The organism is Citrobacter sp. JGM124 (assembly GCF_018257795.1).
Taxonomy (GTDB): Bacteria; Pseudomonadota; Gammaproteobacteria; order Enterobacterales; family Enterobacteriaceae; genus JGM124.
This window is the reverse complement of sequence record NZ_JAERJD010000004.1, coordinates 1-332,917: the sequence shown is the minus strand read 5'-3', so window position 1 is coordinate 332,917 and position 332,917 is coordinate 1. Positions and strand designations below refer to the sequence as shown.

Annotated in this window: 301 protein-coding genes, 1 tRNA gene and 4 pseudogenes; 137 read left to right on the top strand and 169 right to left on the bottom strand. The window is 47.2% G+C overall.

The window, feature by feature from the left end:
- The 9 genes from JK154_RS07960 to fkpA all read right to left on the bottom strand — a co-directional run.
- Positions 1-116: GTP-binding protein (locus JK154_RS07960; protein WP_249215989.1), on the bottom strand; the 116-nt coding region annotated here is incomplete at its 3' end.
- Between the two features lie 71 nt (positions 117-187).
- The gene (fusA, locus tag JK154_RS07955) at positions 188-2,302 is read right to left on the bottom strand and encodes an elongation factor G (protein WP_211991974.1); all 2,115 of its coding nucleotides are present in this window, start codon (positions 2,300-2,302) and stop codon (positions 188-190) included.
- Between the two features lie 93 nt (positions 2,303-2,395).
- Entirely contained in the window at positions 2,396-2,866 is a 471-nt protein-coding gene (gene rpsG, locus JK154_RS07950) for a 30S ribosomal protein S7 (protein ID WP_211991973.1), read from the bottom strand.
- A gap of 95 nt (positions 2,867-2,961) precedes the next feature.
- On the bottom strand, positions 2,962-3,336 hold the full coding sequence (rpsL, locus tag JK154_RS07945) for a 30S ribosomal protein S12 (protein WP_000246815.1): 375 nt from the start codon (positions 3,334-3,336) through the stop codon (positions 2,962-2,964).
- A 124-nt stretch (positions 3,337-3,460) separates the two neighbouring features.
- A complete protein-coding gene (gene tusB, locus JK154_RS07940) occupies positions 3,461-3,748 on the bottom strand; it encodes a sulfurtransferase complex subunit TusB (protein WP_211991972.1) in 288 nt (95 codons plus the stop codon).
- Positions 3,749-3,755: 7 nt separating this feature from the next.
- A complete protein-coding gene (gene tusC, locus JK154_RS07935; RefSeq protein ID WP_211991971.1) occupies positions 3,756-4,115 on the bottom strand; it encodes a sulfurtransferase complex subunit TusC in 360 nt (119 codons plus the stop codon).
- Positions 4,115-4,501, bottom strand: coding sequence for a sulfurtransferase complex subunit TusD (gene tusD / locus JK154_RS07930; protein WP_211991970.1), 387 nt, complete (start codon positions 4,499-4,501; stop codon positions 4,115-4,117). Before tusD ends, tusC begins: the two co-directional genes overlap by 1 nt.
- Complete coding sequence (locus JK154_RS07925) at positions 4,501-5,229, bottom strand: transcriptional regulator (RefSeq protein WP_211991969.1); 729 nt, start codon at positions 5,227-5,229, stop codon at positions 4,501-4,503. Before JK154_RS07925 ends, tusD begins: the two co-directional genes overlap by 1 nt.
- Positions 5,230-5,439: 210 nt before the next feature.
- Complete coding sequence (fkpA, locus tag JK154_RS07920; protein ID WP_211991968.1) at positions 5,440-6,255, bottom strand: FKBP-type peptidyl-prolyl cis-trans isomerase; 816 nt, start codon at positions 6,253-6,255, stop codon at positions 5,440-5,442.
- Between the two features lie 230 nt (positions 6,256-6,485).
- On the opposite strand from fkpA, the gene JK154_RS07915 reads away from it, so the two are divergent.
- The gene (locus JK154_RS07915) at positions 6,486-6,704 is read left to right on the top strand and encodes a protein SlyX (protein ID WP_211991967.1); all 219 of its coding nucleotides are present in this window, start codon (positions 6,486-6,488) and stop codon (positions 6,702-6,704) included.
- Positions 6,705-6,753: 49 nt separating this feature from the next.
- On the opposite strand, the gene slyD is transcribed toward JK154_RS07915, so the two are convergent.
- From slyD to kefG, 4 genes are all read right to left on the bottom strand, one after another.
- Positions 6,754-7,329, bottom strand: a complete 576-nt coding sequence (slyD, locus tag JK154_RS07910; protein WP_211991966.1) for a peptidylprolyl isomerase — start codon at positions 7,327-7,329, stop codon at positions 6,754-6,756.
- A gap of 93 nt (positions 7,330-7,422) precedes the next feature.
- Positions 7,423-7,623: a YheV family putative zinc ribbon protein gene (locus JK154_RS07905; protein ID WP_211991965.1), complete on the bottom strand. Its 201-nt coding sequence runs from the start codon at positions 7,621-7,623 to the stop codon at positions 7,423-7,425.
- 12 nt (positions 7,624-7,635) lie between these two features.
- Positions 7,636-9,441: a glutathione-regulated potassium-efflux system protein KefB gene (kefB, locus tag JK154_RS07900; protein ID WP_211991964.1), complete on the bottom strand. Its 1,806-nt coding sequence runs from the start codon at positions 9,439-9,441 to the stop codon at positions 7,636-7,638.
- Positions 9,441-9,992: a glutathione-regulated potassium-efflux system ancillary protein KefG gene (kefG, locus tag JK154_RS07895; RefSeq protein WP_211991963.1), complete on the bottom strand. Its 552-nt coding sequence runs from the start codon at positions 9,990-9,992 to the stop codon at positions 9,441-9,443. Before kefG ends, kefB begins: the two co-directional genes overlap by 1 nt.
- A gap of 117 nt (positions 9,993-10,109) precedes the next feature.
- Here kefG and JK154_RS07890 point away from each other — a divergent pair, with 117 nt between their 5' ends.
- Positions 10,110-12,014 (top strand): ABC transporter ATP-binding protein, encoded by a 1,905-nt coding sequence (locus JK154_RS07890; RefSeq protein ID WP_211991962.1) that lies wholly within the window; start codon positions 10,110-10,112, stop codon positions 12,012-12,014.
- 39 nt (positions 12,015-12,053) lie between these two features.
- Here the strand turns inward: JK154_RS07890 and JK154_RS07885 are convergent, their stop codons facing one another.
- Positions 12,054-12,656: a LysE family translocator gene (locus JK154_RS07885; RefSeq protein ID WP_211991961.1), complete on the bottom strand. Its 603-nt coding sequence runs from the start codon at positions 12,654-12,656 to the stop codon at positions 12,054-12,056.
- Positions 12,657-12,716: 60 nt separating this feature from the next.
- Here JK154_RS07885 and JK154_RS07880 point away from each other — a divergent pair, with 60 nt between their 5' ends.
- The 3 genes from JK154_RS07880 to JK154_RS07870 all read left to right on the top strand — a co-directional run bounded on the left by JK154_RS07880 (position 12,717) and on the right by JK154_RS07870 (position 14,912).
- Entirely contained in the window at positions 12,717-13,733 is a 1,017-nt protein-coding gene (locus JK154_RS07880) for a hydrolase (protein WP_211991960.1), read from the top strand.
- Position 13,734: 1 nt separating this feature from the next.
- On the top strand, positions 13,735-13,953 hold the full coding sequence (locus JK154_RS07875; protein ID WP_211991959.1) for a YheU family protein: 219 nt from the start codon (positions 13,735-13,737) through the stop codon (positions 13,951-13,953).
- 89 nt (positions 13,954-14,042) lie between these two features.
- Positions 14,043-14,912, top strand: a complete 870-nt coding sequence (locus JK154_RS07870) for a phosphoribulokinase (protein WP_211991958.1) — start codon at positions 14,043-14,045, stop codon at positions 14,910-14,912.
- A 49-nt stretch (positions 14,913-14,961) separates the two neighbouring features.
- Here the strand turns inward: JK154_RS07870 and JK154_RS07865 are convergent, their stop codons facing one another.
- On the bottom strand, positions 14,962-15,366 hold the full coding sequence (locus tag JK154_RS07865) for an OsmC family protein (RefSeq protein ID WP_211991957.1): 405 nt from the start codon (positions 15,364-15,366) through the stop codon (positions 14,962-14,964).
- Between the two features lie 307 nt (positions 15,367-15,673).
- Here JK154_RS07865 and crp point away from each other — a divergent pair, with 307 nt between their 5' ends.
- Together crp and JK154_RS07855 are read left to right on the top strand one after the other, a co-directional pair.
- Positions 15,674-16,306, top strand: coding sequence for a cAMP-activated global transcriptional regulator CRP (gene crp, locus JK154_RS07860; RefSeq protein ID WP_000242758.1), 633 nt, complete (start codon positions 15,674-15,676; stop codon positions 16,304-16,306).
- A 155-nt stretch (positions 16,307-16,461) separates the two neighbouring features.
- Complete coding sequence (locus JK154_RS07855) at positions 16,462-18,549, top strand: YccS/YhfK family putative transporter (protein WP_211991956.1); 2,088 nt, start codon at positions 16,462-16,464, stop codon at positions 18,547-18,549.
- Here the strand turns inward: JK154_RS07855 and JK154_RS07850 are convergent.
- The 4 genes from JK154_RS07850 to ppiA all read right to left on the bottom strand — a co-directional run bounded on the left by JK154_RS07850 (position 18,546) and on the right by ppiA (position 22,295).
- Positions 18,546-19,772: an aspartate aminotransferase family protein gene (locus tag JK154_RS07850; RefSeq protein ID WP_211991955.1), complete on the bottom strand. Its 1,227-nt coding sequence runs from the start codon at positions 19,770-19,772 to the stop codon at positions 18,546-18,548. The two genes, JK154_RS07855 and JK154_RS07850, sit on opposite strands and share 4 nt — an antisense overlap.
- An 88-nt stretch (positions 19,773-19,860) precedes the next feature.
- On the bottom strand, positions 19,861-20,424 hold the full coding sequence (gene pabA, locus JK154_RS07845; RefSeq protein ID WP_211991954.1) for an aminodeoxychorismate synthase component 2: 564 nt from the start codon (positions 20,422-20,424) through the stop codon (positions 19,861-19,863).
- Positions 20,425-20,601: 177 nt separating this feature from the next.
- On the bottom strand, positions 20,602-21,366 hold the full coding sequence (locus JK154_RS07840) for an N-acetylmuramoyl-L-alanine amidase (protein WP_211991996.1): 765 nt from the start codon (positions 21,364-21,366) through the stop codon (positions 20,602-20,604).
- Positions 21,367-21,722: 356 nt separating this feature from the next.
- Entirely contained in the window at positions 21,723-22,295 is a 573-nt protein-coding gene (ppiA, locus tag JK154_RS07835; protein WP_211991953.1) for a peptidylprolyl isomerase A, read from the bottom strand.
- Positions 22,296-22,577: 282 nt separating this feature from the next.
- Here ppiA and tsgA point away from each other — a divergent pair, with 282 nt between their 5' ends.
- Together tsgA and cysG are read left to right on the top strand one after the other, a co-directional pair.
- Positions 22,578-23,759 (top strand): MFS transporter TsgA, encoded by a 1,182-nt coding sequence (tsgA, locus tag JK154_RS07830; RefSeq protein ID WP_211991952.1) that lies wholly within the window; start codon positions 22,578-22,580, stop codon positions 23,757-23,759.
- A 786-nt stretch (positions 23,760-24,545) separates the two neighbouring features.
- Positions 24,546-25,919 carry a siroheme synthase CysG gene (gene cysG, locus JK154_RS07825; RefSeq protein WP_211991951.1) on the top strand — a complete coding sequence of 458 codons (1,374 nt, stop codon included), beginning with the start codon at positions 24,546-24,548 and terminating at the stop codon, positions 25,917-25,919.
- Positions 25,920-25,984: 65 nt separating this feature from the next.
- Here cysG and trpS read toward each other — a convergent pair whose 3' ends face one another.
- From trpS to JK154_RS07765, 12 genes are all read right to left on the bottom strand, one after another.
- Positions 25,985-26,989 (bottom strand): tryptophan--tRNA ligase, encoded by a 1,005-nt coding sequence (trpS, locus tag JK154_RS07820; RefSeq protein ID WP_211991950.1) that lies wholly within the window; start codon positions 26,987-26,989, stop codon positions 25,985-25,987.
- Entirely contained in the window at positions 26,982-27,701 is a 720-nt protein-coding gene (locus JK154_RS07815; RefSeq protein WP_211991949.1) for a phosphoglycolate phosphatase, read from the bottom strand. Before JK154_RS07815 ends, trpS begins: the two co-directional genes overlap by 8 nt.
- On the bottom strand, positions 27,694-28,371 hold the full coding sequence (rpe, locus tag JK154_RS07810; protein WP_211991948.1) for a ribulose-phosphate 3-epimerase: 678 nt from the start codon (positions 28,369-28,371) through the stop codon (positions 27,694-27,696). The genes JK154_RS07815 and rpe overlap by 8 nt, the downstream gene beginning before the upstream one ends.
- Positions 28,372-28,417: 46 nt before the next feature.
- On the bottom strand, positions 28,418-29,242 hold the full coding sequence (gene dam / locus JK154_RS07805; protein ID WP_211991947.1) for an adenine-specific DNA-methyltransferase: 825 nt from the start codon (positions 29,240-29,242) through the stop codon (positions 28,418-28,420).
- Between the two features lie 63 nt (positions 29,243-29,305).
- The gene (gene damX / locus JK154_RS07800) at positions 29,306-30,493 is read right to left on the bottom strand and encodes a cell division protein DamX (RefSeq protein ID WP_211991946.1); all 1,188 of its coding nucleotides are present in this window, start codon (positions 30,491-30,493) and stop codon (positions 29,306-29,308) included.
- A 71-nt stretch (positions 30,494-30,564) separates the two neighbouring features.
- Positions 30,565-31,653 (bottom strand): 3-dehydroquinate synthase, encoded by a 1,089-nt coding sequence (aroB, locus tag JK154_RS07795; protein WP_211991945.1) that lies wholly within the window; start codon positions 31,651-31,653, stop codon positions 30,565-30,567.
- A 56-nt stretch (positions 31,654-31,709) separates the two neighbouring features.
- On the bottom strand, positions 31,710-32,231 hold the full coding sequence (aroK, locus tag JK154_RS07790; RefSeq protein WP_211991944.1) for a shikimate kinase AroK: 522 nt from the start codon (positions 32,229-32,231) through the stop codon (positions 31,710-31,712).
- A gap of 311 nt (positions 32,232-32,542) precedes the next feature.
- The gene (locus JK154_RS07785) at positions 32,543-33,781 is read right to left on the bottom strand and encodes a secretin N-terminal domain-containing protein (protein ID WP_211991943.1); all 1,239 of its coding nucleotides are present in this window, start codon (positions 33,779-33,781) and stop codon (positions 32,543-32,545) included.
- Positions 33,782-33,811: 30 nt separating this feature from the next.
- Positions 33,812-34,135, bottom strand: coding sequence for a DNA utilization family protein (locus JK154_RS07780; RefSeq protein ID WP_211991942.1), 324 nt, complete (start codon positions 34,133-34,135; stop codon positions 33,812-33,814).
- Complete coding sequence (locus JK154_RS07775) at positions 34,122-34,598, bottom strand: hypothetical protein (RefSeq protein WP_211991941.1); 477 nt, start codon at positions 34,596-34,598, stop codon at positions 34,122-34,124. Before JK154_RS07775 ends, JK154_RS07780 begins: the two co-directional genes overlap by 14 nt.
- Complete coding sequence (locus JK154_RS07770; RefSeq protein ID WP_211991940.1) at positions 34,585-35,136, bottom strand: PilN domain-containing protein; 552 nt, start codon at positions 35,134-35,136, stop codon at positions 34,585-34,587. Before JK154_RS07770 ends, JK154_RS07775 begins: the two co-directional genes overlap by 14 nt.
- Entirely contained in the window at positions 35,133-35,951 is an 819-nt protein-coding gene (locus JK154_RS07765; protein WP_211991939.1) for a pilus assembly protein, read from the bottom strand. Before JK154_RS07765 ends, JK154_RS07770 begins: the two co-directional genes overlap by 4 nt.
- Positions 35,952-36,093: 142 nt before the next feature.
- Between JK154_RS07765 and mrcA the strand changes: the two genes are divergently transcribed.
- Positions 36,094-38,640: a peptidoglycan glycosyltransferase/peptidoglycan DD-transpeptidase MrcA gene (gene mrcA / locus JK154_RS07760; RefSeq protein WP_211991938.1), complete on the top strand. Its 2,547-nt coding sequence runs from the start codon at positions 36,094-36,096 to the stop codon at positions 38,638-38,640.
- A gap of 121 nt (positions 38,641-38,761) precedes the next feature.
- On the opposite strand, the gene nudE is transcribed toward mrcA, so the two are convergent.
- Positions 38,762-39,322, bottom strand: a complete 561-nt coding sequence (nudE, locus tag JK154_RS07755) for an ADP compounds hydrolase NudE (protein WP_211991995.1) — start codon at positions 39,320-39,322, stop codon at positions 38,762-38,764.
- Between the two features lie 333 nt (positions 39,323-39,655).
- Here nudE and JK154_RS07750 point away from each other — a divergent pair, with 333 nt between their 5' ends.
- The 5 genes from JK154_RS07750 to pckA all read left to right on the top strand — a co-directional run bounded on the left by JK154_RS07750 (position 39,656) and on the right by pckA (position 45,865).
- Positions 39,656-41,788, top strand: a complete 2,133-nt coding sequence (locus tag JK154_RS07750; RefSeq protein WP_211991937.1) for an IgaA/UmoB family intracellular growth attenuator — start codon at positions 39,656-39,658, stop codon at positions 41,786-41,788.
- A 185-nt stretch (positions 41,789-41,973) separates the two neighbouring features.
- Positions 41,974-42,654 (top strand): GMP/IMP nucleotidase, encoded by a 681-nt coding sequence (yrfG, locus tag JK154_RS07745; RefSeq protein ID WP_211991936.1) that lies wholly within the window; start codon positions 41,974-41,976, stop codon positions 42,652-42,654.
- Entirely contained in the window at positions 42,654-43,055 is a 402-nt protein-coding gene (gene hslR / locus JK154_RS07740) for a ribosome-associated heat shock protein Hsp15 (RefSeq protein WP_211991935.1), read from the top strand. The genes yrfG and hslR overlap by 1 nt, the downstream gene beginning before the upstream one ends.
- 26 nt (positions 43,056-43,081) lie before the next feature.
- Complete coding sequence (hslO, locus tag JK154_RS07735) at positions 43,082-43,960, top strand: Hsp33 family molecular chaperone HslO (RefSeq protein WP_211991994.1); 879 nt, start codon at positions 43,082-43,084, stop codon at positions 43,958-43,960.
- A 285-nt stretch (positions 43,961-44,245) separates the two neighbouring features.
- On the top strand, positions 44,246-45,865 hold the full coding sequence (pckA, locus tag JK154_RS07730; protein ID WP_211991934.1) for a phosphoenolpyruvate carboxykinase (ATP): 1,620 nt from the start codon (positions 44,246-44,248) through the stop codon (positions 45,863-45,865).
- A 70-nt stretch (positions 45,866-45,935) separates the two neighbouring features.
- On the opposite strand, the gene envZ is transcribed toward pckA, so the two are convergent.
- The gene (gene envZ / locus JK154_RS07725) at positions 45,936-47,312 is read right to left on the bottom strand and encodes a two-component system sensor histidine kinase EnvZ (protein WP_211991933.1); all 1,377 of its coding nucleotides are present in this window, start codon (positions 47,310-47,312) and stop codon (positions 45,936-45,938) included.
- Complete coding sequence (gene ompR / locus JK154_RS07720) at positions 47,309-48,028, bottom strand: two-component system response regulator OmpR (RefSeq protein ID WP_211991932.1); 720 nt, start codon at positions 48,026-48,028, stop codon at positions 47,309-47,311. Before ompR ends, envZ begins: the two co-directional genes overlap by 4 nt.
- Positions 48,029-48,264: 236 nt before the next feature.
- On the opposite strand from ompR, the gene greB reads away from it, so the two are divergent.
- The 7 genes from greB to hdeB all read left to right on the top strand — a co-directional run bounded on the left by greB (position 48,265) and on the right by hdeB (position 55,677).
- The gene (gene greB, locus JK154_RS07715; RefSeq protein WP_211991931.1) at positions 48,265-48,744 is read left to right on the top strand and encodes a transcription elongation factor GreB; all 480 of its coding nucleotides are present in this window, start codon (positions 48,265-48,267) and stop codon (positions 48,742-48,744) included.
- 111 nt (positions 48,745-48,855) lie between these two features.
- Entirely contained in the window at positions 48,856-51,180 is a 2,325-nt protein-coding gene (locus tag JK154_RS07710; RefSeq protein WP_211991930.1) for a Tex family protein, read from the top strand.
- 477 nt (positions 51,181-51,657) lie between these two features.
- Positions 51,658-51,882 carry a ferrous iron transporter A gene (feoA, locus tag JK154_RS07705; RefSeq protein WP_211991929.1) on the top strand — a complete coding sequence of 75 codons (225 nt, stop codon included), beginning with the start codon at positions 51,658-51,660 and terminating at the stop codon, positions 51,880-51,882.
- A gap of 55 nt (positions 51,883-51,937) precedes the next feature.
- Positions 51,938-54,259: a Fe(2+) transporter permease subunit FeoB gene (gene feoB / locus JK154_RS07700; RefSeq protein ID WP_211991928.1), complete on the top strand. Its 2,322-nt coding sequence runs from the start codon at positions 51,938-51,940 to the stop codon at positions 54,257-54,259.
- A gap of 11 nt (positions 54,260-54,270) precedes the next feature.
- Complete coding sequence (gene feoC, locus JK154_RS07695) at positions 54,271-54,507, top strand: [Fe-S]-dependent transcriptional repressor FeoC (RefSeq protein WP_211991927.1); 237 nt, start codon at positions 54,271-54,273, stop codon at positions 54,505-54,507.
- A gap of 381 nt (positions 54,508-54,888) precedes the next feature.
- A complete protein-coding gene (gene hdeA / locus JK154_RS07690) occupies positions 54,889-55,203 on the top strand; it encodes an acid-activated periplasmic chaperone HdeA (protein ID WP_211991926.1) in 315 nt (104 codons plus the stop codon).
- 159 nt (positions 55,204-55,362) lie between these two features.
- Complete coding sequence (hdeB, locus tag JK154_RS07685; RefSeq protein WP_211991925.1) at positions 55,363-55,677, top strand: acid-activated periplasmic chaperone HdeB; 315 nt, start codon at positions 55,363-55,365, stop codon at positions 55,675-55,677.
- A gap of 65 nt (positions 55,678-55,742) precedes the next feature.
- Here hdeB and bioH read toward each other — a convergent pair whose 3' ends face one another.
- Entirely contained in the window at positions 55,743-56,525 is a 783-nt protein-coding gene (bioH, locus tag JK154_RS07680; protein WP_211991993.1) for a pimeloyl-ACP methyl ester esterase BioH, read from the bottom strand.
- Between the two features lie 38 nt (positions 56,526-56,563).
- Here bioH and gntX point away from each other — a divergent pair, with 38 nt between their 5' ends.
- Complete coding sequence (gene gntX / locus JK154_RS07675; RefSeq protein ID WP_211991924.1) at positions 56,564-57,247, top strand: DNA utilization protein GntX; 684 nt, start codon at positions 56,564-56,566, stop codon at positions 57,245-57,247.
- Positions 57,248-57,305: 58 nt separating this feature from the next.
- On the top strand, positions 57,306-57,881 hold the full coding sequence (nfuA, locus tag JK154_RS07670; RefSeq protein WP_211991923.1) for a Fe-S biogenesis protein NfuA: 576 nt from the start codon (positions 57,306-57,308) through the stop codon (positions 57,879-57,881).
- Positions 57,882-57,966: 85 nt separating this feature from the next.
- Here nfuA and glpD read toward each other — a convergent pair whose 3' ends face one another.
- Complete coding sequence (glpD, locus tag JK154_RS07665; RefSeq protein ID WP_211991922.1) at positions 57,967-59,466, bottom strand: glycerol-3-phosphate dehydrogenase; 1,500 nt, start codon at positions 59,464-59,466, stop codon at positions 57,967-57,969.
- Between the two features lie 186 nt (positions 59,467-59,652).
- Between glpD and glpE the strand changes: the two genes are divergently transcribed.
- From glpE to JK154_RS07650, 3 genes are all read left to right on the top strand, one after another.
- Entirely contained in the window at positions 59,653-59,979 is a 327-nt protein-coding gene (gene glpE, locus JK154_RS07660) for a thiosulfate sulfurtransferase GlpE (RefSeq protein WP_211991921.1), read from the top strand.
- 177 nt (positions 59,980-60,156) lie between these two features.
- Positions 60,157-60,978: a rhomboid family intramembrane serine protease GlpG gene (glpG, locus tag JK154_RS07655; protein ID WP_211991920.1), complete on the top strand. Its 822-nt coding sequence runs from the start codon at positions 60,157-60,159 to the stop codon at positions 60,976-60,978.
- A 17-nt stretch (positions 60,979-60,995) separates the two neighbouring features.
- Entirely contained in the window at positions 60,996-61,760 is a 765-nt protein-coding gene (locus JK154_RS07650) for a DeoR/GlpR family transcriptional regulator (RefSeq protein WP_211991919.1), read from the top strand.
- Positions 61,761-61,799: 39 nt separating this feature from the next.
- On the opposite strand, the gene glgP is transcribed toward JK154_RS07650, so the two are convergent.
- The 6 genes from glgP to asd all read right to left on the bottom strand — a co-directional run bounded on the left by glgP (position 61,800) and on the right by asd (position 72,778).
- Positions 61,800-64,247 (bottom strand): glycogen phosphorylase, encoded by a 2,448-nt coding sequence (glgP, locus tag JK154_RS07645; RefSeq protein WP_211991918.1) that lies wholly within the window; start codon positions 64,245-64,247, stop codon positions 61,800-61,802.
- Positions 64,248-64,273: 26 nt separating this feature from the next.
- A complete protein-coding gene (gene glgA / locus JK154_RS07640) occupies positions 64,274-65,707 on the bottom strand; it encodes a glycogen synthase GlgA (protein WP_211991917.1) in 1,434 nt (477 codons plus the stop codon).
- A 94-nt stretch (positions 65,708-65,801) separates the two neighbouring features.
- Positions 65,802-67,085 carry a glucose-1-phosphate adenylyltransferase gene (gene glgC / locus JK154_RS07635; RefSeq protein ID WP_211991916.1) on the bottom strand — a complete coding sequence of 428 codons (1,284 nt, stop codon included), beginning with the start codon at positions 67,083-67,085 and terminating at the stop codon, positions 65,802-65,804.
- Between the two features lie 15 nt (positions 67,086-67,100).
- On the bottom strand, positions 67,101-69,083 hold the full coding sequence (glgX, locus tag JK154_RS07630; protein ID WP_211991915.1) for a glycogen debranching protein GlgX: 1,983 nt from the start codon (positions 69,081-69,083) through the stop codon (positions 67,101-67,103).
- The gene (gene glgB / locus JK154_RS07625; RefSeq protein ID WP_211991914.1) at positions 69,080-71,266 is read right to left on the bottom strand and encodes a 1,4-alpha-glucan branching enzyme; all 2,187 of its coding nucleotides are present in this window, start codon (positions 71,264-71,266) and stop codon (positions 69,080-69,082) included. Before glgB ends, glgX begins: the two co-directional genes overlap by 4 nt.
- A gap of 405 nt (positions 71,267-71,671) precedes the next feature.
- Complete coding sequence (gene asd / locus JK154_RS07620) at positions 71,672-72,778, bottom strand: aspartate-semialdehyde dehydrogenase (protein WP_211991913.1); 1,107 nt, start codon at positions 72,776-72,778, stop codon at positions 71,672-71,674.
- A 296-nt stretch (positions 72,779-73,074) separates the two neighbouring features.
- Between asd and JK154_RS07615 the strand changes: the two genes are divergently transcribed.
- Complete coding sequence (locus JK154_RS07615; RefSeq protein ID WP_211991912.1) at positions 73,075-73,668, top strand: YhgN family NAAT transporter; 594 nt, start codon at positions 73,075-73,077, stop codon at positions 73,666-73,668.
- Positions 73,669-73,773: 105 nt separating this feature from the next.
- On the opposite strand, the gene JK154_RS07610 is transcribed toward JK154_RS07615, so the two are convergent.
- The 4 genes from JK154_RS07610 to JK154_RS07595 all read right to left on the bottom strand — a co-directional run bounded on the left by JK154_RS07610 (position 73,774) and on the right by JK154_RS07595 (position 76,829).
- A complete protein-coding gene (locus JK154_RS07610) occupies positions 73,774-73,989 on the bottom strand; it encodes a DUF1471 domain-containing protein (protein WP_211991911.1) in 216 nt (71 codons plus the stop codon).
- Positions 73,990-74,375: 386 nt separating this feature from the next.
- Positions 74,376-74,897, bottom strand: coding sequence for a gluconokinase (gntK, locus tag JK154_RS07605; protein WP_211991910.1), 522 nt, complete (start codon positions 74,895-74,897; stop codon positions 74,376-74,378).
- A 144-nt stretch (positions 74,898-75,041) separates the two neighbouring features.
- Positions 75,042-76,037: a gluconate operon transcriptional repressor GntR gene (gene gntR / locus JK154_RS07600; protein WP_211991909.1), complete on the bottom strand. Its 996-nt coding sequence runs from the start codon at positions 76,035-76,037 to the stop codon at positions 75,042-75,044.
- 96 nt (positions 76,038-76,133) lie between these two features.
- Positions 76,134-76,829, bottom strand: coding sequence for a pirin family protein (locus JK154_RS07595; RefSeq protein ID WP_211991908.1), 696 nt, complete (start codon positions 76,827-76,829; stop codon positions 76,134-76,136).
- A gap of 370 nt (positions 76,830-77,199) precedes the next feature.
- Here JK154_RS07595 and JK154_RS07590 point away from each other — a divergent pair, with 370 nt between their 5' ends.
- Both JK154_RS07590 and JK154_RS07585 read left to right on the top strand, forming a co-directional pair.
- Positions 77,200-77,697 (top strand): GNAT family N-acetyltransferase, encoded by a 498-nt coding sequence (locus tag JK154_RS07590; RefSeq protein ID WP_211991907.1) that lies wholly within the window; start codon positions 77,200-77,202, stop codon positions 77,695-77,697.
- An 87-nt stretch (positions 77,698-77,784) separates the two neighbouring features.
- Positions 77,785-78,099, top strand: a complete 315-nt coding sequence (locus tag JK154_RS07585) for a DUF2756 domain-containing protein (RefSeq protein ID WP_211991906.1) — start codon at positions 77,785-77,787, stop codon at positions 78,097-78,099.
- A 36-nt stretch (positions 78,100-78,135) separates the two neighbouring features.
- On the opposite strand, the gene ugpQ is transcribed toward JK154_RS07585, so the two are convergent.
- The 10 genes from ugpQ to livK form a co-directional block, all read right to left on the bottom strand.
- Positions 78,136-78,906, bottom strand: coding sequence for a glycerophosphodiester phosphodiesterase (gene ugpQ, locus JK154_RS07580; RefSeq protein ID WP_211991905.1), 771 nt, complete (start codon positions 78,904-78,906; stop codon positions 78,136-78,138).
- Positions 78,903-79,973, bottom strand: coding sequence for a sn-glycerol-3-phosphate import ATP-binding protein UgpC (locus tag JK154_RS07575; protein ID WP_211991904.1), 1,071 nt, complete (start codon positions 79,971-79,973; stop codon positions 78,903-78,905). The genes ugpQ and JK154_RS07575 overlap by 4 nt, the downstream gene beginning before the upstream one ends.
- A gap of 3 nt (positions 79,974-79,976) precedes the next feature.
- Positions 79,977-80,822, bottom strand: coding sequence for a sn-glycerol-3-phosphate ABC transporter permease UgpE (gene ugpE, locus JK154_RS07570; protein WP_211991903.1), 846 nt, complete (start codon positions 80,820-80,822; stop codon positions 79,977-79,979).
- The gene (gene ugpA / locus JK154_RS07565) at positions 80,819-81,706 is read right to left on the bottom strand and encodes a sn-glycerol-3-phosphate ABC transporter permease UgpA (RefSeq protein ID WP_211991902.1); all 888 of its coding nucleotides are present in this window, start codon (positions 81,704-81,706) and stop codon (positions 80,819-80,821) included. The genes ugpE and ugpA overlap by 4 nt, the downstream gene beginning before the upstream one ends.
- Positions 81,707-81,836: 130 nt before the next feature.
- The gene (gene ugpB / locus JK154_RS07560) at positions 81,837-83,153 is read right to left on the bottom strand and encodes a sn-glycerol-3-phosphate ABC transporter substrate-binding protein UgpB (RefSeq protein ID WP_211991901.1); all 1,317 of its coding nucleotides are present in this window, start codon (positions 83,151-83,153) and stop codon (positions 81,837-81,839) included.
- 289 nt (positions 83,154-83,442) lie between these two features.
- The gene (gene livF, locus JK154_RS07555; RefSeq protein ID WP_211991900.1) at positions 83,443-84,156 is read right to left on the bottom strand and encodes a high-affinity branched-chain amino acid ABC transporter ATP-binding protein LivF; all 714 of its coding nucleotides are present in this window, start codon (positions 84,154-84,156) and stop codon (positions 83,443-83,445) included.
- 14 nt (positions 84,157-84,170) lie between these two features.
- Positions 84,171-84,938: a high-affinity branched-chain amino acid ABC transporter ATP-binding protein LivG gene (livG, locus tag JK154_RS07550; protein ID WP_211991899.1), complete on the bottom strand. Its 768-nt coding sequence runs from the start codon at positions 84,936-84,938 to the stop codon at positions 84,171-84,173.
- Positions 84,935-86,212: a high-affinity branched-chain amino acid ABC transporter permease LivM gene (locus JK154_RS07545; protein WP_211991898.1), complete on the bottom strand. Its 1,278-nt coding sequence runs from the start codon at positions 86,210-86,212 to the stop codon at positions 84,935-84,937. Before JK154_RS07545 ends, livG begins: the two co-directional genes overlap by 4 nt.
- A complete protein-coding gene (gene livH / locus JK154_RS07540) occupies positions 86,209-87,135 on the bottom strand; it encodes a high-affinity branched-chain amino acid ABC transporter permease LivH (RefSeq protein WP_211991897.1) in 927 nt (308 codons plus the stop codon). Before livH ends, JK154_RS07545 begins: the two co-directional genes overlap by 4 nt.
- Before the next feature lie 60 nt (positions 87,136-87,195).
- Positions 87,196-88,305, bottom strand: a complete 1,110-nt coding sequence (gene livK, locus JK154_RS07535) for a high-affinity branched-chain amino acid ABC transporter substrate-binding protein LivK (protein WP_211991896.1) — start codon at positions 88,303-88,305, stop codon at positions 87,196-87,198.
- Between the two features lie 395 nt (positions 88,306-88,700).
- On the opposite strand from livK, the gene panM reads away from it, so the two are divergent.
- From panM to JK154_RS17815, 3 genes are all read left to right on the top strand, one after another.
- Entirely contained in the window at positions 88,701-89,081 is a 381-nt protein-coding gene (gene panM, locus JK154_RS07530) for an aspartate 1-decarboxylase autocleavage activator PanM (RefSeq protein WP_211991895.1), read from the top strand.
- Positions 89,082-89,290: 209 nt separating this feature from the next.
- A complete protein-coding gene (locus JK154_RS07525; protein WP_249215815.1) occupies positions 89,291-89,701 on the top strand; it encodes a GNAT family N-acetyltransferase in 411 nt (136 codons plus the stop codon).
- Positions 89,702-89,925: 224 nt separating this feature from the next.
- Positions 89,926-90,054 carry a hypothetical protein gene (locus tag JK154_RS17815; protein ID WP_283093664.1) on the top strand — a complete coding sequence of 43 codons (129 nt, stop codon included), beginning with the start codon at positions 89,926-89,928 and terminating at the stop codon, positions 90,052-90,054.
- Between the two features lie 162 nt (positions 90,055-90,216).
- Here JK154_RS17815 and JK154_RS07515 read toward each other — a convergent pair whose 3' ends face one another.
- The 5 genes from JK154_RS07515 to ftsY form a co-directional block, all read right to left on the bottom strand.
- Positions 90,217-91,320: a branched-chain amino acid ABC transporter substrate-binding protein gene (locus JK154_RS07515; RefSeq protein WP_211991893.1), complete on the bottom strand. Its 1,104-nt coding sequence runs from the start codon at positions 91,318-91,320 to the stop codon at positions 90,217-90,219.
- 341 nt (positions 91,321-91,661) lie between these two features.
- Positions 91,662-92,516: an RNA polymerase sigma factor RpoH gene (gene rpoH / locus JK154_RS07510; RefSeq protein ID WP_211991892.1), complete on the bottom strand. Its 855-nt coding sequence runs from the start codon at positions 92,514-92,516 to the stop codon at positions 91,662-91,664.
- Between the two features lie 245 nt (positions 92,517-92,761).
- On the bottom strand, positions 92,762-93,817 hold the full coding sequence (gene ftsX / locus JK154_RS07505) for a permease-like cell division protein FtsX (RefSeq protein ID WP_211991891.1): 1,056 nt from the start codon (positions 93,815-93,817) through the stop codon (positions 92,762-92,764).
- Positions 93,814-94,476, bottom strand: coding sequence for a cell division ATP-binding protein FtsE (gene ftsE, locus JK154_RS07500; protein ID WP_211991890.1), 663 nt, complete (start codon positions 94,474-94,476; stop codon positions 93,814-93,816). The genes ftsX and ftsE overlap by 4 nt, the downstream gene beginning before the upstream one ends.
- A 2-nt stretch (positions 94,477-94,478) precedes the next feature.
- Complete coding sequence (ftsY, locus tag JK154_RS07495) at positions 94,479-96,353, bottom strand: signal recognition particle-docking protein FtsY (RefSeq protein ID WP_249215814.1); 1,875 nt, start codon at positions 96,351-96,353, stop codon at positions 94,479-94,481.
- A 182-nt stretch (positions 96,354-96,535) separates the two neighbouring features.
- Between ftsY and rsmD the strand changes: the two genes are divergently transcribed.
- The 4 genes from rsmD to zntA all read left to right on the top strand — a co-directional run bounded on the left by rsmD (position 96,536) and on the right by zntA (position 100,563).
- Positions 96,536-97,123, top strand: coding sequence for a 16S rRNA (guanine(966)-N(2))-methyltransferase (rsmD, locus tag JK154_RS07490; protein WP_211991889.1), 588 nt, complete (start codon positions 96,536-96,538; stop codon positions 97,121-97,123).
- Between the two features lie 5 nt (positions 97,124-97,128).
- The gene (locus JK154_RS07485; RefSeq protein ID WP_211991991.1) at positions 97,129-97,398 is read left to right on the top strand and encodes a DUF1145 family protein; all 270 of its coding nucleotides are present in this window, start codon (positions 97,129-97,131) and stop codon (positions 97,396-97,398) included.
- A 209-nt stretch (positions 97,399-97,607) separates the two neighbouring features.
- Positions 97,608-98,234, top strand: a complete 627-nt coding sequence (locus JK154_RS07480) for a lysoplasmalogenase (protein WP_211991888.1) — start codon at positions 97,608-97,610, stop codon at positions 98,232-98,234.
- Positions 98,235-98,349: 115 nt separating this feature from the next.
- Positions 98,350-100,563, top strand: coding sequence for a Zn(II)/Cd(II)/Pb(II) translocating P-type ATPase ZntA (gene zntA / locus JK154_RS07475; RefSeq protein ID WP_211991887.1), 2,214 nt, complete (start codon positions 98,350-98,352; stop codon positions 100,561-100,563).
- A 43-nt stretch (positions 100,564-100,606) separates the two neighbouring features.
- On the opposite strand, the gene tusA is transcribed toward zntA, so the two are convergent.
- Positions 100,607-100,855, bottom strand: a complete 249-nt coding sequence (gene tusA / locus JK154_RS07470) for a sulfurtransferase TusA (protein ID WP_211991886.1) — start codon at positions 100,853-100,855, stop codon at positions 100,607-100,609.
- A 203-nt stretch (positions 100,856-101,058) separates the two neighbouring features.
- On the opposite strand from tusA, the gene JK154_RS07465 reads away from it, so the two are divergent.
- Both JK154_RS07465 and JK154_RS07460 read left to right on the top strand, forming a co-directional pair.
- Positions 101,059-101,724, top strand: coding sequence for a 7-cyano-7-deazaguanine/7-aminomethyl-7-deazaguanine transporter (locus tag JK154_RS07465; protein ID WP_211991885.1), 666 nt, complete (start codon positions 101,059-101,061; stop codon positions 101,722-101,724).
- Positions 101,725-101,918: 194 nt separating this feature from the next.
- Complete coding sequence (locus JK154_RS07460) at positions 101,919-102,479, top strand: DcrB family lipoprotein (protein WP_211991884.1); 561 nt, start codon at positions 101,919-101,921, stop codon at positions 102,477-102,479.
- A gap of 86 nt (positions 102,480-102,565) precedes the next feature.
- Here the strand turns inward: JK154_RS07460 and JK154_RS07455 are convergent, their stop codons facing one another.
- From JK154_RS07455 to JK154_RS07405, 11 genes are all read right to left on the bottom strand, one after another.
- On the bottom strand, positions 102,566-102,742 hold the full coding sequence (locus tag JK154_RS07455) for a DUF1127 domain-containing protein (protein WP_249215813.1): 177 nt from the start codon (positions 102,740-102,742) through the stop codon (positions 102,566-102,568).
- A 390-nt stretch (positions 102,743-103,132) separates the two neighbouring features.
- Positions 103,133-104,635 (bottom strand): SPOR domain-containing protein, encoded by a 1,503-nt coding sequence (locus JK154_RS07450; protein ID WP_211991883.1) that lies wholly within the window; start codon positions 104,633-104,635, stop codon positions 103,133-103,135.
- 231 nt (positions 104,636-104,866) lie between these two features.
- Positions 104,867-106,129: a hypothetical protein gene (locus JK154_RS07445; RefSeq protein WP_211991882.1), complete on the bottom strand. Its 1,263-nt coding sequence runs from the start codon at positions 106,127-106,129 to the stop codon at positions 104,867-104,869.
- Positions 106,130-106,214: 85 nt separating this feature from the next.
- Positions 106,215-108,761 (bottom strand): fimbria/pilus outer membrane usher protein, encoded by a 2,547-nt coding sequence (locus tag JK154_RS07440; protein WP_249215811.1) that lies wholly within the window; start codon positions 108,759-108,761, stop codon positions 106,215-106,217.
- A gap of 126 nt (positions 108,762-108,887) precedes the next feature.
- Positions 108,888-109,679 carry a molecular chaperone gene (locus tag JK154_RS07435; protein WP_211991880.1) on the bottom strand — a complete coding sequence of 264 codons (792 nt, stop codon included), beginning with the start codon at positions 109,677-109,679 and terminating at the stop codon, positions 108,888-108,890.
- Positions 109,680-109,695: 16 nt separating this feature from the next.
- Entirely contained in the window at positions 109,696-110,466 is a 771-nt protein-coding gene (locus JK154_RS07430; protein WP_249215810.1) for a molecular chaperone, read from the bottom strand.
- A gap of 7 nt (positions 110,467-110,473) precedes the next feature.
- On the bottom strand, positions 110,474-111,046 hold the full coding sequence (locus tag JK154_RS07425; protein ID WP_211991879.1) for a fimbrial protein: 573 nt from the start codon (positions 111,044-111,046) through the stop codon (positions 110,474-110,476).
- An 18-nt stretch (positions 111,047-111,064) separates the two neighbouring features.
- The gene (locus JK154_RS07420) at positions 111,065-111,643 is read right to left on the bottom strand and encodes a fimbrial protein (protein WP_211991878.1); all 579 of its coding nucleotides are present in this window, start codon (positions 111,641-111,643) and stop codon (positions 111,065-111,067) included.
- A gap of 15 nt (positions 111,644-111,658) precedes the next feature.
- A complete protein-coding gene (locus JK154_RS07415; RefSeq protein ID WP_211991877.1) occupies positions 111,659-112,243 on the bottom strand; it encodes a fimbrial protein in 585 nt (194 codons plus the stop codon).
- Entirely contained in the window at positions 112,227-112,955 is a 729-nt protein-coding gene (locus JK154_RS07410) for a molecular chaperone (protein ID WP_211991876.1), read from the bottom strand. The genes JK154_RS07415 and JK154_RS07410 overlap by 17 nt, the downstream gene beginning before the upstream one ends.
- Positions 112,956-113,024: 69 nt before the next feature.
- A complete protein-coding gene (locus tag JK154_RS07405; RefSeq protein WP_211991875.1) occupies positions 113,025-113,543 on the bottom strand; it encodes a type 1 fimbrial protein in 519 nt (172 codons plus the stop codon).
- A gap of 959 nt (positions 113,544-114,502) precedes the next feature.
- Here JK154_RS07405 and JK154_RS07400 point away from each other — a divergent pair.
- Positions 114,503-115,396 (top strand): Kdo hydroxylase family protein, encoded by an 894-nt coding sequence (locus tag JK154_RS07400; protein WP_211991874.1) that lies wholly within the window; start codon positions 114,503-114,505, stop codon positions 115,394-115,396.
- A gap of 47 nt (positions 115,397-115,443) precedes the next feature.
- On the opposite strand, the gene JK154_RS07395 is transcribed toward JK154_RS07400, so the two are convergent.
- Positions 115,444-116,622, bottom strand: coding sequence for an aminotransferase class I/II-fold pyridoxal phosphate-dependent enzyme (locus tag JK154_RS07395; RefSeq protein ID WP_211991873.1), 1,179 nt, complete (start codon positions 116,620-116,622; stop codon positions 115,444-115,446).
- Between the two features lie 242 nt (positions 116,623-116,864).
- Between JK154_RS07395 and JK154_RS07390 the strand changes: the two genes are divergently transcribed.
- The 5 genes from JK154_RS07390 to JK154_RS07370 all read left to right on the top strand — a co-directional run bounded on the left by JK154_RS07390 (position 116,865) and on the right by JK154_RS07370 (position 121,004).
- Complete coding sequence (locus JK154_RS07390) at positions 116,865-117,677, top strand: MetQ/NlpA family ABC transporter substrate-binding protein (RefSeq protein WP_211991872.1); 813 nt, start codon at positions 116,865-116,867, stop codon at positions 117,675-117,677.
- Positions 117,678-117,685: 8 nt separating this feature from the next.
- A complete protein-coding gene (locus JK154_RS07385) occupies positions 117,686-118,699 on the top strand; it encodes an ATP-binding cassette domain-containing protein (protein WP_349291100.1) in 1,014 nt (337 codons plus the stop codon).
- Positions 118,692-119,360, top strand: coding sequence for a methionine ABC transporter permease (locus JK154_RS07380; RefSeq protein ID WP_211991870.1), 669 nt, complete (start codon positions 118,692-118,694; stop codon positions 119,358-119,360). The genes JK154_RS07385 and JK154_RS07380 overlap by 8 nt, the downstream gene beginning before the upstream one ends.
- A gap of 15 nt (positions 119,361-119,375) precedes the next feature.
- Entirely contained in the window at positions 119,376-119,837 is a 462-nt protein-coding gene (locus tag JK154_RS07375) for an S-ribosylhomocysteine lyase (protein ID WP_211991869.1), read from the top strand.
- An 81-nt stretch (positions 119,838-119,918) separates the two neighbouring features.
- Positions 119,919-121,004 carry an iron-containing alcohol dehydrogenase family protein gene (locus JK154_RS07370; RefSeq protein ID WP_211991868.1) on the top strand — a complete coding sequence of 362 codons (1,086 nt, stop codon included), beginning with the start codon at positions 119,919-119,921 and terminating at the stop codon, positions 121,002-121,004.
- 7 nt (positions 121,005-121,011) lie between these two features.
- Here JK154_RS07370 and JK154_RS07365 read toward each other — a convergent pair.
- Positions 121,012-121,884, bottom strand: a pseudogene (locus JK154_RS07365) (LysR family transcriptional regulator); the annotation flags it as partial.
- A gap of 104 nt (positions 121,885-121,988) precedes the next feature.
- Here JK154_RS07365 and JK154_RS07360 point away from each other — a divergent pair.
- Positions 121,989-122,972 carry an aldo/keto reductase gene (locus JK154_RS07360; protein WP_211991988.1) on the top strand — a complete coding sequence of 328 codons (984 nt, stop codon included), beginning with the start codon at positions 121,989-121,991 and terminating at the stop codon, positions 122,970-122,972.
- 72 nt (positions 122,973-123,044) lie between these two features.
- Positions 123,045-124,238, top strand: a complete 1,194-nt coding sequence (locus JK154_RS07355; RefSeq protein WP_211991866.1) for an MFS transporter — start codon at positions 123,045-123,047, stop codon at positions 124,236-124,238.
- 140 nt (positions 124,239-124,378) lie between these two features.
- Here JK154_RS07355 and JK154_RS07350 read toward each other — a convergent pair whose 3' ends face one another.
- From JK154_RS07350 to JK154_RS07325, 6 genes are all read right to left on the bottom strand, one after another.
- Positions 124,379-125,104 (bottom strand): energy transducer TonB, encoded by a 726-nt coding sequence (locus tag JK154_RS07350; protein WP_211991865.1) that lies wholly within the window; start codon positions 125,102-125,104, stop codon positions 124,379-124,381.
- Positions 125,104-127,755, bottom strand: a complete 2,652-nt coding sequence (locus JK154_RS07345) for a TonB-dependent receptor (RefSeq protein ID WP_211991864.1) — start codon at positions 127,753-127,755, stop codon at positions 125,104-125,106. Before JK154_RS07345 ends, JK154_RS07350 begins: the two co-directional genes overlap by 1 nt.
- Positions 127,756-127,860: 105 nt before the next feature.
- On the bottom strand, positions 127,861-128,787 hold the full coding sequence (locus JK154_RS07340; protein WP_211991863.1) for a FecR domain-containing protein: 927 nt from the start codon (positions 128,785-128,787) through the stop codon (positions 127,861-127,863).
- Between the two features lie 12 nt (positions 128,788-128,799).
- A complete protein-coding gene (locus JK154_RS07335) occupies positions 128,800-129,291 on the bottom strand; it encodes an RNA polymerase sigma factor (protein WP_211991862.1) in 492 nt (163 codons plus the stop codon).
- A 370-nt stretch (positions 129,292-129,661) separates the two neighbouring features.
- Entirely contained in the window at positions 129,662-131,014 is a 1,353-nt protein-coding gene (gene gorA, locus JK154_RS07330) for a glutathione-disulfide reductase (RefSeq protein WP_211991861.1), read from the bottom strand.
- An 88-nt stretch (positions 131,015-131,102) separates the two neighbouring features.
- Positions 131,103-131,945, bottom strand: coding sequence for a 23S rRNA (adenine(2030)-N(6))-methyltransferase RlmJ (locus tag JK154_RS07325; RefSeq protein ID WP_211991860.1), 843 nt, complete (start codon positions 131,943-131,945; stop codon positions 131,103-131,105).
- Between the two features lie 192 nt (positions 131,946-132,137).
- Between JK154_RS07325 and JK154_RS07320 the strand changes: the two genes are divergently transcribed.
- From JK154_RS07320 to rsmJ, 3 genes are all read left to right on the top strand, one after another.
- A complete protein-coding gene (locus JK154_RS07320) occupies positions 132,138-133,409 on the top strand; it encodes a phosphatase PAP2 family protein (RefSeq protein ID WP_211991859.1) in 1,272 nt (423 codons plus the stop codon).
- Between the two features lie 226 nt (positions 133,410-133,635).
- The gene (prlC, locus tag JK154_RS07315) at positions 133,636-135,678 is read left to right on the top strand and encodes an oligopeptidase A (RefSeq protein WP_211991858.1); all 2,043 of its coding nucleotides are present in this window, start codon (positions 133,636-133,638) and stop codon (positions 135,676-135,678) included.
- 8 nt (positions 135,679-135,686) lie between these two features.
- Positions 135,687-136,442, top strand: a complete 756-nt coding sequence (rsmJ, locus tag JK154_RS07310) for a 16S rRNA (guanine(1516)-N(2))-methyltransferase RsmJ (protein ID WP_211991857.1) — start codon at positions 135,687-135,689, stop codon at positions 136,440-136,442.
- 97 nt (positions 136,443-136,539) lie between these two features.
- Here rsmJ and uspA read toward each other — a convergent pair whose 3' ends face one another.
- Positions 136,540-136,974: a universal stress protein UspA gene (uspA, locus tag JK154_RS07305; RefSeq protein ID WP_211991856.1), complete on the bottom strand. Its 435-nt coding sequence runs from the start codon at positions 136,972-136,974 to the stop codon at positions 136,540-136,542.
- 486 nt (positions 136,975-137,460) lie between these two features.
- Here uspA and uspB point away from each other — a divergent pair, with 486 nt between their 5' ends.
- Complete coding sequence (uspB, locus tag JK154_RS07300) at positions 137,461-137,796, top strand: universal stress protein UspB (RefSeq protein ID WP_211991855.1); 336 nt, start codon at positions 137,461-137,463, stop codon at positions 137,794-137,796.
- A gap of 70 nt (positions 137,797-137,866) precedes the next feature.
- On the opposite strand, the gene pitA is transcribed toward uspB, so the two are convergent.
- Positions 137,867-139,369, bottom strand: a complete 1,503-nt coding sequence (pitA, locus tag JK154_RS07295; protein ID WP_211991854.1) for an inorganic phosphate transporter PitA — start codon at positions 139,367-139,369, stop codon at positions 137,867-137,869.
- 229 nt (positions 139,370-139,598) lie between these two features.
- Between pitA and JK154_RS07290 the strand changes: the two genes are divergently transcribed.
- The 12 genes from JK154_RS07290 (at position 139,599) to JK154_RS07235 (ending at position 154,756) form a co-directional block, all read left to right on the top strand.
- Positions 139,599-140,801: an NAD(P)/FAD-dependent oxidoreductase gene (locus JK154_RS07290; protein WP_211991853.1), complete on the top strand. Its 1,203-nt coding sequence runs from the start codon at positions 139,599-139,601 to the stop codon at positions 140,799-140,801.
- A 997-nt stretch (positions 140,802-141,798) separates the two neighbouring features.
- Positions 141,799-142,362: a type 1 fimbrial major subunit FimA gene (gene fimA / locus JK154_RS07285; RefSeq protein ID WP_211991852.1), complete on the top strand. Its 564-nt coding sequence runs from the start codon at positions 141,799-141,801 to the stop codon at positions 142,360-142,362.
- A 478-nt stretch (positions 142,363-142,840) separates the two neighbouring features.
- The gene (locus JK154_RS07280) at positions 142,841-143,536 is read left to right on the top strand and encodes a fimbria/pilus periplasmic chaperone (RefSeq protein ID WP_211991987.1); all 696 of its coding nucleotides are present in this window, start codon (positions 142,841-142,843) and stop codon (positions 143,534-143,536) included.
- Between the two features lie 57 nt (positions 143,537-143,593).
- Positions 143,594-146,245 (top strand): fimbrial biogenesis usher protein, encoded by a 2,652-nt coding sequence (locus JK154_RS07275; RefSeq protein WP_249215809.1) that lies wholly within the window; start codon positions 143,594-143,596, stop codon positions 146,243-146,245.
- Between the two features lie 10 nt (positions 146,246-146,255).
- Positions 146,256-146,789, top strand: a complete 534-nt coding sequence (locus tag JK154_RS07270) for a fimbrial protein (RefSeq protein WP_211991986.1) — start codon at positions 146,256-146,258, stop codon at positions 146,787-146,789.
- Positions 146,790-146,801: 12 nt separating this feature from the next.
- Positions 146,802-147,305 (top strand): fimbrial protein, encoded by a 504-nt coding sequence (locus JK154_RS07265; RefSeq protein ID WP_211991850.1) that lies wholly within the window; start codon positions 146,802-146,804, stop codon positions 147,303-147,305.
- Positions 147,306-147,443: 138 nt separating this feature from the next.
- Positions 147,444-148,364: a fimbrial protein gene (locus JK154_RS07260; RefSeq protein ID WP_211991849.1), complete on the top strand. Its 921-nt coding sequence runs from the start codon at positions 147,444-147,446 to the stop codon at positions 148,362-148,364.
- Positions 148,365-149,533: 1,169 nt separating this feature from the next.
- The gene (gene cspE / locus JK154_RS07255; RefSeq protein ID WP_211991848.1) at positions 149,534-149,746 is read left to right on the top strand and encodes a transcription antiterminator/RNA stability regulator CspE; all 213 of its coding nucleotides are present in this window, start codon (positions 149,534-149,536) and stop codon (positions 149,744-149,746) included.
- A gap of 567 nt (positions 149,747-150,313) precedes the next feature.
- Positions 150,314-151,537: a YadA-like family protein gene (locus JK154_RS07250; RefSeq protein ID WP_211991847.1), complete on the top strand. Its 1,224-nt coding sequence runs from the start codon at positions 150,314-150,316 to the stop codon at positions 151,535-151,537.
- A 302-nt stretch (positions 151,538-151,839) separates the two neighbouring features.
- Entirely contained in the window at positions 151,840-152,286 is a 447-nt protein-coding gene (locus JK154_RS07245; protein WP_249215808.1) for a DUF2946 domain-containing protein, read from the top strand.
- Positions 152,287-152,416: 130 nt separating this feature from the next.
- The gene (locus tag JK154_RS07240) at positions 152,417-154,435 is read left to right on the top strand and encodes a TonB-dependent receptor (protein WP_249215827.1); all 2,019 of its coding nucleotides are present in this window, start codon (positions 152,417-152,419) and stop codon (positions 154,433-154,435) included.
- Between the two features lie 60 nt (positions 154,436-154,495).
- Positions 154,496-154,756 carry a DUF2534 family protein gene (locus tag JK154_RS07235; protein WP_211991845.1) on the top strand — a complete coding sequence of 87 codons (261 nt, stop codon included), beginning with the start codon at positions 154,496-154,498 and terminating at the stop codon, positions 154,754-154,756.
- A gap of 51 nt (positions 154,757-154,807) precedes the next feature.
- On the opposite strand, the gene JK154_RS07230 is transcribed toward JK154_RS07235, so the two are convergent.
- From JK154_RS07230 to JK154_RS07210, 5 genes are all read right to left on the bottom strand, one after another.
- Positions 154,808-155,053 (bottom strand): YdgH/BhsA/McbA-like domain containing protein, encoded by a 246-nt coding sequence (locus JK154_RS07230; protein ID WP_211991844.1) that lies wholly within the window; start codon positions 155,051-155,053, stop codon positions 154,808-154,810.
- Positions 155,054-155,230: 177 nt separating this feature from the next.
- Positions 155,231-155,593 carry a YibL family ribosome-associated protein gene (locus JK154_RS07225; RefSeq protein ID WP_211991843.1) on the bottom strand — a complete coding sequence of 121 codons (363 nt, stop codon included), beginning with the start codon at positions 155,591-155,593 and terminating at the stop codon, positions 155,231-155,233.
- A gap of 71 nt (positions 155,594-155,664) precedes the next feature.
- A complete protein-coding gene (locus JK154_RS07220; RefSeq protein ID WP_211991842.1) occupies positions 155,665-156,192 on the bottom strand; it encodes an MltR family transcriptional regulator in 528 nt (175 codons plus the stop codon).
- A gap of 60 nt (positions 156,193-156,252) precedes the next feature.
- Positions 156,253-157,407, bottom strand: coding sequence for a mannitol-1-phosphate 5-dehydrogenase (mtlD, locus tag JK154_RS07215; RefSeq protein ID WP_211991841.1), 1,155 nt, complete (start codon positions 157,405-157,407; stop codon positions 156,253-156,255).
- Between the two features lie 64 nt (positions 157,408-157,471).
- Positions 157,472-159,388 (bottom strand): PTS mannitol transporter subunit IICBA, encoded by a 1,917-nt coding sequence (locus JK154_RS07210; RefSeq protein ID WP_211991840.1) that lies wholly within the window; start codon positions 159,386-159,388, stop codon positions 157,472-157,474.
- Between the two features lie 503 nt (positions 159,389-159,891).
- On the opposite strand from JK154_RS07210, the gene selA reads away from it, so the two are divergent.
- Positions 159,892-161,280 (top strand): L-seryl-tRNA(Sec) selenium transferase, encoded by a 1,389-nt coding sequence (selA, locus tag JK154_RS07205; protein WP_211991839.1) that lies wholly within the window; start codon positions 159,892-159,894, stop codon positions 161,278-161,280.
- Positions 161,277-163,121, top strand: a complete 1,845-nt coding sequence (selB, locus tag JK154_RS07200) for a selenocysteine-specific translation elongation factor (protein ID WP_211991838.1) — start codon at positions 161,277-161,279, stop codon at positions 163,119-163,121. The genes selA and selB overlap by 4 nt, the downstream gene beginning before the upstream one ends.
- A gap of 7 nt (positions 163,122-163,128) precedes the next feature.
- Here the strand turns inward: selB and fdhD are convergent, their stop codons facing one another.
- On the bottom strand, positions 163,129-163,953 hold the full coding sequence (gene fdhD, locus JK154_RS07195; RefSeq protein ID WP_211991837.1) for a formate dehydrogenase accessory sulfurtransferase FdhD: 825 nt from the start codon (positions 163,951-163,953) through the stop codon (positions 163,129-163,131).
- Positions 163,954-164,237: 284 nt separating this feature from the next.
- Between fdhD and fdnG the strand changes: the two genes are divergently transcribed.
- The 7 genes from fdnG (at position 164,238) to JK154_RS07160 (ending at position 172,642) form a co-directional block, all read left to right on the top strand.
- Entirely contained in the window at positions 164,238-167,288 is a 3,051-nt protein-coding gene (gene fdnG / locus JK154_RS07190; RefSeq protein WP_211991836.1) for a formate dehydrogenase-N subunit alpha, read from the top strand.
- A gap of 12 nt (positions 167,289-167,300) precedes the next feature.
- A complete protein-coding gene (fdxH, locus tag JK154_RS07185) occupies positions 167,301-168,230 on the top strand; it encodes a formate dehydrogenase subunit beta (RefSeq protein ID WP_211991835.1) in 930 nt (309 codons plus the stop codon).
- On the top strand, positions 168,227-168,862 hold the full coding sequence (fdoI, locus tag JK154_RS07180) for a formate dehydrogenase cytochrome b556 subunit (RefSeq protein ID WP_211991834.1): 636 nt from the start codon (positions 168,227-168,229) through the stop codon (positions 168,860-168,862). The genes fdxH and fdoI overlap by 4 nt, the downstream gene beginning before the upstream one ends.
- On the top strand, positions 168,859-169,788 hold the full coding sequence (gene fdhE, locus JK154_RS07175; protein WP_211991833.1) for a formate dehydrogenase accessory protein FdhE: 930 nt from the start codon (positions 168,859-168,861) through the stop codon (positions 169,786-169,788). The genes fdoI and fdhE overlap by 4 nt, the downstream gene beginning before the upstream one ends.
- A 260-nt stretch (positions 169,789-170,048) precedes the next feature.
- Positions 170,049-170,143, top strand: a tRNA-Sec gene (locus JK154_RS07170).
- Between the two features lie 857 nt (positions 170,144-171,000).
- Entirely contained in the window at positions 171,001-171,408 is a 408-nt protein-coding gene (locus JK154_RS07165; protein WP_211991832.1) for a hypothetical protein, read from the top strand.
- Positions 171,389-172,642, top strand: a complete 1,254-nt coding sequence (locus JK154_RS07160; protein ID WP_211991831.1) for a GGDEF domain-containing protein — start codon at positions 171,389-171,391, stop codon at positions 172,640-172,642. Before JK154_RS07165 ends, JK154_RS07160 begins: the two co-directional genes overlap by 20 nt.
- A 128-nt stretch (positions 172,643-172,770) precedes the next feature.
- Here JK154_RS07160 and JK154_RS07155 read toward each other — a convergent pair whose 3' ends face one another.
- The 8 genes and pseudogenes from JK154_RS07155 to JK154_RS07120 form a co-directional block, all read right to left on the bottom strand.
- Positions 172,771-173,520, bottom strand: a complete 750-nt coding sequence (locus JK154_RS07155) for a dipeptide/oligopeptide/nickel ABC transporter ATP-binding protein (RefSeq protein ID WP_211991830.1) — start codon at positions 173,518-173,520, stop codon at positions 172,771-172,773.
- Positions 173,504-174,328: an ABC transporter ATP-binding protein gene (locus tag JK154_RS07150; protein ID WP_211991829.1), complete on the bottom strand. Its 825-nt coding sequence runs from the start codon at positions 174,326-174,328 to the stop codon at positions 173,504-173,506. The genes JK154_RS07155 and JK154_RS07150 overlap by 17 nt, the downstream gene beginning before the upstream one ends.
- The gene (opp1C, locus tag JK154_RS07145; RefSeq protein WP_211991828.1) at positions 174,321-175,190 is read right to left on the bottom strand and encodes a nickel/cobalt ABC transporter permease; all 870 of its coding nucleotides are present in this window, start codon (positions 175,188-175,190) and stop codon (positions 174,321-174,323) included. The genes JK154_RS07150 and opp1C overlap by 8 nt, the downstream gene beginning before the upstream one ends.
- Positions 175,191-175,193: 3 nt before the next feature.
- Positions 175,194-176,120 (bottom strand): nickel/cobalt ABC transporter permease, encoded by a 927-nt coding sequence (opp1B, locus tag JK154_RS07140; protein ID WP_211991827.1) that lies wholly within the window; start codon positions 176,118-176,120, stop codon positions 175,194-175,196.
- Between the two features lie 46 nt (positions 176,121-176,166).
- Positions 176,167-177,708: a nickel ABC transporter substrate-binding protein gene (nikA, locus tag JK154_RS07135; RefSeq protein ID WP_249215825.1), complete on the bottom strand. Its 1,542-nt coding sequence runs from the start codon at positions 177,706-177,708 to the stop codon at positions 176,167-176,169.
- A 66-nt stretch (positions 177,709-177,774) separates the two neighbouring features.
- Positions 177,775-178,542, bottom strand: a complete 768-nt coding sequence (locus tag JK154_RS07130; protein WP_211991984.1) for a class I SAM-dependent methyltransferase — start codon at positions 178,540-178,542, stop codon at positions 177,775-177,777.
- A 472-nt stretch (positions 178,543-179,014) separates the two neighbouring features.
- Positions 179,015-179,281 (bottom strand): annotated as a pseudogene (locus JK154_RS07125) (acetyl-CoA C-acetyltransferase); the annotation flags it as partial.
- Complete coding sequence (locus JK154_RS07120; protein WP_211991825.1) at positions 179,268-179,510, bottom strand: hypothetical protein; 243 nt, start codon at positions 179,508-179,510, stop codon at positions 179,268-179,270. The pseudogene JK154_RS07125 and the gene JK154_RS07120, both read right to left, overlap by 14 nt.
- Before the next feature lie 304 nt (positions 179,511-179,814).
- Between JK154_RS07120 and JK154_RS07115 the strand changes: the two genes are divergently transcribed.
- Positions 179,815-180,318, top strand: a complete 504-nt coding sequence (locus JK154_RS07115; protein WP_211991824.1) for a DUF2501 domain-containing protein — start codon at positions 179,815-179,817, stop codon at positions 180,316-180,318.
- Positions 180,319-180,371: 53 nt separating this feature from the next.
- Here JK154_RS07115 and JK154_RS07110 read toward each other — a convergent pair whose 3' ends face one another.
- On the bottom strand, positions 180,372-181,163 hold the full coding sequence (locus JK154_RS07110; protein WP_211991823.1) for a tyrosine-protein phosphatase: 792 nt from the start codon (positions 181,161-181,163) through the stop codon (positions 180,372-180,374).
- Between the two features lie 85 nt (positions 181,164-181,248).
- Positions 181,249-183,408: a TonB-dependent siderophore receptor gene (locus JK154_RS07105; protein ID WP_211991822.1), complete on the bottom strand. Its 2,160-nt coding sequence runs from the start codon at positions 183,406-183,408 to the stop codon at positions 181,249-181,251.
- A gap of 540 nt (positions 183,409-183,948) precedes the next feature.
- Between JK154_RS07105 and JK154_RS07100 the strand changes: the two genes are divergently transcribed.
- From JK154_RS07100 to JK154_RS07080, 5 genes are read left to right on the top strand one after another with little or no spacing between them, the layout of a single operon-like run.
- The gene (locus JK154_RS07100) at positions 183,949-184,776 is read left to right on the top strand and encodes an ABC transporter ATP-binding protein (protein WP_211991821.1); all 828 of its coding nucleotides are present in this window, start codon (positions 183,949-183,951) and stop codon (positions 184,774-184,776) included.
- Entirely contained in the window at positions 184,773-185,786 is a 1,014-nt protein-coding gene (locus JK154_RS07095) for an iron ABC transporter permease (protein WP_211991820.1), read from the top strand. The genes JK154_RS07100 and JK154_RS07095 overlap by 4 nt, the downstream gene beginning before the upstream one ends.
- Entirely contained in the window at positions 185,783-186,835 is a 1,053-nt protein-coding gene (locus tag JK154_RS07090; RefSeq protein ID WP_211991819.1) for an iron ABC transporter permease, read from the top strand. The genes JK154_RS07095 and JK154_RS07090 overlap by 4 nt, the downstream gene beginning before the upstream one ends.
- Before the next feature lie 15 nt (positions 186,836-186,850).
- Positions 186,851-187,801, top strand: coding sequence for an ABC transporter substrate-binding protein (locus tag JK154_RS07085; protein ID WP_211991818.1), 951 nt, complete (start codon positions 186,851-186,853; stop codon positions 187,799-187,801).
- On the top strand, positions 187,801-188,694 hold the full coding sequence (locus JK154_RS07080; RefSeq protein WP_211991817.1) for a MurR/RpiR family transcriptional regulator: 894 nt from the start codon (positions 187,801-187,803) through the stop codon (positions 188,692-188,694). The genes JK154_RS07085 and JK154_RS07080 overlap by 1 nt, the downstream gene beginning before the upstream one ends.
- 95 nt (positions 188,695-188,789) lie before the next feature.
- Here the strand turns inward: JK154_RS07080 and JK154_RS07075 are convergent.
- The 11 genes and pseudogenes from JK154_RS07075 to JK154_RS07025 all read right to left on the bottom strand — a co-directional run.
- Positions 188,790-189,494: pseudogene (locus JK154_RS07075) on the bottom strand (ATP-binding cassette domain-containing protein); the annotation flags it as partial.
- Positions 189,495-189,535: 41 nt separating this feature from the next.
- Positions 189,536-190,516, bottom strand: coding sequence for an ABC transporter ATP-binding protein (locus JK154_RS07070; RefSeq protein ID WP_211991815.1), 981 nt, complete (start codon positions 190,514-190,516; stop codon positions 189,536-189,538).
- A gap of 1 nt (position 190,517) precedes the next feature.
- Positions 190,518-191,366, bottom strand: a complete 849-nt coding sequence (locus JK154_RS07065; protein ID WP_211991814.1) for an ABC transporter permease — start codon at positions 191,364-191,366, stop codon at positions 190,518-190,520.
- Complete coding sequence (locus JK154_RS07060; protein ID WP_211991813.1) at positions 191,366-192,322, bottom strand: ABC transporter permease; 957 nt, start codon at positions 192,320-192,322, stop codon at positions 191,366-191,368. The genes JK154_RS07065 and JK154_RS07060 overlap by 1 nt, the downstream gene beginning before the upstream one ends.
- 12 nt (positions 192,323-192,334) lie before the next feature.
- On the bottom strand, positions 192,335-193,897 hold the full coding sequence (locus JK154_RS07055) for an ABC transporter substrate-binding protein (RefSeq protein ID WP_211991812.1): 1,563 nt from the start codon (positions 193,895-193,897) through the stop codon (positions 192,335-192,337).
- A 23-nt stretch (positions 193,898-193,920) separates the two neighbouring features.
- Positions 193,921-195,135 (bottom strand): M20 family metallopeptidase, encoded by a 1,215-nt coding sequence (locus tag JK154_RS07050; RefSeq protein ID WP_211991811.1) that lies wholly within the window; start codon positions 195,133-195,135, stop codon positions 193,921-193,923.
- A gap of 34 nt (positions 195,136-195,169) precedes the next feature.
- Positions 195,170-195,949 (bottom strand): ABC transporter ATP-binding protein, encoded by a 780-nt coding sequence (locus JK154_RS07045; RefSeq protein WP_211991810.1) that lies wholly within the window; start codon positions 195,947-195,949, stop codon positions 195,170-195,172.
- Positions 195,949-196,719: an ABC transporter permease gene (locus JK154_RS07040; protein ID WP_211991809.1), complete on the bottom strand. Its 771-nt coding sequence runs from the start codon at positions 196,717-196,719 to the stop codon at positions 195,949-195,951. Before JK154_RS07040 ends, JK154_RS07045 begins: the two co-directional genes overlap by 1 nt.
- Positions 196,716-197,717, bottom strand: a complete 1,002-nt coding sequence (locus JK154_RS07035; protein ID WP_211991808.1) for a glycine betaine ABC transporter substrate-binding protein — start codon at positions 197,715-197,717, stop codon at positions 196,716-196,718. Before JK154_RS07035 ends, JK154_RS07040 begins: the two co-directional genes overlap by 4 nt.
- Before the next feature lie 68 nt (positions 197,718-197,785).
- The gene (locus JK154_RS07030; RefSeq protein WP_211991807.1) at positions 197,786-198,511 is read right to left on the bottom strand and encodes an amino acid racemase; all 726 of its coding nucleotides are present in this window, start codon (positions 198,509-198,511) and stop codon (positions 197,786-197,788) included.
- Positions 198,504-199,520 carry a D-cysteine desulfhydrase gene (locus JK154_RS07025; RefSeq protein WP_211991806.1) on the bottom strand — a complete coding sequence of 339 codons (1,017 nt, stop codon included), beginning with the start codon at positions 199,518-199,520 and terminating at the stop codon, positions 198,504-198,506. The genes JK154_RS07030 and JK154_RS07025 overlap by 8 nt, the downstream gene beginning before the upstream one ends.
- Before the next feature lie 445 nt (positions 199,521-199,965).
- On the opposite strand from JK154_RS07025, the gene JK154_RS07020 reads away from it, so the two are divergent.
- Positions 199,966-200,346 carry a hypothetical protein gene (locus JK154_RS07020; RefSeq protein WP_211991805.1) on the top strand — a complete coding sequence of 127 codons (381 nt, stop codon included), beginning with the start codon at positions 199,966-199,968 and terminating at the stop codon, positions 200,344-200,346.
- A 216-nt stretch (positions 200,347-200,562) separates the two neighbouring features.
- On the opposite strand, the gene dcm is transcribed toward JK154_RS07020, so the two are convergent.
- Entirely contained in the window at positions 200,563-202,002 is a 1,440-nt protein-coding gene (gene dcm / locus JK154_RS07015) for a DNA (cytosine-5-)-methyltransferase (protein ID WP_211991804.1), read from the bottom strand.
- Positions 202,003-202,433: 431 nt separating this feature from the next.
- Between dcm and JK154_RS07010 the strand changes: the two genes are divergently transcribed.
- Positions 202,434-203,417 carry a helix-turn-helix domain-containing protein gene (locus JK154_RS07010; RefSeq protein ID WP_211991803.1) on the top strand — a complete coding sequence of 328 codons (984 nt, stop codon included), beginning with the start codon at positions 202,434-202,436 and terminating at the stop codon, positions 203,415-203,417.
- Between the two features lie 349 nt (positions 203,418-203,766).
- On the opposite strand, the gene JK154_RS07005 is transcribed toward JK154_RS07010, so the two are convergent.
- Entirely contained in the window at positions 203,767-204,906 is a 1,140-nt protein-coding gene (locus JK154_RS07005; RefSeq protein WP_211991802.1) for an alpha/beta fold hydrolase, read from the bottom strand.
- Between the two features lie 1,385 nt (positions 204,907-206,291).
- Between JK154_RS07005 and JK154_RS06995 the strand changes: the two genes are divergently transcribed.
- Together JK154_RS06995 and JK154_RS17810 are read left to right on the top strand one after the other, a co-directional pair.
- Complete coding sequence (locus JK154_RS06995) at positions 206,292-207,020, top strand: MerR family transcriptional regulator (protein WP_211991800.1); 729 nt, start codon at positions 206,292-206,294, stop codon at positions 207,018-207,020.
- A 493-nt stretch (positions 207,021-207,513) separates the two neighbouring features.
- Positions 207,514-208,350 carry a DUF1722 domain-containing protein gene (locus tag JK154_RS17810; RefSeq protein ID WP_211991799.1) on the top strand — a complete coding sequence of 279 codons (837 nt, stop codon included), beginning with the start codon at positions 207,514-207,516 and terminating at the stop codon, positions 208,348-208,350.
- Positions 208,351-208,598: 248 nt separating this feature from the next.
- Here the strand turns inward: JK154_RS17810 and JK154_RS06985 are convergent, their stop codons facing one another.
- The gene (locus tag JK154_RS06985) at positions 208,599-209,096 is read right to left on the bottom strand and encodes a DUF2938 domain-containing protein (RefSeq protein WP_249215807.1); all 498 of its coding nucleotides are present in this window, start codon (positions 209,094-209,096) and stop codon (positions 208,599-208,601) included.
- Positions 209,097-209,472: 376 nt separating this feature from the next.
- Here JK154_RS06985 and JK154_RS06980 point away from each other — a divergent pair, with 376 nt between their 5' ends.
- Positions 209,473-209,802, top strand: coding sequence for a YceK/YidQ family lipoprotein (locus JK154_RS06980; protein ID WP_211991798.1), 330 nt, complete (start codon positions 209,473-209,475; stop codon positions 209,800-209,802).
- A 3-nt stretch (positions 209,803-209,805) separates the two neighbouring features.
- Here JK154_RS06980 and JK154_RS06975 read toward each other — a convergent pair whose 3' ends face one another.
- On the bottom strand, positions 209,806-211,077 hold the full coding sequence (locus tag JK154_RS06975; protein ID WP_211991982.1) for a DUF3748 domain-containing protein: 1,272 nt from the start codon (positions 211,075-211,077) through the stop codon (positions 209,806-209,808).
- A gap of 41 nt (positions 211,078-211,118) precedes the next feature.
- Positions 211,119-211,931: a sugar-phosphatase gene (gene yidA / locus JK154_RS06970; protein WP_211991797.1), complete on the bottom strand. Its 813-nt coding sequence runs from the start codon at positions 211,929-211,931 to the stop codon at positions 211,119-211,121.
- Positions 211,932-212,151: 220 nt separating this feature from the next.
- Here yidA and JK154_RS06965 point away from each other — a divergent pair, with 220 nt between their 5' ends.
- Positions 212,152-213,114 carry a hypothetical protein gene (locus JK154_RS06965; protein ID WP_211991796.1) on the top strand — a complete coding sequence of 321 codons (963 nt, stop codon included), beginning with the start codon at positions 212,152-212,154 and terminating at the stop codon, positions 213,112-213,114.
- Between the two features lie 259 nt (positions 213,115-213,373).
- Here JK154_RS06965 and gyrB read toward each other — a convergent pair whose 3' ends face one another.
- The 4 genes from gyrB to dnaA are packed head-to-tail and all read right to left on the bottom strand — an operon-like array spanning position 213,374 to position 219,378.
- Positions 213,374-215,788, bottom strand: a complete 2,415-nt coding sequence (gene gyrB / locus JK154_RS06960) for a DNA topoisomerase (ATP-hydrolyzing) subunit B (RefSeq protein WP_211991795.1) — start codon at positions 215,786-215,788, stop codon at positions 213,374-213,376.
- Between the two features lie 28 nt (positions 215,789-215,816).
- A complete protein-coding gene (recF, locus tag JK154_RS06955) occupies positions 215,817-216,890 on the bottom strand; it encodes a DNA replication/repair protein RecF (protein WP_211991794.1) in 1,074 nt (357 codons plus the stop codon).
- Positions 216,891-217,991 carry a DNA polymerase III subunit beta gene (gene dnaN / locus JK154_RS06950; RefSeq protein WP_211991793.1) on the bottom strand — a complete coding sequence of 367 codons (1,101 nt, stop codon included), beginning with the start codon at positions 217,989-217,991 and terminating at the stop codon, positions 216,891-216,893.
- A gap of 4 nt (positions 217,992-217,995) precedes the next feature.
- Positions 217,996-219,378, bottom strand: a complete 1,383-nt coding sequence (gene dnaA, locus JK154_RS06945) for a chromosomal replication initiator protein DnaA (protein WP_211991792.1) — start codon at positions 219,376-219,378, stop codon at positions 217,996-217,998.
- Positions 219,379-219,971: 593 nt separating this feature from the next.
- Here dnaA and rpmH point away from each other — a divergent pair.
- The 6 genes from rpmH (at position 219,972) to JK154_RS06915 (ending at position 225,117) form a co-directional block, all read left to right on the top strand.
- Entirely contained in the window at positions 219,972-220,112 is a 141-nt protein-coding gene (rpmH, locus tag JK154_RS06940) for a 50S ribosomal protein L34 (protein WP_000831330.1), read from the top strand.
- Between the two features lie 16 nt (positions 220,113-220,128).
- A complete protein-coding gene (gene rnpA / locus JK154_RS06935; RefSeq protein WP_211991791.1) occupies positions 220,129-220,488 on the top strand; it encodes a ribonuclease P protein component in 360 nt (119 codons plus the stop codon).
- On the top strand, positions 220,452-220,709 hold the full coding sequence (gene yidD / locus JK154_RS06930) for a membrane protein insertion efficiency factor YidD (RefSeq protein ID WP_211991790.1): 258 nt from the start codon (positions 220,452-220,454) through the stop codon (positions 220,707-220,709). Before rnpA ends, yidD begins: the two co-directional genes overlap by 37 nt.
- A 2-nt stretch (positions 220,710-220,711) precedes the next feature.
- A complete protein-coding gene (gene yidC, locus JK154_RS06925) occupies positions 220,712-222,358 on the top strand; it encodes a membrane protein insertase YidC (RefSeq protein ID WP_211991789.1) in 1,647 nt (548 codons plus the stop codon).
- Positions 222,359-222,420: 62 nt separating this feature from the next.
- The gene (gene mnmE / locus JK154_RS06920) at positions 222,421-223,785 is read left to right on the top strand and encodes a tRNA uridine-5-carboxymethylaminomethyl(34) synthesis GTPase MnmE (RefSeq protein ID WP_211991788.1); all 1,365 of its coding nucleotides are present in this window, start codon (positions 222,421-222,423) and stop codon (positions 223,783-223,785) included.
- Between the two features lie 600 nt (positions 223,786-224,385).
- Positions 224,386-225,117 carry a hypothetical protein gene (locus tag JK154_RS06915; protein WP_211991787.1) on the top strand — a complete coding sequence of 244 codons (732 nt, stop codon included), beginning with the start codon at positions 224,386-224,388 and terminating at the stop codon, positions 225,115-225,117.
- Between the two features lie 44 nt (positions 225,118-225,161).
- On the opposite strand, the gene JK154_RS06910 is transcribed toward JK154_RS06915, so the two are convergent.
- Complete coding sequence (locus tag JK154_RS06910; protein WP_211991786.1) at positions 225,162-226,493, bottom strand: NCS2 family permease; 1,332 nt, start codon at positions 226,491-226,493, stop codon at positions 225,162-225,164.
- 168 nt (positions 226,494-226,661) lie between these two features.
- Here JK154_RS06910 and yieH point away from each other — a divergent pair, with 168 nt between their 5' ends.
- Positions 226,662-227,327, top strand: coding sequence for a 6-phosphogluconate phosphatase (yieH, locus tag JK154_RS06905; RefSeq protein ID WP_211991785.1), 666 nt, complete (start codon positions 226,662-226,664; stop codon positions 227,325-227,327).
- An 84-nt stretch (positions 227,328-227,411) separates the two neighbouring features.
- Here yieH and JK154_RS06900 read toward each other — a convergent pair whose 3' ends face one another.
- Complete coding sequence (locus JK154_RS06900; protein WP_211991784.1) at positions 227,412-228,170, bottom strand: SDR family oxidoreductase; 759 nt, start codon at positions 228,168-228,170, stop codon at positions 227,412-227,414.
- A 119-nt stretch (positions 228,171-228,289) separates the two neighbouring features.
- On the opposite strand from JK154_RS06900, the gene JK154_RS06895 reads away from it, so the two are divergent.
- Together JK154_RS06895 and yhjD are read left to right on the top strand one after the other, a co-directional pair.
- Positions 228,290-229,189, top strand: coding sequence for a LysR family transcriptional regulator (locus JK154_RS06895; protein ID WP_211991783.1), 900 nt, complete (start codon positions 228,290-228,292; stop codon positions 229,187-229,189).
- A gap of 87 nt (positions 229,190-229,276) precedes the next feature.
- Positions 229,277-230,293 carry an inner membrane protein YhjD gene (gene yhjD / locus JK154_RS06890; protein WP_349291099.1) on the top strand — a complete coding sequence of 339 codons (1,017 nt, stop codon included), beginning with the start codon at positions 229,277-229,279 and terminating at the stop codon, positions 230,291-230,293.
- Positions 230,294-230,534: 241 nt separating this feature from the next.
- On the opposite strand, the gene pdeH is transcribed toward yhjD, so the two are convergent.
- The 5 genes from pdeH to JK154_RS06865 form a co-directional block, all read right to left on the bottom strand.
- Positions 230,535-231,308: a cyclic-guanylate-specific phosphodiesterase gene (pdeH, locus tag JK154_RS06885; RefSeq protein WP_211991980.1), complete on the bottom strand. Its 774-nt coding sequence runs from the start codon at positions 231,306-231,308 to the stop codon at positions 230,535-230,537.
- Between the two features lie 467 nt (positions 231,309-231,775).
- Positions 231,776-233,227: a pitrilysin family protein gene (locus JK154_RS06880; RefSeq protein WP_211991782.1), complete on the bottom strand. Its 1,452-nt coding sequence runs from the start codon at positions 233,225-233,227 to the stop codon at positions 231,776-231,778.
- A gap of 193 nt (positions 233,228-233,420) precedes the next feature.
- Positions 233,421-235,385 (bottom strand): EAL domain-containing protein, encoded by a 1,965-nt coding sequence (locus JK154_RS06875; protein WP_211991781.1) that lies wholly within the window; start codon positions 235,383-235,385, stop codon positions 233,421-233,423.
- Positions 235,386-235,631: 246 nt separating this feature from the next.
- Positions 235,632-236,069, bottom strand: a complete 438-nt coding sequence (locus tag JK154_RS06870; protein WP_211991780.1) for an N-acetyltransferase — start codon at positions 236,067-236,069, stop codon at positions 235,632-235,634.
- Positions 236,069-236,629, bottom strand: coding sequence for a DNA-3-methyladenine glycosylase I (locus JK154_RS06865; protein WP_211991779.1), 561 nt, complete (start codon positions 236,627-236,629; stop codon positions 236,069-236,071). The genes JK154_RS06870 and JK154_RS06865 overlap by 1 nt, the downstream gene beginning before the upstream one ends.
- A 1,111-nt stretch (positions 236,630-237,740) precedes the next feature.
- Here JK154_RS06865 and dppA point away from each other — a divergent pair.
- From dppA to dppF, 5 genes are all read left to right on the top strand, one after another.
- Positions 237,741-239,351 carry a dipeptide ABC transporter periplasmic-binding protein DppA gene (gene dppA / locus JK154_RS06860; protein WP_211991778.1) on the top strand — a complete coding sequence of 537 codons (1,611 nt, stop codon included), beginning with the start codon at positions 237,741-237,743 and terminating at the stop codon, positions 239,349-239,351.
- Positions 239,352-239,456: 105 nt separating this feature from the next.
- Positions 239,457-240,476: a dipeptide ABC transporter permease DppB gene (gene dppB, locus JK154_RS06855; protein WP_211991777.1), complete on the top strand. Its 1,020-nt coding sequence runs from the start codon at positions 239,457-239,459 to the stop codon at positions 240,474-240,476.
- A 9-nt stretch (positions 240,477-240,485) separates the two neighbouring features.
- A complete protein-coding gene (gene dppC, locus JK154_RS06850) occupies positions 240,486-241,388 on the top strand; it encodes a dipeptide ABC transporter permease DppC (RefSeq protein WP_211991776.1) in 903 nt (300 codons plus the stop codon).
- An 11-nt stretch (positions 241,389-241,399) separates the two neighbouring features.
- Complete coding sequence (dppD, locus tag JK154_RS06845) at positions 241,400-242,383, top strand: dipeptide ABC transporter ATP-binding protein (RefSeq protein ID WP_211991775.1); 984 nt, start codon at positions 241,400-241,402, stop codon at positions 242,381-242,383.
- A complete protein-coding gene (dppF, locus tag JK154_RS06840) occupies positions 242,380-243,387 on the top strand; it encodes a dipeptide ABC transporter ATP-binding subunit DppF (protein ID WP_211991774.1) in 1,008 nt (335 codons plus the stop codon). Before dppD ends, dppF begins: the two co-directional genes overlap by 4 nt.
- A 370-nt stretch (positions 243,388-243,757) precedes the next feature.
- Here dppF and JK154_RS06835 read toward each other — a convergent pair whose 3' ends face one another.
- Complete coding sequence (locus tag JK154_RS06835) at positions 243,758-244,006, bottom strand: helix-turn-helix transcriptional regulator (RefSeq protein WP_249215804.1); 249 nt, start codon at positions 244,004-244,006, stop codon at positions 243,758-243,760.
- 215 nt (positions 244,007-244,221) lie between these two features.
- On the opposite strand from JK154_RS06835, the gene JK154_RS06830 reads away from it, so the two are divergent.
- The 3 genes from JK154_RS06830 to ghrB all read left to right on the top strand — a co-directional run bounded on the left by JK154_RS06830 (position 244,222) and on the right by ghrB (position 247,713).
- Positions 244,222-244,956, top strand: a complete 735-nt coding sequence (locus JK154_RS06830; protein ID WP_211991773.1) for a LuxR family transcriptional regulator — start codon at positions 244,222-244,224, stop codon at positions 244,954-244,956.
- 222 nt (positions 244,957-245,178) lie between these two features.
- Positions 245,179-245,790: a tetratricopeptide repeat protein gene (locus tag JK154_RS06825; protein ID WP_211991772.1), complete on the top strand. Its 612-nt coding sequence runs from the start codon at positions 245,179-245,181 to the stop codon at positions 245,788-245,790.
- A 948-nt stretch (positions 245,791-246,738) separates the two neighbouring features.
- A complete protein-coding gene (gene ghrB / locus JK154_RS06820) occupies positions 246,739-247,713 on the top strand; it encodes a glyoxylate/hydroxypyruvate reductase GhrB (RefSeq protein WP_211991771.1) in 975 nt (324 codons plus the stop codon).
- A gap of 68 nt (positions 247,714-247,781) precedes the next feature.
- Here the strand turns inward: ghrB and JK154_RS06815 are convergent, their stop codons facing one another.
- The 5 genes from JK154_RS06815 to JK154_RS06795 all read right to left on the bottom strand — a co-directional run bounded on the left by JK154_RS06815 (position 247,782) and on the right by JK154_RS06795 (position 253,406).
- On the bottom strand, positions 247,782-248,492 hold the full coding sequence (locus tag JK154_RS06815) for a DUF3053 domain-containing protein (protein ID WP_211991770.1): 711 nt from the start codon (positions 248,490-248,492) through the stop codon (positions 247,782-247,784).
- A 150-nt stretch (positions 248,493-248,642) separates the two neighbouring features.
- Entirely contained in the window at positions 248,643-249,062 is a 420-nt protein-coding gene (locus tag JK154_RS06810; RefSeq protein WP_211991769.1) for an NUDIX domain-containing protein, read from the bottom strand.
- A gap of 256 nt (positions 249,063-249,318) precedes the next feature.
- Positions 249,319-251,388 carry a glycine--tRNA ligase subunit beta gene (gene glyS, locus JK154_RS06805; protein WP_211991768.1) on the bottom strand — a complete coding sequence of 690 codons (2,070 nt, stop codon included), beginning with the start codon at positions 251,386-251,388 and terminating at the stop codon, positions 249,319-249,321.
- A gap of 9 nt (positions 251,389-251,397) precedes the next feature.
- Complete coding sequence (gene glyQ / locus JK154_RS06800; RefSeq protein ID WP_211991767.1) at positions 251,398-252,309, bottom strand: glycine--tRNA ligase subunit alpha; 912 nt, start codon at positions 252,307-252,309, stop codon at positions 251,398-251,400.
- A gap of 275 nt (positions 252,310-252,584) precedes the next feature.
- Positions 252,585-253,406, bottom strand: coding sequence for a protein bax (locus JK154_RS06795; RefSeq protein WP_211991978.1), 822 nt, complete (start codon positions 253,404-253,406; stop codon positions 252,585-252,587).
- 243 nt (positions 253,407-253,649) lie between these two features.
- On the opposite strand from JK154_RS06795, the gene JK154_RS06790 reads away from it, so the two are divergent.
- The 20 genes and pseudogenes from JK154_RS06790 (at position 253,650) to yiiM (ending at position 273,714) form a co-directional block, all read left to right on the top strand.
- Positions 253,650-254,417: a hypothetical protein gene (locus tag JK154_RS06790; protein WP_211991766.1), complete on the top strand. Its 768-nt coding sequence runs from the start codon at positions 253,650-253,652 to the stop codon at positions 254,415-254,417.
- Between the two features lie 157 nt (positions 254,418-254,574).
- On the top strand, positions 254,575-255,828 hold the full coding sequence (gene avtA, locus JK154_RS06785; protein WP_211991765.1) for a valine--pyruvate transaminase: 1,254 nt from the start codon (positions 254,575-254,577) through the stop codon (positions 255,826-255,828).
- Positions 255,829-256,334: 506 nt separating this feature from the next.
- Positions 256,335-257,912: an ABC transporter substrate-binding protein gene (locus JK154_RS06780; RefSeq protein ID WP_211991764.1), complete on the top strand. Its 1,578-nt coding sequence runs from the start codon at positions 256,335-256,337 to the stop codon at positions 257,910-257,912.
- Positions 257,912-258,880, top strand: a complete 969-nt coding sequence (locus JK154_RS06775; protein ID WP_211991977.1) for an ABC transporter permease — start codon at positions 257,912-257,914, stop codon at positions 258,878-258,880. The genes JK154_RS06780 and JK154_RS06775 overlap by 1 nt, the downstream gene beginning before the upstream one ends.
- Entirely contained in the window at positions 258,877-259,683 is an 807-nt protein-coding gene (locus JK154_RS06770) for an ABC transporter permease (protein ID WP_211991763.1), read from the top strand. Before JK154_RS06775 ends, JK154_RS06770 begins: the two co-directional genes overlap by 4 nt.
- Positions 259,683-260,498 (top strand): ATP-binding cassette domain-containing protein, encoded by an 816-nt coding sequence (locus JK154_RS06765; RefSeq protein WP_211991976.1) that lies wholly within the window; start codon positions 259,683-259,685, stop codon positions 260,496-260,498. Before JK154_RS06770 ends, JK154_RS06765 begins: the two co-directional genes overlap by 1 nt.
- Positions 260,482-261,138 carry an ATP-binding cassette domain-containing protein gene (locus JK154_RS06760; RefSeq protein ID WP_211991762.1) on the top strand — a complete coding sequence of 219 codons (657 nt, stop codon included), beginning with the start codon at positions 260,482-260,484 and terminating at the stop codon, positions 261,136-261,138. The genes JK154_RS06765 and JK154_RS06760 overlap by 17 nt, the downstream gene beginning before the upstream one ends.
- A 97-nt stretch (positions 261,139-261,235) precedes the next feature.
- Positions 261,236-261,538, top strand: coding sequence for an urease subunit gamma (locus JK154_RS06755; RefSeq protein ID WP_211991761.1), 303 nt, complete (start codon positions 261,236-261,238; stop codon positions 261,536-261,538).
- A gap of 53 nt (positions 261,539-261,591) precedes the next feature.
- Positions 261,592-262,023: an urease subunit beta gene (ureB, locus tag JK154_RS06750; protein WP_211991760.1), complete on the top strand. Its 432-nt coding sequence runs from the start codon at positions 261,592-261,594 to the stop codon at positions 262,021-262,023.
- Positions 262,024-262,104: 81 nt separating this feature from the next.
- A complete protein-coding gene (locus JK154_RS06745) occupies positions 262,105-263,823 on the top strand; it encodes an urease subunit alpha (RefSeq protein WP_211991759.1) in 1,719 nt (572 codons plus the stop codon).
- A gap of 160 nt (positions 263,824-263,983) precedes the next feature.
- Positions 263,984-264,679 carry an urease accessory protein UreE gene (gene ureE / locus JK154_RS06740; RefSeq protein ID WP_211991758.1) on the top strand — a complete coding sequence of 232 codons (696 nt, stop codon included), beginning with the start codon at positions 263,984-263,986 and terminating at the stop codon, positions 264,677-264,679.
- Positions 264,680-264,700: 21 nt separating this feature from the next.
- The gene (locus JK154_RS06735; protein ID WP_211991757.1) at positions 264,701-265,387 is read left to right on the top strand and encodes an urease accessory protein UreF; all 687 of its coding nucleotides are present in this window, start codon (positions 264,701-264,703) and stop codon (positions 265,385-265,387) included.
- Positions 265,388-265,485: 98 nt separating this feature from the next.
- Positions 265,486-266,154 (top strand): annotated as a pseudogene (gene ureG / locus JK154_RS06730) (urease accessory protein UreG); the annotation flags it as partial.
- Positions 266,151-267,119, top strand: coding sequence for an urease accessory protein UreD (locus JK154_RS06725; protein WP_211991755.1), 969 nt, complete (start codon positions 266,151-266,153; stop codon positions 267,117-267,119). The pseudogene ureG and the gene JK154_RS06725, both read left to right, overlap by 4 nt.
- A gap of 106 nt (positions 267,120-267,225) precedes the next feature.
- A complete protein-coding gene (gene yut / locus JK154_RS06720) occupies positions 267,226-268,209 on the top strand; it encodes an urea transporter (protein WP_211991754.1) in 984 nt (327 codons plus the stop codon).
- A 318-nt stretch (positions 268,210-268,527) separates the two neighbouring features.
- The gene (locus JK154_RS06715; RefSeq protein WP_211991753.1) at positions 268,528-269,781 is read left to right on the top strand and encodes an ammonium transporter; all 1,254 of its coding nucleotides are present in this window, start codon (positions 268,528-268,530) and stop codon (positions 269,779-269,781) included.
- Positions 269,782-270,080: 299 nt separating this feature from the next.
- Complete coding sequence (gene kch, locus JK154_RS06710) at positions 270,081-271,262, top strand: voltage-gated potassium channel protein (protein ID WP_211991752.1); 1,182 nt, start codon at positions 270,081-270,083, stop codon at positions 271,260-271,262.
- A 131-nt stretch (positions 271,263-271,393) separates the two neighbouring features.
- Positions 271,394-272,047, top strand: a complete 654-nt coding sequence (locus JK154_RS06705) for a YoaK family protein (protein ID WP_211991751.1) — start codon at positions 271,394-271,396, stop codon at positions 272,045-272,047.
- Between the two features lie 284 nt (positions 272,048-272,331).
- A complete protein-coding gene (sodA, locus tag JK154_RS06700) occupies positions 272,332-272,952 on the top strand; it encodes a superoxide dismutase [Mn] (RefSeq protein WP_211991750.1) in 621 nt (206 codons plus the stop codon).
- Positions 272,953-273,036: 84 nt separating this feature from the next.
- Positions 273,037-273,714, top strand: a complete 678-nt coding sequence (yiiM, locus tag JK154_RS06695) for a 6-hydroxyaminopurine reductase (RefSeq protein WP_211991749.1) — start codon at positions 273,037-273,039, stop codon at positions 273,712-273,714.
- Between the two features lie 44 nt (positions 273,715-273,758).
- Here the strand turns inward: yiiM and phoU are convergent, their stop codons facing one another.
- The 10 genes from phoU to JK154_RS06645 all read right to left on the bottom strand — a co-directional run bounded on the left by phoU (position 273,759) and on the right by JK154_RS06645 (position 285,240).
- Positions 273,759-274,484: a phosphate signaling complex protein PhoU gene (phoU, locus tag JK154_RS06690; protein WP_211991748.1), complete on the bottom strand. Its 726-nt coding sequence runs from the start codon at positions 274,482-274,484 to the stop codon at positions 273,759-273,761.
- A gap of 14 nt (positions 274,485-274,498) precedes the next feature.
- Positions 274,499-275,272, bottom strand: coding sequence for a phosphate ABC transporter ATP-binding protein PstB (gene pstB, locus JK154_RS06685; protein WP_211991747.1), 774 nt, complete (start codon positions 275,270-275,272; stop codon positions 274,499-274,501).
- A gap of 45 nt (positions 275,273-275,317) precedes the next feature.
- Entirely contained in the window at positions 275,318-276,208 is an 891-nt protein-coding gene (gene pstA, locus JK154_RS06680) for a phosphate ABC transporter permease PstA (protein ID WP_211991746.1), read from the bottom strand.
- Positions 276,205-277,167, bottom strand: coding sequence for a phosphate ABC transporter permease PstC (gene pstC / locus JK154_RS06675; protein WP_211991745.1), 963 nt, complete (start codon positions 277,165-277,167; stop codon positions 276,205-276,207). Before pstC ends, pstA begins: the two co-directional genes overlap by 4 nt.
- A 65-nt stretch (positions 277,168-277,232) precedes the next feature.
- Positions 277,233-278,273, bottom strand: a complete 1,041-nt coding sequence (gene pstS / locus JK154_RS06670) for a phosphate ABC transporter substrate-binding protein PstS (RefSeq protein WP_211991744.1) — start codon at positions 278,271-278,273, stop codon at positions 277,233-277,235.
- A 386-nt stretch (positions 278,274-278,659) separates the two neighbouring features.
- Positions 278,660-279,673, bottom strand: coding sequence for an OmpG porin family protein (locus tag JK154_RS06665; RefSeq protein WP_211991743.1), 1,014 nt, complete (start codon positions 279,671-279,673; stop codon positions 278,660-278,662).
- A gap of 12 nt (positions 279,674-279,685) precedes the next feature.
- Positions 279,686-281,179 carry a glycoside hydrolase family 32 protein gene (locus JK154_RS06660; RefSeq protein ID WP_211991742.1) on the bottom strand — a complete coding sequence of 498 codons (1,494 nt, stop codon included), beginning with the start codon at positions 281,177-281,179 and terminating at the stop codon, positions 279,686-279,688.
- Between the two features lie 14 nt (positions 281,180-281,193).
- On the bottom strand, positions 281,194-282,285 hold the full coding sequence (locus JK154_RS06655; protein ID WP_349291098.1) for an OmpG porin family protein: 1,092 nt from the start codon (positions 282,283-282,285) through the stop codon (positions 281,194-281,196).
- Between the two features lie 260 nt (positions 282,286-282,545).
- Positions 282,546-283,979 (bottom strand): glycoside hydrolase family 32 protein, encoded by a 1,434-nt coding sequence (locus JK154_RS06650; protein ID WP_211991740.1) that lies wholly within the window; start codon positions 283,977-283,979, stop codon positions 282,546-282,548.
- 19 nt (positions 283,980-283,998) lie between these two features.
- Entirely contained in the window at positions 283,999-285,240 is a 1,242-nt protein-coding gene (locus JK154_RS06645; protein WP_211991739.1) for an oligosaccharide MFS transporter, read from the bottom strand.
- A 328-nt stretch (positions 285,241-285,568) separates the two neighbouring features.
- On the opposite strand from JK154_RS06645, the gene JK154_RS06640 reads away from it, so the two are divergent.
- The gene (locus JK154_RS06640) at positions 285,569-286,564 is read left to right on the top strand and encodes a LacI family DNA-binding transcriptional regulator (RefSeq protein ID WP_211991738.1); all 996 of its coding nucleotides are present in this window, start codon (positions 285,569-285,571) and stop codon (positions 286,562-286,564) included.
- Positions 286,565-286,831: 267 nt separating this feature from the next.
- Positions 286,832-287,512: a VUT family protein gene (locus JK154_RS06635; protein ID WP_211991737.1), complete on the top strand. Its 681-nt coding sequence runs from the start codon at positions 286,832-286,834 to the stop codon at positions 287,510-287,512.
- Positions 287,513-287,550: 38 nt separating this feature from the next.
- On the opposite strand, the gene JK154_RS06630 is transcribed toward JK154_RS06635, so the two are convergent.
- The gene (locus JK154_RS06630; protein WP_211991736.1) at positions 287,551-288,447 is read right to left on the bottom strand and encodes a LysR substrate-binding domain-containing protein; all 897 of its coding nucleotides are present in this window, start codon (positions 288,445-288,447) and stop codon (positions 287,551-287,553) included.
- Positions 288,448-288,599: 152 nt separating this feature from the next.
- Between JK154_RS06630 and JK154_RS06625 the strand changes: the two genes are divergently transcribed.
- Positions 288,600-289,787 (top strand): MFS transporter, encoded by a 1,188-nt coding sequence (locus JK154_RS06625; RefSeq protein WP_211991735.1) that lies wholly within the window; start codon positions 288,600-288,602, stop codon positions 289,785-289,787.
- A 107-nt stretch (positions 289,788-289,894) separates the two neighbouring features.
- Positions 289,895-290,944, top strand: a complete 1,050-nt coding sequence (locus tag JK154_RS06620; RefSeq protein ID WP_211991734.1) for a type II asparaginase — start codon at positions 289,895-289,897, stop codon at positions 290,942-290,944.
- 253 nt (positions 290,945-291,197) lie between these two features.
- Here the strand turns inward: JK154_RS06620 and glmS are convergent, their stop codons facing one another.
- The 9 genes from glmS to JK154_RS06575 form a co-directional block, all read right to left on the bottom strand.
- The gene (glmS, locus tag JK154_RS06615) at positions 291,198-293,027 is read right to left on the bottom strand and encodes a glutamine--fructose-6-phosphate transaminase (isomerizing) (RefSeq protein WP_211991733.1); all 1,830 of its coding nucleotides are present in this window, start codon (positions 293,025-293,027) and stop codon (positions 291,198-291,200) included.
- A gap of 260 nt (positions 293,028-293,287) precedes the next feature.
- The gene (gene glmU, locus JK154_RS06610; RefSeq protein ID WP_211991732.1) at positions 293,288-294,658 is read right to left on the bottom strand and encodes a bifunctional UDP-N-acetylglucosamine diphosphorylase/glucosamine-1-phosphate N-acetyltransferase GlmU; all 1,371 of its coding nucleotides are present in this window, start codon (positions 294,656-294,658) and stop codon (positions 293,288-293,290) included.
- 461 nt (positions 294,659-295,119) lie between these two features.
- On the bottom strand, positions 295,120-295,938 hold the full coding sequence (locus JK154_RS06605) for a phytanoyl-CoA dioxygenase family protein (RefSeq protein WP_211991731.1): 819 nt from the start codon (positions 295,936-295,938) through the stop codon (positions 295,120-295,122).
- Between the two features lie 35 nt (positions 295,939-295,973).
- Entirely contained in the window at positions 295,974-296,948 is a 975-nt protein-coding gene (locus JK154_RS06600; protein ID WP_211991730.1) for an NAD(P)-dependent oxidoreductase, read from the bottom strand.
- Positions 296,945-298,111, bottom strand: coding sequence for an acetylornithine deacetylase (gene argE, locus JK154_RS06595; RefSeq protein ID WP_211991729.1), 1,167 nt, complete (start codon positions 298,109-298,111; stop codon positions 296,945-296,947). The genes JK154_RS06600 and argE overlap by 4 nt, the downstream gene beginning before the upstream one ends.
- Complete coding sequence (locus JK154_RS06590) at positions 298,104-298,778, bottom strand: DUF1028 domain-containing protein (protein WP_211991728.1); 675 nt, start codon at positions 298,776-298,778, stop codon at positions 298,104-298,106. Before JK154_RS06590 ends, argE begins: the two co-directional genes overlap by 8 nt.
- Complete coding sequence (locus JK154_RS06585; protein ID WP_211991727.1) at positions 298,775-299,209, bottom strand: RidA family protein; 435 nt, start codon at positions 299,207-299,209, stop codon at positions 298,775-298,777. Before JK154_RS06585 ends, JK154_RS06590 begins: the two co-directional genes overlap by 4 nt.
- Positions 299,210-299,235: 26 nt before the next feature.
- The gene (locus tag JK154_RS06580) at positions 299,236-300,495 is read right to left on the bottom strand and encodes an NAD(P)/FAD-dependent oxidoreductase (protein ID WP_211991726.1); all 1,260 of its coding nucleotides are present in this window, start codon (positions 300,493-300,495) and stop codon (positions 299,236-299,238) included.
- A gap of 175 nt (positions 300,496-300,670) precedes the next feature.
- Complete coding sequence (locus JK154_RS06575) at positions 300,671-301,579, bottom strand: LysR family transcriptional regulator (RefSeq protein ID WP_211991725.1); 909 nt, start codon at positions 301,577-301,579, stop codon at positions 300,671-300,673.
- Positions 301,580-302,181: 602 nt separating this feature from the next.
- Between JK154_RS06575 and JK154_RS06570 the strand changes: the two genes are divergently transcribed.
- From JK154_RS06570 to JK154_RS06560, 3 genes are all read left to right on the top strand, one after another.
- Positions 302,182-303,702 (top strand): amino acid ABC transporter permease/ATP-binding protein, encoded by a 1,521-nt coding sequence (locus JK154_RS06570; RefSeq protein WP_211991975.1) that lies wholly within the window; start codon positions 302,182-302,184, stop codon positions 303,700-303,702.
- A 138-nt stretch (positions 303,703-303,840) separates the two neighbouring features.
- Positions 303,841-304,674, top strand: coding sequence for an ABC transporter substrate-binding protein (locus JK154_RS06565; RefSeq protein WP_211991724.1), 834 nt, complete (start codon positions 303,841-303,843; stop codon positions 304,672-304,674).
- 4 nt (positions 304,675-304,678) lie between these two features.
- Positions 304,679-305,410, top strand: coding sequence for a class II aldolase and adducin N-terminal domain-containing protein (locus JK154_RS06560; RefSeq protein ID WP_211991723.1), 732 nt, complete (start codon positions 304,679-304,681; stop codon positions 305,408-305,410).
- Between the two features lie 133 nt (positions 305,411-305,543).
- On the opposite strand, the gene JK154_RS06555 is transcribed toward JK154_RS06560, so the two are convergent.
- The 13 genes from JK154_RS06555 to asnC form a co-directional block, all read right to left on the bottom strand.
- Positions 305,544-305,963: a F0F1 ATP synthase subunit epsilon gene (locus JK154_RS06555; protein WP_211991722.1), complete on the bottom strand. Its 420-nt coding sequence runs from the start codon at positions 305,961-305,963 to the stop codon at positions 305,544-305,546.
- 20 nt (positions 305,964-305,983) lie between these two features.
- Positions 305,984-307,366, bottom strand: a complete 1,383-nt coding sequence (gene atpD / locus JK154_RS06550; protein WP_211991721.1) for a F0F1 ATP synthase subunit beta — start codon at positions 307,364-307,366, stop codon at positions 305,984-305,986.
- Positions 307,367-307,400: 34 nt separating this feature from the next.
- Positions 307,401-308,267 (bottom strand): F0F1 ATP synthase subunit gamma, encoded by an 867-nt coding sequence (atpG, locus tag JK154_RS06545; RefSeq protein WP_211991720.1) that lies wholly within the window; start codon positions 308,265-308,267, stop codon positions 307,401-307,403.
- A 50-nt stretch (positions 308,268-308,317) separates the two neighbouring features.
- On the bottom strand, positions 308,318-309,859 hold the full coding sequence (gene atpA / locus JK154_RS06540) for a F0F1 ATP synthase subunit alpha (protein WP_211991719.1): 1,542 nt from the start codon (positions 309,857-309,859) through the stop codon (positions 308,318-308,320).
- Between the two features lie 14 nt (positions 309,860-309,873).
- Positions 309,874-310,407, bottom strand: coding sequence for a F0F1 ATP synthase subunit delta (atpH, locus tag JK154_RS06535; RefSeq protein ID WP_211991718.1), 534 nt, complete (start codon positions 310,405-310,407; stop codon positions 309,874-309,876).
- A 14-nt stretch (positions 310,408-310,421) separates the two neighbouring features.
- Positions 310,422-310,892 carry a F0F1 ATP synthase subunit B gene (atpF, locus tag JK154_RS06530; protein ID WP_211991717.1) on the bottom strand — a complete coding sequence of 157 codons (471 nt, stop codon included), beginning with the start codon at positions 310,890-310,892 and terminating at the stop codon, positions 310,422-310,424.
- Positions 310,893-310,956: 64 nt separating this feature from the next.
- The gene (atpE, locus tag JK154_RS06525; protein WP_007369368.1) at positions 310,957-311,196 is read right to left on the bottom strand and encodes a F0F1 ATP synthase subunit C; all 240 of its coding nucleotides are present in this window, start codon (positions 311,194-311,196) and stop codon (positions 310,957-310,959) included.
- A gap of 45 nt (positions 311,197-311,241) precedes the next feature.
- Positions 311,242-312,060 carry a F0F1 ATP synthase subunit A gene (gene atpB, locus JK154_RS06520; protein ID WP_211991716.1) on the bottom strand — a complete coding sequence of 273 codons (819 nt, stop codon included), beginning with the start codon at positions 312,058-312,060 and terminating at the stop codon, positions 311,242-311,244.
- A gap of 8 nt (positions 312,061-312,068) precedes the next feature.
- Positions 312,069-312,449, bottom strand: coding sequence for a F0F1 ATP synthase subunit I (gene atpI, locus JK154_RS06515; RefSeq protein WP_211991715.1), 381 nt, complete (start codon positions 312,447-312,449; stop codon positions 312,069-312,071).
- Between the two features lie 617 nt (positions 312,450-313,066).
- Positions 313,067-313,690 carry a 16S rRNA (guanine(527)-N(7))-methyltransferase RsmG gene (gene rsmG / locus JK154_RS06510; RefSeq protein WP_211991714.1) on the bottom strand — a complete coding sequence of 208 codons (624 nt, stop codon included), beginning with the start codon at positions 313,688-313,690 and terminating at the stop codon, positions 313,067-313,069.
- A 113-nt stretch (positions 313,691-313,803) separates the two neighbouring features.
- Entirely contained in the window at positions 313,804-315,693 is a 1,890-nt protein-coding gene (gene mnmG / locus JK154_RS06505; RefSeq protein WP_211991713.1) for a tRNA uridine-5-carboxymethylaminomethyl(34) synthesis enzyme MnmG, read from the bottom strand.
- A gap of 369 nt (positions 315,694-316,062) precedes the next feature.
- Positions 316,063-316,512 carry an FMN-binding protein MioC gene (gene mioC / locus JK154_RS06500; RefSeq protein WP_211991712.1) on the bottom strand — a complete coding sequence of 150 codons (450 nt, stop codon included), beginning with the start codon at positions 316,510-316,512 and terminating at the stop codon, positions 316,063-316,065.
- 89 nt (positions 316,513-316,601) lie between these two features.
- Positions 316,602-317,060 carry a transcriptional regulator AsnC gene (gene asnC, locus JK154_RS06495; protein ID WP_211991711.1) on the bottom strand — a complete coding sequence of 153 codons (459 nt, stop codon included), beginning with the start codon at positions 317,058-317,060 and terminating at the stop codon, positions 316,602-316,604.
- Between the two features lie 155 nt (positions 317,061-317,215).
- On the opposite strand from asnC, the gene asnA reads away from it, so the two are divergent.
- On the top strand, positions 317,216-318,208 hold the full coding sequence (asnA, locus tag JK154_RS06490; protein ID WP_211991710.1) for an aspartate--ammonia ligase: 993 nt from the start codon (positions 317,216-317,218) through the stop codon (positions 318,206-318,208).
- A gap of 432 nt (positions 318,209-318,640) precedes the next feature.
- Complete coding sequence (locus tag JK154_RS06485; RefSeq protein WP_211991709.1) at positions 318,641-319,297, top strand: NleF caspase inhibitor; 657 nt, start codon at positions 318,641-318,643, stop codon at positions 319,295-319,297.
- A 91-nt stretch (positions 319,298-319,388) separates the two neighbouring features.
- Here JK154_RS06485 and viaA read toward each other — a convergent pair whose 3' ends face one another.
- Positions 319,389-320,840, bottom strand: coding sequence for an ATPase RavA stimulator ViaA (viaA, locus tag JK154_RS06480; protein WP_211991708.1), 1,452 nt, complete (start codon positions 320,838-320,840; stop codon positions 319,389-319,391).
- Positions 320,834-322,330, bottom strand: coding sequence for an ATPase RavA (ravA, locus tag JK154_RS06475; protein WP_211991707.1), 1,497 nt, complete (start codon positions 322,328-322,330; stop codon positions 320,834-320,836). The genes viaA and ravA overlap by 7 nt, the downstream gene beginning before the upstream one ends.
- A gap of 203 nt (positions 322,331-322,533) precedes the next feature.
- On the opposite strand from ravA, the gene kup reads away from it, so the two are divergent.
- The 7 genes from kup to rbsR all read left to right on the top strand — a co-directional run bounded on the left by kup (position 322,534) and on the right by rbsR (position 330,411).
- Positions 322,534-324,402, top strand: coding sequence for a low affinity potassium transporter Kup (kup, locus tag JK154_RS06470; protein WP_211991706.1), 1,869 nt, complete (start codon positions 322,534-322,536; stop codon positions 324,400-324,402).
- A 189-nt stretch (positions 324,403-324,591) separates the two neighbouring features.
- On the top strand, positions 324,592-325,011 hold the full coding sequence (gene rbsD, locus JK154_RS06465; RefSeq protein ID WP_211991705.1) for a D-ribose pyranase: 420 nt from the start codon (positions 324,592-324,594) through the stop codon (positions 325,009-325,011).
- Positions 325,012-325,018: 7 nt separating this feature from the next.
- Complete coding sequence (rbsA, locus tag JK154_RS06460) at positions 325,019-326,533, top strand: ribose ABC transporter ATP-binding protein RbsA (RefSeq protein ID WP_211991704.1); 1,515 nt, start codon at positions 325,019-325,021, stop codon at positions 326,531-326,533.
- A complete protein-coding gene (gene rbsC, locus JK154_RS06455; RefSeq protein WP_211991703.1) occupies positions 326,530-327,495 on the top strand; it encodes a ribose ABC transporter permease in 966 nt (321 codons plus the stop codon). Before rbsA ends, rbsC begins: the two co-directional genes overlap by 4 nt.
- A 26-nt stretch (positions 327,496-327,521) precedes the next feature.
- Entirely contained in the window at positions 327,522-328,409 is an 888-nt protein-coding gene (rbsB, locus tag JK154_RS06450) for a ribose ABC transporter substrate-binding protein RbsB (RefSeq protein ID WP_211991702.1), read from the top strand.
- A 73-nt stretch (positions 328,410-328,482) separates the two neighbouring features.
- Complete coding sequence (gene rbsK, locus JK154_RS06445; RefSeq protein ID WP_211991701.1) at positions 328,483-329,415, top strand: ribokinase; 933 nt, start codon at positions 328,483-328,485, stop codon at positions 329,413-329,415.
- 3 nt (positions 329,416-329,418) lie between these two features.
- Complete coding sequence (gene rbsR / locus JK154_RS06440) at positions 329,419-330,411, top strand: ribose operon transcriptional repressor RbsR (RefSeq protein WP_211991700.1); 993 nt, start codon at positions 329,419-329,421, stop codon at positions 330,409-330,411.
- Here rbsR and mdtD read toward each other — a convergent pair.
- Positions 330,408-331,802: a multidrug transporter subunit MdtD gene (gene mdtD / locus JK154_RS06435; RefSeq protein WP_211991699.1), complete on the bottom strand. Its 1,395-nt coding sequence runs from the start codon at positions 331,800-331,802 to the stop codon at positions 330,408-330,410. The two genes, rbsR and mdtD, sit on opposite strands and share 4 nt — an antisense overlap.
- Positions 331,803-331,831: 29 nt before the next feature.
- Complete coding sequence (locus JK154_RS06430; protein ID WP_211991698.1) at positions 331,832-332,530, bottom strand: FadR/GntR family transcriptional regulator; 699 nt, start codon at positions 332,528-332,530, stop codon at positions 331,832-331,834.
- Positions 332,531-332,917: the final 387 nt, after the last annotated feature.

Sequence of the window (332,917 nt, the reverse complement as noted above, 5' to 3'; positions counted from 1 at the left end):
GTTTTAGCCAGTACGGAGGTGATGGCAGCAGTCAGGGTTGTTTTACCATGGTCAACGTGGCCGATAGTACCGACGTTGACGTGCGGTTTTGTACGTTCAAATTTTTCTTTAGACACGGCTATATTCCTTACTATTGTGCTCTCCCCTTATGGAGAGAGCACGGGATCATTGTATGTAAAACCCGGACTTATTTGCCACGAGCTTCGATTACGGCCTGGGCAACGTTGTTTGGCGCATCATCATACTTCAGGAATTCCATGGAGTAAGATGCACGACCTTTGGTCAGTGAACGCAGCTGAGTTGCATATCCGAACATTTCAGACAATGGAACTTCAGCATGAATAACAACGCCAGTAACGTTGGATTCTTGACCACGCAGCATACCGCGACGACGGCTAAGGTCACCGATAACGTCACCAGTATTCTCTTCAGGCGTTTCAACTTCAACCTTCATGATTGGCTCAAGAAGAACAGGTTTTGCTTTCTTAAAGCCGTCTTTAAAGGCGATAGAAGCAGCCAGTTTAAACGCCAGTTCTGAGGAGTCAACGTCATGGTATGAACCGAAGTGCAGACGTACACCCAGATCAACAACAGGGTAACCCGCCAGTGGACCAGACTTAAGCTGCTCCTGGATACCTTTATCAACGGCAGGGATGTATTCACCAGGAATTACGCCACCTTTGATATCGTTGATGAATTCGTAACCTTTAGGGTTAACACCTGGCTCCAGTGGGTACATGTCGATAACAACATGACCATACTGACCACGACCACCAGACTGTTTAGCATGCTTACCTTCGATATCCGTTACTTTCGCACGGATTGCTTCACGATAAGCTACCTGAGGTTTACCGACGTTTGCTTCAACGTTAAATTCGCGACGCATACGGTCAACGATAATGTCGAGGTGCAGTTCACCCATACCAGCGATGATAGTCTGGTTAGATTCTTCATCAGTCCATACACGGAATGATGGATCTTCTTTCGCCAGACGGCCCAGAGCCAGACCCATTTTTTCCTGGTCAGCTTTGGTTTTTGGTTCTACCGCGATGGAGATTACCGGCTCAGGGAATTCCATACGCTCCAGAATGATAGGTGAGTTAGGGTCACACAGGGTGTCACCAGTAGTCACGTCTTTCAGACCGATTGCAGCCGCGATATCGCCCGCACGAACTTCTTTGATCTCTTCACGTTTGTTAGCGTGCATCTGTACGATACGACCAAAACGCTCACGAGCAGATTTAACCGAGTTCAGCACGGTATCACCGGAATTAACGATACCGGAGTACACGCGGAAGAACGTCAGGTTACCCACAAATGGGTCAGTTGCGATTTTAAACGCCAGAGCAGCAAAAGGCTCGTCGTCACTTGCATGACGTTCTGCAGGCGTATCTTTACCGTCGTCCAGGATACCGTTAATTGCCGGCACATCAACTGGAGAAGGCAGATAATCGATAACTGCATCCAGCATTGCCTGTACGCCTTTGTTTTTAAAGGCTGAACCACAGGTAACCAGGATGATTTCGTTGTTCAGAACACGCTGACGCAGTGCTTTTTTGATCTCTTCCTCGGTCAGCTCTTCGCCACCAAGGTATTTTTCCATCAGCTCTTCAGATGCTTCAGCTGCAGATTCGATCAGGTTCTGGTGCCATTCATCAGCCAGTTCCTGCATATCAGCTGGAATATCTTCATAAGTGAAGGTTACGCCTGCATCTTCTTCATTCCAGTTGATCGCTTTCATTTTCACCAGGTCAACAACACCGGTGAAATGTTCTTCTGCGCCAATTGCTAACTGCAATGGAACAGGAGTCGCGCCCAGACGGGTTTTGATCTGGCCAACAACTTTCAGGAAGTTCGCGCCCATACGGTCCATTTTGTTAACGAACGCAATACGCGGAACTTTATATTTGTTTGCCTGACGCCATACGGTTTCAGACTGCGGCTGAACACCACCAACTGCGCAGTAAACCATCACTGCACCGTCAAGAACACGCATGGAACGTTCTACTTCGATAGTGAAGTCAACGTGTCCCGGGGTGTCGATGATGTTTACACGGTGCGGCTCATACTGTTTAGCCATACCTGACCAAAAAGCCGTGGTCGCAGCAGAAGTAATGGTGATACCACGTTCCTGCTCCTGTTCCATCCAGTCCATTGTGGCTGCGCCATCATGAACTTCACCGATTTTATGGTTTACACCGGTGTAGAACAGAATACGTTCGGTAGTCGTGGTTTTACCGGCGTCGATGTGTGCACTGATACCGATATTACGGTAGCGTGCAATAGGTGTTGTACGAGCCATTTGATTCCTCTTATCCTGGGACGTTCATTAGATAACCCAAAGCGGGCAACTTCATGAAGCGCCCGCTTGGTGACTAACACTACGCTGGTATTATTACCAACGGTAGTGTGCGAACGCCTTGTTGGCTTCGGCCATACGGTGAACGTCTTCACGTTTCTTAACTGCAGTACCTTTGTTCTCTGCAGCATCAGAAAGTTCGTTCGCCAGGCGCAAAGCCATGGATTTATCACCGCGTTTACGAGCAGCTTCTACGATCCAACGCATTGCCAGGGCATTACGACGAACCGGACGGACTTCTACTGGAACCTGATAGGTTGAACCACCCACACGGCGTGATTTAACTTCGACAGTCGGGCGAACGTTGTCCAGCGCGACTTCAAAAGATTCCAGGGCGCTTTTACCAGAACGCTGAGCCAGGGTCTCCAGCGCGGTATAAACGATAGCTTCTGCAGTAGATTTTTTACCATCTACCATCAGGATATTTACAAATTTAGCCAACAACTCTGATCCGAACTTAGGATCTGGCAGAATTTTACGTTGACCAATGACGCGACGACGTGGCATGGAAATACTCCGTTGTTAATTCAGGATTGTCCAAAACTCAAAGAGTTTATTTTGACATTAATTTAAAACGTTTGGCCTTACTTAACGGAGAACCATTAAGCCTTAGGACGTTTCACACCATATTTGGAACGAGCTTGCTTACGGTCTTTAACACCTGAGCAGTCAAGCGCACCGCGAACGGTATGGTAACGTACACCTGGCAGGTCTTTAACACGACCACCACGGATCAGGATCACGGAGTGCTCCTGCAGGTTGTGACCTTCACCACCGATGTAGGAAGTCACTTCAAAGCCGTTAGTCAAACGCACACGGCAAACTTTACGCAGTGCTGAGTTTGGTTTCTTAGGAGTGGTGGTATATACACGAGTACATACACCACGTTTTTGCGGGCAAGCTTCCAGCGCTGGCACGTTGCTTTTAGCAACTTTGCGTGCGCGTGGTTTGCGAACCAGCTGATTAACTGTTGCCATTAAATAGCTCCTGGTTTTAGCTTTTGCTTCGTAAACACGTAATAAATCGACCTCGTATAATACGAGGACGCAGAATTTTAGAGCTGAGTTGAAAAGGTGTCAAGAAATATACAACGATATAATGCTACCAAGCGAAATGTTGCTGATGCTCGACGGCTAATTTAACGAAATCAGCATAGCTAACACAAGGTATTCTGGATGAAAAACGAGCACCCAGCCCACGTGCGGCAATATCTTCTTTCAAGGCACAAACAGGCACCGAAGAAGCCAGCAGAGTCTCAAGGGGTACACTATCCTCTAAGCCTGCTAATACTCCATCTTCTATGAGTAATAAGCAATCCTCTGGCTGTATATAACGTAATATCGTTGTAATGTCATAATGAAAAGGAGAGTAACGGAAAGTGTACAGCATCAGTGCCTCAGAAAGTTAACACGGTATCATATTGGCTGAGTTTCTCATGCAAGCCATCCAGCTCGAGCATATCCACATCAATCACCCACTGAGTATCTTGAGACAAACCCCGCTCACGGGCTGAGGTCGCACAGAGAAAACAACTTTCAATATCGTAAAGTGGCAACACACGAAAAGTAGCAATATGATTCCTCGCCAGCACTCGCTCTGGTTGCTGGTCTGGTAAAAGCTGTAATACACCATCGCCAATGAAAAAAACACCGGGGTCATCAGACAGGGCTGACGTCGCAAGTAATGCATCCAGTCCTTCACGCCCTGCGCTGGTACCATGTGGTGACGAGTGAAAAACAAAAGCGATACGTTTCATTAAAATTGAACCACTCTGTCAACGGTCGCTGCAGCTTCAGCTAAGGCACCCAACCCTGTTAGGGTAAAACCTGTTTGCAAATTACTGACTGTATTGTTTGCGACTTCAGCCTGCTCCGCATCCGTGATGCCACGGCGTAAGGCTGCGGCCACACAAATATTCAGTGCGACATGGTGTTGCTGGTGTAAAGCCTGCCAGGCAAGCACGATGTCAACTTCATCACTGGCTGGTGAAGTGAGCTGATTACCATTATAGACGCCTTCCCGATAGAAAAAGACGCTCTCAAGGGTATGCCCTTCTTCCAGAACCGCCCGGGCAAATAAAAGCGCACTACTGGCCTGTTGAGTGCCGTATGCCGGGCCTGTCACCATCAAAGCAAAACGCATTACTTATCCTGACTGCTGAAATCACCACTTTTGAATTGGCGAATATAGAGATACACCGTGTGTTTAGAAATGTTCAGACGATCGGCAACCTGGTTAATGGCATCTTTAATATCAAAAATACCTTTCTCATAAAGATTAAGGACGATTTGTCGATTCTTGGCATTATTCGCAACAGAACGGTCGATGTTCACCTCTTCAATGGTAAATTCGAGTGTCTGCATCACCAGATCCTCAACAGAAGAGGCAAAGTTCACCGATGATGGCACTTCCTGATCCTGAGTCTCTGGTGGCATGAAGGTCGACATAATTTGCGAAAAAGGAACATCAAGATTCATATTGATACACAACAAACCAATCACACGCTGCTCGCGGTTACGAATAGCAATAGTGACTGACTTCATCAATACTCCGCTTTTAGCGCGAGTAAAATAGCATTTAGATACACTGCTATCTGCATCGGTCATATCATGCAACATCCGCAAGGCAAGATCGGTAATCGGTGAGCCTATTTTTCGCCCAGTATGTTCACCATTAGCAATGCGAATTGCTGAACATTTTAAATCCTGCAACGAATGTAAGACAATCTCACAATGAGGGCCAATCAGCATGGCCAATCCGTCGATAACGGCTTCGTAAGATTTCAGGATATCAAAATCGGCTGCCTCAAAAGGGCGTTGATCCAGTAAATCGAATTCACTGGTTTCATTGGTTAGAAGCGAACTTGACATGCAATTATACCACCCTCTACAGAGAGCCTGTCGCGCTTTATTCGTGTCAGAGCAGACTCATAATCAGTTGTTGCGCAGAGTCTTAAGGTAATACAATGTAAGAGATTCTTTCCAGCTTTTATTGTACTTACCGGAAATCAAGACGCGGAAATGAGACCCCAGAAACAAAACCGCCGCCATGAAGGCAGCGGTATGTACAGCAGCTACTGATTACTTATGCGCAGGAGCTTCTGTCTTGGCTTCCGCGTCAGTCTTGGCTTCTGCCTCTTTCTGAGCCGGTTTAACGTCCAGCAGCTCTACATCAAATACCAGGGTAGAGTTTGGCGGGATACCCGGAACACCATTCGGGCCGTATGCCAGCTCTGGTGGGATAACCAGTTTAATTTTACCGCCTTTCTTGATGTACTTCAGACCTTCAGTCCAGCCTGGAATCACACCATCTAAACGGAAAGACAGTGGCTCATTACGAGTATAAGAGTTATCAAACTCTTTACCATCCGTCAGCGTACCTTTGTAGTTAACAACAACGGTATCGCTATCTTTCAGGGCCTCACCACTACCTTCTTTCTCAACTTTATAGACTAAACCAGTAGAGGATGTCTTACTGCCTTTTTCTTTAGCAAAAGCGTCACGGAAGGCTTTACCTTTCGCTTCACTTTCCTGAGATTCTTTTTTCATTTTCTCTTGAGCGGCAGACTGAACTCTGGCTTCAAAAGCTTGTAAAGATTGCTCAATTTCCTGGTCAGATAATTTGCTCTTATTCGCAAATGCATCCTGCACACCAACAATCAGCTGATCTTTATCCAGTTTAATACCTAACTTTTCTTGCTCCTGCAGCGAGTTTTCCATGTAACGACCCAGTGATGCACCTAAAGCATAGGCCGCTTTTTGGTCGTCATTTTTGAAAGCAGATGCACTGCTTGCAGCAACGTCTTTCGTAGGTTCTGCTGACGCAGCAAACACTGGCGCATTCAGGGCAACAGTCATTGTTGTCGCCAAAAGCGTTACTTTAAATAATGATTTCATCCATTTCTCCATAAGCGGGGCTGCTACCCTACAAATTAAAGTGAGCACAGTTAACTCAATTATAGTGGCGTAAATAAAATCTACACCATATGTCATTAAGTTATCGAGTCAAATTAAGATTATTTTTGTTTAAATAAGTTTCCAGCATTCGCTATTTACACTGGAAAATCTGATGACTTATCGTAAAATCCCCACACTTTGTTCATCAGGCAAGCCGCGAGGGAAATTCCATGGACTCCAAACTCACTGATCAACGGCTCGAAGAGCTGGAAAGTCGTCTTGCTTTCCAGGAACACACAATTGAAGAGTTAAATCAGACAGTTATCGCCCACGAGCTTGAAATGGCTAAATTACGGGATCATCTACGCCTGCTAGTCGAGAAGCTCAAAGCCAGTCAGCCATCAATGGTTGCTTCTCAGGCAGAGGAAGTTCCTCCACCACATTACTGAATTACACACATAAAAAAGGCGTGCCGTGCACGCCTTTTTTCTTAATGCATTAGTGGCAACCACAACCACCGTTGCCACAGCCACCTTTGCCATGATCGTGATCGTGGTCATGGCCATGACCACCACAGCAACCGTCACCGTGCTCATGTTCGTGATCGTGTTCGCCATGAACATGACCATGGGCCAGTTCTTCCGCTGTTGCTTCACGAATCGCGATAACTTCAACGTTAAAACTTAAGTTTTGGCCTGCCAGCATGTGGTTACCATCAACCACAACATGATCGTCTTCCACTCCGGTAATCTCTACCGGTACGGGTCCCTGGTCAGTCTCGGCCATAAAACGCATGCCAACCTGCAACTCATCAACGCCCATAAAGACGTCTTTAGGTACACGCTGAACCAAATTTTCGTCATACTGCCCGTAAGCGTCATTTGCACCGACATTCACGTCAAAGCGATCGCCAATTTCACGACCTTCCAGTGCGGTCTCTAATCCGGAGATCAAAGAACCATGACCGTGCAGATAGTCCAGCGGTGCGCTCACCGGAGACTCATCAACCAATACACCGTCTTCTGTACGTACCTGATAGGCCAGGCTGACCACCAAGTCTTTTGCTACTTTCATGATATCTCCTGCGTGGGCATCGAAAAACTGACGCCGATTGTAGCGGAAATCTCCGCCTGTGTCCCTCTGGCTAAAAAAATCTATATCATTGCTCTAGTCAGGGTGAAAAATACCAATAACTTGCTCTTGTTCACGCACATGTCCCTGTGCTTGTTTATCCACTTCTCGCATTTGGTGGTGACATTTGACACATTCAACAACATCAACAAGATTTTCGCGCCATAGCGCAAGGGAATCTTTAGCCTGACAAGCTGGGCAAACTGCGCCGGCAATAAAACGCTTACGCACTGACATTGATTTCACCTTTTATTCGGGTTCGTCCCAACCATCCAGTCGGCGACGTTCACTCTGCATTTCACGTTCAAAGATCTCTTCAAGCTCACGACGTGCTTCCCGCACCCGAGAAATCTGTGCTTTGTCCGTATGAATCGGCATTAACTCACGCAACATACGCATATCAAGCCGGCGAAAGTGTTGCTGGGCACGATGCGCCTGATGGGGATGCATACCCAATGTCAGTAAAGCTTTACGCCCCAAATCAAGTGCACTGGAGAACGTTTCTCGTGAGAATTGCGTCACACCGGCCTGTAACAATTCGTGAGCTTCAAAACGCCCTCGCGCCCGGGCTAAAATCGCAAGATGAGGAAAATGCTGCTGACAGAGATGAACAATTTTCATCGTGTCTTCGGGATCATTACTGGTAATAACGATTGATTTTGCAGACTCAGCGCCTGCTGAACGCAACAACTCAAGTTCTGTTGCATCGCCGTAATAGACCTTATAGCCATAGCGTCGCATCAAACTCACTGCACTGACATCACGCTCCAGGACTGTAATTCGCATTTTATTCGCCATTAACAGGCGACCAATTACCTGACCAAAACGACCAAACCCGACAATAATAACCTGCGGTTCATCATCTTCTACATGGGGCTTTTCATCGCTTTCTTCAACCGAGTTATAGCGGCGAAAGAGGATTTTATCGATCACTTTCATCAGTAATGGCGTCGTCATCATCGACAGTGTGACAGTGACTAACAACAACGGCATCTGATCGCCATGAAAGATATTCTGTGCAGCAGCCACGGAGAAGAGAACAAAAGCAAACTCCCCTCCCTGACTCAGTACTCCCGAAAACTGTAAGCTTTCTGAAAACCGTAAGCCATAAACTTTAGCCAAACCATATAGCACCAGTATCTTTATCATCACCAGTAAAAATACGCTCAATAGTATCCAGAAAATATTGGTAAATAAGATACCGATGTTGAGCGCCATGCCAACAGAGATGAAAAAGAGCCCCAGCAAGAGTCCCTTAAAGGGATCGATAGCAATTTCAAGCTCGTGTCGATACTCGCTCTCCGCCAGCAGAACACCTGCAAGGAAAGTTCCCAGAGCCATAGAAAACCCGAGCGCTTCCATAAATAATGCAGCGCCAAGTACCAACAAAAGCGAGGCGGCGGTAAAAACCTCACGAACACCAGAAGCGGCTATCAGTCGAAATAAAGGGCGCAGTAGATAGCGGCCGCCAACTAACATGGCTATAAATGCCAGTGCTTTCAGCCCAATAATAACCCAGTCTGGATGCTCGTCACCTTTTCCCGCCAGTAATGGTACCAAGGCCATCGCCGGGATAACCGCCAAGTCCTGAAATAGCAGCACAGAGAAGCCCAACTGCCCGGACTCACTACGATTCATGCCTTTTTCACGCATTAACTGTAGTGCCATTGCAGTAGAGGACATAGCTAAACCAATGCCACCAATAATGGCCGCTTGCCAGGAGAACTTAGCCAATATCAGCAAGCCCCCCAGAATTAAAGCACTAAAAATAACTTGTCCTGCACCAATCCCAAAGATAGATCGCCGGAGCTGCCAAAGTTTGGCCGGGTTAAGTTCCAGACCGATGATAAACATCAGAAAGACGACGCCAAGCTCTGAGAAATGCAGGATTTCATCAACATCACTAATGAAACCGAAACCCCAGGGGCCGATAACGATACCCGCCAGGAGATAGCCCAGCACAGCACCGATCCCCAGACGTGCAGCGATGGGCACAGCAACAACAGCCGCAAATAAAAAAAGAACACCCGCTAACAGGAAATCCGCACCTTCCATTACTGGTCTCCTGCTGATAATGGATTCTGTAGCCACTCAGCATAGGCTTTAGCATGGCTGGCTAATGCCTGACGTGACTGACGCCTTGCCCAATAGATAATCATCGGCGTGATCCAGTTCATACTGCACATTGACGCAGTCAGTTCAAAGGGCAACAGAATGTCCTTCATCGTAACGCGATGAAATCCCCCTTGCCCATATGCGCCTTCTGGCTCACCCGTGGTGATAACACTGCGCCAGGATTTTCCTTTTAGGGCATGCGTTCCGGAACCATTCGCAAAACCACGATGCAATACCCGATCGATCCACTCTTTTAATAACGCCGGGCAGCTATAACTGTAAAATGGATGCTGGAAGACGATGACATCATGCTCTAGTAGTAAAGATTGCTCATGGTTTATATCAATAAAAAAGTCAGGGTAGCGTGCATAGAGGTCATGCACGGTCACATTAGCAAGCTGTTCTACTGGCTTGAGTAAAATGTTGTTGGCTACTGAGTCTTGTGACTCAGGATGGGCGTACAGCAGCAAAACTTTCGGCGGCTGTGGCATGATTCCTCTCCAGGGCGTCGTCATTGTCATTATTTTCGGCTAACATGCAGCCAACCTGCTACTTAAGCAGCATGCTAACTGATAATAATTTACCATACTCTGGACTGATGGCGCGTTATGATTGTTTTCTCTTCGTTACAAATTCGCCGTGGCACCCGAGTCCTGCTGGACAACGCGACCGCCACGATTAATACAGGCCAGAAAGTGGGCCTGGTGGGTAAGAACGGCTGTGGGAAGTCGACCTTACTGGCACTACTGAAACATGAAATCAGCCCCGATGGCGGCAGCATGAATTACCCTGCTAACTGGCAACTGGCTTGGGTTAATCAGGAGACGCCTGCCCTGGCAATACCTGCTATTGAATACGTTATCGATGGCGATCGTGAATTCCGCCAACTGCAAACTGAATTAGAATCAGCAAACGCATGTAACGATGGCCATAAGATTGCGATCATTCATGGAAAACTGGACGCTGTTGACGCCTGGACTATTCGCTCACGGGCAGCCAGCCTGCTCCATGGTCTGGGATTCAGTAATGAACAGCTTGAACGCCCGGTGAGTGACTTTTCCGGTGGCTGGCGGATGCGTCTTAACCTTGCCCAGGCCCTGATTTGTCGTTCTGACTTGCTGTTGCTCGATGAGCCTACTAACCACCTTGACCTGGATGCAGTGATCTGGCTGGAACGCTGGTTAAAAAGCTATCAGGGAACCTTAATCCTCATTTCCCATGATCGTGACTTTCTTGACCCAGTAGTCGACAAAATTATTCATATCGAACAGCAGAGTCTGTTCGAGTATACCGGTAACTATTCATCATTTGAGCTACAGCGCGCGACACGTCTGGCACAACAACAATCCCAGTATGAAAACCAGCAACTCAAAGTCGCACATTTGCAAAGCTTTATTGACCGTTTTAAAGCAAAAGCGTCAAAAGCCAGGCAGGCTCAAAGTCGCGTTAAAATGCTGGAGCGGATGGAGCTGATAGCGCCAGCGTTGGTTGATAACCCCTTTCATTTCAGCTTCCGTGCACCAGAAAGTTTGCCCACGCCATTGCTTCGTATGGAGAAAGTCAGTGCAGGCTATGGTGATCGTACTATTCTCAATTCCATAAAATTGAATCTGGTGCCTGGTTCACGAATTGGGTTACTGGGTCGTAATGGTGCAGGTAAATCGACACTGATTAAACTGCTGGCGGGTGAGTTAGAGCCATTACAGGGTGAAATGAATCTGGCGAAAGGCATTAAACTGGGTTACTTCGCCCAGCACCAGCTAGAGTATTTAAGGGCGGATGAATCACCGCTTCAACATTTAGCGCGCCTGGCCCCCAAGGAACTGGAACAACAGTTACGAGATTACCTGGGCGGATTTGGCTTCCAGGGAGATAAAGTGACTGAACACACGGGGCGTTTCTCCGGGGGGGAAAAAGCCCGGCTGGTGTTAGCCCTGGTGGTCTGGCAACGCCCCAACCTGCTGCTGCTTGATGAGCCCACCAACCACCTTGACCTCGACATGCGTCAGGCTTTAACTGAAGCACTGATTGATTTTGAAGGTGCGCTGGTTGTGGTTTCCCATGATCGTCATTTATTGCGTTCAACCACTGATGAACTCTACTTAGTTCATGATGGTAATGTCGGTGTTTTCGATGGCGATATTGAAGATTACCAGCAATGGCTGAGTACGATACAAAAACAAGAGAACCAACCCGAAGAATCACCCAAAGATAATGCTAACAGTGCATTAGCACGTAAAGACCAGAAACGTCGCGAAGCAGAGCGTCGTACCCAGACTCAGCCATTACGTAAAAAACTTATCCAGCTGGAAAAACAGATGGAAAGCTTAACCATCGAGCTCACGACTGCAGAAGATAAACTGGCAGACAGTGATATCTATAGCCAGAGCCGTAAAGATGAAATGAATGAGTGTCTGAAGGCACAGGCAAAGGCGAAGTCAGCGCTGGAAGAGTGTGAAATGGAGTGGCTGGAGATCCAGGAGCAACTGGAGCTGATGTTGCAAGGGGATTAAGTCAGTAGGGGCAAGATTACCGAGCCCCTGAACCTGCAACTAGTACCAGATAAGTACGACACATGCGGCGGTCAGTAGCCCCATAAAGATATTAAATATCATCCATGCCCGGTGACTACGTAAAAACAGACCAATAAAGCTACCGAAAAGGAGCCATATAATCCCGGAAACGATGTTCACTGAGGCAATACCCAGACTTATCATTGCCACAGAGTGCAAATAGGCCGAGCCAACAACACTAAAGCTCGCCACTGCACCAAGTGCCATAATCCATGCTTTCGGGTTGATAACTTGGAGCAATCCGCCTTGCCAAAAGGGGATAGGCGCCGTGGTCGTTGCATTTGTATCGAGACGTTCATATTTTGCCGTCGCAATTTTCCAGGAAAGCCATAAAAGATAGGCGCTCCCGGCTATTTTTAAGATAAGGTGCAACGCAGGGTAGAGCAGAAGTAAACTGCCGACCCCAAAAGCAACCAGAATTAAAATAAATTGCATGCCAAGCATAATGCCCAGCATTAATGGCAAACTGCGAATAAAACCAAAATTCGCACCTGCAGCAGTAAGTAACGTATTATTGGGGCCTGGTGTAATGGCGGCAACCCAAAGAAAACCGAGCATTGAAAGAAATAAAGTTACGTCCATGAAGTGGGAGCTCCCCCCCAGTTAACTCATTAGCGAATTAAATGAAACTAACAGTGTGATATGTCTAGTACAAGATCTTTAGAATTACACGTTCAATATGATGAGGATGATGATTTCCACCCGATGCGTGGAATGAGTAACCCTCACCTGCAGACTATGCTGCCGCGTCTGATTCGTCGACGTCTTAATTTCACACCACACTGGCAACGTCTGGATATGCCTGATGGTGACTTTGTCGATCTCGCCTGGAGTGAAGATCCACAAACTGCATTGCATAAACCTCGTCTCGTGGTATTTCATGGACTCGAAGGGAGTCTGTACAGCCCCTATGCCCATGGTTTGATAGAAGCAGCAAAGAAACGAGGCTGGCTTGGTGTAGTGATGCATTTTCGTGGCTGTAGCGGTGTTCCTAATCGTAGCAAACGTATTTACCACTCTGGTGAAATTGAAGATGGTAGCTATTTTCTCTCCTGGCTCAATCAACGCTATGGTACCGTCCCTACCGCGGCGGTAGGGTATTCATTAGGCGGTAATATGTTAGCCTGTTTGATGGCAAAACAAGGGGCAGAATGCACGCTTCAGGCGGGGGTCATTGTTTCTGCGCCATTAATGTTGGAGCAGTGTTGCTACCATATGGAACAGGGGTTTTCTCGTTTCTATCAGCACTATTTGTTGAATTTGCTGAAGAAGAACGCCTCGCGAAAATTAAAAAGTTACCCGGGAACCTTGCCAATCGACTTACGCCAGCTAAAAAGCCTGCGCCGTATTCGTGAATTTGACGACCTTATCACCGCGAAAATCCATGGCTTCGCCGATGCCCTGGATTACTATCGCCAGTGTAGCGCCATGCCAATGTTGCCCGATATTCGTGTGCCTGCACTAATCATTCATGCTAAAGATGACCCATTTATGGATCATCATGTGATCCCGGATACAACATTACTCCCCACGAATATTCATTATCAGCTGACTCAGCACGGTGGCCATGTTGGCTTTGTTGGAGGAACACTGCTAAAGCCGCAAATGTGGCTGGAGAAACGCATTCCTGACTGGTTAACCCACTATCTGGACAATTAAGATGATTATTCCCTGGCAAGAGGTTGCACCTGAAACACTCGACAGCCTGATAGAATCTTTTGTATTACGTGAAGGCACCGACTATGGTGAACAAGAACGTACGCTGGTGCAAAAAGTCGCCGATGTAAAACAGCAATTACACAGTGGGGAGGCTGTACTGGTATGGTCCGAACTTCACGAGACCGTTAATATCATGCCCCGGGGGCAATTTCGCGGCTGATGTTCTGGGATAAAGAACAATCCGCGCGGTAAAAAAGTGTACGGTCATTCGGTGTGAAACCTTATTCAGCTTACCCACGGAGTTGTGTTATGTCAGCAAAACACCCGATTATTGCGGTAACGGGTTCCAGCGGTGCAGGAACCAGCACGACCAGCCAGGCATTTCGTAAAATTTTCCAGCAGCTTAAGTTACATGCTGCAGAAGTCGAAGGGGATAGTTTTCATCTTTACACCCGCCCTGAGATGGATATGGCTATTCGTAAAGCACGCGATGCGGGTCGGCATATTTCCTATTTTGGCCCTGAAGCTAACGACTTTAAATTACTGGAACAGACCTTCATTGAATACGGTCAAACAGGCCAGGGGAAATCTCGCAAGTACCTGCATACCTACGATGAGGCAGTTCCATGGAACCAGGTTCCGGGGACTTTTACTCCATGGCAGCCACTACCTGAGTCCAGTGACGTATTATTCTATGAAGGGCTACATGGTGGCGTAGAAACCCCTCAGCATAATGTAGCCGCCTGTGTGGACTTATTGGTGGGCGTCGTGCCCATTGTCAACCTGGAGTGGATTCAGAAACTGGTACGCGACACCAGTGAGCGAGGCCATTCACGGGAAGCAGTAATGGGGTCGGTTGTCCGCTCGATGGATGATTATATCAACTATATTACTCCCCAATTCTCACGAACCCACATTAACTTCCAGCGTGTCCCTACGGTCGACACTTCGAATCCGTTCGCTGCGAGAGCCATTCCCTCAATGGATGAAAGCTTTGTCGTCATTCACTTCCGTGGTCTCGATCATATTGATTTTCCATATTTATTGACGATGCTGCAGGGCTCATTTATTTCGCACATCAATACGATAGTTGTTCCAGGGGGGAAAATGGGGCTGGCTATGGAACTCATTATGATGCCACTGGTTCAACAACTAGTGACAAAAAGTAAACAAGCATAAAAACAGAAAGCGGTATAGAGAGCGGAAGACTCCGCTCTCCCGGGGAAAGTTATCCCTCAGTGATTTCGTAACTGTGGGTGATATTCACCGCTTTTTCCAGCATCAGAGCGACTGAACAGTACTTCTCTGCCGATAGCTCGACGGCACGTAAAACAGCACTCTCTTTCAGTTCATGACCGGTGACAATAAAGTGCAGATTAATATGGGTAAATAAACGAGGGGCTTCAGTTCGACGCTCTGAGGTCAGTTTGACTTCACAGTGCGTCACTGACTGGCGCCCTTTCTGTAAAATAGAGACGACATCAATAGCACTACATCCTCCGGCGGCCATTAGCACCATCTCCATTGGGCTGGGTGCTTTTTCACCCGCATTGCCGTCCATTAAAATCTGATGTCCGGAAGCTGACTCACCAATGAATGTTAACCCTTCAACCCATTTGACTCGAGCCTGCATTATAATAACTCCTGTTTGAGAATATTTTTGTTTACTGAACGGGTACAAAAAACCTGAATAAGACGACCTGGGTCATGCTGAAACGAGACAATAGGAGACACTCGTTGAAAGCTATGCTACAACACTTTGGATGCTGGAGCTGAATAATGACGTGAAACAGGTACACAGAGAACAATAAAGAACGACAGGTTATATAAACACTCTGCTCACGACTTATCAGAATGTAAAGATTTACTATTGAAACACCAGAGACAGACACTTTCACTCTTGTTTTTGGTCGTCAGTTTATAACAGAGGATAATCACGCATGGTGCTTGGCAAACCGCAAACAGACCCTACCTTAGAATGGTTCTTGTCCCATTGCCACATTCATAAGTATCCATCCAAGAGTACGCTTATCCACCAAGGGGAAAAAGCGGAAACGCTCTACTATATTGTCAAAGGTTCAGTCGCTGTTTTAATCAAAGATGAAGAGGGCAAGGAAATGATCCTCTCTTATCTTAACCAGGGCGATTTCATTGGCGAACTAGGCTTGTTTGAAGAAGGCCAGGAGCGCAGCGCCTGGGTTCGGGCGAAAACGGCTTGTGAAGTTGCTGAAATTTCCTATAAGAAATTCCGGCAGTTGATCCAGGTGAATCCGGATATTCTGATGAGACTCTCTTCCCAGATGGCTCGTCGCCTGCAAGTCACATCAGAAAAAGTGGGTAACCTGGCTTTCCTTGATGTCACAGGACGTATTGCCCAGACCTTACTTAATCTGGCCAAACAACCTGATGCCATGACCCACCCGGATGGCATGCAGATCAAAATCACACGCCAGGAAATCGGTCAAATTGTCGGCTGCTCACGCGAGACAGTAGGACGCATTCTAAAAATGCTTGAAGATCAGAATCTGATCTCCGCACACGGTAAAACGATTGTCGTTTACGGCACCCGTTAACCGGGATCGGGGGATATCACTACGGTGGTATCCCCCTTTTTGTCTTTCGGGCATCGTACACCTGCCATTATGCCAATACGCTGTATTTAAAGATCAATGTACAATCGCAGTAGCATAAGTAAAACATCCTTCCCACCAACTGAAGATAACGGTCTATGTGGCGTCGACTGATTTATCACTCAGAAGTAAATTACGCTCTACGACAAACATTACTACTTTGCATTCCCGTGATTATCGGTTTGCTGACGGATACGCTTCGCTACAGCCTGTTGTTCGCATTGGTTCCTGTCTGCTGTAACCTCGCCGGCCTGGATACCCCGCACAGACGTTTCTTCAGAAGATTAGTCATTGGTGCCAGCTTGTTTGCTCTCTGCAGCCTGGTGATGCAACTACTGCTGTTTTATACCGCTGTACCATTGCCCGTTATCTTATTCTTTATAGCTCTGTCATTGGGGATCTGTGCCGAAGCGGGGGCGCTGAATGCCCGTCTGTTTCCTGGCTCATTAGTGGTGGCCATCTTTACCCTTGCGCTGGTCGGTAATATCTCTATCGGAAAGACAATCGCCCTTTACGTCACAGGGACCATTTGGTACGGCGTCTTCAATTGGTTCTGGTTTCGTATATGGCGTGAACAACCCCTGCGAGAGTCATTAAGCCAGCTCTATCTGCTGCTGGCTGATTACTGTGAGGCGAAGTACAGCTCGCTGAATAAACACATGGATCCTGAAGTCACATTACCGCCACTACTGATCCGCCAGCAAAAAACTGTTGATGCAATAACTCTGTGTTATCAGCAGCTATACATGTTATCCGGAAGTAAACACCAGGATGATAATCCGTTGGTAAAAATGTTCCAGATAGCCATTGATTTACAAGAACATATCTCAGTCAGTTTGTACAAGCCCGAAGAAGTGCAGAAGCTAATCAACCAGAGTAATGCTGAAGCCGTCATTCGCTGGAATGCATGCACGATTGCCAACAGGCTGCGTACCCTGGCCGATGATATTCTTTATCACCATCCGATTGATCAATTTAATATGGATATGCAGATATCCGCACTGGAAAAAATCGCCCGCCAGCATCCGAATAACTCAGCGGCGTATTTTTGCTATTCCCATCTCAGCCGTATTGCTCAAGCGTTGTCTACGCAAAAACCCTTGTATACCCGTGGCTTAATAGGCGAACCCCTGCGCCCGCCGACGGTTTTCCAGATACTCAAAAATTATTGCTCCTTGAAGTCGGCCTCGTTACGCAATGCTGCCAGACTGGGGGTCATGCTCGCCATTGCCAGTTTATTAGGCTCATATTTGCATCTGCCTAAGTCGTACTGGATTTTAATGACGGTGATGTTTGTCACTCAAAACGGTTACGGGGCAACTCGGGTGCGTATTGTACACCGCGCTGCAGGGACGATCGCAGGCTTGTGCGTTGCTGGAGTCACATTGCACTTTCATATCCCTGACAGTTATACCCTACTCGCCATGCTGGCTATTACTCTGGTGAGTTATCTCTATATCCGCCGAAGCTATGGCTGGGCCACGATTGGCTTCACTGTCACGACCGTTTACACCCTCCAGCTGGTCGCCCTTAATGGGGAGCAATTTATCATTCCGCGTCTGATTGATACCCTACTCGGCTGTTTTATCGCTTTCGGTGGAATGATTTGGCTCTGGCCCCAGTGGCAAAGTGGCTTACTGCGTCAAAATGCACATGATGCTCTGAGTGCCTACCAGGATGCGATTCAACTGATGCTGGAGCCAGATCCACAACTTAGCCAGCTCTCATACCAGCGTATGCGTGTTAATCAGGCCCATAATGCCCTGTTCAATACATTTACCCAGGCAATGCAAGAACCCGGCTTCAATAACCATTATCTTGCTGATATGAGACTCTGGGTAACCCATAGCCAGTTCATTGTGGAGCATATCAATGCAATGACGGGCCTGGTGGGTGAAAAAGACGCACTGTCACCCGAGAAAAAGCAGTACTACCAACAACTGTGCGGCAGTGCATTGCAACGTTGTCAGCAGCGTCTGGACTATGATGGTGAAGCGGAGAACGAAACGCCCGGCGAACAAAACATTCTGGAGACTTGTGAGGATCCAGAGGCGCCACATACTGTGATGGAGCAACATCTACAGCGCATTCTTGGCCATCTGAGCACGATGCACTCTATTTCTTCAGTTGCCTGGAAACAGCGGCCTCACGGATGGATAAGCCGCCATTTACAGAGCCCGCATTAATGATTGTGAGCAACAAGCTCCGCAACCGCATGTTCAAAACGTTCCATCCCTGCCTGAATATCTGCCGTTTCAATATTAAGAGCGGGGGCGAAGCGTAGCACATCGGGCCCGGCATTAAGTATCATGACCCCAGCATTGGCTGCCGCATATAAAAAATCGCGGGCTCGTCCTTTAAATGCCGGTTTTAACTCAGCACCGATCAGCAACCCCATGCCGCGAATATCGTCGAAAATAGCATACTTATCATCTATTTTCTGTAAGTTATCAATAAATTGCTGATGTCGTGCCATTACCCCGTGTAGCAATTCCGGCGTATTGATGATATCAAAGGCTGCGCCCGCAACCGCACAGGCCAATGGGTTACCCCCATAGGTTGAACCATGGCTGCCGACATGAAACGCAGAGGCAATTTCATGTGTGGTCAGCATCACACTAACAGGGAAACCACCACCGAGAGCCTTAGCACTGGTCAGAATATCCGGGGTCACACCGTAATTCATATAAGCGAACAATTGACCCGTACGCCCCATACCAGACTGAACTTCATCAAAGACCAGCAAGGCATCATATTCATCACACAGTGTACGCAACCCTTGCAAAAATTCAGGCGTTGCTGCCGTAACACCACCTTCTCCCTGAATCGGTTCGACTACTACCGCGCAAGTATGGTCATCCATTACGGCTTTGACGGCGGCCAAATCGTTAAAAGGCACATGGATGATATCCGCGGGTTTCGGCCCAAATCCATCTGAGTACTTGGCCTGTCCCCCCACGGAAACGGTAAACAACGAACGCCCATGAAATGCATTATAGAATGCGATAATCTTGCTCTTAAATGGGCTATGCCGCGTAGATGCGTAGTAACGGGCTAGTTTGAAGGCTGTCTCATTGGCTTCAGTGCCCGAATTAAGGAAAACCACCCTTTCTGCAAAAGTGGCTGCAGTGAGTTTTTTGGCCAGTTTTAATGCAGGTTCATTGGTGAAGACATTACTGGTATGCCACAGCATTTCACTCTGTGTTTTTAAAGCATCAACCAGAGCAGGATGACAATGCCCTAATGCAGTGACCGCGATCCCGCCAGCAAAATCAACATACTCTTTTCCCTGCTGATCCCAGACTCGGCTACCCTTCCCCTTTACCGGAATAAATTCTGCCGGTGCATAGATTGGCAAGATGACTTCATCGAAAGTCGATCGAGTTACTGCTGATTTTTCCGCTGCCATTTCATTCCCCACCCATTGACGCACTGATATAAACTGAAATAATAGTCATTAAATATGAATAAAAAATCAAACTAAGGCAAGCGGGAATTTATTCTGCAAGGAAGTTAGCCAATAAAACATGTCCTTGTTCACTCAGAATACTTTCTGGGTGGAACTGTACCCCTTCAACAGGTAATGAACGGTGGCGAATGCCCATGATCTCATGCTTATCCGTCCATGCTGTCACTTCAAACTCATCGGATAATGTCGATGGTTCAATCAGTAAGGAGTGGTAACGCGTCACGGTTAGCGGATTCTTCAGACCACGGAAAACCCCCGTTCCGTTATGCGTAATGTCAGAGGTTTTGCCATGCATAACCTGATTCGCTTTTACAATCGTTGCGCCGAAGACTTGAGCTATCGCCTGATGTCCTAAGCAGACCCCTAATAAAGGGATCTCACCTGCGAATGCCTGTATCGCTGCCAGAGAAATACCAGCTTCATTTGGCGTACAGGGCCCTGGAGAAATGACCAGCCGTTGGGGGGCGAGTAGAGCAATATCCTCAAGGGTGATTTCGTCGTTACGTTTAACAACAACATCAGCCCCTAATTCACAAAAATACTGGTAAAGGTTCCAGGTAAAAGAATCATAGTTATCAATAAGCAGCAGCATGTCAGTCCCAATACCGAAAAGATCCGCGCTATTCTAGTCGTTTTTTGATGCTGAATAAAAATGCTATTGCCAGGGAGATTATTTCATAATCAGTATCTTCACCAGGTGAATCCCGTTTTAAAACCACCATATGATAGCGACCAGCCAGTTTAAATGAGGGGGACCGTTATCAACGTGCTATGCGTATTTGTCAGCTAAGGCATATATGATTGCCGCGGTTTCGACATCAACGTTACCGCTGTAGTCATTCGGTCTGAAATGGAGCTGGAAAGCACGGACCACTGACTTAAAACCTTCATCCGTACCGGCACCTGACACATCATAACCATAGTGTTTTAATTTACTGATGACATCATCGGTTGCTGGCATTCGCTCAAGAAAGAGAGAGGTATACTTGGCTTTCACCTTTTCGTCATACCACGCACCGATCCCATCATCATGAAGTTGCTGCCAGGGGAAAGCGGGGCCAGGATCACTTTTACGCCCCGGGGCAATATCTGAATGCCCAATAATGTTAATCGGTGTGATATCGGGGTAACGCTGAATAATATTCGTGCTCAACGCCTTCACAGCAGATATTTGCTCAGGGCTGAAAGGAGGAAATGTGAAATTTCCGTGCCCGTCATCACGAGCCTGATTTACGATTTCTATTCCGATAGAAGTATCATTAAGATTGTTGCGCCCGCGCCAGGAACTGACACCGGCATGCCAGGCTCGCTCTTTTTCATCAACAAGGTTGAAAATTTTAAGCTCACTATGACCCAATGCCTTGTATGACGGGTCTTCAGGATCAGGAACCAGATAGTGTGCGCTGACCTGACCCCGGGTTAATGACTCTACTGATGTTTTGAAATTAGCAGCGGTGTAGTGCATAACAATAAAACGCACCCTTGAACTGAAGGTCTTTACTGCCCGGTACGTGTTGTAATCCATAGGAATCAGTGTGTTGACTGCCCGTTCAGTACGGCTGTCTGCCTGACGAACTTTATGGAGTTCACACAGCATCACACTCTGTTTTATTGCACCTTCTTGCTGGGGGGTAAGGCGAGTACTTGTCGTTACTTCATTCACTACAGGGATCGTGCTTCCTTCGACTCTTTCTAATGGCATGGACTGTTACCTCATGATGTTCCGAGTCCATGGTATAGCCCTATAGCGATGCGATAACTATCAATTTACGCTGGAAACCTCCACCATAATTAAAACAACAATCGATTGATTAATATAAATAAAATAGAATTGCTACGATATGAATAAGCAGACTACGCAGATATCATTTCTGCGCAATCTGACGGGAATTAAGGCAGGAGTTTTGCGGAAATAATAATGACAGGTTTTGACGGAACATTCTGATAAGGACCTACATCATGCGTCGGAACCTGGGAAATTTTTTCGGCAACATCCATTCCTTTAATCACCTTACCAAAAACTGCATAGCCGAAATCTCTCTGGCCATGATCAAGGAAAGCATTGTCAGCAACGTTGATAAAGAACTGGCTGGTTGCGCTATCTTTGTCAGCGGTACGGGCCATAGAAATAGTGCCACGCGTATTGCGCAGTCCGTTATCGGCTTCATTTTTAATCGGTGGGTTAGGCTGTTTCTGGTTCATATCCTGAGTAAACCCACCACCCTGAATCATAAATCCAGGAATCACGCGGTGAAATGACGTGTTGTTATAAAAACCACTGTTGACGTAATCAACAAAATTTTTGACGGATATTGGCGCTTTTTGGCTGTTTAGTTCCAGCTCAATATTCCCCTCTGAGGTGGCCAACAATACGTGCGGATCACCTTTCGCAGCAAGCGCGGCGGGCGAAAGTGTGGAAAGTGCAAATACAGCTGCAACAGCCGCCAATGTGGATTTGAGCATGAACAGTTCCTTACTAAGACGGTGAGTGGTGCCAGTTGCTTGATTGTAAAGACGAGGAGCGATCGGTGCCAGCCATTTACGGTTATTTACTTTCACACAAATCAACCAATTACTGAAATCGCCAACGCCCTAAAAACCCAAAATGTGATGGAGGTTATGAATCAAATAGCTTTTTTCAGTAAAAGCCATACATTTTATTTAAATAGATCACATTAGTGACTAGACTGTATGAAATTATACGCTGTCAATGCGTTTTACACTTCTATTCTTTGGACATCAATCATGAATAGTATTAGCCGAAATCGTTTACTCTGGATAAGTTTCTTCTCCTACGCTCTGACGGGGGCATTAGTCATTGTCACCGGTATGGTCATGGGTGATATTGCTGAATATTTCAATCAACCCGTCTCCAGTATGAGTAACACTTTTACCTTTCTGAATACGGGGATTTTGCTCGCAATATTTCTGAATGCCTGGCTGATGGAAATCATTCCATTAAAAACTCAGCTGCGTTTCGGCTTTTTACTGATGATCCTGGCGATAGCAGGCCTGATCTTTGGCCATAGCCTGACCGTGTTCTCAGCTGCCATGTTCGTCCTTGGGCTGGTCAGCGGGATTACCATGTCTATTGGTACCTTCCTGATCACTCAAATGTATGAAGGCCGCCAGCGTGGTTCTCGTTTACTCTTTACCGATTCCTTCTTCAGTATGGCTGGAATGATTTTCCCAATGGTTGCCGCGATACTGCTGGCCAGGAGTATCAACTGGTACTGGGTCTACGTCTGCATTGGCCTGATTTACGTTGCGATTTTCTTGCTTACACTGGGTTGTACTTTCCCTGCGTTGGGCAAACACGCACAGACGGATAATCAACCGGTTTCTAAAGAAAAATGGGGAATCGGCGTCCTGTTCCTGGCGATTGCTGCTCTGTGCTATATCCTGGGTCAGCTCGGCTTTATCTCATGGGTACCGGAATATGCTAAAACCCTGGGAATGGATATCAATGAAGCTGGTCAGTTGGTGAGTAATTTCTGGCTCTCTTACATGATTGGTATGTGGGTATTTAGCTTTATCCTGCGCTTCTTCGATTTGCAGCGTATTCTGACCGTACTCGCTGGTGCTGCAGCCGTACTGATGTACCTGTTCAATACCGGTGAGCCTGAATACCTGTCATGGTTTATTCTGGCCCTGGGCTTCTTCTCAAGTGCTATCTACACCACCATCATCACGCTGGGTTCACTGCAAACTAAAATCGCATCCCCTAAACTGGTCAATTTCATCCTGACCTGTGGCACTGTGGGAACCATGTTAACCTTCGTAGTGACCGGCCCTATCGTTGCTCACAGCGGCCCACATGCTGCTCTGCTGACCTCGAATGCTCTGTATGCCGTCGTCTTCGTCATGTGTGTACTGCTCGCTTTCGTCAGCAAACATCATCAGAATCAACCTGAAGGCAATAAGTAACTGCCATCACTGAGCCCCCCTGATTCCCCAGGAATAAGGGGGGCATGGCCGTCAAAAGGTGACTGGCTCCCGCGGACTATTAGAGCGCCAGCGCCTCACAACCCTTCCTTTCTTTGCAGTTTGTATCTTTACACCGTGTTATGGGCTCAATGATATGTAACCATACAGAAAACGCCCCGGCGGTTTTCTGATCACCTGCTTATCACTATATTTTTTGAAGTATTCCTCCAGCCCCTTCTTTTACGCTAAAGAATACGCGCCATCGGTGACAAATGACGTACTGATGAAATGTAAAACACAGGCCTGAGAGGAATAAACGGATAAGAACGATTACGAATACTATATACAGGAAAAGAATAATTGGCTGGGCAGTGATTAACCTGACGGGACGTCGTTTTCTGTTGTAACCCACTAATTATAAATAATGATGCTCTCCCTGACCTGCCGCATAATGATTATTCAGCCGTTATCACCAAAGATCACCTGATTTTATTACCTATTGATAATCAAGAGATATATTTTATATCCAGGGCAGCGCTAATCATGAATGACTTTCCCTTGATTAATAAACCCAGTTAACCAGGGTGATTAAATCATAAAGAATTTTACCTTCTCCACATATCATGGTTCTGTACGCACAGACCAAAGTATTCCTCACTGGTACACCCGTCATGCAAAGTAAGATGCCCATTAAGTGGTCCCATTTAACCGTAGTATTCATATGTTCGGGTTATTGGTATGCTACGCAAAAAAATCGGCACTATAGGTATTTATTGAGGATTCACTGTGGAGCACCTTCCAATATTTTGTCAGTTACGTGGTCGCGCTTGCCTGTTGGTAGGTGGTGGTGCTGTTGCCGAGCGTAAAGCGCGTTTGTTACTCGATGCAGGGGCACGCCTTACTGTAAATGCCAGGCAGTTCTCACCCCAGTTTATTCTCTGGGCAGAGCAAGATATGCTGGTCCTGGCAGAAGGCGATTTCTTGCCTGCGTTACTGGATAACTGCTGGCTGGCGATTGCGGCAACTGATGATGATGCAGTCAATCAAAGCGTTAGTGATGCTGCCGATGAACGACGAATCTTCTGCAATGTGGTTGATGCACCAAAGCAGGCGAGTTTTATCATGCCTTCCATCATCGACAGATCCCCACTGATGGTCGCGATATCCTCCGGTGGAACCTCCCCTGTTCTCGCCCGATTACTGCGAGAAAAACTTGAGTCTCTGCTCCCCTTGCATCTGGGAAAAATTGCTGCTTATGCTGGTACATTACGTGCACGAGTGAAAGAAAAATTCTCAACCATGGCAGAGCGCCGTATGTTCTGGGAAAAGTTCTTCACCAATGACAGACTGGCACAATATTTAGCAAATGAAGACAAGCAGGCGGTTGATAAAGAAACGACATCACTCTTTTCTGCGCCTCTCGATAATCGCGGAGAAGTGGTTCTGGTCGGTGCCGGGCCTGGGGATGCGGGCCTGTTAACGCTGAAAGGCCTGCAACAGATCCAGCAAGCTGATGTAGTGGTGTACGATCGCCTGGTTTCAGACGATATCATGAATCTTGTTCGTCGTGATGCGGACCGTGTCTTCGTCGGTAAACGTGCCGGTTACCATTGTGTCCCTCAGTCAGAGATCAACCAGATCCTGCTTCATGAAGCCAGAAAAGGTAAGCGAGTGGTCAGACTGAAAGGTGGTGATCCCTTTATCTTCGGCCGTGGCGGTGAAGAGTTAGAAACTCTCTGCCATGCTAATATTCCCTTCTCGGTGGTTCCTGGCATTACCGCTGCTTCAGGCTGTTCAGCATACTCCGGGATACCGCTGACACATCGGGATTATGCGCAAAGTATTAGGCTGGTTACCGGGCATTTGAAAAATGGCGATGAGCTTGACTGGGCCAATCTGGCTGCTGAAAAACAGACGCTGGTATTCTATATGGGATTAGGCCAGGCAATTTTTATTCAACAGCAGCTTATTGCTCATGGTATGCAAGGAACCATCCCAGTTGCCCTGGTGGAAAATGGCACGATGGTCAGCCAGAGGGTCGTTGATGGCACACTGGATCAACTCGGAGAACTGGCTAAACAGGTCGAAAGCCCGGCATTAATTATTGTCGGGGCCGTCGTTGGTTTGCGTAACAAACTAAACTGGTTCTCTAATCATTAATGAAATGATAAATAACGCCAGTTGCCGTTTCCGGAAGCAACTGGCGTTGTTGTCATGACCAGTTATCAAGGCTTGGCAACAAAGCCAATTGCTTCATAGACCTTCTTCAGTGTTTCACTCGCGCGTAGGCTGGCTTTTTCAGCCCCTTCTTTCATCACGTGCTGTAAAAATGCTTCATCATTACGATAACGATGGTAGCGTTCCTGAAGTTCAGTCAACATACCAGATACTGCTTCTGCCACTTCACTTTTTAAATGGCCGTACATTTTACCTTCAAATTCTTCTTCCAACTGAGCAATAGACTTGCCCGTCACCCCGGACAGAATATCCAGCAAGTTAGAAACACCGGCTTTATTGGTCACATCATAACGCACGACAGGTGGCTCTTCAGAATCGGTCACCGCACGCTTAATTTTTTTCACCACCATTTTTGGGTCTTCCAGCAGGCCGATAACATTATTACGATTATCGTCTGATTTGGACATTTTCCTGGTCGGCTCAAGCAGCGACATAACACGCGCACCGGATTTAGGAATAAAAGGCTCTGGAATTTTGAAAATATCACCGTAGATGGCGTTAAAACGACTGGCAATATCGCGGCTCAATTCAAGATGCTGTTTTTGATCTTCACCCACCGGAACCTGGTTGGTCTGATAGAGTAAAATATCTGCCGCCATCAGTACTGGGTAGTCAAATAGCCCGGCATTAATATTTTCAGCATAGCGTGATGACTTGTCTTTAAATTGTGTCATACGGCTCAACTCACCAAAATAGGTGTAGCAGTTGAGCGCCCACCCCAGCTGGGCATGCTCAGGCACATGGGACTGGACAAAAATAGTACTTTTCTGCGGATCAATACCACACGCCAGATACAGAGCCAGCGTATCGAGTGTCGCTTTACGCAGCGCTACCGGATCCTGACGTACGGTGATGGCATGCTGATCAACAATGCAGTAAATGCAGTGATAATCATCTTGCAGGTTTACCCACTGACGCAGTGCACCCATATAATTACCAATGGTTAACTCACCAGAAGGCTGTGCACCACTAAAAACGATGGGTTTACTCATGTTCGGATTCCTGATTTGCTTGATGTGTTAGCCCCAGTAAGGGCAATAAATCGCTGAAGCGCTCACAAACAACATCGGGGTTGCTCAATGTAATTGCTTCACCATAGTTATAACCATAAGTCAGCCCAACACTTGGGCAACCCGCCGCTTGTGCTGCCTGAATATCATTACGAGAATCACCGACAAACATCATCTCGCTGGCACTCAGTTGCATGGCTTTCATGCTATTAAACAGTGCTTCTGGATGGGGCTTTTTCTGTTTAACATCATCACCACCAATGATGACCTGGAAATATTGAGCAATACCAAAACTTTCGAGTAACGGCATGACGAAAGGGGTAGGTTTATTGGTGACAATACCGAGTGAAAATCCTTTTTCCTTAAGTATCTCCAGGGTGGTGAGTACCTCAGGGAATAAGAAACTGCCTTCTGTCACGGTTTCTGCATAAAAACGGTCAAACAACTTACGGGCCACGCCCAGCTGCTCAGAATTTTGTGGCAGATTTTTCTCTTTGAGCCCCCACTCCAGTGCCCGTTGAATAAGGATATCTGCGCCGTTACCAATCCAGGTTATGACGCGTTCTTCCCCGGCACCAGGTAGCTCCATTGCATAGAGTGTCATGTCCACGGCCTGACTCAGCCCCAGTGAGGAGTCAATCAAAGTACCGTCTAAATCAAAAGCGATACCACGAACAGAGGTAAATTTATCCATGGGTGACCTTCGATAATTCTGTACGCATATCATCAATCACTGTTTTGTAATCCGGTTTGCCGAAAATAGCAGAACCGGCAACAAACATGTCTGCTCCGGCTTCTGCAATTGCACGAATATTTTCCACTTTCACGCCGCCATCGACTTCAAGACGAATGTCATACCCGGATTCATCAATACGCCGACGAGCCTGGCGAAGCTTTTCGAGAGTATGGGGAATAAACGACTGACCACCGAACCCCGGGTTAACAGACATCAGCAAGATAACATCCAGTTTATCCATCACATTATCAAGCCATGACAGTGACGTTGCCGGGTTGATGACCAGCCCCGCTTTACAACCATGCTCTTTAATCAGTTGCAATGAGCGATCAACATGTTCAGAGGCCTCAGGATGAAAGGTGATGATGCTGGCACCAGCGGCAACAAAGTCCGGGATGATTCTGTCTACAGGTTTAACCATCAAATGAACATCAATAGGGGCGGTGATGCCGTAATCACGCAGTGCCTTCAGGACCATGGGCCCCATAGTGAGGTTCGGTACATAGTGGTTATCCATAACATCATAATGAACAACATCCGCACCCGCTGCCAGTGCCTTAGCCGTATCCTCACCCAAACGGGCGAAATCGGCAGAAAGGATTGAGGGGGCAATCAAAAACTGTTTCATCCGCTTCTCCAATAGCAAGTCATCTTTCGGTGGCGGGCGAAACGGCTCAGGCATCTTTAGAGCGATAAAGTGCCAGAAGTTCGCCCACTTTATTACGAGTACTACCGTTTCTACTGATATTGCGTCTTACTTGCAGTTTGTGAAATTCGGTAGCGTTCTGGTACCACTGTCTTGTGAGCACAGTATCGTGGTTAGAAATTAATACGGATATCTGCTGTTGGTGCAGATTTTCTGCCAGTTCAGCCAAGTGCTGCTGCTGGGTAGCATTAAAACTTGCTGTGTGATACGCCGTGAAATTTGCTGTCGTTGATAAGGGGGCATAAGGGGGATCACAATAAACCACCGACCCTGCAGCCACATTCATCATACTCACATCATAAGACTGACAAACAAAGTCAGCCTTCTGTGCTTTTTCAGCAAAAGCGTATAACTCTTCTTCCGGGAAATAAGGCTTCCTGTAACGACCAAACGGCACGTTAAATTCGCCCCGTAAATTATAACGACACAGGCCATTGTAACAATGTCGGTTCAGGTATAGAAACAGCACCGCCCTGCGTAGCTTATCTGTACACTGGTTAAATTCCGCGCGGAAGGCGTAATAGGCTGGCTCTTCATTGTTTTGCGGGCAAAACATTAGCCGGGCTTCATGGACATACTCGTCAGCACGATATTTAACAATGGTGTAGAGATCGATTAAATCGCTATTGATATCAGCAAGAAGGTAATGTTGATAGTCCGTATTGAGAAATACTGAACCCGCACCAGCAAAGGGCTCGATCAGACGGTCACCCTCAGGAAGGTGCTTTTTTATTTCGTCAAGCAGGGGAAATTTCCCCCCTGCCCATTTAAGAAAAGCGCGATTCTTTTTCATGCTGCCTTACTATTTACACCTTATCCAGCTGTGGAAAGGTTCCGACAGCGACTGCGCTTATTATTACTTAATTTCTGACTGCACCTGATGAATTGGTTTAGTCCAGGGCCTATTGCTCTGAACACCAGCAGGTAAATTTGATATAGCACGCTCTGCATCAGATTTGCTGGCATAAATACCACTGACCATAACATACCACGGCTTACCGTTACGTGAAGTTTGATAGACGATAAAATTCTGTAAATTCTCTTTTTTCGCCCATGCATTCAGGTTTGCCGAGTTTGACGATGCATTGAGTTGCAGTGTGTAACTGCTACCCGAAGCACTTTTTAACGCCTGACTACTGCCTGCCGCTGTCGCCGATTTGGCCGGAGCATGTGAAACAGGAGGCTGTGTCACCGGGGCTTTGGCCGTGGGTGCATGTACTACAGGTGCTGTTTTTTCCACGACAGGTTTAGCGGATGTGGAAGCCACACGCGCAGGTTCATTATGTTTAACTGGCGCGGGTTTGCTCTGCGTATTCGCCGTAATCTGAGTACGATTCGGTGCTTTTTGCACAGGTTCAATCACCACGGTTTTACGCTCAGGACGAGGTTCTGTGGTCTTGCTCCCCGCGACAGAGGCAACGGTTGCAGGTTCTGTCGGTAGCGTAGAGCGTGTGACGACCGATTCAATTTGAGTTTGTTGCTGAATCAGGGAATTCCCCAGATCGCCTTGTAACTCAATACGTTGTTGACCTTCAGGCTGAGGTATACTCTGCCCCTGAGTTGGCGTCGAAGAAATAGGGGGAATAGAAAAATCCTGAGATGCAGAAGCCACAGCTGGCGCATTGCTATTCTCATGTGTGGCAGATAAGTCGATACTTTTTTCAGTGCCAGACGACTGCCCGGCGGTATCGGTGGCTGGGGATGGCCCTTTCAGTGCGGAACCAATACCAAAGATGAGCAACAGCAGAACAATAATCCCGGTTCCCATCATCAGGTACTGACGCGAAATAGGTTTGTTGGTTCGTTCAGCTTTTCTACGCCCGCGTGGAGGGCGAGTTTCCATCGCCATATCCTCATCCAGTTCGTAGTTTTCATCATCTTCGCGCACACGTCTCGCTTTAGACACACGACGATCGTCCATATCAATCTCAATATCATCAACATTGAGCTGCGGTTCGTTATCTGTATCTATATTGCGAGTACGCCCAGACTGACGATCACTTGGATCAGGGATCAGATCATCTTCTGGTTTGAACTTATCCATTTAACACCCCACTAACAGGCTTATGCTGGGTTAGCAAATTGCCCAAAATTTAACATCGTACAGGTGAGCCATTAATCGTGCTGACAATCAGCAATAGCAGACAGAACAACGTCATGTGGCACAGCACCACGCACTTCACTGGCACCGATCGCCAGTGGCAGAATAAGACGTAATTCCCCTGCCAGAACCTTTTTGTCACGCATCATATGGGGCATATACGCGTCAACTGACATTTCTTTTGGCCCATTGACCGGCAAACCTGCGCGCTGCAACAGGACAATAATACGCTGAACATCCGCTTCGCTGAACTGACCTAAACGCTGGGCTGTACGGGCTGCCATGACCATACCTGCTGATACAGCCTCACCATGTAACCAGTTGCCATAACCCATTTCTGTTTCAATAGCATGGCCAAAAGTATGGCCCAGATTCAGCAAAGCACGCACACCGCCTTCACGCTCGTCAGCCGCCACAACGTCGGCTTTTAGTTCACAACAGCGACGAATACAGTACGTCAGCGCATCACTGTCCAGCTGTAGTAAGGCATCCAGATTATCTTCCAGCCACAGGAAGAATTCACCATCCAGAATAATGCCATATTTAATGACTTCAGCCAGACCAGAAGCAAACTCACGTTCAGGAAGTGTGGAGAGGCAATCAATATCCACAATCACCGATGCGGGCTGATAGAACGCACCAATCATGTTTTTCCCAAGGGGATGGTTGACAGCTGTTTTCCCCCCTACGGATGAGTCTACTTGTGAAAGTAGGGTTGTAGGAATCTGAATAAACCGCACGCCACGTTGGTAACATGCTGCGGCAAAGCCCGTTAAATCGCCAATAACACCACCACCCAGTGCAAGCAAAGTGGTGTCGCGACCGTGCGGTTTCTCCAGTAAAGCGGTAAATACGGTATCTAAAACCGCAAGGCTCTTAAATTGCTCGCCATCAGGAAGGGTAACAGTATCCACCTTCACGCCTGCCTGTTCCAGAAGGCTACGCACCTTATCAAGGTACATCGGGGCCAGAGTCTCATTCGTGACAAGCATACACTGGTCGCCCGCTTTTAGCGGCCAAAAGGAAGCCGGGTCATTAAATAACCCGACAGCAATCGTTATAGGGTAACTACGTTCCCCAAGAGTGACTGTCAACCTCTCCATCGTGCGGAGCCTACCTTAATAACATTGCCCTCAGGCATAGGATTCTCAAGCCAGAACTAATTGCTTTCCAGCATATGAATAATCTGGTTAGCAACAACTTTGGCACTTTGATCGTCGGTGCGAATCGTCACATCGGCAATCTCTTCATACAGTGGATTGCGCTCCTCTGCCAATGCTACAAGCACTTCACGAGGCGGTGTATCAACTTGAAGCAGCGGACGTTTTTTATCGCGCTGAGTTCTGGCAAGTTGCTTTTCAATAGTGGTTTCAAGATACACCACTACGCCTCTTGCTGACAGACGGTTACGGGTTTCACGGGACTTAACAGACCCCCCTCCTGTCGCCAGCACGATGCCTTGCTTTTCTGTAAGTTCGTTGATGATTTTTTCTTCGCGATCGCGAAAACCTTCTTCACCTTCAACGTCGAATACCCAGCCGACATCAGCCCCGGTACGTTTCTCGATCTCTTGATCTGAATCGAAAAATTCCATATTGAGCTGCTGGGCTAACTGACGCCCAATAGTGCTTTTGCCGGCACCCATAGGCCCAACCAGAAAGATATTGCGTTTCTCTGCCATTTTTTTGGTATTACTAAGACTATTCGTTGATGATAAACCCGCCCGGTATTCACCAGGTGCAGCGGGACATGAACTGAAACCTCATAAGCGTGAGTTGAGAATCAGACTAAAAATTATCTCAACACTCAAGGCTGTTTGGCAACTGAATAAATCACTCATTTCCCTAAGATGGCGAAACGAACAGCTTCAATCAGCTCCAGAATATCATTACCTGGTTTCTTGAAACGGTACACCTTGTAAGCTAATTCCTCTCTAACGTCAAACACATGAGCACCTATTCACATAAAAACCTATAAATATAAGGGCAATTTCTAGGGCCGGGCGATTAATTTTGGCGTAATAAACACCACCAGCTCCCTGCGCTGACTCTTTTTATCATCCTGATGAAAGAGTCGTCCTATCAGGGGGATATCACTTAAAAAAGGGACATTGCGATAACCTTCTCGATGTTGCTGCTGAAAAATTCCACCCAGCGCCAGAGTTTCGCCGTCCAACACATCAACCTGAGTTTCTATCTCTTGCTTGTCAATAGCCAGCGCTTCGCCATCAGCATGTTGAATGCTTCTGCCCGGCATATTCTGTGTAATACGCAGTTTTAAGCGAATGTTGCCATTAGCATTAATAATTGGCGTGACGTCCATTCCCAGCACAGCCTCTTTGAAAGCGACAGAACTTGCGGTGCTGGAGCTGCCTGAAACCTGATAAGGGATTTCTGTACCTTGTTTAATACTAGCAGGTTGTTGGTGGGCAACCAGTAAACGGGGGCTGGCAATGATCTCAAGTTGCTGCTGTTGTTCCAGTGCAGAAAGTTCAAGCTCCAGCATTCGACCGCCGATACGACCGATATTAAATCCTGCTGCGACGACACTGGCTTTTAAATTACTTACCATATTTGACGGCCGATAGACATCGCTGTTGCCATCACTTTTCGTCGTCCACTTAACACCAAGCTCGCGTAAGGCTTCCTGGTTAATGGTCACAATATGTGCAGCCAGCTCTATTTGCCCCATGGGAATATCCATGTCCCCCACCCATTGCGCTATTTGCTTTTGCGCTTGCTTATTATCACGCACAACCAGGCGATTAGCGCGGGTATCGACGGTAATAGACCCACGAGGCCCCAGTAGTTTGTCACCATTAAGCTTGAGAGCGGCAGCCAGTTCCGTCACATCAGCATGACGTGGCGTATAAACTTTCTGCACTAATGGCCGGGCTTCTGCCTGCTGTTTACGCAACGCGTCCTGCTGTGCTTGCTGGCGTAATACACTTTCCTTCCCTTGCACCTGCAATATATTGCCGCTTTGTGACGAAGAGAGATGGGCAAGCTTTACCACCAGGGCAAAAGCCTGCTCCCAGGGGACATCAACCAAGTGCAAAGACACTTTACCTTCAACTCCGGGGGCAATAACCAAATTACGCTGCTGCTGTTCTGCTATGGACTGCAGTACTTGTGTGACAGGGGCATCATCCAGAACCAACGTCACGCGATTATTCGCGCTGATACCGAGTGGCAAAAGTAGCAATAATACGGCGAGTGCTTTCCTTGTCATTATTCCCCCTGATTTCCTTCATGTTTCAAACTATTTTACGTACAAATGCCAGTGATAATGCGCCCCGCCACATATCCCAGCCAGAGAGACACTGACATGGGCAATACCAATAGCCACTACGCTTACCCCCGCCATAATTTCAGTGTCGATGCTGACCCTGAGTGGTGGATGTTGTGGTGGAGCCATTAGCGCAATACGGCGGGAAGAAGAACCGACCGTTCCCTTTAGATGCCAGTCATCAAGCTGTTTCAACGTTTCTTCACAACGAGGAAGTGGTATCACAAAAGGATTACGCAAACTGGCTTGCGGCGAAGAGATCATCCCCAAACAGAGCACCCAGCTACAGATTCTCATAACTGAACTCCAGGACTAAAATAACAGCCATAGAATCCGGCACAGCCGTAATGTGAAAAGATGCCAGATTCAAGCCACGGTAATTCGCAATCTGCTCAAAGAAAAATGGTACATTTTCCCAGGCAAGGGAGAGTTCGAGCCGTGCATGTAAGGCATCTGGTTGCCAGTGAATGAGCCGCCCATGAGACTGTCTGAGGATTTCAACCACCGAAAATATCGGTGCAACTGGTGCAACTAAAGGAGCCTTAGGTACCACTGTAACAGGCTGCGAATTGTCTTTTTCCTGCATGATTGCCAGCTGTTGCCGGAGCTGCGCATGCTGTTGCAGGATCGCGTGGTACTCTTGTCGTTCATTCCCTGACCATAGACAGCCGCAGAACAGCAGCACCAGTACAAATACGGTAAGCGTCAACGCGAAGTAGCGATAACTCCTTGTGATAAACAGTTGCTCAAGGTAAGCCAAGTGCACCCCCATGATCTGCCAGTGTAAAGCTATAACTCAGCCCGAAGCTGGCATGATGGCTGACAGGGCCCGCCCTGACATGGAAATGACCAGGAAGTTGTTTCAGTGACAGGTTTATTCTTTCAAGATCTGCCATATCTACGGTATAGCCTTCCAGGGTCATAATGCTTTCTTGCCAGGTGACCGTGCTTAACCAGCTACTTTCAGGCAACTGACTGGCTAAAGCCGCCAGAATATCTCCCCAACGTGATACATGATGCTGTCTCTCCCTGTCGACGATGCCACCTGGTGACCGTTGATCATCCCCCAGTTGCCATCCCTGTTGATGCGGCAGTGTTTCCTGTAGCTTACGGAGTTGTTCTTTTAATACATCGCCTTGCCCCTGCAACGCGATAACCTCCTGGCTGAACCAGGCCCACGTTGTCCAAAAGCTACAGCCCAGTAATAACGTCACGAAAATCGTGGTTCCAATACGAAAATACAAGCGACGCTGACGCTGCAATGCACGCCAGGGTAATAAATTAATCAAAGGAGTCATCCGCGCGAGCACCCCAAAGCCAGGCCCAGTGCAATGGTATAGCGCCCTTTTTGCTGGGGAAGCGGTGGGTACTGCCGAATTAATAGCGGCCAGACATCCAGCGACTGTACAGTCAGAGCTGGTCTGTCTTCGATACAGCCACTGCTAAACGCCATGTTTTCAGCAGGACTGCCAAGGTAATCACACAGACCAGAAAGGCAAGGTATTTGCTGTTTATTCTGCCAGCCAGAATACCCTGCAGTGCGACAACTCGCCCATAACCAATAGTCAGGCTCCTCATGCACCAGGTAATCACATCCAGGTGGGTAACATGTTTCCGGCAAGGCCTGAAGGACTTTGTCACAGGGGGTTACAGCGTTTGGCACCAATTGAACTGACTTAAGGCAGGCCAGCAACGTATCCATATCATGCTGTCGGGCGGTGCTCACGTTCAGCGCGCCACCTTGTTCAAGATAATCCCAGCATATTTGGGAAACGGGCACTTGTAACTGTTGTGCTGCTGTATAAGCAATGTAGTCTTCACGTACTTTTTCGCAAATATCACTGTCAGGAGGAGAAATCTTACGTTGTGAAGTGCGCTGGGCAGGAAAGCTCACTCGCAGGCTGTGGCGGTTTGGTAGTTGTTTACGCCAGCCATCAAGAACCTTAAACAGAGCATCGGGTTGCGAAAAAATGTCATCGCCAGACACAGGAGAAAAAAATGGAAAATGCCACCAGTGGCGCAACTGCCAGCCTTGACGATGCCACTGCACAGCAATGGCACGTACTCCTTCCATTTGAATATCCAGGCCAATTTGCCAGCCAGGAAACATCATACGTGCATCTCCTTATTTCGTCGTATGTGGACATGCCATTAACCCGAACTCATCTCGGGTATATCAAAGCGTCTGGCTTGTCTTTATACTACCGGGCTGGTGTTTATAAACTACCCAATGAAAACCTAATGAGAGTCTTAAGGTGAAGTTCGTAAAGTATTTATTCCTCCTTGCAGTCTGTTGCATGCTACTGGGTATAGCCTCGCTATACGGCTTATACAGATATATTGAGCCTCAACTGCCTGATGTTGCGACTCTGAAAGACGTGCGTCTGCAGACCCCCATGCAGGTTTATAGCGCCGATGGCGAGTTGATCGCTCAATATGGTGAAAAACGACGTATTCCTCTGACTCTGGATCAGATCCCTCCGGTCATGATCCACGCTTTTGTCGCCACCGAGGACAGCCGTTTTTATGAGCATCATGGTATCGACCCCGTGGGGATATTCCGTGCTGCCAGTGTCGCTATGTTTTCTGGTCATGCATCACAGGGAGCCAGTACCATCACCCAGCAACTGGCGCGTAACTTCTTCCTGAGTCCAGAAAAAACATTAATGCGTAAAATCAAAGAGGTATTCCTCGCTATACGCATAGAGCAATTACTCACCAAAGATGAAATTCTTAATCTTTATCTTAATAAAATTTATCTCGGTTACCGCGCCTACGGCGTTGGGGCAGCAGCGCAAGTTTACTTCGGTAAAACAGTGAATGAACTGACGCTAAATGAAATTGCGATGATTGCCGGGCTGCCTAAAGCACCATCCACATTTAACCCGATTTATTCACTCGAACGTGCTACTGCTCGTCGTAATGTGGTACTGGCGCGTATGCTCAGTGAGGGCTACATCACTAACCAGCAGTATGATGAAGCGCGCGCCCAGCCGATTGAAGCCTATTACCACACGCCAGAGATTGCCTTTTCAGCCCCCTACCTGACTGAGCTCGTTCGCCAGGATATGGTGACCCGCTATGGCGAGAATGCCTATGAGGATGGTTATAAGGCTTACACCACTATCACGCGTAACGTACAGCTTGGGGCAGAGCAGGCCCTGCGTAATAACGTTATTGCCTATGATATGCGGCATGGCTACCGCGGGCCTTCACAGGTGCTATGGAAAGCCGGAGAGTCGCCCTGGGATGAGCCAAAAATCACCTCTGCGCTAAAAAAATTGCAAAGTTATGGCCCATTCTCGCCTGCAGTAGTCACTGGCACCAGTGCAACAGAAGCCTTCGCCCTGATGGGGAATGGGAAAAGCATCACGCTCCCGATGGAAGGTATGCGCTGGGCCAGGCCTTATCGTTCCGACATAGCACAAGGCGCGACACCTCGCAGCGTTACTGATGTCGTCCGGGCAGGCCAGCAAATTTGGGTTCGCCAAGTGAATGATGTCTGGTGGTTGGGACAGTTGCCTGATGTTAACTCCGCATTAGTGTCACTCAACCCGAACGATGGCGCGGTGCTGGCGCTGGTTGGCGGCTTCGATTTTAACCAAAGCGAATTTAACCGTGCCACTCAGGCATTACGCCAGTTAGGTTCGAACATCAAACCCTTCCTCTATACCGCTGCCATGGATAAAGGCCTCACCCTGGCCAGTATTCTGAATGATGTCCCCATTTCACGCTGGGACCCAGGTGCGGGTTCTGACTGGCGACCGAAGAACTCCCCCGCAGAGTACTCTGGCCCCATTCGTCTGCGCCAAGGGCTGGGGCAATCGAAAAATGTCGTGATGGTACGCGCTATGCGTGCGATGGGTGTGGACTATGCAGCCAATTACTTACAGCGTTTTGGCTTCCCGGCAGAAAATATTGTGCGCACCGAATCCCTGGCATTGGGTGCTGCCGAGTTTACTCCGTTACAGGTGGCCCGAGGATACTCAGTTATGGCAAACGGCGGTTTCCTTGTCACCCCTTATTATCTGTCCAAAATTGTTAATGACAGTGGCCAGACGCTGTTTGAGGCCCAGCCTAAAACAGCCTGCCCGGACTGCGATATCCCTGTAGTCTATGGCAGTATTCCCAAGTCTGATCTGCTGAATAATCAGAGCACTGAAGATGTGGCTATCTCTCAGACCACACAAAATATTCCAGTACCCAGCCCTGAACTGGAACAGGCAACGCCAGACAAGTCTGTGCTTGAGTCACAGTACGCACCACACGTGGTGAATACACCACTGGCATTCCTGATTAAAAGTGCCCTGAACAGTAACATCTATGGTGAACCAGGCTGGCAAGGGACTGGCTGGCGTGCAGGGCGGGACTTGAAACGTCGCGATATTGGTGGCAAAACAGGTACCACAAACAGTTCCAAAGATGCCTGGTTCTCAGGCTACGGACCAGGGGTCGTCACTTCCGTCTGGATAGGCTTTGATGACCACCGCCGTGAATTAGGGCGCACTACCGCATCCGGGGCGATTAGGGATCAAATTTCTGGCTATGAAGGGGGAGCAAAAAGTGCTCAACCAGCTTGGGATGATTTTATGAAAATCGCCCTTGATGGTGTACCAGAACAACCACTGACCCCACCTCAGGGTGTCGTGACGGTGAATATAGACAGGGCCACCGGCCAGCTATCCAGTGGTGGCAGCAGTCGTGACGAATACTTCATTGAAGGTACTCAACCGACGCACCAAGCGATAAATGAAGCCGGGACAACGATTATGGAAGACGGGCAAGAACGAGAGTTGTTCTAATTTATTGCAGCAGATTGCGGTGTTACCGTGCTATAAAAAGTAAAAAGGGGCCAACAATGTTGGCCCCTTTTTGTTCTCTTTTGGTTCTGTTACATAGTCCTGCTGCTGATTTGAGGATAACTCACAAACGTCCTTGCTGCTTTAACCATTCCCGAACCAAAAACAGTGCACTGACATTACGTGCTTCACTGAAATCGCTTTCCTCAAGTAACCCCATGATATTGTCTATCGGCCAATGCACCTGCGGTAGCTCTTCGGGTTCGTCCCCTTCCAGCGACTCTTCATACAAATGTTCAGCAATAACAATATTCATTTTGCTTGAGAAATAAGAAGGGGCCATGCCGAGCTTCATGACAAAAGTCAATTCAGTGGCTCCAAAGCCAACCTCTTCCTTCAGCTCGCGATTTGCCGCCTCGATTATCGACTCACCTTCATCAATAAGCCCTTTGGGAAAGCCCAGTTCATAAGAGTCTGTACCAACAGCATATTCACGAATCAGAATCAGGTGATCGTTAATAACAGGCACGATCAATACAGCTTCCCGGGTTGTCGGTTTCATTCGTTCATAAACCCGGTGGACACCGTTGCTGAACTCCAGATCCACCGTTTCAATAGCAAACAGTCGCGAACGTGCCACGGTTTCTACATGTAAAATTGTCGGTTTTTTTAAAAAATGGCTCATGTGGCTGGAATTAACAATGAAATGAATAATTGATTGTGCGATACGTCGTATGCTTTGCGCAACGAACATGTTTATTATTTACATTATAGTAACCTACTGATAGCACAAAATCATGGCAAACATAAAATGTCAACATATCGATAATCAAATAGGATTTTACTTATATTTAATTCAATATCACTTTGTTAGCATGACGGCAATATAGGCTATTTATAATAAAACATCTCAAGTAACAAGACTTATCTGCCGATAACAACATCAGAGAATTCAACATTATAAGGGGTTGTCGTTTGCTATATTTGATGGGTAAAACAACTGTTTAATGGGTAAATAATGAGTAGCTCATTACTTTTGTTGGTCGCTTCGCTTATCTGCTTTCTTATTGCGGGATTGCTCATATGGCGCGTCCTTCGCAGACGATATTATGTTCAGCGAGCCCCCTTGTTTACTGGTGCAACCACTCGTAAGCAAACCGCAGAAGAACAAGCCGCCATCGAGCGCTACCTTCAGCTCACATCCCCTACTCAGGATATCATCACCCCGTCAGGATCAAGTGCTCCACCCTCAGAGCTCAGGCTTAATGCACGTCATGACACGGTGATTTCATTGAGTCATGCGATTACTCGTTATGGTTTTTCTGTTAATGATACTAATCAGTGGCGTTTCTATCTGGACGCAACAGAAGTTCATCTGCCTCTGTTTTGGGAACAATACATTGCCAATGACAATGATGTTGAATTGATCCTGACGGAACCGCTGCCACTGGTCATTGCTCTGAATGGGCACACCCTGCAACACTACACCCAGGAACCCCAACTAAATATCGCGCCAGAGCAACCTGGGCAGCAAGCCTTTATTCGCCGGGAAGAGAGCACCCCCATTGAGCTACTCGGAACACGCCAGGAGAGCGTTGAAGAACATGTTCTACATACATCCAGACAGCTGCCAGAAGCCATCCTGATTTGCCTCGCATTCTTTATTCTGTTCCTCAGTGTTCTGGGACCTCCTGTTTTGATGCCGTGGCTTGCTGGTGGTGCCATGGCTCTGATCGCTGCCAGTTTATGGAGTATATTTTCTCCTGTATCCTCTTCCCAGCTACGCGAAATACATCGCCTGCGTGGAACCCCTAAACGCTGGGGGCTCTTTGGGGAGTCGCATCGCGACCAGATAAACAATATTTCGCTGGGTATTATCGACCTGACTTATCCCCCGCACTGGCAACCCTATATCACGCAAGACTTGGGACAAAAAACCGATATCGATATCTACCTTGACCGCCATGTGGTACGTCAGGGGGCGTTTCTTTCCCTCCACGATGAAGTGCGTCTTTTCCCGCTGCAACATTGGCTACGTCCTTTGGTCATCGCCTGTGGTTCGCTACTTATCCTGTTGATGATGATGATATGGGTACCGCTGGAAATGCCACTTAAGCTCAGTACATCATGGCTAAGTGGTGCTAAGACTATCGATGTTTCCAGTATCAATGACCTGAATAAATTTACGTTACATGTCGGTGATACACTGAGGGCTAGCGGTACCGGGACCTGCCATATCAACGCCCCGGACAGATATACTGCCAATCAGAATCAACCCTACCTACACTTCGATTGTTCACAGATTAGCTGGAAGGCATCAGCGCCTGAGGCTTTGATCGCTTCCGAATCGACTCGACAAGCCCTTGCATTGTCCGAGGCAGTAAAATTACAGATTAATCCATCAGTAAAAGACAGTTCTAAGGTGAACCCACAGCTGGCGACCGCAATCCGCCGTTCAGGAATGGTACTGCTGGATGATTTTTCTGGAATCGTTTTGAAAACTGAGGCCTTGTGTCAGGCCAAAGAAGAATGTGTGCGGCTTAAAAATGCATTAATTAATCTGGGTAATACCAAAGACTGGAATACGTTAGTGCGTTGGGCAAATAATGGAAGACTCGACGGTGTGAATGTGATGTTACGCCCGATCAGTGCTGAGTCATTGAATAATTTAGTAACAACCTCGACCGCGCCTTTCTTTACCCGTGAAATAACCCATGTAGCACGCTTACTGAACGCGCCAATTGCTGGCGGCTATATCTTTGTGAATGATGAAGGCCGGGATTTAACAGTCCACGTACCATCACCATCCCCCTTGTATGACTACCCTGCTCAAGAACAGTGGGCTGAGTTTATGAACCTGGCTCAGACACTATCCCGGGCGCCATTTATCGCAAAAGGTATTATTACCGATACCTATACCGATACGAATGGAACGCAGCACGTCATTCTGCAAAGCACCTCAGACACCTATAATGACTGGCGTTATACCATGATTTCATTATTGCTGGGTATGATGCTGGTGTGCTTTGTTGTTAGTAGTGTTATCGCCATTAATCGTTATCGCCGTGACCGCAATCGTCCCGGTGAAATACAGCGCTACTATGATCACGTACTAAAATCTTCAGCCCCCTTGCTACTGCCAAAACGCTGATCCCTGCGACCCGGCATAATTTATGTTACCCTGGTGATACATAAAATTGTTCGAGTTGCAGGACGCTGCCGTCGCCCCAAAGAACAGGCAGTAATCAGCGGATTGGCTGACCGAGGGCAACCCGTATATCTGCCGCTTGAACTATTACGTTTATATTTATCTCATATTCATCGGGTGGCCTATTTATGCTTACTGATATTGCCTGGCAGGAGGTAGATACCTTACTGCTGGATATGGACGGAACCCTGCTGGACTTAGCCTTTGATCGCCACTTTTGGCAAGAGTGGGTTCCTGCAGCACTCAGTTCACAGCGTAGTATTTCGCTGCAAGATGCACATCAGTTAATTTCCAGCGAGTACAACCGCGTACAGCAGAGCTTAAACTGGTACTGCCTGGACTACTGGAGTGAACGTCTGGACTTGGATATCTATGCCATGATGGATGAACAGGGCGCCAAAGCGACGCTACGCGCGGATACGCTGCCTTTTTTGAAAGCCCTGAGAGCAAACGGCAAGCGTTGCATTTTGCTGACCAACGCCCACCCCCATAATCTGGCGGTTAAGTTAAAATACACTGGGCTTGAATCACACCTTGATTTATTACTTTCAACCCATACATTTGGTTATCCGAAAGAAGACAAACGATTATGGCAGGCCGTCGTTGAGCATACTGGGCTTGATATCAATAGAACGCTATTTATTGACGACTCGGAAGTGATACTGGACGCGGCAAAATCCTTTGGGATCCGTTACTGCCTCGGGGTTCTGAATCCCGATTCGCATCGTGAAGAACAAGTTTTTCGGCGGCACCCTGCAGTCCGGGATTACCATTATCTGATACCAGCCCTTTCTCCCCAGGAGACGTAATGAAAGAGAAAACGGCAGCAGGCATTCGTCTGGATAAATGGCTTTGGGCTGCGCGTATCTATAAAACTCGCGCTTTAGCTCGGGAAATGGTTGAAGGTGGTAAGGTCCACTATAACGGCCAGCATACAAAACCAGGAAAACTGGTTGAGTTACAGGCTGTTTTAACGCTGCGCCAGGGGAACGATGAACGCACACTGACTATCCTGGCGATAACTGACCAGCGCCGTCCGGCATCAGAGGCTGCTTTGCTTTATGAAGAAACAGCAGAAAGCATTACCCGGCGAGAAAAAATTGCCCTTGCGCGCAAAATGAACGCACTGACTATGCCACATCCAGATCGTCGCCCCGATAAAAAAGAGCGCCGTGACTTAATGAAATTTAAACACAGCGGTAATACCTAATTCCGCCATCAGTAAGAGAAATGATGATGACTCAACACGACAAACTGTACCGCTATCTATTTGAAAACCATGCCGTTCGTGGCGAACTTGTCACGGTATCTGAGACATGGCAACGAATCATGGAACACCACGATTATCCGCAACCAGTGAAAAACCTTCTTGGTGAGCTACTGGTTGCCACAAGTCTCCTGACCGCAACGTTAAAATTTGATGGTGAAATTACTGTTCAGCTACAAGGTGATGGCCCAATGTCACTGGCTGTGATCAACGGTAATAATAAGCAACAAATGCGCGGCGTGGCCCGTGTACAAGGAGATGTTGCCGACGACGCATCACTGAAAGACCTTATCGGCAATGGCTATCTGGTGATCACCATTAGCCCAGAAGAAGGTGAGCGTTACCAGGGCGTCGTTGGTCTTGAAGGAGAGACACTGGCAGCCTGTCTGGAAGATTACTTTATGCGTTCAGAGCAGCTTCCTACACGTCTGTTTATCCGTACTGGTACCGTAGAAGGTAAACCTGCTGCAGGGGGAATGTTGTTGCAAGTATTACCCGCGCAGGATACCCAGATTGACGACTTTAACCATCTCGCGACCTTAACAGATACCATTAAGGCCGAGGAATTACTCATACTTCCAGCCAACGAGGTATTGTGGCGTTTGTATCATGAAGAAGAAGTGACGCTTTATGATCCACAAGATGTTGTCTTTACCTGTACCTGTTCACGTGAACGCTGCGCCGCTGCGATAAAAACACTGCCAGAAGAGGAAGTTGATAGCATCCTGGAAGAAGATAACGAGATTGATATGAACTGCGAATACTGCGGTAATCATTATATCTTCGATGCAATGGATATTGCTGCTCTGCGCAATAATGCTTCTGCATCAGACTCACATATTCACTGATCCCTGTAAGCCGTCTGCGTTTATTCGCAGGCGGTTACTTGCACGCCCCCTTTTTACGAATGTCCGTACTTACCCCATCATTGCACTGTGACGCCCTCTCCCATCATATATTAATCATGCTAATAGTTATAAAATTTAGCATTCATCACTGATCAATATCATTTTCCTGGTTTTTTTTGCTACTTATTATTTTTTGACATCTAAAATCTATGATGGTCGTCGCGGCGTATCACCCGCAAATACCTCTACAATACAGAAATAATCGATTGGCTAAGGAGAAGGACAATGCGAGTGAACAAGATAACCCCGCAGGATCTCGAGGCTTACGGCATTAAGGATGTTAGCGATATTATTTATAATCCTGATTATGCCACCCTGTACCGTGAGGAGCTCAATCCTGATTTACAAGGATTTGAACGTGGGCGGGAGACGAATTTAAACGCCATCGCCGTCGATACCGGTATTTTTACCGGACGTTCTCCCAAAGATAAGTATATTGTCCGTGATGAGACCACCCGGGATACCTTATGGTGGTCCGATAAAGGTAAAGGCAAAAACGACAATAAACCGTTATCGGCAGAAATCTGGGATCATCTGAAAGGGCTGGTCGCCCAGGAACTCTCCGGTAAGCGACTGTTTATTGTTGATGCCTTCTGCGGTGCAAATGTTGATACCCGCCTGGCTGTGCGTTTTATTACCGAAGTCGCCTGGCAGGCGCATTTCGTTAAAAATATGTTCATCCGTCCATCCGATGAAGAGCTGTCGACCTTTACCCCGGACTTTGTCGTCATGAACGGTGCAAAATGTACCAACCCAGACTGGAAAGAACAGGGGCTCAACTCAGAAAACTTTGTGGCTTTTAACCTGACAGAAAAAATGCAGCTTATCGGCGGGACTTGGTATGGTGGCGAAATGAAGAAGGGGATGTTCTCTATCATGAACTACCTGCTGCCCCTGAAGGGGATCGCTGCCATGCACTGTTCAGCCAACGTCGGTGAGACAGGGGATGTCGCGGTCTTCTTTGGATTATCAGGCACCGGGAAAACCACGCTTTCGACTGATCCCAAGCGTCGTTTGATTGGCGATGATGAACATGGCTGGGATGATGACGGCGTGTTTAATTTTGAAGGGGGCTGTTACGCCAAAACCATCCATCTGTCTGAAGAGGCCGAACCCGATATCTACCATGCGATTCGTCGGGATGCTTTGTTGGAGAATGTTGTTATCCGTGCTGATGGAACCATTGACTTTGATGACGCATCAAAAACAGAAAACACACGTGTCTCTTACCCGATTTATCATATTGATAATATTGTTAAACCCGTATCGAAAGCGGGACACGCAAACAAGGTCATCTTCCTGACAGCAGACGCCTTCGGTGTTTTACCCCCCGTCGCGCGGCTGACACCGGAACAAACCCAGTACCACTTTCTTTCCGGTTTTACTGCTAAACTTGCCGGAACTGAGCGAGGTATCACGGAGCCCACGCCCACGTTTTCTGCCTGTTTTGGCGCAGCATTTTTAACCTTGCATCCGACCCAATATGCCGATGTATTGGTGAAGCGCATGCAAGCCGCCGGCGCTCAGGCTTACTTAGTGAATACAGGCTGGAACGGCACAGGGAAACGGATCTCTATCAAGAATACACGTGCAATTATTGATGCCATTCTTGATGGCTCCATCGACAATGCCCCAACCCAAAACCTGCCTGTCTTTAATCTGACGATCCCGACAGAACTGCCGGGCGTGGACAGTGAAATTCTCGACCCACGTAAAACTTACAGTACTCCTGAACAATGGCAGGACAAGGCGAATCATCTGGCAAAACTATTTATCGATAACTTTGATAAGTATACCGATACCCCAGCCGGGGCTGCACTGGTAAAAGTAGGGCCCAAAGTTTAATCCACCAGGCTTTTAATAGTAAAAAGGGTTTATGTCAGACATAAACCCTTTTTTATTACCATTATTTATCTCAGGACGGTATACGTGCGTCGTTTTTCCCGTTCCCGGTATTCACGACCATTTGGCTAACTGGGAGTGGTAAATAAGCCCGTATGCGTAACCCACCACGCTCACTTTTACCAAGATCCAGCTGACCATGATGGTTGTCGATAATGCGTTGTACAATTGCCAGACCCAATCCCGTCCCACTCGTGCTACGCGCACTATCCCCGCGCACGAAAGGCTGGAACAGATGTTCAAGCTGGTCAGGCTCAATGCCTGGACCATCATCTTCAACCTGTAGCCAGGCTCGATTAAGCTCACAACCACTGCTCACTTTGATCCAACCATTACCATAACGGGCAGCGTTGACGACCATATTGGCTACCGCACGTTTAATGGAAAGTGGATTAATATTAACGCGCAGCTCCCCGGCCTGCAGGCTGGTTTCAATTTCACGTTCATAACCGCTTTCAGCCGCGACAACCTCACCCAGCACACTGTTCAGGTCGGTCATTTCCAGAGTGGTTTCCTGCCCGGTACGCAGGTAATCAATAAACTGTTCGATTATCGCATTACACTCTTCAATATCTTTGTTAATTGACTCTGCGAGGTAGCCATCTTCCTCTCCCATCATTTCAGTCGCCAGACGAATACGGGTCAGAGGCGTACGTAAGTCGTGGCTAACCCCTGCCATTAACAGTGTCCTGTCATCAGCCAGTTGTTTGACCCCGGCAGCCATATGGTTAAACGCCCGGGTTACCGATCTCACTTCCGAAGCGCCATATTCGCGTAATGGCGGGGGAATAATACCTTTACCGACCTTAAGCGCTGCATGCTCAAGGTCGACCAGAGGTCGGTTCTGAATTCGGATAAATAACCATGCACCACCTATCGCCAACAACATAATTGCCAGCGTATAGCGGAACAGCGGAGAGAAGTCTCCCTGGTGAATTTCAGTGAGTGGAACCCGAACCCAAATATTGGGTGACAGCCAGGTTTTCAGCCAGACAACCGGTGAACTTTTATTGACCTCAACCCGGACTTCTGTGGGCCCACCTAATTGCTGGGCCATCTGCTGACTCAGAAACTCATAATGCTGTGCCCAACGAAGGCCGGCATCTTCTGCCGCCTCGTTGGAGTAGAGCGAAATACCCAGTTCACGATAGATCTCACGACGAAATGCCGGTGGTACAACAAGCTGAGTTCCATCTTCAAGCTGCAGCTTATCAGTCATTAGCATTCTTACTTCATAAGCCAGCACTTTATTGAATTGTTGAAGGCTCGGTAAAATGGCAAAGTTCAACACAACAAGGTAAGTGGTCACCAGGCTAACAAAAAGTAGGGTGACGATGAGCAACAAAGTACGAGCAAAGGAGCTCCGTGGTGAGAAGCGAACTCTCATCATGCCTTAGAACCATCCGGAACAAAGACATAACCCAGACCCCATACGGTCTGAATATAACGTGGATGAGCCGGGTCCTCTTCCACCATGCGTCGCAGGCGGGAGATTTGCACATCGATTGAACGTTCCATCGCGGAATATTCACGCCCACGAGCCAGATTCATTAATTTATCTCTGGAAAGTGGCTCACGCGGGTGGCTGACCAACGCTTTCAGCACCGCAAATTCACCACTGGTCAGGGGCATAGGTTCATCTTCCCGGAACATTTCACGGGTGCCAAGATTTAATTTAAATTTACCGAAAGAGATGACCGCCTCTTCTTGTGAAGGAGCGCCTGGTAGTTCATTCGCCTGGCGACGCAGGACTGCGCGAATCCGCGCCAGAAGTTCACGTGGGTTGAAAGGTTTCGGAATATAGTCATCGGCACCAATTTCCAGCCCAACGATACGATCAACTTCTTCCCCCTTCGCCGTGACCATAATGATCGGCATCGGGTTGCTTTGGCTCCGCAGGCGACGACAAATGGACAGGCCATCTTCTCCGGGTAACATCAGGTCAAGAACCATCAGATGAAATGACTCGCGAGTCAGTAAACGGTCCATCTGTTCGGCATTAGCCACGCTGCGTACCTGAAAACCTTGCTCCGTAAGGTAACGTTCCAGCAAGGCACGCAGGCGCATATCGTCGTCCACAACCAGAATTTTATAATTCTCTTGCATCTTAGTACTCCCAAAGGCTAGAACTGTTGAGCCTGTATTCTTAAAAAACTGCGTTCATACGACCAGTCAATTCTGGTATATATTCTAGTCGAAATTGTTACAAAGCATATTTAACAATAATTTATCCGTGTAACCACACGTAATTATCGCATGCCAGCCTGTATTCCTGTCATTGCATTTCCTGACTGCTATCGGTTTAAATCACCCTACAGATTGACTGGCGATAAGGCGAAAAAATGAAAACGCCCCTCATTACCCGCGAAGGTTACAACAAGTTAAAACAAGAGCTGGATCATTTATGGCGCATCGAGCGTCCTGAGGTCACTAAAAAAGTGACATGGGCTGCCAGCCTTGGTGATCGTAGTGAGAATGCTGACTATCAATACAATAAAAAACGTCTACGGGAAATAGACAGGCGCGTGCGTTATCTCGCAAAGTGTCTTGAACAATTGAAAATTGTTGATTACTCCCCCCAACAAGAGGGGAAAATCTTCTTTGGGGCTTGGGTCGAGATTGAAAATGACGACGGAAACAGGCTCAATTTTCGGATTGTGGGCTACGATGAGATTTTTGGACGTAAAGACTATATTTCTATCGACTCCCCAATGGCGCGGGCATTACTGAAAAAAGAGTGTGGTGATGTCGCCACTGTGCAGACCCCAGCGGGGGAGACTGTCTGGTATGTGAATGAAATAAGATACATCCCCCCCGAGTAAGGTTCAGAGTATTATCCGAATCTTTATATATCAGAGATAGTTGCTGGAAGTTTTCATCTTCACCCCGTATAACTGTCCCTGAATTTTTCGCCCTGGAGTAGACAAGAAACTATGATGAATGATTCGCTTTACCGCATTATTGCGGATGAGCTACGGGCCAGAAATGAACAGGTGGAAGCCGCTGTTCGTCTTCTGGATGAAGGAAATACCGTGCCTTTTATCGCCCGTTACCGTAAAGAAGTTACCGGTGGACTGGATGATACGCAGCTGCGTCAGCTAGAGACTCGCCTGGGCTACTTACGGGAACTGGAAGACCGGCGTAAAGTGATTATCAAGTCGATTGACGATCAAGGAAAACTCAGCGAGTCCCTGGCAAATGCCATTAATAGTACCTTGAGCAAAACGGAGCTGGAAGATCTCTACCTCCCCTTCAAGCCCAAACGGCGCACCCGTGGTCAAATCGCGATTGAAGCCGGGTTAGAGCCCTTGGCAGACCGACTCTGGAATGATGCATCCCTCACCCCGGAACAAGAGGCGATCCAGTATGTGGATGCAGACAAAGGCGTTGCTGACGTCAAAGCTGCACTTGATGGTGCACGTTACATACTGATGGAGCGTTTTGCTGAAGATGCCGTCTTGCTGGCAAAAGTGCGTAATTATCTGTGGAAAAATGCCCACCTAGTATCACTGGTGATGACGGGAAAAGAAGAGGAGGGCGCAAAATTTCGCGACTACTTCAATCATCACGAACCGGTTTCAACCGTTCCCTCACATCGGGCATTGGCCATGTTCCGTGGTCGTAACGAAGGTGTGCTTCAGCTGTCCCTCAATGCAGACCCGCAGTTTGAAGAACCGCCTCGTGAAAGCTATTGCGAACAGTTGATCATCGAACACCTCAACCTGCATTTAAATAATGCCCCCGCGGATAGCTGGCGTCGCGCTGTAGTGAGCTGGACATGGCGCATTAAGATATTAATGCACCTTGAAACAGAATTAATGGGCACAATACGGGAGCATGCGGAAGAAGAAGCCATTAACGTTTTCGCCCGTAACCTCAGTGATTTACTCATGGCAGCACCGGCTGGCCTGCGCCCAACGATGGGCCTTGATCCGGGTTTACGCACCGGCGTAAAAGTTGCAGTAGTGGATGCAACAGGTAAGCTTGTGGCAACCGATACGATCTACCCCCATACCGGGCAGGCGGCAAAAGCTGCTGCTGCAGTCGCGGCACTATGTGAAAAACATCATGTTGAGTTAGTGGCAATTGGTAACGGGACTGCCTCACGGGAGACTGAACGCTTCTTCCTTGACGTACAAAAACAGTTCCCTGCTATCAGTAGCGCACAAAAGGTGATTGTCAGCGAAGCCGGGGCATCCGTTTATTCTGCTTCAGAACTCGCAGCACTCGAGTTTCCAGACCTCGACGTATCGATACGTGGTGCGGTCTCTATTGCCAGACGCTTGCAAGATCCGTTAGCAGAGCTGGTAAAAATTGATCCAAAATCCATCGGTGTTGGCCAGTATCAGCATGATGTCAGCCAGACCCAACTGGCTAAAAAGCTGGATGCCGTAGTAGAAGACTGTGTAAACGCCGTCGGGGTCGATCTGAATACAGCCTCCGTACCCCTACTCACCCGCGTTGCCGGGCTGACACGTATGATCGCGCAAAATATCGTTACCTGGCGCGATGAGAATGGTCAGTTTAATAATCGCCAGCAATTACTCAACGTTAGCCGTCTTGGCCCTAAAGCCTTTGAGCAATGTGCCGGTTTTTTGCGTATTAATCATGGGGATAACCCTCTGGATGCCTCTACCGTTCACCCGGAGGCCTATCCGGTTGTTGAACGAATCCTCGCGACCACCCACCAGGCGTTACAGCAGATCATGGGCAATAGCAGTGCGTTGCAAGGTTTGAAAGCCAGCCAGTTTACCGATGAACGTTTCGGACTCCCTACCGTGACAGATATCATCAAAGAACTGGAAAAACCAGGTCGTGATCCACGTCCGGAGTTTAAAACTGCGCAATTTGCCGAAGGAGTCGAAACAATGAATGATCTCCTGCCGGGCATGGTACTTGAAGGCGCTGTCACTAACGTCACCAATTTTGGGGCTTTTGTCGATATTGGTGTGCATCAGGATGGCCTTGTTCATATTTCATCACTCGCCAACAAGTTTGTCGACGATCCCCATAAAGTGGTTAAAGCCGGTGATATCGTTAAGGTTAAAGTGATGGAAGTAGACTTACAGCGTAAGCGTATCGCCCTGACCATGCGTCTTGATGAGCAACCCGGTGAAACCCAGAGTCGCCGTTCCAGCACCAATGTACGTGATCAGAAAAAACCGTCTGCCACACCGCGTGGGCGTAGCAATACCACTGTCGCTGGTAATAGTGCTATGGGTGATGCTCTCAGTGCTGCCTTTGGCAAGAAACGTTAATCTCCTCTTCCGCCAGCCACCTGGCTGGCGGACTCTTCTTATATAAAACTGTGTAAAAACAATCTGTCCTATTATTGTTAGCTGCCGAAGTCATGCTCGACAAATGGAATTCAAATAAACGGGTAGCATAATTTTTATTTTTGTCACCTCAAAAGTAAAAAATTAACAGTCAGCATAAATATTTCACACACTAACAACAAATATAAACAACTGCCTGATTGTTATCGTTAAGTAGCGTAAATTGATATCTATTTAAAAATAGACATCAAATCTGAATTAAAAAAAGAGGTAAAAAAACAATAAAATAGATATTGCACCGTCAAATATAAAAAAATATTGATGATACGAACTATAATTATTATCATTATTAGAGTTGATTGCCTTGCCTCTCGACAGATTAATAAACTTTCATGGTGTGAAATGCTTCGCCCTTGAATATGGCCAATCTTCCATAGAGTGTTGCTCTAAGTAGGTCTTATGAAACTGTTGCCCAATAGTGCATGGAAAATTATCGGTTTCGCCCCTGAAATTAGCCCTGCTTATCGTCAGAAACTATTATCACTTGGTATGTTGCCAGGCTCTTCTTTTCAGGTAGTGCGTATTGCTCCCTTCGGTGGCCCGATTCATATCAAAACGCGCTGCGTCAATCTGGTATTACGCAAAAAAGATCTCGCATTGTTAAATCTTGAGGCGGTTTGTTAACCCACTCTATTTTCTAATTGCCAGCCACCACTTAAAAATAAAATGTACAGGTAACATGAATAAATTAATCGTTGGTTTAATTGGTAACCCTAACTCGGGTAAAACGACGCTTTTTAATCAGCTTACTGGTGCGCGTCAAAGGGTTGGTAATTGGGCAGGTGTTACTGTCGAACGTAAAGAGGGGCACTTTTCAACAGCTGAACAACAAGTTACCCTGGTCGATCTGCCAGGAACATATTCACTCACCACCATTTCGGCGCAAACCTCGCTGGACGAGCAAATTGCCTGCCACTATATTCTCAGCGGTGAAGCAGATGTCCTGATCAACGTAGTGGATGCCTCAAATCTTGAGCGTAATCTTTATCTGACGCTGCAACTGCTGGAGCTGGGCATCCCTTGTGTCGTGGCTCTGAATATGCTTGATATTGCCGAAAAACAGGCCATTAAGATCGATATTGATGCCCTGGCCGCACGCCTTGGTTGTCCCGTCATCCCGATGGTGTCCACCAAAGGCAGCGGCATTGAAGCCCTGAAACTGGCTATTGACGAAAAACGACCAAATCCTCATGCCACCCATGTGAACTATCCTGAAGCGCTATTAACTGAAGCGAGCCACCTTGCTGACAGCATGGCGGCAGATATCCCGGAACACCGCCGCCGCTGGCTCGCACTACAGATGCTTGAAGGGGATATATACAGCCAGTCTTATGCAAAAAGCAGCCCTGAAGAGCTCGCGGCTTCACAACAGCGCGTCATGCAGAGCCTTGATGACCCGGCGCTTATCATTGCTGATGCCCGTTATCAAACCATTGCCACCCTTTGTGAGGCGGTCAGTAACACACTGACTGCCGCACCGAATCGCATGACGGTGATGATGGATAAAGTGATTATCAACCGTTATCTTGGACTGCCAATATTCCTGCTAGTCATGTATTTAATGTTCTTCCTGGCAATCAATATTGGTGGTGCACTGCAGCCCATCTTTGATGCAGGTTCAATTGCTATATTTGTTAATGGTATTCAGTGGCTTGGATACACTCTGCATGCGCCGGACTGGCTAACCGTATTCCTCGCCCAGGGCTTGGGTGGTGGGATTAATACGGTTCTCCCCCTGGTGCCACAAATCGGTATGATGTATCTGTTTCTTTCATTCCTGGAAGATTCAGGCTATATGGCTCGTGCTGCCTTCGTGATGGACAGACTCATGCAGTCCCTGGGGCTACCCGGCAAGTCTTTTGTGCCACTGATTGTCGGCTTTGGCTGTAATGTTCCTTCGGTCATGGGGGCTCGAACCCTTGATGCACCGCGTGAGCGCATTATGACCATTATGATGGCCCCCTTTATGTCCTGCGGTGCTCGTCTGGCAATTTTTGCCGTCTTCTCAGCCGCTTTCTTTGGTCAGAAAGGCGCTTTTATCGTCTTTTCACTCTATATTCTCGGTATTGTGATGGCCATTCTGACCGGGTTACTACTTAAATATACGATTATGCGTGGTGAGGCTTCTCCCTTCGTTATGGAGCTACCGGTCTACCATGTTCCCCATTTAAAAAGCCTGTTGTTACAAACCTGGCAGCGTCTTAAAGGCTTTATCTTACGTGCGGGTAAAATCATCATTATTGTCAGTATGGTGATTGGTGGTCTTAATAGCTTTTCGTTTAATGGCCAGCAGGTGGATAATATTAATCAGTCTGCCCTGGCGTCAGTGAGCCAGGTACTCACCCCACTATTGAACCCCATTGGTATTCAGGACGATAACTGGCAAGCGACCGTAGGCTTGTTTACCGGAGCAATGGCGAAGGAAGTCGTAGTCGGAACGCTGAATACCCTCTATACCGCCGAAGATATTCACAATGATGATTTCGACCCGGCGACCTTTAACTTGCTGGATGAACTACAGGATGCTGTCGCCGAAACCTGGGATGGCCTTAAAGAAACGTTCAGTCTGAGCGTGTTAGCCAATCCTATCGAGGCCAGTAAAGGCGACGGTGAGATGGCCGGTGGCGCAATGGGAACAATGAGCACGAAGTTTGGCAGCGAAGCAGCGGCGTATAGCTATCTCATCTTTATCCTGCTCTATATTCCTTGTATTTCAGTCATGGGGGCCATTGCCCGGGAATCGAGCCGTGGATGGATGATGTTTTCTGTCCTGTGGGGGCTGAATCTCGCCTATTCTTTGTCCACACTTTACTATCAGAGCGTCATGTTCAGTGCGCATCCACGTTATAGCCTGACCTGTATTCTGACTGTCATCATATTTAATATCTTGCTGGTTTGGGGGCTGCGTCGTGCTCGAAGCCGTGTCAGTATCTCGCTGGAACCTGCGGTAAACCGAGTATCCGAGCCGTGCTGTCGTAAAAATTCTGGGGACTGTCATTAAAGGAGACGCGTATGGCGACCTTAATGGATCTTCGCAACGCCCTGGCATTACAAGGGCGTCTTGAAGCCAGTCAGCTTAGCCAACAACTCACCATACCACTGCCGATGGTCCTGGCGATGCTGACACGGCTTGAGGCTATGGGCAAAGCCCAGCGAGTGACGGAAGATTCCAGTGCCTGTCTAACCGGAAGTTGTAAACATTGCCCGGAAGGTCAAAGCTGCAGTAAAGAGTTATGGAGTCTGCGCTAGCAGGCCATAACGGTATGAATATGCAAATATGTAGCCTGAAATGGGACGCGATGGTTAACCCTGTTCAGGCCATCTGGTGATAGCAAAAATCACGATAATAGCGCCTATAAAAACGCCCACGAAAAACAACATACCCCACTGAATGGCTGGCTGAGAGCAATAAAAAACGCCGTGTCATTCCCTCAATACGTCATGATTCATGCTCCAGGACGCTCTGACTATCGGGTGATTATTTCACAAAATTTCTGCTGCACCGGGTCATAAACAAGCTAGAATATGAACAATACGAGTGAATCACCGATAACGACTTCTTATCAGACAGGATTAAAATAGCATCGTGCTGCTAGCAGGATGTTGTTGGTTTATAAAAAGGAGATTGTAATGAAGAAAATACTCGGGGTTATTTTTACCGCGACCCTTCTGAGCGCCCCATTAGCTCAGGCTGAAGCGCCCAATAAAGTGATTGGTGACTGGACCTGTGAAGACTTTGTCGCACTGCAGGAAACTTCTCGCCCTGTCGCTGTAAGTTACGCTAACGCCCTCAATCATAAAGATAAGCCTGATTCAGCAGTGCTGAATGTGAAAGATATCGAAACTGTGACCCCCGTCATTTACCAGGCTTGCTCACAGAAACCTCAACAAAGTTTTACCACTGTCGTTCACCAGGAGTGGGATAAATTTAAAAAGCATCTTTAACTCAGCCAATGCATTAAACCAACGCTGTTTGCTCAAAGTCGGGGCGATCCCGCCTGTTCTTATCAATAAAGGCCTTAAATCATTCGCGTGGCGATCGACGGTGACTGAATACAGTGGCGCCAGAGGATGGTAGGTATCATCATTTAAAGGATAGATATAATGAAAAGTCATTTCGGCAGTAAAATTGCGGCACTGATGGGTGGTTTAACGTTTCTGGCATTGGCTAGCTCACCTGCTTTTGCAGCAGAGAAAGTCACACCAGAAGACATGACCTGCCAGGAGTTTGTTAACCTGAACCCTCAGGCTATGCTGCCTGTGGCATGGTGGATGTTGCATGAAGAGACTATCTACAAAGGTGGCGATACTGTATCTCTGAGTGAAACGGATACCACCAGCATTCCTCAGCTGCTGGAAGCTTGTAAAAATAATCCACAACAAAAAATCTATAGTCTGAAAGATAAACTGGGCAAATAATCCCCGCTGTTCGGCGTTAGTCATGCGGACTAACGCCGGTTAACTGTCGCAAGCCATGGCCACCATCAGGCTCTGAGGCTGTCACTCAAACTCACTAATATCTGATTGACCCTTTCCCCATGAGAGATAAAAGGCGCATGGGCAGCTTTTGGTAAAATATGCGAAGGGCTCTGGGGCCAGGAGGCATCCAACAGTTCTGCAACCTTACGTGGCACCAGCCCATCAAGTTGCCCATAGATACGCCAGTGTGGTATCGCAAGGGTCGCTAACGGCTCACGTAAATCGGCTGTTTTCAGGATATGTAACCCTCCATTGAGTACGTCGACATCGGGTATGGGCTGTGCAAGTACGACTGATTTCAACTGCCGGGCATCCTGACGGGCATGTTCTGTTCCCAGAGTCTGCAATGCAAGAAACCGCTCCACCGTTTTTTGAAAATCGACGTTAAGCATATGCTGGAACCCGGAGAGAACATCTGGTTTAATCCCCGGCCAATTCTCTCTGGCAGTAAAACAGGGGGAGGATGCAACACTAACCAGGGCCTCTACGCGTTCAGGATGGGTTAGTGCTATCTGACTGGCTACCAATCCCCCCAGGCTCCATCCTAACCAAATTGCCCGTTCTGGGGCTTGTGGCTGGAACAAAACAATCTCGGCCATCTCCTCAAGACTGAGTGCCGTAAATCCTTTACTGCGTCCATAACCGGGTAAATCAACCAGGTGAATTCGGAAGTGCGATCGGAGCCCTGGAATAATATTCCGCCAAACTTCTGCATTCAGCCCCCATCCATGTAATAGCACAAGATCAATACTTCCCTCGCCTTCGGTCTGCCACCACAGCGTATTTATCATTTATTATTCCCGGTTTCAGTGTCATGGAAGACGTTATGCTAACAATCCCTGGCCGCTGTTGGCTATGTCATTTGCCCCTTGCCTGTCCATCATGGGGGTTTTGTTCCCGTTGTACCGCCACATTTCCGCCCCCACATTCTTGCTGCCCCCAATGCGGTTTACCCGCCTTAAGCGAGCGCTTACCTTGTGGGCGATGTTTGCTGGACCCACCTGAATGGGATGCCTTGATCTATGTTTCTGATTATAAACCTCCACTGAGACATTTGATTCATAACCTGAAGTTTAATGGAATGCCTGCCCTGGCAACATCGCTGGCACGTCTGCTTTTATTAAGCTTTCTGCACGCCAGGCATCAGCGACGACTCTCTTTGCCAGACAAAATACTGAGTGTCCCCCTGCATCACAGGAGAGCCCTGCAACGGGGCTATAATCAAAGTGCGCTTATTGCTACCCCCCTCGCACACTGGCTAGAATGCGGACACTTTCCGGGAGGGGTGCGTCGTATACGAGCCTCTGTACCTCAGCACCAGCTGGGAGCAAAACAGCGACAATCTAATCTGAAAGGGGCCTTCAGAATTGAAATTCCGGTGGCTGGCCTCCATATTGCTATTGTGGATGATGTCGTGACGACGGGTAACACTGTTGCAGAAATAGCCCGCCTGTTAAAAAAACAGGGAGCAACGACGGTCCAAGTTTGGTGCCTGTGTCGAACCTTGTAGAGCCTCGATGATGGGCGTATTATAACCGACTAGAATAGTCAACTATTGAGCAATCGTTATGATCCGTATTTCCGATGCTGCACAATCCCACTTTGCCAAACTGCTGGCAAATCAGGAAGAAGGTACGCAGATTCGCGTATTTGTCATTAATCCTGGCACCCCTAACGCGGAGTGTGGTGTATCTTATTGCCCGCCGGATGCGGTTGAAGCGACCGATACCGCATTACCATTTGAGCAGTTAACAGCTTATGTGGATGAGCTGAGTGCGCCCTACCTTGAAGATGCTGAAATTGATTTTGTGACTGACCAGCTGGGCTCACAACTGACACTGAAAGCGCCTAATGCGAAAATGCGCAAAGTCGCTGATGATGCTCCTCTGATGGAGCGTGTTGAATACACCCTACAGGCAACAATTAACCCTCAGTTAGCGGGTCACGGTGGCCGTGTCACACTGATGGAGATCACGGATGACGGTCTCGCCATTCTGCAGTTTGGTGGGGGTTGTAACGGCTGCTCAATGGTCGATGTTACGCTAAAAGAGGGTATCGAAAAGCAATTGCTTAATGAGTTCCCTGAGCTGAAAGGTGTGCGTGACTTGACCGAGCACCAGCGCGGCGAGCATTCCTATTACTAAGCAGAAATCCACTGTTTGCCTGTCTAAAGTATCAGGGGCGAGTGTTATTCGCCCCCCTTTTCCTCCGTTTCAGGATACAGGCCAATCAGGAGGAGACGTCCCTGGCAAGATAGTCGTGAATCCATTGTTCAATACGGATTTCCTGCTGCTTGTGTAACTTAATCCCCAGCTTAGTCCGCCGCCAGATAGCATCCTCTGCACAACGCACCCACTCATGGTCGACTAAATAACGCAATTCTGCCTCATAGAGTCCACGCCCAAAATGCTCACCCAGCCGGGTCGAATGGTTAAAATTATCCAGAATCAGTTCACTGTTAGTCCCGTAGGTATGGGCCAGACGGTAGGCAAGAGGCTCGCTTATCCAGTCATAGCGCCGCCGCAGCACGTTTACATATTCATCACAGGAGCAGCCCATATTCCCCCCGGGCAGGCAGCTGTTTTTAGTCCAGGCAGAACCACTCCCAGGGTAGTAGTGCTGTAGTTTATCCAGTGCATGTTCCGCCAGTTTACGGTAAGTGGTCAGTTTACCTCCAAACACCGAAAGTAACGGGGCTTTTCCCTTAACATCCTGAATATCCAGCGTATAATCGCGCGTTATCTGCTGCAATGAACCTGACTCGTCATCACACAGTGGGCGTACTCCTGAATAGCTCCAGACAATATTCTGTTCGCTAAGTGTTTTTTTAAAATGAGCATTATAAACTTGCAGCAGATAGTCGATTTCTGCCTGTTCAATACTCACGTCTTGCGGATCGCCCTGATACTCCACGTCAGTGGTACCAATAATTGAGAAATCATTCAGCCATGGGATAACAAAGACAATGCGCTTATCTTCATTTTGCAATATATAGGCTTGTTTCTGCTGATAAGCGCGTGGGACAACAATATGGCTGCCTTTAATCAGGCGAATATTGTAAGGGGATGGGAGTGACAGCCCCTGATCAAAGACATTTTTTACCCATGGCCCTGCCGCATTAACCAGCCCTTTCGCACGCCAACAGAATAATTCGCCACTATCAGTGTCCTCGGCTTCAACTATCCAGACCCCCGCGTCACGCCAGGCTTTTGTCACGCGGGTACGCGTTTTTACCTTGCCCCCTTTTTGTTCTACCATCTGCGCATTCGCCAGTACCAGGCGGGCATCGTCCACCCAGCAGTCAGAATATTCGAAACCGCGTAAAAGTTCGGGTTTAAGAACCGAATTATGACCAAACCGCACCTCTTTAGAGGCCGGCAAAACAGTGCGCTTACCTAAATTATCATACAGACAGAGTCCAAGACGGATCATCCAGGCGGGGCGCAAATGTGGCTGATGTGGGAGGCAAAAACGCATAGGGAAGGTAATATGGGGCGCCATATTCAGCAGCACTTCACGCTCGGCAAGCGCTTCTTTTACCAAACGAAACTTATAGTGTTCAAGATAACGCAGCCCGCCATGAATGAGTTTTGAACTGGCGGATGAAGTTGCGCAAGCCAAATCATTTTTTTCCAGCATTAACACGGACAACCCGCGGCCAGCAGCATCTGCAGCAATACCCGCGCCATTAATCCCACCACCGATGACGATTAAATCCTTGGTTTCCATGCCACCCCCATTATTTTCGATTATGAACAAAAACGGACAATTTCGCTCATAATAGCAAGAGAGAACAAACTTAGATAATGAAAAAACATTCTGCGTGATATCACAGGCATAATGACGGTAATATCCACAGACAAGGGCATGAGACCCTGATATGTCTATTAATCACTTTTTATCTACGAGCTTGCTATGGATCAATTTGAATGTATTAGTCTGGAAAATGCCCATCAGAAATTACGGCATAAACAAGCGGTACTGGTCGATATCCGCGACCCACAGAGCTTTGCGCTTGGGCACACGTCAGGGGCATACCATCTTACTAACGATACATTAGTAGAGTTTATGCAGCAGAACGAATTTGATGTCCCCGTGATGGTTATGTGTTATCACGGTAACAGTAGCAAGGGTGCGGCGCAGTATTTGCTACAGCAAGGCTATGAACAAGTATATAGCATTGACGGCGGATTCGATGGCTGGAGCCGTCAGTTTCCTGCTGATGTGGAAAGCAATGTATAACACGCAAGATTGTAACCACTAGCTGTTATACTGCCCCTCTTTATTATTTTTACCCTGAATCATCCGTATCACAGATAACGAAAGTAAAGGGCCGCCAGCAACTCGCCCTGTCACATTATTCCGCCATCTGAATACGTCTGCTCTGACGGGTATCGAGACGAATTTGGCTATACACTTATGATTATGATCACCTCATTTGCCAATCCTCGCATCGCGCAGGCTTTTGTCGATTATATGGCAACTCAGGGCATTACTCTTACCGTACAGCAACATACACAGACTGATATCTGGCTGGCAGACGAAAGCCGGGAGCTGCAAGTACGTGAAGAACTGAAACAATTCCTCGCGAATCCAGGGGACCCACGCTATCAGGCGGCGAGCTGGAGCTCCGGACAAAGCAAGGTGGGCTTTAGTTATAAACGCTATCCATTTTTTGCCACGTTAGCCGCTCGTGCCGGTCCTTTTACATTGATAATAATGGCCATTTGTACGGTGCTGTTTGTCATCATGAACATTACCGGCTACCAGCCATTCTTATATGCCCTGGGCTGGCCGATTACACCTGAGCAGCACTATCAGGTCTGGCGCTATTTCAGCCACTCGTTACTCCAGTTTTCTACTCTTCAATGGGTGTTTAACTTACTGTGGTGGTGGTATCTGGGCGGCGCACTGGAGAAGTGTCTGGGCACAGGTAAACTGATCACACTGACGCTGATAGCCTCCTTACTGAGCGGTTTCATGCAAACCACTTTTGTCGGCCCACTCTTTGGTGGTCTTTCAGGTACTGTCTTTGCACTGATGGGCTATGTATGGCTACGCGGACAGAGAGACCCCGACAGCGGTCTGCAAATGCAGCGTGGGTTGCTGGTATTCGCAGTCATTTGGTTAGTGATAGAGTATTTTTCTCAGTCAAGCGTACTACCTGCACATCTGACCGGCTTCCTGGTCGGGCTGGCAATGGCGTTCGGTGACACCCTGAATTTGCGAAAACGAACATAACAACGCGGGAGTTGAGTGTGAAGCAAACACAACGTCATGACGCGATTATTGAGCGGGTGAAGCAGCAAGGCTATGTCAGCACTGAAGAACTGGTCGAGCAATTTGCCGTTAGCCCCCAGACGATTCGTCGGGATCTGAACGATTTGGCTAACCAGAATATGATTTTGCGTCACCATGGTGGCGCAGCATTGGCACTCCCATCCAGTTCAGTTAATACTCCCTGGCATGACAGAAAAGCCACACAGACAGCAGAAAAAGCTCGTATTGCTCAGTGTGTCGCGAGCCAGATCCCGGATGGTGCCACACTGTTTATTGACATTGGCACCACGCCAGAAGCGGTTGCTCATGCTCTGCTTGATCACCACAATTTACGTATCGTCACTAATAATATGAATGTCGCCACCACTCTGATGGTGAAAGAAGACTTCCGTATTATTCTCGCCGGCGGCGAACTACGAAGCCGGGACGGGGGGATAATCGGCGAAGCCACTCTCGATTTTATCTCTCAGTTTCGCCTCGATTTTGGCATTTTGGGGATCAGCGGTATTGACAGTGACGGTTCACTACTGGAATTTGATTATCACGAAGTCCGCACTAAACGCGCAATTATTGAAAACTCACGTAATGTCATTCTGGTGGTGGATAACTCGAAGTTTGGTCGTAATGCGATGGTTAATCTCGGTAGCATTAGCCTGGTTGATGCGGTTTATACCGATACGATGCCCCCACCAGGTGTGCTACAGGTGATTAACGAGAATAATATTCGGCTGGAATTATGCTGAAAAAACCTCTCCCGTTAACGGGAGAGGTTTTCAGAAGTACTACAGTTTTACTGGTTTGATATGCCAGATATCATCCGCATATTCCTGAATGGTTCTGTCAGATGAAAAATACCCCATATTGGTAATATTATTTAGCGTCCGCATAGTCCAGTCTTCCGAATTGTTATACACCTCATCAACCCTATCCTGACAATCAATATAGCTACGATAATCAGCCAGTACCTGGTAGTGATCACCAAAGTTAAGCAGGGAGTCAACCAAGTCACGATAACGCCCGGGCTCAGTCGGGCTGAAGGTACCGGTAGCAAGCTGTGTTAATACCTGGCGCAGTTCCTCATCGCGGTCATAATAGGTACGTGGGTTGTAGCCATTACGACGCAGTTCATCAACCTCATCAGCCGTGTGACCAAAGATGAAGATATTCTCTTCACCGACATGCTGACTAATCTCAATATTTGCTCCATCCAGGGTGCCAATCGTCAGCGCACCGTTCAAAGCAAATTTCATATTACTGGTCCCTGACGCCTCGGTTCCTGCCAGTGAAATTTGTTCCGATAAGTCTGCCGCCGGAATAATCAACTGGGCCAGGCTGACACTGTAGTTGGGAATAAAGACCACTTTTAGCTTGTCTTTAACTTGCGGATCGTTATTGACGACAGCAGCCACATCATTGATTAAATGAATGATGTGTTTGGCCATGTAGTAGGCCGATGCCGCTTTACCGGCAAAAATATTGACCCGTGGCGTCCAGTCAATACTGGGGTCTGCCTTAATACGGTTATAGCGCGTGATGATATGCAGCACATTCATCAACTGCCGTTTATATTCATGGATGCGTTTGATTTGCACATCAAACATCGCCTTCGGATTCACAATGACATCGAGGTTCTGAGCGATATAAATAGCTAATCGTTTTTTATTCTCAAATTTAGCCTGACGAACATCCTGATGTAACAGCGGATAATCGATAAACTCTTTCAGCCCACTCAGTAAGTCGAGGTCAGTACGCCAGTTAAGACCAATATTTTTGTCCAGCACTTTAGACAGTGCCGGATTAGCCAGAGCCAGCCAGCGACGTGGGGTGATGCCATTGGTCTTATTACAGAAGCGATTCGGGAATATTTTGGCAAAATCAGCAAATAACGACTGCACCATTAAATTCGAGTGCAGCTCAGATACGCCGTTCACTTTATGGCTTGCAACAACAGCCAGCCATGCCATACGTACTCGACGCTCACTGCCTTCAGCAATAATCGAAGTACGTTGTAACAGCCCCTCGTCTCCGGGATACTGTTTCTGAACACTTTTCAGGAAATAGTCATTAATCTCGAAAATGATCTGTAAATGACGTGGTAACAATCTGCCAAGCATGTCCACTGGCCAAGTTTCCAGCGCTTCAGCCATCAAGGTATGGTTGGTATAGGAAAAGACCTGGCACACCACATCAAACGCGTCATGCCAGTTAAATTTATGATTATCAATCAGCAGCCGCATCAGTTCGGGGATCGACAATACCGGGTGGGTATCATTGAGGTGAATCGCAATTTTTTCTGCCAAATTATCGTAGGTTTTATGCAAAGCATAATGACGGTACAGAATATCCTGCACGGTTGCTGAAACCAGAAAATACTCCTGACGTAAGCGTAATTCGCGCCCGGAGTAGGTCGAATCATCTGGGTAGAGTACCCGTGAGACGTTCTCAGAGTGGTTCTTATCTTCAACCGCTGCGAAGTAGTCCCCTTCATTAAACTTGCCGAGGTTGATCTCAGTACTCGCCTGAGCGCTCCATAAGCGTAGGGTATTCGTGGCATTCGTATCATAGCCCGGAATAATTTGATCGTAAGCAACAGCCAGGATCTCTTCGGTTTCAACCCACTGCACACGCTCACCTTCCTGCTGAACACGCCCACCAAAGCGCACCGCATAGCGTGTGCTGTAGCGCTTAAACTCCCAGGGCGCACCATATTCCAGCCAGTAATCAGGTGACTCTTTTTGACGACCATCAACCACGCTTTGCTTAAACATCCCGTAGTCATAGCGAATACCGTAACCCCGTCCAGGTAACGCCAGTGTAGCCAGTGAGTCCAGGAAACACGCAGCCAGTCGCCCCAGGCCACCATTACCTAAACCGGGATCATTCTCTTCACCAATCAGCTCTTCCAGTGAAAGCCCCAGTTCTTCAAGAGCACTGTTGACTTCATCATAGATCCCAAGGGACAGCAGTGCATTTGACAGGGAACGGCCAATCAAGAATTCCATGGACAAGTAGTAAACCTGGCGAACTTCCTGCGACAACTCAGCACGGGTTGACCTCAACCAGCGTTCAACCAGACGGTCACGTACCGCATATAATGTGGCATTAAGCCATTCATGTTTGTTGGCAATCGCAGGATCTTTACCTAACATAAACATCAATTTATATGCAATGGAGTGCTTCAGGGCATCCGTGCTTAAGGCCGGAGTATAATAAGATAAGCGTCGATTCATTATGACGATTCCTGGTAGGTGTACACCTACATTAAATGTTGATAAAGGTCGCGATAAGACCGTGCAGCAACATGCCAGCTAAAATCCATGTTCATCGCCTGACGCTGGACATAACGCCATAACGCAGGGCGAGACCACAGGACGAAAGCACGCCGGATCGCACACATCAAAGAGTGTGCATCGCTGTCCGGGAAGACAAATCCGGTAGCGATGCCTTCTGAAAGATTTTCAAGGGAAGAGTCAAAAACAGTATCAGCAAGACCGCCAGTATGACGAACCAGTGGTAACGTGCCATATTTCAGGCCATACAATTGGGTGAGTCCACAGGGTTCAAAACGGCTAGGAACCAGAATGACGTCAGCGCCTGCAATAAGCCGATGGGAAAAGGCTTCATGATAGCCAATCTGTACCCCAACCTGTTGTGGATACTGGGCCGCCGCTGCAAGGAACCCCTCCTGTAGTACCGCATCACCAGCCCCCAGTAATGCCAGCTGGCCACCTTTTTCCAGTATTTCAGGCAGGGCTTCCAGCAGGAGATCTAACCCCTTCTGGGGAGTTAAACGACTCACTACGGTGAATAGTGGCGCCTTCGGGTTGACCGTCAGCCCCATGGAAACTTGAAGTTGATGCTTGTTTTCTACTTTGCCGGCCAGCTTGTCACGGCTATAGCAGGTATGAATCAGTTCATCCTTCGAGGGATCCCAAATGTTCTCATCCACACCATTAAGAATACCGGATAACCTGCCCTCCTCCTGGCGCTGGCGTAATAACCCTTCCATACCATAGGCGAAATTAGGATCGGTTATCTCACGGGCGTAAGTCGGGCTGACTGCGGTGATATGTGATGCATAATAGAGCCCGGCCTTTAAGTAGGAAATTTGCCCATAGAACTCCAGCCCATTAATACTGAAAAATGATGCTGGTAAATCAATATCATGCATATGGTGAGCATAAAACAACCCTTGATAGGCAAGGTTATGGACAGTAAATACCGACTTCGCCGGACGACCACGTGCTTCCAGATAGGCGGGTGTCAGCCCGGCATGCCAGTCATGGGCATGAACTACATCCGGTCGCCAGTAAGGATCCATTCCACATGCCATTTCAGCCCCCACCCAGCCAAGTAATGCAAAGCGCAATACATTGTCGGAGTAAGCATACTGATTGGCATCATGATAAGGACTCCCGGGACGGGAGTAGAGATGCGGGGCATCAATAAGATAGATACCGATCCCATTAAAGCGTCCATACAATAAACGCATATGACCGGCGAATGTGTCCCGCTGCGTAACGACTTGCGGCTCACTCACGCCATTTAGAATGTCAGGAAAAGCAGGCAGCAAGACACGCGCATCAATACCTTCAGCAACCTGTGCCGTAGGTAACGCCCCCAGAACATCCGCCAGACCACCGGTCTTTAACAGTGGGTACATCTCGGAACAAACATGTAAGACCTGCATTCTCACTCCCGTATAAATCGCTGGATTTCTTTACATATCAGGCTTCCATACCATCCCAGAGAGATTGCATACTGTGGATAGCACTTATACCGTTTCAGCTCTCAAGTCTTCCCAGCATTTCTCGCGTAATCAGTACGATACCATCCTCGGAACGATAGAAACGGCTAGCATCCTCTACCGCATTTTCGCCAACGATCAGGCCTTCTGGGATAATGCAGGCCCGGTCAATAATGCAGCGACGTAAGCGACAAGAACGGCCCACAACGACGTCAGGTAATAAAATTGAACTGTCAATATTACAAAATGAGTTCACACGAACACGTGGGAAAAGAACCGACTGGGCAACCACGGAGCCAGAAATAATGCATCCCCCAGAAACCAGAGAATTCAGTGTCATTCCATGGCTACCGGAGCGATCCTGAACAAACTTGGCAGGCGGCAAGGATTCACTATAAGTTCGGATAGGCCAGTTCTGGTCATACATATCCAGTTCTGGCATGACAGATGCCAGATCAAGGTTTGCTTTCCAGTAAGCTTCCAGGGTTCCTACATCACGCCAGTAAGGTTCAGCGTTGGGATCAGACTGTACACAAGAGAGCGTAAAAGAGTGGGCATAGGCTTCGCCTGATTTTGTCACTTTAGGGATGATGTCTTTACCAAAATCATGACTGGAATTCTCATCAAGATCATCTTCTTCAAGGAGTCTGAAGAGGTACTCTGCATCAAAAATATAAATTCCCATGCTGGCAAGGGATTTGCCCTCGTCCCCAGGCATCGTCGGCGGGTTTTCTGGTTTCTCCACGAAATCGATGATTTTTGCGTTTTCATCAACAGCCATAACGCCCAGTGCTGAAGCTTCCTCCACTGGTACCGGGATACAAGCAACCGTGCAGCGAGCGCCTTTTTCCACATGGTCTATCAGCATGCGGGAATAGTCTTGTTTATAAATATGATCCCCAGCCAGAATGACAATATATTTCGCTCTGTAGCGGCGTATAACGTCCAGGTTCTGGGTCACCGCATCTGCGGTGCCACGATACCAATTCTCACCATGCACCCGCTGCTGGGCCGGCAGTAAATCGACAAACTCATTCATCTCCTCACTGAAGAAAGACCAGGCCCGTTGAATATGTTTGACCAACGTATGAGACTGATACTGAGTGATGACACCAATACGCCGAATGCCTGAATTAATACAGTTAGAAAGAGCAAAATCGATGATACGGAACTTACCACCGAAGTGGACCGCGGGCTTCGCACGAGTAGACGTCAAATCTTTAAGACGAGTCCCTCTTCCTCCCGCCAAAATAAGTGCAACGGACTGGAGTGGTAGCTGTCGTGCCAACATTACAGCGTCCTTTTTTTCGAATCTCACCATGATTTCTTTCTCCTTTCATGACCGATGCAGCATACATACGCCTTGTGCAGGACACTGCCATGAAGTCATTACAGCCCGGTTATCTTTTCCGGCAAATGGGGGAACGGCATACCATTCCCCCTCAGCCAGCGTTATATCCACGACGTCATCGGTCGCGTTAACAATAAGTAGCCACTGATTTGAGAGCTGGATCTGCAAACAGCGTATCCCGCTGTTCCATTGATCAATCGTCAAGGGTTGCCCGGCCTGATTAAGCCAGTGAACCTGCCCACTATCATCATCCCACCACTGGTTATCAGTCAGAGCCGGAATACTCTGGCGTAGATGCAACAGTGCCCCAGTAAAATCTGTCAGGCCGTAATCATCCGTTTTCCAGTCAAGCCAGGTGAGTGCATTATCCTGACAATAAGCATTGTTATTGCCATGCTGACTGCGACCTCGTTCATCGCCAGCCAGTAACATAGGTGTCCCCTGGGAGAGAACTAAAGTGGTCAGCAGTGCCCGCATACTGCACAAACGCTGTTCCTGAACCTTTTCATCGCCATCCAGGCCTTCCACACCATGATTAGAACTGTAGTTATTGCTACTGCCATCATGGTTATGCTCGCCGTTGGCCTGGTTATGTTTTTGGGAAAAGCTGACACAATCACGCAAGGTGAAACCATCATGTGCGGTGATCAGGTTGATAGTACTGGACGGCCGCTTTTCATCACGGCGATAAAAATCACTGGAGCCAGCAAAACGACGGGCAAAATCACCTAAGGAGAGATTATGGTGCAACCAGAAGCGCCGAATTTCATCCCGGAAATGGTCATTCCATTCCGCAAAGTCAGGCGGAAAATTACCGACTTGATAGCCACCAGGCCCGATATCCCAAGGTTCAGCAATACATTTCACAGCCCTGAGGCAGGGATCATTCTTGATAGCCTCAAACAGGGGGGCATCCTGACGAAATTCGGGGGTGCGTCCCAGCACACTCGCCAGATCAAAACGAAAGCCATCAATATGAAAGTGTTCGACCCAATAACGCAGACAGTCCATGATCAGGGCTAACGTATCGGGCGAGTTCAGGTTGAGGGTATTGCCACACCCCGTCCAGTTCTGATATTCCCCGTTATCCGTAAGCCAGTAATAGTTACGGTTATCAATGCCACGAAATGAAAAGGTAGGCCCTTCTTTATCAAGTTCCGCACTGTGGTTAAAGACCACATCCAGGAACACTTCAATACCTGCTTTATGTAATGCTTTAATCGATTCGCGTAATTCATCCCCGGCACAACCTGCCTCCCCCCCTACAGCATAGGCTGTGGAAACAGCATAAAAAGCACGCGGGTTATAACCCCAGTAATTTTTGAGTCCAAATCCTCTGAGCCGGGGTTCGGTCACAAAATCAGCCACGGGTAACAATTCCAGGGCGGTGATCCCCAAACGTTTAAAGTGGTCAATCATCACGGGATGCCCAAGTGCTGCATAGGTTCCACGTAACGCCTCGGGAATATCAGGATGCTGTTTGGTCAAACCACGTACATGGGCCTCATAGATAACCGTCTTGCCCCAAGGGGTCGCTGGCGGTGTATCGCCCTGCCAGTCAAACATCTCTTTAACGACGACGGACTTCGCCATATAAGGCGCACTATCTTGCGGATCAGGCATTTCCCCGTCGTCGTGGAAAGAAGGGTGATTCTCAAGCCCACCAGCCACCTGACGGGTGCAAGGATCGAGCAGTAATTTAGCGGGGTTAAAGCGATGACCATCAGCCAATGACCACGGGCCATAGACCCGATATCCGTAGAACTGTCCGGGGGTAATACCTGTCAGATAACCATGCCAGATATTGCCCGTGCGTCCTGGCAGGACATAGCGTTGCTCCAGACCGTCCTTATCAAACAGGCAAAGTTCCACCTTTTCTGCGTTGGCGGAAAACAGAGTAAAATTTACGCCCTTACCGTCATAAGAAGAGCCATAAGGCGCGGAATTACCTGCTGAGATAGCCATCATTTGGCCTCCCTGACTAACCAAATAGTTGACAGTGGAGGCAGGGTCAGGCTCAAAGAGTGACGACGCCCATGGCTTTCAATCGCCTCACTGTTCGTCAGCCCTTCATTGCCCATGTTACTGCCATGATAGAACATGGAATCAGTATTAAGCACTTCACGCCATAGCCCAGGACAGTTGATACCAAAACGGTATTGATAACGCGGCACAGGTGTAAAGTTACTGGCAATAATCACCTCATTACCCTGCGAGTCACGGCGGACAAAGATAAATACTGAGTTAGCAAAATCATCAACCACCAACCACTCAAAACCCCTGTCATCAAAGTCCAGTTCATGCATGGCGGCCTGTTCCCGGTAGCAGTGGTTCAAGTCACGCACCAGTCGCTGGACGCCGTTATGCCAATTGTCATCTCCTTCCAGTAAGTGCCAGTCAAGGCTAGTATCATGGTTCCATTCACGCCCCTGGGCGAATTCATTGCCCATAAACAGCAATTTTTTCCCGGGAAAGGCCCACATCCAGCCATAGTAGGCTCGTAAATTGGCAAATTTCTGCCAGACATCACCAGGCATTCTGTCGAGAATGGATTTTTTACCGTGCACCACTTCGTCATGTGACAATGGCAGAACAAAATTTTCAGTGTTGTTATACAGCATGCCAAACGTCATTTTGTTGTGATGATACTGACGATAAACAGGGTCAAGTTTCATATAATCGAGGGTGTCGTGCATCCAGCCGAGATTCCATTTAAACCAGAACCCTAACCCGCCTGCATCAGGGGGACGAGTTACCCCGGCAAAATCGGTGGACTCCTCAGCCATGGTCACAGCACCAGCAGCCTGCTCGCCAATAACCCGGTTGGTCTTGCGTAAAAAATCAATGGCTTCAAGATTTTCACGGCCACCAAACTCATTAGGAACCCAATCCCCTGCTTTACGGCTGTAGTCCCGGTAAATCATCGACGCAACAGCATCCACTCGTAAACCATCGATACCGAAACGCTCAATCCAGTACAGGGCATTGCCCGTCAGATAATTACTGACCTCGTGGCGCCCATAGTTATAGATAAGCGTATCCCAGTCTTGATGACGCCCTTCCCGCGGATCGCCATATTCATAAAGTGCGGTACCATCGAACTGTACTAAGCCGGTTTCATCGGTAGGGAAATGCCCGGGCACCCAGTCAAGTAAGACATTGAGCCCCGCTTCATGAGCAGCCTGGATAAAGTAGATAAAATCATCACGGGTGCCAAAACGCCGGGTCGGGGCATAGATACCCTGCGGTTGATAACCCCAGCTGCCGTCAAACGGGTGTTCGTTGACAGGCAACAACTCAATATGAGTGAACCCCATTTCCAGGACGTAAGGGATCAGTTGATCCGCCAGCTCCCGGTAACTGAGCCAAAAATTATTATCCGTATGACGCCGCCAGGAACCCAAGTGAACCTCATAAATAGAAACCGGCTGATTAAAACCATTCGCTTGCTGGCGTTGTGGGCTCAGTTGTGTTTTTGCCGGTAATCCACAGATCAGTGATGCCGTTTCAGGTCGCATTTGCGACTCAAACGCATAAGGGTCCGCTTTAACTCTCAGCTGGCCATGAATATCCAGCAGTTCAAACTTATAGAGCTGCCCAGTGTGTACCCCCGGGATAAACAGCTCCCAAATACCACTCTCTTTACGCAATCGCATTGGGTGGCGACGGCCATCCCAGAAATTGAACTCCCCTACAACAGAAACCCGCCGGGCATTCGGCGCCCATACGGAGAAGCCTGTACCCGGGACACCATCCAGCGTCAGAGGATGTGCGCCTAAACTTTCATAAGGACGTAAATGCGTCCCTTCAGAGAGTAACCAGCTATCCAGTTCCCGGGTCAGAGTACCGAAACGGTAGGGGTCATCGAGGTGGAGACTAAAATCAGCCCAAGTGACACCAAGCTGGTAGGGAAAGAGATTTTTTCGACGAGGAATAACGCCACTGAAAAAACCCCGGGAATCAAGGCAATCAAGCTCCGCCACTTTGCGTCCGGTTTTGGTATCAATAACCCAAACATTCAGAGCATCTGGCATCAGCACCCGCACCTCGATTCCAGCAACCGTTTTATGCATGCCTAACAAAGAAAAGGGATCGGCAAAATATCCTTCAATCAATGCATTAATCACGTCTTTTTCGGGCACAACAGACATAATACCTCTCCCTGTTTATTGGCTTCATAAAGCAGCAATATTCATTGTGCACAGCAGGATGAAACTGTTATAGATGCTGGCGACAGAGAAACCGCCCTGGCCACAATCCAATTACGCTACCTGTTAAGAGTAGACAATTGTCTGGCGTTATAGAGTGAATTTGATCAATGAATATTATTTTTGTATGTAAAGACAAATAAAATAACAGGGTTATTTTTTTAATATATACATCAAATAAAATAGAGAAAGGCGAGAACAGGAAAATTAATTATTATATATTGCTTAAAATTCAATATATTATAAATTAGTTTATTAAATAAATATAAAACTTAGCTTTTAATGCTTATTTATAAAAAAAGGGAAGAGATTTTACCCTTCCCTTTTTAACACTATCAAAAATAATAGTTATGCCAGTGAGCGCAGCATACGACGTAGCGGCTCTGCTGCCCCCCATAGCAACTGGTCACCAACGGTGAAGGCTGAAATATATTCAGGCCCCATATTCAGCTTACGTAAGCGTCCCACTGGTGTCAGTAATGTGCCGGTGACTGCGGCTGGAGTCAGCTCACGCATCGTGATTTCACGATCGTTAGGAACCACTTTAGCCCATGGGTTATGTGCCCCTAACAGCTCTTCAATCGTTGGGATCGAGACATCTTTTTTCAGTTTAATTGTGAAGGCCTGGCTATGGCAACGCAGTGCACCAACACGGACACAGAGGCCATCAACCGGGATATCAGTGGCAGTAGCAAGGATTTTATTGGTTTCAGCCTGACCTTTCCACTCTTCACGGCTCTGTCCATTATCAAGCTGCTTGTCGATCCATGGGATCAGGCTGCCGGCCAGGGGAACACCAAAGTTATCGACGGGCAGTTTGTCACTACGCCCCAGTGCGGTCACTTTACGTTCGATATCAAGAATGGCAGACCCGGGGGAAGCCAGCTCCTGGGCAACTTCTTTATGCAAATGCCCCATTTGATTTAGCAGTTCACGCATATGACGTGCTCCACCACCGGATGCTGCCTGATAGGTTGCGACTGAAACCCAGTCCACCAGATTGTTGGCAAATAAGCCACCCAACGACATGAGCATCAGGCTTACGGTACAGTTACCACCAACAAAGGTTTTAATGCCTTTGTTCAGCCCATCATCAATCACATGCTGGTTCACAGGGTCGAGGATGATGATCGCATCATCTTTCATACGCAGTGATGATGCGGCGTCAATCCAGTAACCCTGCCAGCCACTCTCGCGCAGCTTGGGATAGATTTCATTGGTATAATCACCGCCCTGGCAGGAGACAATAATATCCAGGGCCTTCAACGCTTCCAGGTCACTGGCATTTTGTAATGTACCGCCATTAACACCAGCAAACACGGGCGCCGCTTCTCCTGCCTGAGAAGTGGAGAAGAATACGGGACGAATGACGTCAAAATCACGCTCTTCTATCATGCGTTGCATGAGTACAGAGCCGACCATTCCACGCCAGCCAACAAAACCTACATTTTTCATAGCGACTAATCCTGCTGAGATGATTACGTATATAGACTAAATAGTTCGAGTTACAGGACAGCAGCTATGCAGAGAGCCCGAGAAAGCTACTCACATCAGTGGCCTGGGTAAGCGAGGAGAGCCAATATCCCTGCAACTTGAACTATCGCGTGTATAGTGTGTGCCGACACCAAACCGAAACATCTATCAGCCTTACAAAATGCTGCAAAAGTCGCAAGTGAAATTAATCAATGATTGCTGTCAGATCAGAAACAAAGCTTATTACTGAGAATTAACAAGGAACTTCGGGGAAAAAAATGAATGAGATAATAACGGCGACGGTACTGCTATTTCTGATTATGGATCCACTAGGTAACCTGCCTATCTTTATGTCGGTACTCAAACATACAGAACCGAAACGACGCCGGGCTATCATGATCCGTGAACTGCTGATTGCCCTGACAATCATGCTTATTTTCCTGTTCGCCGGGGAAAGAATTCTCTCGTTTTTAAACCTGCGGGCAGAGACTGTCTCCATTTCCGGTGGGATAATTCTCTTTCTGATCGCCATTAAGATGATATTCCCTGGTAATGAAGGTAATGCCAGCGGGCTACCGGCAGGTGAAGAACCCTTTATCGTTCCTCTGGCTATTCCCCTGGTTGCCGGGCCATCACTACTGGCAACCCTGATGTTGCTATCCCACCAGTATCCAAATCAAATGGGGCATTTGGTTATCGCCTTAATGCTGGCCTGGGGCGGTACCGTGGCTATTTTGCTCCAGTCATCACTGTTCCTGCGACTGCTGGGAGAAAAAGGAGTTAATGCACTGGAACGTCTTATGGGGCTGGTACTCGTGATGATAGCAACCCAAATGTTTCTGGATGGTATCCGGACCTGGATGGAAGGCTAACGCTCTTCAGGAACGGGGAATAGAAAAAGAGGGTAAAAACCTGTGTTTTTACCCTCTTTCTTGAATACTAAAACCGTCTGTCAGTTCTGACATCATTTATGACGGTTATTTATAAAGCTCTGCTGTCATGTGAACATCATTACGAGTGTCGGCACTGGTAATTTTATAGTTCAGCCCTTCCTGATGTGCTTTTGCCGCAACTTGTGCTTCTGCGCCGTCCAGGGTCGAATCAGTCACGGAAACGCTCTGGGCAAAGCTGGCTGCAGACATAAGAGAAAGAGCGGTAACAGCAGCAACAGACATCATTTTGATGGTTTTCATAATTTTATTCCTTGGTTTGTCAAGTTGAAAGCATATTGGCTTTCGATGTAAAAATGATAACCATAGTTACTATTAGCATATTAACAATAGGTGCTATTCATGTGATGCAGATCACATTCATGGTGCAACCAGGCTGTAACGAAAGGTTTACAACAGGAGGAGATGAGGATATGGAAATAACAGAAAAGGTGATTAAAAAAAGAATTAAATTTTTCTTAATCAAATGGTTAAATAAAAATATTTAGACTGACAGCAGAGAAAGAAAACGTGAGTCACAGATAACCATGCCGCGCATGACTCACCATGGTATAGGTGTTAAAACCGCATCAAAAGACCATCCATCAAAGGATGGCCCGGTGTATTCATATCCGATTGACCAGCACAGTTTACTTTTTTATTCGCTCAATGGTGTCAGCGATCACGTGCTCAAGAGGCTGGCTGATATCGACAACCTGCACATCTCTCTCGTCTGCTTGTGGCTCTTCGAGGACAGCAAACTGCGTTTTGAGCATATCGGTCTTGAAAAAATGCCCTTTGCGGGCTTTCAGACGAGATTCGATAACGTCAAAGTCCCCTTTTAAATAAATAAATGAGAGATTAGGGTTACCATCACGCAGCCTGTCACGATACATTTTTTTTAAAGCAGAGCAGACAATTAACGACACTCTATTAGTACGCTGCATGGCAAATGCGGCATCATTTAAAGCCTGCAACCACGGGATACGGTCTTCATCATTCAAGGCTTCGCCAGAAGCCATTTTCATAATATTACGGCGCGGATGGAGAAAATCGCCATCGAGAAAAGCGGCATGTAGCTGATAAGCCACTTCACTGGCAACCACGGACTTGCCGCTGCCAGAGACCCCCATCAGGACATAGATATGGTTATCATGGTTTGTTATGTTCATCCATTGCTCCGTCAGGCCACAAATGATTATGTGATAGTTGTTACGGGTAACTGTTACCGATAACATTTAGCCGTAACAGGGGAAGATACGCAATAGCAGCATAGTCAAAGCCAGTATAAATGTGAGATCTGTCAATAAAATGGATTAAATAGAACCACCGGGTAACAAAGTAAATCCTATATCAAGCATTTCAGGATATACCGTCTCACCACGAATACGCGCCAGCAAGCGTTCCGCTCCCAGCCGTCCCATATGTTCTCGTGGTGTAAAAATACTGGCAAGACGGGGTTCCATGGCCTGCCCAATGTCATGGCCGTGAAAACCCGCGATCGCAATATCATCCGGGATACGTAACCCCTGGCGCTGGCATTCAAACACCGCGCCAATCGCTAAGTCATCATTAGTACAAAAAACACTGTCCAGTTCTGGATACTCCAGGCGAGCCTGACGTAATAATTCGGCCCCAGTCGTATAAGAAGAGGGTCTCGCAACCATCATACTGCAAGGTGTCAGCCCTGCTTCTTCCATAGCTCGTTGATAACCTTGTTGCTTAATGCCCGTTCGCTCATCAAGACGGGCTCCCAGGTAAACGACATGACGATAACCGCGGCTAATCATGGTTGTCGTCATCTGACGAGCGGCGGCGAAGTTATCAAACCCCACGGCGAGGTCAATACATGGTGACACACTGTCCATGAGCTCCACTACCGGGATCCCTGCAACTGCAATCATTTTTAAGGTTCTGGCGGTATGAGTCCGCTCTGTCAGAATCAACCCATCAATATTCCATGAAAGCATCGCTTCCAGTCGTTCTTCTTCTCTCTCCGGGTGATAACCAGAATGGGCCAGCATTGTCTGGTAGCCGTTAGCATCGGCAATATCCTCAATACCACGTAATACATCAGCAAAGACTTGGTTCGTCAGGGAAGGCAGTAACACACCTAGCGCGCGGCTGGTTGAATTAGAGAGCATATCTGGCACGCGATTTGGAATGTAGCCAAGATAATCAAGTGCGGCAGCGATTTTCACCCGCATGCCCGCGGATACCTGATCAGGAGTACGCAAGAAACGGCTAACCGTCATCTTCGTGACGCCGACACGATCGGCAACATCTTGAAGTACAGGTCTTCTCTTTTTCATGCATCCACTGACTCAGTGATTTTCGATAGGCCAGTTTACCATGAGCAAATATGAACTGAACCTTCCTCTTTACAGAGGAAGGTTCAGAATGTCTCTTTAAACCCCTGGCAAATCAAAGAGTAGAATTTCACTCTCTGTATTGGCCTTGATATTCAGGGTTTGCTCATCCCAGACAGCAATAGCATCGCTGGTTTTCGCCTGGGTGCCATTCACCTCCACATCCCCCTTCACGACTTGAATCCAGACACGACGCTCTGGAGCGATGGAATAGTCCGCCTGCTCACCGTTTTCCAGTGCCCAGCGGGATAACTCCATATCCTGGTACACCTTGAGCGATCCTTCTCTGGCATCGGGTGAAAGGACCAGTTGGCGTCCTTTCTGAGCATCAAAACGCCGCTGTTCATAGCGTGGAGTGATACCGTTGGTTTCAGGAATGATCCAAATCTGATACAAGTGCAACGGGTCAGTTTTACTCGCGTTATATTCAGAATGTTTGATGCCCGTACCGGCACTCATAATCTGAAATTCACCCGCCGGGATCTGCTCCTTATTGCCCATGCTGTCCTGGTGCTCAACCGTCCCTTTCAGAACATAGGTCAGGATTTCCATATCTTTATGGGGATGGGTACCAAAGCCCTGCCCCGCATCAATCACATCTTCATTAATCACTCGCAGTGCTGAAAAACCCATGAAATTAGCATCGTAGTAACTTGCGAATGAGAACGTATGCCAGCTATCCAGCCAACCATGGTTTGCATGACCGCGATCTTTAGCCTGTCGTAAATAAATCATGTTGTCACTCCTGAATATCTTTGATGGCTTAAGTGTGAACGCGTTTGGATGACGATCATAGAGGGTGAAAACTGACGCCTATAATCAAAAAAACTGAATATGGCAACGTCATCAGGAAATCAAGGAATGGGGTTATGTTCAACAGGCAAAAAAAAAGCCAGCACCCGGCTGGCTAAAGTAATACTGGAAGCAATGTGAGCAATGTCGTGCTTTCAGGATGTCTCCGTAGGGGTCTCCCCTGAACGCAAGGCAATAATAATCATTATCATTCGCACTTGTAAAGCACTATTTGAAAAATAATACCCATTGACTTTGTGTGAAAAGTCACTGATGTTAAAAAGGTTTTTTGTAACTCGTTGAGGTAAAAGGGATGAAACACGTCGTGGTCCGTCACGCTGAGATTCGTGACGCTGAAGATTTATATGAGATTTATTCTCAACCCGCACTTTATCGTGACACACTGCAACTACCGCATCCCACACTTGATAAATGGCAATCCCGTATTGCATCCCTCCCTACGGGTCATTATTCCCTGGTCGCTTGCCTGGAGAACAAAGCGGTTGGTCAGCTCACACTCATGGTGGAGCCGTCCCCCCGACGCAGCCATGTCGCAACCTTTGGTCTGGGCGTGAATGAAAAATATCAAGGCCAGGGTGTGGCATCAGCCTTAATGCAGGAGATGGTTAACCTGTGTGATAACTGGCTACGAATCGAACGCATTGAACTGACGGTATATACGGATAATGCCCCGGCACTGGCGCTCTATCGTAAATTCGGTTTTGAAGTAGAAGGAACCGGCAAATGTTTTGCATTTCGTGATGGTCACTATGTGGATGCCTACTTCATGGCACGTTTAAGAGTGGTGTAAACTGCGACAATAGGGATCACGGGGAATAGCTCCCCGTAAATAAGCAATCGAATTGATTGATCACACTTCTGTACTAAGGAGACAAGAATGCGAAAATTAATGATACTGGTGTTTCTCCTGCCATTAAACTGCCTTGCACAACAGCCTAATCCGCTCAATAACCCCAATTTGCCGGGTTACCAGAACCCGACCCAACAGCGGTTACAGAGCCAAATGAAAACCCAGCAACAACAGCAGCAGAACACGCTAAATCAGCAAATTCAGAACCAAAATTTACAACAGCAACAACAGCTGAATCGTGAAATAGGCACCAATACTCAGCGTGTCATTCAGTCTCAGCCGGGAATGATCAAAGAACCAGCCAGTAACCATGACACAGAGACCTTTAACAGCAAACCTTGAGCATGAATCGGCCTCAGAAAAGAGGCCTGGTATGAGTCATTTTCCTGCCTGTAACGGCAGAATATCCCGTGCGGAAAAGTCAGGACCTATTTGATCAATACAATCTGTACAGATGGCGTCTACTCCCCACTGGAGTAACTGAGCAGCACGTGCCTGTTCATTCACGGTATAGACCAGAATATGCAAGCCAGCAGCCTTCAGCATTGCCACACGGGGTTCATCCAGCAGTTTGTGGTTCAGATGGATAGAAACACAGCCAAGGCGGGTCGTCAGAGCTTCCCAGTCATCACGCCAGTCATCCAGGAGCAGCCCTCTTGGTAGCTCAGGTGCAGCCTGTTGAGCCGCTTCCAGTGCCTCAATGGCGAAAGAAGAGAGCAGTGGCGCAGTCTGTCCACGCCACAATTCACGCGCCGCCAGTGCGACCGCTGTGCCGGTTTCACTCTCGAGCCCCGTGGTGGGTTTGATCTCAATATTTGCCATCATGCCGTGTCGCTGACAGCGTTCAGCAACCTGTGATAATAGTGGCAAGGGTTCCCCAGTGAACTGGTCACTAAACCAGCTCCCTGCATCGATACTTACTAGCTGATCCCAGCGTAAATGCCCCGCGATCCCCCGACCATTACTGGTGCGTTCCAGGGTATCATCATGCAGCAGAAAAATTTTTCCATCCTGAGACAGTTTGGCATCAAATTCAATCATGGTATGCCCGTACCGGGCACCCGTATCAATGGCTTTCAGGGTATTTTCAGGCGCCAGTTTACCGCCACCACGATGGGCGACTATTTTTGGGTAGGGCCAGTCACTCATAAACGTTGTCCACTTTTAGCATCAAAGAAATGCAGATGTTCTGCCGGTATATGCAGCCAGAGTTGGCTCCCGAGACCAGGCCGCTCCTTGTGATCTAAGCGAACAATGACCTTCTGCGGACCAAAACGCCCATGCACCAGATTATCTGCACCAAGGATCTCCAGCGTTTCCGTTACCAGTGGAACACCCCCCTCAGCCTGAGAACTTAGCGTAATATGCTCAGGCCGAATACCCAGGGTAATGGCTGTCCCCGCTAAAGACAAATAGGTATTCCCTAAAGGTATCACGTTCCCCCCTTCTAGCAGGAAATCCTTACCATCAACACTCACTTTACCTTCCAGTAAATTCATCGCCGGTGAACCGATAAAACTGGCAACAAAACGGGTTGCCGGACGTTCATAGACCTCTACTGGTGTACCAATTTGTTCGGCAATGCCTTTATTCATCACCATGACGCGCTGGGCAAGCGTCATGGCTTCAACCTGGTCATGGGTCACATACAGGCTGGTCGTGCCCAGGCGACGATGTAACTGCTGTAGTTCCAGTCGCATCTGAACACGCAATTTAGCATCGAGGTTTGACAGGGGTTCATCAAACAGGAAGAGTGCCGGGGAACGTACAATCGCGCGGCCCATTGCCACCCGCTGGCGCTGCCCTCCTGATAGCTCCCGGGGGCGACGAGTCAGTAAGTTATCCAGCTCGAGAATACGTGCAGCTTCAAGCACTTTCTGGCGAATTTGCTCTTTCCCTATACCCCGAATTTTCAGCCCCCATGCCATATTCTCTTCAACAGTCATATGTGGATATAGCGCATAGTTCTGAAACACCATTGCGATGCCGCGTTCTTTAGGCTCCATATCGGTAACACGTTGATCATCAATCCAAATATCACCACTTGTTACACGCTCCAGTCCGGCGACCATGCGTAATAGCGTTGATTTTCCACAGCCCGATGGCCCGACCATCACAATGAATTCTCCATCGGCAACATCGACTGTTAAGGGTTGAATAACCTGCGTTTTACCATCCCAGCTTTTTGTGACTGCCTGTAGTTTTAATCCTGCCATCTATTATTTCTCACTCTCAACTAGTCCACGAACAAACGCACGCTGCATCGCTAAAACAACCATTACCGGGGGGATAAGGGTAAGTAACATTGCGGCCATGACCTGATTCCATTGGGTTGTGCCATCCCCGCTGGAGATCATGCTTTTGATACCCGCAACTGCAGTGCCCAGAGAGGCATCGCTAATGATCAGTAGTGGCCAGAGGTACTGGTTCCAGCCATAGATAAAGGTAATCACAAACAGGGCCGCCAGGTTGGTTTTAGACAAGGGCAAGACAATGTCAAAAAAGAAGCGCATGGGTGATGCACCATCAATGCGCGCTGCTTCCATGAGTTCATCGGGTAACGTCATAAAAAACTGACGGAACAAGAAAGTCGCCGTTGCTGAGGCCATCAGGGGTAAGGTTAAACCTGAATAGGTATCGATCATTTTCAGGTTTGCTATCACCTCCACCGTAGGGAAAATACGGACTTCCACTGGCAACATTAAGGTGACAAAAATCATCCAGAAAAATAGAGTACGAAACGGGAAACGGAACCAGACAATCGCAAAAGCAGAAAGAATGGAGACAGTAATTTTCCCGAGGGTGATCACCAGTGCCATAAAGGCACTGTTAAACAGCATCATGCCAAAAGGCGCACTGTTACTGGACACCCCATGGCTCCAGATGTATCCAATATTTTCCCATAAGTGCGTACCCGGAATCAGTGTCATCGGCGTATCAAAAACGGCCTGGTCATCGAGCGTTGCCGCAACAAAAGCAACATACAACGGAAATAGAATGACGATAACACCCAGGATCAGCATGGAGTGGCTGAACCACGTCAGCCCACGATTGTTCTCAATCATTGGTAGCGAACCTTACGTTCTACGAAGCGAAATTGAACTACTGTCAGGATGATTACCAGGAACATCAGCACCACAGATTGTGCCGCAGAAGAAGACAAATCCAGACCAGTAAACCCTTCACGATAGATTTTATAAATCAGCGTGGTTGTTGCCTGCATCGGTCCACCGCCAGTAGCGGCATCAATAACCGGGAAAGTATCGAAGAAGGCATAAACCAGATTAACTACCAGCAGGAAGAAGCTTACCGGGGCGATTAGCGGTAATGAGATTCGGAAAAAGCGCCGGACAGGGCCTGCACCATCAATTGCGGCTGCCTCAATAAGAGAACGAGGAATAGATTGTAATGCTGCAAAGAAAAACAAGAAGTTATAGCTGACTTGCTTCCATACTGAAGCAAATACAACCAAAAACATCGCCTGCCCACTGTTGCGGGCATGGTTCCACTCATAGCCCACATGTTCCAGCGCATAAGTGATCAGCCCCCGCCCTGGACTAAATAAAAACATCCACAATACCGCGGCTATCGCGGGAGCAATCGCATAAGGCAACAGCAACAAAGTTTGATAAACACGGCTGCCACGCACCACATAGTCAACCAGGGCGGCAAAAAATAGCGATACCAGCATACCGCAACCGGCGACCAGCCCACTGAAAATCATGGTGGTGTAGAAGGAATCCAGATAGTAGCTATTCGTAAACAGCTGTCTGAAATTTTCCAGCCCTACAAAAGTACTCGAAATACCGAAAGGATCTGTGCTTTGGAGTGAGTACCAGAGTGCTTCTCCAGCAGGCCATATGAAGAAAACCAGGGTAATAACCAACTGCGGGAGCACTAAAGCATAAGGAAGCCAGCCAGAACGAAATACCGGACGAGATGATGACATAGTGTGACTCTTTTGAACGTATTAGGAGAATAATGATGTTGTTATCTATCCACCTGATGACTTATCCATACTGCCTGAAGACAGAAAGGATAAACGGCTGACGCCGTTTATCCTGAGCTAACGCGTTATATTATTGCCTGGTGGACTGCTCAAAACGGCGCAGCAGTTGGTTACCGCGTTCAGTACTGGAGTCCAGTGCTTGCTGTGGGGTCTTCTGACCATTCCAGACAGACTCCAGCTCTTCATCCACCACGGTACGAATTTGTGGCATATTGCCCAAACGCATACCTTTGGTGAAGGCCAATGGAGGCTTATTCAACATCTGGCGAGTAGCCATATCAGCACCTGGGTTCTTGTCATAGTACCCCTCTTTTTTGGTTAGCTCATAAGCCGCAGTGGTAATTGGTAAGTAACCTGTTTTCTGATGCCATTCGGCGGCATTCTCAGGCTTAGCCAGGAATTCGAGGAATTCCGCAACACCTTTGTAGGTTGCAGGATCTTTGCCATTCATAACCCAGAGACTGGCACCGCCAATCATCGCATTCTGCGGCGCGTTTTTAGCATCCGCATCGTAAGGCATCATGCCAACACCGTAGTTAAATTTCGCATGCTCACGAATATTTGCCAGAGAGCCAGAAGAAGCGGTTGTCATAGCACAGTCACCGCTATAGAACTTCTCAGTTGACTCGTCTTTACGACCGAAGTAGCTAAAATCACCCTTTTCATTCATCTGTTGCAACAGAGCGATATGCTTCACTTGCTCAGGTCCGTTGAAGACTAATACCGCATCAGTGCCATCAAAGCCGTTATTCTTTGTCGCGACAGGTAAACCATTCCATGCACTAAAGTTTTCCAGTTGGATCCATCCCTGCCAGCCGCTGGCATAACCACACTTCATGCCTGATGCACGCAGTTTCGCGCTGTACTCTGCCAGCTGTTGCCAGGTTTTGGGTGGTTCATCAGGATTCAGACCCGCTTTTTTAAACGCATCTTTGTTGTAGTACAGAACGGGAGTGGAGCTATTAAATGGCTGGGATAATAAGTGCCCTGTTTTGGCATCACTGTAATAACCCGATACCGTAGGAACAAACTGCGACTCATCGACGTTTATTCCCGCATCTTTAAATACTTCATAGACAGGCTTAATGGCTTTAGAAGCCATCATGGTCGCCGTACCTACCTCATACACCTGCAGAATTGCAGGCGCGTTACCAGAACGGTATGCCGCAATACCCGCCGCTAAGTTCTGATCATAATTGCCTTTGTAAACCGGCACGATTTTGTAGTCTGGATGAGTTTCGTTAAAACGAGTCGCCAGGGAGTCAACTTCCTTGCCCAGTTCTCCATCCATTGAATGCCAGAATGGAATAGAAGTAACGGCCATCGCCTGGCTGGTCAATGCCAGACCCAGTGTCAGCCCTAAAGCGGTGTGTCGTAACAGTGTCATTCGATTCACTCTCTTAATTGTGCCGGATGCGCGAAATCACGCGTTTTATGCTCGCGAGTTAACATGACACGCTCGAATGACAGAAATATATCGGCCAGATGACAGAATGGTGACGAAAAAGTGAAGGGAATATTGCAACCCTGGCCGTCAGACAGTGGTATGAAGACTTTTGGCCGGCTATCGATTAAACAAGTAAGGGGAAAAGGCGTCCCGGGATAAGGGAGCTCAGAAAGCGTTACCCCATCAATAACCCGCCAGGTTATTGATGGGGTAAACTCATGCAGGGGCACTATCCCCCGAGATAAGCACTACGCACAGCCTCGTTGGCCAGCAAAGCATCCCCGGTATCTTCCAGCACCACATGGCCGTTTTCCAGCACATAACCACGGTCAGCCAGTTTCAATGCCTGGTTTGCGTTCTGTTCAACCAGGAAGATGGTCATCCCTTCACTACGCAGCTGCTCGATGGTGTCGAAAATCTGCTGGATGATAATGGGTGCCAGCCCCAGTGAAGGTTCGTCAAGTAACAATAAACGAGGCTGACTCATCAATGCGCGTCCAATGGCCAGCATTTGCTGTTCACCACCAGACATCGTGCCAGCACGCTGAATACGGCGTTCATGCAGACGTGGGAACAGCTTGTAGATACGCTCAATACGTTCATTAAACTGGTCTCGATCAGCAAAGAAGCCGCCCATGGCGAGATTTTCCTCGACGGTCATACGAGAAAACACACGGCGGCCTTCCGGGACAATCGCAACTGCCTCACGCATAATACGGGCCGTGTGCCAGTCGGTAATATCTTTACCGTCAAATACAATACGTCCACTCGAAGCCCGAGGGTCCCCACAGAGCGCCCCCAACAGCGTCGTCTTCCCAGCCCCGTTCGCCCCAATCAGGGTAACGATCTCTCCTTGTCTGATGTGCAGGCTGACCTCGTGTAATGCCTGGATCTTTCCGTAGTGGGCACTGACTTTGTCAAACGACAATATGATATTTTCCATTCTCGGCCTCACCCCTATGCTTCGCCCAAATAGGCACGGATCACATCAGGATTATTACGAATTTGTTCCGGCGTACCATTCGCCAACGGCGTTCCCTGATTCACCACGTAGATACGATCAGAAATTCCCATCACCAGTTTCATATCATGCTCAATCAGCAATACCGTGGTCTTGTGATGGTTACGCAATTCCATGATTAACTCATTAAGTTCTTGAGTCTCTTTCGGGTTCAGGCCAGCAGCAGGTTCATCCAGCATTAAAATTTCTGGCTGGGTCACCATGCAACGCGCAATTTCCAGACGCCGCTGATCACCATAGGCCAAATTACTGGCCTGCCGGTTCGCTTGTTCTAACAAGCCAATGCGCTGAAGCCAGTCAGCCGCTCTGTCCAGCGCCGCTGACTGAGCATGACGGAAGCCAGGGGTTTTAAACAAGCCAGAAAAAAGCCCTGTCTTCAGCTGCATGTGCTGTGCAACCAGCAGGTTTTCAATCACCGTCATTTCACGGAACAGGCGCACATGTTGAAACGTTCTGACCACACCCAGGCGAGCGATCTCCTGCCCGGGCAAACCTTCCAGGTGCTTCTCACCTAAAAGGATCTGGCCATCAGTAGGTTTATAAAAGCCCGTCAGACAGTTAAAGACCGTCGTTTTACCTGCACCATTCGGGCCAATAAGCGAAACAATTTCCCCGGCATGTAACTCAAGTGATACGTTGTTAACGGCAAGAAGCCCGCCAAAACGCATCATCAGTCCGCTGACGGATAACAAGGGCTGACTCATGCCTGTTCTCCTTTCGCATCCATTGTTTTCAGTTTCAAATGTGGACGGGTCATCGGTAACAAGCCTTGCGGACGCCAAATCATCATCAGAACCATCAAGCCACCCAGTACCAACATGCTGTACTCGTTCAAATCACGCATCATCTCACGGGACACAACCAGCAATACTGCCGCCAGGATAACCGCGAATTGTGACCCCATCCCACCCAGAACCACGATGGCCAGTACAAAGGCTGACTCCGCAAAGGTGAAGGATTCAGGGCTGACAAACCCCTGACGAGCCGCAAACAAAGTACCGGCGAATCCTGCAAACGCAGCACTGATGGTAAAAGCGGTCAGCTTAATACGACGCGGGCTTAATCCCAGAGAACGACAGGCGATTTCATCTTCACGCAATGCTTCCCAGGCACGCCCCAGTGGCATACGTAACAGACGGTTAATCACAAACAGCGTGATCACGACCAGCAACAGTGCCACTAAATAGAGGAACACAACACGGTCACTTGGGTCATAGCTCACATTGAAGAAGTTACTGAAAGTATCCCAGCCCCCTTCACGGGCTGTACGACTGAATTCAAGGCCAAAGAAGGTTGGTTTAGGGATCTGGCTGATACCGTTAGGGCCACCAGTAAACGATGTATTATTGAGCAGCAAAATACGGACAATTTCACCAAAACCCAGGGTCACAATCGCCAGATAGTCTCCCCGCAAACGTAAGACGGGGAAACCCAGTAAAAAACCTGCTGCAGCGGCAACCAAACCGGCTAACGGCAAGCACGTCCAGAAACCAAGACCATAGTAGTGGTTCAGCAATGCAAAGGTATAAGCCCCAATAGCATAAAAACCACCATAGCCCAGCACCAGTAAGCCCGATAATCCAACCACCACATTCAGACCCAGGCCAAGAATAATGTAGATCATGGTCAGGGTGGCGATATCAATCGACCCGCGGGACACCATAAATGGCCAGGCAACCGCAATAACCAGCAGAGCCAGCAAGAACAATTTCTGCTTCGGTGTTGAACCATCCAGTGTCGGTAACACAAATGCTGGCCCAGTGATTTTTTTCATGCCTTTGGTAAATAAAGGACGTAACAGCTGAAAAATAAATACAACCGCAGTACCAATCCAGACCCACTGCCAGCGAACATCGCTGGCACTATTCACCACCAGCTTAGTACCTGAAAGACTTAGCTGAACACCCATAAATACCGATGCAAGAATGAAAAACATCACCCCCGAAAGCAGGGAGAAAACAATGTGCATAGGTTTCATACTTTCTCAACCTCCGGACGGCCCAGAATACCGGTTGGCATCACCAGCAACACACCGATAAGCAGCGCAAAGGAGACGACATCTTTATATTCAGTACTTAAATAAGCTGAAGTTAGCGCTTCAGCGATACCCAGAATCAGACCACCGATCATGGCCCCGGGGATACTCCCAATTCCCCCCAGCACTGCTGCAGTAAAGGCTTTCATCCCGGCCATAAAACCGATATATGGGCTAATTACGCCATAAAACTGCCCCAGTAGCACACCGGCAACCGCTGCCATTGCAGCGCCAATCACAAAGGTAAGGGAGATAACACGATCGGTATTGATACCCAGCAGGCTGGCCATCTTCAAATCTTCGGCACAAGCACGACAAGCGCGCCCCATGCGGGAATAACGAATAAACAGCGTCAGTGCCAGCATAGCGAGGAAGGTCACCACCCAGATAACAAACTGCATGGTCGTAATCGTGGCGGTAAAGTTCTCACTGACGCCAACAATCCATTGCCCATTAAAAAGGTTGGGCAGGGCAATATCCCGTGACCCTTCCGTCAGACTGACGTAGTTCTGTAAAAATATGGACATCCCGATGGCGGAGATAAGCGCAATCAAACGTTTGGAGCTACGAACCGGGCGATACGCCACGCGTTCAATACTCCAGCCATAGGCACTGGCAATAATAATTGCGCCAATAAAGCCCGCACCAATTAGCATCCAGCCGACATCTATACCGAGCATCATCAGGGCAGCGATGATCATAAAGGAGACATAGCTACCTATCATGTAAACTTCACCGTGGGCAAAGTTAATCATGCCGATAATGCCATACACCATGGTATAGCCAATGGCTATCAGCGCGTAGGTGCTGCCCAGCGTGACGCCATTAAACATCTGCTGCAGGAAGTAAAGAAACTGCTCGGACATAACATAACCTTTTAATGCCTTCCGGGCAGACCCGGAAGGGTAAATAACAGAGGGCTGTGGTTATTTCGCCACGGTAGATGAACCGTCCGCATGCCACTGGAAGACACCAAATTCAAATCCTTTCAGATCGCCTTTTTCGTCCCATTTCAGTGGTCCAATAACCGTATCAGCGCCTTTTTCTTTTAAGTCTTTCGCCAGCTCAACCGGATCAGTACTGTCACTGCGTTCGAGAGCCTGTGCCAGGGACTGTACCGCGGCATAAGTGATCCAGACATAAGGTCCTGTCGCATCTTTCTTCTCGGCGACCAGTTCGTCCACAATAACTTTGTTAGCAGGATCCTGGTCATAGCGTTTTGGCATAGTTACCAGCATGCCTTCACCCGCATCACCGGCAATATTAGACAGAGACGCATTACCGACACCTTCAGGCCCCATAAACTGGGTTTTCAAGCCAACAGAACGCGCCTGGCGCAAAATTTGCCCCATTTCTGGGTAATAACCACCGTAGTAAACAAAATCGATATTCTCTTTTTGCAAACGCGCAACCAGAGTAGAGAAATCTTTATCACCCGCAGTGATACCGTCAAAGAAGACAATATTGGCACCGTTTTTACTCAACTCGTCACGAACAGAACGTGCCAGTCCTTCACCATATTGCTGTTTGTCGTGAATGATACCGATACGCTGTGGTTTCACATGATCAAGAATGTATTTTGCGGCAGTTGGCCCCTGGGAAGAGTCCAGACCAGCAGTACGCATAATGGTCTGATAACCGCGTTGGGTCAGCTCTGGGTTGGTTGCCCCAGGGGAGATCATTAGAATGCCTTCATCTTCATAAATATCAGAAGCAGGCTGAGTTGATGAAGAGCAGAGGTGACCAATAACGTACTTCACCCCGTCGTTAACGATTTTATTTGCCACAGCGACCGCCTGTTTAGGGTCACAGGCATCATCGTATTCCAGCGCAACCAGTTTATTCCCTTTAATACCGCCTTTAGCATTAATATCTTTGATGGCCTGGCGGGCACCATTGAACTCCATGTCACCCCATTGTGCTACCGGGCCTGACATCGCCCCTACAACAGCCACTTTAATATCTTCAGCGGTTGCCGCGTGAGACACCGCCAGAGCAACTAACCCGGCCAGTAATGTCTTCGCGTTCATTCTCATTTTCTCTGCCCTCTGGTGCGATTAAAAAACAAACAGTGCTTTATCACCAACACTTGTTTTTATTAATGACTTGAAGGAGTTAGCGCGATATGTAACATCAAACGCAACTAAACTCTCTATATTTCATGTGATTAACTAGAGATATTATTCTGTATTTCATCAGAGTGAAACAAAAAAAAGCATGTCTGGCAGCATAAAATAGCGATACAATGCGCCGAATAATCCACTACAAATTAGCATGTTGTTCTGATGCATTAATCATCTATGATGTTTAGCTCTGGATAATGCACTGAACATGAATTAAACCCCCTTACAAAGCAGCAAAAAAGTTAAAGCGTCTGGGGAGAATAAATTGGTTACACTCACTGTTTACCCTCTTTTTGGTTTGCCTATTTATGAAACTCACCATCATTCGTCTGTTCGAGCCTAATACCCAGGATAAGATTGATCTTGGAAAGATATGGCCTGAGAATTCTGCTACCTCACTAAATATCAGCGAAAACAATCGCCTTTATGCGGCCAAATTTAATGACCGTTTACTGGGGGCAGTACGTGTAAACCTGAGGGATACCCATGGCATATTATTGGCACTTAATATCCGTGAGATTACCCGTCGTCGTGGTGTCGGGCAGTATTTAGTGGAAGAAATTCTGCGCGATAACCCAATGGTAACGCACTGGAAAATAAGTGCTGAGGGGGTAGAAAATCGGGATATCATGCAAGCCTTTAGCCAGGCACTCGGTTTCAAAGCACAAGGACTGGATTGGGAAAAATAGCCTGCGTATTAGGGAGCTAATTTCAGGGTATCCATCAGAATGATGGCCAGACAACAGGAAAAAGAACGGTCGCAACACACCGCACAACGGCTGATGAGATAAAAAAAACCGTCGAAGAGCTGGCCTTGTCTAACACAACCGTTCTATTGCTGACACTAAATTATTAGCCTATAAATCATAACATTATGTTAAATTAGGGCGGTATGAATATGTTAATCAGAAGGCTGCTTCCACTTGAGTGGGAAAATGTTTATCCCCTGATCGCACAGCTACGAAACATCGCCAAAGAAAAATTTATTGAAAGCGTCAGGATTCAGTCATTGAACGGTTACGAACTGATTGGCGCATTTAGCGATGAAAGCGTGATAGGTTTAATGGGGTTTCGTCCCGTCCATACTCTGGCCAGAGGATTTCATCTCCATATTGATGATTTAGTTGTCGATGCGACAATAAGACGTTGTGGCGTCGGAAAAGCATTACTGGATTTTGCTATCGCAGAATCAAAGAGTAGAAATATGAACTTTGTGTTCCTTGATGCCAGAAAAGAAGCAATCCCATTTTACGACCGGAATGGTTTTATAGCGCACAGCGCACCATCAATGAAGATGCCCCTGAGCTAAAACTAACATGTGTATCGGGTACTCTATGAAAGGGGGTCTGTGTACCGTCTTTTATGGGAAATGGTATGAGTCACGCGATTAAATGTATCCGGGCCTCGCTCTTTACTCGGTAAATCCGGCTGATGGCTACGGAAGATGATCGGAATACGTTGTAGTGTGAATTGATTGAGCCCCCCGGCAGAGGCGGCTTAATTCAGTGTGTCAGCGAGCTACAAAAAGTTAGCATGGCGACAGGCGAAATTATCTCTCTGGTGATGGCCTACCCGCAAAGCACAAAGTTCCGTCTGAACGCGGCAGAAAAAACGGGTGGCATCAGCATTTTTAACGCACTCCCCCACTCGAAGACGCTGTAGCCATACATTACCAGCTTACGGCAATCCACTGAGCGGAAATAATGTATTAAAAACAATAAAAAAACAGTGTCTGAATCAGTGGGTCACCCACCTTCAGACACTGTTTTCATGGTGCTGAAACTAAAAAACATCAGAGTCGGCCAGCGACTTCAGGCTCAAAAATTATTTTGCGTCAGTCGATGTGCCGTCAGCATTCCAGGTAAAGACACCGAACTCAAAACCTTTCAGATCGCCTTTTTCATTCCATGACAGCGGGCCCATCACTGTTTCAACGGTTGTGCCCTTCAAATAGTTGGCGATTTCCGCAGGATCAGATGATTTTTTCAGCCCGTCAGCCAGGGACTGAACCGCAGCGTAAGTGGTCCAGACAAAGGCACCGCTGGGATCTTGCTTTTTCTCTTTGATGGCTTCAACAATTGGCTGGTTCGCAGGAATCTGGTCATAATTCTTCGGTTTGGTAACCAGTAAGCCGTCCGCAGATTCACCGGCAATATTAGACAGGGACACGTTGGCCACACCTTCCGGCCCCATAAACTGGGTTTTCAGGCCTGCAGCACGCGCCTGGCGCAAAATCTGCCCCATTTCTGGGTGATAACCGCCATAGTAAACAAAGTCGATGTTGTCTTTCTTCAGGCGAGCAATCAGGGTTGAGAAGTCCTTCTCACCAGCGGTGACACCATCAAAGAAGACGATATTACCGCCACCAGCTTTGAGGTTGTCCTGAACGGCACGCGCCAGGCCTTCACCGTACTGCTGCTTATCATGAATGATCGCAATACGCTGTGGCTTCACTTTATCCAGAATATATTTAGCGGCCGTTGGCCCCTGGTCAGAATCCAGACCGGTCGTGCGCAGCACTAACTTATAGCCACGAGATGTCAGCTCCGGCGCGGTTGCTGCTGGCGTAATCATGATGATACCTTCGTCTTCATAGATATCAGACGCGGGCTGAGTCGAAGAAGAACATAAGTGCCCAATAACGTACTTAATCCCATCATTAACGACTTTATTGGCTACCGCGACGGCTTGTTTCGGGTCACATGCATCATCATATTTTGTGATAACCAGTTTATCGCCGTTAATCCCCCCTTTCGCATTGATATCCGCCACAGCCTGCTCTGCACCCGTAAACTCCTGGTCGCCATACTGTGCAACCGGGCCAGACATCGCCCCGACGACAGCCACTTGAATATCTTTTGCCAGTGCGACGTTACTCATGGCCAGCGCAATACAGCCAGCCAGCAAGGCTTTGCCTGTCATCTTCATCCTGAGAGTCCCCATATTATTGTGTGTTGTGTTTAGTATTTTTTATGTTGTGTATGCAGCACATTTTTAATCAAAATAATTAGGTGGAACGACACATGTGCCATTGCAGCATTCTCTGCTAAAAAACATACCTTATTTTGCGATTTATGGAATAACAATTTTGTCACGTAGCAAAGCCTGTGGGAAAAAAGCGTTAAAAAACGGTTTTACCGCCTGTTAACAGGAAAATAGTGGCAAGAAGACGATATGGGCAGGAGGAGTGACTGGAAACAGACAAAAAAAACCTGAATTCGGCAGCTGCCGAACTCAGGCCATATTTATATTGCTAATGAAGACAGGGATCAGGCTTCAATAGCCACGCGAAGTTTTTTCATCGCATTTTTTTCAAGCTGACGAACCCGTTCGGCAGACACACCATAACGGTCAGCAAGCTCTTGTAGCGTGCTTTTGTTGTCTTCATCAAGCCAGCGAGCACGAATAATTTGCTGGCTACGCTCGTCCAGCCCCATCATGGCGTCACTGAGCTTATCCGCTGCATGAGAATCCCAGTTATCATCCTCAATACCGTCGGCAAAGTTTGAGGATTTATCCTGAAGGAACAGCACCGGAGCCATTGGCTGACTCTCTGAGTCATCATCATTGGACATGTCAAACGTCATATCCTGCGCCGCCATACGTGATTCCATCTCACGCACGTCTTTGCTAGTGACCCCGAGCTCACTGGCAACCAGTTCAACTTCTTCCTGATTAAACCAGCCTAAGCGTTGCTTATTCTTACGCAAATTAAAGAACAATTTACGCTGTGCCTTGGTGGTCGCAACTTTTACGATGCGCCAGTTGCGCAGCACATATTCATGAATTTCAGCTTTGATCCAGTGCACTGCAAAAGAGACCAGGCGAACACCCACCTCAGGATTAAAGCGACGTACCGCTTTCATCAGGCCAATATTCCCTTCCTGAATCAAGTCTGCTTGCGGCAAACCATAACCAGAATAATTACGAGCAATATGAACAACAAAGCGGAGATGCGAAAGGATCAGCCGCTTAGCTGCTTCCAGACTACCCTCGTAATGCAGCTTTTCAGCCAGCTCCTGTTCTTCCTCAGCCGTTAACATCGGCCAGGCGTTCGCAGCCCGGATATAAGATTCCAGGTTACCAACAGGGGCTAAAGCTAAATTTTGCATTTCTTTGGTCATTCAAACCCTCTCTTAGAGACTTACTTACAGGCTGTCATCAGAATAAACAACCCTACAAAAAACAGTCCCGGCTACCGGGTAGTTATCTTCACTACTCTCTGACAAGCGCGTTATCCACAAGTTCAAAATAATTTTGTGGATAAGTTACTCACACATGCTATTTGGCACAGGGATATCCAAAGATACTCACTCTCTGCCCACGTTAATAACCCATAGCGTCAGAGAATAAGTATATCAAAGGATTGTTACTCTGGTGTAAAACGTCGTAAATGTTGAACCGTCGCCAGCCAGGCTGCTAGCCAACCAATCATCGACGATACCAGCAAGAGTAACAGGCACTCATCAAACCCTAACCCACTGAGCGAAAACTGGGTACCAAACACCTGAGCTACTTGCGTAACAGCAGATGAAAGTCGCATGACCAGTATTTCAGATAAAATCAGCGACAAAAATGCACCGCTGAAACCCAGCAGAGCCCCGCCATATAAAAAAGGTCGCAGGATAAAGCCGTCGGTAGCGCCGATCAATTTTTGCACATTGATAGTATCACGACGTGCAAAAATACTCAGTCTGACGGAGTTACCGATAACCAGGAACACGGCAGCAACCATCAAGATACCAATCATGCCGGCAATCCGCCCCACCAGCCCTGTCAAAGCAGCCAGGCGCGCAAACCAACTGTCATCCATACGCACTTCGTCGACACCCTGAACATGTGCCAGACGATCCCGTAAGGTATTCAGATTTTCCGTGGTTTGGAAATCTATTTTCGGATTCACGATAGCCACCGCAGGCAGAGGATTTTCCTCCAGCATATCCAGTGCTCCGCCAAAACCAGACCAGTTACGAAACTCGCCTAATGCCTCATCCCGGGAAAGATAGTTAACCTTATCGACACCTTCTTCAGACTCCAGTGTACCAAGAACTCGCTGGGCCGCATCATCATCCAGTGCTTTATCCAGATAGACCGTAATTTGCGGGGAAGGATAATACTGGGATGCCGCCTGATTCACATTCTTATAAACAATGAAACAAACACTGGGTAACGTCAGAGAGATTGCAATCACCATCACTGTCAAAAATGTCGCTAACGGCTTGCTCTTGAGATCTTGTAGCGCCCCTTCCCAGGCATAACGAAACTGCTCATTCATGCCCCCTTTTAACGACTTACTCTTCGACTTTGATGGCTTACCGCGTTTTTTTCCACCACGGGCACCATCCCCTTGTCGACGAGACGGGTTCAGATCGTTAATTTTATGGCTAAAACGCTTAACCATATTGACTACTTCCCGTTTATTCACCCGCCACCTCCATGCAAATGACCATTACTTAACGTCAGTGAACGGTAAGATCGGCGGGAGATAAGTCCCATATCGTGGGTCGCCATTAAGACGGTAACGCCAACACGGTTAAACTCTTCAAACAGGCGTAAAATACCCTCTGAAAGCGCATCATCCAGGTTGCCTGTTGGCTCATCGGCCAGTAACAACGCGGGTTTATTAACGACAGCACGGGCGATCCCCACCCTTTGCTGCTCACCGCCAGAAAGCTGAATCGGCAAGTTTTTTGCCTTATCCAGCAGGCCAACTTTATCCAGCGCCGCACAAACACGACGACGAATATCTTCACCACTGGCCCCGGCGATAATCAGTGGGATAGCAACGTTATCGTAGACGGTTCTATCCATCAACAGGTGGTGATCCTGAAAGATCATACCGATCTGACGCCGAAGAAATGGCACCTCGCGGCTTTTTAACCGGCTGATATCGTGACCACTGAAAAAGATTTGACCATCGCTGGGCCGTTCGATACCACAAATCAGCTTCAGTAATGTACTCTTTCCTGCTCCGGAATGGCCGGTCAGAAACGCCATCTCGCCTGGTTGCATGTGGAAAGTAACCCCCTGCAACGCTTGTCTCCCGCCGAGATAGGCTTTACTGACGTGTTCAAAACGAACCATTATTAATCCTCTCGGGCAAAAAGTGCCTCTATAAAATCTTCTGAATTAAACGGTCTTAAATCAGCAATCTGCTCACCTACTCCAATATAACGGATAGGTATCCCAAACTGATCAGCGATAGAGAAGATAACACCACCTTTGGCGGTACCATCCAGTTTCGTTAGCGTGATCCCGGTCAGCCCCACCGCTTCGTTAAACAGTTTAGCCTGGCTTATCGCATTCTGGCCGGTACTGGCATCCAGGGTGAGCATAATCTCATGGGGGGCATCTTCGTCCAGCTTTTTCATGACCCGAACGATCTTTTTCAGCTCCTCCATCAGGTGCCCTTTGTTCTGCAGGCGTCCTGCGGTATCTGCAATGAGCACATCGACATTACGCGCTTTTGCCGCCTGAATCGCATCAAAGATAACAGAAGCAGAGTCAGCGCCAGTATGTTGCGCAATCACCGGTATATTATTGCGCGCGCCCCAGACTTGAAGCTGTTCAACAGCCGCGGCACGGAAAGTGTCTCCCGCTGCCAGCATCACTGACTTACCTTCGAGCTCAAACTGGCGAGCCAGTTTACCAATGGTGGTCGTTTTACCCACACCATTGACACCTACCATCAGAATAACAAAAGGGGTTTTACCTTCAACATTAAGGGGAGAATCCACCCTGGCCAGAATATCGCCCATCTCTTCTTTTAACAGAGCATACAGCGCTTCTGCGTCATGCATCTGTTTACGACTTGCCGTTTCAGTAAGCTTGCTGATGATTTTCTGTGTCGTTTCAACACCCACATCAGCAATAAGCAGCTGCTCTTCCAGCTCTTCAAACAGATCATCGTCAATCTTTTTGCCCCGAAACAACCCCATGAAACCAGAACCGAGATTCTGTTTCGTTTTCACCAGGCTACGTTTCAGCCGGGCGAAAAAGCCCTCTTTAGTTGGTTTTTCCTGCTCAACAATAGGGGGAGTCACCTGCTCTTCAGGAACATCATGCTCAGGCGTATCCAGCGGAACATCATCAGCAACAGGAACAAGCGCTGGCTCATGATCGGCGTCGACTGACTGCTCTGTTTTGGGTTCTTCAGGCTGGTTTTCAGCCACGAATGGGGTAATGGCAGGTTCCGCGGCAACGGTCGGCGCTGTTTTGGCGCTTTCAGCCACACTCTCAGAGACCGAAGGTACATCAACCTGCTCCACCTCTGCTTCTGCGGTGGGTTCAGTCGTGCTCTTGTCGGCCTCAACCTCAACAGGTAATGGAGTAATGGCAGGTTCCGCGTTAACGGTCGGCGCTGTTTTGGCGCTTTCAGCCACACTCTCAGGAACTGAAGGTGCATCAACCTGCTTCGCCTCTGCTTCTGCGGTGGGTTCAGTCGTGCTCTTTTCTGCCTCAACAGGTGCATGAGGAAGCAGTGACTCAATCGCCGCCACTTCTTCCTTTACAATCTGTTCCTGAGCAGCCGCCGCAAGGACATCAGCGGCTGTCGCTTCGACAGCCAGCGGTGTTTCCTGGTCTTTTTTGGCGTCAGCCTGCGAAATAATAGATTCTATCGCCGCCACTTCTTCATTGACTATTCGTTCTTGATGGGCCTGATAGAGATCTTCGCGGTCAGCCTCCGGGGAGACAGCAATGCGGCTATCCGCATCATCTTCCTCTGGCAATACCTGCGTTGTTTCAGGCTGTAAGGGGGAAGAGTCCGCCACTTGTTCAGTACTGGCTGGTTCGGTGTGCTCAACCGGCGCAGCGACCGTCTGTTGGGCTACCTCGCCCGTTTCAGTCTCCGGCTCCGCTGGTGATACAACGTCCTGGGCTTCAGCTTTTGATTCTTCTTGTTGCTCTTTCTGACCAAAGCCGAGCCAGGAAAAAAAGCCACGTTTTTTCTCTTTCGCCATGTGCGACTACACTCCTCGCGGTTTATTTATGGCACGAGCCCGATTCTGGTCGCCCGGGCGTTAAAAAATGGTGCATCAGTCTATCACTTTCCCGCTCCGGCATCACGCCGCAGGAATAAGGTTTCCTGGCTGGGCCTACCCCGCTAGAATAGATAGCAGAGATCCTACTTGCAGTGAGTACCATGAAAAAAACGCAATCCGCCAGTTCAGGCCAAATCCGCATTATCGGCGGGCAATGGCGCGGCCGAAAACTTCCGGTTCCCGACCGACCGGGATTACGCCCCACGACGGACAGGGTCAGAGAGACACTGTTCAACTGGCTCGCGCCTTCTATTGTCGACGCTCATTGCCTCGACTGCTTCGCTGGCAGTGGTGCATTAGGCCTGGAAGCCTTATCGCGCTATGCAGCGGCCGCAACATTAATTGAGATGGACAGAGACGTCGCCCGTCAGCTCCAGAAAAATCTCGCGACACTCAATGCGAATCAGGGTCAGGTGGTGAATGCTAATACCTTGAATGTGTTGGCACAACCCGGTACCCCTCACCATATTGTGTTTGTTGACCCCCCCTTTCGTAAAGGGTTACTGGACAGCACGCTCAGTTTACTGGAAAAAAATGGCTGGCTTACCGACAATGCTCTGATTTATGTCGAGAGTGAAGTAGAAAACGGCATGCCCATCTACCCAACAACCTGGGCCTTACACCGGGAAAAAGTTGCCGGGCAAGTTGCCTACCGCCTGTTTATTCGTGAAGTTCAAGGAGCTGCATAGTGTCAATTTTGATTAATCTCGGCCGTCTGTTGATGTTGTGTATCTGGGCATTTTTGATACTGAATTTAGTTCAGCCTTTTCCACGCCCGCTCAATATATTTGTCAACGTGGCACTTATCTTCATGGTTATCATGCATGGCCTACAACTGGGGTTACTGAAAGCGACCCAGCCGAAAGAAGGAGCCCCACTAAGCCGCGTAACTCAGGCAAAAATATTTATTTTTGGGGTCTTCGAGCTGCTGGTCTGGCAGAAAAAGCTGCGTCAGGGGAAATAATCCCCGGGGAACCGCTATAGGGACGAAACGGCCCACACACCGGAAACATAAAATTACTGATTTTCGGCTATTCACCACAGGAGAAAACGATATTGTATTCCTCCTTGCCCACTGCCTGAATAGGCTCTTTTCTGATATTCACCAGCCTTAAGCAGGGTTTTCGGAGCGTATTGGTAAAGAGCAAAATGTAACGACAATAAGGAGATGCCATGCTTTGGTCATTTATTGCGGTCTTTTTTTCCGGTTGGTTATACGTCGATTCGTCTTACCGTGGGCCAGTCTGGCAACGATGGGTGTTTAAGCCCGTCACCGTCCTGCTACTGCTGTTACTCGCTCTGCAAGCCCCTTTATCTGAAGTAACCGGCTATCTAATTATTGCCGGTTTACTGGCCAGTTTACTCGCAGATACCTTAACTCTGTTACCCCGCCAGCGCCTGCTTTACGCCTATGGGGCTTATTTCCTCTCCCATTTGTTGTATAGCCTTTACTTCATCAGTCACACCAATATTGACTATGACTGGCAGCTTCCGCTGGTGTTGATCATCATCGGCGTTGTCGCCATTTCCATCATTTGGGCACCACTGGCGGAGCTACGCATGCCCGTGCTGGCATTAGTGGGGATCACTCTACTCATGGTTTGGCTGGCAGGGAGCAACTATTTTTCACGCCACAGTGATGCCAGTTTTTCTGAGTTTTTGGGAGCAGGACTACTGTTGTTGGGGAACCTGGTCTGGCTTATTAGCAAGTATCGCCATCGGTTCCCGGCGGACAGTGCCATTGTCGCCGCCTGCTATTTTGGCGGGCATTTCTTAATTGTCCGTTCACTCTATATCTGACTTACACTCACCCGGTTAGCAATGACTTTCTGACTATAAAATAATCCTTGACTCTGGAGTAAGCTCCAGAGATTAGGATGGACCATAAGAGAGTCATTATTACCCGGAGAGTGCTATGCACGATACATCTCAAGACAATCATAAAACGCCCCAGTTTCCGCGTAGTAAATTCAGCCCAATGCCCGCCAGGGAGCATGCGTGCTGTGCTGAGGGTGTTACCTGTGAGACCCCACCTCTCCAGCCATCAGCAGAGAGTGGTGACAGTTATAGCTGGCATGTAGAAGGCATGGATTGTGCTGCCTGTGCACGTAAAGTTGAAAATTCTGTTAAAAATATTCCTGATGTCCAGCATGTTCAGGTGCTATTTGCCACTGAAAAATTGCTTGTAAAATCCTCCAGAGATATTCGCAATGAAGTAGAACAAGCGGTCACGTCTGTGGGTTATAAACTTAGCGATAGCACCACTCCCAAAGCAGCACCTGACTCGTTCTGGCAGGAAAACAGACAAATCATTGTTCTGATAGTACTGATGATGGCGAGCTGGGGGCTGGAACAGGCCAGTCATCCCTTCGGGAATATTGCCTTTATCATCACAAGTCTGGTCGGGCTCTGGCCTATCGCCCGTCAGGCATTGCGTCTTATCCGTGGCGGTAGCTGGTTTGCCATTGAAACCTTGATGAGCATTGCGGCGATAGGCGCCCTGTTTATCGGCGCTACCGCTGAAGCTGCCATGGTGCTGGTACTCTTTCTCATTGGTGAACGTCTGGAGGCCTATGCAGCCAGCCGGGCTCGCCGTGGTGTCAGTGCATTAATGGCTTTAAAACCAGATACCGCTACACGTATTCAGAATGGGCAACGTGAAATTGTCGCCCAGTCTGCACTGCGCCCGGGTGATATTATTGAAGTAGCCGCCGGGGGACGCTTACCTGCCGATGGTCGCCTGTTAAATGATTTTGCCAGTTTTGATGAAAGCACCCTGACCGGTGAGTCGATACCTGTCGAGCATCAGCAAGGTGAAAATGTCTCTGCGGGCTGTACCAGTATTGACCGCCTGGTTCAGATAGAAGTGGTCTCCGAACCAGGGGACAGTACTATTGACCGTATACTACGGTTGATTGAAGAGGCTGAGGAACGTCGTGCACCTATCGAGCGTTTTATCGATCGATTTAGTCGGGTTTATACCCCATTAATTATGGCGCTGGCGCTACTGACTGTGATAATTCCGCCCTTGTTTTTTGGCCAGCTTTGGGAGCCATGGATCTATAAGGGCCTGACACTGTTGCTGATTGGCTGTCCCTGTGCCCTGGTTATCTCAACACCTGCAGCGATCACTTCGGGCCTGGCTGTCGCCGCTCGTTATGGCGCACTGATTAAAGGCGGAGCTGCACTGGAACGACTGAGCCAAATAGAACAAGTCGCTTTTGATAAAACCGGGACACTCACTATCGGTAAACCTCAGGTGACCACGATCACCACACTTGAAGGGGAGGAAGAAAATCAATTACTGATGTTAGCCGCCGCCGTTGAGCAAGGCTCCACCCATCCTTTAGCCATGGCGATTACTTATGCGGCACAGCAAAGAGGCCTGACTCTGCCTGTGGTTGGGCAACATCGTGTCCTTTCTGGCATCGGTATTGAAGCAATGATTGGGAATGACATGATCAGGCTGAGTTCCCCCACCAGGCTGTCTGCTGGGCAACTTGATCCCGTCTGGCAACAGCGTATTGCTCAACAAGAAGATGAAGGGCAGACTGTGATTGTCGTTCTACGCCAGAACGCCTTGTTGGGTACCATCGCCATGCGTGATGCCCTGCGCAGTGATGCCCGTGTTGCCGTGAATAAACTCACTGAATTGGGGATTAAGGGTATTATGTTAACCGGGGACAATCCCCGTGCGGCGGCCGCCATTGCATCAGAACTGGGTATTGATTATCACGCCAGCTTATTGCCTGCTGATAAGGTGAATCTCGTTAATGAATTAGGAAAGTCATCCCCACTGGCGATGGTCGGTGATGGCATCAATGATGCCCCGGCAATGAAAGCCGCCACTATGGGAATTTCAATGGGTAGCGGGACGGATGTCGCCCTGGAAGCAGCCGATGCGGCTATCACCCATAACCGCCTGACGGAGTTATCGCGAATGATAACCATCGCCCGGGCAACACACATGACGATTCGCCAGAATATCTCTATTGCGCTGGGGTTAAAATTGCTATTCCTGGTGACCACCTTGCTTGGATTCACCGGTTTATGGATAGCAGTACTGGCCGATTCTGGGGCAACAGCCCTCGTCACTGCGAATGCGTTACGGTTACTACGTCAGAAATAACCGCAACCGGGTGGCCGAGGCCACCCTATTCCGGGCCACACCACTATGCGTGGCACTTACGCAGTAAGTAACGGTAAGGTTTACTGGCGGCCTCTGAAATGACCAGCTCATGTTCCATAAAACGGCAGAAACCAGGAATGTCGCGGGTTGTTGCCGGGTCATCTGCTATGACGAGCAGGGTTTCACCTACTGCCATCTTGCGTACTGTTTTACGCACCATCATCACCGGTTCAGGGCAACGTAACCCCGTGGTATCCAGACTGTGGTCAAAAGTCGCAAATAAGTCAGTCATCACGCCACCTCTCGAAAAAAACTGCGCTAGTTTACGCCAGAAGGAATTTAGCGCAAGTGACGTGAACGATTGCGCTAAAATTAACCATTGCAATGGTTATCGAAAGCAGTATCATCCTCCGGCTTTACCATAAATCAGCAGAATTTGTTCTGGCTGATTCTGATTTTTGGGTTCCCTCACCCCACCACTAAAAAGGTTACAATATGCTGCAGTTAAACTCACGCCAGCGCACCACTGCGTTGCTATGGCTATCTCTGTTCCATTTGTTAGTTATTACTTCCAGTAACTATCTGGTTCAGCTTCCGATCTCTGTATTCGGGCTCCATACCACTTGGGGCGCATTCAGTTTCCCGTTTATTTTCCTGGCGACTGACCTGACAGTCCGCATTTTTGGTGCTCCCCTCGCCCGACGAATCATCTTCTTAGTGATGATCCCGGCACTGGCTGTCTCTTATGGTATTTCGTCACTGTTTTATATGGGGAGCTGGCAGGGGTTTGAAGCCTTGGGTCAGTTCAATCTGTTTGTTGCTCGCATCGCCATTGCCAGTTTCATGGCTTATGCACTGGGACAAATTCTTGATATTCAGGTCTTCAACCGTTTAAGGAAAAGTCACTACTGGTGGCTTGCCCCTTCGGTCGCAATGATATTCGGTAATATCAGCGATACCCTGGCCTTCTTCTTTATTGCATTCTGGCGCAGCACCGACCCCTTTATGGCACAGCATTGGGTTGAAATTGCACTGGTTGATTATGGTTTCAAGATCCTCATCAGTCTGATTTTCTTCTTACCTGCCTATGGCGTTTTCCTGAATTACCTATTAAAACGCTTTACAGATAAGTCTGAAACTTCTGTCTTGCAGCTTGGGTAAATGACACAGAGCACCCTAATGGTTCCGTTGACTCTCAGAAAGTACGCGGGATAAATCCCCCGAGGGCAGGCAAAAGTCTGTTCCTTGGGGCAGGAAAGCAGTTAATGCATCTGCCGCCTAAAGAATGAAGGGGATATCTTGTGATAAAGTATCTGCATTAGCCTGCAGGCTTACTAACGAAAAGGAAGAGTACAATGCATAAACTGGTGAAATATGTCGGAGTCAGCCTGTTAGTTATGGGGCTTGCTGCTTGTGATAATAAAGACAGTGACACAAACACTGTTGATTCCTCTGCTGCAACAGCCCAGGCCGCGCAAACCGTCACGTTACTGGATGGAAAAGTCAGCTTCTCTCTCCCGACAGATATTAGCGACCAAAGTGGTAAGGTCGGCACTCAGTCGAACAATATGCATGTGTATTCTGATGCATCGGGCCAGAAAGCAGTGATCGTCATTATCAGTGAAGACAGCACCGATACTCTGACAGCCTTAGCCGATCGGCTGGAACAACAACAACGCGCCCGAGATCCACAACTACAGGTTGTCTCAAACAAGTCGATTGAGATTAAAGGTCACCCCATACAGCAACTGGACACCATTATTTCAGCCCAGGGTCAGACCACATATTCCTCTATTGTATTAAGCAAAATCGGTAACCAGCTCTTAACTATGCAGGTATCTTTACCTGCTGATAACCAAGCTGAATCCCAGGCCAGTGCAGAACGTATTATCAGCACGCTGACCATCAATCCATAGTCATTGCTGTTTTAAGCCTGCGGCCCTGTGTCGCAGGCTTGTTACACCTGGTTTTTACCAGAAGCCCCTTCGTCCCGAAGTCTGCTTTACTCCCAGTGTGATATATCGTGTTTACTGAGCCCAATATCCCTTAGCTGCTCCGGGCTTAACTCGCGCAGCCTGCGTACCGTCTGACGATTAACGGCCTTGCGACGAAAATAATGATAAAGCATCACCAAACCTGAAAAGGGTTTACGGGCCTGGTTCTCGTGAAATTCCATCATCTGCTCCTTATCATGGTGTTGAGCCCATGATGCTGAGTCAGATCAAAAACCAAAAATTACAAAAAACGCTCCTTCATGATAAAAATCGAGTAAAACGATGCCTGAATAGCATTTTTTTCCGCTATCTGTACTGTTTTTTTGTTTTGTCTGGTTCAAATCGAGCTACAGAAGGAGATCTGGAATGACCGTTTCCATTGAACGATAGAAAACGGCTAAAGAATGCGCTGACTCATTCCTGTGGTGAGCAAATTCGTGCAAGAGAATCGGCATGAGTCATGTGTGGGAGTGAAATACCTCCCACACATATGGCTCAAAAAAGAAAAGAATTTTTCAATAAAAAAACAAGGCACTAAAATTACAGACCTGAATGTATAGATACGAGAATACCCACTACAACTCTGTTTGCACATGTCCAATACTACGAGCCCAGGGACTATCCTTTTTGAAAGAGGCTGGCAACTGCTGTAATGCTCGTTTTGCTTGTGACATGGTCGCATATTCACCATGCACTAAAACAAACCAACGCTGACCATGCCGTTGTGTTTCATACACTAGGTAATTAGATAATTTTTGTTTTCTGGCCATCGCCAATAATGGCTCAGACTGACTTGCGCTACCCAATTGTAATGTATAATGTTTCTTTGATGCATGGCGAATATCCCCCCCTAAGTTCAAGGGGGCATGGGCTGTCGGCACAGGCGCAGTTTTAAGGGCTTGTGGTGCTTCCGTCACCGGCGGAATAACCGTAGTAGATTCACTTTTATTTTCTGCATCTGAGCTCGACGATACTGATTTTCCCTCAGTAATAGCGGCCCCATTGACAGCCCTCGCATCAGAGAGCCCCTTTCGACTTTCCGATAACACAAGGGCTTCTTCTTCATCAACAGGTCCTGTGCCCGGTGGTTCCATAGTATTTGGCTCTGACTGGTGCATCAGTGGCAGCTCAAAAATTTGAATAACCAGTGGTAGATCATCCACTTTCTGATTGTTTTCAGATCCCTTCAGGAACTCTTTACTCAATAAATTATCATCCTGATGTCCCTCAGGCACCGTCATTGGCTCCACAGCCTGCTCGGATTCTTCTCGTGACGCTATCTCCCTCTCTGTTTTCACCGGAGGAGATAACGTTAAAGAATGCTCCTCTTCTTGACCTGATATCTTAGCCCCCAGTTGGATAAGATAACGGCCCACGGTTTTACGGTACGATGTGGCTGGTTCAAGATCAAATTGGGATTCTTCCTTCGCCTGCGCTGTCTCCGACTCTTCGACCACTGCCTCTGCGGGCTCAGGTACTGCTGTCTTCGCCTGCTCCGGTTCGGACGCTTCTGCCACTGCCTGTGCTGTCTCAGGTACCGCTGTCTTAGCCTGCTTCGGTTCGGACGCTTCTGCCACAGTCTGTGCGGGCTCAGGTGCTGCTGTCTTAGCCTGCTCCGGTTCGGATGCTTCCGTCTTAGCCTCTTCCGCCCCGCCATTGGACGATAAAGCCCCCTGTAAGGTATCGTTTACCGTCGGTGGATTGTTTTTTATGGGGGCACTATTCCCCGGCAACGGCGCTGTACTTACCCCGGGAAGGGCAGGAAAAACAATATCCGGCAGTTGCTGACACGAACTGGTGCTATCAGGGCGGATGATTTTTGGGGCAAGCTGCTTGTTATGCTCGGCCACATAATCCAGCAATTGTTTTGCCATGAATCCTGTTTCCCCCCCCACCACTGCAGCTTTATTTAACCAATACTCCGCACAGGATGTACTTTTAGAGCCGCCAATACCGTCAAGAAACATTACCCCCAAATTATATTGTGCAAAAGGGTAGCCAGTTAACGCAGCCTTATGTATCCAATAACGACCCTTGGATAAATCTTGTTTGACGCCATCTCCATTCGCATAGTGCACACCAAAATCATATAGATTTGTAGGGACTACTTCAGATGACATCCTCTGCCAACAAGCAGCTTCCGCATCCTCATTAATGAAACAATCATTAACAATACGATTAAATTCTACGACTTCGGATTGAAGAGGCAAGGATATAAAAATAATTACTGATGGTATTAGTCGTAGTATTTTTTTATATGTATACATTCGTGACACTCGCACCATACTCAAAGATAATTATCAATCGATTCAATCCCAAGATATATTGATCGTGGCAGTCGCGCTTGCAGGGCCAAGGTTATTCACTTTATTATTTCCGCTTCCACATAAATTAAAAACATAAGGAATTTTATTAGCTCCTACTTTAAGTTTCTCTGTATCGTACCACTTACTGCTGTCCCCGAAAACAAGACCATCAGTCGCACCTGCTCCGCCACTACACGTATTTGTAGGGGGCTGGTTTAACCATCCTCGAATCTCACCAGGTGCCAGTTCTCCATTATCATTTTTCAGTATTAAAATATATTTATGTGCAGACAATGCATCTCCTAATACTTGGACTTTTGCATTTGCTGTCGCACTTTGAGAGCTACTAGTGCAATTTATCGTTAAATCGCCTGTTTTCTGTGCTATAAATGCGTTTTCCTTAATGCCCAAACCATGAATAATCCCAAAATCAACGGTAGGGGGGGCTGCAATAACGCACTCCATCGGCTGCACTATTTTTATTGTCGAACTATCGAGGATATTGAACCTGCTCTGACTGAATCTAATATCTGCAAAAAGCACAGGATCAATGGAGTACGTCCCAGGCTCCGCCTGTGGGCCAATCCAAAGACCTGGCTGGATATTTATAGTATCAGTACCCGAGTTATAATCATCCATGCCCTCCTGAGTTACACCAAAGCCCATGTGGCCCCATCTATAGCCTCCATTGTTTATCGACATTTTAGCCACACCACCGGTAGCGACAGGGTCCTGGCCCCTAATTAGAGAGAAAGAGGCTGTCCGATGAATACCCGATCTCGACTCCATAATCGCGTCTACGGTACCATTGAGAGTGATTACAATATCGGGGGCCACTAAATAGCCAGATACACCATCTGATGTCTTACCCCATAGATTTACATACTCTATATACCCAAAAGAATTTTCGTTATTTAGATAAAATTTACCAGTACTAGGAAGGACAGCATGCACGTTAGTCCCCGTCCAAACTGAGCCACCATTGACCAAGTAGGTGCCACTGACCGCCTGGGACAATGATACCGGGCTGTACAGTACCACCAGAAGGAGACTGGCAATGCGCAATGTGGATAGACAAGCGAGTTTACGACGGGCCGGAATCGCCTTATGCTGCGAATAACTACCCCAATGTATCCACCGTTTCAGAGAATACAGCATCTGTTTTATGGGCCTGTATTCTGCTGTCATGCGGGCACCAAGGAAGGACATCTCTCGGTTATTATTTGTATTCATGCTATTTATCTGTCTCATATCTGTTTCACTCAAAAAATTGGCGCCATGAAAGGCAGGCTGAGTGACGTGATTGATATTCCAGGCTCAGGACGATAGGGAAAAAGGTTCGACCATTGCATCAGTCAGCGGCTTTCTCACCACCACAGTGGTAAGTCACCTGCCGTATCGGATTATCCGGGCTGGTTGCCAGGTTGGATAACGCCGCAAATTTCACTGTGCACTGACGATCGGCACCGTTCCCCCATTTCACCAGTAACTCACCTTTCTCCGGTAAACCAGCAAGGTACACCTGACCCATATCCCCGACAATGCCACTCACTTCGTCGCCACCAAGCAGACTTTTAAGGGTCGCAATAGCGCCAAATGGCACCGGGTTCTGATTGGCCTGTTTTAATGTCATCAGTACCTGGTACCCGACACGGGTGGCAATATCCACCTTCACCACGGCCCCTTTGGTCGGGTACACATTGGCATTGGAGTGTGTCACATCCACCCCTTCAGGCAGCGTAGTCGGATCGATCCCCACGCTATTTTTCATATAATCCGATAAATAAGGGGCCACGGCGTAGCCCTGCCAGTCAATGGCCGCATCACCATTCATCAGGCGAGTTCCCGAAGCACCCGGTGCGCTGACCAGTGCCACCGAGTCCCCCAGCGACCGTGCCAGGGTTACCCCGCCACTGTGCACCAGTACCCCGCCACTGGCGTTCATATTGATTGACCGTGAGGTATCGCTGTAGCTATACCCGGTGCTGATGCTCCCCTTGCTCCCTTGATACCCCATATTGGCGTTGCTCACTGCCGTTTGCCCCTGGTTACCCCAGCTCTGGGAAACACCATAAGAGAGGCTGCTGTCCAGCGCGCTGCCACTGAGCCCCATCTGGTTTTGCGTGCGCCCCTGGTTGTCATGGCTCATCGTCGTGGTGGCATATATTGACTGCAAGTTTGAAGAGTGCCCAAAAATACGGAATGGGATACTGACACTGGCACTGACCTGGCGGTTTTCCGGCCAGCTGCCGTTGGTGTCTTTAATACGGTCAATGTTGTAATTCACCCCAAAACTGACCCCTTTCACACTGCCGCTGTACCCCAGCGATAACCCTGTCAGGGTTTTGTTATTGCCCCAGTAGTCATCCCGATTCGCACGAAAACGCAGTGTGCCGTAGCCGCCAAGTTGCTGGCTGAGCTGTGTCTGGAAACTGCTGCGACGGCGCTGCAATGTCCATGGGCTCAGCCCGTCTTCCAGGGTATAACCCTGGCTGTTAAACTCACTAAAGTTATAGTAATTTTCTGTGGAATAACGCAATGCTGTTAAATCCACTGATGTTCCCGTAGACGTCAAACTCTTTGAGTAACGTAAGCGGTACGACTGCCCGGTTTTACGCTCGGAGGAATCAACACCAGTTTTAAATTTCGCCACGGAACGGGTGGCATCCACTGAAACCGCCCCGATCTCGCCTAATGACACCCCGGTCCCGGCGCTCAAGGCCTGGTAGTCTTTTGCCACTAATGCCCCACCAAACAAGGTGATACCGTTCTGCAATCCGTAAACCCCGGTGGCTAACACAAAGTCCGACTGGCGAGAGCCCTGCGTCAGTGCCCCGTCGTAGCGACCCGCGGTCAGCTCATACTTCCACCCCCCCGGGCGCAGCATCATTGGCAGTGCGGAATAGGGCACCATAAACCGGCGCTCGGTGCCATCAGCCTCCGTTACCGTGACATCGTAGTCCCCTGATAACCCCGCCTGCTGAATATCATTAATATAAAACGGGCCCGGTGCGACATAGGTTTCATACACCACATTGCCATTTTGTCGTACCGTGATACGGGCATTGGTATTCGCCACGCCGCTAATCACCGGGGCATAGCCCCGTAACTGGCTGGGCAGCATCTGTTCATTTGAGGCCAGCTTCACCCCTTTGAAGGATACACTGTCAAAAATATCCCCCCCGGTGCTTGCCTCACCAGCCAGCACATGGGAACGCAACCCTTTAATATCACGCGATAAATAGGTATTAGAAAAACGGGTATCCTGCTGCGTTTGATTCGACTCACTCCCACGACCACTGTATTCAAAGCGGGTGTGGGTCATGGTGCTACGCAAACGCCATGGTCCCAGGTTGGCCCCGCCGCGCACGGAAGCAAACAGGTTATCACTCGTCGTCGAGTCACCGTTACCCTGGTCATTACGGTTTTGTCCCGCGCTGACACTGTAGTTAAACAGCAGTGCGGGGATACCGTCCTCCCACAGTTCAGGATTCGCATGGCGTGTGTAATTGGGGCTCATGGCCACTTGCGGGATACTCAAATCCAGCCGTAAACGCGCCAAATCCAGTTTGCTGGTGGCCTGTGGTATATAGGCAGCTAAATCGGTAACTGGGGCATCGACGGCCAACGATTTGAGCTCTGGCACATTCGGCACATTCACCCCCCAGGACTCCAGCAGCGCTGGGGTCAGTTCCGGGGCCACCACCTGTTTGGCATTCTTGACAAAATGCAGCTTAAATTGCCCCACATCTTGCTGATTGACAAACACCGCAACCGTGTAGTCCCCTTCCGCGACACCACCCTCCTGGGTAAAGGCAGACAGATCCACCTGATTGGCTTCCCCGCTTAATGCCAAAAAGCTCGGGTCAAAGTAATCTTCCCCATACGCATAAGGCATGCCCAGGAAGACACTTGTGCTAATCAGGCTTAAGCGAAAAAATAAAGGTACTCCAGTATATTTTCGGCATTTTTTGCGTTGCATGTTATGCATACATCCGTCTCGGTTCATTAAGCAGGTCTTCAATTAGCGCAGGGGCTGGGTCAGTTCAGGGGTTTGCTCTCCACGATCATTAATTAATCGCCAGCCCACCGTTGTTGCCCCTTTTACAACGCGATAAGATGCTGTTGTGAAGGGGGCCAGCATCCGTTGCTGCCCTAATTCAAGCTGCCCCCCGTCGACACTTACGTTCCCTAAGGTCACGTAATACGGCGTGGGGTTGTTCATCGTTAGCTGCGTACCCTGAAGGGAAAATCGCAACGCGGCCGAACGCTGTTCGGCACTCATTTCGGTAAGCCCTTCGGGCCGATAAAACAATTTGAGGTTATTTTGCAAGGCCAGTACCATTTGGCTGCTTCCCTCGCTCCCCTCTGACAGGGGCTTGTGCTGGCTGGGTATTGCCTTGAGCGACAAGCTGAAAATCGATTCCCGGTCTGTCGGCAGACTATTTTTTATTAACCGAATACGCAGGGTCATCTTCTCTTCAGGGGCAAAACGCGCTAATGGCGGCAGCACAATAAAAGGTGTCGACGGCGAACGCTCGGCTTCAGCCGCTGCTACAGGCTGGCGTTCATCCCCGGAGGTGGTCATACCCGGCTCACTACTCCCCCAGGGCAGAACCCTTGATTGCAGCAGATAGACATAAGGGGTACGGTTGGTCACCGAAAAAGTGATCCCCGCTTTGGCACTCCCGGGGTAAATAACTCGCGTATTATCCAGTACGATACCTTCTGGCTCAGAGTGCGTATTCGCCCAAACGTCAGTCATTCCCGCCAGAGAAAACAAAAAAATCCCACACCACCGTTGAAATCGACTCATCACTTCACTCCCGTGTTTAGCGAGACCACTGATACTGCTCACTCACCCCGCCAAACTCATTAATCACTGACCATTGCACTTTATTCGCCGGGCCGGTCCCCTTCACCTGATAGGTCTGGCTGGCATAAGGGGCAACCATGGCACCCTGCTCACGAACACCGACGTTCTGCCCATTGAGGCGCAGTTGGGCGAGCGTCACATAATAAGGCGTCGGGTTATTGACTACCAGCGCCTTTCCTTTCGTCTCAAAGGTCAGCTTTCCTGGTGCCGCTGCCGCCGGCATCGCCAGCCCTGATGGGCGATAAAACAGCTTAATCACCGTACGAATCCCCAGCGATACCTGGGTGGAGGTCATCCCTCCCTGGTCATCCGTATCGGTCTCTACCACACCACTCTTTTTGACGGATGGGATAGCTAAAAAACTCAAATAGAAAACTGACTCACGGTCAGCAGGTAATGCCGAGGTATTATTTTTGCCGATCAGTACCGTATTACGGCTCTCTTTTTCCAGCCTGAATAGGGGCGGCGTCACCATAAAAGGCATGGCTTCAGTGGACTGCCGGTTCGCATCAGGGCTCGGCAGCACTCGACTGTTAACCAAATAAACACGATCGCTATTATTATTAAGGGTCACCTTGGCACTGTTGTCACCGGCATTAAAAATGACGCGTGTCTGGCTGAGGCTTAACCCGCCTTCCGCATAACTCAGCGTAGAGGCGAAAAAAAACAGGGATAATGCACTGACAACTTTTGCAAAATAAGGGTGTGTAACGCGTTTTTTCATCATGCTGGCCTCATTCATACACAAAATCAAAGGTCACGGTGGCTTTAAATTCCCCGCCTTGACGTCCAGAATAACTGCAGTCACCACAGCGCAATGAAGCAACCATCGGCAACGTCGTATTTACGGTGTTAAGCTGGCTGTCCGTTGACCAGTCAGATGCAGATATCACCCCATTTTCAGCTAAATTAAGATTTGGGCTGAATGTGCTATTGCCATCCGTCTTTAATAAAATACCATACCCGTTTGCATCCATCGGGCCCATCACGTCACGAAATAAGGGTAGACCAAACTCCGAAGTCTGCGCGCCACTCACTTTAATAGAGGGGGTTAATCCCCATCCTGCACAGTTACTCAGAGTGATGTCAAAGGTTTCATTTGTCGAGGCTGTTTCCCGTTCTATTTCGAGCGAACTAAAGGCATTTCCATTATTAAACTTTACTGAAGCCGGGGCACTAATATCGCACCCCCCACCTACAAATACGGCCTGAAAATTGAAGACACTGGTTGCGGTACCGGCGAATACGGCTGGGCTTATCCCCATCAACCCCATGCTAATACAGAGCACGGGAAGACTGATTTTCATGCTTCCTCCTGTTTCTTGTTACTCAAATGCCACATTGAGTGTCAACGAAGCATGAAAATGACCGGGAATCACCACCGGCTGAAAAGGCCCCACTAACCCCACCCATAATGTGGTATCACTGTGATAATGGTTGTCATCATCCAGTACCGCCAGGGTATTCCCCTGCCCGCCGTGTCCCAGAGCCAGCGCTGGCTGGTAAAAATCAGCTAACGCAATCGGGCTATCATCCGGTGACTGGCGTAACATAAACCCCACCCCATTAGGGGACCCACTCAAAAAAACTGTTTGCTCAACATCGTCGGCATAAGGTGTTTCCCCCTCAATCGTCAATGTCGGGCGGATGGCTTCATGCTCATCCTCACACTGCAACTGCAGTTGTAAGGGCTTCACCTGGTAAGTTTGCACCGCGCCAGTCAACTGACTGACCGCCAGCGGTTTAAATTGCAGGGTGTGTTCTGTGACCTGCACATCGCACCCCAGGCCTTTATTGGCAATAACCGCCGTCAGGGACGATACAGCTGCCCAGGCCGATGCGCTTACCGCCAGCAAGCAAGCGACAAGCGTCAGACGTGGTGTTACCTTAGTCAGTAAAGCCATCGCAAGCCCCGTTAATTAGTCATACTTGAATTCAAAGGTCACATTAGCCACAAGGTCCCCCCCTAAACGGCCATCGGTTTCGCAATCACCACAACTTAATGTTGCAGCCATTGGGATCGTGCCATTCAGGGTCGTTAAGCTGGTGTCTGTGTCCCAGTCATCGCTGGCAGCAATCGTTTTTGTGGCTGCCAGGTTGGTATTCGCCTCAAAGTTTGCATTGCCATCAGTGGCCAGTAATACACCGTAGCCCGTCGATGTTGACGTTGCCGCATCCAGGAACAGGGCCGTACCAGCATCAGTGTTGGACTCGCCTACCACGGTAATTTTGGGGGTCACACCCACGCCTTTGCAGTTCGCCAGCGTGATATCAAACGTTTTTTTAGCTGCAGCGTTGCCATCTTCAATCTGGCTTGGTAATACCGCATCCCCATTATTGAAAATAACAGTAGCCGGCGCCGAAATATCACATGCCCCTTCAAATGCTATCGTGGCACTAAACTCAGTACTTGCTGAGGTCGCCGCCCCGGCGTTCAGGCTAACCAGCAGTGCGCCTAATGCCATCAGTGCCGCAGCACCTTTCTTTTTATTGAACTGTTCCATTAAATTTCTCCGTACCACCAAAATCATTAATTGCTTGCCACGTCACCTTGCCCGCCGTATTCGCACCCGTGTAGGTCATTTGCCCGAATGGTGCGATCATGGTGTTCTGCTGGCGTGCACTCAGATTGACCGCTTTTCCGCCAACAGTCAGTGACGTTAACGTCACGTAGTAAGGGCTTGGATTGGTTACCCGTAAAGATTGCCCCTGACGGGAAAATTGCAGCGCTGCCATGCCTTGCTGCTGGGTCATGGATAACCCTGCAGGCCGGTAGAACAACTTGACGATGCTCCCGGTGGACACGGTGATGGCCCCACCCAATTCCGTTTTAGCCGCTGGCTCATGCCCTTTGCCCGCCGGCACAGCCATCACACGTAAATAAAAGAGGGACTCTTTATCGTTTGCCAGCGCCTGGCTGCCAGTTTTCATTATGCGCACCTGGTTTGTCGCCCCCGGCTCTAACCGAAACAATGCTGGGGTGACTGAAAACGGGGTCACAGTTTGCTGGCCTTTCACATCTTTTAATACTTGGGCTTTTACTAAATAAGGTGTGGAAGACTGGGCACTGCTGCTAATACCCACCGCCTGGCCTGACGCCGTATCCGCCGAGGAAAATACAATGCGGGTACTGTCGAGTGAAATCCCCGCGACCGCATTTGCGCACACCAAGCACAATGACAATAACGCCACTGGCAATAAACGACTTTTGCCCATGAATACCTCTCTTTTATTACACCACCAGATATGCAGGGAAAGCCCTGCACACCCGATAATTTCGATCAATTATTCAACGACATAAGCCACTAAAATTGGCGCGCTATATATACCTGGCTCTGGTGTCGCTGTCGTTGATGCCATGCCTACATTGAAGTTATACTCAGTGGTTTCCCCAACTTTCGCATCAACTGCAATTTCCTGGCCGTTAGTGATCAGCTCATTTGCTTCGTCTTCAATCATAAAGCCCACGGTGTTTGCATCGTCCTCAACGAAAATATTCTTATCGTTGTTTTTCAGGGATGTTAAGCCCTGAACCACGATGCGACCTTCTTCATCCGCTGAACAGTTTGTTAAGGCTACTGGCATCGCAACTGAACCTAATTTTGTATTGGCAGCAAAATCAGCAGATTTATATGCACCCACGTTCAGGACAGATTTACCGCCGTTCACGGTCACATCACAAGTCGTGCTGGTGATGATCCCCTGCAGGGTAATTTCCTGTGATGCATCTGCCATGGCATTGATGCTTGCACCAGACAGGCTTGCGAATAATGCGGTAGTTAATGCGATTTTTTTGAAAGACATAAATAAAATCCTCTAGAAAAATAAAAAGATAACAAAAAAGTTAAGCAACACCATATAATTAGCTTCGCCCAACATATTACTTACATAAAATATAAGCTTATGACTGCATAGTAGATATTTACCGTGCAAACAAAAACTCACATTAAATAATGTCCAGATTAAAAAGGCTTACGTTATATATTTATATATAACTCAATACATCTATACATAAATTTTACAATAACAGATAATCATCACAAAAAGTCTATATTTAAATTCACATAAAAAAACAGAATCCAGAATAAAAAAATAAAACAGCACGTGAAAGGAAATTTATTAAAAACAAACAGTAAACTACCAGTATAAATATACTACCGAGTGGGAATCATAATAATTAATAATATTTACCTTCCTGGGTTTGGGCCGACATAATAATGAGAATGAATGTTTCCATTAAATGCCAACCCCGTGTATCGCCCAGGCGAATACACACCCACAAACCAACCCCCTTAAAGGGCGCTGGGCTTATATGGCTACAACGTATATAATACTTCCCGAAAATCATTCCGCCATCAAATAATACCTTAAAGCAGAATGACCAATTGCCTTACTTCTTAACTTGGAAAAGATTCTAGCATGATGTTTTTGGTTTTCTATTAAGACGAACCTTAAAATCTAAAAGTGCATCGAAATACCCTTGATGATAAGAACACACGCCTGCCTGTAGCACAGTGCGCCTGTGCCACATCACACTTCCAGGGAACTAAACCTCTTTATCATGTTTAGCCCCCTGCCCAGCTTTGTTTGATTTTCGCTTCTCTTCATTACTATACTCAAAAAGATTCGGGTTGTAGGGAGATAACCACTCAAGGGGTCCTTTCGACTCACTGGGTTCTGTCACTGGTATTTACGCCAGTGTTGTCACGTTTTGCAGCCCCTGTTTACGTCATCAATACACGGTTGTTCGCAAGGATTCTACTATGTCAGAGAGCATGACCTCTTTTCACAACGCAGTAACCTCACTCGATTTGTCAGAATGGGACTCAAATGAACAAGCATCTGTCGTGGGGGATCTGGAGCAAGGTAAGGTTATCTTCTTACCCCATCTGGCATTCTCTCTCAGTGAACAAGAAAAACACTTGCTTGATCCTGTTTGGGTTGACCCTAAACGGAAGAACATCAGTTATCAGCCATTACAAGATAAGCTGAACGGTGTGGCTGATGACGCTCAGGAACCCGCTGTTCGTGCGTTATTGCAACGCCACTATCACTCCTGCCTGCAGCTGATTTCCGCTATCCTGCCTGAGTACCAGCCTGTATTACATACGCCAACCAATAGTCTGCGTCTGCACCCTGTAGCACGCTGGACTCAGAATACCTCATGGCGTAAAGATGATAGCCGTTTACATGTTGATTCATTTCCTTCACGCCCTAATTATGGCGAACGTATTTTGCGTATTTTTACCAATATTAACCCCCATGGGGAAAACCGTTCCTGGCGTGTGGGTGAACCATTTCCAACCCTGGCAGAACGTTTTTTACCCCGTCTGAAGCGTTATTCCCCCATCAGTAGCTGGCTGCAAAATACCGTCGGGATCACCAAAAGTTACCGTAGCCACTATGATCATCTGATGCTGCAAATGCATGATGCGATGAAATCGGATATGGATTATCAGAAAAATGGCCCACAAGTCGCGATTGAATTCCCACCGGGCAGTAGCTGGATCTGTTTTTCTGATCAGACCCCACACGCAGCAATGGGGGGACAATTTATGCTGGAACAAACCTTCTTATTACCGGTGAATGATATGCATGACCCACAACAGTCACCACTCAAAGTCCTGGAGTCGATGACCAGTAAATCATTAATTTAAAATAAGCACAGGTGATGTAACCCTGTGGCATGCTCCATCACCTCAAGTCAGCCAAACAGTTTTAATGCAGCAATACGCGCTAACCCTGTGGAAAGCGCTTCATCATCCGCCGTCAAACTCAGGCGAATAAAGTGCTCCCCACAGGCACCAAAACCTTGCCCCGGGGCAACCAAAACATGGGCATCCAACAGCAAGCGTTCTGTCAATTGCCGGGAGGTATAACCCGGTGGTGTGGGGAGCCAAAGGAAGAAAGTACCTTGCCGGGAGTCAGCCCGCCAGTGCATGCGTTGTAGCATCTCCAGCACCCAGATACGACGACGATGGTAAACAGCTGTAAAGTCACGAATCTCGGTATCTGGCAAGTTTAAAGCATGGACAGCTGCATCTTGCACAGCACCAAATACCGTGCTGTAGCTGTGGGTATGCAGCTTTTTAAAGGCATTAATAATAGAAGCATTTCCCACAGCAAAACCAAAACGCCAGCCCGCCATCAGGAAAGTTTTTGAAAGGGTATAGATCTCAACGCCCCACTCTTTGGCTCTCGGTTGTGCCAGCAGGCTTGGTGGAATATCTTCAGTATCACAGCCAATCGCCGCATAGGCAAAATCGTGCACCAGAGGCATCTGCCAGCGCTGTGCAAAATCCAGGGCCTGCTCAAACAGTGCAGGTGAGGCTACTGCCCCCGTCGGATTATGGGGGTAGTTCAACATCAGCAGCCCCCCCTGTCGGGCCACATTCTCGGGGACCTGGCTAAAGTCGGGTTGAAATTGTCGCCCTGCCTCTAAGGGAATACCATAAAATTGTGCCTGAGCCTGAGCCGCAGCAGAACGATACAAAGGGTAACAGGGGTCGGTGGAGATCAAATATTGTCCTGGGCTGAGTAATGCGCGTGGCAGCCCTGTGACACCAATATGTGCTCCCTGAAAAATGGCGATTTCGCTTTCAGGGTCAAGCAGCACACCATACTGTCGCTGATAAAAATCGGCTATGGCCTGGCGAACAGCAGGCTTTCCCCAGAAAGAAGGGTAATCGTGATTTTCTGGCCGCGCCGCGGCGATCTGTAAGGTGCTGACCAGGGCTGTGGCAGTGGGTTGACGTGGACTCCCGGAGGAGAGATCAATGAGTGGCAGATGAGTGGTATCAACCCGTGCCAGCATGTTTTCTAGCGCACTGAATAAATTTTCTTCTAATTGTGCCACCAACGGCGAGGCTGAAAATACCGGCATATTCTTCTCTGGCAATTTTAAATATTTTGGCGACTATCGCACACCTTATATCCCCGGGGATATTGAATAATGTGCAATCCAATACACAAAATTAACTATCTATTTATCAAAAATGCAATAACAAAAAACAGAAATAGTTAGCACAAAAAAACATAGCCAGCGGTTTAGTTTAACTTTTCCCTCCCCTGAAAACTGTGATTTAATCGATTTATTATGAGCAGCTTACCAGGAATATTAAAAACATGCGTAAATCACTTCTCTGTGGATTAGTTGTAACATTATTATCTTCCACTACTGTTTTTTCCGCAGCCCATGCTGATGACAAGAAAATTCGCATCGGGTTTAACCCTGGTCCTTATAAAGAGCAATTTCAAAAAGGTATTGAGCCCTATTTAAATAAGCATGGCTATACCGTGGAATATAAAGATTTTAGTGATGGTGTTCAGGTCAACGATGCCGTTAGCCGGGGAAATATCGATGCCAACATCATGCAACACCCGGTTTATATGGAATCCGTCAATGATCGCCTGGGAATCGATAACATTGGTATTGTACAAGTCCCGACACCCCCAATGGGGCTTTACTCTGAAAAGATAAAAGCGCTTGAAACACCCAAGCCTGGAACCGTAGTTTCTATTCCAAATCAAGCTTCTAATGCCTATCGTGCCGCACTAGTTTTGCAAGATATTGGCTGGATAAAAATTCGACCTGATAGCGATCCAGCAACTTTCTCGCAGCGATTTGTCAGTGAGAATCCATATAAAATCGTCCTCAAAGAGATGGATAACGCCCAACAAGTTCGCTCCCTGCCGGATGTTGATTTTGGCCTGATTCAAGGTAACTTTGCTGTGTCGAGTGGGATGAAATTGAACTCTGCGCTGGAGCTCGAAAAACCAACCAGCAAATTTGTTAATGTCGTCACTATTGCAGGTAAAAATAAGGATGCTGCATTTGCGAAAGCAATCATTGATGGTTATCACTCAGACGAATTTAAAAATTATATCCGTACCAATCCGCAATATGCCGGATATATGCTACCTGATTATTTTAAATGAATAACCCGATAATTAGCTTTCAGAATGTCAGCAAAACATTTTCCCGTAAGGGAGAAAACTTCCTGGCATTAGATAATATTAACCTGGACATTAATAAAGGTGACATTTTTGGCATTATTGGTGCCAGCGGAGCAGGAAAAAGCACCCTGCTTCGTTTAATTAATCACCTGGAATCGCCCAGTCACGGTACCGTATTAATTAATGGTGTTTCGCTACAGGGTATAAATAAAAAACAGCTCAACGACGTGAAGAAAGATATTGGTATGATCTTTCAGCATTTCAATCTTTTGAATTCACGCACTGTATTCCACAATGTCGCGATTCCGTTAATTCTACAGGGGCGGGATAAGGCCTTTATTCATGAACGGGTGATGGAGCTGCTAGAGTTCGTCAATCTCGGTGATAAAGCCCAAAGCTACCCGGATGAACTCTCTGGTGGCCAAAAACAACGGGTCGGCATTGCACGAGCATTAGCTGGTAACCCTTCTATCCTATTATGTGATGAAGCCACCTCAGCACTCGACCCGCATACCACAGTGCAAATTTTGTTATTACTCCAGGAGATCAACCAACGCTACGGCATCACCATCGTATTGATTACTCACGAAATGTCAGTAGTACAGAAAATATGCCATAACGTCGCTGTCATGGCAGATGGGCACATGGTGGAACAAGGTAATGTACTGGCATTATTTGGCCAACCACAGAATACGGTCACGGCCAGTTTTGTGCAGTCAGTGATTCACGACCGCCTGCCAGAACAGACAGTGGCACGTATTAAACAACAGAAAGATAGCAGAGCATTGCGACTGGAGTTTGTGGGCCAGACAGCGCAACAGCCTATTGTCAACCAACTGATCCGCGAATATCCGGTACAGGTCAATATCCTGTTTGCCAATATGTCCGAAGTCCAGAACACTATTCTCGGTTTTATGATTGTGCAGTTAAGAGGTGAAACGGCACATATCGATTCTGCCATTCACTACCTTCATACCGCAGGGGTGAAAATCAGCGATGTTTGAATATTTTAATTCCGCCGTCACGGGTGATCAATTTCTCCTGGCACTCTATGACACATTAGTCATGGTCAGTATTTCACTGGGGTTTGGCTCACTTCTTGGCATTCCGTTAGGTATCATACTGGTCACCTGCCGCCCTGGCGGAATTTTACCCAACCCAGTGCTTCACCAAATACTGAACCCGATAGTGAATATCCTGCGTTCGCTACCCTTTATTATTTTACTGATCACGATTCTGCCCATAACCCGCTGGCTGGTTAATACCACCATCGGGACCCCAGGGGCGATTGTGCCTCTTGTGGTCTTTATTGCCCCCTACATTGCCCGACTGGTCGAAAGTTCCTTGCTTGAAATTGATGATGGCATTCTGGAGTCAGCGAATGCCATGGGCGCCACAACATTTCAAACTATCTGGCACTTTATGCTGCCAGAGGCCGCTTCGTCACTGATTCTGGCACTGACCACCGCCACTATTGGCCTGTTAGGGGCAACAGCCATGGCAGGTACCGTCGGAGCAGGAGGGATTGGAGACCTGGCTATTACCTATGGTTATCAACGGTTTGATGTCTTCGCTACCCTGTCCACAGCACTGGTGCTGATCATTATCGTTCAGCTGCTACAAACCGCAGGCACAGGCCTGGCCCGTCGTATTCGTCGCGAATAATCTGAGAGAGAAATTATGCCAATCGTAGAAAGCTTTACCCTCGACCATAACAAAGTTATTGCCCCCTATGTACGTATCGCTGGCACGGAACGCCATGCTCAGGGTGCTGTGGTACAAAAATATGACCTGCGTTTTTTACAACCCAACGTTTCGTCTATTCCCACCGCAGCGCTGCATACCCTGGAGCACCTGCTGGCTTTTGGTATTCGCGAGGAACTGCAAGGTGTTATCGATATCTCCCCCATGGGCTGCCGCACCGGTTTCTATTTAATCTTGTGGGATGAACATAGCCCAAAAGAGGTTGCTACCGCCCTGACCCGTGTACTGGAGCGTGTCATTGATGCCACCGACGTTCCTGCCGTGAGTGCCCTTGAGTGTGGTAACTATCGCGATCACTCCCTGTTCTCCGCCAAAGAGTACGCTCGCCAAGTTCTGGCGGAGGGAATCAGTACGGATGCATTTTCACGTCAGCTGTAAAATTATTTAATAACCCTATCAGCCCATTTCGCTTATTGCGTCCACTGGCTGACGGCAACGAAGGCTCTAAGGAATATGGCTATGTTTTCGGTAAAATCACCAGTGGATTATATTCAGCAAGCAGGGCTGCGTTACCACGTAGGGGAATACATTCGCCCATTCACCCGCCATCTGCGCATCCTGACTTCCCCTTCGGCCTGGGAAGCCGTCAATCCGGCATTGAGTGAAAGCCTCGATAACGCCGGCATCCGCTGGCAACGTGAGGACTTAATCGGTGAATGCACCGAGGAAGCGGTTCGTCAGTTTCAAGATAACCTTGTCGCACAAGAGGCGGAAGGGATACTCGCCATTGGTGGTGGGCGCGTCATGGACACCGCAAAAGCCGTCAATAACAGGCTGGGCAACAAGGTGCTTATAACCCTGCCAACACAGGCAGCCACTTGTGCAGCCTGGTCCCCACTGGCGATTATTTATAATGCAGCAGGGGGGCACGTTAAAAGCCAGGTGCTCAATACCATGCCAGTGTTGATTTTGGTCGATAGCGAGATCATTGCCCACAGCCCTGTTCGCTATTTGCGAGCAGGAATCGTTGATGCGATGGCTAAATGGTATGAATTTGAACCCTATCAGCGCCAGAATCCAGACGCTCTGGCCCTGAACATAAAAGTCTCCATTGCGCGACAGGCAATAGATATTTTTCTGCGCTGGGGTGAGGATGCTATTGAGGCCAACCAGCAGCGACAGGTTACGCAAGCACTTGAAAAAGTCATTGAGGCTAATATCGTTCTGGCAGGGCTTGCCAACAGTGTGCGTGGCCCTCTGGCGACACCTGCTTTTGCCCATATCATTCACGATACCCTGACCCATCAGCCCGAAATCCACACTTGGCTGCACGGGGAAAAAGTGGGGTATAGCTTGTTAATTCAGTCTCTGGTTGAGAATCGCCAATGGGAATCTGATGGTGAGCTGCTCACGTTGTTACGCAGATTTCACAGCCCACTGCGTTTACCCACCTTGTCAGGAGAACGGTCAAAACGGATACAGCAAATAGTGAATGCCATCTTGTTCCCGGTGGATCATCTCAGGGATCTCCCCTTTGGGATAACGAGTCAGGGGCTATTGCAGGCATTTCTGACCACAGATAACCACAATTTTCAGGCTGAGTAAGCACTGATCGCTTTTCTTCAAAAAGCTGAAGCAGGTGGTCCGCCACCGCCCTTACGCGTCTGGAATGTGCCAAGTCAGTATGCAGCACCAGCCAAATAGACTGATCAGCCTGAGGGGCCGGTAACAGGCAAACCAATCCCACTTGTCTGGCGAGATAATGGGGGAGAACCGCCAGCCCCAGCCCAGCCACCGTCGCTGAAAGTTGTGCCGCGAGACTGTTAGTCTCCAGTCTGCAAGGCTTGCCAGACAGGAGGCGGGTTAGCCACTTGGCAGCAGGCAAATGACGATGGGACTCACTCCAGCCGATAAAACAGTCTTCATCAAACAAAGGTGACGTCAGACCAGCACGCCGGGTATCGAGATAACTGCGCGCACCATAGAGACCAAAACCTAAAGTTCCCAGCTGTTTTATCGTCACATTCCCGGATTCTGGCCTGACCATTCTTATCGCTAAATCCGCATCGCGTCGATGTAGATTAACAGCCTGAACCCCGCTGATAACCTCCACCCGTAAATCAGGATATTGGGCAAAAAGTAGAGGGAATGAAGGAATAATGAGCGGATTAGCCAGGTTTTCCGCCGTTGCAAGACGAACACAACCGGCAACACGTCCTTGTTGTTGAGCAGCATCACCAAAAGATTGCCCGGCAAACTCCAGCGCCTCAGCCCGTTCCAGCAATGCCTCACCGTCATCCGTCAGTCTATAGCCCGTTTGATGCCTGCTGAATAACCGGACACCCAAGGCCTCTTCCAGACGATCCAGACGCCGGGATACTGTGGCAATCCCCATCTCCAGCATGACCGCCGCACGACTCAGGGTGCCGCCACGAGCGATAGCCAGAAATACACGAGCATCATCCCAAAGCAAAGAAGGGGGCATTTTTATTTTCCATTATCGGAAAACCGAGTTCCAGTTTTCGTTATTTTTTTAATAAATTCGGAAAATTATACTGCCTGCATTCTATTCTGTTAAGGGGAAGTATGATGCAACGACGTAAGCTTGGAGCTGACTTGGAGGTCTCCGCTATCGGCCTGGGATGCATGGGTATGAGTGAATTCTATGGTCCGCGGGATGACAAACTCGCACTACAAACACTGGCACAAGCCGTAGAAATGGGGGTTGACCTCTTAGATACCGCCGATATGTATGGCCCCTGGCACAATGAAGAGCTGCTCAGTCATTTCCTGAAAACCCATCGCCCCAAAGTACGGGTTGCCACCAAGTTTGGTATCGTTCGTAAACCGGGTGAGTATCAACGTACCATCGATAACAGTCCCCACTATGCCAGGCAGAGCTGTGAAGCTTCGCTGCGTCGTCTCGATATTGAGCAAATAGACCTCTACTACGTGCATCGTGTCGACCCTGACCACCCCATCGAAGAGACAATGGCAGGCCTAGTCCCGCTAGTACAGGAAGGGAAAATTGCCCGTATCGGTCTGTGTGAAGTCAACGCTGCCACACTGCGCCGCGCACATGCCGTACACCCGATTGCCGCCGTGCAGACAGAATACTCATTATGGACACGCGATGTCGAAACTGACGTGCTTCCAGCTTGTCGTGAACTGGGTATCGGCCTTGTTGCCTACTCCCCCCTGGGCCGCGGTTTTCTGACCGGTAAATTCCAGAATGATGCTTGTTTTGAGACAGATGACTTCCGTCGCAGTTTGCCACGTTTTCAGCCAGGAAATATCGATACTAACCGTATGCTGGTTAATGTGGTCACTGACCTGGCCGTACGCAAAGGCTGTTCAGCCGCCCAAATTGCCCTCGCCTGGCTACTGGCGCAGGGCGATGACATCGTTCCTATTCCCGGAACCAGGCGTATCACCCATCTTGAGGATAATCTGGGGGCATTGTCGGTAGATCTCAGCCCTGATGAGATGGCGGAGCTGTGCCAGTCACTGGAGATATTACCGATAGCCGGGGAACGCTATACAGAAGAAGGGATGAAAGGGGTCAATGCATGAATAAGCTGGCTATTCTCCGCCAAGTATTGGTTACCCGGCCCAGGCATCAACAGCTTGTTGGAGGGATCGATAATGGAACAGATTAATATTCAGCATAAGCCACAGGAGGCAGTGTCATGGCATACCTGGCTTGCGGTTACTGCCCTGGGGTTCAGCTCTTTTGCCATCGTGACGACCGAATTGGCGCCTATCGGTTTATTGTCACCCCTGGCAGCTGAATTTGGACAAACAGAAGGCACGGCAGGACTGATCGTTACCGCTTATGCCTGGGTTGCCGCCTTGGCTGCTTTACTGTCAGCCTTGTTTCTCGGGCGGTTGCCACGCAAACCGTTACTGGTTGGCTTGATGCTGATTCTGACCCTGTCCAGCACGCTTGCAAGCCTGGGCTCTGCGTTCTCGACTTTAGTGATCGCCCGTATGGTCGGCGCACTGGCACATGGGGCATTTTGGGCCATGATTGGTACCGTCGGTGCCCAGCTGGTGCCCCCCCAAAAAATGGGCCTGGCGACCTCCATTATCTTTGGTGGCGTCTCGGTTGCCAGTGTCCTGGGTGTCCCTCTGGCGAATATACTCACCCAATTCGACGGCTGGCGCACAGCATTCACAGTGATTGCGCTGCTCTCTCTGCTAACCACTTTTGCTATCGCCTGGACCCTTCCCCGCCTGAGTTCATCTGCTCTTATTGATATCAATGCACTGGGTCGAATCCTGAAGAACTCAACCTTTCGACGGCTCTATATCGCCACTGCCTGCTCAATTATGGCGCATTTTTCCGCCTTTACTTTTATTGAACCATTGCTATCAAGCTCACTCAATATACGCACCAGCCTGATCAGTACGTTATTGGTCACATTCGGTGTCGCAGGCGTGATTGGTAATGTTATTACTGGCAAGTTTATTGACCACCATCTCAAATCTCTGGTGCTGCTATCGTTAAGTTTGATGGCCCTGTCAGTACTGGTGGTGGGCAATCTGACAGCGGCCAGCCCGCGACTATTGGTGGCTATTCTGCTCTGTGGCTGGGGGGCATCGGTGACGATTGTGTTTGTCGGCTTCCAGACTTGGATCTTAAGGGAAGCGGGTGCTGCCGCCATGCCTGCTTCAGCGATTTACGTAGCCATCTTTAATGCCGCTATTGGCGCAGGTGCTCTGGCAGGGGCTCTAATATTATCCGTCACCAGTATCAATGGCCTGATGGGCATAGCGGCTTTTGCCATTGCCGGGAGTATTATTCCCGTTATATTGATAAAAGCACCTTCCCGTTAATTTACCCCTGATCCGTTTCATCGTAAGCCGACAGGGAAAGTCCCCCCTATTCTCTGTATTGTGGCAAGTAAAAAGGCCAGAACACATTCTGGCCTGTCATCATACTGAGTAGAGGTGGTTTTTAAGAGCTTCTCTTACTATCAATTCAGTGTAAAACTCACAGGAACAGTTACCGTTTTTTGCCCACCAGGTGGCGGCGGGGGTACAGGAGAAGCTCGTGATATCATCGCCAGGGCCGCTCTGTCCAGCCCGTCGATACCACTGCTTCTTACCAGAGAGAAATTTAATACATTGCCTTTATCATCAAGCGTGAAACGGAGTATGACCGTCCCCGTCTGACGGCCTGGATAGCGTTTGAATTTTTCCAGGTGTGCCATTAACTGGGACGCCCAACTGGCCTGCATTTCTGGCGTAGCTCTGGCTCCTGCGGTACTCTGCTGTGCGGCAGTCTGACTGGATTTCTCGGCCTCTAGCTGCATCTGATGTTTCTCAATACTTGCCTTTTTTTCATCCTGTCTGACGGGGGGAGACACGGTTCTTTTTACTGGTTTTCTGACGGGTTGCGTTTTTTTACGCGGTGGCTGAATGATTTGTGCTTTCTCTTGTTCAGGTACGGGTGTACCGGGTAAGGCCTCTGGTTCATCCTGATGAGAAGGCTGTGCCGCGTCACTTTGCTCCTGTTCACGGGCAATGTCGTTATGTTCCGTCTTCTGGACCTGAGGTATTGGCGCGACCTGCACCATAATTGCCGCCTGCGGTAATGGCAGGGCGGCAATAACAGCCGGCCGATACATCAGCCACAATAGCAGTGCCATATGGCACGCTATCGAGAGGGTCGGTGCGAGGTATCGACTATACTGGCGCATCAAAATTTCAGGGTAACCCCTGCCCGCAGCGTGCGGCCCGGCCCTGGAATCGGAATGGTGTTCAGTGCATCAACATAGAAGCGATCTGTCAGGTTATCCAGCCCAATATCAACACTGGCATTAGCATTGAGGCGGTAACTGGCATAGAGATCTATCAGTGTATAAGGATCCCATTTCGATGCTGCAATTGAATATGATCCGGGGATCTGCCCAGCGGCATCGGCTGATCCCGTCCCTGAGGCGTAACGGCTGCCGATGTAATTCACCCGCGTCCCAATGGTCAGGTCATCATTGAGTAAATTAGCCCCCAGGTTAAATGTCACGGTATCCCGGGGCGGAACTTGCTGCAACGAGAAGCTGTTATAGATCCCACCAGCAGAACAACCAGCAGCCCCTGGCACCAGTCTTTCTTCCGGGGCGCAGAACATCACATGAGTGTAATGATTCCAGCTCAGTGCGCTGAATACCGGGCCAATATTATATTCTGCTGATACCTCAAACCCACGCATATCAGCATAGTTAAGGTTCATTCGGCCAAGATTGTAATTATAGTAATCACCTAATGGCGATTTTATCTTCAGGTTACCCCGCGTAATATAATTGCTGATATGGTTTCTGAAATAAGCCATATGCAGCCTTAACTTATCATCCTGGGTCAGTAAACTTTCTTGCAGATAGTTGATGCCAAATTCCGTGCTTTTATTACGTTCTGGTGCAACAGGGTTGTTATCCGCTGAAATCAGGAATGAGGTGCCAGACAGTGATTCAAACAGGCTGGGAGAGCGGATAACACTGCCATATTTCCCGTAAACCTGAAATCCCTCAACAGGTTCCAGCGTCAGACTCAGGATATGAGACCAGCCATCATCTTTACGTTCATAGGCGGTGCTCAGTAGCTGGCTGTTATCCATGCTGTTGAAATGGGAATAGCGCAAGTTGCCATTAAACGTCAGCCATTCATAAGGCTTCCATTCAAGTCCACCAAACCCGTTTGACTCTTTACGCCAGCCATCACGTCCCGCCAGCAAACCAGGAGTATTAGCAAGCGTCACATCGTCGGGCAGGCCAGCATTTTCACGATTGAAACCACCACCATACTCCAGACTGAGATCGCCCAGATCCGTATAAAAGCGGGAGGTGTTTGACACTGTGGCGCCCTTACGGTTTGACCCCACCCAGAAATACTGCGGATAGAGACGATCCGTGTAAACGGTTGAATTAATTCTATTATCAATATTGTTATAGAATGCATCGATCTTCAAATCAATCAGGTCGTTATCAATGGGACGCCAGCCGTAGCGAGCGGTCCATGTTGCCAGATCGATGGTGCTGACCAGTCCCTGATATTGTAGAGGTGCAGTTAACCCTTGTGACTGAGATCCCAGGATATGCCCATAGGAGCTGAGATAACGCGAATAGCCAAGTTCAAGATGCTGTTCATCACTGAATTTAATTTTCCCTTTCAGTAACCATGAGTCACTCTCGTTAGACGTGTTCATCACTTGCTCCCCATGGCGGTAAGGCGTCAGACTGCCCGTGATGGTGGAGCCATCTTCCAGAACTTGCCCGCCACCTTTTCCGTGCTTCCCGGCATAGTAGTTACCACTATGCCGTTGGGCATAAGCCGCGGTAATATCCAGAAATTCACTGGTGTTGGCCAGGGCAATACTTCCCGAATAGCCATGAGGGTTAAGTAATGAAGGTCGGTTCAGGGTATTCTGTGCGCTGCTCATATAGCCCACCCCCGCATAACTGCCGGCTTCAGGGGCATTTCTATTATTTGTGGCTAGCCCCCCTTTTATACGCACACCGAAGGTTCTTCCGGGCAACAAAATATCTTTCGGTGTCAGTGTGCTGATCCGAACGATCCCTCCCGTGGCTCCCGTGGCATCGGCCCCACCAGTTGCCCCACGCGAAATATCGACTGAGCCAATAAAATCAGGGTCAATATAAGTAGAAGAGGTTGAGCCATTGTACCCCTGATAAATAGAAGTCTCCTGGCTTGCCCCGTCGACAACCACCGGAACCCGCCCTTGTCCTTGCATTCCACGGATATTGACATCAACGGATCCCGAGTTACGGCCATTACCATTCAGTACGCCCGGAACTCCCGACAGGAAATCACCAACCGATGTGCCCCTGAAACGTTCAACTTGCTCACCCGAGAGATGACTGAGTGAACCCGCCGTCTGATAAGGTGCATCAGCAGGATCCGCCATTTTCGCTTTTGTTACGGTGATCGTATCCAGCAGGAGTGAACCATCACTGTCCGTTGAACCCACTACGGCGCCAGTATCACTCAGCGTAACACTGTTACTGCTGGTAAAACGGTAGGTCAGGCTACTGCCCGCCAGAAGCTGTTGCAGAGCCTGCTGTGGTGCAAAATTACCCCGGACACCAGGGCTGCTCTTGCCACGAGTATATTCCGGCAAGTAACTGACCTGCATACCCGACTGGCGACCAAATTCTGCCAGTGCCTGGGACAAAGGACCAGCAGGAACGGCAAATACGACGGTTGAGGGGGACTCGGCTCGCGCGCTTTGCTGAACACCGAGGAGTGCAAGACTGACGGTACTCAGTCTGAACAGTGTTGCCAGGACAATGGCTTTGCCGTGACGTTCACGACGATGGCCAGAAATGGAGAAATACATAGAACCCTCTCGTTTTTACTCTGCTGGTCAGGCAGCAAATAGGCTGGTGATAGGAGTTAAACGAACGACGAGGGGATATTTTCTGTTTGAGAATGATTTTTTTTCTTATTTATCACTCAGCAGTGTTAACCACGGGGTGATATGACGAATTTCTGCCTGAAAAGGGGCAGCAACAGCACTCAGTGCCTGACGAGGATGTGCAAGATTAAACGCCCCGCTAATACGCTGTTTCTGCAGATGACGGCTGGTGATCATAACACTGCCTGGCAACCATCGCGCCAGGCGGGCCACCACGGCAGAAACATACTCATTATCGGCAATAAGGGAATTATCACGCCAGGCCGCAATCTGTGAGGTCTCACGATGTCCCAATACAGGCAGTTCATTCTCAGGAAAAGTAAGTGACTGCCCAGCTATCAGGGTATAGGCGGCCTGGGGACTACTGACGTGAAGGCTGCCCTGCTGTACGGCAATCTGACAAATATCTGCATCATTGCTGAGTTCAAAAGCCGCTGCGAGGGTCGTCATATGCAGACCCGCCTGATGAATGACAAAAGGCTGCTGTTGATCTGCTTTAATATTAAAAAAAGCCATTCCCTTCAGTAGATTGACTTGTTTTTCCTCACCATCAAATTGTTCGCTAATGGCACTGTCAGGGCCAAGGACGATTTGACTGCCACCCGACAGTTGTAGCGAACGCAGCTGGCCGGTACGCGTTTGATAATCACTCTGGAGAGGAAGCAGCAGCTCTGGCGCGACAGCAACGGCTGCTGCCGCAGCCGCAATACCGGTCAGGAAATGTCGGCGTGAGAAGCGGTGGGCACGATGCACCCGCGCACTCGATTTCAGCTGACCACTGAGTTTATGCAACTGCATGGCTTCGTCCCACACAGCCTGATACTCCGGCCCCCTGGCACACCATCTTGCTGCCTGCTGGCGACCCGCCGGGTTTTCCGGTTCACTATGCAGGCGAATAATCAGCTCAAATGCTTCTTCAAACAATTTTTCGTGATGCACTTTTTTATCCATCATATCTGCTGCATGTTAATCATCCAGCCCTGCACGCAGTTGCACATAAGCTTGTCGGATCAATGTCCAAGTCCGACTGACAGAGAGATCCAACTCCAGTGCGACTTCAGCGATGGTCAGATCATGCAACCGGTACAGTTCAAAAGCACGACGCATCGGCAAAGGCAATGCCGCCAGCCTGCGTTGTAGGAGCGCCAGCTGCTGGCGATCAGCTATAATTTTTTCAGGTCCCGGGGCTTCGTCTGGCAAGGCCTGATAGCGATCTTCACTGATCGCGTCCATAGGTACAACCCGTTCCCGTCGGTGCCTGTCCACCGCAAGATTTTTTGCCACTTTATGCAGATAGGCTCGGGGATTATCCGCCTGTTGCGACGTTTCCGAAACAAGCAGCCGTACAAATGCATCCTGGGTTAAATCTTCCGCCACATCACTACCATGGCCGGATTTTTGTAATACACGCTGAATTTCGAGAGCATGCTTCTGAAACAGATTTTTCAGATTCCACACCTCCCACCCCCTTTTTACCCTACACCTGCACGATGTGCTGTCTGTCAGTTGGTGTGACCCCGACATAACGCCAGAGTCCGGAAAGCCTGTACTGTCATGCTATCTGTGGTGAGCACCGGATAATACTCAGTCAGTTAAGGCGACCGTAGGATATAAAAATTTGTTAATAAATGGTAATGATTTTCATTATCATGTTAAAGGTGTGGTTTTTTAACTTTAACAGAATGTAAAGAACAGAGGACTGGCAAAGCTCACTATTTATGGTTAAACACCCAAGTACAACTCAGCATTATGGGGTATTAAATAAAAAAACTGGCCTTAATAAGCCAGTTTTCAAATATCCCGGAGGGATGATGCTGATTTTTCTGGATCAGCGCATCGTCACAAACTCTTCCGCTGCCGTTGGGTGAATAGCCACGGTATTATCAAAGTCTTGCTTGGTGGCACCCATTTTCAATGCCACAGCAAAGCCCTGCAGAATCTCATCCATACCAAAGCCAATACCATGGATACCCACTATTTTTTCATCTTTACCCACACACACTAACTTCATGCGGCATGGCTGACGATGGTGGGTAACTGCGGTATACATCGCGGTAAATGAAGAGGTATACACCTTCACTTGCTCCTCTCCATACTGCTCACGGGCCTGTGGCTCAGTTAAGCCCACCGTTCCAATTGGCGGGTGGGAAAAGACCACCGTCGGGACATTGCTGTAATCAAGATGCTCATTGGGTTTGTTGTTAAACAGACGCTCAGACAGACGACGACCTGCAGCAACAGCAACAGGGGTCAGTTCTACTGCACCGGTGTTATCACCCACCGCGTAGAGGCCTGCAACACTCGTGTTCTGGAACTTATCAACCTTGATATAACCCTTTTCATCCAGCGCCACACCCGTGGCTTGCAAGTTGATATGGTCATTTGCTGGCTCACGGCCAATGGCCCAAATCAGGCAGTCAACGGTTTCAGAACGGCCATCTTCCAGAGTGATGGTCAGGCTATTATCGGCATTTTTTACCACCGACTGCGGGATGGCCTGAGTATGCAGGATTGGCCCTTCGTTTTTGATAATTTCCAGCAAAGTTTCAACGATTAATGGATCAAAGTTACGTAGTGGTGCATGTTTACGCACAAACAGATGCGTTTCCGCCCCTAATGCTTTAACCACTCCCGCAATCTCAATAGCGATATAACCCGCCCCTACGACTGCGACACGTTTTGGCAATGCCGGCAATGCGAAGAAACCGTCAGAATCGATACCGTACTCAGCACCGGGAATTGCCGGGTGTGATGGTCGCCCACCCGTAGCAATCAGAATATGGTCAGCAGTAATTTTTTCACCGTTCACTTCAACGGTATGGGCATCAACAAAAGTCGCAAAGCCACGAATAACTTCGACATTATTCTTACCTAACACATTGTCATAGGACGTGTGAATACGGTCGATATAAGCAGTGCGGCTGGCAATCAGCTTATCCCAGTCAAAATGATTCAGCGTGGTATCAAAACCATAGTCCGGGCCGTACTGGTGAATAGCTTCGGCTATTTGGGCCGCATGCCACATGACTTTTTTAGGAACACAACCGACGTTGACACAAGTACCACCGAGATCTTTCGCCTCAATGAGCGCGCACTTCTTCCCATACATTGCCGCACGGTTAATGGAGGCAATACCACCGCTACCACCGCCAATAGCGAGGTAATCATAATGTTTGGTCATGATGTTTCCCTGTTTGAGTCGAAAAATTTAAACCGATTGTAACCTGTCGAACAAAAGGTTCCACCAATGGCTGCAATCACCATTACCGTTATTCAGGTACCACCCAGTTCAGGGTGGTGGAGCCATTCCCCCCAGGGACCAGCGTTTTATGTAACCATGGCAAGACGTTAGCCATTTGCTGTTCCAGTTTCCACGGCGGGTTAATCACAATCATACCCGAGGCTGTCATGCCACGCTGGTCACTGTCCGGTTTGACGGCCAGCTCAATTTGCAAAATACGGCGAATCCCCGTCTCTTCCAGTGCGCGCAGCATACGCTTGATTTGCTGACGCAGAACCACCGGGTACCACAGGGCATACGTCCCTGTCGCAAAACGTTTATAGCCTTCACAGATCCCGCTCACTACATCCTGATAATCGGTTTTCATTTCGTAGGGTGGGTCAATCAGAATCAGACCACGGCGTGACACTGGCGGTAATTTTGATTTTAGCTGTAAATATCCATCCGCGCGTTCAACCCGAGCACGGGAGTCTTTCTGGAATTCAGAACGCAGCAGCGGGAAATCAGAAGAGTGTAGTTCCGTGAGTTGCAGGCTGTCCTGCTCACGCAGGAGATGGCGAGCAATCAGCGGTGAACCAGGATAGTAACGCAATTGCCCGGAACGGTTCAGGGCTTTTACCGCCCCCATATAAGCTTCCAGCTCTACAGGCAGGCTCTCTTGATCCCAAAGACGAGCAATCCCTTCGAGATACTCCCCAGTCATGGAAGCATGGGAACTACTTAGCTGATAGCGCCCTGCACCAGCATGAGTATCAAGATAGAGGAAGGGTTTCTCTTTCTCTTTCAACGCCTCAATAATCAAACTTTGGACGGTATGTTTCAGTACGTCGGCATGGTTGCCAGCGTGAAAGCTGTGGCGGTAACTAAGCATGGGGATTGGACTTCCAGAAATAAAAAACACGTTGGGTCTAGTTTACCGCAGATTGCATCAGATTACCGCTGCCGCACTTCGTTGTTTCAAATGATACGAAAAAGTTTCAAAACATAACCCTGTAATAAAAATGTCAAACGACAAGACTAGCGTCGCATGCGGCAAGGTAATTATCTGAATCAAGGAAAAATAATGAAAACCCGTATTTCGATATTAGTTGCAGCCTTGGTACTGGCGATGCCAGCCTTGGCAAAAGATATTCCGTTACCGCAGGCTGCCGCTATCGCCGATAGCGTCACGCCGGCATCCAGTAGTGCGTCATTTAACGCCCTGCAATCCCAGTCACTCACATCACTGCGGGATGCCCTAAAAGGGGATGCAGCCCAACTCAGCCGCCTTCAGTTAGAAACCGCAGCACAAAGTTCAACATTAGCAGACAAAGCCTGGCTAAAAGCCAGTGGGTATGATTTTAAAACCAAAGAAAACCAGGAGGCCGGTATTGAACTGCTCTCTGCTTTCTCACAATTACCGGATAGTGTTTTACAGGCGAACCGTGCCACCGTCGGCAATATTAATCTGAATTCCAGCGAAAATAGCCGCCACCAGGCACTGGCAGACGCAGAAGGGATTAACCATCTCTATTTTCTCAGCGATGCCATGGGCCCCCGTCTGGGCAACGCTTTTATCACCGCCTATAACAAGGGAGAACTGAGCAAGGCCGCAGCCCTGATTAAGGCCAGTGAGGTGAGCACCAGCGCCGCCAAAAAACATTTTAACTATAAGCGCCCTTTCCTGATTGATGGTAATACTATTCACTTGGTACCCGACGATGTCGTGGTGAAAGATAATACGCCCTATACCGCGAGTGGCGGCTCATTCCCGAGCGGGCATACCAATACAGGTTATACCGATGCGTTGTTGATGGCACAGATGATCCCGGAACGTTATAACGCTCTGGTGGAACGTGGCGCTCGCTACGGTTACTCACGCATTGTACTGGGTGTACACTATCCGCTGGATGTAATGGGCTCCCGAATGGTATCAGAGCGCAATGTAGCCCATTATCTGAATGATCCCCAATACCAGAAACTCTTTAACGAAGCCCGGGAGCAACTCCGCACAGCACTTGAAAAAGAGTGTGGAACCACGCTGAGTGAATGTGCGAAAAATCCTGCACAAGATGACCCCTATCGCGACCCCGCAATGCAAAAGCTCTATCAGTTCACTATGACATATGACCTGCCACAGCAATCTGGCCAGGCACATAGCCTGAAGGTGCCGGCCGGGGCCGAAGTCCTGTTAGAGACCGCGTTACCCAATCTGAGTGCAGAAAAACGCCGTGAACTTATGGTAAAAACGGCTCTGCCGGCTAACTATCCACTTTCTGGCACCACTGACGACCAACAGTTCTGGCAGCGCCTGAACTTGCCTGCCGCCGTTACCATGGCTCAACAGTCACACTAATATCCCAACCGGGGCAATCTGCCTGTCCCGGTTATTTAACCGAACACTGGGGCTGTCCCCCGGTGCTCCTGCTCCGTGAAGGGGGCAACGCTTGATCCCAAAGCAGCAAACTCCGGTAAAGCAGCGTCAGCGGGATTGAAATCTCCGCCACTTAACCCCATGCTAGATCTAAAGCACAAGTGCCTGTCGTGCACTTGCCCCCTCTTATTTGATCAGGAATGTGCATATGACCAACCCTTTGTTGACCCCCTTCGCGCTGCCGCCGTTTTCCGCCATTAAACCAGAACACATTGTGCCTGCTGTCACCAAAGCGCTAGAAGAGTGTCGTGCAACGGTGGAAAGTGTCGTGGCACAAGGTGCACCATATAGCTGGCAGAACCTTTGCCAGCCGCTGGCTGAAGTAGATGACCATCTGAGCCGTATCTTCTCTCCAGTCAGCCATTTAAATTCAGTCCAGAATAGCCCTGAGTTACGTGAAGCTTACGAACAAACCTTACCACTGCTATCAGAGTACAGTACTTGGGTTGGGCAACACGCCGGGCTCTATGATGCTTATTGCTCTCTGCGCGATGGTGAAAACTATGCCACGCTCAATACGGCGGAGAAAAAAGCCGTCGACAATGCCCTGCGCGATTTTGAGCTGTCCGGTATTGGGTTATCGAAAGAGAAACAGCAGCGCTATGGTGAAATCTCCGCACGACTCTCAGAACTGGGATCCGCATACAGCAATAACGTGCTGGATGCCACCATGGGCTGGAGCAAACTGATTACTGATGAAGCAGAGCTGGCTGGCATGCCGGAAAGTGCTCTCGCGGCGGCCAAAGCCCAGGCTGAGGCTAAAGAACAAGAAGGCTGGTTACTCACACTGGATATTCCCAGTTATTTACCTGTCCTGACCTACTGTGATAATCGTGCGCTACGCGAGGAGCTGTATCGTGCGTATGGCACCCGTGCATCTGACCAGGGGCCTAACGCCGGAAAATGGGATAACACGCCGGTCATGGAGGAAATCCTTGCCTTGCGTCATGAACTGGCACAATTGCTCGGCTTTGGTAACTATGCAGAGAAATCCCTCGCCACCAAAATGGCTGAAAATACTCAGCAGGTATTAACGTTCTTAACGGATCTGGCAAAACGTGCTCGTCCGCAAGGGGAAGAGGAACTGCTTCAATTGCGTGCCTTTGCCAAAGAACATTATGGTGTTGAGACACTCGAGCCCTGGGATATTACCTGGTATAGCGAAAAACAAAAACAACACCTCTACAGCATTAGTGATGAGCAACTGCGTCCCTACTTCCCGGAACAGCGTGCCGTTAATGGTCTGTTTGAAGTGGTGAAACGTATTTACGGCATTACCGCCAAAGAACGCCATGATATCGATGTCTGGAGCCCGGAAGTCCGTTTCTTTGAGCTCTATGACGAACAGAATACCCTGCGTGGCAGTTTCTACCTTGACCTCTACGCCCGCGAAAATAAACGCGGTGGTGCCTGGATGGATGACTGTGTCGGCCAAATGCGCCTGGCGGATGGCTCACTGCAAAAACCGGTGGCCTATCTGACCTGTAATTTTAATCGCCCTGTGAGCGGTAAGCCGGCACTATTTACCCATGATGAAGTCATTACCCTGTTCCATGAATTCGGCCACGGTCTGCACCATATGCTGACCAAAGTAGAAACAGCAGGAGTGTCCGGGATAAATGGGGTGCCCTGGGATGCGGTGGAGCTACCCAGCCAGTTCATGGAAAACTGGTGCTGGGAACCTGAAGCGCTGGCATTTATCTCTGGTCACTATGAAACCGGTGAACCCTTACCGACAGAGTTACTGGACAAAATGCTGGCGGCGAAAAATTATCAGGCCGCCCTGTTTATTCTGCGTCAGCTGGAATTCGGCCTGTTCGACTTCCGTTTACATGCAGAATTCGATCCACAACAAGGGGCGAAAGTCCTGCAGACACTGGCAGAGATTAAGCAGCAAGTTGCCGTTATTCCAGGTCCGGCCTGGGGCCGGTTCCCACATGCCTTTAGTCATATCTTTGCTGGGGGCTATGCCGCGGGTTACTACAGCTATCTGTGGGCTGACGTGCTGGCAGCAGATGCCTATTCCCGCTTTGAAGCAGAAGGGATTTTTAACCGTGAAACCGGGCAGTCATTCCTCGACAATATTCTGACCAAAGGGGGCTCTGAAGAGCCAATGACCTTGTTTAAACGCTTCCGCGGTCGTGAGCCGAAGCTGGATGCCATGTTGCAGCACTACGGCATTAAAGGTTAATTGGCACTGTGAAGATTTGTTTACTCACTGAGTCAGGCGCTGAGGACGGCGCCTTATCTCTTTTGGCTGAACGCTGGGGACTGGAGCACGATGATACCGCTCTGATGGCTTTGGTCCTGACGTCAGACCACCTTGAACTGCGTAAGCGTGATGAACCCAAACTGGGCGGTATTTTTGTCGACTTTATTGGCGGTGCTATGGCCCATCGACGTAAGTTTGGGGGGGGGCGTGGTGAAGCGGTCGCCAAAGCGGCAGGTGTAAAAGGGGATTACTTACCTGATGTGGTCGACGCCACCGCTGGCCTGGGGCGTGATGCTTTTGTGCTGGCCTCCGTCGGCTGTCGCGTCAGAATGCTGGAACGCCACCCGGTGGTTGCAGCCTTACTGGACGATGGTTTACAGCGTGGTTATCAGGACGCAGAAATTGGCTCCTGGTTACAGGAACGCTTGCAGCTGATCCATGCTTCAAGCCTGGCTGAATTGGCAAACCTGACGCCACGGCCGGATGTGGTCTACCTGGACCCTATGTTTCCCCACAAACAAAAAAGTGCCCTTGTGAAGAAGGAGATGCGGGTATTTCAGTCCCTGGTGGGGGCGGATAATGATGCCGACGGTTTACTGGCACCTGCAAGAAGTCTGGCTAAAAAACGGGTGGTGGTGAAACGGCCTGATTATGCTCCTTCGCTGGCTGGTGTCGTGACACAAAATGCCGTGGTCACCAAAGGCCACCGCTTTGACATCTATCCCGGAACGCCGGACAAGTAAATTACCCGATTCACACAGAATACACTCGAATTAGCGTATCGTTTGATAATCAGGGCAGAGGCGTTTCTGCCCTTTCACTCGTAAACAACCCGACAGGTTACTCTTCTTCGTCCTTGAGTGGGACAATCAACATATCAACATGAACAGTATTAATCAGCTGGCGAGCTGAAGACATCAGTTTGCTCCAGAAATCCTGGTGATGCCCACACAGCACTAAGTCCATATCATATTTCTTAATAGCATCAACCAATACCTGCCCTAAATCACCGCTGCCACTTAACGTTTCAGTGATCGGGTAGCCCGCTTCGCTGGACAGTTCATTAAGCGCATGGTGCGTCTCTTGAGAGATACGTTTTTGCATATCACCCAGGTTTACATCAATCAGGCCGGTATAGAGATCAGAGTAATTAACATCGACGTGAATCAGGGAGACTTTCGCGTTATATGGACGAGCCATTGATACTGCTTTTTCCACCAGAACTTTACTTTCTGGGGAGAGATCAACTGCGATTAAAATATGTTTATAAGCCATAATGTTACCCCTTCCATAATTTTTTGATGGCTCTACTAACCATCTTAAATGTCCGTGCAACAAGCAACGTCTTAAACGTAACAGTTTCAATTGTAGATGGTATTTCTACCACAAAGCGACACATTAAAAGCGTTAATGGCTTCTGTTTTTACGATTTAACGAAAAAAAAGTCCAGATACCAAACAAAGCCAGGATCATAAGGTATGACTATCTGCTGACATTTGCGCGATTAATTTTTCCTGCCCTGCGTCTCTAATATCAAATAAAAACAATTAATTATATGATAAACAATGGAATACCACAGATAATTTTATGATTTTTCTCTATTTGTTATCAATCTGAGATCTCCTACAATGTAAAAACACTGTGGCGAAAAGATAGCCAACAATTTCGTGTGCGGTGATCACTCGCAGGAGTAAGTGACGAGTTTTACAGGGCTACTGTTAATCAGGAATAGCATTCCAGGATATTGCTGGGGAGGCACACATGATAAACACCGTCGCGCTTTTTTGGGCGCTTTGTGTAATTTGTGTAGTAAATATGGTGCGGTATTTCTCATCATTACGCGCACTCTTGGTCGTGCTTCGTGGATGTGACCCATTGCTCTATCAGTACGTCGATGGCAATGGCTTCTTTACTTCTCATGGTCAACCCAGTAAGCAAATGCGTCTGGTACGTTATATCTATACTCAAAGCTACCAGAATCACCATGATGATGAATTCATTCGTCGTTGTGAGCGTCTCCGCCGCCAGTTCATTTTGACCAGTTCATTGTGTGGTCTGGTGATTGTAAGCCTGGTGGCGTTGATCATTTGGCACTGAATCTGTATTACGGGCATAAAAAAAGCGGGTGATAAACCCGCTTTTTCACGATGATGTTGCCGCTTAATGCTTAGATAAAGCGCAATGAAATCCAGTACAGCCCACCGGAAAGCAGAATCGAAATCGGCAATGTAAAGACCCAGGCCATCAGAATATTGGTGACGGTTTTACGTTGTAACCCACCCCCATCAACAATCATGGTACCTGCCACTGAAGATGACAAAACATGCGTGGTTGATACTGGCATACCCGTATAACTGGCCATACCAATGGAGACTGCGGCGGTCATTTGCGCTGACATCCCCTGGGCATACGTCATACCTTTCTTACCGATTTTCTCACCGATGGTGGTGGCCACACGACGCCAGCCAATCATCGTACCGATCCCCAGAGCCATAGCCACCGCCATGATAATCCAGACAGGTGCGTACTCAATGGTATTCAGCAAATCGGTTTTCAGTCTTTTCAGTAAACGACGGTCTTCAGCGTTAACGTCTGGCAGTTTTGCCACTTTGTCTGCCGTGTCAGAGATACACAACATCACACGACGTAACTGACTACGCTGATCGACACTGAGCTGGCTATAGCTGTCGATATTGCTCAGCATCGTTTTTGCCCTATCCAGTATCGCCACTGAATTTGCCGGATGACAATGGAACTCGGTATTTTCCGTCAACCCTGCATCAGGGGAAGGCGCCGGAACCAGCTGTTCTTCTCCCATAGACTTTTTCACCAAGTCCGGGTGTTGCTGAAAATAGGTTTCAACGTTGGCAATGGCATCACGAGTGCGGGTAATTTCGTATGTGGAAGCATCCATATTGACGACAAAACCAGCAGGAGCAACACCAATTAGCACCAGCATGATAAGACCAATGCCTTTCTGTCCGTCATTTGCACCATGGGAAAAACTCACCCCAATCGCAGACAGAATAAGTGCGACACGCGTCCAGAATGGTGGTTTTTTCTTACCATCTTGCTTTTCACGTTCAGCCGGAGTGAGGTGAATACGGCGTTTTTTCTTGGTATCGCTCCAGTAGCGGCGCAACAGAAAAATCAGACCACCCGCTATCACTAAGCCAACAATCGGTGACAGAATTAACGAGCCGAAGATTTCCAATACCTTAGGTAAATTCAACGCATCAACAACCGAATTGCCCGTCAGTAACGCATTCGTCAAACCGATACCGATAATCGAACCAATAAGGGTATGTGAACTGGAGGCCGGTAACCCAAAATACCACGTACCGAGGTTCCAGATAATAGCAGCCAGTAGCATTGAAAATACCATGGCCAGGCTATGTGCGGAGCCGACGTTCAGCAATAAGTCGGTCGGCAACATATGCACAATGGCATAGGCCACACTCAACCCACCGAGCAGAACGCCCAAAAAGTTAAACAATGCGGCCATTGCCACCGCGATTTGCGATCGCATTGCACGCGTGTAGATCACAGTTGCCACTGCGTTTGCGGTATCGTGGAAGCCATTAATCGCTTCGTAGAAAAGAACAAAACCCAGAGCAAGTAAAAGCAAAAGCCCGGTGTGGAGATCCAAACCGAAAAACAAATGTTCCATAGACGTTACGCCATTTTGAGGACATGAACGCGGCGCATTATGTAAGACAACTTCCGCCACGGCAAAGTGAAATCTGGATTTTTTTTGACTTGGATCTTTAATCTCATAGCATGGTAAAACATTTAATCTTTTAATTTCAACGAAATAGACAACATCACCCGGTTAATACTGGTGCAGTGAGGTCGTGTTATTTACAATCCTGTCCCTTAAGCATAGTCGGGAGTAGGTCGTGGAAAAGTTTAATGTCATTATTATTGGTGCCGGGGCAGCAGGAATGTTTTGTGCGGCAACGGCGGGACAAGCCGGCAGTCGGGTATTACTGATTGATAATGGCAAGAAACCTGGACGCAAGATCCTCATGTCCGGCGGGGGCCGTTGTAATTTCACGAACCTCTATGTGGAACCAGCAGCCTACCTCAGCCAGAACCCCCATTTTTGTAAATCAGCACTGGCACGCTATACCCAATGGGACTTTATCGATTGCGTCAATCAGCATGGTATTGCCTGGCATGAGAAAACCCTCGGCCAACTGTTCTGTGATGATTCCGCCCAACAAATTGTCAATATGCTAGTCGCTGAATGCGACAAAGGGCATGTGACCCAATGGCTGCGTCGAGAAGTGCTGTCCATCACCAAGGATGATGCCGGATTTACACTGCTGCTTAACGGTGAGACCGTCCAGGCAGAAAAGCTGGTGATCGCAACCGGTGGCTTGTCAATGCCTGGCCTAGGTGCTACGCCATTTGGTTACAAAGTGGCGGAACAGTTTAATCTCAACGTGCTGCCAACCCGCGCCGGGCTGGTACCTTTCACGCTGCATAAACCACTACTGGAACAATTGCAGGTGTTATCTGGTGTCTCTGTGCCTTCTGTTATCCAGGCTGAAAACGGTGTCAGCTTCCGGGAAAACTTACTGTTTACCCACCGTGGGCTTTCTGGCCCGGCGGTGTTACAGCTTTCAAGCTACTGGCAACCCGGCGAGTTTGTCATCGTCAACCTGCTGCCGGATACTGACTTGAATGTATTTATCGATCAACAACGTGCCGCGCACCCAAATCAGAGTCTGAAAAATACGCTGAGTATGCTGCTACCCAAACGTTTGGTGGAATGCCTACAGTTATTACAGCAAATACCAGAACTGGCATTAAAACAGCTTAATCAACGCCAGCAAAAAGAGCTGGTAGATAATCTACAAGCCTGGCGAGTACAGCCAAATGGCACAGAGGGCTATCGCACTGCTGAAGTCACTCTGGGCGGTATCGATACTGATGAACTGTCCTCACGCACTATGGAAGCAAAGAAAGTCCCCGGGCTCTATTTTATCGGTGAAGTGATGGATGTCAGTGGCTGGTTAGGGGGCTATAACTTTCAGTGGGCATGGAGTTCAGCATGGGCCTGTGCTCAGGCACTGGTAAATATTAAGCAACAGTAATCCCCCATAAGCACTCAAGATATCTCTGCCAGTACATTCTCTTTGTACTGGCCCGGTGGCGTATTGGTCACGGTCACTTTTTTCGCGGGATAATTCTGTTTTAACTGGCAGTCTGCTTTCTTCATTCCTCTGTGACGTAAAATATGCCCCATGCCTGCAACATTTTTAACCTTCTGACAATTCTGTCCATATAGTGCAGCCCCAAGTTAATAGGTGTTCACTGGCAGTCTTATGCATGCCACACCGGCTCCTGTAACACCTCTCACTTTCGGTCACATTTCACTCATGCCCCCTCTGGCTACGGGAACTCATTGAAACGCCAGAAGATTCCAGAAAGCCCCAGAAGCATTCCAAACAAACCCCGCCAGGGCCACAACACAATAATAACATTCAGCTCACTTTTCATGAAAAACAGATACAACAAAAGTACAATCAAGCAAGTATCATTATATTCACTGATATTTTCCGTCGCGTTATAACAAAGATCTCGATTATTAAATATAAAAAATCTACAGAAGTCATGAACCGTATGTAAATAACCATGTTAACAATTGAGATAAAGCCACATTAATTATTTTAAAGAAATGTTAAAAATTGATTTTTTCATTATAAATCTAATTTACCTTAGGAATTTTATTAACCCAACAAGAGCCTTTTGGATCAAAAATAATCATTATTATATAGCAACTTACGTGAAATCACGATAAACCACACTAATTAATAAGGTATTTTTCAGAATCTTTGTTTAAGTGCCGTTTATTATTTATCTGCATAATTGACTCCATCAAGTTAATTGCTGGCTCTGAATAATCGTTATTCAGAAACATGATAATCTCACTCAGCCTGAATATTTACCCAGACTGATAAACAATGAACTAAAAAATAGCTCACACGGTTTTACTATTTTTAAAGAATTCATTGGAAGTGAATCAATTCTCATTTACAGCCACAGTTAATTTAATCTTTTTATATTAAATGACAATTTTTTGGAGATTTTATGAAACTTAAAAATATCGCTCTGGTAATGGTATCCACTTTAGCTTTAGCTTCTACTGCTGTATATGCTGCTGAAGATGGCGATGCACCAATCACAACCGTTAATGGCGGTACTGTTCACTTTAAAGGTGAAGTAGTGAATGCAGCTTGCGCTATCGATTCAGAATCCGTGAATCAAACCGTTGAGTTGGGCCAGGTTCGTACTGCCCGCCTGCAAGAAGTAGGAAATACCAGCTCTGCTGTTGGCTTCAACATTAAATTGAATGATTGTGATCCAGAAATCTCTGGCACTGCAGCGGTTGCCTTCCTGGGCACAACAATTGCTGATAACGACAGCACTCTTGCTCTGCAGAATTCAGCGGCTGGTGCGGCAAAAAATGTCGGTATCCAGATTTTGGATCGTACTGGTGAAGTCTTAGTTCTCGACGGTGCGACTTTCAGTGCTAAAACTGACCTGATCAACGGTACTAATGTTCTGCCATTCCAGGCTCGCTATATTGCTACTGGTCAGTCTGTTGCTGGTATTGCGAACGCTGATGCAACCTTTAAGGTTCAGTATCAATAAGTAGAATTTAAGGACTTCATAGGGCAAGGATAGCCCTTATATCAGCATTATTTATATTACAGATTGAAGAATAGATATCACTCGTATTATTCTCTTCACGTTCAGCGTTATAGTTAACAGTACTGACCGTTGCCCGAACACCACATTTATTATCATATATGCTCAGATCTCTGGATTATTATTATCTGGTTATCAGTTATTAAAACTAAATTAACATACAAATATAAATTAGTTAGTTTCAAATAATGTGTGGCACCCCATATTTTCTGCTCTACTTCAGACACGATCCTTTGAGAAAAAGTAGAGTATTCGATACAAAACAATGTGATATTTCAGGCACGTGTAAAACATGTAACTCTATGCCTTGCCTAAATTTTTTATACGTTACACCTACTGAATTCATTTTCTGCACTATGCTTAGAATGCCTAATAATTTTTGGAGAATAACGTGATGAAATTCGCGCCCTCTTTTCGCACTATGCCAGGAATTGTCATGATTGCTCTCGTGACAACCTTTGTCATGCTAACAGTATGCTACAGTGCCTTAGCTAACGCTGCCGTTGCAGTCGGGGCCACCCGAGTCGTCTACCCAGCGAACCAAAAGCAAGTTCTGTTACCGGTCATAAATAATGACCCTGACAGTGTTTTTCTTATTCAGTCCTGGATTGAAAATGCTCAGGATAAAAAAGACACTCAATTCGTGATAACACCACCATTATTCTCAATGAAAGGTAAAAAAGAGAATACGCTGCGTATTATCGATGCAACTAATAAACAATTACCGACGGATCGTGAAAGTTTATTCTGGATTAATGTCAAAGCAATTCCCGGCAGCGATAAAAATCAACAAAACAGTAACACCCTGCAGCTGGCAATTATCAGCCGGATAAAAATGTTCTATCGTCCTACGAACTTACCGATGGCGCCAGATGAGGCTCCCTCTAAACTGCGTTTTCAGCATAAAGGCAGTACCCTGGCTCTGATTAACCCGACGCCTTATTACATAACCGTGACCAATATGAAAGCAGGCAGTCGTGAGCTGGCGAATACGATGGTACCACCGATGGGCCAAGTGTCAGTCCCTTTCCCAGCAGGGGCCTCGAATGACATCACCTATCAAACAATTAATGACTATGGTGCATTCACAAAACGTATGAAAGCAGTCATGCAGTAATCACCAACAGGTCAGTGAGCACTCTATAACGATAAATATGTTATGAGTCGATGAATTATGCTGGATTTAAGAATGATAGCGATACGCCAAACTTTTCAATCAACGCTTTCACATCGTGCGAATGGTGCCTGGAACTTCACGCGCCTTTCGCTTGCCCTGATGATTGCTGCACTGGTATCCCCGGCAAATGCGGAGATCTACTTCAACCCACGGTTTCTGAATGATGAAGCGGCGGAAAGTGTGGACCTGTCTGTATTTGAAAATGGACAGGAGGCACCGCCGGGAACTTATCGTGTTGATATTGAAATGAATGGTGAGTATATCACTAGCCGTGATATCACGTTTGAAGCCGGTGCATCAGGTGAGGGATTGATTCCTTGCCTTAGCCCTTCACTGCTTGAAAGTTTTGGGGTTAAAAAAGAGGCCTTTTCCACTACGACTGAAACTAATGTGGAAGAACGTTGTGTCGCACTTTCTACAATGCTGCCTAACTCATCGACTGAGTTTGATGTCGGCCAGTTACGCCTAACCCTGTCCATCCCACAAATTTATGTCAGTAGCATGGCTCGTGGTTATATTTCCCCGGATTTGTGGGAGGACGGAATTAATGCAGGTATCGTAAACTACAGTTTTTCCGGAAATAACATTAACAGTAAAAATAACCGTAGTTCAGGTAACAGCAATTACGCCTATTTAAACTTGCAAAGTGGATTAAATTTAGGTGCATGGCGGCTACGGGATAGCTCTATCTGGAGTTACAGCAGTGGTGTCGGAGAGCAGCCTAATAACAATAAATGGCAGCATATTAATACATGGGCTGAACGGGATATTATTTCTTTACGTTCACGCCTGACCTTGGGTGACGGTTATACTGATGGTGATATTTTTGAAGGGGTAAACTTACGCGGCGTAAAAATCAACTCTATTGAAGCAATGCTGCCCGATAGTCAGCGTGGATTTGCACCTGTGATTCATGGTATCGCTCGCGGTACTGCTCAGGTTAGTGTCCGCCAAAACGGCTATGAAGTCTACCAGAGTACCGTTCCGCCTGGCCCGTTTACCATTGATGATATTTATTCCGCCGCAAATGGGGGTGACCTTCAGGTGACGGTCAAAGAGGCGGATGGCAGTACTCAAGTTTTCTATGTTCCTTACTCTACTGTCCCTGTACTGCAACGTGCCGGGTATACCCGTTATGCCTTTGCCGCCGGGGAGTATCGTAGTGGCAATGACCAGCAGGATGCCCCTAAGTTTGTGCAAGGCACCCTGATGCACGGCCTTTCCGGGGGCTGGACGCCTTACGGTGGAGCCCAGCTTTCGCAGAAGTACCAGGCCGTAAATATTGGCCTCGGGAAAGACTTGGGTAGCTTCGGTGCCGTTTCCATGGATATTACCCAGGCAAATACAAAACTGGCAGATGATACCCACCACAGCGGGCAGTCAGCACGTTTTTTGTACAGCAAATCATTCTATCAGACAGGGACCAATATTCAGTTGATGGGATACCGTTATTCCACTAACGGTTATTATAATTTTTCTGATAGTGCCTACAGCAGAATGAGCGGGTATACGGTTCAGCCTGATACCGACGGGAATAACACAGATAAATCACAATATATTAATTATTATAATCTGCTTTATACCAAACGTGGTCAGGAACAGATCAGTATATCTCAACAAATTGATCCCTTTGGTACTATTTACTTGAGTGCTAACCGTCAAAGTTACTGGAATACCTCTAATTCCGATCAGCAAATATCTATCGGGGCTAATGTACCTTTTGACGATATTAATACTTCACTCAGCTATAGCTTTTCAAACAATGCCTGGCAGAATGAGCGCGACCATACTCTGGCATTCAATATTAATATTCCGTTCAGTCATTGGATGCGATCAGATAGTAAATCCGTCTTCAAAAATGCTAATGCCAGTTACAGCATGTCGAATGATATGAAAGGTGGCATGACGAATCTGGCAGGCATCAACGGTACTTTACTGAGTGATAGAAACCTTTCTTACAGTGTGCAGGTCGGCCATACCAAAGGAGCCAATAGTTCAACAGGATCGAGTGGCTATACCTCACTGAATTATCGGGGCGGCTATGGTAATGCCAACCTTGGTTATAGCCGCAGCGGTCAGAATAACCAAATATATTATGGATTTAGCGGTGGGATTATCGCTCATGCTAATGGCGTCACCTTTGGACAACCACTTGGTGAAACACTAATCCTGATAAAAGCCCCTGGTGCGGATGGCGTAAAAGTGGAAAACCAAACCGGGATACATACGGACTGGCGTGGTTATGCCCTCATACCTTATGCGACAGAATACCGTGAAAACCGCGTGGCACTGAATATCAATTCGCTTCAGGATAATGTTGAACTCGAAGAAACCGTGGTGAGCGTTGTTCCTACACATGGCGCAGTTGCCAGAGCCACATTCAACGCTCAGATAGGAAATAAAGTATTAATGACGCTGAAGTACAAAAATAAATTCGTTCCATTTGGGGCGATAGTGACACAGGGTGACGGTACGAATGGCAGCATTGTGGCCGAGAGTGGTCAAGTCTATCTGACAGGTCTTCCTCAAGCAGGAAAATTGCAGGTTTCATGGGGTAATGGCGAGAATGCTAACTGTGTTGTTGATTACCAGTTTCCTGCCACGACACCGGGAACGCCTCTCAATCAGCAATCAGTAATTTGCCATTAAGGAGCCGATGATGAAAAAATCATCCCTCAGTTTTATCGGAGCATGTTTATGCCTGGCCACCACCCTGGCACATGCCGCAGACAGTTCGACGATCAAAGTCACTGGGCGGGTGCTGGATTTTGGCTGTGCTATCTCATCTGAGTCAGCAGAATTCACAGTAGACCTTCTCAAACACAGCTCCAAACAGTTTCCTGATGCAGGCAGCACCAGCGAGGCGGTCCCTTTTCGCATAATTCTGGAAGATTGTGCTGAGGGTACTACTGAGGTCAAAGTGTCATTTTCCGGGAGTCAGGATAGCAGCAATACCGCCCTGCTTAAACTTGATGGGGGCAGTAATGCTGCAGAGGGACTGGGCGTCGAAATACTGGATAACAGTAAACAGCCAGTACCCATCAATGCCCCAACCGCCTCTTTGAATTGGATTAAATTAGCGCCTGAAGAGATCATTACTTTACCTTTTTATGCACGATTGATGGCAACTCAGTCCCCGGTTCACCCAGGACAAATACATGCTTCTGCCACCTTCATACTTGAGTTTCAATAACCGGGGGCAAAAATGAAATGGTCTAAAATGAACGTGATGGCATTCGCATTAATGGCCCTATTCCCGGCGGCCTTGAATGCGGCGGATGTCAATATCACTATTAATGGGCAAGTCGTGGCAAAGCCCTGCATTGTCGTCACAAAAAATGCTGAAGTACAACTGGGTGATTTATATACCCGTGATTTGCAGCGGCCTGGCGATGCATCAAAGTGGCATAGCGTCGATTTACAGCTCACTGAATGCCCTGTAGGCACAGGTGCGGTCACGGCAAGACTGAGCGGAGATACTGACAGTACTGGTTATTTTAAAAACCAGGGTACTGCAAGCAGTGTTCAAATCCAGGTTCAGGATGAAAATGGGAATACATATAAAAATGGCGACAGTAAAACTGTGGCAGTCAACGAAATAGCCCATACCGCCCATTTCCCTTTTCAAGTAAGAGCACTGACGGTTAACGGTGGCGCGGGTCAAGGGACGGTTGATGCACTACTGAATGTGACCTATACCTGGCAATAGCTTGCCGCAAGAATAAGCAGACCAATGACTGCAGGCCATGGCGGTGGCAGCCGTTGCTGATATTCCCCTTGATGGGTTATCAGATAATAGAAAGATCAACGCATTATATTATCTGATGCGCAAACCGAAGGATTAATTATGATTAACAGATTGTTTTTTAAGGTTATTTATGCCTTTTTCATGTTAATGTTCTCAGTAAAGGCTTTGGCATTTGCCTGCAGTGTTGATGGCGTACAACTGCCATACGCGACCCACTCACAAAAAGTTTACGTCGACCTGGATCCTGTTATACAACCCAACCAAAACTTGGTGGTGGATCTGTCGCAACATATTAGCTGCTGGAACAGTTATGGTAACTGGCGAGATACTGACCGTGTTCGTTTAGTGAAACCGACTGACTTTGGGGGAAACCTTCAAGGCTTCGCAGGAACGGTTTTCTGGAATGGTTCGACCTACCCGCTGCCTTTAGCGGCGGATACCAATGTGCTGGCTATCGGTGAACTGACCCCATTGCCACTTCCACTGAGGCTTTACATGACGCCTATCGGTGCTGCCGGGGGGATGGTGATTAAACCTGGTGAAATCATTGCCTTGATCACTATGCGTAAAATATCAGACTGGAATCCTAATAACATAGAAACCTTTACTTGGACTATCATTGCAAAGAATGCAGTCGTCATTCCAACCGGGGGCTGTGACGTAAGTAGTCGTGATTTAACGGTAGACTTGCCTGTCTACCCTGGTTCTGCTGCAATTCCGCTCAGTGTGCGATGCGCCAGTGATCAAAAATTGTCTTTTTATTTAACCGGTCCCACAGCAGACAGCTCGCAAACAATCTTCAAAAATTTAACACCATCTGAATCATCAGGAGCACAAGGGATTGGTATTCAGATATTGCGTAACGGCGACGTCATTAGTGCACAGAAACGTGTAGCAATGGGTATCGTCAAGCAAAGTAATGTGCCGCTCAATTTGGTCGCAACTTATGCCAGAACAGCAGATCCGCTCATTGCCGGGAAAGTGCAGTCCATTATTGGCGTCACCTTCATCTACGAGTAATACCGGCGCCGGTAGATCGTCTCACACCCTCATGTCACAGCCACTGAGCCGGCTGGAAGTATTGGGTGTCAATCTACCGGTGCAGACGGATACTGGTGGCACTCTCAGCATAGTTTATTGCCTTCCTGCATCACGCCATCTGTGGATATCGTCATTCAGCCAGGATACGATGAATGCGCCGAAGCATCGCTATGCTGGCTAGTTAATACCATGAATAAAAGGCTATTTTTTCACATCATTTTAACCTCTGCTTATCATCCTTTCGTCGTCCGCTCGCATAAAATAAAAATCCATAAAAATAGTATTGACACTGCATTTAAAATACGTAAATTGGTATTCAACAGCAGTAGAAAAGCTCGCTGTAAATAAGTTAAATAACTTTTTAATTAAGAGTAAAATTTGCGATAAAGGTCACGATTTATTTTTTATGGGATCACTGACTCGCATGTTTATTTACGTCAGTGATGTTTTAACGCTCTGTAGTTGATCTGTACCATCGCAAAAAAGCACGAAACCGCGACGATGTAACGCCATGATATAAAACAGTTTATTGTAATTTCGTTATGTTTTGAAGTTGAGTTGAGGAATTACAAAGAAAGTAAGGCAACGCATCAAGTAATTTATGTCGCAATGGGGAATGTACATATTAAGACCACCATTACAGTGTTATTTCACTGAAGAGGTAGGTAGGTTCAACGGTCAATAATGGGAGGTTGCTATAAAGTTAATACCCAATATTATCTGTAGTAAACGTGTACATTTATACTGTAGTACCATAAGCCGTAGTAATGACTCATTTTATTAATGCTAAATATTAAACCAGTCGTACCTTAAAAGCCCCGATCCAATCCGTCGGGGCTTTTTTCATGGGAGCCTGGGCTTCTTTCCATCCGCCCGGATCGGTGCCATTGTAAGTAAAACTTAACAAATCTATTCAAATATAAATAAAACTAATCCTTGCTTAATTGATCAAACAATGACTATTATGTCGCCATCGGTTTGTAAGACAGACCTTATGAAAGCAGTTTTAGTAAAGCAGTTCTCAGTTCAAGCGTTATCCTGGATACCCCTTCTTCATGAGCCTCCTCCTAAGTGCCCAATAAGTAAATTCTGCAAAACAGGCCATCTTCGCCACTTGTGTGGCTTAAAAAACATGAAAGGAAGTATCTATGTCTAACAAAATGACTGGTTTAGTAAAATGGTTTAACCCTGAGAAAGGTTTTGGTTTCATCACTCCGGCAGATGGTAGCAAGGACGTGTTCGTACATTTCTCTGCTATTCAGAGCAACGATTTTAAAACCCTGGACGAAGGTCAAAAAGTTGAATTCTCAATCGAGAATGGTGCTAAAGGCCCGTCCGCGGCTAACGTTATCGCCCTGTAATCACAGGTAGTCTCACTGACACTTACGATAGCGATGATGGCCTGAGCCTGAGCAGTTAAGTGGCAGTGATGACGAAATAACCTGATGCGCTGAGAGACAGTAACAAACTCAGCGCAAATGCATCAGCAGTCCACTCCGGCAGGTAGTGCCAGACGAACCAAGAACAGCCCTCAGCACTGTGTACCGCCTCAGATATTCCAGTTTACTACTTTTCGAGTAAGTCTTTCTTTACCTGAAATTATTGCCTCCTGAAGGCATTACTGAACTTTGCTCGACATGTCCTTTTTTATTTAATGATAGTAATAAATCCCCCGCAATATCATTTTTAATCCTTTGAAAATCAACAGGCTTAAAACCATCCAATTACACTCACTCCACATAAATTAAAATCATATTATTTTCAATACGTTATTTAACGTAATTGTTTTTTTATAAAAATAAAAATCATTATTTATGATCCAGAACAATAAAAAGCGAATAAACCTCTTAGATTAAAAAACAAACACTAAAATTAAAACATCATTAGAAATGATTTTAATTATTTAAATATTAATCAAGGGTTTTATCATGAAATATAACTACTTAACACTTTTGCTCTTTTTGACTGTAGGTATGGCACATGCCGCTGTCGGAGATATCATCGAAGCGACTCGAGGTGCAGGAGCCTCTTCTATACAATTAGGTGACAATGCTTCTGCCCCCAGTGTTAATAATAGTGACATCGCTATTGGTTACAAGGCATTAGCTGATGGCTCCACGGTCACTGGCTCTTCTGGTACTCAGTACAACAACACCTCCTCAATTGCCATCGGTAATGAAGCCAAGTCTAAAGCACCTGGTTCAGTATCATTAGGTACAATCGCTGAGTCTGGTGCCCAGGGAACAAGCGTCGGTTACGCGGCCTTATCAGGTGAGAATGGCACTGCGAGTGGTGCTGGCGCTACTGCAACAGGGTTGGGTTCCACTGCCAATGGTGTGAATGCGTCAGCCCTGGGGGCGAGATCTTCTGCTGTTGGTTTGAATAGTAAAGCAACGGGTAATAATGCATCAGCTATTGGAGCTGATTCAAATGCATCCGGGGAAAACTCAGTTGCTTTAGGTAAAAATGCGGTAGCAACCGAGAGTAATAGCGTTTCTGTTGGCAATGACACATTGAAGAGAAAAATAACGAATGTGGCAGATGGTGTAAATGGAAATGATGTTGTCAATAAAAACCAACTGGATAGCGTGGGTCAGAGTGCCAATTCTTATGCTGATAATGTCGGTAAAAGTGCCAGTTCCTATGCTGACGATGTCGGTAAAAGCGCCAATTCCTATGCTGACAATGTCGGTAAAAGCGCCAATTCCTATGCTGACAATGTCGGTAAAAGCGCCAACACCTACACTGACAGCGCCAGTAAAAATGCCAACGCCTATACTGATAATGCCAGTAAAAATGCCAACACCTATGCTGACAATGTCGGTAAAAGTGCCAATACCTATACCGACAATGCAATAAACAATATCCGTAGTGATTTTCAAAAAAATATAAATAACAGATTTAATGAACAGGATAAAAAAATAGACCGTGGTCTGGCGTCAACCGCTGCATTATCCGGTCTTTTCCAGCCATATGGTGTGGGTAAGTTTAACTTTACAGCAGGAGTGGGGGGATACCGAAGTGAATCTGCCCTGGCTATTGGCTCTGGTTATCGACTGGATGAAAATGTTGCTATCAAAGCCGGTGTATCAACATCAACATCAAATACATCAGCAGTAATGTACAATACATCCGTCAATTTTGAATGGTAATGAACATATTTTCAGGGAATGCATAAAATGTAATTAGTTAAGTCCGCAACTGAAGGTGGAAAACGTGGGTAGCGGACTTAATTATCCCCCACTCGATGTATCGGCGTGCTTGTCTCACCGTCGTTCCTCGTCTCCCAGGACGTTCCCTGTTGCCGGCTCCCTTATGATCTGAGTAAACCATTAGCCCGGCCCGGCAGCAGTTGAATCTGGTTTGCTGAATGGCACAATGATGCCGTTTTTTGTAACAAATCGCGGTTAAATCAGCTACACTCTCGTCAATTAAATTGCTCTTTGGTAACATTTTGTTCAAAGGTACGTTAGCCTGGCGCACTGGGACGTGGCTGGCGATGGCAGCAATCATGATGCTATTTATTGCACCACTGATTTCTAAAGCGATGATGCACCATGCAGACTGCACCCATCCTGACGCGTCAACGTCTATGACCCACTCCATGATGCACCACTCGCATCATGACATGCCCGTGCCTACAACCTGCCCGTCAATGTCGGTTCATCCCATGATGCTTATGACGCCAGGCCAGGTTATGTCGCCTATGGAAGAGATGGCCTGTGGCTATTGCCAGTTATTGATACATCTTCCTTTTATTCTGTTTACCCTGGCATTTTTACTCTGGCTATTGCTCCATTTTGTTATCCGACTGGTGCCTGTCGCGCTTTTCTTCACTCCCCTTTTTCGCCCCTGGAACCCACAACTCGCTCGCGCCCCTCCTTCTGTATTTCAGTACTAACGCTTAGAAAATACCTAACGTAATAACACTCAATCCGGTTACGGAGATGATGTATTACGCCTGAAAAACAGCAAGGTTAGAGATGAAAGTCTTGATGATAAAATACACTCCACTGACATCATTCATACTTATGGCACTCGTCAACTCAGCAGCCCAGGCGGCAGAAAAACATGATGACTCTGTCATGATTGTTACCGCGCCAGCGCACTCCCCCCTTGAAGTGATAACCTCACCCAAGACACCACGTCAGCCCGTTCCGGCAAGCGATGGATCCGACTATCTTAAAACGATTCCAGGGTTCTCACAGATTCGTAATGGTGGCACCAATGGTGACCCAGTATTTCGTGGTATGTTCGGTTCTCGCCTGCGTATATTGACCAATAATGGTGAAATGCTCGGTGCCTGCCCGGCACGGATGGATGCCCCAACATCCTATATTTCACCAGAAAATTTCGACATTATGACATTGGTGAAAGGCCCCCAGACCGTGCTGTGGGGCGCAGGAAACTCTGCCGGCACACTGCGTTTTGACCGGGAGCCTCCACGGTTTGATGAACCGGGAATAAAAGGAACAGCCAGCGCATTAACAGCCTCCAATCAACGCTGGGATACCAACCTGGATACCAGTTTTGGTAATGAAACGGGTTACGTTCGATTAACTGGTAATAAGTCCCACGCTAATGACTACAGTGATGGCAATGGCCAGCGCGTGCCATCACGATGGGATAAGTGGAATGGGGATATGGCCATAGGCTGGACACCTGATAAAGACACGCTGTTGGAAGTCACGGCAGGAAAAGGTAACGGCGAAGCCCGTTATGCAGGGCGTAGTATGGACGGTTCACAATTTAAACGTGACAGTCTGGGCATGCGCTTTGAACAGGTTAATATTGGTGAAGTTTTCGAGCAGTTTGAAGCCAATGTCTATTATAACTATGCCAACCATATAATGGATAACTACTCCCTGCGCTCACCTGGCAGCATGATGTCGATGTCTTCCTCTTCCAGTTCCGGGGAAAGTCGTTGTAAATGCGCCAAAGCAGCCACGGCTACTGCAATGAATAACGGCCATTCAGGAATGTCGACAGGCATGGCCATGCAGCTGGACCGGCGCACCGTCGGGGGGCGCATGATGGGAACCTGGCTATGGTCAGACTATGAGCTGCGTGGGGGGAGTGACCTTCAGGAAAATACCCACCGTAGTAAAAGCAACAGTGACTGGAAGAAAGATGCACGCTTCCAGGATTACGGCTTTTTTGGTGAATTAACCTGGCATGCTAACGAGCAAAACAAACTTATCAGTGGAGCCAGGCTTGACCGGGTGCAGGCTGATAACTACAGCCATCCGGGATCGGCTGAACGTAAAGATACCCTGCCAGCAGGGTTTATGCGTGTTGAACACACACTCTCTTCAATGCCTGTCATGTTCTACGCCGGAGTGGGTTATACAGAACGTTTCCCTGATTACTGGGAGCTGTTTTCCCCCAATGAGGGTCCCGGTGGAACCAGAGATGTGTTCGATAATATCAAGAGTGAGAAAACCACCCAACTTGATCTTGGTGCTCAGTATAGCGGTGAACGGGTTAATGGCTGGATTTCAGCCTATCTTGGGCGCGTAGATGATTTTATTCTATTCCGCTATGATCCTCATAATGCCTGGCGCAGCCAGGCGGACAATGTTAATGCGACTATCATGGGGGCGGAGACAGGTGTCAGTTATCAGCTGACAGATAACTGGAAAACGGATGCCAGCCTCGCCTATTCCTGGGGAAAAAATCGTACCGATAATCAACCATTACCGCAAATCCCCCCTCTGGAGACCCGTTTCGGGTTGACCTGGGAAAAGGGAAACTGGAGCAGTACCGGTTTATTAAGGATCGTGAGCAGCCAGCACCGCATTGCGCTTAACGAAGGGAACGTAGTAGGGAAAGACTTTAGCTCCTCCGCCGGATTCACCCTCTTTTCAGCCAATGCCACTTACCGAATCAATTCTGCTGTGAATTTGAGCGCCGGGGTGGATAACCTGTTTAATAAAACATACAGTGAGCATCTTAATCTTGCGGGCAATAGTAGCTTTGGCTATTCAGCGAAGACATCCGTTAACGAACCTGGAAGAACATTCTGGGGAAAGTTGAGTATGACATTTTAACGTTATTCATGCTGACCTGCACAGGTCATGGTTTTAAAGCATTAATATGAGGAAAGCTTTATGCGGCATAAACTTCGTACCCCGGAAGGTAAAAAATTCCTGATTTTCGTTTCAGTGGCCTTCTTGATTGTATTATCGATAATCTCCACGATTACCTTTGAAGGTGTTGTGGATCAATACAATTTGCCAATGAGTCAGTGGGAAACGTCACTGTTCTTTATTCAGGGCGCCTGGACATTCCTGTACAGTATTGTCTTTACCATTCTGGTCTCTATCCCCGTTGGCATCCTGATGTTAGGGCCAAAAGAGTCCAACGCCTAAAGGGTAAAACAACACGGGCCGCATAAGCGGCCCATTTTGTGATAAGAAATATTAGTTATAGATTTCAGCAACACCAAACATTTTGTTATTACCACCCGCGGAAACAATACGGATAGAACTTGCTCCGGCCTTTTTCGCCTTTTCCTGAAGCTGTGCACTGAGACTATCAACAGTAGGGGCCCCGCTCACAGAAACTGTTCCCAGTTTATGTCCGGCACTATTTGGTATTGCTGCCGCAAAACCAGAAAAAGAGACGGCCATAGTCATAGCTACAACAAAATATTTGATACTTTTCATCTTGGTTATCTTTGTCATTAAAAGGCCTTATGCCTTTGATGAAATAATGTTAACCAGACACAGGAAGTAATGTTAGCGGAACAATCAGCCAAACAAGTTCAGAATAATTGAATGTTTTTCAGGCAGGAAAAAAGAGAGGCTGCTTCACGTAACAGGTGACGTGAAGCAGGGCAACGATCAGAAATCGGTACGGGAAAAACCAGTCATCTCTTTCAGCTCCATCTCACGGCCCAGCGCCGTCATTGGGTGAACAATAACCAGGCCACGCACTGATTTTTTGAGTTTACCCATATCCGCCTGCTCTTTTTTGGTAATTGCGCGGCGGTAAGGGAGTGCCTGTAACTTCTGAGCTTCTTTGCTCAATTTTTGGTTACGCACCGCATTGAGACGGGCAATTTCTATCTCAAGTGTCGCTTTCTCTTTTTCCAGTTCAGCATATTTTTCAGCTTCATTTACCAAAGACATATCCGCCTGTTGATGACCGATGGCATCCAGACGATCGCTGAGACGTTTAATTTCTGCTTTTTCGACTTCTTTCATTGTGTCTTACCGTGAATAAAAGGATATTTGCGCAACAGGATACACTATCCCGGCAGATGACGTGAAATAGACTACTTCTGGAAGGCTTTTTTCAAGCTGATTTTTGAAATCAGCTCAGTCAGAGAAAGAACCATGGTAGAACGCACAACTTGTAAATAACGCTTACGCTGCATGGCAAGAAGCGTAGGGTCACTGTCATCGATAAAGTTCGCGGCGACAGGGAGGGCTGCAACACAATGCAGCTCACCAAAAGGGCCCAAAATTTCATCGTCAATGAAACTGTATTCGTTGCCATCGTAATTGAGTTCTTCACGAAGCGCCATCAACAGCTCGCAATCCTCATACTCATAACGCCCCAGTACGCCGAGCCCATAGATCAGCTTCAATCTTACAGACAGTTCCCCCAACGGGCCATCGCCGTCCAGTAAGGGTTCAACAGCATATTTCACTGCATAATCATCTTTGCGAAATACCTGAAGCAACAGAAGATTAACGGCATCCGTCAACAATTCGACTGTCGCAATCAGTAAACTGCGTACTGTTTTACCCGCATTAAGACGCTCAAGCACATGATTCTCAAAGGCCTGGGTTTCTTCCATTTTTGCCTGTCACTGAATTGGGTTAGGGAACAGCATCCACTGTTCCCGCTCGCTATCTTATTAGGCCTTCGCTTTCGCCTTGTGGGCTTGAACTGCTTTGGCCACAACATCACTATTAATATCCAGCCCGGAGAGTTCTGCCAGGGTCGCTTCCGTCCCCTTACTGACCAGCAGTGCTTCCAGCTGTTGGGCTTGTGGGTCCTGCTCACTGCGGTAATGGAGTGCTGCCGCAATCCCTTCGATCAGATTCTGGTGCGGTAGATCATATTCCAGCGTACCCAGTAACGGTTTAATCAGGCGATCTCCGGAGCTGAGTTTACGCAAAGGCTGACGGCCAACACGTTCAACATCATCTTTCAGGTGTGCATTCTCAAAACGGCCAAGGATTTTATTAATATAAGCTGCATGTTTTTGCTCATCAAAACCATAGCGTTTGATCAGAACAGCACCACTCTCTTCCATTGCACCTTTGACGACCGCACGAATATCAGCATCGAGAATAGCATCACGGATGGTCTGATGGCCTGCAAGCTGACCGAGGTACGCGGTTATAGCATGTCCGGTGTTCAGCGTGAAGAGCTTACGCTCAACAAACGCCATCAAGTTATCTGTCAGTTCCATTCCAGCAATCACTGGAGGTTCACCTTTAAATTGTGTTTTATCGACGATCCACTCACTAAAGGTTTCGACTGTCACTTCTAATGGGTCATTGGTGGCTGACTCTGAAGGCGGAACGATACGGTCAACAGCAGAGTCAACGAAACCGACATGCTGCTCAACCCATACCCAATCATCATCGGACAGGGCCTGTTTAACATGCTCTTTAAGCTGGCTGGTACCACGCACCATATTCTCGCAAGCGATAATATTAAGAGGGGTTTCATTACTACGGGCACGGCGGAGCATCAGACCTTCAGCCAGTGTCGGGGCGATACGCTCAAGGACAACTGGCCCGACAGCAGTCGTGATCAAATCCACCTCGGCAATCAACTGCACCACTTCTTCACCAATACTGCTAACCGCATTCACGTTGGAAACAGTATCAATCTGTTGCTCTTCACCGACAACATGCACTTGGTAACTGTGACGGGCGTTGATAGCATCCAGCAAGACTGGGTTAACGTCAGCAAAAGTTAACTGAAAACCTGCATCAGCAAGTAATTTCCCGATAAACCCACGACCGATATTCCCTGCACCAAAATGTAATGCTTTCATTGCGTTACCCTTTTTCAATGTGAGTCAACCCTCTCCAGATAATGAAGAGGGTATACAGAAGGTCTTATTTTTTACCCGCCAGAAGATCCAGAACTTCCTGAACATCGGTGGTATTGACGAGGCGCTCAATAACTGAATCATCATCCAGCGCGTTGGTCAGACTGGTAATCACTTGAATATGTTCGTTATTACGTGCTGCAATCCCGATAACCAAGTGAGCGATATCCTCAGGTTCTTCGCCAAAATGAACACCCTGTGGGTACTGGCAGAACACCACACCAGTTTTCAGAACCCGATCTTTGGCTTCTACGGTGCCATGAGGAACAGCAATACCTTCACCAAGGTACGTTGGGGTCAGTTTTTCACGTGCAAACATCGCATCAACATACTCAGGCTCAACATATCCTCCTTTCACCAGTTGCTCACCGGCAAATCGAATCGCCTCTTCTTTGGTGCTGGCTTGTAAACCAAGGAAAATATTACTGGCACTCGGTTTAAACAGCTCGTCCTCAGTGGCAACAAAACTGTCTTCCAGGCTTTCGATCACTTTTTCTTCATTTTCACTAATGTGTTGAGCCGCCACTAAACGTTCAGTAAGGCTGGTATAAAGGCCACTATCAAGGAAGTTAGTCAGAGAAATATGCTGAGCATGCGGTGCCTGACGCATAGCGCGTTCAGTCAAATCACGGTGAGTAATCACCAGATCAACATCGTTTGGTAAGTTATTTATCGCGCAGTTCGTCACGGAAATATTTTTCAGTCCTGCATCACTGACTTTCTTACGCAGCACCCCAGCGCCCATAGCACTGGATCCCATACCGGCATCACAAGCTACGATGATTTTACGTACGTGGCCAAGATCATTCGACACGTCTGTTGAAGCAGACTGAGCCGCACCCTTAGACTGAGCCTTCATATCCTGCATACGGCGAGATGCCGCTTCCAGGCCGCCTTCTTCTTCTTTAACTTTACTGGTTTTCAACAAGATGGCAGCAACAACAAAGGAGACGACTGTTGCAGCAACAATAGCAGCGATGTTGGCGAAATAGGCTCCTTTTGGAGTCATCGCCAGAACCGCAAGAATAGAACCAGGAGAAGCAGGAGAAACCAGACCACCGTCAAACAGGGTCAAGGTAAATACGCCAGTCATACCGCCGAGGATTACCGCCAGCAGTAAACGTGGGTTCATCAGAACATAAGGGAAATAGATTTCATGGATACCACCAAGGAACTCGATAATAGCAGCGCCACCAGCGGATTGCTTCGCGTTACCACGACCAAAGAACATATAAGCCAGCAGTACACCTAAACCCGGGCCTGGGTTCGCTTCAATCAGGAAGAAAATAGACTTGCCCAGTTCATGGGACTGCTGGATACCCAACGGAGAGAAAATACCGTGGTTGATGGCATTATTCAGGAACAGAATTTTTGCCGGTTCTACAAAGATAGAAGCCAGTGGCAGCATGTCATGGACAACCATGAAATGAACACCTGCCGCCAGTATTTTAGAGAGTACTTCTACCGCAGGACCTATGCCAAGGAATGCCAGAATCGCGAGGATCATACCGATGATACCCGCCGAGAAGTTGTTCACCAGCATTTCAAAGCCAGATTTGATCTTACCATCTACCCAGCTGTCAAAGTGCTTGATTGCCCAACCACCAAGAGGACCAGCAATCATTGCCCCCAAGAACATAGGCATATCCGCACCGGCAATAACCCCCATCGTGGTAATAGCACCAACGACACCACCACGATCACCGCCTATCAGCCGCCCACCGGTAAAACCGATCAGCAGTGGTAAAAGATAAGTGATCATCGGCCCCACGAGCTTCGCCAGCTCTTCATTAGGCCACCAGCCGGTAGGAATAAATAATGCAGTGATAATCCCCCAGGCGATGAACGCCCCAATGTTTGGCATTACCATGTTGCTGAGGAAACGACCAAAGCTTTGCACTTTGATCTTGATATCAGATGACATACTCATACCCCTTAGTGGTGTTACGCGCTGAAAAGCAGCCCGAGGTTTATTGTTAACGTGCCAACAAATCGTCAGCCAGATGCAGTAAATGCTGCGAATCTGGCACTGAATCGCGTATCTGTCCAGCAAGCCCCTGATTATGTGACAAACATCACTAATACAAGCAGGGGACGTGGGTCAACTTGGTGATTTAAATCACAAAATTGAGGTGTTAAAAAAGAATGTTGCTAGTTTAATAACCATCAACACAGCAATAATGTGATCTTAATCACAATTATCAGGCCGTCCTTTGTTTGATTTATGTGACACTTATCACAAAATATTTACACATTTATCAGGCAAACCGTCTTATTGCCTCCTGTACAGTAATAATCTGCGCCATAGGGTTCATTGCGCCTGCACTTCAGTCCCAAGCTCCCACTAAGCTTAGTGGATAACTCAACAAAGCATAAAATGCCGTATCCTTGTACAATTAACCCACCCCCTTCAAATGCCGTGATGATATGACGACAACACAAACACTTTTTAGCCGTATACCGGCGACCAGCCGTCTACTGTGTGAAGCGCCGTTCCAACCCCTGATCGAAACGTTCGGTCACACTCGTGTTGTCGCCATACTTCACGAGTTACAGGATGAGGCGCGGGCGCAAATCAGTCGTGACGGAACCTTACCTGACTGGTGTGACAACTGGAGCGATGAAGCCCAGGACAGGCTCTCTACCCGTAACCGTAGCACGCTACGCCCAGTACTTAATCTGACGGGAACCGTGCTGCATACGAATCTGGGCCGGGCATTACAGGCAGAGTCAGCGATTAAAGCTGTCAGTGAGGTGATGGGTTCACCTGTCACACTGGAATATTCACTGGATACCGCTGAACGTGGGCATCGGGACCAAACCGTGGCCACTTTATTGTGTGAGCTCACAGGGGCAGAGGCGGCCTGTATCGTCAATAATAACGCCGCGGCAGTGCTCCTGATGCTAGCCGCTTGTAGTGAGGGCAAAGAAGTGGTCGTCTCACGGGGGGAACTGGTTGAAATCGGCGGTGCTTTCCGTATTCCTGACGTCATGCGTCAGGCAGGATGTCAGCTGATTGAGGTGGGTACCACTAACCGTACTCATTTAGCTGACTACCGTAATGTGCTGGGAGAAAATACCGCTCTCTTGATGAAAGTTCACACCAGTAATTATCATATTGAGGGTTTTACCCAATCCGTGAGCGAAGCTGAACTGGTAGCCCTGGCTAACCAGCATAGTCTTCCCGTGATCACCGACTTGGGGAGTGGTTCCCTGGTGGACTTAACCCAGTGGGGACTCCCGCCAGAACCGATGCCACAACAGCTGATAGCTGATGGGGTCAGCCTGGTCAGTTTCTCTGGTGATAAACTACTTGGCGGTCCTCAAGCGGGAATTATTGTCGGTAAAAAAACCTACATTGACCGTCTCCAGCAGCACCCGCTGAAACGTGCGCTGCGGGCAGACAAGATGACTCTGGCAGCGTTAGAAGCCACTCTGCGACTTTACCAACACCCAGAAACCCTGGCCGAGCGCTTGCCAGCCTTACGTTTACTGACTCGTTCGGCTGAAGATATTTCAGTCCAGGCTGCACGCTTACAGCCTCTCTTTGCCCGCTATTTTGATGTGGACTTTATCGTCAGTGCAGAGCCCTGTCTGTCACAAATAGGTAGCGGCTCTTTACCGGTAGGTAAGCTGCCAAGCGCAGCGCTGACTTTCCAGCCTCGTGATGGACGCGGCTCAACTCTGGTGGCACTGAGCAAAACCCTACGTGAGCTAGAACATCCAGTGATTGGCCGTATTACTGACGGCCGGCTATGGCTCGACTTACGCTGCCTGGAACATGATGCACTATTACTGAAGGTACTTGCCCCGTGATCATTGCTACCGCCGGACATGTGGATCATGGAAAAACGACGCTGTTACAAGCCCTGACTGGCATCAATGCTGACCGTCTGCCCGAAGAGAAAAAACGGGGTATGACTATCGACTTAGGCTACGCCTACTGGCCACAACCCGACGGGCGAATTATTGGCTTTATTGATGTTCCCGGACATGAGAAGTTTCTTGCCAATATGCTCGCAGGAGTCGGCGGTATCGATCACGCGTTGCTGGTGGTGGCCTGTGATGATGGCGTGATGGCGCAAACTCGTGAACATCTTGCTTTATTACAGTTAACGAGCAACCCCACGATTACCGTGATCTTAACTAAAGCAGATAAAGTCAGCACTGAACGTATTGACGAGGTTCGTGCTGAGGTTAGTACACTGTCAGGCAATGATGACGTCCCGATCTTTATCACAGCAGCAAATACTGGCGAGGGTATCGAGGCACTGCGCCGGCATATCCAGCAACTCAGCGAACGTCCTCACCCTTTTCATCACCGCTTTCGTTTAGCCATCGACCGTGCCTTCACGGTAAAAGGGTCAGGATTAGTGGTCACGGGCACCGCCCTGAGTGGTGAAGTCACCGTTGGCGACACACTGTGGTTAACCGGGGCAGATAAACCAATGCGAGTCCGTGGCCTGCATGCCCAGAACAAGGACACGCCTTATGCCTGTGCCGGGCAACGCATCGCACTGAATATCAGTGGCAATGCTGAGAAAGCCGATATTACACGGGGTGACTGGTTACTGAGCGACAAACCTTGCCAGATTGTGGAACGGGTCATTGTTGCGCTCCAGAGCATCGCGCCACTCCAGCAGTGGCAGCCTTTACATATTCACCATGCAGCCAGTCATATTACCGGCCGAGTCTCTCTGCTTGAGGATAATCTTGCCGAATTGGTGCTGGATACGCCTCTATGGCTGGCAGAAAATGACCGTCTGGTACTACGGGATATTAGTGCACGCACGACACTCGCCGGTGCCAGGACGTTGCTACTCCATGCCCCTCGTCGCGGGAAGCGGCAACCTGCTTTTCTACAATGGGCCACAATGCTTGGCCATGTACAGACTGATGCCCAGGCTCTGGATACTCAGCTAATGCGCGGTGCAGTAAACCTCAGCGATTTCGCCTGGGCTCGCCAGCTGACCGCCACTGGCTTACAGACCCTGACGGAAAAACCGGGTTATTTTCAGGCGGGAGGCCTTTTACTCAGTGAACAAATGGCCACTCACTGGCAGCAGAAAATACTGGAGACGCTGGCACGCTATCATCAACAACATGATGACCAGCCAGGCCCCGGGCGGGAGCGTCTGCGTCGAATGGCACTGCCATCAGCAGATGAAAAATTGGTACTGGCGCTGATTGACCAGCTCCGTAATACCGGGCAAGTGTGTAGCCGTCAGGGCTGGTTACATCTGCCTGGGTATGAACCTCATTTTACGCCACAGCAACAGACTCTATGGGACAAGGTCCAGGCATTACTGGGTAATGAGGCCTGGTGGGTTCGTGACCTGGCGAAAACCACCGGTGAAGATGAAGGCCTGATACGTCAGTTATTACGCTTCGCCGCCCAACAGGGGCTGGTCACCGCTATCCTGAAAGACAGGTATTACCGCCATGAGACAATTACGCAATTTGCTTCCTTGATTCGTGAACTGGATCAGACACAAGGCTCGGCCTGTGCTGCTGACTTTCGTGATCGGTTAGGAATCGGGCGCAAACTGGCGATTCAGATCCTGGAATATTTCGACCGGGAAGGCTTTACCCGTCGTCTTGGCAATAACCATTTGCTACGTGACAGTGCCTTGTTTATGTCCGATGAAAAGCCCTGAGAGATGATTAATACAGGCGCTGGGGGTGAGTGTAAACCTTTGCCTGCCCCTTGCGGCAAAAACCCACCAGTGTCAGATGGCTGCGTTCAGCAATGTCTATCGCCAGAGCGGTCGTGGCGGATACTGCAAATAAAATCTCGACTCCACACATGACCGCTTTTTGTACCATTTCATAACTGGCACGGCTGGAGACTAACATTGCTCCTTGCTGCCACTGCTGGCGAGACCGCATACCCAGCATTTTATCCAGCGCCACATGACGACCGACATCCTCACACCCACCAAGGATGTCACCGTGGTTATCCAGCCACAGCGCCACATGGGTACAGCCGGTTAAGTCGCCCACCGGTTGATACTGCCGCATTTTGCTCAGGGCCGGATCAAGCGATGACAGAGAGAAACGCTGACTGAAGGGTAATACAGGTAATGGGCGTCCAATATCATTGAGTTGTTCAACACCACAGATACCACACCCGGTTCTTCCGGCCAGGTTACGGCGGCGTTCTTTAAGCCCCATAAAACGACGACTTGAGAGCTCTATTTGTACTTCAATACCATTACAGTGTGATACAACATCCATTCCTGAAATATCCCGGGGGTGCTCAATGATGCCCTCTGAAAGGGAAAAACCAAGGGCAAACGCTTCCAGGTCTTTAGGGGAGGCCATCATGACAACATGGGAAATACCGTTGTATACCAAAGCGACAGGCACTTCCTCTGCGATATCATCAGAAATGGAACGCTGTAAATCATTACGCTGCCAACAAGCAACCGCATTATAACCTGTGCCATTTGTCACGTTTTTTTGTTGACAAGAGTCGATATTTTTCATTTTTTTACCTTAAATCGAAAACGGCCCCAGCATCCATATGGTATTATCTTGGGTATTAATAGAGGATAGAAGGCCATTACCTCTTCGCCAATAGTGTATTGTGGTCGTCCTTCTTCTGTCCCTGTCTTAGAACATAATAAGCATTCCGAATTACCATTTTATCGCCAGTCAGGCGATGTTTTAAAAGAGACAAATCTGTTAAAGGGTTGCCATTTTCAACCCCGGCGGACTTTCCGCAATCCAAACCTATTAGTCATGTGAGAATGTCGTACAAGGAGCAATCTATGCAAGTCAGCAGAAGACAGTTCTTTAAGATCTGTGCTGGCGGTATGGCAGGTACAACGGCGGCGGCGCTGGGTTTTGCCCCGGCGACAGCACTTGCGGAGACCCGGCAGTACAAGCTGCTGAGAACCCGTGAGACACGTAATACCTGTACATACTGTTCTGTTGGGTGTGGGCTATTAATGTATAGCCTCGGAGACGGTGCAAAAAATGCCAAGTCATCCATTTTCCATATTGAAGGAGACCCTGATCACCCGGTAAACCGCGGTGCATTATGCCCGAAAGGTGCTGGTCTGGTGGACTTTATCCACTCCGAGGGACGCCTTAAATACCCTTCTTACCGGGCCCCTGGTTCAAACGAATGGAAACAAATCGGTTGGGATGAAGCCTTTGACCGTATCGCCAAACTGATGAAAGAAGACCGTGACGCCAACTTCATTGAGACCAATGAACAAGGGACAACGGTGAATCGCTGGTTAAGTACAGGGATGCTTTGTGCTTCCGCTGCCAGCAATGAAACCGGCTTTTTAAGCCAGAAATTTTCTCGCGCCCTCGGCATGCTTGCCGTGGACAACCAGGCGCGCGTCTGACACGGACCAACGGTAGCAAGTCTTGCTCCAACATTTGGTCGCGGTGCGATGACCAACCACTGGGTTGATATTAAAAACGCCAATCTCATCGTAGTGATGGGGGGCAATGCGGCAGAAGCGCATCCGGTGGGATTCCGCTGGGCGATGGAAGCCAAAATTCATAATGGCGCTAAGTTGATCGTTATCGATCCCCGCTTTACGCGCACAGCTGCAGTTGCGGATTTCTATACGCCAATCCGTTCGGGTACTGACATAGCTTTCCTGTCAGGCGTTTTACTGTACCTGATAAACAACAATAAATTTAACCGTGAGTATGTTGAAGCCTACACCAACGCCAATTTGATTGTGCGGGATGACTACGGCTTTGAAGACGGTTTATTTACTGGCTACGACGCAGAAAATCGCAAGTACGATAAGACCTCTTGGTTCTACGAACTGGACGAAGAAGGCTTCGCTAAACGCGATCCTACACTCCAGCACCCTCGCTGCGTGTGGAATTTGCTGAAACAGCATATTGCCCGTTATACACCAGAAGTCGTGTCGGATATTTGCGGCACACCAAAAGAAGACTTCCTGCAAGTCTGCCAGTATCTTGCAGAAACCAGCGCCGCAGACAGGACAGCTTCATTCCTGTATGCCCTGGGCTGGACGCAGCACTCTGTCGGGGCACAGAACATCCGTACTATGGCAATGATCCAGTTGCTGCTCGGGAATATGGGTATGGCCGGTGGTGGCGTTAACGCCCTGCGTGGTCACTCAAATATCCAGGGGCTTACGGATCTGGGTCTGCTTTCCACCAACTTGCCTGGTTATATGAACCTGCCAAGCGAGAAACAGCCAGACCTCAACAGCTATTTGGCGGCTAACACGCCAAAATCCCTGTTAAAAGGCCAGGTAAACTACTGGAGCAACTACCCTAAGTTCTTTATTTCGTTGATGAAAACCTTCTATGGCGATAAAGCAACTAAAGAGAATGACTGGGGTTATGACCTGCTACCGAAGTGGGACAAAGTTTACGACGTGTTGCAATACTTCGAGATGATGAATCATGGTCAAGTCAATGGCTATATTTGCCAGGGCTTTAACCCGGTGGCTTCATTCCCGAATAAGAACAAAGTCATTGCATCGCTTTCAAAACTGAAGTTCCTGGTGACCGTTGACCCACTGAATACAGAAACCTCGAACTTCTGGCAGAACCACGGTGAGATGAATGATGTTGACCCATCAACCATTCAGACTGAAGTGTTCCGCTTGCCGTCCTGCTGCTTTGCTGAAGAAAACGGCTCCATCGTTAACTCTTCTCGCTGGTTACAGTGGCACTGGAAGGGTGCGGATGCCCCGGGTGAGGCCCTGAGTGACGGTGAAATTCTGTCCGGTATCTTCTCTCGTTTACGCAATATGTATGCGAAAGAAGGCGGGAAGGCACCAGAACAGGTACTCAGTATGTCATGGGACTACCTGATCGAAGACAATCCTGCACCAGAAGAAGTCGCCATGGAGAACAATGGCCGGGCACTGGCAGATCTTATCGATCCAACAACCGGTGCGGTTGTAGTGAAAAAAGGTCAACAGCTCACCTCATTTGCGCAGCTGCGTGATGACGGCACGACCGCAAGTGGTTGCTGGGTGTTCACCGGTAGCTGGACGCCAGAAGGTAACCAGATGGCCAGACGGGATAACGCGGATCCATCCGGGCTGGGGAATACACTCGGCTGGGCTTGGGCGTGGCCGCTTAACCGCCGTATTCTCTATAACCGTGCCTCGGCTGATCCGTCAGGTAAACCTTGGGATGAGAAACGCCGCTTGATCTCCTGGGATGGTGCCAAATGGGCCGGCATTGATATTCCGGACTACAGCAATGCCGCTCCAGACACCGGTGTCGGGCCGTTCATCATGCAACCAGAAGGTTTGGGGCGTCTGTTTGCCCTCGACAAGATGGCAGAAGGGCCATTCCCCGAACACTATGAGCCGTTTGAAACCCCATTAGGGACAAACCCACTCCATCCAAAAGTGGTGTCGAACCCGGCAGCTCGTGTGTTTAAAGATGACTTGGCAGAGATGGGATCGCACGATAAGTTCCCGTATGTGGGTACCACTTATCGTCTGACGGAGCATTTCCATTACTGGACCAAACATGCCCTGTTAAATGCGATTGCCCAGCCGCAACAATTCATCGAAATTGGTGAAAAATTGGCGAATAAACTGGGTATTGCACATGGTGATACGGTGAAAGTTTCTTCCAACCGTGGCTACATTAAGGCAAAAGCGGTGGTGACGAAACGTATACGGACCCTGGATGTGCATGGCAAGAAAGTCGACACCATTGGTATCCCGATTCACTGGGGTTACGAAGGTGTTACCAAGAAAGGCTTTATTGCCAATACATTAACGCCATTTGTTGGTGATGCGAATACGCAAACGCCTGAGTTTAAGGCGTTCCTGGTCAATGTGGAAAAGGTGTAACGGAGACGAATTATGGCTTATCAATCTCAGGACATCATCCGTCGTTCCGCTACTAACGGCTTTACCCCCGCGCCTCAGGCGCGGGATCATCAACATGAAGTCGCCAAACTCATTGACGTCACAACCTGTATTGGTTGTAAGGCATGTCAGGTAGCCTGTTCAGAGTGGAATGACATCCGTGATACGGTCGGAACCAACGTGGGTGTCTACGACAACCCGGCGGATTTAACTGCCAAATCATGGACTGTTATGCGCTTTTCTGAAGTGGAGCAGAACGACAAACTGGAGTGGCTTATCCGCAAGGATGGCTGCATGCACTGTGCAGATCCGGGGTGTTTAAAAGCCTGCCCATCAGAAGGTGCGATCATTCAATATGCCAACGGCATCGTTGATTTCCAGTCTGAGCAATGTATTGGCTGTGGCTACTGCATTGCTGGTTGTCCATTCAACGTACCGCGTATGAATCCTGAAGATAACCGGGTCTACAAATGTACGCTATGTGTAGACCGTGTGGTTGTTGGCCAGGAACCGGCCTGTGTTAAAACCTGTCCAACCGGAGCCATTCATTTTGGTACCAAAGAGGACATGAAGGACCTGGCCGGGGAACGCGTCGCTGAACTGAAGACGCGTGGCTTTGAAAATGCCGGGCTGTATGACCCTGCCGGGGTGGGTGGCACCCATGTCATGTATGTCCTGCACCATGCGGATAAACCAACGCTTTACCATGGTTTACCGGAAGATCCTGCCATCAGCCCGACCGTTAATTTCTGGAAAGGCATCTGGAAACCACTGGCTGCCGTCGGCTTTGCGGTGACATTTGCCGCCAGTATTTTCCACTACGTAGGGGTTGGCCCGAACCGTGCCGATGAAGAAGAGGACGAACACGAGGCTGATAAACCGGACGATAAAAAGCAGCACCATGATGATGAGGTGCAGAAATGAAAAAACAAGTGAAGATTCAACGCTACAGTGCACCAGAGCGTATCAACCACTGGATCACGGCGTTCTGCTTTATTCTGGCAGCCGTCAGTGGGCTGGGATTCTTTTTCCCCTCCTTTAACTGGTTGATGAACATTCTCGGTACGCCACAGCTGGCACGTATTCTCCACCCCTTTGTCGGGGTGGTGATGTTCGCGTCATTTATCATTATGTTTTTCCGTTACTGGCACCACAACCTGATTAACAAAGAAGACATTCTGTGGGCAAAAAATATCCATAAAATTGTCGTTAATGAGGAAGTGGGTGACACCGGGCGCTATAACTTCGGTCAGAAATGTGTCTTCTGGGCGGCGATTATTTTCCTGGTGTTGCTGCTGGCAAGCGGGGTCATCATTTGGCGTCCGTATTTTGCGCCTGCTTTCCCTATTCCGATTATCCGTATTGCGTTATTGGTACATTCATTTGCCGCAGTAGCCTTGATAGTGGTTATTATGGTGCATGTTTACGCCGCTTTGTGGGTAAAAGGAACCATCACCGCAATGGTGGAAGGATGGGTAACCTCAACCTGGGCGAAAAAACACCACCCGCGCTGGTATCGTGAGTTGCGCCAGAAACAGGATAAATCATCTGAATGAGTATTCGCATAATCCCGCAAGACAGGCTGGAAAAACGCGAAAAACATGCGGTGGAAGCTATTCCACCGCTGTTGTTTCCCAGACTGAAGAACCTCTATAACCGCCGGGCTGAACGTCTGCGTGCGCTGGCAACAGATAACCCTCTGGGTGATTATCTGCGCTTTGCTGCACTGATTGCCCATGCCCAGGAAGTGGTTCTCTATGACCACCCACTGGAGATGGACTTAACAGCACTGATTGCTGGATCAGCACAGACAGGCCAACCCCCTCTCGATCTGCATATTTTGCCACGTGACCCACACTGGCAACGCCTGCTGCTTTCGCTGATTGCTGAACTGAAACCAGAAATGAGCGGTCAGGCATTAGTCGTTATTGAAAACCTTGAAAAATCCTCTTCCCAGGAAAGGGAAGAGATGGCAACGGCACTCTTAAATAGTGACTTTGCCAGGGTAGGCAGTGATAAAGCCCCCTTTATTTGGGCGGCGTTGTCACTTTACTGGGCACAAATGGCCAGCCTCATTCCCGGCAAAGCAAAAGCGGAATACGGTGAGCAGCGTCAGTTCTGCCCCGTATGCGGTTCAATGCCGGTCTCCAGCATGGTGCATATCGGCAGTAATAATGCATTACGCTACTTGCACTGTAACCTGTGTGAGACTGAATGGCATGTGGTACGCATCAAGTGCAGTAACTGTGAACAAACCCGGGACTTAAACTACTGGTCACTGGACAGTGAGCAATCCGCCGTCAAGGCAGAAAGCTGTGGTGACTGTGGTACCTATCTGAAGATTTTCTATCAGGAAAAGGATGCCGGTGTAGAGGCGGTTGCGGACGATTTAGCCTCATTAGTGCTGGATGCGCGTATGGAACAAGAAGGCTTTGCCCGTAGCAGTATTAATCCGTTCTTATTCCCTGGTGACAACGAATAAGCCAGCCCCACGATGAAGCAGCACTAACACCAGGTGCTGCTTTCTCTTCCTGCAGAAATAGCCCCCAGCACCTGAATAAAAACCTTCCAGGGATGGCTAAAACCTCTTTAAAACCTGCATAAAAAGGCAGGTGACATCATGTTTATTCTGAATTAACGTGTAATATAGTATTAAACACCCTATATTTTCTTACACAATCATTGGGACTATTAAGGAAACCCGGTATAATGCGCACCGCCTCCATGTAGCAATGAAGGCTCGGAAGATCGTCGCCTCCGGTGAGGCGGCTGGATTTCAAATCCAGTGGGTGCCGCCAGCGGTGCCGGGCAGGTTCGACTCCTGTGATCTTCCGCCAGTTTCACTCTCCTGAACACCACCATACTCAATAAATCCCCTTATGCTATCTGTCATTGCAATCAGTAATTGTTTTCCTGAGGCCATCCCATTCCCCTCAAAATCACTACGTTCTGGAGTGTCTGCTCCTTTCTAAAATGAAACAGCCATCATTAGATTTTCCACCTTTACATTTGCAGGCAAACTGAATTAAAGGGGGATTACCTGGTTGCAGTACGAAAGATAAGCCCCCTGAAAAGTTTAGCCACAGAACCTGTGGTTGAATGCCATATCGGCCATTTTGTCATCACGGGCTTATGGCGATAACTCATTTAACCAATATAAAATATGACTATTAAATCAATCTATTAACGATGACTCCTGTAAGCCGTCGGTCGTTATCCTCATGCGTCCAGGAGTGTCTAAAAATCCTTTATATTCATTCAGTACGGTGAGTTCATCAATCTATTGAAAAAATGGGCGTATGACGTCAATATGACGTTGTATTTCCTGCCGCCATATAGCTCTGGTACGACGCCCATAGACAGAACCGTTATGGAAAATGATAAATGAAAATAAACACGTGAAAAATAATTGTTGAACTCAGAAGACAAATGATTCTCCTGTGTCTATTTTTATCTTTCAGAGACGGTCCTGCCATGAACAGGTGACACCCTGAAAAATTATAATTTACAATTGTTTTTCAAATAGTTAAGTCATGATGTTGCAAATCATCAATTATATAACAGTCAATATTTAAGGCTAATACCTATGATGTCAGCGAGATGGATTCAGGCTTGTTCTATTTTGATCATATTTTTCTTCTGCATCATAAAGGCTAATGCTTCGACAGTATGCCCTCCCCCAACAGGAAAGGTGGTGTTATTGTTACAAGCGGCTGATAAAACAACACAGTCATGTGATATGGCTGATTTTGATCGTCTTCCTCAGCATACTATCGAAACCAGCCTGCCTGCGGGGCTTGATATCACAGGAAAAAACAAGTGGAGTGGTGTTTACCTGGCGGATATTGCCCGGCAGTTAGGCGCACAGCCAGAGTCAAGCATTGAGTTAATTGCCTTAAATGACTATATCATTACCATCCCGATGAGCGACGTGCTCATCTATAATCCCGTACTGGCCTCACGTTTTAATGGCGATCTCATACCAATACGCAGCAAAGGGCCTTTTATTCTAATCTACCCCTTTGACCAACATAGTGAAATCAACACGGCTAAATATCAGGATTATACTATTTGGATGGTCCATGAAATACTCATTAAATAGCTATGAAATTGCGTATGAATATAAGAAATTACGTAAACGGAAATATATTATTCGTTGGTTGCTGGGTGCCTCTTTTTTTCTCCTAATCATCACGTTTATTTCACTTTGGCTGGCAATGCAGCAAGCACATATATTCTCTAAAGTGCGTTATAATGCAGAGACTTGGTATATCAGTAATGTCAGTAGTGAACTGTATCGTTTAATGCTCTCTGCATATGAAACTGAATCTAAAATTAAGGCGGAGGGCAAAGATGACCTTGCCCTCCGGTTAGATGTACTCTACGGCGTATTGGATAACAGCGCTGCTATATTACATACGGAAAAACAATCGTTTGTCGAGCTTCCTGATGTCCAGCGTGTTTTGACTGAACTCAGGACAGCCGTGGTGCGCTGGAGTGATCTGGTCGCACAGGCCTCTAATGAGCAAGCGATTAGGCAAGTATCAGAAACTATTATTCGCGAGTCCCGGCCATTACGTCAGAAGATTAACGTGGTGGTATCTAAAGTTAACCAGACCTATAACCAACAAGAGGTTGAAAACAAATACTGGCTGGGTGATCTATTTTCTATATTCAGTCTGACACTATTCCTCCTGTTAATTGGGGTAATGGCTTTTATCTGGCGGGTGTTCAGGGACGGGCAGATCACCGAAAATATCACTGAAATGCTACGGGCCGCGAATCACAATCTGGAAGATCGCATAGAAGAAAGAACTATTGCATTACAAAGACTTGCCAGTATTGATGAGTTAACAGGAACCTACAACCGACGTGCTTTTTTTGAACGCGCAGAATTTTTGCGTGTCCAGTGTAATCTCAATAATGTGAAATATGGTGTATTGATGCTTGATATCGATCACTTTAAAAATGTTAATGACCAGCATGGGCACTTAGTGGGAGACGAGGTGATTAAACGCGTGGCGGCTATGATGGGTGACGCACTACGCAAATCGGATATTTTCGGGCGGGTGGGTGGGGAAGAATTCGCTGCTATCTTACCAGTTGCAGGTGACCATGAGCTGCTTGAAGTGGCTAATCGTATGTGTGATGTTATTGCCAGCACCCCCATTCGCATAGACCCGCTGCAGGAACTTCAGGTGACCGTATCTATCGGGGTGACCATGTGGGATAATCCCGAAAAAACATTAACTCAGCTCTTGTCCCAGGCGGATATAGCCTTATACCAGGCTAAAGAAAATGGGCGAAACAGTGTTAACCTATTCAAGCAGCCATAATCATTTTCTTCATGGGGAATCCTGTTGGAATTAATTCATCAGCCGATTGCATAAAAATGCATTTGAATAATAAAAACAGGGGCAAGCTGAGATAAAATATATTAATAATCAAAGAAAAATCCCCCCCCTCAGTCAATCACCGAATTGAGTAATGCTTTAGCATAGGGATGTTCAATAGTGCTTAAGTCATTAATTGAACTCTGTGCCACAATTGAATGCTCATTAAAAAATAAAACACGCTGGCAAAAATAACACAGCGTTTGAATATTATGAGTGATGAAAAAATAACTTAACCTAAATTCTTGTTTTAACTCTTCTAATAAATCAAGTATTTGTACTTGTGCGGGAATATCTAATGAGCTCACGGCCTCATCTAGAATAATAAGCGAAGGATGTGTGGCCAGCGCCCTGGCAATACAAACACGCTGTGACTGCCCGCCGGATAATTCATGAGGGTATCTGGTCATCAAGTCTGGCGACAGCCCCACCTTTTTTAGCAGGCCAGCAACCTGATCACGTAGTAATAATGGCGGTAAATAGTTTTGCTGAGACAAAGGTTCGCTGATCATTGAATAGACCGTCATTGTCGGATTAACTGAAGTGGTATAGTCTTGAAAAACAATACTTAACTGTTGATGACGGTGCTGTCGATAGTGCAGCGATTTACCGTTCAACAACACATTACCACTGTCGGGCCTTTCAATGCCGCTGATAATTCTGGCTAATGTACTTTTACCACTACCGCTTTCACCCACTAATCCCAGACTTTCACCTTTTTCCAGAGTGAAGCTGACATTATCCAGCACTTTTTGTTTCTGACGCCGCCAACCTTTTGATCGTGTGTAGGTTTTATACACCTCTTCAACGTGAAGTAGCATGAGATGCTCTCCCCATAATGGTATTGAACCTTAACGATAAACGTTTCCGGGTATCAAGAAGAAAACGCGTATAACTGTGCTGTGGCGCTTCCCATAGAAACTCCGTTTTTTGATATTCCACAATGCGTCCTTGGTAAATAACAGCAATATCATCAGCGATATTACGAACCACGCCTAAATCATGGCTGATAAGTACCAAGGTACTTTGTCGCTCTGCTGCCAGTAATTTAAACTGAGACAAAATATCCGATTGTGTTATTGAATCTAATGCGGTCGTCGGCTCATCGGCGATAACCAGTGACGGTTTTAATGCCAATGTCATTGCAATCATCATCCGCTGCAATTGCCCGCCACTAAGCTGGTGAGGTAAACAAGTGAGCTTCTGTTCCGGCACCTTGATATTGACGCGTGCCAGACACTGACATGCCAGCTGAAAGCAAGCATCCCGATTTATATTGGTATGATATTGTAACGTTTCTATAAACTGATCTTTCAATGTCATTAAAGGATCAAACGCACCCATTGAATCTTGAATAATCAGGCTAATATCTTTACCTCGTGTCTGCTGCCATTGATATTTATTGTTTTTCAGCAAGTCCCTGCCACGAAATAAAACACGTCCGTGGGCATGTAAGCCAGCGGGTAATAACCCCATGATAGCTTTCGCCATCAGGCTCTTGCCGCTACCACTTTCTCCGACAATGCCTAACGTCCGGTAACGTGAAATAGTGAATGAAGCCGGCTGGAGCAGTGTGTTCCCGGCATTATCTGTGACTGATAAATTATCGACCGTGAGTATATCAGTCATCAGTTTTGTTCTCCTGGCAGGAGATATGACTGTACCTGTTTGCGGGATCCGCGATATCACGTAAAAAATCACCTAAACCATTAAATGCAGCAACGACGATAACAATAGCCAACCCGGCTGGTAACATTAATTCAGGGTGGAATATCATCACATTTTTTGCCTCACTGAGCATGTTGCCCCATTCCGGCGTAGGGGCTTGTACCCCCAGCCCAAGAAATGACAAAGCTGAAATCATCAAGATAACGCTGCCAATGTCAGAGGTCGCAAGAATGGTTATTTCGGCCATTGTCATCGGCAGGATATGTTTTTTCAGTATATGCCCTGGTGATGCACCAATGACCTGAGCATAACGTACATAATTACGATGGGTATACTGGATAACCGTCCCCCGGATCATACGGGCGTACCATGACCATTTAACCAGAACAATTGCCAATAAAATATTTTCAATACCTGGCCCTAAGACACCAACCAGTGCGAGAATCATAACCTCACCAGGAAAAGAGAGCATCACATCGCATAATCGCATCAGAAACTCATCCGTTTTCCCGCCAAAAACCCCCGCAATCATACCAATAAGGCATCCGAATAATAATGTAAGGGCCATGGCAAGTAGAGCATAAAAAACCGTTGTCCGGATTCCAAACAGTAAGCGGGATAAGATACAACGCCCAAGATTGTCAGTACCGAGCGGGTAGGAAAAACTACTACCTTGGTACTTCATGCGGATAGAAGTTTCAATCGGGTCATGGGGGGCCAGCCAGGGGGCCAGAATACCCGCAACAATCACAATAATAACGATGGCAAAACAGATTTGTGCAAAACCATCACGCCGTAATTGTTGAATAAAAATGGATATCATCCTTTACCTCGTTAAACGTGGGTCGAGGTATTGCTGTAGTAAGTCAGCAACAAAATTAAATACCAAAAATAACAAGGCCATCAGTAAAATATAAGCTTGTATAACAGGATAATCACGACCAAAGATAGCATTGATACATAACCGCCCTATTCCTGGCCAGGCAAATATATTTTCTATGACTACAGTCCCGGCAATCAATTTAGGGATACTCATGCCTATAGCAATCAGTGAAGTATGTAATGAATTGGGTAGCACGTGTTTCCGTAAAATAATATTCTCTGGCAATCCTCTCGCCCTGGCATAGAATACATAAGGTTGCTGTAGTTGATGCAACATAGTACCGCGAATTAAACGAATATAAGTTCCGATATATCCCAGAGAAAGTGTCAGTGCAGGTAAAACCACTGATTTATAGGTCATCATGCCGCTAACAGGGAATAAATCGAGTTTAACTGCCAGTGCCCAGATAAGTAGTAACCCTAGCCAGTAATTAGGTATGGCAGTAAAAATAAATACGATACCACGTATTACTTTATCCACCCACGTGTCCTGAGTAAATACGCATAGAAATGAGAGCAGCAAAGAAATTATCACGATAAAAAACAGGCTGACGATGGCTAACCAGAGTGTGGCAGGTAACGTGGTAAGTATTTCATGTAATACAGGTGTGCGGGTAAGAAATGACTGCCCAAAATCAAGATGCATGACATTCCATAGCCAGTCAAAATATCGAGTCAGGAAAGGTCTATCCAGCCCTAACTCCTGTCTCATCAAAGAGATTGCCTGATCTGTCGGAACCACTTCATTAATACGCAGGGCAACCTCAGCGGGATCCGATGGTGTTAAATTCAACAACAAAAATGCAATAAATGAGATAACCAGCATCAGGGGTAACATAATGAACAAACGTAGTAAAAAATACTTGCTCATTATATATACCTCTGTGCCAGTAGGAAGAAACTCGCCTTCCTAATCATTAATGACTGAATGACATTTTTTCAAATGGGATCTCATATTGGGAAGGATTAAATCCAACATGTTCGAGCTCACTGCTATAAATCGCCTTCGTCCTTGAATAGGTTAATGGGATATAGACAGCTTCATCTGCCAGTATCGTGAACAACTGGGTATAGAGTTTCTGGCGCCGTTCATTATCTGGCGTTATCAGCAGCTCATTAATAATGTCATCTATTTCTGCTTTATTTTTAAGGCCCTTCTGTCCTTGATAATCGGCATGAGCGGGGATGCGGAAAGAGGACACAAATGATGCCGGATCATAAGGTGTTCCCCAGGATAGTGAATATTGCAGGTCGAAATTACCGTTTTTCTGGCGGTCAAGAAAAGCTTGTTTTTCCTCTCCCAGAATGGTCAATTTTACACCGATTTTTTTAAAGTCATCCTGTATAAGTTCTGCAATATCTTTTTCAGCAGCATTATTAACATTGTAAGATAATATTAATTCAAGCTGTTTACCCTCTTTTTCACGAATACCGCTACCATTAACTAAAACCCAGCCTGACTCATCCAATAATTTTCTGGCCTTATCTTGATCAAAAGAATATACAGGCAAATCTATATCACTATACGGAACCGTTCTGGCCATTAAAGTATCCGCAACCGTCTCACTGTTATCGAAAATACCGCTGGCGATACCCTCTTTATCTACTGCATATTCCAGAGCCTGACGCACTTTTTTATCGCTGGTGATAGGACGACTACTGTTAAGAACAATGGCGCGTGAAGCAACAGGAGCACTCATGAGTGTTTTCAGCTTTCCTGATGTTTGCAGTGCTTCAAATGAATCCATGTCAAACATATCCCCATCAGCACCAAAAATTAGCTGAATATCCCCTTTCTGTAATGACAACAGTAACGTCTGGCGATCAGGAATCACCTTCCAGACTACACTATTTAATGCGGGTTTTTCTCCCCAGTAATTTGGGTTTACGTCAAAACGTGCATATTGATTTTTTTTATGCTCCGTAAGTATCCATGGACCTGTCCCTGCATAGCTACTTACACCATTTAATGTTTTTCCATGAATAAATGATTTCGGTGAAATAAAACGGAAAGGACGTGTTAACCCTAATTCAGTCAGGGTTGGGTAGTAAGGATTTTTTAATTTCAGTTCTACAGTATAATCATCAATGACATGAACATTATCAATTTGACGAACCAATTCTAACCAGGCATGGCGCGAAAAATTTTCAATGATAGCATCAATGTTTAATTTAACAGCATGGGCATTAAATGGCTCACCATCAGTAAATTTCACATCATGCCGCAGATGAAATGTATAAGTTTTTCCATCAGGCGAAATGTCCCAGCTCTTCGCCAGAAATGGTTTTACACCATCATCAGTATTCACAACCAACGATTCAAAAACCATATTTTGCGCTGCCATTTCACCGGAATACAAATGGGGATTAATATCACGAATATCTTTGGTACTGGCGTAATCTAATTCATTATTTTTGGCATCAGCCTGGACAACAGAACTAAATGCAAAAATAAACATCATTACAAATGACACAAAATATTTTTTCATTCCGTTACCGGTTCCCATTAAATATTAATAATATATTTATTTTTCTGCAACGATCATAAACATGGGCGTTGAACCATAATTTATTTTTTCCTCATGATCCCATACTTTTTCACCAATATTGACATCAAACAAGCATTGCTTAAAGCCTGTATTCAGTAATACAGTAGCATCCCATTGAGGACGAAGCACTTTGCTTAACGGAAGTACTTCTGCTATTTGTGTCATCGTTACCGTATCGGTATTAATATAATGGTCTGGGATCCCCTGTTGCTGGGTGTTTTTTCTGTCCTGGTCAAATCCCGCTTTATATACCGAATCAAATAAATGCAGATACCAGTTAGCATCAAAATTAATCAGACGGCCATCTGTTTTTAAAACACGATACCATTCTTGATATGCTGCATCTGGTTTTTTTAAATTCCAGGTTACATTTCTGGTAATAATTAAATCAAATGAGTCATCATCAAATGGTAAGTTATGAACATCACACTCAACAAAATTAATATCGACATTGTAATGTAATGCATTAGTTTTGGCTTGTTCTAACATCCCAGTGGTAGCATCAACCGCAGTAACGATATGACCCGCCTGAGCCATAATAACAGCAAAAAAACCGGGACCGGTTCCAATGTCTAAAACACGAAGAGGCTTACTGTCTGGTGCATGGGAAAGTAATAAATTTTGCCAGACAGTCCTTTTTATACCGGCTAATTCTTCTTGGTTCGCCTCACTGTAACTCAGGGCTCGTTCATTCCAGTAACTTGTAACACTACATAATACTTGGTCTAAAGATTTTGATGACATTAACATAAGTGAACCCAGGTCATTTTCATTAATATGTATCTGATTAATATAATGCTATATTTTAATAATGAAAGATAGTATCCACCCATGCCCGGCCCTTTTGATGCCTCAGGTCAGATATGCCCCGACTGGGTTCGGTATATCCCGGGAGGCGGATAATTCAGATATTCATGTATCCAGTTCAGGTAATCTCCCTGCAGCCACCCCGCCACACCATTTTCTACACAGGATTTAATGCACAGCTAACAGGTGCGATGAACGCTTTATCAGCGTTATCAGAAACAGATAAAAATCATTGATAAACGGAGTATGGCGAAATTAACAAAAATGAGTCACTCATTTTTTAAAATATTCCAACATAATATTTTGATTTACGCCTGTATTGATGGCGTCTTCCCCACGACAAAATGCGGGGGTTCATCCACTGAACTCCCGCATTTTTATAGTGATGAACAGCAACGCGATGCCGTATTTACACTCGCTCAATAATCATCGCAATACCTTGGCCACCACCAATGCATAGTGTCGCCAGCCCAGTCGTTTTATCTCTGTTTTTCAATGCATGGACCAAGGTGACAAATATCCTGGCCCCACTCGCTCCCACAGGATGGCCCAAGGCAATAGCACCACCATTGACATTCACCCTGGCCGGGTCCATCGCTAAGTCACGCTGAACTGCCAGGTATTGTGCCGCAAAAGCTTCATTCGCTTCGATTAAGTCCAGATCAGAGAGCGTCATTGCTGCCAATTACGGCATCAGTATTACTACGGGCCTGACACTCTTTCAGTTCCAGCATAAAGATATCACCATCATTCCCTTTCAGGATCTCGCACTGGAGCGGGCGATATATTTGGTCACTGTTAAGGGACGTCACCAGCCTGAATGCGCCCAGGCTTTTGCCAATTTCATTTATCAACAAGCCCAGAACTTTTCCCCGAAATGAGAGACGACAGGTAAGTGGCAACACGCCTGTAACCTCTTATTGATAAATAGCTTCTTAAGAAATAACTGATTTCAAGAACACCTCATATCCCCTATGTTATGCCTCTACGGAGCAAGCCACGACCAGGCTGAAGACAGCAATGCCTGAGGGGGAAGACGGAGTATAAACAGGAAAGTTAAAATGTGTCAGGCCCATCAGCGCTGAAGATAGTGCTGTTGCTGCCCCCCATTTTTTGCCTCCATTTATGAACTATTCCCTGAAACCTGGCACTAAAATAACACGTACCAACCACTGAAAAACTGAGCACAGAGACAGTATTATGAAAAAAATGGTGAAGTCATTATATTCCCTTGGGTGGGCTATTTGCCTGGTGAGCGGTGCGGCGCAAGCGGCTGGCTGGCAAGATCAACTGAGTGATACCGCCTCCAGTCTGCTCGGCAATACACAGGGCAATAAACATGAGACAAGCACCTCTGATGGTGGCCTTTCCCTTGGAACCATCACACAGCTCCTTGGTGGTGATAATAATGCCGTTGCCTCAAGCAGCCTGACGAATGCCACAGGGGTATTGCAATATTGCATTCGTAATAATGTCGTCAATAATGCCAATAATTTAGCAGACCAACTCAAGTCTAAACTAGGCCTCACCAGTAGTGCTAAACCGTCAGAAAAAGCCAGTTATCAACAAGGTATTGCCGGGCTGCTGAATACCGGCAGCCAGCAAAAATTGGATCTGACTACGCTTGGAGAGACGGAATTAGGTAAGCAGCTAAAAACAAAAGTTTGTAATGTGGTGCTTGATCAGGGTAAGTCTTACCTCGGCCTTGGCTAATCAGCAACCGAATGTCACTGTGCGCCTGATGTTGCGCACAGTATTCATCCTGGCTATTCACTTAAATAGTGGTGTCGCAAGCGGGCACAGCACTCGCTATCCAGCTGGTAGTCATGGGCCAGCCAGGCTGCAGGGGAACCATAGCGCTCGTCGATGGCCTGCAACGCTGCACGTAAAAAATCCGGATTAGCCTGCAATAAATAAGAAAACTGCTGCAATGCCCTTCCACTGAGTGTATTACTGTGTTCTGCAATTACTTTTTCACGATATGGCGCTAACCGTAATTCAGTAAGAATATAATCCTCCATGATGGTGTCTTCTTCTGCTCCGAGCGCTAACAACACCAGCGCCGAGCCAACCCCGGTTCTGTCTTTTCCAAATGCGCAATGCTGCACAATTGCACCATCGGGCTGGGAGACCAGGCTGGCGGCTAAATTCCGGTAAGCGGGGTTAGCAAAAGGGAGCTGCCGATAAAATTCCGTCATCCAGGCTTTTGCATCAATATCTGCCAGTATGTCAGTGGTCAGTTTTTCGAGATTACCATTAATCAGCTGCTCTTCAGGGTTCGCAGGCACAGCCTGGTATGATACACCCGACCACAGTTTATCTGGTCTGGCTCTGCATTCTTCGGCATCCCGGTAATCCAGGATCACACGTAAAGGAATATCACTCAAAAGGACACAGTCCTGCTCAGAGAGTCCGTTCAGATCTCCGGCACGAAACAGCAGACCATGTTTGACAGATCGGCCATCAGCCGCAGGTAAACCGCCCAGAGAACGAAAATTAATGCCCCCTTCCAGCCCTGGATCACTAATGGGGTGACGGGCATCAGTTAATCTTGTCATGATGATCTTTTTCCTTTTATGTGTTTTCCCATGGCTTGTATTTACAGCCCACCCGTCCCTGAGGACAGGTGGGCCACAAACCGAATCAGAACTCCATTTTAACAGTGAATTGTACTTCCCGTGGATCACCAATTTGGTTAGAGAGGTTATTACTGGCAATAGACGAAGTATAATAGGTCTTATCAAACAGATTCTTAACATTCATTTGCAATGTGACTGGATACTTCAATTTCATTTTGTAAGCGGCAAAAGCATCAGCAACAAGGTATCCCGGCAGATGATAAGAAGCCTCGTTATTACCAGAACGACGGCTGACACCATGCCCGCCAGCGCCCAGAGTCAACGTATTTCCCATAAAGGCATTTTGAATATCGTAGGTCAGGAATAATGAACCGGTATGGCGTGGCACATTCGGCAGTGCTTTACCCTTGTAGTCCGGATCTTCCGTCACTTTTGCTGCCGTATAGCCATAGCTGGCGATAATATTGGTGTTAGTGGTTAACGAACCGGCAATATCAAACTCCACCCCTTGTGAACGCACCCGTCCTGCCGTTTTTGCCACAGTTTCACCATTCACGGTGTCGTTATAGAGCACATTGCGTTTATCAATATCAAATACTGATAAGTTGGCTGTCACTCCATCGAACAAATCAAATTTGGCACCCACTTCATAGGCTGTTGACGTTTCTGGTGGCAAGGAACCAATGTAGTTTGCAATGGAGTATTGAGGCATAAAGGAACGTGATACGTTACCAAACAGCGATACATTTGGTGTCAGCTTATAGACCAGACCAAATTTCGGCACCCACTGTTTGTCGGTGCTGTCAGTGTTGGTTCTGAACGGGCGACCTTTACCCGCGAGTTCTGTATAGTATTGATAACGTATCCCGGTGACGGCAATCCATTGGTCTGTCAGATAGAGGGCATCCTGCGCATAAGCAGAATAACTTTCTTGCTGAATGGTCTGGTCACTGTCTGAGGCTGCAACACTGGTACATTTGCCGATAGTGCCATAGACCGGGTTATAAATATTAAAGCCCTGGACGTTCTTACAACGGATCATATCGGTGCGTAACAGGTCGTAATATTCATACGAAACCCCCGTCAGGATCTCATTATAAAACCCGCCAATGACTACATTACCCTGCAGGTCAGCCCGAGTGGCATGCATGCGTTGGGTCGACCCTTGGGTCGCATCCACACGACGGGTTAAATTACCTGTCTTTTCATCATAGGCCATGACACGGGCCTGATTATCGTTATATTTGTCCTGGCTATAGCTATAGTCAAACTTTGCTGTCCAGGCACTATTAAAACGGTATTCACTATTCAGCTGGGCTAAATCAGATTCACCCTCAGTGATATTATACTTTTCATCAAAACGTGTTTTACGGTCGACATTAACGGGCTGCTGAGTGGTGAGATCGAAAATAGTCCCGCGATCAAATGGCGCGCTGTAAGAACGGTGCATATAGAGCACATTAACAGTACTGTTCTCACCGAACCACGTCAGAGATGGGGAGATAAACGTATTGCGGTTTTTCCCAAAATCACGCCAGTAATCTTCATCCTGATGCTCACCAATCAGCCGAAAAGCAAAAGGGGTCCCTTCAATTGGCCCGGTAACGTCAAATTTACCACTCCCGCCACCAAAACTGCTTGAAGTCGCCGAAATGGACCCTCCAAAGGTTCTTTCCGGGCGTTTAGTTACCACATTGATCAGCCCACCGGGGTCAAGAATACCGTACAGGGTAGAGGCTGGGCCTTTCAGCACTTCAACACGTGATGTTGCGGCATTAAAACTGCGTGGTAGTACTGTTTTAAGGCCGTTAGTCATCACCGATCCATCACGGTTAGAGCCAAAGCCACGACGCACATAAGCATCCTGAGTACCGCCAAGGGTATTGGTCTGTACGATATTACTGACGTTATACAGTGCTTCATCAAGTGAGGTTGAATTCTGATCTTCCAGCACTCTGTCACTGACAGTATTCACGACTTGCGGGATATCCAGCAATGGCATGTTGGTTAACGTTGCAGTAGATGAGTTCAGAGGTTGATAACCGGACGTGGCTTGATCCGCACTACCGCTATGAGCAATAACAGTAATGGTGTCAGCTTCATTCACCGCTTCTTTCTCTGTTTCCGCGGCATTGGCTGCCGGTATTACCGTGACACCTAAAAACAGAGCGGAGAATAATGCCCGCCCTTTCATCCCTGAAAAATAAGGAGTTAACTTTGCCATCTTGTCTTTATTCCGCAAAAAATACCCAGCCCAGAAATGGGAAGAGCACAGGTTTATCCTGGCTACTGCCCTGCTAGCCTGGCATGCCATTGTGTTTATTTCTTACCCACAAACGCCGCCAGACTTGTAATTGAGAATCATTCAACCATCTGGGTTTGTAGTAGTAAATGAAAAAATAATAAAGAAACTACAGTAACAACGCCTGAATAGACCCTGTATTTATTACGGAAAACAAACAATCAACCAATTGAAATAAATGAATATTTTCAAAAAAATAGCAAGATTGTTCATCTCATGGTTTTTTGTGTAGAAAACAGCCTGACTACAGACTACAAATGCTTGACTACTACGCCTTAACTTAGCAAGATCAAGGAAGCGAATGAGTTTTATTTTTATTTGTATTCTAAATCATTCAAGTTGCAGGCAGGCAGCAAGTGATTCGAGTGAGTGAACGCGGCTAACACAGGCGACTTGAAATATGATGCGTACAGAAATTGGCGAGTGCTGGCTTTTTCATATGGCAGCAACGCAGGAGTGAACATGCCAGAGCATGTGGAAAATACCCCTTATAGTATAGCGATTGAGCTGGAAAAACTTTCTGCTGGTTATCGCCACCATACCATTGTCGAAGATATCAGCCTGACTATCCCACACGGAAAAATGACGGTACTGGTCGGGGCGAATGGCTGTGGTAAATCAACACTACTGAGTACCATCGCACGAATGCTGAAACCGCTTGATGGCACCGTGTTGCTTGACGGTAAAGCGATTCACCAGCAGCCCACGAAGGCCGTCTCACGCCAGCTGGGTATTCTGCCTCAGTCCCCGCTCGTCCCGGAAGGGCTGACCGTGTTTGAACTGGTCTCACGTGGGCGCTTTCCCTGGCAGAATTTTCTCCAGCAATGGAGTGATGAAGATGAACAAGCGGTAGAGCAGGCATTACAGTTAACAGGTACGACTGAATTCGCCCATTTGCCCGTCGACAGCCTTTCCGGTGGTCAGCGCCAGCGTTGCTGGATAGCCATGGCTCTGGCACAGCAGACCCCTACTATCTTGCTGGATGAACCCACCACATTTCTCGACCTGCGATATCAGGTGGAGATTCTCGAACTGCTGCACTCACTGACCCGTCATCATGGCCGTACCGTGGTCGTGGTTCTCCATGACCTTAATTTTGCGATTAACTATGGCGACATGCTGGTCTTTCTCAAACAGGGAAAGGTGCAAGGCATTATTCAGGACGGAGAAAACTGTACCCCGGAGTTGATTAAAGCCGTGTTCGATGTTGATGTTCAAATGTCCATCAACCCGCTAACAGGTAAACCCTTTTTCCTGCCCTTTCCTGCCAGCGCCGGGCACAATAAATGACGACCCGACGCCTGCTCGCCCGTCATCGCCCCCGCCGCTTCACCCTTGCATTACCGGTGGCATTGCTCTTGCTCGGAATACTGGCGGTATTGCACCTCGGGATCGGTGCCAGAACCATTGGTCCGCGCACGGTACTTCAGGCGTTATTCTATTTTGATGCCAAAAACTTTGATCACCGGATTATTATTTCCCTGCGACTGCTACGCCTCACTGCGGCCTTACTGGTCGGCGCCGCCCTTGGTGTCGCGGGGGTGCTATTACAGGCCTTGATACGTAATCCACTCGGTGAACCCCATATTCTTGGGCTGAATGCTGGGGCTGCTTTTGCTGTCGTCTTATGTACGGCATTGGGTATCACATCAGCCAGCCAGTCATTCATTGCGGCTGCCGGGGCTGCGGTGTTGTTTTCTGCCGTGCTTGCCCTGTCTTCTGCTGGTCGAGGGGGATTAACACCACTGAAAATCATGCTCTGTGGCGTTGCGCTTTCAGCCATGGTCTCCTCCCTGACCGCCGCAATTTTGATTCTTGACGAACAGACCTTACTGGCCATGCGCACCTGGCTGGTGGGGGATTTAGCCGGACTACGCTGGGAAATGGTACACCGTGCATTAATGCCGTTGTTTGTGGGGATGATACTGGCGGTATCCATTGGGCCATCAATGAATATTCTGGCTCTTGGCGATAATATGGCCCGTGGTCTGGGCGTTAATCTACTACGGATTCGTATTATCGCTATGATATCCATTGCATTGCTTTGTGGGGTCGCCGTTTCCATCGTCGGACCTCTGGGGTTTATGGGTTTACTGGTACCCAATATCATTCGTCGTCTGGTAACGGATGATATTCGTTTGATGATCCCCCTGGCCGGGCTATTAGGCGCCATCATCTTGTTACTCGCCGATATTATTGCCCGCCTGTTACTGGCCCCTCAAGAGCTGGCAACAGGCATTATGACCGCCCTGGTTGGCGCACCGGTGTTTATCTTTATCGCTACAAGGTATTTAAAATGAGCCGCGCAATGCATCGTGCCGGGCTACGTTCTGTGCGCGTGGGCCGCCTCTCACGTATTGTACGACCAAGAACCCTTATCTACAGTCTGGTACTCGTGCTGCTCATCTGTGGCTTGCTGGTCTCTGGGATTTTACAAGGCTCTCTGCCAATCCCAACGTCAGACATTGGCCGGGCGCTGTTTTATCCGCAGACCCTGACACCAGAGCAGCACTATGTCGTCTGGGATGTCCGTCTGCCACGCCTGTTAATGGCGCTATTATGTGGGGCAATGTTAGGGCTTGCCGGTGCTGCCATGCAATCTATTACCCGTAATGGCCTGGCAGATCCCGGGCTTATCGGCGTAAAAGAGGGCTGTAGTGTCGTTATCCTCACTCTTATTCTGCTATTCCCCACACTGAATCTGGTATGGCGCCCCCTGGCTGGGGTAATAGGGGGCACCCTGGTCGCGCTGTTAGTGGTGCTACTGGCGCGGGATTTTTCCCGCCCTCGCTTTGTGCTGATCGGTATTGGGGTTTCATGGTTTTTCGCCGCCGGTATCGGTATTTTTATGACCACGGCGGATGTGCGTAATGTTCAGACCGCACTGATATGGATGTCCGGTAGCTTACAGGCCGCCACCTGGCCTTTGTTACTGGTGGCTCTCGTATGGCTGTTACCAGGCGCGGTTCTGTTATTCATCACGACCCGGGCTTCAGATGTGGCCCTGCTGGGTAACCATACCGCAACGGGTTTAGGGGTGCGTCTGCCGCACTTAGCCTTATTACGCTTTATCGCGCCAGTATTGCTGACCGCTGCCAGTGTCTCTTGTGTCGGCAGCCTGGGATTTGTCGGGTTGATGGCACCCCATATGGCACGTTTTTGGCTACGTGGTGGGCAGACGGCACTATTGTGGGGAAGTGCCCTGTTAGGGGCTCTGTTGGTACTGGTCACTGACACCCTTGGCCGGCTGGCCTTTGCCCCCTTGCAGATCCCTGCTGGCATTGTCATCGCCCTGGTGGGGGGGCCTTTCTTTCTATTGTTGCTCTGGCGTCGTCGGGATCGTTTGTAATTTTAAAGAGGCAGTATGCGTTTATTTTTATCACTATTATTACTGGCGGGTTTCTCTGTCCAGGCAGCACAAACTACTCAGTTATTTACTGACGATCTCGGGCGCGTGGTGGAAGTACCGTTACACCCCCAGCGCATTGTTTCATTACATGATCTTGATATCACGATTCCCCTGATCGAACTGGGTATTCCCCCCGTTGCCAGTCACGGCAGAACACGTCCGGATGGTAGTCACTTTATTCGCTCTGGCACTTTACTGACAGGTGTCGATTTTAATAATTCCGATATCAAATTTATTGGTACTGCTGATATTGATATTGAGGCTATTGTGGCAGCCAAACCAGACCTTATTATTACCGAGCCGGGGCGTAGTACCCCACTGGAACAACTGGAAAAAATCGCGCCCACGGTCAGTATCGACCACCTCGATGGTGGGGCACCAGAAATTTATCGCAAGCTGGCACAGCTTACGGGAACCCAGGCTCGTTTTGCTATTCTGGAGCGCCGCTATCAGGAGGAGATAGCGCAAATTAAACGCACCATCGATACTGAACACACCTCAGTGGTAGTGATCCAGGCCAATCAAGGTAAAGTTAACGCGCTCCATACCTATCACTCTCTTGGGCGAGTACTGCGTGATGCGGGTTTCAAATTTCCGGCACTTATTGACAGTATTCCCGATGGAAAACGTATTGATGTGAGTGCCGAACGGTTACCAGAAATGGATGCTGATTTTGTGTTTTCAACCTGGCGGGGAGACACCGGGGGTAAACCACAGGATGAAATCGCGGCGATGGATAGTGTGCTACCTGGCTGGTGCGACTTTTTAACCGCCTGCCAGCGGGGACACTATATTTTACTCTCCCGGGAAGAAGCCATTTCTAACTCCTTTGCGTCACTGAGCCTGATGGCGGCTCAGGTGCAAACGCATATTGCCGGGCGACTGCTGCCTCAGGTGAAAGAGTAATGCTGACAGCCAAGAAAGTAAAAAATCGCATTGATGTCTATGGGGATCGTTTTCGTGCCCGTGCTCACACACTTTCCCCCAGGATGCAAACCGTAGCCCGTTATATTAACGAGAACCGAGAAGTCGTGCTGGAGTTCACTGCCATTGAAATTGCTGCCGCAACTCAAACATCAGACGCCACTGTAGTACGTACTATTCAGGCATTAGGATTTGCCGGGCTACGTGATTTAAAACAAACGGTAGAACAATGGTTTGGTCCTGGTATCAATTCAGAAGAGAAGATGGTCACCACGGTTAACTCCCTGACTTGCGACGTCAATTCAAGCATTGATTTTGTTCTGCAAGGCCACCAGCATACCTGTGAGGTGCTCTCCACACAGGGTAATCGCTATGCCATTGCCCAAGCTGTCGCTCTCTTAGTTGAAGCGCGCCAGTTGGGTATTTTTGGTATTGGCGCCTCCGGAGTTCTGGCAGAGTATTCCGCCCGTCTGTTTAGCCGGATTGGTTTGCCTGCGGTGCCCTTTAATCGTACTGGAGTCAACCTGGCTGAACAGCTCATTGCCATGCAACGCGGAGATGTGATTATCATGATGGCGCAGAAATCAGCACACCGTGAGGGGCTCACCACCATACGGGAAGCTAAACGCTTAGGTGTACCCATCATTTTAATGACCAATGCCCTTGGGTCACGTTTCAGTAAAGAGGCTGACATTGTCATCAACGTTCCCCGTGGTGGTGAGAATGGTAAAATGCCCCTGCACAGTGCGGTACTGGTATGCCTTGAGATGATGGTGCTCTCCGTTGCTTCCACTGCGCCACAACGTTCAATTAAATCAGTGAAACGGATTAACGATCTCTATCGCGGTATTGGCCGGACAGGGCAAAAAAAATAAGACGCCCTTCCCGGCTGGGCCCCCGTAAAATGAACATCCAGTTAAAATATTCAGGCGATATCACTCCCCCCTGGGGGGACAGGACTCTCTGGCAGCACAGCATTAAGTAAGTAACGCGTATAATCATGCCGGGGTTGGGTAAAGATAGCCTCACGCGGCCCTTGTTCCACAAGATTGCCACGATACATCACCCCCACCTTATCAGCGATATGCCTCACGACATTAAGGTCATGGGAGATAAAGAGGTAAGTCAGACCGTATTCGCGCTGTAATGACATTAATAAATTCAGTATTTGTGACTGGATAGACACATCCAGCGCAGAGACGGGCTCATCGCAAATAATCAGCTTTGGTTTTAAAATTAACGCTCTGGCGATACCTATCCTCTGGCGTTGTCCCCCAGAAAACTCATGGGGATAGCGCCCCGCATCCTCGGGCCGCAGGCCAACCTGTTCCAGCATTTCAGCAACCTGTGATTTTCGGTTGCCAATACCATGAATAATTAATGGTTCAGCCAGGCTGTATCCAATCGTACGCTTCGGGTCCAGTGAGGATAATGGGTCCTGAAAAATCATCTGCATATCCCGACGTACTGATTTCCATGCCCCGTTCCCTTTTCCTGTCAGTAAACGCCCATCAAAATGGATACTTCCCTCAGATGAAGGCGTCAGCCCCAGAACCAGTCTTCCAGTCGTGCTTTTACCGCTTCCTGACTCCCCCACCAGGGCCCAAGTCTCGCCGGTATTAATCGTAAAACTGACATTGTCTACCGCATGAACGGCTTGTCCCTGCCGATGAAATGTTTTTGACAGATTATTGACTCTCAGTAACGGGACTGTCATTAGGATGCTTCCTCCACGCGCCAGCAACGAACCAGATGATTTTGGTGACCAATAGCACTGAGTGCAGGTTGCTGTTCCCGACAACGCGCCTGTGCTAATGGGCAACGATCGGCATAAGCACATCCCGTGGGTAAATTATTCAATGCAGGTACTTGCCCCTTGATCTCGGGCAGCGTGGTTTTCGGCTGATTTTGCAGGGAGGGCCGAGCCGCTAATAGTGCGCGGGTATAAGGGTGCTGAGGACGGTCAAACAGGGTATAGACATCTGTTTCCTCAACGACTTGCCCGGCATACAACACCAGGACTCGTTGGCATAGACGGGCGACGACGCTCAGGTCATGGGTAATAATGATGATCCCCATTCCTGTCTGTTGCTTAATATCATCCAACAGAGAGAGGATCTGTGCCTGTATGGTGGCATCCAGTGCCGTCGTCGGTTCATCGGCTATCAATAATTTCGGGGATGTGGAAACAGCCATGGCTATCATCACTCTCTGGCGCATCCCTCCGGAAAGCTCATGTGGCCATGAACGGACACAGCGTGCCGGGTCGGGTATTCCTACTTGTTCAAGTAAATCAAGAACTTTTTCTTGCCGTTGTTGGCGATTAAGGGCAGTGTGCAGCCTCAGACTTTCATCCAGCTGGTAGCCAATCGTCATCACCGGATTGAGGCTGGCAAGGGGGTCCTGGAAAACCATCGCCATTTCCCGGCCACTTAACTGACGCCGTGCTTTGGTTGATAATTTATGCAGCGCCTTGCCTGCTAATAACACTTCCCCATCAGTACGACTCGTACGCGGAGGAAGCAGCCCCATTAACGCTTGTGCCGTCACGCTTTTACCACAGCCAGACTCGCCAATGATGCCCAGGGTTTCATGCGCATTAACCTCAAATGAGACATTGCGTACCGGTGAAATAACCCCCTGCTGAGTGGCAAAGCTCACCACCAGTTGATTCACGCTGAGTAGGGTTTCAGCCATGCTATTTTCCTTGTTTCAACAGGTGTAATACACGACGAGGTAAAGGTTTTAACCCAGGATCGGCACGGTCACGTAAATCATCACCAATAATATTGAGCCCCAGGATCAGTAGTACGATGGTGACCCCCGGGAAAAACGTCATCCACCAGGCGGAGAAGATAACGGCTTTACCTTCAAGTAATAAATTACCAAGACTGGGCATCGGGGCTGGCACGCCGGACCCTAAAAAACTCAGTGCGGCTTCAGTCAGAATAGCGACGGAAAAAACCCAGCTCACTTGCACGATAAAAGGGGATATCACATTCGGCAGTAAATGTAGCCAGATAATACGTGAGGCCGAAGCCCCTTGTGAGCGCAGGGCTTCGATAAAGTTTTTCTCTTTAATGACCATTGCTGCACCACGAATAACGCGTGCTATTGACGGAATATAGACCAGTGACAGGGCCAGAATAACGTTAATGATTTGCGGCCCCAAGACACCAACAATAGCAATCGCCAACAGCAGTGAGGGAAACGCAAATAGCCCGTCGCATACCCGCATGAGTATCCGGTCTACCGGGCGATACCAGGCACAGAGTAACCCGATAATGATACCGGCAGCCCCCGCAATGACAGCCACCGCCGCACCAACAGAGAGAGAAACACGTACCGCTAAGGCAACTCGCACAAAGAGATCCCGGCCAAAATTATCCGTGCCAAACCAGTGCTCAGGCGACGGGGGTTTAAGCCGACTTAATGGATTGATGCTATAGGGATCGTAAGGACTAACCGCGTTGGCAAAGAACGATAACAGCACGATCGCCACTAATACTAAGGGCCATACAAGAAGAGACGTATTTTTGGTAAGCATCAGTGACCATCCCCATTCACAGACAAACGTGGGTCAGCCAGATAACTGAGTAAATCAACCAGCAGATTAATCAAGACATAACAAACAGTTATTAATAACACGACCCCCTGAATCACCGTCACATCTCTGCGCTCGATGGAATGGACAATCAATGCCCCAATACCTGGAATACCAAAGACACTTTCAATCACAATGGTGCCGGTGACTAATGAAGCAAAAGACTCACCGCAAATGGTGAGAACAGGGATCAGTGCATTTTTCAAGGTATGACGCAACATCACCAGCCTTTCCGGAACACCTTTTGCCCGTGCAGTATTAATAAAGTTTTCTCGCATCACATCCAGCATCACTGCTCTTGTCATACGAGCAATCAGTGCGGCAATACGTATGCCCAAGGCAAATGCCGGCAACGTCAGATACCAAATATTAAGCCACAGTGAGCCATTGGTAGACCGATACCCAACAACGGGAAACCAGCGGAGCTGAACAGCAAAAACAAAAATTAAAAATAACCCGAGCAAAAAACCAGGCACAGACATACCAAACGTCGCCAGTGCACGAATCACCGTGTCAGTAATACCGCCATGACGCCATGCACTGAGTACTCCCCCCGTGAGCCCCAGTACCAACGCTATCGCCATGGCATAGAAGGCAAGAGCCAGGGTCGGGGTTAAATGCTGTAAAAATAACGTCATGACGCTGGTATTCAGAAATAATGACTGCCCTAAGTCACCGGTTAAGATGCTGCCAAACCATTCTGTAAACTGAACGAACATGGGTCGGTTAAGGCCCATCTGGTCACGTAATGCGGCGATGTCCTGCGGTGTCGCGTCATTACCTAAAATCACGGCAGCCGGATCGCCCGGCGCCAGATGTATCAGACAAAATACCACTACCGACACCACCAGCAGTACCGGTAGCAGTGCCAGCAGGCGGTGAAAGAAATAACGTTTCATCGCCTTCTCCTGTTAGGTCTTGTCGACACTAATATTCCAGAGTACTGGCCCACTCAAATCCTGGTAGCCCTTAATATTCTTTTTAATGGCTACCGGGCTCGGGGTGGTACGACCTAAAATAATAACCGGCAGATACTGCCAGGTAAGGGTATTGAGTTTATCAACCAGTGGACGTGATGCTTTCAGGGAAGGAGCCTGTTTTATCTCATCCAGTACATTGTCAATTTCCTTGCTATTACTTAAGCCAGGAAATTTCCCGCGAGAATCGAGGAATGGATACTGGTGCACCACCTGACGCATGGTGAATTCCAGGGCACACAGATCGAAATTCTTCGGATCCTGACGACGTTGCAACACGGTAGGCCAGTCGTAAACATCAAGCCGTGAATTCACACCGATCTGCTTGAGAACTTGCTGGGCAACAATCGCCAGGTTGTACAGCCCGGCATACTCTTTGGTGGCAATGATCACCACCTCTTCACCGTTATAGCCAGAAGCTTTCACCAACGCCCTGGCTTCATCAAGTTTATGTTGATTCCAGTAAGGTTTACCCGACTCGCTATACCAGTCGACCTGTTCCGGGAACCCTAACGACGAGTCCTCTTTAAAAAAGCGCGGATCACTATACCCTGCCAGTAACGCTTCATGGACATCCAGAGCCAGGTTAAACGCCTGTCTTAACTTAACATTGGCAAAAGGGCCTTGGTTCTTATTAAACAAATAGGTGATTAATGAACCGCCATTTTCTGGCTGATAGAGTACACTATCCTGGGATCGCTCTATCGCGTCGATATTATCCTTTGGCAACTGGAATACCAGGTCATACTCTCCAGTCATTGCCCCGGCAAGGCGTGTAGACTCATCGGTGATATAGCGGAACCAGATATCTTTCACATTGGCATTTTTCTGACCAGACAGCCCACTGGCAGGCTCTTTACGTGAAAGATAGTGATCATTTCGGGTCAGATGCAGGTAGTCACCCGCTTTAAACTCCGCCAACTTATACGGCCCGGTGCCGATAAATTCACTGACCGGTTTCTTGGTTTCATTCGCCTCATCAATCAGGCGCTTAGGCATAATGGCTGGAATATTTTTTACATCAGTCAATATATTAAGGGTGATTAGTGAAGGCTCCGGCAACGTGAAGCTGACCGTTTTATCATCAATTTTACTGAATTTAACACCTGGCAGATTCGCTTTCCCTTGGGGGGAAACCGTCAACCAGCGGTTCATGGACGCCACCACGTCATCAGCAGTGAGTGGCTGCCCATCATGAAACTGGACCCCTTCACGCAATACCAAAGTATAGGTTTTACGATCATCGCTCAGTGTGTAGCTTTCGACTAACTCAGGTACAGGTTCATACTTTTCATTAATGGTAAATAACGTTTCAAAAACATGCCGCATAACATCCGTAGTGGCATTGTTGGTGGTCAGGTAGGGGTCCAGAGTGCCTGGACGATTACCGTAAGCAATATTCAGGGTAGCATCACGGTTTACCGTTTCCGCGACCGCTGTTCCTACCGGTAAAATAGCTGCCAGCATTAATGCAGCAGCAGAAAAGAAGGTTTTCATTATTCATCTGCTCCGGTTAAATATCAGGCGGCCTGGGTGGCGGTGTGTCCGGTAAATTCATCTTTGGCTTCTTGCAATAGTGCCTGGTCCGTCAGTAAACGCAGACCAGTACGTGCCAGAACTTGCGCACCAGTAACCAGCGCACTGTATCCTTGTTCTGAATTAGCCGCTTCACGGAAGGCAACAGTGTGACCAATCAAGTCATCCGGGCCAATTTTGATATAAGGGTGGGCTGTCGGAACCGCATGGCTGATATCTCCAGCATCTGTCGAACCTAACCCTTCTTTTTCTTTCAGCTCCACATATTCACCCGCATCGGTAAACTCGGTTAACAGCACACCATTTAACGTGTGATTAATACGGAAGTCGCGTGGCCCAACCTGGTGTTCAATTTTGACCGTGGTTCCCGTTGCCAGGGCAACCCCTTCAGCAATAGCTCGAATACGTGGCTCCAGCGCTAATACCTCTTCACGGGTATGGGCACGGATATAGTAATGAGCGGAAGCATACTCGGGGATGACATTCGGTGCCTGCCCCCCATTGGTAATAATGCCATGGACACGAACACCATCTGGCAACTGCTGGCGTAAGACACTAATACCGTTGTAGAGCAGAACCAGTGCATCCAGCGCATTAATCCCTTTGTGTGGCGAGCTACCCGCATGGGAGGGTTTACCGTAAAAATGGAAATAGAGATGGTTGTTAGCAAGGGTCGGGCCCGTCAGGCGGGTCTTACCTGATGGGTGGACCATCAACGCGGCATCCACATCTTCAAGATAGCCATGCTCCACAAAACGTGCTTTAACATTGCCGTTTGGTCCGCCTTTACCCCGTAATCCCCCCTCTTCGGCTGGCGTGCCCAGTACGATAACTTTGCCACCGGTTTCATCCAGTACATCACTTAGCGCAATGGCTGCAGCAATACTGGTGACGCCAATAATATTGTGCCCGCATGCATGGCCGATATCGATGAGGGCATCATATTCAGCCAAATAAGCAATGGTGGCACCCGGTTTCCCGCTGTCTTTAACAGCATAGAAAGCTGTTTCATGGCCAACAACATTCTTGGTCACAGTAAAACCATTCTTTTCTAATAACTGAGTTAATAACCCGCTAGCATAATATTCATTATTTCCTGTTTCAGGATGAGCATGAATATCTTTTGCTATCGCAATATATTCATCCTGATGTTGTTGAATACTTTCGTCCAGACGGTCTTGTAATTTAATTGTACTCACGGTATCCACCTCTGAAATAATAATTATATTGGGGTTAGCCTAAATGACGTTTTGCTTCCTGACGTACTCGATGTAATACATGTTGTTTAATTTCGCCGTAGCCCGGGTATTCCGATAGCGTCTCGATATCGCGTTTGCGTCCAAAGGGCAGGACAACTTCCTCAACAATTTTTCCTGGTCGTGCCGACATGATCAGAACCCTGTCCGCAAGAAATAACGCCTCTTCCACATCGTGTGTCACAAATAACATCGTGGTGTGGGTCGCCAACCATGCCTCACGCAACAATTCCTGCATCATTAGCCGGGTCTGTGCATCCAGGGCTCCAAAAGGTTCATCCAGCAAGAGCACTTCAGGTTCCGGTAACCAGGCCCGCGCCATCGCCACACGCTGCTTCATACCACCAGAAAGCTGCCAGGGCGCATGATGTTCAAAGCCTTTAAGCCCCACGCGGTGGATCCAGTCCAGTGCCCTGGCGTTCACAACCTCTTTGTTATGTCGACCAAGACGTGGACCAAAAGTGACGTTATTCAGTACCGATAACCATGGGAAAAGATTAGCTTGCTGAAAAATCATGCCCCGTTCAGGCCCTGGTTTCTGTACCTGTTTCCCCGCTGCCAGCACTCGCCCACTGTCGGGCTTGGTGAATCCAGCAATAAGATTAAGAATGGTGGACTTACCACAGCCAGATGGCCCCAGTAGCACCACGAATTCGCCTTTCTCCAGTGTTAAAGAAATGTCTTCAAGCACCGTAACGGGCTGGACATTCCCCGGAAAAGTCAGTGAAATATTATCCAGTTCGATCTGAGCAACCATTACTCTTTCCCCGCCCAAGGGACAAAGAATCGCTGCAGTCCCAGTAATAATAAATCCAGTAAATAACCGGTAGTCCCGAGCAGTAAGATGCCCAGCATGACAATGTCCGTCCGTAAATAAGAGCTGGCATTAATCACCATCCAGCCCAGACCGGAGCTGGCGGCAATCATTTCGGCAGCAATCAGTGATGTCCAGCCAATACCAATAGATAAACGTGTTGCGGTGAAGAGTTCAGGAAGGGCATCCGGTAACACAACTCGCAGAAAAATCTGTAATTTTGTGGCACCGAGGGTCTGTGCAACACGAATACGTGTCTGCCCAATACGTTCAACGGCCGCCGTAGCACCAACCACCACACTCAAGAAAGTGGCAATAAAAATCAGGAAGAACTTAGAGGCTTCACCAATACCCAGCCACACCACCGCCAGAGGTATCAGTGCTATTTTTGGCAATGGGCGTAAGAACTGAACAAAAGGATTCAATACTGCTGACAGACCGGCAGACATTCCCATCAACAGACCTAATGGAATCCCCAGCACAATCGCCACCGCAAAGGCACTCAGTGCCCGGGCGAGACTGACCGCGATATGTTGCCATAGTGGTACCTGTCGATAACCATCTGCCAGTAACTCCTCGGCAGTCAGGCCAATATCTGTCAGCGATGGAAGTAATAGCGGATCGACCCATTGCCGGGTCGCCGCCAGTTGCCAAATTGCCAGGAAGATCGCGACTGATGCGACACTGATGGCAACATGTTTAGCTAATTTCATTTTGCTGCCGCTTCCCGGATATAGCTGGAATCAATCGCGTTATCCCAATTTTTAGGAATATCACGCTGACGGATCTCACCAATACCGGCAAGGAAGTTAGAGGTTTTAGTTAATGCCTGGCCAATACCACTTTCCGTGGTGTCTGTGCCATTACCCAACCAGGCAGCCGTACCCTGCTCTGCCAGGCTCGGATATTCCAGACCACTTAATGTATTTGTTGCCGTGGTCAACGGTGCGCCCACTTCTTTAGCTACGATAGCTGCCGCGGCTTCCGGGTCTTTCTTAAATTGGTCCACTTTTTGCTGATGTACGCGTAAAAATTCCGCCACCGTTTCGGGGTACTGATCGGCAAATGCTTTGCGAACTGCATAGTTGTTGTAAATCAGGTAGCCATCTTTCTGTAACTCTTTAGTCGAAAAGACAGTGTGCCCACCTGAAGATTCCAGCTCCTGGGCGAAGGGTGCCCAGACATATCCGGCATCAATATCGCCACGTTTCCACGCTGCAACCATCTCTGCCGGGCGTAATGGCAGTAACGTAATTTTGCTACGATCCAGCTTATTCACCGTGATAGCAGCTTCGAGAGCATACTGGGCGGTGGAATTTGGTGGGTAAGCAACACGCTTGCCTTCAATATCTTTAATTGAGTTGATACCCTGTTTACCGATTAAACGCTCATAAGTTGCAATCACCCCAGATACGCCAACAATTTCAATGGGCAGGTTGCGAACAATACCGGCGGTAGTCGGGCTGGAACCAAAATTCGCAATATCAATCGCATCACTGGCAAAGTAATTAAGAGCATCAGCACCGGACGCAAACTGCACCCATTTCACCGGGCTATGAAGCGCTTTATCTAAAGAGCCATCGGCTTTTGCTAACAGCAATACCTGCGATCCGCCACTATAGGCGACACGTACCTCACTCGGGGTTGCCGCAATCCCCACACTGGCCCACAGGCTGCTGGCAACAAGCAGTAAACTCAGTTTTTTGTTCATTCTATTTCCTTAAAATCATACGATTAATTGAATTCCAGAGACGAGCTGGCTAATAAAACGACTGCTTTTTAAGCCAAATAAGTCAGACGGTAGTCCTGCCAAAGGCGGGAACATCGTTCGGCTAACAGGCGAGCGGGGTCGTGAGTCAGTGATAGAAAGGGGGCATTCACTGCGCGGAGGGCAACAGGAACTTCAGTGCAGGCTAATACCAGCTGCTGTGCACCACGCGTTAGTAGCGCCTGTGCCTGCAGAGAAAGGAGCTGGCCACCTTCAATAAGATGACCGCGTTTAACCGCATAGCAACCGGGAACAAACCATGTTTCAAGCTCGCTCTTATCGGCAATGATCGTTTCAATGCCTTGTGCATTCAGACGCTGCTGGAACCAACCGGCATCCAGTGTGCCTTGAGTGGCAATGATCCCCACGCGTTGAGGTTTTTCTGAAGCCTGGATCAATTTATCCACAACCGTATCGACAATGTGCAAAACAGGGGCATCACTCGCATGGCTCAGTTCTGGATACCAGTGATGTGCGGTATTGCATGGGATTACAATATGACTGGCACCTGCCTGATTCAGTTTCTTAATACCTGTCAGCAGCTGTGGTAATGGTGAAGGACCATTACCCGCAAGGGCCTTTTGACGATCAGCCACCTGGGGTACATTCCAGACCACGGAGGGGAGATGCTGTTGATCACTCCCGGCATCGGTGGCTTCCAGTAATTGGTGCTGAAAATCAAGCGTAGCCAGTGGACCCATACCTCCCAGTACGCCAAGTAAAAAGGGTTCAGGCATGGCTGATGTACTCTTCCAGAATGTGTCGATAACCGAATAATCCTGCGGATCCACCGGTATGGATAAACACCACGTTTTCGTCCGGCTGGAAGAAGCCTTTACGGATCAGATCAATCAGCCCTGCAGCACCCTTTGCGGAATATACGGGATCTAATAACAGGCCTTCATGGCGAGCGAAAAGCGCTAAGGCTTCGAGTGTGCCTTCGGTGGGTAAGCCATATCCATCCCCAACATAATCGCTATTGGCTACCACCGCTTCACGAGGTAATTCACCTGATACACCCAGTAATGCCAACGTTCGAGATGCCAACTGCCAGACATTCTCTTCTTGTTTCTCTTTAGGGGCACGGACACTGATCCCAAGGACAGGGATTTGGCTATGGGTTGCAGTGAATCCTGCCACTAAACCCGCCTGAGTTCCGGTGCTTCCGCTGGCATGTACTACATGGTGAATATGCAAACGTTGTTGGGACGACTGATAAAGGAGCTCTTCGGCGCAAGCGACATAGCCTAAAGCACCAATCGGATTCGACCCCCCACCAGGGATAATATAAGGGTTGTGTCCCTGCCTACGTAACTGGGAAGCATACTCTTCCATGGCGAGCTGCATATCCGTACCATTCGGTAAATGTGCAACAATCTCCCCCCCGAGTAAGCCATCCAGCAATACGTTACCAGAATGCTGGTAGTCATCACCAAACTGCGTCACACGTTGTTCCAGGAAAGCTTTGGCTTTTAAACCCAGTTTTGCAGCACCAGCAATTGTTTGCCGTACATGATTCGATTGTGTTGCGCCCTGGGTGATAATGGTATCAGCCCCTTTCTTGATGGCATCCGCAAGTAAAAACTCTAGCTTCCTGGTTTTATTTCCACCGCTTGCCAGACCGGTTGCATCATCCCGCTTCACCCATATTTTTGGCCCGCCAAGTAAAGCAGAAAGATTATTTAACGGCTCTAATGGCGTAGGAAAATGACCAAGAGAAATACGTGGAAAGCGAGCCAGGTGCATAGTAACCCCTTGATAATAAAAATCAGTTTGATCAGAAATTGATTTTGATTATACACATCTGACTATCGAGCTTAATTAACAATATTGGATAATGAATTCCATAAAATAACTAAATAAGATACTGCCGAGTAAAATAAAAAATATTATAATAAGCAGGAATATCTTATATAAAAAAGACTGTTCTCATAAATGATAAATATTCACCTTATATTGTGATGAAAAATCGTGGCTGAGGGGTGATGCCTGCATTTTCGTCAGGTCCGGGTTCCATTTCCAGGAACTTTCTCCTGTCACATCACAACCGTAATTTAGAGTATATACTTAGCGATGTGCGAAAGGTCCGGGTAAGGGAGTGGCAATCGCCTGCTGGTACTGACATCACTATCGTTAGTCAATAACAGCAGTCATGGCCGATGGGAAAATTTTTATCTACTGGAGATCAGCAATGAAAAAAGTCATGTTATTCGTACTTTGTGGAATGTTATCTTTTTCGACTTTGGCAGCAAATAAAAACGCCGATATTACGAAGCAATCTCAGACAGTGTGTGATCTGACCTGGGAACAGATCACTGACGTTATCATCAAGCAGCAAACACCAGAAGCCACCGTTGATAAAGCCATTGCCAAGATTAAAAGCCTGAGCCCTTCGCTTAACGAAGATTCAGCCAATCAGATGAAGGGACAGTTACTGACTTCCCTGAAAGCCAGCACCTCAGATGAAGCATTTGCCAGCGCAGTGAAAAATGATACTCAGGGCACCCATCAAAAATTTATGGAAGGCTGCCTGGCCGCAACCACACAAGCACTTTCTAATAGTAAACAGTAAAGCATCAGGCCACAGACAACCACTATGCCAGCATAGCTGGTTGTCTGCCAACACCTGGCAACAGACTCTGCAAGCCGGTCCCACAAATCGCCAATATTGGCCCGGGTAGAATTGCACGACCAAATACCATAATGAATCGAAACAGAATCCAGGCCTTCATGAGACTGATGCCAGACATCTCCGTGCTACGCTCACCAGGGTTTTAATACTGAAAAATCAACTGACATGGTTCAATTCCTGAGATTTTCGGATTTCAACAGCCCGGGAAATTCTTGAATCCAGTAAACGAGCCACTGCAGCAAAAACCGGTACTACCACTGAGTTTCCAAATTGTCGGTAGGCCTGAGTGTCAGACACCGGAATGCGAAAAGCCACTTTGCCAGGCTGTTCAAACCCCATCAGTCGCGCACATTCTCTTGGCGTTAATCTGCGTGGGCGACAGGACATATTGTCCTGATTATCAAATTCCTGATCGCCAAGATGCATGTCCCAGCCCCGATCAATTAAAATTTCAGAACCATCCTTGTGATATCTGGCACTCAGGGTCCGGCATACTGCCGTTTGATCATCTGTATTTACCAGCCCAAACCCGAACCCATTCCCTTTTTCTTTGTGTTTTTTGGCATACTGATAAAGATAGTTCCAAAGTTTTGGCGTCAGGATGTACTTTTCATCAACATCATCATCAAGCAGGTCTTTCACTGTCGGACGTCGTTGTGGAAACTCTTTCACGATATCCCTCAAGGTAAAGCCATCCGCAAGATTGAGATCACGCCTGAATCCAACTAAGACAATACGTTCACGGTGTTGGGGAAGAAAACGCTTCCCGTCGATGACTTTTGGGTCATCTGCTCCCATGGCATCGGCGTCAGCCACGTCATAACCTAACTCATTCAGGGTATCCATGATAACCCTGAAGGTTTTACCTTTATCATGGCTTTTCAGGTTCTTCACATTCTCAAGAATAAAGATAGCGGGCTTTTTCGCCATAATGATGCGCGCAACATCAAAAAAGAGTGTTCCCTGAGTATCGCACTCAAATCCATGTTTTCGGCCCAGTGAGTTCTTTTTGCTAACGCCAGCCAGGCTGAAAGGCTGACAGGGAAAACCTGCCAGCAGAACATCATGATCAGGGATACTGTTATCAATATGGCTGTAAGCCTGCTCCTCAGAGATGTCCTCCTTGTGACTCAGCGTAACATCTCGAATATCTGAATTAAAAGTATGGTTATTTTCATCACAATACCAGTTAGCTTTATAGGTTCTGACGGAATAGCGGTTCCATTCACTGGTGAAAACACACTCCCCACCAATAGCCTCAAACCCACTCCGAATACCACCGATACCCGCAAACAAGTCAATAAAGCGAAAGCGACTCCGGGCATAATGTGCCGGTACTGAGGGTAACAAGCTTTTAAGCATCCTGACCTCAACGTCAACCAGTCGCTTGTTCGCTAGCTTACCATTTACCCAACGGTTGATGGTCTCACGCGTCCAGTCACTGCCACTCACCGCACGCAACACTTCAGCCACAACCTTTTGGTCATAGATCTCAAGAACACTTTTCAACAGCGACAATTCTTCTTCTTGCTTATGCTTATCTGCATGCCGTGACTGTTCAATAAGTTCATTAATGACCGGTTGTAACTCTTTCATGCTGGCTCCATCTGGGTTATCGGTGTGACCAAAAGTCACATAATTAACCCTATCATGACCGTCTGGGTATGTATACAGTGAGCCTGAGTCACTCATGATTGTGGTAAATAACCAAAAAACATTAATTAACCGTCTGTCAAATAAGAGAATACATAAAATAACACTATAATTAGCATGCCTATAATAGTGTGGCACTTCTTCTGTGTTATAGATATCTGGCTCGCCAGAATGGCGTTTATAGTGACAGAAGGTATTTTTTAGTACGTATGACAATAAGATGAATTTTTTATTAAACCAAAAACACCATATTAAAAAGTTATTTCTACTAAAATAGATAGCATCGTTTGTAAATCTAAAATGACTAATCTACTGTAACATTCCAAATAAAATAAAAGCATTCAGCTGCACTATAATCAGGATCGAACTCGCTTATGCCCAGACCTTCGGCACTATACGTTCCACATATCATGAATGCTGAAAATATTCAGCCGGAAGAGCGTGTTAGCCAAATATCACAGAACCTCAATTGTTATGGTATCGATGTTGTGAACAATCGAAGACCAGAAGAGATTATTGCCCACCATAAAACAATATCCGGCGTGCTGGGTGATTATTGCAGTGCTCATGGTTCAAGCAATGAGACTATTTATGACCCTCACACGACACAAGGTTCTGCCGCTTATATATCGGTAATTCTTCACGGGCAACAACGGATTAATACCCGAAAAGCCGATCGCTATGCACAAATAAATCAAGGTACACTTATCCTGCATGAGCGTAATGACTACTACCATTACCAGTGTACTGATGTAAAACAGCTCTATATCCTTCCATACCCGGAACAGGTTAAAGGGATTTTTGATGGCAGACTAAACCAACCCGCGATATCTTTGGAACATCATCATTTAGCGACGTTTTTAAAATCTCATATGCTCTTGCTTGATGCCCAGTCAGCACATCTGGATTCTAAATCCACCGCACTCATCGTCGATGGCCTGCATAATATGGCGTTATTAATGATGCTCGATATCGCCAAAGAACAAGGCTTAATGTCAGAGGGAAAAAGACACGTTATCTTCAATGGTGCCAAATCATATATTCAACAGAATTTTAGTCAGCATGATTTATCTCCTGACCTGATATCAAAAGTACTTCGCTGTTCAAGGGCCAGTCTTGACCGGGCCTTCAATGAACAAAACACCTCAGTGATGCTGGTGATCAAAAATATACGCTTGAATGCGGCTCGTGAAATGTTAGAAAATAATAATAAGTTACGAATTGAACAAATTTCATGGCGTTGTGGATTTGTCAGCCATTCTCTATTTAGCAAACTTTTCCGTGAAAAATATTATACCTCACCAACATCATGGCGAGATAATTTTAAAGGGGCGTTCCAGCCTGAAAATTATAAATAGAAATTAGTGTCGAGACTTAAAATTTTTTGTCTGACGTTCCAGAATATAGCTCACCAGGCTATATAATGATAACCCTAATGATATGAGTGCAATACTGATTAGTATAATAGTGCTGATGTTCATTATCGCCTTTTCTCTGTTACTCATTGCGCATTCAGCATAATAATGATTATTCGAGTATAGAGAAGAATACCAGGCCTCAACACTGTTCTGTGCCACTCAATAGAGAAAATGCGAGTACAGCTCTTACTGAAATGGTTGGAGCTTTTTTGCACTCATACCTGCGATAAAAGGGAGGGAAACCACCCCGGTCGCGAAGAACAACCGAGGCGATTTCTCAGGCCATATGTTACTGACTATGGCGTAGCACAAAGGGAACGGAATCACGCAGGGATGGATTCACCGCACCACTGTGATCAAGGCCGGGATAAAAATGAACCTCAGCCGCAGTACCTGCTGCTTTAACATCTTCTGCAAACTGTTTTTGCATCGCCGTTGGAACATTAATGTCCGCTTCACCAATGCCGATAAATACCGGGCTGTCTATCTTCAGTGTTGGGTACTGTAAGGAGCTTTTGGCTGAAGCCAGCAGGTTCTGAACCGCAGGTTTGAGGCTATTCTCTGCCGTCAACTTCTGCTCCATCACCTCTTCGGTCAGTGGCGTAATACATAATTTATCCGCACGGGCGAGCAGTGGAAGCGCTTTTTCCTGAAAATAATCTTCTGCTTTCAGTTTTGGATTCTTAGCGGCTTCAGATAAGAAGATATAGAAAATATACGGGATCTTAGGGTCTCCCTTCACCACTTGGTCTGGCTTAACGGATGAGAAAATGCTAGCCGCAGAACTTTGATCATTAAAATACGGTGTGCCTGTTAACACAGTACCGTTAATTTTTAGCTCAGGGGCATATTCGGTCTGATAGCCCGCAGTAGCAAACGCAGCATGTGCACCTTGTGATTGCCCGACAATAATAACTTCATTCTTTAACGGGAAAATTTCTTGAGCTGCTTTAACGCTATCAAGTGTACTCCAGGCCTCTGCACGGGCATTAAGGTAATGGTGTAACCCTTTAGACCCTTGACCCGCATAATCAGGGGCGACTATCGCATAACCCAGGGACAACCAGGTATTTAAGTATTGGCTGTCACGCGGAGTCCGGGGATTCAACGAAGGTGCACAGTCATAGGCGATACCTGTCGTTCCATGTGTCCAGGCAACAATTGGCCATCCCCCAGGTGGGGTTGGCCCTTTCGGCAGGAATACTGCCGCCGAATCAATGCGTGAACCTGACCCTTTAACACCATCAGTAGAAGGATATTGAATACGATACTGCTGTGATGCTTCCATCAGGCCAAAAGACTCTGGCAGGGCTGTTTTAGTAATACCGGTCGAGTTCACTGTGTGATTCGCTTCTGCAATAACAGTGTGGGAAGAGAGGATGGCTATGACTGGAATGACCCAACGTAACTGTCGATTTAAGTAGCTCATAAGAAAACCTGTCCATGTGAATGATAATTAAATGTATCACTAATAATATTATCAGTCGTACAAATACATGTAATGCCAGTGTAAATATGGTATCCATTGTATATCAAACACTTCACACCATACATTTATAACTAATAATTAAATATGAAACTATTTTTTTGGTATGTCACTGACGTCATCTTTTTGCATACGAATGTTCTGCCATAGATGCTTGGTAAAAGGCATAGTATTCAATAAGATGATCTCACTTTCCCCTTGGTTTATTGAAATGGTTTTTTTATCAATATGTAAAGTGTCCCCTTGTGATAAGGCAATCTGAGATTGATACCACAAGATCATATGTGACCGCCTTTCCGCCATAATGATAGAGAAAAATGAGTGATTAGACGGATGAGTAAAAGTATCAACAGCTATCCAATGCATGTTTACCTGCCTTAGCATTATCAATGCCCGTATTATCGTTACAGGATCAAAAATCTTTTAAATACTCTTTCTAATCAAATAGGTATTAGTTTTTCATTTGGGTAAAACTACCAATAAGGCATATTTTTAATACCTTGTTCGCCAGGTGATGACCAAGCTGGCTTCAGCATAACAATATTGATTTAACATCAATAGATGCTGTGCTTTTGCCCGTTGTATCGGACAATTCCCTTTCAGGAACAAAGTTTACCATTTAATGCTTATAAAAATAGATCTTATCGTGCGTAAATATACTTACGATATATTTACTGTCCCATAGTGATGGCTAAATGACAATATCGTAACTTGTCCAGACCGAATCATTAACAATAGCCATACAGCTATGTATGTCAGTTTGGTTTACGTAACAGGTCGGGCAGGTGTTATTATCATTATGTCGGCCACACGAATAACAATGAGCTACTTTCTGACCGTTACTGAACTCCCACAAGTATTTAACGAATGACGATAATGTTTGTGAGAAAGCATGCTATGGCGCTGGAAAAAAATCCCCTGTATACCTCCGTCATAAATGCCGACAAGATGGTCCCCACTGGCAGCGGCTCTTACCCCAAGAAGCCGGTTATCTTACCTGTAACTTGAGATATACTGTTGATAAAATAGCCGCCTGGCAAAAATATATTTAAAGTAACAGCTACCTTGTTTACGAAAAAGAAAGGCAGCTCACTAACGAATAACTCAGCCCCTGGTATCTGTTGTTTAGTAAAAATCAATCTATATATCTGCGAATACCATTCAGTCGTGTCATACTCCCCCTCAGTAACTTATTTTAGCAATTTTGCTTAAATACTTCCCCAGAGGGTTTTTTACGGTAACTAATTGAAGCCACAGCATCTACTGAGAAGCTAAAGACTCATTTATTCGTAGTATAGTAAGCGAAATATTCCTGTACGGGGTGACGGATGAACTACTCCATTGGTGAGTTCGCAAAACTTTGCGGTATTAATGCGACCACATTACGAGCATGGCAACGACGTTATGGCTTACTAAAGCCACAACGTTCTGATGGAGGTCATCGTCTTTATAGTGATGAAGATGTGCAACAGGCTTTAAATATTCTCGACTGGATTAAAAAAGGCGTTCCAGTCAGTAAAGTAAAAATCTTACTTGAAAGGCCTGAAGAAGAGTACACAAACCAATGGCTCTTTTTGCAAGAACAATTGCTACAGCAACTCACTGACGGACGTATCGAGGCGGCCAGAAATACTGTTTATGATTCCGGCCGTGAATATCCCCGTGAAGAGCTGGTAACGCAATTATTGCGCCCACTGCGCAGAAGAATATCAGCAAATATTGCGACGGCTATTACGCTCAGAGAAGTACTGGATAGCCTTATTATTGCCTATACTTCATTTTGTATTGAAGGTGACAAAAGGGCTGCAGGCAGTAATTACCTTATCAGTGGGTGGCATTTAACCGATCCTGGCGAAGTATGGCTGGAGGCTCTTAAACGCACCGGTCAGGGTAAGCGTATCGATGTGCTCCCCCATTTACCCGCCATGTTGGCACCCGATATATTTCCTGAACGTCACTGGATCCTCGTTACCGCAGAAAAACTGACTACTGCGATGCTGAAACAGCAACAACAATGGCAGGATAGTGTTAAGTCCCTTGAAATTGTTTCCCTGTAAATAGACAGACTCGTTTGCCCCTTTCACCTGAGTTGCACGCCAATTCCTGAGACCATCGGTCTGCCACCTTGCGAGTTATATTCCTGCGCCTCTGCCTGGCTGGAAAATACCCTACCTGTGACCGATATTCACCACTTCTGGGTACTACCAGATACTCCCCCCTAATACTCTCCTGCCAAAGAATGATACTTTTTTCGCCTCAAGCGTTAATAATAACCAATTGATAATAATATATATTTTAAATTTTACATTTTAAAACTTGGACAATAATATTCATTTGTGTAAGTTTACTGGGTTCCAGTTGGCTTATTTTCTACACTTTTACGGTGAAACAGGATGCAGAGCCAGGGCATTAACCCTTTTTCCTGACAGGGCAACGAGGTACATACCCGTGTGTTATGACGGCTCGAAATCAGTGAAATTAGGTGGCTTACGGACGATACCCACGTGATATCCACCGTTAATAAGAAAACGATCATCAAGGAATGTCATCATGATAAGTAAACCAAAGATCGGAGTCAGTGACAGCCTGACGGGATTACAGGTAGGCTTACCACAGGATGACAATTTCCTGCAAAGTTTACTGGGTAAGGGTTATTTCTCAGCGGATACCGTCGCCGTTGATGCTGCTTTTACGGTCCCTTTGCCAACCCCATGCTTTGCTTACACCACAGCAGACTGGCCGCTAAAGCCAGATAATTTGAATGGTTTAATCATTGATAATGATTTAACAAATAGCGAATTAACAACCCGCCTCCCGGTAGCAAGGCATACACCGTCAGGCACAACGACCCAGGGAGAATATGCCTGGCTTCCATTAATAGATAATGGACAGTTACGTGATCCGGTACTTCGTGAAAATTTTATCATTTGTGTTACCGCACTTCATGAACTGAACAATCTGAGGAAACAAACGTTAACCCGTCACGCGTTAATAGATTTTCATAGCCGCTACAAACTGGTTTTATTGGCTCATGATCAGCCTGGTTATCGGGAAATTGGCCCTTTTGTTGCCGCAATTAACGAATGGCAGGATTTAGAAGAATTTTTCGTTATTTATCGAAAAAAACTGATGAATATATTACAACAGCCTGCATCTCGTGAGAATCACGTCAATGCGATGATGCACATCCAGGGATATTTTAATCGTCAAATCACCGCAGAACAACGCCGTGAATTATGTGATGTTATCCATAACTATCGTTTAGGGCATTTACCCATTAATGCTCCACTGACTGAACTAAAGAGATACCTTTCAAAGTATCCCAATGGTTATCTGGCGACACAGCAATATTTTAAGTTATACCCGAATAATTGGTATTTAAATTAAAATGAGAAGGCCATGACCTGACCTGTTAATGGCTCCCGTTTTACCCCATTAAGACGACATGATTATTGTCGTCTTTTTTTTTATTTGGCAGTCTGATCCTGACGAAATAACAACGCCACATCACCTGATAACCCGCTATCATTTTTCATCAAACAGATTATTCACGTTATCCATTCATTTAAAACGAACTAAATCCCTTTTAAAAAGCAGTGAATATCTATGACAGAATAAATGATTGTCAGTCATCACTATGGATGATTTATCCATACTATCAGCACAGCAGAAAAATAGAGACCAGCACCGAACACCCCATGTGTCACCACGCTGCGCAGGCGGTTTTTCCAGGGGGTGGCGGTCCGCGTCGCGGCAATACCGGCCCCCATTCCAGGCTGCATCACAAGAAAAGGGAACAGGACGGTTATCACACCAACCAGCACTGCGGGGAGCAAGGTTGGTGCAGACAACCAGGCCACTCCCTGAATCTCTATTAGCAATATGGCAAAAACCACACCCGTGGCGTAGTGAATCACCCAGCCTGACACACACTCACCTGGGATGATTGCAGCCTGGCGGATATTTTGATGCATCAGTTGCCCACGACAGCAGTGACCAATCCAGCGCCCCACCAGGGCATAGTTCAATACTGGCATACCCAGCATTTTCTGAATCACAGCCCAGATATCCATCGTTACTGTGGCACCAATACCTATCCACACGATGTTAATCCACGGTTCTGACATTACCATTATTGCCTCTCTCTTGAGCAAATCATCACGTGAGGACATGCTACAAGTTAAAGTCAACTTCAAGTCAAGGGGCGCGGTTATTTTTCAGCACCAAGTACTGATGCCGCTCTCGCCCTGGAAGGCCAGCCAGTGAAGACCGATTAATGATTATCCTTATTTTGAGCAATGAAGCTTTAAGGAATACCTTAAAACAGAGATTTATCTTCTTTACAAAGATGAAGGTACAATTTTTTTGCAGTCCTCCTGTTCATTACTTAGACTGTCAAGGACACAAAATGATAAAAATGCTCCGCAACGCCAATAGAGCAAGATGAAAACTCAAGCGGAGAATTTCATAAACTGGCTCGGGCTGACCAGCCATTATGGATGATAGAAAATGATAAAAAATTTCTACTTTAAAGCCTTGGTGTTAAGCGGTGGAATTCTCTGCCTTGGTGGCTGCTCAAGTTTAATGTCCCATAGTGGCGGTAAAGAGGGGCTGTATCCGGGTACTCGCGCGAACACCCAAGCCTTGGGGGATTCGGAAACCAGCTGGGCGGTAAAACCCTTGGTCATACTGGATTTACCCTTCAGCGCTGTGATGGATACCGTCTTGTTGCCCTGGGACATGTATCGAAAAGACAACTCATTAAAATCAAGAGTCGAAACAAGTGAAAAACAGAACATGAAGATTAATTCTGTTATTCCACCAGCCAAGACACTTTAAATTTTAGCTTTCAGTCTCTGTGATAAATAATTGCCGGAAGCCATTAACCCCTTGCATCCAGGCAATGTATTTTCCATCGGGTGAGAATACCACGGCATCCGCGCAGGGTTCTTCCTCCGCTGGTGAGGTTAATGCCCTGATGCTGCCATTTTCAGTATTACAGAGCACAACTCTCCCCTGTTGAATAAATCCCAACATTTTGCCGGAGGGGTGCCAGTTAAACGCTGACTGTACCCCTTGATCGTCTTGAGTTACCTGCCTCGGCTCTCCTCCATTGGGTGAAATCACCCATAGCTGGACAACACCATGATCATCACGCATTAGAAATGCCAGCTCACGACCATCCGGGCTGCTGCGGATCCAATGACGTGGTACATTAACAATTCCGGGATAGCGATTCTGGCTGGTAAAGGTCAGTCGACGCTGTGTGACGCCTTTCGGGGGCGCGGGCATCGTCACCGGAGTGCCGCACAGGGGATCATCACCAGCCTGTTGTAAAGAAGCAAGGTCATCAGGTAAGTCTACAATGAACAACTCGGGTACTTTTTCGCCAGTGATGGAACACGTGTCACCAATAAATGCCAGCGCCCAACGTTGCATTTGACCTGCCGATGTAAGATAACCTTGCTCCCCCACCCAACCTTCTTCATAAGCCCGTTGGATATCATCGCTACCAGGTTTGGGATCTGCGGTCGTGTGGCTCACCAGAACGCAGAAGTGTGAACCATCATATTCCCGGGGATGCTTTTTCGGTGTAATAACGGGACCACAAGGCAAAGCCACACCAATATTACGTAGATCAAGTCGTACATCATATTCATGCAATACTGCATCATTGTAGGTAAAACTGAGGCGGCTACCATCAGGGCTCCAGACATGAACGTGTGTCCCACCACGTAAGGCACCCGGAGTAAAGGGTGGCGTCATGTCCATCGCATCCAGTGTGACAGCCTGCCCGGCAGAGACGATCACGCCACGACGACGGTGGAAGTCGTAATGCCAGTGAGCATCTGGGTTTTCCGGGCCATGAATAAAGACATAGCGGTCAGGAGATTGAGGATTTACCGTCACTACGCCAACATGTGCGCCATGGGATGCACGATAAACAACATCAATATTTCCGTTAAAAACATTCACCCGCTCAATGGTCTGTCCCGTAAAGGAAGCACCGGAGGGCCGCACATCGAAGGCAAGCCACTCACTGTCCGGGGTCCAGCTATTGATATTAGTTAACTGGTGATGACGCGGAGCGAAAGTCAGCTGTCTGCTCACAATGATGCCCTGAAAAGTGATAAAAGGTGGTAACCCGTTCTAATTTAATTAAAAACAAATTTCTCGATAGCGTAAGCGACACCATCCTCAAGATTACTCTTGGTAATAAAGTTACTGACCGCTTTGGTTTTCTCAATGCCATTACCCATCGCGACGCCAATACCGGCATATTCAATCATCGCAATATCATTTTCATGATCACCAATAGCCATGACTTCTTCTGATTTAATACCCAGTTTTTCAGCAATGCCCTGTATTGCGGTACCTTTATTTACACGCTTATTCAGTATTTCAAGAAAATACTCGGAGCTTTTTACCAAGTTATAACGCTCAAAAACTTCTGCAGGAATTTTAGCTATCGCGGCGTCCAGTACCTCTGGCTCATCAATCATCATAACTTTCAGGAAGGGGCCGTTCTGCGCCATATTTTCCGCTTCGCAAAATACCAGTGGAATAGTGGTCACCATGGACTCTTTTACGGTATAGCGGCTTATATCTCGGTTGGCAGTAAAAAGTGTATGACGACTCAATGCCTGAAAATGTGCCCCCACATCCCGGGACAACGCTTCCAGGTAAACATAGTCATCCTGGTTGAGCGGAGTTTGTATTACTGCACTGCCATCACTCGCTTTCTGCACCAGCGCACCATTATAGGTAACACAGTAATCTTCTGAATTATCCATTTCCAGCTCTCGCAGATAGCTTCCTACCCCTGCGTAGGGACGCCCGGTACAGAGCACCACATAAATACCCTGTTTACGTGCTGCAGCAATCGCTTTTTTTACCGCAGGAGAAATAGTATGGTCTGGCAGTAGTGTCGTGCCGTCCATATCCAGTGCAATAAGTTTTATAGCCATGAACGTACCCTGAAATAGTGAGTTTTCTTCATGCTAACTCGATTTTGCTAAAAAAACAGCTGCCATGTTTAACCTCTCACCATAACCTCCTGAAGTGAAAAAAAATCTCTTCGAAAATGATTAGTATTTCGATTACCCTGGGTTATATTCTATATGTTAAAAATGTAACAATACTTAAGCGGCTACCAGCAACCATTACAAGAGGTATGACATGTTTTCCATGGACAAAGTCCAGGTTGGGCTTGATTTAGCAACAAGTGTCACCATTTTAGCAGCGGCTTTTACATGGTGGTTAAACAAAAGGAAAGAGCGTAAAGCAGGGGTGATCGACAGTGCTCGCGCGACCATTATCGAAAATATAAACCAGGCAACCAATGAAATGGCTCTCTCGTTTAATGCCTTTGTTAACTTTGCTGTTTCCATTGAAAGAAAAATAGACAGGCCAGCCAGAATAAGTGAGGAGTATTTCCTTGAAAAAATCAGGGCTGGTGAAATAGATTATCGTGAAATAAACAGTTTATTCACTGATAATTTAAAAACCATGAATGCATTTTATGAGCGAGCATCAACATTAAGATACACTATTTTTCCTTCCCTTTATTCAATTGGCCATCAAATCGATGCGATAAGATTGATAAAAAAAGAAATTTCAGACGTCCTGGTTTCATATAACAGTAGTAACTCCAGCTATGTATATTTTGCCAAAGAAATATCTGACCTGCTGGAAAAAATCGCCGTCACTAAAAAAACCAGTGATAACGACGTCGAGATAATGAAAATTGTTTTCTCAGAATATCATCAAGAAATATCCAGTATTATTAAAGACAGTGACTATCATATATTCTTAATTTCTTATGTCGAAAAAGAAAGAGAATACTTGCTGGAATCAATGAAAAGTGATGAACGTGACAAATACACTGAAGATGAAAGCGACCTGTTAAACGATCTTGCTCATAGACTCGTCGCCGCAATGATTAACAGTCCTGAAGACATCATCGCCATCTATTTAAAAAGACTGAGCATGCAGATTCAAGAGAACAGAAAACAGTGTAAAGAGTTCCTTGTGACACTCAGTGCTGTATCCAGCAAAATGCAGCAAAGAACAGAAACGCTGTCTATTGAACAAGCCTATAAAGATTTGAGTTCAAATGATTATTTAGCAACAGAAAAAGAGATCCGGTAATTAAAAATACCGTATCTCAATCATGTATTGCCTGTCTTTAATCGACTTCCTCGAACAGCAAAGACAGGCAAATAACGAAAGCTTTCGCCGCCGGACTGACGCAAAGCCGATCACTGTCTGACCACCATGCCGAACACCGTCGCCCAATACTCTCCACCTGTACCGCAACCGGGTCTAATCAGAAGTTTCAAGTATCAGATAAAAAAACACCCTGTCAGCGAGTGGCTTTCAGGGTGCTTTCACGCGTGAAAAGCGAAGGTTAAATGTCGATATTGGCCGCTTTCAGGGCATTTTCTTCAATAAAGGCACGACGAGGCTCTACCGCATCACCCATTAATGTGGTGAATAGCAGATCCGCTGCAATCGCATCTTTAACGGTAACGCGCAACATACGACGGCTATCAGGATCCATAGTCGTTTCCCATAACTGGTCAGGGTTCATTTCTCCCAGACCTTTATAACGCTGTACAGACAAGCCACGGCGAGACTCTTTCACTAACCATTCCAGCGCTTGTTCAAAACTGGCAACGGGCTGGCGACGCTCCCCACGTTCGATAAACGCATCTTCTTCAATCAGTCCGGACAGTTTATCACCCAGGGCGCGAATACGGCGATACTCACCACCAGAAATGAATTCTTGCTCCAGTGGATAATCAGTATCAACACCATGAGTACGCACCCTGATAACAGGCTCAACAATACTGCGCTCTGCATTAGGATGAACGTCAAAATTCCAGGTGCTACCGTGCTGTTCATTCTCATTAAGATAAGTAATCAGGGTTGAAACCCACTCACCCACTTTAGCGTCATCACTCAAGTCGGCTTCACTGAGCGCGGGGTGATAAACCAGTGCATTCAAGAGAGCACGAGGGTAGCGACGTTCCATACGCCCGATCATCTTCTGGACGGTGTTGAATTCCGAAACCAGTTTCTCCAGCGGCTCTCCCGCTAATGCAGGTGCGCTGGCATTGGTGTGTAATGTCGCCCCATCAAGCGCGATGGCAATCTGATACTGATCCATGGCTTCATCATCTTTGATGTACTGCTCCTGCTTACCCTTCTTCACTTTATACAAGGGAGGCTGCGCAATATAAACATGGCCACGTTCAACAATTTCCGGCATCTGACGATAGAAGAAAGTCAGTAGCAGGGTACGAATGTGTGAGCCATCGACATCAGCATCGGTCATGATGATAATGTGGTGATAACGCAGTTTGTCCGGATTGTATTCATCCCGGCCAATACCACAGCCCAGCGCAGTAATCAGAGTAGCCACTTCCTGGGAAGAGAGCATCTTGTCAAAACGCGCTTTCTCGACGTTAAGAATTTTACCTTTCAGTGGCAAAATTGCCTGGTTCTTACGGTTACGCCCTTGCTTTGCAGAACCTCCCGCGGAGTCCCCTTCCACTAAGTAAAGTTCAGACAGTGCGGGATCTCGTTCCTGACAATCGGCCAGTTTTCCGGGTAACCCCGCCAAGTCGAGAGCCCCTTTGCGACGCGTCATTTCACGTGCGCGGCGAGCCGCTTCACGCGCACGGGCTGCATCAATGATTTTACCCACTACGATTTTGGCATCCCCCGGATGCTCAAGCAGGTATTCCCCCAGCAACTCATTCATTTGCTGTTCAACCGCCGATTTCACTTCTGAAGAGACCAGTTTATCTTTGGTCTGTGAAGAGAATTTAGGGTCAGGAACTTTCACCGAAACAACCGCAATCAAACCTTCACGAGCATCATCACCTGTGGCGCTGACTTTCGCTTTCTTGCTGTAACCTTCTTTATCCATATAAGCATTCAGGGTACGGGTCATTGCCGCACGGAAACCTGCAAGGTGAGTCCCCCCATCACGCTGTGGAATATTGTTGGTAAAGCAGTAAATATTTTCCTGGAAACCATCGTTCCATTGCAGGGCAATTTCGACGCCAATACCGTCTTTTTCAGTACTGAAATAGAATACGTTCGGATGGATCGGCGTTTTGTTCTTGTTGAGGTATTCAACAAAAGCTTTGATCCCCCCTTCGTAATGAAAGTGGTCTTGCTTGCCGTCACGTTTATCAATCAGGCGAATAGAAACACCAGAGTTCAGAAATGAGAGTTCACGCAGACGCTTCGCCAGAATGTCATATTCAAATTCTGTCACATTGGTAAACGTTTCATGGCTTGGCCAGAAGCGAACCAGCGTCCCGGTGGTTTCAGAATCCCCGGTCGCTTTCAAAGGCGCTTGTGGCACACCATGAACATAGGTTTGCTGATGTATCTTGCCTTCACGGCGAATGACCAGTTCCAGTTTTTGAGACAGGGCATTAACAACAGAAACCCCTACCCCATGCAGGCCACCAGAGACCTTGTAGGAGTTATCGTCGAACTTACCCCCCGCATGGAGTACGGTCATGATAACTTCAGCGGCGGATACACCTTCTTCCGGGTGGATACCGGTGGGAATACCACGGCCATCATCGGTGACAGAAACAGAATTATCAGCATGAATAGTGACAACAATGTCTTTACAGTGACCGGCGAGTGCTTCGTCGATTGCGTTATCCACGACCTCAAATACCATGTGGTGCAGGCCAGTGCCGTCATCCGTATCGCCAATATACATGCCCGGGCGTTTACGTACCGCATCCAGGCCCTTAAGGACCTTGATACTGGAGGAGTCATAAGAGTTCGACATCAACGTTTCTCGCTCATTTAATCTTGGGTTAATCCGTTATTTTACCCTGATCCACTGCGAACATCTTTGAATTTTTGTCCGCCATGTCCATCACATGTTCAGCGCTGATTGCGCTAACAAAAACCTGTGATGATGTGGCTTTTAACCGGTGTGCCAACAAGCCACGCCGGGAATCATCCAGTTCAGAGGCAAAATCATCTATCAGATACAGGCAACGTCGCCCATTCTGCCGGGTAAGAAACTCACCCTGTGCCAGTCTTAGGGCGCACATCAATAGCTTCAACTGTCCACGCGACAAAGTATCCTCCACCGGTGCACCATCAGCACGAATTCGAAAATCCGCTTTATGAGGGCCCAGCGCGGTATAGGTCAGCATTCTGTCACGTTCAAAATTTCGGGCCAGTATTTCACCATAATCGCTCTCCTTCTCCCAGCCACGCTGAAAGGAGAAACTGAGAGTAAACTCCGGAAGAAATTGCGCACAGGTATCTGCCATATCTTCCGCAATAGCAGCACTGTAATCCGCACGCCAACGATTGACTTGTTCCGCCAACGGGATAAGTGCTTGATCCCAAGGGCGTAGTTGCTCGTAACGCGTCACTTGTCGTAAGGCTGCGTTACGCTGTTTTAACAGGCGTTTTAGGTTGCTCCAGGCAACAAAAAAGCCCGGCTCATTATGAAAGCAGCCCCAATCAACAAAGGCCCGACGATACTTGGGGCCGCCGTTGAGTAATGTAAAACCTTCTGGGGTGATCAGTTGCATCGGCATCATTAAGGCCAAATCGGCAACTTTGTGCCCGTCACTGCCATCAATACGAACCGTGCTGTCGCCAAGGCGATTTTTAGTCAATCCGACGGATGTTTCTCGCTCACCGTTTTGTAACCGACCATGCAGCACAAATGCGTCCTGTTCATGGCGAATCACTCGATTCACTTGCAAACTACGAAAAGCCCGACCGTGCCCTAACGTATAAATCGCCTCCAGCACACTGGTCTTCCCGCTACCATTAGCACCGACCAGAAAATTAAAACCAGGAGAGAGTATCAGGTCTGCGTTTTCGATATTACGAAAGTCTTTGACTAACAAACGCGTCAGTGACATCTACAGTCTCATTGGCATAACAACATAAGCTGCCGCCTGACTGGCTGCATCTTCGATTTGTACACTGGATACGGAGTCAGTCAGTAAAATACGGACGTTTTCACACTTCAGGGCGTTCAACACATCCAATACGTAACTCACGTTAAAACCGATTTCCATTTCAGTACCGTCGTAATCGACGTCTAAAATTTCTTCCGCTTCTTCCTGTTCTGGGTTATTAGCGGTAATTTTTAGCTGATTTTCACTGACATATAAGCGTACCCCACGAAATTTTTCGTTGGATAGAATAGCCGCACGAGCAAAAGCCTGTTTCAGTAAGTCACAACCCGCTTCAAGGTGTTTATCCGGATTTTTTGGCAATACCCGGCGATAGTCAGGGAAACGACCGTCCACCAGTTTCGAGGTGAAGATAAAGCCCCCCACATGAGCCCGGATATTATTGCTGCCAATCTGGATATGTAGCGGATTCTCACCGCCATCCAGCATACGCATCAGTTCAATCACACCTTTACGCGGTACAATAACGGAATGATTAGGCAGTGCTTGCCCCACCGGCATTGCACAAACCGCCAAACGGTGACCATCAGTGGCGACGGTGCGCAGCTCTTCCCCTTCGGTTTCAAACAGCATACCGTTCAGGTAGTAACGCACATCCTGATGGGCCATCGAAAATTGGGTCGCCTCGATCAAACGCTTCATCGTGGCTTGTGGCAGGCTAAACTCGACCTCGCTCTGCCAGTCGTCAAGGTTAGGAAAATCGCTGGCCGGTAAAGTTGAGAGCGAAAAGCGGCTACGCCCGGAGCGTACCAGAATGCGATCCCCTTCCAGCTGGACCGCTATCTCAGCCCCTTCCGGTAAACCTCGACAAATATCGAAAAATTTACGAGCCGGTACAGTTGTCGCCCCAGGCTCACTCGGCTGGACAAGCGCCACGCGTGCCACCATCTCCATTTCCAGATCAGTACCGGTTAAAGAGAGCGCATCATCTGCAACCTGTAGCAACAAGTTACCCAGGATAGGCAGTGTCGGACGGCCACCAAGAGGGCCACTGACTTGCTGTAGTGGTTTTAATAAATGTTCACGTTCAACGGTAAATTTCATAGGATCACGACGATAGTGTTCTGATTAAGTTAGAAAAATCTTCTTTGATATCATGACTTTCTTCACGCAGCTGCTCAATCTTACGGCAAGCATGCAGGACTGTGGTGTGATCCCGTCCGCCAAAAGCATCACCGATTTCAGGCAAACTGTGGTTAGTTAACTCTTTCGCCAATGCCATTGCCATTTGACGCGGACGCGCCACTGAGCGAGAGCGGCGCTTAGAGAGCAGATCAGCCACTTTGATTTTATAGTACTCTGCTACCGTTTTCTGGATATTATCGATAGTAACCAGCTTTTCCTGGAGTGCCAGCAGATCCCGCAGAGCCTCACGCACAAAATCAATGGTAATAGCCCGCCCAGTAAAGTTCGCATTGGCGATGACACGGTTCAGTGCCCCTTCAAGCTCACGAACATTGGAACGTAAACGCTTGGCAATAAAGAAGGCCACTTCGCCAGGCAAACGAATATCATGCTCGTCTGCTTTTTTCATCAAAATGGCAACTCGCGTTTCCAGTTCTGGTGGCTCTATTGCCACAGTCAGACCCCAGCCAAAACGAGATTTCAGGCGATCTTCAACACCATTGATCTCTTTGGGGTAACGATCTGAGGTCAGGATAATCTGCTGATTACCTTCCAGTAGCGCATTGAAGGTATGAAAAAATTCTTCCTGGGAACGCTCTTTATTAGCAAAGAACTGGATATCATCAATAAGCAACGCATCCACAGAGCGGTAGTAACGTTTGAACTCTTCAATGGCATTGTTTTGTAGTGCCTTCACCATATCCTGCACAAAGCGTTCGGAATGCATGTAGACCACTTTAGCATTAGGTTTACGGGCAATGATCCCATTACCTACCGCATGTAACAGGTGAGTTTTACCCAAGCCTGTACCACCATACAGAAACAATGGGTTATAAGCGCCACCGGGGTTATCTGCCACCTGCCGCGCGGCTGCACGGGCCAGCTGATTCGACTTACCTTCAACGAAATTATCGAAAGTATGCTTTGGATTGACATTCGAGCGGTAGGCTGGCTCTGCTGGAGCAGGGAGATTATCCCAGCTTGGGCGAACAGGCGCCGCGGCACGTGCCACTTGCGCAGGGGCGGAGTTATTTGTGGTGCCACTCATCGTTTGCAGCACAGGTTTGCTGCCAACTTCAAAACGCAGTAATGGTACGTCAGTACCGCAAAAATCGTTTAACAGCGCATTGATATTATTAAAATATTTATCTCTGACCCAATCGAGCACAAATCGATTTGGTGCGTACAAGGCCAGCGTGTTATCGCTTAATTCCGCCTGTAAGGGACGTATCCACATGCTGAATTCTGTGGCGGGTAACTCATCCTGTAATCGGGCAAGGCACTGTTGCCAAAGCGAAAGTGACACGGCGGACTCCACTCGAACAAAATCGATAAAAAGACGAAGATTGAAAGTTATACATTCATGATTGTTGACACACACTCTCAGGCGGTGGAGAGCATGCGAACCGCTATCTGCGGTTTTACCGTTGTAAACATAGGATCACAATCGGAACCGCGGATCATAGCCTAAAGCGCGACAGAGATCTTCTGTTTCTCACAGATTCTTCAAGAATTATCCACAGGTTTTTTTGCGCGCTCAGTGTAAAGTCTTCGGTTATCCACCAGTACATATATTTGGTTACATTTATAAGGCATCATTCCCTGCTTCATATTTGAAAGAGAAAATGATCGCCAGAAGATCGCTTGAGATCCTTGCGCTTTGCACGAGAGACCGTATAATTCCTCACCCGTCGCGGAATTTGCTGTATTTTTTTACGGCAAAAAGTCTTTTTTACAGGGTCTGAAAGGCACAGCCGAGTGGGAATTGAATTGACTCCGGAGTGTACAATTATTACAATCCGGCCTCTTTAATCAGCCACACTGAAGCGTGAGTCACTTGAAGACCCTGTAGGCTTTACGCAAATCCAGTGAAATTTAATAGTTTAGGTAGAAACCGCCATGAAACGCACTTTTCAACCGTCCGTACTGAAGCGCAACCGTTCTCACGGCTTCCGTGCTCGTATGGCAACTAAAAATGGTCGTCAGGTACTGGCACGTCGTCGTGCTAAAGGCCGTGCTCGTCTGACCGTTTCTAAGTAATAAAGCTAACCCCTGAGTGGTTAAGCTCGCTTTTCCCAGGGAGTTACGTTTGTTAACTCCCAGTCATTTCACTTTCGTCTTCCAGCAGCCGGTTCGTGCTGGCACGCCGCAAGTCACCATCCTCGGCCGCCTTAATTCGCTGGGGCATCCCCGCATCGGTCTTACAGTCGCTAAAAAAAACGTTAAACGAGCGCATGAACGTAATCGCATTAAACGATTAACACGTGAAAGCTTTCGTCTGCGTCAACACGAATTACCGGCAATGGATTTCGTGATAGTGGCTAAAAAAGGGGTTGCCGATCTGGACAACCGGGCTTTATCGGAAGCATTGGAAAAGTTATGGCGTCGCCATTGTCGCCAGGCTCGCGGTTCCTGATAGCCCTTATTAGGGGCTACCAACGACTGATTAGTCCGCTCCTCGGGCCACATTGTCGTTTCACCCCAACCTGCTCTCAATACGGAATTGAGGCATTGCGCAGGTTTGGAGTGTTAAAAGGCAGTTGGTTAACGTTGAAACGCGTACTAAAATGCCATCCTTTGAACCCCGGTGGAGACGATCCCGTTCCGCCCGGACCTTTTGATACCAGAGAACACTAACGATGGATTCGCAACGCAATCTTTTTCTCATCGCTTTGTTGTTCGTGTCTTTCATGATTTGGCAAGCCTGGGAGCAGGACAATGCTCCGCAACCTCAGGCACAGCAAATCACGCAGACTACGACGACCGCAACAGGTAACACTGTAGACCAGGGTGTACTGGCCAGCGGCCAGGGAAAACTTATTACGGTTAAAACTGACGTTCTTGAGCTTACCATCAACACCCGAGGTGGTGATGTCGAGCAAGCGTTGTTGCCTACCTACCCAAAAACCCTGAACTCTACAGAACCGTTCCAGCTACTGGAAACGACCCCACAATTTGTCTATCAGGCACAAAGTGGCCTGACTGGCCGTGATGGCCCGGATAATCCAGCAAACGGTGCTCGTCCATTATATAACGTCACTCAGGATGCTTTTGTTCTGGCTGATGGGCAAGACGAGCTGGTTGTTCCAATGACCTTTACCGATGCGACCGGCAATGAATTCACCAAAAGCTTCACTCTGAAACGCGGCCAGTTTGCGGTAAACGTAGACTATAAAGTGAAAAACGCGAGTGAAAAGCCACTGGAGCTTTCTACTTTTGGGCAACTGAAGCAATCAGTTAATCTGCCAACAGAGCGTGATACAGGCAGCAGCAACTTTGCATTGCACACTTTCCGTGGTGCAGCCTACTCCACGCCTGATGCAAAATACGAAAAAGTCAAATTTGACAATATTGCTGATGGTGAGTTACTGAACATCAATGCCACCAGTGGGTGGGTTGCGATGCTGCAGCAATACTTTGCTACCGCCTGGATCCCACATATTTCAGGCACCGATAACTTCTATACGACCCGGTTGAACAATAACCAGGTGGCAATTGGTTATAAATCAGCGCCACAACTGGTTCAGCCTGGCCAGAATGGTGAACTGAGTAGTGTGTTATGGGTGGGTCCTGAAATTCAGGACAAGATGGCAGCTGTCGCACCACACCTCGACCTGGCCGTAGATTATGGCTGGTTGTGGTTTATCTCTCAGCCACTGTTTAAGTTGCTTAAGTTTATCCATTCTTATATTGGTAACTGGGGCTTCTCAATCATTGTTATTACCTTTATCGTTCGTGGAATCATGTACCCGCTGACTAAAGCGCAGTACACCTCTATGGCGAAAATGCGTATGTTACAGCCGAAGATTGCCGCCATGCGCGAGCGTCTGGGAGATGATAAACAGCGTATTAGCCAGGAAATGATGGCCCTGTACAAAACGGAAAAAGTTAACCCATTGGGTGGCTGCCTGCCGTTAATTATTCAGATGCCTATCTTCCTTGCGCTCTACTACATGCTGATGGGCTCTGTCGAACTGCGTCAGGCACCTTTTATTCTGTGGATCCATGACCTGGCAGCACAAGACCCGTATTACATCCTGCCGATTCTGATGGGTATCACGATGTTCTTCATCCAGAAGATGTCGCCGACTACAGTCACCGATCCGATGCAGCAGAAGATCATGACCTTTATGCCAGTCATCTTCACGGTGTTCTTCCTGTGGTTCCCATCTGGTCTGGTGTTGTACTATATCGTCAGTAACCTGGTGACCATCCTTCAGCAGCAGCTGATTTATCGCGGTCTTGAGAAACGTGGCTTGCACAGTCGCGATAAGAAAAAGACCTGATAACGATAAGTAATATCGACAGAAGGCGGTCATCAAGACCGCCTTTTTTATTGAGAGAAATCATGAACCATAACGACACTATTATCGCCCAGGCCACAGCTCCAGGACGTGGCGGCGTGGGTATCCTGCGTATTTCCGGTCCGCTTGCCTGTGAAGTTGCCAGGACGGTATTAGGTAAGCTCCCTAAACCCCGCTACGCGGACTATTTACCATTCCGTGATGTAGACGGCAGCGTGCTCGATCAAGGTATTGCCCTGTGGTTCCCTGGGCCGAACTCTTTTACCGGGGAGGATGTGCTGGAACTACAAGGCCATGGCGGCCCGGTTATCCTTGATCTGCTATTAAAACGTATTCTAATTTTAACAGGCATACGTATTGCTCGCCCTGGCGAGTTCTCTGAGCGTGCTTTTCTGAACGATAAGCTCGACCTTGCACAAGCAGAAGCCATTGCAGACCTCATTGATGCAAGTTCAGAACAAGCTGCACGCTCGGCGTTAAATTCGTTACAAGGGGCCTTCTCCACACGGGTCAACAGCCTGGTGGATGCACTCATTCATCTGCGGATTTATGTCGAAGCGGCGATTGATTTCCCTGACGAAGAGATAGATTTTCTCTCTGATGGCAAAATAGAAAACCAGCTTAACCAGGTGATACACTCACTGGACGAAGTGCGTGCCGAGGCTCGCCAGGGTAGCTTACTGCGTGAAGGGATGAAAGTGGTCATCGCCGGACGTCCTAATGCGGGTAAATCCAGTCTGTTGAATGCACTGGCAGGGCGTGAAGCCGCCATCGTCACCGATATAGCAGGAACCACTCGCGATGTTCTGCGGGAACATATTCACCTTGATGGTATGCCCCTGCACATTATTGATACTGCAGGCCTGCGAGAAGCCAGTGACGAAGTGGAACGTATTGGCATTGAACGCGCATGGGGGGAGATAGAAAATGCTGACAGAGTACTGTTTATGGTCGATGGGACGACCACCACAGCTACCGACCCGGCGACCATCTGGCCTGACTTTATCGCCAGATTACCCTCCCACCTGCCTGTGACTGTCGTTCGCAATAAAACAGATGTAACAGGAGAACCCGCAGGCCTTGAAGAAGTTAGTGGGTATTCGCTTGCTCGTCTTTCTGCCCGTACAGGCGAAGGTGTGGACATGTTGCGTACTCACCTAAAAAAGAGTATGGGTTTTGAAACCCACCTTGAAGGTGGGTTTCTGGCACGCCGTCGCCACTTGCAGGCACTTGAACAAGCTGCAGAGCATTTGCAGCAAGGGAAAATGCAGCTGCTTGGGCCGATGGCGGGTGAATTACTGGCAGAAGAGTTACGTCTTGCACAACAAAGTCTGAGTGAAATTACTGGTGAGTTCACCTCTGACGACCTGCTGGGCCATATTTTTTCCAGCTTTTGTATTGGTAAATAACCAATTGAAATACAAAAAATAAAATCACAGCATTAGAATAAAACTACTTGTTTAACAGACCATTACTTGACGGATTTATGGAGTATGACACCGCATATACGTCACAGCTAAACGCAGGTGCCTGTGCGGTTTACCTCAATACTGACGCAAAGCCTGCACCAGAAGGCTGAAGAATTCGTAAAGAAAAAGCTCGGTGGGAAACCTGCACGGTAACGTCAGTTACCGTGCCCCACGAATCAACAGATGGCGTTCGCCTGGTTCCATCCCCCACACAGACATCTGGCTGATGATTTTTCACATGTAAAAATGTAAGTAAGCATTCACTCCAATGCGGATTTTTCGTACAGAATGGTGACAATGTTTAAAAATAACTTTGTCATTTTATGATGACAAACATTTGGCACATTTTCACAATTCAGACGGCAACTATCGAGTTGTCATATCGAATTAAATATCATATAACTCATCACTCTGATTGTGTTTTCGTATATAATTTGATCAGACGTCATGTTGCGCCAACCGGTAAAGTTGACCCCTCAGGGCGTGACCAATAGTGCAGAACATCAGTATGTATATTGTACCATTATCATGGAGTGACAAATGGCGGTGCACTTCGCAAGAGGCTCGATAGCGTTATCCAATTCAGTCTCTTCACATTTGAATGAAGCTACGCTCGACTGGGCAAGTCGATTGCCACCTTACCGCCGTACCCGCTACCTTGCATCACGCTCACTGCTAGCCGAACTGTTATTCATGCTCTATGGCATTAAATGGCTGCCGGATATTGAGCTCTCTGTTTCCGGGCGCCCTCACTTTTCTGATACCACCATGCCTGACTTTAGTATTGCCTACGCGGGTAATATAGTCGGTATATTACTGACGCCAGAAGGGCGTTGCGGCCTTGATATGAAGCTCCATGGGAACTTTGCACCTCATGCTCAGGACACCAGCCCATATGGCTACTCCGGTAATGAAATTATCTGGGCTAACAATCAACTTGACCCAAACGAAGCTCGTTCCCAGCTCAGTGCTCTACGACAAAGCATCCTGAAACTGACAGAAACATCAAGCAAGTCTTTACAGCTCCTTCCCATTTCCGGGCGTTTGAAGATAGAGGATGCCCCTCATATTAAAGCAGTCAGTGACGTGGAGGACATTCTGGTATGGGGATGTGCCACGACTCCTGGTACGGATGAACTGGAATTGTGGATGTTCAATGCAGGGCAAGAGTGGCAAAGACTGACCGATATCCGAACTCGGAGCCAAAGCCCCAATTCAAGGGTTATGCAGTTAACGACCATGCCGTATCACAGTCTTTCTCCACGGCGTTAAAAAAGCCCTCAAATCCATATAAAATTTGAGGGCCGGGCGACTCATTAATCGAGGAAAATAATTTTAAACAGGAACAGCAGCGCAATCACCACGACACAAGGGCTGATTTCACGCCAGCGTCCCGTGCCTAGCTTCATGACGCAATAAGAGATAAAGCCCAGGGCAATACCTTCAGTAATCGAGAAACTAAACGGCATCATAACTGCAGTGACAAATGCAGGTACCGATTCAGTTAAGTCGTCCCACGTCACCCGGGCAAGACTTGCCGTCATCAGCACACCGACATAAATCAGCGCACCCGCGGCCGCATAGGGTGGAACCATACTCGCCAGTGGGGAAAGAAAAATCACCAGTAAGAATAGCAGGCCAACGACAACGGCCATCAGACCTGTACGCCCACCGACTGAAACACCTGAAGAGCTTTCGATATAAGCCGTCACGGAAGAGGTGCCGATAAAGGAGCCGGTGACAGAAGAGATACTGTCAACAAACAGGGCCTGCTTCATGCGGGGGAATTTACCACTAGCATCGGCCAGCCCGGCTTTATCTGTGACGCCAATCAGTGTGCCTGAGGAGTCAAACAGATTAACCAGCATAAAGGCAAAAATAACGCCGGCGAGATTGAGATCCAGCGCCCCCATGACATCTACCTTACCAACCACACTGCTTACGCTAGGGGGAGCGGAAATAATACCATGGTACTGTACGTCTCCCATTAACCAGGCCAGTAACGTAGTGACCACGATGGAGATCAGGACAGCGGCATGCATATTACGAGAAGCCAGAATGGCAATAATGAAAAAGCCCAGCGTACCCAACAACACATTATGTGATGTGAGGTTGCCTATCGTCACGAGTGTGTCTGGGTTCGCCACAATGATACCGGCATTTTTTAGCCCCATCATACCGATAAACAGACCAATACCACTGGTAATACCGACACGCAGGCTCAGAGGGATATTCGCAATCATCCAGTAACGGATGCGAAAGAGCGTCAGTAGCAATAAACCTACCGCCCCCCAAAAAATTGCCCCCATCCCTACTTGCCAGGAGATCCCCATCGCCCCAACGACCACAAAGGCGAAGAAAGCATTCAGGCCCATCGCGGGAGCCAATGCTACGGGCAGGTTCGCAATAATCCCCATCAGAATACTGCCCAATGCGGCAATCAGACAGGTGGTTACAAATACGGCCTGAGTATCCATACCTGCTGCACCCAAAATCTGTGGGTTTACAAAAACGATATACACCATGGTTAAAAAGGTGGTGAACCCAGCAATAACTTCGGTACGTACAGTAGTGCCATGCTCACGTAATTTAAACACGCGCTCAAATAACCCTGGCGATGTCCCCGGGGTAGAGTGTGATTGACTCATTATCGATTCCGAACTGAAAGAAGAAAAATCCGTCATTATCCTATACCAAATAAAAACTTTCACAATCATGGATAACAACCAATCTTTTATGAATCAGGTAACACGAGATCGATTGCCTGGCGTAAAAAGTTTAAAGTAAGGATTATTGATGATATTTGAGGAAAGGATATGGCCCCTATTCAGGCAGTTTTTTTTGACTGTGATGGCACCTTAGTTGACAGTGAAGTGATCGGCTCTAAAGCCTATAAGCATATGTTTGCCCAGTACGGTATATCTCTTTCACTGGCCGAGATATTTGAGCGATTTAAAGGCGTTAAATTCTATGAAATCATCGATATTGTGGGTAAACAATACGGTAAGGCATTGCCTAAACTGGAAATGGAAACCGTATTCAGACAAGAAGTCGCCCGCCTGTTTGATAGTGAACTAGAGGAAATAGCAGGTGCTAATGCCCTGCTGGAAAAAATGCAGATACCTATGTGCATTGTCTCAAATGGCCCGATAAGCAAAATGCACCACTCTCTGGGGAAAACAGGCCTGCTACATTACTTCCCCGAAAAACTGTACAGCGGCTATGATATTCAGCGCTGGAAGCCAGATCCTGCATTGATGTTTCACGCAGCACAAGAAATGGGTGTGAATGTAGAGCACTGTATTCTGGTGGATGATTCCATGGCGGGCGCCCAGTCAGGCATTGCCGCCGGTATGGAGGTCTTCTATTTTTGTGCCGACCCACATAATAAACCGCTTGCCGACCCTAAAGTGACCACCTTCACACGCTTGGATCAATTACCCGATTTATGGCAAGCCAGAGGCTGGAACATCACCCGATAAGCCACCGAATTTTTTATTTCATTGGAATAAAAATTTTTTAACTGTGCCCCCAAACAAGGGGGGCTGGTTAAGCATGATGAAAACTTATAGAAACATCCCGCCAGAAACTTCAATACGTTGTGCATTTATCCAGCCAGTATCCTCGCTCAGAATAGCGGCAATCGCCTGGCCTATATCATCGGGTTGCCCCACTCGCCCTAATGCTGTTTGTGAGGCAATCGCTTGTGCTCGCTGTGCATTGTCCCGTACCTCCCCCCCGCCAAAATCAGTAGCAATTGCACCCGGGGCAATAATATTGACAGCAATACCACGGTATCCTAATTCCTTAGCCTGATGTACTGTCAGCACTTCCATCGCACCCTTCATTGCCGCATAGGCTGCTTTTTCTGGCGTAGCAAAACGTGTCAATCCCGTTGACACATTCAGGATACGGCCACCATTTGCCAGTACGGGTAATAACTGCTGTGTCAGGAAAAATGGCCCCTTGAGGTGGACATTCATCAACTGGTCAAATTGCGCTTCGGTTGTCGCGGCAAAGCTCGCGTTAATGCCCATACCGGCATTGTTCAATAAACCGTCAAATGAGTCACGCTGCCAGACGGTTGCCAGCCGTTCTCTGACGTCTGAAACAAACTGACGGAATGTCGATATATCGCCGACGTTTAATTGAATAGCTACCGCTTTCCTCCCCATACTTTGAATTTCTTTGATAACGCCCGATGCTTCTTGCTGCTGACTGTGATAGGTCAGGATGATATCAGCCCCCTTGGCAGCCAGCTTTAAAGCTGCACTTTTACCCAGCCCACGACTACCTCCGGTAATTAAAATGATGCGCTGATGCATAACAAACCCCTTTTTTGATTGCTGTTGGTTGTTTAAAGAGCTTATTAGCTATAAAAAATATGATAAATAGGTAAAAATGAGACTGATTGTTTCATTTCAAATAACAATGATGGCGAAACATGGATAAAATATATGCAATGAAGCTATTTCTGTGTGTCGCAGAACGTGAAAGCTTCACCCGTGCGGCGGAAAGTTTAGGCATACCAAAAGGGAATATTTCACGGCAAATCCAGGCACTGGAAAATATGCTCGGTACACGTTTATTACACCGAACGACCCGGCGTGTTCAGCTGACGCAAGATGGCATGGTGTATTACGAACGAGCCCGGGACCTGCTGGCCAACCTGGATGAACTTGACAGTCTGTTCCAGCGTGATCCAGCAAGTGTCAGTGGTCGGCTACGAATTGATATGCCTGTCACCCTCGCGCGTGGGCTGGTTATCCCCCAATTACGGGATTTTTTGCAACTCTATCCCGGTATTGAGCTTGAGCTGAGTAGCTGTGACCGCATGGTCGATGTGGTGCGGGAAGGTTTTGATTGTGTCGTGCGGGTTGGGCACCTGAAGGACTCGGGCCTGATAGCCAGACCTATGGGTAAATTAACCATGGTAAACTGCGCCAGTCCCGATTACTTATCCCGGTTTGGTTATCCAGAAACCCTGGACGACCTCGCTTCACATGCACTGATTCACTACACTTTACATTTGGGCAGCCGCCCACAAGGATTTGAAGTACGAATAGACGATGCAACTCGTTGGGTCAAAATGGGAGGGACACTGACCGTCAATAGTACTGAAACCTATCAAGCCTCCTGTCTGTCCGGGCTGGGTATTATTCAGGTTCCATCTGTTGGTGTAAAATCGCTGCTCAAGCAAGGACGCCTGATTGAAATCTTGCCACAATACCGTGCGGAACCTATGCCTGTTTCCCTGCTTTATCCCCACCGACGTAATCTGTCACGCCGAGTGCATCTGTTTATGGAATGGCTGACGGGTGTGTTAAAAAAGTATGTGGACTAAAGTAATTATTAAATCTTCCCAGCATCCTGCTAAACCAAAAGGAAAATTCACCTGATGAGATCGCCGGATAATCGCGAACAAAGATCGATAACTCCCCCGAATGATGAAATGCCATCCCCCGGAGAGCAAAATGCGACCGAATGCCAGCAACCTAAAGTGCTGGTCGCCTTTAAAACTGGAAACGGTGCTCTGGATAGCACGATTGATAGCGTGAATAAGACCGCCAGAAATCCAGTTGTGGCCCATTTATTACGTACCGTCGAACGTTTTAATGACCGCATGGGTAATCAATTTGGTGCGGCTATCACCTATTTTTCATTTCTTTCTTTGATCCCCATGCTGATGGTCTCTTTCGCCGTCGGGGGCTACATTCTTGCTTCACACCCCACATTACTGGAGGATATTTTTGCCAAGATCCTGAGTAACGTGAGTGATCCAACCTTGGCAGCGACGTTACAGAATACGATCAATATCGCGGTTAAGCAGCGTACCACTGTTGGTCTGGTCGGGTTATGCATTGCCCTCTATTCGGGTATTAACTGGATGGGTAACCTACGAGAAGCTGTCCGGGCACAGACTAGAGAAACCTGGGAACAAACGGAGCAAGACAAAGAAAAGATTTGGACTAAATACCTGCGTGACTTTATTTCTCTTACCGGGATGATTGTCGCGATGATTATCACCATCATTATTACGTCTGTCTCTGGTTCAGCGCAGTCTCTTATCATTAATTTTCTGCATCTTGATACTATTGACTGGTTACGCCCCACATGGCACTTGGTCGGGCTGGCTATTTCAATGTTTGCCAACTATTTACTGTTTTTTTGGATTTTCTGGCGGCTACCACGCCATCGCCCGCCCAGAAAAGCGCTGATTCGTGGCACGCTCATTGCGGCGGTGGGTTTTGAAGTGATTAAGATGATAATGACGTATAGTTTGCCTAAGCTTGTCGGTTCCCCTTCAGGAGCTGCATTTGGTTCGGTATTGGGTTTAATGGCCTTTTTCTACTTTTTTGCTCGTTTGACATTATTTTGTGCAGCCTGGATTGGTACAGCGGAGTATGAAGGGAAGGATAAAACGTCGGGGAACAGTAGTACCAAGTAGCCATCAATCATGTTCTTTTGTCCTCTCTAATGACTGAGAGGATAAATGGCTCACATTCTCGTTTGATTCACCATCATCAGGAATAATGAATAGGTAGCGTTTAAACTTATCGCCATAAAACAACAGATACGACAATACCCAGCAGTAAGGTCATCTGAATTACTGCACTGGTAATACCGAATGTTTGCCTCGTTTGCTATTACTGGCCACCCAACCAAGGAACCCGAAATACTCAAGAATCTTAACTGAGATGGACTAAAACCGTTTCTAATTGTTCAAACGGAACCGGACGCGAGAAAAAATAGCCCTGTGCCGCAAACGCTGGTGAGGCTTGTACGTCCAGCCATTCATCACGAGTTTCAACACCCTCGACAATCACGCCCTTACAATAGCTGTTCATTAACTGTAATAGCGTGGTAAATAAATTTCGCCCTTCATCCGTTTTTCTCAGCATGATAAATAACTCTCTGGCTACTTTAATGTAATCGTAACGGACTTCACTTAAAGCCGAAAAATTAGCCATTCCAGTACCAAAGTCATCTAACCAAAGAGGGCCAAATTCTTTGATTCGTGCCAGGGTAGCATTTGTTGGCAACGTAATATGTTCCACCAGTTCAAACCTGACCCAAGGTAGCCGGTCGATTAAGTCGAGAATAGACAAGGACTGCTTCATTGCCAGTAAAGTGGGGCCATCAATATTAATAGATGCCAGAATACCGTATTCCAAAAACAAACTTTCCTGAGTCAATAAGCACTGCAATTGCTCTTCGATGACTAATAAACGATGACGAACAGGAATAGATGCAAAATAACGATCAGGCGGGATACGAATACTGGCATCATCGGGATGATTGACCACGGTGAGCATTTCCACAGCCATCAGCTTACCATCAGTCTTATAAATTGGCTGGATGGTATACTGGCGTAAGCACTGCAACCAAAAACGCCTTTGCTGTAAACTTTCCACACTCGCCTCAAAAGAATTAAGCTTGTGAGTGATCTGCTTCAACTTCAACTTCATCTACATGTCCTGTTTGATTTGATTACCCGCATAGCCATCAAGAACTTATCGGCGCTGAAATTAAGAACTTTATGTTCATTTTGAAGACAAAGCCCGACCCGATAAATATTATATATATATTAGAATATTGACTGATTAAAGAGCGAAGAGTCAGGCACGATTTGCGTTGGACTCGCGCAATGTGGTTATCTCTGTCTGAACCATATCAGCCTGCCTTTCATTGATACCACGAGTAGCAATAAATTATTAGCCCTGCCAGAAAAAACAAGTACTCATGGTGGCCGAATCATTCTTGATCAGCGTTACCATTCTGGATAATCAATAAGCAAAGACAGACATCTGCGGGATTATCGGTGAATCATCCGTTCCTGAAACAGGATGATAAACCTGGCTGTAGAGGGGGAAAGCAGGATGAGGGAAATAGGCTCATCCTGCTTTCAGGAAGATGGTCTTTTTTGGCGTCAGGGTGATACGGTTTCAGGCTCCTCCTGTTTAGGCGTTTCATCCCCGGCGGGATTTACGACTTTGTTCCAGACGGCCTGCAATTCCTTCATGTTATATTCTGGCTCACCCTGTGGCTGCAACAGTATCAATGACATATCATGCGACAGTTGCTGGCGTAAATCCTGATTCAGCACTGCAACAGTGAGGTTATCCAGAAATTCCTGCCGTAATTTCTGATAGTTCTCTGGTGAAATATCTACAACCTGATTTTGCTGGGAACGCATACGCTGGCCCATGAGTACACCGGTGTCCATTCTTGCGTAAGTTGCAAATAACTGACTAAGCTCGTTCTTTTTTTGTACAATCAGCGTATTAAATTCATCTTGCGACAGACCATGGTCGCGTACAACCAGTAACTCACGCCCGACCTGGGTAAGATTTTCGGCCAATTTATCCGTTGGCGACTCCATATTGATGGCACATTCAGCAAGCTGATAAATCACACGACAGTCGAAACTCAAATTAATATCTTTGAGGTTCTTCTTTTCAAGGTGCTGACGAACATTCCAGAATAGTGCCTCACGCGCTAAGTCAGCACGCCAGTAGTTCATCAAAGCACCAGACTCAAGAATAGGTTGCCAGGGGGTATCCCAAGTTAACGACAACCGATTCTGGCGGACATGATGACTCATCAGGCTAACGGGGTCATGGCTAAGAGCCGCCATAGTAGGTAACTGAACGGGAGTTTTACGCTTGCCTTTCAGTTCACCAAAGGTTTTATTAATCTGATCCACTAAGTTACGGCTATCTACATTTCCGACCACGACCAATGTCATTGCATCAGGTGTGTACCATTTTTCGTAAAAATCTTTTAGTTTTTCGGTATCAATCGGGTGGGTAATCTGACTTGCTGGATCATGCCCCAGCAGTGCTGACCCCTTCAGGCGATAACGCCACCAGCTATCCTGCGTATCAGGCCAGATACCTACCAGGTCCTGTGTTCCCAGCGTTGCGTTAACCGTTTCTGGGGTCACCTCCAGCTCACCGATATTTGTCGCCAAAGAATGCAGCGCAGTTTTCAGTAGATCACCACGGTTATTGGGCAGACTTAAGCTAAATAATGCGTTGTCGTAGGAGACGATTGCCGGCGGGGCCGGGCGCTGAGGATCAACACCCTGCTGCCATAATGATTCAGACTGATGGCTTGCCTGGTTAAGGATCAAACGAGATAAAAAATGACTGAATCCATTCTGTTGAGTGCTTTCTGCCAGTGACCCAGCGTTAACAAGTAGCCGCACCTCCGTCCTGTCACTAGGCCGCTGAGGTGTCGCTAAGATCTGCCACTGGAAACCATTTGGCAACTTTCCTCGTTGCCAGGCTGGGTCAGGCTGCAGTGTTTCAGCCTGTGCGTAACTACCGGTGAGGAGTAACAGCCCACCGGCTAAAAGTCTAATTTTGGTGTTCTGCATATGAACCCCTAAAAACAATCCTGGTTAAATAATAGATGGTGACAGGCGCTCTATTCCCCCTGCCATCATGAACTAATTTGTTCGACCACGTCTTTACTAAAACGTCACCTGGAAAAGCAAAAATATACACACTCCCTTCAGTCACCCTTTGGTAGTGTAACTCACCACTGCCAAAGGAACTTACGGGAGGATTCTATTGCCCGGAGGATAAATACTGAGACTCAAATGTTGTCACTGGCTGGGCCTGACTGAACAAATATCCTTGAGCATGGGTGACACCATGAGCCAATAACCATGCTCTCTGCTCTTCAGTTTCAACACCTTCAGCAATAATTTTTAACCCCAGAGTGTTCGCCATCGTGATGATAATCTCCACCATGGCACTCTCTCCTGGAACCTCTTCAATAAAGCTCTTATCAATTTTTAATACATCAACCGGTACAGACTTCATATGATGTAAGTCGCGTAAACAACCATACCCCATACCAAAATCATCCAATGCGATGTGTACACCAGCATCGTGTAACGGCCGTAAAATTCTTGCTGCCGCCTGCGGATCATCAATACGGCGACTTTCAGTCACTTCAATAGCTAACGTTTTTGGCTTAATCTCATAACGTTCAAGCAGACTCAGCAGGGTCGGGACCATATCTTTGTGTATGAGTTGCAGCACCGAGAGGTTAACGGATAACGGCATCATAATGCCACGCTGCTGCCAGGATGCGAGTACCCGGCAGGTCTCCTCCAGCACCCAGCCGCCTATCTTCACCATTAAACCGCAGTCTTCAATACGTTCAATTAACCCTTCAGGTAAACACCAAATCTCATTGGATTGCAGTTGTCGCAATAGTACCTCAGCACCCACCACTTTCCCGGACTGCATATCAACCTGAGGTTGTAGCCAAATAGCAAACTCGCCATTGAGCAATGTGTCTGACGGGGAGCTTGTTTCAGCCAATGTGCTGACCGCGAGTTCAGGGTTAAGCGATTCAAAAAATTGTATTTGATTACCACCACATTGACTGGCACTCAATGTCGCGGCAACGGCGCGCTGGTATACATCCCTGGCGCTCAATGCCTGGCTAAACATAGCAATCCCAATACATATTACCGATTTCTGCTCAATCGATTGATTAATTGCGGCTTCATCAAGCTGATTCATCAGCTGTTGACCCTGTTTCATGGCTATCCAGGGGTCACTGATATCCGCAATAAACAGGCCAAACGAGTCATTATTTAACTGCGCCACCATGACTGATTCGGTTACAGCCGCAGAGAGCAGACGACCTGCTTGCTCCCGCCAGTTCAAACGAGAAAGATGATGCTGCCAGGAATTCAACGCCTCGCATTCCATACCCTGTTGTATGCTGGAAACGATCAGTAATGCGCCCTTCTTATTGCCTTCAAGTAACGCCAGAAACTGTATCTCACTAAGCAGTTCAGTACACTGGCTATAGGTTTTAGCCAGCAATCGTTGATTACTGTTATAGCTGCGTACCAACATACCGATCTCGTCATCCTGATGGAGCCGAGAAACGTGTAACTGATGGGAAATCACATTTTGTTGCGTCAAACTGGACAGTTCATACGCTATTTTACGAATGGGGTGGACAACCAGCCGATTAAGGCACCAGCTGATACTGACTGTCAGAATCAGTGCCAGTAATAAATAGGCAGTTAACAGCGTTGACAGCGTGCTAATAATAAATCGGTAAAAACTTCGTGAATCCGCTTGCAGCACCAGATACGCCAGCGGTTGTGTATGACCATGCTGCTCTAGTGCATAAAGAGGCAAAGAGACCTCCACAGGCAAATCAAAAATGCGAATGGCCAGTGACGGGACAGGTGCAGGAGAAACGAAGTTCAGGCCCAAAGCCTGAAACTGATCCGGTAGTACGACGTCAATTCGGCTAATGATTCCAGCAGGGTTGAGAGTGTTCAGCACCTCCTCCGCTTGAGTAATATCGCCGTTCAGCACGGCCTGAGCAAGCGGGACGCGTACCGAATTAGCCATGTTTTCCATTCGAGCAACAGTGTCATTACGATTCTGCTGAACAAAATAAAAAAGCTGAATAACAATAAAAACAAAGATAAACACCACCGCAACAGTCGAAACCATCGCCATTTGTTTTATCGTAAGAGAACGACGAACACGCAAACTGACTCTCCCAATGACGCCATCTGTAATTCCCCGACGCCGGTACCCTCTTATCTCATTAGAGTATACAGGAATGTGTTAACATTTTATCCCGGTGTATTGATAAGAGGATAAGGTTTCGACAACGCCCGACAACCATGAAGACGTCGACTTGGATAGGTGATGATCATAACAGTCCCACTGCTATGCAAAACGAATGATAATCGACAGTTACCTGTGTCAACGATAGCGATTTATCCCAGTTTTTTACCGCAACGCGTCTTCCCAGCGCATAATCCAAGTGGAATGCCGGGTCTCATGCTGCCATGCGGCACCCTCAATATAAAACCCACGATGACGATAGAAATCGACCGCACGTCGATTTTTCTGATAAACCTCAAGGCGCAGGGTGGAATAGCATGACTGGGCATGACACACCAGACAGGTTCCGATACCTTTACCCACGAAGAGTGGATCAACAAAAAGTGCACCTAAAAATTGTTGCTCCAGAACACTGACAAACCCAACCAACTTCTCTTCTTGCATATATACCCATGTTTTTGACTGCGGGATATAAACATTACGTACCAGCGGGCTACTTTCATGCCAGTAACTTTTGGCAATAAAAGGATGCCCACTCATTGTGCTCTTTAGCCAGAGCGTCATGAGAGCATCCAGTTGACTGGGTTCATAAGGATGGATCATTACTGTTTGTCTTTGTAACAAAAACATCCAGTAACGTGGTCATTCACCAACCCACAAGCCTGCATAAAGGCATAACAGGTCGTCGCGCCCACGAATTTAAAACCTCTTTTTTTTAATGCCCGGGATAAGGCTTCAGACGCTTCCGTTTTTGCCGGGATATCGGTCAGTTGAGCAGGACGACTAACAACGGGTTGCCCGTCGACGAAAGACCATACCAGCGCTGAGAAGTCTTCCCCTTGTGCTTCCATTGCCAGTAGCGCTTTGGCATTGTTAATAATCGCTTCTATTTTACCCCGATGGCGGATTATTCCGGCATTTTGTAGCAAATTACCGACATCATTTTCGGTCATGCCTGCCACGCTGTCAGGATCAAAAGCATGGAAACACTGACGATAGTTTTCACGCTTTTTCAGGACAGTTATCCAGGACAACCCGGCTTGCTGCCCTTCAAGACATAACATTTCAAAGAGCTTTTGCCTGTCACGAACCGCCACGCCCCACTCATTATCATGATATTCAAGGTATAACGGATCTTGCGTTACCCATCCACAACGCTCCATTTTTGACTCCCTATACATTTTCATAATATGGCCGGCTTATCTGCCTGGCACATGACCTAAGCGATTGCTCAACATAGCAGCCCCGATTCATAAACCAAACCGCGACGTTCATTCTGATTGGTCATGTCACCGAAAGCGTTAATCTGGTCACAATATCCCATATGACGACGATATCGGTAGCAAAGAGGATTGGGATGAAAGAGCAAAACACCGTAACAGACCATGGAACTAATACAGTACTGTATGTGGCAGAAGACTTATTGATGAGAGAACTGGATAGATAAAATAAAAAGACTCTGTATTAAACCAGGGGAAAATGAACATGTTAAGAACGAATTTATTGCCTCCTTGCGGGGGAATAATCATATAATTACGCTATGGTACTATCTAAAATAACAAAAAGTAATGAATTAATACTGATGTAAAAAGCATTCTGATGCAGCGACTACGGTTATGTTATTTACCTTTTTATTAGCTCACATCAACAGTATTGTCTGCATAATACCGGATATAAATAAGCTTATCTAAAACCAAAGGAAATCAACTTTTCCTGAGCAGGCGGATATAATTTTTTCCACTATACATAACCATATTTATCACATTATTCGAGGGTTATATCATCGGATTTTGTTATAAGTGTCTTTGGTCATTTACGCCATCGTTTATCATCTGCCACAACATTTATTACTGCGAGCACTATCATTTTCAAAACAAATCGTTCAACAATTCATCATTCGACACAAAATTCGCCCAGAAAAAAAACAGTTTTTGTTACTGCTGTTTTAAGAAAAACCAGCACGATTCACTAGCATGAAAGGCATGGAGTAACGTTCACTACTATAAATGGCAGCGAAAAGTTTTTTTAATCTTTGCCAACCCCATCCCATACAAAAGGTAAATCCCTAATACCCTTATTGACGTTTGTATCATCTATTGACAAATTGTAGGGTACCAGGGGCAATTACACGCTATCTGCTCTGCATCCTCACTTAACATGTAACAGGAACAGTTGCCTCTTTATCGCCTCCGGGTACGCCGCGCCGACCACAAATAAATAACAATGGTCTGCGGTGAGTAGTAATACAACACCACAAACAATTGGAGCAAAATAATGCCTATTTCCTTGAAGAAGTCAGGGATGTTAAAATTTGGTTTGAGCCTCGCTGCTCTGACCGTTGCAACAAGCGTACAAGCTAATACCCTGGTTTATTGTTCTGAAGGTTCTCCTGAGGGTTTTAACCCCCAGCTTTTCACTTCCGGTACGACATATGATGCCAGTTCCGTACCCATTTATAATCGCCTGGTAGAATTTAAAACAGGTACCACTGAAATCGTCCCTGGTCTTGCCGAGAAATGGGAAGTTAGCGAAGATGGTAAAACTTACACCTTTCATCTACGTCCCGGTGTGAAATGGCAAGATAACAAAGAGTTCAAACCGACTCGTGATTTGAATGCCGACGACGTCGTGTTCTCATTTGATCGCCAGAAAAACCCAGATAACCCATACCATAAGGTGTCTGGTGGCAGTTATGAATACTTTATTGGTATGGACTTACCTAACCTTATCACTGAAGTGAAAAAGGTTGATGATAATACCGTTCAGTTCGTACTGGCCCGCCCGGAAGCTCCATTCCTTGCTGACCTGGCGATGGACTTTGCCTCTATTCTGTCTAAAGAATATGCCGATAACATGATGAAGGCCGGTACTCCTGAGAAGGTTGACCTGGACCCTATCGGTACAGGTCCATTCCAGCTACAACAGTACCAGAAAGACTCCCGTATTCTGTATAAAGCATTCCCTGGCTACTGGGGTACAAAACCACAGATTGACCGTCTGGTATTCTCCATTACGCCTGATGCTTCTGTTCGTTACGCCAAACTGCAGAAAAACGAGTGCCAGGTTATGCCATTCCCGAATCCAGCAGATATTGCACGGATGAAAGAAGACAAAAATATCGATCTGAAAGAACAAGCTGGCCTGAACGTCGGTTATGTCTCCTTCAATACCGAGAAAAAACCCTTTGATAACGTCAAAGTGCGCCAGGCCTTGTCTTATGCAGTCAATAAAGACGCCATCATTGAAGCCGTTTATCAGGGCGCGGGGACTGCCGCTAAAAACCTGATCCCACCAACCATGTGGGGCTACAACAATGATGTTAAAGATTACAACTATGACCCAGAAAAAGCGAAAGCACTGCTGAAAGAAGCAGGCCTGGCTGATGGGTTCACCGTTGATTTGTGGGCAATGCCTGTTCAGCGTCCATACAACCCAAATGCGCGCCGTATGGCAGAAATGATTCAGGCTGACTGGGCGAAGGTCGGTGTTAAAACCAATATCGTGACCTACGAGTGGGGTGAGTACCTCAAACGTGCGAAATCTGGTGAGCACCAGGCGGTGATGATGGGTTGGACGGGTGATAATGGGGACCCGGATAACTTCTTCGGAACCCTGTTCAGCTGTGCTGCAGCAAAAGATGGCTCTAACTACTCACGCTGGTGCTATAAGCCATTTGAAGAGATCATCCTACCGGCCCGCGCCACTGAAGACCACGAGAAACGTGTTGATCTGTACAAGCAAGCCCAGGTCGTGATGCATGACCAGGCTCCTGCGATCATCATCGCGCACTCTACGGTCTATGAGCCTGTTCGCAAAGAAGTTAAAAATTATGTCGTGGACCCATTAGGTAAGCACCACTTCGAAAACGTGTCGATTGAAAAATAAAAATAACCTGCTGTATACCCTCTTCCTGACAGGAAGAGGGTAACTATTTTGAGCAATACAGACAGGCGTTCTAAAAGATGCCTGTCATAAAAGAGAATCCGGGATATGTTGCAGTTCATCCTCCGACGACTGGGATTAGTCATTCCCACGTTTATAGGTATCACCTTACTGACCTTTGCTTTTGTCCATATGATCCCCGGTGACCCGGTAATGATCATGGCCGGAGAGCGCGGTCTTTCCCCTGAGCGTCATGCACAATTACTGGCCGAGCTTGGTCTTGATCAACCCATGTGGAAGCAATATGTTCACTATATTTGGGGTGTCATGCATGGCGACTTAGGCATTTCGCTAAAAAGTCGCATCCCTGTCTGGGATGAGTTTGTCCCTCGCCTACAGGCCACAATGGAACTTGGGGTCTGCGCAATGATTTTTGCCGTCTCTGTTGGCGTTCCTGTTGGTATGCTGGCGGCGGTTAAACGTGGTTCGATCTTCGATCATACTGCGGTTGGTATTGCTTTGACGGGTTACTCCATGCCTATTTTCTGGTGGGGTATGATGCTGATCATGCTGGTGTCTGTTCAGTTAAACCTGACCCCAGTATCCGGCCGAGTCAGCGACACCATATTCCTCGATGATTCCCAACCCCTGACAGGCTTTATGTTACTGGACACTGCTATCTGGGGAGAGTCAGGAGACTTTATTGATGCCGTTGAGCACATCATTCTACCTGCCATCGTATTAGGTACTATCCCACTGGCTGTTATCGTGCGTATGACACGCTCCTCCATGCTTGAAGTGCTTAGTGAAGACTATATTCGTACCGCACGTGCTAAAGGCCTGACCCGTATGCGCGTTATTGTCGTTCATGCGTTACGTAATGCCATGCTGCCAGTCATCACCGTTATCGGTCTGCAAGTGGGTACCATGCTAGGCGGTGCCATTCTGACAGAGACTATATTTTCGTGGCCAGGTCTCGGGCGCTGGTTGATAGAAGCTCTACAACGCCGTGACTATCCCGTAGTACAGGGTGGAGTGCTACTGGTGGCGACCATGATTATTCTGGTCAACCTATTAGTCGATTTGCTGTACGGCGTGGTGAACCCGCGTATACGCCATAAGAAATAAGGGATCATCATGACTCAATCAACTGAAAATAAGGTTATTACGGCACCCAAGCCGATGACGCCTTTACAAGAATTCTGGCACTATTTTGCTCGTAATAAAGGTGCGGTAGTTGGCCTGGTGTATATCTGCATCATGGTTTTTATTGCCGTATTTGCAAATTTCCTCGCCCCACATCTGCCGGCAGAACAGTTCCGCGATGCACTGCTACGTCCCCCCGTTTGGATGGAAGGCGGTAGCTGGGAGTTTATTCTCGGTACTGATGACGTTGGTCGCGATATCCTCTCGCGCCTGATGTACGGTGCCCGTCTGTCATTGCTGGTTGGCTGTCTGGTCGTTGTGTTATCACTGGCGATGGGTATTGTCATTGGCCTGGTAGCTGGCTACTTCGGTGGTGTTGTTGATAACACTATCATGCGGTTAGTGGATATCATGCTGGCATTACCCAGTCTGTTACTCGCACTGGTACTGGTTGCTATTTTTGGCCCGTCGATTGGTAATGCCGCGCTGGCATTAACCTTTGTTGCATTACCACACTACGTACGTTTGACGCGTGCGGCAGTATTAGTAGAAGTGAACCGTGACTACGTGACGGCCTCGCGTGTGGCTGGCGCGGGAGCTATTCGTCAGATGTTTATCAATATATTCCCTAATACCCTCGCGCCGCTGATTGTTCAGGCATCGCTGGGATTTTCTAACGCCATTCTCGATATGGCTGCACTGGGCTTCCTTGGCATGGGTGCGCAACCACCAACACCAGAGTGGGGTACCATGCTTGCAGATGTGTTGCAGTTCGCACAAAGCGCCTGGTGGGTTGTGACCTTCCCTGGTCTGGCGATCCTGCTGACGGTGCTGGCATTTAACCTGATGGGTGACGGCTTGCGTGACGCGCTCGATCCTAAACTCAAGCAGTAAAGAGGCACGAGATGGCGTTATTAAATATAGATAAATTATCGGTGCATTTTGGAGACGTTGATGCACCTTTCCGTGCCGTAGACCGTGTTAGCTATAGCGTGGAGCAAGGGGAAGTTGTCGGCATTGTGGGTGAGTCTGGTTCAGGCAAATCTGTCAGTTCACTGGCCATTATGGGGCTGATTGATTTCCCTGGTCGAGTCAGCGCTGAAAACCTGCACTTTAATGACCAGGATTTGCAGCGTATTTCTGAAAGAGAGCGTCGCAACCTGGTAGGTGCTGATGTGGCGATGATCTTCCAGGACCCAATGACCAGCCTGAATCCTTGCTATACCGTAGGCTTCCAAATTATGGAAGCGATTAAAGTACACCAGGGGGGTAACAGAAAAACGCGCCGTCAACGCGCCATTGATCTGTTAAACCAAGTGGGTATCCCTGACCCGGCGTCCCGTCTTGATGTTTATCCGCATCAACTTTCTGGCGGCATGAGTCAACGTGTCATGATCGCGATGGCGATAGCCTGCCGACCCAAACTCCTGATTGCTGATGAACCAACGACTGCTCTGGATGTGACAATTCAGGCGCAAATTATTGAGTTACTGCTCGAATTGCAGCAAAAAGAGAATATGGCGTTGATCCTGATTACCCATGATCTCGCACTCGTTGCTGAAGCCGCACATAAAATTATCGTGATGTACGCAGGACAAGTCGTGGAAACTGGAGCATCTAAAGATATCTTCCGTGCGCCGCGCCACCCCTATACCCAGGCGCTATTGCGCGCTTTACCTGAGTTTGCTCAGGACAAAGCACGCCTGGCCTCATTGCCCGGTGTGGTACCCGGTAAGTATGACCGACCAAATGGTTGTCTGCTAAACCCACGCTGCCCGTATGCCACTGATAAGTGCCGCGCTGAAGAGCCTGAACTTAACTTTGTCGATAACGGTCGTCAGTCAAAATGTCACTATCCCCTCGATAATGCCGGGAGGCCAACCCTATGAGTACCCAACAGGCCACCACGCAACACTTGTTGCAGGCTATCGACTTGAAAAAACACTATGTCGTGAAAAAAGGCATGTTTGCGCCCGAACGTCTGGTTAAAGCTCTGGATGGTGTCACCTTCACTCTCGAACGCGGTAAAACACTGGCTGTAGTGGGTGAATCAGGTTGTGGCAAGTCCACGCTGGGCCGTCTGCTGACAATGATTGAAGTCCCAACAGACGGCGAGCTTTATTATCAGGGACAAGATTTACTGATACCTGATGCTTCTGCAGAAAAATTGCGCCGCCAGAAAATCCAGATAGTTTTTCAGAACCCCTATGGTTCGTTAAATCCACGCAAGAAAGTTGGGCAGATTCTCGAAGAGCCGTTGGTGATAAATACCTCACTGAGTAAAACTGAACGCCGTGAAAAAGCGCTGGAAATGATGTCTAAAGTAGGGCTGAAAACCGAACATTATGATCGTTACCCTCATATGTTTTCTGGTGGTCAGCGCCAGCGTATTGCTATCGCTCGTGGTTTGATGCTGAACCCAGATGTGGTCATTGCTGATGAGCCTGTTTCAGCCCTGGACGTATCAGTGCGGGCACAAGTGCTTAACCTGATGATGGATTTGCAACAAGAACTGGGGCTTTCTTACGTCTTCATCTCCCATGACTTGTCCGTTGTGGAGCACATTGCCGATGAAGTCATGGTGATGTATCTTGGCCGTTGTGTGGAAAAGGGTTCTAAAGAGCAGATTTTTTCCAACCCACAGCACCCTTATACCCAGGCTTTGCTCTCAGCAACACCGCGCCTCAATCCAGATGATCGTGTAGAACGCATTAAACTCACAGGTGAGCTACCCAGCCCACTGAGCCCACCTCCGGGCTGTGCTTTTAATGCGCGTTGCCGTCGTCGTTTTGGCCCCTGTACTCAACTACAACCGAAATTAAAAGATTATGGTAATGGTCAGCTGGTCGCCTGTTTCGCTGTTGACCAGGACATTAACGGAGAAGTCCGTTAACCCCTGCTATATCTGGATCCTCTCCTCCCAAAGGGGAGGGGATTATTTACTGTAATTCTATTTCCCCCGATCTCTCTGGCACCATTAAACGCTATAGTTACATATAAAATAATGATCACATGCCTATGAATCACTCTACCTGATAGATTAGAAAAGATAATAATAAAAATACCATTCAGTTTACCATTGAAGTGTTTTTTATTATTTTAAAAAACTCAACTTCTACCAGCATTAAAAAATAATTTGCCACAACCTGAACCAGAATAAATTACCCTCACTGACTTTTCCATATATTTACTGCTTCTATGAAATCAGCGTCAACAGAATGAATTACTCCTTAATATCAATCAATTAACGACATGGTAAGTATTCAGCCTCTGTTCGCAGCCTTATTATACCGAGATGGCCATATTTCACTTGCTGGTATACTCAGATGCTCTGCTATTATTTTTTCCCCTCTTGGCCATTTCCTGTACAACGTATTACCCAATGTGGAAGAGGCCAGGCCGTGTTCTCGCGACAGGGCTGCGATTGTCGTCCCTGTTTTTTTTACCGCAGATATAATATCGGCAGGATGCCAGTCATTATATTCTATTTGATATTTTTTATGGCTCTTCATCTTCTTCCTGACTTGATTAAAAAATTAAGTTAAGAATATCGGCTATTGAATTCAAAACATTTGACGTTAGCCATAAGTTTATGATTTCTTGTTAATGAAATTATTACTATTCCTAAACCGTTTCAATAAGACATAAGTACTTATTTCACTGCATTAAAGTATAAAAAAACCTGTATTTAAGAATGGGAATAAAAACATTACATCAAAGGAGTGACATGCTTTATATTTTAAAAGGTAATGAAATACTATCGGAAACATTCAAGCGTTTTATCGATAGAAAATTGGACGTGTATAAAGGGATTGATTACGTTTACACGGTATTAAACAAAGATGACCCGTCAAAAATACTAATTATTTCAAGTTACCCTGACAAATGGGTCAATCTTTACATTGAAAATAACATACAATATATCGACCCTGTAATATTAACGGCATCTCGCCGAACATCCCCCTTCTCCTGGGATGAAAATATCACTTTACTCTCTGACTTAAAATTCAAAAAAATCTTTCAACCGTCTCAAAAGTATAACATCGTCAATGGCTGCACTTTTATTTTACATGACCACAGCAATAACCTTACATTGTTATCATTCATCATTGAAAATAACAAGTTAGATTGTGATGCATGTTTTAAAACTAACTGGAATGCCATTCAAATGCTATTAATAGAAATAAATGAACAAATGCATAAGCTCAGGGATGTTGTTATTTCAAATGAAAACAGTAAGAACACGAAAACTCAAAATAGTATTTTTACTGTTCGTGAAAATGAAGTTATGTACTGGATTAGTAAAGGAAAGTGCTATGCGGATATTGCAGGGATAATAGGAATATCATTAAGCACCGTTAAATTTCACGTGAAAAATGCAGTTAGAAAACTTGGCGTGAATAATGCCAGGCAAGCTATAGTTCTGAGTATAGAAATGAATTTGATAAAAAAAATAAATTAAATGTTTTATATGATGAAGATATGTTCATTATTTTTTAAACAACTGTTGTATATAACTAACTCGGGAATATTGATTACTCTTCTTATGTATACATTTAAATAGCAGGCAGAGCGATGTCATACTGCCTTTTAGGTGATGTCAGCCACTAATGCGATCCTGAAAAAATTCCGTATACGGGGTATCAAAAAAGGTATCGTAAAAACTATAAACATGGACTAGGCTATGATAATGTTTTCAAGGAGTAAGCTTTACTACTTACATACACTATCACCCCTGATATGTATTTCATGCTTATTTAGCGAATTAGCACTTTGCCATGTCGCCCCCTCAGCGTTGCAATACTCACTTATCAACAACCCGACGACAGACCATCAAAATGGAAAAGTACCCACCCTTAAATCAAACACAGGAGAACATTTAAGCCATGAGAAAAAAACATATCAAGTTATTACCCAGAAAGGAAAGTCGGACGTAATTCGCTACCTTAAAAATATTTACTACAATGATAAAAATAATTTGAAGGATTATTCCAAAACAGAATTTTGGTACTGGCATGAGAAAGCCTCACGCCAAGGTGATGCTGAGTCTCAATTTAATCTTGGTTATATGTACCTGTATGGAAAGGGGGTATCTCATGATTATACCAAAGCAAGATACTGGTTTGAGCTGTCTTCAAATCAAAATGACCCGGAAGCCAAGTATTTCCTGGGGCTGATATATCATGAAGGAAAAGGTATTACTGAAAACCCAGGAAAGGCAAAAAAATTATTCCAACAAAGTTGCTCAGATAATTTCCCACCAGCTTGTTGCTATTTTAATAACCTGTCTGAATAGGTTCGGAAAAATAATATAAAGTGTTAATCCTTAGTGGCATTAACACTTATTATGTGATCTGGGCGCGGGAATGGGCATCAGCATTCGTCCTGGAGGCGGAATGGGGATAAGGGAAAATCTGGGGGCAGGAATAGGTACCCGCTTTGATACTGATACCTGCTGTCGCGAATGTTCTGCATTGTTGACAACGTCTGGTTGTGCCCCCTGGGAAATACAACCAGGTACTATGGGGCTATTGTATACAGATTCAAAGTGATGAATGAAGCGAGCCGCAGGCACAGTATTATGTCCCGACTTAATACCATTCAATTCAGGCTGGCGAGATAAATCCATATTCTTACCTGCAAGAATAGTCCCTTCTAAAGATACATTATTCATTTTTCCCTCTGAATCATTTATATAACTTTCTACGTTTTTATTATTCTCAACAGGCTAGTGGCCATTCAGAATAGAAATTCCGAATATCGCCATGGCAATGGGCATAGATTAATTGGCCACACATACATTACGTCTCACCTCGTTATTAGCATTATTTTCATTGTGGCAAAGACAATATTATTACTAAAATAAAAAATGGTATGTTATAGATTTCACTTTAAGTGTAAATGACGGTGAATATTTTTTATTCCGGTATTGATTATTATCGCCAGTAGCTAATTTTCTGACTCAACTTACGCTTCCCATTTTTATCTGAAGACGAGATACGATCCCCGTCATCCGCTCTGCATCACTGCAGGCAGACTTTTCCCCAGGGCAGGTTCCATTCAACAGAAGTTTCATACTATGATAGATACCGTAGCGAAATTTGTTAGTGTATGAGAAAACCCCTGTACGCAGTGCCCCATGTCCCTGTTAAGCAGTAACAGATCTGGCAGTTATCTGTCTGAGCTGAACTCGTATCGGTCACCTGCTGACCGATTTATGTGTTAATGATGCACGGAGACCCTAATGAAGCCGTCGATTATCCTCTACAAAACCTTACCTGATAACCTCGTAAAACGTCTGGAAACACACTTTACCATCAACCAATTTTCTGACATTAACCCTGAGACTGTTGCAGCTAACGCACAAATTTTTGCCAATGCAGAGGGTATCCTGGGTTCCAATGGTAAAGTTGATGAGTCCTTTCTGGCACAGATGCCGAAGCTACGCGCCGCCTCAACCGCTACCGTAGGTTACGATAATTTTAATGTTGATGCCCTGAATGCACGTAACATCATTCTGATGCATACCCCAACCGTACTCACTGAAACGGTTGCAGATACCGCAATGGCACTCATTCTGTCCAGTGCTCGCCGCATCGTCGAGCTTGCTGAACGTGTTAAAGCCGGTAAGTGGCAGAATAGCGTCGGTACTGACTGGTATGGCATTAACGTGCATCATAAGACGCTCGGTATTGTTGGTATGGGGCGCATCGGTATGGCGCTGGCACAGCGTGCCCATTTCGGTTTTAGTATGCCTGTTATTTATAATGCACGCCGTCGTCATACAGAAGCAGAAGAACGCTTTGATGCCCAATATTGCGACCTGGACACCCTGCTCTCTACCGCTGATTTTGTCTGTATTTTACTGCCATTCACCCCGGAAACACATCACCTCATCGGTGCTGAACAACTGGCAAAAATGAAGTCATCAGCGGTGCTGATTAATATCGGGCGTGGGCCGGTAGTTGATGAGCAGGCGCTTATTGAGGCACTGCAAGCGGGTGAAATTTATGGTGCCGGGCTGGATGTCTTTGAAAAAGAGCCACTTTCTGTTGACTCCCCATTACTTAAAATGCCTAACGTCGTTGCCCTGCCTCATATTGGTTCTGCAACACATGAAACGCGCTATGACATGGACGAATGTGCAGTTGATAACCTGATTACTGCCCTGACCGGTAAAGTAGAAATTAACTGTGTTAACCCGGGCATTCTGAAGTAGTTAGATTAATACTCAATAAAAAAGGCTATCCAGACATCGGGCAGCCTTATCTCACAACGTGTGTCAGCTTACTGCATCGCGTTCTGGACTGTCGTGTAAGCCTGCATAAATGCCTGGTGCTGGGCACCAAGTGGCGCAATCAAGGCATTATACTGACTCGCCTGTCGTGAAGTCGGAAACTGGATCCCATTAGCCGTAAAGCTCACCTGACCTTCTTGTTCAGCAATATAATCTCCCACCTGCATCAATTGCTGAGTCAGGTTTTGTGCCGCAGGAATCAAGGGCACGATCGAGTTTGCCGGATTAGTCACAACCTTCTCATAAACTTTATCAAAAACAGCTTTAAGGTCTTCAGGTTGCTTGAGCGTAGCCAACGCACTGTCTGCCTGCATCTTCGCATTCTGTACCTGCTGGCCAAGTACATTCAGTGCGCCGTTCTCCTGGCGTAATGTGTTACGCTGGTTCAAATAATCCTGCGGTACACGGATTCCATTGACGGTATCCAGTACCGGTCTGATACCCTGATCCATCGCCTGGCTCATCTGTTGCGAGAAACCATACAGAATCGCATAGTCAGAAACCAACCCACCAAACTGTTTCTTCTGATCGGAAGTCAGTGTCGGTAAACGATCACCGCTACGCATCGCGGTATTTTGCAGAAAATCGATAAATGCCTTGCGTTGATCACCTTCTTTATCAAAGCAACCACTCAGACTCACCACCACTAACAATGCTGCCAGCGGTGCAAACCAGCGAGACCAGGACTTACCTGTCGCCATTTTTTCTACCTCTTTAATGAATGCCAAACGTCTGTGGTAATCACGACCGAATAAGGATGCTAAGGATAGTCCAACCATTCATGGCAAGATACCCCTTCGCACTAAACCATTCGGTTAATATCATTATGCTCCCTGAACTTCGCTGCCGTTTCAGGCCAGCTCCATATCCGCCTTGTTAAGTAACGGAATGATTTTATTCAGGGTTAATGGGGCCAGCATAATGTTGTTATCTGTTTGCGAGAACCACACAACGTCTTCAATTTCAGCGGCAGATAACACGTCACCACTGAATTGGTTAACACGAAACATATCAGCCACAATAATATGATCAGGTTCATTGGCTGCGATATCAGTATATTGCCCTAACGAAACCATGTTTTCAGGCTGTACTTCAATCTGCAACTCTTCATAAAGCTCACGGATTAAAGCCACTTCAGGGGCTTCTCCGGGCTCGATTTTACCACCTGGCTGCATAAAAAAGTCTGTATTACGTTTACGTACCAGTAGCATACGTCCTTCAGCATCGGTAATGACAGCTGCAGACACGTGTATTTTTTTGAGTTCAGGCATACTTCACTCCAGACAACGTCTCTCTCAGGAAAACATCACGGGGGGACAGAAAGTATCTATTAATGTGTACACTCGGGCGACAGCAAGCGGCAACACGCTGAGTCGACAAAAACTGACCCACGTGAGTGACTGGGAGCAGCCCCATGGCTTGAACAATGATGGTGTACGTCACCATGATACATAAAAACAGATCGTTCTTCAGGCCAAAAAAAAACCCGTCTGACAGTGACGGGTTTTTTAACAACGCACTGAACGCTTACTGTAACAGGGAGATATCTGCCACTTGTAAGAACAGCTCACGCAACTTCGTCAGTAAGGTCAGACGATTAATACGCAGTGCTTCATCATCGACATTGACCATCACTTTATCGAAGAAAGCATCAACCGGTTCACGTAAGGTTGCCAACTCCTCCAGCGCTTCCTGATAACGGCCATCCGCGAAGTATGGTTGTAGTTTGTCACGTAGTACGACCAGGTGCGTCGCCAGGTGAATCTCTTCCGCTTCTTTCAGTACCGAAGCACGGACACCATCATGCAGAGTCTCTGTCGATTTAGCCAGAATATTGGATACTCGCTTATTCGCCGCAGCCAAAGCCACAGCAGCATCCAAAGTGCGGAAGTAGGAAACAGCCTTCATGCGTGCATCGAAATCAGCTGGTTTCGTCGGGCGGCGCGCCAGTACAGCTTGAATGGTATCGACAGCATGCCCCTCTTCCTGGTACCAGGCACGAAAACGTCCCAGCATAAAGTCGATAACATCATCAACGACATTAGCATTCGTTAGTTTGTCACCATAGAGACGAGCAGCCTCTTCCGTCAGGGTTTGCAGGTCAAGGTTGAGGTTTTTCTCAACAATGATGCGCAATATGCCCAATGCCGCACGACGTAGTGCAAATGGGTCTTTATCCCCTTTAGGGTGCTGACCGATGCCAAAAATACCCGTCAGGGTATCCATTTTGTCCGCAATTGCCACAGCACAGGCAACAGGATTAGAGGGCAGATCATCACCAGCAAAACGCGGCTGATACTGCTCGTTCAAGGCAACAGCAACGTCTTCAGCCTCACCGTCAAAACGTGCATAGTGCATCCCCATCACACCCTGGGTGTCGGTAAACTCAAACACCATATTGGTCATCAGGTCACACTTGGACAGCAGTCCTGCACGGGTTGCATGGTTAACATCAGCACCAATTTGCTGGGCAATCCAGCCAGAAAGCGCCTCAATGCGGTTTGTCTTATCACGCAGAGTCCCTAACTGTTGCTGGAACAAAACGGTTTCCAGACGTGGCAGGTTATCTTCAAGACGCTTTTTACGGTCGCTATTGAAGAAAAACTCAGCATCCGCAAGACGTGGGCGTACCACTTTTTCGTTGCCGGAGATAATTTGCTGGGGATCTTTGGACTCAATATTGCTCACAAAGATAAAGTTTGGCAGCAGTTTTCCATCCGTGCTGTAAACCGGGAAGTATTTCTGATCGCCTTTCATGGTATACACCAGTGCTTCGGCAGGGACCGCGAGGAATTTCTCTTCAAAGGTCGCCGTCAAAACAACCGGCCATTCAACTAACGAGGCAACTTCTTCTAACAAGCTGTCGCTTAAGTCAGCCACACCACCAATTTTACGCGCGGCTGCTTCAGCATCATGTTTGATCAAGGTTTTACGCTGCTCATAGTCAGCAATAACTTTACCGCGCTGTGCTAAAACCTCAGGATACTGGTCTGCATGTTCAAGGGTAAATTCAGATTCACCCATAAAACGGTGGCCCCGAATAACACGATCTGACGCAATACCCAGAATAGTCGCAGGTATCAGCTCACTGTCTAACAGTAACGTCACGGTATGTACCGGGCGAACAAACTGAGTGTCAGACGCTCCCCAGCGCATCAATTTAGGAATCGGTAACTTCGCAAGTGAGCGGGCAATGATATCAGGCAATAATGCCTGAACGCTTTCGCCTTTCACCGAGGCGCGGTACAGCAACCATTCGCCTTTATCTGTGACCAGACGTTCAGCCTGGTCCACAGTAATGCCACAACCACGAGCCCAACCTTCCGCCGCTTTGCTTGGTCGCCCTTCAGCATCAAAAGCAGCGGAAATCGCCGGACCACGCTTCTCAACTTCACGATCAGGCTGTGTCGCCGCTAATTGTGTAATTTTCAGTGCTAAACGGCGGGGTGCCGCAAACCATTTAATGTCACTATAGGTCAGATTAGCAGTATCCAGTTCAGCGGTAACATTCGCAGCAAAGGATTCAGCCAGGCTACGCAGGGCTTTTGGCGGTAGCTCTTCAGTACCGATTTCCACCAGAAAAGTTTTTTCAGACATGGCAGCCTCTTATTTGTTCTTATTACACATCGGGAAGCCAAGCGCTTCACGAGAAGCATAGTAGGCTTCAGCCACCGCTTTCGTCAGTGTACGAATACGCAGAATATAGCGCTGACGTTCTGTCACAGAGATAGCTTTGCGGGCATCGAGCAAGTTAAAGCTATGGGCGGCTTTTAGAATACGTTCGTAAGCGGGCAGTGGCAGCGGCTTCTCTAAAGCCAGCAGCTGTTGAGCCTCTTTTTCATATTGTTCAAAGCAGGTGAACAAGAAATCCACATCTGCATATTCAAAGTTATAAGTAGATTGCTCAATTTCGTTCTGGAGGAAAACATCACCATAGGTTGTTTTACCTAATGGGCCATCACTCCAGACCAAGTCATAAACACTGTCGACACCCTGGATATACATTGCCAGGCGTTCTAAACCGTAAGTGATCTCACCGGTTACGGGCTTACATTCCAGGCCACCAACCTGCTGGAAGTAAGTAAACTGCGTTACTTCCATACCATTAAGCCAGACTTCCCAACCAAGCCCCCAGGCTCCGAGCGTTGGGTTTTCCCAGTTATCTTCCACGAAACGAATATCATGAATCGTTGGGTCCATACCCAACTCTTTCAGCGACCCAAGATACAGCTCCTGAATATTGTCCGGAGAAGGCTTAATCACCACCTGAAACTGGTAGTAATGCTGTAAGCGGTTAGGGTTTTCGCCATAACGGCCATCTGTTGGGCGACGGGAAGGTTGCACGTAAGCTGCCGCCATAGGTTCTGGCCCTAATGCCCGTAAACATGTCATCGGGTGAGAGGTGCCGGCGCCAACTTCCATGTCCAAAGGTTGAACAATGGTACAGCCCTGGCGAGCCCAGTAGTCCTGTAAAGTCAGGATCAGGCCTTGAAAGGTCTTGGTATCAAACTTTTGCATGTTGAATTCGCACGCGTTCCGTGGATTTAAGAGAAGCGGCCAGTATATACGCAAATGCCATCAAGTTGTATGGTCAAAGCCCGGAAAAGCGGCGCTCCTGGGGTGAAATATGTCGTGACAGATGAACTCAGCCCGACAATTCTGACGATACCGATGGTCTATCCCAGGGCAGGATAAGGACTGAAAACAGGAAATGATTTATAGAGCGGACAAGATCAGCATAAGTCGATAATATATTCTTAAAATAGAACATATTACCGACTGTTCACGCAACGTTAATAAGTCGACATAAGATTCTGATTACTTTGGTACATAGCAAACAGATAATTGTTATATCGGCTTCCTTTTTGCGAGTAACCTTCTAATTTGCGAATCATATTACTGGCGTTCACTTCCTGGGACGTTTGACGTAACTGTGCCCGTGATTTACGGAATGACGCATAAGCCGGGTGGGTATTCAAGTTCGTTACATAGGAGTTTACTCCCTCTTTTAACGAACCGTAATGAAGGTAGCCCTTCACTTTGCCTGGCTGACTGTTGCAATGTTTCCTGGAGCATTTCATACCAAACAGATTGTTGTTACTGCGAGCAAGTTTCGATGTACCCCAGCCACTTTCTGCCGCAGCCATGGTTGCCGCCATTTTAGCCGGAATGATATCGACTCTTTCCAGCAATGTGTTCCAGGGAATATGTTTAGTATTTCCTTTCCACGCCACTTTATAGCGACGAGAAATATCTTTCAGCCGCACGATTTCTTTTGGCGAAAAACGGCCAGTATAGCGCTTTGTCATTAACCAGTTACGGTCAGCAGTAATCACCGCATTTTGTTGTGCAATGTATGGCATCACCGCCCGGAGAAACGCTTTTTTTCTTGGCGTTCCGGAAGGGTATTTTCGCAAATCAGGAAGCGAACCATTTTCACTTTTGCGAGAATACTCTTTTGTACTGTGTGCCGTTTTACTACTCTTAACTTTTTGTATCAGGGCTGTATTGTGCGCCTTCGTTACCGACTGACTGGCTATAACCTGGTTATAAAAACCAACCGTCAGTAACAAAAATATCGCTGCCCCTAACTGCTTTATTAGGGTTGTTATCATCATAACTCCGAACAGAAACGATACCTTTCTAACTAACTTATTTATAATTAGTATAGAAAGTAGGCGCGAAAGATAACAAAAATAACGGCTCAGGGCACGTTAAGAAAGCGTATTATTCCGAATTATCGCCCCGAACAATCATATTCTGAGGCATAAAACGTTGTAGAATTCCGGAGTTCAGGCTCTGGCAGACGCTGCCTGACACACTTACTCAGCCCTTTTGCTACAGGATAACTGGCAACGATGAACCTGGTTCAGAACCTGATCAAAAAAGCTTTCTCAACCACAAATATTAATGAAGCAGCCAGTTTTTTAGCCAGTGCCTGTAATCGCATGAAGTTAAAGAACAAAGAACAGATCCTGTATGAGGTGAGTACTGCACTGGTCAGCGTTGATTTAGCCAGAATCCGTAATAGCGCACCGTCAAATTCCCTTTATCAAGACTCGCCAGAAACGCTACAGCGTTTACGCATAGCGGAAGCACATGCTGCCAGCCTGTCAGCACAACTGCGTGAAGAACGACAAAAGAATAAACAATCGCCCACACAACGTCATGAGTCGCCAGAATCCAGTGATTCATTACGCAAATTTGAAACCCAAGTCGCAGAGCTGAAAAGAGCACTGAATATTAGCCAGGAAATGCACCTGAAAGAATCAGCCCTGGTACGCAGTGTCATGCAACGGGAAATCGATAAGTTAAAGAGCCACTTCACTCGCCATAAAATCACCGCCCAGGCAAAAGCCAACGCCCATACTCAGGAAAAAGGTGAGTTTCTTCAGCGTCTGGCTGCCGCTGATACACTGATCAAAACGCAACATGAGGCGCGCCTTCGTGCTGAGGCCGAAGTTGTTATACTTTATGAAAAACTGCAACAATTACAGACAGTCTTTCTCTCCGATTCAGAGCAAAACGCAGGCTTACATGCCAGGCTTGCTAAAACCATTGATGAGCTGTCAACCACCCGTAATATGCTGAGTTCTCATATTGAAAAGTGGCAATTTAATAAATAACGTCACGAAGCATCGCCGTCATAAACAGCATATAACTCTGCGATTTAAACTGAATTGCAGCATGAGTAACCAGTAAAATAATAAAAAGCACGTTTGCACCATGACTTTACCAGCGTTATGGTTAGCCTCTTTCAAAGTATTCTGTAGACAATACGTTATGACGTTTTCTCTTTTCGGCGACAAATTTACCCGCCATTCAGGCATCACACGCCTGATGGAAGATCTCAATGATGGTTTACGCACTCCAGGCGCTATCATGCTTGGGGGGGGGAACCCCGCGCAAATTCCCGCAATGAATGACTACTTCAAAAAGTTGCTTTCAGATATGCAGGATAACGGCAAACTCCTTGATACTCTGTGTAATTACGACGGACCACAAGGCAAAAGTGAGCTACTTACAGCACTCGCCGACCTGCTGAAGGATGAATTAGGCTGGGATATTGAGCCGCAGAATATTGCACTGACAAATGGCAGTCAGAGCGCGTTTTTCTACTTATTCAATCTGTTTGCCGGGCGTCGGCAAAATGGCATGACCAAAAAGGTTCTCTTCCCGTTAACACCGGAATACATTGGTTATGCAGATGCCGGGCTGGAAGAAGATCTGTTCGTTTCTACCCGCCCGAATATAGAGTTACTGCCAGACGGGCAATTTAAATACCATGTCGACTTTGAGCATCTGCATATTGGCGAAGATACCGGCATGATTTGTGTATCACGTCCGACTAACCCTACGGGCAATGTGATTACCGATGAAGAGCTCATGAAGCTGGATGCCATGGCGAATGAACATGGTATTCCTTTAGTTATTGATAATGCTTATGGCGTTCCATTCCCGGGGATCATCTTTAGCGAAGCTCGCCCGCTATGGAATCCTAATATTATCCTGTGCATGAGTTTGTCCAAACTGGGGCTGCCTGGTAGCCGGTGCGGTATTATCATTGCCAATGACAAAATCATTTCGGCAGTCAGTAACATGAACGGAATCATTAGTTTGTCACCTGGTGGCGTAGGGCCAGCTATAGCCTGTGAAATGATTAAGCGTAATGATCTGCTCAGACTGTCAGAGACCGTGATTAAACCTTTCTATCTGCAGCGAGTTAAGGAGACTATCTCCACTATTCGTCGCTATTTATCACCGGATCGTTGCCTGATTCATAAACCTGAAGGAGCCATTTTCCTTTGGTTATGGTTTAAAGACCTGCCGATCACCACTGAACTACTCTACCAGCGGTTAAAAAAACGTGGCGTACTGATGGTACCAGGGCATTACTTTTTTCCTGGCCTTGAGAAACCCTGGCCTCACACTCACCAATGTATGCGTATGAACTACGTGCCAGAACCCGAAAAAATCGAAGCCGGTGTAAAAATTCTGGCAGAAGAAGTCGATCGGGCCTGGGCTGAGGCTCGCTAACATTTCCCGTGGCAAAGAGGGAGCCCTCTTTGCCATCGCTATCAACGCTCCCCAAGTTTCCCTTTCTCGGTAACAAATATATTATAAGCGACATTTCGCCATGAAATGGGCCCTTCACCAATGAAATATAATATATCCATAGCTAACACCTTTAGATAAATGAAAATTTTATTATCTATTTTTGCTATTCAACTTTATCATCTCACAATTATCTTAACGCATTCAGAACATGTTCCCAGAGGAATAAAAACCAATTTTACATCTATATTCAATAGGTTAAAAAGATATCCACTGACAACCATCAGTCACGAATAAATGTGATTTAAAAAGCTTACAGGAAATACTGTAGATATGAATTACACTTGATACGCAGTCATACAGCTTTTCATCATACTGATACAAAACAGTAACTTTTTAATTAACGTGCTTTTTTATATCAGTATGAACACTGAATTTATCTAAGGAATAATATTTCTACTTTTATAAAATTTAACGAAGGATTATCCATGGCTACATCATCAGTGTTATATATTCCTTTTCTCATTGCTCTTGTGCTTGGCACATATTCTGCCGCCGCTAATGCCGCCGATCATACTCTAAAGCTTGCCATTGGTGATGAGCCCACTGAAGGTTTTGACCCGATGCTTGGCTGGAGTCATGGCAGTTATCTGCTCCTTCATAGCCCGCTGTTAAAACAGAATGCCGACTTGAGCTGGAACAGTTTTTTACTCAGTAACTATCAGTCGAGTGATGATGGTAAAACCTGGACTCTGACCCTCAAACCTGGCCTTAAATTCTCTGATGGAACCCCCCTGACAGCAAAGGATGTGGTATTCACCTACAATAATGCTGCAGCCAGTGGCGGCAAGGTGGATATGGGGAACTTCTTAAGTGCAGAAGAAGTTAATCCACAAACGATACGCATTCAGCTCAAAGCACCACAAAGTACATTCATTAACGTCCTTGGGTCGTTAGGCATTGTGTCAAAAGAGAAGTACAACGCAAAAACCTATGCTCAAAAACCGATCGGTGCCGGCCCCTATCGATTAGTCAGTTTCCAGCCAGGGCAGCAAATGATTGTCGAAGCGAATCCCTATTACGCCGGCAATAAAAATGACTTCAATAAACTGATTTTTGTTTTCCTGGATGAAGACAGTGCCTATGCCGCTGCAAAAAGTAAGCAACTGGATGTTGTGCGTATTCCACCATCAATAGCGGCAGATCCTGCCAGCGAAATGCGGCTGTGGGTAAGACCCAGTGTCGAGAACCGTGGCATAGCCTTCCCGACAGTTCCTGCCGGTAAAAAAGACGCACAGGGCAACCCTGTGGGTAACGATGTGACATCCGATATCGCCATTCGTAAAGCCATTAACTATGCAATCAATCGTCAGTTACTGGCGGAGCAAATTATGGAAGGGCACGCTATCCCGGCCTATACCGGGGTGCAGGGCACTCCATGGGATAATAGTGAGGCTAAAATCAAAGATGGCGATACTGAAAAAGCCAGACAGATCCTTGAGCAGGCTGGCTGGACACTTAATAGCCAGGGGATCAGAGAAAAAAACGGCCTGCCAGCCAAAATAACCCTGTGGTATGCCAGTGGGGATACCACCCGGCGTGACTTAGCTGAAGCGGTGCGATCCATGCTTAAACCAATAGGGATTGATGTTGATTTAAAATCCGGTAGCTGGGAAACCGTAGAGCGTAATATGCATGCCAACCCCACGCTGTTTGGCTGGGGTAGCCTTGACCCGATGGAACTCTATCACCACTACAGTAGCCATACTGCAGGGGTTGGCTATTACAACACGGGCTATTACAAGAACAGTGAAGTCGACAAGCACCTTCAGCAGGCATTAGACGCCCCAAGCTGGCAACAGGCGATCCCTTACTGGCAGCAAGTAGACTGGGACGGTAAAAATGGTGCCGGTATTCGCGGTGATGCTGCCTGGGCATGGTTGTTGAATATACAGCATACTTACCTGGTTAATGCTTGTGTTGATTTAGGCAAAGCAGCGCCGGAAATTCACGGCTCATGGTCTGCACTAAATAATCTTGATAGCTGGAAATGGACTTGTCAGTAATGCGTTCAGTGCCGGTATTTTTCCTGCGCTTAATTTGCCTGTTGCTGGTCACGGCCGCGGGCACGTTTGTTCTTCTCAGCTTTTCCCCCGTTGACCCAATTCGTGCTTATATTGGCAGCGAGTTGCTCCATGTTCCCCCGGAACAATACCCGCTAATTGCAGCACGCTGGGGACTTGACCTTCCCCTGTGGCAACGTTTTCTGCATTGGTTTATACAAATGATTCAAGGGGATTTAGGGTACTCCATGCTCTACAACGCCCCTGTGGGACAGGTGATTGGTGAGCGTTTTGCCACCTCTTTTGCCTTACTGCTTTCTGCGTGGTGTTTTTCAGGGGTGTTAGGGCTAAGTATGGGCTTAACTGCCGGGCGCTATCTTAACCGCTGGCCAGACCGTCTGATTTCCAGTTTTTCTTATTTGCTGGCTTCTCTACCCACATTCTGGATAGGCCTGCTATTGCTGTCCCTCTTTGCTGTCAAACTGAACTGGGCCCCTATTTGCTGTGCGTGGACCCCTGGCAGTGATTCGGAAACGGCGACATGGGGCGATAAACTGCATCACCTCATTTTACCTTGTGTGGCTCTGGGGCTACTCGGTGTCGGAAATATTGCGCTCCATACTCGCGCCAAGGTCGCTGAGGTGATGAATAGCGAGTTTATTCGTTATGCCCTGGCACAGGGGGATAAAGGCTGGTCTTTGATTCGGTTTCATATTCTACGCCACGCGATTACTCCGGCACTTTGTTTACAATTCGCCTCTTTGGGGGAACTGCTCGGCGGTTCCTTGCTGGCGGAAAAAGTATTTGCCTACCCAGGACTCGGGCAGGCAACGATTGATGCAGGTCTGCACGGGGATATTCCGCTGCTTATGGGTATCGTGATGTTTTGTGCCATTTTAGTATTCTGTGGTAATAGTATCGCTAATACGCTATTGCACCGTCTGAACAGGGGGCTGCGCGGCCAATCATGACTTATAACCCTAATCAGGCACTATTCCGACTCGTGGTGTCATTCCTGTTGTTATCCAGCCTGGCTGTCTATGGGGTTTCTATTTATCACCTCGATATCCCCATGGAGTTAATGGCAAGACGGCAACCCCCTTCCGGTATTTATTGGTTTGGTACTGATAGTCTGGGTCGTGACCTGTGGCTGCGCTGTTTTCAGGGGCTCACCACCAGCTTGCAGATTGGTCTGATAGCGGCGTTTACCAGCGGTGTATTATCATTGCTTGCCGCTGCATTATGCTCGGTAAATAACACCATGGATTATCTCATTCGTGGTCTGATAGACAGTATGCTGGCGTTACCTCATTTACTCTTACTGGTATTAATCTGCTTTACCTTAGGTGGAGGAAAGCAAGGGGTCATTCTGGCGGTTGCCTTCACACACTGGCCGAAATTAGCACTGATTTTACGGGCAGAAATATTACGTATCCGTGAGACGGACTATGTAAAACTTTCTCACCGCCTGGGTAACAGTAATTTCTATCGCTGGCGTCATCATTTACTACCATTAATATTACCGCAATGGATTGTCGGCACACTGTTAATGTTCCCCCATGCGGTCTTGCACAGCGCGGCACTCAGTTTTCTGGGCTTTGGTTTATCGCCCCATGAAGCGTCACTGGGTATCTTGCTTGCTGATGCTTTACGTTACTTGAGCAGCGGTGCATGGTGGCTGGCATTTTTCCCGGGCCTTATTCTGGTTGGGTTAGTGCTTATCTTTGACCAACTTGCCCGGGCGATTCAACAGCTTTGGTTAAGGGTGTCATGATGCTGACATTTTCAAATTTCTCTCTTGATGTTGCCCACTATCGTTGGCTTGGTCGCAAGACCTGGCACCCACTGTTGAGCAATATCTCTTTAGACGTTCATCCCGGTGAGCTGGTTGCCCTGGTTGGCGGCAGTGGCGAAGGCAAGAGCCTGTTACTGCAAAGCGTACTCGGTTTGATCCCAGACAATATGCGTTGTCGTGGCGAGATTATCCTTGACGGGAAAACACTGGATAGTCAGGAAAAAATCGAAAATCGTGGTAAATCTGTTTGCTATGTTCCACAAGGTGTCAGTGCGTTAAATCCCCTGATTAAAGTAGGCTCACAAATCACGCGGGCCGCACAGCTGAGTGGCGTTGAATTGCGCCTGAAGGATGTGGCGATGCAGTTGCAAACGTACAGTCTTGCACCAGGCTTAATTTATGATTTCCCTCGGCAGCTATCAGGGGGGATGGCGAAGCGGGTACTGGCAAGCTGCGCGACACTTACACATGCACGTTATATTTTAGCGGATGAGGTGACGTCCTGGCTGGATGATGAGCATGCCTGCCAGTTACTGACGCATCTGCGTGCTTTTTGTCAGCAAGGGCGAGCCATTTTATGGGTGACTCATGATCTTGCGCTGGCAGCACGCTTCGCCGACAAAATTGCGGTATTACACAACGGCGAATTATGTGAAACATTACGGGCAGAAGAGCTAAAAAATCATGGTGGAAGTGAGTGGTTGCAATCATTATGGGCCGCATTACCCGAGCAAAAATTCGTCAGCCAACCCATTTCACAGCAAGAGATGACTGATCATGCTGAGTATCGATGATTTATCGATAACCCAGGGCGGCAAGCAGCTTTGGGAGGACGTGTCATTCACCCTTAGCCCTGGCGAGCGGTTAGGTATTTCTGCACCGAGTGGGTTTGGCAAAACCACCCTGGGGCGCGTTATCGCGCAATGGCAAGCCCCTACCAGTGGCCGGGTACTAATTGATGGTGTACCACCTGTGAATACAGGTTACTGCCCGATTCAATTGGTTCCTCAGCATCCAGAACTCAGCTTTAACCCCTATCGTACCACCGGTGATAGTTTACATGATGCCTGGAGGCCTGATGCACAATGGCTTGACCAAATGGCCGTCAATCCGGACTGGTTAAAACGCAGGCCGGGAGAGTTATCCGGGGGGGAACTCGCCCGCATAGCCCTGTTACGGGCATTAGACCCAAGAACTCGTTATTTAATTACTGATGAAGTTACCGCCCAGCTGGATGCCCATATTCAGGCAAAAATCTGGCAGGTACTGCTGACGGAGACCGAACGTCGGCCACTGGGACTCATTGTTTTCAGTCATAACAAAGCATTACTGGAAAGAGTTTGTTCCCGTATATGGGTCCCTAGCAGAAAATCTAAATCGCAGCATGGCGATGGTAGCTCAACACCGCCAACGAATAAGGCTATCTCTTTTTAACGGGTAGACCCGGTATTACCGGGGTTTTTATAAGGTGATGATTCACTATTGTGATTGTCGTTATTTTTCACTTTATTAACACAATACAGGAGGGCTCATGCAGCTCACCCCTAGAGAAGTTGAAAAACTCATGATTTACACGCTGTCTGACGTGGCATTCAAACGTAAAGCGCGTGGCCTGAAGCTCAATTATCCGGAAGCTGTTTCAATCATTACTGTGACAGCAATGGAAGGTGCTCGTGATGGTAAAACGGTAGAAGATGTAATGAAGGAAGCCAGTAAAGTTCTGACCAAGGACGATGTTATGGAAGGCGTTGCTGACCTTATTCCTAATGTTCAGGTAGAAGCGATTTTTACCGATGGTAGCCGTCTGGTCACAGTACACGACCCTATCAAGTAACGGTAAGTTGCGTGCGAGCATAACCTAAACTGAATATTACAGAGGATTAAAGCATGAGCGCGAAGAAAAACATTAATACCGAAGAAAATACCCCAATCGGTGGCTTAATTTTAGCCGACACCCCCATTACGTTTAATGAGACCAGACCTTCCATTAAAGTGAAAGTCCGTAACACAGGCGATCGCCCTATTCAGGTCGGCTCTCATTTCCATTTCTTTGAAGCTAACCGCGCACTGGAATTTGACCGTGCAGCCGCTTATGGCAAACGCCTTAATATTTCATCGACCACAGCGATTCGTTTTGAGCCAGGTGATGAAACTGAAGTTTCACTGATTCCTTTCGGTGGCAAGCAAACACTCTATGGTTTCAACAATCTGGTCGATGGCTGGGCGGGTGACGGCATTGTTCCTGGAAATCAGCGTCCGGATAAACTGCAGGCTATTCGCCTCGCCGAAGCACGTGGTTTTAAATCGCCCAAGAAGTAATGCTGCAGTTATTACTATCGACATTCAATGACGTGTAGCCCATTTAACGTTACGCGTACCGGAAAAAGGAAGGAATGAAAGATGCCTCAAATTTCTCGGCAAGAATATGCGGGTCTGTTTGGCCCAACAACAGGTGACAAAATTCGCCTTGGTGATACCAACCTGTTTATTGAAATTGAAAAAGATTTACGTGTTTATGGTGAAGAATCTGTCTATGGTGGCGGTAAATCACTGCGCGACGGTATGGGTGCCAACAACAATCTGACCCGGGATAATGGTGTTCTGGACTTGGTTATCACCAACGTGACCATCCTTGATGCACGCCTGGGAGTGATTAAAGCTGACGTCGGTATCCGTGGTGGCAATATTGTCGGTATCGGTAAAAGTGGTAACCCGGATGTGATGGATGGCGTCACCCCTGGATTAGTGGTCGGTGTCAGTACGGATGCTATTTCTGGGGAACACCTCATTCTGACGGCTGCCGGTATTGATAGCCACATTCACCTGATTTCTCCACAACAAGCCTATCATGCTCTTTCCAACGGGGTAGCCACCTTCTTTGGCGGCGGGATTGGACCAACAGATGGTACCAATGGGACCACCGTAACCCCCGGGCCGTGGAATATCCGTCAGATGTTACGCTCGGCTGAAGGCCTGCCAGTTAATATTGGCCTGCTCGGTAAAGGTAACTCATTCGGTCGTCAGCCTTTGCTTGAACAAGCTATTGCCGGGGTTGTCGGTTATAAAGTACACGAAGACTGGGGCGCAACAGCAAATGCCCTGCGTCACTCCCTGCGCATGGCTGACGAAATGGATATTCAGGTTTCGGTTCATACCGATAGTCTGAACGAGTGTGGCTATGTTGAAGATACCATTGACGCCTTCGAGGGTCGTACTATCCATACCTTCCACACCGAAGGTGCTGGTGGTGGTCACGCCCCTGATATTATTCGTGTTGCTGGTCAGTCTAACGTTCTGCCAAGCTCAACCAACCCAACGCTACCGTACGGCATTAACAGCCAGGCGGAACTGTTCGACATGATCATGGTGTGTCACAACCTGAACCCGAATGTTCCTGCTGACGTTTCCTTCGCGGAAAGCCGGGTTCGTCCCGAAACTATCGCAGCAGAAAACGTACTGCACGATATGGGCGTTATCTCCATGTTCTCCAGCGACTCTCAAGCCATGGGCCGTGTAGGGGAAAACTGGTTACGTGTGATGCAGACAGCCAATGCCATGAAGGCTGCTCGGGGTAAATTGCCCGAAGATGCGCCAGGCAACGATAACTTCCGCGTGCTGCGTTATGTCGCCAAAATTACGATTAACCCAGCGATTGCACAAGGCGTTAGCCATGTTATCGGTTCGGTTGAAGTCGGTAAAATGGCGGACTTGGTACTGTGGGATCCACGCTTCTTCGGTGCGAAACCTAAAATGGTGATTAAAGGCGGCATGATTAACTGGGCTGCCATGGGGGATCCTAACGCATCCCTGCCAACGCCACAGCCTGTTTTCTATCGCCCAATGTTTGGGGCAATGGGTAAGACGCTGCAAGACACCTGCGTCACTTTCGTCTCTCAGGCTGCATTCGATGATGACGTGAAAGAGAAATCTGGCCTTGATCGTCAAGTAGTTGCAGTCAAAAACTGCCGTACCATTTCTAAACAGGATCTGGTCCGCAATGACAAAACACCGCACATTGAAGTCGATCCAGAAACCTTTGCGGTGAAAGTCGATGGTGTCCATGCCACATGCGATCCTATTGATACCGCCTCAATGAACCAGCGCTACTTCTTTGGTTAACAGGCCAATCTGGATGTAAAAAACGTTCAGTTTGCCCGTAGTCGCAAGGGTTATCACTCAGGGAAAGTTGCTGCAAAGGAATGCACCAAACGTCAAGCAATATGGATTTTTACAGCCGGGGCAACTGACTGGCTGAAAAATACAGCTAAGGAATCACGACATGATTTTGATCGAAGATATTCTGGGAAACTTCAAAAAAGATCCCGCCTGGCAGGATAAACTTAAAGATGCCACACTTGATTTGTTAGTGCTTGATCAACGGGAGGCACAAAAAAGTCGCTGCCGTAAACTGAGTACCCAAGGTGTTGATTTAGGCATTTCCCTCGACAGACACGTCATACTGGCAGATGGCGATGTACTGACATGGGATGAGCAAAATAATACCGCTATCGTTGTGCAAATTAACCTGCGTGATGTGATGGTCATTGACCTCAGTGAGCTCAAGAATCGTTCCCAGGATGAATTGATTAAAACCGCTTTTGAGCTGGGCCATGCACTGGGTAATCAACACTGGAAAGCTGTCACCAAAAATAACAATGTTTATGTCCCGCTGACCGTCGCGACCACCATGATGGAATCCGTCATGAGAACTCATGGTTTCCAGCATCTCCCTTTCCATTTTGTTAAAGGTCAGGAGATTCTGCCCCTATTGAGTAATTCAGAAGCGCGTTTGCTGTTTGGCGGTGCTGAAGATACTGACACACATGTTCACGTGGCCAGCCCCCTGGATGCACCTCATGCGGGTAGTGCAATACATTCCCATGGCCATCATCATCACAGTCATGGCCATAGCCATAGCCATAGCCATAGCCACGATCATAATCACAGCCATGACCACGACGATCATAAACACTGATTGCTTTCAGGAGGCACGACTATGAATGCATCAGATCTCATTCGTATCATGCAATTTGGTGATTCTGTTCTGCCAGTCGGTGCTTTTACCTTCTCAAATGGTGTGGAATCAGCCATTCAGGCCGGCATCATTCATGATGTTCCGACACTAAAAGGCTTCGTTCTGACTGCGCTGAAACAAGCAGCCAGCTGTGATGGTATGGGCGTTGTGGTGGCTCACCGGGCAGTGATGGCCGATGACAAAGAGACCCTCTTCCGGGCTGACTGGGCGGTCAATAATCGCAAACTAAACGAAGAGAGCCGCCTGATGGCGACCCGTATGGGTAAGAAACTGGCTGAGATGTCCATACGTGTTGTGGAGCATCCCTTGATTGAGTGGTGGTTACAGGAGATAAAAGCAGGTAATGCTGCCGGAACCTATCCAGTAACCCAAGCACTGGTCATGGCGGTACAAGGTATTCCAGAACGTGAAGTGGTGGTCATGCATCAGTACGGGGTGGCCATGACCATGCTCAGTGCAGCAATGCGCCTGATGCGGGTAACCCACTTCGAGACCCAGCATATTATGTTCGAACTGAGCAAAGACATTGAGACCTTCTGTGATATTGCCGAAACAGCCGATATCAACCAGATGTCCTCTTATGTGCCAATTGTGGATATTTTAGCCGCAATGCATGTACAGGCACATGTTCGTCTCTTTAGTAACTGACTTAGCCATAACGTAATTCGCTCTTGAACAATTGATTTGCGTACCGGAGCCCATGAGCCCGGTACCATCTAAAATTAAATAAAAATGAAGAGGTACAGACCGTGAATAGCCATGCAACCGATAAACGCAAAAAAATTACCCGCATTGGTATTGGTGGCCCGGTAGGTTCAGGTAAAACCGCCATCATCGAAGTAATTACTCCGATTCTTATTCGCCGTGGGCTAAAGCCCCTGATCATTACCAATGATATTGTGACTACCGAAGATGCCAAGCAGGTCAAACGTACACTGAAGGGCATTCTCGATGAGGATAAAATCCGTGGTGTAGAAACGGGGGCCTGCCCACACACTGCGGTACGTGAAGATCCCAGCATGAATATTGCTGCAGTGGAAGAGATGGAAGAACTCTACCCGGATAGTGATTTGATTATGATTGAAAGCGGTGGCGATAACCTGACTCTGACATTCAGCCCGGCCCTGGCTGATTTCTATATCTATGTTATTGATGTGGCCGAAGGGGAAAAAATCCCGCGGAAGAACGGTCCGGGACTGGTTCAAGCCGATATTCTAATCATCAATAAGATTGACCTCGCTCCTTATGTTGGTGCCAGTCTTGATGTGATGGAAAGTGATACCAAAGTCGTGCGTGGGAACCGTCCATACATCCTGACTAACTGTAAAACCGGACAGGGTGTTGAAGAACTGGTAGATATGATCATGCGCGACTTCTTATTTACTCATGTTGAGACACAAGGAGAGCCTGCATGATACGACAGAGCCAGAACATCGCGGAAACACCTTCCCGAGTTCGTGCTCATGCGTTGGGGGTTGACGCACCAGAACTCGCAAGTTATCAGGATGAACCAGCACAAATGCCCAGTGGCAGCATTGGGAAAAGTGGCTACCTGAAGCTCAGGTTTGCCAAGCGTGAACGTCGTAGTATTTTGGCCGAAATGGAACGGCGAGTACCTTCTATGGTGCAAAAAGCACTGTACTGGGACGAAGAAATGCCTGAGTTACCCTGTGTGACAATGATTTCGACCTCAGGGTGCATATTACAAGGTGACCGTCTGGCAACAGACGTGATTGTGGAAGCAGGGGCTTGCGCCCATGTCACAACACAATCCGCCACCAAAGTTCATATGATGAACGCGAATTATGCCACTCAGATACAGCATTTTATTGTGGAGGAAGGGGGTTACCTGGAATTCATGCCAGACCCACTAATTCCACATCGTGACTCGCGTTTTATCACTGACACACTTATCGATATTCACCCCAGTGCAACGGCGCTGTACTCAGAGATTTTGATGTCCGGAAGGAAGTACCACCATCAAGATGAACGCTTTGGTTTTGACATTTATTCCTCACGTATTGTGGCTCAAACCCCACAAGGCAAAGAGTTATTTGTCGAAAAGTATATTCTTGAACCCAAAGTAGAAAGCCTTGATGCCGTCGGGGTCATGCAGACCTTTGATACTTTCGGCAACGTTATCTTACTGACGCCAAAGGAGCACCACGAACGAATTGTCACCCGCGTTCCGGCCAAGTTTGATATGGAAAACCACATTGCCAGTGGCGTCACCAAGTTACCAAACGATTGTGGCCTGATTTTTAAAGCATTAGGTGTCGATAGCGGTGGTGTCAGAGATGAAATCCGGCACTTCTGGAAGGTAGCACGCGAAGAAATCCTCGGTGTCACCCTGCCAGAAAAATTCTTGTGGCAGTACTAGAAAACGTGCATTTATCGTCGTTGCAGCAGAATACCGCTGCAACATATTGCAGTAATGGCCAATCCGTAACGCTGACACGGATGTTCTATGTTTTAAGGGCAAAATAATGACTGCGAAAACAAGCAAACAATCTGCATGGTCACAACGTTGTGCATCCAATATCTTCATTGAATATATTGATGTAACACTTCGTGGCTGCGCGCAAGTTATGTTTCAGAACAACCCATTAACCGGGCTATTCTTCTTCGCTGCAGTATTTGTTGGTGCCTACGGGGAAGGTAACCCCGCAGCTGCCTGGGGTTGTGTACTGGGAACAGTAGTAGCCACGCTGACTGGTGCTTTAATGCCAGATAAAGAATCCTGGAAAGTTGGACTGTTTGGATATAATGGTTGTCTGGTAGGTGTTGCACTACCGACCTTCCTTGAGCCCAATGCCGCACTCTGGGGTTGTATCGTACTGGGCAGCATCGTTTCGGTCATCGTTCTTATCTGTATTGCCGATATCCTTAAAGTCTGGAAAGTCGCCGCGCTGACAGCCCCTTTCGTTCTGGTTTCCTGGATTATCTTCCTGGCCAGTTATGATTTCAGTGCATTACATAATATAGGGTTACCTGCACCAGCACTTCCCCAGCCGATTGTGGTGCATGAAATAGCCGGTAATGACTTCGTGGTCAGGACATTCAATGGCATCTCTGAAGTGTTTTTATTCAGTAGCCTCATTGCCGGTATTTTGTTTGTTATCGGGCTTGCTATTGAGTCCGTCTGGGCGGCCGCCTTTGCGGTCGGCGGCGCTATTCTGGCACTTCTGACCGCGATGGCGTTGGGAGCAAACCCATCAAATATCGATGCCGGGCTTTATTCGTTCAGTGCCGTATTAACTGCCATCGCTTTAGGTTCAACCTTTAATAAACCTAGCAGCCGCGTGGTTCTGTATACCATTGTGGGCGTTATTTTTACGGTTATTGTTCAGTCCGCCCTCGGTATACTCCTGTCGCCTGTCGGTATTCCAACACTGACCATGCCGTTTGTTATTGCATCATGGCTGTTCCTGGTACCGAATAAAGATGTGATGCCAGAGCACAGGCAATAAAAATGTAAAAACCGGAGGTTTATAAGTTGTTCCCATAATCCTCCGGTGAGTAACTTATATTTAAATGAAAATCACTATCGCCATTGCATAAAGTGAATAATTTTCATTATTTCATCAGTGAGTAAACGAAAAAGTACAACGAGGAATCCCGGAGAGTGATTCGGTAACCCCGGGGAAAACAGCATGGTAATATCCGAAGTTGTTATAGTTCAGCGTCTGCAATTGTACGCTTCATAAAGGGTGAGTAGCTACATCGTTATTTCTCAATAACTTTTACTCATAATGAATGATAACAAGCAATAACCAGGTTAAATACATATGGAAAATAAACTTCTTCTTCTTCAAAGCTTAGACATACCAAATACAGCATTCATGCTGATTTGTGCGAGTCTTGTCATGCTGATGACGCCAGGGCTCGCTTTCTTCTATGGTGGCCTGGTTCCACGTAAAAGCATTCTGAACATGATGTTTCAGAGCTTTTGCTCAATGGGATGGGTGGCTATTTTGTGGTTTGCTGTTGGCTACTCACTCTCCTTTGGCCCGACAATAAATGGTATCGTTGGTGACCCGTTCTATTATGCCTTTTTGGATAATATCGGCCCAAATACCATGTACACCGGTAATAGTGGCGGTATTCCTCTGTTGGTTCATTTCATCTATCAAATGATGTTTGCCATCATTACTCCAGCACTGATTACGGGCGCATTTGCCAACCGCGTTAACTTTTCGGCTTACCTTATCTTCCTGACATTATGGACACTGCTGGTCTACTGCCCGTTTGTGCATATGGTCTGGAGCCCGGATGGTATCTTCTACAAATGGGGTGTGGTTGACTTTGCCGGAGGGATTGTGGTCCATGCCACCGCTGGTTTCGCTGCGTTAGCTTCCGCATTGTATGTGGGCAAACGTATGATCAAATCGGATGGCACACACAATATCCCTTATATTGCCCTGGGTGCTGGCCTGTTGTGGTTCGGCTGGTTTGGTTTCAACGCTGGCTCTGAACTGCGTGTAAATACCGTTACCGTGTCTGCTTTTGTTACCACCCATACAGCTGCCGCATTCGCCGGTGTTGCCTGGTTGATTATTGAGAAAATACATACGGGTCGCCCAAAACTGGTCGGTTTTCTGACTGGCTCAGTGGCCGGTTTAGCCACTATTACCCCAGCCTCTGGCTATGTTTCGGTGCAGTCAGCAGCACTGATCGGGATTATCGCCGCCTGTGTTTGTTACTTCGCCGTTATTCTCGTCAGAAGACATCTTGATGACGCACTGGACGTATTTGGTGTCCACGGTGTCGGAGGGGTAACCGGTTCGATTATCCTCGGTATATTCTGTTCAACCATCTGGAACCCAGCAGGGCCTGAAGGATTACTGTCAGGTGGTGGGTTCACTCAGATCTTTAAACAAATTGTCGCCGTGGCGTTTACTTCTATCTGGTCATTTGTATTCACACTGCTTATTTTGTGGCTAATCAACAAATTCACCCCGGTCAGAGTTGACCAAAGTAAAATAGGTGAAGACCTCGATTCAGGTATGTTTGGTGAGCGTGCTTACAGTGAAGATAAGTAATTAGCTTTTTCCTTACTGTATGGGGCCGGAGAGGGTGCAGTATCTCTCCGGCAACAAACGAAAATGCTCATGATGTCTTATATCCACTTACCAATACCAGTGGTTACACGGCTCTCCCTGGCCCAATTAACCTCCTCCAACAAACGCATCAAAAAAACAAATAATGCCTACAAATCAGTTTGTTGCCTGGAGGCATCCCAGAATGGATGCAGATTCACAATGTGTAAGACAGGCTTGAATGTTTTTTATTTTTTATCTGTATTACTATACAGATAAACCATCTTGATAAAGAAGGTATCATGTCGCCTACTACTGCAATAAAAATAATCAGATCAAAGATAACCATTCCCTTGTTTCTGGCTGTTTTAGTCGCAATCAATGGCAGCTTTTTTCTTGTTCCGGTTATAAGAAACATAATCAATCATCTGCCCAGTATAAGGCATGATTTTACTTCCTGGAAAGATACCCTAAGCTTCCTTAACTATTTTGAAATTCCACATCTTTTCATTGGGTTATTTATGATATTTATGGCAATCATATTGCCAACCAGGAACAGAGTGGCATGGTTTTTCACTGTTATACTGCTCTTTACTATTATCATTCTGGATATTGTCATCATCCATGAGAATAGCCATAAAATAGCTTATTCCTCGGTTGTTCTTCTGGCTATGATCTATTACTGGCGTCAGTTTTACTATCATAGCCTTGCCAGCGGTACTTACTTCGCGACAATCAGTATCTCCTGGCTCATTGTTTATAGTATGTTGGGCACCCTCTATTTAGGTGACCAGTTCTCGCCACATGTCACTGATTTACAAACTGCTTTTTACTTTGCTATTGTCTGTATGTCTACCGTCGGTTTTGGCGATATCATTCCACATAGCACCGAAGCACGCATGTTCACATTAACGGTGATCGTATCTGGTATTACTGTTTTTGCTGCATCCATTTCCTCTATTGCTGGACCAATGATCAGCAATAATGTTAAGCGAATAGTTAAAGGCAGGGTTTATAACATGGACAGAAAGAATCACTATATTATTGTTGGGGCGAACCCTTTATCTGTAACTGTCTATAATTCACTGCGTTCACGCGGGGATGATGTGACTGTCGTGTGCAGCCCAAATGTGCCACATAATTATCCAGCTAAAACTGACATCGTGGAAGGGGATCCTTCCGCAACTGCTACCTTGTTACTGGCCGGGGCGGATAAAGCAAAAAGTATTATTGCATTATCAACAAACGACTCTGACAATGCTTTTATTATTCTTGCCGCAAAAGAAGTAGCCGGGGAAGATACTAAAACTCTGGCGCTCGTCAATGACACATTAAATATAAAAAAAATGAAACGCGTTAATCCGGATATGGTGTTTTCGCTTCCCTTACTCGGTAGTGAACTACTGGTCAGAACGCTGGATGGGGAAACGATTAATAATGAACTGGTGACTCAATTGTTTTTTGGTCACGAAAATAAATCATAACTATGATGGCGTAGCCATTTAATCCCTTCATTGAAAGTAACCTGTTCGGAGGATAAAACATCGAGCAGGTTACTTTTAACCCTTCTTTAAATTAACAATACCAATACGTTATAAATAATAAGGCTACAAAAATGAATGTACGGCAAAAACCAGAATCAAGTATGAAACTGCCGTTTTATTTTTTACTTGCTTTTATAGGTGGGTTTGTTGATGCCTGCTCTTTTGTTCTTTTTGAAGCATTCACCGGTCACTTAACCGGTAACAGTGTATTAAGTATGATTTATGTGGCGCAAAAAGACTGGGCTCTATTATTACTCTCTGTCATTTCCATTTTCGGATTTGTTCTGGGCACGCTGACTGGAACATTTACACGCATGAAAAGCCCATCTCTGGTACGTGAACCCTATATTGTCACACTCGTTTTTCTGTTGTTTTCAATCGTTTTCCTGCTCCATTTTTTTATTCCAGAACTTTATTCAATGAACTTGGCTATTTTTATAATAAGTTTATCAATGGGTATTCAAAATGGATATTTTAATAAGGCCGGTGATGTCAGCGTACACTCAACCTACGTTACCGGAATGACAACATCGTGTATCGGTGCGTTTTTAAAGAACACCCCGGAAGACAACAGTAAAAAAGTATTATTAGCCGCTGTTTTATCATTTATTTTTGGTGCATTGGCTGGCGGTTTTTTATCAGTTAACTACCATTTTGCGGGGTTTTCTGTTGTACTGATACTACTTGCTATAGCAATTATTTATAGTATTCGTCGGCATCAATAGATAATAGCCAAGTCTGTTGATAAGATTATACCGAATTTACAGTTTGATGACGTACAGATGTCATCGGGGGAAGATTTACTGGCAACCCAGAGTTGACGGTGCTGGTAAGGCGATAATGCTTAGTTTTATAACGATTGTTACCGCATTTATGCACAACAAATATAACCTCATCATCAATACGGCATTGATAAACATTTTCAAGACTGTTTAATTTACTATAATGAACTCACTGATCATGCGGCGTGAAAGCACGACAGCCGCTTTACGTTAACGGAGACGATGAAATGAGCTATACCCTGCCATCCCTGCCTTACGCTTATGACGCACTGGAACCACATTTCGACAAAGAAACCATGGAAATCCACCATAGCAAACACCATCAGGCTTATGTTAACAACGCCAATGCTGCGCTGGAATCACTGCCAGAATTTGCAAGCCTGCCTGTAGAAGAGCTGATCACCAAGCTGGATCAACTCCCTGCTGATAAAAAAACCCCGCTGCGTAACAACGCCGGTGGCCATGCAAACCATAGCTTCTTCTGGAAAGGCCTGAAAAAAGGGACTGAACTGAAAGGTGAATTGAAAGCCGCAATCGAGCGTGACTTCGGCAGCGTGGATGCTTTCAAAACAGAATTCGAGAAAGCAGCAGCAACCCGTTTTGGTTCTGGCTGGGCATGGCTGGTACTGAAAGGTGATAAACTGGCTGTGGTTTCTACGGCTAACCAGGACAGCCCACTGATGGGTGAGGCTATTTCTGGTGCATCAGGCTTCCCTATCATTGGTCTGGATGTCTGGGAGCACGCATACTACCTGAAATTCCAAAACCGTCGTCCTGACTACGCTAAAGAGTTCTGGAACGTGGTTAACTGGGACGAAGCAGCTGCACGTTTCGCCGCTAAAAAATAAAGTTGCATTATTGCCTCAGAGAAGCGAGCCTGACAGCTCGCTTTTTTTATATATGTTGTCTCCGCAAAACCAGAGAGCCACCCTATGCACCCTTATTCACTTCAGGTTTATGCAGGTAAAATTCGTCATTACCCCGGTAGTCGCCCCAGTGCTATTGCTAAAGTACAACAAGAAGGTGAGCTACTCCTGACCTATGCAGGGCTCGAAGGTGATGAACAGGCAGAGCAGGGTTTCCATGGTGGCCCTGACAGAGCGCTCTGCCATTACCCACGAGAACACTACCAGCATTGGGCACAATGCTTCCCTGAACAGGCCGACAGCTTTAATGCCCCTGCCTTTGGTGAAAACTTCTCAACTGAAGGGCTGACAGAGCACAATGTCTACATGGGGGATATCTTCCGCTGGGGCCATACCTTGATTCAAGTGACTCAACCACGTTCTCCTTGCTTTAAACTCAATTTCCATTTTGGCATTAATGATATGTCAGAGCGTATGCAAGAATCAGGTTACTGTGGCTGGCTATATCGGGTTATTGCCGGGGGCAGTGTATCCAGCGACGCCCCATTAGAGCTCGTTTCACGCCTTAGCGACATTACTGTAGCAGAAGCGATTGCCATTGCCTGGCATATGCCGTTTGATGATTCCCAGTATCATCGCTTATTGTCTGCCCCTGGCTTGTCAGTTAGCTGGAGCCGCACGATGCAACAACGTCGTATCACAAGAAAAATAGAAGATAATTCGCGGCGGTTATGGGGAAAATAGGTAGGGATATGGCGGGAACTGAGCTCCCGCCAGGGGAAATGGCATTACTCTTTAGGATCTTTACCCGCCAGTAATTTATCCAGCTCATCACCACCCACATGGCGAAAATCCTGCCCCTTCACGAAATAGAAGATAAATTCGCAGATATTCTGACAACGATCACCAATACGTTCGATAGACCGCGCACAAAAGAGTGCAGTCAGGATACTGGGGATGGTACGGGGATCTTCCATCATATAGGTCATCAGCTGACGGACAATACCTTCATACTCCTGATCGACTTTCTTATCTTCGCGATAAATCCGTATCGCTTCATCCAGGTCCATACGAGCAAAAGCATCCAGTACATCGTGCAGCATTTGGATCGTATGACGCCCCAGGGACTCGAGGCTGACCAAAAAAGGTTGGTGCTGCCGGGAGAATTTTTCCAGTGCGGTACGACAAATTTTATCAGCAACATCACCAATACGCTCAAGCTCTGAGATCGTTTTAATGATAGCAATAACCAGACGCAAATCACTGGCCGTTGGTTGACGTTTAGCAATGATGCGTATGCAAGCCTCGTCAATGGCCACTTCCATCATGTTGACCTTCTGATCACCAGCAATAACCTGCTGGGCCAGATCACGATCTTGATTGTGCATCGCGGTGATGGCATCAGAAAGCTGTTGTTCAACCAGCCCTCCCATGGTCATCACCTGGGTACGAATAGATTCCAACTCGGCATTAAACTGGCCGGAAATATGTTTGTTAAGATTGAGATTATCCATTGCATTCTCCTGCATCAACCATAGCGGCCAGTAATATAATCTTCGGTTTGTTTCTTGGCGGGGGTCGTAAACAGCGTGTCTGTTTTGCTAAATTCAATCAACTCACCAAGATACATAAATGCAGTATGATCTGAACAACGTGCTGCCTGCTGCATATTGTGGGTCACTATCACCACGGTATAGTCCTGCTTCAGCTCCGTAATCAGTTCTTCGATACGCCCGGTTGAGATGGGGTCAAGCGCTGAACAGGGTTCATCAAGCAGTAAGACTTCCGGGCGAATCGCCACACCACGTGCAATACACAGGCGCTGTTGCTGGCCACCAGACAAGCCATAACCACTCTGGTGCAACTTATCTTTGGTTTCATTCCACAGGGCGGCTTTAGTCAGTGCCCACTGCACGCGCTCATCCATATCAGTACGCGACAATTTTTCAAACAGACGTACACCAAAAGCGATATTGTCATAAATGGACATAGGGAATGGCGTCGGTTTTTGGAAGACCATCCCAACTTTGGCACGTAACAGGGCGATATCCTGTTTCTGTGTCAGAATGTTTTCACCATCCAGCAAAATCTCCCCTTCAGCACGCTGCTCCGGATAAAGGGAGTACATCTTGTTAAAGGTGCGTAACAGGGTGGATTTACCACAACCAGAAGGCCCGATAAACGCGGTCACCTGATTTTTGGCTATATCCAGATTGATGTTTTTCAGAGCGTGGAACTTACCGTAGTAGAAGTTCAAATCACGGACCTGAATTTTGCTCTGCGCTAAATCAACCTTACTCATTTGTCTCTTCATCTCCGTGCGGCACCAATAGACGCGCCGTAAAAATTAACCGTGTTTACGCTTCGCGAAAATCACACGCGCCAGAATGTTTAGCAACAACACACAGAAGGTAATAATCAGTACCCCTGCCCAGGCCAGCTGTTGCCATTCGGCAAATGGGCTCATGGCAAATTTGAATATCGTTACGGGTAAGTTAGCGATGGGCTGCATCATGTCCGTACTCCAGAACTGGTTGGAGAGGGAGGTAAACAGCAATGGTGCCGTTTCACCTGCAATACGAGCGATGGCTAACAAGATACCGGTAATAATGCCTGAAATAGATGCCTTCAATGTAATAGCTGAAATCATTTTCCACTTCGGCGTGCCCAGCGCATAAGCCGCTTCTCGCAGGCTATCCGGTACCAACTTCATCATGTTTTCAGTGGTACGAATAACGATAGGAATTTGCAGCAATGCCAGTGCAATGACCCCGGCCCAACCAGAAAAGTGTCCCATCTTTAACACGACTATCGTATAAACAAACAAGCCCACAACGATAGACGGTGCTGACAGCAAAATATCGTTAATGAAGCGAATGACTTCAGCAAGTGCTGATTTACGCCCATACTCGGCTAAGTAAATACCCGCCATAATGCCCAGGGGGGTTCCTACGACCGTGGCCCACAAAATTAGCAGCCCACTACCGACAATGGCGTTGGCAAGACCACCGCCTTCCGTATTCGGCGGTGGCGTCATTTCAGTAAACAATGACAGGGACATGCCATCAATACCGCGCGTCACAGTAGAGAAAAGTATCCAGACTAACCAAAACAGCCCAAAAGCCATGGTTAACATCGACAGCATGAGCGCCATTTTGTTAATCAGGCTACGGCGTGCCTGCATTTTACGACGGCTTTCTATCAGCAGTGCGGTACTCCGCGCATCTGTCATGCTCATGAGCGGGCTCCTTCATTCTTGGCCAGACGCATGATCATAAACTTCGATATAGCCAATACAATAAATGTAATCACAAACAGAATCAGACCCAGCTCCATCAGTGCCGCGGTATGCAGGCCCGATTCCGCTTCCGCAAATTCGTTAGCCAGTGCAGAGGTGATACTGTTGCCCGGCATATACAAAGATAGGCTGTCCAGCTGATAGGTGTTACCAATAACGAAAGTTACAGCCATGGTTTCACCCAAGGCACGACCCAGCCCTAACATCACCCCACCGATCACCCCATTTTTGGTGAACGGTAAGACTATGCGCCAGATAACTTCCCACGTCGTGCAGCCAATTCCGTAGGCTGACTCTTTCATCATCACAGGTGTTTGTTCAAATACATCGCGCATGACTGAGGCAATGTAGGGAATAATCATAATGGCGAGGATAACGCCTGCGGCCAGAATACCGATGCCAAATGCCGGGCCAGAAAATAATACGCCGATAAAAGGAATAGCAGACAGGACATTGCCAACCGGGATCTGGAAGTAAGTCGCGAAAAGTGGTGCAAAAATAAACAGCCCCCACATACCATAAACAATACTGGGAATCGCGGCCAATAGTTCAATGGCAATACCCAGCGGACGTCTTAACCAGCCAGGTGCCAGTTCTGTCAGGAACAGGGCAATCCCAAAGCTTACCGGTACTGCAATCAACAGGGCAATAAACGAGGTAACCAGCGTTCCGTAAATAGGAACTAAAGCACCATAGATATTATTCGGTGCATCCCATTCCTTGGTCCAAAGAAAGGAAAAACCGAATTTTTGAATACTTGGCCATGAGGAAATTATCAGAGAGATAATTATCCCGCCCAGCAGAAATAGCACAATCAGCGCAGCCAGTTTTACCAGTGCACTGAAGATGATGTCGCCCTGTTTACCTGGCGCTTTGAATGTTGGCTTGGTCACTGCCATAGCGTACTCTTTATCGTGGCTGAATTAACCGGGATAACATATACCGTTATCCCGGATTTTTACAATCAGTACAGCGCTTTGCCTGAGCTGTCTTTAATATTCGTCTTCCATGCAGCACGAATCTGCTGAACGACTGACTCAGGAAGAGTCGCATAATCAAGAGCATTCGCTTCTTTCGCACCGTCTTTATAAGCCCAGTCGAAGAATTTCAGCACTTCAACACCTTGCTCTGGTTTGCTCTGCTCTTTATGAAGCAGAATAAAGGTAGTTGAGGTGATTGGCCATGCATCCTGACCTTTTTGGTTAGTCAGATCCTGGGCAAAAGACTTGCTCCAGTCAGCACCTTTTGCGGCATTAGCAAAGCTTGTTTCAGTTGGGTTAACTGGCTTACCATCGGCAGAAACCAGTTTGGTGTAGGCGAGGTTGTTTTGCTTAGCATAAGCATATTCAACATAGCCAATTGAACCTGGCAGACGCTGAACGAAAGCTGCGATACCGTCGTTACCCTTGCCACCCAGACCCGTTGGCCAGTTTACTGTTGAGCCTGCACCAATTTTTTCTTTCCACTCAGGGTTCACTTTAGCCAGATAGCTTGTGAACACGAAAGAGGTACCAGAACCATCAGCACGACGTACAACAGCAATGTCTTGATCAGGTAGTTTATGGCCTGGGTTTAATTTAGCAATCGCCGGGTCATTCCACTTCTTGATATTACCAAGATAGATGTCACCCAGAGTTTTACCATCCAGAACCAACTCGCCAGACTTAAGGCCAGGCAAGTTAACAGCCAGAACCACACCACCGATCACGGTAGGGAACTGGAACAGACCATCTTCCTTTAACTTTTCATCTGACAGTGGAGCATCAGAAGCGCCGAAATCAACGGTGTTAGCAATAATTTGCTTCACGCCACCAGAAGAACCAATTCCCTGGTAGTTCACTTTATTACCAGTCGTCTTTTGGTAGGTATCAGCCCATTTGGCATACACTGGCGCAGGGAATGTTGCACCTGCACCGGTCAGGCTTGCAGCGGCAAATGCTGCGGTAGAGCTCATGGCCAGCGCCGCGGTAACAACCGTTGCGACAGTAGTACGGATAACGTTCATAATGTCTCCTGCCAGATGTTCGTAAGATATTGTTAAGTTGAATACAGGGTAAAAAGTAGGACAGTTCAGTGACAAATATATGTACGTTTTATGACAGTTTTATGACTCACGGAAATAAAATATAAATCCCCATCGCAAAGCAAGGTTAATACTTTAAAAATCAAATTGTTACTTTGAATTTAAGTGGGGGAAGTGCTGAATAGTTTTATCTGGAAGTAAAGAAAGAGAGGCGTGCTGTTGCTCACCAGGATACCGTCTGACTAACAGGTAACGAACAGCACAAAAGCCATCGCCATCAGCGTAAGTCGTACACAGTATTATATTGATACAGATGCAAAAACGATAGCCACCGTGGTTCACTTCAGTGGCTATCATCAAGCATAAAATTAGAAATTAAAATCCACCATCATCTTATACTCTGTTGAAATAGCCTTTCCATTTTTTACCCAGGAACCACTTTGCTTCATATCGGCGCCGGTCACTTCACCGGATAATGTGAATCGACGGGTAACAGGATAATTAGCAGAAAGCTTTATAAATTTATAGCGCGTGCTCTGGAAAGTTTCTGACTCATCATTTCGTGCGTTGAACTTACTGTAGTGGCCATACCCACCACTAAACGTTGTGGATAACTGACCCCAGTTGTGCCAAATCCCTGCAGAGGTTGTCCACTCTTTATTTTTGATATCTCCCCACTGGTCGCGCTCAAGCCTTCCAGAAGAAAAGAGATTTCTGAACCAAACCCCGGTTGTATTGTTAATGATGTACTGGGCCCCCGGTTCAATCTGGAATGAATTTACATCCCGGTCATTCTGGCTCGCGCCACTGCGCCGATGATCGGTCTGCTGATAAACATAACCAAACAGAGAAGCCCGTTCCGTCAATTGCAGGTCAGCAAATAGTTTTAAACGTGCCTGCCAACGGTCATCTAATGACACACTGCCACCCATGACATCCCAGCCATAGCGCAATTGTTTATAGAACGATTCGTAGCCCAGAATAACTTGAGTCCACTGATCCTGGCTAATATAGGTTTGGCTTTCCCAGCTACCGTCATAGTTTGTCTTTCGCCCACTGGAAAAAGCCAGATACCAGTCAGGCAACGCATCCGTACGCATAACGCCCTGGACAAAGGTAAAGGTATCAGAGCCATCATGGCGATCGCTATGCTTCCAGTTATTGTCTGTAATGGCATACTTAACTTTCAAAACCCCATGAATTTTTCCACCATTAGGGTTGGAGGAACGAGCAGACGTCCACATCACACTCTCATCAAGATATGACCAGGGATCGACAGCAACAACATTACCCGCAGTATCTTTAACAATGCTCATACTCGCTACTGCAATACCAGGAGAGAGTAATAAAGTCATAAAAGCGGAAGCGATATACTTTTTCATAATACTCTCCGGTTACGGCATTTTTTTAAGGGTGAAGGTTGCCTGGATATCATCCCCGGCTGGCAAACTGACACTCCACGGCTTACCTGGCATGTTATACATTCTGGTAGTGAAGGCTTTACGATTATCAATATAGAAAACCGCAATAGAGTTTTCATAAATGATTTTGAGATCAACTTTTTCACCTAGCGGAATATCTATCCAGGATTCGGCCTGAGATTTATTAATACTGCTTAATGCTGTATTGAAAAAATATATTTTATTTTTCTTTTTATTAAAAACAACATTGGGATAAGCAGCACCAATATTTTTATCATTAACACCGAAACTCATGATCATGCCATCAGAGGGCAGCATCACGGTACCGGTTATTACACCGTTTTCAGGTAATGGTGCATAAACATCTGATTTTATTTTTCCAAAGCTAAAACTGCTTTCGAGAGTTTCAATACTTTTTAATATATCAATACTTCCTTGAGTCGTATCAATTTTACTTTCCATTTCCTGAGGTATCACACTTTTTAGCTGGCCATTTTTTTCAGCAACCAGTTCATGGACAACCAAGTTTCCAGCCCAGTCAATATTACCTTTATCGCTATTACCCGATTTTGTTGGCACCCATCCAAACATGAACAGCCGATCATCTTTTAAGGTCATTTTCCCCGCATAGAAACCTGCGCTGTCGACTGCATAATCATCCAGTTTGTGCCATGGGCCTTCGGGCTTATCCGCTACTCGGTACTGGGTTAAACGCAGTGGCCATTGGTCGCTAAAAGTCAGGTACCAGCGTCCATTAAAATAAACCAATGTCGGGCATTCTAAATTAGAGTCCGGCGCCACCGTATCGTTATCAAAAAAGATCCCTTTATCCTGCCAGTGCTTAAGATCTTTAGAGGTATAGCGAGCAATAACACCACGTCCATTACTGCGTGTCGTTATCAGCATCCAGTATTCCTGATGCTCCGGGATCCAGACAACATGGGGGTCTCTGAAATCATTACCACGATAGTTTTTACCGGGCAAGATGGTATCTTCAGGATGTTTAGTCCAGTTAAGTTTGTCTTTACTGGTCGCATGCATAACGGATTCTACTGGGAAAACATTTTGATTATGCGCCGTATACCAGGCATGCCAGGTATCCCCGATTTTCATAACCGACCCAGTCCCTATTAACAGCTCCGGGTCATCAACATCATTAACATAAGGAATAACTTCAGAGTGATTCTTATAGTCATATAAATCACTGCTCGACAGAAGGTGGATAGCATGAACCCCTAAGTCACTCCCACCGCGAATGTCATTAAGATAAAAAACGTTGAATTCCCCCTGATCGTAATTTGGCATCGGATCACCAATAAAGGAACCTTCAACCTTAGGGAAAAAGCTTTTAACTGTTGTTATTTTTTTATTTTCTAATGTCTCTTTACCCATTTGAGCATAAGCCGCATGGTTGAAAACACATGAGCTTAATGCCACTAATAAAATATTATAAATTATTCTTTTCATATTATTTCCTTAGTCTAGAAATTATAAACGACACCGACAATAGTAAACGGACTCCAGTAAGATCCTTTTTGAGCCCAGTCGCCATCTTCCTTACCAAAAGAGGCTTTAAATTCACCATACAGTCTTAAATCGTCAATAATAGGATAACTGAGTGTTCCACCTATATATTTATACCGGCTATCATAAAAGAGAACACTTGCATCACTGGCATTAGTTGTTTTTTTCTGACCAATACCGACATAGATCGATGATAATAGTGGATACCAGTTACGCCATAGACCAATGCTTGTTTTCCATTCCTGTTCAACAATATCCCCCCAGTTAGCCCTTTCCTGACGTTTATAGGAATAGAAAGGACGGAGATAGACCCCCATATCAGGATTAACCAGATATTGTAAAACAGGCTCTGTCTCAAAAATATGTTGAGATAAATCATTATTCCCTGGCTGACTATTCTGTGGTTGTTCTTCACCAAAGAGATAACCCGCAATACTCCATTTGTTGGACAACCTCATATCCTGCCAAAGTTTCAGGCGATATTTCCAACGTTTTGTCCCGGTTTCAGAGCCAGCCATAAACTCGGTTCCGATATTTCCACGCCATGTTTCAAAAATATGTCCGACAAATATTTCATTGATAGTGTTTGAACCACCATAATGCTGGTTACTGAAGTTTCCTTTATAATTATCTTCCCGGGCATTATAGAACCCAAAATACCAGTTTGGCATTTCATCATGGCGCAGAAATGCTTGTATTGTCGCCAGCTTAAACTTACCATTGTTTTTAGTATTATCACTGCGACGGCTATCATCAATTTCTATCTGAGAACCAATATTACCATGCAGCCCTCCTGCCTCCATGTTATTACCGATTCGATCCCAGTGAACCGGGAGCTCATTTTGTCTGAGGCGCAGCACACTAACCTGATTTTCAGCTTCAGGATTATCCTGTGGTGTTTTTAAAGTGGCGGACGCAGAAGAGGCACTCAACACATCACCATGGTTCTGAATCTTTGTCTCCTGAGGCTGGCTTTGAGCCACCGGAACCGCATTCTGCGGTATCGCTGATGTCGTATCAGTCTTTACCGTGTTTTTAGGTGCACTCACCTTATCCTCATTATCAAAATAACTTTGATAATGTCGGGTATAGGCTGAACTATCACTGTATGCAAAAGAAGAAAAAACAGAGACAGATAAAACAAAAAGAATTTTTTTCTTTTTATATTTACTCATTTTTTGTTTATTCAAACATAAAATATCAGAATAACCCGGTATTCTATTCATATTATAGCTCTCATCAAAGGTGCGTAACCGCACCTATTAATTTATATGTTAACCATACATGTAGCTAATTACTGGCGAGGTAATTATTTTATATTCCAGTACTCACCATCAGTCAGCACTGCCCGGCCATGATTAGCAAATACAGACAGGCTTTTTTGTTGATCATCAGGATAGATACGGCTACTCATGCTGTACTCCCCGTGATTAACAAATACCTCTACCGAAGAACGATCGATAAATATTTGTAAGAATAATGAATTTGTATCAGCAAGAGGAATACTCCTCACCCCTTGAATATTAAAATCAGGGTAGCTTCGCTCAAGACATAAACGATTAGACTGACTGTCTACATAAATATTCAAGCCCGTTGCCAGTGAAAGGCCATATCGTTCAGCATTTGAAGCAGCCATATCCCAAGTCAATTGAAGCTCAATCGCATCTGAATGAGGCACAATAACTTTTCTTTCACTGTTTAATTCTGTCATACCAATATTATGATTATCTGCTCGCAACGATGCCAGTTCAGATATTGGTTTACTTAACAGATGGTTATTTTTGCCCAGAACAAGTTCACGCGGTACCGACAATAACCCAGACCAGCCATCATGCTGCTCTGGCATGGCTGATTCCCACATATTAAGCCAGCCGAGAACAATACGTCGTCCATCAGGCGAGTGAAGGCTTTGGGGAGCATAAAAATCATGCCCATGATCCATTTCTTTAAAATCATTATTGTGGACAAACGGCTGGCCTGGAGCCCAGTCACCAACAAGGTAACCACTCTGAAAAAGATTACGATTTTTATAACCGTCAGCCTCGATCCCCTGAGGTGAGAACATCAGAACGTACTTATCACCTAATTTGAAAAAATCCGGGCATTCCCACATGTAGCCCATACCCGGTTCAGATTGTGCAAGGATCCCTTCATCTTGCCATTGGTACAAATCTGATGAACGATAGAGTCGAACCTGACCACAATCACCAATACGAGCACCAACAACCATATACCAGCTGTCACCCTCTCTCCAGACCTTAGGATCACGGAAATGGTGCAGACCCGGTGGGGTGTCAATGATTATCCCTTTACGTTCAAAAGTTATACCATCCTGACTTCTGGCCATGCATTGTACTTGGTACATTGCATCATCCGTTGTCGCATCACCTTCAAATTTATGCCCGGTATAGATAAGTGCCAGGGTATCACCGTCGACGACGGCAGAACCAGAAAAACAGCCATCTTTATCCTCAGGGCCTTCAGGCGCGAGAGCAACCGGTAATGGTTCCCAATGAACTAAGTCTTTACTACGAACATGGCCCCAGTGCATAGGCCCCCACTGGGTCGAATAGGGGTGAAATTGATAAAAGGCATGATACCATCCATCAAACCAGACCAGGCCGTTAGGATCATTTATCCAACCTGCCTGAGCTGCAATATGGAAGACGGGATACCATCTCTTATTAACACTATGTTTGTTTTTATCTACGGCTATTTCTGCCTGTTGTAATAATGAGGTCATCTACATATTCCTGATAGAGTTATACGGGATTCGTTTGCACAGCAGGTTGTTCAGAAGACGTTTTACTGGAGCGCAAAAGAAATATTGAAATAAACGTCGTGGTAAACACCATCAGCCCCATCATGATATAGGACTGGGCGAAACCGAATGTTTCATAGCTCCATCCCGCAACAGGTGATAGCAATGTACCGATTATTGAACTGGTACAGGCAAAACCAACTAAATAAAGCGTTGAGGATAAACGTTTATCAAAGTTTAAATTATTATATTTAAAAATAGATATCAGAAGTACAGGCAGCTCAACCGCATGCAGTAATTTAGTGATAGAAATAAGTAATGGGCCTTCAACTAAACCAGAAGCGAGAATACGTATCGCCATCACCATACCTGCAAAAATTAATCCATTCTTCGCCCCAATTCGGTTAACGAACCATGGAGCACAGAACATACCCGCAGCCTCCAGGAACACCTGAAATGAATTCAGGTAACCAAACATTGCATTACCCTCTTTCAGAGTCGGAAATTGTGAAGAAAAATAGACCGGAAACTGTTGGTCATAGACACCGTAAATGCAGGTCCCGATGAAGAAAAAGACCAGCGCCCAGAAACGAGGAAGTGTTAGCAGGCATAAGGCATCTTCAATCGATATTTTACTGTGTTCTGTATTTAAAGATGTCGCATCAGCTGAATAGGTAACATTCAGTCTTGATAATAGAAAGAAAAATATTAGCCCGGAGACTGAGGCCGCATAGAAATTTAAGTGGGGATCAATATTAAATAAAACCCCGGCAAAGAATGTTGCGGCAGCCCAACCAAGTGAACCCCACATTCTTGCGCGCCCAAATTCAAAATTACTGTTCCGTGCTGCACGTTCTGTATAGGTTTCTAATACACCAATACCACCATTAAAGGTGAGACCAATGAATAAACCGCCAAAAATACTGCCCAGCAGAATACTTATCTTAAGAAGATAGCCAAAAAGTAAGTAGGCCGGGCCAGAAAGTACCAGGAGTATTGCAACAAACCAGAGCAGGTTTTTACGCAACCCTAATTTATCCTGAATATATCCATAAAAAATTTGTGCAAAAAAGGCAGATATCGACAATACGGAAAAAATAATCCCGGTATCTGTAGGCTTAAGTCCAATTTCCTGACTTAACCAAATTGATAGCAAAGAACTGGATGAAGACCATGTTACAAAGAAAAAAAACAGAAGTGCACTTAACGTTAAATAAGCATATGAAGCACGTTCCTTTTTCATGTCATAACACCCTTGGAGTTGTTTTTTTTCTGAGTTAACGTTAACTTTTTTGTGTGGTCATCTGTTTCTTGATTTTTTTTAGATGTTAATCATAAAAGTTAACGTTAACATCCTGGTATTGTGATCTGTGTCAAATTATTACGGTAAAAATTTTTAGTCCTGATTCTGGGGGTGTTATTAAGTGCCTGTCCCGGCAAGTATGCATCATCACCGTCCATTTGGCTCAGTACGGCACAAAGGAAACCATGGCGGGCATGCCACTACATGTGAACATTATCGCGATTAAATAATACCTTACGTATTCAGAACATAAATAAGGGGTACCTGGATGTCGTCTCTGAAAGCTGTCGCCAAACTGGCTAATGTCTCTCTGATGACTGTTTCCCGCGCAATTAATACACCAGAGAAACTCAATCCTGAGACCTTAATCCAGGTACAATCGGCAATTAAACAGCTTAATTACGTTCCAAACATCTCAGCATTAAAGATAAGAGGCGCCAGGGCTACACCCAACTCTATTGGTGTTTTAGCATTGGACACTGTAACCACTCCCTTTTCAGTGGATATTACGCTGGCAATTGAAGAAACGGCACGGGCTCAAGGCTGGCATAGTTTTGTCATCAATATGCTTGAGCATGATGACCCTGAAGCGATGACTAACTTACTGTTATCCTACCGACCTTCGGGAATCATCTATACCACAATGGGGTTACGCAAAGTTAAGGTGCCGACTAAATTACTCAATCATCCTTGTGTGCTGGCTAACTGTGAAAGTGATGATGTGCAACTACCCAGCTTTATTCCGGACGATAATCAGGGGCAGTATGATGCGGTCCGGGCACTCCTCAAGGCCGGGTATAAAAAACCGCTCTGTTTACACCTCCCCCATGAGCGAATAGCCAGTAGTCGACGCAGGAAAGGCCTTGAACAGGCATTCTATGATTCGGGAATAAACCCGGATACACTGATGCATATTTATATGGAAGATGGTGATAATCACTATCTGGATATACCTGAAATAATAGTTAAAAATATTATCGCAGGGAAACCCACTTTTGATTCCGTCATTTGTGGTAACGACCGCATTGCTTTTATAGTTTATCAAGTATTGTTATCAAACAATATAAAAATACCTGGTGATGTGGCCGTGATGGGGTATGATAATATGGTGGGTGTTGGTGATTTATTTATTCCAGCATTGTCTACCGTACAGCTACCACATTATGAAATCGGACGCCTCAGTGCGCTTCATATCATCGACGCTGAAAAACATAAAGAAACAATAAAGATCAAAAGCAATTATTTAGCCCGTGACTCTTTATGAGTGCACTGCTTTATACTTCATTGCAATTAACTTACTTATCAAAGAGAGAAAAATATACCCCCCTGTTTTAAATCAGTCATAGCAAATTAATTACCCCATCGGTTAAAAACACCCCCGTTAACATCACCCGCAATCACTCACGCATCAGCGTTTTATGGTAGATATATTCTATAGGCTATTAATACTGTATCACTATCATCATGACTATAAGTCACTATAGTTGAACCAATCTGCTTAATATGTCTACTTAACATTCATGGTAAATAAATGAACCCATCATATAAATTATATAGTCTCTTTGTCGGGTTAGCAGTGACAATAATGATAACATGTGACACTTTAGTTTATAAAGTGTTTGATATATATCAATTTAAAATAACAGCCAGTGGTATGATATTCTCTCTTTACTTTCTTATTTCAACTATTATCTCTGAAGTTTATGGCTACCGCCTGGCGGTGAGATCAATCTGGATTATGGTTTTTTGTCAGAGTATTTACGTTGTTTTGCTCTATCTCTGTGCTACCACTCAGACAGATATATACCCACTATCTATACATTACTATGCTTTATATTATGATTTCTGGCGGGTGATGGTTGGTACATGGACATCGGTTCCTGTATCATATTTCATCAATAGCTTTATAATCTCAAAAATGAAAGTTTACTTTGAAGGTAAGTGGTTCTTAATACGTTATCTGTTAGCCTCAATGATCACTCAGGCGGTTTTACTCCTGACGTCTTACCCTATCAGCCTGTCAGGGAAGTACAGTTTTTATCAGCTGTTCAATGTCATTGCAACGACCTGGTCATATAAGGTGTTGATATCAATAATACTTATCCCTATTGCACTTTGGCTGGTAGTCGTTGTGAAACGAATTGAAAAGACGGATCATTATGACTGGAACGAATCATATAACCCTATAAAATCATTTAATATAAGAAAGTGAGGTTCTCACTCATGCGGTTTTTTATATTTACAACCCCACTACGTTCTGTTCTCTGAAAATAGCGTTGTGATCATAAAATCAATAAATACGCGTAGTTTTGGCGACAGATATTTACTTGATGGCCATAATATTCGGAAAGTCCCCTGGTGCTCAATGTACTCCTCAAGTACAGGGATTAATTCACCACGCATAATGGCTTCCCGTGTCATGAAATTTGGCAGACATGCAATGCCCAGGCCTGCCACCGCCACATCCATCAGGGCAGTGGATGTATTGCAGACCATTGAGACTGGAAGCGGCTGTTCTGGAATACCTGCAACAGGCTTAAGAGGCCAGGGTTCTAACTTACCGGTACTGGGAAATTTGTGTTGTAAACACATATGGTGAGATAACTCGCCGGGAATCTTGGGTACACCATACTTTTCCAGGTAGTCTGGTGATGCAACCAGTTGTAACTGGTAGTTTCCTGCAGGGCGGGATATAAGGCGTGAATCAGTAGGTTCTCCGGTACGGATCACCACATCAAAACCTTCCTCAATAACATCCACCAGCCTGTCCGTAAAATCGATATCGAGTTCAATAGCCGGGTACTGACGCATAAAAGTAATCAATGCGGGCATAACGAGCATCCCGACTAGCGGAAGACTAATACGCAGACGCCCCTTAGGTAACTGCTTAATTTCGGACAACTCAAGTTCAGCAGCTTCGACTTCATTCAGGATACGCCGACAACGCTCAAGGAATAGTTCACCTTCTGTTGTTAATCTGATGGTGCGAGTGCTGCGATGAAACAGACTCACCCCCAGGCGCTCTTCAAGCCGGGATATACTTTTCCCGACTGTCGATGAAGACACCCCCAAATTGCGCCCGGCCTCTGAGAAACTGCGAGTAACCGCGGCTTGTACGAAAAAAGCAATGCTGTTGAGAGAGTCCATTTTTTCTCTTATTTAAGAATATTTGTCTTAAATGTTCTGAATACTAGCATTCTTGTCTCACTTTAGAAATGCCTTCACCATGAGTCTCTATACTCAATTTGTGCCAGTTTCGTGCCATTTTTGCCCGTAATTAGCACTCAGAAGGCAGAATTATGTCAAATTCAGTAAGTACGTTCAGCCATACATCCCAACATCCGACCTTACCCGTTACCTCACTACTGGCACTGGCCTTGGCTGGTTTTATTACCATTTTGACAGAAGCTTTGCCGGCAGGTTTATTACCCCAAATCAGCGCCGATTTTGGGGTTTCGGAATCCTTAGCCGGGCAGCTTGTGACTATCTATGCCATTGGCTCACTCGTGGCCGCTATCCCACTGACGGCGATTACCCGGGGTTTACGCCGCCGCCCCCTTTTATTGACAACCCTGGCGGGATTCGTTCTTGCTAACAGCGTTACCACCTTTTCAGAGAGTTACCTCCTGACGATGACTGCGCGGTTTCTTGCTGGGGTATCCGCTGGATTACTATGGGCACTGCTCGCCGGTTATGCTGCGCGAATGGTACCAGAGCACCAAAAGGGCAAGGCCATTGCCATCGCCATGGTAGGAACACCACTGGCCCTGGCATTTGGTGTACCCATTGGAACCTTTCTGAGCCACTGGGTTGGCTGGCGTACATGCTTTGGTATCATGAGTACACTGGCATTAGCCCTTATGGTATGGGTACAAACTCAACTTCCTGATTTTCAAGGGCAGTCAGCCAGTCAGCAATTGCCATTAAGGCGCGTATTTACCCTTGCAGGTATCCGATCAGTACTGTTTGTGGTGTTTGCTTTCGTGCTGGCACACAATATTCTCTACACTTATATTGCCCCTTTCCTGACAGCCATCGGTATGATTGAACGGACGGGGTTAATACTTCTCATATTCGGTATTACCTCACTGCTGGGAATCTGGATCGTCGGTGTATTAGTTGATCAACATCTGCGTGTATTAACACTGGTCAGCACTGCTTTATTTAGTCTGTCAGCGATTATGCTCGGGATCGTCAGCAATGAATCAGCCATCGTCTATGCTGCTGTAACTATTTGGGGGCTAGCTTTCGGTGGGGCGGCAACACTATTCCAGACTGCGATAGCTAAAACAGCGGGTGACGCCTCCGATGTGGCGCAGTCAATGCTGGTCACCGTCTGGAATATTGCTATTGCCGGTGGCGGAATTATGGGCGGGGTACTATTGGATTGGTTTGGTACCACGTCTTTCTCACCCGTATTATTAATACTATTAAGTATCACCATGATTGCCGTCTGGCGTGCCAGTAAAAAAGGATTCTGTCGATAATCCGCCTCTCTGCAAGACTCAAACGATAACCTCAAAATAGTCAGTTAAAACTGGTATGAAAAGTGCATTAGTTCTATTTTTGTCGCTAATACAAGGGTATTTACACTATGCAACTGTCAACCATAGCGGGTGTTATCACAGCAGCCTGTTTACTTTTATCTTCTCAGTCCCTGCTGGCTTCCGATACAAAACCCGGCGTAACTATCTACGCCACTGGTGGCACTATCGCGGGAAAAGCTGAATCTGATACGGCCACTACCGGATACAAAGCGGGCGCAATAGGCGTACAGGATCTGGTAAGTGCTGTGCCCGCGATTGCTAATGTGGCAACAGTACAGAGTGAACAAATCGCGAATACTGCCAGCGGTAATATCAATCAGGCTATTTTGCTGAAACTGTCTAAAGCAATTAACCAGCAACTAAAAAACCCGGATACGCATGGTGCAGTCGTGACGCACGGTACTGATACGTTAGAGGAAACCGCATTCTTCCTGGACTTGACAGTAAAAAGTGATAAACCGGTCGTGGTCGTTGGTGCAATGCGTCCTGCCACCGCTATCAGCGCTGATGGCCCAATGAATCTGTTGGAAGCCGTTACACTGGCTGCCAGTCCCAGAGCGGACAAACGTGGCGTAATGGTATTACTTAACGACCGCATAGGCTCCGCCTTCTACACCACCAAAACCAATGCGACTGCACTGGATACCTTCAAAGCTAACGAGCAAGGATATTTGGGTGCATTTTACGCTGGCAAGCCGTATTTTTTCTATCAGCCTGCACTCCCGGAAAACAAACCGTCCTTTGATGTCAGTGACAAAACTACCCTGCCGAAGGTGGACATTCTGTACAGCTATCAAGATCAAGATAGCGATTTTCTGAGCACCGCCATTGAACATGGAGCCAAGGGTATCGTTATCGCTGGTAGTGGTAATGGCGCAACCTCATCGGGTGTTAAGGAAGAAATCAGAAAGGCAATGGCGAAAGGTATCCCCGTCGTGTTAAGTACGCGTACAGGTAATGGCTACGTCACGGCTAAAACCAAGGAAGATGGTATCGGCAGTGGTGTTTATAACCCGCAGAAAGCACGTATTCTGTTATCACTGGCACTGGCCGACGGCGATAACATGGAAAAAATCCGCAGCTATTTTGAAGAGTAACATCCCCTTCTCACCTGCACTGTCTATGTGCAGGTGAGGCAATTCAGTGCATGACATGGAACCAGGCTTCCCATAACGGGCTTAATAGGGCGGTTTACCACGCAACCTGACCACGTCCTTCTTGCGTCAGACAAACAGTATGGTCTATGAGTAGCATTGCTGTTATTTGGCCATAAAAAAGTCCAGTCTGCTTTTTAAGGCGCATAACTGGACTTCCTGATGCTACAACTTCTGCTGATTTTTGCTAAAAATCTTATTCCACAGTCACGGACTTCGCCAGGTTACGTGGCTGATCAACATCCGTACCCTTGATCAAAGCAACATGGTAAGAAAGCAATTGCAAAGGCACTGTATAGAAAATAGGTGCAATCACCTCTTCAACATGCGGCATCTCAATAATATGCATGTTATCACTGCTGGTAAAACCTGCGTCACGGTCAGCAAAGACATACAGTTCACCCCCACGGGCACGTACCTCTTCGATGTTAGATTTGAGTTTCTCCAGTAGCTCATTATTCGGTGCAACCACAATGACCGGCATATCAGCATCGATCAGTGCCAGTGGGCCATGTTTCAGCTCACCCGCAGCATAGGCTTCTGCATGAATATAAGAGATCTCTTTAAGTTTCAGAGCCCCTTCCATTGCAATTGGGTACTGATCACCTCGCCCAAGGAACAGAGCATGATGCTTGTCAGAGAAGTGCTCCGCCAGTGCTTCAATACGTTTATCCTGGGAAAGCATTTGGTCAATACGGCTAGGCAGGGCCTGCAAGCCATGCACAATATCGTGCTCAATAGACTCATCCACACCTTTCAGACGGCCCAGTTTAGCCACCAGCATCAACAATACAGTCAACTGGGTGGTAAAGGCTTTCGTTGAGGCAACACCGATTTCAGTACCCGCATTCGTCATTATTGCAAGGTCTGATTCCCGAACCAGTGAAGAGCCTGCAACGTTACAAACCGCCAGCGAACCCAGATACCCCAGCTCTTTTGCCAGACGTAAGGCTGCGAGAGTATCCGCGGTTTCACCAGACTGGGAGAGGGTAATAATCAGGCTATTACGGCGTACAGCAGACTTGCGATAGCGAAATTCAGAGGCGATTTCAACGTCGCAAGGAATGCCAGCCAGTGACTCAAACCAGTAACGTGACACCATGCCGGAGTTATACGAGGTTCCACAGGCAACAATCTGAATATGTTCAACCTGGGACAGGAGTTCATTGGCTTTTGGGCCCAATTCACTCAGATCAACCTGCCCGTGGCTAATACGCCCGGACAAGGTCTGTTTGATAGCATTTGGCTGTTCGTAAATCTCTTTCTGCATGTAATGACGGTAAATACCTTTATCACCGGCATCATACTGCAAATTAGACTCAATATCCGGGCGCTGAATTTCGTCACCCTGACTATTAAATAGGGTTACATGGCGACGTGTCACCTCGGCAATATCTCCCTCTTCAAGGAAGATAAAACGGCGGGTTACTGGCAGTAATGCGAGCTGATCAGAGGCAATAAAGTTTTCGCCAACCCCTAAACCGATAACCATCGGGCTACCTGAGCGTGCGGCTAACAAGATGCCTGGGTCACGTGAGTCCATAATCACTGTGCCATAAGCACCACGTAATTGTGGAATAGTCCGTAAAACAGCTTCACGCAAAGTACCGCCCTGCTCCAGCTCCCAGTGAACTAAGTGAGCAATAACCTCGGTATCTGTTTCTGATACAAACACATAGCCACGTTTTTTTAATATTTCACGTAAGGGTTCATAGTTTTCAATAATACCATTGTGAACCACCGCGATAGGACCCGATACATGAGGGTGTGCATTCGCTTCAGAGGGTTCACCATGTGTCGCCCAACGGGTATGCGCGATCCCAGTACCACCATGCAGGGCAGTGTCTTCTGCTGCTTCTGCAAGCTTCTGTACTTTACCCACACGACGTAAACGTGTCATATGCCCTGCGTCATCGACCACAGCAAGACCTGCTGAGTCATATCCACGGTATTCCAGACGACGAAGACCTTCGATCAAAATTTCTGAAATATCACGTTGCGCTACTGCGCCAACAATTCCACACATAAGTTGTAAGTCCTGAGAATGACGTTTCCGTCATAGGTTGTCGCTGACCTGATTATTCCGGTTTATTCCGGAGCCCCGAGCCTTGTAGAGAGTGGGGTTATTATGTATTTACTACTAACGGAACGGGCTATTTTCGAGAATAGCCTTCATTCCTGCCTCTTGCCCAAAGGGCAAGAGGCACATGCCGTTCATCATTCATATTACAGGGAGTCATTTTGCTCCCCTTTAAGCAACCAGAACAATAGCGGGCATGAAAACAATTATTTCTTTTTCACTGGGCGCTGCCAGTCACGGTTCTGGCTCTGTTTTACCCGACTGATAACCAGCCCAGGTTCATAAACATCACGCGTAACCGTGGTTCCTGCAGCAATAGTCACCCCACTTGCCACATTTACCGGGGCAACAAGCTGGGTATCTGACCCAACAAAGACATCATCACCAATCACGGTTTTATGTTTATTAGCCCCATCGTAATTACAGGTAATGGTTCCGGCGCCAATGTTGACGTTATCGCCAATTTCAGCATCTCCCAGGTAGCTCAAATGTCCTGCCTTGGAGCCTTTACCGAGACGCGCTTTTTTCATCTCGACGAAGTTCCCCACATGAGCCCCTTCTGCCAGTTCACTGCCTGGACGCAGACGAGCAAATGGGCCAATAGTGCATGATGCTTCTAGTGTGGCATCTTCAATGACGGTATAGGGGCTGATTTCGCAGTCATCGCCGATGACTGCATTCTTAATTACACAGCCGGTACCAATCTTCACTCGGTTCCCCAGAGTCACGTGACCTTCGATAATGACATTGGTGTCAATCTCAACGTCTCGCCCATGGGTCAATTCACCACGCAGATCAAAACGGGCTGCATCACGGAGCATAACCCCTGCCAGTAGTAATTTTTCTGCCTGCTCATGCTGATAAATACGCTCCAGTCGAGCCAATTGAAGACGGTTATTAACCCCTTCCATTTCACTTAATCGCTGCGGGTGTACTGTCGCAATTTCACGCCCTTCCTTGTGGGCTATGGCAATAATATCCGTAATATAAAACTCGCCTTGAGCATTATTATTATCAAGAAGGCTTAACCAGCGTTTCATATCCTCGCCACCAGCAACCAAAATACCGGTATTAATCTCGGTGATTTTACGCTGTTCATCGCTGGCATCTTTTTGTTCGACAATACCAACCACCTGGCCGTTTTCACGAGCAATACGCCCATAACCCGTCGGGTCATCGAGCACTGCTGTCAGTAACGCAATACCACCTGCCGGTTTGATTTCATGCAAACGCTGGAGTGTTTCAACAGCAATCAGTGGCACGTCACCGTAAAGCATCATGATATCTTCATCATCCGCAAAGAAAGGTGCCGCCATTTGCATAGCATGACCCGTGCCCAACTGCTCTGCCTGCAATACCCAGTTCAATGACTCGTCGCTCAGAGTTTGTTTTAACAGGTATCCACCATGGCCATACACCAGGTTCACATGTTGTGCCCCCAGTTTTTTTGCCGCATCAATCACATGCTGCACCATAGGTTTCCCGGCCAAAGTATGAAGTACTTTAGGAAGGTCAGAATACATGCGGGTTCCTTTGCCTGCGGCAAGAATAACCACGCTCATTGCACTGTTTGCCATACGTGTCCTGAATCTGTTGTGTGAAAGAAGTAAAGCGATTTAGCTTTGAAAATTCTACATATTTTGCACTGAAAAATGTAGAACCAGAAAATACCTAATCAACGCACTATTTAGCCCTGTTATGGCAATATTTCCCCCAATAACGAGTATTACAAGTGCAATACATGATTAAAAACGAACCTAAAAAAAACTATCAATATGAATTACTTATTATTTTTTAAGTCGAAATAAAGATAGTCAGCCATTTTTATTGGATCATTTTTGAATGTTAATAGCTCAGTATCGGGCAAAAAATAGGCCTGCGCCAGTCATTGCCCACCAGGGCGTATTACAATGTAGCGGGGAAGGTTGCCCAAGAGGGGCAGACTGGCCCTACGCATGACGCAAGAGCCAGGGGTAAGTGTGCATTCGCGGTTACAGGTCTCTGAGAGTTTCCCCTGGATAACGGAGGAAGACCGAACTTATTTTATCGGCCACACTTCAGGGAAGAGGGGGGATACAAGCGGCTCACCATCCTGTAACGTCAGCTCCGGGAAAGGGGGTGATGTCACACCGCCACGGTCAGCAAAGGTCGCATCATCGCCAACCCAGCGAGCGGAAAAGACCCGGCGCGAGTTTGCAGTATGATTTCCTCTGGCACCATGCAATGTACGAAAATGAAAAGCAACAGCATCCCCAGGTTCCAGAGCCCAGTTCACAATATCGTATTTATCCTGATGGCCATCAATATCCGGCATGTCTTTGAAACGCTTATGCTGATAAAGCTGAGTCCCGTTGAATCGGGTCGGACTAAATTCATCATTCCACAGGTGAGACCCCCGAATGCAGCGCAGGGAGATGTCTTCTGAAACCGGGTCGAGTGGGATCCAAAAACTGACATTTTGTTGCCCATGAACGCAATAATAAGGCTGGTCATGATGCCAGGGGGTTATGGTGCTGCCTCCCGCTTGCTTGACCAGTACATGATCATGGAAGAACTTGGCGGTTTGAGACTTCATCAGGGCGGCGGCAATTTCTGCCGCAGGGGACTGGAACACAAACGCTTCAAATTCCGGGATCCGCGACCAGTTACAATAATCCTGAAAAAATGGTGCTGAACCATCTTTCGGGATAACAGTGCGGGCATGACCATACTGGCTGGGATTTGCCATCAGCGTACTAACGCCACTCGCAAGCGAGTCGATCCAGGGGGTAAATACCCCTTTAAGTAACACAACGCCCTCTGCCTGCCAGGTATTTATCGTATCGAGCTCAACCCTTGGATGTTGATGATTCTGCATTATTTACCCCCTGAATAGATATCGTTAAGACCTGTCTATGCCACCACCCGCATCGGTTCCCCGGAACGAAAAGCCCGCGCATTTTCAGCTAGTTGATGTATAACCCCCTGTCGCGCCGCGCGACTGCTCCAGGCAACATGTGGGGTAATAAGAAGATGTGGAATATCACCTTGTAATAAAGGGTGATCAGCCGGAGGGGGTTCATTGCTCAAAACATCAAGACCCGCCCCTGCTATTTGACCGTTCTGTAATACCTCAGCCAGTGCCCGTTCATCAATAATTGCCCCTCGGGCAACATTGATGATAAAGGCCTCTTTTTTCATCAGTGCCAGACGCTGATAATTCAGCAAATGGCGGGTGTCTTCCGTCAGAGGGCAATGAAGAGACAAGACATCCACCAGGGGAAGCAGGGTATCCAGCTCAGTACGATCATCACTGGAACTCCGCCCTGGCAATGTGGCAATCATCACCCGCATCCCAAAAGCGGCCCCTATCTGGGCCATACGCTGACCAGAAGCCCCATACCCGACAATACCCAAGGTTTTGCCGGCCAGTTGGATCAGGGGAAAATGAGGCAAGCAGAATGAGGCCGCCTGCTGCCATGCTCCTGACAGCACCAGCGTATGGTAATTCACTGTGTTATTCGTTAACGCCAGCAGTAATGAAAACGCATGCTGTGCCAGGGACCAGGTGGCATAATCACGACAATGACATACCCTAACCCCATGTTCTCTGGCAGCCGCCAAATCAATCTGATCCGTTCCTGTTGCCGCCACCAGCACTAGCTTCAGGGAGGGAACAGCAGCAAAAATCTGCGCATCAATAGCAACGTCACTGACAATAGCGGCATCCGCTCCCTGTAATCTGTCAGCTATCCGGGAATATTCACTGTGTGGATAGCGCTCAATATGGGTAAAAATCCCGTCCAGAGACTGAGTATCAAGATCTTCGGTATACAGGCTGTCATAATCTAAAAATACGGCTTTAAAGGTCTCATTGACGCCATTCATGACACGCCCTCCTGGGGGAAAGACATCCAGTGACAAAGATTTTCCAGCATTTTCATACAGCGATTAATTTGTTCTATTTCAATATATTCGTCCGCTTTATGCCCTTGATCCATGCTTCCAGGGCCACAGATAAGCGTCGCAATACCCGCCTCATTAAATAATCCCCCTTCAGTGCCAAAAGCGACGGTAGTAAAGTTCTCACTACCACACCACTGGGCCAGCCATTGGGAAAAGTCAGACTGAGGGTCGCTCAGTAATCCTGGATAATGACTCAGGGTTTGAAACTGGATATTGCTCTGCTGGGCAATCTGCTGCATTTCAGGCAGAAGCTGATGATGGGCATATTCTGTCAGGGCCCGGGTTACCTCATACGGATTTGACTGAGGCAGATAGCGGATTTCAAAATCAAAGCTACAGTACTGAGGGACGATATTAAGAGCGCTGCCCCCTTTGATAGTGCCAACCTGAACCGTGCTAAAGGCAGGGTAAAAACGCAAGTCCCGCTCAGTGGCAAAGGCATTACCCAATTCCTCAAGTCGAGTCATCAGTTTGGTGGCATAGCGAATCCCATTAACGCCTTCCGGGGCATAGGCAGAGTGACAGGCATGCCCCTCAATCAGGCAGCGTACGGCCAGTTTCCCTTTATGTCCGTACACTGGAGACATCTCTGTAGGCTCACCAATAATGCACAATGCGGGTTTTTCCGGGGATGCCTGCAGGTAGTCCACCATACTGCGAACCCCCAGGCAGCCAACCTCTTCATCATAGGAGAAGGCTAAATGCAGTGGCATGCGCAGTGGGGCGTTTAAAAAGGTATCCAGTGATGCCAGTACACAGGCCAAAAAACCTTTCATATCAGCACTACCGCGCCCATAGTAACGCCCTTCCTGTTCCGTCAACTGGAAAGGCGGCACAGTCCACGACTGACCATCTACCGGGACGGTATCCGTATGACCGGAAAGCATGACGCCCCCTGCGCCGCCGGGTCCAATGCGGGCATACAAGTTTGCTTTGGCCCCATTTTTTTCATAAAAAAGATGGGGAGTGATACCTCGATCAGTTAAAAAATGGCTGATCATCTCGATCAGGGCCAAATTTGATTCCCGGCTCGTTGTATCAAATGCAAGTAACTGAGCCAGCATTGAAGCAGCGCTGTCACTCATCACCCGGGACTCCATAAGAAGGTGCTTCTCGTGGATCCAGAGCACGAATGAGATAGGCATTCATCTGTGGCTCATAGTCCAGCCAGAGGGTCTCCAGTGCCGTGACAGGGTTGGTTTCAGCCCAGTCAATACGCAAGTCGACAATTGGCCAGTCATAATCTTCAACCACTTTCACCGCGGCAGAATGGAGTGGGCCTGCCTCTCCGCCAGCACTTACGCCAGCCTGTAAGGCCGCTATCAGACGGGCAGCTAACTCACCTTCTGTGGTTTCAAAGCAGTCCACCATTGCCGCAATAACGTCGGGATTAGCCAGCATATTGCCCGCGGCGACACAGTCAGTTCCTTCCACCACTTGTCCTATACCCAGGGTGTACTCACCACTAAAAGCTGACGTTTCTCCACTGGCGCTGATAACGGTAATTTGCCGGTATTCGCTGAAGCGGTCTTCACCTAATGCCCGTTTCATCGCCTGCTCTGGCGATAATCCTGACTCCAGCCCAGCAAGAGTCTGTCCCCCTAAGGAGGGCAGGGTAATATTCTGGCTGGAAACCGCACCAACTCCGGCATGCAACCAAGGACAACGAGCCCCGACAGCAATACTGGATGATGCTATCGCAACCCCCAGCTGTCCTGACTCAGGGCATAATGCTGAAATAGATATCGTCACAGAGCCTCCTTAGCATCCCAGTCGTCAGGAATGACAGCAATAACATCAATTTCCATCAACCACTCGGGTTGTGCCAGGGCAGAAACCACAATCCCGGTTGAAATAGGAAAGACCCCTTTTAACCACTTACCCACTTCCTGATAGACGGGTTCCCTGTAACGCGGGTCGATAATATAGGTGGTGGTTTTAACCACATGAGTGAGATCACTCCCTGATTCCAATAACAGCTGCTTTAGGTTCTTCATAGCCTGTTCAGCCTGGGCCCGAGGATCACCTAACCCCACTAAGTTACCTTCAAAATCAGTCCCTACCTGACCACGGACATAGACCGTATTCCCTGCACGTACCGCCTGGCAAAGGTCATTGTCGAGTGCCTGATTAGGATAGGTCTCTTTGGTATTAAACATCCGAATACGAGTATGTGTTGGCATGATCCAGTCCTTAAAATAGAGGCGTGTTAGCAAGAAGGTTGGTACTGCTGATACTGGTACTGAATCGCGATTTGATCGGCGATGTATTTCGCGTCATGCCAGACTCCCCAAATAAAAGTGGAGCCACGGCGAGATAACCAAGGCAGGCCAAGAAAATAGACACCAGGCTCTGTTGAAATACCACGCTGGTGCTGGGGTTTACCCTGTGGGGTAAAGGCGTTTACTTTTAACCAGCTGTAGTCTGTGCTATAGCCCGTGGCCCAGATAATGGTAGTAATCCCTGCGGCGGCTAAATCAAGACTATGTAGAGGATCTGTGACACAAGCAGGATCAGCTAAAAATTGGCGAGCTTCTGGCTCTTCGGGCAATGACAGGCCGTTACGGGCAATATAATCATCAGCCGCATCAAGAAGAGCCAGATAAGAGGCATCCCCACGTTGCAGATTTTCTGCTAAATCCTGCTGAAAAAAGGCCCGTTCACCTTCAAATTTCTGGGTTTGCCCGACCAGGGTGATCCCCTGGTGTGCCAGTTGACGGAAATCTACCGTGTGACCACCACGAGCACCGCTAACAGCAATAGTGACATGCTCTTTACCCGGCTCAGTGGCAGAAGCATCCCACAAGCCCAACACCCCCAGCCACCAACAGAAATCACGCTGACGATAGTTGCGTGGCGGGCGGTCATGTGCCCCAACAGAAAGCCAGACAGCTTTGCCTGCACGCTGTAACTCATCAGCAATCTGCACGCCTGAAGAACCGGCCCCAACCACCAATACTCCCCCCTCTGGCAATTGCTGTGGGTTACGATACTGCGCGGAGTGTATCTGCAGTAACCCTGAGCTTGCAGGAGCGATAGCCGGGATGACCGGGCGCTGGAAGGGCCCTGTTGAAGCGACAATACGACGCGCTTCGATAACACCTTGTGAGGTTTCGATACGAAATCCCGGACGGCCGGATAACCGCTCTGCACTCAGTACTTCTACCCCTGTTTTAATCGGTGCATCAAAAGATTTTGCGTAAGCAGCAAAATAATCAGCAACCTGCTCCTTAGGGATAAAACTGTCGCCATCACTGTTTGGGAAAGTCATATGAGGAAATCGGTCATGCCATGCCGGGCCATTAGCCACCAGCGAATCCCAGCGTCCAGATCGCCATGCTTGGGCGATAGCGTGCTTTTCCAGCACTAAATGCGGTATACCATGCTGGGTAAGGTGTTCGCTCATTGCGACACCCGCTTGTCCCGCGCCAACTACTAAGGTATCGATTTCTGTTATTTGCTCTGTCATCTAAGTGTCCTTCAAGCACGGTTACCCGACTTAATTAGCCGGAATTGACAGAACCCAGATTAGGTAACTGAGATACAATTTTAAAATATTATAAATTCATCATCTGGATAGAATTTTATGAGCCTCATAAATCAGAAAAAATAACCCCATAAAAAAATAAATTTTATTTACTGTATTAAGAATGAGTTAATTCAACATGGCTACAATATTCGATGAACATTTGTGCCGGTAATGTTGGTTCATTATTGGCAAGATACGCCATAATTAATGTTGAAGATGGCATATCATCCTCAATATCAAGTTGAACGACTTTTTTACCGTCGTAGGTAATATCTGATTGAGGGCGGGTAACTAATACTGAAAATCCTAATCCTTGTCCCACCATGCAACGAACCATTTCAATAGATGGGGAACTATAAACTATCTCAGGGTGATAACCCTTTTCTTTAAAAATTGCAGTGAAATAATTTTTACTCGGTACGGCATCAAGCAAAATCATTGGTTCGCGACTGAGCTCCTGTAACGTCACGCTACTTTTTTGTGCCAATGGGTGGCTGGCCGGTAACAAAGCATAGGGTTTATGTGGAGCACTCAGGGGCTGTTTATTGATGGAGTGCCCTAACTCAAGATCATAGACGAGCGCCAGGTCAAAACGCCCCCGATGCAAACCATGCATCAGTTCATGTTGCTCACCATCGTACAAATGAAAAGTAATTTCCGGGTAGAGCTTTTTAAAACCAGCCACCAGTTTCGGCATATACAAAGGGGCGACAGATTCAAAACATCCTACTGAAATTTCACCAGAAACGATCTCTTTATCTGCAGAGGCATTCTGCTCAAACTCATAGGAAAGGCGCAGTAATTCTTTGGCTTTTTCATAGAATCGACGTCCGCCTGTTGTTAAAGAGACACCTTGAGCATGGTGGCGGATAAACAGCTGTTGATCGAAAGTCATCTCAAGATTTTTGATAGCAATAGAGATAGAGGGTTGAGCAATATGTAGCTGTCTGGAAGCATCAGAGATGCTTTCAGTTTCTACTACGGTAACAAAGTATTTAAGCTGTTTCAGTGTGAATCTGTTCATAGCATCACCATGGTTAACAAAGCATTATAACGAGGATATTTATCTCCTCTGGGGGGAGTCATGTGACGGATAACCGTGTGACGCAGAGCAGTGTTGCAAGAAAAATGCCATTTCCTTTAACAAGTGATAAACACATCCAGTGTTTTCACTTAACAGCTTTAGATAACGAAAATTTAAAAGAATAGATACTCGGCAGACTGGTTGTCACGCCATCAAATAGAATCTGAGGCATCTTCATTCTGTTAGTTTTATGCATTACGAAACCAGTGAATTAAAAATGCACCAAGAAATAACACACTGCACCGTATTAATCAGAATGGCGCACCATTATTGAGCAAACAAAAATCACATAAAAAAAAAGATTCATTATTATTTTTAACATCAGGTAAGAAAACTCAGCTAAATTCACCAATAATCTCTTTAAATAACTGGCAGTTAACAAGTCTGTATAGTTTTTTTAAACTTAAAGGCCAAAAAATTAATAATTGCCTCAGATAGAAAATAGTCAGCATAGTGGTATTGCAAGAAGAGTTACCGCGATCTCTGCTGATTATTACTCTGGGTCGCTTTATTTACCGTTAATTATGGCGAGTACAAAAACCATGACGTTTAACTGGAACTATCTGTTTAGCCTGTTCAGCGATAGCGATTTCTGGCTGGCCACCTGGACGGTTATTAAATTAAGTATCTTGACATGGGTATTAAGCATTATTTTTGGCTTCATACTCGCCCTGGCGAAACAATCACCACGCGCATGGTTTAATATTCCTGCTCGCTTCTATATTTGGTTATTCCGTAGTTTACCCTTACTGGTATTACTTATTTTTGTCTATAACCTGCCGCAAGCTTTTCCTGGTTCAGGTTCAATACTGAATGACCCGTTTTTGGCGGGGTTACTGGCCATGGTATTAAGTGAAACGGCCTATGTGGCAGAGATTCACCGGGGAGGATTACTGTCTATTCCCAAGGGACAAATAGAAGCCGCACGCGCTCTGGGGCTAGGTTATGCAGGAATTCAGTGGAAGATTATTATTCCCCAGGCTCTGCGAGTCTCCCTCCCTGCCCTGACCAATGAATTTATCGCCATTGTAAAACTGAGCTCTTTGGTGTCGGTTATCTCCCTGACGGAGATCTTAATGGTAGGTCAGCGCCTGTACTCACAAAACTTCCTGGTTATGGAAACCATGGCTGGAGTAGCTTTTTACTACATCCTGGTCGTGACGGTATTCGATTTTCTGCTGAAACGACTGGAAAAATATCTTGATGTTACTCAACGAAAAATTACCCGTACCGTCGATACTGAAATGCAGCAACTGGCTCAAATGCCGTTGCCAGCCAGTACTCGCACAGTAAGTAATACCAATGAACTCGCACTGGAAGCCTCGAAACTACATAAAGCCTATAACAATGTCGAAGTACTGGGGGCGGTAGATTTAAAGGTAAAACGTGGGGAAGTCATTTCAGTCATTGGGCCTTCTGGTTCCGGCAAAACCACGCTTATTCGTCTGCTTAATGGCCTGGAACAAATCGACAACGGCGAAATAAAAATTGATGGTCAGCCGTTTATTCATCTCGATCGTCAAGGACAGCAGAAACCACGCTTTATTGAAAATAACCAACATCGACTGAATATCGGTATGGTGTTTCAGGGCTTCAACCTATTCCCCCATCTGACGGTGATGGGAAATATGCTGCTGGCTCCGCGTTATCACCGTTTAGCCTCAGAGGCAGAGCTAAAACAACAAGCCTGCATTTTACTGAACAAGGTTGGCATGCTCGACCATGTGTTTAAGTATCCCCATCAACTATCCGGTGGGCAACAACAGCGTGTCGCTATTGCCCGCGCGCTGATGAATCGGCCTCAAATTATGCTGTTTGATGAGCCAACTTCGGCCCTCGATCCGGAAAAAGTTAATGAAGTACTACAGGTCATTGAATCACTGGCTGATGAAGGGATCACAATGATCATTGTGACGCACGAAATGAATTTCGCTTTCAAAGTGTCAGACCGAATTGTCTTTATGGAAAAAGGACGTGTGGTTTGCGATGACACACCTCAAATCTTACGTGAAGGGCATCATCCTCGTGTTGAAGCCTTCCTGAAAGATGTTTCTCTGGTGTAGTTATTTTCTCTGAGGGGATACCAGTGGGTCACTAATCCCAGAGGCATCTTCCTCAAAAGCCCCCCGGGCACCCTGTTTTACTCAGCAAGCCGGTCGCGATAGCACCAGCATGTAATAAGTCCACCCTCTGGAGGTTATATGAAACGTTTTAATCTGTTGCGCCCTGTTGCCCTGTCCCTTTGTGTTGCTGGTGGGCTGGTCTCGATGCATTCGCAGGCAGCATTTCTACAGCCCGGAAAAGTCATTGCCGGTTCAGATATGACTTTCCCTCCTTATGAGTATATTGAAAATAACCAGCCCGCTGGATTCGATATTGAGTTGTTAAGCGGGATAGCTAAATCGATTGGTCGTGAATCAACGAATCTTGATACTCGCTTCCCTAACCTGATCCCTGGTTTACAAGGGGGGCGGTTTGATTTGACTAACTCCGCCATGTATATCACCCCTGAACGTCTGAGAGTGATTGATATGGTGCCTTACCTAAAAAGTGGTGAGTCAATCCTGGTTCGTAAAGGCAGTGATTATCAGCCAAAGGCCCCTGAAGATTTCTGTGGCCATAAAGTGGGGTCAATGGGGGCAACCTCATGGCTGGCACAGTTAGAGAAGCTCTCCATTGATTATTGCGTCAAGAAAGGGCTCAAACCAATTGAACTCAGTGTCTACACCACGGACCCACAAACGACGCAAGCACTGCTATCGAGCGCTGTAGATGCCCAGATCACCGATGCAGCAGTGGCTAAAGGTGTCATCAGTAAACTCGGGAATCGTGTTGAAATCTCTTCTGATACATTGATTTATCCAGTACTGAACGGATTTGGTGTTAAAAAAGGTAACACCGAAGTGAAAACAGCACTGGAAGAGGGACTGAAAAAATTCAGTGAGACGCCTGAATATGCCGCATTACTGAGTAAATACAATCTACAGGCCCCCACAGCCGAAGATATTCGCACGCTAATGCCAAAAGTGGAGTAACAGTATGGCTTACTCTCATGAAGAGCAAACCCGTATAGACTTGGCGGCGACATTTCGTATTATCGCGCGTCTGGGTATGCATGAAGCGGTGGCTAACCATATCAGCGCCGCTATTTCCAGCGATGGTAAACAGTTTTTGCTGAATCCAAAGTGGAAGCACTTTTCACGTATCCGCGCCAGCGATCTGCTGTTACTGGATGCGGATAATGAAGATAATGCTCACCGCAGTGATGTCGATGCAACAGCCTGGGCCATTCACGGGCAAATACACCAGCGTCTGCCAGAGGTACGGGTAGTTCTCCATTTGCACCCGGTGTATACCACAAGTGTCGCCTGTCTGGAGAAGCCACGCATTATCCCCATAGACCAAAACACAGCCCGCTATTTTAACCGTGTTGCGGTGGATGAATTATATGGGGGTATGGCTGACACTACGGCGGAAGGTGCCAGACTGGCAGCATTACTGGCAGATAAGCGTCGTCTGTTAATGGGTAACCATGGCATTCTGGTGACCGCCCCTTCAATAGGAGAGGCTTTTGATGATGTCTGGACGCTGGAGCGTGCCTGTCAAATTTTAGTCACGGCCTGGTCTACGGGTCAGCCGCTAAAAATACTTTCAGATGATATCGCAGAAAAAACGGCTCAGGACTGGGAAAAAATTGCCGACTTTTCTCGCCAGCACTTTGAAGAGATGAAGCAAATCATTATCGCAGACGATGCTTCGGTCCTTGATTAATACTCGTCATTCAGGCTGTCGTCACCCGGCTACGGCCTGTTTCTACCTTTCGTCTCTTCGATACAGTTTTATGTCACGATGCTAAAAAAAATGCCAGCCTGTTAAGGCTGGCATTTTTATTTAGAGCAGATACTTACATCAGCTGTTTGGTTAACTCGATAACACGCAGTTTAGCGATCGCCTTAGCCAATTCAGCAGAAGCCTGAGCGTAGTCCACGTCACCATGAGAGCCATGGATATGTTCTTCCGCTTGACGCTTCGCTTCAAGAGCCCGAGCTTCGTCGAGATCCTGTCCGCGAATTGCGGTGTCAGCCAGTACAATCACGTTATTTGGCTGAACTTCCAACACACCACCAGACAAATAGATAAACTCTTCTTGTCCGTTTTCTCTCACAATGCGGATCATACCAGGCTTAATGGCGGTAAGCAGCGGGGTGTGGCCAGGGAAAATACCCAGTTCACCTTCGCTACCTGTAACCTGGATCTTCTCGACCTTGCCGGAAAAAAGCTGCTTTTCCGCACTGACGACATCCAGGTGGTAAGTCGTTGCCATATCACCCTCCGATTAAGGCGTTAAAGTTTTTTAGCTTTCTCGACAGCTTCGTCGATGGAGCCAACCATATAGAACGCCTGCTCTGGCAGATGGTCGTATTCACCGTCCATAATGCCTTTAAAGCCACGGATGGTATCTTTCAGAGAAACATACTTGCCCGGAGAGCCAGTAAAGACTTCTGCGACGAAGAATGGCTGAGACAGGAAGCGCTGAATCTTACGCGCACGTGCTACAACCAGTTTATCTTCTTCAGACAGTTCGTCCATCCCAAGGATGGCGATGATGTCTTTCAGTTCCTGATAACGTTGCAGAATAGACTGCACGCCACGGGCAACGTCATAGTGTTCCTGACCCACAACCAGTGGATCCAGCTGACGGCTGGTGGAATCCAGCGGGTCTACTGCTGGGTAGATACCCAGAGAAGCAATTTGACGGCTCAGAACCACTGTTGCGTCAAGGTGCGCAAAGGTCGTTGCTGGTGATGGGTCAGTCAAGTCATCCGCAGGTACGTATACCGCCTGAACAGAAGTGATTGAGCCTGTTTTAGTGGAGGTGATACGCTCCTGCAAAACACCCATCTCTTCAGCCAGAGTTGGCTGATAACCTACCGCTGAAGGCATACGGCCTAACAGTGCAGATACTTCAGTACCGGCTAAGGTATAACGATAGATGTTATCGACGAACAACAGAACGTCACGGCCTTCATCACGGAACTTCTCAGCCATAGTCAGGCCAGTCAACGCAACGCGCAGACGGTTACCTGGTGGCTCGTTCATCTGACCATATACCAGAGATACTTTATCCAGTACGTTTGAGTCGGTCATTTCGTGATAGAAGTCGTTACCTTCACGAGTACGCTCACCTACGCCGGCAAACACAGAGTAACCTGAGTGTTCGATTGCGATGTTACGGATAAGCTCCATCATGTTAACGGTCTTACCTACACCCGCACCACCGAACAGACCAACTTTACCGCCCTTAGCAAACGGACACATTAAGTCGATAACTTTGATCCCGGTTTCCAGCAGATCCTGAGAACTTGACAGTTCTTCATAGCTTGGTGCTGCACGGTGAATAGCCCAACGCTCTTCTTCGCCGATATCACCTTTCATATCGATAGGGTCACCCAGAACGTTCATAATACGTCCCAGAGTAGCTTTACCTACCGGTACTTCAATCGGATGCTCAAGGTTAGTCACTTCCAGGCTGCGACGCAGACCATCAGAAGAACCCATTGCGATGGTACGAACAACACCGCCACCAAGCTGTTGCTGAACTTCCAGCACCAGACGCTCATTACCGTTTGTTACCTCGAGGGCATCGTACACTTTTGGTACGGCATCCTGAGGAAACTCGACGTCCACTACGGCGCCGATTACCTGGATAATCTTTCCAGTAGCCATCTTGTTGAATCCTCTACGTAATTCGTAAACCTGGTTATACCGCGGACGCGCCACCGACGATTTCGGTGAGTTCCTGAGTAATGCTGGCCTGACGTGCTTTGTTGTAAACCAACTGCAGCTCTTTAATCAGGCTGCCGCCGTTATCGGTAGCGGCTTTCATCGCCACCATTCGTGCGGCTTGCTCGCTGGCCAGGTTTTCTACAACGCCCTGATAAACCTGAGATTCCACATAACGACGCAGCAGGGTATCCAACAGCGCTTTAGGATCAGGTTCATACAGATAATCCCAGGATTTTTTCTCCAGTTCCTCTTCACCAGAAGCCGCGGGTAAAGGCAGCAGCTGAGTGATGGTTGGAGTCTGAGACATCGTGTTAATAAATTTGTTGCTGACAATATAAAGCTTGTCCAGACGGCCTTCATCATAGGCCTGCAACATCACTTTAACCGGGCCAATCAACTCGGACAGTGATGGGTTATCCCCCATGCCTGTCACCTGAGCAACAACATTGCCGCCCACAGAGTTGAAGAAAGAGACGCCTTTAGAGCCAATCAGGGATAAATCACACTGAACGCCTTTATCGGACCACTCTTTCATGTCAGCCAGCAGCTTTTTGAACAAGTTAATGTTCAAGCCACCACACAGACCACGGTCAGTGGACACCACCAGGTAGCCCACGCGTTTTACTTCGCGTTCATCCAGGTACGGGTGTTTGTATTCAAGATTACCCAGAGCAAGATGACCAATCACTTTGCGCATGGTATCTGCGTAAGGACGGCTGGCTGCCATTCTTTCCTGCGATTTACGCATTTTAGAAGCGGCGACCATTTCCATTGCTTTGGTGATCTTCTGCGTGTTCTGGACGCTTGCGATCTTACTACGTATCTCTTTTGCGCCGGCCATGACCTTCTCCTCAATACCTTGCGGCTTGCCCTAAGACAAGCCGCAAGATTTTACCAGGACTGTGTTGCTTTGAAGGAATCGAGGATGCCTTTCAGCTTGCCTTCGATTTCGTCGTTATAGCCACCAGTTTGGTTGATTTCTTGCATCAACGGAGCATGGTCACGGTCAACATAAGCCAGCAGAGCGGCTTCAAAGCTACCGATTTTCGCCAGCTCAACATCTTCGAGATAACCACGTTCAGCGGCAAACAGAACCAGAGACTGCTGCGCGACAGACATCGGCGCATACTGTTTCTGTTTCAGGAGCTCGGTCACTTTCTGACCGTGACTCAGCTGCTTACGGGTTGCATCGTCAAGATCTGATGCAAATTGGGAGAACGCTGCCAGTTCACGATACTGTGCCAGAGCGGTACGAATACCACCGGACAGTTTTTTCATGATCTTAGTCTGAGCGGCACCACCAACACGGGATACAGAGATACCCGGGTTAACCGCAGGACGAATACCCGCGTTAAACAGGTTAGATTCCAGGAAGATCTGACCATCGGTAATCGAGATTACGTTGGTCGGAACGAACGCAGAAACGTCACCCGCCTGGGTTTCGATAATCGGCAGCGCAGTCAGAGAGCCCGTTTTACCTTTAACTTCACCCTTAGTGAAAGCTTCAACATACTCGGCGTTTACACGCGCAGCACGTTCCAGCAGACGAGAGTGGAGATAGAAAACGTCACCAGGGAATGCTTCACGACCCGGTGGACGACGCAGCAGCAGAGAAATCTGACGGTAAGCAACAGCCTGCTTGGACAGGTCATCATAAACAATCAGTGCATCTTCACCACGGTCACGGAAGTACTCACCCATTGCACAACCGGCATATGGTGCCAGGTATTGCAGTGCAGCAGATTCAGACGCTGTCGCAACAACAACAATGGTGTTAGCCAGTGCGCCATGTTCTTCCAGCTTACGTACCACGTTAGAAATGGTGGAAGCTTTCTGACCGATAGCAACATAGATACATTTGATACCAGAGTCGCGCTGATTGATGATGGCATCGATTGCCAGAGCGGTTTTACCGGTCTGACGGTCACCGATAACCAGCTCACGCTGACCACGGCCGATAGGAATCATCGCATCCACAGACTTATAACCAGTCTGTACAGGCTGATCGACAGATTGACGTTCGATAACACCAGGTGCAATAGCTTCAACGGCGGCAAAACCGTCGTGATCTAAAGCGCCTTTACCATCGATAGGTGCACCCAGGGTGTTCACCACACGGCCTAACAGGCCACGGCCAACCGGTACTTCAAGAATACGACCAGTACACTTAACCTTCATGCCTTCGGCAAGGTCAGCATACGGGCCCATAACGACTGCACCAACCGAGTCACGCTCCAGGTTAAGTGCAATGGCGTAACGGTTCCCCGGCAGGGAGATCATCTCACCCTGCATAACATCGGCCAGGCCGTGTACACGGATAATACCGTCACTAACAGAAACGATAGTACCTTCGTTGTGAGCTTCACTCACAACATTGAACTGAGCAATGCGTTGCTTGATCAGTTCGCTGATTTCGGTGGAATTCAGTTGCATATGCTCCAGTTCCCTTAAGACTGCAAGACGTCTGCCAGACGATCAAGACGGCCGCGTACGCTACCATCAATAACCATGTCACCCGCACGGATGACAACACCTGCCATTACAGACTTATCAATATTGCAATTCAGCTTCACTTTGCGTGACAGACGTTTTTCCATCGCAGCGCTGATCTTCGAAAGCTGTGTATCACTCAACGCACTGGCAGAAGTCACTTCGACTTCGACCATGGCTTCAAGAGCCGCACGCAGTTGAATAAACTGCTTCAGAACATCAGGTAGCACCTTAAGACGTCCATTTTCGGCCATCACCTTTATCAGGTTCTGTCCATTGGCATCCAGTTGCTCACCACAGATAGCGATAAACGACTCAGAGAGCGTTTCCGGTGCTAAAGCACCAGACAGGAGCTCTGTCATCTGCTCATTTTCTGCAACTTCGGCGGCAAAAGCCAGCATACGCTGCCAGCTTTCTACGCTGTTGTGTTCGACGGCAAAGTCAAAAGCTGCTTTGGCGTAGGGGCGAGCTACAGTAACAAATTCAGACATCGGCCCCTCCCTCCTTACAGTTCAGCGACCAGTTTATCGACGATGTCGCTGTTAGCAGCTTCATCTACGGAACGTTCGATTATCTTCTCGGCACCGGCTAAAGCCAGCAGAGCCACTTGCTTACGCAGTTCTTCACGAGCGCGTGAACGCTCCGCATCGATTTCTGCCTGAGCCTGTTCAACGATTTTAGTCCGTTCCTGCTCTGCTTCAGTTTTCGCTTCATCAATGATCTGAGCACGGCGTTTATTTGCCTGTTCAATAATCACCTGAGCTTCCGCTTTAGCTTGTTTCAGCTGGTCGGTCGCGTTGGCCTGTGCAAGGTCAAGGTCCTTTTTAGCACGTTCTGCAGAAGAAAGACCGTCAGCAATCTCTTTCTGACGCTTTTCGATGGCTGCGATTAACGGCGGCCATACATACTTCATACAGAACAGAACAAACAGGACAAACGCGATGGCCTGGCCGAGGATTGTTGCGTTAAGATTCACAGCACAATGCCTCTTTATTAGTTAACGTTTGATATTGCTTAAATTTAATTTAAAGCAACGTTCACTACGCGACAGCAAACATCACGTACAGTCCCAGACCGACAGCGATCATCGGGATAGCATCCACCAGACCCATGACGATAAAGAACTGAGTACGCAGCAGAGGAATCAGATCCGGTTGACGAGCAGCGCCTTCCAGGAATTTTCCTCCAAGGATGCCGATACCGATCGCAGCACCGATTGCCGCCAGACCCATCATCACAGCGGCAGCCAGGTACAGCAGATCCATATTCAGGTTTTCCATGACAGTCTCCAGTTTATTTCAGTTAAAACGTACTAGTTAGTAAAATTAGTGTTCTTCAGACGCCATCGACAGATAGACTATCGTCAGAACCATGAAAATGAAGGCTTGTAACGTAATGATCAGTATGTGGAAAATGGCCCACGGCACATTCAGAATCCACTGTGACCACCACGGCAACAAACCAGCAATCAGAATGAAAATCAACTCACCGGCATACATGTTGCCGAACAGTCGCAGACCCAGTGATATAGGTTTAGACAGCAGGCTTACTCCTTCAAGGATTAGGTTGATAGGAATTAATGCCCAGTGGTTGAACGGCTGCAGCGTCAGCTCTTTCGTGAAGCCGCCAATGCCTTTCATTTTGATGCTGTAGAATAGAATCAGGATAAACACGCCCAATGCCATCGAGAGAGTGACGTTCACATCAGCAGACGGAACAACACGCAATGCTGGCAAACCAAAGACATGCTCACCTATCATAGGTAGCAGGTCGACGGGGATCAGGTCCATAAAGTTCATCAAGAAGACCCAAACGAATACCGTCAACGCTAAAGGAGCGATAACCTTGCTTTTGCCGTGGTACATGTCCTTGACATTACCATTAACAAAACCAATAACTAGCTCAATTGCTGTTTGGAGTTTACCCGGAACACCACTGGTTGCTGTTTTGGCAACTTTGCGGAATAACACCAGGAACAACAGACCCAGGACAACGGAGAAAAACATGGAGTCTAAATTGAGTATCCAGAATGTGTCCGGGGCGTTATGCGAATCCACCAGCGAGAAAGTACGCAGGTCCAACTGAAGATGAGTCAGATGGTGGCCTATATACTCCTGCGGTGTAGAGATTTCTCCTGCAGACATTATGACTCTTACCCTTTGTTGTTAATTACAGCTGGTGCGAGTATCTGCACAACCAGCACCGAAACCCACGTCACTATTAGCGGCAAGAAAACCGCTTTAAAATACGCCAGCGCCACCACAAGAATAGCAAAGGTTGCGATCATCTTCGCGATTTCACCAAAAGCAAATGACCAGGATATGCGGCCTTTACCAGGTGTGTGTGCCTGATGGCGCCAGGCAAAAAAAGCAAATAATACATTTGGCAGCCAAACTGCCATGCCTCCGCCTAATGCAGAGAGAGCCCAAACAGGGCCCTTTAAGCAAAACAGCAATCCGATTGCCAGCATTACCAAAAACTGCAGTAACAGAAGTTTGCGAGCGACACTTCCAATGTAAAACGACACTGACATGAGTTTATCTACTCCCGGCTCCTTCGAAGAAGGTTGCGTGTCGTAATAAGACAGCCTTTGCTAGTGAGAGTCAAGCCTCGAAAAGCGAGCAAATTATACGGTTCGGCCCCGTGATTTCAAACAATAAGTAGCGAAAACATGAACAAATATTTAAATATTTTTCTACGGGGCATTTTTATAACTTTTAATACGCCACTCAAACGACCTGATAACGATAAAATGGGTGAAAATCACTCACTATAAAGTGTGCATTTGATCACAAATCCCGTATTTCAGTACTATCAACATTTTTGTTGAAACGTAATGAAGCAAAGATAACAAACTGATTAATATAGATTAATTAATTAAATCTTGTTAAAACAGTCCTAATACGTCAAGAAACCTTTATTTGACATTCCCATCAATGTTTCAAGATCGCATTAATCTGTGTTTTGCTCATTTTTAGGATGTTTATATTTTAAACTGAAATGATAACCAAAGAAACTATTTGATAATCATTCTTGTTTGTTAATGAAAAAGTTAATTTATTGTGAATTAATATGACAGTTATTCATATTACCCGGCTTTTTTGTTAACGTACTAAAATCAGGGTTAATCACATGATTCTTTGATACGGATTAATATTTGACAGATTTTATACGCACTAAATGGCGCTCACCTTCCAAATTTTTTACCGTCAATCTGACAATGTCTTCAACAACAAATCCCGCAGGTAATACAGAAATTTCGTCATCTGGACGAACCCCCTTTAATGCATAGAAACGTCCGGATTCAGCAGGCAAGTGCTGACACCAGTTAACCATGTCAGTAAGTGAGGCAAATGCACGGCTAATGACACCGTCAAAAGGTGGCTCTGCTGAGAACGCTTCTACACGGCTCTGTACAGGTGTCACATTATCCAGTTTCAGTTCATGCTTCACTTGACGCAGAAAGCGCACTCGCTTACCCAGGCTATCCAGTAAAGTAAAATGAGCATCTGGACACACTATGGCAAGGGGAATACCAGGTAAGCCAGGCCCGGTGCCAACATCAATAAATCGACGCCCCTCCAAATAAGGAGCCACCACAATGCTGTCAATAATGTGGCGTACCAGCATCTCTTCCGGGTCACGTACCGACGTTAAGTTATAAGCTTTATTCCACTTATGGAGCAACGCGACATAATCGACCAGTTGTTGTTGTTGATGCTCAGAGAGCGTAATACCTTCATCATTCAGTAAGCGAGATAATTTGTTCAGCACAGTTAAAACCTATTAAAAAAGGCCAGGAAACCCTGGCCTGAGACTGACGACGAACCTTATTGTATTTTTAAGGATAACGATCCGGTCAATAAATAAGGGTTATCAATGATCATTTATGCACTACGGCGCAGTAATCCTTGCTTTTTCAACCAGATCAGTAAAATCGAAATAGCGGCTGGCGTAATACCAGAAATGCGCGATGCCTGCCCAATAGAAACGGGTTTGTGATCATTCAGCTTCGCGATGACTTCATTAGACAAACCATTAACTTGTCGATAATCGAGAGTTTCAGGTAACAAGGTGTTCTCATTACGTTGTTGCCTCTCGATCTCCTCTTGTTGACGGGCAATGTAGCCTTCATACTTTATCTGAATCTCAACTTGCTCTGCGGCCTGAGCATCAAGGAGCCCCGGAGCAAACACAGGCAGCTTAACCATCGTTTCATAAGTCATTTCAGGGCGGCGCAACAGTTCTTCACCATTGGCTTCGCGAGACAGTGGAGCACTGAGCTGGACATTCACTTCAGCAATGCCCTCAGACTGCGGATGCAACCAAATATCTTTCAGGCGCTGGCGCTCTTGTTCAATCATCTCAAGTTTAGCGTTAAAGCGCGCCCAACGTTCATCGCTTACCAGACCTAATTCTCGACCAACTTCCGTTAAGCGCAAATCAGCATTATCTTCACGTAGCATCAGGCGGTATTCTGCACGCGAGGTAAACATGCGGTAGGGTTCTTTGGTACCCAAAGTACAAAGATCATCAACCAGAACCCCGAGATAAGCTTGATCACGACGTGGGGACCAGCCTTCTTTCTCATCAGCACAACGGGCTGCATTAAGCCCCGCCAGTAAGCCTTGAGCACCGGCTTCTTCATAGCCCGTAGTACCATTAATTTGGCCAGCAAAAAACAGTCCCTGAATGAGCTTACTTTCCAGCGTTGGTTTCAGATCTCGCGGATCGAAAAAATCATATTCAATGGCATAGCCCGGACGAACGATCCGTGCATTTTCCATGCCTTTCATCGATCGTACAATCTGCATTTGGACATCAAAAGGTAAGCTGGTAGAGATACCATTTGGATAAATTTCGTTGCTGGTTAAACCTTCTGGCTCAAGGAAGATCTGATGCGCATTACGGTCGGCAAACCGCATGACTTTATCTTCGATTGAAGGGCAATAACGTGGGCCGATACCTTCAATAACGCCGGCATACATCGGGCTGCGATCGAGGTTATTACGGATAACCTCATGTGTATTTTCGTTGGTATGAGTAATGTAGCAAGGTATTTGCCTTGGATGCTGACTGACATCTCCCATAAACGAGAATACAGGTAATTGTTCATCACCGTGTTGCTGGGCTAGCACACTGAAGTCAATGGTTCTGGCATCAATACGCGGTGGTGTACCTGTTTTTAACCGACTGACACGCAGAGGTAAATCCCGTAAACGGCGAGATAACGGGATCGACGGAGGATCTCCCGCTCTACCACCGCTGTAGTTATCCAGGCCAATGTGGATCTTACCATCGAGGAATGTTCCTACGGTCAGTACCACTGCTTTGGCACGAAATTTTAGCCCCATTTGAGTGACTACGCCGGTCACTTTATCGTTCTCAACGATAAGATCTTCAACAGCTTGCTGGAAGATCATTAAGTTAGGCTGATTCTCAAGGGCTGTGCGTACCGCCTGACGATAAAGGACTCTGTCAGCCTGAGCGCGAGTGGCTCTTACAGCAGGGCCTTTGCTGGCGTTTAGTATCCTAAACTGAATGCCTGCATGATCGATAGCCTGAGCCATTAAGCCACCGAGTGCATCCACTTCTTTGACCAAGTGTCCTTTGCCAATACCACCAATAGCCGGATTGCAGGACATCTGCCCCAGTGTGTCGATATTGTGTGTCAGAAGCAGGGTCTGTTGACCCATACGAGCGGCAGCCATTGCCGCTTCTGTGCCTGCATGACCCCCGCCGATAATGATGACGTCAAAAGGATCTTGATAAAACATGGTAACTGCCTCGCGATTTTGCGATGAGGATTATAACTGCCCGGGCTGAGGATTCTACTCAACTTTAGTCCCAGGAGGAAGTGGTGGGATCATCGCTAATTAAAAGAAGATCTTTTTTATTTAAAGATCTCTTATTATGATCTCTTATTAGGATCGACAGCTTCTGTGGATAACCCTTTTTACCGCTTTTAGATCAAAAGGATATTAAGGATCATTTACTGTGAATGACTGGTGATCCTGGAGCGTATAAGCTGGGATCAAAGTGCATACTTATACACAGAGCAGAAAGTGAGCAGGTGTTATACCTTGGATAACTACGGGTTACTACAAGGTTTTAAGTGTAGTTATCCACATTTAAATGCTCGATCTTTACACAAAAGGGAGTAATTTTTTCCAGGAATCAAGCCAAATCTCGGCCGGATCTTCAGGAATGTCATGATCGAGTACGTTAATTTTCTCGATTTCCCCCAGTCGTACCGCCCCGGATCCTGTGAAAAGTTGATCTATTTTTTCGATCGCCCCACAGAAGGTGTCGTATTCTTTACTGCCAATCCCTATTGCCCCGTACTGAACACGACTCAGATCCGGTTTTTTCTCAAGGATTGCGGTATATAAAGGTAAAAGGTTATCCGGTAGATCCCCGGCACCGTGGGTTGAAGAGACCACCAGCCATAAACCTTCATCAGGAAGATCTTCCAGTTGTGGCCCATGCAGCGTCGTGGTACTGAATCCTGCCTCTTCCAGCTTTTCTGCCAGATGTTCTGCCACATATTCAGCACTACCGAGCGTACTGCCGCTAATCAGAGTTATATCCACCATGGTACCCCACCTTTTTAGATCGTCGCACATTGTACGCTGTGAATGAGCAGGGATCTACCTGTGGATAATATGGGTATTAAATATAATGTTTAAGGACGTATGGTACGCATGATCGGGTTTTGCAGCGAGATCAATGTTTCAGTGGACTGAATTTCATCAATTGTTTGGATCTTGTTGATAAGTACTTGCTGTAGTGCATCAATCGAACGGCACATCACTTTAATGAAAATACTATAGTGGCCTGTGGTGTAATAGGCTTCTGTTACCTCGTCGAGACTCTCCAGTTTTGCCAGGGCTGAAGGGTAGTCTTTGGCACTTTTTAATATGATGCCGATAAAGCAGCAAACATCATAACCAAGCTGTTTAGGGCTGATATCAATCCGAGCCCCGGTGATGATCCCAGCCTGTTTCATCTTCTCTACACGTACATGAATAGTACCAGGGCTGACTTCAAACTGTTTTGCTAACTCAGCGTATGCAGTGCGTGCATTTTCCATTAATGCTTCAAGTATCCCGCGATCAAGATTATCGATTTGATAATTATTCATTGTTTTTTCCTATGAAAGATATTGGTTTATCATTTTTTATACCCTTTTTTTATTGAATTAAAAAGAAGGTGGCCTTTTTAATTGTTGATTATTGAATTTACTCTCAGTTTTGTTGCTTAATGATTTACAGGGACAACACAATAAAGAGAAAGATCATGAAAACTGCCTACATCGCTAAACAACGCCAGATTAGTTTTGTTAAAGCCTTCTTCTCTCGTCAGCTGGAAGAGAAACTGGGGCTGATTGAAGTTCAGGCCCCGATTCTTAGCCGCTTAGGTGATGGCACACAAGATAATCTGTCCGGAAGCGAAAAGGCAGTACAGGTCAGAGTTAAAGCGATTCCTGATGCTCAGTTTGAGGTCGTACATTCACTGGCAAAATGGAAAAGGAAAACACTCGGCCAGCATGACTTTAGTGCGGGCGAAGGGCTTTACACGCATATGAAAGCCTTACGCCCTGATGAAGATCGTCTGTCACCTATTCACTCTGTCTATGTTGATCAGTGGGACTGGGAACGCGTAATGGGGGATGGGGAACGTCATTTAGGCACACTGCATAAAACCGTTGAAAGCATTTGGGCTGCAATTAAAGCGACCGAAACTGAGGTGGCCAAGGAAACAGGACTGACGCCATTTTTGCCAGAGAATATCCATTTTGTTCACAGTGAAACACTACAGCAGCGTTACCCCGACCTGGATGCTAAAGGGCGTGAACGTGCTATCGCAAAAGAGTTAGGCGCTGTATTTCTTATGGGAATAGGGGGAGCATTGGGAGACGGTAAACGTCACGATGTACGTGCCCCTGATTATGATGACTGGTCAACAACGACTGAGCCGGGTTTTGCTGGTTTGAACGGTGATATTTTAGTGTGGAACCCCGTTCTGGAAGACGCTTTTGAGCTGTCATCTATGGGGATCCGCGTGGATGCAGAGGCACTTAAACGTCAGTTAGCACTGACTAATGATGAAGATCGCCTGAAGCTTGAATGGCATCAGTCTTTGCTTAAAGGTGAAATGCCGCAGACTATTGGTGGTGGGATTGGTCAGTCTCGTTTAACCATGTTGTTATTACAATTGCCACATATTGGTTTAGTTCAGTGTGGTGTATGGCCAACTCAAATTAAGACACAAGTGAGCGAATTGTTGTAAAACAGCCAGTTCCTGCCCGTAATCTAACCCGGTATCAAACGCCAGAAATGATACCGGGTTTTTATATTAAATAATGGGTTTAATAATATTTAATTCAATTAATTTCCAAAAGAACTAATTATATTATTATTCTCATACAGATAAATTACTCCCTATCAGACCAATTCTTTTTTCAACTTATTAGATTTTTATATATGATTGACTAAGTTGTTTACTTCCACCCCATTATTTTTCTATGTGATAAAAAGCGATTTTTAATTTATTATTTCATTCCCTTAATATAGGATGTTTTTCAGCATATATTTTTTGCTGACTATTTATCACAATGTATAACACAGGTGAAGTAAATTAATTTTATTTCACCCTGATTGATTTCATTAATAATAGTACATATCAATTAGAGTTGCTTTTTATCGAAAAAAGGAGTTTATCATGAGTGAAATAGGTTCAGATTTTTCTTCTCACAACATGACATCCAGGCAGATATCACTCGATAGTCTGGTACTGGATCTTGATGATGAAACACAGCATAATGACTCTTTCGTTACAGAACTAACCGCTTATCACTTGATGGGACGATATCAAAAGCAGTCTGTTTTAAATATATTATATGAAATGGAAATGACAGACAGTATTAGTCAGTTGGAAGAATTAAAAATTAAAATGGGGGAGTATTTACGACAACTTCAGAATGAATTAATTGAAAAACGAGGTCTTTTCTTTGTTATTAAGAATGAGGGCTGTGTGGATGTTCATGGTGAATTAGCCAGTGATATAAATACTCAGCACCGAGATTTATATATTAAAGAGCTTGTGAGCTATTATGAAGTCATTAAAGATTTAAAAGAAGTTTCTGAAGCATTAAATTCTAATTCAAATACATTTGATAATAGCGGGGTATCTACTTTTAATGATATTCAGGATGCGGCAGTAAACTTTCTGGGTGACTCTTTTCCTGTTGATGTAGTGAGAATCCCACACTCATCCAGTCTGTATGGTGACCTTTCCGCCGTGAGTCTTTTAATGCATAACTTCTCTGCAAGGGTCCCTGATTTTATTTATAATTGTGGTGCTATTGAAGTAAATTAATGCGTTGAATAAATATCATGTTCTGTCGTTCGTAACATATATCTGTGTGCTGAGAACGATAGTTGGGGTAAGTTTATATGGCTGCTTTAATCTAGCGTTTAAAACGGCGGATTAAGCGGCTTTTAATCCCGGTATCAAAATGCCAGATATGATCGAATATACGCATGATACCGGGCTTACCATGCCCTGACATGGCGACTGCATGAAATCGGTGCTGATGTTGATGGCGCAGTGTTTTTACCGTATTAATCACATCATCTGGCAAACGCTGGGCGATAAAATCGGAAATCACCACGGCATCCGCATCGTAGCCCTCAGGGCCCTTCATGCGTTCAATCACTGAACGCAAGCAGTTGGCTAAATCTGTTCCCCCATGAAAACGCTGGCTTAAAAAGCGAATAGCCTGTTCCAGGCCATCTCGCCCACTGACCTCATACCGAATAACATCATGGGCAAACATTTCGATAAAGCAGCGACGATTATCAGCCAGTGCAATACGCATTAAGGCCAGGCAAAAGGCTTTAGCACACTGCTCGTTAAATCCCCCCATAGAACCAGAAGTATCCACGCAGATAATGAATGGGCCACGGGGTTGCTCATCAAAATCCTGGCGTGAAACCGGACGTTCAATCACTTTCTCCCGCCATGAGTCCCCATGAAGCCGATAGCTGAGTAGCTGTTTTTCTACCAGACGCCGGTAGAATTCATATTCCAGCTCTGTGATCCCCAATGTGGCCAGCTCAGTAGGTAGCAAGCGTAAAATATCGTTACCAAGTTGCAAGCCATCCACCTGTTCTGGAACGCTGGAGGGTTCACGCACTAACGTGTGCCAGCGCTCAGTGGGTGCTTGCTCACGTGGTATGGCTTTTGCTTCCCGTGAACGTCCAAGTTGCTCCGCCAGTTTGATCAGTTCAGGCTGACTGGCAAGAAAATCCCCGTATTGCACGATAAGCTGATAGTCAGAATATTTCAGGGCACCACTACTCATATCCCATAATTTACCGGCTCCGGTATCGTTCTCTGCCAGGGTTGCATCAAGTTGGCCACTTAACGCCATACGTTTCTGAATTTCTGCTAATAACGTTTCCCGCTCATCTTCCAGTATTTGTTGGTTTAAATGCGTGGCCTGAACTACCAGACTGATACGCCAGCGTTGCAAGAATAAGGTATGTAAGGCAGGAGTCATGCCTGATGATGGGGGACAGAGTGATTTAGCTTCCGGACTAAAAGGGGAGTTCAGACTTTCCAGCAACGCGATAATTTCAGGTAATTTTACTGCCAGCTGGGCAGAACTCAGGGTTTGGCTCTGTTGATAACACAGCACTTCCTGTTCCAGTACTTCAGGGACTTTTCCTTCTTTTAGACGATTTTTTAGCTGCTCTCGCCAACGAGGTAAGTCTTCACTAACTGCTTTTTTCAGGCGTGGGTATTTTTCAAAGAATACTGTCAGCGTAGGGGATGCCAGTAAAGCAACGATAATACCTTCTATGAGTTCCCCTTCAGCAATAGATAAGAGAATATCCAGTGTTTCAATACTTAGCATTGACGCGCCTGTTGCAGTTGTACCGTTACATCTTGCAGGCTGGCTTCAATTTTTGCTAACCAGTCACTCTCTATAAAGAGGCATTTTTGTTGGTGGTTAAAACTTTCATGCTGTTGATGCAGCAAGGCATCCAGGACATCCAGTTGCTGCTTAATCACCTCAGGAACCCCTTGTTGCAGATGACCCGGGAGTGTAAGGCGTGTTGCTTGCAGACTGATATCACGGAGAGTGAGATGCAGGCTATTGTCCACATGCATATCGAGTGTTTGGGCAAAACCAATCCCATTGAGTTTGCCTCGGATCTCTCCGCCTTTACCTAGCCACTGGTTCAGCGTTTCACGCGCAAGAGTGATATGGATAACTTCGATATCATGCAGACGCAGCGGTTTTTGCAGTAGCAAAGTGAGTGTTTCCCCAGTCAGACTGTCAGGGAGCTGATACTGAGGCTTACGGCTAAACATACCACTCTGCTTATTGACCGTCAGAGCTTCTTTTTCATTACTTTGCTGCTGTAATTGCATGCGATGTTGAGTGATATTGACGAGTTTTGTCAGCATTGTCTGTTGTTGCCACGCGTGACCGGTCATCAATATTTCCAGCTGTTGCTGCATCATAGACATTGTGGCTTTGTCATGCCAGAGACAGTCTTTTAGCAGAATAAGGTCAATGGGTTGAACAGTATCCCGCCCGTTAAAGAAGGCGCTGGCTTGTAACAGGCGCATTGCCTTTTTCCAGCGCCGATCTGAGACATAAGGGGAGCCAGGTATCAGCTCTAGTTGTTGACGTAAGGAGAAAATAAGATCGAACACACTGTCAGGCAGGCGAACATTGCTTATCTCTTGTTGCCAGCTGAAATATTCGTCATCGGTAATCTGTAGATTATCCGGTACCGGGTTTTGGCTTTCATCCTGGGTACTGACCAACATGGAACGGAAGTTATTTTTGTCCTGCACCTTATCCAGCCATAAACGAATCAGCATTCGGTCATACAATGCTTCAAGGCTGCTGTCCGCTTCCGGTAATTCATTCGATGCGGCCACCAGCAGGCGCATTGGGATTTTTTCTTCCCCAGCCCCGTTTCGGAAACTCCGTTCATTAATTGCGGTAAGCAAGGTGTTGAGAATTGCCGGGCCAGCTTTCCAGATTTCATCCAGAAAAACAATTTCAGCTTCGGGTAGATAACCCGCTGTTAAACGTTCATAACGTCCTTCATCTTTCAGTGCCTGGATAGAGAGTGGGCCAAATACCTCTTCTGGCGTTGAAAAACGAGTCATCAGATACTCAAAGGCACGGGCATCGCGAAAGGCAAATTTCAAACGCCGGGCAATAAGACTCTTGGCAATACCTGGTGGGCCGAGTAAAAAGACACTTTCGCCGCTTAACGCCGCGAGCAAACATAGTCGGATGGCATGCTGGCGTTCAAACAGACCTTTTTCTAGTGCCTGACTGAGGCGAGCAATTCTTTCCGCCAGTAAATGTGATTGAGCCATAATTAGTTTTGTATCCTTTACCGGGTTCTTACAAGGTAACATACTGATTATCGTCTTTATGTCATAATTCGTCAGGCATCTAAGATGCTCAAATTAACGATAAACAGAATTTACAGTAAGACAATGATTATTGTCATTAAATGCATACTTGGCGAGCCTGTAGGTCCGGGTATACTTGTTCAGGATCATAAAAAAGTGGGCTTATGAACACAAAGAGTAAGCAATCATTACCAGCTGTAACGCTGGCTGCGATTGGGGTTGTTTATGGCGATATTGGTACCAGTCCGCTATATACCTTGCGGGAGTGTCTTTCAGGGCAATTTGGTATTGGGGTGGAACGGGAAGCCATATTTGGTTTTCTATCGCTGATTTTTTGGCTGTTGGTATTTGTTGTTTCTATTAAGTACCTGATTTTCGTCATGCGAGCGGATAACGCAGGGGAAGGGGGAATACTGACGCTCATGTCTCTGGCGGGGCGTAATACCTCAGCACGCAGTACCGCTGTGTTGATTATTATGGGACTTATTGGGGGAAGTTTTTTTTACGGCGAGGTGGTGATAACCCCGGCCATATCGGTGATGTCGGCCATTGAAGGGTTAGAAATTGCAGCCCCTTCCCTTGATGCCTATGTAGTGCCACTCTCTATTGCTGTTCTGACATTGCTATTTGTTATCCAAAAGCATGGCACGGGCATTGTTGGTAAATTATTCGCCCCTGTCATGTTGTTATGGTTTGTGACCATCGCGGTGTTGGGGGGACGAGCGGTTATCGGGAATCCTGAGGTTTTACAAGCCTTGAACCCCTACTGGGCATTTAATTTCTTTGTGCAGTACAAAACAGTCTCTTTCTTTGCCCTTGGCGCTGTCGTACTGGCGATAACAGGGGTGGAGGCGTTATATGCGGATATGGGACATTTTGGTAAAGTTCCCATTCGTATTGCATGGTTTATAGCTGTACTCCCCGCTTTGGTACTGAATTATTTTGGTCAAGGGGCATTGCTGCTAAAAAATCCAGAAACGATAAAAAATCCCTTCTTTTTATTAGCGCCGGACTGGGCACTTATCCCGCTGCTTATTCTGGCGACGTTAGCGACGGTCATTGCGGCACAGGCTGTTATCTCTGGCGTCTTTTCTCTGACCCGTCAGGCAGTACGCCTGGGGTATCTTTCCCCAATGCGTATTATCCATACCTCCGAAAGAGAGTCCGGTCAGATCTACATACCGATGGTTAACTGGACACTGTTTATCGCTGTGGTATTGGTGATAATTGGTTTTCAGCACTCCAGTCATTTAGCTGCGGCTTATGGTATTGCAGTTACCGGAACCATGGTATTGACCGGATTACTGGCCTGCACCGTCGCGCGGAGAAACTGGCACTGGAATAAATTGGTTGTCCTGCTGTTAGGGCTGGCTTTCTTGTGTGTTGATGTTCCACTTTTTCTCGCTAATGTGGTGAAAATCTATTCCGGTGGCTGGCTGCCTCTCAGCCTGGGGCTGGTTATGTTCATCATTATGACGACCTGGAAAAGTGAACGCTTTCGCTTATTACGCAAGATTCATGATCATGGAAACTCGCTGACTGCGATGGTCGTTTCTTTGGAAAAATCCCCACCACTACGGGTTCCTGGTACGGCGGTTTTTATGTCCCGTGGTGTTAACGTAATTCCTTTTGCTTTGCTTCATAATCTTAAACATAACAAAGTATTACATGAACATGTGATACTGCTTACGTTTCGTACCGAAGATGTTCCCTATGTTCACAATGTTCAACGAGTGAACATTGAGCAGCTTTCTCCGACATTCTGGCGAGTGGTGGCCAGATATGGCTGGCGTGAAACGCCGAATGTGGAAGAGGTATTCCACCGCTGCAGAATGGAAGGCCTGAGTTGCCAAATTATGGAATCGTCATTCTTTATCTCTCATGAATCACTGATTATTGGTAAACGGCCGTGGTATTTGCGAATGCGAGGGCGACTGTTTATGACCTTGCAAAGAAATGCGCTGCGGGCGCCTGATCAATTTGATATTCCTCCCAACCGGGTGGTTGAATTAGGAACTCAGGTGGAAATTTAACGAGAAAGCCTCTTCAAATGAAGAGGCTTTTTTTATGCCGTGTCTCCCTGAGACCGGGAACGATTTCCATGACATCTGTTTGCGAAACGTTTCGATAGCGATCACATTTTTAGTTTTTGTTCATTGTGATATGGGCTTGTCATTACCTACACTGCAAACGAGCGAAACGTTTCGCTTGTGAGGTGAATAATGAAAAAAGGCAAGCTACTTAACGCAGACATCTCGGCCGTCATCTCCCGTCTGGGACACACCGATATGCTCACTATTGCAGACGCGGGATTACCCATTCCTCGTAATACGCCACGTATTGATTTAGCCCTCACTCAGGGGGAGCCTGGTTTTATGCAGGTTGTTGAGGTGGTGACACAGGAGATGCAAGTTGAGGCCGCTATTCTGGCCGAAGAGGTAAAACAGCATAATCCTGAACTTCATAGAAAAATATTAACACATCTTGAAACGTTGCAGCAGCAGCAGGGAAATACCATCTCTGTGAGCTATTTGAGTCACGAAAACTTTAAACAATATACGACAGAGAGTCGGGCGGTTATTCGTAGTGGTGAATGTTCTCCATTTGCGAACATTATTCTCTGTGCCGGTGTAACCTTCTGAGGTCAGCATGGAACCTTTACTGCAGCTTAAGGGGATTGAAAAGTCATTTCCTGGGGTCAAAGCGCTGGCTGGTGCGTCTCTGAATGTTTATCCCGGCAGAGTTATGGCTCTGGTGGGGGAAAATGGTGCTGGAAAATCGACAATGATGAAAGTGTTGACTGGTATTTATACCAAAGATGCAGGTTCATTGTTGTGGCTGGGGAAAGAAACCAGCTTTAAAGGGCCAAAATACTCTGAACAGGCAGGGATTGGTATTATCCATCAAGAGTTAAATCTAATCCCTCAGCTGAGTATTGCTGAAAACATTTTTCTCGGTTGTGAGTTTGTCGGGCGTTTCGGCAATATTGACTGGAAGAAGATGTACCGGGAAGCCGACAAGCTGCTGGGCAGACTTAATTTGCGCTTCACCAGTGAACTGCTGGTGGGGGATTTATCGATTGGTGACCAGCAAATGGTCGAGATCGCGAAGGTACTGAGTTTTGAGTCGAAGGTCATCATTATGGATGAACCGACGGATGCCTTAACGGATACCGAAACCGAATCCCTGTTCCGTGTTATCCGTGAGTTGAGAAATCAGGGGCGTGGCATCGTCTACATCTCTCACCGTATGAAAGAGATATTTGAAATTTGTGATGATGTTACGGTATTTCGTGACGGGCACTTTGTTGCAGAACGAGAAGTCGAGTCACTGACTGAAGAGTCACTGATTGAGATGATGGTGGGACGTAAGCTCGAAGAACAATACCCCCATATTGATAAGCAGCCCGGTAACGTGCGTTTACAGGTTGATAAGCTTTGTGGTCCTGGGGTTAAAGATGTCTCTTTCTCTCTGCATGCTGGCGAAATTCTTGGCGTGTCGGGGTTAATGGGCGCAGGGCGCACGGAGCTGATGAAAGTGCTGTATGGTGCGCTACCAAAAACGGCCGGGCAGATAGCGCTGGATGGAAAAAACATCTTCCCACGTTCTCCTCAGGATGGCCTGGAACACGGCATTGTTTATATTTCCGAAGACCGTAAGCGTGATGGTCTGATCCTGGGGATGTCGGTAAAAGAGAATATGTCACTCACCGCCCTTCGTTACTTTAGCCGCGCCTCCGGGCGGCTAAAACATAAAGAAGAAGAGCTTGCCGTTAGTGACTTTATCGAATTGTTTAACGTGAAAACCCCCTCAATGGAACAACCCATAGGATTGTTGTCTGGTGGTAACCAGCAGAAAGTCGCGATTGCTCGTGGGTTAATGACCAGGCCGAATGTATTGATTCTTGATGAACCAACGCGCGGTGTGGACGTTGGGGCAAAAAAAGAAATTTATCAGTTAATTAATCAGTTTAAAGCCGATGGTTTGAGCATCATTTTGGTCTCGTCAGAGATGCCAGAAGTCTTGGGCATGAGTGATCGCATTATGGTCATGCATGAAGGGAGAGCGAGTGGCATTTTTACCCGAGCAGAGGCGACCCAGGAGCAACTTATGGCAGCAGCAGTGGGCAAACTTCATCTGGATAGTCAGGAGTGGACAAAATGAGTATACAAACCGTAGCTGGCCGTCGCTGGTTTACTAAAGCCTGGTTAATGGAGCAAAAGTCACTGATAGCGTTACTGGTACTGATTGCGATTGTATCCAGCTTAAGTCCCAATTTTTTTACTGTTAATAACCTGTTCAACATTCTGCAGCAGACCTCAGTTAACGCCATTATGGCTGTTGGAATGACGCTGGTTATTCTGACATCGGGGATTGATCTTTCTGTGGGATCGTTACTGGCATTAACAGGAGCGGTTGCCGCCTCGATCGTCGGCGTTGAGGTGAATGCATTGGTTGCTGTTGCTGCCGCTCTGGCGCTGGGGGCCGCAATTGGTGCGGTTACTGGGGTTATTGTGGCCAAAGGGCGTGTACAGGCTTTCATCGCGACCTTAGTAATGATGCTGTTATTACGTGGCGTGACGCTGGTGTATACCAACGGCAGCCCGATCAATACCGGTTTTTCTGATAATGCGGACCTGTTTGGCTGGTTTGGTATTGGTCGTCCTTTAGGGATACCGACGCCAGTATGGATTATGGCGATTGTATTTTTCGCTGCCTGGTACATGCTGCACCATACTCGATTAGGACGCTATATTTATGCTTTGGGCGGAAATGAGGCTGCAACCCGTCTGTCTGGTATCAGCGTAGATAAAGTTAAAATTATTGTTTACTCATTGTGCGGTTTACTGGCTTCCCTGGCCGGAATTATTGAAGTTGCTCGCCTCTCTTCTGCACAGCCTACCGCAGGTATGGGTTATGAACTTGATGCTATCGCCGCAGTTGTTCTGGGGGGAACCAGTCTTGCTGGAGGCAAAGGGCGTATTGTTGGAACGCTCATTGGGGCCCTTATCCTTGGATTTCTTAACAACGGTTTAAATTTATTAGGTGTTTCCTCTTACTACCAGATGATCGTTAAAGCACTCGTTATTTTGCTGGCGGTATTGGTAGATAACAAAAAACAGTAATGCATAACCCTACAGGAATACTCACTATGAATATGAAAAAACTGGCTACCCTGGTTTCTGTTGTTGCATTGAGTGCCACAATTAGTGCCAATGCTATGGCGAAAGAGACCATTGCTTTGGTGGTTTCCACCTTAAACAACCCGTTCTTTGTCTCGCTTAAAGAAGGCGCACAAAAGGAGGCGGATAAACTGGGTTATACCCTGGTGGTGCTGGACTCCCAGAATAATCCAGCCAAAGAACTGGCGAACGTTCAGGATTTAACGGTACGTGGTACCAAACTGCTGTTGATTAATCCAACCGACTCTGACGCGGTAGGCAATGCGGTTAAGATGGCAAATCAGGCCAATATTCCGGTTATCACCCTTGACAGGGTTGCGAATCAAGGCAAAGTCGTGAGCCATGTGGCCTCTGACAACGTGGCTGGCGGTAAAATGGCGGGTGACTTTATTGCTGAAAAACTGGGTGACGGTGCCAAAGTTATCGAACTCCAGGGAATCGCTGGTGCCTCAGCAGCACGTGAGCGTGGCGAAGGCTTTAAGCAGGCTATTGCTGCTCATAAATTCAATGTACTGGCCAGTCAGCCTGCTGACTTCGACCGCACTAAAGGGTTGAATGTTATGCAAAATTTACTGACGGCGCATCCTGATGTTCAGGCTGTTTTTGCACAGAATGATGAAATGGCTTTAGGGGCGTTACGTGCTTTACAAACTGCCGGTAGAAATGATGTGCTGGTGGTAGGGTTTGACGGAACAGATGATGGTATTAAGGCTGTTCAGGGTGGCAAGTTGGGCGCAACGGTAGCACAGATGGCAGACCAAATTGGGGTCATTGGTGTGGTTACTGCTGATAAGGCGCTAAAAGGTGAAACGGTTCCAGCAAAAATCCCGGTTGACTTGAAACTGGTTACGAAGTAATTCCCTGCAATATGGCATAAGAACATTGCGTCATCCCGTGCTGAGATGGCGCAATTAACGGGATATTAAATTAATGAAAAACACAGCTAAACTCGTTGTTCTTGGTAGCATTAATGCGGATCATATTTTGAATCTCAATCACTTTCCTGCACCAGGTGAAACGGTAACGGGCAAAGACTATCAAGTCGCATTTGGTGGTAAAGGTGCAAATCAGGCTGTAGCGGCGGGGCGCAGCGGGGCAGATATTACATTTATTGCCTGTGTCGGGGATGACGATACGGGGAGTCAGGTTTGTCAGCAATTAGCCAGCGATCAGATTGATATTTCAGCAATCAGCACGATACCGGAGTCAAAAACCGGAGTCGCGCTCATTTTTGTTAATCGTGCCGGCGAGAATGTTATTGGAATTCATGCCGGGGCCAATGCGGCCTTAACCCCAGCTTTGGTTAATGCGCAAAAAGATAACATCAGTGAAGCCTCGGCGCTCTTAATGCAACTGGAGTCACCGCTGGAAAGTGTGCTGGCAGCGGCAAAAATTGCCCATCAGCACCAGACTAAAGTGATTCTGAATCCCGCCCCCGCCTGTGAACTACCTGAAGAGTTACTGTCGCTGCTGTATATGATAACGCCAAATGAAACCGAAGCGGAAAAACTGACCGGTGTACGCGTAGAAAATGATGAAGATGCCGCACAAGCATCCCGCATTCTTCATGCCAAAGGGATTGAGGTTGTCATTATCACCCTTGGCAGTCGTGGGGTATGGCTCAGTGATAAAGGTATTGGTCAGCGGGTTCCCGGTTTCCATGTTAAAGCTGTGGATACCATTGCTGCCGGGGATACTTTTAATGGTGCACTGGTGACAGCACTACTGGAAGACAAGCCCATGGCTGAAGCTATTCGTTTTGCCCATGCTGGTGCAGCGATTGCGGTCACTCGTAAAGGTGCACAGCCTTCGGTGCCATGGCGTCATGAAATAGACGATTTTTTACAGCTGCAGGGTAAGTAACTCGTGGCGACTATGAAGGATGTCGCCCGCCTTGCGGGTGTTTCGACCTCAACGGTTTCTCATGTAATTAATAATGATCGCTTTGTGAGTGAGGCCACACGTCTGCGAGTAGAGACGGCGATTAACACACTGAATTATGCTCCTTCAGCATTGGCTCGTAGCCTTAAGCTGAATCAAACTCATACTATCGGGATGCTTATCTCAGTCAGTAGTAACCCTTTTTATTCTGAGCTGGTGCATGGGGTAGAACGAAGCTGTTTTGAACGTGGATACAGCCTGGTGCTATGCAATACCGAAGGGGATGAACAGCGTATGAATCGTAATCTTGAGACGCTGCTGCAAAAGCGTGTCGACGGATTACTCTTGCTCAGTACTGAAACACACCATCCTTCTATTGAGATAATGAATCGCTATCCCGGTGTACCTACGGTAATGATGGACTGGTCCCCTGTTGATGAAGGGTGTGATGTTATCCAGGATAATTCGTTACTGGGTGGGGAGATGGCGACTCAATATTTGATTAATAAAGGCTATACCCGGATTGCCTGTATTGGTGGTCCTGTTGATAAAAGCCCATCTCGAATGCGTCTTGATGGTTACCGCAAAGCGATGCAACAGGCGGGGCTGCCTGTTCTTCCTGGTTATGAAATCATTGGCGATTTTGAGTTTCGTGGCGGGCATGTGGCGATGCAGCAGTTGCTCGCACTGGACACACCACCACAAGCGGTTTTTTCTTGCAATGATGCCATGGCTGTTGGGGTTTACCATGCGTTGTTTCAGGCAGGGTTGACTGTTCCTGAGGACATGGCTGTGGTGGGATATGATGATATTGAATTGGCTCGTTATATGACACCACCGCTCACAACCATTCACCAACCCAAGGATGCGTTGGGTGAACTGGCTGTGGATGTACTGATTCATCGCATGGCCCAGCCGGACTTAGCTCAACAACGTCTACAGCTCACCCCGGAACTGATTGAGCGTGGATCGGTTTAAGATTTGTGACGTTCCTTAATTAAGTGACGTCCATCTTTAGGGCGTAGAACCAGGAACACAAGGGAAGATAGCAAGGTTATGCCCCCCATAATCAGGAAGGTATAGTGAAATTGCGCCACTGTGCTCAGGCTTTCATTACTCTTAAATGCTGTCAGTACTGCGGCACTGACGGCTACGCCAAAGCTGATGGATAGCTGCTGAGTGACGGCCAGTACACTATTACCACTACTGGCATGTTCATCACTCAGATCGGCTAGGGTGATGGTATTCATCGCGGTGAATTGTGTCGACATGGCCATGCCGAGTACAAACAATGGCAATACTAACAACCATAATGCGAGCACCGGGGATTGCAGGGAAAATTGGGCAATCATAATGCCGATGATAAACGTAATACTGAACAAGGTTTTGCGATAACCAAAGCGGCGAAGGACTTCAGTGACTGTGGACTTGGCCAATATGGCACCCAATGCCGTAGGCACCATCATACAACCTGCAATTAACGCACTATAACCAAACCCAACCTGTAACATGAGCGGCATTAAGAAGGGAACGCAGCCGGTTCCCAGGCGGGAGGTCACATTTCCAACGATACCGATAGAAAAGGTCCGGGTTTTAAACAGAGGTAGTGGGATCAATGGGGTGCTTACACGACGGGCATGATAGATGTAACTGAGTACCAGAAAAATACCGCCAATCATCACCAGCACACCTATATATGAATCAACGATACGTTCCCCAAACAATTCAAGGCCACAAGAGATGAGCACAAGGCCAATTCCAAACAGTAAAAAACCACGCATATCAAATTTCTGTCTTGGTGTGGTGAAATTTGGCATGTACTTACGGGCGTAAACCAAACCAATAATCCCAATCGGAATATTGATTAAGAAAATCCAGTGCCAGCTTGCCCAAGTAACCAGTACCCCACCGAGTAATGGGCCGACAACAGGGCCAACCAAGCCAGGCATTGTGACAAAGTTCAGGATGGGCAGTAACTCACTGCGTGGATAAGCACGTAATAAAGCAAGGCGGGCCACGGGCATCATCATTGCCCCACCAATTCCCTGGACGATACGGAATATAACCAACTGGCTTAATGATTCGGACAAAGCGCAGGCAAAGGAGCCAAAGGTAAAAAGCGACACTGCGATAATAAATATGCGCCGAGTGCCGAAGCGATCAGCCAGCCAACCACTGATGGGAATTAACATGGCAACCGTCAAGGTATAACTGATCACGGCTGATTGCATCGCAAGCGGTGATTGATGCAAGCTGTGGGCTATATCTGGAAGAGCCGTATTAAGGATAGTGGCGTCCAGTGATTGCATAAAAAAGGCCATTGCTGCTATCCAAGGCAGTCCGGCCATACTGCGCGTACTTTTAGTCATTATTATCCTGATGGTTAAATGGGCCCGGCTTATTTATGGGGCATAGGTTCATTTAAGAGTGCCACACAGGCGTTAAACGCAGCAGTGCTATCTCGTTGGCAGATGGCATCGACAATTGCCTGGTGTAATTCCAGCTTAACGACCTGGTTATCTGTGACGGCAAAAAAGTAATTGTAGTAAACCGGCCTAAATAAATTGGCAAAAGAAGTCATGAATGCATTACCACTCATGGTATAGATTAATTCATGGTAGGCCATGTCAATATCAATCCAGCGAGCTCTATCAAACTGTTCTTGCAGAGTGACCATTTGCTTCATTATGCCGATAAGTTTTTGTTGTTGTTTGTCGTCACTATGCTGGGCCGCCAGAGCACAAGCCTGTGGCTCCAGGCTATGACGCATTACAATGAAGTCATTCACAACATCACCAAAATTGTCTTTCGTCATCCACCAAACAAGAAGTTCTCTATCAAGAAAATTCCACTGGCTGCGTGGCATCACCCGAGTGCCGATGCGGGGCCGGGGTAATAACATCCCTTTTGCTGTTAATGTCTTGACGGCTTCACGAACGGCAGTGCGGCTAACGCCAAATAAGGACCCTAACTCCATTTCACCAGGCAAAATGCTACCAGCTGGGTATTCACCCTTTAATATACGTTGTGCGATATTCTCTGCCAGGACAGAAGAAAGGTTTTTCTTGGCGGCACGTTGCGGTGTGGGGAAAGACATAAACACTTCCTTTAACAAGATTTCATTGGCTAGTATGCCACTGACTGCAAATCTTGGGTGATTTTTACTCCAAACACAGTGATTCTGGTTAATGTTTCCCCATGTTGCTAAAAAATAACGCACTCAGTAAGTTTTTTTAAAATAGGGGTTGTCAGGTGTCAGAAATTCCCTATAATGCGCCTCCACTGACACGGAACAACGGTTTACAAACCGCCGAGTGAGTCGAAGAAAAGCGAAAATAAACGCTTGACTTTGAAAGAGGAAAGCGTAATATACGCCACCTCGAGTTAGCCAGCGAAAGCAAGCAACTCACTGCTCTTTAACAATTTATCAGACAATCTGTGTGGGCACTCGCAGGATTGATATCTACAGTACCCTCGGGTACAT

Bases quoted from the DNA above. Each gene is read 5' to 3' on its own strand.
- fusA (WP_211991974.1), bottom strand. From the start codon at position 2,302: ATGGCTCGTACAACACCTATTGCACGCTACCGTAATATCGGTATCAGT.
- rpsG (WP_211991973.1), bottom strand. From the start codon at position 2,866: ATGCCACGTCGTCGCGTCATTGGTCAACGTAAAATTCTGCCAGATCCT.
- rpsL (WP_000246815.1), bottom strand. From the start codon at position 3,336: ATGGCAACAGTTAATCAGCTGGTTCGCAAACCACGCGCACGCAAAGTT.
- tusB (WP_211991972.1), bottom strand. From the start codon at position 3,748: ATGCTGTACACTTTCCGTTACTCTCCTTTTCATTATGACATTACAACG.
- tusC (WP_211991971.1), bottom strand. From the start codon at position 4,115: ATGAAACGTATCGCTTTTGTTTTTCACTCGTCACCACATGGTACCAGC.
- tusD (WP_211991970.1), bottom strand. From the start codon at position 4,501: ATGCGTTTTGCTTTGATGGTGACAGGCCCGGCATACGGCACTCAACAG.
- JK154_RS07925 (WP_211991969.1), bottom strand. From the start codon at position 5,229: ATGTCAAGTTCGCTTCTAACCAATGAAACCAGTGAATTCGATTTACTG.
- fkpA (WP_211991968.1), bottom strand. From the start codon at position 6,255: ATGAAATCATTATTTAAAGTAACGCTTTTGGCGACAACAATGACTGTT.
- JK154_RS07915 (WP_211991967.1), top strand. From the start codon at position 6,486: ATGGACTCCAAACTCACTGATCAACGGCTCGAAGAGCTGGAAAGTCGT.
- slyD (WP_211991966.1), bottom strand. From the start codon at position 7,329: ATGAAAGTAGCAAAAGACTTGGTGGTCAGCCTGGCCTATCAGGTACGT.
- JK154_RS07905 (WP_211991965.1), bottom strand. From the start codon at position 7,623: ATGTCAGTGCGTAAGCGTTTTATTGCCGGCGCAGTTTGCCCAGCTTGT.
- kefB (WP_211991964.1), bottom strand. From the start codon at position 9,441: ATGGAAGGTGCGGATTTCCTGTTAGCGGGTGTTCTTTTTTTATTTGCG.
- kefG (WP_211991963.1), bottom strand. From the start codon at position 9,992: ATGCCACAGCCGCCGAAAGTTTTGCTGCTGTACGCCCATCCTGAGTCA.
- JK154_RS07890 (WP_211991962.1), top strand. From the start codon at position 10,110: ATGATTGTTTTCTCTTCGTTACAAATTCGCCGTGGCACCCGAGTCCTG.
- JK154_RS07885 (WP_211991961.1), bottom strand. From the start codon at position 12,656: ATGGACGTAACTTTATTTCTTTCAATGCTCGGTTTTCTTTGGGTTGCC.
- JK154_RS07880 (WP_211991960.1), top strand. From the start codon at position 12,717: ATGTCTAGTACAAGATCTTTAGAATTACACGTTCAATATGATGAGGAT.
- JK154_RS07875 (WP_211991959.1), top strand. From the start codon at position 13,735: ATGATTATTCCCTGGCAAGAGGTTGCACCTGAAACACTCGACAGCCTG.
- JK154_RS07870 (WP_211991958.1), top strand. From the start codon at position 14,043: ATGTCAGCAAAACACCCGATTATTGCGGTAACGGGTTCCAGCGGTGCA.
- JK154_RS07865 (WP_211991957.1), bottom strand. From the start codon at position 15,366: ATGCAGGCTCGAGTCAAATGGGTTGAAGGGTTAACATTCATTGGTGAG.
- crp (WP_000242758.1), top strand. From the start codon at position 15,674: ATGGTGCTTGGCAAACCGCAAACAGACCCTACCTTAGAATGGTTCTTG.
- JK154_RS07855 (WP_211991956.1), top strand. From the start codon at position 16,462: ATGTGGCGTCGACTGATTTATCACTCAGAAGTAAATTACGCTCTACGA.
- JK154_RS07850 (WP_211991955.1), bottom strand. From the start codon at position 19,772: ATGGCAGCGGAAAAATCAGCAGTAACTCGATCGACTTTCGATGAAGTC.
- pabA (WP_211991954.1), bottom strand. From the start codon at position 20,424: ATGCTGCTGCTTATTGATAACTATGATTCTTTTACCTGGAACCTTTAC.
- ppiA (WP_211991953.1), bottom strand. From the start codon at position 22,295: ATGCTCAAATCCACATTGGCGGCTGTTGCAGCTGTATTTGCACTTTCC.
- tsgA (WP_211991952.1), top strand. From the start codon at position 22,578: ATGAATAGTATTAGCCGAAATCGTTTACTCTGGATAAGTTTCTTCTCC.
- trpS (WP_211991950.1), bottom strand. From the start codon at position 26,989: ATGAGTAAACCCATCGTTTTTAGTGGTGCACAGCCTTCTGGTGAGTTA.
- JK154_RS07815 (WP_211991949.1), bottom strand. From the start codon at position 27,701: ATGGATAAATTTACCTCTGTTCGTGGTATCGCTTTTGATTTAGACGGT.
- rpe (WP_211991948.1), bottom strand. From the start codon at position 28,371: ATGAAACAGTTTTTGATTGCCCCCTCAATCCTTTCTGCCGATTTCGCC.
- dam (WP_211991947.1), bottom strand. From the start codon at position 29,242: ATGAAAAAGAATCGCGCTTTTCTTAAATGGGCAGGGGGGAAATTTCCC.
- damX (WP_211991946.1), bottom strand. From the start codon at position 30,493: ATGGATAAGTTCAAACCAGAAGATGATCTGATCCCTGATCCAAGTGAT.
- aroB (WP_211991945.1), bottom strand. From the start codon at position 31,653: ATGGAGAGGTTGACAGTCACTCTTGGGGAACGTAGTTACCCTATAACG.
- aroK (WP_211991944.1), bottom strand. From the start codon at position 32,231: ATGGCAGAGAAACGCAATATCTTTCTGGTTGGGCCTATGGGTGCCGGC.
- JK154_RS07785 (WP_211991943.1), bottom strand. From the start codon at position 33,781: ATGACAAGGAAAGCACTCGCCGTATTATTGCTACTTTTGCCACTCGGT.
- JK154_RS07780 (WP_211991942.1), bottom strand. From the start codon at position 34,135: ATGAGAATCTGTAGCTGGGTGCTCTGTTTGGGGATGATCTCTTCGCCG.
- JK154_RS07770 (WP_211991940.1), bottom strand. From the start codon at position 35,136: ATGACTCCTTTGATTAATTTATTACCCTGGCGTGCATTGCAGCGTCAG.
- JK154_RS07765 (WP_211991939.1), bottom strand. From the start codon at position 35,951: ATGATGTTTCCTGGCTGGCAAATTGGCCTGGATATTCAAATGGAAGGA.
- nudE (WP_211991995.1), bottom strand. From the start codon at position 39,322: ATGAGCCATTTTTTAAAAAAACCGACAATTTTACATGTAGAAACCGTG.
- JK154_RS07750 (WP_211991937.1), top strand. From the start codon at position 39,656: ATGAGTAGCTCATTACTTTTGTTGGTCGCTTCGCTTATCTGCTTTCTT.
- yrfG (WP_211991936.1), top strand. From the start codon at position 41,974: ATGCTTACTGATATTGCCTGGCAGGAGGTAGATACCTTACTGCTGGAT.
- hslR (WP_211991935.1), top strand. From the start codon at position 42,654: ATGAAAGAGAAAACGGCAGCAGGCATTCGTCTGGATAAATGGCTTTGG.
- hslO (WP_211991994.1), top strand. From the start codon at position 43,082: ATGACTCAACACGACAAACTGTACCGCTATCTATTTGAAAACCATGCC.
- pckA (WP_211991934.1), top strand. From the start codon at position 44,246: ATGCGAGTGAACAAGATAACCCCGCAGGATCTCGAGGCTTACGGCATT.
- envZ (WP_211991933.1), bottom strand. From the start codon at position 47,312: ATGATGAGAGTTCGCTTCTCACCACGGAGCTCCTTTGCTCGTACTTTG.
- ompR (WP_211991932.1), bottom strand. From the start codon at position 48,028: ATGCAAGAGAATTATAAAATTCTGGTTGTGGACGACGATATGCGCCTG.
- greB (WP_211991931.1), top strand. From the start codon at position 48,265: ATGAAAACGCCCCTCATTACCCGCGAAGGTTACAACAAGTTAAAACAA.
- JK154_RS07710 (WP_211991930.1), top strand. From the start codon at position 48,856: ATGATGAATGATTCGCTTTACCGCATTATTGCGGATGAGCTACGGGCC.
- feoA (WP_211991929.1), top strand. From the start codon at position 51,658: ATGAAACTGTTGCCCAATAGTGCATGGAAAATTATCGGTTTCGCCCCT.
- feoB (WP_211991928.1), top strand. From the start codon at position 51,938: ATGAATAAATTAATCGTTGGTTTAATTGGTAACCCTAACTCGGGTAAA.
- feoC (WP_211991927.1), top strand. From the start codon at position 54,271: ATGGCGACCTTAATGGATCTTCGCAACGCCCTGGCATTACAAGGGCGT.
- hdeA (WP_211991926.1), top strand. From the start codon at position 54,889: ATGAAGAAAATACTCGGGGTTATTTTTACCGCGACCCTTCTGAGCGCC.
- hdeB (WP_211991925.1), top strand. From the start codon at position 55,363: ATGAAAAGTCATTTCGGCAGTAAAATTGCGGCACTGATGGGTGGTTTA.
- gntX (WP_211991924.1), top strand. From the start codon at position 56,564: ATGCTAACAATCCCTGGCCGCTGTTGGCTATGTCATTTGCCCCTTGCC.
- nfuA (WP_211991923.1), top strand. From the start codon at position 57,306: ATGATCCGTATTTCCGATGCTGCACAATCCCACTTTGCCAAACTGCTG.
- glpD (WP_211991922.1), bottom strand. From the start codon at position 59,466: ATGGAAACCAAGGATTTAATCGTCATCGGTGGTGGGATTAATGGCGCG.
- glpE (WP_211991921.1), top strand. From the start codon at position 59,653: ATGGATCAATTTGAATGTATTAGTCTGGAAAATGCCCATCAGAAATTA.
- glpG (WP_211991920.1), top strand. From the start codon at position 60,157: ATGATTATGATCACCTCATTTGCCAATCCTCGCATCGCGCAGGCTTTT.
- glgP (WP_211991918.1), bottom strand. From the start codon at position 64,247: ATGAATCGACGCTTATCTTATTATACTCCGGCCTTAAGCACGGATGCC.
- glgA (WP_211991917.1), bottom strand. From the start codon at position 65,707: ATGCAGGTCTTACATGTTTGTTCCGAGATGTACCCACTGTTAAAGACC.
- glgC (WP_211991916.1), bottom strand. From the start codon at position 67,085: ATGGTGAGATTCGAAAAAAAGGACGCTGTAATGTTGGCACGACAGCTA.
- glgX (WP_211991915.1), bottom strand. From the start codon at position 69,083: ATGATGGCTATCTCAGCAGGTAATTCCGCGCCTTATGGCTCTTCTTAT.
- glgB (WP_211991914.1), bottom strand. From the start codon at position 71,266: ATGTCTGTTGTGCCCGAAAAAGACGTGATTAATGCATTGATTGAAGGA.
- asd (WP_211991913.1), bottom strand. From the start codon at position 72,778: ATGAAAAATGTAGGTTTTGTTGGCTGGCGTGGAATGGTCGGCTCTGTA.
- JK154_RS07615 (WP_211991912.1), top strand. From the start codon at position 73,075: ATGAATGAGATAATAACGGCGACGGTACTGCTATTTCTGATTATGGAT.
- JK154_RS07610 (WP_211991911.1), bottom strand. From the start codon at position 73,989: ATGAAAACCATCAAAATGATGTCTGTTGCTGCTGTTACCGCTCTTTCT.
- gntK (WP_211991910.1), bottom strand. From the start codon at position 74,897: ATGAACATAACAAACCATGATAACCATATCTATGTCCTGATGGGGGTC.
- gntR (WP_211991909.1), bottom strand. From the start codon at position 76,037: ATGAAAAAGAGAAGACCTGTACTTCAAGATGTTGCCGATCGTGTCGGC.
- JK154_RS07595 (WP_211991908.1), bottom strand. From the start codon at position 76,829: ATGATTTATTTACGACAGGCTAAAGATCGCGGTCATGCAAACCATGGT.
- JK154_RS07590 (WP_211991907.1), top strand. From the start codon at position 77,200: ATGAAACACGTCGTGGTCCGTCACGCTGAGATTCGTGACGCTGAAGAT.
- JK154_RS07585 (WP_211991906.1), top strand. From the start codon at position 77,785: ATGCGAAAATTAATGATACTGGTGTTTCTCCTGCCATTAAACTGCCTT.
- ugpQ (WP_211991905.1), bottom strand. From the start codon at position 78,906: ATGAGTGACTGGCCCTACCCAAAAATAGTCGCCCATCGTGGTGGCGGT.
- JK154_RS07575 (WP_211991904.1), bottom strand. From the start codon at position 79,973: ATGGCAGGATTAAAACTACAGGCAGTCACAAAAAGCTGGGATGGTAAA.
- ugpE (WP_211991903.1), bottom strand. From the start codon at position 80,822: ATGATTGAGAACAATCGTGGGCTGACGTGGTTCAGCCACTCCATGCTG.
- ugpA (WP_211991902.1), bottom strand. From the start codon at position 81,706: ATGTCATCATCTCGTCCGGTATTTCGTTCTGGCTGGCTTCCTTATGCT.
- ugpB (WP_211991901.1), bottom strand. From the start codon at position 83,153: ATGACACTGTTACGACACACCGCTTTAGGGCTGACACTGGGTCTGGCA.
- livF (WP_211991900.1), bottom strand. From the start codon at position 84,156: ATGGAAAATATCATATTGTCGTTTGACAAAGTCAGTGCCCACTACGGA.
- livG (WP_211991899.1), bottom strand. From the start codon at position 84,938: ATGAGTCAGCCCTTGTTATCCGTCAGCGGACTGATGATGCGTTTTGGC.
- JK154_RS07545 (WP_211991898.1), bottom strand. From the start codon at position 86,212: ATGAAACCTATGCACATTGTTTTCTCCCTGCTTTCGGGGGTGATGTTT.
- livH (WP_211991897.1), bottom strand. From the start codon at position 87,135: ATGTCCGAGCAGTTTCTTTACTTCCTGCAGCAGATGTTTAATGGCGTC.
- livK (WP_211991896.1), bottom strand. From the start codon at position 88,305: ATGAGAATGAACGCGAAGACATTACTGGCCGGGTTAGTTGCTCTGGCG.
- panM (WP_211991895.1), top strand. From the start codon at position 88,701: ATGAAACTCACCATCATTCGTCTGTTCGAGCCTAATACCCAGGATAAG.
- JK154_RS07525 (WP_249215815.1), top strand. From the start codon at position 89,291: ATGTTAATCAGAAGGCTGCTTCCACTTGAGTGGGAAAATGTTTATCCC.
- JK154_RS17815 (WP_283093664.1), top strand. From the start codon at position 89,926: ATGGCGACAGGCGAAATTATCTCTCTGGTGATGGCCTACCCGCAAAGC.
- JK154_RS07515 (WP_211991893.1), bottom strand. From the start codon at position 91,320: ATGAAGATGACAGGCAAAGCCTTGCTGGCTGGCTGTATTGCGCTGGCC.
- rpoH (WP_211991892.1), bottom strand. From the start codon at position 92,516: ATGACCAAAGAAATGCAAAATTTAGCTTTAGCCCCTGTTGGTAACCTG.
- ftsE (WP_211991890.1), bottom strand. From the start codon at position 94,476: ATGGTTCGTTTTGAACACGTCAGTAAAGCCTATCTCGGCGGGAGACAA.
- ftsY (WP_249215814.1), bottom strand. From the start codon at position 96,353: ATGGCGAAAGAGAAAAAACGTGGCTTTTTTTCCTGGCTCGGCTTTGGT.
- rsmD (WP_211991889.1), top strand. From the start codon at position 96,536: ATGAAAAAAACGCAATCCGCCAGTTCAGGCCAAATCCGCATTATCGGC.
- JK154_RS07480 (WP_211991888.1), top strand. From the start codon at position 97,608: ATGCTTTGGTCATTTATTGCGGTCTTTTTTTCCGGTTGGTTATACGTC.
- zntA (WP_211991887.1), top strand. From the start codon at position 98,350: ATGCACGATACATCTCAAGACAATCATAAAACGCCCCAGTTTCCGCGT.
- tusA (WP_211991886.1), bottom strand. From the start codon at position 100,855: ATGACTGACTTATTTGCGACTTTTGACCACAGTCTGGATACCACGGGG.
- JK154_RS07465 (WP_211991885.1), top strand. From the start codon at position 101,059: ATGCTGCAGTTAAACTCACGCCAGCGCACCACTGCGTTGCTATGGCTA.
- JK154_RS07460 (WP_211991884.1), top strand. From the start codon at position 101,919: ATGCATAAACTGGTGAAATATGTCGGAGTCAGCCTGTTAGTTATGGGG.
- JK154_RS07455 (WP_249215813.1), bottom strand. From the start codon at position 102,742: ATGATGGAATTTCACGAGAACCAGGCCCGTAAACCCTTTTCAGGTTTG.
- JK154_RS07440 (WP_249215811.1), bottom strand. From the start codon at position 108,761: ATGCCTTATGCGTATGGGGAAGATTACTTTGACCCGAGCTTTTTGGCA.
- JK154_RS07435 (WP_211991880.1), bottom strand. From the start codon at position 109,679: ATGAGTCGATTTCAACGGTGGTGTGGGATTTTTTTGTTTTCTCTGGCG.
- JK154_RS07430 (WP_249215810.1), bottom strand. From the start codon at position 110,466: ATGATGAAAAAACGCGTTACACACCCTTATTTTGCAAAAGTTGTCAGT.
- JK154_RS07425 (WP_211991879.1), bottom strand. From the start codon at position 111,046: ATGAAAATCAGTCTTCCCGTGCTCTGTATTAGCATGGGGTTGATGGGG.
- JK154_RS07420 (WP_211991878.1), bottom strand. From the start codon at position 111,643: ATGGCTTTACTGACTAAGGTAACACCACGTCTGACGCTTGTCGCTTGC.
- JK154_RS07415 (WP_211991877.1), bottom strand. From the start codon at position 112,243: ATGGAACAGTTCAATAAAAAGAAAGGTGCTGCGGCACTGATGGCATTA.
- JK154_RS07410 (WP_211991876.1), bottom strand. From the start codon at position 112,955: ATGGGCAAAAGTCGTTTATTGCCAGTGGCGTTATTGTCATTGTGCTTG.
- JK154_RS07405 (WP_211991875.1), bottom strand. From the start codon at position 113,543: ATGTCTTTCAAAAAAATCGCATTAACTACCGCATTATTCGCAAGCCTG.
- JK154_RS07400 (WP_211991874.1), top strand. From the start codon at position 114,503: ATGTCAGAGAGCATGACCTCTTTTCACAACGCAGTAACCTCACTCGAT.
- JK154_RS07395 (WP_211991873.1), bottom strand. From the start codon at position 116,622: ATGCCGGTATTTTCAGCCTCGCCGTTGGTGGCACAATTAGAAGAAAAT.
- JK154_RS07390 (WP_211991872.1), top strand. From the start codon at position 116,865: ATGCGTAAATCACTTCTCTGTGGATTAGTTGTAACATTATTATCTTCC.
- JK154_RS07380 (WP_211991870.1), top strand. From the start codon at position 118,692: ATGTTTGAATATTTTAATTCCGCCGTCACGGGTGATCAATTTCTCCTG.
- JK154_RS07375 (WP_211991869.1), top strand. From the start codon at position 119,376: ATGCCAATCGTAGAAAGCTTTACCCTCGACCATAACAAAGTTATTGCC.
- JK154_RS07370 (WP_211991868.1), top strand. From the start codon at position 119,919: ATGTTTTCGGTAAAATCACCAGTGGATTATATTCAGCAAGCAGGGCTG.
- JK154_RS07360 (WP_211991988.1), top strand. From the start codon at position 121,989: ATGCAACGACGTAAGCTTGGAGCTGACTTGGAGGTCTCCGCTATCGGC.
- JK154_RS07355 (WP_211991866.1), top strand. From the start codon at position 123,045: ATGGAACAGATTAATATTCAGCATAAGCCACAGGAGGCAGTGTCATGG.
- JK154_RS07350 (WP_211991865.1), bottom strand. From the start codon at position 125,104: ATGCGCCAGTATAGTCGATACCTCGCACCGACCCTCTCGATAGCGTGC.
- JK154_RS07345 (WP_211991864.1), bottom strand. From the start codon at position 127,755: ATGTATTTCTCCATTTCTGGCCATCGTCGTGAACGTCACGGCAAAGCC.
- JK154_RS07340 (WP_211991863.1), bottom strand. From the start codon at position 128,787: ATGATGGATAAAAAAGTGCATCACGAAAAATTGTTTGAAGAAGCATTT.
- gorA (WP_211991861.1), bottom strand. From the start codon at position 131,014: ATGACCAAACATTATGATTACCTCGCTATTGGCGGTGGTAGCGGTGGT.
- JK154_RS07325 (WP_211991860.1), bottom strand. From the start codon at position 131,945: ATGCTTAGTTACCGCCACAGCTTTCACGCTGGCAACCATGCCGACGTA.
- JK154_RS07320 (WP_211991859.1), top strand. From the start codon at position 132,138: ATGAAAACCCGTATTTCGATATTAGTTGCAGCCTTGGTACTGGCGATG.
- prlC (WP_211991858.1), top strand. From the start codon at position 133,636: ATGACCAACCCTTTGTTGACCCCCTTCGCGCTGCCGCCGTTTTCCGCC.
- uspA (WP_211991856.1), bottom strand. From the start codon at position 136,974: ATGGCTTATAAACATATTTTAATCGCAGTTGATCTCTCCCCAGAAAGT.
- uspB (WP_211991855.1), top strand. From the start codon at position 137,461: ATGATAAACACCGTCGCGCTTTTTTGGGCGCTTTGTGTAATTTGTGTA.
- pitA (WP_211991854.1), bottom strand. From the start codon at position 139,369: ATGGAACATTTGTTTTTCGGTTTGGATCTCCACACCGGGCTTTTGCTT.
- fimA (WP_211991852.1), top strand. From the start codon at position 141,799: ATGAAACTTAAAAATATCGCTCTGGTAATGGTATCCACTTTAGCTTTA.
- JK154_RS07280 (WP_211991987.1), top strand. From the start codon at position 142,841: ATGCCAGGAATTGTCATGATTGCTCTCGTGACAACCTTTGTCATGCTA.
- JK154_RS07275 (WP_249215809.1), top strand. From the start codon at position 143,594: ATGCTGGATTTAAGAATGATAGCGATACGCCAAACTTTTCAATCAACG.
- JK154_RS07270 (WP_211991986.1), top strand. From the start codon at position 146,256: ATGAAAAAATCATCCCTCAGTTTTATCGGAGCATGTTTATGCCTGGCC.
- JK154_RS07265 (WP_211991850.1), top strand. From the start codon at position 146,802: ATGAAATGGTCTAAAATGAACGTGATGGCATTCGCATTAATGGCCCTA.
- JK154_RS07260 (WP_211991849.1), top strand. From the start codon at position 147,444: ATGATTAACAGATTGTTTTTTAAGGTTATTTATGCCTTTTTCATGTTA.
- cspE (WP_211991848.1), top strand. From the start codon at position 149,534: ATGTCTAACAAAATGACTGGTTTAGTAAAATGGTTTAACCCTGAGAAA.
- JK154_RS07250 (WP_211991847.1), top strand. From the start codon at position 150,314: ATGAAATATAACTACTTAACACTTTTGCTCTTTTTGACTGTAGGTATG.
- JK154_RS07240 (WP_249215827.1), top strand. From the start codon at position 152,417: ATGGCACTCGTCAACTCAGCAGCCCAGGCGGCAGAAAAACATGATGAC.
- JK154_RS07235 (WP_211991845.1), top strand. From the start codon at position 154,496: ATGCGGCATAAACTTCGTACCCCGGAAGGTAAAAAATTCCTGATTTTC.
- JK154_RS07230 (WP_211991844.1), bottom strand. From the start codon at position 155,053: ATGAAAAGTATCAAATATTTTGTTGTAGCTATGACTATGGCCGTCTCT.
- JK154_RS07225 (WP_211991843.1), bottom strand. From the start codon at position 155,593: ATGAAAGAAGTCGAAAAAGCAGAAATTAAACGTCTCAGCGATCGTCTG.
- JK154_RS07220 (WP_211991842.1), bottom strand. From the start codon at position 156,192: ATGGAAGAAACCCAGGCCTTTGAGAATCATGTGCTTGAGCGTCTTAAT.
- mtlD (WP_211991841.1), bottom strand. From the start codon at position 157,407: ATGAAAGCATTACATTTTGGTGCAGGGAATATCGGTCGTGGGTTTATC.
- JK154_RS07210 (WP_211991840.1), bottom strand. From the start codon at position 159,388: ATGTCATCTGATATCAAGATCAAAGTGCAAAGCTTTGGTCGTTTCCTC.
- selA (WP_211991839.1), top strand. From the start codon at position 159,892: ATGACGACAACACAAACACTTTTTAGCCGTATACCGGCGACCAGCCGT.
- fdhD (WP_211991837.1), bottom strand. From the start codon at position 163,953: ATGAAAAATATCGACTCTTGTCAACAAAAAAACGTGACAAATGGCACA.
- fdxH (WP_211991835.1), top strand. From the start codon at position 167,301: ATGGCTTATCAATCTCAGGACATCATCCGTCGTTCCGCTACTAACGGC.
- fdoI (WP_211991834.1), top strand. From the start codon at position 168,227: ATGAAAAAACAAGTGAAGATTCAACGCTACAGTGCACCAGAGCGTATC.
- fdhE (WP_211991833.1), top strand. From the start codon at position 168,859: ATGAGTATTCGCATAATCCCGCAAGACAGGCTGGAAAAACGCGAAAAA.
- JK154_RS07160 (WP_211991831.1), top strand. From the start codon at position 171,389: ATGAAATACTCATTAAATAGCTATGAAATTGCGTATGAATATAAGAAA.
- JK154_RS07155 (WP_211991830.1), bottom strand. From the start codon at position 173,520: ATGCTACTTCACGTTGAAGAGGTGTATAAAACCTACACACGATCAAAA.
- JK154_RS07150 (WP_211991829.1), bottom strand. From the start codon at position 174,328: ATGACTGATATACTCACGGTCGATAATTTATCAGTCACAGATAATGCC.
- opp1C (WP_211991828.1), bottom strand. From the start codon at position 175,190: ATGATATCCATTTTTATTCAACAATTACGGCGTGATGGTTTTGCACAA.
- opp1B (WP_211991827.1), bottom strand. From the start codon at position 176,120: ATGAGCAAGTATTTTTTACTACGTTTGTTCATTATGTTACCCCTGATG.
- nikA (WP_249215825.1), bottom strand. From the start codon at position 177,708: ATGTTTATTTTTGCATTTAGTTCTGTTGTCCAGGCTGATGCCAAAAAT.
- JK154_RS07130 (WP_211991984.1), bottom strand. From the start codon at position 178,542: ATGTCATCAAAATCTTTAGACCAAGTATTATGTAGTGTTACAAGTTAC.
- JK154_RS07115 (WP_211991824.1), top strand. From the start codon at position 179,815: ATGGTGAAGTCATTATATTCCCTTGGGTGGGCTATTTGCCTGGTGAGC.
- JK154_RS07110 (WP_211991823.1), bottom strand. From the start codon at position 181,163: ATGACAAGATTAACTGATGCCCGTCACCCCATTAGTGATCCAGGGCTG.
- JK154_RS07105 (WP_211991822.1), bottom strand. From the start codon at position 183,408: ATGGCAAAGTTAACTCCTTATTTTTCAGGGATGAAAGGGCGGGCATTA.
- JK154_RS07100 (WP_211991821.1), top strand. From the start codon at position 183,949: ATGCCAGAGCATGTGGAAAATACCCCTTATAGTATAGCGATTGAGCTG.
- JK154_RS07095 (WP_211991820.1), top strand. From the start codon at position 184,773: ATGACGACCCGACGCCTGCTCGCCCGTCATCGCCCCCGCCGCTTCACC.
- JK154_RS07090 (WP_211991819.1), top strand. From the start codon at position 185,783: ATGAGCCGCGCAATGCATCGTGCCGGGCTACGTTCTGTGCGCGTGGGC.
- JK154_RS07085 (WP_211991818.1), top strand. From the start codon at position 186,851: ATGCGTTTATTTTTATCACTATTATTACTGGCGGGTTTCTCTGTCCAG.
- JK154_RS07080 (WP_211991817.1), top strand. From the start codon at position 187,801: ATGCTGACAGCCAAGAAAGTAAAAAATCGCATTGATGTCTATGGGGAT.
- JK154_RS07070 (WP_211991815.1), bottom strand. From the start codon at position 190,516: ATGGCTGAAACCCTACTCAGCGTGAATCAACTGGTGGTGAGCTTTGCC.
- JK154_RS07065 (WP_211991814.1), bottom strand. From the start codon at position 191,366: ATGCTTACCAAAAATACGTCTCTTCTTGTATGGCCCTTAGTATTAGTG.
- JK154_RS07060 (WP_211991813.1), bottom strand. From the start codon at position 192,322: ATGAAACGTTATTTCTTTCACCGCCTGCTGGCACTGCTACCGGTACTG.
- JK154_RS07055 (WP_211991812.1), bottom strand. From the start codon at position 193,897: ATGAAAACCTTCTTTTCTGCTGCTGCATTAATGCTGGCAGCTATTTTA.
- JK154_RS07045 (WP_211991810.1), bottom strand. From the start codon at position 195,949: ATGGTTGCTCAGATCGAACTGGATAATATTTCACTGACTTTTCCGGGG.
- JK154_RS07040 (WP_211991809.1), bottom strand. From the start codon at position 196,719: ATGAAATTAGCTAAACATGTTGCCATCAGTGTCGCATCAGTCGCGATC.
- JK154_RS07035 (WP_211991808.1), bottom strand. From the start codon at position 197,717: ATGAACAAAAAACTGAGTTTACTGCTTGTTGCCAGCAGCCTGTGGGCC.
- JK154_RS07030 (WP_211991807.1), bottom strand. From the start codon at position 198,511: ATGCCTGAACCCTTTTTACTTGGCGTACTGGGAGGTATGGGTCCACTG.
- JK154_RS07025 (WP_211991806.1), bottom strand. From the start codon at position 199,520: ATGCACCTGGCTCGCTTTCCACGTATTTCTCTTGGTCATTTTCCTACG.
- JK154_RS07020 (WP_211991805.1), top strand. From the start codon at position 199,966: ATGAAAAAAGTCATGTTATTCGTACTTTGTGGAATGTTATCTTTTTCG.
- dcm (WP_211991804.1), bottom strand. From the start codon at position 202,002: ATGAAAGAGTTACAACCGGTCATTAATGAACTTATTGAACAGTCACGG.
- JK154_RS07010 (WP_211991803.1), top strand. From the start codon at position 202,434: ATGCCCAGACCTTCGGCACTATACGTTCCACATATCATGAATGCTGAA.
- JK154_RS07005 (WP_211991802.1), bottom strand. From the start codon at position 204,906: ATGAGCTACTTAAATCGACAGTTACGTTGGGTCATTCCAGTCATAGCC.
- JK154_RS06995 (WP_211991800.1), top strand. From the start codon at position 206,292: ATGAACTACTCCATTGGTGAGTTCGCAAAACTTTGCGGTATTAATGCG.
- JK154_RS17810 (WP_211991799.1), top strand. From the start codon at position 207,514: ATGATAAGTAAACCAAAGATCGGAGTCAGTGACAGCCTGACGGGATTA.
- JK154_RS06985 (WP_249215807.1), bottom strand. From the start codon at position 209,096: ATGGTAATGTCAGAACCGTGGATTAACATCGTGTGGATAGGTATTGGT.
- JK154_RS06980 (WP_211991798.1), top strand. From the start codon at position 209,473: ATGATAAAAAATTTCTACTTTAAAGCCTTGGTGTTAAGCGGTGGAATT.
- yidA (WP_211991797.1), bottom strand. From the start codon at position 211,931: ATGGCTATAAAACTTATTGCACTGGATATGGACGGCACGACACTACTG.
- JK154_RS06965 (WP_211991796.1), top strand. From the start codon at position 212,152: ATGGACAAAGTCCAGGTTGGGCTTGATTTAGCAACAAGTGTCACCATT.
- gyrB (WP_211991795.1), bottom strand. From the start codon at position 215,788: ATGTCGAACTCTTATGACTCCTCCAGTATCAAGGTCCTTAAGGGCCTG.
- recF (WP_211991794.1), bottom strand. From the start codon at position 216,890: ATGTCACTGACGCGTTTGTTAGTCAAAGACTTTCGTAATATCGAAAAC.
- dnaN (WP_211991793.1), bottom strand. From the start codon at position 217,991: ATGAAATTTACCGTTGAACGTGAACATTTATTAAAACCACTACAGCAA.
- rpmH (WP_000831330.1), top strand. From the start codon at position 219,972: ATGAAACGCACTTTTCAACCGTCCGTACTGAAGCGCAACCGTTCTCAC.
- yidD (WP_211991790.1), top strand. From the start codon at position 220,452: ATGGCGTCGCCATTGTCGCCAGGCTCGCGGTTCCTGATAGCCCTTATT.
- yidC (WP_211991789.1), top strand. From the start codon at position 220,712: ATGGATTCGCAACGCAATCTTTTTCTCATCGCTTTGTTGTTCGTGTCT.
- mnmE (WP_211991788.1), top strand. From the start codon at position 222,421: ATGAACCATAACGACACTATTATCGCCCAGGCCACAGCTCCAGGACGT.
- JK154_RS06915 (WP_211991787.1), top strand. From the start codon at position 224,386: ATGGCGGTGCACTTCGCAAGAGGCTCGATAGCGTTATCCAATTCAGTC.
- JK154_RS06910 (WP_211991786.1), bottom strand. From the start codon at position 226,493: ATGAGTCAATCACACTCTACCCCGGGGACATCGCCAGGGTTATTTGAG.
- yieH (WP_211991785.1), top strand. From the start codon at position 226,662: ATGGCCCCTATTCAGGCAGTTTTTTTTGACTGTGATGGCACCTTAGTT.
- JK154_RS06900 (WP_211991784.1), bottom strand. From the start codon at position 228,170: ATGCATCAGCGCATCATTTTAATTACCGGAGGTAGTCGTGGGCTGGGT.
- JK154_RS06895 (WP_211991783.1), top strand. From the start codon at position 228,290: ATGGATAAAATATATGCAATGAAGCTATTTCTGTGTGTCGCAGAACGT.
- JK154_RS06880 (WP_211991782.1), bottom strand. From the start codon at position 233,227: ATGCAGAACACCAAAATTAGACTTTTAGCCGGTGGGCTGTTACTCCTC.
- JK154_RS06870 (WP_211991780.1), bottom strand. From the start codon at position 236,069: ATGATCCATCCTTATGAACCCAGTCAACTGGATGCTCTCATGACGCTC.
- JK154_RS06865 (WP_211991779.1), bottom strand. From the start codon at position 236,629: ATGGAGCGTTGTGGATGGGTAACGCAAGATCCGTTATACCTTGAATAT.
- dppA (WP_211991778.1), top strand. From the start codon at position 237,741: ATGCCTATTTCCTTGAAGAAGTCAGGGATGTTAAAATTTGGTTTGAGC.
- dppB (WP_211991777.1), top strand. From the start codon at position 239,457: ATGTTGCAGTTCATCCTCCGACGACTGGGATTAGTCATTCCCACGTTT.
- dppC (WP_211991776.1), top strand. From the start codon at position 240,486: ATGACTCAATCAACTGAAAATAAGGTTATTACGGCACCCAAGCCGATG.
- dppD (WP_211991775.1), top strand. From the start codon at position 241,400: ATGGCGTTATTAAATATAGATAAATTATCGGTGCATTTTGGAGACGTT.
- dppF (WP_211991774.1), top strand. From the start codon at position 242,380: ATGAGTACCCAACAGGCCACCACGCAACACTTGTTGCAGGCTATCGAC.
- JK154_RS06835 (WP_249215804.1), bottom strand. From the start codon at position 244,006: ATGAAGAGCCATAAAAAATATCAAATAGAATATAATGACTGGCATCCT.
- JK154_RS06830 (WP_211991773.1), top strand. From the start codon at position 244,222: ATGCTTTATATTTTAAAAGGTAATGAAATACTATCGGAAACATTCAAG.
- JK154_RS06825 (WP_211991772.1), top strand. From the start codon at position 245,179: ATGATAATGTTTTCAAGGAGTAAGCTTTACTACTTACATACACTATCA.
- ghrB (WP_211991771.1), top strand. From the start codon at position 246,739: ATGAAGCCGTCGATTATCCTCTACAAAACCTTACCTGATAACCTCGTA.
- JK154_RS06815 (WP_211991770.1), bottom strand. From the start codon at position 248,492: ATGGCGACAGGTAAGTCCTGGTCTCGCTGGTTTGCACCGCTGGCAGCA.
- JK154_RS06810 (WP_211991769.1), bottom strand. From the start codon at position 249,062: ATGCCTGAACTCAAAAAAATACACGTGTCTGCAGCTGTCATTACCGAT.
- glyS (WP_211991768.1), bottom strand. From the start codon at position 251,388: ATGTCTGAAAAAACTTTTCTGGTGGAAATCGGTACTGAAGAGCTACCG.
- glyQ (WP_211991767.1), bottom strand. From the start codon at position 252,309: ATGCAAAAGTTTGATACCAAGACCTTTCAAGGCCTGATCCTGACTTTA.
- JK154_RS06795 (WP_211991978.1), bottom strand. From the start codon at position 253,406: ATGATAACAACCCTAATAAAGCAGTTAGGGGCAGCGATATTTTTGTTA.
- JK154_RS06790 (WP_211991766.1), top strand. From the start codon at position 253,650: ATGAACCTGGTTCAGAACCTGATCAAAAAAGCTTTCTCAACCACAAAT.
- avtA (WP_211991765.1), top strand. From the start codon at position 254,575: ATGACGTTTTCTCTTTTCGGCGACAAATTTACCCGCCATTCAGGCATC.
- JK154_RS06780 (WP_211991764.1), top strand. From the start codon at position 256,335: ATGGCTACATCATCAGTGTTATATATTCCTTTTCTCATTGCTCTTGTG.
- JK154_RS06775 (WP_211991977.1), top strand. From the start codon at position 257,912: ATGCGTTCAGTGCCGGTATTTTTCCTGCGCTTAATTTGCCTGTTGCTG.
- JK154_RS06770 (WP_211991763.1), top strand. From the start codon at position 258,877: ATGACTTATAACCCTAATCAGGCACTATTCCGACTCGTGGTGTCATTC.
- JK154_RS06765 (WP_211991976.1), top strand. From the start codon at position 259,683: ATGCTGACATTTTCAAATTTCTCTCTTGATGTTGCCCACTATCGTTGG.
- JK154_RS06760 (WP_211991762.1), top strand. From the start codon at position 260,482: ATGCTGAGTATCGATGATTTATCGATAACCCAGGGCGGCAAGCAGCTT.
- JK154_RS06755 (WP_211991761.1), top strand. From the start codon at position 261,236: ATGCAGCTCACCCCTAGAGAAGTTGAAAAACTCATGATTTACACGCTG.
- ureB (WP_211991760.1), top strand. From the start codon at position 261,592: ATGAGCGCGAAGAAAAACATTAATACCGAAGAAAATACCCCAATCGGT.
- JK154_RS06745 (WP_211991759.1), top strand. From the start codon at position 262,105: ATGCCTCAAATTTCTCGGCAAGAATATGCGGGTCTGTTTGGCCCAACA.
- ureE (WP_211991758.1), top strand. From the start codon at position 263,984: ATGATTTTGATCGAAGATATTCTGGGAAACTTCAAAAAAGATCCCGCC.
- JK154_RS06735 (WP_211991757.1), top strand. From the start codon at position 264,701: ATGAATGCATCAGATCTCATTCGTATCATGCAATTTGGTGATTCTGTT.
- JK154_RS06725 (WP_211991755.1), top strand. From the start codon at position 266,151: ATGATACGACAGAGCCAGAACATCGCGGAAACACCTTCCCGAGTTCGT.
- yut (WP_211991754.1), top strand. From the start codon at position 267,226: ATGACTGCGAAAACAAGCAAACAATCTGCATGGTCACAACGTTGTGCA.
- JK154_RS06715 (WP_211991753.1), top strand. From the start codon at position 268,528: ATGGAAAATAAACTTCTTCTTCTTCAAAGCTTAGACATACCAAATACA.
- kch (WP_211991752.1), top strand. From the start codon at position 270,081: ATGTCGCCTACTACTGCAATAAAAATAATCAGATCAAAGATAACCATT.
- JK154_RS06705 (WP_211991751.1), top strand. From the start codon at position 271,394: ATGAATGTACGGCAAAAACCAGAATCAAGTATGAAACTGCCGTTTTAT.
- sodA (WP_211991750.1), top strand. From the start codon at position 272,332: ATGAGCTATACCCTGCCATCCCTGCCTTACGCTTATGACGCACTGGAA.
- yiiM (WP_211991749.1), top strand. From the start codon at position 273,037: ATGCACCCTTATTCACTTCAGGTTTATGCAGGTAAAATTCGTCATTAC.
- phoU (WP_211991748.1), bottom strand. From the start codon at position 274,484: ATGGATAATCTCAATCTTAACAAACATATTTCCGGCCAGTTTAATGCC.
- pstB (WP_211991747.1), bottom strand. From the start codon at position 275,272: ATGAGTAAGGTTGATTTAGCGCAGAGCAAAATTCAGGTCCGTGATTTG.
- pstA (WP_211991746.1), bottom strand. From the start codon at position 276,208: ATGAGCATGACAGATGCGCGGAGTACCGCACTGCTGATAGAAAGCCGT.
- pstC (WP_211991745.1), bottom strand. From the start codon at position 277,167: ATGGCAGTGACCAAGCCAACATTCAAAGCGCCAGGTAAACAGGGCGAC.
- pstS (WP_211991744.1), bottom strand. From the start codon at position 278,273: ATGAACGTTATCCGTACTACTGTCGCAACGGTTGTTACCGCGGCGCTG.
- JK154_RS06665 (WP_211991743.1), bottom strand. From the start codon at position 279,673: ATGAAAAAGTATATCGCTTCCGCTTTTATGACTTTATTACTCTCTCCT.
- JK154_RS06660 (WP_211991742.1), bottom strand. From the start codon at position 281,179: ATGAAAAGAATAATTTATAATATTTTATTAGTGGCATTAAGCTCATGT.
- JK154_RS06650 (WP_211991740.1), bottom strand. From the start codon at position 283,979: ATGACCTCATTATTACAACAGGCAGAAATAGCCGTAGATAAAAACAAA.
- JK154_RS06645 (WP_211991739.1), bottom strand. From the start codon at position 285,240: ATGAAAAAGGAACGTGCTTCATATGCTTATTTAACGTTAAGTGCACTT.
- JK154_RS06640 (WP_211991738.1), top strand. From the start codon at position 285,569: ATGTCGTCTCTGAAAGCTGTCGCCAAACTGGCTAATGTCTCTCTGATG.
- JK154_RS06635 (WP_211991737.1), top strand. From the start codon at position 286,832: ATGAACCCATCATATAAATTATATAGTCTCTTTGTCGGGTTAGCAGTG.
- JK154_RS06630 (WP_211991736.1), bottom strand. From the start codon at position 288,447: ATGGACTCTCTCAACAGCATTGCTTTTTTCGTACAAGCCGCGGTTACT.
- JK154_RS06625 (WP_211991735.1), top strand. From the start codon at position 288,600: ATGTCAAATTCAGTAAGTACGTTCAGCCATACATCCCAACATCCGACC.
- JK154_RS06620 (WP_211991734.1), top strand. From the start codon at position 289,895: ATGCAACTGTCAACCATAGCGGGTGTTATCACAGCAGCCTGTTTACTT.
- glmS (WP_211991733.1), bottom strand. From the start codon at position 293,027: ATGTGTGGAATTGTTGGCGCAGTAGCGCAACGTGATATTTCAGAAATT.
- glmU (WP_211991732.1), bottom strand. From the start codon at position 294,658: ATGGCAAACAGTGCAATGAGCGTGGTTATTCTTGCCGCAGGCAAAGGA.
- JK154_RS06605 (WP_211991731.1), bottom strand. From the start codon at position 295,938: ATGCAGAATCATCAACATCCAAGGGTTGAGCTCGATACGATAAATACC.
- JK154_RS06600 (WP_211991730.1), bottom strand. From the start codon at position 296,948: ATGAATGGCGTCAATGAGACCTTTAAAGCCGTATTTTTAGATTATGAC.
- argE (WP_211991729.1), bottom strand. From the start codon at position 298,111: ATGAGTGACAGCGCTGCTTCAATGCTGGCTCAGTTACTTGCATTTGAT.
- JK154_RS06585 (WP_211991727.1), bottom strand. From the start codon at position 299,209: ATGCCAACACATACTCGTATTCGGATGTTTAATACCAAAGAGACCTAT.
- JK154_RS06580 (WP_211991726.1), bottom strand. From the start codon at position 300,495: ATGACAGAGCAAATAACAGAAATCGATACCTTAGTAGTTGGCGCGGGA.
- JK154_RS06575 (WP_211991725.1), bottom strand. From the start codon at position 301,579: ATGAACAGATTCACACTGAAACAGCTTAAATACTTTGTTACCGTAGTA.
- JK154_RS06570 (WP_211991975.1), top strand. From the start codon at position 302,182: ATGACGTTTAACTGGAACTATCTGTTTAGCCTGTTCAGCGATAGCGAT.
- JK154_RS06565 (WP_211991724.1), top strand. From the start codon at position 303,841: ATGAAACGTTTTAATCTGTTGCGCCCTGTTGCCCTGTCCCTTTGTGTT.
- JK154_RS06560 (WP_211991723.1), top strand. From the start codon at position 304,679: ATGGCTTACTCTCATGAAGAGCAAACCCGTATAGACTTGGCGGCGACA.
- JK154_RS06555 (WP_211991722.1), bottom strand. From the start codon at position 305,963: ATGGCAACGACTTACCACCTGGATGTCGTCAGTGCGGAAAAGCAGCTT.
- atpD (WP_211991721.1), bottom strand. From the start codon at position 307,366: ATGGCTACTGGAAAGATTATCCAGGTAATCGGCGCCGTAGTGGACGTC.
- atpG (WP_211991720.1), bottom strand. From the start codon at position 308,267: ATGGCCGGCGCAAAAGAGATACGTAGTAAGATCGCAAGCGTCCAGAAC.
- atpA (WP_211991719.1), bottom strand. From the start codon at position 309,859: ATGCAACTGAATTCCACCGAAATCAGCGAACTGATCAAGCAACGCATT.
- atpH (WP_211991718.1), bottom strand. From the start codon at position 310,407: ATGTCTGAATTTGTTACTGTAGCTCGCCCCTACGCCAAAGCAGCTTTT.
- atpE (WP_007369368.1), bottom strand. From the start codon at position 311,196: ATGGAAAACCTGAATATGGATCTGCTGTACCTGGCTGCCGCTGTGATG.
- atpB (WP_211991716.1), bottom strand. From the start codon at position 312,060: ATGTCTGCAGGAGAAATCTCTACACCGCAGGAGTATATAGGCCACCAT.
- atpI (WP_211991715.1), bottom strand. From the start codon at position 312,449: ATGTCAGTGTCGTTTTACATTGGAAGTGTCGCTCGCAAACTTCTGTTA.
- mnmG (WP_211991713.1), bottom strand. From the start codon at position 315,693: ATGTTTTATCAAGATCCTTTTGACGTCATCATTATCGGCGGGGGTCAT.
- mioC (WP_211991712.1), bottom strand. From the start codon at position 316,512: ATGGTGGATATAACTCTGATTAGCGGCAGTACGCTCGGTAGTGCTGAA.
- asnC (WP_211991711.1), bottom strand. From the start codon at position 317,060: ATGAATAATTATCAAATCGATAATCTTGATCGCGGGATACTTGAAGCA.
- asnA (WP_211991710.1), top strand. From the start codon at position 317,216: ATGAAAACTGCCTACATCGCTAAACAACGCCAGATTAGTTTTGTTAAA.
- JK154_RS06485 (WP_211991709.1), top strand. From the start codon at position 318,641: ATGAGTGAAATAGGTTCAGATTTTTCTTCTCACAACATGACATCCAGG.
- viaA (WP_211991708.1), bottom strand. From the start codon at position 320,840: ATGCTAAGTATTGAAACACTGGATATTCTCTTATCTATTGCTGAAGGG.
- ravA (WP_211991707.1), bottom strand. From the start codon at position 322,330: ATGGCTCAATCACATTTACTGGCGGAAAGAATTGCTCGCCTCAGTCAG.
- kup (WP_211991706.1), top strand. From the start codon at position 322,534: ATGAACACAAAGAGTAAGCAATCATTACCAGCTGTAACGCTGGCTGCG.
- rbsD (WP_211991705.1), top strand. From the start codon at position 324,592: ATGAAAAAAGGCAAGCTACTTAACGCAGACATCTCGGCCGTCATCTCC.
- rbsA (WP_211991704.1), top strand. From the start codon at position 325,019: ATGGAACCTTTACTGCAGCTTAAGGGGATTGAAAAGTCATTTCCTGGG.
- rbsC (WP_211991703.1), top strand. From the start codon at position 326,530: ATGAGTATACAAACCGTAGCTGGCCGTCGCTGGTTTACTAAAGCCTGG.
- rbsB (WP_211991702.1), top strand. From the start codon at position 327,522: ATGAATATGAAAAAACTGGCTACCCTGGTTTCTGTTGTTGCATTGAGT.
- rbsK (WP_211991701.1), top strand. From the start codon at position 328,483: ATGAAAAACACAGCTAAACTCGTTGTTCTTGGTAGCATTAATGCGGAT.
- mdtD (WP_211991699.1), bottom strand. From the start codon at position 331,802: ATGACTAAAAGTACGCGCAGTATGGCCGGACTGCCTTGGATAGCAGCA.
- JK154_RS06430 (WP_211991698.1), bottom strand. From the start codon at position 332,530: ATGTCTTTCCCCACACCGCAACGTGCCGCCAAGAAAAACCTTTCTTCT.